This is a genomic window from Streptomyces sp. BL1 (assembly GCF_057628045.1).
Genome location: NZ_JBXYWZ010000002.1, coordinates 2,105,977 through 2,472,500, shown reverse-complemented (window position 1 = coordinate 2,472,500; position 366,524 = coordinate 2,105,977). Strand labels below are relative to the sequence as shown.

Genomic DNA, 366,524 nt, shown 5'->3' with positions numbered 1-366,524 from the left:
GTAGAGCACTGGATAGGCGATGGGCCCTACCGGGTTACTGACCTTAGCCAAACTCCGAATGCCGGTAAGTGAGAGCGCGGCAGTGAGACTGTGGGGGATAAGCTCCATGGTCGAGAGGGAAACAGCCCAGAGCATCGACTAAGGCCCCTAAGCGTGTGCTAAGTGGGAAAGGATGTGGAGTCGCAGAGACAACCAGGAGGTTGGCTTAGAAGCAGCCATCCTTGAAAGAGTGCGTAATAGCTCACTGGTCAAGTGATTCCGCGCCGATAATGTAGCGGGGCTCAAGTACACCGCCGAAGTCGTGTCATTCCAGCTGAGGCCTAACGGCTGCTGGGATGGGTAGGGGAGCGTCGTGTGCCGGGTGAAGCAGCCGCGGAAGCGAGTTGTGGACGGTATGCGAGTGAGAATGCAGGCATGAGTAGCGATACATACGTGAGAAACGTGTGCGCCGATAGACCAAGGGTTCCTGGGTCAAGCTGATCTGCCCAGGGTAAGTCGGGACCTAAGGCGAGGCCGACAGGCGTAGTCGATGGATAACCGGTTGATATTCCGGTACCCGCTGCACAGCGATCAACATCGAAACAGGCGATGCTAAGTCCGTGAAGTCCCCCTGGATCCTTCGGGTGAAGGGGTGTGGTGGAGCCGACGAACCAGACTTGTAGTAGGTGAGTGATGGGGTGACGCAGGAAGGTAGTCCAGCCCGGGCGGTGGTTGTCCCGGGGTAAGGGTGTAGGGCGTTCGGTAGGTAAATCCGCCGGACTTGTGCCTGAGACCTGATGCCGAGCCGATTGTGGTGAAGTGGATGATCCTATGCTGTCGAGAAAAGCCTCTAGCGAGGTGTGTGGCGGCCCGTACCCTAAACCGACTCAGGTGGTCTGGTAGAGAATACCGAGGCGTTCGGGTGAACTGTGGTTAAGGAACTCGGCAAAATGCCCCCGTAACTTCGGGAGAAGGGGGGCCACGGCTGGTGATGGGACGTGCTCCCTGAGCTGGTGGTGGCCGCAGAGACCAGCGAGAAGCGACTGTTTACTAAAAACACAGGTCCGTGCGAAGCCGTAAGGCGAGGTATACGGACTGACGCCTGCCCGGTGCTGGAACGTTAAGGGGACCGGTTAATCATCTTTCGGGGTGGTGAAGCTGAGAACTTAAGCGCCAGTAAACGGCGGTGGTAACTATAACCATCCTAAGGTAGCGAAATTCCTTGTCGGGTAAGTTCCGACCTGCACGAATGGCGTAACGACTTCTTGACTGTCTCAACCACAGGCCCGGTGAAATTGCACTACGAGTAAAGATGCTCGTTTCGCGCAGCAGGACGGAAAGACCCCGGGACCTTTACTATAGCTTGATATTGGTGTTCGGTTCGGCTTGTGTAGGATAGGTGGGAGACTGTGAACTCCAAGCGCCAGCTTGGGGGGAGTCATTGTTGAAATACCACTCTGGTCGTGCTGGATGTCTAACCCGGGTCCGTGATCCGGATCGGGGACAGTGTCTGGTGGGTAGTTTAACTGGGGCGGTTGCCTCCCAAAGAGTAACGGAGGCGCCCAAAGGTTCCCTCAGCCTGGTTGGTCATCAGGTGGTGAGTGTAAGTGCACAAGGGAGCTTGACTGTGAGACTGACGGGTCGAGCAGGGACGAAAGTCGGGACTAGTGATCCGGCGGTGGCTTGTGGAAGCGCCGTCGCTCAACGGATAAAAGGTACCCCGGGGATAACAGGCTGATCTTCCCCAAGAGTCCATATCGACGGGATGGTTTGGCACCTCGATGTCGGCTCGTCGCATCCTGGGGCTGGAGTCGGTCCCAAGGGTTGGGCTGTTCGCCCATTAAAGCGGTACGCGAGCTGGGTTTAGAACGTCGTGAGACAGTTCGGTCCCTATCCGCTGCGCGCGTAGGAGTCTTGAGAAGGGCTGTCCCTAGTACGAGAGGACCGGGACGGACGGACCTCTGGTGTGCCAGTTGTTCTGCCAAGGGCATGGCTGGTTGGCTACGTTCGGGAGGGATAACCGCTGAAAGCATCTAAGCGGGAAGCCTGCTTCGAGATGAGGACTCCCACCCCCTTTGAGGGGTTAAGGCTCCCGGGAGATTACCGGGTTGATAGGCCGGATCTGGAAGCCCAGTAATGGGTGGAGGTGACCGGTACTAATAGGCCGAGGGCTTGTCCATAGTTGCTTGCGTCCACTGTGTTAGTTCTGAGACAACAACCCCGGTGTTGTGTGTTTCATAGTGTTTCGGTGGTCATAGCGTGAGGGAAACGCCCGGTTACATTTCGAACCCGGAAGCTAAGCCTTTCAGCGCCGATGGTACTGCACACGGGAGTGTGTGGGAGAGTAGGACGCCGCCGAACTATATTTAGAGCCGTGGTCCCTGAACGTTGCGTTCAGGGACCACGGCTTTTTTGCGTTGCGTCACCGCGTGTTCATGTCGCGTGGACAGCATCCGCGGTATGGGAACGACACAGTTGAGTGCCGCAGGTGTGGGTGCCGGGGACGAGGTCGTGCTGCCCGCCTTCGGGGGTGGCGAGGCTGCGGAGGCCGTACGGCAGGCCGGCGCGCGGCCTGTGTTCGCGGACATCGATCCGCTGAGTTTCTGTCTCGACCCTCGGGCCGCCGAGGCCGCCGTCACGGAACGGACCGCGGCAGTCGCGCCGGTGCACCTCTTCGGGCACCCCGCGGACATGGTCGGGCTGTTGGAGCTGGGGCAGCGGCTGGAACTGCCCGTCGTCGAGTTCGGAGAAGCGGCGCCGCAGGTGACGGCTGTGGATGCCGTACGGCGCCGGCAGCACGCCGCATATCTCGACCGGCGACTGCGCGGTGTGGTGATACCGCCCGTGGTGCAAGGAGTCGAGCACAGCTACACCGACTACGTGGTGCGCGTGCCCGGGAACGGCCGGCCCGACCGGGACGCGTTCAAGCAGGCGCTGCGGGGCCGCGGCGTGGACTGCCACGTACCGGTGAAGACACCCGTGCACCGGCTGCCGGAGTTCCGGACCGACGTGTGGCTGCCCGAGACGGAGAAGGCTGTCGCGGAAACGCTGGCGCTGTCGCTGTGGGCCGGGATGACCAAGAGGGATCTGCACCGAGTGGTCTCCGGCTGCAACGCGTTGGGCGGTCTGCTGATGGAGCCCGCCTGACTCCCAGGCGGTCGAAAGCACCCGCCCGGGTCATGTAAGATCTATTCCGCTGCGAACGCGACAGCGAGGCAGCAGGCCCCAATAGCTCAGTCGGCAGAGCGTCTCCATGGTAAGGAGAAGGTCAGCGGTTCGATTCCGCTTTGGGGCTCTCCGCAAGGAAGTTGAGAAAGGCCCCCGCCACATGGCGGGGGCCTTTCTCGTTGTGTCCGGCGCGCGGACGCGCGGGATCAGCTGGGAACGCGCATCGCCAGGATGGCCATGTCGTCGGACGGGGCGTCACTCGCGAACCGTTCGACGGCGCGCATGATGCGGGCCGCCACAGCGCCGGCGTTGAGGCCCGTACACGTCGTGAGGACGTTGGCCAGGCCGTCGTCGCCGAGCATGCGGGTGCCCTCGCGGCGTTCGGTGACGCCGTCCGTGACGCACAGCAGTACGTCGCCCGGGTCGAGCGTGACGGTCTGCGCGTAGAGCTCCAGGTCGTCCATCACGCCCAGCAGCGGCTGCGGTTCGGCCGCCGGTTCGACGGTGCCGTCCGGCCGCAGACGCAGCGGCAGCGGGTGGCCGGCGCAGACGACCTTCAGTTCGGCGCTGCCGTCCTCCTGGGGCCGCATCTCGCCGTAAAGGAGCGTCAGGAAGCGGCTGCGGGCGCCTTCGTCGAGGATCGCCGCGTTGAGCCGCTCGAGGACGGCGGGGCCGCCCAGGCCCTCGCGGCCGAGCAGGCGCAGAGCGTGCCGGGCGAGGCCGGTGACGGCCGCCGCTTCGGGGCCCGTGCCGCAGACGTCGCCGATCGCGAACCCGTAGGTGCCGTCGCTGATTTCGAAGAGGTCGTAGAAGTCGCCGCCGACCTCGTTGCCCTCGCCGGCGGCCCGGTAGATGACCTCGACCTCGACGCCGCCGGAGACCTCGGGCAGTTCGGGCGGCAGCAGGCTGCGTTGGAGCGACTGGCTGATGGCCGTGCGCTCCGAGTACAGGCGCGCGTTGTCGAGGGCGAGTGCCGCTCTGCGCGACAAGTCCTCGGCCAGTTCCAGGATTTCCTGCCGGAAGCGTTCGTCAGTCGGTTTGCCCAGGGTGAGCATGCCGATGACGCGGTTGCGCGCGACCAGCGGCAGGACCACCGTCTCGCCGCCCACAGCGGCCGCTGTGGCGAGGGAGGAGCCCGGGGTGAGGTGCCGGTCCTCCTCGCCCATGACGACGCTGCGCAGAGACGTACGGAGAGCCGCGGAGTGCGCCGCGTCCGACGGCGCCGTCCACACGCGTGCGCCGGGTGTCGGTACCGGGTCCGGGGGTTCGACCTTGGCGAGCAGGGCTTTGAGATTGTCGATCCGGTCCTCGTCCTCGTGCAGCACGTACGAGAGCTTCGGGTCGGAGCCCTGGTCGGCGACCGTGTAGACCGCGCACCAGGTGGCGAGAGTGGGGACCGTCATCTGGGCCATGAGCGCCAGGGTCTGGTCCCGGTCGAGCGTGCCGGCCAGCAGGTCGGACGCCTCGACGAGGAAGGAGAGGGAGCCGCGGCGCAGCTTCTCCAGCTCCGTGAGACGGGCCCGTTCGACGGCGAGTGCGATCCGGTCGGCGGCGAACTGGAGGCGCAGTGCCTCCTCGTTGGTGTAGCGGCCCGGGGTCTCGGCGGCCACGCCGAGTGAACCGGTCAGCCTGCCCTCGACCTTGAGGGGAACGGTGACCACCGAGCGCATGCCGGTACCGGCCAGCAGGGGGACCGCGCCGGGGACGACGGTGAGGTCCTCGTGGACGGACGGCATGCGGGCCGATCCGTACCGGCCGCTGCCGGCTTCCACGGGGACGCGGGCGAAGCGCTGGCGTGCGGAGGGCAGGCCGGTGGAGGCGCGCACCTCCAACTCCGTCTCGTCGTCGGTCGCGAGGAGCAGATAGGCCGAGTCGCCGTCGAGCATGTCGCGGGCGCGCTCGACGGTGCGCTGCAGCAGTCCGTCCAGATCGTCGGGCGCGGGGGAGCCGATGAAGACCTCGAACGGGTCGGTGGCGCCCGACTGTTCACTGCGGTCCTGCTGCCGGCCCGACGTGTCGGACGCGGGCGTGCGCTGCGGCGACTGCAGAACGGCGCGCTCGTGATCGCGTACGAGGAGACAGACGGTGGACGGTTCGCCGTCGCTGTCGCGCACACGCAGATGGGAGGCGTAGACCGGAATCGTACGGCCGTCGGCTCCGCGCACGCCGTACGAGCCCTCCCATCGGGAGAGCTGCAGCGCGTCGGCGATGCCGGTGCCGGTGCCGGGTGTGTGCGGCCAGGCGGCCAGGTCGGTGAGCGGTTTTCCCAGCACCTGCTCCGCGGGGTAGCCGAACAGCTCCTGCGCGCCCTCGTTCCACGCGGAGATGGCGCCGCCGCGGTCGATCTGGATGACGGCGACGTGCACGCGTGTGTCCGCGACGGGAAGTGCCGCGTCCGGCAGGGCCGGTCCTGCGTGACGGGCTCCCACGACACGCTCGGGGAGGTCGAGGCGGAACCAGACGCGTTTGTCGGCCGCCGTGTAGTCGACGCCCCAGCGGGACGCGAGAGCGGCGCACAGCAGCAGACCCCGGCCACCCTCCCGGTCCGGGTTCGCGGCGATATTGCCCGGATCCTGCAAGGGGAGTTCGCGCTCGGGGTAACGGTCGACGACCTCCACGCGTACGCAGTCGTCCTCGCGCAGGCAGATCACTTCCGCCGCGGTCCCGGCGTGCACGACGGCGTTGGTGACCAGCTCACTGGTGAGGACGACGGCGTCGTCCACGATGTCGCCCAGTCCCCAGCCCTGCAGGGTGTCCCGTACGAAGGCCCGCGCCGTCGCGACGGAACGCCCGACCGGTTCGAAGGTGGCCGCGGCCCGTGCGGTGATCACTGGTCTCCCCATGGCTGTCTGGTCGTCGCCGGCGGTGCGTTCCGGCGTGCGCTGGGCGTGAACTGCCGGGGCTCTGTCATCGTTCCCGGCAGGCAGTTTCCCGCCGTCGGCGGGCGGACCCGCGCGCCTGGCGCCCTGCTCTTGCCTCACCGCAGCGCCCCTCCGTTGCCGTCGTGCTCACGCCGCTGACCATCCGCTCCCTGCTGCCCGGCGCACCGGGATCCGCCCAGCTGATCACTGGGGCGGATGGACAGCCGGATGCCAGGTTACTTACGTTCGCTGTATACGCGGGCGCCGGATGCCCGTGTTTTCCCCTCCGGACCGGGCAGGGAGCGGTGTGCCATGCTGCCGAACTGTTATCGCCTGGTTCGGGCAGGGTGAAACACTGGGAAGGCTCGAAGTAAAGGCCCGGGTACGACGGTCGACCCTGCGGGAGGGTAACGGTGGAGTCTGGCGCGGCAGCGCGTAGCACCAACACGCGCGCGAAGGGCGGACGCTCCCGGAAGAGCGGGACGATCGAGGTCGATGCGGCAGCCCTCAACAGGCTGCTGACGGCATTGGTGTCGATGCGCGACGGCAACTTCCGCAAGCGTCTCACCGTCACCGGTGACGGACCGATGGCGGAGATCTCGGCGGTCTTCAACGAGGTCGCCGATCAGAACCTGCATCTGACGGGTGAGCTGGCGCGTGTCCGCAGAGTCGTGGGCCGGGACGGCAAGCTGACGGAGCGGCTGGAGACCGGCACCTGTGAGGGTTCCTGGGCCTCCGCGATCGACAACGCGAACGCCCTGGTGGATGACCTGGTGCGTCCCGTCTCCGAGGTCGGCAGGGTGCTGTCCGCGGTCGCCGACGGCGACCTGGAGCAGCGCATGGACCTGCGCTCCCGGGGGTCGGACGGAGCGGGTCACCCGCTGCGCGGCGAGTTCCTGAAGGTCGGCCGTACGGTCAACGGACTCGTCGACCAGCTGTCCACCTTCACCGACGAGGTGACGCGGGTCGCCAGCGAGGTTGGTACGGAGGGGAAGCTGGGCGGACAGGCACGCGTGCGTGGAATGTCCGGTTCCTGGAAGGACCTCACGGATTCCGTCAATACGATGGCGTCCCGGCTGACAGCTCAAGTGCGAGATATCGCACTCGTGACGACCGCCGTCGCCAAGGGTGATCTGTCCCGCAAGGTCACCGTGCACGTGGCGGGCGAGATGCTCGAGCTGAAGAACACCGTGAACACGATGGTGGACCAGCTGTCCTCGTTCCAGTCCGAGGTGACCAGGGTCGCCCGTGAAGTGGGCACCGAGGGCGAACTGGGCGGCCAGGCCCGGGTGACCGGCGTCGCCGGCGTGTGGAAGGACCTCACGGACTCCGTCAACCTCATGGCGGGCAACCTCACTTCGCAGGTGCGGGAGATCGCACAGGTGACGACCGCGGTCGCGAACGGTGATCTGTCGCAGAAGGTCACTGTGAACGCACGCGGTGAGGTCGCGCAGCTCGCCGAGACCATCAACACGATGACGGAGACCCTGCGTACGTTCGCCGACGAGGTGACGCGTGCGGCCAGCGAGGTCGGCACGGAGGGCGTGCTGGGCGGCCAGGCGCAGGTGCCGGGTGCCGGCGGGATCTGGAAGGACCTCACCGACTCGGTGAACACCGCCTTCCGCAACCTGACCGGTCAGGTCCGGGACATCGCGCAGGTGACGACTGCGGTGGCGAATGGTGATCTGTCGCAGAAGGTCACCGTCGACGTGTCCGGCGAGATGCTGGAACTGAAGAACACCGTGAACACGATGGTGGACCAGTTGTCGTCGTTCGGCGACGAGGTCACGCGCGTGGCACGGGAGATCGGAGTCGAGGGTGAGCTGGGAGGTCAGGCGCAGGTGCCCGGCGTGGCCGGCACCTGGAAGGATCTGACGGACTCCGTCAACACAGCCTTCCGGAACCTCACGGGCCAGGTGCGGAACATCGCCCAGGTGACGACTGCGGTGGCCAACGGTGACCTGTCGCAGAAGGTCACCGTGGACGTCTCCGGCGAGATGCTCCAGATGAAGAACACCGTGAACACGATGGTGGACCAGCTGTCGTCCTTCGCCGAGCAGGTCACACGGATGGCCCGGGACGTGGGTACGGAGGGCCGGCTGGGCGGTCAGGCCCGGGTGGACGGCGTGTCCGGCACCTGGAAGGACCTCACGGACTCCGTCAACTTCATGGCGGGCAACCTGACTTCGCAGGTGCGGCAGATCGCGCAGGTCACCACGGCGGTGGCGCGGGGTGATCTGTCGCAGAAGATCGAGGTCGACGCCCGCGGCGAGATCCTCGAACTCAAGAACACCATCAACACGATGGTCGACCAGCTCTCCGCCTTCGCCGACCAGGTGACGCGGGTCGCCCGCGAGGTGGGTACGGAAGGACGGCTGGGCGGTCAGGCGCAGGTACCGGGTGTGGCCGGTGTGTGGCGTGACCTGACCGATTCCGTGAACTTCATGGCCGGGAACCTGACCGCTCAGGTCCGGAACATCTCTCAGGTCGCCACCGCGGTGGCGCGGGGTGATCTGTCGCAGAAGATCGAGGTCGACGCCCGCGGCGAGATCCTCGAACTCAAGACGACGATCAACACGATGGTCGACCAGCTGTCCTCGTTCGCCGAGCAGGTCACGCGAGTGGCCCGGGAAGTGGGCACCGAGGGCATCCTGGGCGGCCAGGCGGAGGTCAAGGGCGTCGCCGGCACCTGGAAGGACCTCACGCAGTCCGTCAACTTCATGGCGAACAACCTGACTTCCCAGGTGCGGAACATCGCCGAGGTCACGACGGCGGTGGCGCAGGGCGACCTGTCCAAGAAGATCACCGTGGACGCCAAGGGCGAGGTGCTCGCCCTGGTCACCACCGTGAACACCATGGTGGAGACCCTGTCGTCGTTCGCCGAGCAGGTGACCCGGGTGGCCCGCGAGGTGGGCACCGACGGTCAGTTGGGCGGCCAGGCCCGGGTGCGGAACGTGTCCGGCATCTGGAAGGACCTGACCGACAACGTCAACCTGATGGCCAACAACCTGACCAGTCAGGTGCGGCAGATCGCCCAGGTGACCACCGCGGTGGCCGGCGGCGACCTGACGAAGAAGGTCACCGTCGAGGCGTCCGGCGAGGTCGCACAGCTCGCCGACACCGTCAACACGATGGTGACGACCCTGAGTTCGTTCGCCGACCAGGTGACGCGGGTCGCCCGCGAGGTCGGTACGGACGGTGTGCTGGGCGGTCAGGCGCGCGTCGCCGGCGTCGCCGGCACGTGGAAGGACCTCACCGAATCGGTGAACTCCATGGCGCAGAACCTCACCGGTCAGGTCCGCAACATCGCCATGGTCACCACCGCCATCGCCAAGGGTGATCTGACCAAGAAGATCGACATCGAGGCGAACGGCGAGATCCTGGAGCTCAAGACCACCATCAACACGATGGTGGACCAGCTGAGTTCGTTCGCCGAGCAGGTGACCCGAGTGGCCCGCGAGGTGGGCACCGAGGGCGAATTGGGCGGCCAGGCACGCGTACAGGGAGTCGCCGGCGTCTGGAAGGACCTCACGGAGTCCGTGAACGAGATGGCGGGGAACCTCACCCGTCAGGTGCGGGCCATCGCCGAGGTGGCCACGGCCGTGACCCGCGGCGACCACAACGTGCGCATCGACGTACAGGCCGCCGGGGAGATCCTGCAGCTGCAGGGCTACCTCAACACGATGATCACCAACCTCCGCGAGACCACCCTGGCCAACCAGGAGCAGGACTGGCTGAAGGGCAACCTCGCGCGCATCTCCGGCCTGATGCAGGGCCGCCGTGACCTCGCCGACGTCGGCGGGCTGATCATGAGCGAGCTCACCCCGGTCGTCTCGGCGCAGCACGGCGGCTTCTTCCTCGCCGTACCGACCGGCGAGGACGGCGAGGACCGGGGCGTCGGCGCGGTGGAGAGCGAGGACGGCACGTACGAGCTGCGGATGCTCGGCAGCTACGGCTACTCGACCGGCTCCATGCCCACCAGCTTCGCGCCGGGCGAGTCGCTGGTCGGCACCGCGGCGCAGGAGAAGCGGACGATCCTGGTGGAGAACGCGCCGCCGGGATACCTGAAGATCACCTCGGGGCTCGGCGAGGCGCCGCCCGCGAACGTGATCGTGCTGCCTGTCGTCTTCGAGGGCACCGTGCTGGGCGTGATCGAGCTGGCCTCGTTCCAGCCCTTCACGCAGATCCAGAAGGACTTCCTCAGCCAGATCGCGGAGATGATCGCGACCAGCGTCAACACCATCAGCGTCAACACCAAGACCGAGGTGCTGCTCCGTCAGTCGCAGGAGCTGACCGAGCAGTTGAAGGAGCGCTCGGCGGAGCTCGAGAACCGGCAGAAGGCGCTGCAGGAGTCCAACGAGCAGCTCGAGGAGAAGGCCGAGCAGCTCGCGCAGACCAACAGCGACATCGAGATCAAGAACCGGGAGATCGAGGAGGCGCGTCAGGTCCTGGAGGAGCGCGCCGAACAGCTGTCGGTGTCGATGCGCTACAAGTCCGAGTTCCTGGCGAACATGTCGCACGAGCTGCGCACGCCGCTCAACTCGCTGCTCATCCTCGCCAAGCTGCTCGCGGACAACGCGGAGGGCAATCTCTCCCCGAAGCAGGTCGAGTTCGCCGAGACGATCCACGGCGCGGGCTCCGACCTGCTGCAGCTCATCAACGACATCCTCGACCTGTCGAAGGTCGAGGCGGGCAAGATGGACGTCAGTCCGACCCGGATCGCGCTCGTCCAGCTCGTCGACTACGTGGAGGCCACCTTCCGGCCGCTGACGGCCGAGAAGGGCCTCGACTTCTCCGTACGGGTCTCGCCCGAACTGCCGGCGACGCTGCACACGGACGAGCAGCGGCTGCTGCAGGTGCTGCGCAACCTCCTGTCGAACGCGGTGAAGTTCACCGACAGCGGTGCCGTCGAGCTGGTCATCCGCTCCGCGCGGGGCGATGTGCCGGACTCGATCCTGGAGCAGATGCTGGAGCACGGTTCGCTGCGCGACGCCGACGCCGATCTGATCGCCTTCTCGGTGACGGACACCGGTATCGGGATCGCGGCGAGCAAGATGCGCGTCATCTTCGAGGCGTTCAAGCAGGCCGACGGGACGACCAGCAGGAAGTACGGCGGTACGGGTCTCGGGCTGTCCATCAGCCGGGAGATCGCGCGGCTGCTCGGCGGTGAGATCTACGCCGCCAGTGAGGCGGGCCGCGGCTCGACCTTCACGCTCTACCTGCCGATGAACCCGACCGAACTGCCGCCCCAGGGCTACCCGCAGCTGGGCTCGGGCACCCTGGCCATCTCCGCTGCCGCGGCGTCGGGCGCCGCGGCTGCCGAGCCGGTCGACCAGCCGGAGCTGTCCGCGGGGACGAGCGGTGACGAGGGTACGTACGGTACGGACGGCGCGACGTCCGACGCGGCGTCAGACTCCCACGGCGCGGAGGGAGTCGGCGGTACCGGGGAGAGCGGCGGCACGTCCGGCACAGACGCGGCGGGGCGTGCGGAGGGTGGCTCCGCGCCCGCGGGTGCCGAAGCGCAGCCGGCGACGCCCGAGGATCCGGTGGAGGCCGCGGCGGCGGAGGCCGAACGGGCCGCCGCCTCGCTGACGCGACGGCGCCGGCAGCGGAGCGCGGAAGCACTCGAAGGAGTGGCGCTGCCGCCGGAGGCACAGCCGAGTCCGCACTCCTCGTACGGCAACGGCCAGCGGGACAACGGCGACGGTTCCGGGCAGGACGAGGCGTGGCTGCACAGCGGCCAGGACCTCGTGGACCCGGGCCCCGGCGGGGACTTCGCGGGCGACAAGGTGCTGATCGTCGATGACGACATCAGGAACGTGTTCGCGCTCACCAGCGTGCTGGAGCAGCACGGACTGCAGGTGCTGTACGCGGAGAACGGCCGTGAGGGCATCGAGGTGCTCGAACAGCACGACGATGTCGCCGTGGTACTGATGGACATCATGATGCCGGAGATGGACGGCTACGCGACGACGGCGGCGATCCGCAAGATGCCGCAGTTCGCCGGGCTGCCGATCATCGCGCTCACCGCGAAGGCGATGAAGGGCGACCGGGAGAAGAGCATCGAGTCCGGCGCGTCCGACTACGTCACCAAGCCGGTGGACACCGATCATCTGATGTCTGTCATGCGGCAGTGGATGCGTTCCCGGTAAGTGTGAAACGGTGCGGGGTAAGGGCCAGATGCTGACGGAGGGTGGTCAACGACGTGTGGAAACGCGGTAAACCGGGAACCTTCTGGTCTCCCGGGACGTTTCTGCTACGTGCACAGTGACATCACGGTGACAGGGTGTGGCGTACCGCATGGTGGGGCTACCATGACCGGCACAAGGACGGGCGGCGGCGTGAAGGAGTCGCTCCCAGGGGCGGCGTCCGAGGGGCTGCCGGGGCGAGGAGGACGGGCCATGGTGCAGAAGGCCAAGATCCTCCTGGTCGATGACCGGCCGGAGAATCTGCTGGCGCTGGAGGCCATTCTCTCCGCGCTCGATCAGACGCTGGTGCGGGCATCGTCAGGGGAGGAGGCGCTGAAGGCGCTGCTGACCGACGATTTCGCGGTCATTCTGCTGGATGTCCAGATGCCGGGCATGGACGGTTTCGAGACCGCCGCCCACATCAAACGGCGGGAGCGTACGCGGGACATCCCGATCATCTTCCTGACGGCCATCAACCACGGCCCGCATCACACCTTCCGGGGATATGCGGCGGGTGCGGTGGACTACATCTCCAAGCCGTTCGACCCCTGGGTGCTGCGTGCCAAGGTGTCGGTGTTCGTCGAGCTGTACATGAAGAATGTGCAGCTGCGGGAGCAGGCGGCGCTGCTGAGGCTGCAGCTGGAGGGCGGCAGCCAGCAGCCGGAGACGCCTCCGGAGGATGAGAGCGCAGAGCCGCTCGGCCTGCTGGCCGAACTCTCCGCGCGGCTCGCCGCCGTGGAGGAGCAGGCCGAGGCGCTGTCGAAGCAGCTGGGCGACGCGGCGGACTCCGCGACCGTCGCCACGGCCGCGCATCTGGAGCGCAAACTCACCGGGCTGCGCCGGGCACTTGACGCCCTGGAGCCCGGTACGCCCGAGAGTGGCGGCGGGAGCAGCGGAGGTGCCGCAGGCACCGCGGGCGGCGACTCGGCGCAGGTGCCCTCGCAGAACTGACCGCAGCGCGCGGAGCCGCCCGGCGGCTCTGCCGTACGGCCCCGTCGTGGACGCGTTCCGCGGCGGGACCGCCCGGTACCGTCCCCTCCGCCGGTGCCGCGGATGCCGCACCGGACCTGATGCGGGGTCACCAGAGGTGCGTTTCCGTCCTCTTCGTACTGTTGCGGTCCCGGGTGTCCGTGCCTCAGTCGTCCGCCGACGGTAACCTCGCCACCATGGCCTCACGTACGTCCGGAAGCGGGAAGGCAGCCAAGAAGGCGCCCGCGAAGAAGGCTGCCGCGAAGAAGGCACCGGCGAAGCAGGCCCCTGCGAAAAAGACCGCCGCGAAGAAGGCGCCCGCCAAGAAGGCGGCTCCGAAGGCGAAAGCCAAGCCCGCCCCCAAGCCGGCGCCGTCGCCCACCGGCGGCATCTACCGCATGGTGCGCGCCTGCTGGCTCGGTGCCGCGCACGGCGTCGGCGCGATGTTCCGCGGCATAGGCCGCAGCGGCAAGGGGCTGGACCCCGCGCACCGCAAGGACGGCCTCGCGCTGCTGCTGTTCGGTCTCGCTCTCGTCGTCGCCGCCGGCACCTGGTCCAACCTGCAGGGTCCGGTGGGCAGCCTCGTCGAGATGCTCATCACAGGTGCCTTCGGCCGGCTCGACCTTCTGGTGCCGCTGCTGCTGGGAGCGATCTCCGTACGGCTCATCCGGCATCCGGGCAGCCCGGACGCCAACGGCCGTATCGTCATCGGGCTTTCGGCGCTCGTCGTCGGCGTGCTGGGTCTCGTGCACCTCGGCTGCGGGGCGCCGGGCCGGGGCGAGGGCGACGAGGCGGTGCGCGACGCGGGCGGCCTCATCGGCTGGGCCGTGTCCCGGCCGCTGGTCTTCACCGTCGGCGAGGTGCTCGCCGTGCCGCTGCTGGTGCTGGTCACGGTGTTCGGTCTGCTCGTCGTCACCGCGACGCCCGTGAACGCCATTCCGCGCCGTCTGCGGGCGCTCGGCGTACGGCTCGGGGTGGTGGCCCCGCTGGAGCCCGCCGAGGACGCGTACGCGGACGACAGGGACGACGAGGACGCTGCCGCGCGGTCGCGCCGGCACAGCATGCGCAAGGACCACCTGGATCCGGCGCTCGCCGAGAAGGAGGCGCTCGACGCTCGCCGGACAGGCAAGGGCAAGCGCCGGGGGCGGGACGCGGACGAGCCCGCGGACGCCACGGGAACGCGGGCTGAGGAGCGCGACGAACGCTCGCTGGACGCCGTGGATGTGGCCGCGGCGGCCGCGGCGGCGCTGGACGGCGCCGTGCTGCACGGTGTGCAGCCGTCCCCGCTGGTGGCCGACTTGACCCAGGGCGTGTCCAAGGGGAGCCGAAAGGCCGCGCGTGGCAAGGGCGATGACGAGGAGTCCGCCTCCGTGCCCGGTGCCCGCGGCGAGGAAGCGGACTCCGGTTCCACGCCCGTGCCGGACCTGACGAAGGCGCCGGTGCCGCCGGACCCGGCCGAGCTGCCGCCGCGTGCCGAGCAGTTGCAGCTGTCCGGGGATGTCACCTACGCGCTGCCGTCGCTGGACCTGCTGGAGCGGGGCGGCCCGGGACGCACCCGCAGCGCCGCGAACGACGCGGTGGTGGAGTCGCTCACCACCGTCTTCACGGAGTTCAAGGTGAACGCCGGGGTCACCGGCTTCACCCGAGGCCCCACGGTGACCCGGTACGAGATCGAGCTCGGCCCCGGCGTGAAGGTCGAGAAGATCACGGCGCTGGCGAAGAACATCGCGTACGCGGTGGCCAGTCCCGACGTGCGGATCATCAACCCGATCCCGGGCAAGTCGGCCGTCGGCATCGAAATCCCCAACAGCGACCGGGAGATGGTCAACCTCGGTGACGTACTGCGCACCGCGGACGCGGCCGGCGAGGAGCACCCGCTGGTGGTCGGCCTCGGCAAGGACGTCGAGGGGGGTTACGTCTCGGCCAATCTCGCGAAGATGCCGCACATCCTGGTCGCCGGCGCCACCGGATCCGGCAAGTCCTCCTGCATCAACTGTCTGATCACCTCCGTCATGGCGCGCGCCACCCCGGAGGACGTGCGGATGGTGCTGGTCGACCCCAAGCGGGTCGAACTGAACGCGTACGAGGGCATTCCGCACCTCATCACGCCGATCATCACCAACCCCAAGAAGGCGGCGGAGGCCCTGCAGTGGGTCGTGCGCGAGATGGACCTGCGCTACGACGACCTGGCCGCCTTCGGCTTCCGGCACATCGACGACTTCAACGAGGCCGTCAGGAACGGGAAGATCAGCGCCCCCGAGGGCAGCGAGCGCCAACTGACCCCGTATCCGTATCTGCTGGTCATCGTCGATGAGCTGGCCGACCTGATGATGGTCGCGCCGCGCGACGTGGAGGACGCGATCGTCCGCATCACCCAGCTCGCCCGCGCCGCGGGCATACACCTGGTGCTGGCCACGCAGCGGCCGTCCGTCGACGTCGTCACCGGTCTGATCAAGGCGAACGTGCCGTCCCGGCTGGGCTTCTCCACGTCCTCGCTCGCCGACAGCCGCGTCATCCTCGACCAGGCCGGCGCGGAGAAGCTGATCGGCAAGGGAGACGGGCTCTTCCTGCCGATGGGCGCGGGCAAACCGACCCGTATGCAGGGCGCCTTCGTCACCGAGGACGAGGTGCGCGCGGTCGTCGAGCACTGCAAGGCGCAGATGGCGCCGGTCTTCCGGGAAGACGTGACGGTCGGTCAGGGACAGAAGAAGGAGATCGACGAGGAGATCGGCGACGACCTGGACCTGCTCTGCCAGGCTGCCGAGCTGGTGGTCTCCACCCAGTTCGGCTCGACGTCGATGCTGCAGCGGAAGCTGCGGGTGGGCTTCGCGAAGGCCGGGCGGCTGATGGACCTCATGGAGTCGCGCGGGGTCGTCGGGGCCAGTGAGGGATCCAAAGCACGGGACGTTCTCGTCAAACCAGATGAATTGGATGGCGTGCTCGCGGTGATCCGCGGGGAGACTCACTCATAAGAACCAGTGAGGCAACCGTTTCCTCCGGCGATACGTCAAGTTGAGGAAAGGGGCGGGAAGCTGTGTCAGCGTCAGCCGGCGTGGCACTCCTGATGGCGTACAAAGTCTGTCCGTCCGCTTGCCCCACCCTTTTGCACCGGCCCTAGACTGAACGCCCAGCAGGTGGCTACACGCTCGAAAGGCGACCCCGTGTCCCTCGGCAACTCCCCCGAAGAGGACCGGCCTTCGGTCGGTCGAGCCCTCCAGCAGGCCCGTATCGATGCGCGGCTGACCGTGGACGAAGTCAGTACGTCCACCCGAGTTCGTGTGCCCATCGTGCACGCGATCGAGCAGGACGACTTCTCCCGGTGCGGCGGCGATGTCTATGCGCGCGGCCACATCCGTACGCTCGCCCGCGCGGTCGGTCTCGACGCCGACGCGCTCGTGGCGCAGTTCAACGAGGAGCACACCGAGGAGGCGGGCCCGATGGCCGCCGCCACGCTCTTCGAGGCGGAACGGATCCGCCCCGAGCCGCGCCGTCCCAACTGGACCGCGGCCATGGTCGCGGCGATCGTCGCGGTCGTCGGCTTCGTCGGCTTCACCCTCGCCGGCGGCGACGGCGGCGACTCGGGCAAGCCCGTCGCCGGCGACGCCCCCAGCGAGAACACCAAGCCCTCCAACACCGCCGAACCGAAACCGACCAAGACGGCCGACCCCCGGCCGAGCGACAGCGCGATCGCCGCGGCGCCGGCCGACAAGGTCACCGTCCGGATGACGGCCGAGAAGGGTCACAGCTGGATCTCGGCCAAGGACCACAACGGCAAGCTGCTCGAAGAAGGCGTGCTGAAGAAGGGCCAGTCGAAGACTCTCACCGACGACAAGCGGCTCGACCTGGTGCTCGGCAATGCCGGCGGGGTCAAGCTGTACGTCAACGGCAAGGAGGTCAAGAACGTCGGCGAGGTCGGGCAGGTCGAACGTGTCAGCTACACGCGGGGCGATCCGGAAGCGGGCTGAGCCCCTGGCGGCGGGAGCGGCGGCGGTGACAAAGTAGGCTGAGGCCATGCCAGAACGCCGTACCGTCGCACTTGTCACCCTTGGCTGCGCCCGTAACGAGGTGGACTCGGAGGAGCTCGCAGGCCGCCTGGCGGCGGATGGCTGGGATCTCGTCGAGGAGGCCGGTGAAGCCGATGTCGCCGTGGTCAACACCTGCGGATTCGTCGAAGCCGCCAAGAAGGACTCCGTCGACGCCCTGCTCGAAGCCAACGATCTGAAGGCCAACGCCGCCGAGAGCGGCAGCCGTACGCAGGCGGTCGTCGCCGTCGGCTGCATGGCCGAGCGGTACGGGAAGGACCTGGCCGAGGCGCTGCCCGAGGCCGACGGCGTGCTCGGCTTCGACGATTACGCGGACATCTCCGACCGGTTGCAGACCATTCTCGGCGGCGGCGTGCACGCTCCGCACACCCCGCGCGACCGGCGCAAGCTGCTCCCGGTCAGCCCCGTCGAGCGGCAGAACTCCGGGGTGGCGCTGCCGGGGCACGCGCAGGAACCGGAAGAGGCCCCCGCCGACCTGCCGGACGGTGTGGCTCCGGCCTCCGGGCCGCGCGCCCCGCTGCGGCGCCGGCTCGGCAGCAGCCCGGTCGCCTCCGTGAAGCTCGCCTCCGGCTGCGACCGCCGGTGCTCCTTCTGCGCCATCCCCTCCTTCCGCGGCTCCTTCATCTCGCGGCGGCCCTCCGACGTCCTGGGCGAGACGCGCTGGCTGGCCGAGCAGGGCGTGAAGGAGGTCATGCTGGTCTCCGAGAACAACACCTCGTACGGCAAGGACCTCGGCGACATCCGGCTGCTGGAGACGCTGCTGCCCGAGCTGGCGGCGGTGGACGGCATCGAGCGGGTGCGGGTCAGCTATCTGCAGCCCGCCGAGATGCGGCCGGACCTGATCGGCGTGCTGGCCGGAACGGACAAGGTCGCGCCGTACTTCGACCTCTCCTTCCAGCACTCGGCGCCCGATGTGCTGCGCGCGATGCGGCGGTTCGGGGACACCGAACGCTTCCTGGGGCTGCTGGAGTCCATCCGGAACCAGACGCCCGAGGCCGGCATCCGGTCCAACTTCATCGTCGGCTTCCCCGGCGAGACCGAAGAGGACGTCGCCGAGCTGGAACGCTTCCTCAGTGCCGCGCGGCTCGACGCCATCGGTGTGTTCGGCTACTCCGACGAGGAGGGCACCGAGGCCGTCGGCTACGGCGAGAAGAACGCGCCCGAGGTGGTCGCGGCCCGGCTGGAGCGGGTCTCGCGGCTCGCCGAGGAGCTGACAGCGCAGCGTGCCGAGGAGCGCGTCGGCGAGACGGTGCGGGTTCTCGTCGAGTCCGTGGACGACGAGGACGGCGCCGTGGGCCGCGCGGCACACCAGGCGCCGGAGACCGACGGGCAGGTGCTGCTGGCCGGGACTGCCGACGGGCAGGGACAACCCCTGGTCGTCGGACGTATGGTCGAGGCAAAGGTGGTGGGGACGGAAGGCGTCGACCTGATCGCCGAGCCCCTCGGCGTCGTCGGCGGCCCTGTGGAGACCGGTGAGGAGGCGGGCGGATGACCGGGATGTCGGCCTCCGCCGCCAGTGGCGGTGCGATGGCCAAACCGAAAACCCCCGCGGCGGTGCGGAAAGTCAGCCTGTGGAACATCGCCAACATCCTGACGATGGTGCGGCTGCTGCTGGTGCCGGCCTTCGTCGTGCTGATGCTCTGGGAGGGCGGGCACGACCCGGCCTGGCGTTCCTTCGCCTGGGCGGCCTTCACCGTTGCGATGATCACCGACCTCTTCGACGGTGAACTGGCGCGCCGCTACGACCTGGTGACCGACTTCGGCAAGATCGCCGACCCGATCGCGGACAAAGCGATCATGGGTGCCGCGCTGATCTGTCTGTCGGCCCTGAGCGATCTGCCCTGGTGGGTCACCGGCGTGATCCTCTTCCGCGAACTGGGCATCACGCTGATGCGCTTCTGGGTGATCCGGCACGGCGTCATCCCGGCCAGCAGGGGCGGCAAGCTCAAGACCCTCATGCAGGGCGTGGCGGTCGGTATGTACGTCCTGGTGCTGACCGGACCCCTGGCCACCCTGCGGTGGTGGGTGATGGCCGCCGCGGTGGTGCTCACCGTGGCGACGGGCCTGGACTACGTACGCCAGGCTGTCGTGCTCCGCCGGGCCGGAATGGCCCGGGTGCGGGCAGCCGCCGAGGCGGCGGCGGAGCAGCCCGAGAGCGAGCGCATCGACCCGTCGGAGGCGCGGCCGCGGCCGGAACCCGAGCGGGTGGAGGGAACAGCCGGACCGACGGCCGGAGCCGAGAAGTCGTGAAGAGCGTGAACGGGGACGGCAGCGGCGGTCCGGGAGACGGCGAGACCAACGAGACAGTGCAGGCCGACGGTGAACTCGCCGCGCGGATCGTGGAACTTCTGGTGGGCCGCGGCGAGACCCTGGCGGTCGCCGAGTCGCTGACCGGCGGGCTCACCGCCGCTGAACTCACCGCCGCGCCCGGCGCCTCACGCGCGTTTCTGGGGTCCGTCACGGCGTACGCGACACCTCTCAAGAGCCGGATCCTCGGTGTCGACCCGGCACTGCTCGACCAGCGCGGGGCGGTGGACGCCGAGGTCGCGCGGCAGATGGCGCGCGGTGTACGGGAGACGCTCGGCGCCGACTGGGGCGTCGCCACCACGGGAGTGGCCGGCCCCGAGCCGCAGGACGGACAACCCGTCGGCACGGTCTTCGTCGCCGTCGCGGGGCCCGACGGCGGGGTGCTCGCGGAGCGGCTGTGGCCCCACGGGGACCGGATGGCGATCCGCGCGGCGAGCGTCCGCGGAGCACTCGGATTGCTCTGCAATGAATTGTCCGAGACAGGGCGGGCAAAGGATAGGGAACAACCAGGGGGGAATGGATGTTTGCAGCCCTGAGTGAACACGACATCGCTCCCCGCACGGGCACAGCCCGAGGCGGTACGGTGGAGCCTGAAGGTTCCGGGCCCAACACGCCGGTCGGGAACAGGCTGTGGAAGACGCCGCGCGTTGAGAGGGAGGAGCACCGATGATTCTGCTCCGTCGCCTGCTGGGTGACGTGCTGCGTCGGCAGCGCCAGCGCCAGGGCAGGACCCTGCGCGAAGTCTCTTCGTCCGCCCGTGTCTCGCTCGGCTATCTCTCCGAGGTCGAGCGTGGTCAGAAGGAAGCTTCCTCGGAACTCCTCTCGTCGATCTGCGAAGCGCTCGACGTACGGATGTCCGAACTCATGCGGGAAGTCAGCGACGAACTGGCGCTCGCGGAGCTGGCCGAGTCCGCTGCGAGCGACTCGGTGCCCGCGCCGATGCGGCCGGTGCTCAACCCCGTGTCGGTGACCTCCGTCACAGGGGTGCCGGAGGAGCGCGTCACGATCAAGGCACCGGCAGAGGCTGTGGACGTGGTCGCGGCCTGACGGTTCGCCGGCTGCCGCGGTACAGAGTGAGCTGCGGGAGAAGCCCCGCCGGGACCCGGGGAAAGGGTCGCGGCGGGGCTCGTTGTGTGCTGTACGCCGTCTCGGCGGCCATGCTGGCCGGCTGGCTCTACGCCGCGTGGCGGCTGATCGCGGGGGACGGCGGGCCGGTCGAGGTGACCGTCCTGGCCGGCGGGTGGGGGCTGAGCGTGCTGCCGGTGCACGTCACCACGGCATCGCCACGCCCCCGTTCGGACGGAGAATCTGCCCCGTCGTGAAGGCGGCTGCGTCCGAGGCGAGATGCAGCACCGCGTGGGCGACGTCCTGCGGATCGCCGACACGGGCCAGGGGAGACATGCGGGTCATCGCGGCCTCCGTCTGCTGCTGCGCCGCGGCGTCGTGCCGGTCGGTCATCGGCGTACGGACCCAGCCGGGCGCGACGGTGTTGACGCGGATGCCGTGCCGGCCGACCTCGGCGGCGAGGGTCTTGGTGAGCTGCACGACGGCGGCCTTGGCCGCGCCGTAGCAGAGCAGGCCCGGCGCTCCCGTGTCGACGGCGCCGGAGGTCATCGTGACGATGCTGCCGCGTGTACCGGTGGCGATCATGCTGCGTGCCGCGGCCTGGCAGGTGCGCAGTACGCCCTTGAAGTTGATGTCGAGCACTCGGTCCAGATCCGCCTCGTCGGTCTCCAGGACGGGGCTGCTGTGCATGATCCCGGCGATGGCGGCCGCGATGTCGAGGCGCCCGTGGAGGCGTGCCGCCGCTTCGACGGCCGCGTCCACGGCGGCGCGGTCGGCGACGTCGACCGTGTGGGCCTCGGCGGTGCCGCCGGCGGCGGTGATCCGCTCGGCGGTCTCGCGGGCTCCGGCGCCGTCGCGGTCCGCGCAGCGCACGACGGCCCCCGCTGCGGCCAGCAGTTCGGCTGTGGCGCGGCCGATGCCGCTGCCCGCGCCGGTGATCAGGGCGGTGCGGCCGGTGAGGTCGTACGCCGGGAGGGTCATGGGCAACGACGGTACGAACAGAACTGACGGCCCGTCAATTGTCGTGCGGCGGGCTTGTGCGCGGGGATGCGCGACCCGGGCCGCCGGACGTCTCCGGGACCGGGCCCGGCTGGCAGCGGGGGCAGTACCAGACGGTGCGGGGACGGTCCGGCGGGCCGTACGTACCGGTGCGCACCGCGGTGCCGCAGCGATGGCAGGGGCGGTGCGTGCGGCCGTACACCCACAGCGCGCGGTCGTTGTCGTACCGGGCGCTGCCCGGGCTGCGCAGGGCCGCCTTCGTGGTGCGCCGGTCGAAGGTGTCCTTGTTCGCCTCCAGCAGCTTCTTCGCCGCGGCCAGCAGCCGGGGGAGCAGTGTGCCCGGCAGATCACCGACGGGGGTCCAGGGAGAGGTGCCGGCGAGGAAGCACAGCTCGGCGGCGTACACATTGCCGATGCCGGCGAGGTTGCGCTGGTCGAGCAGGGCCTCGGCCAGGGGGCGGGCGGGGCTGTCGAGAAGCCGGCGTTCCGCCTCGTCCGCATCCCAGCCGGGGCCGAGCAGATCGGGGCCCAGATGGCCGGTGGCGGCCGACTCCTCGGAGGTGCGCAGCAGTTCGAGGAGGGGCAGGCGGAAGCCCGTCGCCATCCGGTCCTCCGTGGCCAGGACGGCGCGGATCTGATGTGCGGGACCGCCGCCCGGGGAGCGGGCCGGGGCACTGATCCGCCAGCGGCCGTCCATCCCCAGATGCGAGTGCAGCGTGAGGCCGCCCTCCACCCGGGTGAGCAGATGCTTGCCGTGCGGGACGGTCTCCAGGACGCGGCGCCCCGACAGATCGGCGGTCGCGAGGCGGGGAACGCGGAAGTCCGTACGCGTCAGGGTGCGGTCCGTGAGCGCTTCATGGAGCTGCCGCGCCGTGTGCCAGACGGTGTCTCCTTCGGGCATGGACTCATCCTTGCAGGCCGCTGCACGGGAACGGGCGCTTCAGCCCGCGCGCAGACGCAGCCCGCGGGGTGTGGCGTGGAAGCCCGCGGACTCCAGCAGGGTGCCGAGCGGGGACGTGAGCGCGGGCGAGCCGTTGACCCGTTCGACGGTGACCGTGCCCAGCGCGCCGTCCCGGGCGGCGCCGGCCAGGGCCTCGGCCGCCGCGCGCAGCCGCGGCGTGGCCTCCGCCGGCCGGCCCGCCGGGGCGCCGCCCTCCGGCGGGCCCTCGTCGGCGGCCTCCGCGTCCGAACCCGGCCAGGCGAGCAGGGTCTTGCCGCCGCGCTCCACGTAGAGCACCAGCTCGCCGTCGACCAGGACGACCACCGCACCCGCCTTGCGCCCGGGCTTGTGTGTGGCGCCCTCCAGCGCCTGGGGCCACGGCAGCGCCGCGCCGTACGCATTGGCCGGGTCGGCGGCGGCGAGCACCGCGGCACGCAGCGGGCGGTCCCGCTCCCGTGCCGTGCTGACCGCGCGCAGCCTGTCGACGGCGCCGTCCATCGCGAACTGGGCCGCGCCCAGGCCCTCCACGACATAGCCGCGGCGGGCCTGGCCGCTCTCCTCGAAGGCGGCCAGCACCCGGTACGCCGCGGAGAAGCCGCCCTCCACGCCCTCGGCGGCGACGGCACCGCGGGTGACGACGCCGTGCCGGTCCAGGAGGGTGCGGGCCAGGGCGTGCGCGCGGTGCGTCGGGTCGCTCTCGGGGGCGGGGAGCAGGGACCAGCGGCCCGCGACGGTGGGCGGGCCGTTGCGGGAGGCGGTGGGCCGTTGCGTACCGCTGCGGGCGGCGGCCGCGGTGAGGGAGCCGTAACGCCCGCGGGGGACGGCTCTCTTGGCGCGGTGCGCGGTGGCGCCCGCCGTACGGCCCGAGCCGAGGAGGGAACGCAGCGGCGAGAGCGTGTCGTTGGTGAGCCGCCCGGACCAGGCCAGGTCCCACAGGGCCTCGGCGAGCTGGGGGTCGGTGGCGTCCGGGTGGGCCGAGGCCCGCACCTGGTCGGCGATCTGACGGAAGAAGAGGCCGTACCCGGGAGCGAGCGCGTCGAGCACCGACTGGTGCAGCGGCGTGAGCTCCACGGGCAGCGGCTGCGGCAGCAACAGCGGTGCGGTGTCGGCCAGATGGAGCGAGACCCAGCCGTCCTTGCCGGGCAGTGCGCCCATGCCCGCCCACACGACCTCGCCGGAAGCGGTCAGCTCGTCCAGCAGCGCCGGTGTGTAGTCCGTGACGCGGCCGGGCAGCACCAGCTTCTCCAGCGCGGAGGCGGGGACCGGGGCGCCCTGCAACTGCTCGATGGTGCGCACCAGTCCGTCGATGCCGCGCAGACTGCGGGTGCCCAGATGCTGCCACTGGGGGAGGAACGCGGCGAGCGCCGCCGGAGGCACCGGCTCCAGCTCCTCGCGCAGCGCGGCCAGCGAGCGGCGGCGCAGCCGGCGCAGCACGTTCGGATCGCACCACTCCTGGCCGGCGCCGGCCGGATGGAACTCGCCCTGCACGAGGCGGCCGTTGGCGGCGAGCCGGTGCAGCGCTCCGTCCGCGACGGCGGTGCCCAGGCCGAAGCGGGCCGCCGCGTCGGCCGACGTGAACGGGCCGTGCGTGCGCGCGTAGCGTGACAGCAGATCGCCGAGCGGGTCGGCCACCGGCTCCGTGAACGCCTCCGGCACCCCCACGGGAAGCGCCACCCCGAGCGCGTCACGCAGCCGCCCCGCGTCCTCGACCGCCGACCAGTGCTCCTCGCCGCCGATGCGGACCCGCAGGGCGCGGCGCGCGGACTCCAGCTCCCGGGCCCAGGCCGGGTCCGCGCCGCGCTCCGCCAACTCCGCGCCGGTGAGCGGGCCGAGGAGACGCAGCAGATCCGCGACGCCCTCGGCGTCCTTGACGCGGCGGTCCTCCGTACGCCACTGGAGCTCGCGCTCCAGCTCGTGCAGCACGTCCGCGTCGAGCAGCTCGCGAAGCTCCGCCTGCCCCAGCAGCTCCGCCAGCAGCCGGGAGTCGAGGGAGAGCGCGGCGGCACGGCGCTCGGCCAGCGGGGAGTCGCCCTCGTACAGATACTGCGCGACATAGCCGAAGAGAAGGGAGCGGGCGAAGGGCGACGGCTCGGGCGTCGTGACCTCCACCATCCGCACCCGGCGCGACTCGATGTCGCCCATCAGCTCCTTGAGGCCCGGCACGTCGAACACGTCCTGGAGGCACTCGCGGACCGCTTCCAGCACGATCGGGAACGAGCCGAACTCACTGGCCACCTGGAGCAGTTGCGACGCGCGCTGACGCTGCTGCCACAGCGGCGTGCGCTTGCCGGGATTGCGGCGGGGCAGCAGCAGCGCACGCGCCGCGCACTCGCGGAACCGGGCGGCGAACATGGCCGACCCGCCGACCTGGTCGGTGACGGTCTGCTCGACCTCGCCCTTGTCGAACAGGACGTCGGAGACGCCGACGGGAGCCTGCTCGGGGTCGTACGAGGAGTCGCCGCCGGGGGAGCCCTCGTCGAGCAGGTCCAGGCCGAGCAGGTCCGCGTCGGGCAGGCGCAGCACGATGCCGTCGTCGGCGTGCATCACCTGGGCGTCCATGCCGTACCGCTCGGTCAGCCGGGCGCCCAGCGCGAGCGCCCACGGGGCGTGCACCTGAGCGCCGAACGGCGAGTGCACGACGACGCGCCAGTCGCCCAGCTCGTCCCGGAAGCGCTCGACGACGATGGTGCGGTCGTCCGGAACGTGGCCCGCGGCCTCGCGCTGCTCCTGGAGATACGAGAGGAGGTTGCGGACAGCGAGCTCGTCCAGCCCGGCGGCCGTGAGCCGCTCGTGGGCCGCCTCCGGGGAAAGGGAGCCGGTCTCACGGAGGAACGCGCCCAGCGCACGGCCCAGTTCGAGCGGGCGGCCGAGCTGATCTCCCTTCCAGAACGGCAGCCGCCCCGGGACACCGGGCGCGGGGGAGACCAGCACGCGGTCCCGGGTGATGTCCTCGATCCGCCACGAGGTGGTGCCGAGGGTGAAGACGTCGCCCACCCGCGACTCGTACACCATCTCCTCGTCCAGCTCGCCGACCCGGCCGCCGCCCTTCTTCGGGTCCGCGCCGGCGAGGAACACGCCGAACAGGCCGCGGTCCGGAATGGTGCCGCCCGAGGTGACGGCGAGGCGCTGCGCGCCGGGGCGGCCGCTCACAGTGTTCGCGACCCGGTCCCACACCAGACGGGGCCGCAACTCCGCGAAGGCGTCGGACGGATAGCGCCCGGCGAGCATGTCCAGCACCGAGTGGTACGCCGACTCGGGCAGCGAGGCGAAGGGGGCGGCCCCGCGGACGACGGCGAGCAGCTCGTCGACGTCCCACGTGTCGACGGCCGTCATGGCGACCAACTGCTGGGCGAGCACGTCGAGCGGGTTGGCCGGGATGTGCAGCGCCTCGATGGCGCCCTCCCGCATCCGCTCCGTGACGACGGCCGACTGCACCAGATCGCCCCGGTACTTGGGGAAGACCACACCGGACGAGACCGCTCCCACCTGGTGTCCCGCACGGCCCACACGCTGCAGACCGGACGCCACCGACGGCGGGGACTCGACCTGGACGACCAGATCGACGGCTCCCATGTCGATGCCCAGCTCCAGGCTGGACGTGGCCACCACGGCGGGCAGCCGGCCGGACTTCAGATCCTCCTCCACCACCGCGCGCTGCTCCTTGGAGACCGAGCCGTGGTGGGCCTTGGCGATGAGCGCGGGGGCGCCCTTCGCGGAGCCCGCCTCGGCCATCAGCTCGGCGGGCGAATGGTGCTCGGGCAGGGGCTCACCGGTGGCCCGCTCGTACGCGATCTCGTTCAGCCTGTTGCACAGACGCTCGGCGAGGCGGCGGGAGTTGGCGAACACGATGGTCGAGCGGTGCTCCTGCACCAGGTCGACGATGCGCTCCTCCACGGACGGCCAGATGGACGGCTTCTCCCCGCCGCCCGGGCCCTCGCTGCCCGCCTCCTGCGCGGGGGAGGAACCCAGCTCGCCCATGTCCTCGACCGGCACGACGACCGACAGGTCGAACTCCTTGCCGGACGGCGGCTGGACGACCTCGGCGCTGCGGCGCGGCGAGAGGAAACGCGCGACCTCGTCCACCGGGCGGACGGTCGCCGACAGGCCGATGCGCCGCGCCGGCTTGTCGAGCTGCTGGTCCAACCGCTCCAGGGAGAGCGCCAGATGGGCGCCGCGCTTGGTGCCGGCGACCGCGTGCACCTCGTCCAGGATCACCGTCTCCACGCCGGAGAGCGCGTCCCTGCTCGCCGAGGTGAGCATCAGGAACAGCGACTCGGGAGTGGTGATCAGGATGTCGGGCGGACGGCGCGCGAGGGAGCGGCGCTCCGCCGCCGGGGTGTCGCCGGAGCGGATGCCCACGCGGATGTCCGGCTCGGGCAGCCCGAGCCGCGCCGACTCCTGACGGATGCCCGTCAGCGGACTGCGCAGATTGCGCTCCACATCGACGGCGAGGGCCTTCAGCGGCGATACGTACAGCACCCGGCAGCGCTTGACCGGGTCGGCGGGCGGCGGGACGGACGCGAGCCGGTCGAGGGAGGAGAGGAACGCGGCGAGGGTCTTGCCGGAGCCGGTGGGGGCGACGACGAGCGCGTCGGACTCCGCGGCCAGCGCATGCCACGCGCCCTCCTGCGCGGCGGTGGGGCCGCTGAAGGCCCCCGTGAACCAGGCCCTGGTCGCGGGGGAGAAACCGTCGAGTGCCGGAGTCCGAACCATGGGTCCCATCGTGCCTCGCGCCACTGACAATGCCGCTGAGCGGCGCAGAACAAGGGGCATGACGGGGCCGGGGAGCGGCGCGGCGGAGGGTCCGCGCGGCGAGTCGCACCGCGGGGAGGGTGGGGAGGGCGGGGAAGGCACACCCTCGCGGAGCACGGCCGGCGCTCCGCGCGGATCGGCTTCGCCGTCACCGGTGCCTGCATATATCTCCTGTGGAATCTCACCACGCTGATCGGCGCGCTGGGGCTCGGGCTGCTGCCCGTACTGCCGTCCGGTGTGCCGGGGCTCGCGGCGGCCGCTGTCGCGCTGCTGCTGCGAGCCCCCCCTTCCTCGTGGTGATCGGGGCCGCCGTGCTCGTCACTGCCGGGGTGCGGGCGGTCGGTGGCCGACAGCTGCGGCATCCGGCCCGGCGTCGTGGCCCGGCTCCCCGCTCTCCCCGCCGTCCGGCGCGCCGGGCCACGGGGCGACGCCCAGCCGGGCCGCGTCACGTTCGGGGCGCAGGAAGACCGTCACGACCAGACCGGCCGTTCCGACCAGTGCGGCCATCAGCACGTAGGCGTTCAGATAGCCGCCGGACACCGACCCCGCGGCGTCGACCACGTGCCCCATCACCAGGGGTGCCAGCACTCCGCTGAGTGCGAAGACGCCGGTGAGTGCCCCCAGTGCGACACCGCGCTGGGCGGCGGGCGTGATCCGGGAGACCGCCGTGGAGGCAACCGACAGGATGATGTCGGCCAGCGCCATCGGCCCCAGCAGCAGGGCGACTTTCAGCCACAGGGTGTCGGTCATCGCGAAGCCCAGGGTGGCCGCGGCCCCCGTCAGCATCAGCAGCCCGTTGTTGACCCCCGCGGGGAACGGAGAACGGCGCACAGGTCCGCCGCGTGCGGCCCGCCGTACCGAGCGCTGTACGACCAGACCGTGCGCCACCATCGCCAGCCCTTTGCTGAGCGCGCCGAGCATGATGAGCAGGCTGGCCTGGCTCAGGCTGAGCCCGAGGACCTCCTGGAAATAGTCGGCCGACCAGGTCAGGCCCGCCGAGATCGTCCAGTAGGCGGCGAACGCGCCACAGGCGGCCGCCAGCCACGTACCCGACAGCAGGATGCGCCGGTAGGGGACCAACAGGACGTCCCCGGCGCCCGGTTGGTTCTCCGCGTGACCGGTGTCCCCGTCCGCCCCCGTGTCCCGGACGGCCTGCGCACCTTTCGTGCGGCCGCCGACCGGAGGCGCGTACGGGCCCTCCTTGCCGTACCGCAGCCACAGTGCCGCCCACACCAGGCCGACCGCGCCGACGGCGCCGAAAGCGGCACGCCAGCCCCACTGGTCGATCACGAACCCCAGGGTCGGTGCCGCGACGGCGACGCCCGCCGAGGCACCGAACAGCAGGACGGACGTCGGCAGTTGACGCTCCTGCTGGCGGAACCAGCCGTACAGATGGTGCATCGCCACCGGGGTCGCCGGCCCCTCGGCGGCGCCCAGCACCACACGGGTGACCAGCAGCGTGCCGAAGCCCGCGGCCGCCAGCAGCATCGGCAGCTGCGCCGCCGACCACAGCAGTGCCATACCGAGCAGCAGTACGGGCGTGCGCACTCTGCGGGTGAGTGCCGATCCGCCGAGCGCCGCGAGGCTGAAGAGGGCGAAGAAGGCGGACGACGCCGTGCCGAACTGCTCCCGGGTGAGACCGAGATCCCGCATGACCGGCGTCGCCGCGAGACCGAGCACAGTCTTGTCGGCGAAGTTCACCAGCATGAAGGCAAGCAGCAGCCATGTGGTGCCCCACGGCGTCATCACCGCGCCGCTGCGGCCGCCGCCGGCTGTCCGGTCCGCCCGGAGCCGGGTCATGGCGTGCTCCCGCCCTGCTCCTCGTCGTCGCGGACCGTGCCGACGCTGATGGCCCCGGCCGCACGCCGGGCGCCGGCGGCGCTGCGGGTCAGTTCGGTGGCGGTGTCGGTCCCTTCGGCCACCGCAGCGGCCTCGGCCGCCGCCCAGTTGAAGACGCCGCGCGCCATCGTGGAGCTCTCCTCGGCGGCGCGGCGCGTGTAGACCTCGGACCGTACGCGGGCCACCTCGCGGTCCCCGGGAGCCGCCTGCCCCGCGAACTCGGCCAGATGGGCGGCCAGTCGCAGTTCGCCGCGGTCCAGCAGGGCGGAGGCGCGCGCCGCGAGCGCGTCCGCGCCGCCCGCCGCCGCGGCCAGCTCGGCGGCCAGCGCCGGTTCGGGGGCCGGCTTGAGATGGGCGGGGTTCTGGTCGTACCAGCCGCCCCACAGCCTCCACAGGTTGCGGATGACGAACTCGGGCTCGTCGTACGCGGGATGGAGGTACGGCTTGTCGAGGAGTTCCTGCGGCACCTTCACCGCGTGCACGACCTCGTCCAGACGCTTGCCCTCGTTCATCAGGGCGCGGGTCTGTTCGCACAGACTCTCCAGCAGTGCCGCACTGTCGCCGAGCGCCTGGTCGATACGCTCCGCCCCGATGATCGGCACCCCGTGACCGGGCAGCAGCACCTCGGCGCCGAGCTGCTGCATGGCGCGCAGGGCCTCCGCCCACTCCTCTGGATAGCGCTGCGCCTTCTGCGGGTTGCCGGCGTTGGGGGAGTTCCAGATGAACAGGTCGCCCGTGCACAGGATGCGCAGTTCCGGGATCCACACGTACGTGGCGTCGTCCGTTTCGCCGCGCGCGTGGATCAGCTCGAAGGTGAGCTCCCCGTGCCGCACTGTCATCCGGTCGCGGTAAGTGGTGTCGGGATAGCGGTAACTCGTCGGCCACTCCAGGGACGGCACGCCGAACTGCCGCCTGTTGATCCAGGAGTTGTAGCCGCAGGTGTGCACGTACCGGTCGAAGCGTTCCCCCACCAGCTCGTGCCCGACGACGTCAGGACGGGGCCGCTTCTCCGCGTCGGCCTCCTGGTCGAACGGTGCGACCCCGAAGACGTGGTCGACATGGCCGTGGGTGAAGACAACGCTGCGCACCGGATCGGTGGACCAGGAGCGCACCGCTTGGTGCAGCATGCGCGCCGTACGGACGTCCCCGCTGTCGACGAGCACGAGACCGTCACCCGTGTCGAAGACCGCCACGTTGGCGAACGCCGGGAAGAAGCCCGTGCGTTCGCCGAGCGGGACCAGCGCGGGGCCCGTGAACGCTCCCGACAGATGCGCGAGCAGGGTCTCCTCGCCCCGCCACACACGGTCCACGTAGGCGGTGTAGTCCGTCTGTCCGTCCTGCTTGTGCTCGGTCATACCGGGCGGCTCCTCACGCGTCGTCGCGGCTGTGCTGCCGTTTCCGCCGCCGTGGGTCCGGCGGCGCGCGGCAGCACCGAGTCTCGGCCGCACACCCGCGCACCGGACATCCCGTCTCGTCACACGCGCACGCCGTGCGTACTGTGACGGGTCACAACCGCCGTGGACGCCGGGAGGGGCCGTGCACCTGTCCGAAGCCGCCCGCGGGCTGGCGCTGCGCTGCGAGCCGCAGGTCAACGAACTGGCCCGGCGCATGGCCCGGGTGACGTTCGAGCGGATCCCCGGATACGCCGACATCCCCGGCGACATGAAGGACCTGGAGATCGCCGCGACGGCACGGCACGGCATGCGGCTGTTCCTGCACCGCGTCCGCGATCCGGGGACGCGGCACAAGGACGACGGACTGTTCCGCGAACGGGCCGCCCAGCGCGCCGAGGAGGGCGTACCGCTGCACCTGCTGCTGCGAACCCACTCGCTCGGCGTGTACGTGCTGTGGCAGGCCCTGCGCGAGGCGGCGGAGCCGGGCGAGGAGGGCGCGCTCACCGAGCTCACGGACGTCCTGATGCGCGCACACGAGAGCACTGTCGGGGCGGTCGCCGAGACCTATCTGGAAGAGCGCGCCGCGCTGGACGCCGAACGCCGGGAACACCGCCGTTCGTTGGTGCGTGCCCTGCTTGACGGCACGCTCGCCGGCGAGGGCACGGAGACGCAGCTGGCGGAGCTCGGCCTGCGGAGCGACCAACCCTGCCTGGTGCTCGCGCTCTCGGTGCCCGGCTCCGGCCGCGGCTCACCCGTGGCGGCGCGGCGCACACTGCGGCGCCTGCAGACCCTGCTCGACCACGCCTTCGGCACGGAAGTCGCCGCCCTGCTGGAGCGGGACGGGCAGGGCGGCGCGGGGAAGGCCGTGGTGCCCGGCGCCCAGGAGCCCCCGGCCGCCCTGCTGGAGCGGCTGCGCCGGGCGGGCGGCGACCGGGTACGGGTCGCCGCCGTACGCGCCGGCCGGCCCGACGAGGTGCCCGAGGCGGCACGGACGGCGGCCGGCATCCTGCGGGTGGCCCGCGCCGCCGGACTGCCGCCGGGGCTGCACAAGTTGGACGACGTGCTGCTGGAGTTCCACCTGTCGCGCCGCAACGCGAGCAGCGGTGCCATCGCCGCCCTGCTCGACCCTGTCGGCGACAGTCCCGAGCTCCTCCGGACGCTGCGCGTGCACCTGGAACAGCGGCAGCAGCGCCGCAGTACCGCCCGCCTGCTGGGCGTGCACCCCAACACCGTCGACAACAGGCTGGCCAGAATCTGCGAGTCGACAGGGCTCGACCTCACCTCGCCCCGTGACACCGCGCTGGCCATCGCCGCACTGCTGCTGCGCGAGACCGCGCACAGTACCGACGGCGACGGCTAGCCGCCGAGCGGGCGCCCGTACGCGCGCAGGGTCAGCAGGGCGTTCAGCGTCACCGTGGGACGTGCCTCGAGCTCCGTACCGGGCGCCCACAGACGCCAGTTGACCGGCCACCCGCCGTCCTCCCGCTGGCTTGCGGCGAGCCGGTCCAGACCGCGCTCCGTCTCCGCGTCCGTGAACCAGCGGCGGGCCAGCGAACCGGGCGCGGGGGCGAAGTCGGTCACGTAGTGGTACTCGCCCGGTCCGTAGCCCTCCGGGAGCGGGAAGTCAGCCTCTCGGTCCGGATCCGTCACCGCGAGCCGCTGCTCCCGCACGAGCCGCCCCAGCCGTTCGGCGGCCGCTTCCGCGCGCGGACGGTCGGGGGCGTTGTCCAGGAAGGTGACGGCGGCGTGCACTTCGTACGGATGGGTCTTCTCCAGCGACTCGACGGCCGCCCAGCAGAAGTCGGTCGCGCGGAACAGCCAGGCGTGCCAGATGTCGTTGCGGTGCAGCATGCCGACCACTTGGCCGGTGGTGAGCAGTTCGCTGGGCGGGTTGTCGACGAGCGGGATCCAGGGCGCCGCCGGATAGCCGCGCAGCGAGGGGTGCAGACCCGGCAGCGCGCCGTCGGGTGTGGAGACGTCGGTCAGATAGCGGCACACCTGCTCGATCTTCTGCCCCGTGCAGCGGCCGATGCCGTCCAGGATCCGCAGCGCCGTCGCCACGTGCAGCGGCTGGCTGACGGGACCGCGCAGATCGGGCTCCAGCGCGTACCCGTAGCCGCCGTCGGCAGTGCGGTACGACTCGAGGGCGGTCTCGACGGCGCCGGCGTCGCCGTCCAGGAAGTGATGGGCGAACCGGCGCTGGTCCAGAACGCGGGCGGTCAGCCAGACGAAGTGCTCCGCGCGGGCGAGAGGCGATGCTGTGGCAGCCATCTTCCGACCCTAGGGCTTCGGGACGGGGCGGTCACGGGAGGCGGGAAGGAGCCACCCCTGCGGGCGGGATACTGGTGGCATGCGGTTGACGGAATTCTGGCAGCGGATGGCGGACCACTTCGGCAGGGGCTACGCGGACTCCTTCGCACGTGACCATGTGATGGCCGAGCTCGGTGGACGGACTGTCCACGAGGCCCTGGACGCGGGCTGGTCGGCGAAGGACATCTGGCGCGCGGTGTGCGCCGCGGTGGAGGTTCCTCCGGACAAGAGATGACAAGAGGTGCGTCGGGTCCCACGGACAGCTCCCCGTGGGCGAGACTTCTCCCCGTGGGAGCACCAGATGACGACGCACATGCGAAGCGGGACGGCGGCACGGGGCCGCACCCGCCGCACGCGCAGGACGAGTTGAGGGAGCCGCACGCAGAACAGCAGGAGGGCGCGTCGCCGTGGCGCCCGTCCGGAAGGGAGCGGGGCGGGGAGCCACCGGGCGGCAGGCCGCGTGTCGTGGCCGGCGGCGACGACCGCGAGAGCCGCATGCCGCGCTGGCTGCCGCGGGCCTTCGTGCTCGCCCTCACGCTGCTCGGCTGCTTCCAGCTGGGCAGCTGGGCCTTCCACCAGGTGACCGGACTGCTGCTGAACGTCCTGATCGCCTTCTTCCTCGCGCTGGCCATAGAGCCGCCGGTCGACAAGCTGGCGTCGTACGGCATGCGCCGCGGGCTCGCCACGGCACTGGTCTTCCTGGTGCTGCTGGCGCTGACCGCGGGCTTCTTCGGGGCGCTCGGCTCGGTGTTCGCCGAGCAGATCACCCGTATCGTCAACGACCTGCCGTCCTATGTGCAGGACGTGGTCCTCTGGATCAACAAGACCTTCCACACCCGGCTGAGCGTCGACAAGCTGCAGGACAACGTGCTGCACTCCGACTGGCTGCGGAAGTACGTGCAGGACAACGCCGCGCACGTGTGGGGTCTGTCGGCCACCGTGTTCGGCACGCTCTTCCAGCTGCTGACCGTCAGCCTTTTCGCCTTCTACTTCGCGGCCGACGGGCCCCGGCTGCGGCGCGCGCTGTGCTCCGTACTGCCGCCGGCGCGGCAGGCCGAGGTGCTGCGCGCGTGGGAGATCGCGGTGGTGAAGACCGGCGGCTACATCTATTCGCGCGGTCTGATGGCGCTGGTCTCCGGGTTCGCTCACTACCTCTTCCTGCAGTTCCTCGGGGTGCCGTACGCGCCGGCGCTGGGCGTCTGGGTGGGCGTGGTCTCGCAGTTCATCCCGACGGTCGGCACGTATATGGCGGGGGCGCTGCCGATACTGCTCGCCTTCACCGTGGACCCGTGGTCGGCGGTGTGGGTGCTGATCTTCGTCGTGGTCTACCAGCAGTTCGAGAACTACCTGCTCCAGCCGCGGATCACCGCGAAGACGGTGGACATCCACCCGGCCGTGGCCTTCGGCTCGGTGATCGCGGGGACCGCGCTGATGGGGGTGGTGGGAGCGCTGATCGCGATCCCGGCGACGGCGACACTGCAGGGGTTCCTCGGGGCGTACGTGAAGCGGTACGACGTGGCCGACGAGAGCCTGCGCGAGGTCCAGCGCAAGCGTGTCCGGCTGTGGCGACGGCGCCGCCGGAGCGAGTGACGGAGCTCAACTACCAGGGCTGACCTGCCGTTTCAAGAGGCGTCCGGGGAATCGGCGGGTTCGCTTGACGCAAAAATCGAACATCGATTCTCATAGGTGTCTCAGACGGCTGGGAGCCGATTGTCAGTGGCAGCCGCTAGCGTCGTTGGACGTGAAGCGAACGACTCAAGCAAACCGGGTGGCACCGATGGCAGAGACCGACCGCGAGAAGGCGCTCGAAACCGCCCTCGCGCAGATTGAACGGCAGTTCGGCAAGGGCGCCGTGATGCGTATGGGGGAGCGGCCGAACGAGCCGATCGAGACCATCGCCACTGGCTCCACAGCACTCGATGTGGCTCTCGGCGTCGGCGGGATCCCCCGCGGCCGTGTGGTCGAGGTGTACGGCCCGGAGTCCTCCGGCAAGACGACCCTGACCCTGCACGCAGTGGCCAACGCCCAGAAGGCGGGCGGCACGGTGGCCTTCGTGGACGCCGAGCACGCGCTGGATCCGGAGTACGCGAAGAAGCTCGGCGTGGACACCGACGCGCTGATCCTGTCTCAGCCGGACAACGGCGAGCAGGCGCTGGAGATCACGGACATGCTGATCCGCTCCGGTGCGCTCGACCTGATCGTCATCGACTCCGTCGCGGCGCTCGTGCCGCGCGCGGAGATCGAGGGTGAGATGGGCGACTCGCACGTCGGTCTCCAGGCGCGGCTGATGAGCCAGGCGCTGCGGAAGATCACGGGTGCGCTCAGCCACTCCAAGACCACCGCGATCTTCATCAACCAGCTGCGCGAGAAGGTCGGTGTGATGTTCGGCTCGCCGGAGACCACCACCGGTGGCCGGGCGCTGAAGTTCTACGCCTCGGTGCGGCTCGACATCCGCCGTATCGAGACCCTCAAGGACGGCACCGATGCGGTCGGCAACCGCACCCGCGTCAAGGTCGTCAAGAACAAGGTCGCGCCGCCCTTCAAGCAGGCCGAGTTCGACATCCTGTACGGGCAGGGCATCAGCCGCGAGGGCGGGCTGATCGACATGGGCGTGGAGCACGGCTTCATCCGCAAGTCCGGCGCCTGGTACACGTACGAGGGCGATCAGCTGGGTCAGGGCAAGGAGAACTCCCGCAACTTCCTGCGGGACAACCCCGACCTGGCCAACGAGATCGAGAAGAAGATCAAGGAGAAGCTGGGCATCGGCATCGTCGTCCCCGAGGAGCCGGCGGCCGAGCCGGGCACGGATGCCGTGAGCGCGGGCGGCGAGGACACCGAAGCCGCGGCGGGAGCCGCTGCCAAGTCGGTGCCCGCACCGGCCTCGAAGGGCAAGTCGGCCAAGTCGGCCGCGTCCAAGAGCTGATCCATGACACGGCGCACTCACTGGCCGGATGACGAAGACAGCGGTGGTCCCGCCTCGTCGAGGGCCGAGGCGGGGCCACCGCGAAAGAAGCCGCGTGCGTCGTCGGCCTCGCCGCCGCGGGGGGACGGCGAGGCCGACGGCTCCGGCGACGGGGCTCCGGTGGACGAGCGGGATCCGGTCGAGCGGGCGCGGGCGATCTGCCTGCGGCTGCTCACCGGGACTCCCCGCACCCGGCAGCAGCTCGCGGAGGCCCTGCGCAAGCGGGAGATTCCCGAGGAGGCGGCCGAGGAGATCCTCGCCCGCCTCGAGGGCGTCGGCCTGATCGACGACGCGGCGTTCGCGGACGCCTGGGTGGAGTCGCGGCATCACAGCCGGGGCCTCGCCCGGCGTGCGCTCGCCCGTGAGCTGCGCACCAAGGGTGTGGACTCGCGGCTGATCGACGAGGCCGTCGGCCAGCTCGACGCCGAGCAGGAGGCGGAGACCGCCCGCGACCTGGTGGAGCGCAAGCTGCGCTCCACCAGGGGCCTGGACCGGGAGAAGCGGATACGCCGCCTCGCCGGAATGCTGGCCCGCAAGGGCTATCCGGAGGGGCTCGCCCTGCGGGTGGTCCGCCAGGCGCTGGAGGAGGAGGGCGAGGACCCTGAGGTCCTGGAGGCCCATCTCCCGGACGCCTGACCGGCGTTGACACGGTGGCCTGCCGGGCACCCCGCGGTTCGGGGATGCCCGGCTTGTGCCTCAGATGTGCTGTGTTCCGCGGCGGCTGGTCCTCATCCGAGGAGGCCGGCCCTCACGAGGCCGGGCAGAGCCGGTGGGCCTGCTGCACGTTGTGCAGCTTGGCGTCCACGCAGCCGCCCGGCAGCGAGCCGTACTTCTTCTTCCCGAAGTTGGCGGTGACGGTGAGCTTGCCGTCGCCGAAGACGGAACGCTGTACCTGGTTGTCCCCGGTGAGCCGCTCGAAGCCGGTCATCCTCTCCGTTCCGGCGGCCTTGTGCAGCGGCGCGAAGTAGCGCTGCAGCGCGGCCATTTCCTTGCCTGCCGACTTGAGGTTCGCGTCTCCGAGCACGAAGTTGAGCGGCGTGTTGTAGAGCATCGCCATCAGTGCCCGGTCGGTCTTCTGCTCGGGGAGCTTGTCGTACGGCATCTCCCACCGGTCGGTGTTGATGACGGAGCCGTGCAGGGCGGTCTCGTACAGCGGGATGCGGTAGCGCGGGTCGAACATCGCCTTTGCCAGCGGGGCCGGCAGGCGGGTGGGCTTGAAGAAGAAGTCCGGTGCCTTCTGCGGTGCGTAGCCGCCCCACTTGTTCTTGTCCTTCTGGAACGGCCACAGTCCGTCGGCGACCGGTGTCTGGGCGCCGTGGTTGAACGCCACTGCCGGGGCGGCCCAGGAGCCCGCGGACTCCGAGCCGAGGACCAGCTTGTCCTTGGAGGCGAGGGTCCGCATGCGCTCCAGCCGGTTGGCACGGTCCTGCTTCTTGTTCATGCGGTGGCCCGCGGTGGAGTCGGTGAAGAGCTCACCGGCCGCGTCCACGTCCAGGAAGTAGCTGTCGGCGCCGTTGGCGGTCATCTTCTTCGCGCGGTCGGCCAGATAGTGCTTGTCCGGCTCGGCCTTCTTGAAGGCCTCGGAGCTCAAGTAGCAGCCCCGGCCGTGGAATCCGCCCTTGATCTTTCCCTTCCAGTCGCGCACGCAGAAGTCCGGGTAGACGGTGCCGGGCCACTTGGAGGAGGGATTGTCGGCGCTGCCGGCGGGCTGCCCGTTGGCGTAGGAGTCGTACGGGCCGACGAGGTAGCCGTTCTTCTTCGCCGCGTCGACCGCCTGCTTGCTCATCGGGTGGCTGTCCGCGTCGTAGCCGAGCCACAGCCGGGAGACGCCCTGCTTGCGCAGTTCGTTCACGGCCTTCTCGCTGCGGGCGCCGCCCCACGCGTAGGCGTGCATGGCGCCCAGCAGCCGTTCGTTCGCGGGGTTTTCGGCGATCTTCTCCTTCAGGGTGCGGGTCCTGCCGTGTTCGTCGAGCCAGTTGCGGTAGTCGGTGGCGGCGGCCACGGGGGAGGAACCGGTGAGGGAGAAGTCGACGGTGTAGTCGCGGGTCTGCTCGCGCCGGGAGAACTCGTGCTGCGCCGTGGCGCTCAGCCGTCCGCCCTTCGAGGCGAAGCCGAGCGAGGTGCCGACTCCTTCGGGCACCAGATAGCTGACACCGTGCTTCCCCTGCGTATAGCCCCACAGCGGGAGCGTCAGGCCACCGGTGAGCTCGGCCTCGGAGCCCTTGAGGCCGGCGTCCTCGGAGTTCCAGAAGTGGTCCGTCACGGGGACGGACAGCCCCTCGCCTCGCGGGATCTGGAGCGCGCCGCCCGCACCGGACGCCGCCGCGGTTCCGGATCCGTTCCCGGCTGCCGCGGCTCCGGTGCTCGGCCAGGACAGGTTCTGATCGGCCGCCGAACGGACGGTCATCCGCAGTCTGCCCCGCTCGCTCGCCGCGCTCACGGTCAGATGTTTCTCCGGGTACGTCCAGCGCGCGGTGTTGCCGTCGACCGTCACCTTGCCGGGCTTGCCGAGGCTCTGCGCCGCGGCCCCCGAGACGGGGAGGACGGCGCCGCTGTCCGTACGGCCGGTGACACGGAGGGAACCGGTGTCCACACTCGCGCTGCCGCCGCGCACCGTGAAGTCGACGGTGCCGCCGTGTGCGCGGGGAGGGGCGACAGGACTGCCGTCGGTGCCCGGTTCGGCGGTGGCCAGATAGCCGGCGGAGGCCGTGGTCGCGGTCAGGATGACGGCTGCCGTGACCCCGTACGTACGGAGGCGGCGCCGGCGTTGCGCTCCTGCGGTGTCCCGGTGACTGTGCGGCCGAGGTTCCGGCTCGCCGGGAACGTGTTCGTGTCCGGGGGACCGGCTGCTGTTGCTCTTCGCGTGATTCACGCGGTCAGCATCCGGAGCGCGGATAAGAGCGTTCTAAGAAAGCGCGGACAAGAGGGTTCTAAGAGGACGACGTCCGCGCGGGAAGGGCGGCATCGGGCTTGCCCGACACCGCCTCCGCACATGCTCGCAGGTCCGCTGTGCGTATCCCGGGCAGGGCGGTCACCAGATGGCCGTCCGGGCGGATCACCAGCAGTGTGTGCGGAGCCGCCCCGGGATAGCACTCCGCGACGAGCAGTTCCGCGCGGAGCGGCAACGCGTCCACGGCGGCCGTCAGTTCGGGCATCATCCCGGCGGACAGCCAGTGCCTGCTGTCCCACACGGCGGTGCCCGGGGCGACGAGCAGCACCAGCAGTTCGCCCCCGACGCCGCCCAGCCGTTCGCGCAGCCGTCCGCGCCGGCCGTCGGCGCCGGTCACTTTGACGTCGCGGACAGGGGCGCCCGGCGCGGTGTCCACCGGTACGGGGCTCACCGTGCCCCGCACCGGTGCGGGCGGTGACGCGGTGTACGTGGCGGGCTCCCCGAGCTGCCCGCGGCCCAGGTGAGCATCCGTCAGCATGCCGAGCTGTGAACGGTTTCCGCCGGACGGCAGCAGGCCGCGCAGTCCGCCGCCCTCCCGCCGTACGACCGTCAGCGCGTGGTCGACGGCGCGCAGCCGTGCCCCGAGTGCGCCGCGCCGCTCCGTCTCGTAGCTGTCCAGCAGTGCGTCGGTGGCCTCCCGGTGTCCGCCTGTGCCCTGGCCGCCCGTACTGCCGTCGGGATGGTGCCAGGCGAGCGCCAGTTTCCACGCCAGGTTGGCCACGTCGCGCAGTCCTTCGTCCACCGACTGCACTCCGAGGGCTCCCACCAGATGGGCAGCGTCGCCCGCGAGGAAGGCGCGGCCCACCCGCCAGTGCCGGGCGAGGCGTTGGTGCGCGGTGTGGACGCCGGTGTCGACGAGTTCGTACGGTCCCGCGCCGCCGGCTCCGGGGTTCTCGCCCTCGTGCCAGAGGGCGAGTGTGGAGTGCACGCGTTCCAGCAGCTCGTCGGGGGTGACCAGTTCGCCGCGCGGCGGCAGCAGCCAGTCGAGCCGCCAGCCCTTGCCGGGCAGCGGGCGCGCGGTCACCTCGCCGGCAGTGCCGCCGGGATCGCGGTGCAGCAGCGCCTCGTCGGCCCAGGGGAGCCGGGCGCGGACCGCGGCCACCGCGTACCGTTCGACCGCCGTGCGGCCCGCGAAGCCCACCTTGAGGAGCTTCCGTACTGTCGACCGGGCACCGTCGCAGCCGACCAGATAGCTGCCGCGCCACCAGGTGCCGTCCGCGCCCCGGGTGTGCGCCGTCACGCCGTGCGCGTCCTGTTCGAGGGCGTCCACATGGCTGCCTGTGACGACGCGGGCGAGCTTCTCCCGTTCCAGCGCGGCCCGCAAGGCCCGTTCCAGCGCGTGCTGTTCGAGGTGTACGGGAGCGTCCGCCTCGTCCAGCGCGATCCGTTCCACGAGCTGGTCCTTGCGCTGCACGCGCCAGTGGGACCACCGCGTGCCGAAGAGCGGCGGCAGCAGCGCCGCGGTGTCGGGGCGCAGCACACAGCTCTGCGCGGCGCGGGTGGTGACCTCGCCGGTCCCCGAGTCCAGTACGACGGTGGGCACTTGGTGCCGGGCGAGTAGCAGTCCCAGGGCGAGACCGGCCGGCCCGGCGCCGACGACGATGACCTCGGAGTCGGTCACGCGCTCCGCTCCCCGGGGCCGCGCGCAGCGCCGGACCTACGAGGCGTACGGAGGGGAGGAGCCGTACAGGTGCGGTGAGTTGGAGCCAGCGGTGCCCGGTGCGCGATCACAGACCGTATGCAACCCAGTGGCTGGCCCACCGTCAAGCTGAGGGGCGGGGAACGGCCCTTCAGCCGTACCCCACCCCTCCGGCAGTCCGGCCGGCCTGTGGTCAGCCTGCCTTCGGCGCTCCGGGACCGGCCGTGGTGTCCGGGCCCTCCGGGGCCTCCGACATGTCGGTGTGTGCCACCTTGATGCCGGTCTTGGCCCGGCGTCCGCGCTTCTCCACCCAGGTGGCGAGGGCGGACAGGGCGAGGCACATGGCGATGTAGATGGCACCGAACACGATGACCACCTGGACGTACGGATTGACTCCGTCGACGAGGGTGTTGGACGCCAGCAGCTGTGCGGCCCGCAGCAGTTCCTCGTAGGTGACGACGAAGCCGAGCGACGTGTCCTTCAGTGTGACCACGAGCTGGCTGATGATCGTCGGCAGCATGGAGCGGACGGCCTGCGGGATGAGCACCGTGGTCATCACCTGGGTCTTGCTCAGACCCAGCGCGTACGCCGCCTCGCTCTGTCCTGTGGGCACGGAGTTGATGCCGGCGCGCAGCACCTCGGCCTGCACCGCGCCGTTGTAGAGCGTGAGGCCGAGGACGACGGCCCACATCGGGGAGTTGACGAAGAACGCCTGCCACAGCAGGTAGATGGTGATGAGCAGCGGTACGGCGCGGAACAGTTCGATGATGCCGGTGGCCAGCCAGCTGACCGGCTTGTGGTCGGACAGCCGCGCCACCGCCAGCACGACGGCCAGCGCGAGCGAGAACACCGCCGCCATGGCGAAGGCCTGGAGTGTCTTGATGATGCCGTTGAAGATGGACTCGCGCACGCCCGCGTAGTTGAAGATGTCCCAGAGTTCGGGCGCGAACTGCCCCTGGCTGTTCAGCCGGACGACGAGCCAGACGAGCAGCCCGATGATGGCCGCCGTGCCGACGACCGCGTAACCGATGTTGCGTGCGCGGGCCTTGGGGCCCGGAGTGTCGAACAGTACGGAGCTCATCGGGCGACCCCCAGCTGTCGCTCCAGCAGCCTGAACAGACCGCTGATCAGGAAGACGAGGACGAGGTAGGCGAGGGCCACCCAGAGGAAGATGACCATGACGTTGAAGCCCTTGTCGCTCAGCACCTTCTGCACGCTGAAGAGTTCGGGGTTGTCGAAGGCTCCGGCGATCGCGGAGTTCTTGGTCAGGGCGATGAAGATGCTGCTGAGCGGCGGAAGCACCGTACGCGTCGCCTGGGGCAGCACGATCAGCCGGAGGGTCTGGGAGAACGTCATCCCGATGCTGCGCGCGGCCTCCGCCTGGCCCAGGGCCACGGTGTTGATGCCGGAGCGCACGGCTTCGCACACGAACGCCGAGGTGTAGCAGCCCAGCGCCAGCACTGCCAGCAGGTAGGAGCTGGTGCCCTTGAAGAGGACCTCCGGCAGCACGAAGAACATCATCATGAACAGCAGCGTCAGCGGGGTGTTGCGCAGCAGGGTCACCCAGGCGGTGCCGAAGGCGCGCAGCGGCGGTACGGGCGACACCCGGAAGCCGGCCATCACGACGCCCACGACCAGCGCGAACAGTGCGCTCGTCGCGGTCAGCGAGACCGTCGAGACAAACCCTTCGCGGAACAGGTCCAGGTGGTCGAGCAGAACATTCATAAGGTCTCCGCGAGGCGGTCAGGGACGACGCGTCCCGTACGCCCGCCCCGGGCGGGCGTACGGGACCGAAGGACGCAGGAGGGCGCGCGCACCGGCGCGCGCCGCTCGGTCAGGGGCGCTCGAGGGCCGGCGGCTCCACGAACTTGGAGCCGGACTTGCCCAGCGTCCCCTCGTAGGCCTTCTTGTAGCTGCCGTCCTTCTGGTGCTTCTCGACGGCGTCGGTGACGGCTTCCTGGAGCTTGGTGTCGCCCTTCTTGAGGCCGATGCCGTACGGCTCCTTGCTGAAGGTCTTGCCGACGACCTTGAGCTTCTCCGGGCGTTCGGCCGCGTAGCCCTTGAGGATCGCGTCGTCCGTCGTCATCGCGTCGACCTGGCCGTTCAGCACCTGCTTCACGCAGTCGCTGTACTTGGCGTACTCCTGGGTCTGCGCGCCGAACTTGGCCTTGTTGTCCTTGATGTTCTGCAGCGGCGTCGAGCCCTGGATCGAGCAGACCTTCTTGCCCTTGAGGGTGTCCGGGCCCTTGATGGACTTGTCGCCCTTCTTCACCAGCAGGTCCTGTCCGGCCATGTAGTACGGGCCGGCGAAGTTGACCTGCTTCTTGCGTTCGGCGTTCATCGTGTACGTGCCGACCATCAGGTCGATCTGGCCCTTGGAGATGGCCGTTTCGCGGATCGAGGAGTCGACGGTCTTGAACTTGACCTGCTTCTCGGGGTCGAAGCCCAGGTCGGCCGCGACCATCTTGGCGATCTCGACGTCGAAGCCGGAGTACTTCTTGGTGCCCTGGTCCTGGAAGCCGAGGTAGGGCTGGTCGGCCTTGGAGCCGATGATCAGCTGGCCGCGCTTCTTGGCCTTCTTCCACACCGGCGAGTCGACCTTGGCGTCCTTGGCCACCGAGTACTTCAGGTTCCCGGTGTCCGTGTCGCCGCCCGCCTTGTCACCGGCGGAGCCCTTCTTGCCGCCGCATCCCGTGGCGGCCAGGCTGACGGTCAGAACCACGGCCGCAGCGGCGGCGCTCTTGCGGAACTTCATGCTGAACATCCCTTGCTAGATGGTGGTCGGCGGCGTCAGTGGTGCAGGATCTTCGCGAGGAAGTCCTTCGCCCGGTCGCTGCGCGGGTTGTTGAAGAACTCCTCCGGAGTCGCCTCCTCGACGATCCGGCCCTCGGACATGAACACCACCCGGTTCGCCGCGGAACGGGCGAAGCCCATCTCGTGCGTGACCACGATCATGGTCATGCCATCCCGGGCCAGTTGTTTCATGACTTCCAGGACCTCGTTGATCATCTCCGGGTCCAGGGCCGACGTCGGCTCGTCGAAAAGCATCACCTTCGGGTCCATGGCCAGCGCGCGGGCGATCGCCACCCGCTGCTGCTGACCGCCGGACAGCTGCGCCGGGTACTTGTCGGCCTGGTTGCTCACGCCGACCCGGTCGAGCAGCTCCCGCGCCCGCTCCTCCGCCTTCGCCTTGGGAGTGCGCCGGACCTTGAGCTGGCCCAGCATCACGTTCTCCAGCACCGTCTTGTGCGCGAAGAGGTTGAACGACTGGAAGACCATGCCCACGTCCGAGCGCAGTCTCGCCAGTGCCTTGCCCTCGGCGGGCAGCGGCTTCCCGTCGATGGAGATACGGCCGGACTCAACGGTCTCCAGCCGGTTGATGGCGCGGCACAGCGTTGACTTCCCGGACCCCGAGGGACCGATGACGACGACGACTTCGCCGCGTGCGATGTTCAGGTCGATGTCCTGGAGCACGTGCAGCGCACCGAAGTGCTTGTTGACGTTGTCCAGTACGACCAGGTTCTCCGCCGTCGGAACGGCGTCCTTGGTCACCGGTACTTCGCTCATCGGCGTCCAGCTCCGTCCTCGTCGATTGCGAGGACCTTATTCAGCAGCTGCACGCAGCGTCATTACATCTGAGCGGAAATTGAGCATAACGATCCGGCCGCAGCCCGGCACACTGCGTGAAGGGGGCGTCGCATGTCGGGCAGGTGTCGTACCGGCTGCACAACGGAAACCTCCACGTGACCTCGATCCTCTTGACTCACATGCGCACATGGGCGTGGATGCACTGCGGGCAGCGTACGGAGGGGAGGATCTGCATGAGGCTGATGCTCGTCGAGGACGACGATCACGTCGCCGCGGCGCTCAGTGCCGTGCTCACCCGGCACGGATTCGACGTGCTGCACGTGCGCACCGGAGAGGACGCGCTGGACGCCCTGCTGCCCGACGACGGCGCCGAGCCGTTCGGTGTCGTGCTGCTGGACCTCGGACTCCCCGGCCAGGACGGGTTCGAAGTGTGCGGCAGGATCCGCAAGCTGACCGCCACCCCGGTCATCATGGTGACCGCCCGCGCGGACGTGCGATCCCGGATCCACGGACTGAACCTCGGGGCGGACGACTACGTCGTCAAGCCGTACGACACGGGCGAACTTCTCGCACGCATCCACGCGGTCAGCAGGCGCACCGTCCCCGACGGAGCCGCGGAAGGGCGGAACGGTGACACGCCGCCGCCGCGCGAGGACGTACTGCGGCTCGGCCCGGTCACCGTCGAACTCCCCACCCGCCGGGTGTCCGTGGGCGGCGACACCGTGGCCCTCACCCGCAAGGAGTTCGACCTTCTCGCGCTGCTCGCCCAGCGGCCCGGTGTCGTCTTCCGCAGGGAACAGATCATCAGCGAGGTGTGGCGCACCAGTTGGGAGGGGACGGGACGCACCCTCGAGGTGCACGTCGCCTCTCTCCGGTCCAAACTGCGGCTGCCCGCACTGATAGAGACCGTACGGGGCGTCGGGTACCGCCTCGTCGCCCCGGCCGCGTAGCGGCTACGGGGACACGACCGCTGTGCGCACGCGCCTCGTCACCCTGCTCACACTTCTGCTCGCCGGCGTGCTGCTCGCCCTCGGCTTCCCGCTGGCGATGAGCCAGGCGGCCGCCGAACAGCAGCGGGTGGTCGTCGACAGGATCGACGACACGGCGCGCTTCGCCGCCCTCGCGCAGTTCGTGACCGCGCCCAGCGAAGCAGGCGAGCGACGCGCGACACTGCGGGACGAACTGCGCCGCTATCACGCCCTGTACGGCATCCGCGCCGGCGTGTTCTACCGGGACGGGCACGCCATGGCGGTGGCGCCGGGCGGCTGGACGGTTCCGGAACGGGGCGAGGGCGCACGGGCGTTCGCCGAGGCGCTCGCCGGCCGGCGCAGCCACGACCCGCCACAGGTGTGGCCCTGGCGCCAGGACCGCATCTCCGTCGCCTCCCCGGTCGTACGGGACGGCGATGTGGTCGCCGTCGTCCTGACCGACTCACCCACAGGACAGCTGCGTTCCCGGATCCTGGCCGGATGGCTGCCGATCGCGGTGGGGGAGGCAGCGGCCATGCTGCTCGCCGCCGGTGCGGCGCTGCGGCTGACGGGATGGGTGCTGCGGCCCGTACGGACACTGGACAGGGCGGCTCATGAGATCGCCACGGGCAGGTTCGCCTTCCGGGTCGCCGCGGCGGGCGGCCCGCCGGAACTGCGGCTGCTGGCACGCTCCTTCAACGACATGGCGGATCACGTGGAGACCGCGCTGGAACAGCAGCGCGCCTTCGTCGCCGACGCCTCGCACCAGCTGCGCAACCCGCTCTCCGCACTGCTGCTCCGCATCGAGCTCCTCGGTCTCGAACTTCCCGAGGGCAACGAGGAGTTCCGTTCCGTGCAGGCGGAGGGAAAACGGCTCGCACGCGTACTGGACGACCTGCTGGACCTGGCGGTCGCGGAGCACGCACAGGCCGACGTACGGCTCACCGACGTGGCCGCGCTCGCGGCGGAACGCGTGGCGGCATGGCGGCCGGTCGCCGAACGGAAAGGCGTCACCCTGGAGACAGCGGGCAGCCCGGCGACGACAGGATGGGCGGACCCCGTGGCACTGTCCAGCGCGCTCGACGCGGTCGTCGACAACGCCGTGAAGTTCACGCCGGAGGGCGAGCGGGTGACGGTCTCCGTCGCGGCCCGCGGCGACACGGTGACCGTCGACGTGGCGGACGGCGGGCCGGGTGTGGGCGAGGACGAACTGGAGCGCATCGGCGACCGGTTCTGGCGCAGCAGCCGACACCAGAACATCTCCGGCTCCGGGCTCGGACTCTCCATCACGCGGGTCCTGCTGGCCGCGGGCGGAGCGCGGGTCTCCTACGCCCACAACGAGCCCCACGGGCTGCGGGTGACCGTCACCCTGCCCCGCACAGCGCCGCAGCACGGGACGGCGGATGCGGGGTGAGCCGCGTACGGGCCCACCCCGCGGACGTCACCGCCGGCTGAGCCGGAGCGTGCGCAGCTCGAAGGGGCGCAGAGTGACCTCGAACGAGCCGTCCGCGGACGGCTCGTAGACCGGCCCGTCGTGCGCCGGCCGCTCCAGCAGGTCCGTCGCCGTCACGGACGCGACGGGGAAGCCGGGGGACAGCACCGCACTGCCGCGCCCGCCGTGCGACTCGTACAGCCGCAGCACCACGTCTCCACTGCGGTCCTCCGCCAGTTTGACCGCCTCGACGACCAGTTGGCCGTTGTCCACGCTGACGAGGGGTGCGACAGGTTCGCCGCTGCCCGTGACGGTGCGTTCCGGGAGGTTGATCCGGTGCCCTTCGCGCACCGCGTCGCCGACAGTCGCACCGGGCGCCAGCGCGTACCGCAGCCGGTGGTCGCCCTGGTCGGTCTCCGGATCCGGGTACCGGGGAGCACGCAGGAGGGACAGCCGCACCGTGGTGGTCTGGCCGCCGTCCTGCCGGATGTCACGGGTGACGTCGTGTCCGTAGGTGGAGTCGTTGACGAGCGCGGTGCCCCAGCCGGGCTCCTCCACCTGCAGCCAGCGGTGGGCACAGATCTCGAACTTGGCGGCCTCCCACGAGGTGTTGGTGTGCGTCGGCCGGAAGACGTGGCCGAACTGTGTCTCGGCCGCCGACCGGTCGGCCTTCACATCCAGCGGGAAGGCCGCCTTGAGGAGCTTCTCGCTCTCCTGCCAGTCCACATGCGTGTCGATGTCCAGCACGGCGGAACCCGCGCGCAGGGTCAGCAGTTGCACGGCAGTGGAGGCATCCGACTCGCCGAAGGTGCGGACGACCCGCACGGTCGCACTGTCGTCGCCCGCCTCGCTGAGCGTCAATTCGTCGGTCTGCGTGAGGTCCGTGACCCGGTGCCGGTAGAAGGCGTCGATGTCCCAGGCGTCCCAGTGGTTGGGGAGATCAGGGTGCAGCTGGAGGAGGTTGGCCGCGCTCCCCGGGGCCACCGCCTCGCGCCGGGCGCGCAGATCGTACGCGGAGGTCACCAGGCCCCTGCCGTCCACCTCGACGCGCAGCAGCCCGTTCGCCAGCGTCCAGCCGCCGTCGGGCCGGCCCTCCACGGTGACGGGCCCCGCGGTGCGGTGCGCCAACTGGGCGTCCCGCGCGGACTGTGCGCCGCCGGCCGGCACACCCGCGCGCGCGTGCGGGGCGCCGTTGAACACGAGGGGGACCGCGCCGTCCCCGGCGAGCGCGGACTGCGCCCCGCCGATGATGCGCTCCAGCGCCTCGCGCACCCGCTCGTAGGTCTCCCGCGCCTCACGGTGCACCCACGCGATCGAGGAACCCGGGAGGATGTCGTGGAACTGGTGCAGCAGCACCGTCTTCCACAGCCCCTCCAGCTCCTCGTACGGATACGCGTACCCGGCGACCCTCACCGCCGCGGTGGCGGCCCACAGTTCGGCCTCGCGCAGCAGTGACTCGCTGCGCCGGTTGCCCTGTTTGGTCTTCGCCTGCGAGGTGTACGTGCCGCGGTGCAGCTCCAGATAGAGCTCACCGACCCACACGGGCGCACCGTCCGCGTACTCCTCGTGTGCCTTCTCGAAGAAGGCGGAGGGCTTCTCGACTGTGACCCGCGGCGCCCCCTCCAGGTCCCGCTGGCGTTCGGCCCGCGCCAGCATCTCCCGGGTCGGCCCACCGCCGCCGTCGCCCCAGCCGAACGGGGCCAGCGAGCGCGAAGCGGCGCCCTTCTCCCGGTAGTTGGACGCCGCGTGTCCCATCTCGCGGCCGCCCAGGTCGGAGTTGTACGTGTCCACGGGCGGGAAGTGCGTGAACACCCGCGTGCCGTCGATGCCCTCCCACCAGAACGTGTGATGGGGGAACTTGTTCGTCTGGCTCCACGAGATCTTCTGCGTCAGGAACCATTCCGCGCCCGCGTGCCGCACGATCTGCGGCATCGCGGCCGTGTAGCCGAACGTGTCCGGCAGCCACACCTCACGCGTGTCGATCCCGAACTCGTCCAGGAAGAACTTCTTGCCGTACAGGAACTGACGGGCCATCGCCTCCCCGCCGACCATGTTCGTGTCCGACTCGACCCACATGCCGCCCACGGGCACGAACTGCCCCTCGGCGACCTTCTTCTTGACCCTGGCGTAGACCTCCGGCCGGTGCTCCTTGATCCAGGCGAGCTGCTGCGCCTGCGACATGGCGAACACGAAATCCGGATGGTCGTCCATGAGCGCCACCACGTTGGAGGCGGTGCGCGCCACCTTCCGTACGGTCTCCCGCAGCGGCCACAGCCACGCCGAGTCGATGTGCGCGTGCCCGACCGCGCTGATCTGGTGCGCGGAAGCGCGGGCCGGCGCCGTGAGCACCCCGCGCAGCGCGGCACGCGCCTCCGGAGCCGTACCGGGCACGTCCGCCAGGTCCAGGGCGTCCAGGGCCTGTTCGAGGGCGCGCAGCAGCTCCCAGCGGCGCGCGTCGTCCAGGGGCAGCGCCTGCATCAGCGACTCGGCGACCTCCAGATCCTGCACCAGATCCCACACGCCGGGGTCGAAGACGGTGAGGTCCATCCGGTTCAGCCGGTACAGCGGGCGGTCGCTCGCGGTGAGCAGGTCGCCCTCGTACGTCGGCGTCTGCGGGGTGTTGACGATCGGGTTGGAAGCCGCCTCGACGTACAGCTCGACCTCTTCGCCGCCGCGCGCCGAATCGGCGATCCGCACCCAGTCGTTGCGCGGGTGCAGCCCCTTCACCGGTTCGCCGTCCGCCCCGTACACCAGCCCCTCGCACTGGAACCCCGGCATGTTCCGGTCGAACCCGAGGTCCAGGACCGCCTCCACCGTGTGTCCCGCCCACTCGCCGGGCAGCCGTCCGGTCACCCGGAACCAGGTCGTCCCCCAGGCGGGCCCCCATTCGTCCCCGGCGCGTGCGGGACTGTACGGAGCGGCCAGCCCTTCCGCGACGGGCACCGGTTCACCGGGCGCCTCCCACCGCGCGACCTCCAGCGGCAGGGCGGCGGGGCGTACGGCGGGAAGGATGCGCTCCCTGAGGACGCGGCGCAGACGGTCCTCGACGATGCTGCGGTCATCGTGCATACGGGCGGCTCCGAATCTCTGTGGACCTTGCCTCTGCGGTCGTTGTCCTCCACAGAGCTTCCCGTCCACGGCCGGTTCCAAGACCCTTCCGCCACGCTGCTGTTCAGGGTTTCACCGAACGGTAGTAGCGGCTCGCGCCCTCGTGCAGGGGGAGCGGATCGGTGTAGATGGCGGTGCGCAGGTCGACCTTCTGCGCCGCGTGCACCACACGGCCGATCTGGTCCCGGTTGTTGATGACGGCGCGCGTCATGCCCTCGCTCATCGACGCACTCGTACGCCTGTGGGTGACCAGCAGATTGGCCACCGCGAGCGTCTTGACCGACTGCCCCTTCTGCACGGACGGATACGCGTCGGGCGGCATGACGGCGGCCCGGTAGTAGCGCGTCTCCGGCTGCTGCCTGTGCAGCGCCGGGAGGAGATCGCCCAGCTGCACCAGCCGGATGCCGCTGCGCGAGGCGAGCCGCTGCACGGCGGTCGTCGGCAGCCCGCCCGACCAGAAGAACGCGTCCAGTTCGCCCTTCTCCAGCAGCCCCGGCATACGGTCGATCCCCGCCCGTACGGGAGTGACGTCCCGCTGTACGTCGAGCCCCGCGGCCCGCAGCAGCCGGCCCGCGATCAGGCTGACACCCGAACGACCCTGTCCCACACCGACCTTGAGGCCCTTCAGGTCCCGTGCGCTGCGCACCTTCGAGCCCGCGGGGACGACCAGCTGGATGTAGTCGTCGTACAGCCGCGCACACGCACGCAGAGCGCGGGAGTCCTTCCCGTGCTCCGCGCGGTACTGCGCCACCGCGTCGGCGGCGGCGACGGTGAAGTCCGCCTCACCGGACGCGACCCTCTCGATGTTCTGCACCGACCCCTCGCTGGACCGCAGCCGCAGCTTCACATCGGGCAGCTCCCGCGGCAGCCGCTCCTTCAGCAGGGTGCCGTAGCGCGCGTACACCCCGGTCGGTACTCCGGTGGCGAACGAGACAGTGCCGCGCGGCCCCGCGCTGCCGGACGGCACCAGCCACCACAGCAGCAGGCCCAGCACCACGACCGTCGCGCCCGCGGTCTGCAGCATGCGCCCGCGCGCGGGTGGTGACACTCGGGTTCCGGCCATGCGGGGATCCTGTCAGCAGCCGGCCGCGGACGGCAGGGGGCCCGGTGGCCGCCGGTGTCCGGAGCGCCGCCGGGAGCGCCGTCCCGGCGGTCCGGGTCCGGGGTCCGGGGAAACTCCGGGAACCGCCTACCCTGGTGGCATGACCGCGCAGGACGCCCTTGAGCGAAGTTACGAGATCCGCACGTTCGGCTGCCAGATGAACGTGCACGACAGCGAGCGGATGGCGGGTCTGCTGGAGGACGCGGGCTTCGTGCGCGCGCCCGAGGACGCCGACGGGGCGGACGTCGTCGTGTTCAACACCTGTGCGGTGCGGGAGAACGCGGACAACAGGCTGTACGGAAACCTCGGCCAGCTCGCCCCCAAGAAGGCCGCGCGCCCCGGCATGCAGATCGCCGTGGGCGGCTGCCTGGCGCAGAAGGACCGCGACACCATCGTCAAGAAGGCGCCCTGGGTCGATGTGGTCTTCGGCACGCACAACGTCGGCAAGCTGCCGGTTCTGCTGGAGCGCGCACGTGTCCAGGAGGAGGCGCAGGTCGAGATCGCCGAGTCGCTGGAGGCGTTCCCCTCGACCCTGCCGACCAAGCGCGACAGTGCGTACGCGGCCTGGGTGTCGATCTCTGTCGGCTGCAACAACACCTGCACTTTCTGCATCGTTCCGCAGCTGCGCGGCAAGGAGAAGGACCGGCGTCCCGGCGACATCCTCGCCGAGGTCGAGACGCTCGTCTCGGAGGGCGTCACCGAGATCACGCTGCTCGGCCAGAACGTCAACGCGTACGGCTCGGACATCGGCGACCGCGAGGCGTTCAGCAAACTGCTGCGCGCCTGCGGGAAGATCGAGGGACTGGAGCGCGTGCGCTTCACCTCCCCGCACCCGCGCGACTTCACCGACGACGTGATCGCCGCGATGGCCGAGACGCCGAACGTCATGCCGCAGCTGCACATGCCGCTGCAGTCCGGCTCGTCGCGCGTGCTGAAGTCGATGCGCCGCTCGTACCGGCAGGAGCGCTTCCTGAGCATCATCGAGAACGTGCGCGCCGCCATGCCGGACGCCGCCATCTCCACCGACATCATTGTGGGCTTCCCCGGCGAGACCGAGGAGGACTTCGAGGAGACGCTGCACGTGGTGCGCGAGGCCCGCTTCGCGCAGGCCTTCACCTTCCAGTACAGCAAGCGGCCCGGTACTCCGGCCGCCGAGATGGAGGGTCAGCTGCCGAAGGCCGTGGTGCAGGAGCGGTACGAGCGCCTCGTCGCCCTCCAGGAGGAGATCTCCTGGGAGGAGAACAAGAAGCAGGTCGGCCGCACGCTGGAGCTCATGGTCGCGGAAGGCGAGGGCCGCAAGGACGACGCCACCCGCCGGCTGTCCGGCCGCGCGCCCGACAACCGTCTCGTGCACTTCAGCCGGCCCGAACAGCCCGTCCGCCCCGGCGACATGGTGACCGTCGACATCACGTACGCCGCACCCCACCACCTCCTCGCGGAGGGTCCCGTCCGGTCCGTGCGCCGCACTCGTGCGGGTGACGCCTGGGAGCTGCGCAACGCGGCGCCGCAGGAGGACACACAGGCCGGCGTGATGCTGGGGCTCCCCACGGTCGGCGCCCCGGATCCGCTCCCGGAGGCCAACTCCGGCGGCTGCAGCGTCTGCTGAGACGACGGCGGCGTCCACAGGGACGCACACCGCGGTGAACACCGCCGGGAGAAACCGCGCCGTGCCCCTGCGGCGCGGCCGGGGCCGGAGGTTCTAAGCTGCCCGGCATGCTAGTCGCTGCTGCCGTATGTCCCTGCCCGCCGCTGCTCGTTCCTCAGGTCGCGGCGGGGGCCGCGCACGAGACGGAGGACGTGCGGGCCGCCTGCTATGACGCCCTCGCGGTGCTCGCCGCCGCCCGCCCCGACCGGCTGTACGTCACCGGCCCGGCCACCCAGCCGGGCCGGGGCACCCATCCGCAGGGAGCTCACGGCTCGTTCCGCGGGTACGGAGTCGACCTCGAGGTCACCCTCGGGAAGGGCGACCCGCCCCCGGACACCCGTGAACTGCCCGCGTCCCTCGCGGTGGCCGCCTGGCTGCTGAACCGTACGGACTGGACCGCGGCTCCCGTGGAGGGGCTCGGCCTCGGCGAACCGCTCGCCCGGGAGCGCTGTTCCGAGGCCGGCAGGGAGATGGCGGCGAGCGCCGACCGGGTCGCACTGCTGGCGATGGGCGACGGTTCCAACTGCCGCACCCTCAAGGCCCCCGGCTACTTCGACGAGCGCGCCGCCGCCTTCGACGCCGCGGCGGCGCGTGCGCTGGGCAGCGCCGACACCGAGGCACTGCTGGCACTGGACGAGGAACTCGCCTACGAGCTCCAGGCGTCGGGCCGCGCGGGCTGGCATCTGCTCGCGGGCGCGGCGGAGGGAGCGGGCCTCCAGGGACGGCTCCTGTACGACGACGCACCGTACGGCGTGGGCTACTTGGTGGCCGGCTGGTCGTAAGGGGGCCCGCGGGGCCGCCGTGCCGGCAGACGGCGGCCCCGGGAGCTCCCGGCAGTGCCAGGGCTTCCCGGGGCCGGGGCGCGGCCGCCGGACGACAAGCGGACCGCGCGTTCCGCCGACGGGGTCAGTGCTTGGCGGGACCCTGGCCGGCACCACCGCCGCTGCCGCCCTTGCCGTAACGGTCGGCGGCATCCTTCGCCTTCTGGGAGCCGGACCTGATCTGGCTGCTGTACTTGCCCTTGGTCTTCGAGTCGGCCACCTTCGCCGCCTTGTCGATGCCCTTGGTCACCTTGTCGCCGTGCTGACCGAGCATTCCCTTGACCTTGTCCATGAAGCCCATGAGGCCACCTTCCTCCAGTCAGTGAGAGCTGGGGACTTTACCTCTTCTTGGTGAACAACCTGTTCCGGTCGCCGTCCCCGGTCTCATTGTCCGCCGCTTCCGGGGACCGCAACAGGAAACGGGCCCCTGCCGGGCGGCCCGGCATCGCCCGTTCGAGGCCGTCGGCCGGGGTTTGCGAGACTTACGGGGTGAACGCCGCAGCTCAACCTCTCCGCACCGCCCCACCGGTCGTCGCCGTCGTCGGCCCCACCGCCGCGGGCAAGTCCGACCTGGGGGTGGCCATCGCCAGGCGGCTGGGCGGTGAGGTGATCAACGCGGACTCGATGCAGCTGTACCGCGGCATGGACATCGGCACCGCCAAGCTCACCCCGGAGGAGCGCCAGGGGGTGCCGCACCTGCTGCTGGACATCTGGGACGTCTCCGTCGCCGCCAGCGTCGCCGAGTACCAGCGGCTCGCCCGCGCCGAGATCGACCGGCTGCGCGCGGCAGGACGGGTGCCGGTGCTGGTGGGCGGCTCGGGTCTGTACGTGCGCGGGGCGATCGACGCCATGGAGTTCCCGGGCACCGATCCCGCCGTACGGGCCCGGCTGGAGGGCGAGTTGGCCGAGCAGGGGTCCGGCGAACTGCACCGGCGGCTGGCCGCCGAGGACCCGCAGGCCGCGCAGGCCATCCTGCCGGGCAACGGGCGGCGCATCGTGCGCGCCCTCGAGGTCATCGAGATCACCGGGCGCCCCTTCACCGCGAACCTGCCCGGCCACGAGGCCGTCTACGACACCGTCCAGATCGGCGTCGACGTGGCGCGTCCCGAACTGGACGCCCGTATCGCCGACCGGGTCGACCGCATGTGGGACGCGGGACTCGTCGACGAGGTGCGGCAGCTGGAGGCCGAAGGGCTGCGCGAGGGCCGCACGGCGTCCCGCGCGCTGGGCTACCAGCAGGTGCTGTCCGCGCTGGCCGGAGCGTGCACCGAGGAGGAGGCGCGCGCCGAGACGGTGCGCGCCACGAAGCGCTTCGCACGCCGTCAGGACTCGTGGTTCCGGCGGGATCCGAGGGTGCACTGGCTCAGCGGAGCGGCGGACGCGCGGGGGGAACTCCACGGCCGCGCCTTCGCGTTGCTGGAAGAAGCGGTCACAGCCTGATCACGTGATGGCATCGGGACGCGCCGGTGGTCATCCGCGGCTGCGGAAGCGTGCCATCATCAACCATCGTTCGGAGCCGTGAAGCCGGAGTCGGGAGGGCATGTGGCAATGGAGGCCGGCCCTCGTGACAACGACGAGACGACCGTCGACGACCTGGACGGTGTCGGCGGGACCGACGGTGCCGCGGCACCCGGGAGCAGCAGCGCTGCCCCCGGTGAGCCCGTACCGCCGGAGAACGGCGCGGACGCCCTGACCGGCCCCGCTCCCGTGGAGCCGCAGGAGCTGCGGCCGCAGCGCAAGCTGCGGGCCTGGCAGCTCGCCCCCGTCGTGGTGCTCGGTGCGCTGGGTTCGCTCATGTTCGCCTTCCCGCTGGCCTTCGAGCCGGGCGGCGGCACGGGCGCCGTGGTCGCCATGCTCGGCCTGCTGATCTGCGCGTGCGCCGCGGGCTGGGGCGTGATGGCCGCCCGCCGGGTGGGCCAGACCTGGCCCGGACTGCCCGCGCGAGGGTCCGGCAGACGGCCCGACTGGCGTGTGATCGTCCTGTACACCGTGATCGTCGGAACCCTTGTCGCCCTCGCCATCTGGCGTGTGGCGAGGCTCCGTTAACGCGCACGCCCCTGTCCCGGGCCGGGGCCGGAAAAACTCGCACGATGGAGTGATCCGGTTCACGGTCCGCGAGACCCTGTCAGCGGTACGTGATGGGGTCTGTAGCATCGCAGGCCCGGGCCTGTGGGGATGTGCCGAGATCGGGAGGTGCCCTTGAGTGCCGTACGTAATCTGCGCAGCCTGCGCATGCTCGGCCGCGCGGCCCTTCTCGGGAACGCGGCGCGGCGGGACGGCATGCCGGATGCGATGGAGCACGTCGCGAAGGTGCACCGCGCGCACCATCCCGGCGCCGATCTGAGGCCGCTGCACCGCGCCTATGTGCTCGCCGAGTCCTCGCACCGCGGACAGATGCGCAAGAGCGGCGAGCCGTACATCACGCATCCGCTCGCAGTGACGCTTCTGCTGGCTCAACTGGGTGCCGAGACCACCACGTTGACCGCCTCCCTGCTGCACGACACCGTCGAGGACACCGACGTCACTCTGCAGCAGGTGCGCACGGAGTTCGGCGCCGAAGTGAGCTATCTCGTGGACGGCGTGACCAAACTCGAGAAGGTCGACTACGGCGCGGCGGCCGAACCCGAGACGTTCCGCAAGATGCTGGTCGCGACCGGCAACGACGTGCGCGTGATGTCCATCAAACTGGCCGACCGGCTGCACAACATGCGCACCCTCGGCGTGATGCGCCGCGAGAAGCAGGAACGGATCGCCAAGATCACCCGGGATGTGCTGATCCCGCTGGCGGAGCGCCTCGGCGTGCAGGCGCTGAAGAGCGAGCTGGAGGATCTGGTCTTCGCGATCCTGCACCCCGAGGAGCACTCCCGCGCCAGGGAACTGATCGCCCGCAACACCGAACAGCCCGACCCGCTGACCGGCATCGCCACGGAGGTGCGCCGCGTACTGCGCGAGGCCGGCATCACCGCGCAGGTCCTCATCCGGCCCCGGCACACCGTCTCGGTGCACCGTCTGCACCTCAAACGGGGCGACCTCGGCCCGTGCGACTTCGGGCGGCTGCTGATCCTGGTCGAGGAGGACGCCGACTGCTACGCGGTCCTGGGCGAACTGCACACCTGCTTCAGCCCCGTCATCTCGGAGTTCAAGGACTTCATCGCCGTCCCGAAGTTCAACCTGTACCAGTCGCTGCACACCGCGTTCGCCGATCAGAGCGGCCGGGTGGCCGAAGTGCTCGTCCGCACACGGCGGATGCACCGCGTCGCGGAGGCAGGAGTGATCGCGCTCGGCAATCCGTACGCGGCGCTGCCCGGCGAGCCCGGCGGGGAAGAGAGCGCCTCCGCGCCCGGTGACCAGCCCGGCGAGCGCGCGGACCCCACCCGTCCCGGCTGGCTCTCCCGCCTGCTGGAGTGGCAGAGCCACGCCACGGACACCGAGACCTTCTGGGCCGAGCTCCGTGACGAGCTCGCGCAGGACCGCGAGATCACCGTCTACTGCGCGTCCCCCGGCACGGCATCGGTGGCCAGCGGGGGAGCGCTGCACATGCCGGCGGGCGCCAGCTGTGTGGACGCGGCCTACGCCCGGTACGGCGAAGAGGCACACCGGTGTATCGGCGCCCGGGTCAACGGCCGGCTGGCGGCGCTGACCACGGCGCTGCGGGACGGGGACGCGGTACAGCTCTTCCTGGAGCCCGCCGCCACCACGGGGCCGTCGTCCGGGCCCTCGCCCGCGTGGCTGGAGCACGCCAGGACGCCGGCGGCGCGGATCGCCATCAGGCAGTGGCTGAAGGAGCGGGAGGACCTGCCGGCCGACAGCGGGCGGGAGTTGGAGCCGGACGAGAACGGCGGCCACGGCGCGGAGCGCCCGGAGGCGGACATGCCGCAGCCGGCCGGCGCGGCGGACAGTACGGCACCGTCCGGCACTGCCACGGTGCGCGACAGCGAAGCCGTGCCCGGCAGTGCGCAGGCAGACGAGGACGAGGACGACAGGGCACCGCTGTCCGGCAGCGCCGTCCCGGCGGGCAGTGGCACCGCGGCGGACACGGTCGTCACCGGGCACCCCCACGCTGTCGTACGGCTGGCGCGCTGCTGTACGCCTGTGCCGCCCGACACTGTCACCGGTTTCGCGGTGCGCGGGGGAGCCGTCACCGTGCACCGGGACAGCTGTCATGCGGTGGCCCGTATGACAGCCGCCGGGCGGCGCGTGGTGGACGTCGAATGGGAGCACGGCGCCGAGGGGGCCGACCCCGCCGCCGGCTGCCGGGTCACGCTGCGGGCCGAGGCGTTCGGCCGTCCGCACCTGCTGGCCGATCTCACCGAGACCATCGCCTCCCAGGGGGCCGCGGTCGTCTCCGCGGACGTCGAGCCGCCCCGTGAGCAGCGCGTGCGGCACACGTACACGCTGCACCTTCCCGACGCCACGGGACTCCCGGCGCTGATGCGCGCCATGCGGCGCGTCCCCGGGGTGTACGACGTGACTCGCGCCGTCCGCCGCCTGCCCGCCGGCTGACACCCCGCCCGGAGCCGGGGCACAACGCACAAGCGGCCGCCGCTGGTTCGCCCGTCGCACACGGAGCCCTCCTTTCGGGTGTGCCGTCCGACGTGCCGCCCCTCCGGGGCCGCGGCTGCTGATAGCCGTGGTGCATGGTCACCTCTTCCGCCCGCGCGGTTCGCCGTGCCCGCACCGTTCCGCGGCGGGTCGCTTCCTGTGCCGCCGTCGCCGCCGCGGCCCTCGCAGTCGTCGCCGCCGATCTGCCCTCGCCCTCGCGTGCGCCCGAGCCGGCCCCCGCCGGCATCGGCGACCGGCTCTTCCCCCACCTGGGCAATCCGGGGTACGACGTGCAGGCGTACGACATCTCCTTCCGGTACGGCGGCGACAACGCCCGCCCGCTGCAGGCCCGTACGCGCATCGACGCGCGCGTCACCGAGGGTTCCCTGCCGCACTTCAACCTGGACTTCTCCGGGGGCTCGGTGCGTTCCGTGCGGGTCAACGGGCAGCCCGCGCAGCACAAGCGGGCCGGGGAGGACCTTGTCGTCACCCCCGGGCAGCCCCTGTACTTCGGGCAGCCGCTGCAGGTGGACGTCGAGCACACCAGCAACCCGAAGGGCGAGTCCGGCGGGTGGCTGCGCACCAAGGACGGTCTGGCGATGGCCAATCAGGCCGACGCCGCCCACCGTGTGTTCCCGTCGAACGACCATCCTTCCGACAAGGCGCAGTTCACCTTCCGGGTGACGGCGCCCTCGAAGGACACCGTCGTCGCGGGCGGGGAGCCCGTGGGACGCCAGCGGCACGGGGGGAACGTCACCTGGACGTACCGTCACGCGCACCCGATGGCAACGGAGTTGGCGCAGGTGTCCATCGGCCGCTCGGAGGTGCTGCAGAGGAAGGGCCCGCACGGACTGCCCGTGCGCGACGTCGTCCCGCGCGGCACACGCGCCGCCCTCGAACCGTGGCTGAAGCGCACCCCGTCCCAAATCGCCTGGATGGAACGGAAGGTGGGCCAGTACCCGTTCGAGAACTACGGGCTTCTGGTGGCCGACACCCCGACGGGATTCGAGCTGGAGACGCAGACTCTGTCGCTCTTCGAGAAGCGGCTGTTCACCGCGAAGGAACTCCCCGCCTGGTACAAGGACGCCATCATGATGCACGAGCTGTCACACCAGTGGTTCGGTGACAGTGTGACTCCGCAGAACTGGAGCGACCTGTGGCTGAATGAAGGGCACGCCACTTGGTACGAGTGGCTGTACGGGCAGCAGCGCGGCGGACCCGCCCTGAAGGAGAGGGCCCGCCAGGCGTACAAGCAGTCGGACAAATGGCGTGCCGATTACGGCCCGCCTGCCGCCCTGCGTGCGCGGAAGGGCGACAGCACGATGGACATCTTCCGGCCCGTCGTCTACGACGGCTCCGCGGTCGTACTGTTCGCGCTCCGGGAGAAGATCGGCCCCGAGGCGTTCGCGGATCTGGAGCGCGAATGGGTGGCGCAGCACCGCGACGGCAACGCCTCGACAGCCGATTTCGTCCGGCTGGCGAGCACGGTGTCCGGGCAGGACCTGACCGGGTTCCTCAAAAGCTGGCTGTACGGCAAGAAGACGCCGCCGATGCCGGGGCACCCGGACTGGCGCACTGTGTGAGCGCCGCACAGGGCGCCCGGAAACCGGTATGACTCCCGTATCCCGCCGTGCGACCATCTTCTGCGTCGCACGGCGAAGGGTGCCGTGCCCCGGCGGCGGGAATCAATCACGTCGCACGTGCGTTGTCACGACGCAGACCTTTCTCACCGACGTAAAGGATCCAATGACCTTCTCCTCTTCTCTTCCCCAGGAAGGCCAGCGTCTCGCGGAGTCGAATCGCCGGGCCGACGCCCTGATGGAAGAGGACGTCGCTTGGAGTCACGAGATCGACGGGGAGCGTGACGGCGAGCAGTTCGACCGTTCGGAACGGGCGGCGCTGCGGCGTGTGGCCGGGCTCTCCACCGAGCTGGAGGACGTCACAGAGGTCGAGTACCGGCAGCTGCGCCTGGAGCGTGTGGTGCTGGTCGGCGTCTGGACGTCCGGTACGGCGCAGGACGCCGACAACTCCCTCGCCGAGCTGGCCGCTCTCGCCGAGACGGCCGGTGCGTACGTGCTCGACGGGCTGGTGCAGCGCCGCGACAAGGCCGACCCGGCGACCTACATCGGTTCCGGCAAGGCCCAGGAGCTGCGCGACATCGTGCTGGAGACCGGCGCCGACACCGTCATCTGCGACGGTGAGCTCAGCCCCGGCCAGCTGATCCACCTCGAGGACGTCGTCAAGGTCAAGGTGGTGGACCGCACCGCGCTGATCCTCGACATCTTCGCGCAGCACGCCAAGTCCCGTGAGGGCAAGGCGCAGGTGGCGCTGGCGCAGATGCAGTACATGCTGCCGAGGCTGCGCGGCTGGGGTCAGTCGCTGTCCCGGCAGATGGGCGGTGGCGGCTCCGGCTCGGCCGGCGGCGGCATGGCCACCCGTGGTCCCGGTGAGACGAAGATCGAGACCGACCGGCGGCGGATCCGCGAGAAGATGGCGAAGATGCGCCGGGAGATCGCGGAGATGAAGACCGGCCGTGACGTGAAGCGGCAGGAGCGGCGGCGCAACAAGGTGCCCTCCGTCGCCATCGCGGGCTACACGAACGCCGGCAAGTCCTCGCTGCTGAACAGGCTCACGGGCGCGGGCGTCCTGGTGGAGAACTCCCTGTTCGCCACTCTGGACCCGACCGTCCGCAAGGCCGAGACCCCCAGCGGCAGGGCGTACACCCTGGCGGACACCGTCGGCTTCGTCCGGCACCTGCCGCACCACCTGGTCGAGGCGTTCCGCTCCACCATGGAGGAGGTCGGCGACTCCGATCTCGTCGTGCACGTGGTGGACGGCTCGCACCCGGCGCCCGAGGAGCAGCTGGCCTCGGTGCGCGAGGTGATCCGGGACGTGGGCGCCGCCGACGTCCCCGAGATCGTGGTGGTCAACAAGGCGGACGCCGCCGACCCGCTCGTCCTGCAGCGGCTGCTGCGCGCGGAGAAGCACGCGCTGCTGGTCTCGGCGCGGACGGGGCAGGGAGTCGAGGAGCTGAAGGCTCTGATCGACGACGAACTGCCGCGCCCCTCCGTCGAGCTGGAGGTGCTGCTGCCCTACACGCAGGGCAAGGTCGTCGCGCGGGTGCACCGTGAGGGCGAGGTGCTCTCCGAGACGCACACCGAGAAGGGCACCCTGCTCAAGGCCCGCGTGCACGAGGAATTCGCCGCGGAACTGCGGATGTTCGAGCCCGAGCCTGCCGCAGGCTGACCCGGACCCGCCCCGGACACGGGACAGACGAAGGGCCCGCCCCTCCTCGGGGCGGGCCCTTCGCCGTGTCAGGCGCGGGGCGCCGGGAACGGGCTCCCGGTCAGTGTCAGTTCCTGCCCGCGTACTTCTTGCTGACCGCGTTCAACACGTCCTCGGCCGTCGGGCCGAGCCGCGGACCGGCGAGCCAGGTGGCGGGCTGCGGGCCGATGGAGTTCACCGACACCAGCTCCGGACGGCCGTCCTGTCCCTTCACGAACCAGCCGCCTCCGGACGAACCGCCGGTCATCGTGCAGCCCACCCGGTACATCGCCGGCTGCGACGAGTCGATGGTCAGCTCGCCGGGCCTGCCGACACAGCTGTACATGCGCGCCCCGTCGAACGGGGGAGCGGCCGGATAGCCGTACGTGCTGACGCCCGAAAAACGGTCCGCACGCGGGGCGTTGAAATTGACCTTCACGGCGTTGCCGACGGTCTCCTCCAGGGACTTGCCGGCCTGCTGTTCCGGCTGCACCTGCAGTACGGCGAAGTCCTGCTGCGCACCGCCGCCGCCCGACTCGGAGCCCCGCTGGATCCAGTACTGCGACGTGGTCGCCCACTCGCCCCACCACTGTCCGTACGGCGCGACGTCCTGCGGCTGCGCACGCTGCACCTGCGCGGGCGAGAGGCCCTTGTTGTTGTACGCGGGCACGAACATGATGTTCCGCAGCCAGCCGCCCTTCTTGCCGGCGTGCACACAGTGCCCCGCGGTGGCCACCAGATTGGAACGGCCGGGATTGCGCGGGTCCTTGACCACGGTGCCGGAGCAGACCATCGGACCCTCCGGAGTGTCCATGAAGACCTTGCCCGCCGGGGCCGCGTTCCGCGTGTACGGGGTCGCGACGCCCCGCGCCTTCACCGCGCGCGGCTCCGGATCGGTGCCCGAGGGGCCGGACGCCGTGGCGACGTCGGCGGGGACCTTCTTCTCGTTGTCCTCCGCCGACTTCATCCGGTCCGGCTTCCAGTGGCCCTTGATGTACGGGTTGGCGAAGTCCTGCGCCTCACGGATCCACTGGTCCCGGTCCCAGTTCTTCCACTCGCCGCCGCGCCACTTCTCCAGATCCCGCAGCGACTTCGGCAGATCCTTCGGCAGCTTGTCGGGCAGCCCGAGCCCGTTCTTGCCCGCCTGGTCGGCGGACGTGTCCGCCGACGGCTTGGCCTGTGCGTCGGCCGGCCCGTCGGCGCCGGACTGACAGGACGTCAGGGTGACGGCCAGTGCCGCCGCGGCGGCAGCGGCGGCCAGCACCGGACGGCGACGTCCCGGTCTGCGTATCGATGACATGGAAAAGGGGTCCCTTTGCTGAACTGATGTGCTGTCGGACGAGGCTGTACGGCGCTCCGTGGGGGGGCGCGCCCGGCTCAGTTCTTCCGGCTCACGCCGTCGAACACGCCCTTCGCCTGGCTGCCCAGGCGCGGTCCGGACAGCCAGCCGCCGGTGACAGGACCGATGGAGGTGACGGAGAGCAGCTGCTTGCCGTTCGGGCTGAGCCATCCGCCGCCGGAGGAACCGCCGGTCATCGTGCAGCCGATGCGGTACATCGTGGGCTGCTGAGGGTCGATGGAGAGCCGGCCCGGCCTGTCCGTGCAGCTGTACATCTTCGCGCCGTCGAACGGCGGTGCGGCCGGGTAGCCGTTGGCGGACAGACTGCTGAGCGACTTCACACGCGGGGTGTCGAAGTCGACCTGCGCGGCCGCGCCCACGGTCTCCTCCAGGGACTTGCCGCTGGACTTCTCCTCCGGCTGCACCTTCATCACGGCGAAGTCCTGCGGCGCGCCGCCACCGCCCTTGGTGGAACCGTTGTTGATCCAGTGGTCCGTGGTCTGCGCGTACTTCGCCCACCAGACACCGTGCGGCGAGACGTCCTGTTGCGGGGCGTTCTCCAGCTGCGCGTTGGACAGGCCCTTGGTGTTGAAGTGCGGCACGAAGACGACGTTGCGGAACCAGCCGCCCTTCTTGCCGGCGTGCACACAGTGCCCGGCGGTGGCCACCATGTCGGACTTCCCGGGGTGCGCGGGGTCCTTGACCACGGTGCCGGAGCAGACCATCGGGCCCTCCGGGGTGTCCATGAAGACCTTGCCGACGGGCCCCGCGTTCTGCGTGTACGGGGCGCGTACGGGCTTCGCCGCGACTTTCGCGGGAGTCGGGTCGGTCACGCCCTCGTCCTCGCCGGTGCCGTTGTCCCCGCCGCTCTGACCGTCGTCGATGTCCGAGTCGTCGACCTTGCGGTCGTCCTTCTTGCCGTCGTTCTCGTCGGCGTCCTTCATCCGGTCCGGGTCCCACAGATCCTGGATGATCGGGTTGATGAAGTCCTCGGCCTCGCGGAGCCACTGCTCCCGGTTCCAGTTCTTCCACTCGCCGTTGCGCCACTTGTCGAGGTCGTCGAGCGAACTGGGCAGGTCCTCGGGCAGCTTGTCCGGCAGCCCCAGATCGTCCTTGCCCGGTGTCGCCGACGGGCTCGCGGAGCCGCCGCCGGCCTGGTCGCTCCCGGACCCCCCGTCCCCGCCGCAGGCGGTGGTGGTCACCGCCAGGGCGACGACGAGCGCCGCTGCGGCCAGCGCCGGGCGTTGGCGCCGGGAAGGCCTGGCTATGGGTGACATGTGTGAATTCCCCCTGAACTGAGTCCCGTTGCTGTGAACTTGTCATGCACCTCGCGGGCGAGGAGCGGCCCCCAACTATGCCGGGTGGGGGAGGGGACGGGGTCGGCAGGGTCCACGGTTCCGCCCGGTCCGTGCCAGAGATCTTCACGCGGGCCGTGATCCGCGCGCGTTCTCTTCGTTGGTACGTACGGGGGACAGCGGCCCGCTCAACAGCGCGCCGAGTCGACACCAGAGGAGACTTCTGTGAACGCGCGCTCCGGATCCGAGGGAACCCCGCGGGGCCCGGTCCGCAAACGACTCGCCCGCATGATGGACCCCGTCGTGCCGCGGCAGGGCTCCCGGCAGGACCAGCCGGAAGCGGACGCCGGAGCCGGCGAGGCGGGGAGCGCGCCGGCCCGACAGACGGCGCAGGCCGAGGAGTTCACGCCCTCCGGGGGATCCGATGCGCTGGAGGTCCTGCCGGAGGATCCGCTGGAGCACCCGCTGCCTGCCGTGGCGGCCGACGCCGCCGGCACGGAGAACCTGCTGCGCTGCTGGGTACGGGAGAGCGGTCTGCGGCGGCCCGAGGGAGGCGAGCTCCGGGTGCCCCTCGAAGCGGCGGGCACCGCACTGTCGGTGCCCGTGCTGCACTGGTCGGCCACCGGATGGCACCGTTTCGGGCACCCCCGGCTGGAGAGCGCACCGGCCGGGGCCGCCCCGGTGGACGCCGTCACCCTGGCGGCGCTCATCGCGCGCGAGGCCGACCACCAGGGGCGTGACGCCGCGGCACAGGCGGAAGAGCCCCCGGAGACGGCCGACTTGGTGGGCCGCGTCGCCGACTCCGTCCGGCACACCGCGGGGTTCCTCACCGAACGCCGCGCCGCCCCCGGAGCGCCCCCCGGGACCCCGCCCTTCCTGGACGCCGAACAGTCGCTCGTCCTGGGCCACCCGCTGCACCCCGCGCCCAAGAGCCGCGAGGGCCTCTCGGAGGCCGAAGCCCGGTCGTACGCACCGGAGTTGCGCGGCTCCTTCCCGCTGCACTGGATGGCCGTCGACCGTGCGGTGCTCGCCTGTGACTCCGGCTGGACGGAGAGCGGCCGCACGGTGACCGCCGAGCAACTGGCCCACAGGCTGGCCGGGCCCGGGGTGACCGCCCGGCTGCCCGAGGGCACGGTCCCGCTGCCGCTGCACCCGTGGCAGGCCCGCGAGGTGCGGTACCGCCCCGAGACCGCCGACTTCCTCGACCGCGGCCTCCTGCACGACCTGGGACCCGGCGGCGACGACTGGCACCCCAGTTCCTCCGTGCGCACTGTGCTGCGGCCCGGCAGCCAGGCGATGCTCAAACTGTCGCTCGCGCTGCGCATCACCAACTCCCGCAGGGAGAACCTCCGCAAGGAGGCCCTGCGCGGCCTGGAGGTCCACCGCCTGATGCGCGGCGGCCTGTTCGCCGAATGGCAGGCCGTCCACCCGCAGTTCGACATCGTCCGGGACGCCGCCTGGATCGGCGTCGACGGCCCCGACGGCACCCCGCTGCCCGGACTCGACACCGTCATCCGGCACAACCCGTTCGGGTCCGCACACGACGCCGTCTGCCTGGCCGGCCTCACCTCACCGCGGCCCTGGCCCCAGGCGAAGGAGACAGCGCTGCACAGCCGGCTCGCCGAGGTGATCCGCCGGCTCGCCGACCGTACGGACAGGCCGCAGAGCGCCGTGTCCGCCGAGTGGTTCCTGCGCTATCTGGAAGCCGTCGTCCGTCCTGTCCTGTGGCTGGACGCGCACGCGGGCATCGCGCTGGAGGCCCACCAGCAGAACACCGTCGTACTGCTCGACGCCGACGGCTGGCCGGCAGGCGGCCGTTACCGGGACAACCAGGGGTACTACTTCCGCACGTCACGGCGCGCCGAGCTGGAGCGCCGGCTGCCGGGGGCGGAACTCGGCGTCGCCAGCGACTCGTTCGTGGAGGACGCCGTCGTCGACGAGCGCTTCGCCTACTACCTCGGCATCAACAACGTCCTCGGACTGATCGGCGCGTTCGGTGCCGAAGGGCTCGCCGGTGAAGAGGTGCTGCTGGCCGCTCTCCGGGGCTTCCTGGAGAGCGCGGCGCGCAGCGAGGAGCCCGGCGCCCCCGTGTCCCCGCTGCCCGCGCTGCTGCTCGCGTCGAAGACGCTGCGCTGCAAGGCGAATCTGCTCACACGTCTGCACGGACTCGACGAACTCGTCGGCCCGGTCGACACCCAGTCCGTCTACGTGTCCGTGCCCAATCCGCTGGCCCACTAGCCGGCCGGCCGTTCCCCGAGAAGAGGCGTCGTCATGCAGTCCGACCCCGCGGCACAGTCCGAACCCGCCCCCGGCTCGGCCGTGTCCGGCAGCTCCAGTACGGACGACACACTCGACCTCTACCTCCCCTCCGAACTGCAGGCCCTGCTCGCCGAGCGCGACAGCGCAGCGGGCACTCCCGACGACGAACTGTCCGAAGGGCAGGGGCACGCAGGGCAACAGGCCGACGAGCTCACGCATCTGACGGAGCCCGATCTGCTCGACTCCGTCGGCAGCTGGCCGGAGGTGCCCACCCCCGCGGGCACACTGCGGCTTGTCCCCGTGCGGCTGTCCCGCGATCTCGACCTGGTCGCCGCGTGGATGAACGACCCCGCGGTCGCCGAATTCTGGGAGCTCGAAGGCCCCAAGGAGCGTACGCGCGCGCACGTGTGCGCCCAGATCGAGGGAGACGGCCGCAGCGTGCCCTGTCTCGGTGTGCTCGACGGCACCCCGGTCAGCTACTGGGAGATCTACCGCGCCGACCTCGACCCCATCGCCCGCTACTGCCGGGCCAGACCGCACGACACGGGGGTGCATCTGCTCGTCGGGGACATCGCCGACCGGGGCCGCGGAGTGGGCACCACCCTGCTGCGCGCCGTCGCCGACCTGGTCCTCGACCAGCGGCCCGCCTGCGGACGGGTGCTGGCGGAGCCCGATCTGCGCAACACGCCGTCCGTCGCCGCGTTCCTCAGCGCCGGTTTCCGCTTCAGTGCCGAAGTCGATCTGCCCGAGAAGCGCGCCGCGTTGATGGTGCGAGACCGCGAACTGCGGGCAGCTCTCTGAACAGTTCATCCGGAACGTTCATCTCCTGCCGAACCGCCGTCCCCCTCTCTCAGTCCCGCCCGAGGAGTCCCAGTGACCCGAACTCCCGCCTACCAGACGCACGATCCCCATGAACCCGCGCTCCTTCCGGAGCCCCCCGGCCTCAACCGTGAGAGCTGGGACCGGGCGGCCGGACGGATGCTCGTCAAGATGCTCACCGAGTTCGCCTACGAAGAGCTCATCGAACCCGAGCCGGACCCGGACCACGAGGCCGCACAGCACACCGCCGGCACCGGCCCGGCCGACGCGCCCCTCAGCCCGTACCGGCTGCGGGTCAGCGACGACTTGACCCTCCGCTTCCGGGCCCGCCGGACCGCCTACGGCCACTGGCACATCGACCCCGCCTCGCTCACGCCCGCCGGCACCGGCCCCTTCGACTTCCTCATGCGGGCACACGACGGCCTGCTGGGACTCAGCGGCGACACCACCGGACACCTCCTCCGCGAGCTGTCCGCCACCCTCACCGCCGACGTCCACCTCGCCGCGCGCGCCCTGCCCGCCGCGGAGCTCGCCGAGCTCGGATACGCCGAGCTGGAGGGCCACCAGACCGGGCACCCCTGGATCGTGGTCAACAAGGGACGGCTGGGCTTCTCCGGCGCCGACGCGGCACGTTGGGCCCCCGAGGCGCGCCGCGCGCAGCAGCTGCCGTGGATCGCCGTGCACCGCAGACTCGCCGACTACCGCGGTATTCCAGCGCTGGACGAACCGCAGCAGCTGTACGCGCGCGAGCTGGGCCCGGAGACCCTGCTCCGCTTCCAGCACCTGCTGCTTTCCCGCGGACTCGCCCCCGCCGACTATCTGTTCCTGCCGGTGCACCCCTGGCAGTGGGACGAGACCATCGTGCCGCTGTTCGCCGAGTCGCTCGCCGCGGGGGACATCGTCCCCCTGGAGCCCGACGCCGACCTGCGGCTGCCCCAGCAGTCCATCCGCACGTTCCTCAACATCTCGCGCCCCGAGTGCCATACGGTCAAACTGCCGCTCTCCATCCTCAACACGCTGGTGTGGCGGGGTCTGCCCACAGAGCGCACCACGGCCGCACCGGCCGTCACGCGCTGGATGCACGGTCTGCGGGACAGCGATCCGTATCTCTCCGACGAGTGCCGCGTCGTTCTCCTCGGCGAGGTCGCCTCGCTCACTGTTCCGCACCCCCAGTACGACACGCTGTCCCACGTTCCGTACCAGTACCGCGAGTTGCTCGGCTGCATCTGGCGCGAACCGCTGGCACCGCGCCTCGACCCGGGTGAACGGGCCCGTACGCTCGCCGCCCTGCTGCACACCGACGAGGCGGGGCGCGCGTTCACCGCCGAACTGGTCGAGCGGTCCGGGCTGGACGCGCACACCTGGCTGCGCCGGCTCTTCGCCGCCCTCCTGCCGCCCCTGCTGCACTTCCTCTACCGCTACGGCACGGTCTTCTCCCCGCACGGCGAGAACGCCATCATCGTGTTCGACGAGCAGGACGTGCCCGTACGGCTGGCGGTCAAGGACTTCGTGGACGACGTCAACGTGAGTGCCCGGCCGCTGCCGGAGCTGGAGTCCATGCCGGACGAGGTGCGCGAGGTGCTGCTCACCGAGGAACCCGGCTTCCTCACCCAGTTCATCCACTCCGGACTGTTCACCGGGGTCTTCCGCTATCTGGCACCCCTGTGCGAGGACCAACTCGGCGTTCCGGAAAGCGACTTCTGGGCGGGCGTACGGGCCGAGACCGAGCGCTACCACGCGCGCTTCCCGGAGCTGAAGGATCGTTTCGAGACCTTCGATCTCTTCACCCCGCGGATCGAACGGCTCTGCCTGAACCGCAACCGGCTGCATCTGGACGGTTACCGGGACCGCCCCGAGCGCCCGCACGCCGCCGTGCACGGCACCGTCCCCAATCCGCTGCACGGCCCGTGACCGGGCCCGTTGTCAGCGGCGGCGCGTAAAGTGTCGGACCTATGAGCAAGCCCGCCCTCTCCGAACTCCTGCACGCCGCCGTCACCGCCGTCGGCGGCACGGAGCGCCCCGGCCAGGTCGCCATGGCCGAGGCCGTCTCCCAGGCCGTCGAGGACGGCACGCACCTGCTCATCCAGGCGGGCACCGGCACCGGGAAGTCCCTCGGTTATCTGGTGCCCGCCCTGGCGCAGGGCGACCGGGTCGTGGTCGCCACGGCGACCCTGGCGCTGCAGCGCCAGCTGGTGGAGCGCGATCTGCCGCGTACGGTCGACGCGCTCCATCCGCTGCTGCGCCGCCGCCCCGAGTTCGCCATGCTCAAGGGCCGGTCGAACTACCTCTGTCTGCACCGGATGCACGAGGGCGTGCCGCAGGACGAGGAGGACGGCCTCTTCGACCCCTTCGAGTCCGCCACGCCCACCTCACGGCTGGGCAAGGACCTGCTGCGGCTGCGCGACTGGTCGGACGAGACGGAGACCGGCGACCGCGACGATCTCACCCCGGGCGTCTCCGACCGCGCCTGGTCGCAGGTGTCCGTCTCGGCCCGCGAGTGCCTGGGCGCGAGCAAGTGCGCGTACGGCGTCGAGTGCTTCGCCGAGGCGGCCCGCGAACGCGCCAAGCTCGCCGAGGTGATCGTCACCAACCATGCGCTGCTCGCCATCGACGCCATCGAGGGCGCCCCCGTGCTGCCCGGGCACGAGGTGCTGATCGTCGACGAGGCGCACGAACTGGTCTCGCGGGTCACGGGCGTCGCCACCGGCGAGCTCACCCCGGGCGGCGTCAACCGGGCGGTGCGCCGCGCCGCCAAGCTGATCGACGAGAAGGCGGCCGACCAGCTGCAGACCGCGGCCGAGACCTTCGAGCGGCTGATGGAGCTGGCCCTGCCGGGCCGCCTCCAGGAGATCCCGGCCGATCTGGACCACGCCCTCATGGCCCTGCGGGACGCGTCGCGCACCTGCGTCTCGGCGCTCGGCAACACCCGGGACCGTTCGGTGCAGGACGAGGACGCCGTGCGGAAGCAGGCGCTGGCCTCCATCGAGAACGTGCACGATGTCGCCGAACGGGTCCTGGAGGGCTCCGAGTTCGACGTGATCTGGTACGAGCGGCACGACCGGTACGGCGCGTCCCTGCGCGTCGCCCCCCTGTCGGTGTCAGGGCTGCTGCGGGAGAACCTCTTCGAGGACCGCTCCGTCGTCCTCACCTCGGCCACGCTCAAGCTCGGCGGGGACTTCCACGGCGTGGGCGCCTCCCTGGGGCTCCGGCCCGAGAACGTGTGCGAGCCCGGCACCGAGGAGGAGGGGCCGGCCCGGCAGGAGAGCGGTCAGGACGACGGACAGGACGCCGCCGCAGGGGAGTCGGAGGACCCGGTGGACGGCGGACCCCGCTGGCGGGGCATCGATGTCGGCTCGCCCTTCGACTACCGCAAGCAGGGCATCCTCTATGTCGCCAAGCATCTCGCGCAGCCGGGACGCGAAGGCTCCCGCACCGACATGCTGGACGAACTCGCCGATCTGGTGCAGGCGGCGGGTGGCCGCACGCTGGGGCTGTTCTCCTCCATGCGGGCGGCGCAGGCAGCCGCCGAGGAGCTGCGGGGCCGGCTGGACCAGCCGATCCTGCTGCAGGGCGAGGAGACGCTCGGCGAGCTGATCCGCCGCTTCGCGGACGACCCGGCGACGTGCCTGTTCGGCACGCTGTCGCTGTGGCAGGGCGTCGATGTGCCGGGCGACAGCTGCCAGTTGGTGGTGATGGACCGGATCCCGTTCCCCCGCCCCGACGATCCGCTGATGAGCGCCCGGCAGAAGTCCGTCGAGGAGGCCGGAGGCAATGGCTTCATGGCGGTTGCTGCCACCCATGCCGCGCTGTTGATGGCGCAGGGCTCGGGCCGGCTGGTGCGGGCCACGGGGGACCGCGGCGTGGTCGCGGTGCTCGACCCGCGGCTGGAGCGGGCCCGGTACGGCGGCTATCTCCGCGCCTCCATGCCGGACTTCTGGTACACGACGGACCGCAATCAGGTGCGCCGTTCCCTCGCCGCCATCGACGCGGCGGCCAAGAAGAGCTGAGCAGAGGGGCAGCGCAGCAGACCGCACCGGTGCCGGCCGGCGCTGACGGCAGGCGTGCGCAGACATGGCGGGGCCGCCGGTCCCGGCGCAGCTGGGAACCGGCGGCCCGTTCAGGGGCGGTGACGCGTGGGGCTCAGACCCTGCGCAGGACGGCGACGACCTTGCCGAGGATCGTCGCGTCATCACCGGGGATCGGCTGGTACGAGGCGTTGTGCGGCAGCAGCCACACATGGCCGTCCTCGCGCTTGAAGCGCTTCACGGTGGCCTCGCCCTCCAGCATGGCGGCCACGATGTCGCCGTTCTCCGCGACGGGCTGGCGCCGGACGGTCACCCAGTCGCCGTCGCAGATCGCGGCGTCGACCATCGAGTCACCGACGACCTTCAGCACGAACAGCTCGCCGTCGCCGACCAGTTGGCGCGGCAGCGGGAAGACGTCCTCGACGGATTCCTCCGCGAGGATCGGGCCGCCGGCAGCGATCCGGCCCACCAGCGGGACGTACGAGGCCGAGGGCTTCCCCGTCGTGTCCGCGGTGGCCTGGGTGCTGGGCGTGTCCGAGCCGCGCACCTCGTACGCACGGGGACGGTGCGGGTCGCGGCGCAGGAAGCCCTTGCGCTCCAGGGCCATCAGCTGGTGTGCGACGGAGGAGGTGCTGGAGAGGCCGACGGCCTGGCCGATCTCCCGCATGGACGGCGGGTATCCGCGGCGCTGCACGGAGTCGCGGATGACCTCGATGACGCGGCGTTGCCGGTCGGTGAGGCCGGAGCTGTCCGCCCTGATGCCCGGTGGCCTCCCGGGCAGTGAGCGCTTTGCTTGGGGACTCTCGTCGGAGTCCGGATTCGTGGCGTCGTTCATCTGCGGAATCTGGTCGAGCGCCGGGGTGGAGCGGTTCTGGGAGGTGATGGTGGCGCTGTCTGCGGTGGTGGTCACGTCGGCCCCTCTCGAGCGGTTCTCCCTAGTTGGACAACGCTAGTGGGTTTCGAAAGGTTGCGCCAAACACACGTTCGAGTGAAAATCCATGGTTTCCCTGATCTGACCTCGCCGCAGGGTGTATGCATCCCGCGGCCCCTGTGCGTGCAGGGGCGCCGCGCGGACGGGAGCAGTCTCGCAGCAGTGCCCCGCGGCGTCAGCACCAGGTCCGATTCGCGTAGGCTCGGGGCCGCCCCGGCGACACGACACGCGGCTCTGCGAAGTTGACGCCCCGCCACCAGATCTAGTGGTTTGATGGGCGCACGCCACCACAAGTTGTGGTCCCCGGTGCATCACGCCGGAGGCCGTCGCCTATGCTGGTGGCTGCTTCGGGGCCGGTCCGCCGGCTTGCCGAAGCCGTATCAGTCATGCGCGTCGCGGGCTCCGAGGGCTCGAGGAGGGTGGGAACCATGCACTGTCCCTTCTGCCGGCATCCCGACAGCCGCGTCGTCGACAGCCGTACGACCGACGACGGCTGCGCCATCAGGCGCCGCCGTCAGTGCCCCGACTGTTCGCGCCGGTTCACCACGGTGGAGAACGCCTCGCTGACGGTGATCAAGCGGAGCGGGGTCACCGAGCCCTTCAGCAGGGACAAGGTGATCGCCGGGGTGCGGAAGGCGTGCCAGGGGCGGCCCGTCACGGAGGACGCCCTCGCCCAGCTCGGCCAGCGGGTCGAGGAGGCGGTGCGCGGCACCGGGAGTGCGGAGCTGTCCACGCATGACGTGGGACTCGCCATACTCGGTCCGCTGCAGGACCTGGACCTTGTGGCATACCTGCGATTCGCGTCCGTGTACCGGGCGTTCGAGTCGCTGGAGGACTTCGAGGCCGCCATCGCCGAGCTGCGCGATGCCGGACCTCCGTCGGAGGAGAGCGGGGCCGGCGTCGCCGGCGGTCCCGTGCCCGCCGCCGTCGCCGACTGAGCGGCGGGGGCGCAAGCAGACAGCGAGACGCGACCGGAGTGCACACGGTGGGTGCTCCGGTCATCAAACAGGCACCGTGCCCTGGAACATATAGGGCACAAAAGGGCGTTATGCCCGTACAGGGAGGCGGAATGACTGAGACGGCGAGCGGCCCGGCACGCGGCGGTTCCCGGGCCAAGGGGAGCAGCAAGGCGAACAAGGGGCTGCGTATCGAGCGTGTGCACACCACCCCCGGTGTGCATCCGTATGACGAGGTGGTCTGGGAGCGCCGGGACGTCGTCATGACCAACTGGCGCGACGGCTCGGTCAACTTCGAGCAGCGCGGGGTGGAGTTCCCCGAGGCCTGGTCGGTCAACGCGGTCAACATCGTCACGAGCAAGTACTTCCGCGGGGCCGTCGGCACGCCCCAGCGGGAGAACAGCCTGAAGCAGCTGATCGACCGGGTCGTGAAGACCTACCGCTCCGCGGGTGAGGAGAACGGTTACTTCGCCTCCGAGGCGGACGCCGAGATCTTCGAGCACGAGCTGGCGTACGCCGTGCTGCACCAGATCTTCGCGTTCAACTCGCCGGTCTGGTTCAACGTCGGCACCCAGCAGCCGCAGCAGGTCAGCGCGTGTTTCATCCTCTCCGTCGACGACTCCATGGAGTCGATCCTCGACTGGTACAAGGAAGAGGGGATGATCTTCAAGGGCGGTTCGGGCGCCGGTCTGAACCTCTCCCGCATCCGTTCCTCGAAGGAACTGCTGTCCTCGGGCGGCAACGCCTCGGGTCCGGTCTCCTTCATGCGCGGCGCCGACGCCTCCGCCGGCACGATCAAGTCGGGCGGCGCCACCCGCCGTGCGGCGAAGATGGTCGTGCTCGACGTCGACCACCCCGACGTCGAGGCCTTCATCGACACCAAGGTGAAGGAGGAGGAGAAGATCCGCGCGCTGCGCGAGGCGGGCTTCGACGTGGACCTGGGCGGCGATGACATCACCTCCGTCCAGTACCAGAACGCCAACAACTCGGTGCGCGTGAACGACGAGTTCATGAAGGCCGTCGAGGCGGGCGAGAAGTTCGGCCTGCGCAGCCGGATGACCGGCGAGGTCCTCGAAGAGGTCGACGCCAAGCAGCTGTTCCGCAAGATGGCCGAGGCCGCGCACGTCTGCGCCGACCCCGGCATCCAGTACGACGACATCATCAACCGGTGGCACACCTCGCCGGAGACGGGCCGGATCACCGCGTCCAACCCGTGCAGCGAGTACATGCACCTGGACAACTCGTCCTGCAACCTCGCCTCGCTGAACCTCATGAAGTTCCTGCGGGACGACGACGAGGGCAACCAGGCCTTCGACTCCGAGCGCTTCGCCAAGGTCGTCGAGCTGGTCATCACGGCGATGGACATCTCCATCTGCTTCGCCGACTTCCCGACCCAGAAGATCGGCGACACCACCCGCGCCTTCCGTCAGCTGGGCATCGGTTACGCGAACCTCGGCGCCCTGCTGATGGCCACGGGCCACGCGTACGACTCGGACGGCGGCCGCGGGCTCGCCGGCGCCATCACCTCCCTGATGACCGGCACCTCGTACAAGCGCTCCGCCGAACTGGCCGGTGTCGTCGGCCCGTACGAGGGCTACGCCCGCAACGCCGACGCGCACAAGCGCGTCATGAAGCAGCACGCCGACGCGAACGACGCGGCCAAGCGCATGGACGACCTGGACACCCCGGTCTGGGCGGCGGCGACCGAGGCGTGGCAGGACGTGCAGCGCATCGGCAAGAAGAGCGGCTTCCGCAACGCGCAGGCCTCCGTGCTGGCCCCGACCGGCACCATCGGCCTGATGATGGACTGCGACACCACCGGCGTCGAACCGGACCTGGCCCTGGTCAAGTTCAAGAAGCTGGTCGGCGGCGGCTCCATGCAGATCGTGAACAACACGGTCCCGAAGGCGCTCAAGCGGATGGGCTACCAGCCGGAGCAGGTCGAGGCGATCGTCGAGCACATCGCCGAGCACGGCAACGTCGTCGACGCGCCGGGCCTGAAGCCGGAGCACTACGGGGTCTTCGACTGCGCGATGGGCGAGCGCTCCATCTCCCCGATGGGGCACGTGCGGATGATGGCGGCGGCCCAGCCGTTCATCTCCGGCGCCATCTCCAAGACGGTCAACATGCCGGCCTCCTCCACCGTCGAGGACGTCGAGGAGATCTACCTCGAGGGCTGGCGGCTCGGCACCAAGGCGCTCGCCGTCTACGTCGAGAACTCCAAGGTCGGCCAGCCGCTGTCGGCCAAGTCGAAGGACGAGAAGGAAGAGGAGGAGAAGGAGCCGGAGAAGGTCATCGAGTACCGTCCGGTCCGCCGTCGCCTCCCCAAGGGCCGTCCGGGCATCACCACCTCCTTCACGGTGGGCGGCGCCGAGGGCTACATGACGGCCAACTCCTACCCGGACGACGGTCTGGGCGAGGTCTTCCTGAAGATGTCCAAGCAGGGCTCGACCCTCGCGGGCATGATGGACGCCTTCTCGATCGCCGTGTCGGTCGGCCTGCAGTACGGCGTGCCGCTGGAGACCTACGTCTCGAAGTTCACCAACATGCGCTTCGAGCCGGCCGGCATGACGGACGACCCGGACGTGCGGATGGCGCAGTCGATCGTCGACTACATCTTCCGCCGCCTGGCGCTCGACTTCCTGCCCTTCGAGACGCGTTCGGCCCTCGGCATCCACTCGGCCGCCGAGCGTCAGCGTCACCTGGAGACCGGTTCGTACGAGGCGTCGGACGACGAGGTCGACGTCGAGGGCCTGTCGCAGTCGGCGCACAAGGCGAAGCCCGAGACGGTCGGCGAGGCGAAGGAGAAGGCCAAGGAGAAGGTGCAGGCCGAGGCCAACGCGCCCGACCCGCAGGCTCCGGCGCCGGTTCCGGCCGAGGCGCACAACTCCACCGAACTGATGGAGATGCAGCTCGGACTGAACGCCGACGCACCGCTCTGCTTCTCCTGCGGGACGAAGATGCGCCGCGCCGGCAGCTGCTACCTGTGCGAGGGCTGCGGCTCGACCAGCGGCTGCAGCTGAGCCGCCGCCGCGGGCCCGTCCACCGGGCCTGACGGTGTGATCTGAGGGCGGGGCGCCGGGAGACCACCTCCCGGCGCCCCGCCTTTCCGCATGCGCACGCGCGTCCTGCGCGTGAACACCGCGATGCACACGCCGGTGCCGCCGGAGCGCGTCAACTCCTGAGCTTCAGGGGCGGGTTGGACCTGAAGGTGTACGCGGTGCGTGTACAGCCTGTCACCGGAATGGCCGTACCATGGCGCGGTGCTGGTCAAGTGGATGCGCTGCACCGTCGTCGACCGACGCGGGTTCGAACGGGGACAGCGGAGATGGGCGGGGCTGCCCGGCGAACCCGGATTCCGGGGGCAGGGCGGCGGATGGAGCCGTGCGCGCACAGGCGTGGCGCACCTCTTCGCCTTCTGGGAGAGCCGCGCCTTCTACGACTCCTTCATGGCCCGCTCGCACGACCGGCTGCACGCGGCACAGGCCGGCAGCTACAAGGACATGCGGGTGCGCCTCTTCGAGTACCGCTTCGACGTGAAGACCGGCTTCCGGCCTGTCTTCACGGACGCGGATCTGCTGCGCGTCGCGCATTGCAGGGTCCGCAACGACCGGGTGGACCACTACACCCACATGCAGGAGAAGGTGTGGAACCCGGCGATGGCCGGATCGCCGGGCATGCTGCGCGGAGTCTTCGCACAGGCCGGCACGGACGACGAGTTCCTCGTGCTGTCCATGTGGGACTCGGGTGCCGAACACGGCAAGTACCGTACGGAACGCATCGAGCGGCTCGCCCTGCGCGCGCACACGGAGGCCGACGTGACCGCGATAGCCGGCGACGTGATCGACCTGGAGCCCTCCTGGACCGTGTGATCCGCGGGTGAATCTACAGTGGCCGCATGGCACGTCCCCGTCGCATCATCCTGGTCAGGCACGGAGAGTCGGAGGGCAACTACGACGACACCATCTACGAGCGGGTCCCCGACCACGCACTCGCTCTCACCCCGCGCGGTCTGCGGCAGGCCGAGGCCACGGGGGAGCGGCTGCGGAACGTGCTCGGCAAGGAGCGCGTGTCGGCGTACGTGTCCCCGTACCGGCGGACACACGAGACCCTCGCGGCCTTCGGCCTGGACCCCGTACTGATGCGCGTACGGGAGGAGCCCCGGCTGCGCGAGCAGGACTGGGGCAACTGGCAGGACCGGGACGACGTGAAGAAGCAGAAGGCCTACCGGGACGCGTACGGGCACTTCTTCTACCGTTTCGCACAGGGCGAGTCCGGTGCCGACGTGTACGACAGGGTGGGTGCGTTCCTGGAGAGCCTGTGGCGCAGTTTCGAGTCCCCGGACCATCCGCCCAATGTGCTGTTGGTGACACACGGTCTGACCATGCGTCTGTTCTGCATGCGGTGGCTGCACTGGACTGTTGCCGAGTTCGAGTCGCTCTCCAACCCGGGCAACGGGGAAACGCGCTTTCTCGAACTCGGTGAGGACGGCAGGTACCGGCTGGACCGTCCGTTCGAGCAATGGTGCACACCGCGCCCTTACGGGGTGTGCGGATAGAGTCGTCGCACCATGACCGCTGAACATCCCGGACGAGACCGGCGGACCGCCCGAGCCGTCGCCGCCCTGCGCGGGCTGGCAGTGGGCGACGCGCTCGGCTCGCAGTTCTTCCTGCCCGACAACTACGCACTGCTGAAGGCGCGCGGAGTGCCGCCCGGAACGTGGCAGTGGACGGACGACACCGAGATGGCCTGCTCGATCGTGGCCGTCCTGGACGCGAACGGCGAGATCCGCCAGGACGAACTGGCGGCCTCCTTCGCCGCCCACCACGACACCGCACGCGGATACGGGCGTGCGGTGAACTTCCTGCTGCGGCAGATCCGCCAGGCGGGAGCCGACTGGCGGGAGCTGTCCGCCGCACTGTTCGACGGGGCGGGATCGTGGGGCAACGGCGCCGCGATGCGCGTCGCCCCGCTCGGCGCCTGGTGCGCCGGCGACCCCGCACGCGCCGCGGAACAGGCCGAACTGTCGGCGTACGTCACCCACCAGCACCGTGAGGCCGTCGCCGGGGCACGCGCTGTGGCGGCAGCGGCCGCGGTCGTCGCCGGGCACGCCGGGCAGGAGCCCCTGGACGGCGCCGAGTTGCTCAAGCAGGTGCTCGACGCCGTACCGCGCAGCGCGGTCCAGGCCGGCGTGCGCAGAGCACGCGACATGCTCGACTACGCGGACGTCGGAACGGTGGCCGCCGTCCTGGGCTGCGGACGGCGCACGAGCGCGCACGACACCGTGCCGTTCGCCCTGTGGGCTGCGGCCCGGCACCCCGGTGACTTCGCCGCCGCGTTCTGGACGACCGCGCAGGCCGGCGGCGACATCGACACGACCTGCGCGATCGCCTGCGGCGTCGTCGCCTCCGGCGGAACCGACGGTGTGGCGCCGCCCGAGGAGTGGGAGCAGCACACCGAGGCGCTGCCGGACTGGCTGCCGGAGCCCGGCGCCGGATAGCCCGGCGCCGGAAACCGTCAGGCCGCCGCGCCGGGTGCCCCGCCGCCGGTGCCGGCCAGGGCCTCCAGGTCGCTCTTGCGCACCCGGATGACCACGACCGCGACGACGAGCGCCAGGACGACCAGGGCCGTCGCGGCCAGGAACGCCGTGGACATCCCTTCGGCCAGCACCGAGCCGCCCCAGTGGCCGGGCAGCTCGTGGGTCTTGGCGAACTCGGCCTTCTGCGCCGGCGAGGCCTGCGCCATGAAGTCGGGTATCTGCCGCTCGGCCTCGCCCCTGCTGGCGGTGCCGAAGACGGTCACCAGGATGGAGAGACCCAGCGAACCGCCCACCTGCTGTGTGGCGTTGAGCAGTCCCGTCGCCGCGCCGGCATCGTGCTGTTCCACGCCGGAGACGGCGGTCAGGGTGAGCGTCACGAAGTTGAGCCCCATGCCGAAGCCGAAGATCAGCATCGGTCCCAGAATGCTGCCCACGTAGCTGCTGTCCGGTTCGATGAGCGCCAGCCACCCCAGGCCCACCGCGGCCACGGCGGAACCCGTGACCACGAACGGCTTCGGGCCCAGCACCGGCAGGAAGCGCTGCGCCAGCCCGGCGCCCAGCGCGATCACCACGGAGACGGGCAGGAAGGCGAGGCCCGCCTGGATCGGCGTGTAGTGCAGCACGTTCTGCACGAAGAGCACGATGAAGAAGAACATCCCGAACATGGCCGCGGCGATGCTCAGCATGATTACGTACGTGGCGGACCGGTTCCGGTCGGAGAACATCTTCAGCGGGGTGATGGGCGAGGGGGCGCGCGTCTCGATCCACAGGAAGAGCAGGAGCAGCACCACGGCGGCTCCGAACGCTCCCAGCGTCAACGGATCGCGCCAGCCCTCAGAGGCGGCCCGGATGAAGCCGTAGACCAGGGAGATCATGCCTGCCGTCGACGTCAGTGCGCCGGGCAGGTCGAAGCGTCCCGGATGCCGGGCGGACTCGGAGATGAACAGCGGGGCCAGCAGGACGATCGCGATGCCGATCGGCACGTTGACGAAGAGGACCCAGCGCCAGTCGAGCCATTCGGTGAGCATCCCGCCGGCGAGCAGCCCGATGGCGGCCCCGCCGGCGGACACCGCGGCGAACACCCCGAACGCCCGGTTGCGTTCCGGTCCTTCGGGGAAGGTGGTCGCGATGAGTGCGAGAGCTGTCGGAGAGGCGATCGCGCCGCCGGCCCCCTGCAGGGCACGGGCGGAGAGCAACTGCCAGGGCTCCTGGGCGAATCCGCCCAGCAGCGACGCCAGGATGAACAGCAGGACACCGGCCATGAAGACCCGGCGGCGCCCCAGGATGTCCCCGGCGCGCCCGCCGAGCAGCAGGAGCCCGCCGAAGGTCAGTGTGTACGAAGTGACCACCCAGGAAAGGCCCGTGGTGGAGAAGTCGAGCGCCGACTGGATGTGCGGCAGCGCGATGTTCACGATGGTGGCGTCGAGCACCACCATCAGCTGACAGGCGGCGATCACGGCGAGGGCGATTCCCCGTCGTCCCGCGTGACGTGCCGTGCCCGGAACCTGCCCAGGCGGCTCCTGGGCTAAGGGAGAGGTGGCTGAACTGGTCACGGAGACCCCCCACTTGAGGCCCAGTGAACGGAGGCGTTCACTGGTCGGCGTCACTGTAGTGAGCCTCATCTAGTGAACGCAAGCGTTCACTAGAGCTATGGTGAAGCTTCCTCGTGGAGCACATTCACGTCCCCGCCCCCGAGGCACACGGAGATGAACATGGCACCTTCGAGTCCTCCCGCGTCCGGTGCGCAGCGGCCCCCCACCGCACGTCGCCGCGGCGCGGAGCTCAAGCACGCGATCCTCGACGCCGCTCTCGAACAGCTGGGCACCGTCGGATGGTCCGCCCTCACGATGGAGGGCGTCGCCGCTCGCGCCCGCACCGGCAAGGCGGCCGTCTACCGGAGGTGGCCGTCCAAGGCCGAACTCGTCGCCGACGCGCTGTACTCGGGCCTCCCCGATGTGTCGGTGCCGCCCGACCACGGAGACCTGCGGGACGACCTGATCGAGCTGTGCCGCCGGATGCTGGCGGCCATGTACTCGCCCTCCGGATGCGCGCTGCGCGCGATCCTCGACGAGTGCGACCGCCCCGACGCGGAACGCTTCCATGAGCTGATCATGGGCGGCGTGATCAAGCCGGGGAAGGAGCTGATGGCCGAGGTGGTGCGGCGCGGCATCGAGCGCGGCCAGGTCCGGCCCGACGCGACCGGCGAACTCGTGCCCGACGTACTGCCCGCGATGATGATGTACCGTCACAAAGTCAGTGGCGGCGGGCTCGCCGAGAACGACATCGCGCAGGTCGTGGACCAGGTCGTACTGCCGCTCCTGGAGTCGAGAAGCGAGTAGCGGCGGCCGCGCACGAGGGCCTCGCCGGGGTGGGAACCGCTCCGTCTCCGGCCCGGGAAGAGCCCCGTGTCCGTCCGCGCTCGCCACAGCGGCTACGCTTGCTGTCGCCATGCCGTACGAGCCCCCAACCCACCGCGTCGAGCGCTCGCTCCGTGCCACCACTGGAGCGAAGATCGTCGCGGGAGTCGACGAGGTCGGCCGCGGTGCGTGGGCCGGGCCCGTCACGGTGTGCGCGGCCGTCACAGGACTGCGCCGGGCCCCCGAAGGTCTCACGGACTCCAAGCTGCTCACCGCCGCACGGCGGACCGAGCTCGCGGACCAACTGACCGGCTGGGTCTCGGCATACGCCCTCGGACACACCTCCCCGGAAGAGATCGACGAACTGGGGATGACGGCCTCGCTGCGGAAGGCGGCGGTACGGGCCCTCGAAGCCCTGCCCGTGCGGCCCGACGCGGTGATCCTCGACGGCAAGCACGACTATCTCGGCGCGCCCTGGCGGGTGCGTACGGTCATCAAGGGGGACCAGTCCTGCGTGGCGGTGGCGGCCGCCTCGGTGCTCGCCAAGGTGCGCAGGGACGCGATGATGGCCGAACTCGCCCCCGAGTGCGAAGGGTTCGCCTTCGAGGACAACGCCGGGTATCCCTCTCCCGTTCACCGAGCGGCGCTGCAGGAGCGGGGGCCCACACCGCACCACCGGACCTCCTGGGCCTTCATGGACACGCTGCCGGAATGGCGGCACCTGAAGCGCAGCAGGACCGACCCGGCGGAGCAGATCGGCCTCTTCTGACCCCATTAGAGCTCGCGGGTGGGGCGGCCGGACCACGGGCCGAACCCGCCGACACGCCCCGCACCCGCGTTTGATAGACATCACTCCATGCCTCTCACCCCTGAGGAGCCACAGATTCACGAGAGTGTCCCGGGCCCCCGCAACTCCGCGGGAACCACCCGAACTCCGCAGGCCCCCCGCCCCGCAGCAGCCGTTCCCGGCCCCCGGCCCTCGCCCCGTCCCGCCCCGCGCGCGGACAGCAAGGGACCCGCTCCGGGCCGTCCCGGCACCGTCCGCAACGGCAGCACCCCGTCGGAACGGCGCACGCCGGCCGCCGCACCCACCGCGCAGATCCAGCTGGTCACCGCGACCGACGAGACTGCCGTGGAGTCGGCCGACGACGCCGTCGACAAGCTCCTCGACGAGGGCCGTGAGCCCGGTGAGGTGCTGGTGCTCACCACCGGCGAGGAGCACCCCTGGGCGCAGCACGAGCTCTCCTTCGGCGAGGACGCCTACTGGCGCCAACTCGCCGACGGCGAGGACGTCTTCTGCGCGCACGCGTCCGCCGTCGGCCGGGTCACCCGGCGCCCCGTCGTCGTGCTCGCCGTGAACGGCGGCACCGACGCCGAGGCGGCCCAGGCGCTGCCCGCGGCACTGGAGAAGGCGAGCGCACAGCTGATCGTCTGCGGCGACCCGCAGCGGCTGCGCGCTCTGCTCTGAAGCCGGCGCACACCGCTCCGCGGCCTGCGGCACCCCGAAGTGCCGTGTCGCGGAGCGGTACTTCAGGGTGCCGCGGCGGCGTGGGGCTGTGCCTCCGCCGTCTCGTCGCCCGCGGGTGACGGGGCGGGCACGGAGACGGGCTCCGTCCCGCGCGCGGCGCGGGGGTAGCGTCCTCCGCGCCCTTCGCCGATCACTTGCCAGCCGCTGCCGGTGAGCGCGATGTACGCACCGCAGCGCAGGCCGTGCAGGGTGCAGGCGTCCCGCAGCCCCCACATCCAGGCGCCGTCCACCTCCGTCCAGCGGGCCTCGCCGTCGCGGCAGTAGAGCAGCGCGGCAGTCCGTACGGGAGAGCGCCGGCGCAGATCGTGCGGCACGATCCGGCGCAGCCGCTCCAGCAGCGCGTTCCGGAACTCCCAGCCGTCCGGGCGGGTGCCGCGCTGGGCGAACGACGCGCTGGCGACGAGCCGTTCGTCCGGACCGAGCACCGCGACCACGGCCGTGGACCTGCGCGGCAGATGCCGCTCGCACAGGCCCGTCACGAGCTCCCGCGGGTCGCGCAGCAGCGGAATCCCCGCAGCCGACCATTCAGCGGTTGCGAGGGTGCGTCCCAGCCGGGCGGCCGAGTCGGTGGAGGGCGGAGCAAAGCCGAAGGTCACGTTCCTCCCCTCGTCCGTTGACCAGGCCTCATTCTCTCCGGCGCACTCCCGCTACGGCAATGCCGATTCGCTAGCCCTGTACGGCGAGAACCAGCGGCAACACCCCCGCGGCGCCCGCCTGTCGGAGCAGCCGGGCCGCCACCGCGAGGGTCCAGCCGGTCTCCGTGCTGTCGTCCACGAGCAGCACCGGGCCCCCGGCCTGCGCCAACGCCGAGGACAGCTGCGGGGGCACCGTCAGCGCACCGTGCAGTATGCGCAGCCGCTGGGCGCTGTTGCTGCGCGGCGGGCTCGTGGGAGGACCGTCCTCGCCGTACGCGACGGTGCCGAGCAGCGGCATGCGGCCGACCTCGGCGAGCCGTTCCCCGAGGGAGCGCACGAGCCGGGGGCGGCTCCGCGAATCGACCGTGACGACCCCCACCGGCCGCGCGGGCGCGTCCGGTGCGCCGGACGCCCAACCGCCGGGCCCCTTCGCCCAGTCGGCCAGCACCGTGACGGCGGCGTCGAGTACGTCGTCCGGCACCGGGCCGTCAGCTGTCTGCGGTGCGAGCAGCGGGCGCAGCCGGTTGCCCCAGCCGATGTCGGAGAGCCGGCCCAGCGCGCGTCCCGGCGCGGCCTGCTCACCTGCCGGTATACGGCCCTTGAGGTCCAGCCCGACGGAGGGCAGCCCCGTGGGCCACATCCGCCGCGGCTCCACCTCCACTCCGGGGCGTCCGAGCTCGCCGCGGGCGGCGTCCAGGGCCGGGCCGGAGACATCGGCGGAGAAACGTGCCCCCGCGCAGTTGTCACAGCGGCCGCAGGACTGGGCCTCCTCGTCGTCCAGTTGGCGGCGCAGGAACTCCATCCGGCAGTCGCCGCTGCCCACGTACTCCCGCATGGCCTGCTGCTCGGCCTCGCGCTGCCGGGCCACCCAGGCGTACCGCTCGGCGTCGTACGTCCACGGCCGGCCCGTCGCCGTCCAGCCGCCCTTCACGCGCCGCACGGCGCCGTCCACGTCGAGCACCTTGAGCATCATCTCCAGCCGGGAGCGGCGGAGTTCGACCAGGGGCTCCAGCGCGGGCAGCGACAGCGGGCGGTCCGATCCGGCCAGCACGTCGAGCGCCCGCCGCACCTGCTCCTCGCGCGGGAAGGCGAGCGACGCGAAGTACTCCCAGATCTTCTCGTCCTCCGGGCCCGGGAGCAGCAGCACCTCGGCGTGCTCCACACCGCGCCCCGCGCGGCCCACCTGTTGGTAGTACGCGATGGGGGAGGAGGGGGAGCCGAGGTGGACGACGAAGCCGAGATCCGGCTTGTCGAAGCCCATGCCCAGCGCCGAGGTGGCCACCAGGGCCTTCACGCGGTTGTCGAGCAGGGCCGTCTCTGCCGCCTCGCGGTCCGCGTTCTCCGTCCGCCCGGTGTAGGAGGCCACTTCGTGGCCCTGCCGGCGCAGAAAGGCCGTCACCTCCTCGGCGGCGGCGACCGTCAGGGTGTAGATGATCCCGGAACCCGGCAGCTTCTCCAGATGGTCGGCGAGCCACGCCATCCGGTGCGCCGCGTCGGGCAGCCGCAGCACGCCCAGACTGAGGCTCTCCCGGTCGAGGGGGCCGCGCAGCACGAGCGCCTCCCCGTCGCCGGACGGCTGCCCGTCCTCTCCCGTGGAGCCGGCGCCGGTGCCCAGCTGCTCCGCGACGTCGGCGGTCACCCGGGCGTTGGCCGTCGCCGTCGTGGCGAGCACGGGCACGCCGGGCGGCAGTTCGGCGAGCATGGTGCGCAGTCGCCGGTAGTCGGGGCGGAAGTCGTGGCCCCAGTCGGAGACACAGTGCGCCTCGTCGACGACGAGCAGGCCGGTGGTGGCGGCCAGCTTCGGCAGCACCTGGTCGCGGAAGTCCGGGTTGTTGAGCCGCTCCGGGCTGACCAGCAGTACGTCCACGTCCCCCGCGGCGACCTCCGCCTGGATGGTCTCCCACTCCTCGGCGTTCGCGGAGTTGATGGTGCGCGCGTGGATGCCGGCCCGGGCGGCGGCCTCCACCTGGTTGCGCATCAGGGCGAGCAGCGGCGAGATGATCACGGTGGGGCCGCTGCCGCGCTGCCGCAGCAGGGACGTCGCCACGAAATAGACGGCGGACTTTCCCCAGCCGGTGCGCTGCACGACCAGCGCCCGCCGGCGCTCCGCCACCAGGGCCTCGATGGCGCGCCACTGGTCGGTGCGCAGCCGGGCCGACCCGTCCGGGGCTCCGACGAGGCGGGAGAGGACGGCATCGGCGTCGCGGCGCAGCTCTGTCTCGGTCATGCCCCCATGCAACCGGACGCCGGGACGAACCGGCGAATCGCCCTGTGGAAAACCCCTTGTCGATCGGCTCATACGACTAATCGGTCGCCCTGTGGACAACTTTCGGCAGAGAACCCGGGACACCGGTCACCGTCAGGGCATGACACAGTCACCTCGCCGGCACGGCGATTCCCCCGCACCCCACAGCAGCTCCGCCGCAGGAGCCGACGGCACCTCCGAAGACGGCTCTCCGCGCATCACACTCCGCGGCCCGGCCGAGCTGGCCGACGCGCTGCCCTATCTGCTCGGCTTCCATCCCGACGACTCCATCGTGGTGGTGGCGCTGCACGGCGAGCGCGGCCGCTTCGGCGGCCGGATCAGGATCGGCATTCCCGCCCAGCCGGAGGAGTGGGAATCCGTCGCCGTCCAGGTCGCCTCGTGCCTGGAGGGCGGCGCGCGGGCCCGTGGCGAACAGCCGGACGGCGCGCTCGTCTTCCTCTGCCAGGACCCTGCCTCCGGCGGGAGCGGCACGGACGTGATGCGCCGTCTCCGCCCGCTGGCCCAGGCGCTGCGGCTCGCCTGCGGCCGGCGCGAGATGCCCGTCTTCGAGGCGCTCTGCCTCTCCGCCGGGAGGTATTGGTCGTACTGCTGCCCCGACGTGAGCTGCTGTCCGCCGGAGGGCCGGCTCCTCGCCGCCGAGGGCACCTCCGCGATGGCGGCTGCCGCCGCCTACGCCGGGATCCGCAAGCCCGGCACCCTGTACGACATGGAGGCCAGGCTCACGGCCTTCGGCCCTCCGAAGGCGCCGGCCCTGGAGAGGGCCCTCGACACGGCGGGCGCCGCCCTCGTGCCCCGGATGCTGGAGGAAGGCGGAGTGGCCGCGGTCCGTGAGGAGACTCTGAAGCTCGCCGGGCAGCTGCTGGAGAGGTTCCGCCGCACACCGTCCCGGTCCCCGATGTGGGCGGTCGCCGACGCCGAGGACGACCGGCTGCTCGGCAACTCCGAGGCGGCGACCGTGATCGTCGGCCTGCAGGACCGCCGGACCCGCGACCGGGCGGCGGAATGGATGGAGGGTCAGGACGTGGTCCCCGCCGGCCGGTTGTGGCGCGCGCTCGCCCGCCGCTGCGTCGGCCCCTACGCGGAACACGCCGCCGCCCCGCTCACCCTGGCCGGCTGGGTCGCGTGGTCCGGGGGTGACGGCCCCGCCGCGCGCGTCGCTCTCGGCCGCGCCCTGCGCACCGACCCGCGCTATGTCTTCGCCCAGCTCCTGCACCGCGCCTGCAACGAGGGCATGGACCCGGAGCCGCTGCGCCGCTGCATGCGGGAGGAGAGGGACGCCCGGACCACCGGACGGAAGGCCGCAGGCAACGGCGAGGTGCACCGGAACGCGCCGTGACCCTCACCCCCCACGGCCGTTCACATCCATGAAGGGCAGTGCCCCGCGCCGCCGGGCCCCGCCCGGTTCCGCTCCGCTCTGCCCAACATCTCTTCCCCGTACGGCACTTCAGTCCCGCACAGGAGGACCCCATGCCCCCCACCTCGCCATCGGCGGCACCCCGCCGGGAGCCGCCACCGTCCACGTCGGGCCCACCCCGGCGGCCACCTCACCGTCCGCCCTCCTCCCGTGGCACCGTCGAACCGCCGACGGCACACGCCGCCCTCATCGGTGTCGCCGCTCCCGCACTCGTCATCTCGCCCGAGCACGGCCAGCTCACCGGCGAGGGACTGGACGGGTTCTACTCGGCCGGCCGCCGGGTGGTCGCGCGCTGTCTGCTGCGCCTCGCGGGAAGGGAGCCGGTCCCCCTGCAAGGGCGCGTGGTGAACGCCGCCGAGGCACGGTTCACCGCGGCGGCCCGCACCGGAACGGACGCGGGACCCGACCCGGAGATCATCGTGGAGCGGCTGCGCTCGGCGACCGGCACCGAGCGCATCACCGTACTCAACGCCGGAGCCCAACAGGTGCGGGTCCCCGTCGAGATCGCCCTCGGCACGGACCTCGCCGAACTCGGCGCCGTCGCCGCCGGCGTGCAGTCCACCGCCCTTCCCGCCGCGGTGCACGGCGCGGGACTGAGCTGGACCGCCGGCTCCCTGCGGGCCACCGTCACCACGGACCCGGCCCCCGGGACGGCCTGGGCCTCCGCCGGACTGCTGCGCTGGGAATGGGAGTTGGAGCCGGGAGCCTCCCGCACCGTACGGCTCACCACCGCGTTCTCCGGCGCTCCGGACCGGGCCCGCCCGGAGACAGCCGAGGGCCCGCCCCGCGCCGCCGGCCCGGCGTACGGACCGAAGCCGCGCGCCGAGCGGCCGCCTCTGCCCTGGGGCACCCCCGCGGCCGAGGGAGACGACCCCCGCCTCGCCGGCCTCTTCCGCACCAGCGTCGACGATCTCGCCGGCCTGCTCCAGCGCGATGCCGCGCACCCCTCCGATCTGCACCTCGCGGCGGGCGCCCCCTGGCGCTGCGCCTTCGCCCCCGCCGAGTCGCTGCGCGCCGCGCGCGGCCTGCTCCCGCTCGGCACCAGACTGGCCGCCGGCACGCTGCGCACCCTGGCCCGCGGCCAGCTCACCGGGCCGGGCCCGGACGCAGGCCGGCTGCCCGGGCCGCTGCGGCACAACGGCCCGCACACCGGCCCCGGTTGCACCGGGACCGAGGCCACCCTGCTCTTCCCCGCGGTGCTCGCGGAAGCATGGCGGTGGGGCCTCTCCGACGACGAGACCGAACAGCTGCTGCCCACCGCCGCACGCTGTCTGCGCTGGCTCCTCCGCTCCGCGGACAGCGGCGGATATGTGCCCGACCCGGCCCCCGACGGGCCGTACCGCTGCGAGACACAGGCACACGCCCACCGGGCCGCGCTGCTCGGCGCCGGACTGCTCGACGAGCTCCAAGGAGGCGGCCCGGCAGACGAGTTGCGGGACTGGGCGGCCGCGCTGCGGAGCCGCTTCCGAACGGAGTTCTGGCACAGCGACCGCAGCGGCGGCAGACCCGCGGCGCTCCGCACCCGCGACGGCGGCACCGTCCCGTACCTGGGTGCCGCGGCCGCAGAGCTGCTCGACACCGGGCTGGCCGGCGGCGGACGCACCGCCGAAGGGCTGCTCGACGGGGCGCAGACCGACCAGCTCGCACGGCTCCTCGGCGGGCCGGCCCTCGACTCCGGCTGGGGCCTGCGCAGCCTCGGAGCCAAGGAGCCCCGGTACAACCCCTTCGGCCATCGCGGGGGAGCGGTGCACGTGCACGACACGGCAACGGCCGTGGCCGGCCTGGCCGCTGCCGGATACGAGAAGGAGGCCGGGTCACTGCTCGGCGGAGTCCTCGAAGCGGCCGGGACGTTCGGCGGGCGGCTGCCGGAGATGTACGCGGCCGAGCAGCGGACCGAGGGCAGCGCCCCGCTGCCCCATCCCGCGGCGTGCCGCCCGTCCGCCGTGGCGGCGGCCGGAGCGGTGCGGCTCCTCACGACCCTCGCCGGTGTCCATCCGGACGCCCCCGCAGGCACGGTGACGCTCCGTCCGATGGCGACGGCCCCGGTGGGGGCGGTCCGGATGACAGGGCTCAGCGTCGCCGGCGCCCCCTTCTCCGTACGGGTCAGCAGACTCGGCATGGCACTGGCGGAGGAGGCCGCCGACGGCCTGCAGCTCCTCGGCTGATCCGGCCGGGAACGTCCCGGCGTACGGACTGTTTATCGTCAAGGAGACGACTATGATCGCGCCATGCCCTACGATCCGTCGGCCTTCCCGCCCTTCGCCGTCACCGTCGACCTGGTCGTGCTCACCGTGCGCAGGCATGCGCTGTGCGCCCTCGCCGTGCGCCGGGGCGAGTCGCCCTTCCAGGGACGGTGGGCGCTGCCCGGCGGCTTCGTCCGGGCCGACGAGGACCTCACGACCGCCGCGGCGCGCGAGCTCTCCGAGGAGACCGGGCTGCGCACCGACGCACCGGCGGGCCGGAACCCCTGTGCCCATCTCGAACAACTCGCCACCTACGGCGATCCGCAGCGCGACCCGCGGATGCGGGTGGTCAGCGTGGCGCACCTCGCTCTGGCCCCGGGCCTGCCCGCGCCCACGGCCGGCGGTGACGCACACAGTGCGCGCTGGGCCCCCGTCGAGACGCTCCTCGGGAACGGCGACGGCGCGGCCCGCGAAGGTGAACTCGCCGCCCCGCTCGCCTTCGACCACGACCAGATCCTCGCCGACGGAGTGGAGCGCGCCAGATCGAAGATCGAGTATTCCTCGCTCGCCACGGCGTTCTGCCCGCCGGAGTTCACGGTCGGCGAGCTGCGCAGGGTCTACGAAGCGGTGTGGGGAGTCGCCCTCGATCCGCGGAACTTCCACCGGAAGGTCACCGGCACCCCCGGCTTCCTGGTGCCCACGGGAGGGACGACCACCCGTCAGGGAGGACGCCCCGCACAGCTGTTCAGTGCCGGAGGGGCCACCCTGCTGAACCCGCCGATGCTGCGCCCCGAGGTCTGACGGCCCCGACTCCCCTCCGTGGCCCGCGCCGTGGCCGGGGAATGGACCGCGCAGGTCAGCAGCGGAACAGCAACAGCCCGCGGGTGGCCGGAAGATGACACGCGGCGAACGGTTTCTTTCCGATAAGGCGTCAATCGCGCGGAAGCCAGTGATCACCCTTTCGTGTGCTTTTCACCAAAGCCCTCAAGGCCGCTCCGGGCCCCGCCGACAAAGGAGGGCGTGACTACCCTTGCGCACTCCATGATGACCACGGCTCGCTCGGCCGAAGCCGGCCTCCCCGGCCCGAGCGAGCTCGACCGCTACGCGTATGCCGAGTCCTCCGGCGCGGCACGCACGACCACCAACGCCCCCGCCTGGGAAGGCTCCGAGGCCGAAATGAACCGCGTGGGCCGGCGTGCAGCCGGCAGCCGCGGGCGCGGGCTGCACGGCCAACTGGTCCAGCAGCTCGGCCAGATGATCGTCTCCGGCGATCTGGGCGCCGACCGCCCGCTCGTCCCCGAGGAGATCGGACAGCGCTTCGAGGTCTCCCGCACCGTCGTCCGTGAGTCCCTCCGCGTCCTCGAGGCCAAGGGCCTGGTCAGCGCCCGCCCCAACGTGGGCACCAGGATCCGTCCGGTCAGCGACTGGAATCTGCTCGACCCCGACATCATCGAGTGGCGCGCCTTCGGCCCGCAGCGCGAGGACCAGCGCCGCGAACTGTGCGAACTGCGCAGTGCCATCGAGCCGCTGGCCGCCCGGCTGGCCGCCGAGCGCAGCCGTGACGAGGTGTCGCAGCGCCTCGGCGACATGGTGGAGATCATGACCCACTCGCTGTCCCAGGGCGACAGCCTCACGTTCTCCCGCGCGGACGCCGAATTCCACGGGCTGCTCCTGCAGGCCGCGGGCAACCGCATGCTGGAGCACCTGGCGGGAATCGTTTCCGCTGCGCTCCAGGTCTCCGGCGGCCCGGCCAGCGGATGCGAACGCCCCACCGATGTCTCGCTCGGCCACCACCGCCGGGTCGTCGAGGCGCTCTCCGCGGGTGAAGCCGTCGCCGCCGAGGCCGCCGTCCGGCAGCTGCTCGCGCCGCACACCGAGGAGGAGCGCCGGGAGCCCCGGGAGGCCCGGCCCGCGGGCACGGCCCCCGGCGGCGGGGAGCACGTGGTCCCGCCGCCCCGGGAGCACTGAGCCCGGGGACTCCGGTTCCCCGCGGCACCCACCGGTCAACTCCCGTGTCAGCGCCGTCGCCGACAGCGGATACGGCCGCACCGCCGACCCGGCGGCGCGGCCGTATCCGTTGCCCGTCCGACGCGTTGGACAGTGCCGCACCCCGGAAGTCCCGAAGCTCCGTACCCCTCAAGGGGATTCGTCCGGTTCTCGACGCATACACCCGGGTACACGGTGTGACTCGGACCACGCGGATGGGGCGTAACGCTTCCCGTCCCCGTGCGATGACTCAAGAGGTGACAGCCGAGGAGGGAATACGGAAGCCGCGCATGGCGCTCATGTAAGGCAGTCGTTTGTATCCCTCCAGTGCTCAGCCCGCGCCGCCGGTCATCCCCTCCGGCGGTCCATATCCATCGTTCCGAGAGGTTGTTCGTGTCGGCCAGCACATCCCGTACGCTCCCTGCCGAGATCGCCGAGTCCGAATCTGTGATGGCGCTCATTGAGCGGGGAAAGGCTGAGGGGCAGATTGCCGGCGACGATGTGCGTCGGGCCTTCGAGGCTGACCAGATTCCGCCAACCCAGTGGAAGAACGTTCTGCGCAGCCTCAACCAGATCCTCGACGAGGAGGGTGTGACGCTGATGGTGAGTGCCGCGGAGGCGCCCAAGCGCACCCGGAAGAGCGTCGCGGCGAAGACGCCGGCCAAGCGCACCGCCACCAAGACGGTCGCTGCCAAGAGCGCCACGGCGAAGAACCCCACTGCCACCAAGAGGACCGCCCCGGCGGGCGCCGCCGCGGCTGCCCCGCCCGAGACGCCCCCGATGGTGACCCCCGAGGCCGCAGACATGGACGAGTCCGACGAGTCGGCCGCCGAGAGCGCGGCGGCGAAGAACACCGCCGCCAAGAAGGCGCCGGCAAAGAAGGCAGCCGCGAAGAAGACCGCGGCCGCCGCACCCGCGAAGAAGACCGCGGCCAAGAAGTCGGTCGTCGAGGAGATCCTCGAAGAGGAAGAACTCATCGAGGAGATCCCGGCGAAGCCGGCCACCAACAAGCCGGGTGCCGAGGACGGCCCGACGGCCGAGGCCAAGGAAGAGGGCTTCGTCCTCTCCGACGACGACGAGGACGACGCGCCGGCCCAGCAGGTCGCCGCCGCGGGCGCCACCGCCGACCCGGTCAAGGACTACCTCAAGCAGATCGGCAAGGTCCCACTGCTCAACGCGGAACAGGAGGTCGAGCTCGCCAAGCGCATCGAGGCCGGCCTGTTCTCCGAGGACAAGCTGGCCACCGAGGAGAAGCTCGCACCGAAGCTGCAGCGCGAGCTGGAGATCATCGCCGAGGACGGCCGGCGCGCGAAGAACCACCTGCTGGAGGCCAACCTCCGTCTCGTGGTCTCGCTCGCCAAGCGCTACACCGGCCGCGGCATGCTCTTCCTGGACCTGATCCAGGAGGGCAACCTCGGTCTGATCCGCGCGGTCGAGAAGTTCGACTACACCAAGGGCTACAAGTTCTCGACGTACGCGACGTGGTGGATCCGTCAGGCCATCACCCGCGCGATGGCCGACCAGGCCCGCACCATCCGTATCCCGGTGCACATGGTCGAGGTCATCAACAAGCTCGCGCGTGTGCAGCGTCAGATGCTCCAGGACCTGGGCCGCGAGCCCACCCCGGAGGAGCTGGCCAAGGAGCTCGACATGACCCCGGAGAAGGTCGTCGAGGTCCAGAAGTACGGCCGCGAGCCCATCTCGCTGCACACCCCGCTCGGCGAGGACGGGGACAGCGAATTCGGTGACCTCATCGAGGACTCCGAGGCGGTCGTCCCGGCCGACGCGGTCAGCTTCACCCTGCTCCAGGAGCAGCTGCACTCCGTCCTCGACACGCTCAGCGAGCGTGAGGCGGGCGTGGTCTCGATGCGCTTCGGCCTCACCGACGGCCAGCCGAAGACCCTCGACGAGATCGGCAAGGTCTACGGCGTCACCCGTGAGCGGATCCGTCAGATCGAGTCCAAGACGATGTCGAAGCTGCGCCACCCGTCCCGTTCCCAGGTGCTGCGCGACTACCTCGACTGAGCAACAGCGCCGCACAGTACGGCAGTACGGCACAGAAGTACGCAGAGGCCGGCGTCCCCGCACGGGGGCGCCGGCCTCTGCGTGCGAGGCGCGTGCCGGCGGCGCCGTGAGCCGTGTGATCGACTGCGGATGCGGACACGCCGTACGGAGATGACGCTGGGTGTTCCCGAAGTCCCGTACGGTCAGGAGGCTGTATGCGTTCTCTTCGTGCTCTCCGCGTCCTTGTACCGCTGTTGCTCGGGGCGCTGCTGGCGGCGCTGCTCGCGCCGCAGGCAGGTGCCCGCGACAAGCGGATCGTGGGTGGTCACGCCGTATCGGCGGCGAGCCACCCCTGGGTTGTCGCGCTCTCGAGCCGGGACAGATTCGGCTCGGCGCGCTCCGGACAGTTCTGCGGAGGTGCGGTCGTCGGCACGCGTACGGTCGCCACCGCCGCGCACTGTCTGAGCAACGAGGTGCTGGGAGTCGACCACAAGAAGGTCAGCGATCTGCGGATCGTCACAGGCCGGGGCGACCTCGACGGACGCGCGGGCCGCGAGGTGGCGGTGACGAAGATGTGGGTCAACCCCAAGTACAACAGCCAGACGAACGAGGGGGATGTGGCCGTCCTCACGCTCGCGAAGAAGCTGCCCCGCCAGGCCGTTGTGGGCATGGCAGAGCGCGGTCACTCCGGATACCGGGCGGGTACGAAGGCGCGGGTGTTCGGCTGGGGAGACACGTCGGGCAACGGGAGTTACGCGTCCAGCCTGCGCGCGGCCACTGTGCGCATGCAGAAGGACGCGGAGTGTGAACGTGCCTATCCGGGCAACGCAGACGGGAAGTTCGCGCGCAGCACAATGGTGTGCGCGGGAGTGTCGGGCGGCGGCAAGGACGCCTGCCAGGGCGACAGCGGCGGTCCGTTGATCGCGCGCGGCCGTCTCGTGGGTCTCGTCTCGTGGGGTACCGGATGCGGCGAGGCCGGTCGTCCGGGGGTCTATACGCGCGTCTCCGCGGTTGCCGGACTGGTGCGCGCCCACAGCGCGGGCTGAACGGGCCGACCGCTGGGCACCGGCCCGCAAGGGCGAATTCAGGACGAGTGAGGGACGAGCGAAGGCGGCCATCCCGCAAGGGGATGGCCGCCTTTGGCCCGGCACCTGATGCCGGTCCGAGCTCGTCGGATCTCCGCACCGCTTCAGGTCAGCGGCTCACTGGCTCACTCAGCGTTCTTCCTCGGCTGCAGCCGGAGAGGCGGTCAGCTTCTCCGTCTCGTCCTGTATCTCCGCGGCGATCTTCTTGAGCTCCGGCTCGAACTTACGGCCGTGGTGGGCGCAGAACAGCAGCTCTCCGCCGCTGAGCAGAACGACGCGCAGGTACGCCTGGGCGTTGCAGCGGTCGCAGCGATCGGCGGCCGTCAGCGGGGTCGCGGGGGTCAGAACAGTAGTCACGTCGCCTCTTCTCTAGCTCGACGAGCTGTCGTACCAGGGTCAACATCCAACCAGGCCGAAAACGTTCCCGCTCTCGGCGTTTCCTCAGAAATTTTTCTGCGAGGCGGCCGGACGTTGCCGGGTGGCGGCGAATGAGCCGTATTACTTGGGTCGAGTGGTCTTCACGATGTCGGTGGCTGTTGTGCGGTTGTCCGTCTTCGGTTGTCTTTCACGTCTTCCGCTCTGTTGAGGAGGACGTGCCCGGAGCCTAAATGGTTCATGCCCGGATGTGAACGTGATGTACGCGTCACCCGGCCGTGTTATCGAACGCGCGAGCGAACTTGGGCTAGCATACCGCTCACGCTGGTGTCGCTGGGGTCACTTCCCGGGTGGCGCGACACGCGTTGTCCTGGGGCTCGGTACCCTCTGATCCGGCAACCCAGCCATCAGCAAGCCGAATTCAGCGAGGAGCGAACCCGCGTGACCGCCGAGACCTCCGTGCCGTCCACCGCAGTGCTGACCGGGGCCGACCGGGACGGCGGCTCCAACTACACGGCGCGGCACCTGCTTGTCCTGGAGGGCCTGGAGGCGGTGCGCAAGCGCCCGGGCATGTATATCGGGTCCACCGACAGCCGGGGACTGATGCACTGCCTGTGGGAGATCATCGACAACTCGGTCGACGAGGCGCTCGGCGGTCACTGCGACCGCATCGAGGTCACGCTGCACGAGGACGGCTCGGTGGAGGTCACCGACAACGGCCGTGGAATTCCTGTCGATGTGGAGCCCAAGACCGGCCTCTCCGGCATCGAGGTCGTGATGACGAAGCTGCACGCCGGCGGCAAGTTCGGCGGCGGTTCGTACGCGGCGTCGGGCGGTCTGCACGGTGTCGGCGCCTCCGTGGTGAACGCGCTGTCCGCGCGGCTCGACGTCGAGGTGGACCGCAACAGCCGTACGCACTCGATCAGTTTCCGCCGCGGCGTGCCCGGCATCTTCACGGAGTCCGGCCCCGACGCGCCGTTCGACCCGTCCACCGGAGTGCTCAAGGGCAAGAAGGTACCCAAGACCCGTACGGGCACGCGCGTTCGTTACTGGGCGGACCGTCAGATCTTCCTCAAGGACGCCCGGTTGTCGCTGGAGACGCTCCAGGCGCGCGCCCGGCAGACGGCCTTCCTGGTGCCGGGGCTGACCCTGGTCCTCCGGGACGAGCGCGGTCTCGACGGCGAGGGCCCGGTCGAGGAGGTCTTCCGCTACGACGGCGGCATCAGCGAGTTCTGCGAGTACCTCGCGCAGGACAAGCCGGTCAACGACGTGCTGCGGCTCCAGGGCAAGGGCAGCTTCAAGGAGACCGTGCCCGTCCTCGACGACCGCGGGCACATGATCCCCACCGAGGTCCAGCGCGAGCTGGGTGTCGACATCGCGCTGCGCTGGGGCACCGGTTACGACACCACGCTGAAGTCCTTCGTCAACATCATCGCCACCCCCAAGGGCGGCACCCACGTCTCCGGTTTCGAGCGGTCGGTAGCCAAGACCGTGAACGAGGCGCTGCGTTCGGCCAAGATGCTGCGCGTCGCCGAGGACGACATCGCGAAGGACGACGCGCTGGAGGGCATGACGGCGGTCGTGACCGTACGGCTGGCGGAGCCGCAGTTCGAGGGGCAGACCAAGGAGGTGCTGGGCACCTCGGCCGCGTCCCGGATCGTGGCGCAGGTGGTGGCGAAGGAGCTCAAGGCGTTCCTGACGTCGAACAAGCGGGACGCCAAGCAGCAGGCCAGGTCGGTGCTGGAGAAGGTCGTCGCGGCGGCCCGTACGCGCATCGCGGCGCGGCAGCACAAGGAGGCGCAGCGCCGCAAGACCGCGCTGGAGTCCTCGTCCCTGCCGGCCAAGCTCGCCGACTGCCGCAGCGACGACGTCGACCGCAGTGAACTCTTCATCGTGGAGGGCGACTCGGCGCTGGGTACGGCGAAGCTGGCGCGGAACTCGGAGTTCCAGGCGCTGCTGCCGATCCGCGGCAAGATCCTCAACGTCCAGAAGTCCTCCGTCTCGGACATGCTGAAGAACGCCGAGTGCGGCTCGATCATCCAGGTCATAGGAGCCGGTTCCGGGCGGACCTTCGACATCGACCAGGCGCGCTACGGCAAGGTCATCTTCCTCGCCGACGCGGATGTGGACGGCGCGCACATCCGCTGCCTGCTGCTCACCCTCTTCCAGCGCTACATGCGGCCGATGGTGGAGCAGGGGCGGGTCTTCTCCGCCGTGCCGCCGCTGCACCGGATCGAGCTGACCAGCCCCAAGAAGGGGCAGGACAAGTACATCTACACCTACTCCGACAACGAGCTGCGGCAGACCCTGCTGGAGCTGGAGCGCACCAAGACGCGCTACAAGGAGTCGATCCAGCGCTACAAGGGTCTGGGCGAGATGGACGCCGACCAGCTCGCGGAGACGACGATGGATCCGCGGCACCGCACGCTGCGCCGGATCAACATCGCCGATCTGGAGGCGGCGGAGAAGGCGTTCGCGCTGCTGATGGGCAGTGACGTCGCGCCGCGCCGGGAGTTCATCAGCTCCTCGGCGGCGACGCTCGACCGCTCGCGCATCGACATCTGAGGTCCGTTCCGGAGCGGTCCGGGAAGCCCTCGCCGTCACCCATCCGATGTGCGCAACGGGTCCTGTGCGCCCGTACGTTCGCCCCGTCGCGCGCGGGCGAACGTACGGGCGCGCGCGCCATCACCTGATGGGATGAAAGGCCCGGAATGCCCAGTCTGCGATCTTGTGTGTCTGTCCATCCTGGAGCATGCCCACCCATGACCCCTGGTACGACGCCCTTGCCTCAGGGCCCGTATCCGTACCGGCACAGCAGCCGCAGTGGCGCGAGCGGACGGTCTCCGCTCCCGACCCGCAGGCCGCCGTCTATCTGACCGTCCAGCGCAGCCCTGCCTTCCAGCAGGTGCGCAGCCGGTACCGCCGCTTCGTGCTGCCCGCCAGCGCCGCGTTTCTCGTCTGGTATCTCGCGTACGTCGTGACAGCCACCGCGGCCCCGGGGCTGATGGCCCGTCCGGTGGCCGGCGTTCTCAACGTCGCGATGGCGGCGGGGCTCGCCCAGTTCGCCACCACCTTCCTGCTCACCTGGGCCTACGCCCGGCACGCCCGGCTGCGGCGGGACCAGCTCGCGCTCGAACTGCGCTGGGAGACCCAGGACATGGCGCGTACGTCGGCGGCGCCCGCGGCGGACCCGCAGGCCGCGCCGTCGAAGGACGCCTCCCCGCAGCAGGCCTCCTCGCAGTCCGTGCCGTCGCAGCACGCGCCGGCTCAGGCCCCCTCCCAGCCCGCAGTGCGGCCCGTGCGGGAGGAGGCCCGGTGAGCGGGACCCACCAGACGCTGACGCTGCTGCTGTTCACGGCCTTCGTGGCCGTGTCGCTCGCCATCACCAGCTGGGCGGGCCGCAAACGGCACGGTTCGCCGGAGGAGTTCTACGCGGGAGGGCGGCTGTTCTCGCCCCTGGAGAACGGATTCGCCCTCGCGGGGGACTACATGTCCGCCGCCTCCTTCCTCGGCATCTCCGGGCTCATCGCCCTGTTCGGCTACGACGGCATGCTGTACTCCGTCGGCTTCCTCGTCGCCTGGCTGGTCGTCCTGCTGCTCGTCGCCGAACTGGTGCGGAACTGCGGCCGGTTCACCCTCGCCGACGTCGTCAGTGCCCGGATGCGCGAGCGGCCCGTACGGATCGCCATCGGTGTGTCCTCGGTGACCGTCTCGGTGCTCTATCTGGTCGCGCAGATGGTCGGCGCGGGCAGTCTGGTCGCCCTGCTGCTCGGCGGCGGTACGGGCAGTGTGGCCCGGTCCTGGACGGTGATCGGTGTCGGTGCGCTGATGGTCGTCTATGTGTCGTGCGGCGGCATGCGCGCCACCACATGGATCCAGATCGTCAAGGCGGTGCTGTTGATGGGCGGCGCCGTCACCCTGACCTGTCTGGTGCTCGTCCGGTTCAGCGGTGACCCCGGCGCCCTGCTGAGCAGCGCGGCCGAACGCAGCGGCCACGGAAGGGACTTCCTCGCCCCCGGGCTGCGGTACGGCGGCGAGTGGACGCACCGGCTCGACTTCGTCAGCCTCGGCCTGGCCCTCGTGCTCGGCACGGCCGGGCTGCCGCACATCCTGTCGCGCTTCTACACCGTGCCCACCGCGCGCGCCGCTCGCCGCTCGGTCGTCTGGGCCATCGGACTCATCGGCGCCTTCTACCTGATGACGATCGTGCTCGGCTTCGGCGCCGCCGCTCTCGTCGGCCCGGACGCGGTGCGCACCTCGGACGCCGCGGGCAACACCTCCGTACCGCTGCTGGCGATGGAGCTCGGCGGCGGTGCCGGATCGGCGGGCGGGGCGGTGCTGTTCGCCCTCGTCGGCGCTGTCGCCTTCGCGACGATCCTCGCGGTCGTCGCGGGCATCACGCTCGCCTCCTCCGCCTCCGTGGCGCACGACCTGTACGCGAGCTGGCGGCGCGGCAAGCCCGGCAGGGGCGCCGCGCACAGCGAGGTCGGTGTGGCCAGGGTGGCGGCTGTGGCCATCGGTGCCGCCGCGATCGGACTGGGCCTCCTCGCCCAGGAGTTGAACGTGGCGTTCCTGGTCGGGCTGGCCTTCGCCGTCGCGGCCTCGGCGAATCTGCCGGTGCTGCTGTACGCCATGTTCTGGCGCCGGTTCACCAAGCGGGGCGCCGTGTGGGCGGTGTACGGCGGCCTGGTGCCCGCCGTACTGCTCGTGGTGCTCTCGCCCGTGGTGTCCGGCGCGCCCACCGCGTTCTTCCCCGGTGTGGACTTCGCGCTGTTCCCGCTGGAGAACCCGGGGCTGCTGTCCATCCCCGCGGGCTTCCTCGCCGGCTGGGTGGGCACGGTCACCTCATCCGAGGGCGCGGACGAGGCACGCCACGCGGAGACGGAGGTCCGGTCCCTGACGGGCGCCGGCGCGGTGTGACGTGACGTGAGGTGACGTGACGGGGCCCGGTGGCGTACGGGGCCCGGTGTCGTACGGCGGGCGGTGTCCGCTGCTGAACTGCCCGCCCCGCCGGGCGGGTTCAGCGGCGCGGCAGTATCCGCCAGTGCGCCCTGCGGCCTGCCGCGCCGCTCCTGCCCAGCGCGCGCCCGCTGGCCCGGAACGGTTTGGAGGCCCAGCGCCCCAGCCGTCCCGGGGCCTTCCCCGCGGCTCGTGAGCCGAGCCCGACCGTGCGCCGCGCACCGCGTTCCGGATACCGCGACAGGCGCGGCAGCAGAAACGCGAGCACGGCCAGTACGGCACATGCGCCGACGATCATCACAACGATCACGGTGGCCTCCTGGCCGGTCTCCCGGCGTACGGCTGCGGTCATCAAGGCCCCGGCGGGTACCCCCGCCGCCGCAGATCACTCGGCGCGGCTCTCCACCCGCGCGGGCCGCAGCGCCTGCGGCAGCCGTACGGTGAACTCCGCGCCGCCGCCCGGCGCTTCGCCCACGTGCGCGCTGCCGCCGTGCCGCTCCGCCAGCCTCCGTACGAGCGCGAGGCCGAGTCCGCGCTGCCGGTGCGCTGCGGTGTCCTCGGTGGTCTTGGTGGACCAGCCGTCGGTGAACACCAGGCCACGGCGGTCCTCGGGGATCCCGGGGCCGCTGTCGCGGACCCGCAGGGTGACGCCGGTGCCGGCCGCTTCGGGCACGGTCAGCCCGGCCTCCACCCAGGCGCCCTCCGAACCGCTGGCCGCGTCCAGCGCGTTGTCGACGAGGTTGCCGACCACCGTGGCCAGTTCGCGCGGGTCGACGAGCCGGTCCGGCAGGGCGCTGCCGGGTGCGATCATCAGCGCCACCCCGCGCTCCGCCGCCACGGTCGCCTTGCCCACCAACAGGGCGGCGAGCAGCGGGTCCTGGACCCGTTCGGAGATCTGTTCGGCGGTCGCCCGGCGCACTCCGACGACCTCGCTGAGATAGTCGGCTGCCTCCTCGTACATCTCCAGCTCCAGCAGGCCCAGCAGGATGTGCATCCGGTTGGCGTGCTCGTGGTCCTGGGCGCGCAGGGCGTCGATCAGGCCGCGGGAGCCGTCGAGTTCGCGGCCGAGCAGCTCCAGCTCGGTGCGGTCGCGGAGGGTGGCGACGGCGCCGCCGTCGTCGGTCGGCATCCGGTTGGCGATCAGTACGCGTTCGCCGCTGACGGTCAGCAGATCGTCGCCGGTGACGCGGCCCGCCAGGACGTCGGTCGTACGGCCCGGGCCGAGCGCGTCCTCCAGCGCCCGCCCTGTGTCCTCGGGGCGCAGCTCCAGCAGCCGCTGCGCCTCGTCGTTGACGAGCCGGATCCGGCCCTTGCGGTCCAGCGCCAGCACACCTTCGCGGATGCCGTGCAGCATCGCCTCGCGTTCCGCGAGGAGCGCGGAGATATCGGAGAACGCCAGGTCGTGGGTGCGGCGTTGGAGCCTGCGGGACACCAGATAGGCGGCCAGCGCGCCGAAGGCGAGCGCGCCGCCCGCGTACGCCAGGAGCTCCGGCACCTCGCCCAGCAGCCGGTCGCGCACGTTGTCGTACGCGATGCCGACGGACACCGCGCCGACCGTCCGGCCGTGACTGTCGACCACCGGGGCCTTGCCGCGTGCGGAACGGCCGAGGGTGCCGTTGTCGATCTGCCGGACTTCGTGCCCGGCCAGGGCCCTGCTGGGGTCGGTGGAGACGTGCTCGCCGATCCGCGCCGGGGTCGCGTGGGACCAGCGGATGCCGCGGTGGTCCATCACCACGACGTACGCGGCACCGGTCGACTTCCGGATCCGCTCCGCCTCGTGCTGCACCGGACCGTCGGGGGAGGGCGCCCGGCCCGAGGCCAGCCGCGCGGGGAGGCCGGGCCGCACCGCGGTCGTCCGGGCGATCGCCAGTGCCCGGTCCATGGCCTGGTCGTCGAGCTCGGAGCTGAGCGGCGCGAGGAAGAGCCCGGTCGCCAGCGCCGTCACCCCCGTGGTGATCACCAGCTGGACGAGCAGGACCTGCGAGAACACCCGCCGCGGCCAGTGCGGGAGGCGCCTTCGGGAGCGGGGCCTCCGCCGGGGCCCGGCGGGCAGCGCTGCGTGCGCGGTCCGGTCGGCGGGCTGTGCGCTCATCGGGCGGTCCTCGCGGCGGGCGGAAAGGCGGGTCAGCAGGACCGTAACCGCTGACGGCCGGATGCGCTGTGACCTGTTCGCCGGCCGTCTCCGGGAGGGGTGTGATCCTCGCGGTCGGTTACGATCGGCAGCCGGTGACGGCGGTCGTCCCGCACGTGCGGATACCGTGTGTTCACTCACCGCAGTCACGCAGCACAGTCATGTTCCGCAGCAGGGGGCGCCACCTTGGGCACACGACGGATCCCGGTCATCGTTCTCGCGGGGTTCCTCGGTTCGGGCAAGACGACCCTGCTGAACCATCTGCTGCGGCGCGGCAGAGGCACCCGCATCGGCGCCGTCGTCAACGACTTCGGCAGCATCGAGATCGACGCGATGACCGTGGCGGGGCAGGTCGACTCCATGGTGTCGCTCGGTGACGGCTGTCTGTGCTGCGCCGTCGACACCAGCGACCTGGACGGCGTACTGGAACGGCTGGCGCAGCCCTCGGCGGGCATGGACGTCATCGTGGTGGAGGCGAGCGGACTCGCCGAGCCGGAGACGATGATCCGGATGATCCTGGCCAGCGGCAGTGAACACATCGTCTACGGCGGCCTGGTGGAGGTCGTCGACGCGGCGGAGTTCCACGCCGTACGGGAGCGGCACCCGGAGCTCGGCCGGCACGTACGGGCCGCCGACCTGGTCGTCCTCAACAAGGCCGACCGGGTGGGGGAGAGCGAACGGGACGCGCTGCACCGCGAGTTGACCGGGCTGAGCCCCGGTACGCCGGTCGTGCCCGCCTCGTACGGGCGGGTCGAGCCCGATCTGCTCTTCGACCCCGCGGTACGGGAGCGGCCCGCCGTGGAACAGCTGTCCTTCGACGCGCTGCTGTACGAGGACGAGGACGAGAACGGGAGCGGGGAGGTCTGCGGGGACGGCTGTGCGGACGGCTGCGGGCACGCGCCGCACCTGCACGCGGCGTACGAGAGCGTGGAGTTCACCGCGGACCGGCCGCTGAATCCGCGCCGGCTGCTGGAGTTCCTCGACAGCCGCCCGGACGGGCTCTACCGCATCAAGGGCTTCGTCGACTTCGGCGACGCCGACCCCGCGCAGAAGTACAGCGTGCACGCCGTGGGCGGTTTCCTGCGCTTCGCGCCGTCCGCGTGGGAGCGCGGCGAGGAGCGGTACAGCGCGCTCGTCCTGATCGGCTCGGGCATCGACGGGGCGGCCCTGCGCGCCGAGTTGGCCGCGTGCGTGGTCACCGACGCGGACGAGCCGGACCCGCACGCGATGTGGAGCGTCATGCGGTACGTGGACGGCCCGCGGGACGACGAGGACGCGCCGGAGGAGCCCGACGACGGGGCGGGCGAGGACGACGGGGACCCGGAGGACCCGGACGGCCTCGGCGGCAGCTACGCCCTGGCACCCGCTCCGTAACCCGGGGCTCCGTAACCCCGAGACTCCGTCACGGCCGCGCGGCCGGAGCGACAGCCGTGCGCCCGGAAGCGGCAGCCGCGCGGCCGGACGCCGCGACGGGGCGCGAACGCCCCGTCACAGCACGGCTGTTACGACGCTGCCGTCACACCGGTCCGGCGACCGCGGTGATCGGCTTGGTCAGGGGGACACCCGAGCCGTCGCGGCGGGGGTCCACCTCCGGGAGCTCCGCGGCCGCACCGGTCTTGGTGGCGGCCCGGACCGGGGTCGGGCCGGCCCACGCCAGGGTGAGGCAGTCCTCGCCCTTGAGGAACCGCTGACAGCGCACGCCGCCCGTGGCGCGCCCCTTGCGCGGATACTGGTCGAAGGGCGTCAGCTTGACCGACGCCTCCGCCATACCGGCCAGCGCGCCCCGCGAACCGGCCACGGTGAAGACCGCCGCGTCCACCGCGGGATCGACCGCCGTGAACGAGATGACCTTGGCGTCACCGGTGAGCTTGATGCCGGCGACACCGCCGGCGGCCCGGCCCTGCGGCCGCACCTGGCTCGCCTGGTAGCGCAGCAACTGCGCCTCGTCCGTGATGAAGACCAGGTCCTCCTCGCCCGTACGCAGCTCGACCGCGCCGGCGATGCGGTCGCCGTCCTTGAGCGAGATGACCTCCAACTCCTCCTTGTTGGCCGGGTAGTCGGGCACCACCCGCTTCACGACGCCCTGTTCGGTGCCGATGGCCAGCCCCGGCGAGGACTCGTCCAGCGTCATCAGGCAGATCAGCTCCTCGCCCTCCTCCAGCGGCAGGAACTCCGAGACCTGGCCGCCGCCGGACAGATTCGGCGAGGACGCCGACTCGGGCAGCTGCGGAAGGTCCACGACCTGGAGGCGCAGCAGCCGCCCGGTGGAGGTGACCGCGCCGACCTCGCCGCGCGTCGTGGCCGGCACCGCGGACACGATCACATCGTGCTTCGCGCGCTTCGCCGACTCGTCGAAGACGGTCCCGCCGTTCGCCGTACGCGCCAGCAGGCCCGTCGAGGAGAGCAGCACCCGGCACGGGTCGTCGGCGACCTCCAGCGGCACCGCCGCGACCGTCGTGCCCGCCGCCTCCAGCAGCTCGGTGCGGCGCGGCGTGCCGTACTTCTTGGCGATGGCGCCCAGTTCGGAGGAGACCAGCTTCCGCAGCTCCGCGTCGGAGTCCAGGATCCGGGTGAGCTCCTCGATGTCGGCGCGCAGCTTGTCCCGCTCGCTCTCCAGCTCCAGCCGGTCGAACTTGGTGAGCCGGCGCAGCGGCGTGTCGAGGATGTACTGGGTCTGGATGTCGCTGAGCCCGAAGCGCTCCATCAGCGAGGACTTGGCCTCGGCGGAGTTCTCGCTGGACCGGATGATCCGGATGACCTCGTCGATGTCGATCAGGGCCACCAGCAGCCCCTCGACCAGGTGCAGCCGGTCGCGCCGCTTGGTCCGCCGGAACTCGCTGCGCCGCCGCACCACCCGGAAGCGGTGGTCGACGTAGACCTCCAGCAGCTCCTTCAGGCCCAGCGTCAGCGGCTGACCGTCCACCAGGGCCACGTTGTTGATGCCGAAGGACTCCTCCATCGGCGTCAGCTTGTAGAGCTGCTCCAGCACCGCCTCGGGGTTGAAGCCGTTCTTCAGCTCGATCACGAGACGCAGTCCGTGCTCGCGGTCGGTGAGGTCCTTGACGTCCGCGATGCCCTGCAGCTTCTTGGAGTTGACCAGGTCCTTGATCTTCGAGATGACCTTCTCGGGGCCGACCGTGAACGGCAGTTGCGTCACGATGAGGCCCTTGCGCCGCGGCGTCACCTGCTCGACCGTCGCCGAGGCCCGCATCTTGAAGGTGCCGCGCCCGGTCGTGTACGCGTCCTGGATGCCCTCCAGGCCGACGATCTGACCGCCTGTGGGCAGGTCGGGGCCCGGCACGAAGCCCATCAGGGTCTCCAGGTCGGCGCCCGGATGCCTGATCAGATGCCGTGCGGCGGCGATGACTTCGCCCAGATTGTGCGGCGGCATGTTCGTCGCCATGCCGACGGCGATCCCGGAGGCGCCGTTCACCAGCAGGTTCGGATAGGCGGCCGGGAGGGTGGCCGGCTCCTCCTCGCTGCCGTCGTAGTTGGGCCCGAAGTCGACGGTGTCCTCGTCGATCGAGTCGACCATCAGACCGGCGGCGGGAGTGGAGCGGCACTCGGTGTACCGCATCGCGGCGGGCGGGTCGTCGTTGCCCAGGGAGCCGAAGTTGCCGTGCCCGTCGACCAGCGGGAGGCGCATCGAGAACGACTGCGCCATGCGCACCAGCGCGTCGTAGATGGCGCCGTCACCGTGCGGGTGGAGCTTACCCATCACCTCGCCCACCACGCGGGCGCACTTGACGTGCGAGCGCTCGGGCCGCAGGCCCATCTCGTGCATCTGGTACAGGATGCGCCGGTGCACGGGCTTCATTCCGTCGCGGGCGTCCGGCAGCGCGCGCGAGTAGATGACCGAGTAGGCGTACTCCAGGTAGGAGCTCTGCATCTCGTCGACGACGTCGATATCGAGGATGCGCTCCTCGAAGTCGTCCGGCGGCGGGGTCTTCGTACTGCGGGGGGCCATCGCGGCTGCGGCTCCTTCGGTGCGTACCTGCGGGGTGTGACCTGACGGGCGGAACGCGGACCATTGTGGACCGTGCCACCGACAACGAGCGCCCCGACCCGGCGGAGCGGCCGGGGGAGCCCGGATCAGAGAGGGTGCCGGGCGGCACCACCGCACAGACGGTACGGGAACTTCGCCCGTTGTCCGCGCGGTTGCATACAGTGACAGGATCGGCTGACGTTACCGGCCACCAACTCCCGCGAGCGAAGGGACTCCACGCCCATGGGTCACACGGCCACGCCCCCGCCTGCCACCGGCGGGCTGACAGCGACCGAACACCGGCTGTCCAACGGCCTGCGGGTGGTGCTCTCCGAGGACCACCTGACCCCGGTCGCCGCGGTCTGCCTCTGGTACGACGTCGGCTCCCGCCACGAGGTCGCGGGCCGCACCGGCCTGGCGCACCTCTTCGAGCACCTGATGTTCCAGGGGTCGGCCCAGGTGAAGGGCAACGGCCACTTCGAACTCGTGCAGGGCGCGGGCGGTTCGCTGAACGGCACCACCAGCTTCGAGCGGACCAACTACTTCGAGACCATGCCGGCCCACGAGCTGGAGCTCGCCCTGTGGCTCGAGGCCGACCGGATGGGCTCTCTGCTCACGGCACTTGACGACGAGTCCCTGGAGAACCAGCGCGACGTCGTGAAGAACGAGCGCCGCCAGCGCTACGACAACGTGCCGTACGGCACCGCGTTCGAGAAGCTCGCCGCGATGGTCTACCCCGAGGACCACCCGTACCACCACACGCCCATCGGCTCGATGGCCGACCTGGACGCCGCCTCGCTGGAGGACGCCCGGGCCTTCTTCCGTACGTACTACGCCCCCAACAACGCGGTGCTGTCCGTCGTCGGGGACATCGATCCCGAACGGACCCTCGCCTGGGTCGAGAAGTACTTCGGCTCCATCCCCGGCCACGGTGGCAAGCACCCGCCGCGGGACGGCGCGCTGCCCGAGGTGATGGGCGAGGAGAAGCGCGAACTCGTCGAGGAGGACGTGCCCGCGCGCGCCCTGATGTCCGGCTACCGGCTGCCGGAGGACGGCACTCGCGCGGGTGACGCCGCCGACTTGGCGTTGACGGTGCTCGGCGGCGGCGAGTCCTCCCGGCTGCACAACCGGCTGGTGCGCCGCGACCGGCTCGCCGTCGGCGCCGGGTTCGGCCTGCTGCGGCTGGCCGGCGCGCCCTCGCTCGGCTTCCTCGACGTGAAGGCGTCCGGCGGCGTGGAGGTGTCCGCGATCGAGGCGGCCGTCGACGACGAGCTGCGCCGGTTCGCCGAAGAGGGGCCCACGCCCGAGGAGATGGAGCGGGCGCAGGCGCAGTTGGAGCGCGAGTGGCTGGACCGGCTCGCGACGGTCGGCGGCCGCGCCGACGAACTCTGCCGGTACGCCGTGCTGTTCGGCGACCCGCAGCTGGCCCTGGGCGCGGTCGGCCGCGTCCTGGAGATCACCGCACAGGAGGTGCAGGCCGTCGCCGCGGCCCGGCTGCGCCCCGACAACCGCGCGTCGCTGGTGTACGAGCCGACCACCGAGCACGCCGACGCCGAAGCAGCCGCAGACGAGAACGAGGAGCCGGGCCAGTGAGCGACGCCGCCGCCCCCACCCCCGAGATGACCTTCCACCCGCAGCCGCACGGCGGGCAGCCGAAGCCCTGGGCCTTCCCGGCACCCGAGCGCGGCCGGCTGGCCAACGGGCTGACCGTGCTGCGCTGTCACCGCCCCGGCCAGCAGGTCGTCGCCGTCGAGATCAGCCTGCAGGCGCCGCTGGACGCGGAGCCGGAGGGCCTGGACGGCGTCGCCACGATCATGGCGCGGGCGCTGTCCGAGGGCACCGACAAGCACACGGCCGAGGAGTTCGCCGCCGAGCTGGAGCGCTGCGGCGCCACCCTCGACGCGTACGCCGACCACCCGGGCGTCCGGGTCTCGCTGGAGGTGCCGGTCTCCCGGCTGCCCAAGGCGATGGGCCTGCTCGCCGACGCGCTGCGCGCCCCCGCCTTCCCCGACGGCGAGATCGAGCGCCTCGTCGCCAACCGGCTGGACGAGATCCCGCACGAGCTGGCCAACCCGGCCCGCCGGGCCGCGAAGGAGCTCTCCAAGGAGCTGTTCCCCGCCGAGTCCCGGATGTCCCGGCCCCGGCAGGGCACCGAGGAGTCCGTGGCACGGATCGACGCCGCCGCCGTCCGCGCCTTCTACGAGGCGCACGTCCGTCCCGCCACCGCGACCGCCGTCGTCGTCGGCGACCTCGCGGGCACCGACGTGGACGCGGCGCTGGCCGACACCCTCGGCGCGTGGACCGGCTCCACCGCCGAGCCGCTCCCGGTGCCCCCGGTCACCGCCGACGACCGCGGCCGGGTCGTCATCGTGGACCGTCCCGGCGCGGTGCAGACCCAGCTGCGGATCGGCCGGATCGGTCCCGACCGGCACGACAGCGCCTGGCCGGCCCAGGTCCTCGGTACCTACTGCCTGGGCGGGACCCTGACGTCCCGTCTGGACCGGGTGCTGCGCGAGGAGAAGGGCTACACGTACGGCGTGCGCGCCTTCAGCCACGTGCTGCGCTCCACCCCGGACGGCGCGGGCGCCGCGCTGCTCTCCGTCTCCGGCTCCGTGGCGACCGACGTGACCGGGCCCGCCCTGGCCGACCTGTGGACGGTGCTCCGCACGCTCGCCGAGGGCGGGCTGACGGACGAGGAGCGCGACGTCGCCGTGCAGAACCTGGTCGGTGTCGCCCCGCTGAAGTACGAGACGGCGGCGGCCGTCGCGGACACGCTGGCCGATCAGGTCGAGCAGCACCTGCCGGACGACTTCCAGGCGCAGCTGTACGCGCGCCTCGCCGAGACCGGCACCGTCGAGGCCACGGCGGCGGCGGTCAGCGCCTTCCCCGCCGACCGGCTCGTCACCGTGCTCGTCGGTGACGCCTCGCAGATCGCCGAGCCGGTCAGGGAGCTGGGCATCGGAGAGGTCACGGTCGTCACCGGAGGCTGAGGACAGGCAGAACGCCGCGAAACCCACGAAGCCGGGCGGGACTTCCCGCCCGGCTTCGCCGTTGTCCGGAGCATGTTCGCCGTATGTCTGAATTGCCCATTGGTGCCCCGGTGTCGGGTGTGGCATGCCCAACAAACGGCCCGATCGGCTTGGTGGTTCATTGATGTCCCATTTAGCTTCGTTGCCGCTGTTCGTCAGAAGTGACCGCGCCCGCGGCCGACGCGCAGTGATCGCCGAGTCCCCGTACGGCGCGAGCCAGGGGAGCCGGGGACCCACACGTCCCTTGGGGTGAATCGGATGCCTCCGCACGGAGGTGTCCGTAGGAGACCTTCCTGCTCCGAACCCGTCAGCTAACCCGGTAGGCGAGACGGAAGGAAAGGAGTTGCGCCAGCTCATGGCGTTCACCCGTGCCACCGGTAAGCATCGTGCGCCCAGTCGGACCCGCCGTCGCGTGTCCGCGGGCGCCGCGGGCATAGCCGGCCTCGCCGCAGTCGGCGTCGTCGGTACCGTCGCCTCCCCGGCCTTCGCCGACGGCCCCTCCACCGCCCCCTCGGGCGACACCGGCCTCACCCAGGCCTTCGACGTGGACGGCCGCGTCGCCGACGCCGTCGCCCACCAGGCCGACGTACAGCAGACCGCCGCCGAGAAGGCGGAGGTCGAGGCCGCGGCCAAGAAGGCCGCCGCCGAGGCGAAGCAGCAGGCCAAGGAGGCCAAGCAGAAGGCCGACGAGGCGAAGCGCAAGGCCGCGGCCGAGAAGGCGAAGAAGGAGCGCGAGGCCAAGGAGAAGGCGGCCCGCGCCGCCGAGGCCAAGCGCGCCAAGCTCAACGGCTACGTGGCGCCCGTCGGGCACCCGCAGCTGTCCACCCCGTACTCGGCGTCCAGCGGTCTGTGGTCCTCCGGTTCGCACACCGGCGTCGACTTCCACGCCGGCATCGGCACCCAGGTGAAGTCCGTCGCGGCGGGCGAGGTCGTGGAGGCCGGCAACGGCGGCGCGTACGGCAACAACGTCGTCATCAAGCACAAGGACGGCCACTACAGCCAGTACGGCCACCTGTCGTCCATCGGCGTCTCCGTCGGCCAGTCGGTCACCGCCGGCCAGCAGATCGCGCTCTCCGGCAACACCGGCAACACCACTGGTCCGCACCTGCACTTCGAGATCCGCACGGGTCCGGACTACGGCTCGGACATCGACCCCGTGGCGTACCTGCGCTCGCAGGGCGTCACCCTCTGACGCTCCGTCGTCCAGCAGTACAACGCAGCACAGGAACCCCCGGCCGGAACAACGGCCGGGGGTTCTTTTCACGCCGTATTTACCTGAGCGGTACGCACTCCGTCGGAAATTCGACGCGGTTGCCATACAGTTCTGTGCATGGGAAATACCGGGTCTCCGAGTGTGCGTGAACGCGGACTCTGCACGGCAATCCGCGACGATATCGTCGGCGGAACATTCCCACCCGGTGCCCGGCTCACGGAGGAACTCCTCGCCCGGCGGTACGGCGTCTCCCGGGTCCCGGTCCGCGAGGCGCTGCGCACCCTGGAGTCCGAGGGCTTCGTTGCGACCCGCCGGCACGCGGGCGCGTGCGTCGCCGAGCCCACCGAGCGGGAGGCGGCCGACCTGCTCGACATCCGCGCGCTGCTGGAGCCGCTCGGCGCGGCCCGCGCCGCGCAGCGCCGTACGCAGGCCCATCTCAAGGTGCTGCGCGGCCTGGTGAGGCTGGGTCAGCAGCGGGTGGACTCCGGGCACCTCTCCGACCTGCGGGCCCTGGAGGACTGGTTCCACGAGACGCTGGCGCAGGCGTCCGGCAGTCCCGGGCTCACCGGGCTGCTCACGCAGGTCCGCCGCAAGATCGCCTGGATGTACGCGGTCGACCTGCCGCTGCGGGCCACCGCCGTCTGGCAGGAGTACGGGGCGATCACGGACGCGGTGGTGCGCGGCGACGCGGACCGCGCCAGGGTGCTGACGGCCCAGCACGTCGAACGTTCCGCTGTGCTGCACCGGTTGCGCAGGCCGCCGGGGAAAGCGGCGGTGAGCGGAACGAAACCTGGCGTCAATACGGCGCGCGACCGCATTTAACACTCCCCGTATACAAAGAACGGAGGGAATTCACGGGCTGCGCCTGCGTGAATTCCCTCCGCCTGTTGTGCACGGAACCGGAAGTCCGGTTGTCCGGAAGTGGTTTCCGGAATCAGACCGTTTCCGGGAGCTCCTCGAGGCCCTCGGCGACCAGCTTCGCCAGACGGTCGAGCGCGGCGTCCGCGTCATCCGCCTCGGAAGCCAGCACGATCTCGTCGCCGCCCTCCGCGCCGAGACCCAGGACGCCGAGCATGGAGGCGGCGTTCACGGCGTTGCCGTCGTCGCCCTTCTTCACGGTGACCGGGACGCCGGCGGCGGCAGCGGCGCGGCAGAAGATCGAGGCGGGGCGGGCGTGCAGGCCCTCGGCCCAGCCGACGGAGACGCGGCGCTCAACCATGGTGTAGCCCTTCGGGTTGTTGCTGTGGTGACGGTTGTCCAAACCAGTCTTGCACGGGCCGAGCAGAACGCCTGTGCCCACCTGGACCGGGCCTGTCCGCCCCGCTGTCACCTCGCTCATCAGGGCCTAACCTGACCCCATGCAGTCCCCGGCGGAACGCGCGTACCCCACGCACTGGGAGGCCGACGTCGTACTGCGCGACGGCGGAACGGCCCGGATCCGGCCCATCACGACGGCCGACGCACAGCGGCTCACCGACTTCTACGAGCGGGTCTCCGACGAGTCGAAGTACTACCGCTTCTTCGCTCCCTACCCGCGGCTGTCCGACCGCGACGTGCACCGCTTCACCCACCACGACTACGTCGACCGGGTGGGGCTGGCGGCCACCGTCGGCGGCGAGTTCATCGCCACCGTCCGCTACGACCGGATCGACTCCACGGGACGCTCGGCGACGTACCCCGCCGACGAGGCCGAGGTGGCCTTCCTCGTCCGCGACGACCAGCAGGGCCGCGGCGTCGCGTCCGCGCTCCTCGAACACATCGCCGCCGTCGCGCGGGAGCGCGGCATCCGCAGGTTCGGCGCCGAAGTGCTGCCGGCCAACAACAAGATGATCAAAGTCTTCACGGACGCCGGATACTCCCAGCGGCGCAGCTTCGAGGACGGCTCCGTCCATCTGACGCTGGATCTGGAGCCCACCGAGCGCTCCCTCGCCGTGATGCACGCCCGCGAACAGCGGGCCGAGGGGCACTCCGTCCAGCGGCTGCTCGCCCCCCGCTCGGTCGTCGTGATCGGCGCGAGCCGCAGCCCGGGCGGCACCGGCCGCGCCGTGCTGGAGAGCCTCCGTACGGCGGGCTTCACCGGGGACACGTACGCCGTCAACAGCCGCCTCCCCGAAGGCCGTACGGAGATCGACGGGGTGCTCGCGCACCGCTCCGTCGCCGAACTGCCGGAGCCCGTCGACCTCGCCGTGGTGGCCGTGCCGGCCGCGCAGGTCACCGGCGTGGTGCGGGAGTGCGGCGAGCACGGCGCGCAGGGTCTCGTCGTGCTGTCGGAGGGCTTCGGCCGCGACGAGCAGCGCGAACTGGTGCGTCTTGCCCGCTCGTACGGGATGCGGATCGTCGGGCCGAACGCCTTCGGGCTGATGAACACCTCCTCCGCGGTACGGCTCAACGCGACCCCCTCGCAGCAGGTGCCGGAGCCCGGCCGCACCGGGCTGTTCACCCAGTCCGGGGCCATCGGCATCGCCCTCCTGGACGGGCTGCACCGGCGCGGTACGGGCCTGTCCACCTTCGTCTCCGCGGGCAACCGCGCGGACCTCTCCGGCAACGACCTGCTGCAGTACTGGGACGACGACCCGGACACCGACGTCGCGCTGATGTACCTCGAATCCATCGGCAACCCGCGCAAGTTCACCCGGCTCGCGAAGCGGATCGCGGCACGCAAGCCCGTCGTCGTCGTGAAGGGCGCCCGGCACAGCGCGAGCGCGCCGCCGCCCGGCCACGCGGCACCGGTGTCCCACACTCCGGACGCGACCGTCTCGTCCCTGCTCCGCCAGGCCGGAGTGATCATGGTGGACACGGTCACCGAACTCATCGACGTGGGCGCCCTGCTGGACCGCCAGCCGCTCCCGGCCGGGCCGCGCGTCGCCGTCCTCGGCAACACCGAGTCCCTGTCCCTGCTCACGTACGACGCCTGCCTCGCGCTCGGCCTGCGCCCGGGACCGGTCACCGACCTCACCACCTCGGCCAGCCCCGACGACTTCCGCGCGGCGCTGCGCGCGGCCCAGGACGACCCCGGGACGGACGCCGTCGTCGTGACGGTGATCCCGTGGGTGGGCAGCACCCCGCTCGAAGAGCTCGCCGACGCGCTGCGCGAGGCCTCGGGGGAGAAGCCCGTCGCCGTCGTCCACCTCGCCATCCAGGGCCTCGACACGGCCCTCGCCCGGCGCGGCATCCCCTCCTACCCGGCGCCCGAACGCGCGGTGCGCGCCCTGTCGGAGGCCGTCGGCTACGCACGCTGGCGCCGGGACGCGGAACACCCGGGCCGCGTACCGGAGTTCGACGACATCGACGAGCAGGCCGCGTCGGAGCTCCTCGCCCGCGCCACCCGCGGGGACGCCGGAAACTCCGGGGACGACGGCGGCGACGAGAAGGCCGCCGGCGGGGAGACGTCCGCCGTACCGGCGGCGGGGCAGCGCGAGCACCGGCCCACCACCGTGTCCGCCACCACCGGGGAGCGCCGCCGCAGCCACCCCCTCACCCCCGACGACACCGCGGCGCTGCTGGGCCACTACGGCATCGCCGTGCAGCGCACCAGCCCCGCGCACACCCCCGACGAGGCCGCGGAGGCCGCGGCCCGGCTCGGCTATCCGGTCGCGCTGAAGACCACCGCGCCCCATCTGCGGCACCGCGCCGACCTCGGCGGGGTGCGGCTCGACATCGCGGGCGAGGACGAACTCCGGCGCGCCTGGGGCGAGCTGACCCGGACCCTGGGCACCCCCGAGGAGCTGCGGCCCGTCGTCCAGCCGATGGCCCCGCGCGGCGTCGACACCGTGATCCGCGCCGCCGTGGACCCCGCGATCGGCGCCGTACTGTCGTTCGGCCTCGCCGGGCCGCCGTCCGAACTGCTCGGCGACACCGCGCACCGCCTGGTCCCGGTCACCGACCGGGACGCGTCGAGCCTGGTGCGGACGATCCGGACCGCGCCGATCCTCTTCGGCTGGCGCGGCGCCCAGCCGGTCGACACGGCGGCGCTGGAGGAGCTGCTGCTGCGGGTCTCCCGGCTGCTCGACGAGCACCCGGAGATCGTCACCGTCGACCTGGAACCCGTGGTCGTCGCGCCGCGGGGGCTCACCGTGCTCGGTGCGACGGTCCGCGCCGCCGAGCCTCCGCCGCGCACCGACCTCGGCCCCCGGCGGCTGCCCGCCTACTGAACGGGGCTCCGCCGCGGGTGCAGCAGCGCACGAGCCCCGCCCCACGGCCCGTAGGATGGCACCCATGGCGAAGACCGGTACGACGACCCAGGGGCTGCGCTCCGCGATCGAACGCAGTGGCTACTACCCGGCTCTCGTGGCCGAGGCCGTCGAAGCGGCCGTGGGCGGCGAGGCCGTGGCCTCCTATCTCGTCCATCAGGAGACGACGTTCGACTCGAACGAAGTGCGCCGCCATGTGACGGTCCTGGTCCTCACCACCACCCGCTTCATCGTCAGCCACACCGACGAGCAGCCGGCCGACGGCACCTCCCCAACGCCGTACGCGACGACGTCCACCGAGTCCGTGAAGCTGGAGCGGATCTCCTCCGTGGTGCTGTCCCGCGTCGTCGCCAACCCGGAGTCGTACACCCCCGGCACGCTGCCGCGCGAGGTCGTGCTGACCATCGGCTGGGGCGCCGTCTCCCGTCTCGACATGGAGCCCGCCGCCTGCGGCGACCCCAACTGCGAGGCGGACCACGGCTATACGGGCTCGGCCACCGCCGACGATCTCTCGCTGCGCGTCAGCGAGGCCGCCGACGGGCCGGACACCGTGCGCCAGACCCTCGCCTTCGCCCAGTCCCTCTCGGAGGCCACGGCGGGCTCCCGCCCGGTCTCTCCCCGGTGAGACCAGGAGATCCGCCCACCGCCATGGCCCATCCCGCCACCACCCACTCCTCGCCCGGCGAGGAGCCCGCGCCGCTCGACCCGCGTACCGCACCCGTGCCGCGGTACGGCACGGCCTCCCTCGCCGACCTGCTGCCCGCGGTCACCGCGGGCCAGGGCGTTCCCGTTCCGGCCACCGGACTGGGTCTGGAGCCGGCCGACCGCGTCTGCGTGTTCCTCGTCGACGGCATGGGCTGGGAGATCCTGCGGGACCACCCCGACGAGGCACCTTTCCTCGCGTCGCTGCTGTCCACGTCGCTGAACGGCACGGGCCGGCCGCTCACGGCCGGCTTCCCGTCGACCACGGCGACGTCCCTCGCCTCGGTCGGCACGGGCCTGGTCCCCGGCGTGCACGGGCTGCCCGGCTACACCGCGCTGAACCCGGAGACCAACGAGCTGATGAACCAGCTCCGCTGGCAGCCGTGGACGGATCCGCACGCCTGGCAGCCGTACCCGACGGTCTTCCAACTGGCCGACGCCGCGGGCGTGGAGACCTGTCAGGTCTCGGCGCCGCACTTCGAGCACACGCCGCTGACCAAGGTGGCGCTGTCCGGCGGCACCTTCTACGGCAGGCTCGGCGGCGAGGACCGGATGGACCTCGCGGCCGACCGGCTCGGCGCCGCTGACCGCACCCTCGTCTACACCTACTACGCGGACCTGGACGGCAACGGCCACCGCTACGGCGTCGACTCCGACGCCTGGCGCGGCCAGCTGATGTACGTGGACCGGCTCGCCGAGCGGCTCGCGGGTCAACTGCCGCCGCGCTCCGCGCTGTACATCACCGCCGACCACGGCATGGTCGACGTCCCGGACACCCACGCCGCGCGGTTCGACGCCGACGAGGACTGGGAGCTGGGTGCCGGCATCGCCCGGCTCGGCGGCGAGGGCCGGATGCGGCACGTGTACGCGGTGCCCGGCGCGGCCGCCGACGTGCACACCGTCTGGCGCGAGGTACTCGCGGACCAGGCGTGGGTAGCCACCAGGGAAGAGGCCATCGAACTGGGCTGGTTCGGGCCGCGCGTGGACGACCGGGTGCGGGCCCGCATCGGCGACGTGGTCGCCGCCATGGACGGCGACGCGGCGGTCGTGGCGACCCGGCGGGAGCCCAAGGAGTCCGCGCTGGTCGGCATGCACGGCTCCGCGACGCCGGCCGAACAGCTCGTCCCGCTCCTCGAAGTCCGCACCTGACCGTCTCTCCCGGCCCCTCCCCGTACCGCCCCGAAAGGCCTCCTCACCCATGCCAGAGCTGGTGTTCTTCTCCGGAACGATGGACTGCGGAAAGAGCACTCTCGCCCTCCAGATCGAGCACAACCGCTCGGCCCGCGGCCTCCAGGGCATGATCTTCACGCGCAACGACCGCGCGGGCGAGGGCCGGCTGTCCTCCCGGCTCGGACTGATCACCGAGGCGGTGGAGGCCGGCGAGGGGCTCGACTTCCACCACCATCTGGTCCGGCACCTCACCTCCGGCGGCCGCACCGACTACGTCATCGTCGACGAGGCCCAGTTCCTCTCTCCCACGCAGGTCGACCAACTGGCCCGGATAGTCGACGATCTGGGCCTCGACGTCTTCGCCTTCGGCATCACGACCGACTTCCGCACAAGGCTGTTCCCCGGCTCGCAGCGGCTGATGGAGCTCGCCGACCGGATCGAGGTGCTCCAGGTCGAGGCGCTGTGCTGGTGCGGCGCACGCGCCACGCACAACGCGCGCACAGTCGGCGGCAGGATGGTCGTCGAGGGCGCCCAGGTCATGGTCGGCGACGTCGGCGAACCCAGGGGAGAGGTCGGCTACGAGGTGCTGTGCCGCCGCCACCACCGGCGCCGGCTCACCGCCGCCACGGCCGGCGCGGGAGCGCTCTCCCCGGACGTGCTCCCCATCGAGGCCCCCGCCACCCCGCAGGTCGACGACGTACAGGTGGCCACCGGATCGCACTGAGTGCGGCGCACACCGAGGACCGGCCGGGGTCCGCTCACACCGAGGGGCGGACCACGCTGAACTCCTCGCCCTCCGGCCCGGTCAGCGACGCACGCCGTCCGTACGGCGCGTCGTGCGGCTCCTCCAGCACGCCCCCGCCCAGCTCGACGGCCAGCCGTACGGTCGCCTCGGTGTCCTCGACGGCGAAGTACGTCTTCCAGTGCGGCCCCCGGTCGCGCGGCAGTTCGTCACCCAGCCCGTGCACTCCGGCGACGGGAACACCGTCCACCCGCAGTGTCACGAAGTCCCCTTCGTCCTCCTTCTCCTGCTCCGCCGCGTAGCCGAAGATCATCGGATAGAACGCCGCGGCCGCCGCGCTGTCCCGCACGAGCAGCTCGTACCAGGCAGGCGTGCCCGGCGCGCCCCGCTCGTGGTTCCCCAGCCCCCGGTGCGCCCCGGCCTGCCACACGCCGAACGGTGCACCCGTCGGGTCGGAGGCGATCGCCAGCCGCCCGGCCTCCTCCGCGTCCAGCGGCCCCACCGCGACCGTGCCGCCGCACTCCCGGATCAGGGAGGCCGTGCCGTCCGCGTCGGGGGTCGCCATGTACGGCAGCCAGGCCACGTGCAGCGGCCGGCCCGCCGGCACCTCACCGATGCCCGCGACCTCGCGGTCCGCCAGTGTGCCGCGTACGTACGGGCCGAGCTGCTGCGGACCGCTGCGGAACTCCCAGCCGAACAGCTGCCGGTAGAAGTCCTGGGCGGGGCCCAGTTCATGCACCATCAGGCTGGCCCAGCAGGGCGTGCCCAGAGGGTGTCCGTGGCCGGTGTGCCGAGTCTCTGCCTCGGTCATCTCTGCTCTCTCCTCAGACCATCATCGATGCGGTCGTGCCGTGGAGTCGCCGTCGACTTCCCTTGTGCGGTGCCCGTGCAGATGCTCGCACCACCCGGCGTGTGTTGCTCCCCGGCCGCGCCGGATTCTCCCCACCCCGGACGACCGGGACACCCGGACCGGCCCGTACGGGCGCGGAAACCGTCACGCACGCGTACGGAATGGCGAACGGGAGAACGGCGTCCCGCCCCGCTGAGCGAGGATGGGCCACATGACAGCCATCATCACCGCATCCGAACTCGAGAGCGAGCTGGCGTCCGGCCGGCCGCCCGTACTGCTCGACGTGCGCTGGGACCTGGGCGGGCCGCCCGGCCGGCCCGAGTACGAGAAGGGCCATCTGCCGGGCGCGGTCTACGTCGACCTGCCCACCGAACTCGCCGCGCCCGCAGGCGAGGGGACGGGCCGTCACCCGCTGCCCGACGCCGAGGTGTTCGCCGCCGCAATGCGCCGTGCCGGAGTCCGCGACGACAGTCCGGTCGTCGTGTACGACGCCGCCAAGGGCTGGGGAGCCGCGCGCGCCTGGTGGCTGCTGCGCTGGGCCGGCCACCGCGACGTCCGCGTACTGGACGGCGGACTCGCCGCCTGGAACGGCCCGTTGAGCACGGAGCTGCCCACCCCGGAGGCGGGAGACTTCACCGCGGCGCCCGGCGGCATGGCCGTCCTCGACGCGGACCGGGCAGCGGCCCTGGCACGCAGCGGCCTGCTGCTCGACGCGCGGGCGGGGGAGCGCTACCGCGGCGAGGTGGAGCCCATCGATCCGGTCGGGGGACACATCCCCGGCGCGGTCTCCGCGCCCACCACGGAGAACGTCACCGACAAGGGCACGCTCCGGCCCGCCGCCGAACTGCGCGAGCGGTTCGGCGCGCTGGGCGCCGCGCCCGGTACGGAGGTCGGCGTGTACTGCGGCTCCGGAGTGTCCGCAGCGCAGCAGGTGCTCGCCCTCGAGGAGGCGGGCATCGAGGCCGCGCTGTACCCCGGCTCGTGGAGCGAGTGGACCGCGGACGGCGGCCGTCCGGTGGCCACCGGAGCGCAGCCCGGCTGATCCGGAGCGGGGAGAGGGCGGGACGGCCGGCCCGTCAGGGCCGGCCGCTCACTCCTTCTTGCGGCGGGTACCGAAGACGATCTCGTCCCAACTCGGCACCGCGGCACGGCGACCGGGGCGTACCCCGTCCGCTTCGGCCTGCCGGTCGGTGTTGCCCTTCAGCCGGTCCCGGTGCGCCGCCACCGAACGGGGCATCAGCACATCCGCGTACGCCGACCCGGCGCCGGCCGCGGCAGGAGGCTCGACGGGCTCCTCCTCCTCGGCCTCCTCGGGCTCGCTGTCCGGACGCTCCGCCCGGTCGGGAACGACGGTCCGGTCGACGCGCGCCGCCGGCTGCTGGGGTTCCTCCTCCGGCACGGCGGGCGCGGCGGGCGGGGCGGTGGGCTCCTGCGCCGGCGCCTCCGGAACGACCATGTCGCCACGGAAGTTCGGCACCGCCTCCAGCAGGCTGGTCAGCGAGTCCGGCCCGTCGTCCGCTGCGGCCGCCGCCGCGGGCACGTGGTCGTCCTGCTCCGCCGCCGGCACCGCGGCGGGCTCCGGCCCGCCGAACTCGTCCGAGCCGCTCGCGCTCCGGTCCGTGTGCTCCCGCGGCAGCCGCGCGATGCGCGGAACGAAGGGGAAGCTCGGCTCGGGCGTGTCGTCGGTCTCGCCGATGAGCTCCCGCGCCTCGTCGTCCACGGCCTGCACGAGACGGCGCGGCGGGTCGTACGTCCAGGTCGCCGCGTGCGGGCGACCCGCGACGCGGTAGGCGAGCAGGACCTCCCACGTGCCGTCGTCCCGGCGCCACGAGTCCCAGTGCACGGAGTCCTTGTCCGCGCCGCGCACCAGCAGCCGTTCGGCCACCGCCTCGCCCAGCTGCGGTCCGGCGTTCTCCCCGGGGCGGCGCACCGGCGTCTTGCGCGCACGCTCCGCCATGAAGGCGCGCTCGGCCAGCACCGGACCCTCGAACCGGCGCACCCGGTCGACGGAGATGCCCGCGAGCTGCGCGACCTCCTCGGCGGAGGCACCTGCTCTTATACGGGCCTGGATGTCGCGCGGCCGGAGGTGGCTCTCCACCTCGATCTCGATCTGCCCCAGCCGTGCGCGGTCGTTGCGCACGGCGGCGCGCAGCCGCTCATCGATGGGAAGCGTGTATTCAGTGCTGTCGGCAGCCTTGAGCACCAGCCGTGTGCCGTCGTTGCTGACGGCCACGACACGCAGTTCGGGCATGGGGACCTCCCGGGTGGTGCCTGCCGACGTCACGTGCGTCGCTGCTCCCGCTAGACGAGTGTGGCCTGCCCGGGCGCAGGCTGCCACAACCTTGCCGACTTCCCCGGCTCACCGGGACGTTCCCGGATCGCCGTGTTGGCACGGTTACCACTACGCAACGCATAGTGACGGATGGAGTCACCTGTGCTGCCTGCGCCGGGCCAGAGCCGAGGCCAGGGCTCGCCACACTACTCCATTAGGGCCACCTGGGTGGACCGCCGCGCCACCGAAGTTGTTCCGGGTCAAGGGAGTTGGGCCTGCGACCCCGTATATCCCCAGTACACAGAGGGTGGGGATGCCCCGGGATGTCCGGAAACAGGAACCATTGCCTTCGTACAAAAGTTTGTAATCAGTGCACAGTGGATGAAGTGCACGAGCAAAGGTAGGTAATGGGTAAGCAGGACAAGGCGCCCCAAGACGAGGAACAGCGGGCAAAGCGGATCGACTTGAGCGTTGCCCAGGTGGCGGGGAGCGCGGTGGCGGCGGTGGTGGCCGCGGTGCTGGCGGGGCAACTGGGCGTCTACGGGACCTTTCTCGGCGCCGGTGTGGTGAGTGTGGTGGCCACCACAGGCGGTCCGCTCTTCCAGCACTTCTTCCGGCGCACCGGCGAAGAGATCAAGGTCAAGGCCGACCGGGCGCAGCCGCGCGTGCGGCACATCGCCGTACGCGACCGGCAGGGCGGCGGCTACCGGAACGTGACCGTGACCACGCTGGAGGAGCCGGACCCGCCGGGGGCTCCGTCCGCGCCGGAGGAGGGCGGGCGGGAACGGATATCCGGCGCCGGTCCCGAACCGGAGGGCGCCGGACCGGAAACGGTCCGCATGACGGAAGTGGAAGCGGTGATGGCAGCGGCAGCCGGGACGGAGCCGGAGGCCGGGTCCGGGCCGGAGGCGGAACCGGAGGAGCCCGGAGCCGGCCCGGAGGCGGACGGGGCCGGTGAGGAAGAGCCCGGCGCGACGCGGCAGTTGGGGCGGACTCCGGACCGTACCCAGCTGGTCAGCACCGACGAGCTGACCCGGATGCTGGGGCAGGCGGGCGCCACCCGGGCCGTTCCCGCGGCGCAGAAGGGCGCGGAGAGCGCCGGGAGCCCGGAGGGCGGCGAGTCCGACGGCGAGTCCGCGGAGGAGTCCTCCGACGTGTACTCGGAGCCCGTCACGCACGGGACACGCTGGAGGGGCTGGAAGCGGACGCTGCTTCCCGCCGCGCTGGTCTTCGTGATCGCGATCGGCGGCATCACGCTGTGGGAGGCGGTCTCGGGCGGCAGCGTGTCCGGCGGCAAGGGAACCTCCGTCGGACATGTCTTCGAGCGCGGCTCGTCCTCCGGCGGCAGCGACAGCCCGTCGGACGGAAGCACGCCCGCTCCGCAGCCCGGCGAGTCGACGGACCAGGACGGTACGGCCGGCGGCGACGGCGGCACCGGAAGCCAGAGCGCCGACCCCGGCACCGGTACCGGTACCGGCACGGGCGGCGACGAGAGCGGCGGCAGCACCGGCGGCTCCACCCCCGCCCCGGACCGTACGGGCTCCGGCGAGGCCGGCGGCAGCACCGGCGGGGACACGGGCGGCGACGCCGGGAGCACCGGCGGCGACACCGGCACCACGACGGGCGGCGACGCGGGCGGTGACACCGGCGGCGACTCCGGCGGCGGCAGCGACGGCGACGCGGGCAGCACGGGCGGCGACCAGAACACCCAGTCCGGAGCGCAGTCCGGCAGCGGCCAGACGGAGCCGCTCGACGGCCCGAGCTAGGGGCGCGGGGAACTGCGCGAACCCACAGCGCGGGCCGCAGCCGTCCGCCCCGGCTCAGGAGCACACGAGGGCTCTGGAGCACACGAGGCGGCACACGCGGCCGCTCGCGACGCTCAGTCGCCCAGCACCCGGCGCAGATACGCGTTGCCGAACAGCCGTTCCGGGTCGAGCCGGTCGCGGAGTTCCACGAACTCCCCGAAGCGGGGATACAGCTCCGCGAGCTGCTCCGCGTCCCGTGAGTGGAGCTTGCCCCAGTGCGGCCGGCCGCCGTGCTCCGTCATGATCCGCTCGGCGGCGGTGAAGTACGCCTCGTGCGGGGTGCCGCGGAACATGTGGACGGCTATGTACACGGTGTCCCGTCCGCTCGCCGTGGACAGCGGCAGGTCGTCGGCCGGCGCGGTCCGGACCTCGACGGGGAAGCTGACGCGGAAGTCCGAGCGCTCCAGCAGCGCCTTGAGCTCGCGCAGCGCGTCCATGGCGGCCTCGCGCGGCAGGGCGTACTCCATCTCCACGAAGCGCACCCGGCGCGGAGAGGTGAAGACCTTGTACGGAATGTCGGTGTACGTACGCGCCGACAGGGCCCGGCTGGAGACGCGGGCGACGGGCGGCACGGTGCCGGGCAGCGCGCGGCCCAGTGAACAGGCCGCGCCGAACACCCCGTTGGACAGCAGCTCGTCGTCGACCCAGCCGCGGGCCCGGGGCAGCGGGCGGGCCGGGCCGGAGCTGCGGTTGTTGCGCTTCGTGTTGCAGCTGTCGGTGTGCGGAAACCAGTAGAACTCGAAGTGCTCGTTCTCGGTCACCAGTTGATCGAAGTCGCTGGTGACCCGGTCGAACGGCATCGGCTCCTCGCGGGCCGACAGCAGGAAGAGGGGCTCGACGGCGAAGGTCAGTTCGCTGATCACACCCAGCGCGCCGAGGCTCAGCCGCGCCGCCGCGAACACCTCCGGGTGCTCCTTCGCCGAGCAGCGCAGCACCGAGCCGTCGGCGCGGACCAGCTCCAGCCCTCTGAGCTGCGCCGCGAGGGAGGCGGAGTCCCGGCCGGTGCCGTGCGTACCGGTGCTGACGGCGCCCGAGACGGTCTGCTCCATCACATCGCCCATGTTCGTGAGCGACAGCCCCTCGTCCGCCAGCACGCGGTTGAGGTCCTTGAGCGGGGTGCCCGCCGCGACGGTGACCGTGCCCGCCGCCCGGTCGACGGAGCGGATCCCGGTGAGCCGCTCGGGCCGGATCAGCACCCCGTCCGTGACGGCGGCGGTGGTGAAGGAGTGCCCGGTGCCCGCGGCCTTCACCCGGAGCCCGTCCTCCGCGGCCCGCCGTACGATCTCGGCCAGCGCCTCCGTGGTCGAGGGAGCGCTGGTCCTGGCCGGGCGGGAGACCACGTTTCCGGCCCAGTTCCGCCACGTACCGGTACGCGGTCCGCTCCTCACTGACAGTGCGCCCATGAACCCACGGCCCCCTCCGCTCAGTTGGTGGGGGATCATAAGCACGGGCCGCGCGCGAAGATCCATAGGTCTGCGGGCACGATTCGGACGACCGGCAGGAGGCGGCCCGCCGGTCCGGACGGACGGATGGCAGGATCGGAGACATGTCCGAAGCGCTCGACGCCGGTGGTCCCGTCGACCCCGGCTCCCCCCTCCCGTACGACGCCCTGCTGCTGCTCTCGTTCGGCGGCCCCGAAGGGCCCGAGGACGTCGTCCCGTTCCTGGAGAACGTGACCCGCGGCCGCGGGATCCCGCGCGAGCGCCTGGAGGAGGTCGGCCAGCACTACTTCCTGTTCGGCGGGGTGAGCCCCATCAACGCCCAGAACCGCGAGCTGCGGGAAGCGCTGCGCGAGGACTTCGCCGCGCACGGCCTGGACCTGCCGGTGTACTGGGGGAACCGGAACTGGGCGCCGTATCTCACGGACACCCTGCGGGAGATCACCAAGGCCGGCCACGAGCGCGTGCTCACGCTGGCCACGAGTGCGTACGCCTCCTACTCGGGCTGCCGGCAGTACCGCGAGAACCTCGCCGAGGCGCTGGAGGCGCTGGAGAGCGAGGGGCTGCGCCCGCCGCGCGTCGACAAGCTGCGGCACTACTACAACCACCCCGGCTTTCTGCAGCCCGTCATCGACGGCGTGATCACCGCGCTCGGTGAACTGCCCGAGGACGTCCGGGAGTCGGCGCACCTCGCCTTCACCACGCACTCCATCCCCACCGCCGCGGCCGACATGTCGGGCCCGCCGGCGGAGCACGGCGACGGCGGCGCGTACGTGGCGGAGCACCTGGACGCGGCCCGGGTGGTCGTCGACGCGGTGCGCGAGCGCACCGGCACCGACCGCCCCTGGGAGCTGGTCTACCAGTCGCGCAGCGGCCCGCCGCAGGTCCCGTGGCTGGAGCCGGACATCTGTGACCACCTCGAAGAGCTGCACGGCCAGGGAGCGCCGGCCGTGGTGATGATCCCCATCGGCTTCGTCTCCGACCACATGGAAGTCCTCTACGACCTCGACACGGAGGCCACGGACAAGGCCGCCGAACTCGGCCTGCCCGTGGCACGCTCGGCGACCGTCGGCGCGGACCCGCGCTTCGCCGCCGCCGTGCGCGACCTGGTGCTGGAGCGGGCCGCCGCGGAGCGGGGCGCCCGGCCCGAACGGTGTGCGCTGGGCGCCCTCGGCGCCGGCCACGACCTGTGCCCCGTCGGCTGCTGCCCCTCCCGGAATCCGAAGCCGGCGGCGGCGGGCGCGGACAGCCCGTACTGAACTGCAAGGAGAAACGTGAGTGACCAGCTCGACCAGCTGAAGGCCGAACTCCTCGAACTCGCCCTCGAAGCGGCCCGCAGGGCGGGCGCCCTGCTCCGCGACGGGCGCCCCGACGACCTGGGCGTCGCCGCCACCAAGAGCAGCGCCGTCGACGTCGTCACGGAGATGGACCTCGCCTCCGAGAAGCTGATCACCGGCTATCTCGCGGACCACCGCCCGGACGACGGCTTCCTCGGCGAGGAGGGCTCCTCCTCGGAGGGCACCAGCGGCGTCCGGTGGGTCATCGACCCGCTCGACGGCACCGTCAACTACCTGTACGGGCTGCCCGGCTGGGCGGTGTCCATCGCCGCCGAGTACGAGGGGGAGACCGTCGTCGGCGTCGTCGAGTCGCCGCCGCGCGGCGAGACCTGCCGAGCCGCGCTCGGCCATGGCGCGTTCCGCAACGCGCAGCCCCTCCAGTGCCGTCCGGCACCCCCGCTGGACCAGGCACTGATCGGCACCGGCTTCAACTACGTGACGGAGCGCCGGGCCGCGCAGGCGGAGCTGGCGCGGGAACTGATCCCGCGGGTACGGGACATCCGCCGGTCCGGCTCCGCCGCCATCGACCTGTGCGACGTCGGCGCCGGCCGCCTCGACGGCTTCTACGAGCGCGGGCTGCACCCCTGGGACCTGGCCGCCGGCGCGCTGGTGGCCCGCGAGGCGGGCGCCCTCACCGGCGGCCGGCCGGGCGAGCCCGCGGGGGAGGAGCTGACCGTGGCCGGCTCTCCCGGGGTGTTCGCCGAACTCCAGCCGCTGCTGGACCGGCTGGGCGCCTGGCACGACTGAACACCCGGCACGACCGTGCGGCGGGAGGCCGCCGCACGGGACGGGCCCGGGAAGCGGTGCTTCCCGGGCCCGTCGTGCTGTCTCGGCTCGTGCTGTCCCGGCCGGCTGCTCGCGCCCCGGTCAGGTGGGGGAGGGCGAGCAGGCACCGACCTGGACGCCGTGCTCGGCGGCCAGCCGGTGCAGGTCCTCGAGCTCCGCCTGCTCGACCTCCACGAGGAAGTCGTCGCCTTCCAGGCGGGCGTCCTGCAGGTCGGACTCGGTGGTCTTTATGCGTTGCAGAAGGCCTGCGGTGAACGCGTCCATGGTGCGCCCCCTCGTCGTGGGTCGGTGGCACGGGGGTGTGCCAGGTACGGGACGGGCTGATCACGGGGTGGTCCCTGAAGCCGGAAGGCGGTGCCTGCGGCTCCCGTGGCGTGCCGCCTACAGGGCGTGATCGCGGGTGTGCAGTCGTCCTCCCCACGCCGCACTCGCCGGAAACCTCAACACCCCTGGATTTTCCGGGAATCCGTTCCGGGGGCCCGGCCCTTACAGCCGATTTATCGAAGTTCGGGGCAGGATGGAGCCCGACCCCCCACCTCGTCCCCCTCGGGGACCGGCTTCGCAGGAAGGACAGTTCCGTGCGCGTACTCGTCGTGGAGGACGAGCAGCTGCTCGCCGATGCCGTGGCCACCGGCCTCCGCCGGGAGGCCATGGCCGTCGACGTGGTCTACGACGGCGCGGCGGCCGAGGACCGCATCGATCTCAACGACTACGACGTGGTGGTGCTCGACCGCGACCTGCCGGTGGTGCACGGCGACGACGTCTGCCGGAAGATCGTCGAACTCGGCCTGCCCACCCGGGTGCTGATGCTCACCGCCTCCGGCGACGTCAGCGACCGGGTCGAGGGACTGGAGATCGGCGCCGACGACTATCTGCCGAAGCCCTTCGCCTTCTCCGAGCTGATCGCCCGGGTGCGCGCGCTGGGCCGGCGGACGACGTCGGCGCTGCCGCCGGTGCTGGAGCGCTCCGGGCTGAAGCTCGACCCGAACCGCCGCGAGGTCTTCCGGGACGGCGAGGAGATCCAGCTGGCGCCGAAGGAGTTCGCCGTGCTGGAGGTGCTGATGCGCGCCGAGGGCACCGTCGTCTCCGCCGAGCAGCTGCTGGAGAAGGCCTGGGACGAGAACACCGACCCGTTCACCAACGTCGTCCGGGTCACCGTGATGACGCTGCGCCGCAAGCTCGGCGAACCCGCGGTGATCGTCACAGTGCCCGGCGCGGGATACCGGATCTGAGCGCGATGCCGTCCTCCACCTCTCCGCCCGGGGCCGCGGAAGGCCAGCAGCCCTCCGCGCCGCCCAAGCCGACCTGGGACCCGCGCGAGCCGTCCCGCCAGTACCCGTGGCTGCGGCCCACCATCCGGATACGGCTCACCCTGCTGTACGGCGGGATGTTCCTGATCGCCGGCATGGTGCTGCTGACGATCATCTATCTGCTGTCGGCCGAGGCCCTGCACCAGAGCAGTCAGCTGCCCTTCCGCATCCTGAACGCCAACGCGCAGCTCACCTCCGACTCCTGTCCGGGGCTGACGGGCACGCTGCCCAGCCAGGAGTTCATGCAGCGGCTCTCCGACTGCACGGACGCACAGCGCGCCGTCGCCCTCGACCAGCTGCTGCGGCGTTCCCTGCTGGCCCTGCTGGGCCTCGCGGTGGCCGCCTTCGCCTTCGGGTACGTGATGGCCGGCCGGGTGCTCTCGCCGCTCGGCCGGATCACCCGCACGGCACGCCAGGTGGCCGGTTCCGATCTGCACAAGCGGATCGAACTGGAGGGCCCCGACGACGAGTTGAAGGAGCTCGCGGACACCTTCGACGAGATGCTGGACCGGCTCGACCGGGCCTTCACCGCGCAGCAGCGGTTCGTCGCCAACGCCTCGCACGAGCTGCGCACTCCGCTGGCGATCAACCGCACCCTGCTGGAGGTCCAGCTCTCCGACCCGGAGGCGTCCCCGGAGCTCCAGCAGCTCGGCAAGACACTGCTGGCCACCAACGAGCGCAGCGAGCAGCTCGTGGAGGGTCTGCTGCTGCTCGCCCGGAGCGAGAACGAACTGGTCGACCGCAAGCCCGTGGACCTCGCCGAGGTGGCCGGACAGGCGGTCGAGCAGATCCGCGCCGAGGCGCAGACCAAGGGCATCGAACTGCGCGGCGTCCGGCAGCCCGCCTATCTCCAGGGGAACGGGGTACTGCTGGAACGGGTCGCACTGAACCTGGCGCAGAATGCCGTCCGCTACAACCTGCGGGAGAACGGATGGGTCTCGGTCCGTACGGAAGCCCAGCCGGGACAGGCAGTCCTCGTGGTGGAGAACACCGGGTCAGCCGTGCCGGCCTACGAGATCGACAACCTTTTCGAGCCTTTCCGGCGGCTGCGCAGCGACCGCACGGGGAGCGACAAGGGCGTCGGTCTCGGCCTGTCCATCGTGCGCTCGGTGGCACGGGCGCACGGCGGCACCGTCACGGCGGAGCCGCGCGAGGACGGCGGACTGGTTGTCCGGGTCGCGCTGCCCGTCTGAGATCATCCGGGCTTGTGACGGGCTCCCGGCGTTCGCTCTGTGCGTAATTGGTACGATTCGGGTGCTTCCGGCGCCCCCTGTGATCGATCGCACAGACGTTTTTTCGGCCATCTACACAGGGTGACGGTACCCAGGGAAGAAATCCGGGAAAGTCCAGGTTTCCGCAGCTGGAGATCGTGGGCAATACCCGTCATGGCGTGCGCGGAGCGCGATCGGCGGGGTTTATAGTCCTCCTCGGCACCGGCCGTGATCACCTCTTCAGGGGCGCGGTTGGGTGTCGATTGAGTAACAGACCTTGATGTGAGGCAAAATCTCCGCCTCAGGTCGGGCACAAGTCCGGCCTCTCACGCGTTACGTGCGCTGAGACACCGATGACACCCAGAGGGGGAGAGCGAAATGGCAACGGATTACGACACCCCACGCAAGACCGATGAAGATGCCAACGAAGACAGCATCGAAGAGCTGAAGGCCCGGCGGAACGACAAGTCCGCTTCCAATGTCGACGTGGACGAGTTCGAGCAGGCCGAAGGTCTCGAACTGCCGGGTGCGGACCTCTCCAACGAGGAGCTGTCCGTCCGGGTGCTGCCGCGTCAGCAGGACGAGTTCACCTGCATGAGCTGCTTCCTGGTGCACCACCGCTCGCAGCTCGCCGACGAGAAGAACGGTCAGCCGATCTGCCGCGACTGCGCGGCCTGATCAGGGACCGGCTGTGGCAGCCGAGGACGCACGTGACGCGGAGCGGGGCGAGCACGACCGGCCTGCCCCGCTCGCTCCGGCTCCCGCCGCGGATGCGGCGCGCGGTCGCGGCTTGTCGCGACTGCGCGGGCGCCGCGGCGGCAGAGCCGGCACCGCGCCGGACTCCGGTCCGGAGGGCGCTCCGGAGCGCGCCTCGGGGGAGGACGACAGCGGCCACAGGAGCGGCAGAGTCCGCGCCTTCGCCGGCGCTGTCGCGGACCGCGTCATGGACACCGCGCCCCGGCTCCCGGTGCGGGACCTGGAGACGCTGCGCCGCCAGTTCCCCGGGCTGGGGCCCGAGGAGATCGCCGACAAGCTGATCGCCGGTGCTTCGCACGGCTCGGCGACCGTCGGCGCCGGCATCGGCGCCGCCGCGATGATGCCCGTGCCGCCGGCGCTGCCCGCCGAACTGGCCACGGAGATCATCGGCGTCGCCCTGGTCGAGGTGAAGCTGATCGCCGAGCTGCACGAGGTGTACGGGCGCAGGCCGGACGGAAACGTCCAGCAGCGCGCGACGGCCTATCTCTCGTCCTGGACCTCGGAACGGGACATCGACCTGGCCAGACCGATGACGCTGAACGCGGCGCTCGGCGGCCAGATGAAGCGCGAACTGCGCCAGCAGATCATGAAGCGGATGTTCCGCACCCTGCCGAACCTCACGCCGTTCATGGTGGGCGCGGCCGTGGGCGCCGTGATGAACCGGCGCGAGACGAAGAAGGTCGCGGACCACGTCCGCAGAGGGCTGCGCGACCGTGCGGTGCCGTGGGAGGCGCTGCCGCCGGGCCCCGGAGCGGCCGGCCCCGGCGCGGCTTCCTGACCGCCCGCGCCGATTACTCGCGCGCCGCGTCCAGTGCGGCGATCAGCCGCTCGGGATCACGGGTGGAGACGTAGACGTACGGAGTCGGGTCCGAGGGGTCGCTGATCTCGACGCGGACGGCCGTCGGCACGTACGCGCGCAGCACCATGTGCGCCCGCGGGTCCGCCTTGAACGAGCGCCAGGCGCGCGCCTCTTCGGCGTCCAGCGCGTGTGCCTCGCCCAGCGCCCGTACGGGGATCCGCGCGTCGCCCGCGACGAGCGAACCGGCCACGACCCGCACCCGCAGCGCCCCGTACGTGCTCACCAGGACGGCCGCCAGCGCCGCGCCGCCGACCAGCCCGGCCAGCGCGGGCAGCGGGCCCAGCGGCAGCAGCATGAGCGCGCCCGCGACCCCCACCAGGGCCGAGATGAGCCACCAGGAACGGGGGGCGGTGAGGCGTTCGTCGTACGGACGGACCGGAGGAACCATGCGTCCAAGCTTGGCACGCCGCACTCGCGTGCCGCGCACGGCGGTAGGGTCTGCACACGTGAGTGCTGCCGAACCAACCAAGACCCCCCTGGCGCCGCCCGAGGACGCCGTCGCGCCGGTGCGGCACCCCGACGCGCCCGCTCCCGGAGAGCTGCTCGGCGCGCATTACGAGCAGTGTTTCGGCTGCGGCGGCGGACAGCCGCACGGGCTGCACCTGCAGGCGCGCGCGGGCGAAGGCGTGGACGTCACAGCCGAGTTCACCGTGCAGCCCGAGCACCAGGGCGCACCGGGCCTCGCACACGGCGGGGTGCTGGCCACCGCGCTCGACGAGACGCTCGGCTCGCTGGGCTGGCTGATGCAGGTGATCGCGGTGACGGGCCGGCTGGAGACCGACTTCGTACGGCCGGTGCCCGTCGGCACGGTGCTGCATCTCGACGCGGCCGTGACCGGTGTGCGCGGGCGGAAGATCTTCTGCTCCGCGACCGGCCGGACCGGCGGCCCCGACGGGCCCGTCGCGGTCCGCGCGGACGCCGTGTTCATCGAGGTCAAGGTCGAACACTTCATCAACAACGGACGCGGCGAGGAGATCCAGGCCGCCATGGACGACCCGGACCAGGTGCGCCGGGCCCGTGCCTTCGAGGTGAACCCGTGAGCGTGCAGCCCCTCGACGTCCAGTTGGTCCGCCTCGACCCCGAGGTGCCGGTCCCGGCGTACGCGCGCCCCGGCGACGCCGGCTGCGATCTCGTCACGACGGAGGCGGCCGAACTCGCCCCCGGGGAACGGACCGTGCTCCCCACCGGGATCTCGGTCGCGCTGCCGGACGGGTACGCGGCATTCGTACACCCGCGCTCCGGGCTGGCCGCCCGCTGTGGCGTCGCTCTGCCGAATGCCCCCGGGACGGTCGATGCCGGGTACCGTGGGGAAATCAAGGTGATCGTGGCCAATCTGGACCCGCGTGAGTCCGTGCGGTTCGAGCGGTTCGACCGCATCGCCCAGCTCGTCGTCCAGCGAGTGGAGCAGGTGCGCTTCCACGAGGTGGCACAGCTGCCCGACTCCGTGCGGGCCGCGGGGGGATTCGGGTCCACGGGCGGCCACGCCGGGGCCGCCGCACCGCACGCACAGCAGAATCATTACGTTCCGGTCGGAGCCGACGACCGGCATGCCGACCCGAGAGGACAGTGACGTGTTCGGACGTCGTCGCAAGAAGAGCGAAGAGCCTGAGACGGGCGCCTCGGACGAGTTCGAGACGGAACAGGCCGCAGCCGAGGGCGAGCCCGCAGGCGCGACCGAGGCCGAGGCGGCGCGAGTGAAGCTGCCGCCGGCGCCCCGCCCCGACGGCCCCTGGGACGTCACCGAGGTGTCCGACCCGAGCGAGGGCCGCGTCAACCTCGGCGGGATGTACGTCCCCGGAGTCGAGGGCATGGAGCTGCGGGTCGAGGTCGCGGGCGACGCGATCGTCGCGGCCACGATCGTGCTCCAGGACAGTGCCGTACAGCTGCAGGCGTTCGCCGCGCCGCGGCGCGAGGGCATCTGGGACGAGGTGCGCGAGGAGATCGCCTCCGGCATCACCCAGCAGGGCGGCGTGATCGACGAGACCGAGGGCCCCTTCGGCTGGGAGCTGCGGGCGCAGGTGCCCGTGCAGCTGCCGGACGGGACCAATGGCGTACAGGTCGTGCGCTTCATCGGCATCGACGGTCCGCGCTGGTTCCTGCGCGGTGTCATCTCCGGCCAGGGCGCCGTCGAGCCGGAGAAGGCAGGGCTGCTGGAGCAGATCTTCCTGGACACCGTCGTGGTGCGCGGGGACTCGCCGATGGCGCCGCGCGACCCGATCGTCCTGAAGCTGCCGGACGACGCGCAGATGGTGCCCGACGGTGTCCAGCAGGAGACCGTCGAGGAGGGCTCCCGCTTTGCGGGCGGCCTGGACAAGCTGCAGCGCGGCCCGGAGATCACCGAGGTGCGCTGACGCTGCGCTGAGCCCACCGCTTGAAGGAGCGGCCGTGCCGGAGGAAACCCTCCGGCACGGCCGCTCTTCTGTGTGCGGGGCAGGCCGTGTGTGCGGGGCGGGCACTGCGGGTGGCTGCGCGCCCCGCACCCGTATGAGCTGCGTCAAGGGCGGCGGGGGCGACGTATGGAGGGCGTCAACGGCGGTCGCGTGCGCCGGGAACAGAGGTTCGCTGGTCCGGTCAGAGATTCCGGACGACACCTCTAGGAGCAGTTGATGGCCGATCTGGCCTTCGTCGTCGTCACGTTCGCGGTCTTCGCGTGCGTGGCGCTCGTCGCCAAGGGAGTGGACAGGCTGTGAGCGCCGAGAACATCGTCGGCCTCGTGGTGGCCTTCCTGCTGCTGGGCTATCTCGCCCTCGCCCTGATCTTCCCGGAGAGGTTCTGAGCGCCCGCCATGAGTTCCGTCACCGCTGATGTGCTCCAGGTGTCCGCGCTCATCGCGGTACTCGTCCTGGTGCACCGCCCGTTCGGCGACTACATGGCCGCCGTCTACAGCTCCCGCCGGCACCTGCGTGCCGAACGGTGGATCTACCGCTGCGTCGGCGTCGACCCGGACGCCGAGATGCGCTGGACCGCCTATCTGCGCGGCGTGCTGGCCTTCTCCGCGGCCGGCGTGCTGTTCCTCTACGCGCTGCAGCGGCTGCAGGACAAGCTGCCGCTGTCGCTCGGCTTCCGGGCCATCTCGCCGGACCAGGCGTTCAACACGGCCGCCTCGTTCGTCTCCAACACCAACTGGCAGTCGTACGCGGGCGAATCGGCCATGGGCCACCTCGTCCAGACCGGCGGGCTCGCCGTCCAGAACTTCGTGTCGGCCGCCGTCGGCATGGCTGTCGCCATCGCCCTCGTACGGGGCTTCGCCCGCTCCCGCACTCCCGGACTGGGCAATTTCTGGGCGGACTTGGTGCGCGGCACTGTCCGCATCCTGATCCCGGTCGCCGTCGTCGCGGCGGTCGTCCTGGTGGCCACCGGCGCCATCCAGAACTTCGCCGCGCCGCACGAGGTGCACACCCTCTCCGGGGGCACCCAGCACCTCTCCGGCGGGGCCGCCGCGTCCCAGGAGGCCATCAAGGACCTGGGCACCAACGGCGGCGGCTTCTTCAACGCCAACTCCGCGCACCCGTACTCGAATCCGAACGGGATCTCCAACATCCTGGAGATCCTGCTGATCCTGGTGATCCCGTTCTCCCTGCCGCGTACGTTCGGCAAGCTCGTCGGCAGCGTGAAGCAGGGCTACGCGATCGTCGCGGCCATGGGCCTGATCTGGCTCGCGGGTGTCGTCGCCGTCACCGTCTCGGAGTACGCCCACCCGGGCACCGCCGCGCAGTTGGCCGGCGGGGCGATGGAGGGCAAGGAACAGCGCTTCGGCGAGGGCGGTTCCTCGCTGTTCGCGGTCTCCACGACCATGACGTCGACCGGCGCGGTCAACTCCTTCCACGACTCGTTCACCGCCTTCGGCGGCGGGGTGACGCTGCTCGGCATGATGCTGGGCGAGATCGCGCCCGGCGGGGTCGGCTCCGGGCTGTACGGGATGCTGATCATGGCGGTGATCGCGGTCTTCATCGCGGGCCTGATGGTCGGCAGGACACCCGAATACCTGGGCAAGAAGATAGGCACCCGCGAGATCAAGTTCGCGGCCTGCTATCTCCTCGTGACGCCCGCGCTCGCGCTCGGCGGCACCGCGCTGGCCATGGCCCTGCCGGACGGCAAGGAAGCCATGACCAACATCGGGGCGCACGGCTTCAGCGAGGTGCTCTACGCGTACACCTCGGGCTCCAACAACAACGGCAGCGCCTTCGCCGGCTTCGGCGCGGACACGCCCTTCTTCAACACCACCATCGGGCTGTGCATGCTGCTGGGCCGCTTCCTGCCGATGGTGTTCGTGCTCGCGCTGGCCGGCTCGCTGGCCCGGCAGGCGCCCGTACCCGTCACCGCGGGCACGCTGCGCACCGAAAAGCCCCTGTTCACCGGGTTGTTGGTCGGCGCCGTGCTGATCATCACCGGTCTCACCTTCTTCCCGGCCCTCGCGCTCGGGCCGCTCGCGGAAGGACTCTCCTGATGAGCACCACCACCCCCGTACGGCCCGCCGAGGAGGCCGGGCCGCCCGCGCGCGGCGCGGGGCACACGCCCGGAACCCCCGTCGGCGGCGGGCTGTTCGACCCGCGGCAGCTGTGGGCCTCGCTGCCCGGCGCGTTCCGGAAGCTCGACCCGCGGACCATGGTGAAGTCCCCGGTCATGTTCGTGGTCGAGGTCGGTTCGGTGGGCACCACCGTGCTGGCGGTCTCCGACCCGGGTGACTGGTTCGGCTGGGTCATCACGGTCTGGCTGTGGCTGACCGTACTGTTCGCCAACCTCGCCGAGGCGGTGGCCGAGGGCCGCGGCAAGGCGCAGGCCGACACCCTCCGCAGGGCGAAGACGGACGCCGTGGCACGGCGTCTGTCGCACGGCGCCGAACAGGCGGTGCCCGGCACCGAGTTGCGGCCCGGCGACCTCGTGGTGTGCGAGGCGGGCGACGTCATCCCCGGGGACGGCGACGTCGTCGAGGGCGTCGCGTCCGTCGATGAGTCCGCGATCACCGGTGAATCAGCGCCCGTCATCCGGGAGTCGGGCGGCGACCGTTCCGCGGTGACCGGCGGCACGAAGGTGCTGTCGGACCGGATAGTCGTCCGTATCACCACCGAGCCGGGGGAGACCTTCATCGACCGCATGATCGGTCTGGTGGAGGGCGCCGCGCGGCAGAAGACGCCGAACGAGATCGCGCTGAACATCCTGCTGGCCTCGCTGACCGTCATCTTCCTGCTGGCCGTCGTGACCCTCCAGCCGTTCGCCGTCTACGCGGGCGCCGAACAGTCGTTGACCGTGCTGTGCGCGCTGCTCGTCTGCCTCATCCCGACGACGATCGGCGCACTGCTCTCGGCCATCGGCATAGCCGGAATGGACCGGCTCGTCCAGCGCAATGTGCTGGCCACCTCGGGGCGCGCCGTCGAGGCCGCCGGCGACGTGTCCACGCTGCTGCTCGACAAGACCGGCACCATCACGCTCGGCAACCGGCAGGCCGCCGAGTTCGTCCCCGTACGGGGCACCACCGCGGCCGAGGTCGCGGACGCGGCGCAGCTGTCGTCGCTGGCGGACGAGACTCCGGAGGGCCGCTCCGTCGTCGTCCTGGCGAAGGAGGAGTACGGGCTGCGGGAGCGGCACCGGGGAGAGCTCGATCACGCGGAGTGGGTGCCGTTCACGGCGCAGACCCGGATGTCCGGGGTGGACGCGGACGGGGTCAAGGTCCGCAAGGGCGCGGCGGGTTCGGTGACCGCCTGGGTACGGGAGCGGGGCGGCAGCGTGGCCGAGGACGCCGGTCAGCTGGCCGGCGAGATCTCCGAAGCCGGCGGTACACCGCTGCTCGTGGCCACGGAGGACGGCGCGGGCGCCAGGGTGCTCGGCGTGGTCCACCTCAAGGACGTGGTCAAGGACGGCATGCGGGAACGCTTCGCCGAACTCCGCCGCATGGGCATCAGGACCATCATGATCACGGGCGACAACCCGCTGACGGCGAAGGCCATCGCGGACGAGGCCGGCGTCGACGACTTCCTCGCCGAGGCCACACCCGAGGACAAGATGGCACTCATCCGGCGCGAGCAGTCCGGCGGCCGGCTGGTGGCGATGACCGGCGACGGTACGAACGACGCCCCGGCGCTGGCCCAGGCGGACGTGGGCGTGGCCATGAACACCGGCACCTCGGCCGCCAAGGAGGCCGGGAACATGGTGGACCTGGACTCCGACCCGACCAAGCTGATCGAGATCGTCGGGATCGGCAAGCAACTGCTCATCACCCGCGGCGCGTTGACGACCTTCTCGATCGCCAACGACGTGGCCAAGTACTTCGCCGTCATCCCCGCGATGTTCGCGGTCGCCTATCCCGGCCTGGACAAGCTGAACATCATGCAGCTCGCGTCCCCGGAGTCGGCGATCCTGTCCGCCGTCATCTTCAACGCGCTGATCATCGTGGCGCTCGTGCCGCTCTCCCTGAAGGGCGTGCGCTACCGCGCCGAGAGCGCGGACCGGCTGCTGCGGCGCAACCTCACCCGGTACGGACTGGGCGGCCTCGTCGCCCCGTTCCTCGGCATCAAACTCATCGACCTGCTCATCACTCTGATCCCCGGGGTGGGCTGAATAGTGAACACCTCCGTACGCAGCACGGCACGGCTCGGCTGGGCGGCGCTCCGCGCCCTGCTGGTGCTGACCCTCGTCACCGGCGTGCTCTACCCGCTCGCCGTGACCGGCATCGCGCAGGCCGCCTTCCACGACAAGGCCAACGGCTCGGTCGTACGGGCCGGCGGCAAGGACGTCGGCTCCACCCTGATCGGCCAGTCCTGGAACAAGGGCGGCAAGGACGGGAAGCCCGACCCGAAGTGGTTCCAGGGCCGCCCCTCGAACAGCGGCTACGACCCGCGGGCCACCGGTTCCGGCCAGCTGGGCGCGAGCGATCCGACGCTTGTCAAGACGGTCCGCGCCGCGAAGAAACAGGTCGCCCGCTTCAACGGGGTACCGGAGTCCGAGGTGCCCAAGGACGCGGTCACCGGCAGCAGTTCGGCGATCGACCCGCACATCTCCCCGGCGTACGCGCAGCTCCAGGCCGGCCGTGTGGCCCGCGCCAACGGGCTCTCCGCGGCGGCCGTCCACCGGCTCGTGGACCGGCACACCGAGGGCCGCACCGCCGGCTTCCTCGGCGAGCCGCACGTCAACGTGCTGGAGCTGAACCTCGCGGTACGGGGCCTCGCCGGCAAGTGAGACCGCACAGCCGGCGCGGTGCCCCGTACGGGCTGCCCGCAGGGGTACCGCGCCGGAGTCCATACGCAACCCTGACGCCCGGATGCCCCCTCGGCGGCGGAACGGCCGATTCCAGCGGTGAGAATGAAGGCATGGCGTCAGCACGGCACACGCGGCGGGGCACGCTGCGGATCTATCTGGGGGCCGCCCCCGGCGTGGGCAAGACCTACGCGATGCTCTCCGAGGCGCACCGGCGCCTCGAGCGCGGCACGGACGTCGTGGTCGGCTTCGTCGAGCACCACGACAGGCCGCGCACCGAGGTGCTGCTGCACGGCCTGGAGCAGCTGCCCCGGTGTACGTACGAGCACCGTGGCGCGGCCTTCACGGAGCTGGACACCGGGGCCGTCCTGGAGCGCCGTCCCGCCGTCGCCGTCATCGACGAGATGGCGCACACCAACGCGCCGGGCGCCCGGAACGAGAAGCGCTGGCAGGACATCGAGGAGCTGCTCGCCGCCGGCATCGACGTGGTGACGACGGTCAACATCCAGCACCTGGAGTCGCTGGGCGACGTCGTCGAGTCCATCACCGGCGTACGGCAGCGCGAGACCGTCCCCGACGAGGTGGTGCGCCGCGCGAGCCAGCTCGAACTCGTCGACATGGCGCCCGAGGCGCTGCGCCGCCGCATGGCACACGGCAACATCTACGCGCCCGACAAGATCGACGCCGCGCTGTCCAACTACTTCCGCCCCGGCAACCTCACCGCGCTCCGCGAACTCGCCCTGCTGTGGACGGCAGACCGGGTCGACGAATACCTCCAGCAGTACCGCTCGGAACACCGGATACGCAGCACCTGGCAGGCCAGGGAGCGCATCGTCGTCGGCCTCACCGGCGGCCCCGAGGGGCGCACCCTCATACGCCGGGCCGCGCGGATGGCGGCGAAGGGCTCCGGCAGCGAGATCCTCGCCGTCCACATCGCCCGCTCCGACGGCCTCACCCCCGCCTCCCCGAAGGAACTCGCCGTCCAGCGCAGCCTGGTGGAGGACCTGGGCGGCACGTACCACCACGTCATCGGCGACGACGCTCCCGACTCGCTGCTGGACTTCGCCCGCGGCGTCAACGCCACACAGATCGTGCTCGGTTCGTCCCGGCGCCGGGCCTGGCAGTACATCTTCGGCCCCGGCGTCGGCGCCTCCGTCGCCCGCGACTCCGGACCCGACCTGGACGTGCACATCGTCACGCACGACGAGGTCGCCAAGGGCCGCGGGCTGCCCGTGGCGCGCGGCGCCCGGCTCGGCAGGGCCCGGCTCGCCGGCGGCTGGCTCACCGCGCTGGGCGCGCCCCTGCTGCTGACGCTGCTGATGGCCGAGTTCGACCCGCACATCGGCTTCGCCAACGAAGTGCTGCTCTTCCTCGTGCTCACCGTCGCCGCCGGCATGGCGGGCGGCCTGCTGCCCGCGCTGGCCTCGGCAGCGCTCTGCTCGGGGCTGCTGAACTACTTCTTCACCCCGCCCACCCACACCTGGACGATCAGCGACGCGCGGAACATCGTCTCGCTCGCCGTCTTCTTCGGCGTCGCGTTCGCCGTCGCCTCCGTCGTCGACCTCGCGGCCCGCCGCACCCACCAGGCCGCCAGACTGCGCGCCGAGTCGGAGATCCTCTCCGTACTGGCGGGCAGCGTGCTGCGCGGCGAGGACTCCCTCGACGCGCTGCTGGAGCGGGTACGGGAGACCTTCGCGATGGACAGCGTCGCGCTGCTGGAGCGGGAGGACGAACACGGCGACTGGATCTGCGTCGGCAAGGTCGGCGAGCTCGCCGGCCGCACCCCCAGCCCCGACGACGGGGACGTCGACATGCCGGTCGGCCAGAACATGAACCTCGTGCTGTACGGGCGGGCACTGCCCGCCGAGGACCGCAGGGTGCTCGCCGCGTTCGCCGCGCAGGCCGCCGGCGTGCTCGACCGGCAGCGGCTGGAGGGCGAGGCCGAACAGGCCCGCGAACTCGCCGAGGGCAACCGCATCCGTACGGCGCTGCTGGCCGCCGTCTCGCACGACCTGCGCACCCCGCTCGCCGCCATCAAGGCCTCGGTCACCTCGCTCCGCTCCGACGACGTCTCCTGGACCCCGGAGGACGAGGCCGGCCTGCTGGAGGCCATCGAGGAGGGCGCCGACCGGCTCGACAACCTGGTGGGCAATCTGCTCGACATGTCCCGGCTGCAGACCGGCACCCTGGAGCCGCTGTTCCGCGAGGTCAGCCTGGAGGAAGTCGTGCCCAAGGCGCTGCGCGGCGTCCCCGCGGGCACCGTCCGGCTGGCGCTCGCCGAGGAGCTGCCGCTGGTCGCCGTGGACCCGGGCCTGCTGGAGCGTACGGTCGCCAACATCGTGGAGAACGCGGTCAAGTACAGCCCGCCCGACAAGAAGGTGCTGGTCCGGGCCAGCGCCCTCGCCGACCGTGTCGAACTGCGCGTCACCGACCGGGGCCCCGGCGTCCCCGACAGCAGCAAGGGCCGCATCTTCGAACCCTTCCAGCGCTACGGGGACGCTCCCGGCGGCTCCGGGGTGGGCCTCGGGCTCGCCGTGGCCCGCGGCTTCGCCGAGGCCATGGGCGGCGCGCTGGACGCCGAGGACACCCCCGGAGGCGGTATGACGATGGTGCTCACCCTGCGCGCCGCGCACGGCCGCGCCCCCGGCAGAAAGCACCGGGACGGAAAACAACCCGAGAGGACAGCCCATGCACCGGGTGCTCGTGGTCGATGACGAGCCACAGCTCGTACGGGCCCTTGTGATCAACCTGAAGGCGCGGAAGTACGAGGTGGACGCGGCCCCCGACGGCGCCACGGCGCTCCGCCTCGCCGCCGACCGGCACCCCGACGTCGTGATCCTCGACCTCGGGCTGCCCGACATGGACGGCGTCGACGTGATCCGCGGCATCCGCGGCTGGACCCGGATGCCCATCCTCGTCCTGTCCGCGCGGCAGACCTCCGACGAGAAGGTCGAGGCGCTGGACGCCGGTGCGGACGACTACGTCACCAAGCCCTTCGGCATGGACGAACTGCTCGCCCGGCTGCGCGCCGCCGTACGCCGCGCGGAGCCCGGCACCCCGCCCGCCGAGGACGCAGGAGTCGTCGAGACGGAGAGCTTCACCGTCGACCTCGCCGCCAAGAAAGTGCACCGCGAAGGCCGGGACATCCGGCTCACCCCCACCGAGTGGCACCTGCTGGAGGTGCTGGTCCGCAACCCCGGCCGGCTGGTCGGCCAGAAGCAGCTGCTGAAGGAGGTCTGGGGCCCGTCGTACGGCACCGAGACCAACTATCTGCGGGTCTACATGGCCCAGCTGCGCCGCAAACTGGAGACCGATCCCGCACACCCCCGGCACTTCGTCACCGAGCCCGGAATGGGGTACCGGTTCGAGCTGTAGACGGACGATCGCAGCGGCTGCGCACGGGTACGCTGGCGGTTATGACAGGTGCCATCCGAGCAGACACACAGACCTCCGGAGGGGGTCGCTTCCGGCGCTTCCTGGAGCGGCTGGGCTCCTCCGAGGAGGACCTGCGCTCCGAGGAACTGCGGCAGGACGCGGACAGTACGGGCTGTACCCGCATCTGTGACTGCAATGACCGGCAGATAGTCCGCGTCACCGGCACCCTGCGTACCGTCACCCTGCGGCCACGGGCCGGAGTGCCCACGCTGGAGGCCGAGTTGTTCGACGGCTCCGCCTCGCTGGACGTCGTCTGGCTGGGCCGCCGCGCCATCACGGGGATAGAACCGGGCAGGAAGCTGATCGCCTGGGGGCGGATCTCGACCAACCGCGGCCGCCCCGTCATGTTCAATCCGAAGTACGAGCTGCGACCCCTCGGACAGGAGTAGCGGGTGACCTCCCTCGACAAGCCCACCGCCGCCGCGCGCGAGGACCGTGCAGGCGACTCGAAGGACGTGACGGAGGCCGCCCTCTTCGACGCGTTCGGCGGCGTACGCGGCCTGGTGGAGACCACGGTTCCCGGCCTGGTCTTCATCACCATCTACACCGTCAACAAGGACATCAAGGCCGCCGCCATCACGGCGCTGGTGCTGGCCGCGCTGATGGGCGTGGCCCGCCTGGTGCGCCGGGACACCGTGAAGCACGCCTTCAGCGGCGTCTTCGGCGTCGCCTTCGGCGTGGTCTTCGCGATGATGACCGGCAACGCCAAGGACTTCTACCTCCCCGGCATGCTGTACACGCTGGGCCTCGCCCTGGCGTACGTCATCACCGCGGCGGCCGGAGTGCCGCTGCTCGGCCTGGTGCTGGGGCCGGTGTTCAAGGAGAACCTCTCCTGGCGCACCCGCAACCCGGGCCGCAAGAAGGCCTACACGAAGGCGAGTTACGCCTGGGGCGCGATCCTGCTGACCAAGTGCGCGATCCTCTTCCCGCTCTACTTCTGGGGCGACACCCAGCAGTTCGGCTGGGTCACGGTCGCCCTGAAGATCCCGCCGTTCCTGCTCGCGGTCTGGCTCACCTGGGTGTTCCTCGCGAAGGCCCCGGCGCCGATCAACGTCATCGCGGAGATGGAGGCGGAGGAGGAGCGCGAGAAGGCGGCCAAGGCCGCCGAGCAGACGCGCGACTGAGCCCTTACGGGCTCGGTTTCTTCTCCGCCGCAGCAGGGGGCACCTCCCGGCCGGAGGCTGGGGGAGGGCGACCACACGTCGAACGGGCCGGCGGTGACAACGCGGATTGCGCTGTCACCGCCGGCCCGTTTCGCTCAACTCACCCGCCGCTGCGGCGGAGTTGAGAGGGGCAAACCCCTCACGCGCGGCGGACTTGAAGGGGCGAGCGCCCCTTCACGCCCGTACCGACAGCAGCTCTTCGAGCTGCTCCTCGCGGGCCGGGGCCGCGACGAAGAGGAGCTCGTCGCCCGCCTCCAGCGCGTCGTCCGGGTCCGGCGTCAGGACCCGGTTGCCCCGGATGATGGTGACCAGCGTGGTGTCCTCCGGCCAGGTCACATCGCCGACCCGGGTGCCGGCCAGCGCCGACTCCGGGGGCAGCGTCAGCTCGACCAGGTTCGCGTCGCCCTGCGAGAAGCGCATCAGCCGGACCAGATCGCCGACGCTCACCGCCTCCTCGACCAGCGCCGACATCAGCCGCGGTGTCGACACGGCGACATCCACGCCCCAGGACTCGTTGAACAGCCATTCGTTCTTGGGGTTGTTGACCCGCGCGACCACACGCGGCACCCCGTACTCCGTCTTGCCGAGCAGCGAGACGACGAGGTTCACCTTGTCGTCGCCGGTCGCCGCGATCACGACGTTGCAGCGCTCCAGCGCCGCCTCGTCCAGCGAGGTGATCTCGCAGGCGTCGGCCAGCAGCCACTCCGCCTGCGGCACCCGTTCCACGGAGATCGCCGTCGGCGCCTTGTCGATCAGCAGGACCTCGTGCCCGTTCTCGAGCAGTTCGCCCGCGATCGAGCGGCCCACGGCGCCCGCACCCGCAATGGCAACCCTCATCGCTGCCGCTCCTCCTCGGGGCCCATGGCGAAGGCCGCCTCGACCTCACCGACCTGATCGCAGCGCATCATCACATGCACCAGGTCGTCCTCCTGCAGCACGGTCTGGGACGTCGGCAGCATCGCCTCACCGAGCCTGGTGAGAAACGCCACGCGCACCCCTGTCTCCTCCTGGAGCTTGCTGACGCGGTACCCCACCCAGGCGGGTGAGGCGTGCACCTCGGCCAGCTGCACTCCGCCGCTGGGGTCCCGCCACAGCGGCTCGGCGCCGGACGGCAGCAGCCGGCGCAGCATCTGATCGGCAGTCCAGCGCACCGTCGCCACCGTAGGAATGCCGAGACGCTGATAGACCTCGGCCCGGCGCGGGTCGTAGATACGTGCCGCCACGTGCTCGACACCGAACATCTCGCGGGCGACCCTGGCGGCAATGATGTTGGAATTGTCACCGCTGCTGACGGCAGCGAAGGCACCGGCATCCTCTATGCCGGCCTCCCTCAGGGTGTCCTGGTCGAAGCCGACGCCGGTGACCCGTCGTCCGCCGAAGGAAGAGCCCAACCGCCGGAACGCGGTGGGGTCCTGGTCGACTACAGCGACCGTATGGCCCTGTTGTTCCAGCGTTTGGGCGAGCTCGGCGCCGACCCGCCCGCAGCCCATGATCACAATGTGCACGCCCGTCCCTCTCGTCCCGTACAGCGGGCCGTCCAAGGATCGCACGACTGACCGCATACGATCCTCCTCGTGTCCAGGATGACCGACGTACCGAAACGACTCCTCCTCGGGAGGGCGCTCCGCAGCGACCGCCTGGGTGAGACCTTGCTGCCGAAGCGGGTTGCGCTGCCCGTGTTCGCCTCCGACCCGCTGTCGTCGGTGGCGTATGCCCCGGGCGAAGTGCTGCTCGTGCTGTCGGTCGCCGGGGTGTCGGCGTATCACTTCAGCCCGTGGATCGCCGTGGCGGTCGTGGTGCTGATGTTCACCGTCGTCGCCTCGTACCGGCAGAACGTGCGCGCCTATCCGTCCGGCGGCGGCGACTACGAGGTGGCCACCACCAACCTGGGCAGACGGTCCGGGCTGACCGTCGCCAGCGCGCTGCTCGTCGACTACGTGCTGACGGTGGCCGTGTCGGTCTCGTCCGGCGTGGAGAACCTGGGCTCGGCGGTCCCGTTCATCGTGGAGAACAAGACCGCCGTCGCGGTCGTCATGATCGTGCTGCTGACGCTGATGAACCTGCGCGGCGTCAAGGAGTCGGGGAAGCTCTTCGCCATCCCCACCTACTGTTTCGTCGTCGGCGTCGTCTGCCTCATCGCCTGGGGCGCCTTCCGCGGGCTCGTCCTCGGCGACGAGATGAAGGCGCCCACGGCGGACTTCCACATCGTCAGCGAGCACACGGGCGGACTGAGCGGGATCGCGCTCTGCTTCCTGCTGCTGCGCGCCTTCTCCTCCGGCTGTGCGGCGCTCACCGGTGTGGAGGCGATCAGCAACGGCGTACCGGCGTTCCGCAAGCCCAAGTCGAAGAACGCCGCGACCACGCTGGCCATGATGGGCATCATCGCCGTCACGATGTTCTGCGGCGTGATCGCGCTGGCGCTCAGCACCGGCGTGAAGATGGCCGAGCACCCGGCCAAGGACCTGATCGTCAACGGGCATCCGGTGGGCTCGGGTTACACCCAGAACCCGGTCATCTCCCAGGTCTCCGCAGCGGTGTTCGGTGACGGATCGTTCCCGTTCCTGTTCCTCGCCGCGGCGACCGCACTGGTGCTCTTCCTGGCCGCGAACACCGCGTACAACGGCTTCCCGCTGCTCGGTTCGATCCTCGCGCAGGACCGCTATCTGCCGCGGCAGCTGCACACCCGCGGCGACCGGCTCGCCTTCTCCAACGGCGTCGTGCTGCTGGCGGGGGCCGCCGCGATACTCGTGCTCGTCTACAACGCCGACTCGACCCGGCTGATCCAGCTGTACATCGTCGGCGTGTTCGTGTCCTTCACGATCAGCCAGACCGGCATGGTGCGGCACTGGAACCGGCATCTGGCCGGCGAGACCGACCCGGCCAGGCGCCGCCACATGATCCGCTCCCGCGCGATCAACACCTTCGGCGCCTTCTTCACCGGCCTGGTGCTCGTCGTCGTGCTGATCACCAAGTTCACGCACGGCGCGTGGGTTTCGCTCGTCGGCATGGCGCTGTTCTACGGCGTGATGACCGCGATCCGCCGGCACTACGACGGGGTGTCCGAGGAGCTCGCCTCCGAGGACCCGGACGAGAAGCACGTACGGCCCTCGCGGGTGCACTCCATCGTGCTCGTCTCCAAGATCCACAAGCCGACGCTGCGTGCCCTCGCGTACGCGCGGCTGATGCGCTCCGACAGCCTGGAGGCCGTCACCATCAGCGTGGACCCCGAGGAGACCGTGCAGCTGCGCAAGGAGTGGGACGAGCGGGGCATCGACGTACCGCTGAAGATCCTCGACTCGCCCTACCGGGAGATCACCCGGCCCGTCATCGACTACGTGAAGCGGCTCCGCAAGGAGAACCCGCGCGACGTCGTCAGCGTCTACATCCCGGAGTACGTCGTCGGCCGCTGGTACGAGCAGCTGCTGCACAACCAGAGCGCCCTGCGTCTCAAGGGCCGGCTGCTGTACACGCCCGGCGTCATGGTGACCTCCGTGCCCTGGCAGCTGGAGTCCTCCGAGGCCGCCAAGAAGCGGGCGCGGCGCGGCGCCGAATGGAGCCCGCCCGGCGCGGTCCGGCGCGGTCCCGCGGCCCGTCCCGGCGCCAAATCGGCCGCCGGACTGACGGCGGACAAGCACGAAGGCAACGGGCAGTAGCGCCGCGGCACTAGACTGGACGGCTGCGCCCCGGAACAGCCGCCCGTACCCGGCGGCCGCGTCCGCACCGCACGCCCCCCTACGTACTGGAGCCACCCCGCCATGCCCGACGTCACTGACGAATCCGCCGAATCCACCGCGCCCTCCCTCGTGGGGGAGGAGTACGAGGTGGAGATCGGCCCCGTCGCGCACGGCGGGCACTGCGTCGCCCGGACGGAAGGCGGCCGCGTGCTGTTCGTACGGCACACGCTGCCCGGCGAGCAGGCCGTCGTCCGGGTCACGGAGGGCCGGGAGGACTCCCGCTTCCTGCGTGCCGACGCCGTCGAGATCCTGCAGCCCGCGAAGGACCGGATCGAGGCGCCCTGCCCGTTCTCCGGACCCGGCAAGTGCGGCGGCTGCGACTGGCAGCACGTGAAGCCCGGCGGCCAGCGCCGCCTCAAGGCCGACGTGCTGACCGAACAGCTGGACCGGCTCGCGGGCCTCACCCCCGAGGACGTCGCCTGGGACGGCACGGTCGAGCCCGCGCCCGGCGACAAGCTGCCCGCCGGCGAGGTGCCCGCATGGCGCACCCGCGTGCAGTTCGCCGTCGACGCCGACGGGCGCGCCGGGCTGCGCAGGCACCGTTCGCACGAGATCGAGCCCGTCGACCACTGCCTCATCGCGGCGCCCGGCGTCGAGGAGCTCGGCATCGAGCAGCGCGAGTGGCCGCAGATCGAGTCGGTGGAGGCCACGGCCGCCACCGGTTCGCAGGACCGGCAGGTCGTGCTCACCCCCGCGCCGGGCGGACGGCTCCCCATCGTCGAACTGGACAAGCCCGTCTCGGTGCTCCGCATCGGCGAGCGCGACAAGGCCGTACACCGCGTGCACGGGCGGGACTTCGTCCGCGAGCGGGCCGACGGCCGCACCTGGCGGGTCGGCGCGGGCGGCTTCTGGCAGGTGCACCCGCAGGCCGCCGAGGTGCTCGTGGACGCCGTGATGCGCGGACTGACGCCCCGCAAGGGCGAGATGGCGCTCGACCTGTACTGCGGTGTCGGCCTGTTCGCCGGCGCGCTGGCCGACCGGATCGGTGACACGGGCGCCGTGCTCGGCATCGAGTCGTCCAAGCGAGCCGTCGAGGACGCCCGGCACAACCTCACCGACTTCGGCCGCGTCCGCATCGAGCAGGGCAAGGTCGAGACGGTGCTGCCGAAGACCGGCATCACCGAGGCCGACCTGGTCGTCCTGGACCCGCCCCGCGTCGGCGCCGGCAAGCGCACGGTCCGCCAGATCGCCGGCCTGGGCCCGCGCCGCGTGGCCTACGTGGCCTGCGACCCGGCAGCCCTCGCCCGCGACCTGAAGTACTTCCGCGAGGCCGGCTACAAGCCCCGTTTCCTCCGCGCCTTCGACCTCTTCCCCATGACCCACCACATGGAATGCGTGGCGATCCTGGAACCGGTGGCCAAGGGCGCCTGACCGGCGGATGGTGTTCGGGCGGCGCCCTCAGGCGCCGCTCTGCAACCGGGTAGAAGAATGCCATTTCAAATGCCAAAATTGGTCCATGGCTTCCATGGCTGATGACGCCGACTTCTTCCCGGGCGACGGCCCCAGTAGTGGCATCTCCGTCTCGCTGACCGCCGGAACGCTGCAGGCCATCCGCGAGCGGGTGGGCAAGCGCGGTGTCTCCGCATACCTGGAGCGGGCAGCGCAGCGCCAGATCGAGCGTGACAACCTGGACGAACTGATCACCGACTTCGATGACGTCCACGGTCCGGCCGATCCGGAGGCCGTGGCGGCCAAGCGAGCCAAGCTCACGGGGTCCCGGCCCGGCTCCGAGGCCGCCGCGTGAGCGGCGCCCTGATCCTGGACAGCGAAGGTTTGGCAAAGGCCGTTCAGCGGGACCGGGATGTCCACGAGTGGCTGACAGCCGCCCGCGAGGCGGACCTCCCCGTGACTACGTCGGCTGCGGTGCTGGTCGAGGTCATCCACCCGAGGATCAATGACGCCGCCCTGAAGTGGACCCTGTCCCGTCTGCGCGTGGAGCCAGTGACTCAGGCGATCGCCCAGTCTGCGGCAGTCCTACTCAGGGGAGCCGGTCTGCACGGCCACAAGTACGCCATCGACGCGATGCTGTGCGCGACGGCTTTGGCTCACCCGGGCCGGGTGACGATTCTGACCTCCGACGTGGAAGACATCGAGATGCTTGCTGCGGAGCATCCGCGAGTCGTGGCGGAGAAGGTCTGACGCGTCCGCCGGCCAGTGATTCTGCCGGGCTCCTTCGGTCGACGCCGCGTCAGAAGGGCGCAGCAGGACGCCAGCTGAAGGGAGCTTGAGGGCGGGCCGGTACAGCTCTCAGTACGCCAGGTACGCTCGGGCACATCGTCAACGCGGCCCGACGGGCTTCCGCTTCACTCCGGTGAAGTCTTGAAGGACATGCCCCCACCCGCACGAGTCATTTCGTGCTGTCTGGGGGAAGTCCTTGCTGTTCCGCGCGTCCGCGAAAACGGTCGCCGTCATGGCACTCGACGGATCGCTGTTCCTGCACCTCACCGACCAGTTCGTCCATATGCATGGCTACCGGCCCGGCGCCCCGGAGGCGCGTTCCTGGGAGCGCAGCATTCCCGTCCTGGCCGCTGTCCTCAACGACGCGGGTCTGGGCGACGTGGAGGTCATGCTGGAGTACGCGCTCCCGCTGAACAGCAAGCGTGCCGACGCTGTGCTCGCTGGAGTGCATCCGGTAACGGGGGAGCCGTCGTACGTCGTAGTGGAGCTGAAGCAGTGGAGCCAGGCCACTCCTGACGAGGACGATCCGGCCCTGTGTCGTGTCGACGCCTACGCACATCCTGTTCTCAACCCTGCGGAGCAGGTGCGCAGTTACTGCGAATACCTCGTCAACTTCAATGGCGCGGTGGCCGAGCACCCCGGCAGGGTCGGCGGGGTGGCTTTCCTCCACAACGCCACCGAGTTCGGAGTCGGTGGCCTGCGGGAGGCAGAGCTCGACGACCGTGGTCAGCTGTTCACGGGTGAGCGGCGCGGAGAGCTCGTCGATCACTTGCGGAGCAGGCTCAGCGACAAACATCCGGGCGCCCACGCCGCCGACGAACTCCAGGCGGGCAAAACCGCCCCGTCGAAGCAGTTGATGGCGGTTGCCGCCCAAGAAGTACGCGATCGCGAACAGTTCGTCCTCCTCGACGAACAACAGGTTGCGTACCGGCTGGTGCTGAACGCCGTGCGCAATGCACAGCGCTCGGACCACAAAGAGGTCCTGGTTGTCACCGGCGGACCCGGTACGGGTAAGAGCGTCATCGCGCTCTCCCTGCTCGGTGAGCTGTACCGGCAGGGCATTCCGGCCCTGCATGCCACGGGTTCCCAGTCGTTCACCACGACGATGCGGAAGGTCGCGGGGGCCCGTAAGCGAGAGGTACAGGGGCTGTTCAAGTACTTCAACAGCTTCATGACGACAGAGAAGAACAGCCTCGACGTACTGATCTGCGACGAAGCACACCGTGTCCGCGAGACCTCGGCCAACCGCTTCACGCCGGCAGCCCAGCGTAGCGGCAGGCGGCAGATGGACGAGCTCATCGACGTCGCCCGTGTCCCCGTCTTCCTCCTCGACGAGCACCAGGTGGTGCGCCCCGGCGAAATGGGCACTGTGGACGAAATCAAGGCGGTCGCGGCGGCCAGGGGCCTGAACTGCCGTGTCGTGCCGCTGGAGAGTCAGTTCCGGTGCGGCGGCAGCGACTCTTACCTTCGCTGGGTGGTCCGGTTGCTGGAGCTGGAGCCCGGCGGCCCGGTCGAGTGGGAGCCGGACGACCGCATGCGGCTGTTGGTCGCAGACAGTCCGCAGCAGATGGAAGCGTTTCTCGACGACCGTCGTGCCGAGAACTACAGCGCCCGCATGTCCGCCGGCTACTGCTGGCGTTGGTCTCCGGAGCCAAGGCCCGGCGATCCGCTCCCCGCCGACGTGGTCATCGGAGACTGGGCCCGTCCCTGGAACCTGCGAGGTGACCGCGCCGTGTCCGGTGCGCCCCCGTCCGCCCTCTGGGCCACCGACCCTGCGGGTTTCGGCCAGGTCGGCTGCGTCTATACCGCTCAGGGCTTCGAGTACGACTGGTCCGGCGTCATCATCGGACCCGATCTGGTCTGGCGCGGCGACCGTTGGGTTTCGGACCGTACGGCCTCGAAGGACCCGGTGTTCAAGAGATCCGCCCCGGACGCCGACGTGGACAGGCTCATCCGCAACACCTACAAGGTGCTGCTGACACGAGGCATGGTCGGTACGGTCGTGTATTCGACGGACATGGAAACACGGGAGAAGTTGCGGGAGTTGGTGGGCAACCGCGTGTCGGACGGGGCTGTTGGGCCGCCCAAGTCCGCGTCGCCCACGGCAGGATCCAGCCACGACACTTGATTCCGCAGACCACCGCAGTGCTGCCCTTTCACAGGTGGCAGCGGTGTCTTTAAGATCATCATCACCGGTTGCGGCCCGACGGGCTTCCCTGCGAGGACATGCCCCCACCCGCACGAGTCATTCGTGCCCAGGGGGAACCACTTCGTGTCCATGCTCCTGCTCAAGCTGGCAGCCCAGGACCTGCTCGACCTGAATGCGAGACGCCGGATGGTTCCGCATCTGGCAGCCAGGTGGCGGTACTTCCGGGGGAAGGACGCCTCACTGTCAGAACGTACGGCGTGGGCGGAAAGCCTCGTGAGCCTCGCCAACGATCTGGTAGCCGCCGGCCGCGGGAACGTGGAGATGATCGTCGAATGTGCTGCCACGCTCGACGAGAGCGAGCGGCCGGGGGAGCCCCGGCTCATCGATGTCGTCCTTGCAGGCTTGCATCCTGAGGACGGTCGACTGTCCGTTCAGCTCGTCGAGCTGAAGCGCTGGTCGATGGTGACCCGGGTGGAACGGGCTGCTGGTGATCTGGTGCACGTACCGGGGATGGGGGAGAAGAAGCACCCCGCCCTCCAACTGCGTGAATACTACGAAGCTTTCACCGGCAGCAGAGGTCCGCTGTACGGGGAATTCGAGTGTGGCGGGTTCGCCTACTTGCACAATGCGACAGAGGCATCCGTGCCTGCCCTGGTGGACATCGACGCACCCACGGGCGCGTACGCTCGCATGTATACGAACGATCGCCGCGAACAACTACTGGCGGACCTGCGGAAGAACTTCGCCGAAGAGGGCGCTGCATCCGCCGCCGAGACCCTGCTGCGGAACATGGGGCTGCGCAATACGCCTCTGCTCGATGCCATGATCAGGTCTCGCGGAGACGACACCGTCTTCACTCTGCGCGGGCGACAGAAAGTGGTCGCCGATCAGATTCTGGAGACTGCCGCAAAGATCCTCCCGGACTCCAGCCGGCCCGGTCTGTTCCCGGGCGGCGAGAAGCGCGTGATCTTCCTGGTCACCGGTGGCGCCGGCACCGGCAAGAGCGCCATCGGCCTCCAGGTCAAGGCAGAGCTGGAAGCTCAGAGCCGGACGGTCATGTACTCCAGCGGCAGCAGGGCGTTCAACGGCGCGCTTCAGAACCATGTCGGTTACGGGGACCGGGAGTTCAAGAAGAGCTTCACCTACTTCAGCAGCTTTGTGACGCCGCCGGACCCGCCGCTGGACGTACTGATCTGTGACGAGGCGCACCGTATCCGCGATCGTTCGACCAACCGATTCCTGGGGGCTGAAAAGCAAGGCACCCAGCCACAGGTGGACGAACTCCTGGACGCATCACGTCTGACGGTGTTCTTCCTGGACGAGGGCCAGACTGTGCGGCCCAACGAGGTCGGCACGGTCGGCCTGATCGAGGAGGCGGCCGAGCGACGCAACGCCCATGTCGTCCGGTTCGGCCTGCAAGAGCAGTTCCGGTGCGGTGGGAGCGATGCCTACATCCGCTGGGTACGTGCCGTCCTCGGGGTGACGGAAGAGGAACCGGAACCGTGGACACCGGACGGCCTGATGCACGTGGAGGTGGCCGACACCCCTGAGGAGCTCGAACACATCATCCGTACCGAGGCGTTGGCCGGCGCCACCGCGCGCATGGTGGCCGGCTACTGCTGGCCCTGGACGAAGCCTCTCGGAGAGGAGAAGCGACTGGAGGCCGACGTCCGCATCGGTGACTGGCACCGGAAGTGGAACGCGTACAGCGAAAGCTTCTGCGAGAACGACGAGGTGCCGCCGTCGAAGATCTGGTCCGTGCACGAGAACGGGCTCGGTCAGATCGGCTGTGTCTACACCGCTCAGGGCCTCGAATGGGACTGGTGCGGCGTGATCATGGGCGAGGACATGGTGCGTCGCGACGGCCAGTGGGTCTTCCGCCGGGGAAAGGCCAAGAACGACCCCGAGTCGGATATCAAGCGCGTCGACAAGCCTGGTTCGTTCGACCCGGTGGTGAAGGCCCGCAGCGTCGATGAGGGCGATTTCGAGCGGCTCATCCGGCACACGTACCACGTGCTGATGACGCGGGGCAGTCGTGCGACGGTGCTCTATTCCACGGACGAGGAGACGCGGGCCTACCTGAAGGAATGCGTCGGCGGGACACAGCTTCACGGCCTGCGGCCCACCTGGGAGAACCTGCCGCAAGAAGCACGCGTCCCGCACATGCCGCGACCCAAGAGGGGGACGAAAAGGACTCGCAGAAAGCGGGGCAAGTCCGAGGCGGAGGCGCCGGATCTGCGGCTGTTCTGACCGAGGGGGACCGGAGCGGAGAGGCGAGGTGGAGTGGCGGGCTCTCCGGGCCCGCCACTTGTCTGTCAGAAGAACAGACTTGCTGCCGCGGCCAGGGCCGTCACCACCAACTTGGCGGTGACGCCGACCGCGACGTCGACCAGGATCTGGCGGAGCCAGTCGCGACGTGCAGGCTTGTACTCGACGGGATTCATGTACCACCACTCCTCGGTGTGAACGGAAAGTGGCAGGGAGCGCCCTACCGGGCATCCGCACTCACACCGCGTGCAGCACGCGATGGAAACCACCTGCCGGTCACGGCCGAGGATCGGCACCGAACTCCGCCGACGTACCCTCCGGGAAGGTGCGCAGCGCGAACAACCCTAGTACAGGCATGCGTTGGGCGTGATCGTTTTCTGGCTCTCGGGCGTTCGGGGTTTCCCGCTCTCAGCGCTCCAGATGCAAGCGCGTCGGCTCTCGCAAGACGGTGTCGGCTGCGTCGAAGTCGGCCAGCCGCGCGGCTACCGTGGCGGCAGCGAGGCGCTGAGGCAATGCCGCGGAGAACTTGAGGCCGTTGACCGCCCTGGGATCGACATCCGGGAGGACCAAGGCAGGCAGACCGTCGGTGGTTTCGCGGCTCGCCCGCCACATGTCGGGCGTCAGGTCCTCCCTGAGCCGTACGTAGCAGTCCGTGGGCCGTTGCACGGGATCGGCGACCGCCGGCAAGGTCGCCGCGAGAGTCGCGTTGGCCCGGTAGCCGGCCCAGGTCCACCACCGCACATCAGGCCCGGCACGTGTCACCAGGGTCCTTTGGGGGTGGACTGTCCGGGGGGCCTCCTCCGAGCGCCATTCGGAGAGGCAGCTCTTCGCTCTGCGGGTCAGGGACACGGGCGGGTCCGTCCCGAGCAGCACATCACGCATCGCCCGTGTGAGTTGGAACGAGAGGCCGGTCACCGAGCCGTTCGTCCACTTGGCGATACCGCCGCTCTCGACCGGCTCGACGAACGCCCTCTTGCGCGCCCAGTCGATGAACGTCACCTGCCAGTTCCGCCCGCCGAGCAACAGGCGCCGGGGGCCGGGGCGGTCCTCGGTCAGGAGGGAGGGGTCCGTCTGGCCGATCTCGGTACGCCCCGAAAGTACGGTGAATTGCGGCGGGGTGGTGAACGATGCCGTCAGCTCGATGAAGTGGCGGCGCCCGAACCGTTTTTCGGCCTCAGGCCCGATGAAGAGGCGGCCGCCGTCCGATTCCAGGAACCCCTCATCGACCAGATGCTGGAGGACAGGCGCTGCAGAACGGTCGAACGGTGCCAGGCCGTTCCAGTGCTCGGCCCACAACTGGTCGCCCACCGTGTTTTCTTGCAGGGCGACGGCGAGGAGCTGCTGTGCCACCAGATGTCGTGGTTCGGGCGGTGCGATGACCGGCTCTACCCACCCCCGCCCCCAGAGCAGCAACAGGCCCGCGGCCTGGAGCAGGGCGTCCTTGTCCGTGGCCAGGAACAGACAGTTGCGCGTGGAACCGGGGCGCCGCCCCGTACGGCCGATGCGTTGGAGGAAGGAGGCGACGGTGTCCGGGGAGTCGATCTGGACGATGCGGTCCAGGTCCCCCACGTCGATGCCCAGTTCCAGAGTGGAGGTCGAGACGATGACGCAGTCGCGGGCCTCCGCGAAGGCCTGTTCCGACCTCGCGCGCTCAGCAGCCGACAGGGATGCGTGCGACAGGAAGACCGTCACCTCACGCTCCCGGAGGGCCGCCCCCAACTGCTCGACCTGGCGCCGAGAATCGCAGAAGACCAGGCGCTTCTCTCCCCTGTGCAGGGCCGCGATCAGTTTGGCGGCGTTGTCCAGGGAGCCGACGTAGTCCAGTTCCACCGCCCCGGGCGGAGGCGTCGCGGTCGGTGAAGACGTCGCGGCGGGGGCGGCGCCAGGGGAGACGATCCGGCCCGGACGCGCGTCGGCCCGCGCTCCCTGGAGCCAGGTGAGGAGTTGCTGCGGATTCCCCACGGTGGCCGAGAGGCCTATCCGTTGGATGGGGCGGCCCACCACCCGTTCGAGACGCTCCAGCACGGCCAGCAGGTGCCAGCCACGGTCGTCGCCCGCGAAGGCATGCACCTCGTCCACCACGACCGCCCGTACCCGCCCGAGCAGGTGAGCGTGGTCCGTCTTCACACCTATGAGCATCGCTTCCAGTGACTCGGGTGTGGTGAGCAGGATGTCCGGCGGGTCGGCCCGGATGCGTTGGCGTTGCGACTGCCGGGTGTCTCCGTGCCAGAGGGCTGCGCTGCGCCCGAGCCACTGGGCGTACGCGTCGATGCGCGTCACCAAGTTGTTGAGCAGGGCCTTGAGAGGACACAGGTAGAGCACTGAAGTGCCGGACCAGCGCTGCTCGGACATGGCCGACAGCATCGGTAAGCAAGCGGCTTCGGTCTTTCCGCCGGCGGTGGGAGCGAGCAGGACCGCGTCCTCGCCGTCCATCAGCGGATGGATCGCAGCGTGTTGCAGAGGTCGCAGATCAGGCCAGCCGAGGGTGTTCACCACGTGATGGAGGACCACGCGATCGAGCCGGTCGACCGGATCCTCCAGGGCTTCATGGACAGCGGGGCCGGGGCGCGTGGCACACGGTTCGTCGACTTCGCTCATTCGATGTCCAGCTCGATGTCCTCGGCGGAGGCGGCGGCTGCGTTGCGCTCGACATCGGTGAGTTCGCCGCTGGACACCGTGAGGCGGTAGTGCCGGCGCGGGGCGAAGTCCTCGAACTGATCGATCCGGTCGAGGACGTCTCCGATCAGCTTCTTCAGGAACAGCCGGGGTGCCACACCGACCTTTCCGCCCAGCGCGCCTCCCACCGCGCGGGCGAGGTCGGCGATGTACGCGTCGTCCGCGAGCGTCTTGATGCGGTCAGGTGCCCCGGCCCCCTCAGCGAAGACGTCACGGATGGTGATGCCGAGGTTCACCAGTGACTCCTGAGCGAAGCCGGGGAGACGCAGCTGCACGGCACGCGGATTGTCGAAGCGCGGGTCGGTGGTGAAGTCGGTGGCGAGGCGCTGCGCGAGGGGAGCGAGGCGCTGGACTCCCTGTGGGCCGTCGTAGAACGCGGGGGTTCCCGTGATCACCAGGTACAGGCCGGGGAAGCGGCCCGAATGCACCTCGTCGATGAGCTGGCGCAACGCGTTGAACGCCTTGTCGCGCGCGTCGGGCCGCACTCTCTGGAGCGTCTCCACCTCGTCCAGGACGACGAACAGGCCCCGGTGTCCGGAGTCGCGCAGCACGGTCAGCAGCCCCTGCAGGAAGCCCAGAGCGCCGAAGTGGTCGAGGTCGCCGCGCACGCCGGCCGACCGTCGTGCTGCCGCCGCCACGTGCGGTTGTCCGCCGAGCCAGGCCAGAACCGCGGCCGCAGTGGCTTCGTCTCCGTCGGCGAGCGCGGCACGGTACCCGCGGAGGGCTGTGGCGAAGGACGGGGCGTGCCGGGAGACTTCGGCGAGCCGTGCCGTCAGAAGACTCTCCACCGCCTCCGCCAAGTCCTCCTCGCTCGTCCCGTCCGCGAGGGCGTCTTCCTCGAGCGCGTAGAACCACGCGTCGACGACCGGCCGGAGCGCGCTCGGCGGGAAGCTGGTCGTGGTCAGCCGCTCGGTGAGGCGCCGGTACACGGTCTCCAGCTTGTGCAGCGGCGTCTCGGTCTCCGAGACCTGGATCTCGGCCACGGCGAAGCCCCGGCGTTTGGCCCGCTCGCCCAGCCACCGCGTGAAGAACGTCTTGCCCGACCCGTACTCACCTCGTACGGCTTTGAACACCGAGGCGCCGGAAGCGGCCGTCTGTAGCTCGTCGTCCAGGGCCGTAGCGAACCTGTCCAGGCCGGTGGCCAGGAGATCGAGCCCGCTGTCCGGCACGGCGCCACGCCGCAGCGCGTCGATCACTGTGCGCCGGCGGGCGGCGGACGCCTGGGAGGCGGCATGCGCTTTGGCTGAACTCACCATTTCAGTCTCTCAGTTGGCATGGCTGGAGGTCAGGCCTCTCCGAACTGCTCGCCCAACAGCCCTCGATGGAGGCGCAGCGTGCGCCCGTCCGGCAACGTCTCGAGGACCTGGACCCCGTCGTAGTTGAGGAGCTGCCGCAGCACCGCGGCGAAGCCGTCGGCTCGCCCGGCCGGGTAATCGGCGCGCTGCGCGACGGCGGTGACGGGAAGGGTGCCCCCGGCGTCGAGGAGGGCGAGGACCGCCCTCTCGACCTTGTCCATCGGCGGCTTGCGGGCCAGCAGGCCGACTTGGTTCTGGAAGATCTCCGAGGCGAGAAGCGCGGCGACTGCTTTTTCGGCGCCGGGGACACGCGCAGCCGTGCTGTCGGGAGCCGGCGTGGGATCGGGGGCGGACGGCAGAGGGGCGTCGAAAAGAGAATCGTGCGTTTCCGCCAGCTCGGCCTGTGCCTGTGTGGGCTTCTTGCGGGCCAGCTTATTGGCAGAGCCGATGGGGGCAGGGTGTGCCGGAGTGACGGACCGGAGCGTTCGGTTGTCCAGGAGCCACCAGTCCGGCTGTTGATCGCCGAGCTCCCGCCAGTCCTTCGGAGGCGTCGCGCCGAAGGGCAGGAACGCCAGGACCGGGACGGTGAACTCGGCCGGGGACGCGCCGCCGTGATAGCCGGCCTTGAGCGCGGTGTAGCGCGAGTCGGCGTCCCAGAGAGCAACGACCGACGCGTCGGGGGCGGGCCAGACCACGCGTGGCCCCGAGAGGGCGATCTCGGTGGCCCCGAGGGCTCCGCCGGGCGTGCGGTGGCGTGCGGATTCCGGCGCTTCGGCATCGACCCTGGCACCGTGCCGGTCCACCACGTGCCCGTGGTCACTGGTGATCAGCACGGCCATGCCCTGCGCGGCGGCGATCCGCAGCAGGTCGGTCAGCCCTGGAATGTCTTGGACCCGCCACGCCCCGTCGCCGAGTTTCTGTTCCTTGGCGAGCTTGTCGTCGATGGCGTTGAGTACGACGGCCACGTGGGTGCGCCCGTCCATGAGCGCCTCGCTGAGGTCGGTCCCGAAGGTCTCCCCGGCACTCACGGCACGCAGGTCGTCCTTGTGGAACACGGCGGCCGGCGCTCCGCCCCACAGCTTCTGAGCGGGGAAGAGTCGCTTCTCGTCCGTCTGAGTGCCGTTCGTCAGCCTGCCTGCGAAGAGCGAGGTGCGGGAGACGGCGGTGAGCGTCGGCAGCGCAGCTGCCATGGAGCGGCGGTGCGGCACGCCGTCCGGCAGAGGGTCGAACTCGGCCCAGGAGAAGCGCAGTTCTTCGGCCAGCTCGGCGCCGATGGCGGCGCTCATCCCGTCCAGGACGAGCAGCAGGACACGCCGGCCGTTGCCTCCGCTGCCGACCGGTTTCACGACCCGGTCGAGGAAGGACTCCACGGTCAGCATGGACCTCGGCTGCGCACCTGTCGTGGTCCAGGCCGCCAGCGTTTCCGCGAAGTGCCGGTCGATCTCGTGGCGCCGCTCCCGTACACGAGCGGCGAGCTTGTCGTACGCGGACTTGAGCACGGGATCGGGGTCCCCGCCGGCCTCGATGTACTCGAGGGCACGGTCCACCCAGCCCGTCTCGGCGACATGCCGTCCGATCCCGGCGGCCACGGTGCCGCACTGGACCTCTGGGTCGCCCGCGAGCCATTGCGCCAGACGCTGACCCATGCGGGCCCGCTCGACACGTGCCCGGGTCTCCGGGCCGTCCGCGCGCTTGTGGTCGCCTAGAGCGCGGACGGCTTCCGCGACAGGCGCCGGACGGCTGGCCTTCAGAGCGCTCCCCACGGCTGCGAAGCGCGCTTCCAGCCCCGCGTCCAGCAGAGGACTCTTCCGGGCGGCGGACTCAGCACCGAACTGGCGGACCAGTGAGGCGGCCCGGTCCAGCACGGTGTCACCGACCCGGCGCGCCTCCCGGGCTTCTTCCAGGTCCCCGCCCGTGCCGCGTACCGCCGCGGTGAGCAGCGCTTCGACGTACTCCTCGCAGGCGCGGCCGAACGCGGTTGCCAGCACGTCGAGTTGATCGCCCGTCGCCGGCGCCGGTTCACCGAACCAGCGCTCCGCCCGGCCTCGTGCACGGTACGTGTCGGTGTCGGACGGGGCGGCGTGCAGCCACAGAGCGCCGCAGACGAGGCCGAACGCGACCGCCTCCTCGCCGTGGTCGGCCTCCACCAGGGCGAGGAGAGCATGCCCTGCTGCACCGGCCTGCTCCTTCTCGCCGAGGAATTCCATCAGCCCCGACCGTTCGGGGCCCCGCAGCTTCAGCAGACGCTCGGGCCCGCCGGATTCCAGGGACCAGCGGAGCAGGGTATGGGCGTCCAGACTGTCGCTCGCCTGGACACCTTCCGCGCGGCCGGACTCCCCGTCGTACCTGCCCAGCCGCAGTCGTCGGAGTGCGAGAGCGGACAGTGCCGTACGCCGGGACAGGACGCCGCCGGCCAGCGGTGGCCAGCCACCCGGCGGTGTGGCGTCCAGGAGGGCCTCTGAGGCCCAGTTCACGTCCTTGAGGCGGCTGTCGACGCCCTCGGCGCCGAAGGCTTCACGCACCACGTCCCAGCCGTCGACGGTGTCGATGCGCTTCTTGTGGACGCGGGCCAGTATGGCCGGGTCGAGCTCACTCGGTTCGCGGTCGGTCAGCACGACGAGGACGGCGGAGCCGGCCGTCTCCTCAGGAAGCCCCGCAAGGTGATCGAGGACCAGTTCGTGAACGGCGAGCGGTGAGGGCGCCGTGGCGATCCGGGCCGTGTGCCCTTCTCCCCATGCCGTTTCGGCCGGGCCGTCCCATTGCGGTGCGGAACGGAGCAGGACGGCCCGCCGCTTGTCCCTGCCGGTGAGGGAAGCGGCGAGCGATGTCTGGGACGACAGGTACTGGGTGATGGTCGCGAGGTTCATGCGTGCCGCGACCGAGGTGGTCGTCGCACTCATCAGTCGATGACCTGCCAGGAGATTTCGACGGTGGCTCCAGGGCTGCGGTCCGCCAACTCCGCGAATTCCTCCTGCAGCTGCCGGGCTGCGTCGGCCGCCGTCGTACGTTCGCGGCCCGAACGGCGCGTCGCCCTCTTGGCGGGGTTGCCCGCTGTGCGCGTGTCCGTCGCCTTGTCCGTGTCGACGTGCGGATCCTTCGTCCCCGTGTCCAACGGCACGTCGTCCGGCTTCGGTGGGTGAACGACTTTCTTCTGGTCCGATTCCCGATTCCGCTTCATCAGAGCAAGCACCTCGCGCTGGGTCTTGGCCAGCGCCTCGTGCAAAGGACTGGTCCGCTGATCGCTGCGGGCCACGTTCCGCAGCGAGTCCAGCAGGGCCCGGCCCTCGAGGCCTTCGTTTGTGGCCAGGTCGAGGGTGGTCCAGGACGCCGCCTCCAGCGCTTGAGTGACTGCTCGTGCCTGCTTGACCGACGTACCGATGCGGTCGGCGCCGACCTGTCCGAACTCGTAGGAAGCTAGGGCTTCGACGGTCTTCTTCGCTCCGGCGACGCCCTGGCCTGCCGCCTGAGTGACGTCCTGGAGCAGCTCGGCTGACCGCCGTGCGAGTGCGAGACGGCCTGTCTCCTCGGCCTCGTCCAGCCCGAGGAACGTGGCGTGCTCCTCCAACTGCCGTACCAGCTCAGCCGCATGCTCCTGATGGGAGCGCGCCTCCTCGGCGATCTGCCGGGCGAACTGGTTGACCATACGACCCCGGCGCAGCGTAGGAGCGGGCTCCCCGAAGATCGCCGCGAACCGCTGCCGAGCCTCCTCCCAGTCCTCCTCGGAGGGGAGCGGCTGGTTGCGCAGCGCATCGTGGTCCTTGATCTGCGACAGCTCGGGCACGGGGTCGAGCGGCATGCCGTGGCGGACCCACACCCGGTCGTCGATCTCGGCGAACGAGGCGACGACCAGCTTGGCGAGGTGATCCGGGAGCCCGCGCGGCTCCGGCTTGTCGGTCCAGTCGGTGAGCGTGATCAGGCTGAGGTCACCGGTGCTGCCGCGCTCGCGCGCGAGCTGCCGGAAGTGGTCGGCCCAGAAAAGAGACAGCTCGAAGTACGCCTCCTTCTGCTGCCCGAGGCGCAGTGGACCGGTGATGCGCTGCACCAGCTTCCGGTCGGCGGCGGGCACTTCGGCCCGGTGGTCCCGGGCCTCAGCAGCGTTCCGGATGTGCGTGAAGACCTTCCGCGCATCGGCGGGCTTCACCGTCGTTCCGGTGTTCTCCGGGTCGAGATCGGGGTGGCCCGGGTACTGGCTCGCCAGCAGACGCCCCGCGATGTGCCGCAGCCCGTCGCGCAGGGATTGACCGAAAGACAGAGTGAGCCCGTCGACCTCCCGCAGGGACTGGAGATGGTCGCTGAAGCCCAGCTCCACGTCGGCGGCCTTCTTGTCGGCCAGCCCGTACGCCTGCTTGAAGGCGAGCTTCACGTTCTTGAGCAGCGATTCCCGCTGGGTCTCCAGGAGCCCCTTGGCACGCGCGCGGTTGTCGGCGTTGAGGTGGCCCGCGTACTGGCTGTCGAAGCGCTGTTCGTCGGCGAGTGCCTTGTCGATGACGACGAGGCGGCAGAAGTCCGAATAGCGCTGGGCGGAGAGGTGCGTGGGCAGCCAGGCAACGGTCCGCGACCGCTCACCCTGCTGCCTCTCCCGCAGCCGCTGCATGCGGTTCACGTCCTCGACGGGGCCCCATTCGCTCTCGTCGTAGGGCAGGTCGATGGCGATCCGCCACAGATCGTCTTCCTGCGGCATCAGATCGTGGTCCGGCAGCTCGTCCTCGTCGGCGACGTTCCCGAAGACGACTTCCGCGCTGCGGCTGGTGCCACGCCATACGAAGTCCACCCGGCTCGTTAACTGGCCCTGCTCGACACCGAGTTCCTCGGCCAGCAGTCGCTTGGCGAGCGCCTGGCGATTGCCGGGATTGTCGTTGACCTTGGCGTTGGCGATGACGGAGTCGACGTCGACGCCCGAGAGTTCGAGCCGAACGCCCGGGTTGGTGCTGGTGCCGGTCTCCTTGATTTCCGGGAAGCGGCCTGCCCATTCGGCGACCTTGTTCTTGAGGATGCCGTACTCGCGGCCCGGGATCGGGGCCACCACGGACCCGTAGTTGAGGGCAGAGAGCCGGCGGATCGTGAGGTCGGCGAGCGCGGGGACACTGGGGGCGAGTGCGGACAGGAGCAGGGTGCCGATGATTCGGTTGTCGCCGACGAACGTCTTGATCCTGCCCCGCAGTTCGGAGTCGGCGATGCTGTCCGGGCCCCGGTGCATGTACTGCTCGACCTCTTCCTCCGTCACGTTGTACGTGCCGAGGAGGTACGGGCGCAGCTTGGTGCGGTAGAGCTTGTCGGCCGCCTCGAAGACGACCTTCAGGCTGTCGGTGAACGGCTTGTCGCCGCCGGCGGTGATCAGCGGATACAGGTCGCCGACGGGTATGAGGTCGCCGAGCCGCAGCTCGTCGCGGTGCTCGGCGAGCAGCTGCCCCATCAGCTTCATGCCGGTCCGGTTGCGCTGGAGCGCCGAGGAGACGTGAACCAGGGTGTCCATGAAGGCGGGCGAGAAGGGGTACGTCAGCCGGAAGCTCTCCTCGTCGGCGCCCACGCCGTCCGGTCCGCGGTCGGACCCGAGCAGCGTGTCCCACACCTCTTGGCGGACCTTGCGGGTCTTCTCGAACTCGGCGTTGATCTGCGCTTCCGCCTCGGAGGACTTCGGCTGCAGCAGGCGGGCGTGCGCCACCTGCGGGAGGTTCCGGTTCTCCAGCGTGATCTTGTCGAAGCGCCCGGAGGCCAGGTTGAGGGTGTCCTGGATGGACGACTCGGCAGCCCCCGATACCTCCTCACCCACCAGCTCGCGCAGGTCGCGCTGACGGGCGATGAAGGACACGACGGGAATGGCGCGGCGTGCGTCGCCGCCCTCCACGAAGTTCGTGATCTTGCTGGCTTCGCGGGCCACGAACTTCTGGTCGTGGATGAGGGTGGCGAGCCACAGGATCAGCTCGTCCATGAAGAGGATCAGCCCGTCGTAGCCGAGCGACTTCGCGTGCTCGGCGATCACGGAGAGGCCGGCGTCCAGGGAGATGAATCCGTGCTCGTCCTCGGCGGCGCTCTTGGTGAAGCCGGGCAGCAGGTTCGTGCTCGCGTCCTGAACGAGACGGGCCCGCAGCTCGGCGGGTGTGGAAGGGCTGACGAGGTTGAGAGCCTGGCCGGACTCGTGAACTTCCTCGGCCGAGAGCGCCGTGTCGAGGAGGGCAGGCTCCCAGGTGAAGGACTCGCCCCATTCGTCGTCCTCATCGGCTCCGCCCGAAGCGTCAGCCGAGGCGAGGCTGTCGACGATGAACTGATCGCCGTGCCGTTCACGCAGGGCCCGGATGTCGTCGAAGAGGGCATCCGTCCGGTACACCTGCGGCGTCGGCGCCTCGGGGTGCAGCTTCCTGACGTGGCTGACGTAGCCGCCGAGGACTCGCTGCTCCAGAGCTTTGGCCCCGAGCATGTGGTACGGCACGAGCAGGAACTTCTTCCCGTCCGTGCCGAGCCAGTCGTGCTTGGTCAGGATCGGGTCCAAGTCACCGCGGCTCCGGGCCGCCGGACTTCCGCTGAGCAGCGCGTGCAGCACCGCCATGAAGTGCGACTTACCGGAACCGAACGACCCGTGCAGATACGTGGCCTTGGACGTATGACCGTCGAGCGCGGACTTGATGAGGCTCAGCGCCTCGTCGAAGTTCTCCAACAGCCGCTCCGTGACCACATAGTCCCGCAGGGCATGCTCGGCGCCCTCGGGCGAGGTCGCCTCTGATAACTGGAGGACGAAATCCGACGTGGATATCGACTCCCTGATGTCGATGACATCGCGGAGCAGAGGTGGCTGCTGAGCCTGAGCCATTGCGGGTCTCGCTCTCCGTATGACGGCCTGTGTACGAGGGGCTGACGCCGGTGTACGGCGGCGCGCCGTCGGGCCCACGGGTGTGCTGCGCCCGTGGCAGGTGCGTCAAGGTCCCCCTCGGCACATTCTCCGGCACGAAAGCGGTTTTACGGGAGGGGTGATGCCGAGTCGTGCTGCTCGAACAGCCGGAGGCCACGCAGCCGAAGGTGGCGCTGTCCAGCACGCCGATCCTGCCCTTCCGACGTCGCGGTCATGCCGGCCAGTTCCTCCCTCGCGGGATGAGTCGGAGGGGTATCGGCCCAGCCGGACCGATTGACGACATGCGGGGCTGCTTCTCCCGGCTCGACTGCCTACTTCTTCGGGGTACGGCGCCCTCGAGCTGCGGCGACAGGGCGCCAGGCCCGCAGGTCGCCATCAGTAAGGCCGTGTTCGCCCTGGACCATCTGACGGTCGCCCCGGAAGAACGCGGCCGGCGAGGCGCCGAAGGTGGAGTCGAACTCGTCGTGCCACTGGTCCAGCCACGGCTGGAGTTCCAGCAGCCCCGCGAGGAACGGAGTCACTTCCTCGGCCGTCAGCGTCTCGTGGTGGGCGATGTACGCATCGATGGCGTACGCCTGCTCCCGGTGATCCCACCCGGCCCAGCCGTACAGGTCGGGGGTCGCGACGTTGCTCTGCCCATACGAGATGAACCGCTCCTTGGGCACGTCGAGCTTGCCTCGCGCTCGCCAGTAGGAGGGGCGGAGGAAGTCGGCGGAGGCGTACTTGGGCGGGACGGGAATGGTGTCCCGGATCTTTTTCTTGGCGGGCTCATCCGGCGCGGCGTCCTCGTCCCGCTGAAGGTCCCAGACGTGCTCCCAGTCCTCACGCTTCTTGAGCCCTGTGGGCTTGTAGCGCAGGGCGGAGAGGAACGGCACGTGCTCGACAGTCATCAACTCGCTGACGACGGAGGCCAGTTCCTTCCGCGGCGCGTAGATCTTCGCAACGGATACGAAGTCTTCGTCGCGCGAGAGCGCGTCGGTCAGTCGGGAGAGGCTGACGATCGCGGGCATCCCGTGCTCGTCGAACCAGTGCTCCCGGTTCTCGATCCGGTCCAACAGCCAGGACCGGAGAGCCTTCTCTTGGAGTGAGTCCCACCCCTCGGTGGCCCACCGTCGCTTGTACTCGGGCCTCTCCACCATCCCGATGGCCCGACTTGACTCGATGGCGTCGATCCGCTTCTGCACGATTTCGCGGTAGGCGGCGGGCCAGTGGTCGGGTATCTCGGTTATGGGTGTCGACCCATGGCGCTTGAACCACTCATCACTGGCTTCGCCAGCTTCGACGCGCCGAGCGAGCACGATCTCGAAGGCCCGCTCCCCGAGGGCGAGTTCAGGAATGTCGGGGGAGTCGGGGTCGTCGGAGACCCGGAGATCTTCGGAGTGCAGGTTGTAGAGCGAGTACACCTGCCAGTCCAGCTCTTCCTGGAGAGCGATCATGCGGGCGCGGGTGGAGTGCCAGGTGGTGCGGGTGTTGCGGATAGTGGAAGTGGTGGGAGCGGCTTTCTCCGAAGAGATAGAACGGGTATTGTCGGCGCCTCGCTGAGACAGGGAGTCTAAGGCAACCGCTGTGTTTGTAGGAAAACTTATCGGTAGCGGGAGTCGTTCAACGTTTGAAGAATTGAAGGCGAACCGGTGCTCCCAGAGCTCGTCTGAAATGCCGCCACCGATTCCACCGTTCCCTTTATCGAAACACATTTGTTTCAGCCAGAAGCATGCGGTAGAGCTGTTTAGTAGTCCGAGTAGGCTAATGTGTTCCCCTTCTTCGGTCTCCTCGTGAAGCTTTATTACAGGCGCTGTCTGCTTGAATACTTTCCCGCCGCGATCTAGTGTAAAATGGTTGTGCGTCGCCACCTCAGCGAATGCGATTGACAGTTGAGTGTGGTATGCAGACCGAGTGAACTGCATGTAGTCCCACCAGCGAAGTCCTGCGTCTTCTATGCTCCCTTGGAAAGTGCGTCGCACTTCTAGGAGGCGACGAAATGGCCAGAGTTCCGTGTCCAACTGGTCTTGCTCGAATTCCTTCGCGTAGGGAAACCAAATTGCTTCGTCTGGTTCTGCGATCCAGTCACGGATAATTTCCCCGACCATGAGCGGCCGAAGTCCTTCGCGGCTCGCAGCCGTTCGGAGGTTTCCTCGTAGGGGGCGAATGTATGCTTCGTCTGCACCTGCGCGAATGCCGCGTCCCACCGGCGGCTCGATCGCCAGCCTCAGTGGCTGTTTACTGGCCCTGTGAATCTGTTCAACCATTTCTAGGCCCCCGTCGGCCAGTATCCATGGCTGCGCTCCGAAATAACGACTCCGTTCGAGATCGTCCACGGAAACCCACCGGCTGACTGAGCCCGGCGCATCGATCTGGTTTAGGATCGAGTTCCACACCAAGCCGTCTTTGCCATGCTCCGGTGCGGCGGGCTCACCTTGAATGCTCCGTACTGTGCGAATGGTCGCTGAACGCGTGCCTCCTCCGCGCCTTCGACCCATGAGTATGACTGTCGGTGTCCCATGGCCCGGAATGTGGGCCCCCGAGGTGTCGACCACCTCCAGTAGTTCCACCTCGTGTCCGAAGTAGGATTCAATCAGCTTTGCCCCAAACTCCCGCTTCATGAAAGAGTTCGAGGTTATCTGTCCAATTAGGCCGTATCCGTGTCCATTCTTTGGATCCCCTGTTTTGGCTAATTTAAAGAAGCTCTGTGCGTGCGGTACAGACAAGGCGTACGTTCCCGTGCAGGCGTCGTACAGGTTTCGGTATAGCTGATTGAGGTTTTTGTCCTTCACTGTGATGTAGGGAGGGTTCCCCACCACCACGTGGTACCGGCCCTCGCGCAGAATTTCCGGGTGCTCGTAGATGTCCTCCGTCTGGTAATTGAAGTCTGCAAGCTCGTACAGCCCTTCAAAGGCAGAGGACTCGTTGAAAAGGCTCACCTGGCGGTGCTTGATCAGGGAGTCGCCCACGGCCAAGTGCACCGGCCACTCGTACCGGCTCGCCTCAGCCAGCGTCCGCACACCACTCGCGGCCATCGCCGCAACCAGCAACCGGAACCGCGCAATAGCCACCGCGAACGGGTTGATGTCCACCCCGTGCACCGAATCCAACGCGGCGCGCACCCGCTCATGCACGTCGCCGCCCGGGTGTCCCTCGGCCCACAATCGCACCAGCCGCCGAAAAGCCCCCAAGGCAAAGTGCCCCGAACCACACGTCGGGTCGATCATCTTGAGGCCCTCGTACCCGAACTCCCGCACCGCCGGATTCATCGTCCGGTCGAGGATGAACTCCTCGACAAACTCCGGGGTTTGGAGAAGGGCGTACGTCTTACGCGCCTTCTCGCTCAGGTCCTGATACAGATCGCCCAGGAAGCGGGTGTCCCAACCCTTCGTGCCGTCGCCGTCCTCCTCCAGCGGGTCCGTGAAGTCGTGGACGAGGACGCCCTCCTCGTCCCGTTCCCGCCAGAACTCGATCAGGTCCCGCGCTCCGTCATGCGACAAGGGGACCTGATAGAGCGGGTTGTGGCGCGGGTCGAACAGCAGCCGGCCCGCCTGACCCGCGCCCAGCTCCGCGAAGGCCCGCTCCAGCCAGCCCCGGTACGTCGGGTCGTCCGCCGTCGCCACGTAATCCTCGTACCGCGCGAGGGCCAGCTCACGGCGGTCGTCCTCCGGGCCCGTCAAATACGGCTCGGGGATCAAGCGATTGTCCTCGCAGAAGCGGACGAAGACGGTGCCGAGTACCCACGCCGCTGCCACCTGCGTGACCCGCTCATCCAGCCACGCGTTCCACGTCGCCGCCGTGCGGCCCAGCTTGCGTGCCTGGTCGTACTCGGTACGCAGGCGCGTGCCCACCTCCGGCACGGCCTTCACCTGCTGAGCCAGATCTGTCTCGGCTGCCTTGACCTGCCGCTTCAGGTCATCTAACAGCGCTTTGCGGTCAATCACTTGAGGTCTCCCTCGCCTATTCGCCGTTCGTCACGGCTTGCCCAGCGCACCGGCCGCCGCCCGGTGCGCGTTCCGCACCCATGAGTCCGGAATCTCGATCCATTCGCCGAGCCCCGCCTGGTACGCCACCGCGACATGCCCCAGCTTCGGCTCCCGCGCCGGGTCCCCTTGTGGGACCAGCAGCCACAGACCGCGGCTCCCCTGCCGGGCCGCGTCCGCCAACCGGTCCAGCACACCCATCGCGTCGTAGCGCGCGAAGACGGAAGCGTCCGTCAGCAGCACCGGAGGCGAGCCCGTACGACCGCCCTCCAACCGCTCCCGAATGCGCGGCTCCACCGACCCCCACGCCGTCCGCGCGTACTCCGAGAACTTCAGCGCACCGCGCGACCCGGGCTCGGCCACGTCCGCCCTCAGCAGCGTTTCCCACGTCGGCTTCGTGCCCTCCGGAACCAGCGCGTGCAGGCAGTCGAGGAACAGCTCCGTCACCGACACCACATGCGCACCGATCCGACCGTCGGCCGCGCCCAACTCCCGTACGGCCGAGGGCGACTGGTCCTGGCGCACCGTCAGAACGCGGTACCCGTCGCGACGGGCCGAGGCAGTGAGCCGCTCCTCGGCGCGTACGGCTCCCGCCAGCGTCGGGTCGTCCGCATAGCGTGTCAGCGAGCCCGCGACCGTGGACTGACGCCCGGCGCCGGTCGTCAGATAGCTGGATGCGTGATCCATCCGCGTCGGCAGGTAACGGAGCGTCTTGCTCTCGGCGTGCGTCGAGAGCGCCAGGTCGAACCCCGCATCGCGCAGCGCCTTCGTGAGGCGCCCGGATGTCGGCAGGTCGTGGGTGGTGCCGCGCGGTCCGTTCGGTACGACCAGCTCCGGGAAGCGCGCGCGGACCCGTTCGTGCACGTCCGCGGCAGTCACGCCGGGCTGCCGCTCCTCCGGTACGCCGGGGATGAGGCGGACCAGGCCGGCCTGGGTGAGCCGGAGCGCTCGCACCAGATCCAGGTCCCGCGGATAGATCTCCAGCCGCGGCGTGGCCGCAGCATTCGCGGAGGCCGCAGCCGCCAGTTCGACCAGGCGCCGTTCGTCCCACTCCACGGCACCCGGCGGCGGGGTCAGCGCACCCAGCTCTCCGAGCACTGTCGTCGCCGTCGGCAGCGTCTCCAGCTTTGCCATCCGGTCTGCCGTGCGGCCCAGCCGCCACGCGTAGTCGAGCAAGCCGGGGGCGGTGGGGGTGTCCGGCGGATCGCCGTCCGTCCCCTTGGCCTCGTCGGCGTCCCGGACGTCCAGGGCGAGCAGCCCCGCGCCGAGTGCCTCTTCCGTTGCCTTGCGGTTCGGCTGATGCTGGAACTCCGCTTCTTCCGGCGCGAGTTGCTCCACCTCGACCACGGCCCGTACAGCGGCCAGGGCCAGCGCGCGTCGCTGATCCCGCCCGGGGAGCTGTGTCCCACGGCGCACGGCGAGCGCATCGGCGATCTCGGCGGCCGAGGCGACACGGCCCAGCCCGGCGAGCAGGGCGATGATCTCGTCACGCAGCGCCTGCACGGCCGGATGCTTCTTCCAGCGCTTGCGCTCCTCCTTCAGCATCTGCGGGATGCGGCCCGCGGAGAGGCCCAGCGCGTCGGCGACGTCCTTCTGCTTCGGCCACACGCCGATGTCCGGGAGCACCCCCTCCTCATTCGGAAGGCGCAGCAACAGCCGGACCATCTCGACCTTTTTGCGGTTGGAGCCGTTGTTGTTCAGTTCCGGCACCAGGATCGTGGCGAGTGTGTCGAGGCTGACCGAGCGGAGGGCCGACTCAGGAAGGCCGCCGGCCGTGCCGTTCGCGACGAGGCCGTTGGTCGCAGTCGACTCAGCGGCGTTGAGCTGCTCGAGTTCCTCCTTGGCCTCGGCCCGGCCGCGCGGCGTCAGTGGCGAGGCCGGGGCCTCGCGCAGCAGTTCGCCCCACTCACGCTGGCGGCGCTGGACTTCGCTGCGGGTCTTGGCGCCCAGGCCCGGCGCGTTGACGAGCTTGCGACGGCTGTAGTCGAGGAGGCCGCCGACCGTGGTGATGCCGAGGCCGTAGAGGAAGGACTCCGCTGCGGGCGTGAGGCCCGCGGCCGACAGGTGCGTTTCCCGGGAGACGTCCTTCGCCAGGCGGTCGCGCTGCTGCTCCGCGGTGAGCGGCTCGGCGTCCGCGATGGCGGCCCCGCCGGGCGCCCCGGGATCCGAGTCCACGCCAGGGTGCCGGGAGCGGTTGCTGGACGGCACGGCCTGCGAGGCGTCGAGGAAGATCTTCTTCCAGGCGTCCCGCATCGGTTTCAGCTCGGGGTAACGCTTGGCGACGTCCCGGTGCAGGGCCTTGTGGAAGAAGTCGACGAGGCTGTCCCGTACGGCGGGTTCGAAGGCATCGGCCGCGATGGTCGGGTAGGGGAACTCCTTTGGGTCTGTCTGCCGGGGAACGACCGAGCCGTCTCCCCATTTCGGGAGCTCGCCTGAAGCCATTTGGTGCAGGGTGGCCGCTACCGCGTACCGCTCGGCATGCCAGTCGTATGCGGTGCGGGTCAGCGTGCCGATGAACGGATCGAGGTAGCCCTCCGTACCGGCTTCGTATTCCTTGGCCGGATAGCCCGCCAACGAGAAGTCGATCAGCACTAGTTCGCGGGTGCGGTTCGGGCGGACGCGGATCGCGATGTTGTCCGGCTTGATATCGCGGTGCCAGACGCTCTCTCCCTCCAGGAAGTCCAGCGCGCCGAACAAGTAGTCGCCATACGCCTCCAGTTGGTCGATGGGGAGGCGGCCTCGCTCGCGCAGTTGCCGGGCGACGGTCTCCTCGCGGTGGCGGGTACGCGAGCTGCCGGTGTCGGACTCCTCGCCTGTTTCCTCGCGTTCGTCACCCACGTACTCCATGGCCAGGAGCGTGCGGCCGGCGATATGCAACGGCTGCGGTTCGACGAGGCGGATCACGCGGGAGTCGGGGCGCAGTTGCCGCATCGCCTCCGCTTCCCGGACGAGTACCTCGCTGCGGCTGTCGGACAGCGCCACCTTGAGCACGGCCAAGGGGCGCGTCTTGCGCGCTTCGGCTTCCAGGTCGCGTACGAGGAAGGCGCGACTGGTCGAGCCCGTTCCGAGGCGGCGACGGACTTCCCAACGGCCGCCCAGCACGTCTCCGGCGACGGCTTCGAGAGGGTCTTCCTCAGGGGCCTCAGGAGTTTCGGCGGGCTCTGGCGGGCTCGCCGGAGTGGTGAGCGTGTCCTCGACCAACTCCAGCATTTCCATGAACTCGTCGACCGAGGAGAGGCGTCGCTCGGGGCGATAGGCGGTGGCGGCCTGAACCAGCTCGTCGATGTCCTCCGACAGTCCGTCCACCAGGGAGCTGGGCCGAAGCCCCTCACCGGCTTCCAGGCGGGCGAGCAGCTCGGCCTGGCTGGCGGCCGGCGCCTTGCCCGTGACCAGCAGATAGGTGAGGACACCGAGGCCGTACACATCGAGGTAGACCGGATCGGCGTTGTGCGCCGTGAGTTCGGGCGCGAGGTACGGGTCGGAGCGGTCCGACAGGTGTCGTGAGGTCAGCGAGGTAGGCGCCAAGCGCGGCGAATCCGGTGCGGATCCCGCAGAACCGCTGCGTTGTGTGGCTATCTGCCAGTCGGAGATCTGCAAGTGCGGGGACAGCCAAGCTGACTCTTCGCCCACGGCCTGTCCCCGCCTGCCGCGGTCACGGGGTATGACGTGCACGGAGCGGGCGGCCAGCGCCCGGTGGTAGACGCGGCTGGAGTGGGCGGAACGCATCGTCTCGGCCAGCTGCCGGACGAGGGCCATACGGCCGAGGATGTCGAGCTTCGGCCCGTGCTGGAGTAAGTACTCGTCCAGACGCAGGGTTTGGGGGTTGTAGTCGAAGACCAGGGCGGGGCCCGCGGAGTGTCCCGACGGGTGGTACTGCTTGTACTGAACGGCTCCCGGGTGCCGGAACCGCTGCAGTACCGCTGCCTCGCGTCGGGCAGCCTTTTCCATCGACTCGCGAATACTGGCATCCGAGCCGCGTTCGCGCAGGTAGATGCGTACGCGAGCAGGTTCGGGAAGCTCGCTGTGCTGGGCCAGGTAATCGACCCACGTCGGTCCCGAGTCGAAGGCCTTGCGCTCGAGTTGGTACGGGCCGACCTTGAACTCGGCGTCGCTTCGGCGGATGCCCACCCGCCCGAGGGCCTTTGTGATCTCTCGGGAGTCGGTCGCGGTGATGCGATGACGCTCATCCCGGGGCGGCTGCTTCAGCATCTTGATCAATTCGGCGACCGTGTAGACGCCGTTCTGATCGTGTGCCGGAAGCCGGATGCGCAGGGAGTTCTCGGTGAAGCACACAGCCTCGCCGACCCATACGCGCTTGCCGTTCTTCCCGAGCAGTCCGGCCAGTTCCTTCGCCTTCTTGTTGACGAGGTGCAGCGGATTGGCGTTCGGGCGGCGACGGCCGTTGGGCGCGGTCTGAATCCAGGTGCCGTTCTCGCTGGTGAGCGAGCCGTGCCAGTTCTTGAGCTCGATCATGCAAACGCCGCCGGGGGCGACGACGAGGAGGTCGACCTCGCGGACGTGCCCGGTGTTCGCGGTGAAGGTGAAGTTCGACCAGGCGCGCCACGGATCGGCGTCCGGTAACTGTTCCCTGATGGACTCCAGACCCCGGCGTTCATGATCGAATTCGGACTCGGTGACCGTAGTCCACCGGCCTTCCCGCATCTACTGCCCCCTTGTGCGACGTGTCCTGCGCGCCCACCCGCTCGACCGTCATCCGACTCGGAAGCCGGGTATGACCTTATGAAAGTAGTAACGCCAGGCCGCGTAAAGGATCTGCTCGTCACGAAGTGGACACGCGGCGGTGCTCCAGGGGGCTTGGGCTTCGAGTGCACCGGCGCTCGTGCTTCCCGTCGTGCGCCCGGTGCGCCGGGGTGTGCCGCGGGTCCATCCGTTCGGGCGGACGGGGCGGGGGCGGAACGGTTCGGCGGGGTGGGGGGCTTCTACGGTCTGGCTCATGAACGAGCCTGGTGCGGCGAAGGCGGCCGTGGTGACCGAACTGCGGCTCTCCGCCTACCGGTCGCTGCGTGGCCGTACCGTCCCGCTCGGCCCCGTCACGCTGCTCACGGGGCCGAGCGGGAGCGGCAAGTCCACGGTGCTGGAGGCCTACGCGGCGCTCGCCCGGCTCGCGGGCGGGGCGGGCGTGCGGGAGGTCTTCGGCGGCGGTGCCGACGGACCCTCCGCGTACGTGCCGCAGGACGCGCGACGGGACCCGCAGGGGAGACGCGGGTTCCGGCTCGGCTGCACGGTGGACGGTCCGGCGGGGCCCGTCCGGTGCGACCTCGCCGTCCAGGCCGAGCCCGAACTGCGGGTGGCCGGTGAGCGGTTGACGGCGCCGGACGGCAGGACGCTCCTGTCGACAGCGCTGCGCGACCCGGGGCGGCGCACCGTGGCGGCCGAATGGCACAGCGCGGGCGTGAGCCGGGTGGTGCGCGCCCCGCTGCCGGACGACCGGATGGGCACCGCGATGCTGCCGCTGCGGGTGGCGGGCACGACGGCGGGCCAGCGGTACGTACTGGACGCGGCGGAACAGGTCGTCGTCGCCCTGCGGTCCGTGTTCGCGTGCGACCCGCGGCCGTCCGGCATGCGCGAACCCGTCGGCACGGCGGACGGCCGGCTGTGGGCGGGCTGCGGCAATGTGGCGGCCGTGCTGCACCGTACGAGGACGGAGTGCACCATCCGGCACGGGCTGCTGGTGGAAGCCGTACGGGCCGGCTGCGGCGGGCCCGTCGAGGATCTGGACACCGAGTTCGCCGGTACGCGGCAGGGGCGCCGATGGGTGCGGGCCGTGCTGCGGCGCGGGGAGGGGCGCGGCAGCACCCCTCTGGAGTGGCTGGGCGAGGGGGAGTTGCGCTACACGGCGCTCGCGCTGGTGCTGCTGACGGGGCCCGGCGTGCTGTCCATGGACCCGGCGGAGGAAGTGCTGCCGGCGCGGCAGGCGCTGACCGTCCTGGCGGACGGAGCCGACCGCAGTCTGGACGCGCGGCAGCGGGCCGAACTGCTGGGCCTGGCCGCCCGGATGGCCGACAGGGGACACGTACGGATGGTGGCCTCCGTGAGCGGCGCGCACGCCGAAGGGTGGGGGGAGGGCACAGTGGCCGGGGCCTCCCTGGTAGACCTTGGGGCGTGAGCGATTCTCCGGAAGCACCTTCCCCCTCCCACGGGCCGGCCCCCGCGAACGGCCGGGGCGACGCGTACGGCGGTGCGCCGACCGTACGGGAACTGCAGCGCAGGCTCGCCGAGTTCGCCGCCGCGCGGGACTGGGGGCAGTACCACACGCCCAAGAACCTGGCTGCCGCGCTGAGCGTAGAGGCGGGTGAACTGGTGGAGATCTTCCAGTGGCTGACGCCGGAGCAGTCGTCCCGTGTGATGGCCGATCCGGACGCGTCGGCGCGGGTCGAGGACGAGGTCGCCGACGTCCTTGCCTATCTGCTGCAGTTCTGCGAGGTGTTGGGCGTCGACCCTCTCACCGCGCTGAGCGCGAAGATCGAGAGGAACGAGAAGCGTTTCCCGGCGACCCGTACCGGTCACTCTATGGAGTGAACATGGTCTCCACACGGAGCCAATTATCCACAGATTTCCCAAACTCCCTGGCGGTAGAGCCCGTTGACGGTCACGCTGGGTAGCGACCAGTGGAGGGGGACGGTAGATGGACGCGGTTTGTCTCATCGAGGCCACCCGGCACGCTCTGGCCAAGAGCAGCACGGCATCGGAGATCGTCACGGAGGCCTGGCAGGCGCAGGCACTCGCCGGGGCGGTCGGCGGGCATCTCGCGCTGAGCGGCCCGCCGTTGGTGCGGCACGAGGCGCTCGGCCTGAGCGAGGCGGGCGGCCGGGCCAGCTGTGCCCTGCCCCGCTGCGATCACCCCGGGCTGCGCGACGAGTGCTGCATACGCGCGGCGTGGCTCTCCCCGGTCGAGGAGCCCCGGGACGTCCTGCTCGAACTGGGCGCGCTGCTGGGGGAGACGGGGTCGGCGCTGTTCGGGGCGGTCATCGAGGCGGAGGAGGAAGGGGTGTACTGGCAGTGCGTCGAGGCGATCGACGCGGCGGACGAGTCCGGTGACCGGGTGGCCGCCATCCTGCGCAGACTCGCTCTGCTGGACCGCGGGGGCCTGGAGCGGGGAGGCGCGGCGTAAGGGGCGCGGCTCAGCGTGTGCGGCTGTCCGGCGTCCCGTCCGACGCCGCGTCAGGGGTCCCGGTATCAGGCGTCCCGGCAGGGTCGCCTCCGGAGAGGTCCGCCTCCTCGCGGGGAGCGGGCGGGCCGACGGTGGACTGGAGGTCGGCGTCGAGCCGGGTGAGATCGGCGTTGAGCGCGGCCATCAGTTCGTCCATCTGCTCCAGCAGGCCCTTGGGCGGGCCGTCGCCCTCCGGCTCGGGCGCCGCCGCGCGTGAACTGCCGTCCTCCGGTGGGACGTCGGGCTCCGGTGAAGGGTCCTGTGGCATCGCTGCCTCCTGCGTACGGGTACGGAACGGGTGCTGACGGGTCAGGTTCGACCTCGCCAACGATCACGGCCAGCGGCAGGTCACGGGGGCGCACGGTGCAAGATGGACGGCATGGATCTGCGTATCTTCACCGAACCGCAGCAGGGCGCGAGCTACGACACCCTGCTCTCCGTCGCCAAGGCCACCGAGGACCTCGGGTTTGACGCCTTCTACCGCTCCGACCACTACCTCGTGATGGGCGACTCCGACGGGCTGCCGGGGCCGACGGACGCCTGGATCACGCTTGCGGGTCTCGCCCGTGAGACCAGCCGGATCCGGCTCGGCACGCTCATGACGGCCGGCACCTTCCGGCTGCCCGGGCCGCTCGCTATCCAGGTCGCCCAGGTCGACGCCATGTCGGGCGGCCGCGTGGAGTTCGGCCTCGGCTCCGGCTGGTACGAGGAGGAGCACACGGCGTACGGAATCCCCTTCCCCAAGGAGAAGTTCGGGCGCCTGGAGGAGCAGCTGGAGATCATCACCGGGCTGTGGGGCACCCCGGTGGGCTCCACGTACGACTTCGACGGCACGTACTACCAGCTGAAGGACTCGCCGGCGCTGCCCAAGCCGGCCCAGCCGCGGATCCCGGTGCTGATCGGCGGGCACGGAAAGGCCCGTACGCCGAGGCTGGCCGCCCGCTACGCCGACGAGTTCAACATGCCGTTCGCCTCGCTGGAGGACACCCGGGCGCAGTTCGGCCGGGTGCGCGCCGCGGCGGAGGCGCAGGGGCGCGCGGCGGATGAACTCACGTACTCCAACGCGCTGATCGCCTGCGTCGGCAAGGACGACGCCGAGGTGGCGCGCCGGGCCCGTGCCATCGGCCGCGAGGTGGACGAGCTCAAGGAGAACGGTCTGACCGGTTCGCCCGGCGAGGTCGTCGAGAAGATCGGCCGGTACGCCGAGGCCGGCGCCTCCCGGATCTACCTCCAGATCATGGACCTGAGCGACCTCGACCACCTGGAGCTGATCTCCAGCCAGGTCCAGTCGCAGCTGGCGTGATGCGGCGATGACCACTCCCGCGCTCCCGCTCGCCGACGCCCTCGCCCGCGGCCCCGTCGTCCTCGACGGCGGCCTCTCCAACCAACTGGAGGACCAGGGCTGCGACTTGTCCGACGAACTGTGGTCGGCCCGGCTGCTCGCCGACGACCCGGGCAGTCTCGAAAAGGCGCACGCCGCGTATGTCCGGGCGGGCGCGCGGGTGCTGATCACCAGCAGCTATCAGGCTTCCTTCCAGGGGTTCGCCCGCCGGGGCGCCGACCGCGACGAGGCGCGCGGGCTGTTCCGGCGCAGCGTGGAGGTGGCGCGCGCGGCCGCGGGGGACACCGAGGTATGGGTGGCGGGGTCCGTCGGCCCGTACGGTGCCGTGCTCGCCGACGGCAGCGAGTACCGCGGCCGGTACGGGCTGAGCGTGCGCGAGCTGACGGAGTTTCACCGGCCGCGCGTGGCGGCCCTGATGGAGGCCGCGCCCGATGTGCTCGCGCTGGAGACGGTGCCGGACGCGCTGGAGGCGGAGGCGCTGCTGCGGGCCGTCGAGGGCTGCGGCGTACCGGTGTGGCTCAGCTACACCGTGGACGGCGACCGTACGCGTGCGGGGCAGCGGCTGCGGGACGCGTTCGCCGTGGCGGCCGGCAACGACCAGGTGCTCGCCGTCGGGGTGAACTGCTGCGCCGCGCAGGACGTGGAGCCGGCCCTCCGGGTGGCGGCCGAGACCACGGGGAAGCCCGGTGTCGCCTACCCGAACAGCGGCGAACTGTGGGACGCGGAGGCGCGGGCCTGGGCGGGCAGCGGCAGTTTCGACGCCGGGTGGACCGATGCGTGGGCCGCGGCCGGCGCCCGGCTGATCGGCGGCTGCTGCCGCGTCGGGCCCCGCGAGATCGCGGAGCTGGCGGCGCGCTGACGGAGACCGCGGGGAGCGCCCGGGCCCCGTGAGGCCCGGGCGCTCCAAGGCCCGGGCCGTGGCTCGGAGCCCGTGGCTCGGAGGCCGTGGCTCGGAGGCCGGAATGGCCGCGCACTGCCCACCGGGCGCCGAGCCGGGACAGTATGGGGCCATGGGTTTCCATGTGGACTCCGAGGCCGGGCAGCTGCGGCGGGTCATCCTGCACCGGCCGGACCTGGAGCTGAAGCGGCTCACGCCCACCAACAAGGACGAGTTGCTCTTCGACGACGTGCTGTGGGTGCGCCGGGCCCGGCAGGAACACGACGCGCTCGCCGACGCGCTGCGCGACCGGGGCGTCGCGGTGCACCTCTTCGACGAGCTGCTCGCCGAGTCCCTCGCGGTGCCCGCGGCGCGCGGGATGGTGCTGGACCGGGTCTTCGACGAGAAGGAGTACGGCCCGCTCGCGACGGACCATCTGCGGGCGGCGTTCGACGGGATGCCGTCGGGGGAGCTGACGGAGGCGCTCGTCGGCGGCATGACGAAGCGCGAGTTCCTGGAGCGGCACCCGGAGCCGGTCTCGGTCCGCTTCCACGTCATGGATCTGGACGACTTCCTCCTCGCGCCGCTGCCCAACCACTTGTTCACCCGCGACACCTCCGCCTGGGTCTACGACGGCGTCTCCATCAACGCGATGCGCTGGCCCGCGCGGCAGCGCGAGACCGTGCACTTCGAGGCGATCTACCGGCACCATCCGCTCTTCACCGGCGCCGCGGCGGGCGACTTCCACGTCTGGTCGGAGGGGCAGGCGGCGTACCCGTCGACCATCGAGGGCGGGGACGTGCTCGTCATCGGCAACGGCGCGGTGCTCATCGGGATGAGCGAGCGCACCACGCCGCAGGCCGTGGAGATGCTGGCGCGCGGCCTGTTCGCCGCCGGCTCCGCACGCAGCATCGTCGCGCTCGACATGCCGAAGCGCCGCGCCTTCATGCACCTCGACACCGTGATGACCATGATCGACGGCGATACGTTCACCCAGTACGAGGGGCTCGGCATGCTCCGCTCGTACACCATCGAACCGGGCGCCGGGGACCAGGAGTTGAAGGTCACCGACCATCCGCCCGAGCACATGCACCGGGCCGTCGCCGCGGCGCTCGGGCTGCAGGGGATCCGGGTCCTGACGCCGTCCCAGGACGTGCACTCGGCGGAGCGCGAGCAGTGGGACGACGGCTGCAACGTCCTCGCGGTGGAGCCCGGCGTGGTCCTCGCGTACGAGCGGAACGTCACGACCAACACCCATCTGCGCAAGCAGGGCATCGAGGTGCTGGAGATCCCGGGCAGCGAACTGGGCCGCGGCAGGGGCGGACCGCGCTGCATGAGCTGCCCGGTCGAGCGGGGCCCGGTCGAGGGCTGAGCCGGGAGCCTGCTGCATCCGGGGCTTGTATACAGATACGATGGATCGTATAGACTTCCGGACTTCCGTCCACCGTACGCAGCGAGCAAGGAGCCCCACATGGCGACGGACCTCACGGGTCGGCACTTCCTCAAGGAACTCGACTTCTCGCCCGAGGAGTTCCGTGCCCTGGTCGATCTGGCCGCCGAGCTGAAGGCCGCCAGGAAGGCGGGCACCGAACGGCAGCTGCTGCGCGGCCGGAACATCGCGCTGATCTTCGAGAAGACCTCGACCCGTACGCGCTGCGCCTTCGAGGTGGCCGCCGCCGACCAGGGCGCGCACACCACGTACCTGGACCCGTCCGGTTCGCAGATCGGCCACAAGGAGTCCGTGAAGGACACCGCGCGCGTGCTCGGCCGGATGTACGACGGCATCGAGTACCGGGGCAGCGGCCAGGACGTCGTGGAGGAGCTGGCCGCGCACGCCGGCGTGCCCGTCTTCAACGGCCTCACCGACGAGTGGCACCCGACCCAGATGCTCGCCGACGTCCTCACCATGACCGAGCACTGCGCGAAACCCCTGGCGGAGACCGCGTACGCCTACCTCGGCGACGCCCGCAACAACATGGGCAACTCGTACCTGATCACCGGCGCGCTGCTGGGGATGGACGTGCGGATCGCCGCGCCCCGCGCGCTGTGGCCCGAGGAGTCCGTGGTGGCGCGGGCCCGTGAGCTCGCCGCCGGCACCGGGGCGCGGATCACGCTCACCGAGGAGGTCGGGGAGGGCGTGCGCGGCGCGGACTTCGTCGCCACCGACGTGTGGGTCTCCATGGGCGAGCCCAAGGAGGTCTGGGACGAGCGCATCGCGCTGCTGCGGCCGTACGCGGTGACCATGGACGTGCTGCGCGCCACCGGCAACGAGAACGTCAAGTTCCTGCACTGCCTGCCCGCCTTCCACGACCTGGGTACGGGTCTGGGCCGGGAGATCCACGAGCGGCACGGGCTGGACTCGCTGGAGGTCACTGACGAGGTCTTCGAGTCGCCCGCGCATTCTGTCGTCTTCGACGAGGCGGAGAACCGGATGCACACCATCAAGGCCGTGCTGGTCGCCACGCTCGCGGGGGACGCGGCATAGCTCCCGCGCACGGGCCGGTGGTCGCATAGTGTGCGCATAGTCATACATGGATATGCGGAAGCATGCATTCCACACGGTTACGATGGATGTGCTCAGAAGCTGAGGGGGTCCGGGCCGCACAGGCCCGGACCCTTCTTCTGTGCCACCCCTCCCCGCACTCCCGAAAGACCCCTGCCATGTCCAGCAGACTGCGCATCAAGCCCCCCGAGCAGCTCGTCGCCGAGTCCGGCGCCGACCTCGAAGGGCATGGGCTGCAGCGCACCATCGGCCCGTTCCAGCTCGTCTGCTTCGGCATCGGCGCGATCGTCGGCACCGGCATCTTCGTCGGCCTGTCCGACACGGTCGCCGAGGCGGGGCCCGCCGTGATCGTCTCGTTCATTCTGGCGGCGGTGACCTGCATCTTCACCGCCTTCTCGTTCGCCGAGCTGGGCGGCGCCATGCCGGTCTCCGGCAGCTCGTACTCCTATACCTATGCCGCGCTCGGCGAGCGCGCCGCGTTCCTGGTCGGCTGGTGCCTGCTGCTGGAGTACGGGGTGTCCGTCTCGGCCGTGGCGATCGGCTGGGGCCAGTACCTCAACGAGCTGCTGCACAACACCGTCGGCTGGCAGATACCGGCGGCGCTCGCCGACGCCCCCGGACACGGCGGCGTCGTCAACGTGCCCGCCGTCATCGTGATGCTGCTCGCCGCGCTGCTGCTGGTGCGCGGCGTCCGGGAGAGCGCGCGGGCGACGGCCGCGATGGCCATCATCAAGATCTTCATCCTGCTGCTGTTCTGCGCCATCGCCTTCACCGCCTACGAGGCGGGCAACCTCAGCCCCTTCGCGCCCGAGGGCATCGCGGGCATCGGGGCCGGCGCCTCGGTCGCGTTCTTCTCGTTCATCGGCTTCGACGCGATCTCCACGGCCGGCGAGGAGGTCAAGAACCCGCGGAAGAACATCCCCCTCGCGGTGCTCGTGACCATCGGCGTCGTCACGCTGCTGTACTGCCTCGTCTCCGTCGCGGCGCTCGGCGCGATGCCGTGGCAGGAGGTCGGCGGCAAGCCCGCCGCACTGTCGCTCATCGTCAACCACGCGACGGGGTCCACCTTCGGCAGCAGCGTGATCGCGGTCGGCGCGGTCGTCGCCATCGCGTCCGTGGTGCTCGCCGTGATGTACGGACAGACCCGCATCCTGATGTCCATGTCCCGCGACGGACTGATGCCGAAGGTCTTCGAGCGGGTCTCGCCGAAGACGGCGACACCGGTCGCCAACACCTGGATCGTGGGCGTCGTCTTCGCCGTCCCGGCGGCCGTCGTACCGCTCGACGTGGTGCTCGACCTGACGGTGATGGGCACGCTCGCCGCGATCGCGGTGGTCAACGTGTGCGTGATCGCGCTGCGCAGGAGCCGGCCCGGACTGCAGCGCAGGTTCCGCGTGCCGTTCTACCCGGTGGCCCCCGTGCTCGGCGTCCTCTTCAGCCTCTACCTGATGTACGGGCTGCCGGCGGCGACATGGGTGCAGTTCGCGGTGTTCCTGGCGGTCGGCGCGCTGGTCTACCAGTTCTACGGCCGGCGCAGGTCACGCCTGGCGGCGGGCACCCCGCAGGACGATCAGCCGGCACCCGCGGGGGTGTAGCGGCGGCTCGGCTCCAGGGCTGGTGGACCGTTCCGGCGTCCACACTGTGTATCGCGCACTCGTGACGGTGGTCACAACTCGGTGATACGTTCGTAAGGTTGGCGGCGCGCCACGGAACGGTCAAGGAGGACCGCCCATGAGCCCGTTCACCGGATCCGCTCCCCGTACGGAGGAGTGGCGGCACATCGATGTGGTCCGCGGGGACGACGGGCTGGTCACCGTCACCTTCGCGCGGCCCGACAAGCTCAACGCACTCACCTTCGGCGCGTACGCCGATCTGCGGGACCTGCTGGGGGAGTTGGCCCGCGAGGGGACCACCCGGGCCCTGCTGCTGGCGGGGGAGGGGCGCGGCTTCTGCTCCGGCGGGGACGTCGACGAGATCATCGGCGCCACGCTCGGCATGGACACCGGGCAGCTGCTGGACTTCAACAGGATGACCGGGCAGGTCGTCCGCGCACTGCGGGAGGCCCCGTTCCCCGTCGTCGCCGCCGTGCAGGGGGTGGCCGCGGGGGCGGGCGCGGTGCTCGCGCTCGCCGCGGACTTCCGGGTGGCCGACCCGACCGCCCGGTTCGCCTTCCTGTTCACCAGGGTCGGACTGTCCGGCGGTGACATGGGCGCGGCCTATCTGCTGCCGCGCGTCGTGGGGCTCGGGCACGCCACGCGCCTGCTGATGCTCGGCGAGCCGGTGCGCGCCCCGGAGGCCGAACGCATCGGACTGATCAGCCAGTTGGCGGAGGAGGGCGAGACGCAGGAGACGGCCCGGGCACTGGCCGAACGGCTGGCGGCAGGCCCCGCGCTCGCCTACGCGCAGACCAAGGCGCTGCTGACCGCCGAGCTCGATCTGCCGCTGTCGGCGGCCGTCGAGATGGACGCGGCGACGCAGGCCCTCCTGATGCACAGCGACGACTACGCCGAATTCCACGCGGCCTTCACGGAGAAGCGGTCCCCGAAGTGGCGGGGAGCGTGACGGTGGGGAGCGCCGGCGCGGCGGCCCGGACCCCTTTGCGCACGGTGGCCGTCGTCGGGGGCGGCCCCGGCGGACTGTACGCCGCCGTACTCCTCAAACGCCTCGACCCGGACCGTACGGTCACCGTGTACGAACGGAACGCCCCCGACGAGACGTTCGGCTTCGGGGTCGTCCTGTCCGACGAGACGCTCGGCGGCATCGAGCACGCCGACCCGGACGTCTACGCCGCGCTGCAGGACGAGTTCGTACGGTGGGACGCGATCGACATCACCCACCGGGGGCACACCCTGCGCTCCGGCGGGCACGGCTTCGCCGCGCTCAGCAGGCGGCGCCTGCTGGCCGTCCTGCACGAGCGGTGCCGGCAGCTGGGCGTGCGGCTGTGCTTCCGCACGGAGGCGCCGCCCGCTGCCGAACTCGCCCGCGAACACGACCTGGTGGTGGCCGCCGACGGCGTGCACAGCGTCACCCGCGGCGCGCACGCGGACGTCTTCCGGCCGCACATCGAGGAGCACCGCTGCCGGTACATCTGGCTGGCCGCCGACTTCGCCCTGGACGCCTTCCGCTTCGAGATCGCCGAGACGGACCACGGCGTCGCACAGCTGCACGCCTACCCCTTCTCGGACGACGCGTCCACCGTCATCGTCGAGATGCGCGAAGAGGTGTGGCGTGCCGCCGGGTTCGACAGGATGGACGAGCGGGCCTCGGCACAGCAGTGCGCCAAACTGTTCCCCGAAACGCTCGGCGGCCGTCCGCTGCGGGGCAACAACTCCCAGTGGACCGTGTTCCGTACGGTCGTCAACGAGCGCTGGTCGCACGGCAATACGGTGCTCATCGGCGACGCCGCGCACACGGCGCACTTCTCCATCGGCTCCGGCACCAAACTGGCGGTCGAGGACGCCCTCGCACTGGCCGCCTGCGTGGAGGAACAGCCCGGCCTGGAAGCGGCACTGACGGCGTACGAGGCGGAACGGCGCCCCGTCGTGCTGTCCACGCAGCGTGCGGCCCGTGCCAGTCTCGAATGGTTCGAGGATCTGGCCGCCTACACGGACCAGCCGCCGCGCCGGTTCGCCTTCAACCTGCTGACCCGCAGCCGCCGTGTCACGCACGACAACCTGCGGCTGCGCGACCCGCAGTTCGTCGCGTCCGTGGAGCATGAGGCCGGCGTGCCGGAGGGGACACCGCCGATGTTCACGCCGTTCCGGCTGCGCGAACTCGCCCTGCGCAACAGGGTCGTGGTGTCCGCGATGGACATGTACTCCGGCGAGGACGGACTGCCCGGCGACTTCCACCTGGTGCATCTGGGCGCGCGGGCGCTGGGCGGCGCGGCGCTCGTGATGACGGAAATGGTGTGCGTGTCGTCGGAAGGGCGCATCACCCCGGGCTGTACGGGGCTCTGGTCGGACGGACAGGAGGCCGGCTGGCGGCGCGTGGCGGACTTCGTCCACGGCCGGCAACCGGGCACCGCGCTGGGCGTCCAGCTGGGGCACGCGGGCCGCAAGGGCTCCACCCGGCTGATGTGGGAGGGCATCGACCAGCCGCTGCCGGACGGCAACTGGCCCGTGGTCGGCCCGTCGCCGCTGCCGTACCGGGAGGGCGTCAACCAGGTGCCGCGTGAGCTCACCCGCGACGATCTCACGCAGATCCGCCGGGACTTCACCGCCGCGGCGCGACGCGCGGCCCGTGCGGACTTCGACCTGCTCGAACTGCACTGCGCGCACGGCTATCTGCTGTCCAGCTTCCTGTCGCCGCTCACCAACCGGCGCACCGACGCGTACGGCGGCAGCCTCGCCGCACGCATGCGGTATCCGCTCGAAGTGTTCGACGCGGTGCGCGAAGTGTGGCCCGCGGAGCGGCCCATGACCGTCCGCATCTCCGCGACGGACTGGGCCGAGGGCGGCATGACGGGCGACGACGCCCTCGCGCTCGCCGCCGCGTTCGCGGAGCGCGGCGCGGACGCGCTGGACGTCTCCACGGGACAGGTCGTCCCCGAGGAGCGGCCCGACTTCGGCCGCTCGTACCAGACGCCGTACGCCGACCGGATCCGCAACACCGTCGGTGTGCCCGTCATCGCGGTGGGCGCCATCTCCTCGTGGGACGACGTCAATTCACTGATCCTCGCCGGGCGCGCCGACCTGTGCGCGCTGGCCCGGCCGCACCTGTACGACCCGCACTGGACGCTGCACGCGGCGGCCGAACAGGACTACACGGGACCGGGCGCGCCCTGGCCCGTGCAGTACGGCGCGGGGTCCCGCCGTCCTCCGACGGGCAGAACGGACGCCCCGAAGCCCCGCCTCAGCCTGTAGCCCTGGCGGGCGGTCCGCCGCGTGTGTCCCGCGCGGTGAGCCTGCGGCGTTGCACGCCCGGCGTGTGGGGGAGCTGCGCTCAGACCGCCGGCCGGACCCGGCGGGGGGATCGCCGCTGCGGCGGAAAAGTATGTGGCAGCGGCTTCCGGGCCGTTGAGTGGACGGCTGCGCGCCGTCCCGCCACGGGTCAGCTGCCGGGGCGGTTGCGGTCGCCGTCCGGGTCGCTGTCGTTGCCGTTCTCGTCCCACCAGTGGTCGTCGGGTTCGCGTTTGTTGCCGACGATCGCCGCGGCCGGCGGGATCACCATCGCCACGACGCACATGCCGACCGCCACCGGCACGGACCACAGTCTGACGAACGCCCAGGCGCTGATGAACAGCACCAGGCAGACCGCCATCAGTGCGAAATACCGTCGTCGCCTGCGTGCGTACATGTGTCCACCGTAGGACGGAGTCGCTCGACGTACTCCTGGGCCGCGTCGCGCAGCGCTTCGTGCAGGGCGAAGAAGACGCCGGCCGAGCGCTCGCCCGGCCAGTCGGAAGGCAGCAGGGAGGCGGGCAGGCCCGGGTCCGCGTACGGGAGGCGGCGCCAGTCGTCGAGGGCGAGCAGATAGTCCCGGTAGGCCGCTTCGGGGTCGACCGTGCCGTTCGCCGTGCCGTTCTGCCGCAGGGCCGTCAGCGCCGGCTCGTGCGCGGCGAGGAACGCGCGGTGCAGCTCCGCGACGGCGTCCAGGTCCCACCAGCCGGCGACGGCCTCGGCGGTCGGCGCGAAGCCGGTGTGCGTGCCGCGGAACAGCTCGACGTACGGGGTGAGTTCGAGCCGGGCCAGGGTGTGCCGGGCCTCGTCCTCCAGGTGGGTGGGGGCGATCCAGACGCCCGGCGCCGCGTTGCCGAAGCCGAGCCGGGACAGCCGCGAGCGCAGCACATGCCGGCGCTGCCGTTCGCTCTCCGGCACGGAGAAGACGGCCAGCAGCCACTCCTCGCCCCCGTCGCCGGCCCGCGGGCGGGCGTAGATCCGCCGGTCACCGTCGTCGAGCAGCTGCCGGGCCGCCTCCGACGGCGCGTAGCCCGCGGCCCTGCTGCCCGACCTGACGGCGGTCAGCAGGCCGCGGCGCTTCAGCCGGGAGACCGCCGACCGTACGGACGGCGCGTCCACTCCCACGGCGGCCATGGCCCGGATCAGCACGGCGACGGGCACGGCCCCGTCGCCGGGGAATCCGCGCCCGTACGCGCCGTAGAAGGTGAGTATCAGCGAGCCGGGGGAGGGACGTTCGGTCACGCGATCACCCTAGTGCGGCGGTTCACCGGGGAACGGGCCCGGTCACCGGTGTGCGGGTCCGTCCCATTCGGGGCGCGACGAGCCGCGGGGCACCAGCACGGTCCGGTAGCGGCCGGGCGTTGCCGACATGGACACCTGGTCGGTGACGCCCTGGTAGCGGCCGAGCGGGGTGTCGGCGGTGAAGGTCTCGGGGTCGAGGTAGCGGTGCTCCTCCGTGCTGCCGGCCGCCTCCTGCGCGTACTGCTTGTCGAAGACGCCCATGCCGAGGATCCACAGCGCGGCCCGGGTGAGCGACACGTGGACGCGCCAGCTGCCGCCCTCGGTCGCCCTGCGGGCCAGTGCCTCGGTGACGCCGGCCGCCATCAGCCAGGACACCACGTAGTCGTTGACGACCAGGATGGGCGGCAGTCCGGGCCGTTCCCCGTCGCCCTCCAGCTGCATCATGCCGACGAGACTGCCGGCCGTCTGGTCGAAGCCGACCCGGTCGGCCCAGGGGCCGCTCTCGCCGTTGAGCGAGGCGGTGGCGTGCACGATGCCGGGCCGCACCTGAGCCGCCTCCTCGGCCGTCAGCCCGATGGACGCCAGATAGCCGGGCCGCCGGTTCGCGTAGAACACGTCGGCGCCGGCCAGCAAGTCCCGCACCACACCGGCGCCTTCGGCCCCGTACGGGTCGACGGTCGCCGAACGCGTGCCGACGTTGGCGGTGATGTACGTGGTGTCGTGCTCGTGCTCGCCGGGGCGCCACAGGTTGAGCACGTCCGCGCCGTGCAGAGCGAGCGACCGTCCGACACCGGCGCCCGCGATCACGTGGCCCATGCCGAGCGCCCGTACGCCGTCCAGCGGTTGCTCCACACCGCCGGGCAGCGGCTCGGGGGCGCTCTCGCCGATCTTCGTGATCTCGACGAGGGGCAGCCCGGACAGCACCTCGCGGTACTGCCGTTCGGCCATCAGCTCGTGTGTCGTGCGCAGTACGGGCAGCACGACGCCGGCTTCGTACGCCGCCTGTTCCAGGTCGGCCGACTGCCATGTGCCGATCGCCTTCGCGACGGCGTCCACGTCGTCCGGGGTGCCGAGCAGCCGCTGCGCCGCTGCCTTGATCTTCGGGTACGGGTTGAGGGGCATCACCCACCGGTCGTCGGCCGTCCTGTGGAACATGAAGCCCAGCGCGTTGCTGACGTTGGACGACGAGGCGGCAGGATAGCCGTTCAGCAGCTCCCACTTGCGGTCGTAGAACGGGCACAGCCGGTGCGGTGCCGAGCGCAGGTCGACCGAGATGTCCTGTCCCTCGCCGCCGCGCTGCCGCCACAGTTTGGCCAGCGCGGCGGACTTGGCGGCCAGGGCGATACCGGCGGCGCCGCCGAGCCGCAGGGTGCTCGGTACGACGGGGTCGGCGCCCCGGAAGGTGACCAGACCGCCGGTGTCGGACGGTGTCATGCCGATGCCGTCGAGTACGTCGGTGAGTTCGGCGTGCGGGTCGAAGGCGTCGTCGGTGGCCGGGGCGGCGACTGCCGCCTCCAGCCGTTCGGTGAGCGGCATCAGTGCGGCTCCTCCTCGTGGTGCGTGGCGTGTTCGTTCAGGAGGGCTTCGGGGACGAGGACGTGCTTGGCCCGCAGATACTCGCCGACTGCTTTGCCGATCGGATCGGCGCGCAGGTTCGACGAGCCGCCGTTGCCGAGCAGCCCGCGCAGGACGAAGTGGACGGCGCGCAGCTGCGGGAACTCGTGCCGTACGACGTCGAGTTCCTTCGCCTCGGGCATCAGCCGGCGCAGTTCGGACGTGCTCAGCGCTTCGCGCAGCCAGGGCCACACACGCGGGTCGGGCGTCCAGATGCCCACGTTGCTGTTGCCGCCCTTGTCGCCGCTGCGCGCGTACGCGACGGTCCCGAGCGGCACCCGGCACAGCCGCCCGGAGGCGCTCATGCCGACCGGGCCCTGCGACTGCTGTCCGTCCGGTTCGGGGTGCACCGGCTGGCCTTCCGGAGGCGTGGTGCCGGCGGGTGCCGCGATGGCGACCGTACGGCCGTCGTCCAGCACCGCTGTGTGCGGCACTTCGGACAGCGGGAGCAGTGCGGGCCAGTAGTCGATGCGGGGCCGCGGCTGGGTGGCGGGCGGTGCGGCTCCGTCCAGGAAGTAGCCGGGGACGGACTGCAGATACAGTCCGCCCAGCCGCCGGGGGAGGCCGAACTCCTGCAGCGTGTCGGCCGATTCGGCGGTCGCCATCACCCGTACGGGGACGGTCGCCTGCCACTGTGTGGCCGGGTCCTCGGCCGCGCTGCCGAGTGCGGTGACGTCCAGACTGTCGATGCCGGCGGGCAGGTCCCTGCCGATCTGCGCGCGCAGCAGCCGGACCTTCTCCTCGGTCTCCAGGCCGGTGACGTACACGGTGCCGACGACCTCGTGGCCCATCGGCGCGAACAGCGCGACCTTGGTGGTGGACGGCGGCGGGCTGCCCGTCGCGCCGGACAGCCGTACCCGGTCGGGGCTCTCCTGCTCCAGGGCGACGCCGTCCAGGTGCACGGTCACGTCGGGGTTGAGGTAGCGGGGGCCCTGGATCTCGTACACCAGCTGCGCGGTGACGGTGTCCACGGTGACGGCTCCGCCGTCGCGGGTGTGCTTGGTGATGACGCTCGTGCCGTCGGAGGCGATCTCCGCGACGGGGAAGCCGGGCGTCAGCATCTCCGGGATCTGGCTGAAGCCGGAGAAGTTGCCGCCGACGGCCTGCGGGCCGCACTCGATGATGTGTCCCGCGGTGACGGCGCCGGCCAGCTCGCCGTAGTCCGTACGGGACCAGCCGTGCCACCAGGCGGCCGGTCCGGCCGCCAGGGAGGCGTCGGTGACGCGTCCGCACACGACGATGTCGGCGCCCTCACCGAGGGCCGCGGCGATGCCCCAGCCGCCCAGATAGGCGTTGGCGGCCAGCGGCGTGCGGCCCCAGGAGTCCAGGGCCTCGCCGGTGTCGAGATGCTCCAGGCGGTGCCCGGCGGCGGCCAGTTCGTCCAGCCGGGGCAGCACGTCGTCGCCCTCGACGTGGGCCACGCGCAGGGACACGTCCTGTGCCGCCAGCTCCTCGCGCAGGACGGCCGCGAGTGCGGCGGGGCTGAAGCCGCCGGCGTTGGTGACGACCTTGATGCCGCGTGCGGCGAGCGCCGGCAGATGGGGGCGGAGCTGCCGGACGAAGTACTCGACGTAGCCGCGGCCGGAGTCCCGGCGGGAGGAGAGGGCGGCAAGCGTGATCTCGGCCAGATAGTCACCGGTCAGCACATCGACCGGGTCACCGGCCAGCGCTTCGTCGACGGCGGTCCAGCGGTCGCCGAGATACCCGGAGAAGTTGGCTATACGGATGGGGCGTGCGGGCATGTGCAACACCTCCTTGTAATATACAACTATTCTGGCACAGGTGATCCGGGCGCCGGAAGCCCCCGCGCCCGGCCCCCGTGCGTCAGCCCTCCGTGTCGGGCTCCGGATCCTCCGTGCCGCCCGCTGTGTCCCCGTCCGTGCCGCCCTCCCGCAGGCGGAAGCGCTGCAGTTTGCCCGTCGGGGTGCGCGGCAGGGAGTCCGCGAAGACGACCGTGCGCGGGCACTTGTACGGCGTGAGTTCCGCCGCGGTGAACTTCCGCAGCGCCTCCGCCGTTTCGCCGCTGCGCGCCGCGCCCTCCCGCAGGACGACGTGCGCGACCACCGTCTGGCCGCGCCGCTCGTCCGGCCGTCCCACCACGGCCGCCTCCAGGACGTCGGGATGGCGCAGCAGCGCCTCCTCCACCTCCGGCCCGGCGATGTTGTAGCCCGCGGAGATGATCATGTCGTCGGCGCGTGCCACGTAGCGGAACCAGCCGTCCGGCTCCCGCACATAGGTGTCGCCGGTGATGTTCCAGCCGTCCCGTACGTACTGCCGCTGCCGTTCGTCGGCCAGGTAGCGGCAGCCGACAGGGCCGCGCACGGCGAGCAGGCCCGGGTCGCCGTCCGGCACGGCGGTCACCCGGTCCGTGCCATCGCCGTCCTGTGTCACGCGCACCACGCGTGCCTCGAACCCGGGCACCGGCAGTCCTGTGGTGCCCGGCCGGATGTCGTCGTCGGCCGCCGCGATGAAGATGTGCAGCATCTCGGTGGCCCCGATGCCGTTGATCAGACGTAGCCCCGTCCGCTCGTACCAGCCCTGCCATGTGGCGGCCGGCAGGTTCTCGCCGGCGGACACGCAGCGGCGCAGCGACGACAGGTCGTACGGGGTGCCGCGCTCCTCGGCGGCCGCCAGCTCGCCCAGCATGCCCCGGTACGCGGTGGGGGCCGTGAACAGGACGGACACCCGGTGTTCCCGGATCGCTTCGAGCATCTGGCCCGTGCCGCTCCACTGTTCCAGCACCGCAGAGGCGCCCGCGCGCAGCGGGAAGACCACCAGACCGCCGAGGCCGAAGGTGAAGCCCAGTGGCGGGCTGCCGGCGAACACGTCGTCCGGCTCGGGCTGCAGTACGTGCGCGGAGAACGTGTCCGCGATGGCCAGGACGTCCCGGTGGAAGTGCACGCAGCCCTTCGGCCTGCCGGTGGTGCCCGAGGTGAAGGCGATCAGCGCCACGTCGTCGGCGGCGGTGGGGACCGGCTCGAACGGCTCGTGCGGGCTCCCGGCGGCGGGCAGCAGTCCCTCGCGCCCCTCGCCGCCGAACGCCGTGACGCGCAGGTCCGGCACCTCCGCGCGGTACAGGCCCTCCAGCGAGCGGGCGTCGCACAGCGCGTGGCGCACCTCGGCGATGTCGCAGATGGTGCGCAGTTCGTGCGGGCTCTGCGCGGCGAGCACGGTGACCGCCACGGCGCCCGCCTTCATGACGGCCAGCCAGCAGGCCGCCAGCTGCGGGGTGTTGGGGCCGCGCAGCAGTACGCGGCTGCCGGGTACGACGCCCAGGTCGCCGGTGAGCACGTGGGCGATGTGGTCGACGCGGGCCTGCAACTCGCCGTAGGACCAGACCTCCCCGTCGCTTCCGCCCGTACGGAACGCGGGTCTGCCGGGGCCGAAACGCTCGACTGTGCGGTCCAGCAGTTCGGCGCCGCAGTTGAGCCGCTCGGGGTAGCGCAGTCCGAGGCCGGGGCCCGGGCGCGGCCACTGTGCGGCCGGGGGCAGATGGTCGCGGGCGAACGTGTCGACGTGCGCCGACGGGCTGAGGTCCGGCGGGGTGAGGTCCGACGAGCTGAGGTCCGGGGTGAGGTCCATGGCGGGTGCGCCCCCTCGCGTGCACTCCTGTGCGTCCTGTGCGCCTGAGCGTAACGTGGTTGTGACGACAGTCAACGCTCCGCGATACGGGAGGAGTCGCCGATGCCGGCGTTCGCTCTGGACCCAGAGCAGCAGGAGTGGTGCCGCGAGCTGCGTGCGCTCGCGGACGAGCGGCTCGCGCCCCTCGCGCGTGCCGGTGAACCGGGCCGCATCAACCGCAAAATGGTCGCCGCTCTCGGCGAACTCGGCCTGCTGGAGAGTCTGTTCCCGCCGCGGGGCAGCGCACTGGAGCTGTGCCTGTTGCGGGAGTCCCTCGCATACGCCTGTACGGAGGCCGAGACGGCGCTGGCCCTGCAGGGGCTGGGCGCAGGGCCGCTGGCGCAGGACGGCACCGACGCACAACGCGCGCGCTGGCTCGGGGAGGTGACGGCCGGACGGGCCGTCGCGGGCTTCGCGCTGAGCGAGCCCGGCGCGGGCAGCGACGCGGCGGCGCTGGAGCTGCGGGCCGAGCCGTCCGAGGACGGCTGGACACTGACCGGCACCAAGACGTGGATCTCCAACGCGCCCTCCGCCGACGTGTACACGGTGTTCGCCCGGACGACACAGGGCGCGGGCGCGCGGGGTGTGACGGCCTTCCTGGTGCCCGGGGACAGGCCGGGGCTGACCGGCGAACCGCTCGACATGCTGTCCCCGCACCCCATCGGCACGCTGCACTTCGACGGCGTGCCCGTCACCCGCGACGACCTGCTCGGCGAGACCGACCGCGGGTTCACCGTCGCCATGCGGACCCTCAATCTGTTCCGGCCCAGCGTGGGCGCCTTCGCCATCGGCATGGCGCAGGCCGCACTCGACGCGGCGCTCGAACACGCGGACACGCGGCCCGCGTTCGGCGGCGTCCTGCGCGACCTGCAGACCGTCGCGCACCAGCTGGCGGAGACGGCGACCCGCGTGGAAGCGGCACGGCTGCTCGTGTACGCCGCGGCAGCCGCGTACGACAGGGGGCCCGCCGAGGGGGAACACAGCGTCGCGAAGCACGCGGCCATGGCCAAACTGCTCGCCACGGAGACGGCACAACAGGCCGTCGACACGGCCGTCCAGATCCACGGCGCCGCGGCACTGCAGCGCGGGCACCTCCTCGAGCATCTCTACCGGGAGGTCCGCGCCCCGCGCATCTACGAGGGAGCCAGCGAAGTGCAGCGAACCGTCATCGCGAAGGAGCTGTTCCGGTGAGCCTGGAGCGCGTCAACCCGCCCGGACTGTCCCCGCCCACAGGGTTCTCCCACGCCGTCACCGCGACGGGCTCCCGCCTCGTCCTGCTCGCGGGCCAGACGGCGCTGGACGGGGACGGCAAGGTCACGGGTGGCACGCTGCCCGCCCAGTTCGAGCGCGCCCTGTCCAACCTGCTGACCGCTCTGCACGCCGCGGGCGGCACTCCCGCGGATCTCGCCCGCGTCACCGTCTACACGACGGACGTCGACGCCTACCGCACGCACGCGGCCGAACTGGGCCGCATCTGGCGCGCGTCGGCCGGCCGGGACTATCCGGCGATGGCGGTCATCGGAGCGGTCCGCCTGTGGGACGAGGAGGCCCTGGTCGAACTGGACGGCCTCGCGGTCCTGGAGTGACGCCCCGGAAAGGCCGGTGACGGGGCGTCAGGCGCCGGGCAGCAGGCGTTCCGTGCGGTGCAGGGTCTCGCGCAGGTTGAGCTCCGCGGTGGCCGCGCGCGCTTCCCCGGGGGACAGCCACCGTACGGGCGCCGACGGGTTCTCGGCGCGTGCCGCTTCCGGGGTGCCGGTGGCGAGGACGAAGCGCAGGTCGACGTGTTCGTGGGCCGGTTCACGGTCCGAGGCCGGCACGGGGACGACGGCGACGTGCACGAGGGAGGCGTCCGGCCAGGGCACCAGGTCGTCGAGCCCCGTCTCCTCCCGCCCTTCGCGCAGGGCGACCTCCAGCGGGTCCTTCTCCCCGGGGTCGGCGTGTCCGCCCACGTGCAGCCAGGTGCCCTGGCGTGCGTGGTGCCGCAGCAGGACGCGCCGCGAGGACGGGTGCACGATGACCGCGGACGCCGTGAAGTGCAGAGGAGTGGAGCGGTCCCACACGTCCTGCGGGGCGTGGCTGTCCAGCAGCGCACCCGCGCGCGCGAAGTCGGCGGATTCCGTGCCGTCCTGCGGCCGGTAGCCGCCGAGCACGTGTGCCAGAGGGTTCGCTGTCACGGAGGTGTCCTTCCGCTTCGCCGTCGGACTGTCGCGGGGACGATAGCCGGGCGGGGAGGCGCACCGCCGGGAATTTCACCCTGTGTGCCCCGCGAGGCCCTGCACCTGCCTGTAGCCGGGCACTCCGTACGCCGGTGTTCCGCAGGACGCGCGCTCCGGGTCCGCGACGGACAGCGCGGTGTCCACCGCGTACCCGAGCGCCGCACGGAACAGCAGCGAACCGAGCGACACACGGGCCACGCCGAGCTCGGCCAGCCGCGCGTACGTGTGACTGCCGGGCGTGAACAGGACGTTGAGCGGTACGGGACTCTCGCCGGCCAGCGCCGTGATGTCCGCCTCCGCTGCCAGCCCCGGCACGAACACGCCGTCCGCGCCCGCCGCCGCGTACGCCTGTGTACGGCGCACTGCCGCGCTCACCGTCGGCTCGGCCTGCCACCAGTGCGTGTCCGTCCGGGCGTTGACGAACAGCCGTGGCGCGGCCTGCTTCACCGCGCTGATCTTCGCGGCGTGCCGGGCCTCTTCGGTCAGCGTGCCGTCGGGCAGACCGTCCTCCAGATTGACGCCGGCGACGCCCGCCGCGGACAGTTCGGCCGCCAGCCCGGCGACGTCCTCGGGGTCCTCGCTGAAGCCGCCCTCGATGTCGACGGTGACCGGCACCGGCAGCTTCGCCAGCCCCCGCCCCAGCGCGAGGGTCTGGGCGCGCGCCGCGCCCGTACCGTCCGGCAGTCCCGCGGCGGCGGCCACGCCGAGACTCGTCGTCCCGACGGCGGCGAACCCCTCCTCGCACAGCGCGGCGGCCGAGGCGTGGTCCCAGGCGTTGGGCAGCAGCAGGGGGCGCGCACCGTGGTGCAGTTCGCGCAGGGTCTCGTACATGCTCATCCGCCGGCCTCCATGCCGATGTCCCGCACGTCGATGTCCAACAGCTCCCGCAGCGCTTCCCTGCCGTCGGGGGTGACCCGCAACGCCCGCGCGCTGCCGATGCGTTCGCACCATCCGGCCTTCAGTGCGTGCGTGCACAGTTCGGCACCGGCGAGCCCGGCCAGATGGGGGCGGCGTTCCGTCCAGTCGACACAGGAACGCGCCACAGGACGGCGGCTGCGCGGCCGGCGGTCTGTCAGATGGATGTCCAGTTCCCGGAACCACGCCAGCCCCTCGTCGGTCACCGAGAACCCCGTCGTCCCCTGCAGCAGTCCGCGCCGCAGGAGTCCGTCGGTGACCGCGACGCCCAGCCGTCCGGCGAGATGGTCGTAGCAGGTGCGGGCCCGCGCCATGGCCGCACTGGCCGACGAGGCGCGCAGCGTGCGCGGCGGGGGAGGGGGTTCGGCGTGCGCCAGCATGTCCTCGATCAGCTGGGCGAGTTGCGGGTCCGGCAGCCGTACGTACCGGTGCCGTCCCACCCGCTGTTCGTCGAGCAGCCCGCCCTCCACCAGCTTGTCCAGATGGCTGCTCGCGGTGGCGGCCGACACCCCCGCGCCGCGCGCCAGTTCACCCGCGGTCCAGGCCCGCCCGTCCAGCAGCGCCAGCACGAAGCGCGCTCGCGTCTCGTCCGCGAGCAGTCCGGCCAGCCGTGCGAGCTGCGGCCCTGTGTGCTCGGGGCGTCCGGCGCGGGCCCGTGTACGTCTCTCCATGCACACAGCATGCGCCCCGGACACTTCGCCGCCCGTCGAAGTGTCCGGGGCGGTACGTGGCCGTTCCCGGCGGCGGGCCGACTCCGGGTTGCGTACTGGCCCCCGGGGCCCCGTCCCCGTGCCCTTTACGCAGGTGACCGGAACGTCAACTTCCGTTGGTCGGCGGGGAGTTGACCGGAAGGAGGCAAGCGTTAACGGGAGCGTCACGCGAGCGAGGGAGCAGCTTCACAGCGCGCACCGAGGCTGAGGTGCAGCCCGGGGCCACAGTGACGTCGTCCCGCCGTGCACCGCACGACAGCAGGTCCTCCCCACAGATCCCTGACCAGGATGGGACCCACATGCGAATACAGGTGCGCACCTCGCACCCCTCGGCCGCCCCGCCCACGACCGCCCCCGGCACTCCGGCCTCGCCGGGGACCGCCGGGACATCCCGTACCCCCGGACACGTCCTCGCCGTCGGCACCCCGGGGTCCCGGCGGGAACGGCTGGTCCGGAACCTCGTCGCGGGCGGGCACGACGTCAGCCACGCGAACCCCGGCGAACTGGCCGAACGCCTCCGCCAGGCACCGCCCGACGCCATCGTCGCCCTCCACGAACCGGAACGACCGGAACAACCGCACCCAGCCCCGCCCCGCCCCGAGGACACCGCCCGAACCGAGGACACGGCCCTCTCCCGCGTCGTCGACGAGATCCGCGCCGAACCCGCGGGCAGCGCGCTGCCGTTGCTCATGGTCACCTCGGGACCGGCGGGTCCCGCCGAGGTGGCGGGGCTGCTGCGGCAGGGCGCCGACGACTGCGTACCCGAGGAGTCGCACCCGGAGGATCTGTCCGCGCGCATCGAGGCCAAGCTGCTCCGCGTGCCCGTACCGGTGGAGAACCTGCTCCGCGATCCCCTCACCGGCCTCTACTCCGGACGGCACTTCCACGACGAGCTCGACCGCGAGCTGGGCCGCCCCGGCACCGGACGGCGGCAGGGCGCGCGCCAGGGCGTCATGGCCGTGGTCGCCGTCGCGGAGACCGCGGCGCTGGAGAAGCGGCTCGGGCCCCGCGTACGGCGCGAGATCGCGGAGCGTCTCGCCGGTGTCGCGGAGCGCGTCGCCGGCGCCAGCGACCGGCTCGGCTGGGACGACGACGGGCACCTGCTCGTCCTCATGCCCGCCGTCGACGAGGAGAGGGCGCGCCGCGCCCTCCAGGAGTTCGCGCACGCGGTGGCCGGCGCGCGCTTCGTCGTCGTCGACGAGAACGTGCGGCTCACCCCGGCCGTCGGCTGGGCCCCGCTCGCCGAGTGCGCCGACGGCACGCACGCCGTCGCGCAGGCACGGGACGCCGTCGAAGAGGCCCTGCGCCACGGTGACCTGAGACCCGTGCGGTACGCGCCGTGGATGCGCGCCACGGCGCGCGGCCGGCACGGAGGAATCCGTCCCGGCGCGCTGCTGCGCACCCTGCTCTCCGCGTTCTCGCCGCTGCTCACCCTCGTCCTCGGCATCGGTGTGCCGTTCGCGCTCTACCAGCAACTCGCCGCACTGGGCTGGGACATCACCTCCGGCGTGTACTGGGTGGTGGTGTGCGGGCTGCTGCTGTCGGCGGGACTGATCGTCGTGGAGTGCCTGTTCTCGCTGGACGCGGCCACGCGTCCGGCGGAGCCCGCGCAGCCGTTCCCGCCGGCGAGCGCGGTGATCGCGGCGTACCTGCCGAACGAGGCGGCCACCGTCGTCGAGACCGTCGAGTCCTTCCTCCGCCTCGACTACCCGGGCGAGCTGGAGGTCGTGCTCGCCTACAACACGCCGCACCCCCTCCCCGTCGAGGACACCCTGCGCGACATCGCCCGCGGCGACCCGCGGCTCGTGCTGCTGCCCGTGCGCGGCAGCACGTCCAAGGCGCAGAACATCAACGCCGCGGTGACGCGCGTACGCGGCGAGTTCGTCGGCATCTTCGACGCGGACCACCACCCGGAGCCGGACTCCTTCCGGCACGCCTGGCACTGGCTCTCGCACGGCTACGACGTCGTGCAGGGGCACTGCCTGATCCGGAACGGCGACAGCTCGTGGGTGGCCCGGCTGGTCGCGGTGGAGTTCGAGACGATCTACGCGGTCAGCCATCCGGGCCGTACGCGGCTGTACGGCTTCGGCGTGTTCGGCGGCTCCAACGGCTTCTGGCGCACCGATCTGCTGGCCCGTACGCGCATGCACGGCTCGATGCTCACCGAGGACATCGACTCCACGCTGCGGGCGCTCCACGAGGGCGCGCGCTTCGCCGTCGACCGCACGCTCATCTCCCGCGAACTCGCGCCCACGATGCTCAGGCCGCTGTGGAACCAGCGGGCGCGGTGGGCGCAGGGGTGGCTCCAGGTGTCCCTCAAGTACCTGTGGGGCGGCCTGCGTTCACCCGTCTTCACCCTCCGCCAGAAGACCGGCCTGTTGGTCCTGCTCGGCTGGCGCGAGATACAGCCCTGGCTGACGCTCCAGATCATCCCCGTCCTGCTGCACTCCGTGCTGCGCGAGGGCGGGCCCGGACGGCTCGACTGGGCGGTGCCGGTCTGCCTGCTGGCGACGCTGCTCACGCTGTCGGCGGGGCTGGTGCAGACGGGGCTCGCCCGGCGGCTCGCCGCGCCCGAACTGCGGCGCCGGCGCGGCTGGTTCCTCAGCTATCTGTTCGTCTCCTCGTTCTTCTACACCCACTTCAAGAATCTGGTCGCCCGCCAGGCCCACCTCAAGGAGGCCCTCGGCGACCGCCAGTGGCGGGTCACCCCGCGCGCGGCGGACCGCGACCGCGATCCCGAACTGCCGGGCCCCGACCCGCGGAACCCGGCCGGGACGCAGAGCCCCGCCGGGGCGGAGGCGGTGGCCCGCGGATGAGCACGTGGACGCAGAACGGCAAGCCGCCGGACGGTACGCCGCGGCGGGAGCCGGGCACGGAGGCCCGGGACCGCCCGGATCCGGAGACGGCGCGCGGCCCGGTGCGGAACACCCCGCGGGCCGGGACCGGTCCGGGCTCCCCGCCCGAGGGGGCGCCCGCCCGCAGCCGGGCCCGCGAGATCGAGGGCTACCGCGGCATCGCCGCGCTCAGCACCGTCGTCTTCCACGTGTGGCAGCAGTACATGCGCTACGACGCGAACGGGCCCCGGCCACCCGTCGACAACCCCGTCCTGCGCGCTGTGCTCTCGCTGGAGGTCATCGACCTCTTCTTCCTGCTCTCCGCCTACCTGCTCACCCTGTCCTACGCCCGCGCCGCCATCGACGGAGGCCCGGTCCGCCCCGCCCGCGCCTTCCTCTTCCGGAGGGCGATCCGCATCGTCCCGCTCTACTTCCTCGCGGTGCTCGTCGTCTGGGCCGCCCGCAACCCCGAACTCCCCGGCGACTGGCTCGACCTGGCGGAGCACCTGACGTTCACCCACGTCCTCGACCGGGAGCGGATCTTCTACACCCTCGGCCCCTCCTGGTCGCTCTCCCTGGAGATCCTCTTCTACCTCTTCATCGCCGTCCTCGGCCCGCTCGCGGTCCGCGCCTGCCGCCGCCTGGACCGGCGCCGTACGCGGGCGGCCGTCTGCGCCGGCGGCTGCGCGGCCCTGTTCGCGCTGCCGGTGCTGTGGCTCGCCGTCGCGCACTACGTGCTGCGGATCCCGGAGGTCAACTGGCCCGTGTACTTCGGCCCGCAGGCCCGCTTCGGCGGCTTCGCCGCGGGGATGGGGCTCGCCGTACTGGTCACGGCGCTCGGCGGGCGCGGGCGTCCCGGACCCGCCGCGGCGACCCCGCTCGCGGCGCTCGCCGTGGCCGGGCTGCTGACGTTGTCGGGGCTCTCCGCGGACCACGGCAGCGCGGCCGCGGTCTTCTACCACCCGCTCGCCGCGCTGCTCTGGCTGCTGCTCGTGTACGTCACCGTGCACGTGGCCCAACGGGCCCGCTGGCACAGGATGTTGACGGCCCGCGCGCTGACGGGGGTGGGCCTGGTGAGCTACAGCCTCTTCATCTGGCACGAGCCGGTGATGCTGCTCCTGTACGACGGCGGGGTGCTGCCGTCCTCCCAGGCGGGGTTCCCCCTGGCCCTGGTGTTGGTCCTGGCGGCCGCGCTCCCCGTGGCATGGCTCAGCTACTGGGCGCTGGAGCATCCCGTCAGCATGCTGGGGCGCCTGCGTGACGGGGCGGGGCGCCCCCGCGATTTCTACCCACGCGGATAGGAGCGCGTTCCTCCTTTCCGCCGCGGCGGAAAGGAGGAACGCGCTCCGGGCGGGGTTCCTAGATGTCGCGGAACGTCTCGATCTGCGCGCCGACCTCGTTGAGTCGCTCGGCGAGGTCCTCGTAGCCGCGGTTGATGACGTACACGTTGCGCAGCACCGAGGTGCCCTCGGCGGCCAGCATGGCGAGCAGGACGACCACGGCGGGGCGGAGCGCCGGCGGGCACATCATCTCCGCGGCCCGCCAGCGGGTCGGGCCCTCGACGAGGACGCGGTGCGGGTCGAGCAACTGGAGCCTGCCGCCGAGCCTGTTGAGGTCCGTGAGATAGATGGCGCGGTTGTCGTAGACCCAGTCGTGGATGAGGGTCTTGCCCTGGGCCACGGCCGCGATGGCCGCGAAGAACGGGACGTTGTCGATGTTCAGGCCGGGGAACGGCATCGGGTGGATCTTGTCGATGGGCGCCTCCAGCTTGGAGGGGTGCACCGTCAGATCGATCAGCCGGGTACGGCCGTTGTCCGCCGGGTACTCCTCGCCGCGGTCCACGACGAGGCCCATCTCCTCCAGCACGGCCAGCTCGATCTCCAGGAACTCCGCCGGTACGCGGCGCACCGTCAGCTCCGACTCGGTGACAACTGCCGCCGCCAGCAGGCTCATCGCCTCGACCGGGTCCTCGGAGGGGGAGTAGTCGACGTCGACGTCGATCTCCGGGATGCCGTGCACGGTCAGCGTGGTGGTGCCCACGCCCTCCACCCGCACGCCCAGCTCCTCCAGGAAGAAGCAGAGGTCCTGGACCATGTAGTTGGACGAGGCGTTGCGGATGACGGTGACGCCGTCGTGCCGTGCGGCGGCCATCAGAGCGTTCTCCGTGACGGTGTCCCCGCGCTCGGTCAGCACGATGGGGCGCTGCGGTCCGGTGCCGCGGCTGACCTCCGCGTGGTACAGGCCCTCGGTGGCGGTGACGTCGAGGCCGAAGGGGCGCAGCGCGGTCATGTGCGGCTGCACGGTGCGGGTGCCCAGATCGCAGCCGCCGGCGTAGGGGATGCGGAAGTTGTCGATCCGGTGCAGCAGCGGGCCGAGGAACATGATGATGCTCCGGGTGCGGCGCGCCGCCTCCTCGTCGATGGCGTCCAGGTCGAGCTCGGCCGGCGGCACGATCTCCAGGTCGGCGCCGTCGTTGATCCAGCGGGCCCGGACGCCGACGGAGGAGAGCACCTCCAGGATCCGGAAGACCTCCTCGATACGGGCGACCCGGCGCAGCACCGTACGGCCGGAGTTGAGGAGCGAGGCGCAGAGCAGGGCGACGCAGGCGTTCTTGCTCGTCTTGACGTCGATGCTGCCGGACAGCCGCCGGCCGCCGACGACTCGCAGGTGCATGGGTCCCGAGTAGCCGAGCGAGACGATTTCACTGTCGAGCGCCTCGGAAATCCGGGCGATCATCTCAAGGCTGATGTTCTGGTTGCCGCGCTCGATGCGGTTCACCGCACTCTGGCTGGTGGCCAGTGCCTCCGCGAGTTGCGCCTGGGTCCACCCGCGGTGCTGGCGGGCGTCGCGGATGAGGTGGCCGATGCGTGCGAGGTAGTCGTCGCTCATGGACATCACGATATCTCAGATGTGAGATAGAGCTGTCCCCGGGGTCCCGTATACGGGGGGTGGGGGCGAGGAGAGAGGGACCCAGCCGCCGTGCGCGAACCCGTCGGATTACGTACGGGATGCGCACGGCGGACCGGAACCGGCAGCGGTACGGCGGGGCAGGGCATGACCTTCCCGCGGCGGTGTACTAGGGTTATCTCGACATCGAGATAACTGGCCCGAGACTGACCCAGGGGCACACGACCGCTGCAAGTAAGGCTTACCTAACTAAGCCTTGCCCACCATAGCGGATCGGCTATTCATGCACTGAAGGAGACTGTCGTGTCGGCGAACAGCTTCGACGCCCGCAGCACGCTGCAGGTGGGCGACGAGTCGTACGAGATCTTCAAACTGGACAAGGTGGAGGGCTCCGCCCGCCTCCCGTACAGCCTGAAGGTCCTGCTGGAGAACCTGCTCCGCACGGAGGACGGCGCGAACATCACCGCCGATCACATCCGTGCGCTCGGCGGCTGGGATCCCAGCGCGCAGCCCAGTGAGGAAATCCAGTTCACGCCGGCTCGCGTGATCATGCAGGACTTCACGGGTGTGCCGTGTGTCGTCGACCTCGCCACCATGCGCGAGGCCGTCAAGGAACTGGGCGGCGACCCGGCGAAGATCAACCCGCTCGCCCCCGCCGAGCTGGTCATCGACCACTCCGTGGTGGCCGACAAGTTCGGTACCGCGAACGCCTTCGCGCAGAACGTGGAGCTGGAGTACGGCCGCAACCGCGAGCGGTACCAGTTCCTGCGCTGGGGCCAGACCGCGTTCGACGAGTTCAAGGTCGTCCCGCCCGGCACCGGCATCGTCCACCAGGTGAACATCGAGCACCTGGCCCGCACCGTCATGGTCCGCAACGGCCAGGCGTACCCCGACACCCTCGTCGGCACCGACTCGCACACCACCATGGTCAACGGCCTCGGTGTGCTGGGCTGGGGCGTCGGCGGCATCGAGGCCGAGGCCGCGATGCTGGGCCAGCCGGTCTCGATGCTCATCCCGCGCGTCGTCGGCTTCAAGCTGACCGGCCAGCTGCCCACCGGCACCACCGCCACCGACCTGGTGCTGACCATCACCGAGATGCTGCGCAAGCACGGTGTGGTCGGCAAGTTCGTGGAGTTCTACGGTGACGGCGTCGGTGCCGTGCCGCTGGCGAACCGCGCCACGATCGGCAACATGTCGCCGGAGTTCGGCTCCACCGCGGCGATCTTCCCGATCGACGAGGAGACCATCAACTACCTGAAGCTCACCGGCCGCGACGAGCAGCAGCTCGCCCTGGTCGAGGCGTACGCCAAGGAGCAGGGTCTCTGGCACGACGCCGCGCACGAGCCGGAGTACAGCGAGTACCTGGAGCTGGACCTCTCCACCGTCGTGCCGTCGATCGCCGGCCCGAAGCGCCCGCAGGACCGGATCGCGCTGGCCGACTCCAAGCAGCAGTTCGGCCAGGACGTGAAGAACTACGTCTCCGAGGAGACCGACCTGGACGAGGCGGGCAAGGAGTCCTTCCCGGCCTCCGACGCGCCGGCCGTCTCCAACGGCGTGCCCAGCAAGCCCACCCAGGTGACGGGCCCCGACGGCAAGACGTACGAGATCGACCACGGTGCGGTGGCCGTCGCGGCCATCACCTCCTGCACCAACACCTCGAACCCGTACGTCATGGTCGGCGCCGCGCTGGTCGCCAAGAAGGCCGTGGAGAAGGGCCTGACCCGCAAGCCGTGGGTCAAGACCACCCTGGCCCCGGGCTCCCAGGTCGTCATGGACTACTACGACCGCGCGGGCCTCACGCCGTACCTGGACAAGCTGGGCTTCAACCTCGTCGGCTACGGCTGCACCACCTGCATCGGCAACTCCGGCCCGCTGCCGGAGGAGATCTCCGAGGCCGTCAACGAGGCCGACCTGGCCGTCGCCGCGGTGCTCTCCGGCAACCGCAACTTCGAGGGCCGGATCAACCCCGACGTCAAGATGAACTACCTGGCGTCCCCGCCGCTGGTCGTCGCCTACGCGATCGCCGGTTCCATGAAGGTGGACATCACCACCGAGGCGCTCGGCACCGACCAGGACGGCAACCCGGTCTACCTGGAGGACATCTGGCCCTCCGAGCGCGAGGTCGAAGAGGTCGTCGCGAGCGCCATCGGCCAGGAGATGTTCAGCAAGTCCTACGCGGACGTCTTCGCCGGCGACGCCCAGTGGCAGGCGCTTCCGGTGCCGACCGGCAACACCTTCGAGTGGGACAACGAGTCCACGTACGTGCGCAAGCCCCCGTACTTCGAGGGCATGGGCATGGAGCCGGCCCCGGTCGAGGACATCTCCGGCGCCCGCGTGCTGGCCAAGCTGGGCGACTCGGTCACCACCGACCACATCTCCCCGGCCGGTGCGATCAAGGCCGACACCCCGGCGGGCAAGTACCTCACGGAACACGGCATCGAGCGCCGCGACTTCAACAGCTACGGCTCGCGCCGCGGCAACCACGAGGTCATGATCCGCGGTACGTTCGCCAACATCCGCCTGCGCAACCAGATCGCGCCGGGCACCGAGGGCGGCTTCACGCGTGACTTCACGCAGGAGGGCGGCCCGGTCTCCTTCATCTACGACGCGTCGCAGAACTACCAGGCGCAGGGCACCCCGCTGGTCATCCTCGCGGGCAAGGAGTACGGCTCCGGCTCGTCCCGCGACTGGGCGGCCAAGGGCACCGCGCTGCTGGGCGTCAAGGCCGTCGTCGCCGAGTCGTACGAGCGCATCCACCGCTCGAACCTCATCGGCATGGGCGTCCTCCCGCTCCAGTTCCCGGAGGGCGCCACCGCCGAGTCGCTGGGCTTCAGCGGCGAGGAGACCTTCTCGGTCAGCGGCATCGCCGCCATCAACGACGGCGGTATCCCGGAGACCGTGAAGGTGACCACGGACAGCGGCGTCGAGTTCGACGCCAAGGTCCGCATCGACACCCCCGGCGAGGCGGACTACTACCGCAACGGCGGCATCCTGCAGTACGTGCTGCGGTCGCTCATCTCCGAGTGAGCGAGGGCCCCTTGTGAGGGGCCGGGCAGCCGAGGGCCGCATCCCGTGAGCGATTCACGGGATGCGGCCCTTCCGCGTACGCGGAGCGTGCCCCCGCCCCGCCCCTTCCCGAAACCGGGGACACCCCGGACCCCGGTCCCTTCCCGCGCTCCCCTCCCGCCGCAGCGGAAAGCCGCCCGGTGGCAGCCACCGGCGGTGTGAGCGCAGGCCGCGCTCACACCGCCGGCACGTCACGCTCGACTCCCCTGCCGCCGCGGCGGAAAGGGTTGCAGGTACCCCTGCAAGAAACGGGAAGGGGCGGGTCAGGGGCGAGACTCCCGGGCCGGGGCCGTACGGCCCAGGAGTTCGACCTCGGAGAGCGTGCTCTCACCCCGGGGAACCAGGCGGTACGCCGCATACGTGGCCGACTGCCGCAGCGCGAAGACCCGCGTCTGCTTGTCCCAGCGGAACGTCTCGCCCGCGCGCCGGTCCACCGCGTGCCACCGCTTCCCGTCGGCGGAGCCCTCCAGCGTCCAGCCCTCCGGGGCCTGTTGGCGCTGCGCCGAGGTGAGGGTGTACGACGTGACGCGGGCGCCCTCGCGGACCTTCACGGGTGCGTCGGACACCGGGCCCGCCGTCTCGGACGTGTCGTCCAGGAGCGGCTGTTCCCCCTCGGGTGCCGTCACATCGCCGTCGGGAGAGGGCACCTTGCCGTCCCGGGTGAGGGAGGAGGGGGCGTCCTCCGCCGCCGAGCCCCACTTCGAGGGCTCCGGCCCCATGGTGAACTCCAGCGTGCCGCCGCGGGCCAGCAGCTTGTGGGGGAGCGCCGTGGAGGACCAGGGTTTGCCGTTGACCTTCAGGCCCCGCACGTACACGTTCTTCGCGCTGTTCCGCGGGGCCTTGATCACCAGCTCGCGGCCGTTCTCCAGACGGACCGTCGCCTTCGTGAACAGCGGGGAGCCGACGGCGTATTCGGGCGAGCCCATCACCAGCGGGTAGAAGCCGAGGGCGCTGAAGACGTACCAGGCGGACATCTCGCCGTTGTCCTCGTCGCCCGCGTAGCCCTGCCCGATGTCGCTGCCCAGGTAGAGCCGGTCGAGCGCCTCGCGGACCTTCTCCTGTGTCTTCCAGGGCTGTCCCGCCGCGTCGTAGGTGTACGCGATGTGGTGCGCCGGCTGGTTGCTGTGCCCGTACATGCCCATCCGTACGTCGCGGGCCTCCGTCATCTCGTGGATGACGTTCCCGTACGACCCGGCGTACTTCTTCTCACCGGTCTCCGGGGTGGCGAAGTAGCTGTCCAGCTTCTTGGCGAGCCCGGCCCGGCCGCCGTACAGATTCGCCAGCCCGCGGGTGTCCTGCGGGGCCGTGAAGGCGAAGTTCCAGCCGTTCGTCTCCGTGTAGTCGTGGCCCCACACGCGCGGGTCGTAAGTGGCCGGGGTGAGGCGCCAGTTGCCGTCCGCGTCCTTGCCCTGGAAGAAGCCGACGCCCTTGTCGAACAGCTTCACGTAGTTGAGGGCGCGGTTGCGGAAGTACGCCGACTCCTCCTTGTAGCGCGGCTTCTTCGTCTTCGCGTACAGCATGCTGCCCATCCGCGCGATGCCGGAGTCGTTCAGATAGCCCTCCAGCGCCCAGGACATGCCCTCCTTCGTCGCGGTGCTGGTGTAGCCCAGGAACGGCGAGGTGGTCATGCCCTTGCGGCCGACGCCGGGGTCGGGCGGGGCGACCGTGGCGTTCTTGACGGCCGCGTCGTAGGCGGAGGTGGCGTCGAAACGGACGCCCTTGGCGTACGCGTCGGCGAAGGCCACATCCGAACTGGTGCCGGTCATCAGGTCCGCGTAGCCGGGCGAGGACCAGCGGGAGACCCAGCCGCCGTCCTTGTACTGCTGGACGAACCCGTCGGCCATCCGTCCCGCGCGGCCGGGCGTCAGCAGGGAGTACGCCGGCCAGGTGGTCCGGTAGGTGTCCCAGAAGCCGTTGTTGACGTACACATCACCGTCGACGATCTTCGACCCGGTCTCCGTGGGGGTGTCGGGCTTCTCGGCGGGCGAGAACGGGCTGGCGTACTTCCTGCGTGAACCCACCTGCTCCGAGCCGGAGTTGGGGTAGAGGTACAGCCGGTAGAGGTTGGAGTACAGCGTGGTCAGCTGGTCCTGGCTCGCGCCCTCGACCTCGATCCGCCGCATGATGCCGTCCCACTGGGCTTGCGCCTTCTCCCGTACGCCGTCGAAGGAGGCCGCGGCGGGCAGTTCCCGCCGCAGATTGTCCTTGGCCTGGTCCGTGCTGATGAGCGAGGTCGCGAGGCGCATGGTGACCGTACGGTCCGCGCCCGGCTCGAAGCCCAGATAGCCGGTGACGTCCTCGCCGCCACCGCCGTCCAGCTTGCCGCCGCCCGTGGTGGGGGTGTCGAAGACGCCGTACACGAACATCCGGGTGGCGCCCGTGGACGAGCCGCTCTTCACGTCGGAGAAGCCGGTGACGACGCCCCGTTCGGTGTCCAGGGACAGCCCGCCCTTGTTGTTGACGTTGTCGAAGATCAGGTTCGTGCCGCCGGACGACCCCTTCGGGAAGGTGAAGCGCATCATCGCCGCGTGGTCGGTCGGCGTGATCTCGGTCTTGAGGCCGTTCTCGAACGTGACGCCGTAATAGTGCGGCCTGGCCGTCTCGTTGGAGTGCCGGAAGGGCAGCGCGCGCCCCGTACGGGAGGCGTCCGGGGTGCCGTCGTCCGTCGACGGCATCACCTGGAACGTCTGCCGGTCGCCCATCCAGGGGCTCGGCTCGTGGCTGGCGCCGAATGCCTGGAGTTCCGGCAGATTGTCGGCGTTGTTCTTCCGCGCGTACTCGTACAGCCAGTCCGTGGAGCCCGCGTTGGTCACCGGGGTCCAGAAGTTGAAGCCGTTGGGCACGGCGGTGGCGGGGAAGTTGTTGCCGCGGGAGAAGTCACCGCTGGAGTTGGTGCCGCGGGTCGTCACCGCGTAGTCGGACAGCTGCGTCTTCGGCCTGTCCGCCGCCTTCGGCGCGACGGAGACGTCGTCCACCCAGCCGCTGAACTTCCCGGGACCGGACGGCGCGTCGTACGAGACGAGGACGCGGTCCACCGTCCTGCCCGCGGCGACCTTCCCGATCCGCGCCTCCTTGTGATTCCACTGGTTGACGTAGCTCTTCTTCGAACTCCCCTGGCCGCGCGCGGTCATGGGCGCGCCGTTCCGGTCCGCCGGGTACAGGTCGCTCAGATACGTTCCGTCGGTGAAGACGAGGTCGACCGCCGCGTACGTGGCGGAGTAGGAGCGGTCGCCGTCCGGCATCTCGGGGAAGATCCGGTAGGAGAGGACGGAGTCCGCCGTCACCGGCGTGTCGACGTCGAACACCTTGTTGTCCGCGTACCCCCGCCCGGCGGCCTCGTGCCGGCCGGCGTAGTGCAGCGCGTGCCGGCCGGTATAGCCTGCGTTCTTCTTCGCGGTGGGGGATTCCGCGGGCCCGTCACCCGGCGCCGTCGTCATGCCGTCCGCGAGGCCCCCCGTACGGGCCTTCCCGTCCGGGCCCTGCTCCACCGTGTCCCGCCAGTCGGGGACCGGCTGGCCCGGCTCGAAGGAAGAGGCGAACTCGGGGGAGGGCGTGGGGGGTTGGGGCGCCGCGACCGCCACCCCCTGTGCCGTCGCCACGAGCAGCGCGGCCAGCACCAGGGCGACCGGCCGTCCGGGGAGATGTCTGTGCCGCACGCGAGCCTCTCAGGGGCCGACAACGTTGTCCACGCGAAGTGCAGGGACAAGTAATGTGCGTGGGGCCATTGTTGTCAAGGGTGTCGTGGAAACGCCTGCGGAAACTGAGTCCGCAAAACGGAGAGTCGCGTACCGGATGTCGGGCAGGTCTCAACTCGGGAAAGACTGATGGCCGACCGTGTATTCGATCTTGCCCCGTTGACGGCAAGTGGACTATACCTATCGGCACCTCGAACGGCCCGCCCCATCCGCGCCGTTGGCGGCAGTTCCACCTGCACGACCCAGCTTCAACTGACCCGCGGTGTCGGGCCCTTCGCAAGTGGAGACCGGTACACCGCCTGAGTCCTGGAGAAGGCGAGGACTTGAGCATGGAATCCACCAACGTCAACCGCCGTGATCTCATCAAGCGTTCCGCGGCGGTAGGACTGATCACCGTGCCCGGCATCGGGATGCTCAGCTCCTGCGCGAGCGGTGATTCGAGCGACGACAAGAAGGTCGACAAGGGGAAGAAGAGCGGGAAGAACCCGCTCGGGGTCAACGACAGCGCGCCGCTGCAGGTCTACATCTTCGACGGCGGATTCGGCATCAAGTACGCGCAGGACGCCCAGAAGGTCTACGAGAAGAACTTCCCGAAGGCCAAGGTCGACCTCAAGTCGACGCAGAAGATCCAGTCCGTGCTGCAGCCCCGGTTCAACGGCGGCACCCCGCCGGACCTCATCGACAACTCCGGTGCCGAACAGATGGACATGGGAACCCTGGTCGGCAAGGACCAGCTCGCCGACTTCACGCCGCTGCTCGACGCGCCCTCGTACGACGACCCGAAGAAGAAGGTGCGCGACACCCTGCGCCCCGGCGTCGTGGAAATGGGCCAGTTCGACGGCAAGCCGGTGTGGGTCATGTACTACGCCTACACGGTCTACGGCGTGTGGTATTCGCAGACGGCGCTGGACAAGCTCGAGGTCGAATATCCCAAGACCTGGGACGAGATGATGAAGGTCTGCGCCGCCGCGAAGAAGAAGGGCGTCGCCGGCTGGACCTATCCCGGCAAGTTCCCCTACTACTGGCCCTTCAGCCTGTACCCCTTCATCGCCAAGATCGGCGGCAAGGAAGTCCTCGACTCCATCGACAACCTGGAGCCGAACGCCTGGAAGCACCCCGCCGTGAAGTCGGCGTTCGAGGCGTACTACGAGCTGGTGAGGAAGGACTACATCCTCAAGGGCAGCCCGGGCCTCACCCACATCGAGGCGCAGACCGCCTGGAACCAGGGCAAGGCGCTGTTCATACCGAACGGCTCCTGGGTGGAGAACGAGGCGAAGAAGACCACCCCGAAGGACTTCGAGATGCGGGTCGGCGCGCCGTCCGGTCTGGACAGCTCCGACAAGATGCCGTTCGGCACCCTGTGGGCCTCCGGCGGCGAGCCGTTCATCGTGCCGAAGCAGGCGAAGAACCCCGACGGCGGCATGGAGCAGATGCGCATCATGCTCGGCGAGGCGTCCTCGAAGAACTTCACGAAGTCGGTCTCGTCGCTCACCTCCTACAACGGCGGCACCGACGGTCTCGCTCTGCCCCCGGGCCTCAAGTCGGCCGTGGGCGCGCTGGAGAAGGCCGGCAGCAACATCGTCAACCCCCGCCTGCAGGACTGGTACGTGGCCCTGCAGAAGGAGAAGATCGGCGTCAGCGGCCTCGGCGAGATGATGGCGGGCCGGGCGACCCCGGCGGAGACCATCAAGAAGATCCAGAAGTTCGCGGACGACACCGCCAAGGACGACTCCGTGAAGCACTACAAGCACCAGTGATCACGTCGGGGGGCCCGGGATATCCGGTGCCCCCCATCGGGATTCCGTACGAGTGGCGGAAGTTGCGGGAAGATCGGGGTCAGCCGTAATGCAGCACGGCAAGTACCGTTTCATCGCGGGGTTCCTGGCCGTACCAATGGGCATCTATCTGCTCTTTGTCGTATGGCCCTTCATCCAGTCGATCTACTATTCGTTCACCGACTGGACCGGTCTGAGTCCCGAGTTCGCGATGGTGGGATTCGACAACTACACGAAGATGCTCGAGGACGACACCTTCTGGAAGGCGATGCAGCACAGCCTGACCTTCATGCTGCTGCTGCCGGTCATCACCCTCGGCATCGCCCTGTTCCTCGCCTACATGATCAACGTGGGCGGGCGGAAGCGGAAGAACTCGGCGATCGGCGGTGTGCGGGGCGCGGGGCTCTACAAGATCCTCTACTTCTTCCCGCAGGTGCTGTCCATCGCCATCGTCGCGCTGCTCTTCCAGTTCGCGTACAACCCGCGGAGCGGCGCGCTCAGTTCGGGGCTGGAGGCACTCGGTCTCGACTCGCTGAAGCGGAACTGGCTCGGCGATCCCGAGACCGCGCTGTGGTGCGTGATGGCCGTGCTGGTGTGGAGCACCGTCGGCTTCTTCGTGGTGCTCTTCTCGGCCGGCATGACGTCCATTCCCAAGGACTTCTACGAGGCGGCCGTGCTCGACGGCGCGAGCCGTGTGACCACGTTCTTCCGGATCACGCTGCCGCTGCTGTGGGACACCGTGCAGTCCGGCTGGATCTACATGGGCGTGATGGTGCTGGGCGCGGAGGGATTCGCCATCGTGCAGATCATGACGGTGGGGCCCGGCGGGCCCGACGAGTCCACGACGGTCCTGCCGTTGTACGTGTACCAGAAGGCGTTCCGGGACGGTCAGGCCGCTTACGCGACCACCGTGGGCGTCGCCCTTCTCCTTGTCACTCTGGCCTTCGCGGCCATCGTACTGAGGCTCGGACGCCGCGAGCGGCTGGAGTACTGATGAAGACCACCGACACCCCGCCCGCGGGAGACACCCCCGAAGACACGGGACTTGCCGCGCTGAAGAAGCCGCCGACGGAGAAGGACGACCTGCGCAGGAGCGAGGGCCGGACCCTCAATGTGTTCTCGCAGGGCATGCTGGTCCTGTGGGCGCTGATGGTGACCCTGCCGCTGCTGTGGGCGGTGATGACGTCCTTCAAGGACGACGAGTCCATCTTCACCTCGCCCTGGTCCCTGCCGGACACCCTGCACTTCGAGAACTGGTCGCGGGCCTGGTCCGACGCGCACATGAGCGAGTACTTCCTCAACACCGTTCTGGTGGTGGGCTGTTCGCTCTTCGGCACGCTCGTGCTCGGCTCGATGGTCGCCTACGTGCTGGCGCGCTTCGAGTTCCCCGGGAACCGGTTCATCTACTTCCTGTTCATCGGGGGGATGAGCTTTCCGGTCATGCTGGCACTGGTGCCGCTGTTCTACGTCCTCAACAACATGGGGATGCTCAACACCTTCCACGGCCTGGTGCTCGTCTATATCGCGTACTCGCTCCCCTTCACCGTCTTCTTCCTGACCGCCTTCTTCCGTACGCTGCCCAGTTCGGTGGCGGAGGCGGCGTTCATCGACGGGGCCTCGCACACCCGGACGTTCTTCCAGGTGATGCTGCCGATGGCGAAGCCGGGACTGATCAGCGTCGGCATCTTCAACTTCCTCGGCCAGTGGAACCAGTACATGCTGCCGACGGTGCTCAACACCGAGAGCAACAACAAGGTGCTGGCCCAGGGCCTCGTCGAACTCGCCGTCAGCCAGGGCTACAAGGGGGACTGGTCCGGGCTGTTCGCGGGACTGGTGATGGCCATGCTTCCGGTGCTGGCCGCGTACATCATCTTCCAGCGTCAGGTGGTGGCCGGCCTCACCGCGGGCGCGGTGAAGTAGCGCGGACGGCACCGGTGCCCGTACGGAACGCGCCGGAGTCCGTACGGAACGCGCCGCGCACACGGCGGCCCCCGCAGAGCGGGGGCCGCCCCGCGGTGTGCCCGCTCACCCTCCGTAGAATGCGTCACATCTGAGCGCCACCCCGCCCGTCCTTGCTCAAGGACTTGACGGGGGAGAACCGCTCGGGCTCTGCTTGGAGTTCATATGTTGGAAACGGGTCGTTCCGCGACGGTGCGGGACGACCGGCGTGCCGGTGGTCGTACCGGCCGTCGAGGCGGGAGTGGATCAGTGGTGGAGACTCCGGGCTCGCAGTCCTCGCTGCACCGGGCGAATCTCGAGCGGGTCGTGCGCGCGGTGCGGATGGCCGGTTCCCTCACCCAGGCGGAGATCGCCCGGAGCACGGGACTGTCGGCCGCGACCGTCTCCAACATCGTGCGGGAGTTGAAGGACGGCGGGACTGTCCAGGTCACCCCCACCTCGTCCGGCGGGCGCCGGGCGCGTGCCGTCTCGCTCAGCGGTGACGCCGGCGCCGTCGTGGGCGTCGACTTCGGGCACTCCCATCTGCGGGTCGCCGTCGGCAACCTGGCGCACCAGGTGCTCGCCGAAGAGGCCGAACCCATCGACGTGGACGCCTCGGCCGCCGAGGGCTTCGACCGGGCCGAACAGCTCGTGCAGCGGCTCATCTCCGCCACCGGGATCCGGCCGGAGAAGCTGATCGGCGTCGGCCTCGGCGTGCCGGGCCCGATCGACGTGGCCACGGGCGCGCTGGGCTCCACGGCCATCCTGCCGGGCTGGGCCGGCATCAACCCCCGCGAGGAGCTCGCCTCCCGGCTCGGCGTACCGGTGTACGTCGACAACGACGCCAACCTCGGCGCCCTCGGCGAGCAGGTGTGGGGCGCCGGGCACGGAGCGGCGGACCTCGCGTACATCAAGGTCGCCAGCGGTGTCGGCGCCGGTCTGGTGATGGACGGTCAGATCTACCGCGGCCCCGGCGGCACGGCCGGCGAGATCGGCCACATCACGCTGGACGAGTCCGGGCCGGTCTGCCGCTGCGGCAACCGCGGCTGCCTGGAGACCTTCACCGCGGCGCGCTACGTGCTGCCGCTGCTGCACTCCAGCCACGGGACGGACCTGACCATGGCGCGCGTGGTGCAGCTGGCCCGGGAGGGCGACCCGGGGTGCCGGCGCGTGGTGGCCGACATCGGCCGGCACATCGGCAGCGGAGTCGCCAACCTCTGCAATCTGCTCAACCCTTCGCGGGTCGTCCTCGGCGGGGACCTCGCGGAGGCCGGGGACCTGGTGCTCGACCCGGTACGGGACTCCGTCGCGCGGTACGCGATCCCCAGCGCAGCACGGCAGTTGACCGTGCTGCCGGGCACGCTCGGCGGACGCGCCGAGGTGCTGGGCGCGCTGGCGCTGGTGCTCAGTGAGATGGGCGACGCCTCGCTGCTGGACGCGGTGGCGTCGGCGGGCGAGGCCGGTCCGGCGCGGGGGGACGCACCGGACGACGAGCCGATGGCGGCCGCCTCGGTCTGAGACTCCCGCGGGTCTGAGACTCCCGCGGGTCTGGGGCCCGTGGGGCGGACGGTGCGCCGCGTGACAGTGCGTCATGTTGCCCTGCGTTCACGGTCATTACGCATGGCATCGTTGCCGTCTCGTTAAGGGTTTACTTCTTGACCCTTGCGTAGCCTGGGAGTTGACTCGGCCCACCTCGGCCGCAACGACGCGGCCCTCAATGGAGGTGGGGAATCCCATGAACGCAAACGTGCGTCGCGTCGTCATTTCAGCGGCTGCCGTGTCGATGGCTTTTTCGCTCGCGGCCTGTGGCAAGGCCGGCGGCGGGGATGACGGAGGGGACAACAAGACCATCGGTCTGCTGCTCCCGGAGAACAAGACCACGCGCTACGAGACGTTCGACCGTCCGTACATGGAGAAGAAGATCAAGTCTCTGTGCTCGGACTGCGAGGTCAAGTACAACAACGCGACCCAGGACACCGAGACCCAGAAGAAGCAGTTCGACGCGCTGATCACGCAGGGCGTCAAGGTGATCATCCTGGACGCGGTGGACGCGCAGGCCACGAAGTCATGGGTGGACAGGGCGTCGAAGAAGGGCGTGAAGGTCGTCGCCTACGACCGTCTCGCTGAGGGTGATATATCGGCGTATGTCTCCTACGACAACGAGAAGATCGGCCAGTTGCAGGGCAAGGGCCTGGTCGAGGCGCTCGGCAGCAAGGCCAAGGACAGCAATGTCGTGATGATCAACGGCTCGCCGACCGACCCGAACGCGCCGCTGTTCAAGAAGGGCGCGCACAGCGTGCTCGACAAGAAGGTCAAGAAGATCGTCTACGAGCAGGACATCCCGGACTGGTCGCCCGACGAGGCCAACAAGAAGATGGGCGCGGCCATCACGAAGCTCGGCAAGGACGGCTTCCAGGGCGTCTACTCCGCCAACGACGGCATGGCGGGCGGCGTGTCCACGGCCATGAAGAAGGGCGGCGTCAAGGACGTGCCGCTCGGCGGCCAGGACGCCGAACTGGCCGGCCTCCAGCGGCTGGTGAGCGGGGATCAGAGCTTCACCATCTACAAGGCGATCAAGCCGGAGGCGGAGACCACCGCGGAGATCGCGGTGAACCTGCTGCAGGGCAAGAAGACCGACTCGCTCACGCCGAAGACGGTCGACAGCAAGAGCAAGAAGGACGTCCCGGCGCAGCTCTACAGCGCGAAGATCGTGACCAAGGACAACATCAAGGACACGATCGTCAAGGACAAGGTCTACAAGACGAGTCAGATCTGCACGGCGGACTTTGCGAAGGCGTGCGCCTCAGCGGGTCTGCGCTAGCCGCGCAGGGCCCCACGGTGGGGCGGGCGGTCCGGGGCGCGGCCCCGGGTTCCCGCGCTCCGCGCGGCCGCCCGGGTTCCCGCGCCGCGCGCGGTGGGGTGCGAGGGGCGGAGCCCGGGGCCCCGCGCTGTGGGGCGCGAGTGGGGCTGAGCCCTCGATCTTCGCGCGCAGCGCGCGGGGTGCAGGGGCGCAGCCCCGCCGGGGTCCGGGGCAGAGCCCCGGGTCTCTCCCCCCCACCCCCAGGTGGGGGGCCGTGCCCGGGTCTCTCCCCTCCACCTTCCGGTGGGGTCCGGGGTGGTGCCCCGGGTCTCTCCCCCCCACCCCCAGGTGGGGGGCCGTGCCCGGGTCTCTCCCCTCCACCTTCCGGTGGGGTCCGGGGTGGTGCCCCGGGTCTCTCGCCCTTCACCTTCCGGTGGGTCCGGGGCCGGGCCCCGGTTCTCTCTCCCCCGCCTTCCGGTGGGGTCCGGGGCGGCAGCCCCGGGAGAAACGGGTAGGGGCGGGGCCGGGGCTCAACCCCTCATCGGGGCGCGGGCGTTGGGTGCGTGGGGACAGACCTCGCGGGTGCGGTCCGTGTGCCCACCCGTTCCGCCCCTTGGGCGGACCAGCTGCCCACACCTCGCGCGGACCGCGTGCCCACACCTCGGTGCGACCAGGTATCACTCTGAAACAGATCGGAGCAGGTCTAGTGCCAAACGAACCCGTGCTGGCGCTGCGCGGAATATCGAAGCGGTTCGGCGCCGTGCAGGCGCTGACCGACGTGGACCTCGAGGTGCGCGCCGGAGAGGTCGTCGCTCTCGTGGGCGACAACGGCGCGGGCAAGTCGACGCTCGTGAAGACCGTCGCGGGCGTTCATCCCATCGACGGCGGGACCGTCGAGTGGGAGGGCGGTCCCGTGACCATCCACCGGCCGCACGACGCCCAGGACTTGGGGATCGCCACCGTCTACCAGGACCTGGCGCTCTGCGACAACCTGGACGTCGTCGCCAACCTCTTCCTCGGCAGCGAAGTGCGCGGCAAGGGCGTGATCCTCGACGAGATCGCCATGGAGAAGCGGGCCAAGGAGCTGCTGGACACCCTGTCCATCCGGATCCCCAGCGTCCGTATCCCCGTCGCCGCGCTGTCCGGCGGGCAGCGGCAGGTCGTCGCCATCGCCCGCGCACTGATCGGCGACCCGAAGGTCGTCATCCTCGACGAGCCGACCGCGGCGCTCGGTGTCGAGCAGACCGCGCAGGTCCTCGACCTCGTCGAACGGCTCCGCGAACGCGGCCTCGCGGTGCTGCTGATCAGCCACAACATGGCCGACGTACAGGCGGTCGCGGACCGGGTCGCCGTACTGCGGCTGGGCCGGAACAACGGGATCTTCCCGGTGGCCGAGACCTCGCACGAGACGATCGTCGCCGCGATCACCGGTGCCTCGGACAACGCGGTGACCCGCCGCCGGGCCCGTACGACTGAGGGAGCCACGGAAGGGTGGTCGAAGTGAGCGGCACCGTCGGCAAGGCCGGTGAGACGGCGAACCCGTCGAACAGCAGCGGGGGCACCAACGGGAACGGGAACGGGAACGGCGCCGCCGCCGTCGACCCGCGGCTGCTGGTCAGGGAACAGGGATTCGCAGGCTACATGCGGGACTTCGGGCGCCGGGTGCGCGGCGGCGAGCTCGGTTCGCTGCCGGTCGTCCTCGGCCTGATCGTCATCGCGGTCGTCTTCCAGTCGATGAACTCCAGCTTCCTGTCCGCGGGAAGCCTCAGTGACATCGGCGTCTACATCGCCGGTACGGGCATCATGGCGACCGGCATCGTGTTCGTCCTGCTGCTCGGCGAGATCGACCTGTCCGTCGGGTCCGTGGCCGGCGTGGGCGCCGCCGTCTGGGCGGTGCTCAGCGTCACGCACGGCCTCAACGACCTGCTGTCGGTCATCCTCGCCGTCCTGTCCGGACTCGCCATCGGCGCACTGCAGGGCTTCTTCTTCGCCAAGGTCGGGGTGCCCGCCTTCGTGGTGACGCTGGCCGGCTTCCTCGGCTGGAGCGGTCTGCAGATCTGGCTGATGGGCGACGAGGGCAGCATCAACACCCCCGGCGGCAGCCTCGTCGAGAACCTGACCGGCTACTACTTCGAGGACGTCGCCGCCGCGTACGGACTGGCCGTCGTCGCCGTCCTCGCCTACGGCGGCGCGCTGCTCCTGGACGCCCGGCGGCGCGCCGCGGCACAGCTGCCGTCCCGCCCCATGGGCGAGATCCTGCTGCGCACCGGCGTCGTCGCGGTGATCGCCGTGGTGGTCGCCGTGGTGCTGAACCAGTACCGCGGACTGCCGCTGGCCCTGGTGCTGTTCCTGGCGGTGCTGGTCATCGCGGACTACGTGGTGCGCCGCACCACGTACGGCCGGCGGATCTTCGCCGTCGGCGGCAACGCGGAGGCCGCACGGCGGGCCGGCATCAACGTGGAGCGGATACGCATCTCGGTGTTCGCCATCGCGGGCATGCTGGCGGCGTTCGGCGGGCTGTTCATCGCCAGCCTCTCCGGCGGCGCGACCAAGAGCCTCGGCGCGGGCAACACGCTGATGAACGTGATCGCCGCCGCGGTGATCGGCGGCACCAGCCTGTTCGGCGGCCGCGGCAAGATCTGGTCGGCGCTGCTGGGCATCCTCGTGATCCAGTCCATCCAGCAGGGCCTGAACCTGCTCGGCATGGCGAGCGAGATCCAGTACATGATCACCGGTGCCGTCCTGCTGGCCGCCGTCGTGATCGACTCGGTGTCCCGCAGGACGCAGAAGACGGCGGGCCGTACGTAACGGTTCCGGTACGGGATGCGGTGCCGTACCCCTGCGGGATCCGGTCATCGGAGCCCGTACGGGGGAGAGGGCGTCCGGCGCGTGCCGGGCGCCCCATCGCGTTCCGGGGCCCTGAGGGACCGTCGGGAACGCGGATCCGGGCGTGACTCAGATCGCACTGCCGGATCACCGGTCGCGTGTGGGGAACATTAGACTCGTCGGAATCGGCACTGCCCGAACAGCACAGCTCGACAGCAAGGAGGCACCTGTGCAGAAGGGGCCGCGCGCAGCGCGTCCGTCCGGGGATGCGGAGCGGGGGAAGCAGCAGCTGCTCAGCCGCATCACGGGGCCGCGCGATCTCGACCGGCTGAGCCCGGAGGAGCTGGAGCAGCTGGCGGGAGAGATCCGGACCTTCCTCGTCGACTCGGTCTCCAAGACCGGCGGGCACCTGGGCCCCAATCTGGGCGTGGTCGAACTGACCCTCGCCCTGCACCGGGTCTTCCACTCCCCGCAGGACAAGGTGCTCTTCGACACCGGCCACCAGAGTTACGTGCACAAGCTGCTCACGGGGCGTCAGGACTTCTCCGGCCTCCGCGCGAGGGGCGGCCTCTCGGGCTACCCGTCGCGGGCCGAGTCCGAGCACGACGTGATCGAGAACAGCCACGCCTCCACCGTCCTCGGCTGGGCGGACGGCCTCGCCAAGGCCAACGAGGTGCGGAAGAAGGACGATCACGTGGTCGCCGTCATCGGCGACGGCGCGCTCACCGGCGGCATGGCCTGGGAGGCGCTGAACAACATCGCCGCCGCCAAGGACCGTCCGCTGGTCATCGTCGTCAACGACAACGAGCGTTCGTACTCCCCGACCATCGGCGGACTCGCGGACCATCTCGCCACCCTGCGCACCACCAACGGCTACGAGCGGTTCCTCGCCCGCGGCAAGGACGTGCTCAACCGCACGCCCGTGGTGGGCAGGCCGCTGTACGACACGCTGCACGGCGCCAAGAAGGGCCTGAAGGACTTCATCTCCCCGCAGGGGATGTTCGAGGACCTCGGCCTGAAGTACGTCGGCCCCATCGACGGCCACGACCTGACCGCCGTCGAGTCGGCGCTCGCGCGTGCCAAGCGGTTCGGCGGTCCCGTACTGGTGCACTGCCTGACCGAGAAGGGCCGCGGCTACCAGCCGGCCCGCCAGGACGAGGCCGACCAGATGCACGCCGTCGGCGTCATCCACCCGGACACCGGTCTGCCGGTGAAGTCCTCGGGCGCCGACTGGACCTCCGTGTTCGGCGAGGAGATGGTCAAGCTCGGCCGGGAGCGCGAGGACATCGTCGCCATCACGGCCGCGATGATGCGCCCCGTCGGACTGCACGCCTTCGCCAAGGAGTTCCCGCACCGGGTGTACGACGTGGGCATCGCCGAACAGCACGGCGCGGTCTCCGCCGCCGGGCTGGCCACCGGCGGAGTGCACCCCGTCTTCGCGGTGTACGCGACGTTCCTGAACCGCGCGTTCGACCAGCTGCTGATGGACGTCGCGCTGCACAAGTGCGGTGTCACCTTCGTACTGGACCGCGCGGGCGTCACCGGCTCCGACGGCGCGTCGCACAACGGCATGTGGGACATGTCCGTGCTGCAGTGCGTGCCCGGGCTGCGGCTCGCGGCGCCGCGCGACGCGGACCAGGTGCGGGCCCAGCTGCGCGAGGCCGTCGAGGTGGACGACGCGCCGACCGTGGTGCGCTACTCCAAGGGCGCCGTCGGCCCCGCCGTCCCCGCCGTGGGACGCGTCGGCGGCATGGACGTGCTGCGCAGCGGCGGCACGACGGATCCGGACGTGCTGCTGGTGTCCGTCGGCGCGCTGGCGCCGATGTGCCTGGAGATCGCCGATCTGCTCGACAAGCAGGGCATCTCGACGACGGTCGTCGACCCGCGCTGGGTCAAACCCGTCGACGAGGCGCTGGCGCCGCTGGCGGACCAGCACCGCGTCGTCGTGACCGTCGAGGACAACAGCCGCTCGGGCGGCGTCGGTTCGGCCGTCGCGCAGGCGCTGCGCGACGCGGGCGTCGACGTCCCGCTGCGCGACTTCGGCATCCCGGAGCGCTTCCTGGACCACGGTTCGCGCGCCGAGGTGATGGCCGAGATCGGTCTTACGGCGCCGGACATCGCGCGTCAGGTGACCGGTCTGGTCTCCAGGATCGACGGGCGGTACGACGAGGCCGCGCCGGAGGCGGCCCGCGACTGACGGTCCGTCCGGCCGTCCGCCGTACGGCTGTGTGCCGCGCTTCTGACGGTCCGTCCGGGCGTTACTGAGGGTCCCCTAACACAGCCCTTCGCCGGCCCGAGCACCCACCTGGTGCTCGGGCCGGCGGCGTTGTGTGCCACCGTTCTCGGTCGCGTCGCGTGAGTCGGGCCCCCCGCCGTGGGGTAGCCTCCGGGACGCCTACGGATCAATTCCGGCCAGTGGACGAACGGTGCACGGAGGACAACCCATGAGCAGCACGGGGAACGGAGCAGCCCGGAGAGGGGGCTTCTTCGCGACCAAGTCGATCGAGCAGTCGATCCGTGACACGGACGAGCCCGAGCACCGCCTCAAGAAATCGCTCAGCGCGGCGGACCTGATCGTCTACGGCGTCGGCATCGTCATCGGCACCGGCATCTTCGTCGTCACGGGCACCGTCGCCAAGGAGTACGCGGGACCCGCCGTCGCGATCTCGTTCGTGGTCGCGGCCGTCGTCTGCGGCCTGGCGGCCATGTGCTACGCGGAGTTCGCCTCCACGGTCCCCGTCGCCGGCTCTGCGTACACCTTCTCGTACGCGTCACTGGGCGAGCTGCCCGCCTGGATCATCGGGTGGGACCTGGTGCTGGAAATGGCCCTGGGCGCCTCGACGGTGGCCGGCGGCTGGTCGCAGTACATCCTCCAACTCCTCGACAGCGTCGGCATCCACGTGCCCGCCGCGCTCACCCACGAGGGCAACGGCTTCGGCTTCGACGTGTTCGCCGCGCTGCTCGTGCTGGTGATCACCGGTGTGCTGCTGGCCGGCATGAAGCTGTCGGCGCGGGTCACCTCGGCCGTCGTCGCCGTCAAGGTGACGGTGGTGCTGGTGGTCATCATCGCCGGCGCGTTCTACATCGTCGGCGACAACTACACGCCCTTCATCCCGCCGTCGCAGGGTGTCGAAGAGGGCACCTCGGGGCTGCTGACGCCGCTCTCGCAGGAGCTGTTCGGCTTCGCCCCCTCGCAGTTCGGCATCATGGGCATCTTCTCCGCCGCGGCCGTCGTGTTCTTCGCCTTCATCGGCTTCGACATCGTCGCCACCGCCGCGGAGGAGACCAAGAAGCCGCAGCGCGACATGCCGCGCGGCATCTTCGGCTCGCTCATCGTGTGCACCGCGCTGTACGTCGGTGTGTCGCTGGTCGTCACCGGCATGCAGAAGTATTCCGAACTGGACGACGCGGCACCGCTCGCCGCGGCCTTCAAGGCGCTCGACCTGAACTTCTTCTCCGGTCTGATCTCCTTCGGCGCGGCCGTCGGCCTCACCTCCGTGGTCATGCTGCTGCTGCTCGGCCAGACCCGGGTGTTCTTCGCGATGAGCCGCGACGGGCTGCTGCCCCGCGCCTTCTCCAAGGTGCACCCCAAGTTCGGCACCCCGTACCGCACGACCATCCTGCTCGGCGTCGTCGTCGCCCTGATCGCGGGCTTCTTCTCGGTCACCGAGCTGACCGAGATGGTGAACATCGGCACGCTGTTCGCGTTCGTGCTGGTGTCCGTCGGCGTCATCGTGCTGCGCCGCACCCGGCCCGACCTGCCGCGCTCCTTCCGCGCCCCGTGGGTGCCGGTGCTGCCGGCCGTGTCGGCGCTGGCCTGCCTGTGGCTGATGCTCAACCTGAGCATCGAGACCTGGCTGCGGTTCGCGGTGTGGATGGCGCTCGGTATCGTCGTGTACTTCCTCTACGGTCGGCGTCACAGCCGGCTGCAGAACGGCACGCAGGCGGAGGCGCCCAGCCTGCCGCAGGACTGACCGGCGAGCGGCTGAGCACCCCTCCGGCTTCCGGAGGCGGCTAAGTTGGGCGGTATGCCGCCCTCCTCCGCACGGTCGCCGTCACGCGCGCACGACACAGCGGCGCGGTTGCCCGGACAACGGGGCGGCCGCGCCGCCGCCGTGTCCGGACGGCAGTACCGGGTACGGCTGCTGTGCCTGCTCGCCGTGCTCACCCTGCTGACCCGGCTGCCCTCCGTCGCGCGCCCCCTGTGGAACCCGGACGAGGGCTTCCTGGCCACCCAGGCGCGCATGCTGGCCGACGGCGGCACGCTGTACGGCACGGTCGTCGACCGCAAGCCACCGCTCGTCCCGTGGCTGTACCAGGGGGCGTTCGCGCTGTTCGGCGACGAGTCGCTGTGGCCGCTGCGCGCCGCCGCCGCGCTCGCCGTGTTCGCGGGTGCGGCGCTCGTCGCCTCGCTCGCCCGCCGCCGCTGGGGCGAGCGGGCCGGTTGGACCGCCGGGATCCTGTACGTCTGCGCCTCCGTGGGCCTCAACCCGGAGGACACCCAGGCGGCGACGTTCGAGGTGTTCATGCTGCCGTGCACCGTCGCCGCCATGTGGTGCGCGGACCGCGGCCGTTGGGCGTGCGCGGGGCTCGCCGTCGCGGCGGCCGTGCTGTGCAAGCAGACGGGCGGCGCCGTCCTGCTGCCCGTGCTGTTCCTGCTGGCCGGAGCGTTCCGTACGGGGGGCACGCGGGCCGGATGGCGGCCCCTGTTCTCCGGCGGGGCGCGGCTCCTCGCCGGCGCCGCGCTGCCCGTGGCGGCGGCCGCGTTCGCCTTCGGCCCCGGCCGGTTCGCGTTCTGGCTGGCCACCGGGTCCGGCACGTACACGTCGGTCGAGGGCGCGGGACTCCGCGCGCTGGGACGGGCGCTGGGCAGTACGGGCATCCTGCTGCTCGCCTGCGCGCCGTGTGTCCTCGCGCTGCTGTACGTGCTGCTGTCGCGCCGGCACGCCCTCCCGTCCCGTACGGGCGACCTGTGGATGTGGCTCGGCGCCTCGGCCGCCGCCGTGGTCGTCGGCTTCCAGTTCTACGGCCACTACTTCCTCCAACTGGTACCGCCGCTCGCCCTGTTGGGTGCCGCCGTGCTGGGCGCGCTGTCACGCCGTACGGCCGTCGCGGCCCTCGCCGCCACCGCCGTGCTGTGCGCGGGGTACACCGGGTGGGGCTGCACGGCGTCCCGTACGGAACTGGAGCACGCACAGCGTGTGGCCGCCGCGGTGCGGGCGCACACGGGGGAGGGGGACCGGGTCCTGCTGTGGGGGATGCACCCGGAGGGCTACTGGCTCGCGGGGCGGGCGCCGGCCTCGCGCTATCTGACCGCCGGATTCCTCACCAACTTCAGCGGCGGACGGGGCGGCGTGCGCGTCGGCGAGCAGTACGCGATGGACGGGGCGTGGACGTACTTCCGGGGCGAACTGCGGCGTACGCCCCCCGCGTTGATCGTCGACGACGCGCGCGGTGCGGCGTACGGGATCGGCCGCATGCCGACCCTGCGCGCGTACGTGGACCGGCACTACGAGCGGGCCGGCACGGTGGACGGCGCCGTGCTCTACCGCCCGCGCCCCTCGGCGTCCTCCGGCCCGGCGGGCTCTTCCGCCCCCGGGGGCTCACCGTCCCGGGTGCCGGTCACGGGCGGGGCCGGCTGACCCGTCCCGGCCTCGGGGCGCACCGTGCGGGGTCCCGTCACCTCGGCGCCCAGCGCCCGTACGCGCTCCCGCAGTCCGCGGTCCGCGGTCACCACCAGGCAGGGGCGCTCCTCCTCGGCGGAGACCAGCTGCACGATCCGGTTGTCCCCGCTGCCGGGCGCGGCCTCCACGCGGATGCCGGGCACCGGCTCCAGCGCGCGGGCCGCGCCCTCCACCACGAGCACGACGTCCAGCGCCGGGCGGCCGGGCAGGCCCTCCCGCGCGTACGGGACGAGGCTGTCCCGCAGCCGTTCCGCGGCGGCCAGCCGGTTCCGCCACCAGCCGTCCGGCACCGAACCGATGACATTCGCCGCGTCGACCACCAGCAGGGTCCTCATGTGTCCAGCGTGTCACGTGGGAGCGGAGCCCGGCAGCCCGTCGGACCGGCGCGTTCGGCCTGTCCCGGCGGCCGGAGGGCCCCGAACGGGCCGCCGGGAACGGGAAGTTTCCGTTCTAGAGGTCTAGACAACGCTCCCGGGGGCCCGTTCTACTGATCCGCATCGCTCGCCGGTCCGCTGCTGTGCAGCCGCTGAGGAGGAGGTGTCAGGGGGTGCCCCCTGCTCTGAACCGCCGCGGATTCTTCGCCGCCGCTACCGCCGCCGGATCCGTGCTCAGCGCCCCGGCGCTCACCGGATGCGCGTCCCTCACCGGCAGCGAGGTGCCCGAAGGGCTCGTCGTCCACTCGCAGTTGGGCGGCAACGCGCCGGGCGCGGCGGCCTGGGCACGCGCCTCCGCCACGTTCCGCCGCGACAACCCCCGCATCCCGCTGAAGGTCCTCACCAACGCCGACGACCTCCAGCAGGTGTACGAGACCTCCAAGCTGGCCGGCAAGGAAGCCGACATCGTCCTGGTCAACCTGTGGGACAAGGCGCTCGCCTGGACAGAGGTCGGCGCGACCGTACCCGTCGGCAAGTACCTCGACGCGTGGGGACTGCGCGACCGGGTGCTGGAGGCGCCGCTGAAGGAGTGGACCGACAAGCACGGCCGGCTCCAGGGCTTCCCCTTTCTGCGCACCAACTGGCCCGTCGTCTTCAACGAGACCCTCCTGCGCCGCGCCGGGGCCGACGGTGTGCCCCGTACCCACGACGAGCTGCTGACCGCCGCCAAGAAGCTGCGCGGCAAGGGGATTTCACCCGTCGCCATCGGCGGCAACGACTGGAGCGGCCAGAAGCTGCTGCTCCAGATCATGCAGGCGTACGTGCCCGCCGAGGAGGCCAAGGCGGTCATGGCCGACGGGGACTTCAGCGGCTCCCCGGGCGCCCGGCGTGGCATCGAGCTGTTCGTCGAACTGCGCGACGCCGGCGTGTTCGCCGACAACGCGCAGGGCGTCACCTCCGACCTGATGACCACCCAGATCGGCACCCAGAAGGCGGCCATCGCCTCCCTGATGTCCTCCGCCATGGCGGAGCTCCCCGCCGGCGCGGCGAAGCACCTCACCGTCGGCGGCTTCCCCGTACCGCACGACGCCGTATACCCGAAGCCGACCATCATGCGGGCCAACGCGTCGCAGGGCATCTGGGTCAGCCCCAACGGGGAGCGGAAGCTGGACCGTGTCGAGAAGTTCGTGCGCTACATGTACAGCCCGCCGACCATCGGCACGTTCGTCGCCGGCGGCCGCGACGTCGCCCTGCGCACCGGGGCGCGCAGCACCCGGTACCCCCTCGTCGCCCAGGGGCAGGACCTCGGCGAGGGCGCGGACAGCCCCGTCAGCGAAGTGGTCTGCCCCGACATCCACATCCCCGCCGCCGTGACCCAGCCGCTCATCCAGGCCACCGGCACCGCGTTCAGCCCCGGCACGGGCGCCCGGCAGGTGCGGACCGCCATGGAGAAGGCGTACCGCAGCACGGACGCCTGACCCGTACGCCCCCGCACCAACGCCCAAGTCCCGTTCCGCACAGCCCTGATGGAGGATCCATGCCGACGGCGTCCGCGCCCGCCCTCTACCAGGACGTGGAGAGGGCGGGAGAGCCCGGCACCCCGCGGCCCGTGCCGCCGTCCGCCGGCCGGATCCGGCAGGGCGGCACCTGGCTCGCCGTACCGGCCCTCGTCTGGTACCTCGTCTTCATGGTCGGCCCGGTGGCCGCGATCTTCGTGATCGCGTCGCTGCACTGGCCCGGCATGCTCCAGCCGCGCAGCTTCGCCGCACTGGAGAACTACCGCACGGTGCTGGCCGATCCGGTGTTCTGGCAGGCCGTGGAGAACACCGCGGTGCAGCTCGCCGTCGCGCTGCCCGTGATGATCCTGTGCGCCTACATGCTGGCGTACTACCTCGTACAACAGCCGCCGGGACACCGGCTGCTGCGCTATCTGCTGTTCGTCCCCGGACTGATCTCGACGCCCGCGAAGGCCATGTTCTTCTATGGCGCACTGTCACCCGACGGACTGGTCAACGGAGTTCTGCGAAGCCTCGGTCTCGGGTCGCTGGCGCACGTGTGGCTCGCCGACCCGGACACCGCGCTGTACGGCATCGTCGCGCTGGACATCTGGGCGGGTATCGGCTTCACCGCCGTACTGATCGCCGCCCGTCTCGGCAGCGTCCCCGACGAAACCGGCGAGGCCGCGCAGCTCGACGGCGCGGGCCACTGGCGCGCCATGTGGCGCATCCATTTCCCCATCGTGCGCGACTACATCGGCGTGGTCACCATGCTGCAGTTCCTCTGGACGCTGTTCGGCTCCGCACAGCACGTCCTGCTGCTCACCAAGGGCGGCCCCGGCAACTCCTCCACCACGCTGGCCTATCTCGTCTACCAGAAGGCCTTCCTGCAGGCCGACTTGGGCTACAGCCAGGCAGTCGGCGTTCTTCTCTTCGCCGTGGGACTCGTCGGCATGCTGCTCATCCGCCGGCTGCTCCGGCCGTCCCACTGACCCGCCGACCGACCCTCCGACACCAGGGGAGCTGACCGTACGTGAGGAAGACCCTGCGCCTGTCCTGGATACCGGCGCACCTGCTCGTCTGGGCCTACACCGCGCTGCTGGCCGTGCCGCTGTACTACTTCCTCGTCTCCGCCTTCAAGGACAACGGCGCCATCTTCGGCAGCCCCCTGGGCCTGCCCGGCTCGCTGTCGCCCGGCAACTTCACCCGGGCCTTCGAGCTCGCCGGTCTCGGCGGGGCCATCGCCAACTCGGCGCTGGTGACGGTCGGCGGACTGGCCGTCACCCTGGCGTTCGCCGTCCCCGCCTCGTTCGCCCTCGCCCGCAGCCGCGGCCGGGCCGGCCGGGTGCTGGAGCGGATCTTCTCGCTGGGCTTCCTGGTGCCCACGTTCGCCGCGCTGTTCCCCACGTTCCTGCTGGCCGCCGCGACGGGCCTGTTCCACACCCGCACGTTCATGGTCCTGCTGCTGCCCGCCACGGCGATGCCGCTGTCGGTGGTGCTGCTCACCCAGTTCATGCGGGCCGTCCCGGCGGAACTGGAGGAAGCCGCCCGCATGGACGGCGCGAGCACGTTCGCCGTACTGCGGCACGTCTACATGCCGGTCTGTCTGCCGGGCATCGCCGCCGTGGTGCTGCTGAACTTCCTCAACTTCTGGAACGAGTACCTCTATTCGCTGATCATCATCGGTCCCGACCCCGGACTGCGCACCATCCAGGTCGCCCTGCCCACCCTCGTGTCCACGGCCGGCACGCACTACGGACTCCTGGCCGCCGGCACCGTCATCACCCTGCTGCCGGTGTTCGCCGTGTACTCCGTGCTGCAGAAGCGGATGCAGGCCGCGCTGCTCAGCGGCGCCGTCAAAATGTAGGAACTCTCCGAGGAGCCCCCCCATGAAGCGCTTCAGCGCACAGCTGTCCCACGACCCCGGCGTGCTTCCCTGGCTCGGCGCCAACTTCTGGTCCCGTACGGGCGGTCCGCTCATGTGGCGCTCGTACGACCCGCGGGTCATCCGTGAGGAACTGTCCGTGCTGCGCGAGCACGGCCTGAACACCACCCGGTCGTTCTTCTACTGGCCGGACTTCATGCCCACCCCGTACACCGTCGACGAGGCGCTCTGCGTGCACTTCGCCGACTTCCTGGACGCGCACACCGAGTGCGGCATGAAGACCATTCCGACGTACCTGGTCGGCCACATGTCCGGGGAGAACTGGGACCCGTCCTGGCGGGGCGGCCGCGATCTGTACGGGGACGTGTGGATGGTGGCCCGGCAGGCGTGGTTCGCGAAGGAGATGACACGCCGCTTCCACCGCCATCCGGCCGTCACCGCCTGGCTGGTGAGCAACGAGATGCCCATCTACGGACGGGTGCCGGGACAGGAACCGGCACCCCGTGAGCACGTCACCTCATGGGCCGAGACCATCGTCAACGCGGTGCGTGCCACCGGGGCAGCGCAGCCCGTCTCGCTGGGCGACGGGGCGTGGGGCATGGAGGTCATGGGCAGGGAGAACGGCTTCTCGCTGCGCGACACCGCGGAGCTCGTCGACTTCGCCGGGCCGCACGTGTACCGCATGGAGACCGACCGGATCCGGCAGCACCACCGTGCCGCGTTCGAGTGCGAACTGGCCGCCGTCGCCGGGAAGCCGGTCGTCCTGGAGGAGTTCGGACTGTCGACGGATTTCGTGTCCGACGAGAACGCCGCCACGTACTACCGGCAGACCCTGCACAACTCGCTTCTCGCCGGCAGCACCGGCTGGATCGCCTGGAACAACACCGACTACGACGCGCTGCTGGAGCAGCCGCCGTACGACCATCACGGCTTCGAGATGCACTTCGGCATCACGGACAGCGAGGGACGGCCGAAGGCGCCGCTGCGCGAACTGGCCGCGTTCGCACGGGTGCTGGAGCAGGTCGACTTCCCGCACTGCCGGCGCGCCGACACGGACGCCGCGCTCGTCGTGCCGGCCTTCCTGGAGCGCGGCTTCCCCGTGGGTTACGCGGCCGACCGGCCCGTCGTCTTCGAGTCCCTGCGGCAGAGCCACACGGCGGCACGCGAGGCGGACCTGCCGCTCGCCTTCGCCCGGGAACAGGACGGGCTCCCCGAGGACGGCCGGCTCTATCTGCTGCCGTCCACACGGCAGTTGCTCGCCCCCACCCGTCGGCACCTGGAGCAGCTGGCCCGCGGCGGGGCGACCGTGTACCTGTCGTACTGCTCGGGCGAGAAGGGCACCACCCGCGGGCCCTGGTTCCAGGGCCTCGACGAACTGTTCGGCGTGCGGCTCCAGTTGTCGTACGGGCTGGCCGAGCCGATCGAGGACGACACGGTCGAGTTCACCTTCCACGAGGACTTCGGGTTCCTCGGGAAGGGCGCGGTACTGCGGTTCGACGTGGCGGCGTACCGGGGGAGCGACGACAGCAAGGCGTACCTGCCCGTCGTCCCCGACGGCGCGACAGTCGTCGCCACCGACGGCCGCGGCCGCCCCGCGCTCCTGCGGTACGCGGTGGGCGATGGCCAAACAGTGCTGTGCACCTACCCGTTGGAGTACCTGGCGGCCGGCACCGCACGGGTGAACCCGGAGGACACGCACCGGCTGTACGCGGCGCTGGCCGAGACCGCCGGGGCGGCGCGCCCGGTGACGACCGGTACGCCGCTGGTGGGCGCCGACACGCTGGTGCACGAGGACGGCCGCCGGTTCGTGTGGCTGGTCTCCCAGAGCGGCGAACCGGTGACAGTACGGCCCTCCGCGGACGGCACGCTGCACGACCTGGAAACCGGCAAACAGGCCGACGAGACCGTGCTGGAACCGTACGGAGTGCGGGTGCTGGAACTGCGCTGAACCGGCCGGCAGCGCCGGAGCCGTGGCCCCTGGCGGAAGCCGGGGCTCCGGGCGATCATTCCCGTATGCAGAGTGACCTTTTCAAGGACGAATATCTGGCCACGGCCCCCGCCGCGGCCGGCATGACGCTCCAGAACGGCAAGTCCATCAAGTACGCGGTGAACGGCGAGTGTTACGCCCGCCAGGGCGCGATGGTCGCCTACCGCGGCAATCTCCAGTTCGAGCGGCAGGGACAGGGGGTCGGCGGCTACCTCAAGCGGAAGGTCACCGGCGAGGGTCTGCCGCTGATGGCCGTGCGCGGCCAGGGCGAGGCGTGGTTCGCGCACGAGGCGGCGAGCTGCTTCATTGTCGACATCGCGCCCGGGGACGCACTGAGCCTCAACGGCCGTCATGTGCTGTGCTTCGACGCGACGCTGTCCTACGACGTCAAGATGGTCAAGGGCGCGGGCATGACCGGCGGCGGCCTGTTCAACAGCGTCTTCACCGGGCAGGGCAGACTCGGGCTGACCTGCGAGGGCGAACCCATCGTCATCCCCGTCGGCCCGCAGGCCCCGGTATATGTCGACACCGACGCCGTGGTCGGCTGGAGTGCCCAGCTCAACGCGTCGCTGCACCGTTCCCAGAGCGTCGGCTCCATGCTGCGCGGCGGCTCCGGCGAGGCCGTCCAACTCGCCCTGGAAGGAGAGGGGTTCGTGATCGTACGGCCCAGCGAGCTGCAGCCGCAGGCCACCAGCTCCACGTAAGCGCGCGGTGCGGCACACGCGAACGGCGCCCACCCCCAGGGAGGTCGGGGCGGGCGCCGTCGCGGTTCACCGGATTCAGGCGGGGACGCTCGCCACGCCCGGCTCCAGGAAGCGCTTGCCGGAGACACGCTCGCTGACGCCCTCACGGTCCAGGTACGGGGTGAGCCCGCCCAGGTGGAAGGGCCAGCCCGCGCCGGTGATCAGGCACAGGTCGATGTCCTGCGCCTCGGCGACCACGCCCTCGTCGAGCATGATCCGCACCTCCTGCGCGATGGCGTCCAGCGCCCGGTCGCGGACCTGCTCCTCCGTCAGCACCGTGGTGCCGACCTGGAAGAGCGAGGCGACCTCCGGGTCGAGCTCCTGCGTGCCCGGCACGTACAGGTTGCGCTTGCCCGCCTCGACCACGCGGCCGAGGTTCTCGGAGACGGCGAACCGCTCCGGGAACGCCTCGTGCAGGGTGCCCGCCACGTGGTGCGCGACGGCCGGGCCGACGAGCTCCAGCAGCACGATGGGCGACATCGGCAGGCCGAGCGGCGCCAGCGCGCGGTCCGCGACCTCGACCGGGGTGCCCTCGTCGATGGAGCGCAGCACCTCGCCGAGGAACCGGGTCAGCACACGGTTCACGACGAACGCCGGGGCGTCCTTGACCAGCACGGCCGTCTTCTTCAGCGACTTGGCGACCGAGAAGGCGGTGGCCAGCGACGCGTCGTCGGTCTGCTCGCCGCGCACGATCTCCAGCAGCGGCAGGATCGCGACCGGGTTGAAGAAGTGGAAGCCGACGACCCGCTCGGGGTGCTTCAGCTGCGACGCCATCTCGCTGATGGACAGCGAGGAGGTGTTGGTGGCGAGGATGGCGTGCGCCGGCACGACCGCCTCGACCTCGGCGAACACCTTCTGCTTGACGCCCATCTCCTCGAACACGGCCTCGATGACGAAGTCCGCGTCCGCGAAGGCGGAGGCCTTGTCGAGCGAACCGGTCACCAGGGCCTTCAGGCGGTTCGCCTTGTCCTGGTTGACGCGGCCCTTCAGCAGCAGCTTGTCGATCTCCTCGTGGCAGTACGCCACGCCCTTGTCGACCCGCTCCTGGTCGATGTCGGTCAGCACGACCGGCACCTCCAGGCGGCGCGCGAACAGCAGCGCCAGCTGCGAGGCCATCAGGCCCGCGCCGACCACGCCGACCTTGGTGACCGGGCGCGCGAGCGACTTGTCGGGGGCGCCGGCGGGACGCTTGGCGCGCTTCTGCACGAGGTTGAACGCGTAGATGCCGCTGCGCAGTTCACCGCCCATGATGAGGTCGGCGAGCGCCTTGTCCTCGGCGTCGAAGGCGGCCCGCAGGTCGCCGTTCTTGGCCTGCGCGATGATGTCCAGCGCGCGGTACGCGGCCGGGGCCGCGCCGTGCACCTTGCTGTCGGCGATCTCCTTGCCACGCTCCACGGCCTGGTCCCAGGCCTCGTCGCGGTCGACCTCGGCCCGTACGACCTCGATCTCGCCGTTCAGCACGGACGCGGTCCAGCGCAGCGACTCCTCCAGGAAGTCCGCGCCCTCGAAGATCGCGTCGGCGATCCCGAGTTCGTAGACCTGCTTGCCCTTCAGCTGCTTGTTCTGGTTCAGCGAGTTCTCGATGACGACCGAGACCGCGCGGTCCGCGCCGATCAGATTCGGCAGCAGCGCGCAGCCGCCCCAGCCCGGCACCAGACCGAGGAAGACCTCGGGCAGCGAGAAGGCCGGCAGGGCCTTGGAGACGGTGCGGTAGGTGCAGTGCAGACCGACCTCGACACCGCCGCCCATGGCGGCGCCGTTGTAGAAGCCGAAGGTCGGCACGGCCAGGTCCGCGAGCCGCTTGAAGACGGCGTGCCCGCCGCGGCCGATGGCCAGCGCGTCCTCGTGCTTCGTCAGCATCTCGACGCCCTTGAGGTCGGCGCCGACGGCGAAGATGAACGGCTTGCCGGTGATGCCGACGCCGACGATCCCGCCCTCGCGGGCCTCCTTCTCCACCTGGTCGATCGCGGCGTCCAGCTTCGCGAGGGACTGCGGTCCGAAGGTGGTCGGCTTGGTGTGGTCCAGGCCGTTGTCCAGCGTGATGAGGGCGAACCGGCCCGCACCGGCCGGCAGGTCGAGGTGGCGTACGTGCGCCTCCGTCACGACCTCGTCCGGGAAGACCTCTGCCGCGCCCTTGAGCGCTTCTGCGATGTTGCTGCTCACTTGTTGCCCTCCCAGTGGGGGTTCTCCCAGATGACGGTCCCGCCCATGCCGAAGCCGACGCACATGGTGGTCAGGCCGTAGCGGACGTGCGGCTGCTCCTCGAACTGGCGGGCCAGCTGCGTCATGAGACGCACACCGGAGGAGGCCAGCGGGTGCCCGAAGGCGATGGCGCCCCCGTACTGGTTGACGCGCGGGTCGTCGTCGGCGATGCCGTAGTGGTCGAGCAGCGCCAGGACCTGGACGGCGAACGCCTCGTTGACCTCGAAGAGGCCGATGTCGTCGATGCTCAGCCCCGCCTGCGCGAGCGCCTTCTCGGTGGCCGGCACCGGACCGACGCCCATCACCTCGGGCTCGACGCCCGCGAAGGAGTACGCGACCAGCCGCATCTTCACCGGGAGGCCCAGCTCCTGGGCGACGTCCTCGGCGGCCAGCAGGGAGGCGGTGGCACCGTCGTTGAGGCCCGCCGCGTTGCCCGGCGTGACCCGCCCGTGCGCGCGGAACGGCGTCTTCAGACCGGCCAGCATCTCCAGCGTGGTGCCGGGGCGCATCGGCTCGTCCTGGGTCGCCAGGCCCCAACCGGTCTCGCCCGCCTCCTCGTTGGTGCGCCGCACCGAGACCGGCACCAGGTCCGACTGGATCTTGCCGTCGGCGTACGCCTTGGCGGCCTTCTCCTGGCTGCCCACCGCGAACTCGTCGGCGCGCTGCTTGGACAGGTGCGGGAAGCGGTCGTGGAGGTTCTCCGCCGTCATGCCCATGAACATGGCCGACTGGTCGACGAGCTTCTCCGACACGAAGCGCGGGTTCGGGTCGACGCCCTCACCCATGGGGTGCCGCCCCATGTGCTCGACACCGCCGGCGACGACGAGGTCGTACGCACCGAAGGAGATGGACCCGGCGGTCGTCGTCACGGCGGTCATCGCACCGGCGCACATACGGTCGATGGAGTAGCCGGGCACGCTCTGCGGCAGCCCCGCGAGGATGCCGGCGGTGCGGCCGAGGGTCAGACCCTGGTCGCCGATCTGCGTGGTCGCGGCGAGGGCGACCTCGTCGATGCGCTCAGGGGGCAGGTCCGGATTCCGCCGCAGCAGCTCACGGATGCACTTGACGACCAGGTCGTCCGCGCGGGTCTCGTGATAGATGCCCTTGGGGCCCGCCTTGCCGAACGGGGTACGGACGCCGTCGACGAAGACGACATCCCTAGCGGTACGAGGCACGTTGGCTCTCCTCCAGGTGCGGTGCGTGTACGCCGGGCGGCGCGCTTCCCGCGGCCCATGCTACTTGCCGGTAACCAGCAGGCAAGGGGGGCCCGTGCTTCATGAGAGCGGCACTCGTCACACCTGCTTCCGCCGCCCGTTCCCGTACGTCGTACGAACGCGCCGTGCCCGCCGCCGCGCCGCGGGGGCGCAGGGGCGGGCACGGGGGAGCGGGTGCGTCAGGAAAGGGCGCGGGTGGTGAGGGACTGCGCGAGAAGGGGAGCGGTCTGGGCGATCTGCCACTCCCGGGCACCCAGCCCGCGCAGCGCGTCCTCCACCGCGGACTCGGACGCCGCCGGAGGCTGCCAGCACAGGCGCCGGACGGTGTCCGGCGTCAGCAGGTTCTCCTGCGGGAGGTTCAGCTCCTCGGCGCGCGCCACCACCGCGGCCTTCGCCGCGGTGAGCCGTGCCGCCGCGTCCGGGTCCTTGTCGGCCCAGGAACGCGGCGGGGGCGGCCCGTTGAGCGGCTGGCCCTGCGCGGGCAGCTGCTCCTCGGGCAGCGCCCGCGCCCTGTCGACCGCCGCCTGCCACTGCTCCAGCTGCTTGCGGCCCATGCGGTGCCCGAAGCCGGACAGCGCGGAGAGCGCCTGCGTGTCCGCAGGGGAGGACAGCGCGGCCTCCACGATCGCCGCGTCGGAGAGCACCTTGCCCGGTGACACGTCACGCCGCTGCGCGATCCGGTCGCGGGCGTTCCACAGCTCCCGTACGACGGCCATCTGACGGCGCCTGCGCACCTTGTGCATCCCGGACGTACGGCGCCAGGGGTCCTTCCGCGGCGGGGGCGGCGGCGCCGACGCGATGGCCGCGAACTCCTCGTGCGCCCAGTCCAGTTTGCCCTGCCGCTCCAGCTCCTCCTCCAGTGCGTCGCGCAGGTCGATCAGCAGCTCCACGTCGAGCGCCGCGTACCGCAGCCACGGCTCGGGCAGCGGGCGTGTCGACCAGTCGACGGCGGAGTGCCCCTTCTCCAGTGCGTAGCCGAGGACGTTCTCCACCATCGCGCCGAGGCCGACGCGGGCGAACCCGGCGAGCCGCCCCGCGAGTTCGGTGTCGAACAGCTCCTTGGGAAGCATGCCTATTTCGCGCAGGCAGGGCAGGTCCTGCGTCGCGGCGTGCAGCACCCACTCGGTGTCGCCCAGCGCGGCGCCGAGCTCGGAGAGGTCGGGGCAGCCGACGGGGTCGATGAGCGCGCTGCCCGCGCCCTCCCGGCGCAGCTGGATCAGATAGGCGCGCTGGCCGTAGCGGTATCCGGAGGCGCGCTCCGCGTCGACGGCGACCGGACCCGTCCCGGAGGCGAGCGCGTCGGTCAGCGCGGCCAGCCCGGCCGCGTCCGCCGTGACGGGAGGAATGCCCTCACGAGGGGCGAGCAAAGGGACCGGCGCCGGACCCGAGTCCTGGCGAGTGCCGTCGGAAGAGCCCGGGGACGGGGTCTGAGCTGCGGATGCTGATGCGGTCTCTTGGGCGTCGGTCACCAGTCAAGAGTAGCTGTGTGCCGTCGCAGCGGAACGCCCGCCGACGGAACGTTCCGTCGGCGGGCGCGGGGATACCGCTCCGGTTCCTGGCGGGGCGTCAGTGAATGATGCCGGTGCGGAGCGCCACGGCGACCATGCCGGCCCGGTCGCCCGTGCCGAGCTTGCGGGCGATGCGCGCCAGGTGGCTCTTGACCGTCAGGGCCGAGAGGCCCATCGACACGCCGATCGCCTTGTTCGACTGGCCCTCGGCGACGAGCCGCAGGACCTCGACCTCGCGCCCTGACAGCTCGCGCAGGCCGCCGGGGTGCCCCGGACCGCCGGGCCCGCCGCCGGGCCGGCGGTGCAGCCTGTTGGCGGCGGCACCGATGGGCGCGGCGCCGTGCCGGGTGGGCAGCGCACCGCCCAGGTTGTTGCGGGTGCCGGTGACGACGTAACCCTTGACGCCGCCGGCGAGGGCGTTGCGCACCGCTCCGATGTCGTCGGCAGCCGACAGCGCGAGACCGTTCGGCCAGCCCGCCGCCCGGGTCTCGGACAGCAGGCTCAGTCCTGACCCGTCGGGGAGGTGGACGTCGGCCACGCAGATGTCGCGTGGATTGCCGACTCGTGGACGCGCCTCCGCGATCGACGACGCCTCGATGACGTCCCGTACGCCGAGAGCCCAGAGATGCCGGGTGACGGTGGAACGCACGCGGGGGTCGGCCACGACGACCATGGCCGTCGGCTTGTTCGGGCGGTAGGCGACCAGGCTTGTGGGGTGCTCGAGGAGAACAGACACCGGGCCTCCTGGGGAGTGGGACGGAACCGACTCGACGACCGGGCGAAAAGATTGGGACGAGTCGGGGTGTTCCGGGGTGGAAGGGTCACTGACTCCTTCGGCAGCTCTCGGGCCCGCCTTTAGAGAAAGATCACGAATCGGTGAGAGCGTTTTCCGTTAATCGGAAGCCCGCTCGACCTCTCACTCTCCCGTGAAATCCCGGTGAGTGCCCGTCAGGCCGCTCGCCGGCCCGCCCGTCGGAACGGGCAACGGCGCCGGCGGACCCGGGGTCCGCCGGCGCCGCGCCGTCCAGGGGTGCCGGGCCGTCAGCCCGGGCGCGGGCCGCGCCGCTGCGGGAGCGGCACGACCGGCGCGCCCTCGCCGCCCTCCGGCGGCAGCCCCGCGCACTGGCAGAGCAGCTCGCACCACGCCGTCAGATGCGCCGCCAACTCCGGGGGAGAGGACGGCGGTCCGGAACCGACCGGAGTCCAGCTCGCCCGCAGCTCCAGCTCGCTCTCCTGCGGCCGGTCGGACAGCCGGCCGAAGAAGTGCGAACCGACCCGGGTCACCGTCCCGCTGGGTTCCGTGTACGCGGCGGAGCGCGCCTCCAGCGCGCCGGTCAGCCAGGTCCAGGTCACTTCGGGCAGCAGGGGGTCCGCGGCCATCTCCGGCTCCAGGTCGGCCCGGGCGAGGGTGACGACGCGGAAGGTGCTCTGCCACGCCTCCTGCCCGTCCGGGTCGTAGAGCAGCACGAATCTGCCGTCCGCGAGCTCCTTCGCCTCCTCGTCGCCGTTGCCCGGCGGAGCCATGACGGTCGCCTCCAGCGCGTAGCTGTACGGCGCGAGCCGTTTGGGCGCGGGGAGTTCGGAGATGCGTACCTCCTGCCGCGGCCGGGTGCCGATCAGGGCGCCGACGGCGTGCCGGAAGGGCGGAGGAGTGCTCTCCCCGCCCTGTCCGTCCGCGCCGCCGGATCCCTCCGTCATCTGTGGTCGAGCCGCTGCCATGGGCGGAAGGGTAGGCGTGATCGGCGGCCCGTTCCGGGAGGGACACTCGCGGGCGTGCGAGACTTCTCGGCGTGAGTGCCATTGACCGCCCCACGGGCCAGCCGCAGACCAGCAGGGACACCGAGGAGCCGGAGGGTGTGAAGGCGCCGCGGCAGACGGAGGATTCGGTCTTCCTGAAGGCCTGCCGGCGCGAGCCCGTACCGCACACGCCGGTGTGGTTCATGCGGCAGGCGGGGCGCTCGCTGCCCGAGTACCGGAAGCTGCGCGAGGGCACCGCGATGCTGGACTCCTGCATGCGGCCCGACATGGTCACCGAGATCACTCTGCAGCCGGTGCGGCGTCACAACGTGGACGCCGCCATCTACTTCAGCGACATCGTCGTCCCGCTCAAGGCCATCGGGATCGACCTCGACATCAAGCCGGGTGTCGGCCCGGTCGTCGAGCGGCCGATCCGCAGCCGCGCCGACCTGGAGCGGCTGCGGCCGCTGGAGCCCGGCGACGTCTCGTACGTCACCGAAGCGGTGCGCATGCTCACCCGCGAACTGGGCGGCACCCCGCTCATCGGCTTCGCGGGCGCGCCGTTCACGCTCGCGAGCTACCTCGTCGAGGGCGGCCCCTCGCGCAACCACGAGCACACCAAGGCCCTCATGTACGGCGACCCGGAGCTGTGGGCCGACCTGCTGGACCGGCTCGCGGACATCACCGCCGCCTTCCTGAAGGTGCAGATCGAGGCGGGCGCCTCGGCGGTGCAGCTGTTCGACTCGTGGGTCGGCGCGCTCACCCCCGAGGACTACCGGCGCTCCGTCCAGCCGGCCTCCGCGAAGGTCTTCGACGCCGTCGCGCAGTACGGCGTGCCGCGCATCCACTTCGGCGTCGGCACCGGCGAACTCCTCGGCGACATGGGCGCCGCGGGCGCGGACGTCGTCGGCGCGGACTGGCGGGTGCCCGTGGACGAGGCCGCACGGCGCGTCGGCCCCGGCAAGGCCATCCAGGGAAACCTGGACCCCGCCGTGCTGTTCGCGCCGCGCGAGGCGGTCGAGGAACAGGCCGAGCGGGTGCTGCGGTCGGCACGCGGTCTCGAAGGGCACATCTTCAACCTGGGCCACGGGGTGCTCCCGCAAACCGATCCCGAGGCACTGACCCGTCTCGTCTCCTACGTGCACGAGCGCACCGCCCGCTAACCCCGCTCCTGGACGGCCCGGACCGCCTTCCGGGCCGCCACCTGGACCGGGTCCCAGACGGGGGAGAACGGCGGCGCGTACCCCAGGTCCAGCGCCGTCATCTGCTCCACCGTCATCCCCGCGGTCAGCGCGACCGCCGCGATGTCGACCCGCTTGCCGGCGCCCTCACGGCCGACGATCTGGGTGCCGAGCAGCCGCCCCGTGCGGCGCTCGGCGAGGATCTTCACGCGCATGCCGCGCGCCCCCGGGTAGTAGCCCGCGCGGCTCGTGGCGTCCGCGGTCACCGTGACGAACTGCAGCCCGGCGTCCGTCGCCTGACGCTCCAGCAGGCCCGTCCGCGCGATCTCCAGATCGCACACCTTGCTGACGGCCGTGCCGACGACGCCGGGGAACGTCGCGTACCCGCCGCCGATGCCGGAGCCGATGACCTGGCCGTGCTTGTTGGCGTGCGTCCCGAGCGCGATGTGCCGGGTGCGGCCCGACACCAGGTCCAGCACCTCCACGCAGTCGCCGCCCGCGTAGATGTCCGGATGCCCCCGCACGCGCATGGCACGGTCCGTCAGCAGCCCGCCGGACTCGCCCACGGGGAGGCCCGCCTCGCGGGCGAGCGTCGTCTCCGGGGTGACGCCGAGGCCCAGCACCACGATGTCCGCGGGGTGTTCGGCGTCCTCCGTGACGACGGCGCGGGCGCGGCCCTGCCCGTCGGTACGGATCTCCGTGACGGCCGAGCCCGTCAGCGTCTCGATGCCCATCCCGTCCATGGCCTCGTGCACCAGCGCGCCCATGTCCGGGTCGAGCGTCGTCATGGGCTGCTCGGCCTGGTCCAGCACCGTCACCTCGTAGCCGCGGCGGACCAGCGCCTCGGCCATCTCGACGCCGATGTAGCCGGCGCCGACGACGACCGCGCGGCGCGCGCCGTCCCGCGTCTCCTTCTCGGCCCGCGCCAGATCGTCCAGCAGGGCCTCGCCGTCCTCCAGGGTCTGCACGCCGTGCACGCCCTCCGCGTCGATGCCGGGCAGCGGCGGGCGCAGCGGCCTGGCGCCGGTGGCGAGGACGAGGGTGTCGTAGTCCAGCCATGTGCCGTCCCCCTCTCCGCCGGCGTCGGCGGGGTGGAGGCGGACGCGCCGGTGCTCCGGGTCGAGGCGCGTCACCTCGGTGCCGGTCCGCAGGTCGATGCCGCGGGCTCGGTGCTCCTCCGGGGAGCGGGCGATGAGATCGTCGCGGTCCTCGACGTCGCCGGCGATCCAGTACGGAATGCCGCACGCCGAGTACGACGTGAACTGCCCGCGCTCCAGGGCGACGATCTCCAGTTCCGCGGGGTCGGTGAGCCGGCGCGCCTGCGAGGCGGCGCTCATGCCGGTCGCGTCCCCTCCGACGACGACCATGCGGCGTGCTGCCATGGAACGTGCTCCCTTGAACGGCCGGATACGGATGGCTTTCCGAGATGTGGCGGGCTCACTGAGATGTCGACGACTCCCAGCCGAGTATGCCGCGCCCCTCTGACAGCCCGCTGCGTGACTAGGGGTCCGTCAGTGCGGTGTCCGTACCGACATGCGGTCGGCATGGGCACCGTGGGTGAGCGCTTAGCGTGGAGGTATGCGCGTAATCGTGGTCGGTGGCGGAATCGCCGGACTCGCCGCGGCGGAGCGGCTCGTGCGGGCCGGTGCCGGAGTGACGCTCCTGGAGGCCTCGCCGCGGCTGGGCGGCAAGCTCGCGACCGGCGAGGTGGCCGGAGCCACCGTCGATCTCGGCGCGGAGGCGATGCTCGCCCGCCGTACGGAAGCCGTCGAACTCGCGCGCGCTGTCGGCCTGTCCGACGCGCTGCGGCCCCCCGCGCCCGCCGGAGGCGCGGCCGTCTGGTCCCGCGGTGAGCTGTGCCCGATGCCCAAGGGACACGTGATGGGCGTACCCGGCGACCCGGAAGCGCTCCGGGGGCTGATCTCCTCCGAGGGCCTGCGCCGCATCGGCGAGGACGCGGACCTGCCGCGCACGCCCGTCGGCGAGGACGTGGCCATCGGCGCGTACGTCGCGCAGCGGCTCGGCCGCGAGGTCGTCGACCGGCTGGTGGAGCCGCTGCTGGGCGGCGTGTACGCGGGCGACGCGTACCGCATCTCGATGCGTGCCGCCGTGCCGCAGCTGTACGAGGCGGCCCGCGCGGAGACCTCGCTGCTGGCCGGCGTGCGCGCGGTCCAGCAGCGCACCGCGGAGCAACAGCCGCCCGGCGGGCCCGTGTTCATGGGCATCGACGGCGGCATCGGACGGCTGCCCCGCGCCGTCGGGGACCATCTGCGCGCGGCCGGCGCCGAGATCCGCACGGACACACCCGTGCGCGAACTCCGCCGTACGGCGACGGGCTGGACCGTCGCCGCGGCAGACGGGGTGCGCACGGCCGACGCGGTCGTCGTCGCCGCGCCGGCGCCCGCGGCGGCCCGGCTGCTCTCCTCCGAGGCACCCGCCGCCGCACACGAACTGTCCGGCGTGGACTACGCCTCCATGGCCCTGGTGACCATGGCCTTCCGGCGGCGCGACCTCGGCCGCGTGCCGCAGGGCAGCGGTTTTCTCGTGCCGCCGGTCGACGGGCGGACCATCAAGGCGGCCACCTTCTCCGCGAACAAGTGGGACTGGACGGCGGCGCAGGACCCGGAGCTGTTCGTGCTCCGGACGTCGGTCGGACGGTTCGAGGAGGAGGAGATCCTCAAGCGGGACGACGCCGAGCTGACCGAACTCGCCCTCCAGGACCTGGAGTCGGCCACAGGACTGACGTCCGGCAGGACTGTCGCACCCGTCGACAGTCTCGTCACCCGCTGGGACGGCGGGCTTCCCCAGTACCCCGTCGGACATCTGGAGCGCGTGTCCCGCATCCGCGGACACGCCGCCGCGGTGCCCGGCCTCGAACTGTGCGGCGCCGCGTACGGCGGGGTGGGCATCCCCGCGTGTGTGGCCGACGGCCGGCGGGCCGCAGAGGCGACCCTCGGACAGGCGGAACAGAAGAGCGAGCGAGAATAGGGACCATGACTGCTGCACCGGAGACGCCGAACACCCCGTCCGCGCCGGAGAAGGCCCCCCACGCGGGCAAGAAGGCCAAGGACCTCAACGAGGTCATCCGCTACACCCTCTGGTCGGTGTTCCGGCTGCGCGACGTCCTGCCGGAGGACCGCGCCGGGTACGCGGAAGAGGTCGAGGAACTCTTCGAACAGCTCGCCGCGAAGGACGTCGTGGTGCGCGGCACGTACGACGTGTCCGGTCTGCGGGCCGACGCGGACGTGATGATCTGGTGGCACGCGGAGACCTCGGACGCGCTGCAGGACGCCTACAACCGCTTCCGCCGCACGCGGCTCGGCCGCACGCTGGAGCCGGTCTGGTCGAACATGGCGCTGCACCGTCCCGCCGAGTTCAACAAGTCGCACATTCCGGCGTTCCTGGCCGACGAGGAGCCGCGCGCCTACGTGAGCGTGTACCCCTTCGTCCGCTCCTACGAGTGGTACCTGCTGCCCGACGACGAGCGCCGCAAGATGCTCGCCGACCACGGCAAGATGGCGCGCGGTTTCCCCGACGTACGGGCCAACACGGTGCCCGCCTTCTCGCTGGGCGACTACGAGTGGATGCTCGCCTTCGAGGCCGACGACCTGTACCGCATCGTCGACCTGATGCGTCATCTGCGCGGCTCCGAGGCGCGGCGGCACGTGCGGGAAGAGGTGCCGTTCTACACCGGGCGGCGCAAGCCCGTCGCGGAGCTGGTGTCCGGGCTGGCCTGAGCCCCGCGCCGTACGGTGCGCGGGCCCGCCGGCTCACCGCCGCGCGGACCCGCCCCGACGGTCCGTCAGGTGCCGTTCCTGCCGGTCTTCTCGGCCTTCGGCGCCGGACGGGCCTTGCAGGTCGCGCTGTCGCCCGGCGTCTTGCCGTCCAGCAGATAGCGCTCCAGATGACGGTCGGCGCAGTCGTTGCCCCCGGCGACGCCGTGGGTGCCGGAGCCCTTCTCGGTGACGAGCGAGGAGCCGGGCAGCCGCCGCTGCATCTCCAGCGCGCCGTCGTACGGGGTGGCCGCGTCGCGGGTCGCGGCGAGCAGCAGCACGGGCGGCAGCATGCCGTACGGGACGCCCACTTCGACCGGCTGTGACTGCTTGCCCTTCCAGTACGCGCAGGGCAGGTTCATCCGCACGTTCTCCCACGTGTTGAACGGGGCGACGCGGGCGGACCGTTCGTTGTCGCGGTTCCAGCGTGCCCAGTCGCGCGGCCAGGGCGCGTCGGAGCACTGCACGGCGTTGTACATGGCGTTGCTGTTCTCGTCCTCCTTGGCCGCCTTCATGTCCGGCGCCGCGAGCTGGGTGAGTGCCTCCCTGTCGCCCTTGCGGAAGCCGGACAGCGCCGCCGCGTACTCGGCCCACATGCCGTCGTCGTAGCCGACGTTCACGAAGGCGAGCATCAGCTCGCGGGAGCCGACCGTCCCGCCGGCCGCCTTCCGGTCGACCTGTGAGCGGACCGCGTCGAAGGAGCGCTGCACCTGTGCGGCGGTGCCGCCCAGCCGGTAGGTGCCGTCGTGCTGTGCGACCCAGCGCTTCCAGTCGGTCCAGCGGCGCTCGAAGGCGGGATTCTGGTCCAGGTTGGACTGGTACCAGATCTTGTCGCGCTGCGGGTTGACCACACTGTCCAGCACGAACCGTCCCACGTGCCGGGGGAAGAGCGTGGCGTACACGGAGCCGAGATAGGTGCCGTACGAGGCGCCCACGAAATCGAGCTCGCGCTGCCCGAGCGCGGCACGCAGTACGTCGAGATCGCGCGCGTTGTCGGCCGTCGTGTAGTGGTCCAGCCTGTCGCCCTGCGCGGCGTGGCAGCCGCGGGCGTACGCGGCGGCGTCCTCGCGCATCGCGCGCTTGTCCGCGGCGGAGGGGTTGCGGGGCGCACGGTTGGGGCCCTTCGCGAACTTCTCCGGGTCCTGGCAGGAGAGCGGCGCCGAACGCCCCACGCCGCGCGGCGCGTACCCCACGAAGTCGTAGCTCTTGTTGAGCTTCTCCCACACGCCGCCCAGGGCCTTGCCGAACATGGGGAACGGCATGCCGCTGCCGCCGGGGCCGCCCGGGTTGTAGAGCAGCGGGCCCTTGCGTTCCCTGTCGGAGCCGGTGGCGCGGGCCCGGCTGAGGGTCAGCCGCAGCTTCTCGCCGTCCGGCTTCGCGTAGTCCACGGGCACGCTCACCGTGCCGCACTCGACGGACTTCGGCAGCGCTTCCACCTTGGGGCACTTCTTCCAGTCGACGCCGGCCGCCGCGGCGTGCCGCGCGGCGGTCCCGGTGCCGAGGGCCTCGGCCCGGGCGCCCGGCGCGTACTGGGCGCCGGCGATCCCGGCGACGTCGGGCGCGGGGCCGGGAGCCGGGCCCGGCGACGGCACGGGGGCGCCCCCGGCCGGTGCGGAGCCGGCCGCGGCCAGCATCAGGGCTCCGAGCGTGCCGGAGATCGCAGCTGCGCGCACTGGCTGTCCTCGTTCCGTCCGGGGGAGGGGAAAAGGCCAGCACAATGGGGCAGTTGGGACATGTAAAGCACCGTGGGGCGGTGTCGGCGGCAATCCCCCCGAAGTGACGATCCGCCTGTCGGCGGGGTGGCCGCGTTGCGGGGCGGTTTGCGTGTGGGGGCGCGTTACGTGTGCCGGGTGCGGTTCGTGTGGGGTGTGCGCAGTTCGCCGTGTCTCTGTTTGCGCGGTTCGCCGCGCCCCTGATCGCGCGGTTCCCCGTGTCGCCTGTGCGTCAGGTTCAGTGCGCGGCGACGCCCGTGAACCGGCGCAGGGCGCCCCGGATCCGGAGGCGGGCCGGCGGCCGGGAGGCCGCGCGTTCGCGGTGCCACCGGCGCAGCCGCCGGCGCGCGCGGTGTGCCGCCGGGGCCTCCCGCGCGAGGAGCCACGCGGCGAAGTCCAGCGCGTCCTGACGGAATCCGCCGGTCATGGGGCGGCCCTCCGCGTACGAGGAGAACGCGGCGCGGTACTCGTCCCCGCCCAGGATGTCCGGCAGTTCGGGTGCCACCTTGGCCACGACGTCCGCCCTTTTGGCAGTCAGCGCCCTGCGCTGCACGTCGAGCCGCGCACTGTCGAAGCCCTCCGGATCGGGCGCCCCGGCGACCAGAGCGGACAGCAGGCCGGACTGTGCGCGGGCCAGACGGTCGCGTGCGGCGTCCAGACTGTCGGCGTCAGAACTGTCGGCGTCAGACATGTGCCGCTCCGGTGCCGGGGGCGCCGGCGTCCCCGGTGCTCGTGCGCCCGCTGCTGCCGTTCGCGAGGACCTGGCGGATCGTGTCCAGTTCGCCCGCGAGTTCGGCCACGGGCGGGAAGTCCTCGTCGCGCTCCAGCAGCACTCCGGGCGGCGCCGTACGGGCGCACAGTTCGGCCAGTACGTCCAGGACGGGCTGCGTCACCGGGTGCGCGTGGCTGTCGTGCCACACGCCGTCCCGCTGCACACCGCCGGCGACATGCACGTACGCCAGCGCCTCCAGCGGCAGTTCGTCCAGTGCCGCCGCCGGGTCCTCGCCCCGGTTGACGTGGTTGGTGTGCAGATTGGCCACGTCGATGAGCAGCCGTACGCCGGTGCGCTCGACCAGTTCCGCGAGGAACTGTCCCTCTGTGAGCTCCTCATCGGGCCAGTTGACCAGCGCTGCGATGTTCTCCACGGCGAGCGGCACCGGCAGTGCGTCCTGCGCGATGCGCACGTTGGCGCACAGGACGTCCAGCGCGTCGCGCGTACGGGGCACCGGCAGCAGATGGCCCGCCTCCATGCCGCCCGCGCGCACGAAGGCGATGTGCTCGGTCACCAGCGGCGCGTCCAGCTCCTCGGCGCGCTCGGCGAGCGCCGCCAGCCGCTGTGCGTCGGGGCGTTCGGCGCCGCCCAGCCCGAGCGACACCCCGTGCGGCACCACCGTCGTACCGCGTTCCCGCAGCCGTCGCAGCGGTTCCGGCAGCCGGCCGGGGCAGATGTTCTCGGCCACCACCTCGACCCAGTCGATGCCCGGCAGCGCGTCGATCCCCTCGGCGATCTCCGGCCGCCAGCCGATGCCCGTGCCCAACGGTGTGCGCTCCACGCGCCCTCCTCTCCGTACTCCGCTCAGCGCCGCAGCACTCCGTTCAGTGCCGCAGCGCGGGATGGTCCGCCACGACCGTGCACGAGCCGGGGGCGATCTCCGTGAAGCCCGCGTCGCGCACGACGGGCAGCCCGCTCGCAGTGAGCTCCGCCCAGTGCGCGGCGTCCGGCGCCGTACGCACGGACAGCGGGAACCCGGCGTCGCGCCAGTCCGCGCGCGCCTGCGTGGCCAGCTCCCACCAGGCGAGCTGCGCCCCGTGAGCGGCCTGCGCCATCGCCTTGCCCGCCGACATGTCCAGGCCGGGGCTCAGCCACAGCACCGGCCGGCCGGCGGGCGGCTCCGGCGGAGTCTCCGGATCGTCCAGATCGGTGCCCGACACCTGGAGCCGCGCCAGATCCTTCGGCCAGCCGTCCAGCGGCACCGGCGGAAAGACCCGCACCTGTGCGCTGCCGCCGCTGACGGTGAGTCCGGGCAGCGCCTCCGCGCGCCGCCACTCCGCGCCGCGGGCCCTGCGCACCACCTTGCGGATGCCGCGCTCCTCCCACAGGCGCACCAGCTTGGCCCACTCCCCGTCGTCCGCGACGGTCCGCTCGTCGGCCAGCAGCGTCAGCACCGCGCGCGCCGCGGTCTCCAACGCGTCCGTACGGGCGGGCGGTTCGGTCCGCTCGATCCGTACGACGAGGGGCAGGACGTACCGCGACGCGGCGTCGTCGGCCGCGTCCTGGGGCGTGTACGCAGGGGTGGAGGAACTGGGCTCGGTCACCCGTCCAGTCTGCCACCGTGGCCTGCGCGCCCTTCGGCTACCGTCGGGCGGCATGAGACTGCACGGAGTCGGCCGCCGCTACGGGGCGGCGGGACGGTGGGTGCTGCGCGGCGTCGACCTCGATCTGCCCGAGCGCGCTCTGCTGCGGTTCGAGGGGGCCAACGGCAGCGGCAAATCGACCCTGTTGCGGCTGCTCGCCGGGATCGACAGCCCGAGTGCCGGACGGATCAGCGGACGGCCGCGCAGCGCGTACGTACCCGAACGTTTCCCGGCAGGGCTGCCGCTGACCGCGCACCGTTACCTGACCCACATGGGCCGTGTGCACGGTCTGCGCCGTGCCGCGGCGGCGCGCGCCGCACACGAGTGGCTCGACCGCTTCGGCGCCGGACAGTACGCCCGTACGCCGATGGCCGAACTGTCCAAGGGCAGCAGCCAGAAGGTCGCCGTGGCCCAGGCGTTGCTGGCCCGGCCCGGGCTGCTCGTCCTCGACGAGGCGTGGACCGGGCTCGACCCGTCCGCGCGCGACGTGCTGGACGGTGCGGTGGCCGAACGGGTCGCCGAGGGCGGCACCGTCGTGTTCGTCGACCACGATCCGCGCCGGCTCGCAGGACTGCCGGACGCCGCGTACCGGGTGGCGGACGGCACACTGACGCCCGCCGGCGTGGCACCGTACGCCGTCGCGGCCGGACCACAGGTGTGCGTCGAGGCCGAGGGCCCGCCCGCCGCCGTACTGCCTCCGCACCTTCCGGGCCACCCGGTGACCGCCCGCCGTCCGGACGGCACGGTGTCGCTCACCGCGCCGGCCGCCGCCTCCGACGCCCTGTTGCACGCCCTGCTGACGGCCCGCCCGCCCTGGCACATCCGCGCCGTGCACCCGGGACACGCCGTGCACCCGGAGCACGGAGAAGCCGCTGGCGAGGAGGGTGGTGCCGCGTGAACTCCGTCCTCGCACTGCTGCGTTACCAGAGCGCGCTGCTGTGGCGTTCACAGCGCTGGCTGCCGCCCCTCCTGCTGTACGCCGCGCTGCTGGCCGTCGGCGTACAGAGCGGTCAGCCGCTCCTGGACTCCCTCGGCGTCGCGGCCGCCGTACTGCTGCCGGTCGCCGCCTGGCTCGTACGGATCTGCGTCACAGCCGAACCGGACGCCGCCCGCCACTGTGCCGCCGCCGCGGCCGGCCCCTGGAGGGCGCACCTGTCCTCCGTACTGGCCGCACTGTCGGCCGCCGCCGTACTCGCTGTCGCCGGTACGGCCGCCGTCGTCGCGCTGAGCGACGCGCACAGCAACGACCGCCGCGTGGCAGTCGACGTACCGGAAGCGGCAGTCGCGGGACTGCTGGCGGCGTTCACCTGCGCACTGTTCGGCACGGCCGTCGGCGCACTGTGCAACCGGCCGCTGCTGCGCAGTACGGGCAGGGCGGTGCCGGCCATGCTGCTCGCCGTACTGCTGGCGCTCGTTGTGGGCGGTTCACCCGCCAACGCGGCGGTCAGCAGCCTGGTTTCGGGCTCCCGCAGCGGTACGGCCGCCGTGCCCTGGCTGCCGCTCGGCGCCGGACTGTCCGCCGCCGCGGCGGCCACCGCGGTGGCGTGCGCCCTCGCGAGCAGACGCACGCCGTAGCAGCGGAGCTCCACAATCCGGCGGGCGGCGTACCCCACGGCACACCGCCCGCCGGACCTCACACGTCAGTGCTGCCAGGGCCCTGTGACGGCGAACGTCGTACCGGGCTTGTAGCAGTTGACGAACATCGTCCGGCCGTCCGGCGAGAAGGTGACACCCGCGAACTCGCCCCACTCGGGCTTCTCAGGAGTGCCGATGTTCTGCCGTCCGCGCGCCATCGGGTAGACCTTCCCGTTGCGGGTCAGTCCGTAGACGTGCTGCGCGCCCTCGCCGTCCTCGCACACCATCAGGCCGCCGCTGGGTGCCAGACAGATGTTGTCCGGCTCCTCGCCCGGCAGTTGCAGGTCTGTGTCCGGGCCGAACACGATGACGAGGGTGAGCAGGTTGCGCCGCGGGTCGTACTTCCAGATCTGCCCGTAGTGGTCGGCCTTCGAGCCGTCCGCGCTCTTGGCGAAGCTGGAGACGAAGTACACGCAGGAGCCGCCCCAGTAGCAGCCCTCCAGCTTCTGCGCGTGCGTGATCCCGCCCTTGCCGAAGTCCTGGAAACGGATGGGGGTTTCCTTGGCCAGCGGGTCGGGGACGGTCACCCACTCGATGCCCTTGAAGCTCTTGCCCGGCTCCTGGACGACCGACAGGTCGGGCACCCCGGGCACCCGCATGGCCTGGAGCCTGCCGCCCGCGTGCAGCGAACCGTAGCCGCCCTTCGGCTTCTTGGGCAGGAAGCGGTAGAACAGACCGAAGGGCTTCTCGAACGCGTCCTCCGTCTCGTACACGGCGCCGGTGCGCGAGTCGAAGGCGATGGCCTCGTGCTGGAAGCGGCCCATCTCCTTCAGCGGTTCCACGGAGGTGGGGTGCCGCCGGGAGAAGCCGACCTCGAAGATGAAGCCGTGGTCCTTGGTGTGACCCTGCTCGCCGGCCTTGAACTCCGTCTCCTCGCAGGTCAGCCAGGTGTCCCAAGGGCTGGGCCCGCCCGCGCAGTTGGTGGAGGTGCCCGCGATGGCGACCTGTTCGTGCAGCACTTCGCCGCGGTGGTTCACCTCCAGCGCGGTACAGCCGCCCTTGGCCGCGGGGTCGTACGTGAGGCCCCGCACCGTCGGAACGGGGACTTTGCCGTCCATCCGGTTCTCGTGGTTGCGCACGAGCCACACCGAACCGTTGTCTCTGGAGCCGGCGAAGGCGTGCATGCCGTCCGCGTTGCTGGGCACCTTGCCCTCTCCGGACCGGAGCGGATCACCCTCGCGGGAGAGGATCCGGTAGCGGAACCCCTTCGGGAGGTCGAGCACACCTTTCGGGTCGGGCACCAGGGGACCGTAACCGGCCGCCCCGCCCGTGCCCTGTGCGGCAGCGGTCCCCGTGAACAGCTCGGAGATCGTGCCGGCGAACGTGATGCCTGCTGCCGCGGCACCCGAACGTGCCAATACCTGACGTCGCGTCGTGGACATACCCAGCTCCCTGGAATTCCCTGTTGGCGGACAGGTGACGAGCTGTGTGTACCACGGGGACGAAGCGTGCGGACAGCATGCGGACGTGCCGAACTCTACGCGCGTCTCCAGGAGTTGAAGGCGTTCGGGACGCCCGGGGAAGCGGGGTCAGAGCTCCTTGGCGTCCCGGGCCAGCGCGGTCAGCCGGGAGATCGCGCGGAAGTACTTCTTCCGGTAACCGCCCTTCAGCATCTCCTCGCTGAACAGCTGGTCGAAGGGGACACCGGAGGCGAGCACCGGCACCTCCCTGTCGTACAGCCGGTCGGCGAGCACGACGAGCCGCAGCGCCGTCGACTGGTCCGGCACCGGTTCGACGCCCGTGAGGCAGACCGCCGTCACGCCGTCGGTGAGCGCCCCGTACCGGCTCGGGTGCACCTGTGACAGGTGCTCCAGCACGGACGGGAAGTCGTCCAGCGAGGCGCCGGCCGTACGGTAGGCGGTCCTGGTGACGTCGTCGTCCGTGCGGGGCTTCGGCGCTTCGGGCAGCCCGCGGTGCCGGTAGTCCTCGCCGTCGATCCGCAGCGGTCGGAAGTGCGCGGACAGGCCCTGTATCTCCCGCAGGAAGTCGGCGGCGGCGAACCGCCCCTCGCCGAGCTTGCCCGGCAGCGTGTTGGACGTCGCCGCGAGTGCCACACCGTGCTCGACCAGCCGCGCGAGGAGGGACGACACGAGCACCGTGTCACCGGGGTCGTCCAGCTCGAACTCGTCGATGCACAGCAGCCGGTGGCCCGAGAGCGTCTTCACGGTCTGCTGGAAACCGAGCGCGCCGACCAGGTTGGTCAGCTCCACGAACGTGCCGAAGGCCTTCAGCTCGGCCGGCGCCGGTGTGGCATGCCAGAGAGAGGCCAGCAGGTGGGTCTTGCCGACGCCGTAGCCGCCGTCCAGATAGACGCCGCGCGGCCCCGCCGGCTCCGCCGCCCTCGGTTCGCGCCGCAGCAGCCGCGCCAGCCCGGACCTGCCCTTGCCGCCGGCCGCCGACGCCCCGCCGAGTCCGCCCGCGAAGTCGCTCAGCACACGCACGGCCTCGGCCTGGCTGGGCTGCTGCGGGTCCGGTATGTACGTATCGAAGCGGGCCCCCTGGAAGCGCGGCGGCGGCACCATCTCGGCCACGAGCTGCTCGGCCGGCACGTGGGGTTCGCGGGCGCACAGGGAGAGCGGAACGGTCTCGGCGGAATCGGATATCGCGGCAGGGGAGGTCGACACGCCTCTCATGGTAGATGCCCGCTGTCCTGCACCGGTCGGACCGTGCTCCGTGCCACACTGCGCTGCATGCAACGTCTGTTCCCATCCAGCGCATCCCAGGCATCTCGCACAAACACCACTTCGAACACTTCCGGCCCATCTGACTCCCCGGTCACGGAGTCCGGAACCGGTCACTCCGGACAGTGGAGCATCGACGAGCTGGCCGACGTCTACGCCTATCCGCGTACGGGCCGTACCGAAGCGGGCGGGTCCTGGCTGCGCGCGAACATGGTCTCCTCGCTCGACGGTGCCGCCCACCACGACGGGCGTTCGCAGCCGCTGTCCTCGGAGGCGGACATGCGGATCTTCGGCGTACTGCGCGGTCTTGCGGACGCGGTCGTGGTCGGCGCGCAGACCGTGCGCCAGGAGGGATACCGCCCCGCACGCGCCCGCGACGCCTTCGCGGAGCGGCGCGCCGCGGCAGGTCAGGGGCCCGCGCCGGCCATCGCCGTGGTGAGCGCGAGTCTCGATCTCGACTTCACGCTCCCGCTGTTCACCGCTCCGCTCGTGCCGACGCTGGTGGTCACCGGGGCCGCGGCACCCGCGGACAGGGTGGCTGCCGCCCAGCAGTCCGGCGCCGAGGTGGTGTTCGCCGGATCGGGCGCCGTGGTCGATCCGGCGCGGGTGCCTGGCGCCCTCGCGGAGCGCGGTCTGCGGCGGCTGCTGACGGAGGGCGGACCCCGGCTGCTCGGACAGTTCGTCACCGCCGGTGCGCTGGACGAACTGTGTATGACCCTTGCCCCGCGCCTGACTTCGGGTGACGCTGCGCGCATTGTGAACGGGACGGGCGTCGAAGTGCCGGTGACCATGCGACTTGAAGGGGTACTGGAGGAGGCCGGTTTTCTCTTCACCCGATACCGTCGGAGCTGACAATGATCGGAATGAGACGTTCCGCTTAACCTCTGTTGGGCAGACTGACAGGCGCAGGCCCCGTGCGTACCCGGGGCAGGATGGTTTCTGTCGGGGCTCCGGCCCCGCATGGAAGAAGGGCACCCGTCGTGTTCACGACCGTGTTGATGATCGAGAAGCCGCTGGTGTCCGCCGACGTGGAGCTCGTCACCACCCTGCACGGTGACGAACATGTCTCCTTTGTCGTGCTGATGCAGCCTCGCGGCGACCAGGACCGGCTGCTGCGCGCCCTCGACGACGTGGCGCTCGGCGAGTTGGAGAGCGCCGTCGAGGAGGCGGACGAACCCGAGGGCGGCGAGGCGATGAAGCCCGCCGAGAAGGCGCTGGAGCACTCGCTCAAGGTGCTCCGCGAAACCGGCGCCGAAGCGGTGGGCCAGGTGATCTCCGAGCACCCGCTCGACCTGCTCAAGTCCGTCGTCGAGGAGTCGGCAGCGGACGAGGTCATCGTGCTGACCGCGCCGCACCTGGTGGAGGAGTTCTTCCACCGCGACTGGGCCTCGCGCGCCCGGCACAAGGTCGGCGTTCCGGTTCTCAAGCTGTTCGCGCACACCGACTGACCGCTCCCCGGCCTCCGCTCCCCGCGGGTGCCGGGTGTTCCGCGTCGCGTGCCTCCGGGCGCGGGCGGGCGGCCGCGGTCCGTCGCGCGGCCGGGTTCGCGCGGTTCCCCGCGCCCCTGCCGGTGCGGGCCCCGGGGCCCGCTGTCCGTCCCACCGCATAAGGTTGGGGCGGCGCATTCGTACGTGAAGAGTCCTGGAGTCACCGCATGGCAGCAGCCCCGTCCGACCCCTCCGCCCGGTCCCGTGGCAGCGTCCCGCCCGCGCTGGAGCGGCCGCACTTCATCGGCATCGGCGGTGCGGGCATGTCGGGCATCGCCAAGATCCTCGCGCAGCGCGGGGCGCACGTGGCGGGCAGCGACGCGCGCGAGTCGACGACAGTGACGGCACTGCGCGGCCTGGGCGTGACCGTGCACATCGGGCACGAGGCCGGGCACCTCGCGCAGGACGCCACCTCCGTCGTCGTGTCCAGCGCCATCCGCGACGACAACCCCGAGCTGGCCGAGGCCACTTCGCGCGGGCTGCCCGTCGTGCACCGCTCCGACGCGCTGGCCGCGCTGATGGACGGCCTGCGGCCGCTGGCCGTCGCCGGCACACACGGCAAGACGACCACCACCTCGATGCTCGCCGTCAGCCTCGCTGCGCTCGGCCTCGACCCCTCGTACGCGATCGGCGGCGACCTCGACGAGCCCGGGTCGAACGCGCACCACGGCATCGGCGAGATCTTCGTCGCGGAGGCGGACGAGAGCGACCGCAGCTTCCACAAGTACGCGCCCGAGGTGGCGATCGTGCTCAACGTGGAGCTGGACCACCACGCCAACTACGCCTCGATGGACGAGATCTACGAGTCCTTCGAGATCTTCGCCGGGCGGATCCGCGAGGGCGGCACCCTCGTGATCTCCGCCGACCACGCGGGCGCCCGCGAGCTGACCGGCAGGCTCCGCGAGCGCGGCGGCCCGCGCGTCCTCACCTACGGAGCGGCCGAGGACGCCGACGTCCGCGTGCTCAAGGTCGTGCCGCAGGGCCTCGCCAGCGAGGTGACGGTCCGTCTGGCGGACGGCAACGAGCTCACGTTCGGCGTCTCCGTGCCCGGCAGCCACTACGCGCACAACGCCGTCGCCGCTCTCACCGCAGGCGCCGCCATGGACGTGCCCGCCGGTGAACTGGCCACCGCGCTCGGCACGTACACCGGTGTGCGGCGCCGCCTCCAGCTCAAGGGCGAGGAGCGGGGCGTCCAGGTCATCGACTCGTACGCGCACCACCCGACCGAGATGACCGCCGACCTGGAGGCCATCCGCGGCGGCGCGGGCGAGGGGCGGATCCTGGTGCTGTTCCAGCCGCACCTCTTCAGCCGCACCCAGGAACTGGGCACGGAGATGGGCGAGGCCCTGGCGCTGGCCGACGCCTCCGCCGTGCTCGGCATCTACCCGGCCCGCGAGGACCCGGTCCCCGGTGTGACCAGCGATCTCATCGTCGACGCGGCGCGCGCGGCGGGTGCCGACGTGCGGCACGCCACGTCCCGGGAGAGCGCCCCGGAGCTGGTGGCCGGAATGGCGCGGCCCGGTGATTTCGTTCTCACCATGGGCGCGGGAGATGTCACCGACCTGGGGCCGGACATCCTCGCCCGCCTGTCGGAAGACAAGTAGCAGAAGGGCAAGGCGGACGCATGGCGTACGAGAAGGACAAGCCGGAAGAGCAGTGGCGCGCGGAGCTGAGCCCGGAGGAGTACCACGTCCTGCGTGAGGCGGGCACGGAACGCCCCTTCACCGGCGAGTACACCGACACGGTGACCACCGGCGTCTACAACTGCCGGGCCTGCGGTGTGGAACTCTTCCGTTCCACCACGAAGTTCGAGTCGCACTGCGGCTGGCCCAGCTTCTACGACCCGTCGGACTCCGACGCGGTCGAGCTGATCCAGGACACCTCCATGGGCATGGTCCGCACCGAGGTGCGCTGCGCCTCCTGCGGCTCCCACCTGGGCCACGTCTTCGAGGGCGAGGGCTACCAGACCCCCACGGACCAGCGCTACTGCATCAACTCCCTCTCCCTGCGCCTGGAACCGCAGGAGGGCTGACGCCTTCGGGCCTTACGGGAGACGGGTCCGCCGCTGTGGAGCGGCGGGCCCGTCTCCCGTCTGTCAGGCGGCGGCGTGGTTCCGGCCGGTGAGGCGGCAGGCGAGGGTGAAGGCGTTCTGGAGGGAGCCTGTGGTGGCCTTCTGTTTGCCGACCAGGTCGAAGGCCGTGCCGTGTGCCGGGGTGCAGATGGGGACGGGGAGGCCGCCGGCGATGGTGACGCCGCCGTCGAAGCCCATCAGTTTCATCGCGATCTGACCCTGGTCGTGGTACATCGTCAGCACGCCGTCGAACTCGCCCGCCCGGGCGCGCAGGAAGATGGTGTCGGACGGGAACGGGCCCTGCGCGTCGAGTCCTTGGGCGATCATGCCGTCGACCGCGGGCGCGATGATGTCGATCTCGTGCCGGCCGAAGCGGCCGTTCTCCCCGGCGTGCGGATTCAGCGCGCAGACACCGATACGAGGCCGGTCGATTCCCGCGTCCCGCAGGACGGTGTGCAGGAGGCGGCCCGCTTCGGTGACCCGCTCGCGGGTGATGCCCGCGTCTACCTCGGCGATCGACACATGTGAGGTGACGCGGGCCGTCCAGAGGCGGCCCGGCAGGACGTTGAGCTCCGAGGTGAGGGACTCGACGCCCAATTCGACCTCGAACCAGCGCAGTTCGTCGTTCTCGGCGAGGCCCGCGAGGTGCAGCGACGACTTGTTGAGCGGGGCGAAGAGGATCGCGTCCACCTCGCCCGCCTTGGCCAGGTCGAGGGCGGTCTTGAGGCGGTCGAGGGCCCAGCGGCCGCCGGCCTCGGTGGCCGCGCGCCGCTCGAAGGGCGCGGCCGGCCGGCGTACCCCGGTGTCGTGCAGCAGGGGCAGGTGCCGGGCGCGGGCCTCCTCCGGGTCGGTGGTGTGCGGGATCTCCGTACCGGCGTCCTGTGCGGCGCCGGCCAGTTCCTGCGCGTCGGAGATGAGGAGGATGTCGGCCGCCGCGGTGTTCTCCGGGTCGGAGAGCAGCCGCGCGACGAGCTCGGGGCCGATGCCGGCGGGGTCGCCGAGGGTGACGGCGACGCGGGGGAGGGGAGCCGAAGTGGTCATGAGGGCCTCTCGGTCGAGGAGGAGGACGAGGAGGTCGAGGACGAGGTCGGTGAGGGGGAGCCGGCGGAGGGGTCTTGATCCGCTTCCGCTTCCGCGTCCGAGGGGGCGGGGTGCCCGGACGTACGGGCTTCGCCGTCCTGATCGGGGTGCGGGCCCTGTGCCGGGACGGGTGCGCCGGCCTGCGGCGGCCGGGGCGTACGGCCGCGGCGCAGCAGCCGCGTGAGGGGCGGGCCCGCCACCAGCGCGACGGCCAGCGCGAGGATGACCACGGCGGAGGGGCTGCGCAGCAGCGTGAGGCCCATCCCGTCGTCCCCGGCGAGGGCCGAGGTCTGGACGAGCGACTTCTCGAAGAGCGGGCCGATGACCAGGCCCAGCACCAGCGGCGCGACGGGGAAGTTGAGCCGCTTCATGGCGTAGCCGACGAGGCCGAAGAACAGCACGATCCAGATGCTGAACATGCTGTTCTTGACCGAGTAGGCCCCGAGCAGGCTGGTCACGATGATGAGCGGGTACAGGAACGCGTACCGCAGGCGCAGGAGTTGGGCGAAGACCGGGGCCATCGGCAGGTTGAGGATCAGCAGGATCACATTGCCGATGAAGAACGACACCAGCAGGCCCCACACGAGGTCGGGCTGGTTCTCGAAGAGCAGCGGGCCCGGCTGGATGCCGTAGATGAGGAACGCGCCGAGCAGGACCGCCGTCGTCGCGCCGCCGGGGACGCCGAGCACGAGGGTGGGCACGAAGTTGGCGTTGGAGGCGGAGTTGGTGGCCGCGTCCGGCGCGACGACGCCCTCGATGGCGCCGCTGCCGAGCTTCTCGCGGTTCTTGGAGAAGCGCTTCTCCGCGCCGTACGCCATGAAGGACGCGAGCGTCGTCCCGGCGCCCGGCAGACAGCCGAGCAGGAAACCGACGACAGTGCCGCGCGCGGTCGGTGCCACGGAGCGCTTCAAGTCCTCCTTGGTGAGCAGGAGATCGCGGAAGCGGGCGCGGATGGGCTCGGCCATGCCGACGTGCAGCTGGTTCAGCAGCTCGCCGATGGCGAAGAGCCCGATCATCACCTCGACGAACGGCACGCCGCCGAACAGGTCGATCTGGCCGAACGTGTAGCGCGGGGTGCCGGAGCCGACGTCGACGCCGATACAGGCGATGAGGACACCGAGCAGCCCCAGGGAGAGCCCGAGCAGCAGATTGCGGCCGGAGAACACCACGATGGTGCACAGGCCGAGGATCATCACGGCGAGCATCTCGGGCGGCCCGAAGTCCAGGGCGAGCTTCGCGAAGAACGGCGCCACGGCGACGAGGACGAGCAGCGAGGCCATCGCGGAGACGAACGCGCCGAGCGCGGAGATCGCCAGCGCGGGACCCGCTCTGCCCTGCCGCGCCATGCGGTAGCCGTCCAGGGTGGAGACCACCGAGGACGCCTCGCCGGGGGTGGCGATGAGGATCGCGGTGATGGTCGCCCCGAACTGCGCCCCGTGATAGATCCCGGCGAGCATGATGAGCGCCGTGAGCGGGCTGAAGGTGAGGGTGACCGGGATGAGGATGGCGACGCCGGTGGCCGAACCGAGGCCCGGCAGAATGCCGATGACGGTGCCGAGCAGCACGCCGACGAAGCACCAGAGCAGGTTCTGCGCGCTGAGCGCGGCGTCGAAGCCGGTGACGATGTTGTCGATCACAGTGCGCTCCAGACCGTCGGGTCGAAGAGTCCGAACGGCAGCGGGACCCGCAGCAGGACGATGAACAGCAGATAGGCGACGGCGAACGTCAGGACGGTCACCAGCAGCGAGCGGCCGAGCGGCTGCCGCTCGACGTACGTGCACAGGAACAGCGTCATCAGCGTGAGCGCGGGCAGCAGCCCCAGGAACGGGATGAGCAGCGCGGTGACGACCATCGTGCCGACGACCACGAGCAGTTTGACGCGGATGGCGCGCGTCTCCTCGGCGGTGTGCTCCGCCTCCTCGGTGACGTAGCCGTCGCCCTCCAACGCGGTGCCGGTGCGCAGCTCCTGACGGACCAGCAGCAGTCCGAGGACGAGCAGCGCGAGGCCGGCGACGCGGGGCAGCACGCTGGGGCCCACCGTGCCGTCCTCGGGGTTGGACCAGGGGTAGAAGAAGGAACCGGCGAAGAACACCGCGCCGGTGGCGGCGAGTACGCCGTAGGCGAGGACGACGGGGCGGCGGACCTGTGTGCCGGTGCGGGTCGTTCGGGCGGTGCGTTCCGTTCGGGCGGTGCGTTCCGTTCGGGCAGTGCGGCTCACTTGAAGATCCCCCGCATCTGCGCGTCGTATCGGTCGAGATAGCGGGCGAAGTCCTGGCCGCTGACGTCGGCCGGGATGAGCATGTCCGACTTCAGATAGTCGCGGTACGCCTTCGATTTCATCGCCCGGTGCAGGTCCTTGATCCAGTACTTGCGCTGCGCCGGATCGATGTCCGCAGGCGCGAACACGCCGCGCCACACGGTGACTTGCGCGTCCATGCCCTGCTCGCGCGCGGTGGGCACCTTCCGCAGCGACGGGTCCGTATAGCGCTTCGCGGAGAGGGTGCAGAGCGCCTTCATGTCGCCGCTGTCCAGATACGGCTTGGCGGCGGACGCGCTGGAGGGCGCGATGTCGATCTGTTTGCCCAGCAGTCCGGTGAGCACCTCGCCGGAGGACTCGTACGGAACGGTGCGGAACGTGCCGCCCTCCTGCCGGAGTTCGGCGGCGACCAGCGCGTCGGCGCCGGTCTTGCCGCTGGACCCGGTGACGACACGGTCCTTCTTGCCGGCTTCGACGACGTCCGTGCAGGAGTTGTACGGAGAGTCCTTGCGGGCCACCACGACCCGCGAGTCCTTGGCGAACATGACCAGCGGGGTGAACGACTTGTACGTGAACGGCACGTCGTAGACGAGCGGCAGGGTGTTCAGCGCGGTCTCGGCGACGAGCAGGGCGTTGCCGTTGCCCTTCTCCGACAGGAAGGTGGACCAGCCGACGGCGCCCGAACCGCCCTCCTTGTTCTCGACGTTGACGTTGTAGCCGGCGTCGAGCCCGTTCAGGCCCTGGGCCATCACCCGGGCCGAGGTGTCGCTGCCGCCGCCGGGCGCGAACGCGACCATCGCGGACACCGAGCCGCGGGGCGTCCAGTCGGCGGGGACCTTCTTCGCGTTCATCAGCGCGCCGGGCGCGCAGCCGGCGGTGAGGACGAGGGCTGCCGCGCCGGTGAGCGCGAGCAGCGGTGGCGTGCGCATCGGTGACGTCATCGTCGACCTTCTCACGGCATCGTGGATCCTATGGGATATCGGGAACGTAGAGCGCGCCCGCCGATGTGGCAAGAGGCCGGTACGGAAAGGGGGGTTGGGGCAGGGGTCCCCGTAAGGGGAGCGGGTCTGAAAAAGGGGCGCGGGGAACTGCGCAGAACCGGCCATACGCGGGCCGGCGGCCGCGCAACCCGCTCAGGTGGCACCCGAGCAGGCGCACCCGGCTTCCCCGCGGGGGCGCTTACGCGTCCTCGACGGAGCGCTGGGCCACCCCGGTGAGGTGGGCGCGCATGGCGCGGGCGGGCGCCGCCGGGTCGCCGGACTCGAACGCGGCCAGCACCGCGGCGTGTTCGGCGACGGCCTGGTCGATGTCGAAGGTGCCGTGGTCCACGGTCTGCCGCATGCGGTGCACATGGGCGCTGAGGGTCTCGGCCATCTGCACCAGGAAGTGGTTCTCCGCGGCGCGGATGATCGTGAGGTGGAACTCCCAGTCGGCCTGGAAGTATTCGCGCAGGTCCGAGTGGTCGGTCGGGGGGCCTTCGCCGCCCCGCAGCTTGCGTACGCGATGGGCGGCCAGGACGTGCTGCGCGTGGGCGGCGCGCAGTTCGGGCAGCAGCTCGTCGGTGTGGGGCACGGCCCGCTCGATGGCCGTGGCCTCCAGCATGCTGCGCGCGTCGTGCAGTTCGGCCAGCTGGCGCGAGGACAGCGGGGGCGCCACCCGGTACCCCTTCAGCGCGACCCGGCTGACCAGCCCTGTGTGCTCCATCTGCACGAGGGCCTCGCGCACCGGCGTCTGGGAGACGCCCAGTTCGCGGGAGAGCGAGTCGATGCCGAGTGCCGCGCCGGGCGGCATGGAACCGTCCAGCAGCTTCTCCAGGAGCGCTTCGTACACACCGTCGCGAAGTGCCTGGCGGGGCACCACGGACGTCTTCTTCCGCGTGGTCATAGCTGTCCAGATTAGCTCAGGGGCCGTGCGTGCAGGCCCTGTTGCCGATGGGATAGATCCTATACGATCCACGATGCCGAGCCCAGTACGGCAGCTCGGCTGCCAGTCCTGCGCAATGGACCAGACATACGTAACGGAGACGACGATGTCCCACACCGCGATGTCCCACCCCGTGATGTCCCCGCCGCCCGGCGCGCGCGACTGGCCCATCGGCGCCGCCCTGCTGCAGTTCCCCGGGAGCACACCGGACGGCACGGCTGTCAACGAAGCGCCCTCCGCCCACTGGGCGGGAGTGTTCCGCGAGGTCGCCGACGCCGGTTTCGACCATGTGGACCTGACCGACAGCTGGCTGCGCCCCGGCGACCTGCCGGCCGAGCGGCTGGCCGAACTGGGCCGCACGCTCAAGGAGTCCGGGCTCGGCGTGACGGCGGTCTCCGCGGTCCGGCGCAGCGTCATCGACCCCGACCCGGACGCCGCGCGGGAGCACCTCGGCTATCTGCTGCGCACCGTCGACGCCGCCGCCGCGCTCGGCATCCCCGTGGTGTCCGTCGGGCTGCACCGCGCGCTGACCCCGGCGCAGCGGGCGGCCCTGTGGTTCTGGACGGAGCCCGGCGCCACCGACCCCGCAGGGGACTCCCGTACGTGGGGGCTGGCCGTCGAACGGCTGCGGACGCTCGGCGTGCGCGCGGCGGACCAGGGCATCGCCCTGTCCCTGGAGATGTACGAGGACACCTACCTGGGCACCGGCGAGAGCGCCGTCCGGCTGGTGGAGGACATCGGCATGCCGGACACCGTCGGCCTCAACCCGGACATCGGCAACCTCGTCCGGCTGCACCGGCCCGTGGAGGACTGGGAGGAGCTGATGCGCGCCACCCTCCCGCACGCCAACTACTGGCACATCAAGAACTACCACCGCGACTTCGACCCGCACACCGGCGCCTACTTCGCCGTGCCCGCGCCCTGCGAGTCCGGTTTCATCAACTACCGCCGCGCCATGGAGATCGCGCTGGAGTCGGGCTTCACCGGACCGCTGTGCGTCGAGCACTACGGCGGCGACGGACTGAGCGTCTCCGCGTCCAACCGCGACTATCTGCGCCGCATCCTGGCCGCCAAACTCGCGGCGCGGCAGGACGGCGAGCTCGCCGCACGGCAGGAGAGTGCGTGATGGGCCCGCTGCACAACGACCCGCAGAAGTTCGCGGACGAGGCCGTCGCCGGATTCGCCGCGGCACACGCCGGCCAGGTGACCGCCGTGCACGGCGGTGTCGTACGGGCCACCGTCAGCCCTCCGGGACAGCCGGCCCTCGTCATCGGCGGCGGCAGCGGCCACTATCCGGCCTTCGCCGGATGGGTGGGCCCCGGCCTGGCGCACGGCGCTGCCTGCGGCAACATCTTCGCCTCCCCGTCCGCCTCGCAGATCTGCTCGGTGGCGCGCGCCGCCGACACGGGCGGCGGCGTGCTCTTCGCCTTCGGCAACTACGCGGGCGACGTACTGCACTTCGGTCAGGCGGCGGAACAGCTGCGCGCCGAAGGGACTGACGTGCGCGTGCTGCCCGTCACCGACGACATCGCGTCCGCCCGCGAGTTGGAGGAGCGCCGCGGTATCGCGGGCGATCTGCCCGTCATCAAGGTGATGGGCGCCGTGGCGGAGGGCGGCGGGGATCTGGACGCGGTGGAGGCGGCCGGACGGCGGGCCAACGCCGCGACCCGTTCGCTCGGTGTCGCCTTCGGCGGCTGCACCCTGCCCGGCGCCGCCAAGCCGCTGTTCACCGTGGCGGACGGCAGGATGGCGCTCGGTCTCGGCATCCACGGCGAACCGGGCATCTCCGAACGGGAGACGGCCGACGCCGACACGGTGGCCGATCTGCTCGTGGACGGACTGCTCGCCGACCGTCCCGCGGACCCCGGCGACGACAGGGTGGCCGTTCTGCTGAACGGCCTGGGCGCCACCAAGTACGAGGAGCTGTACGTCGTGTACGGCCGCGTCGCCGCCAGACTGCGCGCCGCCGGTCTCGAACCCTTCCACCCTGTCGTCGGCGAACAGGTCACCAGCCTCGACATGGCGGGCCTCTCGCTCACGCTGACCTTCCTCGACGACGAACTCGCCGCGCACTGGGCGGCACCCGCCCTCAGCCCGGCCTTCCAGCGCGGCGCCGTACGGCTGCCCGCACAGCGCACCGACGACCTGACGGCCCCGCGCAGTACGGCAGTCGAGCCCGGCAGCCCCGCATCGCGGGAGGCCGCCCGGCAGCTCGCGCGCGGACTGCGCGCCGTCGCGGTGACGGTCGCCGAGCACGAACAGCGGCTGGGCGACATCGACGCGGTGGCCGGCGACGGCGACCACGGGATCGGCATGCGGCGCGGTGCGGCGGCCGCGGCCGAGGCGGCGGAGTCGGCACTGAACGCCGGAGCCGGCGCCAAGTCCCTGCTGGTACGGGCCGGTGAGGCATGGTCCGAGCGGGCCGGCGGCACCTCGGGAGCCCTGTGGGGCGCGGCCCTCACGGCGGCCGGAAGGGTGCTCGGCGACGAGGAACCCGTGGGCGCGGACGAGTCGGTGCGCGCCGTACGGGCGGGAGTTGAGGCCGTACTGCGGCTGGGCGGGGCACGGCCGGGCGACAAGACGGTCGTCGACGCGGCCGTGCCCTTCGTCGAGCACCTGGAAGCGGGACTCGCCGCCGCACGGGGCGACGGACGAAACGGCGGGCGTACGGACGGGCCGGCCGGCGGGCGTACGGACTGGGCGGGCGCGGCCGAAGTGGCCTCCCGCGCGGCGGAGGACACGGCGCGGCTCACCGCGCGCCTCGGCCGGGCCCGCACCCACGGGGAGCGCAGCGTCGGCACCCCGGACGCCGGCGCCGTCTCCTTCGCCCTGATCGCCTCGGCGCTCACCGCACGGCAGCACGGAGAGGAGGCGCCCGTATGACGCCGCGTACGGCCGCGCTGCGCCTCGTCGTCGGCAGCGACAGCGCCGGATACGACTACAAGGAAGCGCTCAAGCAGGACCTGATGAACAGCGAACTGGTCGCGGACGTACGGGACATGGGAGTGACCTCGGAAGAGGACACCGCCTATCCGCACGTGGCCGTCGCCGCCGCGCGGCAGATCGCCGACGGCAGCGCCGACCGCGCCCTGCTCGTGTGCGGCACCGGTCTGGGGGTCGCCATCTCCGCCAACAAGGTGCCGGGTGTCCGGGCCGTCACCGCGCACGACTCGTTCTCCGTGGAGCGGGCCGTCCTGTCGAACGACGCGCAGGTGCTGTGCCTCGGTCAGCGTGTCATCGGCCTGGAGCTGGCACGCAGGCTGGCCCGCGAGTGGCTGACGTACAGCTTCGACCCGCGGTCCTCCTCGGCCCCCAAGGTGGACGCGATCCGCGCGTACGACGGCGCTGTCCGCGTGTACGACGGCACCGGGTCACAGGGCGGCGCGGGCAGTGCGGCGGGCGGGTGCTGATGCGCTGGATCGGCACCAGCTTCAAGATGACCAAGACCCGCGCCGAGGCCGTCGCGTACGCCACCGTCCTGCGCGAGGCCCTCGCGACGGACCCGCCGTCCGGCGCGCGCCCGTTCGTCGTCCCGCCGGCCACCTCCCTGAGTGCCGTCGTGGCCGCGCTGGGCGACGACAGCCCCGTCCTCGTCGGCGCGCAGAACGCGCACTGGGAGGACGCCGGGGCGTGGACCGGTGAGATATCCGTTCCCCAAGTGGCCGACGCGGGCGCCGGTCTGGTGGAGATCGGGCACTCGGAGCGGCGCGCCCACTTCGGGGACACCGACGCCACCGTCCGGCTGAAGGTCGCGGCGACCCTGCGGCACGGACTGCGGCCCCTGCTGTGCGTGGGGGAGAGCGACGACATACGGACGGCGGGCCGCTCCGTCGCGTACGTACGGGCGCAGACCGAGGCGGCCCTGGACGGACTGCCGGACGACGCGTTGCAGCATGTGCTCATCGCCTACGAACCGGTGTGGGCGATCGGCGAGGGCGGCAGGGAACCGCGCCCGGAGGACATCGCGCCGGTCTTCGCCGGCCTGCGCGCACGCTGGGGCGACGAGGGCCCTGCGCTCCTGTACGGCGGGTCGGTGCACCGGGGGAACGCCGCCGGACTGCTCGAAGTCCCGCACGTGAACGGGCTGTTCGTGGGCCGCGGCGCGTGGCAGGCGGAGGACTTCCTGCGGCTCATCGCGCTGACCTGCGGAGCCGGTCGGAGCGTGCGGGCGCCGGGGTGAGAGCCCCGGTGAACGTTCGGTGACGGGCGGGGCCGGCGGGAATACCCGGGAGCGTGCGGCAGGTTCGTTTGTACGCTGCATCCATCAGTTCCCGACCGTTCCTGCCCCCGGAGGCCCCGCGCATGCCCGAGGCGAACACCGCCGCCCCGACCGCCACGCCGACATCCCCCGCCCGCCCGTCAGCGCAGGCCACCGCCGGAGCGCCGGGCAGGGGCGGCACCGCCGGCGACTACGGCGCGGACGGAACGGCCGCCGCGGAGACCGGTGCGCCCGGGCCGCGGGCCGGCCGCGCAGTCGTCCCCGTCCTCGCCTTCGGCGGCATCTCCGTCGCCGTCATGCAGACGCTGCTGGTGCCGGTCGTCGCCAAACTGCCCCAACTGCTGTCCACGCCGACGTCCAACGCCGCCTGGGTCATCACCGCCACCCTGCTGTCCGGCGCCGTCGCCACCCCCATCATGGGGCGGCTGGGCGACCTGTTCGGCAAACGGCGCTTCATCCTCGTCAGCCTCGGCATGATGGTGCTCGGCTCACTCGTGTGCGGCTTCACGTCGTCGCTGATACCGATGGTCGCCGGGCGCGCCCTGCAGGGCTTCGCCATGGGCGCCATCCCGCTCGGCATCGGCATCATGCGGGACGAACTGCCGCCCGAACGGCTCGGCTCCGCCATGGCGTTCATGAGCTCCTCGCTCGGCGTGGGCGGCGCGCTCGGCATGCCGCTCGCCGCCTACGTGGCGCAGTCCACCGACTGGCACGCGCTGTTCTTCGGCGCGGCGGGGCTCGGCGCGGTCGCCATGCTGCTGGTGCGGTTCCTCGTACCGGAGTCCCGGTTCCGTACGAAGGGACGCTTCGACGTCCTGGGCGCCATCGGCCTGTCCGCCGGTCTGGTCGCCCTGCTGCTGCCCGTCTCCAAGGGCGGCGACTGGGGCTGGGGCAGCGGCAAGACGCTGGGCCTGCTGGGCGCCGCCGTCGTCATCTTCCTGCTGTGGGGCGTCTTCGAACTGCGCACCAGGGACCCGCTGGTCGACCTGCGCACCACCGCACGCCGCCAGGTGCTGCTGACCAACCTCGCCTCCATCGCCGTCGGGCTGGCCTTCTACGCGCTCACCCTCGTGCTGCCGCAGCTGCTGCAGCTGCCCACGGCGACCGGGTACGGGCTCGGCCAGTCGATGGTCGTGGCCGGCCTGTGCGTCGCGCCCATGGGCGTCGCCATGATGGCCGTGTCCTCCCTGTCGGCGAAACTGTCCGCGGCGCGCGGCCCCAAGACGTCGCTGATGACGGGACTCGTGCTGCTCGCCGTCGCGTACCTGCTCGGCATGCTGCTGATGGACACCGTGTGGCAGGTCGTCATCACCGCCGTGCTGGTCGGCATCGGCATCGGCATCGCGTACTCCTCCATGCCCGCGCTGATCATCGGCGCTGTCGACCCGTCCGAGTCCGGCGCCGCCAACGGGCTGAACACGCTGATGCGTTCCATCGGCACCTCCACCTCCAGCGCGGTCATCGGCGTGGTGCTGGCCAACATGACCACGCCGCTCGGCGGCCGGCAGGTGCCGAACCTGGACGGCTTCCGCACCGCCTTCCTGATCGCGGCCGGCGCCGCGCTGGTCGGACTGCTCATCGCCTTCTTCCTGCCCGGGCGGACACAGCGGCCCGCGGCCGGCCGCGACGCGGAACGTACCGGGGCACCATCGAACGAGCAGGACATTCAGGGCAGTCCGGGCGCCCGCGGGGAGACCCGCCGCACGACCACGGCGTCCGGCGCGGCGGCGGCACTCGCGGCGACGATGATGCCCACGGAGGACGACGGGACGCTGCTGCGCGGATACGTGCTCGGCGCGGACGGGGAACCGCAGCCCGGCGCCACCGTGACACTCGTCGACCACGGCGGACGCCAACTGGGCCGCGCGCAGGCCGGGCAGGACGGCGCGTACGCGGTACGGCTGCCCGCGGACGACCAGACCACGGCCGGATACGTCCTCGTCGGCTCGGCGCCGGGCCACCACCCCAAGGCCGTCCCCTTCGCCGCCCCCGCCCCGCGCCCCGCGGGCCCGCGCGCGAGTGCCTCGGGGGCGCGGGCGGCCGGACGGTACGACGTCGTACTGCGTCCCTCGGGAGCGGTCCGCGGCGCCGTACGGGCGCGCGGCGGGCGGCCGTTGGCCGACGCCCGGGTCTCCCTGATCGACGCCGGGGGCAACGTGGTGGCGACCCGCATCACCGGCGAGGACGGCAGCTACGCGTTCACGGGTGTCGAGGAGGGCGACTACACCCTCGTCGCCGGCGGCTACGGACCCGCGTCCGCCCCGCTCGCCGTACGCGGCGCGGACGGGGTGGGCCCCGAGCTCCATCTGACACACGAGCAGCAAGGAAGCTGACGCCCGGGCCCGGGTTCCGCGCCCGGGCCCGGTTTCCCGCGCGCGGGAAACCCGTTGGCGTCCGGTGAGCCGGGTCGCCCAGGATGACGGCATGCTCGGAACACTGCTGCCCTTCCTGGGCGCCTGCCTGCTCATCGCCCTGTCCCCGGGGCCCAGCACGATGCTGATCGTCCGTCAGTCCCTGGAGAGCCGCCGCTCCGGCATGCTGACGGTGCTCGGCAACGAGACCGGCGTCTTCCTGTGGGGCGTCATCGCCGCGCTCGGGCTGACCGCACTGCTCGCGGCCTCCGAGGTCGCGTACGACGTGATGCGGTACGTGGGTGCCGCGGTGCTGGTCGTGTTCGGCGTGCAGGCGATCCGGTCCGCGCGGCGCGGGGCCGGCACCGTGGCCGTCGCCGGCGAGGAACCGGCCGCACGGGGGCGGAGCGGCACCGGACTGCGGGCCTACTGGGCCGGACTGCTGATGAACATGGCGAACCCCAAGGCGGCCGTGTTCGCCATGTCGTTCCTCCCGCAGTTCGTGCCGGAGGGCGCGCCGCAGCTGCCGGTGATGCTCGGACTGGCCGCCCTGTGGGCGGTGTTCGAGACGTGCTACTACGCCACGTACGTGTGGGGTGTGGCCCGGCTGCGGGGCATCCTCTCCCGCGCGGGCGTACGACGGCGGCTCGAACAGGTCTCGGGCGGCGTGCTGTTGATCCTCGGAGTACGGCTCGCGCTGGAGGGCTGACGCCGCCAGGACGCACCGCGCACTGGTTCACCGCAGAACGGCCGCCGAGGCGGGCGGGAGCCGCAGCAGGCCTTCCGTACAGTGCGTGTTCTCCGCGTCCCACGCGGCCAGCACCTCCGGCTCACCTGCGGGCAGGGGAATCGACGCACCGTCCGGCCCCAGGCTGACGGCCACGTACAGCGGCCCGTTGCGCAGCAGCAGCCATCCGGCCCCCGCGTCGTACCGGACATCCGCGTCGCCCAGTGGCGTGTGCGCCAGTACGGGGTGCCCGTGCCGCAGGGCGATCAGATCGCGGTGCCAGGCCAGCAGGCGTGCGTGCGGTGCGCGGGACGGTTCGGCCCAGTCGAGACAGGAGCGGTCCCGGGTGGCCGGGTCCTGCGGATCGGGCACGTCGTCCTCCGCCCAGCCGTGCGCCGCGAACTCCCGCCGTCTGCCCTGCCGTACGGCCTGTGCGAGGTCCGGGTCCGTGTGGTCCGTGAAGAACTGCCAGGGGGTGCCCGCGCCCCACTCCTCACCCATGAACAGCATGGGCGTCCCCGGCGCGAGCAGCACGAGCGCCGCCGCGCAGGCCGCGAGGCCGGGCGGCAGCAGCGAGCACAGCCGGTCGCCCTGTGCGCGGTTTCCGATCTGGTCGTGGGTCTGCGCGTACGCCAGGAAGCGGTGGGCCGGAACGGCCGCGACCGCCGTGCCGACGGGCCGCCCGTGGCCGCGGCCGCGGAACGACGAGTATGTGCCGTCGTGGAAGAACGCGCCGGTCAGCGTCTTGCGCAGCGCGTACAGGGGGTCCTGCGCGAAGTCCGCGTAGTAGCCCTGCGCTTCACCGGTCAGCGCGGTGTGCAACGCGTGGTGGAAGTCGTCGTTCCACTGCGCGTGCAGGCCGTGCCCGTGCACGGCGCGCGGGGCCGTGGTCCGGGGGTCGTTCAGATCGGACTCGGCGATGAGGAAGAGGGGGCGCCCCGTGTGCGCCGCCATGGTGTCCACCTCGCGGGAGAGTTCGGCGAGGAAGTGGTCGGCGCGGGTGTCGGCCAGCGCGTGCACGGCGTCCAGCCGCAGCCCGTCCAGCTGATAGTCGTGCAGAAAGGCGAGCGCGCTGCCGATGAAATGCGCGCGCACGTCGTCGGAGCCCGGGCCGTCCAGATTGACGGCGGCACCCCACGGCGTGTGGTGCCGGTCCGTGAAGTACGGGCCGAACGCGGGCAGATGGTTGCCGGACGGGCCCAGGTGGTTGTGCACCACGTCCAGGACGACGCCCAGCCCGTGACCGTGTGCCGCGTCCACGAACCGCCGCAGCCCGTCCGGACCGCCGTACGGTTCGTGCACCGCCCACAGGGCGACACCTTCGTACCCCCAGCCGTGCCGGCCGGGGAACGGGCACACCGGCATCAGTTCGACATGTGTCACACCCAGCCCGGCCACATGCCCGAGCCGTTCGGCCGCGGCGTCGAAAGTGCCCTCACGGGTGAACGTGCCGACGTGCAGCTCGTACAGCACCGCACCGGGCAGCGCCCGCCCGCGCCACGCGTGCCGCCAGCCGTACGCCGCCGGTCCCGTGACCGCGCTCTCGCCGTCCGGCCCGTCGGGCTGCCGCCGCGACCGGGGATCGGGCAGCACGGGCCCGCCGTCGAGCGAGAAGCCGTACCGGTCGCCCGGCGCGGCCTCCGCCGAAGCCACCCACCAGCCCTGCCGTTCCGGGCCGGGCTCCATCGGGACGTCCTCGCCGCGCAACCGCAGCACGACCTGTCCCGCCCCGGGAGCCCACACCTCGAACAGCATGCCCCCATGCTGCGTCCGAACAGCACCCCACCGCTACGCCGCGCGCCGTCGAAGCCCCAGGTCGGCGGGCACCGTCGATGTCATCATTCGGCTACTGACCTCTGACCTGCCTGGACACGGGATCGTGGGCTGCGGAGAATCGGGGGTATGACGTCACTCGAGTTCAGCGGGTATCCGCCGCGGCTGTCGGACGCGGACCGGGACCGCGCGCTCGAGGTGCTGCGTGAAGGGGCCGCGCAGGGGCGGCTGTCGCAGGACACGTTCATGCGGCGGATGGATGTCGTGCTGCACGCGCAGTGGCAGGGTGAGCTGCAAGCGGTGCTGTACGACCTGCCGTTGAGGAAGCCGGCCGCCGGGTGGTTCACCCAGGCGATCGGCAAGGTGTCGGCGTTCTCCGGGTCGCTGCGCAGGGCGTGGCAGGCCGAGCGGCTGCCCGAACTGCTGCTGCCGCGGCCCGGCCCGTACCCGTTCACCATCGGGCGCGCGCCCGGATCCATGCTGCGGCTCAGCCACTTCACCGTCTCCCGTGTGCACGCGCAGCTGAGCAGTACGCGTACGGGGTGGTCGCTGCGGGACCTGGGGTCCAGCAACGGCACATGGGTGAACGGCAGCAGGGTGACGGGTTCGGTCGCCGTGCGGCCGGGCGACCAAGTGCGGTTCGGACAGGTGGGGTTCAGGCTGGCCGTGCCGCCGGTGCCTCAGGCGCCGCCCCCTCCGTCCGTCCCTCCGGCGTCCACGTCCTGACGGTGTCGCCTACGTCCTGACGAGCAGCGCCACCGGCCGGTCCGCGAAGAGGCCGGCCACCGGACAGCGCTGCTCGACGGCGCGTCCCGACAGCAGGTCGCGCCAGTCGCCCGCGGGGAGCGGCAGTTCCGTGTCGCGCCAGCCGCCCGACGCGTGCAGCCGCAGACCGAGCCGGGTCACCGCGGTGATGACGCGGCCCGACCGGGCGAAGGCCAGACAGTGCCCGGCCGCCCCGCCCCTCGCCTCCAGCGGTTCGTACGCGGCGGCGCCGAGGAACCACTCCGGGTGCGCGCGGCGGAGCCGCAGCACGGTCGACGTCAACGCCTGCTTTTCGTCCGACAGTTCTGCCTGCCGCGCGGGCGCGGCCGCCTCCTCCGCCGCGCCGGGGAAGCGCACAGGACGGCGGTTGTCCGGGTCGGTCAGTGTGCGTGAAAGGTACTCGGTGCCCTGATAGAGGTCGGGGACGCCCGGCACGGTGAGGTGCAGGAGTGCCGTGCCGAGCACGTTGGCGCGTACGTACGGGGCGAGGGAGGCCAGCAGTTCGTCCAGTGCCGCCTGTACGGGGCCTGTCGTGCCGGTGTGTGCGAACTGCTCGACCGCTTCCTCGTACTCCCTGTTCTGCTCGGTCCACGTGGTGCGAAGTGCCGCCTCCCGTACGGACTTCAGCAGCCATCCGGCCAGCCGGCTGCGGGTGGGGGGTCCGTCCGTTTCGCCGTCGACGCCTCCCAGTCCGACTGCCGTCTGCCACGCCGTCCAGGCGGTGTGCCGGTCCGGGGCCCGCTCGCCGGCCTCACGGACCTGCGGGTCGGCGAGGAACGCCGCCCAGCGGCCGGGGCATTCGGTGAGCAGGGCGATGGCGGCGCGCACGTCCGCACTGCGTTTCGTGTCGTGCGTGGTGAGCGCGGTCGCCGCCGTCGGCCAGTCCCGCTGCTGCCGCGCGCAGTACGCGTGGAAGCCGGCGGGCGGTACGGCGGGCGCGCCGGGGGAGCCGCCGACCTCGCAGGCGGACAGCAGCGGCGTGTACCGGTAGAACGCCGTGTCCTCCAGCGACTTGGCCCGCAGCGCGGAGGCCACCTGTGCGAACCGGGCCGCGAACCCCTCCTCGTCCGGACCCGCCCCGCGGACGCCCAGCGCCAGGTCCCGGACGAGTCCCACGGCACGCGACTCGTCGGGGCCCGCGCACGCCTGCCGCGCACCTTCCGCCGCGGCGTCCAGCAGTGCGCGGTCCGTCTCCCGCGGTGCGGTGCCCGCGGTCGCGTACGGACGGTAGACGGGCAGCCGCACCAGAACCTCGTGCAGCGCGGTGCGCAGTGCGGCGGCGGAGTGGTCGGACAGTTCGCCGGGCGCCGCCTCGCAGACGCGCACGGCAGTACGGACGAGCCGTTCGGTCTCGGAGACGAGCTCCCGCCGTACGAAGCGGTGTGCGGCGGCGTGTGCCGTGGGCTCCCACGCACCGCCGCGTTCCGGGGGCGCGCCGGTGAAGTCCCGGTACACGTCGGCCAGTTCGGCGAGCCCCTGCGGGTCGGTGAACAGGCCGTCGATGTGGTGCAGCGTGTCGTAGCCCGTGGTGCCGGCGACGGGCCAGTCGGCCGGCAGGTTCTCACCGCGGGCGAGGATCTTCTCGACGACTGTCCAGCGCCCCTCCGTCCCCGCGCTCAACTGCCGCAGATAGGCGCCCGGCTGGGCCAGTCCGTCGGGATGGTCCACCCGCAGTCCGTCCGCGACGCCCTCGCGCAGCAGCCGCAGCACTGTCGCATGGGTGGCGGCGAAGACCTCCGGGCCCTCGACCCGTACGCCGATCAGCTCGGAAATGGTGAAGAACCGCCGGTAGTTGAGGTCCGTACGGGCCAGCCGCCACCAGGCGAGCCGGTAGTGCTGTGCGGCGAGCAGTGCGGGCAGCGGGAGCCTCTCCGTGCCCTCCCGCAGAGGCAGCACACGTGTGCCGTAGTGCAGGGAGCCCTCCCGGACGGTCAGCCGGTGCAGTTCGTCGCCCAGGGGCCCGCCCAGGAAGGGCAGCAGCACCCGCCCCTCCTGTGCCCCGCCCGGGGCGTGCCGTGCGCCGTCCGGGGAGGAGGCCCCGCCGGCGTCCCAGTCGATGTCGAACCAGCGGGCGTACGGCGAGTCCCGCCCCTCCCGCAGCACGTGCCAGAGGGGGGCGTTGAGCCGGGTGTCCTCGGGTACGGCCATGTGGTTCGGCACCACGTCGAGGATCAGCCCGAGCCCATGCTCACGGGCGGTCCGCGACAGGGAGCGCAGGCCGGGCTCGCCGCCCAGCTCCTCCCGTACGGACGTGTGGTCGGTGACGTCGTACCCGTGCGCCGAGCCGGGCACGGACGTCAGCACGGGGGACAGATGCAGATGGGAGACGCCGAGCCGGGCGAGGTACGGCACGGCGCGTTCGGCGGCCCCGAAGGGGAACTCCGGCTGGAGCTGGAGTCGGTACGTCGCGGTCGGCACGTGCGGCGTCATAGGAAACCACGTACCGTTCCATTGCCGGTCGGCCGGACTCGGTCAACTCGGGCATTCCGTGCAGCGGGTTGCTGGCCTGGAGTGCTGGGCCCCCGAACGGTGTTGGGGCCTGGGGGCGGGTGCTTTCCGGGCCGGGCGACCGCCGTCTGACACGCCACCGCACCGGTCGGCGTGATGGCGCTGCGAGGGGTCCCGGCCGGAGCTGCCTGCTCCTTGCGGGGCCTGGATCGGTGGCTCGGCGGTCCGGGGACGGTTGGCCCGGCACGATCCTCCGGTCGTGCGGCCCCCACCCGCCGTGCACGTGGTGTCGCACGACCGGTGGGGGTTTGGCGGGCTCCGTTGCTCCTGCGCCGGGCCGGGAATCCCAGGCCCCGTCTGCCGACCACCACGGCGGCGGCATGATGCCCCGTCACCGCGGTTGAGCCGGAAGTCTGCTTGGTGTCTTTCAGGGGCTTCAGCCAGTGCTGCGCGCCCCAGCGACTCGTGTACGCCGGGTCGACGGCGATGACGGACAGGCCGGCGTGGTGGGCCATGCTGGCCAAGCGGTCGCGGAACCGCATCGTGGGAATACCGGCGACCGTGCGCCTGAAGGACTTGCCGCGCTTCCCACGCCCGAGCTTCTCCCGTCCGGTGGCGCGAGCGTCGGCGAAGTTGAGGTTCTCGATCACGATTCCCGCGCACCCGTGTCCGCGGGCGAGGTCGATCAGATGCGTGACGGCCTCACGGATGCGGGCATCGCGGGTGGTGGCAGGCAGCCCGTACAGGTCCAGGGAGAGGGCGCGCGGTGTGCCGACGGGGTTGCCGTGCACATCGAGCAGCCAGGCGGCGAGATGGTCGGCATTCACGTCCACCGCGATAACGGGGTGCTGCCGAAGGACCTCCACGGTCGGGGCCGGGGTCTTCTGCCCCTTCTTCGCTGTGGACCAGGACGCGTCCAGATACCAGCGGCTCCGCTCGCAGTTGTAGGTGATGTCGTAGCGCACTGCACCACCCGCCACGATGCGGTCTGCCCACTCCTGACACCGATGCGTGAACACCGCCCTGGCATCCAGGACGTAGCGCCCGCGCGGGGCGTTGGCGAACTGCGCGCGGAGCGGTTCGGGCAAGACCAAGGCGATGCTGCCGTCGGCGGGGTCGATACTGAGCGTGTAATTCCCGAACGGTGCTCCGCCCTCACCGTCGGCGGTCAGGAACATCCGCCGCGCCACCCATTCCTGACGCCAGGCGCCTAGTTCGGCCAGCCATGCCTCTTCGCTCAGCGGCCTGGGGCCGCTGGCTTGGCCGTAGAGGTGGTGGCGGGTATGGAGCAGGCGGCGCCCGCCCTGGGTGATGCGCAACTGCCCGGACTTCCGCTCCCGCAGGGCGTTGCGCAGACGGGCTTGGAGGGTCTGCAGGCGCTGTTGCTTGGCCCGCCGCTCCGCCCGGTCCGCATACCCGCGTACCACTCGCTGCCCCTGACTCACCGTGTCTCCTGCCGGGGCGGCCAGGCGGGCCTCGATGGCCTTGGTCGCGCGGCGCAGCGAGCCGATCAGATCGTTCAGAGCCCTCCGGGCCAGCTGATACTGATCCTCCGAGGTGCGGGTGATGCTCCCGGCCCAGCGGGAGGAAGAGTGGGCGGTCAGGGCCTTCTTCCGCTCCGCTCTCCGGCTCTGCGCGGCCGGGACATCCCCCATCCGTACCCTTGCTGCCAGGTCGGCCCTGGCCAGCGCCCCCAGATGCTCACCGACCGCCCGCAATACCGTCTCGTCGGTCTCGGAGAGGCGCAGCCGGGTGCGGATCCGGCACCCGGCAGGCGGTGCGACCACGAACGGCGCCGCCAACTCCCGAAGAGGGCGTGCCCGACGCCCCTTCCCGCCCCGCGTCGCTCCGGCCACAACCCGTCACCCCCCCCCAACGGCGTTTCATCTCTCGATTACACCAACGAACAACCCCAGTCGACGTCACGCTCGGAAGCCGAAGAGATTTGCGAACCCCTGCGCCGTGCCAGGGCACTCCGCTATGGCCCACCGTGGCAACGAATCCAGGAACTGCTGCCCATGCGTTAGCGTGTTTTCGTGCGTCCTGTCCTTCTGTCGGGGAAACGCAGAGGTCGGCGTCGGCTGGCGGTCAGCCCGGGCGGCGGAGGACGACCAGGCTGCGGTCCGTCAGGGTGATCCGGTCGCCTGCCTGCACCTTCTGGCTGCTGTCGCCCGGCAGTTCGTCCTCGGCGGTGTCCACGACGAGCTGCCACTGCGGCCCGTGGTCGACCGGCACCACGAAGTCCAGCTGTTCGAAGTGCGGGTTGAACAGCAGCAGGAACGAGTCGTCGGTGATCCGTTCGCCGCGTGTCCCCGGCTCGGAGATGGCGCTGCCGTTGAGGAAGACGGTGAGCGCCTTGGCGTGGGCCGCCTGCCAGTCCCGCTGGGTCATCTCGTCGCCCTCGGGCGTGAACCACGAGATGTCGGACAGTTCGTCGTGGGTGCCCTCCACAGGGCGGCCGTGGAAGAACCGCCGCCGCCGGAAGACCGGATGGTCGCGCCGCAGCCACACCATGGCCCGTACGAACGCGCACAGCTGTTCCGCCTCAGGTGAACCGTCGGAGGCGCTGCTGTCCGGCCAGTGCACCCAGGACAGTTCGCCGTCCTGGCAGTAGGCGTTGTTGTTGCCGTGCTGCGTACGGCCGAACTCGTCGCCGTGGCTGAGCATCGGCACACCCTGCGACAGCATCAGCGTGGCGAGGAAGTTGCGCGTCTGCCGGCGGCGCAGCCGCAGGACGTCCCGGTCGTCGGTCTCGCCCTCCGCGCCGCAGTTCCACGACCGGTTGTGGCTCTCGCCGTCCCGGTTGCCCTCGCCGTTGGCCTCGTTGTGCTTGTCGTTGTACGACACGAGGTCCCGCAGGGTGAAGCCGTCGTGGCAGGTGACGAAGTTGACGGAGGCGAGGGGGCGGCGGCCGTCGTCCTGGTAGAGGTCGGAGGAGCCCGTCAGCCGGGACCCGAACTCGGCCAGGGTGCGCGGCTCGCCGCGCCACAGGTCCCGCACGGTGTCCCGGTAGCGCCCGTTCCACTCGGCCCACAGCGGCGGGAAGTTGCCCACCTGATAGCCGCCCTCGCCGACGTCCCACGGTTCGGCGATCAGTTTCACCTGGCTGACCACCGGATCCTGCTGCACCAGGTCGAAGAACGACGACAGCCTGTCCACTTCGTGGAACTGACGTGCCAGAGTGGCGGCCAGATCGAACCGGAAACCGTCCACGTGCATCTCGGTCACCCAGTAGCGCAGCGAGTCCATGATGAGCTGCAGGACGTGAGGGGACCGCATGAGCAGTGAATTACCGGTGCCCGTCGTGTCCGTGTAGTAGCGCGGATCGTCGGCCAGCCGGTAGTACGAGGCATTGTCGAGGCCGCGGAAGGAGAGCGTGGGACCGAGGTGATTGCCTTCCGCCGTGTGGTTGTAGACGACGTCGAGGATGACTTCGATGCCGGCCTCGTGCAGTGCGCGCACGGCCTGTTTGAACTCCAGCACCTGCTGCCCGCGGTCGCCCCACGACGCGTACGCGTTGTGCGGGGCGAAGAAGCCGATGGTGTTGTAACCCCAGTAGTTGGTCATCCCGGCGTCGGCCAGCCTGTGGTCCGTGACGAACTGGTGAACCGGCATCAGTTCGAGCGCGGTGACGCCCAGTTCGGTCAGATGGCCGATGACCGCCGGGTGCGCCAGCGCCGCGTACGTGCCGCGCAGTTCGTCGGGCAGTTCGGGGTGCAGCATCGTGAGGCCCTTGACGTGCGCCTCGTAGATGACGGTGTGGTGATAGTCGGTGCGCGGCGGGCGGTCGTCCCCCCAGTCGAAGTACGGGTTGACCACGACCGACGTCATGGTGTGCGGCGCGGAGTCCAGATCGTTGCGCTGGTCGGGCGCGCCGAAGTGGTAGCCGTAGACGGCCTCGTGCCAGGCGACGCTCCCGCTGACCGCGCGCGCGTACGGATCGAGGAGCAGTTTCGCGCTGTTGCACCGGTGCCCGCTGCCGGGCTCGTAGGGGCCGTGCACCCGGAATCCGTACCGCTGGCCGGGCATCACGCCCGGCAGATACGCGTGCCGCACGAAGGCGTCCGACTCGCGCAGCGCGACGGCGGTCTCGGAGCCGTCGTCGTGCAGCAGACAGAGCTCCACCCGGTCGGCCGCCTCGGAGTACACCGCGAAGTTGGTGCCCGCGCCGTCATAAGTGGCTCCGAGCGGATAAGCCTGTCCCGGCCAGACCTGCATGCGGTCGTCCCGTCCTGTCGAGGGCATGGGGCAGCCTGCCGGCCGTGGCGTCGGTCAGCTGCACCGGAGCATCCTTGCGCAGCCGGGGCCGCACAGACGAACGCTTCCGACATCTTCCCCCGGAAGGGGGCCACCCGGCACCTGTGCCGCGCCGCGCCGGGTGCCCCGTGGTCGTCTTCCTTACCCGCAGGGGGAGTTGAGCGGGGTTCCGGGTGCGGCGCCGGACCCGGATCGGTAGGCTTCCTTGATCGAACAGCAGGGTCCGGAAGGCGGTGCACAGGTGGGCTCGGGAGGCCTTGAGCTCCCCCCAGGTGACGGCGGTGACGGCGAGACCACCGAAGTGCCTGCCGGGGCGGTGTCCTTGGCACGCCCCATGGAGATCGGTGCGGACCTCGGCTGGGGCGCCGACGCGTGGGCGGAGGTGCGGACCCGGGCGCAGCGTGCGGGACGGGCCTACATCTGGCTGAATCTGGTCGAACAGCGGATGCGTGCCGTGGTGGCCGCCGTCCTGCGTCCGATATATGAGCCGGTGCACGGTGACGAATGGGTCATCGCTGCCGCCGGGCCCGCGGGGCAGGAGTGGGTGCGCAGGGCGGTCGCCGTGCGCGAGGTCAGCCGGCGCAAGGGCTATCTGCTGGATCCGGCCGACGACACCATCCTGTCGTTTCTGACGCTGCCTCAGCTGCGGGAGCTGATGGTGCAGCACTGGCCGTGCTTCGAGCCGTACTTCGCCGACCGCCGCGAGGTCGAACTGGCGCTGGACGAGCTGGAGGTGGCCCGCAGCGCCGTCGCGCGGAACCGGGCACTGTCCGAGACGGTGCTGGCGCAGGCCGAGCGGATGTGCGCGCGGCTGCTGGAGCTGCTCGGCGCGCCGGGCGACAGCACGCCGGCCGGGCAGCGGCTGCCCGTCGACGCCGTGGAGAACCTGGTGGGGGACAGGTTCGCGGACGTGGTCGGGGTGTACTCGGACCGGGTGCGGCTGCAGCGCACCCTGCCGGCGGAGGATCTGTTCGCCGGCGCGCGCCGGCTGGACGCGATCGGCATCGGGCTGAATCTGCTCGTGCAGAACTACTCGGGCAAGCGGCTGCTGCGGCTCGCCGAGTCGGGCTGCCGCATCCGGCTGCTGTTCCTCAACCCCGCGAGCAGTGCGGTCCGCAGGCGCGAGCGCGAACTGGGCCTGAAGAAGGGCGAGCTGAGCCGCTCCGTCGAGATGAACATCCTGCACATGCGGCGGGTGCGGGCCCGGCTGCGGGACACCGCCGCGTTCGAGATCCACGTCTTCGACGAGACCCCGCGGTTCACGGCGTACCTCGTCGACGGTGACAGTGCGGACGGGCTCGGTGTCGTGCAGTCCTATCTGCGCCGGGTACGGGGTATGGAGGCGCCGGTGTTCGTGCTGCGCGGGGGCGGGCGCGAGCTGGTGCAGCAGGGCGAGGGCCGGGGCTCCGGCGCGGACCGGGACGGGGCGGACTCCGCGCTGTTCGGCGTGTACCGCGAGGAGTTCGAGGCCGCCTGGACGGATTCCCGGCCGGTGTCCTGAGGCCCGTTCCCGTTCCGTGAGACCGGCGCCGGGCCGCGGTCACGGGCGCCGCCACAGCAGGGGTGCCGTATTCGCATTGCACGAGACGGCGCGTCTCGTCTAATGTCCCGTGCATGCCCGCCGAAACCACACGCAGCACGCATATCGCCATGTTCAGCATCGCCGCACACGGCCATGTCCACCCGAACATCGAGATCATCCGCGAGCTCGTCGCACGCGGGCACCGGGTCACGTACGCCATCCCGCCGCAGCTCGCCGACGTCGTCGCGGCCACCGGCGCGGAGCCCCGGATCTACCGCTCCATCCTGCCCGCGCCCGACGCCGACCCGGCGGACTGGGGCATCGAACTGCTCGACCAGGTCGAACCGTTCCTCGACGACGCCGTCCAGTCGCTGCCGCAGCTGGCGGAACTGTACGAGGGTGACGCGCCCGGTCTCGTACTCGCCGACACCACGTCGTACGCCTCCCGCGTCCTCGCCCACCGCTGGGGCGTACCGCACCTCCAGCTGACCCCGCACATGGTCGCGTGGAAGGGGTACGAGGAGGAGGTCGGCGGGCCCATGTCCGCCGGGATCAAGCAGTCCGAACGGGGCAGGGCCTACTACGCGCGCTTCCGCGAGTGGCTCGCCGGGGAGGGCATCACCATGGACCCCGACGACTTCATGGGGCACCCCCGCCGCGCCCTCGTGCTCGTCCCCAGAGCACTGCAGCCGCACGGCGACCGGGTCGACGAGAGCGTCTACACGTTCGTCGGCCCCTGCCAGGCGGAGCCGGAGGAACAGGGCACGTGGCAGCGTCCGGCCGGCGCGGAACGGGTGCTGCTCGTCTCGCTCGGCTCGGCGTTCACCAAGGAGCCCGGTTTCTACCGCGAGTGCGTCAAGGCGTTCGGCGACCTGCCCGGCTGGCATGTCGTCCTGCAGATCGGCCGCCATGTGCAGCCGTCCGAACTGGGCCCCGTACCGGACAACATCGAGGTGCACTCCTGGGTGCCGCAGCAGGCGATCCTGCGCGAGGCCGACGCGTTCGTCACCCACGCCGGCGCGGGCGGCAGCAAGGAGGGGCTGGCCACGGCGACCCCGATGATCGCCGTCCCGCAGGCCGCGGACCAGTTCGGCAACGCGGCGATGCTCGCGGAGCGGGGTGTCGCGCGGCATCTGCCCAAGGAGGAGGCGACGGCGGACGCGTTGCGGGAGGCGCTGTTCGCGCTGGTGGACGATCCGGGGGTGGCCGAGCGGTGTCGCGCTCTGCGCGACGAGATTGCGGGGGAGGGGGGTACGGGGCGGGCCGCGGACCTCATCGAGGCGGAGGTCCGCGGGGCGGGCTGAGCGGGAGGCTGCGGTTCCGTTGTGGCGTGCGCAGTTCCCCGCGCCCCTATCTCGCGCCGTTCCCCGCGCCCCTGTTCGGCGGCTGCGGTTCGCGTGTGGTTTGCGCAGTTCCCCGCGCCCCTATCTCGCGCCGTTCCCCGCGCCCCTGTTTCGCGCCGTTCCCCGCGTCCCCTGTCGGGGGCGTTACGCTCCATCGCATGACGGGCGGTCAGGAGACGACGTACATCGCGCTGTTGTGCGGGATCAACGTGGGCGGGCACAAGAAGGTGCCCATGGCCGGGCTGCGGCAGGTGATGACCGGGCTGGGCTGGGCCGGGGTGCGGACCCATCTGCAGAGCGGCAACGCGGTGTTCAGCACGGCCGACGCCGGCCCCGGGGCGCGCCTGGAGGAGGCGCTCGCGGAGCACTTCGGCTTCGAGGTGCGCTGCGTGCTGCGTACGGCGGACGAGCTGCGCGCCGAGGCCGCGGCCTGCCCCTACCCCGCGGACGAACTCGACCCGGCGAAACTGCTGGTGCTCTTCTGCGACGAGACGCCGGACCCCGGACACTTCGACTCCGTCGACCCCGAGCGGTACGCGCCGGACACCTTCCGGCACATCGGCCGCGCGGTGTACTGCCATTTCCCCGACGGCATGGGCCGCAGCAAGCTCCCCGCAGCGCTGAACGCCGTACGCCCCAAGCTGACCGTCACCGGGCGGAACTGGCGCACGGTCCAGAAGCTTCTCGAACTGACCGCCTCGAACTGACCGTCACCGGCTGAACACGCAATTCGCGTGGACTGCATCACACTTGTCCGGATCCCTTGAGACGCGCGTCCGTGTCCGAGAGGGTTTCGAGCCGTCCGGCCGCCGCGCCTCACCCCCACGGGGCGCGGCGGGCGGCCCCGCGCGGCCCGGAATGGGTCACTGTTCAACAACCGACCTGCCCGTCATCCGGGCCGTTGCCAACGGGCTGTTCACCATCCGAGAATTGCAACGAACGCATTGACGCCGCACGGCAATTGCTGGCATGCTCCTTCATGTGAATCAGTCTGCGAATCTTGTAGCGCGTCTGCACGTCGATCTGCGACGTCACGCCAGTGCCATTTGTGCCACTGGCGCCTGAAGCACGCTCAGCCGACTGACCCTGCTCACTCCCGCTTCCGTTCTCCGTTGAAGCCGGACTGAGCCTCCGCGATTCCCCGTACGGGCTCTGCCGTCCGCAATTCACGCCGCCGTGAACACGCCGTTCGGCCGTTCCCGGGAATTCGCCTGCCCGCTCTCTGAAATTCACGCCCTGATTTCGCGTCCCCGATTTTCCTCCGTTCGGGCCGATGCGCGAATTCGCCTGCCCGCACCGGCAGTTACGGCAATGCGACTCCCCGGAGATCATCCGTGCTCAGCACACGAAGTTCCCCCTCCCGCGGCAGCCTCTCCCGCAGGAATGTCCTCGCGCTGTTCGGCGCCGCCACGGCGGGCGCCGCGACCGCAGGCTGCGGAAGCGCGCTCGGCGGCGGCCCCAAGCGCACCCACACCGTCCGCTACCAGGGCTGGGCCGGCCAGGTCACGCCGCCCGAACTCGCCGAGGACCTCGGCTATCTGGACGGCGTCAAACTGCAGTGGATCGGCAACACCACCAGCGGGCCGCAGGACATCCAGTCCGCCGCGACCGGTGAGGTCGACTTCGGCGGCGCGTTCAACGGCGCGGTCGTCAAGATGGCCGCCGCCAAGGCCCCGGTCAAGGCGGTGATCAGCTACTACGGGGTCGACAAGTACGCGTACGACGGCTTCTACGTGCTGAAGGACAGCCCCGTCCGCACGGCACGCGACCTCATCGGCAAGAAGGCCGCCTTCAACACCCTCGGCGGTCACGACGAGGCGATGCTGGACACCTACCTCCGGCAGGCCGGACTGAGCCGCGCCGAGGCCGACAGGGTGGAGCGCGTCGCTCTGCCGCCGGTCAACACCGAACAGGCGCTGCGCAAGGGCCAGATCGAGATGGCCGCGCTCGGCGACCTCCTCCGCGACAAGGCCCTCGAACACGGCGGCATCCGCTCCCTGTTCAGCGACTACCGGCTGTACGGCCGGTTCAGCGCCGGCACGTACGTGATGGCCGACCGGTTCCTGGAGACGAACCCGGACACCGCGCGGGCCTTCGTGACCGGGACGGCCCGGGCGATCGAGTGGTCCAAGAGGACGCCGCGGGACGAGGTCGTCGACCGGATGGTCCGGATCGTGAAGCGCCGCGGCCGCAACGAGGACCTGGAGCCGCTGCGCTACTGGCAGTCGTACGGGGTCGAGGGCTTCGGCGGCCGGATCGCGCCCAAGGAGCTGAGCATGTGGTCCGAATGGCTGGAGGAGCGCGGCGACCTCCCGGGAGGCCACGTCGACGTCGAGGACATCTACACCAACGCATACAACCGCCACCGCACTGGGAGCACCGCCCGATGAGCAGCAGCCGGCAGGAAGGCACGCCGAAGCTCCGCCTGGAGCAGGTCGGCAAGACGTTCGAGGTCCGCGGCAAACGCCGCGCACCGGCACGTACCGTCACAGCCCTGGAGAACATCGAACTCGACATCGCACCGGGGGAGTTCACCGTCCTCGTCGGCCCCAGCGGGTGCGGCAAGTCCACCCTCCTCGACCTGCTGGGCGGCCTGGACCGGCCCACCAGCGGACGCATCCTCCTCGACGGCGCACCCGTCGAGGGCCCGGGTCTGGACCGCGGCATCGTCTTCCAGCAGTACGCGCTGCTGCCGTGGCGCACCGCGCAGGGCAACGTCGAGTTCGGTCTGGAGGCGAACGGGGTGCCGCGCCGCGAACGGGCGGAGCGTGCCCGTGAGGTGCTCGACCTCGTCGGCCTCGACGGGTTCCAGGACCGGCATCCGCACGAATTGTCCGGCGGCATGCGGCAGCGGGTCGCCATCGCCCGCAGTCTTGCGTACGACCCCGATGTGCTGCTCATGGACGAGCCGTTCGGCGCGCTCGACGCGCAGACCCGCGAGTTGCTGCAGGACGAACTGCTGCGTATCTGGGAACGCACCGGCAAGACCGTCGTGTTCATCACCCACGGCATCGACGAGGCCGTCCATCTGGGGCAGCGCGTCGCCGTGCTCACCTCGCGCCCCGGCCGCATCAAGGAAGTCGTGCCGGTCGAGCTCGCGGGCCGTACGGAGACCGAGGATCTGCGCTCCAGCCCGGAGTTCGCCGAGTACCGGCACCGGATCTGGGAGCTGCTGCACGACGAGATCACCCTCGCGCAGCGTCAGGAGAGCGGCAGGGAGAAGGAGCTGGTCGCCGTATGAGCACCACTGTGACGACACCGCGGCAGACCGGCCGGGACGACGGGACCCCTCGTACGCCCGCACCGCAGACCGGCCCGCCCGGCGACGGCGCACGAGGCGGTGCACAGGGCGGCCTGCTGGCCGCGGCCGGTGCCGTGCTGCTGCGGGTGCTCACCCGCAGCGCCGCCGTCCTGGCGCTGCTCGCCGTGTGGGAGGCCGCGCCGCGGCTGAACCTCACCGACCGCACGTTCCTGCCGCCGTTCTCCGAAGTGGCCGTCGCCTGGTGGGAGTTGCTGACCGAGGGCGGGCTGCTGGCGGACGTGCAGGCGAGCCTCGGCCGCTCCCTGGCCGGATTCGCGCTGGCGGTGGTGATCGCCGTACCGCTGGGGCTGCTCATCGGCTGGTACAAGCCGCTCGCCGACTTCCTCAGCCCGCTCCTGGAGGTGTTCCGCAACACCGCGGCACTGGCGCTGCTGCCGGTGTTCGTGCTGCTGCTGGGCATCGGCGAGACGTCCAAAGTGTCGATCGTGCTGTACGCGTGCACCTGGCCCGTACTGCTGAACACCATCAGTGCCGTCCGCACCGTCGACCCGACCCTGCTGCGGCTCGCCGCGTCCCTGGACCTGTCACCGCTGCGGCTGTTCCAGAAGGTGATCCTGCCGGCGTCCGTACCGGTCGTCTTCACCGGCATCCGGCTGGCGGGCGGTACGGCCATCCTCGTCCTCATCGCGGCCGAGATGGTCGGCGCCAAGGCGGGGCTCGGCTTCCTCGTCAACAACTCGCAGTTCAACTTCGCCATCCCGCAGATGTACGCGGGGATCATCACGATCTCCGCCGTCGGCGTGGGCTTCAACCAGCTCCTGGTCTGGCTCGAACGCCGTGTCTCCCGCCGGCGCGCGACGTGACCCCGACGGCCCCGAGCGGCACCGCGCCGGGAAGCACGCCGCAGCCCCGCAACCCGCACACAGAGAGGCAGAGTTCATGACCGACAACCCCACCAGCTTCGACATCCGCCGCATCGGCGGCCGGATCGGCGCCGAGGTCCTGGGCGTCGACCTGTCAGCCGAACCCGAACCGTCCCTCGTGCGGCACCTCAACGGCGCGCTGCTCGAACACAAGGCACTGCTCTTCCGCGACCAGCACCTGGACGACGCGGCGCAGATCCGCTTCGCCTCACTGTTCGGCGAGCTCACCAAGGCCCATCCGACGGTGCCCTCGGTGGAGGGGCAGCCCAACATCCTCCCCGTGGACGGCGATTCCGGCGTACGGGCGAACCACTGGCACACGGACGTCACGTTCGTCCGCACCCCGCCCAAGGCGAGCACGCTGCGCAGCATCGTCGTCCCGCCGTACGGGGGCAACACGCTCATCGCCAACTCCGCAGCCGCCTACAACGACCTGCCCGAGCCGCTGCGGGAGCTCGCCGACCGGCTGTGGGCCGTGCACACCAACGACTACGACTACGCCGCACCCAAGAACGAGAAGGCCGCCGAACACCGCAAGGTGTTCACCTCCACGAAGTGGAAGACCGCGCACCCGGTGGTCCGCGTGCACCCGGAGAGCGGTGAACGCGGCCTGTTCATCGGCGGGTTCGCCCAGAGCATCGTGGGCCTCGGCCCGTCCGACTCGCGCGATCTGCTGCGCATCCTCCAGGCGTACGTGACCCGTCCGGAGAACCTCGTCCGGATCTCCTGGGCGCCGGGCGACCTGGTCCTGTTCGACAACCGCATCACCCAGCACTACGCACCCGACGACTACGGCACGCTGCCGCGCAAGCTGCACCGCGTCACGGTCGCCGGGGACGTGCCCGCGGGCATCGACGGTTCGCAGAGCTACTCCGTCGAGGGCGACCACGCGGAGCACTACACGCCGGCCGTCCAGACGGCCGCGGCCTGAGACGCCCAGTTCCCCGCGCCCCTCCGACTGTTCAGGAGACCCCCACCATGTCCTCCACCGCCCTCGCGCCCGAACCCCCGCTCGTGGGCTACCTGGTGCTCGTACCCGAGGGCACCGACCCCGCGGACTTCCTGGCCCCCACCGGGGCCATGGCAGAGGTCCGCCCGGTGCCCACGGCCCACGCCCCGCACACTCCGCCGCCCCCGCCCGATCCGCCGTCCGGCAGCCCGTCGCCCGACGCCCGCACCGCGGCACCGCCGGGCGCCGGCCCGGCTACTGGCACCGGTGTGCACATCGACACCGAACGCCATGTCGCCGAGGTCGACGGACGCCAGCTCGACCTGACCTACCTGGAGTTCGAACTGCTGGCCCACTTCGTCGCCCACCCGCAGCGGGTGCACTCGCGCGACCACCTCGTCGCCACCCTGTGGGGCTACAGCCACATCGGCGACGGGCGCACCGTCGACGTGCACATCGCCCGGCTGCGCCGGAAGCTCGGCCCGGCCTACCGCAAGCGCATCGTCACCGTCCGCCGCGTCGGCTACAAGTACGTGCCGAACGCGGCAGCATGACGACAGGACCGGCGTGAACAGCGCACCGTGAACACCGGCCCGCTGTGAACACACGAGCGCGGCCCGGGGACGGAATCCGTCCCCGGGCCGCGCTCGTGTGTCCGGTGTGCGGTTCAGGCCGCGCTGAGGGCCAACGACGGTGCGGCGGCGGCCTCTTCGTACCGCAGCACCAGCAGCCGGGCCAGCCCGCCCGCGGCGCCCAGCACCGGCGCCAGCACGTCGGCCTCCGCCTCCCGGGCGCCCGCCCCGATCCGGTCGGGGAGGAAGCCGGGGGCTATCACGTAGGGGGCGACCGCGACCCGTTCGACGCCGTCCGCGCGCAGGGCGCGGACGGCATCGGCCGTGCGGGGCAGGGATGCGGAGGCGAACGCAGGCCGCACGGCACACCATCCGCTGGTGTGCCGCCACTCCCGCGCGATTTCTGCGATCACTGCGATCGCCTCCGGGTCGGAGGAGCCCGCCGAGGCCAGCACGACCCCGGTGGACGGTTTGTCCGCCGCCCGTATCCCGGCCTCGCTCAGCCGCTCGTCCAGCACGGACGTCAGCAGCGGGTGCGGGCCGAGGACGGGCGCACGGCGCACGGTCATTCCCGGCAGCCGGGACGTGACCTCGCGCAGCACGGACGGGATGTCGGACTTCGCGTGGAACGCGCGCGTCAGCAGCAGCGGGAGCGCGACCACGTCGCGTACGCCCTCCGCGTGCAGCCGCTCCAGGAGCCGCGGCACGCTCGGCGCGTTGAAGTCCAGATAGCCGGCTTCGACCCGCAGCCCGGGCCGCAGCGCGCGCACGCGCGCGCAGAGCGCGGCGACGGTGCCGGCGTGCCGCGGGTCGCGGCTGCCGTGCGCGATGACCACGAGGACGGGGCCGGCCGGGGCGACAGTCATGGGAAGGGTTCCGTTTCTCCTACGTACGCTCAGCGGGCCGCTGCCAGCAGGCCGCGGTTGCGCAGCACCCGGCGCTCGACCGGGGCGAAGAGCAGCAGGTCGATGCCGATGCCGACGAGCAGGATCAGCAGGATCGAGCCCAGCACCAGCGGCATGTCCTGGGCCGCCCGGCCGGTCTCCAGCAACTGGCCGAGTCCGGCGCCCAGTTCGGGTGACGTGGCGATCAGCTCGGCCGCCATCAGGGAGCGCCAGGAGAACGCCCAGCCCTGCTTGAGTCCGGCGATGTAGCCCGGCAGCGCCGCGGGCAGCAGCACGTGCCACACCCCGCGCAGGCCGGTCGCGCCGATCACTTTCCCGGCCCGCAGGTGCAGCGGCTGGATCTGGTCGACGCCCGCGACAAGGCCGTTGGCGATGGACGGCACGGCGCCGAGCAGCACCACCGCGTAGATGGTGGCGTCGGTGAGCCCGAACCAGATGATGGAGGCCGGTACCCAGGCGACGGACGGCAGCGACTGGAGGCCGGACAGGATCGGCCCGATCGCGGCCCGTACCGGCCGTACCCGGGCCACCAGCAGGCCGAGCGGCGTGCCGATGGCGAGCGCCACCAGGAAGCCCAGCGCACCGCGCGACAGGGACTGCCAGACGATGCCGAGGATCGTGCCCTTGTACCACTCCTCGGCCAGCGCGTTCCACACCATCAGGGGGCTGGGCAGCTGGTACGACGGCTTGAGCTGCAGTGCGAACGCGCCCTGCCAGACGGCGAGTACGAGCACCACGGCCACCACGGGCGGCAGCACCTTCTTGCGCAGGATGTGCCCGAGCGGGGGCCGCACCGTGGTGCGGGTGTCGAGTGCGTCCAGACCCGCCTCCAGGCCGGCGAGGTCCGAGGACGCGGCCTTGTCCCGCTCCGTGGCCCCGGCCTCCACGGTCTCGGTCCCGGCCTTGGTCTCAGTGCTGGCCATGGCGGCGGATCTCCCCTCGGAGCTGTTCGGTGATCTCCACGGACAGGTTGGCGACGTCCGCGTCCTCGATGCGGCGCGGGTGCGGGATGTCCACGTCCCACTCCCGCGCGATGCGTCCGGGGCGGGAGGAGAGCAGCACCACGCGCTCGGCCAGCCGCACGGCCTCCCGCACGTTGTGCGTGACGAACAGGACGGAAACGTTCGTCTCCGACCAGATGCGGGTCAGCTCATCGTGCAGCACGTCCCGGGTGATGGCGTCCAGCGCCGCGAACGGCTCGTCCATCAGCAGCAGTTGGCTGTCCTGGGCCAGCGCGCGGGCCAGCGCCACCCGCTGCCGCATACCGCCGGACAGCTCGTGCACGCGCTTGCCGTGCGCGCCCTTCAGCCGGACGAGCTCCAGCAGCCGCTCGGCCTCGCCGCGCCGCTCCTGCTTGGGCAGGCCGCGCATCTTGAGGGCCAGTTCGATGTTCTTGCCCGCGGTCAGCCACGGGAACAGCGCGTGCTCCTGGAACATCAGCGCCGGGCGCCCGCCGGGCACCTGAATGGTGCCGGAGTCGGGGGTGTCCAGATTCGCGACCAGGTTCAGCAGGGTGGACTTGCCGCAGCCCGACGCGCCGAGCAGGGTCACGAACTCGCCGGGCGCCACGTCCAGGCTGATGTCGTCGAGTACGTGCTGCCGGGCGCCCTGCGGGCCGAAGGACTTGGACACATTGCCGAGCCGGGCCGCGTAGCCGGCGTCCTGCGGGGCCAGCCGGTCCGCCGCAGAGGCGTCGTTCGGCTTGGTCAGTGTGGTGGGCATCGCTGTCACCTCCGGAAGAGGGGTGCGGACGGAAAGGGACTTGGGTGTGCGGGGGCGGGAGGGCCGGGCCCGTCGGGCCCGGCCCCGTGACGGTGCGCTCAGTCGCCCTTGACTCCGAGACCGGCGTCGTCGAGCGCGGGCTTCCCCTCGCTCTTCAGCACCTTGTCGAGGATGGTGAGGTCGTAGATCCCCTTCAGGTCCGCCGTCTTGAGGAGGCCCGCCTTCACCGAGTGCTGCGCCTGCTTCTCCAGCGTGGACGCCAGCGGATCATCGGTGACCTCGATGTTGTCGAAGGCCGGGTCGAGGACGTCCTGCGGCAGCGGCTTGCCCGAGTCCGCGGCGATCTTCTTGTTGACCTGCTTCTTCGCCTCGTCCTTGTGGCCGTTGATCCAGGCGTTGGCCTTCACGGAGCCGCGGACCACGGCCTCCACGACCTTGGGGTGCTTCTTCAGGAAGTCCTGCCGCACCACCAGGTTGGTGGTGACGAACTTGCCGTCCTTCCACAGCTTCTTCTCGTCCAGCAGCGTCTTGCCGCCCTTGGCGGTGACGTTGGACGCGGTGGGCTCGGGCACCCAGGCGCCGTCGATGCCGCCCTGCTGGAAGGAGGTGGGGATCTCCTTGTTGTCCTGCCGCAGCACGTTGGTGTCGCCCTTGCCGGTCTGCGGATTGACCTTCAGGCCCTTCCCGGCGAGGTAGTTGAGCAGCGCCACGTCCTGGGTGTTGCCCAGCTGCGGGGTGGCGATCGTCTTGCCCTTGAGATCGTCCAGCGACTTGATCTTCTTCGGGTTGACGACCAGGGAGGCCCCGCCGGAGGTGGCGCCCGCGACGATGCGGAGGTTCTTGCCGCCGGACTTGGTGAAACCGTTGATGGCGGGGGAGGGGCCCACCCAGGTCATGTCCACGGCCTTGGCGTTCAGCGCCTCGATCGCGGCCGGGCCCGCGTTGAAGACCTGCGGCGAGACCTTCGTACCGCCGAGCTCCTTCGGAATCTCACCGCCGTCCCGCAGCCCGGCCAGCGGAGTGGCGTGGGTGACGTTGGCGAAGTAGCCGATCTTCACCTTGGAGAGGCCGTCGATCTTCTTGCCGCCGACGGCCTCGGGGCCGTCGTCCTTCTTCACGGCCTTGGAGCCGTAGCCGCAGCCCGCGGTCAGCAGCAGCGGGAGCACGGCTATGGCGGCGAGTGCGCGGTACGGGGCGCGTCGAGCGGTAGACACAGAGGGGTCCTCTCGGACTGGCAGGGGACGGGACGGGGGGAGAGCTGTTCGGTGGATGCCGCGCGCGTCAGCGGCGGCATCGGCCGACTCCTCCCTGGCCGCTGCCGCGGGCGCCGCTGCCGATGCGGCCGCCCGTCTGGTCGAAGGTGGAGAACACCTCTGTGTCGATGGACATCTCTCAGAAGTCCCAGCCGTCGTCGTCCTGTTGGGCAGCCTGCGGCAGGGCGTCCTGCGCGGCCTCGGCGAAGGCGCTGCCGGCCATGCCCGCGGTCAGCGTGGTGCCGTCGGACGGGTCGATGAGCAGGAAGGAACCGGTACGCCGGGAGTCCGCGTAGTCGTCGACGGGCAGCGGCTCCGAGGTGCGCAGCACCACCCGGCCGATGTCGTTGGCGACCAGCTCGCCCGGCTCCGGGTGCTGGGAGAGGTCGTCCAGGGTCAGCCGGGACGGGATCTCCTTGACGATCGCCTTGACCGTACGGGTGGTGTGCTTGAGCAGCACGCGCGCGCCGGGCTTCAGCGGGGAGTCGTCCAAGTGGCAGACGGTGGCGGTCAGATCCTGCGTCGGCTCCGCCTTCGCGTCCTCGGGGGCGATGATGTCGCCGCGCGAGATGTCCAGATCGTCCGCCAGCCGTACGGTCACCGACTGCGGCGCCCAGGCGACGTCCACGGACTCGCCCAGCGCGTCGATGCCCTCGATGGTGCTGGTACGGCCCGAGGGCAGCACCCGCACGCGCTGGCCGACGCGCAGCACACCGGAGGCGACCTGGCCCGCGTAGCCGCGGTAGTCGGGGTGTTCGGCGGTCTGCGGGCGGATGACGTACTGCACGGGGAAGCGGGCGACCTCGTCGGACACGTCGTGCGTGACCGCGACCGTCTCCAGGTGTTCGAGGACGGTCGGGCCGCCGTACCAGTCCATGTTCGGCGAGGCCGTCACGACGTTGTCGCCGACCAGCGCCGAGATCGGGATGGCGGTCACGTCGGGCACGCCCAGCGACGAGGCGTACTCGGTGAACTCCTGGGCGATCTGCGCGAAGACGGCCTCGTCGTAGTCCACGAGGTCCATCTTGTTGACCGCGAGGACGACGTGCGGGACGCGCAGCAGCGCGGCCACCGCGGCGTGCCGGCGGGTCTGTTCGACGACACCGTTGCGCGCGTCGACGAGGACGACGGCCAGTTCGGCGGTCGACGCGCCCGTCACCATGTTGCGGGTGTACTGCACATGGCCCGGGGTGTCGGCCAGGATGAACCGGCGGCGCGGCGTGGCGAAGTAGCGGTAGGCGACATCGATGGTGATGCCCTGCTCCCGCTCGGCCCGCAGGCCGTCCGTCAACAGGGCCAGATCGGGGGCCTCCTGGCCGCGCGCGGTCGAGGCGCGCTCGACGGCCTCCAGCTGGTCGGACAGCACCGACTTGGAGTCGTGCAGCAGCCGTCCGACGAGCGTGGACTTGCCGTCGTCGACACTGCCCGCCGTCGCGAAGCGCAGCAGTGCCGTGGCCGCCAGGGCGTCCTCGATGGCGGGGGTGGTCTCGGATGTGCTCATGGTTAGAAGTACCCCTCGCGCTTGCGGTCCTCCATGGCGGCCTCGGACAGTTTGTCGTCGGCCCGGGTCGCGCCGCGCTCGGTGAGACGCGAGGCGGCGATCTCCGTGATGACCTTCTCGATCGTGTCGGCGTCCGAATCGACGGCGCCCGTGCAGGACATGTCGCCGACGGTGCGGTAGCGCACCTGCCGGGTCTCGGTGTGCTCGCCGTCCTTGGCGCCGCCCCACTCGCCCGCCGAGAGCCACATGCCGTCGCGGGCGAACACCTCGCGCTCGTGCGCGTAGTAGATCGCCGGCAGTTCGATCTTCTCGCGGGCGATGTACTGCCACACGTCCAGCTCGGTCCAGTTGGACAGCGGGAAGACGCGCACGTGCTCACCGGGCGCGTGCTTGCCGTTGTACAGCTGCCACAGCTCCGGGCGCTGCCGGCGCGGGTCCCAGCCGCCGAACTCGTCGCGCAGCGAGAACACCCGCTCCTTGGCGCGCGCCTTCTCCTCGTCGCGGCGACCGCCGCCGAAGACCGCGTCGTAGCGGCCGGAGCTGATCGCGTGCAGCAGCGGCACGGTCTGCAGCGGGTTGCGGGTGCCGTCGGGGCGCTCCTTGAGCTCCCCGCGGTCGATGAAGTCCTGGACGGACGCCACGTGCAGCCGCAGTCCGTGCTGCTCCACCGTGCGGTCCCGGTACTCCAGCACCTCGGGGAAGTTGTGCCCGGTGTCCACGTGCAGCAGGGCGAACGGCACCGGCGCCGGATGGAAAGCCTTCAGCGCCAGGTGCAGCATGACGATGGAGTCCTTGCCGCCCGAGAAGAGGATGACGGGGCGCTCGAACTCCCCCGCCACCTCACGGAAGATGTGTACGGCCTCCGACTCCAGGGCGTCCAGATGGGACAGCGCGTACGGGCTGTCGTCCGGGCCCTCCCCGAGTCCGCCGGTCTGTTCGGTCGTCGCAGCGGTCGTCACGCCAGTCCCCTTTCGGCGAGCAGCGCGCGCAGCGCCGCAGCGGATTCCCCCACGTTCTGCCGGTGCGCCTCGATCACCAGATCGGGGTGTTCCGGTGCCTCGTAGGGGTCGTCGACCCCCGTCAGACCGGACAGCTCACCGGCTGCCTGCTTCGCGTACAGGCCCTTCACATCGCGCTCGGAGCACACCTCGACCGGAGTGGCCACGTGCACCTCCAAGTATCCGGTGCCTTCCGCCTGATGGCGCTTGCGGACGGCCTCCCGGCTGTCCGCGTACGGTGCGATCACCGGCACCAGGACCGTCACGCCGTGCGAGGCGAGCAGCTCCGCGACGAAGCCGATCCGGGTCACATTGGTGTGCCGGTCCTCCCGGGAGAACCCCAGTCCCGCGGAGAGGAAGGTGCGGATCTCGTCGCCGTCCAGCACCTCCACCCGGCGCCCGTCGCCGCGCAGCTCCTCGGCCAGCGCGTACGCGATCGTCGTCTTCCCGGCACTGGGCAGCCCGGTGAGCCACACCGTGGCGCCAAGCCGTCCCTCGGCGGCCGTGCCGCTCATCTCCCGATCCCTGCCTATTCGCATCGTCATCAGCTCGTCCGGCCTCAGTGGAGTCCGCACTCGGTCTTGCTCTGCCCGGACCAGCGGCCGGCGCGGGCGTCCTCGCCCTCCAGCACGCGGCGGGTGCAGGGCGCGCAGCCCACCGACGCGTAGCCGTCCTCCAGCAGCGGGTTGGTCAGCACGCCGTGTTCGGCCACGTAGGCCTCCACGTCCTGCTGGGTCCAGCGGGCGATGGGGGAGACCTTCACCTTGCGGCGCTTCTCGTCCCAGCCCACGACGGGGGTGTCCGCGCGGGTCGGCGACTCGTCGCGGCGCAGGCCCGTCGCCCACGCGTCGTACTCCCGCAGGCCCTCCTCCAGCGGCCGCACCTTGCGCAGCGCGCAGCACAGGTCGGGGTCGCGGTCGTGCAGCTTCGGCCCGTACTGGGCGTCCTGCTGCGCCACCGTCTGACGCGGCGTCAGGGTGACGACCTCGACGTCCAGTACGGCCTCCACGGCGTCCCGGGTGCCGATGGTCTCCGGGAAGTGGTAGCCGGTGTCGAGGAACACCACGCGCACGCCGGGGAAGACCTGCGAGGCGAGGTGCGCGACGACGGCGTCCTCCATGGAGGAGGTCACGCAGAAGCGGTGCCCGAAGGTCTCGGCGGCCCAGCGCAGGATGTCGGACGCGGACGCGTCCTCCAGGTCACGGCCGGCCTGTTCGGCGAGCCGCTGGAGTGCCGCCGGGTCAGCCGCCGGTTTCTCCTGTGCGGTGGTCATGAGGTGGTGCCCCCTTCACTGTTCTCCCCGCGGCGCAGCCCGGAGGCCAGCAGCCCGAGGAAGTTGAGGCGGAACGCGCGGTTGCAGGAGACGCACTCCCATGCGCCGGGACCCTCTTCGGAGGGGCGCAGGTCCTCGTCTCCGCAGTACGGGCAGTAGAACGGTGCGGCGCGCTCGCTCACTTGAGTGCTCCGTCCTCGGCGCGGGCCGCCCACTGGGCGAACCGCTCGCCGTCCTCGCGCTGTTCGGAGAAGTTGACCAGGACCCGCTCGATGTAGTCGGGCAGTTCGTCCGCGGTGACCTTCAGCCCGCGCACCTTGCGGCCGAAGCCGGGGTCCATGCCGAGGGAGCCGCCCAGGTGCACCTGGTAGCCCTCGACCTGCTCGCCGTCGGCGTTGGTGATCAGCTGGCCCTTGAGACCGATGTCCGCGGTCTGGATGCGGGCGCAGGAGTTGGGGCAGCCGTTCAGGTTGATGGTGACGGGCTCGTCGAAGTCGGGGAGCCTGCGCTCCAGTTCGTCCATCAGGGACGAGGCGCGGCCCTTGGTCTCGACGATCGCCAGCTTGCAGAACTCGATGCCGGTGCAGGCCATCGTGCCGCGCCGGAACACCGAGGGCTGCGAGGTGAGATCGAGCGCCGCCAGCCCGTCGCGGAGCGAGTCCAGCTGCTCCTCCTCGACATCGAGGACGATCATCTTCTGCTCCGCCGTGGTGCGGACGCGGCCCGAGCCGTGCGACTCGGCGAGGTCTGCGATCTTGCTGAGGGTGGCGCCGTCGACACGGCCGACGCGCGGCGCGAAGCCCACGTAGTAGCGGCCGTCCTTCTGCTTGTGCACGCCGACGTGGTCCCGCCACTTCTGCATCGGCTGCTCGGGGGCCGGGCCGTCGGTCAGCTTGCGCTGCAGGTACTCGTCCTCCAGCACCTGCCGGAACTTCTCGGGGCCCCAGTCGGCGAGCAGGAACTTCAGCCGGGCGCGGGTGCGCAGTCGCCGGTAGCCGTAGTCGCGGAAGATCGAGACGACGCCCTCGTGCACGTCCGCGACCTCGTCGACGGGGACCCAGGCGCCCAGCCGGACACCGATCTTCGGGTTGGTGGAGAGGCCGCCGCCGACCCAGACGTCGAACCCGGGCCCGTGGTCGGGGTGTTCGACGCCGACGAACGCCACGTCGTTGATCTCGTGCGCGACGTCGAGGAGCGGCGAGCCGGAGATGGCGGACTTGAACTTCCGCGGGAGGTTCGAGTACGCGGGGTTGCCGACGACGCGGCGCTGGATCTCCTCCATCGCCGGGGTGCCGTCGACGATCTCGTCCTCGGCGATGCCGGCGACGGGCGAGCCGAGGATGACGCGCGGGGTGTCGCCGCAGGCCTCGGTCGTGGACAGGCCCACGCCCTCCAGACGGCGCCAGATCTCCGGCATGTCCTCGACGCGGATCCAGTGGAACTGGACGTTCTGCCGGTCGGTGATGTCGGCGGTGCCGCGGGCGAACTCCTGCGAGATGTCGCCGATCACGCGCAGCTGCTCGGTCGTCAGCTGCCCGCCGTCGATCCGGACGCGGAGCATGAAGTACTCGTCGTCCAGCTCCTCCGGCTCCAGCACCGCGGTCTTGCCGCCGCTGATGCCGGGCCGGCGCTGGGTGTAGAGACCCCACCAGCGCATCCGGCCGCGCAGGTCGGCGCCGTCGATGGAGTCGAAGCCGCGCTGTGCGTAGATTGTCTCAATGCGTGTCCGCACATTGAGACCGTCGTCGTCCTTCTTGTTCTGCTCGTTGCCGTTCAGCGGGGTCATGTGTCCCGCGGCCCACTGGCCCTCGCCGCGGTGGCGTCCGGCCTTCCGGCGGGCGGGTGCGGAAGCGGGCTTCGGAGTGTCGGCCATGGGTGGTTCCTTCGGGCAGACGCGGGTGGACGTCGGTCGGCGGGAGTCGGCAGCGCAGGGCAACGGAGCTCTGCCGTGCACGCGGCTCTGCGGCTCATGAGTTCATGCAGAAACGCGCGCACCGCGACAGGGCACACAAGGGGGTACGGCTGGGGGAGCGCTCGCCCGCTGCGTCGGGGGCGGCCTGCTCAGGGGAACGGCGGTGCTGTGACTGTCAGCCCGCCGGACAGATGGCGCTGGACATGCGGCCGAGGTCGACGTGACGTCGACTCACCAAGGCGATTCCAGCTCGAGACATGACGGAAGCGTTGCACGCGCGTGAGACGGCAGTCCACTGCTTTCCGCGATACGGACAGATCTGTCCCGCATGCCGAGACAATGTGCTGTCGGTCACACGCCTCCGGGGTTTGCGCGGGCGACGTGCGGCCGGCGCACTCAGCGGCGTGCGCCCGGCCAGGGCCCGGGAGCCGGCGTGTACCGCTCCTCCTCGGACCGGGTGTCGTACAGCCGGAAGCCGCGCTTCCGGTAGTTGTCCAGCGCGTGCGCCCCGTCGTCGCTGCAGGTGTGCACCCACACCCGTCGCGTCCCGGGGTGTCCCGGCCACCGCTCCGCCAGGTCCCAGGCCCGCGCGGTGCCGTATGACAGCAGGTGCCCGCCGAGCCCGCGGCCGCGGAACGCGGGGAGCAGCCCGAAGTAGCTGATCTCCACGGCGCCTTCGGTGCCTCCGTCGGTGCCCGGCTCCCGCGGTGTCCCGTTCAGCTCGATGAAACCGGCGGGCGTGCCGCGGTCGTACGCCACCCATGTCTCCACGCCGGGCCGCTCCAGGAAGGCCCGCCACTGCTCGTACGTCCACGGCAGCCGGTCGGTCCAGGTGACGTCGCCGCCCGCCGCCGTATACAGGAAGCGGCTGAACTCGGGGCTGGGCACCGCGGCGCGTTCGATCCGTATTGCGGACGATGAGTCCGGAATGCGGGAGGGAGAGAGGTCCCCGGGCGCGGTCTGCTCCAGGTACCAGACGGTCACCGTACGGGTCGCGGGCGTCCCGGACGGCCCGGCGGCGGTCGAGGTCTCGGGGCTCATGGGCCCCTACTCAACCACCCGCCGCCGCCCGCGCGCACGCCCCCGTGCGCGCGCCCCGCCCGAGTGCGCCCGTCAGTCCCGCAGCCCTCAGTCCCGCAGCCCGTCAGTCCCGCAGCATCCGCAGGCCGCGCAGCCGGTTCAGCGCGGCGGCCGTCTCGAAGCGGCGCGGCACCGCGAAGTCCTCGTCCCGTACGGACAGCAGCGCGCCGACGCCGCCGTCCTCCGCCTTGTCCAGCACCTCGCTGTCGAGCAGGTCCAGCGCCTCGGCCAGCGTGCGGGCGCCGTCCGCGTAGCCGCGCCGCACCAGCAGCTCCAGCGCGTGCCCGATACCGGTCACCTGCCGCGGGTCCGCGATCTGCTCGACCGCGCGCAGATCCACCTCGTGGTCGCCGAAGGTCAGCCCGTCCTCGCCGCGCGCCTTCAGCCGCGTCCGGCCGCGGGCCGTGGAGTCCAGCGACTCCGGGTCGGGGCGGCGGTGCACCACCGCGGGGAACGACTCCGCCTCCTTGTGCCGGCCCGTCGGCACCGACGCCACCTCGCGCGCCCGTTCCGTCACGTCGGAGGGCTCGTACGCGTCCATCATCAGCACCCGGTCGGCGACCTCCAGATAGTCGCCGGAGCCGCCCATCACCAGCACCGTGGACACCCCGTGATCGCGGTGCAGCGACCGTACGGAGTCCACGAGCGGCGTCAGCGGCTCGCGGTCCTTGGCCACCAGCTCCTGCATCCGCGCGTCCCGGATCATCAGGTTCGTCGCCGCTGTGTCCTCGTCGATGAGCAGCACCCGCGCGCCCGCCTCGACGGCCTCGCACAGCGAGGCGGCCTGCGACGTGGACCCGGAGGCGTTGTCCGTGGAGAAGTCGGAGGTGTCCGAACCCGTCGGCAGATGGTCGACGAACGCGTGCACGTCGACCCGCTCCACCCGGCGCCCGTCCTCCGCGCGCAGCTTCACCGTGTCGGCGCGGGACACGGTCAACTCCCGCCCGTCGCCCGGCACATGATCCCAGATGCCGGTCTCCAGGGCCCGCAGCAGCGTCGACTTGCCGTGGAACCCGCCGCCGACGACGAGGCTCACGCCCTCGGGGACGCCCATGCCGGTCACGGCGCCCGCGTGCGGCAGCTCCACCGTCACCCGCAGCTCCTCCGGCGACGTGAACCGGACCACTCCGTCGCCGGCCGCCGGACGGTCGTCGACACCGCTGCGGCGCGGCAGCACCGCGCCGTCGGCGACGAACGCGACCAGACCGCGCGGCGCCAGCGCGGCGCGCAGCATGTCCGAGTCCTCCACCGTCTCGACGAACGTCCGCACGTCGTCCGGGTCCAGCGCCTCGTACCGCAGGGCGCGTTCCACCACGCGCGGCAGCAGCTCGCACAGCAGCCGCCGCGCGGCGCCCCCGTCGATCCGCCGCCCGTTGCCGGGCAGCGCCGCGCCCAGCCGCAGCGTGACCGAGCCGTCCTCCGCCGAGACCTGGCACGAACTGCGGTCCAGCACCTCCTGACGGCCCGCGTCCAGCTGTACGGCGCGCTCGCCCCGTACGACGGCCGCCGCGGCCCGCGCGATACGGCTCGCCAGGGCCCGCCGGCGTACCGGGGTCGCCCACAACTCGCGGGGGAAGCCCGCCAGTTCACCGGGCACGTGCAGGGCGACGCGGGCCGGCGGCGCGTACGGGTCGGACTGCCCGCGCACCAGCTCCAGCGTCCACGGCCCCGGATCCGGCATCCGCCACTCGCCGACCAGACCCTTGTACCGGCCGTACGGGCCGCCGTCGAGCTGCCGCAGCTCCGCGTCGAGACCCTGCCGCGGACCGCGCGCGGTACGCGGCGCGTGCTCGGCGGACGGCTCGCGGTGCTCCCTGCGGGGGCCCCGCGCCCCGCCGTCCCTGCGCGGCCCGCCGCCGCGGTATCCGCGGTCCCCGCCGCGCCGGTTCTGCCCGCTGTGGCCCTCATGGCCGCCGTGGCCCCCGTGCCCGGCTCCGGAACGTCGCACTGCCTGAGTTCCTCTTCTGTCGGTGGCGATGACCGGCGCGCGGCGAGCCCTCGCCGCGCGCCAGTCGTCTCATCCTCGCCGCGCGCCGCACACACGGGCAAACGGACGGCGCGGCGCGGGGCGGGGCGGAGCCCCGCGTTCTTTCCGCGCGCAGCGCGGCTGGAGGCCGGGGTGGACCCCCGGTTCCCCCTCTTCCCTGCCCGCAGGGCAGGGCTGGGGTCTGGGGCGGGAGCCCCGGAAGAAACGGGTAGGGGCGGGGCCGGGGCCAAGCCCTCACCGCGGCGCGGGCGTTGGGTGCGGGGTGCGTTTCCTGCGCGGGTGCGGTCCGGTGTGCCCACCCGTTCCGCCCCTTGGCGGACCAGCTGCCCACACCTCGGTGGCGGTGTGCCTGACCCGCGCGGCGGAGCCGGACGTGAGCGCAGCCACACCGGGGCGGGCGGTCACTCCGCTTCGGGTGTCAGGGCGTGCTCCGTGAAGTGGCCGAGGGTGCTGAAGCCCAGCGCGCGGTAGACCGGTTCGCCGTCCGCGGAGGCCTGTAGGACTGCCGCCTCGTAGCCGCGGTCGCGGGCCGTACGGAGGGCCGCGCGGGTCAGCGCCGTTCCGTAGCCGAGGCGGCGGAAGCGGGCGAGGGTGCAGATGTTGTAGAGCCCGGCGACGCCCGCCGCCGTGAACACCTCGGCCGTGGCGACGGGCCGCCCGTCGAGGTAGCCGACGAGATAGGTGGCGCGGCAGTCGTCGGCGAGCGCGGCGGGCGCGGTCTCGGCGGCGAAGCGGAGGACCGTTTCGGCAGGCGGGTTCCAGTTCGCGGCGAGCACCGTGGCGTAGTCCGCCAACCGCTCGACCGTGGTGACCGGTTGGATGCTGAGCCCCTCCGGGGGTTCCGCGTCCAGGTCCGGTACGTCCTCCAGCGGAGCGGCCATCGCGGCCTCCGGTTCGGCGGCGGTCAGACCCGCCTTCACGAGCCGGTCGTGCAGATCGTCCGGCGCGGAGGCGGGACCCGCCCACCAGGAGAAGGTCCGCTCCGTCGCGGCGAGTTCCCGTACGGTCTCCGCGATCCGCTCGTCGGCGGAGTCCGCCGTGAAGCGGGCGCGCGCCACGATGTTGAACGTGTCGTCGTCCAGCCCGCTGTCGGCGATCAGAAGATCGTCTTTCTCCGTCACGGTCATCCCCGGTGTGCGACGGTGCAGATGACACGCGTGTTCCGCGAGGTTCCGCTCCATCGTTTCCGCGGTGCTGCCGCCCGCCGTCTGCTCAGCGCTGTTCGCTGCCGTGTTCGTCGCCATCGCGCACAAGTCCACCATGCCCCGCCCCGATCACGCCGACCACCCGCCCCGTCGGCCCGGCGGACACCCCCTCCTCCGCCGCCGCGGAGGAGGGGGTGTCCGGCCAACTGGCCGACGCCCGGCGCGAGAAGCGCTCGGACCGCCGACCGGCGCCGCCGAAGGGCGTTTCGCCGCGGCGGGAAGGGGGTGCCTGTTCCGCCTCCGCCGCAGCGGCGACCGCCTCCCCGTCAACTGGCTGGCGGCAGGCGCGAGAAGCGCCCCTCTCACTGAGGAGCAGCGTCGGCGCCCGACGCGCGAGAAGCGCGCCTCCCGCCGAGAAGCCGCGTCCGCCGGCCGGCGCGCGAGAGTCGCTCACTCGCCGGCGACAGCCGGCGTCGCGCGGCGGACGATGGACTTGAGGTCGAGTGCCTGCGGGAGCGTGCCGAACGCCGAGCCCCAGTCGCCGCCCAGCCGCGAGGCGCAGAACGCGTCGGCCACCTCCGGCGGCGCGAACCGCACCAGCAGCGACCCCTGCAGCACCAGCGCGAGCCGTTCCACCAGACGCCGGGCCCGCGCCTCGATGCCCTCCAGGTCGGCGAGTTCGGCCAGTACGTCCTTGACCGCGCCGTCCAGCCGGTGGTCCGCGCCCCGGGCCTGGCCGATCTCGACGAGGAACGCGTTGAGCGCCTCCGGCGAACGCTGCAGGGCCCGCAGCACGTCCAGCGTCTGGACGTTGCCCGAGCCCTCCCAGATGGAGTTCAGCGGTGACTCGCGCAGCAGCCGCGGCATGCCGGACTCCTCCACGTAGCCGTTGCCGCCGAGGCACTCCAGCGCTTCGCCCGCCAGCGGCGTGCACCGCTTCGTCACCCAGTACTTGGCGGCCGGCACCGCCAGCCGCAGCAACTGCCGGTCGTGCTCCGCCTGTCGGCCGCTGCCCGCCGCGCTGTCGTACGCCGCCGCCAGCCGCAGCGCGAGCACCGTCGCGGCCTCCGACTCCAGCGCCATGTCGGCCAGCACGTTCCGCATGAGCGGCTTGCCGGCGAGCTCGCCGCCGAACGCGCTGCGGTGTGCCGCGTGATGGGTGGCCTGCGCGACGGCCTGCCGCATCAGCGCGGCCGAACCCGTCACACAGTCCAGCCTCGTGGCCGCGACCATCTCGATGATGGTGGCCACTCCGCGGCCCTCCTCGCCGACCCGCCGCGCCCACGTCTGGCCGTCGAACTCCACCTCGCCCGACGCGTTGGACCGGTTGCCGAGCTTGTCCTTCAGCCGCTGCACACGGAACGTGTTCCGTGTGCCGTCCGGCAGCACCCGCGGCAGCAGGAAGCACGTCAGCCCGCCCGGCGCCTGCGCCAGCACCAGGAAGACGTCCGACATCGGCGCGGAACAGAACCACTTGTGGCCCGTCAGCGCGTACTCGCCGTCGGCCGCCAGCGGTACGGCGACCGTCGTGTTCGCCCGGACGTCGCTGCCGCCCTGCTTCTCCGTCATGCCCATCCCGGCGATCGCCCCCGCCTTCGCGGAGGCGGGCCGGTCCAGCCCGTAGTCGTACGTGTGCGACGCCAGCAGCGGCTCCCATTCGGCCGCCACGGCCGGCTCCTTGCGCAGCGCCGGCACCGCCGCGTGCGTCATCGACACCGGGCAGCCGTGCCCGGCCTCCGCCTGCGTCCACACGAAGAAGCCCGCGGTGCGCCGCAGCTGACCGTCCGGACGCGACCACGCGTCCGTGAGTCCCGCACCGACGGCGCGCTCCATCAGCCGGTGCCACGCGGGATGGAAGTCCACTTCGTCGATGCGGTTGCCGTACCGGTCGTGCGTCTTCAGCACCGGGGGCACCTCGTTCGCCCGGGCGCCCCACTCCTGCACTTCGGCCGACCCGGCGGCGTGCCCCAGCCGGCTCAGCTCGTCCCGCGCGTCCTCGGCGCGCTCCGGCGCGACATGCCGCGCCACGCCTTCGGCCAGGACGTGATCCGCGGCGAAGACGTCGTAGTCGGCCAGGGGCGGGGCCTGGTTGGTCACGGTGTGTGTGGAGGCAGGCATGCCAGATACGTTAAGGAGGTGCAGCAGGCAGATGAAACCCCGGAGCGCCCCGAAGGCGTACTGCGCAAAGCGCGCGTGCTCTATCAGAACGTCCGTAAGCGCAAGATGGCGTGGCTGCTGCTGAAGGACACCGTCAACTCCTGTATCGAATACCGGGTGCTGGGCCTCGCCGCCGAGGCGGCGTTCTTCACCCTCATCTCCATTCCGCCGCTGCTGCTCGGCCTGATCGGACTGCTCGGCTATCTCGACGCGTGGATCGGCACCGACACCATCGACCAGATCCGCGCCAACTTCCTCGACGCCTCCGCGGCGGTGCTCTCCGACCGGGGGGTCGACCAGCTCGCCCGGCCGCTCATCGACGACGTCATCGAGGGCGGCAGGCCGGACGTCATCTCCATCGGTTTCGCGCTGGCCCTGTGGTCGGGGTCGCGTGCCGTGAACGTCTTCATCGACACCATCACCGTGATGTACGGACTCGACGGCCAGCGCGGCATCGTCACGACCCGCCTGCTGTCCTTCCTGCTGTACATCGTGGCGCTCGTCATCGGCGCGGTGGCACTGCCGCTGATGGTCGCGGGCCCCGACACGGTCGTACGGATCGTGCCGCAGGGCGCGTGGCTGGTGAACGTCTTCTACTGGCCGACCGTCCTGCTGCTGTCCGTCATCTTCCTCACGACGCTCTACCACGTGTCCGTGCCCGTACGGTCGCCGTGGCGGGAGGACATCCCCGGCGCGCTGGTGGCCCTCGTCATGTGGGTGCTGGGCAGCGCCCTGCTGCGGCTCTACATCACGAACACCGTCGAAGGCCCCACCATCTACGGCTCCTTGGCGGCCCCCGTCGCCGTGCTCCTGTGGATCGGCGTGTCCGCGTTCGCCGTTCTGGTGGGCGCCGCCGTCAACGCCGCCATCGACCACGTGTGGCCGTCCGTCGCCACGGCCGCCGCGCGCCGCGTCAACGAGCGCGCCCGCGAAGAGGCCGCCGCCGAGGTCGTCGCCGCCGCGGCGGCACGCCGTGCGATGCGCGAGGCGGAGAGCGGCGGCGGCGAGGACGCCGCGAACCCGCCGGCCGAATTCCCCGAACGGTGGACGAAGTTCCTCCCGCACGGCGACGTACGCAGCAGGCTGCGCCCCCGCAACAAGCGCTGAACGGGCCCCGGCCCGGGCGTTCCCCGGGCCGGGAGAAAAGCGTTGGCGCGGCCCTCGTACGGCTGCCTACTGTGACTCTGCACGGCGCCGCCGCGCCGCACGACGAGTGGCCCCGCAGGGCCCCGACGACGGGAGGTGAGGACCGATGACTGTCCAGGCATTGAGCGCTGCCCGCGCTCGGACGACCGTCTCGCCCACCCCCGTGGCCACCGGCTGACACACCCGCTTCCCGGGCGGCGCCGGAGCCACCCGCATGAAGGGTCACTGTTGTGGATTCCCGTTCTGCCGACGCGTTTTCCGCCGCCCCGCACCCCCTCGCCCGCTACGGCTGGGACACCGCCGTCGCCGACGCCTTCGCCCCGTACGCGGAGGACGGCCTGCTGCCCGCCCGCGTCGTACGGGTGGACCGCGGACAGTGCGACACCGTCACCGCGGACGGTCCGGTACGCGCCGGCACCGCCGCCGTCGCCACCGACGACCCCACCCGCGCCGTCTGCACCGGAGACTGGGTCGCCCTCCATCCGCACGGACCCGGCGGACTGCCCGAGGTACGGGCCCTGCTGGCACGCCGTACGGCCTTCGTACGGTCGGCCTCCTCCCAGCGGTCCGAGGGACAGGTGCTCGCCGCCAACGTCGACCACGCCGTCATCGCCGTGTCTCTCGCCGCCGGCCTCGAACTGGGGCGTGTGGAACGGTTCGTGTCCCTGGCGTGGACGAGCGGCGCGCAGCCGCTCGTCGCGCTCACCAAGACCGACCTGGTGCCCGACCCGGCGACCGTCGACCAACTGGCCGGCGACGTCGAGAGCGCAGCGCCCGGCGTCCCGGTGTTCCCCGTCAGCGCCGCGACCGGCGAGGGACTCGACATCCTGGCGGCCGTCCTCGCCGGCGGCACCTCCGTGCTGCTCGGACAGTCCGGCGCGGGCAAGTCCACCCTCGCCAACGCCCTGCTGGGCGAGGAGATCCAGGACGTACGGGCCACCCGGGACAGCGACGGCAAGGGACGGCACACCACGACCACCCGCGATCTGCTGCCGCTGCCCGAGGAGAACGGGGGAGGGGTGCTCATCGACACCCCCGGCCTGCGCGGCGTCGGACTGTGGGACGCGGCCGACGGGGTCGGCCAGACCTTCGCCGACATCGAGGAACTCGCCGCCCGGTGCCGCTTCCACGACTGCGCGCACGAGGCCGAACCCGGCTGCGCCGTGCTCGCCGCGGCCGCCGACGGCACCCTGCCGCACCGCCGTCTGGAGAGCTACCGCAAGCTGCTGCGGGAGAACGCCCGCCTCGCGGCCCGTACGGACGCCCGGCTGCGCGCCGAACAGAAGCAGCTGTTCAAGCAGCGGCAGGCGCTCGGCCGGCACATGGCGGAGCGCAAACGCGGCCCGCGGCAGAAGCCGTAGCCGCCCGGAAAGGGCTCGGCGACGGCCCAACTGAAGTGTGACGCGGGTCACATGAGGGAGTGTCATACGGGAGCGTGCCCCCGTGCGTGTGCCGGGTGTCGATGGCCACGACGAAGCACAACATCACTCGACACCAGACGAAGTAACGCCACGAAGGGGGAAATTCCATGACCTCGCTCCGTACCCGCCTCGCCGCGGGAACCGCAGGGACCGTCATGCTGCTCGGCGGTGCCATCGCCGCCGCGGCACCCGCGAGCGCCGCACAGGCGCAGCCCGTCAAGGCCGCCAACGTGCTCAACTGCACGACCAGCACGGGCGCCGACGGGCACAACGCCACCGCGGACTGCACGAACAACACCAACCAGACGGTGGCGTTCCGCGTGACCGCGGTCTGCGGCTGGGCCCCCGACACGGCGGGCCCGTGGGTCACCCTCAACCCGGGCGCCCGCAACACGTCCACCGCCCAGTGCGGCGGCACCGGCGTCGGCAGCGCCTCCTGGGAAGAGGGCTGACCGCGCTGACCTCCCGGTGACCCCCGGCGTCCCCGGATGACTCGGGGGAATCCGGGAACCCTCCGCCGCGGAGCGGGCCGAGCGCCCGCTCCGCGGCACGCACATACGCGGGGCGTACGCGCCGGCCCGGCGTCCGTCGTGCGGCACATACTGTGGTGCGGTGAGCACCTTCGGACCGCGCGAGTTCCAGCTCGTCCTGCTGCGGCGGATGAACGACTTCCAGCCCGGCCTCGTGGAGGACGCGCTGCGCGAACTGGACGCGGGGCGCGCCGAGATGCGCGAGGCCAACCGGCGCTGGCAGGCCATCATCCGCTCCCCGCGCGGCCGCGGCACCGTGTCCCGCTACCGCTCCTTCCTCGGCCCGCCCGAGGACCGCTTCCGGCGCCGCATCGGCGACCTGGAGTGCGAGGCGCTCGTCTGGCCCGTACCCCTGTGGCCGACCCTGCGCTTCGAAGTGGTGACGGCCCCCGGCGGACCCGCCTGGAACGAGTGGCTGATCCGCGCCCCCGGTACGGCTGGACCCGCCCTGCGTACCGTCGAGGACCTCACGCCGTGGTCGTGCACCGTCGACGAGGCGGCCCGCGCCTTCCCTCCGGCCCGGCCCATGGAGGGCTCGGCGCCCACCCGTTGGCGGCTCGCGTTCACCGCGCCGGACAGGGCGGGCCAACAGCACAATGTGGTCGCGGAGTTCACGTGGGGGCTGCTCCAGAGGCTCCCCGAAGGGCCGGACGCGCCGTAGACTGCCGCGCATGAACCGACGACATTGATTCTCCACCGCACCCGCGCCGGCGGCGTTCCGCGCCGCGTCGGCCGTGCTGCGCCGGCGCGCCCGCCGGCCCGGGGCACGGCTCGTCCGCACGTACTACACGTGCGCCTTTCTCGAGGACTTCATCCTCCTCTACCCGGTGTACGCCCTGTTGTTCGCCGACACCGGTCTCTCGCCGGCCGCCATCTCCTCCCTGTTCGTCCTGTGGTCGGTCGCGTCCTTCACCCTCGAAGTGCCGTCCGGACTGTGGGCCGACCTCTTCTCCCGCCGCCGCCTCCTCGTCCTCGCACCCCTGCTGACCGGCGCGGGCTACGCCCTGTGGACCCTCTTCCCGTCCTACCCGGCCTTCGCCGCCGGCTTCCTGCTGTGGGGCGCGGGCGGCGCACTGCGCTCCGGTACGGAACAGGCCCTCGTGTACGAGGAGTTGGCACGTACCGGCTCGGCGTCCGCGTACGCCCGCGTCATCGGCCGCGCCGAAGCGCTCCGCACGACAGCCATCCTCGCCGCGACGGCGCTCGCCGGGCCTGCGCTCCGGATGGGCGGCTACACGGCGACGGGTCTCGCCAGCGTGGCGGTCTGCGCACTGGGCGCGCTGGCGGCGTGCGCCTATCCGGAGTCGCGAGGGGGTCGGCCCGGCGCCGGCGAACAGGACACACTGTCCGCCCTCTTGGACGTGTTCCGTGCAGGACTGTGCGAAGTCCGCGGCTCCCGGGCGGTCCGCAACGCGGTGCTGCTCGTCGCCGTGGTGAGCGGTGTGCTCGCCATGGACGAGTATCTCCCGCTGCTGCTCCGCACGTTCACCGCGGACGACACGGCGGTACCGCTGATGCTGCTGGCCGTCTCCGCGGGTGTCGCGGCCGGCGGCTGGTGCGCGGGGCACGGCGAACGGTGGCTCGGGCCGGCCCTCCTGGCCGCCGCGGTGCTGCTGGCCGCAGGGGCGGTGGCCGGCGGTACGGTCGCCGGACCGCTGCTGCTCGCGGGCGCGTTCGGCCTCTTCCAGTGGTCCATGACCACGTCCGAGGCCCGCCTCCAGCACCGCCTCACGGACACGGCCCGCGCCACGGTCACCTCCTTCGCCGGCTTCACCTCCGAAGTGATCGCCGTCCTCCTCTTCACGGCCTACGCCACGACAGCCGCCTGGGGCGCGACGCCCGCCACGTTCTTCGCGGCGACCGCCCCCCTCTACGCGGCCACGGGCGCGCTCCTCGTGCGCGGGGCGACCCGATGACGGGGCCGGGGTTGCGCTCCGGTCGCGCTTCCCACCCCTGGGCCGGGGTTCCACCCCGCCACCCGGCCCGTCCGCGCGGGGCGCAGGGGCGGAGCCCCGCCGGGGCCCGGGGCGGAGCCCCGAAGCCGCGCGCAGCGCGTGGGGTCCGGGGCGGCTGCCCCGGAAGAAACGGGTAGGGGCGGGTCTGGGGCCAAGCCCTCACCGCGGCGCGGGCGTTGCGTGCGGGCGGGACAGACCTCGCGGGTGCGGTCCGGTGTGCCCACCCGTTCCGCCCCTCTGGGCGGACCGCCTGCCCACACCTCTGCGGGGCGTCGGCCCACACCGGGCGCGGGGCGCGCCCGGCGACGCCCACGTCCGAAATCCGCCAGCGGCGGCCAGCCGCGCCCCGCACACTGGAGGGCGTGATGACAGATGACAGCAGGTATGAGGCGGTTCGCAGCCGGGATGCGCGGTTCGACGGGGTGTTCTTCCTCGGCGTCCGCACCACCGGCATCTACTGCCGCCCGAGCTGCCCCGCGGTCACGCCGAAGCGGGAGAACGTCCGCTTCTATCCGTCCGCGGCCGGCGCCCAGGGCGCCGGGTTCCGCGCGTGCCGGCGGTGCCGCCCCGACGCGGTGCCCGGCTCCGCCGAGTGGGACGTGCGCGCCGACCTCGTGGGCCGCGCCATGCGGATGATCGCGGACGGTGTCGTGGACCGTGAGGGCGTCGCCGGGCTCGCCGTCCGGCTGGGCTACAGCGCCCGGCAGGTGCAGCGGCAGCTGACGGCCGAACTGGGCGCGGGCCCCGTGGCACTCGCGCGCGCCCAGCGCGCGCACACCGCGCGCGTACTGCTGCAGACGACAGGGATGCCCGTCACGGAGATCGCCTTCGCGTCGGGCTTCGCCAGCGTGCGGCAGTTCAACGACACGCTGCGGGAGATCTACGCCCGCACCCCCAGCGCCCTGCGCGACGCCGCGGCCCGCGGCGGCCACGGCCCACAGCATGGCCACCGCGGAGGCGCCCGCGTCCCCGCGACGGGCAGCGCCGGCGCCGGCGTGCAGCTGCGCCTCGCGTACCGCGGCCCGTACGACGCACGGCAGGTCTTCGACTTCCTCCAGCGCCGCCTCCTCACCGGCATCGAGGAGGTGCTGGGCGACCCCGGCACCCGTACGTACCGGCGCACGCTGTCCCTGCCGTACGGCAGCGGTGTCGTCGAGGTGCGGGAATGCGCGGAGCAGGACCGCGGCTGGCTCGACTGCCGCCTGCACCTGGCCGACCCGCGCGACATGACGACGGCCGTGCAGCGCGTACGGCGGCTGTTCGACATGGACGCCGACCCGTACGCGGTCGCCGAGCGGCTCGGCGGCGATCCCGCGCTGGGCCCGCTCATCTCCGCGCGCCCCGGCCTGCGTTCGCCGGGCGCGGCCGACCCGTACGAGCTCGGCGTGCGCGCCGTACTCGGCCAGCAGGTGACCGTCGAAGCGGCGCGCGGCCTCGGCGGGACGCTCGTCGCCGCGTACGGGAAGCCGCTGCCCGCACAGGACGGCGGGCTCACGCACCTCTTCCCCGACTCCGGCACCCTCGCGAGCGCGCCGTTGAACGAGCTCGGCATGCCCGAGGCGCGCCGCGCCGCCCTCCGTACGCTCAGCGCGGCCGTCGCCGACGGCACCGTCACCCTCGATCCGGGCGCCGACCGGGACGAGGCCGAGCGGGCGCTCCTCGCCCTGTCGGGCATCGGTCCCTGGACGGCCGGCTATATGCGCATGCGCGCGCTGGACGACCCCGACGTCTTTCTCCCGGGCGACGCGGGCGTACGGCACGGCCTCGCGCTCACCGGCGCCGACGCAGGGCAGGCCGAACAGTGGCGGCCCTGGCGTTCGTACGCCCTGCACCACCTGTGGAACGCCACAGCCCCCACCCCCGACGTCACACCGGCCACCACCGCGGGTGACACTTCGGGCACCACCCCGGGCGACAGTCCGGACACCCTTTCGGAGCGCACACGATGACCGTCACCTTCTGGACCACGTACGACAGCCCGCTGGGCAGCCTGCTGCTCACCGGCGACGGGGACGGCGCGCTCACCTCGCTCACCGTCTCCGGCCAGTCGGGCGCGCCCGTACCGGGACCCGACGCCACGCGGGACGACGCACCCTTCGACCAGGCCCGCGAACAGTTGGACGCCTATTTCGCGGGCGAACTGAAGGAGTTCCGGCTCGACTTCACGGCGGCGGGGACGGACTTCCGGCGGCGCGTGTGGGACGCGCTGGACACGATCCCGTACGGCGCCACCACCACGTACGGCGAACTGGCCGCGCGGATCGGTGCGTCCCGCGCCGCCGTGCGCGCGGTCGGCGGCGCGATCGGTGCGAACCCGCTGCTCATCGTGCGCCCCTGCCACCGTGTCATCGGCGCCGACGGCACACTGACCGGTTACGCGGGCGGCCTCGACCGCAAACGACAACTGCTCGCCCTCGAAGGCGCGCTCTGAACCTGCCGGTTCACGTGTCACCGGCCGACCCGGTGACGGTCAGCCTGTCAGCGGTCCGCCTGCCCACCGGCCAACCTGTCACCGGCCATCCCCCGGACGGCGTGCTCACGTCCACAGGACGGTGACCAGCCACGCGCCCGCCACGAGCAGGCAGGCGCCCAGCTCTATGAGGGTCTTCCAGCCGAACGTCCGCATGGCCGTACGGGTGGAGGCCGCCGCCGCGGTGTGGCTGCCCAGCCGGGCGCGCTCCCACCCGTACATGCCGGCCAGGAAGCCCGGCACCGCGCCGAGCACCGGCACCACGAAGAAGCCCACGATGCCCGCGCCGCCCGCGAACAGCAGTGCGCGGCGCGACAGTTCCCGCTGGCGGCGCACCCGCAGCGGCAGCATGAGCTGCACCGCCATATTGACCAGCAGGAGCGCTGTTCCGCCGACCAGCAGCCACCACGCGGAAGCGGTCTGTACGGCCATCGCCCACCAGAAGACCGCCGCCCAGACGACGAGAGGCCCCGGAACACCCGGAAGCACGGCGCCCAGCAGACCGAGCAGCAGCACCAGCCCGACCAGCAGCGCCTGCCACGCGCCCATCGTCCCCGTCGTCCCCATGGCCCAAGCGTGCACGAACCCCACCCCGCTCGCCCGCCGCGTTCCTCACGCTGAGTGAGGCCGAGCGGGTCGGGCGTGAAGGAAGGAACCGGTCCGATCTTCTCGAACGGGCTTCCCCGGAACGTCGCACTGTGGACAATATGGGCATGAGCCAGCAGGGCGAACAGGACGACTGGTGGAGCGAGTTGTACGACCCGGAGGCACCGGACACGGGGCGTACCCGGGCGAGTGACACGCTCGACGACCGCTTCGCCTCGGTCACGCACACCGTGGGGCCCGACACGGCCCCCGTCCTCCCCTCCCCACGCACCCCCGAGCCGTCCGACGAGCCGGCCCCCGACGCGGGCCCCGACGCGGGGGGCGACCCGGAGCCGACGATGCGACTCGGCGCGCTCCCCGACGACGCGGCGGCCTCGCGGCCGGCCGGCCCCGGAGACGACGCAGGGCGCCCGCCCGTGCCGCCCGAAGAGCCGGCGCCGGACGCCGAGCCCCCTCCCGCCGGCCCGGCCCCCGAACCGGCTTCGCCGGAAGGCGCGGGGGCAACGCCCGAATCCGTTCCCGAGGTGCCGTACGCCTCGGAGCCGGCCCCGCTGCCCGGTTCCGGCCAGGAGGGCGAGCGGCTTCCCGGCGTGCCTGCCGGTTCCGGCGGCGAGGGCGGGGGGCGCCCGCCCGAGGAGCCGGTGACGGACACCGAGTTCTGGGCCCGGCCCGCGCCGGAGCCGGAGTTCGAGGCGGAGCCCGCGGCGACGATGCGGTTCGGCACGTTGCCGGAGGACGGCTCTGTCCCGGAGCCCGAGCCCGAGGCTCCGCCCGCCTCGATGACCGGTTCCGGTCAGGAGGGCGAAGGGTGGCCGTCCGGGGAGCCGGCGGCGGACGCCGAGTTCTGGGCCCGGCCCGCGCAGGAGCCGGGCTTCGGTCCCGCCCCCGAGTCGGCCGGCAACATGTCGCCAGGCGCCGAATCCCGGGACGAGCCCGCTCCCACCGGACCGGAACCGGCCGAGGCGCCCTCACCGGAAAGCGCCGGGCCGACGCCCGAGCCCGCGCCGGAGCGGGATTTCGAGGCGGAGCCCGCGTCGACGATGCGGTTCGGGACGTTGCCGGAGGGCGGCTCCGTGCCCGGGCAGGCGGCGCCCGCAGCGGGCGGTCCCCACGACCCCGCCCCCGAGCCCGACGTGCCGTCCACCACGGAGCCCGCCGCTGAGCTCTCCCCGCCGTCCGGCCCGGCCTCCGAGGTGCCTGCTTCCCGGCCGGGCGAGTCCGCCCCCGAGGCGCCGTACGCCGCGGAGCCCGCACCGGATCCGGAGCCCGCGGCGACGATGCGGATCGGCACATTGCCGGAGGAGGGCTCCGAGTCCGGGGCTCGTGAGCCCGTCGGGGACGTGGCGCATGTGGGGGGCGTGCCGCCCTCGTACGATCCGGAGCCCGCCGCTTTGCCGCTGGCCGATCCCGCCGCGCTCGGGGAGCTCGTGCCGGACACCGTGCTGGACGGGGCGCAGTACGGGACGCTCACGCTGCGCGCCGCCTCGCTGCGCGGGGACGCGGCCCGGCACCGGGCGGCGCTCCGCCAGGAGACGCTGCTGACCGCGCGGTTCGGGGAGGGCGACGAGGCGCTGCTGCTCGTGGCCGTGGCGACCGGCCCCCGCGGCACCGCGGAGTCGCACCGCGCCGCACGGGAGATCTGCCAGACGATCGGCGGGGCCGTCGGCCGCAGTCACGCCCGGCTCGCCGAGGACATCCGCGACGGCCGCAGGGGCGCGCTCAAGTCCGGCCTCAACCGCCTCACCGACCGCGCCTACGGCAAGCTCCGCGCACAGGCCGCCGCGCTCGGCCTGGGGCCCGACGAGTTCACGGCGGATCTGCGCTGTCTGCTGCTGCCCGCCGACCCGCACTGCGCGACGCGCGTGTATTTCGGCGTCGGCCCGGGCGGACTGTTCCGGCTGCGTGAGGGGGAGTGGCAGGACATCGAGCCGGCAGTGCCCGACGCGCAGCCCGCCGGCGGGCCCGTGCTGAGTTACGGCGCCGAGCCGCTGACCGCCGGTACGGAGCCGGGCGGCGGCGGAACCGTCACGGACCTCGCCGCCGACTCCGGCACGGACCCCGGCGCCGAGTCCCACGGCGACGACGCCGGCGGACCCCCGCCCGACCCGCGTGCCACGATGCAGCTCGGCCCGTCCGTTCCCGAGGAGCCCCTGCCGCCCGGCTTCGCGCCCGCGGGACCGGGGCCCCGGCCGTTCCGGTTCCGGGCGAGCGTCGCGCAGAAGGGCGACACGCTGCTGCTGTGCAGTACGGGTCTGGCCGAACCGCTGCGCGGCGGGAGCGGGTTGGCGGACGAGCTGGCCGCGCGCTGGGCCGGCCGGTCCGGGCCGCCAGGGCTCGCCGCCTTCCTCAGCGACGTACAGCTCCGCGTCCGCGGGTACGCCGACGACCGCACCGCCGTCGCCGTCTGGGAGAGCTGACAGAAATCACCGGCTGACGGAAATCACCGACTGGCAGGCAGAGTTCAACCACCGACGGACAGCCGGCATCCGCAACGAGCAGGCCCCCGCAGGGCTCCCGCTCACACCGCGGAGGCGTGCTCCCGCATGAGGCGTTCCGCCGCGGCCAGGTCGCGGGAGGCCAACGCGTCGAGCAGCGCCACGTGTTCGGACGCCTCGCCGAGCAGCGCGGCGGCCGCCCGCGTACCGGGCACCGGCGCGGGGCGGCGCTGCGTACGGCACTGGATGTGGTCGACGATCTCGACGAGCCGCCGGTTGCCCGTCACTTCCAGCACTCCGCGGTGGAAGGCGCGGTCCGCTGCCGCGTAGGCCGCGCGGTCGCCGCCGGTCGCGGCGGTCAGCGTCTCCTCGGCGAGCGGCCGCAGCGCCTCCCAGCGTTCGGGCGGCGCGGTACGGGCGGCAGCCAGCACCGACGGCACCTCCAACAGGGCGCGGACCTCGGCGAGTTCGGCGAGCTCGCGCGCCCCGCACTCGGCGACGCGGAAGCCGCGGTTGGGCACCGTCTCGACCGCGCCCTCGCTCGCCAGCTGCTGCATGGCCTCCCGTACGGGCGTCGGCGACACGCCGAACCGTTCGGCCAGCGCGGGTGCGGAGTGCACCTCGCCGGGGGCGAGCTCGCCGCTGAGCAGCGCGTCGCGGAGGGCGGCGAGGATCTGCCCCCGTACGGAGTGCCGGCGCGGCAGTTTCGGCCCGGCGGCCGGGCCCGTTCCCCCGGCCGGAGCAGGGGCCGGCGCCGGAACGGGTGATATGCCGGGCCCCGCGGGCTCGGGCGGTACGACGGGGGCCGGCGGCGCCGCGGGCTCGCTGTGCACGTGCTCGCCCCGTGCCGCACCGTCGTCGCCGCCCCGTGCCGCCGGGCGGGTCTGGGTGGGGACGCGGGGCCGGAGCGCTGCTTGATCCGCCCGTATGGGGGTCTCCGCTCGGGTCTGTTCCATCTGTCCCCTCCACGTGTCGAATGAGAACGTTGAGAACCATAGGCGGGCGTGGCTCGAGTTCAAACCTCGATCTTTTCAGGTAAGGTAAGCCTTACCTGTTGACGATCGTCGAATCGGTGGTCCTGCCATGGCCGTGCCAGCCCTTGCCGTACCTCACGGCACCGCTTCCGTGCCCGGTTCCGCTTCGCCGCTCACTGCCGCCTACGACCGTCTCACCGAGGTCTTTCCGACGCTTCAGGTGGTCGAGAACACAGCGCCGCAGACCGGTGAGGGCTGGGTGACGGCCGCGCAGCTCGCGGCCGGCGGCCCGGAGGCCGAGGACTTCGTCGCCTGGGACGAGGCGCAGATCCGCCGCGACTACGGGCAGCAGGGCCGCCCCGACGTCGTCGCCAGTTTCGCGCTCCACCGGTACGCGTTTCCGCTGTGCCTGCTGGTGACCGTTCCCTGGTTCCTGCACCGGCGCGTGCCCCGCATTCCCGTGGACGCCGTCTCGTACCACCGGGACCTCGGCAGGCTGTCCGTACGGATCGACGAGTTCGCCTGTCTGCCCGGCGACCCGGCGGAACACAGTGCGGGCGCCCGCGTCGTACCCGACGAGGAGGCGCTGCGCGCACGCGTGCGCGAATCCGTCGCGGAGCATCTGGCGCCCGTGCTGGAGGGTTTCCGTCCTCGTGTGCGGCGCGGCACGCGCGCCCTGTGGGGTATGGCGTCGGACGAGATCACCGAGGGCGTCTGGTACGTCGGCCGGCTGCTCGGCGAGGAACAGCGTGCCAGGCGGGAGGCCGCCGCACTGCTGCCGGGCGGCACGGCGCCCTACGCGCGCGGTGCCGGCTTCCGCGAACTGGCGGGCGCCCAGGGCGAGGTGCTGCAGACCCGCGACCGGGCCAGCTGCTGCATGTACTACACGCTCCGGCCCGAGGACACGTGCGTGACGTGCCCTCGAACATGTGACGCGGAACGGGTCGAGCGCATGGCCACGGCCCGCTAGTCCGTTCGACCCGGAAACCACCTGTCCGTGGGCACTGCCGCCCTTTGGCGTTCTCTTGTGCCGAAACTCCCTGACGCGTCCTGCCGCTGGGCCAAGATGCTCGGCGACAGACAGCAACGCCGACGCGAGCAGGGGCAAGCCCGATGAGACTGACGGACATATCGCTGAACTGGGTGGTGGCGAGCGCCGTGTTGCTCGTCGGTGCCCTGACGGCCGTCGCGGTGATGGCGCATGCGCGCAAGAAGCCGGACGACGGCGGCGCGACGGCGGATTCCTGGGAACGGCTGGAGGAACGGCGCCGCCGCAAGGAGACGTTGTACGCCACGGCGGCCTATCTGCTGCTGTTCTGCTGTGCGGCTGTCGCGGCCGCGCTCTCGTTCCACGGACTGGTCGGCTTCGGCCGGCAGAACCTGCGGCTCTCCGGCGGCTGGGAGTACCTCGTGCCGTTCGGGCTCGACGGGGCCGCGATGTTCTCCGCCGTGATCGCCGTACGGGAGGCCAGCCACGGTGACGCCTCGCTCGGGTCGCGGCTGCTGGTGTGGACGTTCGCGGGAGCCGCGGCGTGGTTCAACTGGGTGCACGCGCCGCGGGGCATCGACCACGCGGGCGCGCCGCAGTTCTTCGCCGGCATGTCGCTCTCCGCGGCGATCCTCTTCGACCGGGCGCTGAAGCAGACCCGCCGTGCGGCGCTGCGCGAACAGGGCCTGGTGCCGCGGCCGTTGCCGCAGATCCGGGTCGTGCGCTGGGTGCGGGCACCGCGGGAGACCTTCCGCGCGTGGTCGCTGATGCTGCTGGAAGGTGTGCGGACGCTGGACCAGGCGGTCGACGAGGTGCGCGACGAACGGAGGCAGCAGGAGCAGGATCGTATCCGCAGGAAGGAGCAGGAAAAGCTGGACCGCGCCCGTGTGAAGGCGCTCAACCGGCAGCACAGGCTGTGGGGCAGAGGGCGGGGAGGCGCGGACATCGCGGCCGAACTGCCGCCCCCCGCGGCCGCCTCCGGGACGGCCGCCGGAGCCGCCCCGGCGGGCACGGTGCCCGCGCCGGCGGGTGAAGCGGGCGGCGGTACCGAGCAGTTGCCGCTGCGGTCCCGTCCCGCGCTGCAGGCCGTCGTCGACGAGGGCGGTACGGGGCGCACCACGGCGGACAGGCAGCAGTCCGGTGCCGACTCCGACGGGGCCTCCCCGGCGCGCGGTGCGCGGGGGAAGGACGCCGATGGCGAGGACGAGTCCGGGGCGAACGCGGCCAGCCCCCGGCTGGACTCCCTGGAGGAGAAACTCGCCGAGATCGAGCGGCAGTTCGGCTGACCGCCGGTGGGTCCGTGGGGTGCCCGGCGCCCCACGGACCGGCCCGTACGCCCGGCCGGCGTTCCACGGAGGGGTACGGAGGGGTCCGTCTCGTCCGGCGCCTCACCGAACCGCCCGCCTCGCCCGCGCGGCCCGTACTGCCGCTCCGTTCCGGTCCGTTACGCCGGATCTGCCGGTGGTCCGCCCTGGGCCGGCAGCAGTTGCTCCGCCAGCCAGGTCGGGATGCCGCCGAGCAGCCGGAACAGCCGGCCCGCCTCGGCGCGCAGCCGCGATGCCTCGGGCTCGGGCTGTACGCCCGCGAGCGCGGCCAGCGCGGGTGCCATGCCCACCAGGAAGCCCAGCTCCTCCCGGAGCCGCAGTGATTCCGTGAACCCGTGCCGGGCTTCGGCCAGTTCACCGTCGCGCAGGGCGAGACCGGCCAGGTGCCGCCAGGTGAACGAGCACAGCAGGGTGTCGCCGTGTGCCGTGGCGCCCGCGTGGGCGCGGCGGTAGGCGGCCCGGGCCGCCTGCGGGGTGTCGCTCAGCCGCTCGGCGAGCAGCCCGCGCCGGAAGTCCAGCAGGGCGCGTCCGCTCGCCGCGGGCGCCAGCAGTGCCGCCGCGCGCCCCAGTGCCGCGCGGGCCTCGTCGGCGCGGTCGCGTACGCCCAGAACGGTGGCGGTGTACGCGAGTTGGCCGCGTTCACAGGCTGCCGCGCCGCGTTCGTCGTCGTTGTGGGTGACGGCTTCCGCGGCCCGCAGCGCGTCCTCGGCCGCCGGCCAGCCGTCCGCGGTGAACATGCACCGTTCCACCAGGAGTGCCGCGCGCCGCAGTGCGGTGGGCGGGTCGCCCTTGGCGTGGGGCTCCAGCAGTGCGGCGGCGTCGTCCCAGCAGCCGCGGGAACGGAGCCGCCACACTGCGCGGTCCAGTGGCGAGGAGTCGGGATGATCCAGCCGTACCGAACGTGACATGGCGGTTTCCGCCACAGTTCCTCCCCAAGCGCGCCGTCGAGCTTTGAGCCGGATGTGTGCGCATCTCAGCACGTTCGGGCAGGCACGGCCAAGGGGCTGGTGTGAATCAGTTCACAAACTTTGAGTTCGGGGCTGTTTCTGTCAACGTCCTTCGTCCCATGCGCCGTTGCGCAGCAGCCGCAGCCCGTTGAGCCCCACCAGAATCGTCGACCCCTCGTGCCCCGCGACGCCCAGCGGAAGGGGCAGGGTGCCGATCAGGTCCCAGGCGACGAGGACCGCGATGGCGGTGGCGGCGATGACCAGGTTCTGCACGACGAGCCGGCGGGCGCGGCGGGACAGGGCCACGACCGCGGGGACGGCGCCGAGTTCGTCGCGGACGAGGACGGCGTCGGCGCTCTCCAGCGCGAGGTCGGAGCCGGTGCGCCCCATGGCGAGGCCGGTGTGCGCGGAGGCCAGCGCCGGGGCGTCGTTGACGCCGTCGCCGACGAGCAGCAGACGGGCGCCGTCCGCCTCGGCCTCCCGTACGGCCTCGACCTTGTCCTCCGGCAGCAGTCCCGCGCGCACCTCGCCGACGCCGGTCTGGTCGGCCAGACGCTGCGCCGCGTGCCGGTGGTCGCCGGTGAGCAAGAGGGGTGCGCTGCCCGTGAGTTCGCGCAGCCGGGCGACGGCTCCGCGAGCGTGCGGGCGCGGCCGGTCGGCGAAGCCGAGGATGCCGACGGGTGCGCCGTCGGCGAGGACGACGGCGGTCGTCAGACCGGCCTCTTCGGTACGGGCGAGGAGTGCGGCGAGCGCGTCCGTCCTGCCGTCGCTGTCCGGTGCGGCACCGGCGGAGATGAGCGCCGGCATCCGCGCGGGGGCGCCCACTTCGATGTGTACGCCGTCGACGTATGCGCTCACGCCCCGGCCGGGGCGGGCCTCGAAGTCCCGTACGGGCAGGGCCGGGAGGTCCTGTGCGGCCGCGACGACGGCACGGCCGAGGGGGTGTTCGCTGCCGCGTTCGGCGGCGGCGGCGAGGGCGAGCAGCCGGTCGGCATCGGGCGCGCCCTCGCCGGGCAGCGGATGCGTCTCGGCGAGCAGGGGCGCCCCTTCGGTGAGGGTGCCGGTCTTGTCGAAGGCGACGCGGGTGACGGTGCCCAGGCGTTCCATCACGGCGGCCGACTTGACGAGGACGCCGTGCCGTCCGGCGTTGGCGATGGCGGCGAGCAGCGGCGGCATGGTGGCGAGGACGACCGCGCACGGAGAGGCGACGATCATGAAGGTCATGGCGCGCAGCAGCGCCGCGTCCAGCGGGTCGCCGAGGGCGAGCGGGACGAGGAAGACGGCGAGGGTGGCGGCCACCATGCCGAGCGCGTACCGCTGTTCGATCTTCTCGATGAACAGTTGTGCGGGCGCCTTGGTGCGGCTGGCCTCCTCGACCATGGTGACGATCCGCGCGATGACGGACTCGCCGGCGGCGCGCTCCACGCGGACGTACAGCGCGCCGTTGCCGTTGAGGGTGCCGGCGAACACCTCGTCGCCCGCGGTACGGGGAGCGGGCAGCGGTTCGCCGGTGATGCTCGCCTGGTCGACGTCGCTGGACCCTTCGGTCACCGTGCCGTCGGCGCCGACCCGTTCGCCGGGCCGCACGAGCACACGGTCGCCGGGACGCAGGTCCGCCGTGTCGACGGTCTCCTCGGCGCCGTCCGGCGTGATGCGGGTGGCGCGCTGCGGTGCGAGGTCGAGCAGGCCGCGGACGGAGTCGGCGGTGCGCTGGGTGGCGAAGGCCTCCAGGGCGCCCGAGGTCGCGAAGATGACGATGAGCAGGGCGCCTTCGAGGGGCTGGCCGATGGCGGCGGCGCCGAGCGCGGCGACGACCATCAGCAGGTCGACGTCGAGGGTCTTCTCGCGGAGTGCGGACAGTCCCTCGCGGGCCGGCTCCCAGCCGCCGGCGGCGTAGCACACGGCGTAGGCGCACCAGGAGGTCCAGTCGGGCGCTCCGGACAGGGCGAGCGCCAGGCCGAGCAGAAAGGCCGCGGTGGCGAGCGCGGCCCAACGGGCTTCGGGGAGTTGACGGATCCGGGTCACGTGCATGGGAGGGACACCTCGGACGGCGGGGCAGGGCGCGGCGGGCCGCACGGCGGCGGCCGGTCGACATGAACGAATGAACAGGTTTTCATGTATCGCCGGGACCGTACCATGCCTGTCATGGGACACGGAGTCGAACGTCAGGGCGCCCCGGCGGCCAAGCTGGACGCGGAGGGCGCCGCGTCGGTGGCGGCCACGCTGCAGGCGCTGGGCACGCCGTCGCGCCTGCTGATACTGGCGCGGCTGCGTGAGGGGCCGCTGCCGGTCACCGAGCTCGCCGAGGCCGTCGGCATGGAGCAGTCGGCCGTCTCCCACCAGCTGCGGCTGCTGCGGGCGCTGAGCCTGGTCGGCAGTGAGCGCCAGGGGCGCAGGATCGTCTACAGCCTGCACGACAACCACGTCGCACAGTTGCTGGACGAGGCCGTGTATCACATCGAGCATCTTCAGCTCGGCGTGACGGACAGCGTCCCGCGGGACGCGCCGGCCTGACGCGTACCGCGGGCCACCTCGCCGGGTTACTTCAGTACCGGGCCGGGTTGCTTCAGTCCCGGCAGACCCGGTCCCGCGCACCGTACGTCGTGCCGCGGCATGCGCCCGTCGACCAGATAGGCGGCCACCGCGCCGTCCACGCAGGAGTCGCCGCGGCTGGCGAACACCCCGTGGGAATAGTCGTTTTCGAGGGTGACCAGGCGTGAGCCCGGCAGTCCGCGCCGCAGTGCGCGCGCTCCCGCCGCCGGGGTGACCGGATCGTGCTCCGAGGAGACCATCAGCGCAGGAGCGGCCTCCGGGCCGCCGAGACGGGTGCGCTCCTGCGGCCGGTGCGCCCAGAACGGGCAGGCCGCCGCCTCCAGTCCCGTCAGCACCGGGGACGGGTCGAGGTGCCGCAGCCCGCGGATGTCCCGCAGAACGCGCCCCGCGCCGGGTGCCGGCCCGTCGGCGCACTTCACGGCGCGGTTCGCCGCCTCGAAGTTCCTCGACTCCGCACTGTCGAAGGGTTCTTCGGGCCGCAGTCCTGCCACCGAGCCGGAGGCCAGATAGGCGCGCATGCCCTCGCCCAGCGGCTGCCAGCGCTCGGTGCGGCCCAGCGCGTCGTACACGGTGCGGTCGAACTCGGCCGCGCCGAAGCCGTCCACGGGGTGCCGCTTCAGATGTGCGCGCACCTCGTCGTACGAGGCGCGTACCTGTCGTGCCGTTCCGCCGAGGCCGAAGTGCCGTTCGTGGCCCGCCAGCCAGCCGTACAGCACCTGGCGCTGCCGCAGCAGTGAGCGGGCCTGCCGCACGTCGAAGTCGTGCCAGTCCCACGGGCCGACCACGCTGTCGAGCACCATCCGGCCGGTGTGCCGCGGGAAGGCCGCCGCGTAGGCGGCGCCCAGGTAGCTGCCGTAACTCACGCCCAGGAAGCCGATTCTGCGCTCCCCGAGTGCCGCGCGGACCGCGTCCATGTCGTGCGCGGTCTCGGTGGTCGACAGGTGCGGCAGTGCGGCGCCGATGCCGTGCGCGCAGTCGTCGGCGAGGCCGTGCTGTGCGCGCAGGAAGGACTGTTCGGCGGCCCGGCCGCGCGGCACCGGGTCGGCGCCCGGGGTGTCGAAGTGTCCGCCCATGTGCCCGCAGTCGGCGGGTGCGCTGTGTCCCGTGCCGCGCGGGTCGAAGCCGACGACGTCGTACGAACGCCGCACCCGCTCCGGCAGTTTGGCGCGCTTGGTCACCGCGTAGTCCAGCCCCGTGCCGCCCGGGCCGCCGGGGTTGACCAGCAGGACGCCGCGCCGCTCCTCCGGGGTGCCGGAGGCCCGGATGCGGGAGACGGCGACGGATATGTGCTGTCCGCCGGGCCGCGAACGGTCCAGCGGTACGCGCACCGTTCCGCACTCGACGCGCTCGCCCTCGGGCGCGGCCGGCACGGAGCGCGGGCAGCCGCCGAAGTCGATCCGGGCCCCCTCACCGGGGCGGGGAGCGGGCCCGGAAGCGGGGCTCGCGGGGGACGGCGCGGCGGTGCCGGCGGTGGCCGTGGCCGCAAGCAGCAGGCACAGCAAGGGGGTTCGCCCGCGGGCGCGGAGATGTGACACGGGTCTCGCAATCGGGGAAGAGTGCCGACGGAAATGACAAATGAAAATCATTGTCGATAGTGTGTGCCGGGTCAACACGCGAGGGCTATGGCGAGGGAGCACCGTGGGGCATCTGCTGATGGTCGAGAGCTGGGTCGGGGCGATGAGCAGGCTGCTGCCACGCGCCATCGGGGACGGGGGACACGAGTTCACGTTCCTCACCCGGGACGTGCAGCACTATCTGCGGGACGCGCCGGAGGGCGCCGCGCACCCGCTGCTCGGCGCGCGCAACATCCTCACCGCGGACACGAACGACGCCGACACGCTGCTTCCGTATGTGGAGCGGCTGCACCGTGTGCTCGGTTTCGACGGGGTGCTCACCTCATGTGACTACTACCTGCCCACAGTTGCGCGGATCGCCGGACACCTCGGACTGCCCGGTGCGTCCGCACAGTCCGTGGCCGCGGCCTGCCGCAAGGACGACACGCGGCGTCTGCTGGCCGAAGCCGGCGTGCCCGGGCCGCGGTTCGCCGTGTGCGAGGGACTGCCCGCGGCCACCGGGGCCGCGCGGGAGATCGGCTACCCGCTGGTGCTGAAGCCCGTCGACCTGTGCGCCGGAATGTACGTACGGAGGGTCGACGACGAGAAGGAACTCGCCGCCGCGTGCCGGGCCCTGGACGGTTTCCCCGTCAACGCGCGCGGGCAGCGACGTTCGCCCGCCGTCCTGCTGGAGGAACTGCTGGACGGTCCCGAAGTCAGCGTGGAGACCGTCTCGTCCGGCGGCGTGCACCATGTCGTCGGGATCACCGACAAGAGCGTCGGCGGGGCACCGGCGTTCATCGAGACCGGCCACATGTTCCCCGCGGCCCTCGCGGCGGGCGAGGAGGAAGCGGCGGCGTCCACGGCGGTCGCGGCCCTCGACGGGCTCGGCCTCGACCAGGTCGTCGCGCACACCGAGGTGAAGCTGACGGCCGACGGGCCGCGCGTCGTGGAGGTCAACCCGCGGCCCGCGGGCAACCGCATCACCGAACTCGTCCGGCACGTCACCGGAATCGACCTCGCGGCCGCCTGCGTGGACGTCACCCTCGGGCGCACACCCCGGCTGACCGCGCAGCACACCGGTACGGGCAGTGCGGCGGTCCGGTTCCTGGTGCCGGACACGGACGGGGTGCTGGAGGGCTTCGACGGGGCCGAAGGGCTCACCGGGCAATCCGGCGTGCTGGAGGCCCAGTTGTCCGCACCCGGCAAGCAGGTCAGCGCCGCCGCCAGCAACAACGGCTACCTGGGGCACGTCATGGCCGCCCACCCGGAGCCCGGCGCCGCACGGGACCGCGCCGAGTCGCTGCTCGCCGGCGTGTGTCCCCGGGTGGCCGCCCGATGAGCGGCGCGGCGCCCGCCGCGGCACACGCGGAAGCCTCGGCGCAGGCGCAGGCGCAGGCGCAGACGCAGACGCAGGCCCGGGCGTACGGCGCGCTCGTACAGGCCGTGCGGGACGGCGAGTTCGGGCCCGACCCCGCGGCGCTGCGCGTCAGCGTCGCGTTCGCCACCACCCAGGCCGTACGGCACTCCGGGCGGGGCACCGGATACCGCAACGAGGTGCTGAGCCTCCGCCTCGGTGCCGCCGTCGGCTCGTGCGCCGCCGAGCCGGGCGCGCTGCCCGGCGCGGCCATCGACGACTGTGTGGGCGCGCCCGTCGCCACCCTGCTCGACCACCCGCTGGCCGCCGTACGGGTCGCGGCTCTTGACGCCTATCTGATGCACGTGCTGCCGCACACACCCGAGAACGGCGCACACCCCTTCCCGTTGCCGTCGGGCGGTTCGCTGGACAAGTCACAGGCGCGCGCCCGCGCTGTCGTCGATCTGCTCGACGTGCCGCAGGGCAGCACCGTCCTCGTCGTCGGCGTCGTCAACTCGCTGCTGGAGGCGCTCCGTTCGCGCGGCCTGCGGTACGTGCCGTGCGATCTGAAGGGCGGCCGTACCGAATGGGGCGAGGACATCGTCACCGACGCGCTCGCCGCGGCCGGACAGTGCGACGCCGTGCTGGCGTCCGGCATGACGCTCGGCAACGGCAGCTTCGAACCGCTGCGCCGGTACGCGCTGCGCAGCGGCAACCCGCTGGTGATGTTCGCGCAGACCGGCAGCGCCGTACTGCCCCGGCTGCTGGGTGCCGGTGTGAGCGCGGTGTGCGCCGAGCCGTACCCGTTCTTCTGGCTGGACGGCGGCTCCGGCGTCATCCACCGCTACGGGGGCGCCCGATGACCTCCCCGGCCACCACACCGACCACGTCGTCCGACGCCGTACTGCCCGCCGCCAGGGCCGGCCGGCTGTCCTGCCGTACCGCGGGCAACCCCGATCTGCTCGACCTCGTCGGCCGTACGCCGCTGGCCCGCATCAGCGTCGACCTTCCGGACCCGCAGCCCGGCTTCTGGGCGAAGCTGGAGGGCCTCGGGGCGGGCGGCATGAAGGCGCGGGCCGCCGTGTCGATGCTGCTCGGCGCCCGTGAACGGGGCGAACTGCGGCCCGGAGCGCCGGTGGTGGAGTCCACCTCCGGCACCCTCGGCATCGGCCTGGCCTTCGCCGGACAGGCTCTCGGTCACCCCGTCGTCCTCGTCGGCGACACCGAACTCGAACCGTCCATGCGCCAGTTGCTGCGCGCACACGGCGCTCAGCTCGAACTCGTCGACCGGCCCGCGCGCACCGGCGGCTGGCAGGCCGCACGACTGCACAAGCTGCGCGCCCTGCTCGCGGGACTGCCGGACGCGTACTGGCCGGACCAGTACAACAACCCCGACAACACCGCCGGCTACCGCTCACTGGCCGACGAACTCACCGGCGAACTCGGCCATCTGGACGTCCTGGTGTGCAGCGTCGGCACCGGCGGACACAGCGCCGGCATCACCGGGCCGCTGCGCCGCCGCTGGCCCCGGCTGCGGCTCATCGGCGTGGACGCCACCGGGTCGACCATCTTCGGACAGCCGCAGCGGCCCCGGCTGATGCGCGGCCTGGGCAGCAGCATCCACCCGCGCAACGTCGCCTACGACGCGTTCGACGAAGTGCACTGGGTCGGCCCCGCCGAGGCCACCGGCGCCTGCCGGCGGCTCGCCCGCGGCAGCTTCGTCAGCGGCGGCTGGAGCACCGGAGCCGCGGCACTCGTCGCCGCCTGGGCGGCCGGCGCGCACCCGGGCGCCGTCGTCGCCACCGTCTTCCCCGACGGGCCGCACCGCTACCTCGGCACCGTCTACGACGACGACTTCACCACGACGCACGGCATCGACCCGCACAGCGCCGCCACCCGACCGCACGAGATCCCGCACCCGTGGGCCGCGGAGGCCACCGGCTGGACCCGCTGCACGACAGTGCTCGATCCGGCCGCACGGCAGGGGGAGGCCCCGTCATGAAGACCGTCATGCAGACACAACTGCGCACCGTACGGCTGCACCTCACCGAACCGCTGCGCATCTCGCGCTCCACGATGGCCGCCCGCGACGCCGTCTGGTTCACCCTCGCGCACGGCGGACTGCGCGGCCACGGCGAGGCCGTCAGCAGTACGTACTACGGGCTCGACGCGGCGGCACTGAACCGCATGCTGACCACCGCGGGCGACGCGCTGCGGCGCTTCCGCGACCCGGAGAGCGCCCTCGGGGCGCTGCGCGCACGAGAACTGACGGCCGTTCAGGGGCCCGACGTGCCGCCCGCCGTCACCGCGGCCGTCGAGTCCGCGCTGCTCGACCTGGCCGGCAAACGGGCGGGCGCTCCCGTGCACCAGCTGCTCGGCACCTTCGCGCCGCCCGTCGCCGACACGGCACGCACCATCGGCATCACCAGCACGGAGAACGCCGCCGTGCAGGCCCACTGTCTGGCCCGGGCCGGCTTCACCGTGCTCAAGGTCAAGGCGGGCGCGGCCGACCCGGAGGACGACCTGGCCCGGGCGCGCGCCGTACGCCAACAGGCGCCCCACGCCCGGCTGCTGCTCGACCCGAACGGAGCCTGGACCGCGGAACAGGCACGCGGCCTGCTGCCCCGGTTCGCCGCGCTCGGCGTGGAGGCCGTCGAGCAGCCCGTACCGCCGGGCGACCCCGAGGGGCTGGCCCAGCTGGCGGCCGAAGCGCCGCTGCCCGTCATCGCCGACGAGGACGCGGTGAGCTACGAGGACGTACAGCGGCTCGCCGGACGGGTGCACGGCGTCAACGTGAAGCTCGCCAAGTGCGGCGGTGTGCACGCCGCGCTGCGCATCGCCGAACTGACGGCCGGCACGGGCACCGCGCTGATGCTCGGCTGCCTCACCGCCAGCACCCTCGGCATCGCGCCCGCCGTGCACCTCGCCGACCGCGCCCGCTGGACCGATCTGGACGGGCACCTGCTGCTCGCCCGCGACCCGTGGGACGGCATCGGCGGGACGGACGGCGCAGTCCGCGTCAGCGACCGTGCGGGACTCGGCGTACGGCCCGCACCCGACAGCCCGGCGGACGACAGGACCGACAACAGGACGGACGCCGGGACCGGCAGGACTGACGACGCCGGGACCGGCAGGACTGCCGTCGGCGACAACCGAATAGATGAGGGGCCGGGCAATGCAGACGTGGCGTGAGATGCGCAGATTCCCTTTGGCGATACGCCTGTTGCTGATCAACCAGCTCGGCGTCAACACCGGCTTCTATCTGCTGATCCCCTACCTCGCCACCCACATGGGGCAGGACCTCGGGATGTCCGCGGCGGTCGTCGGGATCGTGCTGGGCGTACGGAACCTCAGCCAGCAGGGCCTGTTCCTGATCGGCGGTTCGGCCGCCGACCGGCTCGGAGCGCGCGGCGTCATCATCGCGGGATGCGCCCTGCGGACCGTCGGCTTCGCCCTGTTCGCGCTCGGCGACGGGCTGGCCGTCCTGCTGGCCGCCTCGGTCCTCAGCGGACTCGCCGGTGCCCTGTTCAACCCGGCCGTACGGGCCTACCTGTCGCAGGAGGCGGGCGACCGGAAGCCCGAAGCGTTCGCCCTGTTCAACGTGTTCGCGACGACGGGGGCACTCGTCGGCCCGCTGCTCGGCAGCGCCCTGCTGCTCGTCGACTTCCGTGCCTCGGCCCTCACAGCGGCCGGACTGTTCGCCGTGCTGACCGTCGCGCAGGCCGCGGTGCTGCCCGCGCGCGACGTACCGCCCGCACAGGGCGGCGTACTGTCCGACTGGCGCGAAGTCCTCGCCAACCGGCGCTTCCTGGCCTTCTCGCTCGCCATGGTCGGCATGTTCACCCTGCAGAACCAGCTGTACCTGCTGCTGCCCGACGGTGCGCGGAAGGCGACCGGCTGGGACGGCGCCACCGGGCTCGTCTTCCTCGTCGGCACGGTCGCCAATCTGACGCTGCAACTGCGGCTCACCCGCGGCCTCAAGGACCGCGGCAGCAGGCCCCGTTGGGTGGTCGCCGGGCTCGTACTGATGGGGCTCGGGTTCGTGCCGCCGCTCGCCGTCTCCGGCGCCGGCAGCCCGTCCGGCACCGCCGACGCCGTCCTCGCGCTGCTGCCCGTGCTCACCGGGGCGCTGCTGCTGTACGTGGGCGTCATGGTCGCCCAGCCGTTCCTGATGGAGATGATCCCCGACTTCGGCCGCGCCGAACTGACCGGCACCTACTTCGGGGTGTTCTACGTCGTGTCCGGCGTCGCCGCGGCAGGCGGCAACACCCTCGTCGGCTGGGCCATGGACGCCGGCGGCACACAGGGCGCGCCGTGGCTGCCCTGGGCGTGCTGCCTGGTCTTCGGCCTGCTCTCGGCCGCCGCGACCGGCTGGCTGCACCGGCTGCGCGCCCTGCCCGAAACGGCGGGCCCGGCAGCGGACTTGCCCCAGGACGCCCGGGACGCCGCGCCGGCGCCGGGGGCCTCGAAGACGACGACGGCGTAACGGAGAACGCACCGTGCAGCACACCACAGGAACCACAGGCGAAGCCCTGTCGCGGGGCAACCTGCTGACCGACAACCCCGAACTGTACGAGGCGCGCTTCCCCGACGCCGGACGCGTCGCCGCGCGCTGGGCAGAGGACTGTCTGCGCCGGCACGGCGCCGGCCCGCGTGTCCTCGATCTGGGCTGCGGCACCGGGCGGGACGCCGCCCATCTGCACGCGGCGGGACGCAGCGTGGTGGGTGCCGACGTGTCGGAGACGATGCTCGCGCACGCCCGCGAGCACCACCCCGGACCGGCCTACACGTACGCCGATCTGCGCCGGTTCGACCTCGGCGCACGGGCCTTCGACGCCGTCGTCTGCCTCGACAGCGCACTGCTCTACTGCCACACGAACGACGAACTGGACGGCCTGCTCGACTCCTGCCGGCGTGCCCTCGAACCGGGCGGACTGCTTGTCGCCGAGATGCGCAACGGTGCCTTCTTCCTGGGCCGCACCGAACTCCTCGACAAGCCCGTCACCCACTCGTTCGGCTGGCAGGGCGTCACCTACCGCTCCGTGACGACCCTGTGGACCGACCGGACGGCTCAACTGCTGCGCCGTACCCGCGTGTGGACCGCCGACGACGGGCTGCCGCCCCAGGAGCAGCACTCCGCGTGGCGGCTGCTGTTCCCGCAGGAGCTGCGCCGCTTCCTGGCCGCGCACGGCTTCACGGTGCTCGCCCTGCACGACGGTCCGGGACCGCGTACGGAGCCGCGCTGGCAGGAGGGCGACCCGTCCGGCAGCACGGCCGACGCCGACCGGCTGCATCTCGTGGCCCGACTGACCACCCCCGACTGACCGCCCCCGAGTGACCGCACACCGTCCGCCCCGGACGGCCCAGCTGTGAACAGCTTCCGACCACCGAGGAGTTCAGCCATGCGTGACGAACCGACCGCCGGATCCGGCGCTCCGACACCGGCCGGCGGCGCCGGAGCCGCCTATCCGGCCCTGCGCCGCCGCGGCTTCCTCGCGGCAGGCGCGGGCGCGGCGGCGGCCGGTGCCTTCGCCCTGTCCGGCTGCGGTCCCTCCGGCGGCGGCGCGGCCGGCGGCGGGCCCGGAAAGCCGCGGCGCGGCGGGCGGCTGCGCGCCGCCTTCGCCGGCGGCGGCACCAACGAGACCCTCGACCCGCACCTGGCCAACCTGTTCGCCGATGTCGCCCGCGCCAAGGCCGTGTTCGACAAACTGGCCGACTACCGCCCCGACTTGTCGGCCGCGCCCCGGCTGGCCTCGGGCTGGGAGCCCAACAAGGCGCTGGACCGCTGGCGGGTCACCCTGCGGGACGCCGTGTTTCACGACGGCAAGCCCGTCACCGCCGACGACGTGCTGTACAGCTTCCGGCGCATCACCGACCCGAAGAAGGCGTACAGGTCGAAGGCCGACCTCGAACCCGTCGACCTGAAGGAGAGTCGCGCCGACGGCAAACGTGCCGTCGAATTCCGGCTGAAGCGGCCCACCGCCGAATTCCCCAACGTGCTGGCCGCGTTCGGCGCGTACGTCGTGCCCGAGGGGGCCGACAGTTTCGACGCCGGGAAGGCATCCGCGACCATCGGGTCGGGGCCGTTCCGCATGGTGTCCTTCAGCCCCGGCAAGTCGGCCGTGCTGAAGCGGTTCGCCGACTACTGGGACGGCGCCCCCTACCTCGACGAGCTCGAATTCGTCGGCGTCACCGAGGAGTCGGCCCGTATCAACGCGCTGCTCGGCGGACAGGTGGACTACGCCCACGAACTGAACCCGACGACCGCGAAGGCCCACCAGGGCAAGGGACAGATCGAGGTCGTACGGCTGAAGAACAGCACCATGCAGGCGTTCGCCATGAAGACGGACCGGCCGCCGTTCGACGACAAGAAGGTGCGCGAGGCGTTCTTCCACATAGCCGGCCGGAAGGAACTCGTCGACGGTGCGCTGTCCGGCGCCGGCGAACCGGGCAACGACCTGTTCGGCAAGGGCTACGAGTACTACGCGGACGGGCTGCCGCAGCGCGAACAGGACCTCGACAGAGCGAAGAAGCTCCTGAAGGAGGCCGGCGCGGACAAGCTGAAGGTCACCCTCGACACGGCGGACGTCGCTCCCGGCTTCACCGAGGCGGCGGGCATCTTCCGCGACCAGGCCAAGAAGGCCGGCGTCACCGTCGAGGTCAAGTCCGGCTCCCCGGACAGCTACTGGACCGACATCCTCGACTCGGGCACCCTCTGCAGCTACCGATCGGGCGCCATGCCCATCGACACGCACATCTCCCAGCGGCTGCTCACCGACTCCAGCACCAACGCCACCAAGTGGGAGCACAAGGACTTCGACGAGCAGTACCGGCAGGCCCAGTCGACCGCCGACGAGAAGGACCGGGCGGCAGTCTTCGAGCGGATGCAGCGCCGCCTGTACGCGGAGGGCGGCTTCCTGGTGTGGGGCTTCGCCGACTGGATCGTCGGCACGACGAAGAAGGTCGGCGGAGTCGAACGGGACGCGCCCGCCAACACGCTGGACTGGGCCCGCTTCGACAAGGTGTGGCTGGCGTGACGGCAGGACTGCGCTCCTGGGCGGCGCGCAGACTGGCGCTCGGTCTCGTCCAGACGGCCGCCGTCGTGCTGCTGGTGTTCGCCCTCACCGAGGCGCTGCCCGGCGACGCCGCCGTGGCACTCGCCGGCGACCGGCCCGACCCGCAGCGCATCGCCGCCATCCGCGAGGCCATGCACCTCGACGAGCCCGCGCACATACGGCTGCTGGACTGGGCGGGCGGACTGCTCCACGGCGACCTGGGACAGTCCCTCGCCACAGGGCGGCCCGTCTCCTCGTACCTGTCCGGCGCCGTCGGACCCACCGCCACGCTGGCCGTGCTGACACTGCTGCTCCTCGTGCCCGTGTCCGTCGGCCTGGGAGTGCTGGCCGCACAGCGGGAGGGCGGACCGCTCGACCGGTTCATCAGCGGGGGGACGCTGGGGGTGTACGCCGTACCGGAGTTCGCGCTGGGTGTGCTGCTCGTCGTCGTGTTCGCGCTGCGCCTCGGCTGGCTGCCGCCCACCGCCGTCGGCGGCGACCCGTTGGCGCAGCCGGCGGTGCTCGTGCTGCCCGTGCTGGTGCTGCTCGCCCGCCCCGTGTGCTCGCTGAGCCGGCTGGTGCGCGCCGGCATGATCGACGCGCTGTCCTCCCCGTACGTCGCACAGGCGCGCCGCTGCGGCATCCCGCGCGCGCGTGTGCTGTACCTGCACGCGCTGCCCAACGCCGTGGCGCCCGCCACCCAGCAACTGGCCCGCACCGTCGACTGGTTGCTCGGCGGAGTCGTCGTCGTGGAGGCCCTGTTCGTGATCCCGGGCCTGGGAACCGTCCTCATGGACGCCGTGGCCGCGCGCGATGTCCCCGTCGTACAGGCGCTCGCCGTTCTCTTCGGGGTGGCCACCGTTCTGCTCAACCTGGGGGCCGACCTCGTGGTGCACCGGCTGTCCCCGCGCGCGGGGGTGGCGGCGTGAAGACCCTCCGTACAGTGCAGCCCCTTCGTACAGTGCGGACCCTTCGTACAGTGCGCCCCGGTCGCACCCTGCTCGGGCTGCTGATCGTGGCGGTGCCGCTCGTACTGGCCCTGGCCGGGCCCCTGTTGGCCGGCCCGCCGGGACCGCGTGCTGCCTCCTTCCTGCCCGGCGGCGGCCACGGACTCGGCACCGACTTCATGGGGCGGGACGTCTGGCGGCAGGTGCTGCTCGGCGGACAGTCCGTCGTGCTGACGGCCCTCGCGGCGACCCTCCTGGCGTACGTGTGCGCCCTGCCGCTCGGCTGCGCGGCGGCGCTCACCCGGCACGCGCGTGTCGAAGAGCTGCTGATGCGCCCGCTGGACGTACTGCTGGCCGTTCCGTCGCTGCTGATGGTGCTGCTGGTCGCCACCGTGTTCGCGCCCGGGCCCGTCGGACTGGCCGTCCTCGTCGCCCTGGTGAACGTGCCGGACACCGCGCGCATCGTACGGGCCGCTGCCGCCGAGGCGGCCGCCCGTCCCGCCGTGGAGGCCCTGCGCATGCAGGGCGAGAGCCGGACGCGCATCGCCCTGGGGTACGTGGGCCGTTCAGCACTGCGGACGCTCGTCGCGGACGCGGGCGTACGGATGACGGGCGCGCTCTATCTGGTCGCCACAGCGGCCTTCCTGGGTGTCGGTGTGGCACCGGACGCGGCCGACTGGGCCGTGATGGTCGACAGGAACCGCACCGGGCTGTTCCTGCAGCCATGGGCCGTCGTGGTGCCCGCGGCGCTCATCGTGGCGCTGTCCATGGGCACGAATCTGCTGTTCGACGCGGCACTCGCGCGCAAGCGCGGGGCGAGGGAGGTGAGCCCCGCGTGAGCGAGGGAGGAACGGGCGAGTACGCGATGGACGCGTACCCGGCGGACAGGACGGACACGGCGAACACGGCGGACCCGACGGGCGAGTACGCGGCGGAGATCGCCGGCCTGCGGATCGAGACCGGTACGGGGGAGGGCCGCCGGGCCCTCGTCGACGGGGTGTCACTGCGGCTGCGCGCGGGCGCCGTCACAGGGCTCGTCGGCGCGTCCGGCAGCGGCAAGACCACCACGGGGCTCGCCCTCCTCGGCGAACACCCGGCGGGCGCCCGGGTGGAGGGCGAGGTGCACGTACGCGGCGGCGGGCCGGTCGGCTACGTGCCGCAGCACCCGGCCGCGGCCCTGAACCCGGTGCGCAGGGTGGGGGCGCTGCTCGGCGACATCGCACGGCGGCAGGTGCGGTCCCTGCCGCGCCGGGAGCGCCGTGCGGCGGCGCACGCCCGTGTGCTGCGCGCGTTGGAGGCCGCCCAACTGCCGGACGGCGAGGAGCTGTTGCGCCGCCACCCGCATCAGCTGTCCGGCGGCCAGCAGCAGCGTGTCGTGCTCGCCCAGGCACTGCTGCTCGGCGCGCAGGTCGTCGTCGCCGACGAACCCACCACAGGACAGGACGCGCTCACCAAACGGCGCATCGTCGCCGAGCTCGCCGCCGTCGCCCGGCAGGGCATCGCCGTCCTGCTGCTCAGCCACGACCTCGACGTCGTCCGCGAACTGGCCGACGAGACGGTCGTGCTGCACGAGGGGCGCGTGGTCGAGTCCGGGCCCACACGGCAGCTCTTCGCCGCGCCCGCACAGGACCGTACGCGCGAACTCCTCGCGGCCGGGCCGGACATGGTGCCGGACGCACCCGCGCGCGGAGCCGCACCCCACGACGGTACGGGGGAGCTGTCCGTACGGATCGCGGCGGCCCGCTACCGGGACCGGAGCTCGCGTCCCTCCGCAGGGGGCTCCGCAGGGGGCACCGTCACCGCGCTGAACGACGTCACGCTGACCGCGGCGACAGGGGAGTGCCTCGCACTGGTGGGCCGCTCCGGCAGCGGCAAGACCACACTCGGCCGCTGTCTGGCCGGACTGCACCGCGACTGGGACGGCACCGTCTCGCTGGACGGTGAGCCGCTGCCGCACAGCCTGCGCAACCGGACGCCCGCCCAATTGGCCGCCGTGCAGTACGTGTTCCAGGACGCCCGCGCGTCCTTCGACGAACACAGGACTGTCCTCGCCCAGACGGCACGTACCGCCGTACGGCTGCGGGGCATCGGCGCCGACGAAGCCGAGGACGAGGCCCGTACGGTGCTCGCCCGGGTGGGCCTCGACGCGGCACTGTGCGCACGCCGGCCCGCGCTGCTGTCCGGCGGGGAGCTCCAACGGGCCGCACTGGCACGCGCGTTGCTGGCCCGACCCCGCGTACTGGTCTGCGACGAGATCACCTCCGGCCTGGACGCCGTCACCCGGCGCGCAGTCCTCACACTGCTGACGGACCTGCGTACCGAACGCGAGGAGACGTCCCTCGTTCTCATCACCCACGATCTCGACACGGCGGCCCTCGCGCACCGTGTCGCCGTGCTCGACGAGGGACACGTCGTCGAACAGGGCGCGGCGTCGCGCGTGTTGACGGACCCGGAGCACCCGTTCACCGCGTCCCTGGTGGCCGCGTCCCGCTGGGAGGCGCCCACGCGGACGTAAGGGTTCCGGGGCCTCCGCGTCCAGCGCGCAGGCCCGCGCACAGAAGAGCGCAGGGATGTGCGCCCGTCGCACACTCGCGGGGCAGAGGAAGAGTGCTCTGTACGAACTGTCGTCCGTATGGCCACGCTGTATGTGTGCCCACTGCAGCGAGGGAGGCGGAGACCGTGAACGACGAGCACGGCATACCAGGCGGACGGACGACCACACGCGGAACCACGGTGGCCATGGTGGTGCTGACCGTCCTCACCGTGCTGTTCGCGCTCATCGCGCTCTGGTCCCTGCTCGCCCCCAGCTGAAGCGGCATGCGCAACTGGAGCCCGCCGCGCACCGGTTGGCGTCGACTCGGGCCGTTGGCTGACCTAGGGTGAAGGCCGAGGCACCGACGGAATCTGACGCGGGGGCAGGGTGGATCCGGAAATCGCCGCACTGGCGGGTACGGCAGGGACGACGCTCGTCACATTGCTCACCACCGAGGCGTGGGAGAGCGCCCGGGACCGGTTCGTCGCCCTGTGGCGCCGGGCCCGCCCTGACCGGGCCGACAGCGTGGCCGCCGAAGTGGAGGCCACCCGCGGCGATCTGCTCGCGGCCCGGGACGCCGGGGACGAGGAGGCCGCCGTCGAGCTCGGCGCCGAATGGCAGGGCCGCGTACGGCGCCTGCTGGCCGCCCGGCCCGACGTCGCCGGTGAACTGCGCGACATCCTCGACGAGTTGACGCCGCCCGGGCAGCCGGGGCCGGCTGTGCACCAGCAGGCCAGCGCGTCCGGCTCGTCCCGCGTGTACCAGGCGGGGCGCGACATCCACCTCGGTCCGCGATGACCGGCGGACGCTACGACGGCCGCGCCGAAGGACAGGGCCGCGTCTACCAGACCGCCGGCGACCAGCACATCGTCGAACAGCACTACCACGGCGAAGGCCACGGCTGGTCCGGGACGGACTCCGTACGCCGTCCCGCCGTCGGCCGCGCCCCCGTGACGCTGCGGGACCGCCACGAACTGATGGACCGGCTGCGGGCTGTCGTCGCCGAGGCGTCCGGCGGACAGGTCTACGTGCTGCACGGGCTCGGCGGCTGCGGCAAGACAGCCGTCGCCTACACCCTCTTCGACTACGCGACGGGCGCGTGCGACAGGCTCGGCCTGTGGGTCAACGCCTCCGACCCCGCGTCGCTGCGCTCCGGCATGCTGGCCGTCGCGGCGGACCGCGGCGCCGGCGAGGGTGAACTGCAGGCGGCACGAAGCGGGTTGCGGGCCGCCGCCGATCTGGTGTGGGACTACCTCGACGCGTCCGACCGGCCGTGGTTCCTGGTCCTCGACAACGCCGACGAGCCGTCCGTGCTGCGCGACGGCGGCTGGCTGCGGACCAGTCCGCGCGGCACCGTCATGGTGACGAGCCGCCAGGCGGCCCGGCACTGGTGGCCCGGCGCGGAACTGCTGCACGTCGGTGTGCTCCCCCGGGACGAGGCCGCGCGCGTCCTGTGCGACCTGGCGCCGGACGCCGGTACGGAGGAGGAGGCGGCGGAAGTCGCCGACCGCCTGGGCCGGTTGCCGCTGGCCCTGACCCTGGCCGGCGGGTTCCTGTCCCACCAGGTGATCTCCCCGTGGACGATGGCCGAGTACGGCCGGAACCTGGAGGGCGGGGGCGGCTCCGGCGGCGACTCCATCGACCTGCTCGACCAGGGCGCGATCTCCGCCGCGTACGGGTCGGACTCCCGTCATCTGGTCAGCCGCACCTGGGAGCTGTCCCTCAACGCCCTCGTCGACCAGGGCCTCCCCGAGGCCGTCACCCTCCTCCGGCTCCTCTCCTGCTGGGCGGGCGACCCGCTGCCGCTGTCCCTCCTCGGCGGCGCCGACCTCGGGCCCCAACTCCCGCCGCACCGCGTGGAGACGGCGCTGCGGGGGCTCCTCGACCAGTCGCTGACCTCCGTGACCACCGGCACGCCCCGGTGTCTGCGTACGCACGGCGTCCTGCTCGACAGCGTCGCCCGCGGCACACCCGACGACCAGCGCGAACAGCTCGCCGCGACAGCCGCCCGCCTCCTCCTCGGCACGCTCCCCGAGGTCCCCCAACGCGGCCCGTACGACCCGTCCCTGGCGCTTCTCGTGCCACACGCGACGGCACTCCTGCGGCGGGCCGTACGGGGCACGGCCGTGAGCGGGGCGACGGTGGAGACGGCGGCGGAATGCGTGTGCAGGCTTGCCACGGCCCTGCACCGGACCGGCGACTACGCCGCCGCGCTCGGCCTGTTGGAGCAGGGGAGGGAGCTCGCACAGCAGCGGCTCGGCGTGGATCACCCCTGGGTGCTGCGGATGCGCCACCGCCAGGGCCGTGCCGTCTTCCGGCTCGGTCGCTTCCCCGTGGCCGAGGACATGTGCCGCCCGCTGCTGGCCGACTGCGAGCGGGTGTTCGGCGAGGACGGCGCCGAAACGGCCGACGTCCGCGCGCATCTGGCCCTTGTCCTGTGGCAGCTCGACCGCACGCCGGAAGCCGTGCCGCTGCTGCGGCGTGCCGAGTCCGTACGGGCCGCGGTGCTCGGCCCCGTCCACCCGCTGACGTTGAACGCCAGGGCGAACAAGCTCGAGGTGTTCACCGGCGCGGACCTGGAGGCGGAGGTGGCGGAGGGTCCCGGACTGCTCGAGGACTGCCACCGCGAACTGGGCCCGGACCACTCGATCACGCTGGCGAGCGAGCTGAACTACGCGAACGCGCTGTACCGGTGCGGGCGCCGTACGGAGGCCCTGCCGCGGGCGCGGAGCGCGTTCGAGGCGCACGGCTCCCGTTTCGGGGCGGACTTCCCCGTGACCCTCGCGGCCCGCTCGCTGCTGAGCATGGCGCTCTGGGAAACAGGCGAGCGTGAAGAGGCCCTCGGCCACGTGGAATCCGTACTCGAGGGCCGCACCCGGGTCCTCGGCCCGGACCACCCCTTCACACGCCTGGCCGCACAACAGCTGGCCACCTACCGGGAGTTCTGAGGCCCGCGCACCCGGCCACATGGCCGAGGCCGCCGAGGCCCGCGCGCGGGCGAGCGGCGGACGGCGGCCCGTGCGCCCCAACTCGCCCGCCCCGCGCGCCCTGCGGCGCCCCAACGCGCCCGGTCCCCCTCGCCGGCCGGCGGCATCACGCGTGCACATCCCGCATGCCTCGGCTCATTTGCGGCGCCCCGCGCGCCGCCCCGCGTCAGCTCATCCGCAGCGCCAGGAAGAAGTCCAGCTTGTCCTCCAGGCGGGACAGGTCGCGGCCCGTCAGTTGTTCGATGCGGCCCACGCGGTAGCGGAGCGTGTTGACGTGGAGGTGGAGTTTGCCGGCGCAGCGGGTCCAGGAGCCGTCGGAGGAGAGGAACGCCTCGAGGGTGGGGACGAGTTCGGCGCGGTGGCGGCGGTCGTAGTCGCGCAGCGGGTCCAGGAGGCGGGCGGTGAAGGCGCGGCGTACGTCGTCCGGGACGAAGGGGAGCAGCAGCACGTGGGACGCGAGCTCCTCGTGGCCCGCGGCGCACACGCTGCCGGAGCGGGCCGCGGCGACACGGCGGGCGTGCCGGGCCTCTTCCAGCGCGCCCCGCAGGCCCTCCGCGGAGTGCACGGCGGCGCTGACGCCGACCGTCAGCCGGCCGTCGTCGGCGAGGCCCCGCTCCAGCGGATCGCGGAGTGAGGCGAGCAGCGTGTCCGCCTCGAGGCCCTCCGAGCTGTCGTGCGGTGCGTCCTCCGAGGCGACGGCGGGGAGCGGGACGAGCGCGACGGCCTCGTCGCCGGTGTGCGCGACGGCGATGCGGTCGGAGGCGTCGCTGCCCGACGTACGGGGGTCGACGAGGGTCTCCTCCAGGAGCGACTGGGCGACGGGGCCGCCCTCGATGTCGCTGCCCTGCCATTCGACGCGGGCGACGACGACCTGCCAGTGGGGCGCCGTACCGAGGCCGGGCAGCAGCACGGGCGCCGCGACGCGCAGCCGGGCGGCGATCTCGGCGGGCGGGGCGCCGGACTGTACGAGTTCCAGCACTTCCTGGGCGAGCCGGCGCCGTACCGTGCGGGAGGCGTCCCTGCGGTCGCGTTCGACGGCGATCAGCTGGGTGACGCCGTGCAGCAGATCCATGCGTTCCGCGGGCCAGTCGCCCGCGTCGGCCTGCACGGCCAACAGCCAGTCGGACAGCACCGTTTCGCGGATGTCGCGCTGTTCGCCCTCCGGCGAGACGGTGCTGCGGATGGGGAACAGGGAGTACGTGGTGCCGTCGGCGGTCGTACGGTGCGGGCTGCGCCGGTCGGTGCGGACGGCCGCCAGGTGCTCGCCGGCGAGCCGGGACCGTACGTCAGCGGGCAGCTCTCCCGCGCCTGCCGCGCCCGCGACGGCGCGCCCCGTGGGGGAGAGCACCCACGCGGGCATGTCCAGGTCGGAGCCCAGCAGGTCGAGGACGACGTCCGGGCCGCCGCCCGTGGGGCCCGGGGACATCAGACGGCGGTGCCGGTCCACGACGGCGGCCAGATCGCCGGCCCGTTCCGTGGACACCTGCCGCACCACGTGCTCGGTGATCGTGGCGAAGGCGACGTCCTCGGTGACGGAGAACAGCGGCAGCCGGTGCCGGGCGCAGGCGAGCCGCAGATCGTCCGGTACGGGGCCCATCTCGGCCTCGCCGGCGGCCAGTCCGGCCACTCCGGCGGCGGCGAGGATCCGTACGAACGGTTCGGAGTCGTCGGGGGAGCGGCGCCAGGCGAGGCCGGTGAGGACCAGTTCGCCGCCGGACAGATAGCGGCTCGGGTCCCGCAGATCGGTGGTCATGACGCCCCGTACGGTGCGGTCGAGCTCGTCCTCGCCGCCCAGGAGCCGGAGGCCGAGTCCGTCGGTCTCCAGCAGTGCGCGCAGCCGCATCGTCGGTGCCCCGTTTCTTCTCGTGCCGCCGGCCGTGCCGGTCGGCTGTGCCGTCGTGCCTGTCGTACGTGCCTGTCGTACGTGTCTCTCGTACGTGCCTGTCGTACGTGTCCGTCGTGCGTGCGTGTCCGTCGTGCGTGTCCGTGTGCCGTCGTGCTTCCGTACGGGCCCGGCCCGCACCCACCGGTTACCGCGGCGGGGTATGCCGCCTGTTGCCGGTGGAATGCCGCGAGGTTTCTGTTCCCGCGCTTTCGTCTGAATCTACAAGACCCGCTCCCGGGCCAGCCAAACGCTTCATGGTTTCGGTGACTGCACCAGTCGGCGCACGGCTCGGTGTACTGAGGTCACATCGCGTGAACAGGACATGAAATCCCCCACGGACCCGAGCCCCGCAGCGAATCGAGAGACACCATGGAGTTCCTGCGCCCCGCCAGCTGGGAGGAGGCGCTCGCCGCGAAGGCCGAGCACCCCACAGCTGTACCCATCGCGGGTGGCACAGACGTCATGGTCGAGATCAACTTCGACCATCGCCGTCCGGACTACCTGCTGGACCTGAATCGTGTCGCCGAGCTGCACGACTGGGAGACGGACGCGGAGACGGTGCGGCTCGGAGCCTGCGTCCCGTACACGCGGATCATCGAGGACCTCCGCGCCGAGCTGCCGGGCCTGGCCCGCGCCGGGCACACCGTCGGTTCGCCGCAGATCCGCAACCGCGGCAGCGTCGGCGGCAACCTCGGCGCGGCCTCCCCGGCGGGCGACTCGCACCCGGCGCTGCTGTCCGCCGGCACCGAGGTCGAGGCGGTGTCCGTGCGCGGGGCGCGCCGCATCCCCATTGAGGACTTCTTCACCGGAGTGAAGCGCAACGCGCTCGCCGAGGACGAGCTGATCCGCACGGTGCACATCAAGAAGGCCGGCGGACCGCAGCAGTTCTCGAAGATCGGCACCCGGAACGCCATGGTCATCGCGGTCTGCGCGTTCGGCATCGCCCTGCACCCCGCGACCCGCACGGTGAAGGCCGGCGTCGGCTCCGCCGGGCCGACCCCCTTCCGCCCGAAGGCCGCCGAGGAGTTCCTGACCGGGGCCCTGGACGAGGGCGGGTTCTGGGACAGCGGCCGCGTCATCACACCGTCCGTCGCCAAGCAGTTCGCCGAGCTGTGCTCCGCCGCCTGCAACCCCATCGACGACGTGCGCGGCACCGCCAAGTACCGCCGGCACGCCGTCGGCGTGATGGCACGCCGCACGCTCGGCTGGGTCTGGGAGGACTACCGCGGTGGCGGGGGACGTATCAGCGAAGGGGGAGCACGATGCGCGTGACGTTCACCGTCAACGGGCGGCAGCACGAGGCCGACGACGTGTGGGAGGGCGAGTCCCTGCTGTACGTACTGCGCGAGCGGATGGGCCTGCCCGGCTCCAAGAACGCCTGTGAACAGGGCGAGTGCGGCTCCTGCACGGTCCGCCTCGACGGCGAGCCCGTGTGCGCCTGCCTGGTCGCCGCAGGGCAGGTGGAGGGCCGCGAGGTCGTCACCGTCGAGGGGCTCGCCGCGCACGCCCGGCAGCGTGCGGAAGGCGGCTGCGCCACCGGCGCCTGCGGTACGTCGGCCGCCGCCGAACAGCAGTGGGAGCCCAGGCCCCGGTCCGGGCCCCAGTCCACAACGGGCTCCAAGCCGACCGCGGACACGGACGCCGAACTGTCGCCCGTACAGCAGGCGTTCATCGACGCGGGCGCCGTCCAGTGCGGCTTCTGCACCCCCGGCCTGCTGGTCGCCGCCGACGAACTGATCGAGCGGAACGCGGAGCCGTCCGACGCCGACATCCGCGAGGCCCTGTCGGGCAATCTGTGCCGCTGCACGGGCTACGAGAAGATCCTGGACGCCGTACGGCTTGCCGCCGCGCGCGGCGACGGCCCCAGGCCGGAAGAGGTGGTCTGAGATGGCCGGAGCAACCCGTACGCCCACCGCCATCACCCAGGGCAGCCGCACCAGGGGCGGCATCGGCGAGTCCACGCTGCGCCCCGACGGCACCCTCAAGGTGACCGGCGAGTTCGCCTACTCGTCCGACCTGTGGCACGAGGACATGCTGTGGGGCTTCACGCTGCGCAGCCCGTACGCGCACGCCGAGATCCGCTCCGTCGACGTCGCCGAGGCGCTGAAGACCCCCGGCGTGTACTCGGTCATGACGTACGACGACCTCCCCGCGAAGACCCACTTCGGGCTGGAGATCCACGACCAGCCGGTGCTCGCAAAGGACCGGGTGCGCTACCACGGCGAGGCCGTGGCCATCGTCGCCGCCGACCACCCGGAGACCGCCCGCCGCGCAGCCATGAAGATCCGGGTGGACTACGCCGAACTGCCCGCCGTGCACGACGAGGAGACCGCGACCGGCGAGGGCGCCACCCTGCTGCACCCGGGCCGGGACGACCACCACGCGCCGCACGCCCCGCACCCGAACGTCGTCCACCGGCAGCCCGTGAAGCGCGGTGACGTCGCCGCGGCCCGGGAGCGCGCCGACGTCGTCGTCCGGCACGACTACGAAGTGGGCATGCAGGACCAGGCGTTCCTCGGCCCCGAGTCCGGCCTCGCCGTACCGGCCGAGGACGGCGGCATCGACCTCTACATCGCCACCCAGTGGCTGCACGTCGACCGCGACCAGCTCGCCCCTGTCCTCGGCCTCCCCGCCGACAAGGTGCGGCTGACCCTCTCGGGCGTCGGAGGCGCCTTCGGCGCCCGGGAGGATCTCTCCATGCAGGCACACGCGTGTCTGCTGGCGATGACCACCGGCAAGCCAGTGAAGATCGTCTACAACCGGTACGAGTCCTTCTTCGGCCACGTGCACCGGCACCCCGCCAAGCTCACCTACGAGCACGGCGCCACGAAGGACGGCCAACTCCTCTACATGACCTGCCGGATCGTGCTCGACGGCGGCGCCTACGCGTCCTCGTCCCCGGCGGTCGTCGGCAACGCGGCCTCGCTGGCGGTCGGTCCGTACGAGGTCGGGAACGTCGACATCGAGGCGCTCGCCCTCTACACCAACAACCCGCCCTGCGGCGCCATGCGCGGCTTCGGCGCCGTCCAGGCGTGCTTCGCCTACGAGTCGCAGATGGACAGGCTCGCCGAGGCCCTGGACATGGACCCGGTCGAACTGCGGCAGAAGAACGCCATGTCGCAGGGTTCGCTCATGCCGACGGGCCAGGAAGTCGACTCGCCCGCGCCCGTCGCGGAGATCCTGCGGCGCGTCAAGTCGATGCCGATGCCGCCCGAGAAGCAGTGGGAGACCAGCGAGGGCGACGGGACCGAGGCCGACGTACGGGCGCTGCCCGGCGGACTGTCCAACACCACACACGGCGAAGGTGTCGTACGCGGCGTCGGCTACGCCGTCGGCATCAAGAACGTCGGCTTCTCCGAGGGCTTCGACGACTATTCGACCGCCCGGGTGCGCCTGGAAGCCGTCAACGGCGAACCCGTGGCCCTCGTGCACACCGCCATGGCGGAGGTCGGCCAGGGCGGCGTCACCGTGCACGCGCAGATCGCCCGTACGGAACTCGGCGTCACCAACGTCACCATCCACCCCGCCGACACCCAGGTCGGCTCCGCGGGGTCCACCTCCGCCTCCCGGCAGACCTATATGACGGGCGGCGCCGTACGGCACACCTGCGAGGCCGTACGGGAGAAGGTCCTGGAGCTCGGCCGCGCCAGGTTCGGCTCGTACCACCCGGCGTGGGCGCGTGCCGAACTGCTGCTGGAGGGCGGCAAGGTCGTCACCGACGGCGGTGAGGTGCTGGCGTCGCTCGCCGACGTACTGGACGGCGAATCCGTCGACATCGAGAAGGAGTTCAGGCACCGGCCCACCGAGGCCTTCGACCTGGAGACCGGACAGGGCTTCGGGCACGTGCAGTACAGCTTCGCGGCGCACCGCGCCGTCGTCGAGGTCGACACCGAACTCGGCCTGGTCAAGGTCATCGAACTGGCCTGCGCCCAGGACGTCGGCAAGGCCCTCAACCCGCTGTCCGTCGTCGGCCAGATCCAGGGCGGCAGCACCCAGGGCCTCGGTCTCGCCGTCATGGAGGAGATCGTCGTCGACCCGTCGTCGATGGTGCGCAACCCGTCCTTCACCGACTATCTGATCCCCACCATCCTCGACACGCCCACCATCCCGGTGGACGTCCTCGAACTCGCCGACGAGCACGCCCCGTACGGGCTGCGCGGCGTCGGTGAGGCGCCGACCCTCTCGTCGACGCCGGCCGTCGTCTCGGCCATCCGCAACGCGACGGGCCTCGCGCTACGGCGCGTACCGGTCCGTCCGGAGCATCTGACCGGCATGTAGGACGCCGGTCCACGAACCCTCCGGGCGGGGCGTACCGGAACGTCACTCCTCGCCCCGCCCGGAGTTCATACCGCGCTGCCCTCTCCCACAGGCCGCGCAACAGCCGTTCGCCTCGGGCCGTCCCCCGGGTCGTGCATTCCCAAATCGCCGCCGTCCGGCGGAGTGCCCCTATGAACCTTGGGAGCCAGCACCATGACCCAGTCACAAGTGGAGCCGGAGACCTCGGCGGAGGACGCGGGCCCCGGCTCGCGCATCCCCGCCGGGCGATCCTGGCTCGACCGCTACTTCCACATCTCCGACAGAGGATCGACCGTCGGTCGTGAAGTACGCGGCGGCATCACCACGTTCATGGCGATGGCCTACATCGTCCTGCTCAACCCGGTCATCCTGTCCGTCCCCGACGTCTCCAAGGCGACCCTCGACGCCGGGCAGGTGACCACGGCGACCGCCTTCGCGGCGGCCGCCACCACCATCGTGATGGGCATCGTCGGCAACGTGCCGCTCGCTCTCGCCGCGGGGCTCAGCGTCTCCGCCGTCCTCGCCTTCCAGGTCGCACCGGAAATGACCTGGGGCAACGCGTTCGGCATGTGCGTCATCTACGGCGCCATCATCATCCTGCTCGTCGTCACCGGGCTGCGGCGCCTCATCATGGACGCCATCCCGCTGGCCATGAAGCACGCCATCACCATGGGCATCGGCCTGTTCGTGACCCTCATCGGCCTCGTCCAGGCCGGGTTCGTCACCAGCATGCCCGGGCCGGGCGGCGTCGCGGGCGAGAAGCCCATCCAGCTCGGCACCGCCGACATGCTGACCGGCTGGCCTGTCGCCTGTTTCGCGTTCACCGTGCTGCTCATCTTCATGCTGCAGGTACGCAAGGTGCCCGGCGCCATCCTCATCGGCATCATCGGCGGCACCGTCTTCGCCGCGCTGGTGCACCAGTTGGGCGGCCTCGACAAGAAGGACTGGGGCGGCCGCAACGCTCCCGAGATCACCGGCAGTGTCGTCAGCACCCCGGACTTCGGGCTGCTCGGCAAGGTGTCCTTCGGCGGCATCGCCGACGTCGGCGCCGTCACCGTCGGCGTCATCGTCTTCACCCTCGTCCTCGCTGGGTTCTTCGACGCCATCGGCACCATCATCGGCATCGGCCAGCAGGCGAATCTGGCCGACAAGGACGGCAAGATGCCGGGCCTCAACAAGGCCCTCGCCATCGACGGCGCCGGCGGCGTCGCCGGCGGGATCGCCGGCGCGTCGGGCCAGACCGTGTTCGTCGAGTCCACGGCCGGCGTCGGCGACGGGGCCCGTACCGGCTTCGCCAGCGTGATCACCGGACTGGGCTTCGCGCTCTGCCTGTTCTTCACACCGCTCGCGCAGGTCATCCCGACACAGGTCGCGGCCGCCGCGCTCGTCGTCATCGGCTCGATGATGATGACGAACGCACGGCACATCGACTGGAACGACCCGTCGGTCTCCATCCCGGTGTTCCTGACCACCGTGCTGATGCCGTTCACGTACTCCATCACCGCGGGCATCGCGGCGGGCTGCATCACCTACGTCCTGATCAAGGCCGTACAGGGCAAGTGGCGCGATCCGGGATGGCTGATGTGGGGACTGTCCGTGGTCTTCCTCATCTATTTCGCGCTCAGTCCGATCGAGGGCTGGCTCGGCGCGAAGTAGCCCCGGCGGGCTGCCGTGCGGTCCTGGGGTCCGGGCGGTCCCCGGGGGTGCCGGGAGGCCCTTCGGGTGCCGAATAGCACGGGGAGTGCCCGGGACCCCGGTTACGCTGCTGTTCACGGCTTAACCGTAAGGAGCATCCGATGCTGGACATCGCTGCCGAACTGCACCGTTGGTGCGAGGAGGGACGCGACTTCGCCGTGGCCACCGTGGTGGCCGTCGGCGGCAGCGCGCCCCGGCAGCCCGGTGCCGCCCTCGCCGTCGACGCGGACGGCGAGGCGGTCGGCAGCGTGTCCGGCGGATGTGTGGAGGGCGCGGTGTACGAACTGTGCCAGGAGGCGCTGTCCGCGGGCGCTCCGGTCACGGAGCGGTTCGGCTACAGCGACGAGGACGCCTTCGCCGTCGGACTGACCTGCGGCGGTGTCATAGACGTCCTCGTCGTACCCGTACGGGCCGACGCGCCCGTACGGGAGACCGTCGCCCGTGCGGTGGCCGCCGCCTCACAGGGGGAGACAGCGGCGCTCGTACGGGTCGCCGAAGGGCCGCAACACCTGCTCGGCGGCACCGTGTTGGTGCGCGACGACGGCTCGTGGGACGGCACCCTGGGCGGCCACCCCGTGCTGGACGGCACCGCGGCGGCGGAGGCGCGGGCCCTCCTCGACGCGGGCCGCACGGCCACGGTGACGGTCGGCGAGGAGGGCAGCCGCTGCGGCAGCCCCGTCACGCTGCTCGTCGAATCCCGGGTGCCGGCACCGCGGATGCTGGTGTTCGGCGCCATCGACTTCGCCGCCGCGCTGGTACGGGCAGGACGGTTCCTCGGCTACCGCGTCACCGTGTGCGACGCCCGCCCCGTGTTCGCGACGGCCGCGCGGTTCCCCGACGCCGACGAGGTCGTCGTCGAGTGGCCGCACCGCTATCTCGACGGCCGGCAGGACGCGTTGGACTCCCGTACGGCCGTGTGCGTGCTCACCCACGACACCAAATTCGACGTGCCGCTGCTGGAGCGGGCCCTGCGGATGCCCGTCGCCTACGTGGGCGCCATGGGCTCGCGCCGCACCCACGAGGACCGGCTGCGCCGGCTGCGGGACGCGGGCCTCACCGAACCCGAACTGGCCCGGCTGCACTCGCCGATCGGCCTCGACCTGGGCGCACGCACCCCGGAGGAGACGGCCCTGTCCATCGCCGCCGAGATCGTCGCCAGCCGGAACGGCGGCACGGGCGTCTCCCTGACAGGGGCGCACACCCCCATCCACCACGAGCACCGCACCCCCTCGGGGCACATCGGATCGGTGGCCTGACCCGGCTCGGTGGCCTGACCCCTCGCGCTGCCCGGTCATCCGCCCGCCCGGAGGGCCGGCACCCGTGGGCGGCCCTCGCCGTGCAGCAGGGCCAGGCCCACCGGAGTGAGCGCGTGGTGCACGGAGTTGTGCCGGCGCGTGCTGAAGATGAGCCCCGCGCCGCGCAGCACCGCCGCGTGCTCGCTGGCCGAGGAGAGCGACACCCCCGCGCGGCGGGCCAGTTCACTCGTGCTGCAGTCGCCGCCCAGCGACTGCAGCACGGCCGCCCTCGTGTGACCCAACAGGCGTGCGAGGTCCAGCGCCTGGTCCCCGGCCGGTTCCGGCGCCACGGACCGCGCCGGGTAGACGAGCGTCGGCGGCAGCGCCGGATCGGCCAGGGCGACCGGTGTACGCCGGCAGAAGTACGAGGGGATGAGCAGCAACCCCCGCCCCTCCAGCCGCAGTTCGGACTCCACCGGATAGTCCGCCTCCAGTACGGGCGGTCTCCAGCGGATACCGGGCCCGAAGGTACGGAGCATCGCCTCCGTACCGCCGCGCCACTGCGTCCGGGCCCGCAGGGCGCGGTCCCCCTCGGTACGGGCACGGACACACTGCCAGGACGGTGCGAGGGCGCCGCGCTGGTACAGGCGCAGCGCCTCCCCGAGCCGGCGCAGCGCCGCGGGCTCCCCCTCACCGAGGGAACGGAGCCACGGCGTCACCGGCCGACCCTCGGTCAACCGGCCGATCTGGGCGTGCAGTTCACCTTTTCGGGTGGACATCATGGCGTCCAGTCCGGTCTCGAATCCGGCCATCCCCTCGGGCGGGGTCAGAAAGTCCGGGAAGTAGCCCCGTACGGGCACCAGCGGCAGCAGCAGCCGCAGCGCCTCCGCACCCGTCCGCTCCACGTACCGGAGCCGGTCGCCCAGCGCCGGGTCGACGATCCCCTCCCGCAGCTGATGCAGGCTCAGAACGGTCTCCCAGAGCGGATCGGGACCGTCAGCGATCCGGGTGCGGGCCAGGTCGGCGGCCGAGAAGTACACACGCAGCATGAGTTCGCTTCCCCCGTCGTGCAGGTGGCCGGCGCAGGTGCCGGCCAGGCTCAACGACGGTGCTGTGCCGGGTTCGCGCGTGGCAAGAAGCGGGCGCCGGGATGGGACGGAGGGACGCCGGAACGCCCCCCGGCTGCTACTTTCTGCCCAGTGCGGGACGGATGGGACATGCGTCCCGCGCCGGGGGAGTCGGGGGAAGCAGGGGATGGGATGCCATGCCGTCGGGGATGCCTGAGCCGTCCGAACTGGCCGAGTTGCTGGAGGAACTGAAGGTACGCAGCGGCCGCAGCTATACGGCGCTCGCCCGCCGTACCGGCCTGAGCCGCTCCACGCTGCACCGCTACTGCCAGGGCTGCACGGTCCCCGGCAGCTTCGGCACGGTGGAACGGGTGGCCCGCGTCTGCGGGGCCGGCCCCGCGGAACTGGACCGCCTGTACCGGGCCTGGGCCCGGGAGACGGCGGGGGCCGCGGGAGAGCCGGGGCCTGCCGAACCGGGCGCGGAAACGGTCACCCGGCCGGAGCCGGGGGCCGGTGCGAGCCCTGGCGCGCATCCGCGGACAGACGCCAAGCCGGGCCCACACGCGGAACCGAACGCGCGGGCGGGGCACGGGAGTTCGCCGCCCGACGCAGCCCCTGTCGCCGACTCCGCGGCCCCCGACTCCGCGGTTCCCGAGCCCGCCACGCCCGTCCCGTGGTGGCTGCCGCGTGGCCGGGCCCGGCTGCGTACGGCAGTCCTGCTGCTGGTCGTCTCCGCGGTCGTCGTGGCCGCCGTCCTCACGGGCCGGGAGGGCCGGGGCGGCGCGGGCGGGGAGGCCGCGACGGGGGAGGGCGGTGTACGGGGCGGCACCGCGAGCTCCCGGCCCGGACAGGACGTACGGGGCCCGCAATGGGCCCTCGCACCCCGCACCGTCCCGGCCGCGTTCTTCGGCTTCACCATGAACACCGACACCGGCGCCATGCCGGGTTTCAGGGCCGGCTCCGTCCGGCTGTGGCACAGCAACACCGAATGGCCGGCCCTGGAGCCGAAGCGCGGACAGTACGACTGGACGGTCCTGGAACGGATGGTGCGCGGAGCCGAACGGGCCCACCTGCCCGTCCTGTTGACGCTCGGCGGCACACCCCGCTGGGCGGCACCGCACGGCCCCCGCTCCGTACACGACAGCTCCTCGTCCTCGCCGCCGGACGACCTCGACGACTGGGACCGGTACGTCGAGGCGACCGCGACGCGCTATCGCGGCCGCATCGAGGCGTACGAGCTGTGGGACTACCCCAACCACCGGATCATGTGGACGGGCAGCGTACGGACCCTCGCGGAGATGGTCCGGCGCGCCTCGAAGATCATCCGCCGTGCCGACCCCGCCGCGCAGGTCGTCTGTCCCTCCTTCGGCCAGCTGTGGGAGCGCAAGGGCCGGGAGCTGTACCGGGAGTTCGTACGGACGGGCGGGCTGGACAGCTGTGACGCCGCCGCGCTGAAGCTGCCGCCGCGCCGGGCCGAGGGGCGGCCCGAGGAGATCATCGAACTCGCCGTGAGCGTACGGCGTCTCCTCTACCAGGAGGGCCGGGCCGAGGTACCGCTGTGGAACACCGGCACCGACTGGAACGTCACCGTCGCCCCGCGGCTCGACGCCCGCCGCGCCCGCGACTACGGGGTGCGCTTCTATCTGGCGGGCCTCTACAGCAGGCACTTCTGGGTGCGGCGGATGTACTTCTACAGCTGGGGCAGCACCGACACCCCCGTGGTCGTGCAGCCGGCCGGCGGCGCGCCGACGGAGGCCGGACGCCGCATCGGACGGCTCCGGACGTGGCTCGACGGCGCCCGGATCACCTCCTGCGGCAACGGGGCCCAACTGGGCCTCCCGAACGGCGCGTACGTCTGCCGCTTCGAGCGGAAGGGCCACCGGCTGACCATCTGCTGGACCGCATCCGGGCAGGCCCGGATGCCCCTGGACGACGGCGCGTACCGGCTGCGCCGCATGGACGGCAGCTCAGCCCCCGTACGGGCCGGTGACCGCATCACGTTCGGCGAGGAGCCGCTGATGGTCGAACACCGCGCGGGATGAGGCGCGGCCGGTGACCGTTCTCCGTCCTCTGCGATGACGGTTTCCGTCCCGGTGGTGACGGTTTCGGTCCCGCCCGAAACACCTCTCTGCCTGCCCGGCCCCGCTGCCAACGTGAACGCGTCAACGGGGATGCGCCACCCCGACCACGTGGCGCAGAGCGGAGAGTTCAACCGTGATCGCAACGAAGCAGGCACTCGTCGGAGTGACCACCGCCGCACTGCTGACCACCGGCGGCGTCACCGCGTCAGCGGCCCAGCCAGCCGACGGTGCGTCACCGCGTGCCGCCGCCGGTACCGCGGCACAGGGCGGCCAGGCCGCGCTCGGCAAGACGGTCAAGGCGAAGGCGAACTCCAAGTACGCCTACGCGTCCGCCACGTTCAAGTTCAAGGGGCAGAACCGCACCAGCCGCGTCAAGCTCTATGTGGACGACAAGCTGTGCGACAGGTACGACGCCTTCTCCTTCGTCCAGTACAAGCTGAAGAGGGGCGACGACGTGTGGGTGCGCGACGGTGAGTCCCGCCTGTGGGACACCTCGTGCGACACCAAGGGGACCAAGAAGAAGACCGGGGCCATCAAGACCTCGTACCTCCTGCTGGGCGTTCGCGTGGTGGCCTGCAAGAACAACGTGACCGGCAGCGGGGACACCTGCAAGAAGGGCAAGTGGAAGAAGAACACCGAACTGCGGGGGACGGCTCCGGGGCGGTAAGCCGTCCCGGCGGATCCCGCCGGACAGGGCGCCTCTTCCGTGCGTACGCGGGAGGGGCGCCTCGCCGTGCCGGTGCCCGGCGGTTGTGCGTCAGATTTTGCGGCAGACGAACTCGCCGTGCGTGGGCCGCGGGAAGTCCCGCGACACGATCTCGAACCCGGCGCGGGTCAGCATGCCGGCCAGCACCCAGTCGTACGTGGAGAACTCCTCCCGTACGTGCGTCGCGAAGGTGCCCCGCGTGAACCCGGTCGTGCCGGCCGCGTCCAGCCACTCCTCGACGCGCGCGTCCGCCTCCTCCGGAGGGAACGTGAAGATGACATCCCACAGGTAGAACAGGCCGCCGGGGCGCAGCAGTTGAGCCGCGTTCAGCAGGGCCTGCTGCTTGAAGAAGTCCGGCAGCTGATGCAGCGCCGACTTGGTCGTGACGACGTCGGCGGTGCCGGCCGTGTGCTCGTAGTCCAGGAACCCGGCGTGATGCCAGTGCACCGTGACGCCCTGCCGCGCGGACGCGCGCTGCGCGTGCGCCAGCATCTCCTTCGACACGTCGACCCCGTGCACCTCGGCGCCGCGCAGCGCGGCCCGTACGGCGAACGCGCCCGTCCCGCAGGCGAGATCGACCACGCGCACGGGTTCCGGGGCGTCCGCCCGTACGCCGAGACGGTCCAGCAGACGGTCGTCGGCGCCGGGATCCGTCCCCTGGCTCCGGTCGTACGCCGCCACCGCGTCGGCCGTCCCCAACTCCACCCCCACGGGGCTGTACTCGGCGAACGACCAGTCGGGGCGGGGTGCGGCGCTCTCGGAGTACGGCATGCGGTTGTTGATACAGCGGGGGGTGGGGGTGCCGCAAGAGCGCGTTGGCGCTCGCGCTGTGCGGGGTGCTGTGGTGCGGGGCTGCTGTGGGGTGCGGGGCTCATGTGCGGGGGTGGGGCGGGGCGCTCCGGGTGACCCCGGGACGCATGATTTACGGGCCGCGCCCCCTGCCATGTTCGGGCTGGGCCCTCATTGGCTGTGCACGGCCCGAAAATCACGCTCTATTGTCCCGGGGCGCACCCTGCGCGCCCCACCCCACCCGCGGCCAAGAGCCGCGGGTGGGGTGGGGGTGGGGAAGGGCTGTGGGGTACCGGCACTCGCGCTCCTTGAGCGCCCGTCAGAAGAGGCGGACGTCCGCCAGCAGCGCCCGGTGGTCCGTGCCCGTGAAGTCGAGGAAGCGGGTCTCGACGGCTGTCAGCGGGTCGCTCAGGAGGACGTGATCGATCTGCGCGCCCAGCGTCGGCGCGGTGTCCGAGGGCCAGGACGGCGTACGGGACTGGCCCGTCAGCCGCGCCGCGTCGTGCATGCCGGTGTCCAGGATCGAGCGGAACGCGGCATGGTCCTGCGAGGAGTTGAAGTCGCCCGCCATGACGGTCGGCGTGTCACCGCGCCCCGCCGCGTACGTGCGGAGCTTGTCCAGTTCGGAGTGCCACACGCCCAGCGACTCCCGCGTCGGCGGCATCGGATGCACCACCTGGACGCGTACGGAGCGGCCCGCCACGTCGGCTACCGCCCCCGGCATCTCCATCTGGCCGCGCACCGTGCGCTCGCTGCGCAGCGGATACACGCTGAGCAGCGCCGAACCGGTCGCCGTGTGGGTCCGGTCCGCTCCGGCGATGATCCGGTACGGGTAGGCCTCGCGCAGCGGCCCGCTCCGCAGTGCCTCCGCGCAGCGCGTGTCGCACTCCTGCACCGCGACCAGCTGCGGACGTTCCCGCTGTACGGCCTTCACCAGCGCGTCCGTCGCCCCGCCGAACTGCACGTTCGACGTGAGGATCCGGAACCGCGCGGCGGAGGGCCGCTCCTCGGCGCCGGGCGGCGCGTCGGACCCGTACGGGCGGAGGAACCACCCCGTCGCCGCCAGCGCCCCCACCGCGCACACCACGAGCAGCCACCGCCGGCCCAGCGCCCCGATCAGCAGCGCCAGCCATCCGGGGACGAGGAACCACGGGAGGAACGCGAGGAGTTGCGGTACGGGCGTCGGCCCGTCCGCGTCGGCCGCGCGGACGGACAGCGGGACCGCGAGCCCGGCCACCATCAGCCACGCGCACCAGGAGAGCAGCCGCGGCCGGCGCGCGGGACGCGCCCCGCGGTCCGCCGCGCGGTCCGCCGCGCGTTTGCCGCCGGTCGGCGGCCGCAGTCCGTGGTGGCTCTCTTCCCCCGTCAGCACACACCCGATGGTGCCTCATTCGTCCCGCGCGCCGGATGAACGACCCACCCTGGAAGCCCATTTGACCCCCAACACCCCCATTCCGGCCACGGAATGTCCGGTACCGGGCGCCTGCGCCTGCGGCGCCTGCGTCACCGACCGCGCCCCCACCCAGCTCGGGCACACCTCGCGCTCGGCGGTCATATGGTGACCGCATGACGCGGAGTCTCACAGTGCGGGAGTTGAGCCGGGCGACTCTGGAGCGGCAGCTTCTGTCGCGGCGGGCGCCGATGGGGGCCGCGGAAGCGGTCAAGCATCTGGTGGGGCTGCAGACTCAGGTGCCGGGGAACCATTTCACCGCTCTGTGGTCCCGGCTGGAGGACTTCGGTGCCGAGGACTTCTCGCGGCGGTTCGCTGAGCGGGAGTTCGTACGGCTGTCGCTGCTGCGCTGCACCCTGCACACCGTCACGGCGCGGGACTGTCTGACCCTGCGGCCCCTGCTGGAGCCCCCGCACCGGCGGCTGGCGAAGACCTTCGCGAACAAGCTGCCCGGTGTCGGCATGGACGCCGCCGCGCGGCGCGCACGGGAGCTGGTGGAGGAAGAGCCGCGCACCTTCCAGGAGTTGGGGAAGGCGCTGGCGCAGCAGTGGCCGGACGCCGACCCGCAGACCCTCGCGCTGGCCGTACGGCAGCTGCTGCCGCTCGTGCAGGTGCCGCCCCGCGGACTGTGGCGGGAGAGCTCGGCGGCCCGGCACACCACCGCCGAACTGTGGCTCGGCGCGCCCCTGGACACCGGCGGCACCGTGGACCGGCTGGTGCTGCGCTATCTGGCCGCGTTCGGGCCCGCGAGCGTGCAGGCAGCGTACGGAGGCGACCCTCACGCTCCGGGCGTTCGCGCCGCTGCCCCGCGCCCGCCGTACGGAGCTGGAGGAGGAGGGCGCCGCGCTGCTCGCCTTCCACGCGCCGGGCGCCCGGCACGACGTGCGGTGGGGCCCGGCCGAGGAGTGAAGACGGGCAACCGCGCCCTCAACGCCCCACGGACGGCGGGCTGTCGGGCGCGGGCGCGGCCGGGGAGCCGGTCGTCATGCCGCAGAACCCGGACGCCACCCGCTCCGCCGTGGCGGTCGCCCGCCGCCCCGTGGTCAGCACCCCGAGCAGCAGCACCGCGGCCCCGCACCCCGTGATGATCCACCAGCCCGCCGCGTCGGACCCCGAGGAGATCGCCGCGCCGATGACGGCGACGCCCAGCGCGGAGCCGACCTGACGGCTCGTGGAGGCGATGCCCGCCGCGACGCCTGCCTGCGAGCGGGGCATGCCGGACACGGCGGAGTTGGTGATCGGCGCGTTGACCAGCCCGAAGCCGATGCCGAACAGCACGTACGAGGTGAACAGCACGGGGTCGGAGCCCTCCGCGTCGAACGCGGCGAACAGCACGCCGCTCGCCGTCATCGTCGCGCCCGCCAGGATCAGCGGCAGCCGCGGCCCGCGGGTGCCGACAAGGTGTCCCGAGAGGGGTGCGCAGAGGCCCGTCATCGCGGCCATCGGCAGCAGGTGGAGGCCCGCTTCGAAGGCGGACAGGCCGCGGGTGTTCTGCAGATAGAGGGTGTTGAGGAACAGGAAGCCGGCCAGCGCCCCGAACGAGGTGACCGCGGTGAGCGTCGCCCCGCTGAACGGGATGCTGCGGAAGAAGTGCGGGTCGATGAGGGGTTCGGCGCGGCGGCGTTCGTACGGGACGAGGACGGCCAGCGCGCACACGCTGACGGCGAAGCAGGTGAGGATCAGCGGCGACGTCCAGCCGCCGTGCGTGGTTCCGCCGCCCTCGATGATGCCGAAGGTGAGGGAGCCCAGGACGAGGATGACCAGCACCTGTCCGACGGGGTCGAGCTTGCGGGCCTTCGGCGCGCGGGACTCGGGGACGAACAGCGCGGTGAGGACGAGCGCGGCGATGCCGATGGGCAGGTTGAGCCAGAAGATGGCCCGCCAGCCGACGGTGGTGACCAGCCCGCCGCCGAGGATCGGGCCGAGCGCCATGGAGAGCCCGACGACGGCGCCCCAGACGCCGATGGCGCGGGCGCGTTCCTTCGGCTCCGTGAAGGTGTTGGTGATGATCGACATGGCGACGGGGTTGAGCATCGAGCCGCCGACGGCCTGGACGGCCCGGAATCCGATGAGCCAGTCCAGGCCGGGTGCCAGCGCGCACAGCAGCGAGCCGAGGGTGAACAGCACGAGGCCGGTCTGGAAGATCCGCCGCCGGCCGAGCCGGTCGGCCGTCGAACCGGACAGCATCAGGAACGACGCGAGGACGAGGGTGTAGGCGTCGATGACCCACTGAAGGCCCGAGACGGAGGCGTGCAGTTCGTGCTGGAGCACGGGCAGCGCCACGTTCAGCGCGGTGTTGTCCAGGGACACGATCAGCAGGCTCATACAGCAGATCCCGAGGACGAGCAGCCGCCGCCGGTGGGTCATTCCGCCCCCGTCGCTGTCGGAGAGGGGGCCGGGGGAGGAGCGGGGTATGTCTGCCGTCATGCCGTACAGGATCCCGCGCGGGGCCGCGCGGCCGCACACCGGCAGCCGCCCGGCCCCGTTTCCCTGCGTACGGGCCCCGGTTCAGACGCCGGGCGGCGTCTCGTCCGGGAAGATCTTCGTGACGAGCTTGCCGTCCTCCGTGAGGTAGCCGTGCAGCATCCCCTGGCTGCTGTGCGGCGCGTCGAAGTCGCCCTGCGGGCCGAGCGCGATGACGCCGCCGTCGCCGCCGAGCTTCGGCAGCCGCTTGATCAGCACCTCGTACGAGGCGGAGGCGACGTCCTTGCCGCCGAACTCGACCAGGTGGGAGATGGTGGAGGTCGCGGCGCCGCGCAGGAAGACCTCGCCGGCGCCGGTCGCGCTGGCGGCGACGGTCTTGTTGTCCGCGTACGTGCCGGCGCCGATGACGGGGGAGTCGCCGACGCGCCCCGCCATCTTGTTCGTCAGACCGCCGGTGGAGGTGGCCGCCGCCAGGTCCTTCTTCCCGTCGATCGCGACGGCGCCGACCGTGCCCTTGGTGGAGTTCCCGTCGCCGTCCTTCGCCGACTTGCCCTTGGCGGCCATCAGTTCGTCCCAGCGCTTCTGCGTCCAGTAGTAGTCCTGGGTGACGGTCGGCAGGCCCTCGCGTGCGGCGAAGCGGTCGGCGCCCTCGCCCTGCAGCATCACGTGCTTCGTGTCGTCCATGACCTTGCGGGCTGCCGAGACGGGGTTCTTGACGCTGCGGACGCCCGTGACGGCGCCGGCCTTCAGATCGGAGCCGCGCATGACGGACGCGTCCAGTTCGTGCCCGGCGTCCTCGGTGAACACCGCGCCCTTCCCGGCGTTGAACAGCGGGTTGTCCTCCAGCCTGTTGACGGCGGCCTCGGTCGCGTCGGTGCTGCTGCCGCCCCCCTTCAGCACTTTCTGCCCCGCGCGCAGCGCCTCGGTCAGCCCGTCGCGGTAGGCCTTCTCCTGTGCGGGCGTCGTCTTGTCCCGGTCCAGCGCGGTGCCCGCGCCGCCGTGTACGGCGAGCACCACGCCGTGCGCGTCCGGTTTGCCCTTGCCGGGGTGCGCGGCGGTCCTGTCGCCGGCCGCGGCGGCGCCGTCGCCGTCCGGCAGCACGGCGAACGTGGCGACGGCGAGGGTGGCGGCGGCCGCCATGACGGGGATCAGCCGGCGTCTCGTACGTATGCGCATGAGTCCTCCTGAAACCGGAAGCGTGACCCGCGGCAGACTAGACCTGTTGATCAGTACGCGACAGATCGCCAAGGGGTGTGCCGGACGTGCCGGCGGAAGTCCTGCCGTACGGGGGGACGTTCCCGGGATGTGGTGTCACGATGTGCCGGAGCGCCCAGGTCACTGAGGTCGCGAGGTCACCGAGGAGGACGAGGACAGATGACGGCCACCGAAGCCTTCCGGGCCGCCCGGGACACCCTGCTGCGGCACCGCACCGACTACGACGCGGCACGCGCCGCGTTCAGCTGGCCGCGGCCGGAGCACTTCAACTGGGCGCTGGACTGGTTCGACCACATCGCCAAGGGCAACGACCGTACGGCTCTGCACATCGTCGAGGAGGACGGCACCGAGATCCGCATCAGCTTCGACCAGATGCGGCGCCGTTCCGCGCAGGTCGCCAACTGGCTGCGGGCGCAGGGCGTCCAGGCCGGCGACCATCTGATGCTGATGCTCGGCAACCAGGCCGAGCTGTGGGAGACGCTGCTCGCCGCGATGAAGCTGCGCGCCGTCGTGATCCCGGCGACGCCGCTGCTGGGCGCCGCCGATCTGCGCGACAGGGTGGAGCGCGGCACCGTGCGGCACGTGGTCGTACGGCGGGCCGACACCGGCAAGTTCGAGGACGTGCCGGGCAGTTACACGCGCATCGCCGTCGGCGGCGACGAGGTGCCGGGCTGGCAGGCGTACGAGGACGCGTACGGGCAGGAGTCCGGCTTCGAGCCGGACGGGCCGACGCGGGCCGCCGACCCGATGCTGCTGTACTTCACCTCGGGGACGACGGCGCAGCCCAAGCTCGTGGAGCACACGCACAGTTCGTACCCGGTGGGCCATCTGGCGACGATGTACTGGATCGGGCTGCGGCCCGGCGATGTGCATCTGAACATCTCCTCGCCGGGCTGGGCGAAGCACGCCTGGTCGAACTTCTTCGCCCCGTGGAACGCGGAGGCGACCATCTTCATCCACAACTACGCGCGCTTCGACGCGTCGCGACTGCTGTCCGAGATGGACCGGGTCGGCGTCACCAGCTTCTGCGCGCCGCCGACGGTGTGGCGGATGCTCATCCAGGCCGACCTGACGGCGCTGCGCACGGTGCCGCGCGAGGTGGTCGCCGCGGGGGAGCCGCTGAACCCGGAGGTCATCGAGCGGGTGCGGCGCGACTGGGGCGTCACCATCCGGGACGGCTTCGGGCAGACGGAGACGGCCGTGCAGGTCGCCAACTGCCCCGGCCAGGAAGTGCGTCCGGGGTCCATGGGCCGTCCCACCCCCGGCTTCGACGTGACGCTGCTCGACCCGGTGACGGGCGCGCCGGACGCCGAGGAGGGCGAGATCAGCGTGGTGCTGGCGGGGAAGCCCGCCGGGGTGATGACGGGCTACCGGGGCGACGAGGAGCGTACGGACGCCGTGATGCACGGCGGTTACTACCGGACGGGCGACATCGGGGCGCGGGACGCGGACGGGTACATCACGTACGTCGGCCGGTCCGACGATGTCTTCAAGGCCTCCGACTACAAGATCTCTCCGTTCGAGCTGGAGAGCGCGCTGCTGGAGCACGAGGCGGTGGCGGAGGCCGCGGTGGTGCCCTCACCGGACTCCGTACGGCTGGCGGTGCCGAAGGCGTACGTGGTGCTCAGCTCCGGCTGGGAGCCGGGCGAGGACACCGCGAAGGCGATCTTCGCGCACTCGCGGGCGGTGCTGTCCCCGTACAAGCGGGTGCGGGTGCTGGAGTTCGCCGAGCTGCCGAAGACCGTCTCCGGGAAGATCCGCCGCGTCGAGCTGCGCGCCCACGCGGCGGACACCCCGGGCGAGGAGTACCGCGAGGGCTGAACGACCCCCGGACGCCACGGACTTACGTGCGCAGGAGTTCGTCCGCGGGGTCGTTGACGGGCTGGGGCGTTCCCGTGAGGTCGAGGACGAAGAGCGGGACGCCCAGCTCGTCGGCGCGGTTGCGGGCCTCTCGGGCGTAGCCGGCGAGGGAGAAACACACGGCGACGGCGCCCTCGTTGAGCCCGTTCAGCCACAGCGTCTCGATGTCGCGCAGCGGGGTCGGGCTGGTCGTCGGGTCGACGTGGCCGACGATGCCCGGGCCCCGCACGTCGACGCCGGACGCGGGGCGCTTGTCCGTCATGCGCACCTCGGGGAAGCCGAGCCAGCGCAGGTACTGCGCGGCGGCCGTCCTGGCGTCCTGTGCCGTACGGATGGTGACGGGCCGGAACGCGGGCCGCGGCTTCGGCGGCAGCAGGGGACGCACGGCGGCGGGCTGCTCCGGTACGGGGGCCGTGGTCTGGCCTTCGGGGACGGTGAACCGGGCCTGGTCGACGGGCAGTTGGAGCGTCACGCCGCAGCCGCAGCCCAGCTCGGGGCGCGGCCACTGTTCCTCGTCGCCGCAGGCCGCGCACTGCACGGTCACCCAGGAGCCGGCCCATGTGCGGTGCTCCACGGGTACGGGGGCGCCGTCGCGGCGCAGGGGCAGGGTGACGGGGGCGCCGCAGGCGCAGGGGTAGGAGGGCGGGGTGTAGGTGTGCTCGCGGCGGCATACGGGGCAGCGCAAGGGCACGCTCTCTGCCATCGCTTCGGCTCCAGGGGCTTGACGAGATGTCGGACCGGTCCGCTCATATCGTCCCTGACGGGCGCGGATTGCAGAAGCGGAACCCGGCGACAACCCGGCCGGAATCGCCCTCGGCGGACACGACTGTGTCCCCGCACCGGCGACCACCCCTCATCATTCGGGCCGCCGGTACGGGGACGCGCGATGGGCCGACCTCCCAATCGGGCCCGCCGCGCCGTCTGTTGGGCCGCCGTGTCGCGGCCGGTGCGGCCCTACGCGTCGCGGAGCTCGCGCACGGCCTTCTCGACACGCTTGCCGTAGTCCTGGTCGGCGGCGTGGAAGTGGGCGAGGTTCTTCTCGACCACGTCGTCGCGGCTGACCTGCGAGAGGCCGCCCGCGATATTGGCCACCAGGCGCTTCTTCTCCTCCTCGGACATCAGCCGGAACAGCTCACCGGCCTGGAAGAAGTCGTCGTCCTTGGTGTGCTGCGGCGCCTCGTGCGTGCCGGTGTGACCGTTGACGGGCCGCGGTGCGGAGAGCGCCGCACTCGTTTCGGCGGGGCCGTCGTACGAGTTGGGCTCGTAGTTCTTGGCATACCGGTCGTAGGAGTTGGACGCCATCAGACCGTCGCGGCCGTAGTTGCGCGCGGTCGTCGCCTTCGGCGCGTTGACGGCCAGCTGGGTGTGGTTGACGCCCAGCCGGTAGCGGTGCGCGTCCGCGTAGGCGAACAGCCGGCCCTGGAGCATCTTGTCCGGCGAGGGACCGATGCCGGGCACGAAGTTGTTCGGTGAGAAGGCGGACTGCTCGACCTCGGCGAACACGTTGTCCGGGTTGCGGTCCAGCACGAGACGGCCGACGCGCTGCAGCGGGTAGTCCTTGTGCGGCCACACCTTGGTGAGGTCGAAGGGGTTGAAGCGGTAGTCCTCCGCCTCGGCCGCGGGCATGACCTGCACGTACAGCGTCCAGGACGGGTACACGCCGCGCTCGATGGACTGGAGCAGGTCCGTCTGGTGGCTGTTGGGGTCCTCGCCGGCCGTCTTGGCGCCCTGTTCGGCGTCGAGGCAGCGGATGCCCTGGTTGGTCTTGAAGTGGTACTTGACGAAGAAGGCCTCGCCCTCGGCGTTCGTCCACTGGTAGGTGTGCGAGCCGTAGCCGTTCATGTGCCGGTAGGACGCGGGGATGCCGCGGTCACCCATCAGCCAGGTCACCTGGTGGGTGGCCTCCGGCGCGTGCGCCCAGAAGTCCCAGACGTTGTCCGGCTCCTGCTTGCCCGTGAACGGGTCGCGCTTCTGCGAGTGGATGAAGTCCGGGAACTTCAGCGGGTCCTTGATGAAGAACACCGGGGTGTTGTTGCCGACGAGGTCGTAATTGCCCTCCTCGGTGTAGAACTTCAGCGCGAACCCGCGGGGGTCGCGGGCGGCGTCGGGGCCGCCGAGGTTGTCCGCCACGGTGGAGAAGCGGATGAACGTCTCGGTGCGGCGGCCGACTTCGCCGAGGAAGTGGGCCTGGGTGTAGTCGGTGACGTCGTCGGTCACCTCGAAGTAGCCGTAGGCGCCCGAGCCGCGGGCGTGCACCACTCGCTCCGGGATGCGCTCGCGGTTGAAGCGCGCGAGCTTCTCCAGCAGGTGCTGGTCCTGGAGGAGCAGGGGACCGCCGGCGCCGGCGGACTGGGAGTTCTGGTTGTCGGCGACCGGGGCGCCCGACTCGGTGGTCAGCGTGGGCTTCGACATGGTGACCTGGGTGACCTTTCGTGCGAGCCATACGGAAGGCAGTTTCCGCATGTTGGAGCCTAGGGACGCCCACATGGGGCGTCAACACTTTGTTGAAAGTGGGTTCCGGGCAGCGGGACGCCTGGGCGCGACAGGACAGGTGTCAGCGCCCCGCCGCCCGGAAGTCTGCGGGCCCGCGGGTGAGAGCCGGAGAGGAGCGTGCGGTCAGTCGGCCTCGACGCCCGAGAGCCGGCGCACCGAGCGCACCAGCGCGGAGTGGTCCAGGCCGCCGTCGCCCTGCTGACGCAGCGCGCTGACGAGCTGGGCGACGAGCGCGCCGGCCGGTACGGCGGCGCCCACGTTGCGGGCGGCGTCGGTGACGATGCCCATGTCCTTGTGGTGCAGGTCGATCTTGAAGCCGGGCTGGAAGTTGCCCGCGAGGATGTTGTCCTTCTTGCGGGCCAGCACGGTCGAGCCGGCCAGGCCGCCGCCGAGCACCTCCAGCGCCGCGGGCAGGTCGGCGCCGGACTTCTCCAGGAAGACCACGGCCTCCGCGAGGGCCTCGATGTGCACCGCCACCATCAGCTGGTTGGCTGCCTTCACCGTCTGGCCCGCGCCGTGCGGACCGCACAGCACGATGGTCTTGCCGAGCGCCTCCAGGACGGGCTTCGCCTCGTCGAAGACCTCCTGCTCACCGCCGACCATGATGGACAGCACGCCCTCCACGGCACCGGCCTCGCCGCCGGAGACCGGGGCGTCCAGGACCTTCACGCCCTTCTTCCGGGCGGCCTCGGCCACGTCCACGGAGGTCTGCGGGGTGATGGAGGACATGTCGATGATCAGGCCGCCGGGCCGGATGTGGTCGAGCACGCCGTCCGCGCCGAGCACGACCTCCTCCACCTGCGGGGAGGCGGGGACCATGGTGATCACGACATCGGCGTCCTTGACGGCCTCCGTGATCGAACCGGCGCCCTTGCCGCCGTCCTTGGCGAAGGCCTCGGCCTTCGACTGGTCGCGGTTGAAGGCGGTCACGTCATAGCCGGCCTTGAGGAGGTTGCGGGCCATGGGGGCGCCCATGATGCCGAGGCCGATGAAGGCGACCTTGGCGCTGTCCGGGGTGTAGCTCATGGTTGCGTTGCCTTTCGGTTCCGAAGTCCGCCCCGTCCGGGTCCTGTTGGGCGCTTTCCACGCCCTGACGGACGGGCTGGGGAGAGGGGACAGGGCTCAGGCCTTGCGCAGCGGCTGGGGCAGCCAGCCGAAGCTGCCGGCGCTCGGCGCGTCGCCGGGCTTGTACTCCAGGCCGATCCATCCCCCGTAACCGGCCTTCTTCAGCCGGCCCAGCAGGTCTGTGAAGTTCAGTTCGCCGGTGCCGGGGGCGCCGCGCCCCGGGTTGTCGGCGATCTGCACGTGTGCGGTCTTGTCCGCGTACGCGTCGATGACCTGGTGCAGATCCTCGCCGTTCATCGACAGGTGGTAAAGATCCATCAGGAACTTGGCGTTGCCCAGCCCGGTGGCCGCGTTCACCCTGTCCACGATCTCGACGGCCTTCGGCGCGCTGACGATCGGGCAGTGGGGGGACTCGGGTGCGTTCAGGGCCTCGATGAGCAGGACGGCGCCGATGCGGTCGGCCGCGCGGGCCGCCAGGACGAGGTTCTCCAGGGCGAGTTCGTCCTGCTCCTCGGGGGTGGCACCGTCGACCCGGTTGCCGTACAGCGCGTTGAGCGCCGTGCAGCCGAGGGACCGGGCGAAGTCCGCGCACACGTCGATGTTCCGGCGGAACTTCTCGGACTCCTCGCCCGGAACGGACAGGGCGCCGCGGTCGGGGCCGGGGAGCCGGCCCGCGTAGAAGTTCAGGCCGGTCAGCTGTACGCCGGCGTCCTTGATCGCGTCGCGCAGCGCGTCGAGTTCGGACTGCTCGGGTACGGGTGCGTCGATCCAGGGCCACCACAGCTCGATCGCGGAGAATCCGGCCGCCGCCGCGGCGGCGGGGCGCTCCAGGAGCGGCAGTTCGGTGAAGAGGATCGAGCAGTTGACGGTGAACCGGTGGTCAGTGCTGCCGATTTCGGCGAGGGGGGCCACGAGATCGCGCTCCCTTCCGTATAGCGGAAGTAAGTTTCTACGTGATGGAAGAGTGCTACCGCTCCACGGGGGCTGTCAAGGTCTGCCGAGCGGTTTTCCGCAGATGCCCCGGTTCCGCCCGCCGCGAAGGCATGGGTGCGGCGCCGGCACACCGAGTACGTTGGCCGCGTGAGATTGCGAGTTGAGTTCACGACAGAACCTTTCGACCTCGATGAACCCCCGGAGCATGCCCTGGTCGCCCGGCAGGTCGTCCAGGGGGCCGGGCTGGACGACGTCGATGTCGGTCCGTTCGGCAACACGGCGGAGGGCGTGGCCGACGACGTACTCACGGCGGTGGACAGCCTGTTGCGAAAATCCCTGGCGGCCGGGGCGACCCGGGTCTCGTTGCAGATCAACGTCACCGGGGAGGACGACCGCGAATGACTGACACCACCGATCACCCCTTCGTCGCCGCCGTGAAGCCGCTCGTGGACGCCATGGGCGGCGAGATGGTCGCGCCGCGCGAGGCGCAGGGCGACGACGTGGTCCTCGCCTGGGAGGGCGAGGACGTGGTGGCCGTACGGCTGCCGCACCTGTCCGACTCGCTCGATCACATCCTGGCCGAACTCCAGCGGCGGCACGGCATGCCACTGTCCGAGCTCGACCGCAGGACGAAGCAGTCCGTCGTCCGGATCCTGGAGACGCGCGGCGCGTTCTCCGTGCGGCACGGCGTGGAGACGGTGGCCGCGGCGCTCGGCGTCTCCCGCTTTACCGTTTACAACTATCTGAACCGCGAAAACGCGAAGGGCGGCTAGCCGCCTGCTGCGCAGTTCCCCGCGCCCCTGAGGGGCAAAAAGGGCGCCCTGGCCTGAAGGCCAGGGCGCCCTTTTTGCGTGCCCGGCTCTTGACGCCCCTGCGGGGCGCCCTTATGTTGCATTCCATATCGCAGAACATGACTTTCACATCGTGGAAAACACAGAGACGCCCGCAGGGACAGGAGTACGCGATGCCTCGAATGACAGCCGCCCGCGCGGCCGTTGAGATCCTCAAGCGCGAAGGCGTGACCGAAGCGTTCGGCGTGCCGGGTGCGGCGATCAACCCGTTCTACGCGGCGCTGAAGGCCGCCGGGGGGATCGGCCACACCCTCGCCCGGCACGTGGAGGGCGCCTCCCACATGGCCGAGGGCTACACCCGCGCCAAGCCGGGCAACATCGGTGTGTGCGTGGGCACTTCGGGTCCCGCGGGTACCGACATGATCACCGGGCTGTACTCCGCGATCGGTGACTCCATCCCGATCCTGTGCATCACGGGGCAGGCGCCCGTCGCGGTGATCGAGAAGGAGGACTTCCAGGCGGTGGACATCACCGCCATCGCCTCGCCGGTCACCAAGAAGGCCACCACCGTCAAGGAGGCGGCGCAGGTCCCCGGCGTCCTCCAGGAGGCCTTCCACCTGATGCGTTCGGGCCGTCCGGGCCCCGTCCTGGTCGACCTGCCGATCGATGTGCAGCTCACCGAGATCGACTTCGACCCCGAGCTGTACGAGCCGCTGCCCGTGCACCGCTCCCTCGCCACCCGCCGGCAGGTGGAGCGCGCGGTCGAGATGCTGAACGCGTCCGAGCGCCCGGTCATCGTCGCCGGCGGCGGCATCATCAACGCCGACGCCTCCGACCTGCTGGTCGAGTTCGCCGAGCTGACCGGTACGCCGGTCGTCCCGACCCTGATGGGCTGGGGCACGCTGCCCGACGACCACGAGCTGAACGCCGGCATGGTCGGTCTGCAGACCTCGCACCGCTACGGCAACGAGAACTTCCTCGCCTCGGACTTCGTCCTCGGCATCGGCAACCGCTGGGCCAACCGGCACACCGGCAAGCTGGACAAGTACACCGAGGGCCGGACCTTCGTCCACGTGGACATCGAGCCCACCCAGCTCGGCAAGATCTTCGCGCCGGATCTGGGCATCGCCTCGGACGCGAAGGCCGCGCTGGAGCTGTTCGTCGAGGTCGCGCGGGAGCTGAAGGTCGCGGGTGAACTCCCGGACCGCGGCGAGTGGGTGGCCTCCACGCACGAGCGCCGGGCCACGCTGCAGCGCCGTACGCACTTCGACAATGTGCCGATCAAGCCGCAGCGCGTGTACGAGGAGATGAACCGCACCTTCGGCCGGGACGCCGTGTACGTGACGACGATCGGCCTCTCGCAGATCGCCGGCGCCCAGATGCTGCACGTCTACAAGCCGCGGCACTGGATCAACTGCGGTCAGGCCGGCCCGCTGGGCTGGACTGTCCCCGCCGCGCTGGGAGTCGCGACCGCCGACCCGGAGGCCGAGGTCGTGGCGCTGTCCGGCGACTACGACTTCCAGTTCATGATCGAGGAGCTGGCCGTCGGGGCCCAGCACAACATCCCGTACGTGCACGTGCTGGTGAACAACTCGTACCTGGGCCTGATCCGTCAGGCGCAGCGCAACCTCGACATCGACTTCCAGGTGAACCTGGAGTTCGAGAACATCAACTCGCCCGAGCTGGGCGTCTACGGCGTCGACCACGTCAAGGTCGTCGAGGGCCTGGGCTGCAAGGCGATCCGGGTCACCGACCCCGGCAAGCTGGGCGAGGCCTTCGAGGAGGCCAGGAAGCTGGCGGCGGAGCACCGGGTGCCGGTGGTCGTCGAGGCGATCCTGGAGCGCATCACCAACATCTCGATGAGCGGCAGCGACATCGCCTCCGTCAACGAGTTCGAGGAGATCGCCACCGAGCCCGGACACGCCCCCACGGCCATCCGTCCGCTGTCTGTCTGACCCTCCGCGGAGCCCCGTCGAGGGGCTCCTCTCCCGGGTGCGACACCCGGTGCCACACCCGGTGTGACACCCGTCGGCGTGCCCCGTCCCGGCCGGTCCGCGTGCCGTCCGGGACGGTGGCGCGCCCGCGTGTTACCACCGGGTTATTTCCGTTAATGGACCTTCAACAAACTGTTGACTCAGGGTTCTTCGGGGGCTTAGCTATTCCCAGCCCGAACAGCACCACGGCCACGGAGGTCCTCGTGACTTCGCCCAACGCATCAGGTCTGACCTGGTTCAACTCAGCCGGGGAGAGCGACGCTCGCACGGCGCTCACCGAGGTCTGCGCCTCACGGACGTGGGGGAGCAAGCTGCTCGCACAGCGTCCGTACGCCACCGCGGAGGACCTGTACGCGGCGAGCGACGCGGCCATGGCCGAGCTCACCGCGGAGGACCTGGACGAGGCCATGGCGGGACACCCGCCGATCGGCCGGCCGAAGCCCGGGGACCCCACCTCCTCCCGCGAACAGCGGGGGATGGGGGACGCCTCCGAGGAGCTCAAGGAGGAGATGCTCGAACTGAACCTGGCCTACCAGGAGAAGTTCGGACACGTCTTCCTGATCTGCGCCACGGGCCTGAGCGGGGAACAGATGCGGGACGCGGTACGCACCCGCATCGCCAACTCCCCCGAGCGGGAACGGGAGAACGTCCGCAGTGAGCTCGTGAAGATCAACCGCATCCGCCTGAACCGCCTCGCGGAAGAAGGAGCACGTACAGCATGAGCACCGAACACGCCGGCAAGACCTCGGTGTCCACGCACATCCTGGACACCAGCATCGGCCGCCCCGCGGCAGGCGTCGCCGTGCAGCTGTCCGTGCGTGCGGCCGGCGGTGCCGACTGGGCCGCGCACGGCGCGTCGAAGACCGACGACGACGGGCGCTGCAAGGACCTTCCGGTCCTGCCGGAAGGAACGACGCACGTACGGCTCCGCTTCGAGACGGAACCGTACTTCTTGAGCGAACACAGCCTGAGCAACGACAGCCAAGCCGAGGAACAGCAGGACGCCCCCCGCGCAAGGGACAGCGGTGTCTTCTTCCCCGAGGTGACTCTCACGTTCGCGGTCACTCCGGGTGAGCACTACCACGTACCGCTGCTGCTCAACCCGTACGGCTACTCCGTGTACCGAGGGAGCTGACACCCACATGCCCACGATTCTCGGCCAGAACCAGTACGGCAAGGCGGAAAACCGCGTCGTCAAGATCGAGCGGGACGGCGACACCCACCACATCAAGGACCTCAACGTCTCGGTCTCCCTCCAGGGCGACCTCGACGAGGTGCACTACTCCGGGTCGAACGCCAACGTCCTGCCGACTGACACCACGAAGAACACCGTGTTCGCCTTCGCCAAGGAACACGGCATCCAGTCCGCCGAGCAGTTCGGCATCCTGCTGGCCCGGCACTTCGTCGAGAGCTGCGAGCCCATCAAGACGGCCCGCATCCGCGTCGAGGAGTACGGCTGGGAGCGCATCGGCACCTCCGAGGCCAACTCGAAGTTCATCGGGGCCGACGACGTCCAGCACTCCTTCGTCCGCACGGGCCAGGAGACACGCACCGCCCAGATCACCTACGACGGCGAGAACTTCGAGGTCCTCAGCGGCCTCAAGGGCCTCACCGTCATGAACTCCACCAACTCGGAGTTCTGGGGCTACATCAAGGACAAGTACACGACCCTGCGCGAGGACTACGACCGCATCCTGGCCACCGAAGTGACCTCCGTGTGGCGGCACAACTGGGACTGCGACGAGAAGCGGCAGCCCAACTGGGAGAAGTCGTACGAGCAGACGAAGAAGCACATGCTGCACGCCTTCGCCGAGACCTACTCGCTCTCCCTCCAGCAGACGCTGTACCAAATGGGCTCGCGCATCATCAACTCGCGCGCCGAGGTGGACGAGATCCGCTTCTCGATGCCGAACAAGCACCACTTCAAGGTCGACTTGGAGCCCTTCGGCATGAAGAACGAGGCAGCCGACGGCGCCGTCTACTACGCGGCCGACCGCCCGTACGGCCTCATCGAGGCCACAGTTCTGCGGGACGGCGTCCAGGCGCGGATACCGGTTGACATGACCAACCTCTGATCGCGGGATCGTCACGTCCCCGGGGAGCCCGAGAACCCTGAGAAAGCCGGGCACCCCGGGGACGTGGCATACCGGAGGGATCGACGATGGCAAAGCCTGCAACGACGGAGGCCGACGGCCAAGGCCCTGAGGACTCCAGCACCGCACCTCGCACGTCCCCGTCCGACGGGACAGTCGAAGACTGTCACCCCGTGGACGAGAAGCTCCCCCTCAAACAGCTCGTCCCCGCCGCGCTCCAGCACATCGCCGCGATGTACGCCGGAGTCGTCGCCCCGCCGCTGATCATCGGCCCGGCCTGCGGCCTCAGCATGGCGGGACAGACCGCACTCATCGCCGCCAGCCTGCTGATCGCCGGCTGCGCGACGCTGCTCCAGACGCTCGGCATCGGCAAGTGGGTCGGAAACCGGCTCCCGTTCGTCAATGCCGCCTCCTCCGCGGGCATCGGACCGATGCTCGCCATCGCCGAGGGCGCACACCCCGACCACAAGATCGAGACCGTGCTCGGCGCGGTCATGGTCGCCGGTGTGTTCTGCCTCGCCGTCGGTCCCTTCTTCGGCAAACTCATGCGGTTCTTCCCGCACTTGGTGACCGGCGTCGTCATCACCCTGATCGGCGTCACGCTGATGTCGGTGCCCGTCGAATGGGCCCGCGGCGGCGACGTCAAGGCACCCGACTTCGGTGCGCCCTCCAACCTCGCGCTGGCCGCCTTCACCCTCGTCGTCATCGTCACCATGCAGCGGCTGTTCACCGGCTTCCTCAAGCAGGTGGCCCTGCTCGCCGGCATGCTCCTCGGCACGCTCGCGGCGCTGCCGTTCGGCATGCTCGACGCCACCCGCTTCGAGACGGCGCCCGCCTTCTCGCTGCCCACGCCCTTCCAGTTCGGCGTGCCCGAGTTCCAGCCCGCCGCCATCGTCTCGATGATCATCGTGATGCTGGTGCTGATGACCGAGAGCTCGGCCGGCATGCTCGCCATCGGCGAGATCTGCGACCGGCCGGCCGACGGCTCCACTATCAACCGCGGTCTGCGCACCGACGGCATCGCCACTCTCTTCGGCTCGATGTTCGGCTCCTGCGCCACCAGCGCCTTCGCCCAGAACGTCGGCGTCGTCTCACTCACCAAGGTGCGCAGCCGGTACGTGGTCGCCGCCGCCGGCGGAGTCCTGGTCGTCCTCGGCCTGTTCCCCGTACTCGGCGCGGTCGTCTCCCTCGTGCCCTTCCCGGTGCTCGGCGGCGCCGGCATCGCACTCTTCGGCACCATCTCCGTGAGCGGCATCCGTACGCTCGCGAAGGTCGACCTCGGCGAGGGCTCCAACATCGTCATCGTCGCGGTCTCCCTCGGCATGGGCCTCATACCCGTCGTGGCCAAGGACTTCTACGCCGAATTCCCCTCCTGGGTACAGACCATCCTGGGGACCGGCGTCAGCGCGGGCGCGTTGACCGCCGTCGTGCTCAACATCTGCTTCCATCATCTCGGCACCCGGAGCACCAAGAACGGCGGAGCGGTCCTGTCAGCCGCCCCGGCCGGCTCCGGCACTCAAATCTCCCAGGGCCATGCCGTGCCCACCCCCGAGTGAGTAACGAGGAAAACCCATGACAGACGCAGCAGTTCGCACCGAGCGCACAGTCATCGAGAACTGTGCCGTGGCCACCGTGGACGCACAGGACACGGAGTACACAGGCGGGCACATCGTGGTGGCCGGGAACCGCATCGAATCCCTCGGTGCGGGCCCCGCGCCCGCCGGGCTCGACAACGTCGTGCGGCGCGTCGACGGCACAGGGCACCTGGCCACACCCGGCCTGGTCAACACGCATCACCACTTCTACCAGTGGCTGACGCGCGGACTCGCCCAGGACTCCAACCTGTTCGACTGGCTGGTGGCGCTCTACCCCGTGTGGGCGCGCATCGACGAGGATATGGTGTACGCGGCGGCCCGCGGCTCCCTCGGCATGATGGTCCGCGGCGGTGTCACCACCGCCATGGACCACCACTACGTCTTCCCGCGCGGCACGGGAGACCTGCTGGGCGCCGAGATCAGGGCGGCGCGCGAACTCGGCGTACGGTTCAGCCCCACCCGCGGCTCCATGGACCGCGGCACCTCGGACGGCGGGCTGCCGCCGGACTTCGCCGTCGAGACCACCGAGGACGCGCTCACCGCGACCGAGGAGGCCATCGACACGTACCACGACGCGTCGTACGGCTCGATGCTGCGGATCGGCGTCGCGCCCTGCTCGCCGTTCTCCGTCAGCACCGAACTCCTCAAGCAGGCCGCCGAGTTGGCGCGCCGCAAGGGCGTACGGCTGCACACCCACGGCTCGGAGACCGTCGAGGAGGAGGCCTTCTGCAAGGAACTCTTCGGCATGGGCCCCACGGACTACTTGGAGTCCACGGGCTGGCTCGGCGACGACGTGTGGATGGCGCACTGCGTCCACATGAACGACTCCGACATCGCCGCCTTCGCCCGCACCGGCACCGGCGTCGCCCACTGCCCCTCCTCCAACGCCCGCCTGGGCGCCGGGATCGCACGCGTTCCCGACATGCTCGCGGCCGGCGTACCGGTCGGCCTCGGCGTGGACGGCACGGCGTCCAACGAGTCCGGCGAGCTGCACACCGAACTGCGCAACTCGCTGCTCGTGAACCGGCTCGGCCCGCACCGGGAGAAGGCGCTCACGGCACGGCAGGCACTGCGCCTCGGCACCCACGGAGGCGCACAGGTCCTGGGCCGCGGGCAGGAGACGGGCTCGCTGGAGGCGGGGAAGCTCGCCGACGTCGTGCTGTGGAAGCTCGACGGCATCGGCCACTCCTCCATCACCGACCCGGTCGCCGCCCTCGTGCTCGGCGCGGCGGCGCCCGTCGCCCTGTCGCTCGTCAACGGCCGCCCCGTGGTCGAGGACGGGCACCTCACGACCGCCGACGAGGACGGCATCGCGCGCGGCGCGCGCGATCAGGCACAGCGGCTCGCCCGCATCGCCGCCGACAGCTGACGCCCCTCGGGCCGCCGCCCCGCCACGGGGCGCCGGACGGCCGAACGGGCTGAGGCGACGCGGCAGTTCACAGACTCCGGCCGGGAGGGACGGCTCCCGGCCGGGGCCCCAGCAGCCGAGCGGGATGCTGGGGCGCCGCTCCCGGGGGCACGGCCCATGCCGCACCCCCGGGAGCGGTCCCGCGCAGATCCGGCGCACGGCTCCGTACCCGGTACGGCTGCTCTTCCGCACCCCCCCCCCCACGCACCACCTCCCTGAAGCGCGTGCCAACGACGGCACTGGAAAACGACAGGAGGAACCGCTGTGGCCTCAAAGCCCAGGTTCGTCTCGCAAGGAGAACCACCGGACGACGGCAGCAACCCCGACACCCCGGACACCGGGGAAGGGGCCGACGGCGCCACGCAGGACGGCGTCCGTACGGAGAAGCACCCCGTCGACCAGTCACTGCCGGCGGGGAAGCTCGCCACCACCGGACTTCAGCACGTCGCCGCCATGTACGCGGGAGTCGTCGCACCGCCGCTGGTGATCGGCGCGGCAGTCGGACTGTCCGTCAAGGAACTCACGTTCCTCACGGGCGCCTCGCTGTTCATGGCCGGCATCGCGACGCTGCTGCAGACCCTCGGCGTGTGGAGGATCGGCGCACGGCTGCCGTTCGTCAACGGCGTCACCTTCGCCTCCGTGGCGCCCATGCTCGCCATCAACAAGTCGGAGGGGCCCGAGGACGCGCTCCCCGTCATCTTCGGCGCGACCATCATCGCCGCCGCGCTCGGCTTCCTCGTCGCGCCGGTGTTCAGCAAACTGGTGCGGTTCTTCCCGCCGGTCGTCACCGGTACGGTCATCACCCTCATCGGCATCTCCCTGATGCCCGTCGCCTTCAACTGGGCGCAGGGCGGCGACGCGAAGGCACCCGACTTCGGCGCCGGCAAGAACATCGCGATGGCGGCCGTCACCCTCGTCATCGTGCTGATACTGCGCCGCTTCACGACCGGCTTCATGAAGCAGATCGCGGTCCTGCTGGGTCTGGTCATCGGCACGCTCATCGCGATACCCGTCGGCATCACGGACTTCTCCGCGCTGCGGCAGGCCGACGTCGTCGGCTTCCCCGAGCCGTTCCACTTCGGGGCGCCGCAGTTCGCGCTGCCCGCGATCATCTCCATGTGCATCGTGATGCTCGTGTCGATGACCGAGTCGACAGCCGACATGCTGGCGCTCGGCGAGATCGTCGAGAAGCCGTCGGGGGAGAAGACCATCGCGGCGGGCCTGCGCGCCGACACGCTCGGCTCGTTCGTCAGCCCGTTCTTCAACGGCTTCATGTGCAGCGCCTTCGCGCAGAACATCGGGCTGGTCGCGATGACCAGGATCCGCAGCCGGTTCGTGGTCGCGGCGGGCGGCGGCATCCTCATCCTGATGGGCCTCTGCCCCGTCGCCGCCGCACTGATCGCCACCGTGCCGCAGCCCGTACTGGGCGGCGCGGGCATCGTCCTGTTCGGCTCCGTCGCCGCGAGCGGCATCCAGACGCTGGTGAAGTCCGGCATCGACCGCGACAACAACGTGCTCATCATCGCTGTGTCGCTCGCCGTCGGCATCATCCCGATCACCGCGCCGGAGTTCTACCACGCCTTCCCGGACAGCGCGAAGATCATCCTGGACTCGGGGATCTCCACGGGCTGTGTGACGGCGATCGTGCTGAACCTGCTCTTCAATCACATCGGCAAGTCGCATCGCGAGGACGACGAGGTCACGTCGCCCATGGAACCGGGAGGTGAAATCCCGCACCAGCGCGATGAGTCGAGCCCCGCGATCGGCACCCACTGATTTACGCCCAGGGTGGTGCGTCGTGACGTTCGTTCAACGAACGTCACGACGCACCACACCCTTTGATTAAGCGGGACCGGACGCGTAGAACGGCTTACAGGCCCCGTCCACGGTGTCCGTAGCCACCTCCAGCACGCTCTTCCCGTCCTTGCCGGGCAGCAGCGCGCTGCTGTAGTTGGCGCAGGAGTCCTCCTTGCCGGAGTTCACCCGCACCGGCGCGCGCTTCGGCTGCCACGCGCCCTCTCCGCCCTTGCTGTTGGTCCAGAACGTGCGCTCGCCGCCCGGGTTCGGCTTGCCGTTCCGGTCGCGCGTCACCTGCCCGATGAGCATCAGCTTGCCCTGCGGGTTGCCGGCCTCGGGGGCCCACGCCAGCGTCGGCGCGTGGGCGAAGTAGTGGCCGTCGGCGGTCTCCGGACGGGTCCCCAGGTCCGACGGCTTGCCCCAGTTCCAGCCGTCGCGGGACGTACGGGTGTGCACGACGCAGGCGTACTTCCCGCCGGGCGTGCAGATCTCGTACACCATCACGTACTTGCCGTCGGGCAGCTTCCGCACCACGGGCATCCCCGGCCGGTCCGGCTCCTGGGTGCTCTCGACGGTGGCGTGCCGCCCGTTCCAGCTCTTGCCGTCCGAGGTGCGTACGGCCATCAGCTTCTGGCTGTGCTTCGGGTCGGTCTCGTCCGAGTAGTGGCACACGAGGTTGCCCTGCGCGTCGACCGAGAACTCCGGCTCCCACAGGCCCTCTTCGCTCCCCGCGGTCGCGGCGGTCGACAGATAGGACCAGTTGCGCCCGTGGTCGGTGCTCTTGAAGACGCGGATCGACATCTTGCGGGGCTTCTCGGTCTGGCCCGGCGAGTCCGCCCACAGCAGCGTGCCCGCGGGCATGTCACCGATCTGCTTCGGCAGTTCGTACAGCGTGGTGCAGCACTGGCCCTTGCCGCCGGCGCCCTTGGGGTCGGCGACGTTCCCGATCTCCTTGAACGTCTTCCCGTTGTCGGTGCTCTCGTGGATGACGCCGACGCCGTCCTTCCCCCGGAAGGTGACGTTCGAGGCCAGGATGCGGCCGTTGGCGTCGCCGCTGTGCTGCAGCCGGACGGCCCGCGGGTAGAGCCCTGATTCCTTCTGCAACGGCTTGCGTGCCGGCGCGGCCGCCGCCTTGCCCTCCAGGCCCTTCAGCGGTTCGGCGGCGGTGGACACGGAGCCTCCGTTCCCCTGTCCGCCGTCCTTGCCGTCCCCGCCGACGACAGTCTGTGTGACCACCACCGCCAGCAGGACACACAGGAGGGACGAGCCGAGTATCACCAGCAGTCTGCGCCGGCCCAAAGGCGCGCGTACGAAGGGCATGAACTCCCCCAGCGGTCGAAGATCGTTGTTCACGCCACGCTGTCACAAGGCACTGTGCAGCAGCGAAGTGCGGGGGCGACGGTGACAGGACCGGCA

275 protein-coding genes, 1 tRNA gene, 2 rRNA genes, 5 pseudogenes and 1 riboswitch (1 of these 284 running past the window's edge) are annotated in these 366,524 nt (G+C 71.3%); of the genes and pseudogenes, 179 read left to right on the top strand and 104 right to left on the bottom strand.

All coding sequences use genetic code 11. From position 1 onward, the window contains the following. The 4 genes from AC3AGO_RS10855 to AC3AGO_RS10840 all read left to right on the top strand — a co-directional run. Positions 1 to 2,159: ribosomal RNA gene (locus AC3AGO_RS10855) — 23S ribosomal RNA — on the top strand; it begins 963 nt to the left of the window's first position. A gap of 64 nt (positions 2,160 to 2,223) precedes the next feature. After that, a 5S ribosomal RNA gene (gene rrf / locus AC3AGO_RS10850) occupies positions 2,224 to 2,340 on the top strand. 99 nt (positions 2,341 to 2,439) lie between these two features. After that, on the top strand, positions 2,440 to 3,126 hold the full coding sequence (locus AC3AGO_RS10845; protein WP_487819947.1) for a DegT/DnrJ/EryC1/StrS family aminotransferase: 687 nt from the start codon (positions 2,440 to 2,442) through the stop codon (positions 3,124 to 3,126). Between the two features lie 75 nt (positions 3,127 to 3,201). Next, positions 3,202 to 3,274: transfer RNA gene (locus AC3AGO_RS10840), tRNA-Thr, on the top strand. A 79-nt stretch (positions 3,275 to 3,353) separates the two neighbouring features. Here the strand turns inward: AC3AGO_RS10840 and AC3AGO_RS10835 are convergent. After that, on the bottom strand, positions 3,354 to 5,990 hold the full coding sequence (locus tag AC3AGO_RS10835) for a SpoIIE family protein phosphatase (RefSeq protein ID WP_487819946.1): 2,637 nt from the start codon (positions 5,988 to 5,990) through the stop codon (positions 3,354 to 3,356). 431 nt (positions 5,991 to 6,421) lie between these two features. Between AC3AGO_RS10835 and AC3AGO_RS10830 the strand changes: the two genes are divergently transcribed. The 8 genes from AC3AGO_RS10830 (at position 6,422) to AC3AGO_RS10795 (ending at position 20,562) form a co-directional block, all read left to right on the top strand. Further along, positions 6,422 to 12,160, top strand: coding sequence for a HAMP domain-containing protein (locus AC3AGO_RS10830; protein WP_487819945.1), 5,739 nt, complete (start codon positions 6,422 to 6,424; stop codon positions 12,158 to 12,160). A 249-nt stretch (positions 12,161 to 12,409) separates the two neighbouring features. Next, on the top strand, positions 12,410 to 13,147 hold the full coding sequence (locus AC3AGO_RS10825; protein ID WP_487819944.1) for a response regulator: 738 nt from the start codon (positions 12,410 to 12,412) through the stop codon (positions 13,145 to 13,147). 215 nt (positions 13,148 to 13,362) lie between these two features. Beyond that, entirely contained in the window at positions 13,363 to 16,137 is a 2,775-nt protein-coding gene (locus AC3AGO_RS10820) for a DNA translocase FtsK (RefSeq protein ID WP_487819943.1), read from the top strand. A 189-nt stretch (positions 16,138 to 16,326) separates the two neighbouring features. Further along, positions 16,327 to 17,130: a helix-turn-helix domain-containing protein gene (locus tag AC3AGO_RS10815; protein ID WP_487824612.1), complete on the top strand. Its 804-nt coding sequence runs from the start codon at positions 16,327 to 16,329 to the stop codon at positions 17,128 to 17,130. Between the two features lie 46 nt (positions 17,131 to 17,176). Next, entirely contained in the window at positions 17,177 to 18,700 is a 1,524-nt protein-coding gene (gene rimO, locus AC3AGO_RS10810; RefSeq protein WP_487819942.1) for a 30S ribosomal protein S12 methylthiotransferase RimO, read from the top strand. Beyond that, positions 18,697 to 19,458 carry a CDP-diacylglycerol--glycerol-3-phosphate 3-phosphatidyltransferase gene (pgsA, locus tag AC3AGO_RS10805; RefSeq protein WP_487819941.1) on the top strand — a complete coding sequence of 254 codons (762 nt, stop codon included), beginning with the start codon at positions 18,697 to 18,699 and terminating at the stop codon, positions 19,456 to 19,458. The genes rimO and pgsA overlap by 4 nt, the downstream gene beginning before the upstream one ends. A 56-nt stretch (positions 19,459 to 19,514) precedes the next feature. Next, the gene (locus tag AC3AGO_RS10800; RefSeq protein ID WP_487824611.1) at positions 19,515 to 20,051 is read left to right on the top strand and encodes a CinA family protein; all 537 of its coding nucleotides are present in this window, start codon (positions 19,515 to 19,517) and stop codon (positions 20,049 to 20,051) included. Positions 20,052 to 20,181: 130 nt separating this feature from the next. Next, positions 20,182 to 20,562 (top strand): helix-turn-helix domain-containing protein, encoded by a 381-nt coding sequence (locus AC3AGO_RS10795; protein WP_487819940.1) that lies wholly within the window; start codon positions 20,182 to 20,184, stop codon positions 20,560 to 20,562. Between the two features lie 222 nt (positions 20,563 to 20,784). On the opposite strand, the gene AC3AGO_RS10790 is transcribed toward AC3AGO_RS10795, so the two are convergent. Genes AC3AGO_RS10790 through AC3AGO_RS10780 form a run of 3 tightly spaced genes read right to left on the bottom strand, consistent with a single transcriptional unit; the run spans position 20,785 to position 27,232 of the window. After that, entirely contained in the window at positions 20,785 to 21,561 is a 777-nt protein-coding gene (locus AC3AGO_RS10790; RefSeq protein WP_487819939.1) for an SDR family NAD(P)-dependent oxidoreductase, read from the bottom strand. Positions 21,562 to 21,595: 34 nt separating this feature from the next. Then, the gene (locus tag AC3AGO_RS10785; protein ID WP_487819938.1) at positions 21,596 to 22,480 is read right to left on the bottom strand and encodes an Fpg/Nei family DNA glycosylase; all 885 of its coding nucleotides are present in this window, start codon (positions 22,478 to 22,480) and stop codon (positions 21,596 to 21,598) included. Positions 22,481 to 22,519: 39 nt separating this feature from the next. Beyond that, positions 22,520 to 27,232, bottom strand: coding sequence for an ATP-dependent helicase (locus AC3AGO_RS10780; RefSeq protein ID WP_487819937.1), 4,713 nt, complete (start codon positions 27,230 to 27,232; stop codon positions 22,520 to 22,522). Between the two features lie 141 nt (positions 27,233 to 27,373). Between AC3AGO_RS10780 and AC3AGO_RS10775 the strand changes: the two are divergent. Then, positions 27,374 to 27,571 (top strand): annotated as a pseudogene (locus AC3AGO_RS10775) (AzlC family ABC transporter permease); the annotation flags it as partial. Positions 27,572 to 27,589: 18 nt separating this feature from the next. Here AC3AGO_RS10775 and AC3AGO_RS10770 read toward each other — a convergent pair. Continuing rightward, positions 27,590 to 29,071, bottom strand: coding sequence for an MFS transporter (locus AC3AGO_RS10770; RefSeq protein WP_487819936.1), 1,482 nt, complete (start codon positions 29,069 to 29,071; stop codon positions 27,590 to 27,592). Further along, positions 29,068 to 30,465, bottom strand: a complete 1,398-nt coding sequence (locus AC3AGO_RS10765; protein ID WP_487819935.1) for an alkyl sulfatase dimerization domain-containing protein — start codon at positions 30,463 to 30,465, stop codon at positions 29,068 to 29,070. The genes AC3AGO_RS10770 and AC3AGO_RS10765 overlap by 4 nt, the downstream gene beginning before the upstream one ends. 181 nt (positions 30,466 to 30,646) lie before the next feature. On the opposite strand from AC3AGO_RS10765, the gene AC3AGO_RS10760 reads away from it, so the two are divergent. Next, on the top strand, positions 30,647 to 31,864 hold the full coding sequence (locus AC3AGO_RS10760; protein ID WP_487819934.1) for a PucR family transcriptional regulator: 1,218 nt from the start codon (positions 30,647 to 30,649) through the stop codon (positions 31,862 to 31,864). Here AC3AGO_RS10760 and AC3AGO_RS10755 read toward each other — a convergent pair. Next, positions 31,861 to 32,775: a hypothetical protein gene (locus AC3AGO_RS10755; protein ID WP_487819933.1), complete on the bottom strand. Its 915-nt coding sequence runs from the start codon at positions 32,773 to 32,775 to the stop codon at positions 31,861 to 31,863. The two genes, AC3AGO_RS10760 and AC3AGO_RS10755, sit on opposite strands and share 4 nt — an antisense overlap. A gap of 79 nt (positions 32,776 to 32,854) precedes the next feature. On the opposite strand from AC3AGO_RS10755, the gene AC3AGO_RS10750 reads away from it, so the two are divergent. From AC3AGO_RS10750 to recX, 4 genes are all read left to right on the top strand, one after another. Next, positions 32,855 to 33,049, top strand: coding sequence for a DUF3046 domain-containing protein (locus AC3AGO_RS10750; RefSeq protein WP_487819932.1), 195 nt, complete (start codon positions 32,855 to 32,857; stop codon positions 33,047 to 33,049). Positions 33,050 to 33,309: 260 nt separating this feature from the next. Beyond that, the gene (locus AC3AGO_RS10745; protein WP_487824610.1) at positions 33,310 to 34,404 is read left to right on the top strand and encodes an AI-2E family transporter; all 1,095 of its coding nucleotides are present in this window, start codon (positions 33,310 to 33,312) and stop codon (positions 34,402 to 34,404) included. A gap of 187 nt (positions 34,405 to 34,591) precedes the next feature. Continuing rightward, a complete protein-coding gene (gene recA, locus AC3AGO_RS10740) occupies positions 34,592 to 35,737 on the top strand; it encodes a recombinase RecA (protein ID WP_487819931.1) in 1,146 nt (381 codons plus the stop codon). Positions 35,738 to 35,740: 3 nt separating this feature from the next. Beyond that, positions 35,741 to 36,412, top strand: a complete 672-nt coding sequence (gene recX / locus AC3AGO_RS10735; protein ID WP_487819930.1) for a recombination regulator RecX — start codon at positions 35,741 to 35,743, stop codon at positions 36,410 to 36,412. A 112-nt stretch (positions 36,413 to 36,524) separates the two neighbouring features. Here the strand turns inward: recX and AC3AGO_RS10730 are convergent, their stop codons facing one another. The 6 genes from AC3AGO_RS10730 to AC3AGO_RS10705 form a co-directional block, all read right to left on the bottom strand. Next, positions 36,525 to 38,648, bottom strand: a complete 2,124-nt coding sequence (locus AC3AGO_RS10730) for a glycoside hydrolase (protein WP_487819929.1) — start codon at positions 38,646 to 38,648, stop codon at positions 36,525 to 36,527. A 58-nt stretch (positions 38,649 to 38,706) separates the two neighbouring features. Further along, entirely contained in the window at positions 38,707 to 40,347 is a 1,641-nt protein-coding gene (locus tag AC3AGO_RS10725) for an FAD-dependent monooxygenase (protein ID WP_487819928.1), read from the bottom strand. Between the two features lie 211 nt (positions 40,348 to 40,558). After that, the gene (locus AC3AGO_RS10720) at positions 40,559 to 41,446 is read right to left on the bottom strand and encodes an amino acid ABC transporter permease (RefSeq protein ID WP_487819927.1); all 888 of its coding nucleotides are present in this window, start codon (positions 41,444 to 41,446) and stop codon (positions 40,559 to 40,561) included. Further along, a complete protein-coding gene (locus tag AC3AGO_RS10715; RefSeq protein WP_487819926.1) occupies positions 41,443 to 42,090 on the bottom strand; it encodes an amino acid ABC transporter permease in 648 nt (215 codons plus the stop codon). Before AC3AGO_RS10715 ends, AC3AGO_RS10720 begins: the two co-directional genes overlap by 4 nt. Before the next feature lie 109 nt (positions 42,091 to 42,199). Then, positions 42,200 to 43,120 carry a glutamate ABC transporter substrate-binding protein gene (locus AC3AGO_RS10710; protein WP_487819925.1) on the bottom strand — a complete coding sequence of 307 codons (921 nt, stop codon included), beginning with the start codon at positions 43,118 to 43,120 and terminating at the stop codon, positions 42,200 to 42,202. Positions 43,121 to 43,155: 35 nt separating this feature from the next. After that, a complete protein-coding gene (locus tag AC3AGO_RS10705; protein WP_487819924.1) occupies positions 43,156 to 43,932 on the bottom strand; it encodes an amino acid ABC transporter ATP-binding protein in 777 nt (258 codons plus the stop codon). Between the two features lie 254 nt (positions 43,933 to 44,186). On the opposite strand from AC3AGO_RS10705, the gene AC3AGO_RS10700 reads away from it, so the two are divergent. Both AC3AGO_RS10700 and AC3AGO_RS10695 read left to right on the top strand, forming a co-directional pair. After that, entirely contained in the window at positions 44,187 to 44,903 is a 717-nt protein-coding gene (locus tag AC3AGO_RS10700) for a response regulator transcription factor (RefSeq protein WP_487819923.1), read from the top strand. Between the two features lie 22 nt (positions 44,904 to 44,925). After that, entirely contained in the window at positions 44,926 to 46,335 is a 1,410-nt protein-coding gene (locus tag AC3AGO_RS10695) for a sensor histidine kinase (protein ID WP_487819922.1), read from the top strand. A 27-nt stretch (positions 46,336 to 46,362) separates the two neighbouring features. Here AC3AGO_RS10695 and AC3AGO_RS10690 read toward each other — a convergent pair whose 3' ends face one another. Beyond that, complete coding sequence (locus tag AC3AGO_RS10690) at positions 46,363 to 49,422, bottom strand: alpha-mannosidase (RefSeq protein WP_487819921.1); 3,060 nt, start codon at positions 49,420 to 49,422, stop codon at positions 46,363 to 46,365. A 103-nt stretch (positions 49,423 to 49,525) separates the two neighbouring features. Further along, positions 49,526 to 50,524 (bottom strand): TAXI family TRAP transporter solute-binding subunit, encoded by a 999-nt coding sequence (locus AC3AGO_RS10685; protein ID WP_487819920.1) that lies wholly within the window; start codon positions 50,522 to 50,524, stop codon positions 49,526 to 49,528. A gap of 139 nt (positions 50,525 to 50,663) precedes the next feature. On the opposite strand from AC3AGO_RS10685, the gene miaB reads away from it, so the two are divergent. Further along, a complete protein-coding gene (gene miaB, locus AC3AGO_RS10680; protein ID WP_487819919.1) occupies positions 50,664 to 52,169 on the top strand; it encodes a tRNA (N6-isopentenyl adenosine(37)-C2)-methylthiotransferase MiaB in 1,506 nt (501 codons plus the stop codon). A 107-nt stretch (positions 52,170 to 52,276) separates the two neighbouring features. Beyond that, positions 52,277 to 52,990, top strand: a complete 714-nt coding sequence (locus AC3AGO_RS10675; RefSeq protein WP_487819918.1) for a class III extradiol dioxygenase subunit B-like domain-containing protein — start codon at positions 52,277 to 52,279, stop codon at positions 52,988 to 52,990. A gap of 124 nt (positions 52,991 to 53,114) precedes the next feature. On the opposite strand, the gene AC3AGO_RS10670 is transcribed toward AC3AGO_RS10675, so the two are convergent. Further along, the gene (locus AC3AGO_RS10670) at positions 53,115 to 53,330 is read right to left on the bottom strand and encodes an antitoxin (protein ID WP_487819917.1); all 216 of its coding nucleotides are present in this window, start codon (positions 53,328 to 53,330) and stop codon (positions 53,115 to 53,117) included. Positions 53,331 to 53,518: 188 nt separating this feature from the next. Between AC3AGO_RS10670 and miaA the strand changes: the two genes are divergently transcribed. The 5 genes from miaA to hflX all read left to right on the top strand — a co-directional run bounded on the left by miaA (position 53,519) and on the right by hflX (position 60,817). Beyond that, positions 53,519 to 54,469, top strand: coding sequence for a tRNA (adenosine(37)-N6)-dimethylallyltransferase MiaA (gene miaA, locus AC3AGO_RS10665; protein ID WP_487819916.1), 951 nt, complete (start codon positions 53,519 to 53,521; stop codon positions 54,467 to 54,469). A gap of 108 nt (positions 54,470 to 54,577) precedes the next feature. Next, complete coding sequence (locus tag AC3AGO_RS10660) at positions 54,578 to 55,075, top strand: hypothetical protein (RefSeq protein ID WP_487819915.1); 498 nt, start codon at positions 54,578 to 54,580, stop codon at positions 55,073 to 55,075. Between the two features lie 129 nt (positions 55,076 to 55,204). Then, positions 55,205 to 57,532, top strand: a complete 2,328-nt coding sequence (locus tag AC3AGO_RS10655) for a RelA/SpoT family protein (RefSeq protein ID WP_487819914.1) — start codon at positions 55,205 to 55,207, stop codon at positions 57,530 to 57,532. A gap of 134 nt (positions 57,533 to 57,666) precedes the next feature. Continuing rightward, entirely contained in the window at positions 57,667 to 59,154 is a 1,488-nt protein-coding gene (locus tag AC3AGO_RS10650) for a M1 family metallopeptidase (protein ID WP_487819913.1), read from the top strand. A 163-nt stretch (positions 59,155 to 59,317) separates the two neighbouring features. Further along, the gene (hflX, locus tag AC3AGO_RS10645) at positions 59,318 to 60,817 is read left to right on the top strand and encodes a GTPase HflX (protein WP_487819912.1); all 1,500 of its coding nucleotides are present in this window, start codon (positions 59,318 to 59,320) and stop codon (positions 60,815 to 60,817) included. 106 nt (positions 60,818 to 60,923) lie between these two features. Here hflX and AC3AGO_RS10640 read toward each other — a convergent pair whose 3' ends face one another. Next, positions 60,924 to 62,135, bottom strand: a complete 1,212-nt coding sequence (locus AC3AGO_RS10640; protein WP_487819911.1) for a trypsin-like serine peptidase — start codon at positions 62,133 to 62,135, stop codon at positions 60,924 to 60,926. A 77-nt stretch (positions 62,136 to 62,212) separates the two neighbouring features. Further along, complete coding sequence (locus AC3AGO_RS10635) at positions 62,213 to 63,451, bottom strand: trypsin-like serine peptidase (RefSeq protein WP_487819910.1); 1,239 nt, start codon at positions 63,449 to 63,451, stop codon at positions 62,213 to 62,215. A gap of 243 nt (positions 63,452 to 63,694) precedes the next feature. On the opposite strand from AC3AGO_RS10635, the gene AC3AGO_RS10630 reads away from it, so the two are divergent. The 4 genes from AC3AGO_RS10630 to AC3AGO_RS10615 all read left to right on the top strand — a co-directional run bounded on the left by AC3AGO_RS10630 (position 63,695) and on the right by AC3AGO_RS10615 (position 70,554). Then, complete coding sequence (locus AC3AGO_RS10630; RefSeq protein WP_487819909.1) at positions 63,695 to 65,707, top strand: IucA/IucC family protein; 2,013 nt, start codon at positions 63,695 to 63,697, stop codon at positions 65,705 to 65,707. A gap of 33 nt (positions 65,708 to 65,740) precedes the next feature. After that, positions 65,741 to 66,529 carry a GNAT family N-acetyltransferase gene (locus tag AC3AGO_RS10625; protein ID WP_487819908.1) on the top strand — a complete coding sequence of 263 codons (789 nt, stop codon included), beginning with the start codon at positions 65,741 to 65,743 and terminating at the stop codon, positions 66,527 to 66,529. 177 nt (positions 66,530 to 66,706) lie between these two features. Continuing rightward, positions 66,707 to 68,458, top strand: a complete 1,752-nt coding sequence (locus tag AC3AGO_RS10620; RefSeq protein ID WP_487824609.1) for an IucA/IucC family protein — start codon at positions 66,707 to 66,709, stop codon at positions 68,456 to 68,458. A 41-nt stretch (positions 68,459 to 68,499) separates the two neighbouring features. Next, positions 68,500 to 70,554: an ATP-dependent DNA helicase gene (locus tag AC3AGO_RS10615; RefSeq protein ID WP_487819907.1), complete on the top strand. Its 2,055-nt coding sequence runs from the start codon at positions 68,500 to 68,502 to the stop codon at positions 70,552 to 70,554. Positions 70,555 to 70,687: 133 nt separating this feature from the next. Here AC3AGO_RS10615 and lexA read toward each other — a convergent pair whose 3' ends face one another. Continuing rightward, positions 70,688 to 71,482, bottom strand: a complete 795-nt coding sequence (gene lexA / locus AC3AGO_RS10610) for a transcriptional repressor LexA (protein ID WP_487819906.1) — start codon at positions 71,480 to 71,482, stop codon at positions 70,688 to 70,690. Between the two features lie 449 nt (positions 71,483 to 71,931). Here lexA and nrdR point away from each other — a divergent pair, with 449 nt between their 5' ends. The 5 genes from nrdR to AC3AGO_RS10585 all read left to right on the top strand — a co-directional run bounded on the left by nrdR (position 71,932) and on the right by AC3AGO_RS10585 (position 77,959). Continuing rightward, on the top strand, positions 71,932 to 72,441 hold the full coding sequence (nrdR, locus tag AC3AGO_RS10605) for a transcriptional regulator NrdR (RefSeq protein WP_487819905.1): 510 nt from the start codon (positions 71,932 to 71,934) through the stop codon (positions 72,439 to 72,441). A 131-nt stretch (positions 72,442 to 72,572) separates the two neighbouring features. Further along, complete coding sequence (locus AC3AGO_RS10600) at positions 72,573 to 75,482, top strand: vitamin B12-dependent ribonucleotide reductase (protein ID WP_487819904.1); 2,910 nt, start codon at positions 72,573 to 72,575, stop codon at positions 75,480 to 75,482. Positions 75,483 to 75,722: 240 nt separating this feature from the next. Continuing rightward, positions 75,723 to 76,331: a YdbC family protein gene (locus AC3AGO_RS10595; protein ID WP_487819903.1), complete on the top strand. Its 609-nt coding sequence runs from the start codon at positions 75,723 to 75,725 to the stop codon at positions 76,329 to 76,331. Positions 76,332 to 76,357: 26 nt separating this feature from the next. After that, positions 76,358 to 77,017, top strand: a complete 660-nt coding sequence (locus AC3AGO_RS10590) for a histidine phosphatase family protein (protein ID WP_487819902.1) — start codon at positions 76,358 to 76,360, stop codon at positions 77,015 to 77,017. Positions 77,018 to 77,029: 12 nt separating this feature from the next. After that, on the top strand, positions 77,030 to 77,959 hold the full coding sequence (locus tag AC3AGO_RS10585; RefSeq protein WP_487819901.1) for an ADP-ribosylglycohydrolase family protein: 930 nt from the start codon (positions 77,030 to 77,032) through the stop codon (positions 77,957 to 77,959). A 17-nt stretch (positions 77,960 to 77,976) separates the two neighbouring features. Here the strand turns inward: AC3AGO_RS10585 and AC3AGO_RS10580 are convergent, their stop codons facing one another. Then, the gene (locus tag AC3AGO_RS10580) at positions 77,977 to 79,551 is read right to left on the bottom strand and encodes an MFS transporter (RefSeq protein ID WP_487819900.1); all 1,575 of its coding nucleotides are present in this window, start codon (positions 79,549 to 79,551) and stop codon (positions 77,977 to 77,979) included. 159 nt (positions 79,552 to 79,710) lie between these two features. On the opposite strand from AC3AGO_RS10580, the gene AC3AGO_RS10575 reads away from it, so the two are divergent. From AC3AGO_RS10575 to AC3AGO_RS10565, 3 genes are all read left to right on the top strand, one after another. Continuing rightward, positions 79,711 to 80,337, top strand: a complete 627-nt coding sequence (locus AC3AGO_RS10575) for a TetR/AcrR family transcriptional regulator (protein WP_487819899.1) — start codon at positions 79,711 to 79,713, stop codon at positions 80,335 to 80,337. 109 nt (positions 80,338 to 80,446) lie between these two features. Further along, entirely contained in the window at positions 80,447 to 81,124 is a 678-nt protein-coding gene (rnhB, locus tag AC3AGO_RS10570; protein ID WP_487819898.1) for a ribonuclease HII, read from the top strand. Positions 81,125 to 81,211: 87 nt separating this feature from the next. After that, complete coding sequence (locus AC3AGO_RS10565) at positions 81,212 to 81,823, top strand: hypothetical protein (RefSeq protein WP_487819897.1); 612 nt, start codon at positions 81,212 to 81,214, stop codon at positions 81,821 to 81,823. Positions 81,824 to 81,885: 62 nt separating this feature from the next. Here AC3AGO_RS10565 and AC3AGO_RS10560 read toward each other — a convergent pair whose 3' ends face one another. After that, entirely contained in the window at positions 81,886 to 82,479 is a 594-nt protein-coding gene (locus AC3AGO_RS10560) for a hypothetical protein (RefSeq protein ID WP_487819896.1), read from the bottom strand. Between the two features lie 70 nt (positions 82,480 to 82,549). Next, positions 82,550 to 84,745, bottom strand: a complete 2,196-nt coding sequence (locus tag AC3AGO_RS10555) for a RecQ family ATP-dependent DNA helicase (RefSeq protein ID WP_487819895.1) — start codon at positions 84,743 to 84,745, stop codon at positions 82,550 to 82,552. Positions 84,746 to 84,884: 139 nt separating this feature from the next. On the opposite strand from AC3AGO_RS10555, the gene AC3AGO_RS10550 reads away from it, so the two are divergent. From AC3AGO_RS10550 to AC3AGO_RS10525, 6 genes are all read left to right on the top strand, one after another. Beyond that, a complete protein-coding gene (locus tag AC3AGO_RS10550; protein ID WP_487819894.1) occupies positions 84,885 to 86,120 on the top strand; it encodes a DUF4192 domain-containing protein in 1,236 nt (411 codons plus the stop codon). 131 nt (positions 86,121 to 86,251) lie between these two features. Beyond that, positions 86,252 to 88,363, top strand: a complete 2,112-nt coding sequence (locus AC3AGO_RS10545) for a glycogen debranching N-terminal domain-containing protein (protein ID WP_487819893.1) — start codon at positions 86,252 to 86,254, stop codon at positions 88,361 to 88,363. A gap of 63 nt (positions 88,364 to 88,426) precedes the next feature. Further along, positions 88,427 to 89,182, top strand: coding sequence for an NUDIX hydrolase (locus AC3AGO_RS10540; protein ID WP_487819892.1), 756 nt, complete (start codon positions 88,427 to 88,429; stop codon positions 89,180 to 89,182). A gap of 243 nt (positions 89,183 to 89,425) precedes the next feature. Next, positions 89,426 to 90,349, top strand: a complete 924-nt coding sequence (locus tag AC3AGO_RS10535; RefSeq protein ID WP_487824608.1) for a FadR/GntR family transcriptional regulator — start codon at positions 89,426 to 89,428, stop codon at positions 90,347 to 90,349. Positions 90,350 to 90,754: 405 nt separating this feature from the next. Next, positions 90,755 to 92,392: an RNA polymerase sigma factor gene (locus AC3AGO_RS10530; protein WP_487819891.1), complete on the top strand. Its 1,638-nt coding sequence runs from the start codon at positions 90,755 to 90,757 to the stop codon at positions 92,390 to 92,392. Positions 92,393 to 92,586: 194 nt separating this feature from the next. Continuing rightward, positions 92,587 to 93,417, top strand: a complete 831-nt coding sequence (locus AC3AGO_RS10525; protein WP_487819890.1) for a S1 family serine peptidase — start codon at positions 92,587 to 92,589, stop codon at positions 93,415 to 93,417. Between the two features lie 168 nt (positions 93,418 to 93,585). Here AC3AGO_RS10525 and AC3AGO_RS10520 read toward each other — a convergent pair whose 3' ends face one another. Further along, positions 93,586 to 93,813: a DUF7455 domain-containing protein gene (locus tag AC3AGO_RS10520; RefSeq protein WP_487819889.1), complete on the bottom strand. Its 228-nt coding sequence runs from the start codon at positions 93,811 to 93,813 to the stop codon at positions 93,586 to 93,588. A gap of 459 nt (positions 93,814 to 94,272) precedes the next feature. Here AC3AGO_RS10520 and AC3AGO_RS10515 point away from each other — a divergent pair, with 459 nt between their 5' ends. The 3 genes and pseudogenes from AC3AGO_RS10515 (at position 94,273) to AC3AGO_RS10505 (ending at position 98,751) form a co-directional block, all read left to right on the top strand. Further along, positions 94,273 to 96,396, top strand: a complete 2,124-nt coding sequence (locus AC3AGO_RS10515) for a DNA gyrase/topoisomerase IV subunit B (RefSeq protein ID WP_487819888.1) — start codon at positions 94,273 to 94,275, stop codon at positions 96,394 to 96,396. Positions 96,397 to 96,583: 187 nt separating this feature from the next. Continuing rightward, positions 96,584 to 96,997 (top strand): annotated as a pseudogene (locus tag AC3AGO_RS10510) (DUF485 domain-containing protein); the annotation flags it as partial. A gap of 149 nt (positions 96,998 to 97,146) precedes the next feature. Beyond that, positions 97,147 to 98,751, top strand: a complete 1,605-nt coding sequence (locus tag AC3AGO_RS10505; protein WP_487819887.1) for a solute symporter family protein — start codon at positions 97,147 to 97,149, stop codon at positions 98,749 to 98,751. A gap of 100 nt (positions 98,752 to 98,851) precedes the next feature. On the opposite strand, the gene AC3AGO_RS10500 is transcribed toward AC3AGO_RS10505, so the two are convergent. Further along, positions 98,852 to 99,100, bottom strand: coding sequence for a DUF6411 family protein (locus AC3AGO_RS10500; RefSeq protein ID WP_487824607.1), 249 nt, complete (start codon positions 99,098 to 99,100; stop codon positions 98,852 to 98,854). 75 nt (positions 99,101 to 99,175) lie between these two features. Further along, positions 99,176 to 100,882, bottom strand: a complete 1,707-nt coding sequence (locus AC3AGO_RS10495) for an ATP-binding protein (RefSeq protein WP_487819886.1) — start codon at positions 100,880 to 100,882, stop codon at positions 99,176 to 99,178. Between the two features lie 225 nt (positions 100,883 to 101,107). Here AC3AGO_RS10495 and AC3AGO_RS10490 point away from each other — a divergent pair, with 225 nt between their 5' ends. Further along, positions 101,108 to 102,295, top strand: coding sequence for a CobW family GTP-binding protein (locus AC3AGO_RS10490; RefSeq protein WP_487819885.1), 1,188 nt, complete (start codon positions 101,108 to 101,110; stop codon positions 102,293 to 102,295). Between the two features lie 142 nt (positions 102,296 to 102,437). On the opposite strand, the gene AC3AGO_RS10485 is transcribed toward AC3AGO_RS10490, so the two are convergent. Then, positions 102,438 to 104,888 (bottom strand): DNA gyrase/topoisomerase IV subunit A, encoded by a 2,451-nt coding sequence (locus tag AC3AGO_RS10485; protein ID WP_487819884.1) that lies wholly within the window; start codon positions 104,886 to 104,888, stop codon positions 102,438 to 102,440. Between the two features lie 261 nt (positions 104,889 to 105,149). On the opposite strand from AC3AGO_RS10485, the gene AC3AGO_RS10480 reads away from it, so the two are divergent. The 4 genes from AC3AGO_RS10480 to AC3AGO_RS10465 all read left to right on the top strand — a co-directional run bounded on the left by AC3AGO_RS10480 (position 105,150) and on the right by AC3AGO_RS10465 (position 109,970). Further along, positions 105,150 to 106,499 (top strand): M16 family metallopeptidase, encoded by a 1,350-nt coding sequence (locus tag AC3AGO_RS10480; protein WP_487819883.1) that lies wholly within the window; start codon positions 105,150 to 105,152, stop codon positions 106,497 to 106,499. A 26-nt stretch (positions 106,500 to 106,525) separates the two neighbouring features. Then, entirely contained in the window at positions 106,526 to 107,896 is a 1,371-nt protein-coding gene (locus tag AC3AGO_RS10475; protein ID WP_487824606.1) for a M16 family metallopeptidase, read from the top strand. A gap of 221 nt (positions 107,897 to 108,117) precedes the next feature. Next, positions 108,118 to 108,276: riboswitch (cyclic di-AMP (ydaO/yuaA leader) on the top strand. Between the two features lie 14 nt (positions 108,277 to 108,290). Beyond that, positions 108,291 to 109,127 carry a M23 family metallopeptidase gene (locus AC3AGO_RS10470; RefSeq protein WP_487819882.1) on the top strand — a complete coding sequence of 279 codons (837 nt, stop codon included), beginning with the start codon at positions 108,291 to 108,293 and terminating at the stop codon, positions 109,125 to 109,127. A 138-nt stretch (positions 109,128 to 109,265) separates the two neighbouring features. Next, positions 109,266 to 109,970, top strand: coding sequence for a GntR family transcriptional regulator (locus AC3AGO_RS10465; protein ID WP_487819881.1), 705 nt, complete (start codon positions 109,266 to 109,268; stop codon positions 109,968 to 109,970). Between the two features lie 112 nt (positions 109,971 to 110,082). On the opposite strand, the gene AC3AGO_RS10460 is transcribed toward AC3AGO_RS10465, so the two are convergent. Continuing rightward, on the bottom strand, positions 110,083 to 110,367 hold the full coding sequence (locus AC3AGO_RS10460; protein WP_487824605.1) for an HPr family phosphocarrier protein: 285 nt from the start codon (positions 110,365 to 110,367) through the stop codon (positions 110,083 to 110,085). Positions 110,368 to 110,506: 139 nt separating this feature from the next. On the opposite strand from AC3AGO_RS10460, the gene AC3AGO_RS10455 reads away from it, so the two are divergent. The 4 genes from AC3AGO_RS10455 to AC3AGO_RS10440 all read left to right on the top strand — a co-directional run bounded on the left by AC3AGO_RS10455 (position 110,507) and on the right by AC3AGO_RS10440 (position 115,934). Further along, a complete protein-coding gene (locus AC3AGO_RS10455; RefSeq protein ID WP_487819880.1) occupies positions 110,507 to 113,299 on the top strand; it encodes a bifunctional acetate--CoA ligase family protein/GNAT family N-acetyltransferase in 2,793 nt (930 codons plus the stop codon). A gap of 64 nt (positions 113,300 to 113,363) precedes the next feature. Continuing rightward, positions 113,364 to 113,963 carry a DUF5998 family protein gene (locus AC3AGO_RS10450; RefSeq protein WP_487819879.1) on the top strand — a complete coding sequence of 200 codons (600 nt, stop codon included), beginning with the start codon at positions 113,364 to 113,366 and terminating at the stop codon, positions 113,961 to 113,963. Between the two features lie 23 nt (positions 113,964 to 113,986). After that, positions 113,987 to 115,189: an alkaline phosphatase family protein gene (locus AC3AGO_RS10445; RefSeq protein WP_487819878.1), complete on the top strand. Its 1,203-nt coding sequence runs from the start codon at positions 113,987 to 113,989 to the stop codon at positions 115,187 to 115,189. A gap of 49 nt (positions 115,190 to 115,238) precedes the next feature. Next, positions 115,239 to 115,934, top strand: coding sequence for a thymidine kinase (locus tag AC3AGO_RS10440; protein WP_487819877.1), 696 nt, complete (start codon positions 115,239 to 115,241; stop codon positions 115,932 to 115,934). A gap of 34 nt (positions 115,935 to 115,968) precedes the next feature. On the opposite strand, the gene AC3AGO_RS10435 is transcribed toward AC3AGO_RS10440, so the two are convergent. Beyond that, positions 115,969 to 116,763, bottom strand: coding sequence for a VOC family protein (locus tag AC3AGO_RS10435; protein WP_487819876.1), 795 nt, complete (start codon positions 116,761 to 116,763; stop codon positions 115,969 to 115,971). A 250-nt stretch (positions 116,764 to 117,013) separates the two neighbouring features. Between AC3AGO_RS10435 and AC3AGO_RS10430 the strand changes: the two genes are divergently transcribed. Continuing rightward, entirely contained in the window at positions 117,014 to 117,844 is an 831-nt protein-coding gene (locus tag AC3AGO_RS10430; RefSeq protein WP_487819875.1) for a sulfurtransferase, read from the top strand. Positions 117,845 to 117,892: 48 nt separating this feature from the next. Here AC3AGO_RS10430 and sepH read toward each other — a convergent pair whose 3' ends face one another. Continuing rightward, entirely contained in the window at positions 117,893 to 119,053 is a 1,161-nt protein-coding gene (gene sepH, locus AC3AGO_RS10425; protein ID WP_487819874.1) for a septation protein SepH, read from the bottom strand. A gap of 428 nt (positions 119,054 to 119,481) precedes the next feature. Between sepH and AC3AGO_RS10420 the strand changes: the two genes are divergently transcribed. Then, on the top strand, positions 119,482 to 120,840 hold the full coding sequence (locus tag AC3AGO_RS10420) for a hypothetical protein (protein WP_487819873.1): 1,359 nt from the start codon (positions 119,482 to 119,484) through the stop codon (positions 120,838 to 120,840). A gap of 113 nt (positions 120,841 to 120,953) precedes the next feature. Here AC3AGO_RS10420 and AC3AGO_RS10415 read toward each other — a convergent pair whose 3' ends face one another. Next, entirely contained in the window at positions 120,954 to 122,282 is a 1,329-nt protein-coding gene (locus AC3AGO_RS10415; protein ID WP_487819872.1) for a D-arabinono-1,4-lactone oxidase, read from the bottom strand. A 143-nt stretch (positions 122,283 to 122,425) separates the two neighbouring features. On the opposite strand from AC3AGO_RS10415, the gene AC3AGO_RS10410 reads away from it, so the two are divergent. Continuing rightward, complete coding sequence (locus tag AC3AGO_RS10410; protein WP_487819871.1) at positions 122,426 to 123,577, top strand: ferrochelatase; 1,152 nt, start codon at positions 122,426 to 122,428, stop codon at positions 123,575 to 123,577. A gap of 15 nt (positions 123,578 to 123,592) precedes the next feature. Continuing rightward, positions 123,593 to 124,402, top strand: coding sequence for an inositol monophosphatase family protein (locus AC3AGO_RS10405; RefSeq protein WP_487819870.1), 810 nt, complete (start codon positions 123,593 to 123,595; stop codon positions 124,400 to 124,402). Between the two features lie 120 nt (positions 124,403 to 124,522). On the opposite strand, the gene AC3AGO_RS10400 is transcribed toward AC3AGO_RS10405, so the two are convergent. Further along, positions 124,523 to 124,705 carry a hypothetical protein gene (locus AC3AGO_RS10400; protein WP_487819869.1) on the bottom strand — a complete coding sequence of 61 codons (183 nt, stop codon included), beginning with the start codon at positions 124,703 to 124,705 and terminating at the stop codon, positions 124,523 to 124,525. Positions 124,706 to 125,019: 314 nt separating this feature from the next. Between AC3AGO_RS10400 and AC3AGO_RS10395 the strand changes: the two genes are divergently transcribed. The 4 genes from AC3AGO_RS10395 (at position 125,020) to AC3AGO_RS10380 (ending at position 128,496) form a co-directional block, all read left to right on the top strand. Continuing rightward, entirely contained in the window at positions 125,020 to 125,673 is a 654-nt protein-coding gene (locus AC3AGO_RS10395) for a response regulator transcription factor (RefSeq protein WP_487819868.1), read from the top strand. 5 nt (positions 125,674 to 125,678) lie between these two features. Then, positions 125,679 to 126,944: a sensor histidine kinase gene (locus tag AC3AGO_RS10390; RefSeq protein ID WP_487819867.1), complete on the top strand. Its 1,266-nt coding sequence runs from the start codon at positions 125,679 to 125,681 to the stop codon at positions 126,942 to 126,944. A gap of 396 nt (positions 126,945 to 127,340) precedes the next feature. Beyond that, positions 127,341 to 127,640: a DUF4193 domain-containing protein gene (locus AC3AGO_RS10385; RefSeq protein ID WP_487819866.1), complete on the top strand. Its 300-nt coding sequence runs from the start codon at positions 127,341 to 127,343 to the stop codon at positions 127,638 to 127,640. Between the two features lie 13 nt (positions 127,641 to 127,653). Beyond that, positions 127,654 to 128,496: a hypothetical protein gene (locus AC3AGO_RS10380; RefSeq protein WP_487819865.1), complete on the top strand. Its 843-nt coding sequence runs from the start codon at positions 127,654 to 127,656 to the stop codon at positions 128,494 to 128,496. Between the two features lie 13 nt (positions 128,497 to 128,509). Here the strand turns inward: AC3AGO_RS10380 and AC3AGO_RS10375 are convergent, their stop codons facing one another. Then, positions 128,510 to 128,965 carry a DUF3093 domain-containing protein gene (locus AC3AGO_RS10375; protein ID WP_487819864.1) on the bottom strand — a complete coding sequence of 152 codons (456 nt, stop codon included), beginning with the start codon at positions 128,963 to 128,965 and terminating at the stop codon, positions 128,510 to 128,512. 58 nt (positions 128,966 to 129,023) lie between these two features. Between AC3AGO_RS10375 and AC3AGO_RS10370 the strand changes: the two genes are divergently transcribed. The 11 genes from AC3AGO_RS10370 (at position 129,024) to AC3AGO_RS10320 (ending at position 140,327) form a co-directional block, all read left to right on the top strand. Then, a complete protein-coding gene (locus AC3AGO_RS10370) occupies positions 129,024 to 129,617 on the top strand; it encodes a PaaI family thioesterase (protein ID WP_487819863.1) in 594 nt (197 codons plus the stop codon). Beyond that, positions 129,614 to 130,147, top strand: a complete 534-nt coding sequence (gene dut / locus AC3AGO_RS10365) for a dUTP diphosphatase (protein ID WP_487819862.1) — start codon at positions 129,614 to 129,616, stop codon at positions 130,145 to 130,147. The genes AC3AGO_RS10370 and dut overlap by 4 nt, the downstream gene beginning before the upstream one ends. A 1-nt stretch (position 130,148) precedes the next feature. After that, a complete protein-coding gene (locus AC3AGO_RS10360; protein ID WP_487819861.1) occupies positions 130,149 to 130,928 on the top strand; it encodes a DUF3710 domain-containing protein in 780 nt (259 codons plus the stop codon). Positions 130,929 to 131,263: 335 nt separating this feature from the next. After that, the gene (gene kdpF, locus AC3AGO_RS10355; protein ID WP_487819860.1) at positions 131,264 to 131,353 is read left to right on the top strand and encodes a K(+)-transporting ATPase subunit F; all 90 of its coding nucleotides are present in this window, start codon (positions 131,264 to 131,266) and stop codon (positions 131,351 to 131,353) included. A 9-nt stretch (positions 131,354 to 131,362) separates the two neighbouring features. Then, entirely contained in the window at positions 131,363 to 133,024 is a 1,662-nt protein-coding gene (gene kdpA, locus AC3AGO_RS10350) for a potassium-transporting ATPase subunit KdpA (protein ID WP_487819859.1), read from the top strand. After that, positions 133,024 to 135,132, top strand: a complete 2,109-nt coding sequence (gene kdpB / locus AC3AGO_RS10345; RefSeq protein WP_487819858.1) for a potassium-transporting ATPase subunit KdpB — start codon at positions 133,024 to 133,026, stop codon at positions 135,130 to 135,132. Before kdpA ends, kdpB begins: the two co-directional genes overlap by 1 nt. Before the next feature lie 3 nt (positions 135,133 to 135,135). Further along, positions 135,136 to 135,750: a potassium-transporting ATPase subunit KdpC gene (kdpC, locus tag AC3AGO_RS10340; protein ID WP_487819857.1), complete on the top strand. Its 615-nt coding sequence runs from the start codon at positions 135,136 to 135,138 to the stop codon at positions 135,748 to 135,750. Between the two features lie 131 nt (positions 135,751 to 135,881). Then, a complete protein-coding gene (locus AC3AGO_RS10335; protein WP_487819856.1) occupies positions 135,882 to 138,482 on the top strand; it encodes a DUF4118 domain-containing protein in 2,601 nt (866 codons plus the stop codon). Then, complete coding sequence (locus tag AC3AGO_RS10330; protein WP_487819855.1) at positions 138,457 to 139,143, top strand: response regulator; 687 nt, start codon at positions 138,457 to 138,459, stop codon at positions 139,141 to 139,143. The genes AC3AGO_RS10335 and AC3AGO_RS10330 overlap by 26 nt, the downstream gene beginning before the upstream one ends. Positions 139,144 to 139,184: 41 nt before the next feature. Then, positions 139,185 to 139,592 carry an OB-fold nucleic acid binding domain-containing protein gene (locus AC3AGO_RS10325; RefSeq protein WP_487819854.1) on the top strand — a complete coding sequence of 136 codons (408 nt, stop codon included), beginning with the start codon at positions 139,185 to 139,187 and terminating at the stop codon, positions 139,590 to 139,592. Positions 139,593 to 139,595: 3 nt separating this feature from the next. Further along, positions 139,596 to 140,327: a DUF3159 domain-containing protein gene (locus AC3AGO_RS10320; RefSeq protein WP_487819853.1), complete on the top strand. Its 732-nt coding sequence runs from the start codon at positions 139,596 to 139,598 to the stop codon at positions 140,325 to 140,327. Between the two features lie 213 nt (positions 140,328 to 140,540). On the opposite strand, the gene AC3AGO_RS10315 is transcribed toward AC3AGO_RS10320, so the two are convergent. After that, complete coding sequence (locus AC3AGO_RS10315; RefSeq protein ID WP_345746079.1) at positions 140,541 to 141,203, bottom strand: potassium channel family protein; 663 nt, start codon at positions 141,201 to 141,203, stop codon at positions 140,541 to 140,543. Continuing rightward, the gene (locus AC3AGO_RS10310; protein WP_487819852.1) at positions 141,200 to 141,871 is read right to left on the bottom strand and encodes a potassium channel family protein; all 672 of its coding nucleotides are present in this window, start codon (positions 141,869 to 141,871) and stop codon (positions 141,200 to 141,202) included. Before AC3AGO_RS10310 ends, AC3AGO_RS10315 begins: the two co-directional genes overlap by 4 nt. Positions 141,872 to 141,940: 69 nt before the next feature. Between AC3AGO_RS10310 and AC3AGO_RS10305 the strand changes: the two genes are divergently transcribed. From AC3AGO_RS10305 to AC3AGO_RS10280, 6 genes are all read left to right on the top strand, one after another. Further along, positions 141,941 to 144,019 (top strand): APC family permease, encoded by a 2,079-nt coding sequence (locus AC3AGO_RS10305; RefSeq protein WP_487819851.1) that lies wholly within the window; start codon positions 141,941 to 141,943, stop codon positions 144,017 to 144,019. 102 nt (positions 144,020 to 144,121) lie between these two features. Beyond that, positions 144,122 to 145,471 carry a class I SAM-dependent RNA methyltransferase gene (locus AC3AGO_RS10300; RefSeq protein WP_487819850.1) on the top strand — a complete coding sequence of 450 codons (1,350 nt, stop codon included), beginning with the start codon at positions 144,122 to 144,124 and terminating at the stop codon, positions 145,469 to 145,471. A 94-nt stretch (positions 145,472 to 145,565) separates the two neighbouring features. Then, positions 145,566 to 145,844 carry a hypothetical protein gene (locus tag AC3AGO_RS10295; protein WP_487824604.1) on the top strand — a complete coding sequence of 93 codons (279 nt, stop codon included), beginning with the start codon at positions 145,566 to 145,568 and terminating at the stop codon, positions 145,842 to 145,844. After that, positions 145,841 to 146,239: a PIN domain-containing protein gene (locus tag AC3AGO_RS10290; protein ID WP_487819849.1), complete on the top strand. Its 399-nt coding sequence runs from the start codon at positions 145,841 to 145,843 to the stop codon at positions 146,237 to 146,239. Before AC3AGO_RS10295 ends, AC3AGO_RS10290 begins: the two co-directional genes overlap by 4 nt. Positions 146,240 to 146,474: 235 nt before the next feature. After that, positions 146,475 to 148,406 carry a DNA/RNA helicase domain-containing protein gene (locus tag AC3AGO_RS10285; RefSeq protein ID WP_487819848.1) on the top strand — a complete coding sequence of 644 codons (1,932 nt, stop codon included), beginning with the start codon at positions 146,475 to 146,477 and terminating at the stop codon, positions 148,404 to 148,406. A gap of 150 nt (positions 148,407 to 148,556) precedes the next feature. After that, a complete protein-coding gene (locus tag AC3AGO_RS10280) occupies positions 148,557 to 150,677 on the top strand; it encodes a DUF2075 domain-containing protein (RefSeq protein ID WP_487824603.1) in 2,121 nt (706 codons plus the stop codon). A gap of 65 nt (positions 150,678 to 150,742) precedes the next feature. On the opposite strand, the gene AC3AGO_RS10275 is transcribed toward AC3AGO_RS10280, so the two are convergent. The 7 genes from AC3AGO_RS10275 to pglW all read right to left on the bottom strand — a co-directional run bounded on the left by AC3AGO_RS10275 (position 150,743) and on the right by pglW (position 170,134). Then, positions 150,743 to 150,871 (bottom strand): DUF6408 family protein, encoded by a 129-nt coding sequence (locus AC3AGO_RS10275; RefSeq protein WP_487819847.1) that lies wholly within the window; start codon positions 150,869 to 150,871, stop codon positions 150,743 to 150,745. Positions 150,872 to 151,103: 232 nt separating this feature from the next. Beyond that, positions 151,104 to 153,293 (bottom strand): DEAD/DEAH box helicase, encoded by a 2,190-nt coding sequence (locus AC3AGO_RS10270; RefSeq protein WP_487819846.1) that lies wholly within the window; start codon positions 153,291 to 153,293, stop codon positions 151,104 to 151,106. Continuing rightward, positions 153,290 to 154,624 carry a BREX system ATP-binding protein BrxD gene (gene brxD / locus AC3AGO_RS10265; protein ID WP_487819845.1) on the bottom strand — a complete coding sequence of 445 codons (1,335 nt, stop codon included), beginning with the start codon at positions 154,622 to 154,624 and terminating at the stop codon, positions 153,290 to 153,292. The genes AC3AGO_RS10270 and brxD overlap by 4 nt, the downstream gene beginning before the upstream one ends. Before the next feature lie 32 nt (positions 154,625 to 154,656). Next, complete coding sequence (pglZ, locus tag AC3AGO_RS10260) at positions 154,657 to 157,566, bottom strand: BREX-2 system phosphatase PglZ (protein ID WP_487819844.1); 2,910 nt, start codon at positions 157,564 to 157,566, stop codon at positions 154,657 to 154,659. Further along, positions 157,566 to 161,471 (bottom strand): BREX-2 system ATPase PglY, encoded by a 3,906-nt coding sequence (gene pglY / locus AC3AGO_RS10255; RefSeq protein WP_487819843.1) that lies wholly within the window; start codon positions 161,469 to 161,471, stop codon positions 157,566 to 157,568. The genes pglZ and pglY overlap by 1 nt, the downstream gene beginning before the upstream one ends. A gap of 350 nt (positions 161,472 to 161,821) precedes the next feature. After that, a complete protein-coding gene (pglX, locus tag AC3AGO_RS10250) occupies positions 161,822 to 165,433 on the bottom strand; it encodes a BREX-2 system adenine-specific DNA-methyltransferase PglX (protein ID WP_487819842.1) in 3,612 nt (1,203 codons plus the stop codon). 30 nt (positions 165,434 to 165,463) lie between these two features. Then, complete coding sequence (gene pglW, locus AC3AGO_RS10245; protein WP_487819841.1) at positions 165,464 to 170,134, bottom strand: BREX system serine/threonine kinase PglW; 4,671 nt, start codon at positions 170,132 to 170,134, stop codon at positions 165,464 to 165,466. A 292-nt stretch (positions 170,135 to 170,426) separates the two neighbouring features. Between pglW and AC3AGO_RS10240 the strand changes: the two genes are divergently transcribed. From AC3AGO_RS10240 to AC3AGO_RS10230, 3 genes are all read left to right on the top strand, one after another. Continuing rightward, the gene (locus tag AC3AGO_RS10240; RefSeq protein ID WP_487819840.1) at positions 170,427 to 171,599 is read left to right on the top strand and encodes an ATP-binding protein; all 1,173 of its coding nucleotides are present in this window, start codon (positions 170,427 to 170,429) and stop codon (positions 171,597 to 171,599) included. Between the two features lie 92 nt (positions 171,600 to 171,691). Next, entirely contained in the window at positions 171,692 to 172,012 is a 321-nt protein-coding gene (locus AC3AGO_RS10235) for a nucleotide pyrophosphohydrolase (protein ID WP_487824602.1), read from the top strand. A 106-nt stretch (positions 172,013 to 172,118) separates the two neighbouring features. Then, complete coding sequence (locus tag AC3AGO_RS10230; protein WP_487819839.1) at positions 172,119 to 172,604, top strand: DUF6099 family protein; 486 nt, start codon at positions 172,119 to 172,121, stop codon at positions 172,602 to 172,604. A gap of 10 nt (positions 172,605 to 172,614) precedes the next feature. Here the strand turns inward: AC3AGO_RS10230 and AC3AGO_RS10225 are convergent, their stop codons facing one another. Then, positions 172,615 to 172,911 (bottom strand): hypothetical protein, encoded by a 297-nt coding sequence (locus tag AC3AGO_RS10225; RefSeq protein WP_487819838.1) that lies wholly within the window; start codon positions 172,909 to 172,911, stop codon positions 172,615 to 172,617. A gap of 111 nt (positions 172,912 to 173,022) precedes the next feature. Between AC3AGO_RS10225 and AC3AGO_RS10220 the strand changes: the two genes are divergently transcribed. The 7 genes from AC3AGO_RS10220 (at position 173,023) to AC3AGO_RS10190 (ending at position 182,230) form a co-directional block, all read left to right on the top strand. Further along, positions 173,023 to 173,946, top strand: a complete 924-nt coding sequence (locus AC3AGO_RS10220) for an LLM class F420-dependent oxidoreductase (protein WP_487819837.1) — start codon at positions 173,023 to 173,025, stop codon at positions 173,944 to 173,946. A 7-nt stretch (positions 173,947 to 173,953) separates the two neighbouring features. Next, entirely contained in the window at positions 173,954 to 174,844 is an 891-nt protein-coding gene (gene mmuM / locus AC3AGO_RS10215) for a homocysteine S-methyltransferase (protein ID WP_487819836.1), read from the top strand. Between the two features lie 151 nt (positions 174,845 to 174,995). Further along, the gene (locus tag AC3AGO_RS10210; RefSeq protein WP_487819835.1) at positions 174,996 to 176,234 is read left to right on the top strand and encodes an arginine deiminase; all 1,239 of its coding nucleotides are present in this window, start codon (positions 174,996 to 174,998) and stop codon (positions 176,232 to 176,234) included. Between the two features lie 99 nt (positions 176,235 to 176,333). Further along, positions 176,334 to 177,347: an ornithine carbamoyltransferase gene (argF, locus tag AC3AGO_RS10205; RefSeq protein ID WP_487819834.1), complete on the top strand. Its 1,014-nt coding sequence runs from the start codon at positions 176,334 to 176,336 to the stop codon at positions 177,345 to 177,347. A gap of 176 nt (positions 177,348 to 177,523) precedes the next feature. Next, a complete protein-coding gene (locus tag AC3AGO_RS10200; protein WP_487819833.1) occupies positions 177,524 to 178,960 on the top strand; it encodes an amino acid permease in 1,437 nt (478 codons plus the stop codon). A gap of 136 nt (positions 178,961 to 179,096) precedes the next feature. Continuing rightward, entirely contained in the window at positions 179,097 to 179,927 is an 831-nt protein-coding gene (locus AC3AGO_RS10195) for an enoyl-CoA hydratase family protein (protein WP_487819832.1), read from the top strand. A 2-nt stretch (positions 179,928 to 179,929) separates the two neighbouring features. Continuing rightward, positions 179,930 to 182,230: a bifunctional salicylyl-CoA 5-hydroxylase/oxidoreductase gene (locus AC3AGO_RS10190; protein ID WP_487819831.1), complete on the top strand. Its 2,301-nt coding sequence runs from the start codon at positions 179,930 to 179,932 to the stop codon at positions 182,228 to 182,230. 187 nt (positions 182,231 to 182,417) lie between these two features. Here AC3AGO_RS10190 and AC3AGO_RS10185 read toward each other — a convergent pair whose 3' ends face one another. From AC3AGO_RS10185 to AC3AGO_RS10165, 5 genes are all read right to left on the bottom strand, one after another. Then, positions 182,418 to 182,663, bottom strand: a complete 246-nt coding sequence (locus AC3AGO_RS10185; RefSeq protein WP_487819830.1) for a DUF3099 domain-containing protein — start codon at positions 182,661 to 182,663, stop codon at positions 182,418 to 182,420. After that, on the bottom strand, positions 182,627 to 183,508 hold the full coding sequence (locus tag AC3AGO_RS10180; RefSeq protein ID WP_487819829.1) for a PaaX family transcriptional regulator: 882 nt from the start codon (positions 183,506 to 183,508) through the stop codon (positions 182,627 to 182,629). Before AC3AGO_RS10180 ends, AC3AGO_RS10185 begins: the two co-directional genes overlap by 37 nt. Positions 183,509 to 183,550: 42 nt before the next feature. Further along, a complete protein-coding gene (locus AC3AGO_RS10175; protein ID WP_487819828.1) occupies positions 183,551 to 185,044 on the bottom strand; it encodes a CoA transferase in 1,494 nt (497 codons plus the stop codon). Then, the gene (locus tag AC3AGO_RS10170) at positions 185,044 to 186,864 is read right to left on the bottom strand and encodes an acyclic terpene utilization AtuA family protein (protein WP_487819827.1); all 1,821 of its coding nucleotides are present in this window, start codon (positions 186,862 to 186,864) and stop codon (positions 185,044 to 185,046) included. The genes AC3AGO_RS10175 and AC3AGO_RS10170 overlap by 1 nt, the downstream gene beginning before the upstream one ends. Positions 186,865 to 186,946: 82 nt before the next feature. After that, positions 186,947 to 188,704, bottom strand: a complete 1,758-nt coding sequence (locus AC3AGO_RS10165; RefSeq protein WP_487819826.1) for an AMP-binding protein — start codon at positions 188,702 to 188,704, stop codon at positions 186,947 to 186,949. A 102-nt stretch (positions 188,705 to 188,806) separates the two neighbouring features. Here AC3AGO_RS10165 and AC3AGO_RS10160 point away from each other — a divergent pair, with 102 nt between their 5' ends. Continuing rightward, positions 188,807 to 189,934, top strand: coding sequence for an acyl-CoA dehydrogenase family protein (locus AC3AGO_RS10160; RefSeq protein WP_487819825.1), 1,128 nt, complete (start codon positions 188,807 to 188,809; stop codon positions 189,932 to 189,934). Next, a complete protein-coding gene (locus AC3AGO_RS10155) occupies positions 189,931 to 190,329 on the top strand; it encodes a RidA family protein (RefSeq protein WP_487819824.1) in 399 nt (132 codons plus the stop codon). The genes AC3AGO_RS10160 and AC3AGO_RS10155 overlap by 4 nt, the downstream gene beginning before the upstream one ends. A gap of 27 nt (positions 190,330 to 190,356) precedes the next feature. On the opposite strand, the gene AC3AGO_RS10150 is transcribed toward AC3AGO_RS10155, so the two are convergent. The 3 genes from AC3AGO_RS10150 to AC3AGO_RS10140 form a co-directional block, all read right to left on the bottom strand. Next, positions 190,357 to 190,917 carry an NUDIX hydrolase gene (locus tag AC3AGO_RS10150; protein ID WP_487819823.1) on the bottom strand — a complete coding sequence of 187 codons (561 nt, stop codon included), beginning with the start codon at positions 190,915 to 190,917 and terminating at the stop codon, positions 190,357 to 190,359. A gap of 75 nt (positions 190,918 to 190,992) precedes the next feature. Beyond that, positions 190,993 to 191,796: an isocitrate lyase/PEP mutase family protein gene (locus AC3AGO_RS10145; protein WP_487819822.1), complete on the bottom strand. Its 804-nt coding sequence runs from the start codon at positions 191,794 to 191,796 to the stop codon at positions 190,993 to 190,995. Continuing rightward, complete coding sequence (locus tag AC3AGO_RS10140) at positions 191,793 to 192,545, bottom strand: ArsR/SmtB family transcription factor (RefSeq protein WP_487819821.1); 753 nt, start codon at positions 192,543 to 192,545, stop codon at positions 191,793 to 191,795. Before AC3AGO_RS10140 ends, AC3AGO_RS10145 begins: the two co-directional genes overlap by 4 nt. Before the next feature lie 338 nt (positions 192,546 to 192,883). On the opposite strand from AC3AGO_RS10140, the gene AC3AGO_RS10135 reads away from it, so the two are divergent. Further along, the gene (locus AC3AGO_RS10135; protein WP_487819820.1) at positions 192,884 to 195,400 is read left to right on the top strand and encodes a glycosyltransferase; all 2,517 of its coding nucleotides are present in this window, start codon (positions 192,884 to 192,886) and stop codon (positions 195,398 to 195,400) included. Continuing rightward, positions 195,397 to 196,719, top strand: a complete 1,323-nt coding sequence (locus AC3AGO_RS10130; protein WP_487819819.1) for an acyltransferase family protein — start codon at positions 195,397 to 195,399, stop codon at positions 196,717 to 196,719. Before AC3AGO_RS10135 ends, AC3AGO_RS10130 begins: the two co-directional genes overlap by 4 nt. Before the next feature lie 58 nt (positions 196,720 to 196,777). Here AC3AGO_RS10130 and AC3AGO_RS10125 read toward each other — a convergent pair whose 3' ends face one another. Beyond that, positions 196,778 to 198,307: a helix-turn-helix domain-containing protein gene (locus AC3AGO_RS10125; RefSeq protein ID WP_487819818.1), complete on the bottom strand. Its 1,530-nt coding sequence runs from the start codon at positions 198,305 to 198,307 to the stop codon at positions 196,778 to 196,780. 321 nt (positions 198,308 to 198,628) lie between these two features. On the opposite strand from AC3AGO_RS10125, the gene acnA reads away from it, so the two are divergent. Then, positions 198,629 to 201,352 (top strand): aconitate hydratase AcnA, encoded by a 2,724-nt coding sequence (gene acnA, locus AC3AGO_RS10120; RefSeq protein WP_487819817.1) that lies wholly within the window; start codon positions 198,629 to 198,631, stop codon positions 201,350 to 201,352. A 302-nt stretch (positions 201,353 to 201,654) separates the two neighbouring features. Here the strand turns inward: acnA and AC3AGO_RS10115 are convergent, their stop codons facing one another. Then, entirely contained in the window at positions 201,655 to 205,047 is a 3,393-nt protein-coding gene (locus tag AC3AGO_RS10115) for a GH92 family glycosyl hydrolase (protein WP_487819816.1), read from the bottom strand. A gap of 368 nt (positions 205,048 to 205,415) precedes the next feature. Between AC3AGO_RS10115 and ngcE the strand changes: the two genes are divergently transcribed. The 10 genes from ngcE to AC3AGO_RS10065 all read left to right on the top strand — a co-directional run bounded on the left by ngcE (position 205,416) and on the right by AC3AGO_RS10065 (position 220,067). Then, positions 205,416 to 206,843 carry an N-acetylglucosamine/diacetylchitobiose ABC transporter substrate-binding protein gene (ngcE, locus tag AC3AGO_RS10110; protein WP_487819815.1) on the top strand — a complete coding sequence of 476 codons (1,428 nt, stop codon included), beginning with the start codon at positions 205,416 to 205,418 and terminating at the stop codon, positions 206,841 to 206,843. 88 nt (positions 206,844 to 206,931) lie between these two features. Next, entirely contained in the window at positions 206,932 to 207,855 is a 924-nt protein-coding gene (locus AC3AGO_RS10105; RefSeq protein ID WP_487819814.1) for a carbohydrate ABC transporter permease, read from the top strand. After that, positions 207,855 to 208,781 (top strand): carbohydrate ABC transporter permease, encoded by a 927-nt coding sequence (locus AC3AGO_RS10100; RefSeq protein ID WP_487819813.1) that lies wholly within the window; start codon positions 207,855 to 207,857, stop codon positions 208,779 to 208,781. The genes AC3AGO_RS10105 and AC3AGO_RS10100 overlap by 1 nt, the downstream gene beginning before the upstream one ends. Positions 208,782 to 209,072: 291 nt before the next feature. After that, positions 209,073 to 210,317 (top strand): ROK family transcriptional regulator, encoded by a 1,245-nt coding sequence (locus tag AC3AGO_RS10095; protein ID WP_487824601.1) that lies wholly within the window; start codon positions 209,073 to 209,075, stop codon positions 210,315 to 210,317. Positions 210,318 to 210,534: 217 nt separating this feature from the next. Continuing rightward, a complete protein-coding gene (locus tag AC3AGO_RS10090) occupies positions 210,535 to 211,620 on the top strand; it encodes a substrate-binding domain-containing protein (RefSeq protein WP_487819812.1) in 1,086 nt (361 codons plus the stop codon). Positions 211,621 to 212,305: 685 nt separating this feature from the next. Beyond that, positions 212,306 to 213,103: an ATP-binding cassette domain-containing protein gene (locus AC3AGO_RS10085; RefSeq protein WP_487819811.1), complete on the top strand. Its 798-nt coding sequence runs from the start codon at positions 212,306 to 212,308 to the stop codon at positions 213,101 to 213,103. A 137-nt stretch (positions 213,104 to 213,240) separates the two neighbouring features. Continuing rightward, positions 213,241 to 214,407, top strand: a complete 1,167-nt coding sequence (locus AC3AGO_RS10080; RefSeq protein ID WP_487824600.1) for a sugar ABC transporter permease — start codon at positions 213,241 to 213,243, stop codon at positions 214,405 to 214,407. 307 nt (positions 214,408 to 214,714) lie between these two features. Next, positions 214,715 to 216,622: a 1-deoxy-D-xylulose-5-phosphate synthase gene (gene dxs / locus AC3AGO_RS10075; RefSeq protein ID WP_487824599.1), complete on the top strand. Its 1,908-nt coding sequence runs from the start codon at positions 214,715 to 214,717 to the stop codon at positions 216,620 to 216,622. A 247-nt stretch (positions 216,623 to 216,869) separates the two neighbouring features. Beyond that, entirely contained in the window at positions 216,870 to 218,399 is a 1,530-nt protein-coding gene (locus AC3AGO_RS10070) for an amino acid permease (protein WP_487819810.1), read from the top strand. Between the two features lie 54 nt (positions 218,400 to 218,453). Next, the gene (locus AC3AGO_RS10065) at positions 218,454 to 220,067 is read left to right on the top strand and encodes a glycosyltransferase family 39 protein (RefSeq protein ID WP_487819809.1); all 1,614 of its coding nucleotides are present in this window, start codon (positions 218,454 to 218,456) and stop codon (positions 220,065 to 220,067) included. Between the two features lie 8 nt (positions 220,068 to 220,075). On the opposite strand, the pseudogene AC3AGO_RS10060 reads toward AC3AGO_RS10065, so the two are convergent. Beyond that, a pseudogene (locus tag AC3AGO_RS10060) lies at positions 220,076 to 220,444 on the bottom strand (PIN domain-containing protein); the annotation flags it as partial. 212 nt (positions 220,445 to 220,656) lie between these two features. Here AC3AGO_RS10060 and AC3AGO_RS10055 point away from each other — a divergent pair. The 5 genes from AC3AGO_RS10055 to AC3AGO_RS10035 all read left to right on the top strand — a co-directional run bounded on the left by AC3AGO_RS10055 (position 220,657) and on the right by AC3AGO_RS10035 (position 226,555). After that, positions 220,657 to 221,961 carry an ABC transporter substrate-binding protein gene (locus AC3AGO_RS10055; RefSeq protein ID WP_487819808.1) on the top strand — a complete coding sequence of 435 codons (1,305 nt, stop codon included), beginning with the start codon at positions 220,657 to 220,659 and terminating at the stop codon, positions 221,959 to 221,961. 59 nt (positions 221,962 to 222,020) lie between these two features. Next, a complete protein-coding gene (locus AC3AGO_RS10050; protein WP_487819807.1) occupies positions 222,021 to 222,971 on the top strand; it encodes a carbohydrate ABC transporter permease in 951 nt (316 codons plus the stop codon). Between the two features lie 41 nt (positions 222,972 to 223,012). After that, entirely contained in the window at positions 223,013 to 223,846 is an 834-nt protein-coding gene (locus tag AC3AGO_RS10045; RefSeq protein ID WP_487819806.1) for a carbohydrate ABC transporter permease, read from the top strand. Positions 223,847 to 223,868: 22 nt separating this feature from the next. Further along, positions 223,869 to 225,812, top strand: a complete 1,944-nt coding sequence (locus AC3AGO_RS10040) for a cellulase family glycosylhydrolase (protein ID WP_487819805.1) — start codon at positions 223,869 to 223,871, stop codon at positions 225,810 to 225,812. A gap of 65 nt (positions 225,813 to 225,877) precedes the next feature. Further along, positions 225,878 to 226,555, top strand: coding sequence for an AIM24 family protein (locus AC3AGO_RS10035; protein ID WP_487819804.1), 678 nt, complete (start codon positions 225,878 to 225,880; stop codon positions 226,553 to 226,555). A gap of 75 nt (positions 226,556 to 226,630) precedes the next feature. Here AC3AGO_RS10035 and AC3AGO_RS10030 read toward each other — a convergent pair whose 3' ends face one another. From AC3AGO_RS10030 to AC3AGO_RS10010, 5 genes are all read right to left on the bottom strand, one after another. Continuing rightward, positions 226,631 to 228,757 carry a 3-hydroxyacyl-CoA dehydrogenase NAD-binding domain-containing protein gene (locus tag AC3AGO_RS10030; protein WP_487819803.1) on the bottom strand — a complete coding sequence of 709 codons (2,127 nt, stop codon included), beginning with the start codon at positions 228,755 to 228,757 and terminating at the stop codon, positions 226,631 to 226,633. Then, the gene (locus AC3AGO_RS10025) at positions 228,754 to 229,971 is read right to left on the bottom strand and encodes a thiolase family protein (protein ID WP_487819802.1); all 1,218 of its coding nucleotides are present in this window, start codon (positions 229,969 to 229,971) and stop codon (positions 228,754 to 228,756) included. Before AC3AGO_RS10025 ends, AC3AGO_RS10030 begins: the two co-directional genes overlap by 4 nt. Positions 229,972 to 230,189: 218 nt before the next feature. After that, positions 230,190 to 231,479, bottom strand: coding sequence for an HRDC domain-containing protein (locus AC3AGO_RS10020; protein WP_487819801.1), 1,290 nt, complete (start codon positions 231,477 to 231,479; stop codon positions 230,190 to 230,192). Between the two features lie 97 nt (positions 231,480 to 231,576). Further along, on the bottom strand, positions 231,577 to 232,254 hold the full coding sequence (locus tag AC3AGO_RS10015) for a LuxR C-terminal-related transcriptional regulator (protein WP_487819800.1): 678 nt from the start codon (positions 232,252 to 232,254) through the stop codon (positions 231,577 to 231,579). Between the two features lie 305 nt (positions 232,255 to 232,559). Beyond that, positions 232,560 to 233,237, bottom strand: coding sequence for a DUF3000 domain-containing protein (locus AC3AGO_RS10010; RefSeq protein ID WP_487819799.1), 678 nt, complete (start codon positions 233,235 to 233,237; stop codon positions 232,560 to 232,562). A gap of 71 nt (positions 233,238 to 233,308) precedes the next feature. On the opposite strand from AC3AGO_RS10010, the gene hemE reads away from it, so the two are divergent. Next, a complete protein-coding gene (hemE, locus tag AC3AGO_RS10005) occupies positions 233,309 to 234,418 on the top strand; it encodes a uroporphyrinogen decarboxylase (protein ID WP_487819798.1) in 1,110 nt (369 codons plus the stop codon). Here hemE and AC3AGO_RS10000 read toward each other — a convergent pair. Further along, positions 234,415 to 235,818, bottom strand: coding sequence for an FAD-dependent oxidoreductase (locus tag AC3AGO_RS10000; RefSeq protein ID WP_487819797.1), 1,404 nt, complete (start codon positions 235,816 to 235,818; stop codon positions 234,415 to 234,417). The genes hemE and AC3AGO_RS10000 overlap by 4 nt on opposite strands. Before the next feature lie 196 nt (positions 235,819 to 236,014). On the opposite strand from AC3AGO_RS10000, the gene hemG reads away from it, so the two are divergent. Further along, positions 236,015 to 237,424 carry a protoporphyrinogen oxidase gene (gene hemG / locus AC3AGO_RS09995; RefSeq protein ID WP_487819796.1) on the top strand — a complete coding sequence of 470 codons (1,410 nt, stop codon included), beginning with the start codon at positions 236,015 to 236,017 and terminating at the stop codon, positions 237,422 to 237,424. A 5-nt stretch (positions 237,425 to 237,429) separates the two neighbouring features. Further along, a complete protein-coding gene (hemQ, locus tag AC3AGO_RS09990) occupies positions 237,430 to 238,173 on the top strand; it encodes a hydrogen peroxide-dependent heme synthase (protein WP_487819795.1) in 744 nt (247 codons plus the stop codon). A 65-nt stretch (positions 238,174 to 238,238) separates the two neighbouring features. On the opposite strand, the gene AC3AGO_RS09985 is transcribed toward hemQ, so the two are convergent. The 3 genes and pseudogenes from AC3AGO_RS09985 to AC3AGO_RS09975 form a co-directional block, all read right to left on the bottom strand. Beyond that, positions 238,239 to 239,882, bottom strand: a complete 1,644-nt coding sequence (locus AC3AGO_RS09985; RefSeq protein ID WP_487819794.1) for an alpha/beta hydrolase — start codon at positions 239,880 to 239,882, stop codon at positions 238,239 to 238,241. 277 nt (positions 239,883 to 240,159) lie between these two features. Further along, a pseudogene (locus AC3AGO_RS09980) lies at positions 240,160 to 241,474 on the bottom strand (MbnB/TglH/ChrH family RiPP precursor modification enzyme). 43 nt (positions 241,475 to 241,517) lie between these two features. Next, positions 241,518 to 242,237, bottom strand: coding sequence for an aminoacyl-tRNA hydrolase (locus AC3AGO_RS09975; RefSeq protein WP_487819793.1), 720 nt, complete (start codon positions 242,235 to 242,237; stop codon positions 241,518 to 241,520). A 52-nt stretch (positions 242,238 to 242,289) separates the two neighbouring features. Here AC3AGO_RS09975 and AC3AGO_RS09970 point away from each other — a divergent pair, with 52 nt between their 5' ends. Both AC3AGO_RS09970 and AC3AGO_RS09965 read left to right on the top strand, forming a co-directional pair. Beyond that, complete coding sequence (locus AC3AGO_RS09970; protein WP_487819792.1) at positions 242,290 to 243,174, top strand: ATP-binding cassette domain-containing protein; 885 nt, start codon at positions 242,290 to 242,292, stop codon at positions 243,172 to 243,174. Further along, positions 243,171 to 243,851: an ABC transporter gene (locus tag AC3AGO_RS09965; protein ID WP_487819791.1), complete on the top strand. Its 681-nt coding sequence runs from the start codon at positions 243,171 to 243,173 to the stop codon at positions 243,849 to 243,851. The genes AC3AGO_RS09970 and AC3AGO_RS09965 overlap by 4 nt, the downstream gene beginning before the upstream one ends. Before the next feature lie 65 nt (positions 243,852 to 243,916). On the opposite strand, the gene AC3AGO_RS09960 is transcribed toward AC3AGO_RS09965, so the two are convergent. Beyond that, positions 243,917 to 245,293: an alkaline phosphatase PhoX gene (locus AC3AGO_RS09960; RefSeq protein ID WP_487819790.1), complete on the bottom strand. Its 1,377-nt coding sequence runs from the start codon at positions 245,291 to 245,293 to the stop codon at positions 243,917 to 243,919. A 147-nt stretch (positions 245,294 to 245,440) separates the two neighbouring features. Beyond that, a complete protein-coding gene (zapE, locus tag AC3AGO_RS09955) occupies positions 245,441 to 246,544 on the bottom strand; it encodes a cell division protein ZapE (protein WP_487819789.1) in 1,104 nt (367 codons plus the stop codon). A gap of 57 nt (positions 246,545 to 246,601) precedes the next feature. Between zapE and AC3AGO_RS09950 the strand changes: the two genes are divergently transcribed. From AC3AGO_RS09950 to msrB, 4 genes are all read left to right on the top strand, one after another. Further along, positions 246,602 to 247,444: a pyrimidine reductase family protein gene (locus tag AC3AGO_RS09950; RefSeq protein ID WP_487819788.1), complete on the top strand. Its 843-nt coding sequence runs from the start codon at positions 246,602 to 246,604 to the stop codon at positions 247,442 to 247,444. A 128-nt stretch (positions 247,445 to 247,572) separates the two neighbouring features. Next, positions 247,573 to 248,040: an indole-3-glycerol phosphate synthase gene (locus tag AC3AGO_RS09945; protein ID WP_487819787.1), complete on the top strand. Its 468-nt coding sequence runs from the start codon at positions 247,573 to 247,575 to the stop codon at positions 248,038 to 248,040. 206 nt (positions 248,041 to 248,246) lie between these two features. Further along, complete coding sequence (murC, locus tag AC3AGO_RS09940) at positions 248,247 to 249,683, top strand: UDP-N-acetylmuramate--L-alanine ligase (protein ID WP_487819786.1); 1,437 nt, start codon at positions 248,247 to 248,249, stop codon at positions 249,681 to 249,683. Between the two features lie 20 nt (positions 249,684 to 249,703). Further along, on the top strand, positions 249,704 to 250,111 hold the full coding sequence (gene msrB, locus AC3AGO_RS09935; protein WP_487819785.1) for a peptide-methionine (R)-S-oxide reductase MsrB: 408 nt from the start codon (positions 249,704 to 249,706) through the stop codon (positions 250,109 to 250,111). 63 nt (positions 250,112 to 250,174) lie between these two features. On the opposite strand, the gene AC3AGO_RS09930 is transcribed toward msrB, so the two are convergent. The 5 genes from AC3AGO_RS09930 to AC3AGO_RS09910 form a co-directional block, all read right to left on the bottom strand. Continuing rightward, on the bottom strand, positions 250,175 to 251,191 hold the full coding sequence (locus tag AC3AGO_RS09930) for a 4-hydroxythreonine-4-phosphate dehydrogenase PdxA (protein ID WP_487819784.1): 1,017 nt from the start codon (positions 251,189 to 251,191) through the stop codon (positions 250,175 to 250,177). Continuing rightward, positions 251,188 to 252,867 (bottom strand): tripartite tricarboxylate transporter permease, encoded by a 1,680-nt coding sequence (locus tag AC3AGO_RS09925; protein ID WP_487819783.1) that lies wholly within the window; start codon positions 252,865 to 252,867, stop codon positions 251,188 to 251,190. The genes AC3AGO_RS09930 and AC3AGO_RS09925 overlap by 4 nt, the downstream gene beginning before the upstream one ends. After that, positions 252,864 to 253,448: a tripartite tricarboxylate transporter TctB family protein gene (locus tag AC3AGO_RS09920; protein ID WP_487819782.1), complete on the bottom strand. Its 585-nt coding sequence runs from the start codon at positions 253,446 to 253,448 to the stop codon at positions 252,864 to 252,866. The genes AC3AGO_RS09925 and AC3AGO_RS09920 overlap by 4 nt, the downstream gene beginning before the upstream one ends. After that, on the bottom strand, positions 253,445 to 254,428 hold the full coding sequence (locus AC3AGO_RS09915) for a tripartite tricarboxylate transporter substrate binding protein (RefSeq protein ID WP_487819781.1): 984 nt from the start codon (positions 254,426 to 254,428) through the stop codon (positions 253,445 to 253,447). The genes AC3AGO_RS09920 and AC3AGO_RS09915 overlap by 4 nt, the downstream gene beginning before the upstream one ends. Before the next feature lie 238 nt (positions 254,429 to 254,666). After that, positions 254,667 to 255,371, bottom strand: coding sequence for a GntR family transcriptional regulator (locus AC3AGO_RS09910; protein ID WP_487819780.1), 705 nt, complete (start codon positions 255,369 to 255,371; stop codon positions 254,667 to 254,669). 145 nt (positions 255,372 to 255,516) lie between these two features. On the opposite strand from AC3AGO_RS09910, the gene AC3AGO_RS09905 reads away from it, so the two are divergent. The 6 genes from AC3AGO_RS09905 to AC3AGO_RS09880 all read left to right on the top strand — a co-directional run bounded on the left by AC3AGO_RS09905 (position 255,517) and on the right by AC3AGO_RS09880 (position 262,689). Next, positions 255,517 to 256,536: a sugar phosphate isomerase/epimerase family protein gene (locus AC3AGO_RS09905; RefSeq protein WP_487819779.1), complete on the top strand. Its 1,020-nt coding sequence runs from the start codon at positions 255,517 to 255,519 to the stop codon at positions 256,534 to 256,536. Beyond that, positions 256,536 to 258,293: a dihydroxyacetone kinase family protein gene (locus AC3AGO_RS09900; protein WP_487819778.1), complete on the top strand. Its 1,758-nt coding sequence runs from the start codon at positions 256,536 to 256,538 to the stop codon at positions 258,291 to 258,293. Before AC3AGO_RS09905 ends, AC3AGO_RS09900 begins: the two co-directional genes overlap by 1 nt. Next, entirely contained in the window at positions 258,290 to 258,820 is a 531-nt protein-coding gene (locus AC3AGO_RS09895) for a ribose-5-phosphate isomerase (RefSeq protein WP_487819777.1), read from the top strand. The genes AC3AGO_RS09900 and AC3AGO_RS09895 overlap by 4 nt, the downstream gene beginning before the upstream one ends. Further along, the gene (locus AC3AGO_RS09890) at positions 258,820 to 259,590 is read left to right on the top strand and encodes a triose-phosphate isomerase (protein WP_487819776.1); all 771 of its coding nucleotides are present in this window, start codon (positions 258,820 to 258,822) and stop codon (positions 259,588 to 259,590) included. The genes AC3AGO_RS09895 and AC3AGO_RS09890 overlap by 1 nt, the downstream gene beginning before the upstream one ends. 122 nt (positions 259,591 to 259,712) lie before the next feature. Further along, entirely contained in the window at positions 259,713 to 261,962 is a 2,250-nt protein-coding gene (locus AC3AGO_RS09885; RefSeq protein ID WP_487819775.1) for an MFS transporter, read from the top strand. A gap of 91 nt (positions 261,963 to 262,053) precedes the next feature. Beyond that, on the top strand, positions 262,054 to 262,689 hold the full coding sequence (locus AC3AGO_RS09880; RefSeq protein WP_487819774.1) for a LysE family translocator: 636 nt from the start codon (positions 262,054 to 262,056) through the stop codon (positions 262,687 to 262,689). A 27-nt stretch (positions 262,690 to 262,716) separates the two neighbouring features. On the opposite strand, the gene treZ is transcribed toward AC3AGO_RS09880, so the two are convergent. Beyond that, positions 262,717 to 264,462: a malto-oligosyltrehalose trehalohydrolase gene (treZ, locus tag AC3AGO_RS09875; RefSeq protein WP_487819773.1), complete on the bottom strand. Its 1,746-nt coding sequence runs from the start codon at positions 264,460 to 264,462 to the stop codon at positions 262,717 to 262,719. Between the two features lie 147 nt (positions 264,463 to 264,609). Between treZ and AC3AGO_RS09870 the strand changes: the two genes are divergently transcribed. Further along, positions 264,610 to 265,206: an FHA domain-containing protein gene (locus tag AC3AGO_RS09870; protein WP_487819772.1), complete on the top strand. Its 597-nt coding sequence runs from the start codon at positions 264,610 to 264,612 to the stop codon at positions 265,204 to 265,206. Positions 265,207 to 265,215: 9 nt separating this feature from the next. Here the strand turns inward: AC3AGO_RS09870 and treY are convergent, their stop codons facing one another. The 3 genes from treY to glgX form a co-directional block, all read right to left on the bottom strand. Beyond that, positions 265,216 to 267,675, bottom strand: a complete 2,460-nt coding sequence (gene treY, locus AC3AGO_RS09865) for a malto-oligosyltrehalose synthase (RefSeq protein WP_487819771.1) — start codon at positions 267,673 to 267,675, stop codon at positions 265,216 to 265,218. Further along, positions 267,672 to 269,495: a nuclease/transposase family protein gene (locus AC3AGO_RS09860; protein WP_487819770.1), complete on the bottom strand. Its 1,824-nt coding sequence runs from the start codon at positions 269,493 to 269,495 to the stop codon at positions 267,672 to 267,674. Before AC3AGO_RS09860 ends, treY begins: the two co-directional genes overlap by 4 nt. A 286-nt stretch (positions 269,496 to 269,781) precedes the next feature. Further along, positions 269,782 to 271,911: a glycogen debranching protein GlgX gene (gene glgX, locus AC3AGO_RS09855; RefSeq protein ID WP_487824598.1), complete on the bottom strand. Its 2,130-nt coding sequence runs from the start codon at positions 271,909 to 271,911 to the stop codon at positions 269,782 to 269,784. A 280-nt stretch (positions 271,912 to 272,191) separates the two neighbouring features. On the opposite strand from glgX, the gene AC3AGO_RS09850 reads away from it, so the two are divergent. The 3 genes from AC3AGO_RS09850 (at position 272,192) to AC3AGO_RS09840 (ending at position 275,522) form a co-directional block, all read left to right on the top strand. Further along, a complete protein-coding gene (locus AC3AGO_RS09850; RefSeq protein WP_487819769.1) occupies positions 272,192 to 273,451 on the top strand; it encodes a DUF5919 domain-containing protein in 1,260 nt (419 codons plus the stop codon). Between the two features lie 113 nt (positions 273,452 to 273,564). After that, positions 273,565 to 274,776, top strand: coding sequence for a macrolide family glycosyltransferase (locus AC3AGO_RS09845; RefSeq protein ID WP_487819768.1), 1,212 nt, complete (start codon positions 273,565 to 273,567; stop codon positions 274,774 to 274,776). 197 nt (positions 274,777 to 274,973) lie between these two features. Then, on the top strand, positions 274,974 to 275,522 hold the full coding sequence (locus AC3AGO_RS09840) for a DUF1697 domain-containing protein (protein WP_487819767.1): 549 nt from the start codon (positions 274,974 to 274,976) through the stop codon (positions 275,520 to 275,522). A gap of 163 nt (positions 275,523 to 275,685) precedes the next feature. Here AC3AGO_RS09840 and AC3AGO_RS09835 read toward each other — a convergent pair whose 3' ends face one another. Next, the gene (locus tag AC3AGO_RS09835; RefSeq protein ID WP_487824925.1) at positions 275,686 to 275,850 is read right to left on the bottom strand and encodes a hypothetical protein; all 165 of its coding nucleotides are present in this window, start codon (positions 275,848 to 275,850) and stop codon (positions 275,686 to 275,688) included. Between AC3AGO_RS09835 and AC3AGO_RS09830 the strand changes: the two genes are divergently transcribed. From AC3AGO_RS09830 to AC3AGO_RS09805, 6 genes are all read left to right on the top strand, one after another. Then, the gene (locus AC3AGO_RS09830; protein ID WP_487824597.1) at positions 275,827 to 275,880 is read left to right on the top strand and encodes a hypothetical protein; all 54 of its coding nucleotides are present in this window, start codon (positions 275,827 to 275,829) and stop codon (positions 275,878 to 275,880) included. The genes AC3AGO_RS09835 and AC3AGO_RS09830 overlap by 24 nt on opposite strands. Positions 275,881 to 276,149: 269 nt before the next feature. Beyond that, on the top strand, positions 276,150 to 277,205 hold the full coding sequence (locus tag AC3AGO_RS09825) for an ABC transporter substrate-binding protein (protein ID WP_487819766.1): 1,056 nt from the start codon (positions 276,150 to 276,152) through the stop codon (positions 277,203 to 277,205). Continuing rightward, entirely contained in the window at positions 277,202 to 278,056 is an 855-nt protein-coding gene (locus tag AC3AGO_RS09820) for an ABC transporter ATP-binding protein (protein WP_487819765.1), read from the top strand. Before AC3AGO_RS09825 ends, AC3AGO_RS09820 begins: the two co-directional genes overlap by 4 nt. Next, positions 278,053 to 278,940: an ABC transporter permease gene (locus AC3AGO_RS09815; protein ID WP_487819764.1), complete on the top strand. Its 888-nt coding sequence runs from the start codon at positions 278,053 to 278,055 to the stop codon at positions 278,938 to 278,940. Before AC3AGO_RS09820 ends, AC3AGO_RS09815 begins: the two co-directional genes overlap by 4 nt. Before the next feature lie 76 nt (positions 278,941 to 279,016). Beyond that, entirely contained in the window at positions 279,017 to 279,931 is a 915-nt protein-coding gene (locus AC3AGO_RS09810) for a TauD/TfdA dioxygenase family protein (RefSeq protein WP_487819763.1), read from the top strand. A gap of 47 nt (positions 279,932 to 279,978) precedes the next feature. Then, complete coding sequence (locus tag AC3AGO_RS09805; RefSeq protein WP_487819762.1) at positions 279,979 to 280,503, top strand: winged helix-turn-helix domain-containing protein; 525 nt, start codon at positions 279,979 to 279,981, stop codon at positions 280,501 to 280,503. Positions 280,504 to 280,616: 113 nt separating this feature from the next. On the opposite strand, the gene AC3AGO_RS09800 is transcribed toward AC3AGO_RS09805, so the two are convergent. From AC3AGO_RS09800 to AC3AGO_RS09735, 14 genes are all read right to left on the bottom strand, one after another. Further along, complete coding sequence (locus AC3AGO_RS09800) at positions 280,617 to 281,387, bottom strand: sirohydrochlorin chelatase (RefSeq protein ID WP_487819761.1); 771 nt, start codon at positions 281,385 to 281,387, stop codon at positions 280,617 to 280,619. 29 nt (positions 281,388 to 281,416) lie between these two features. Continuing rightward, positions 281,417 to 282,349 carry an ABC transporter permease gene (locus AC3AGO_RS09795; RefSeq protein ID WP_487819760.1) on the bottom strand — a complete coding sequence of 311 codons (933 nt, stop codon included), beginning with the start codon at positions 282,347 to 282,349 and terminating at the stop codon, positions 281,417 to 281,419. Continuing rightward, a complete protein-coding gene (locus AC3AGO_RS09790) occupies positions 282,336 to 283,148 on the bottom strand; it encodes an ABC transporter ATP-binding protein (RefSeq protein ID WP_487819759.1) in 813 nt (270 codons plus the stop codon). Before AC3AGO_RS09790 ends, AC3AGO_RS09795 begins: the two co-directional genes overlap by 14 nt. Before the next feature lie 98 nt (positions 283,149 to 283,246). Further along, on the bottom strand, positions 283,247 to 284,362 hold the full coding sequence (locus AC3AGO_RS09785) for an ABC transporter substrate-binding protein (protein ID WP_487819758.1): 1,116 nt from the start codon (positions 284,360 to 284,362) through the stop codon (positions 283,247 to 283,249). A gap of 178 nt (positions 284,363 to 284,540) precedes the next feature. After that, positions 284,541 to 285,902: a sulfate adenylyltransferase subunit 1 gene (locus AC3AGO_RS09780; protein ID WP_487819757.1), complete on the bottom strand. Its 1,362-nt coding sequence runs from the start codon at positions 285,900 to 285,902 to the stop codon at positions 284,541 to 284,543. Positions 285,903 to 285,904: 2 nt separating this feature from the next. Continuing rightward, positions 285,905 to 286,861, bottom strand: coding sequence for a sulfate adenylyltransferase subunit CysD (gene cysD / locus AC3AGO_RS09775; protein ID WP_487819756.1), 957 nt, complete (start codon positions 286,859 to 286,861; stop codon positions 285,905 to 285,907). After that, a complete protein-coding gene (gene cysC / locus AC3AGO_RS09770; protein WP_487819755.1) occupies positions 286,858 to 287,415 on the bottom strand; it encodes an adenylyl-sulfate kinase in 558 nt (185 codons plus the stop codon). The genes cysD and cysC overlap by 4 nt, the downstream gene beginning before the upstream one ends. Positions 287,416 to 287,459: 44 nt before the next feature. Next, positions 287,460 to 288,173, bottom strand: coding sequence for a phosphoadenylyl-sulfate reductase (locus AC3AGO_RS09765; RefSeq protein WP_487819754.1), 714 nt, complete (start codon positions 288,171 to 288,173; stop codon positions 287,460 to 287,462). Beyond that, on the bottom strand, positions 288,170 to 288,355 hold the full coding sequence (locus tag AC3AGO_RS09760) for a hypothetical protein (protein ID WP_487819753.1): 186 nt from the start codon (positions 288,353 to 288,355) through the stop codon (positions 288,170 to 288,172). Before AC3AGO_RS09760 ends, AC3AGO_RS09765 begins: the two co-directional genes overlap by 4 nt. Then, positions 288,352 to 290,046 (bottom strand): nitrite/sulfite reductase, encoded by a 1,695-nt coding sequence (locus tag AC3AGO_RS09755; protein ID WP_487819752.1) that lies wholly within the window; start codon positions 290,044 to 290,046, stop codon positions 288,352 to 288,354. Before AC3AGO_RS09755 ends, AC3AGO_RS09760 begins: the two co-directional genes overlap by 4 nt. Before the next feature lie 435 nt (positions 290,047 to 290,481). After that, positions 290,482 to 291,126 carry a GNAT family N-acetyltransferase gene (locus AC3AGO_RS09750; RefSeq protein ID WP_487819751.1) on the bottom strand — a complete coding sequence of 215 codons (645 nt, stop codon included), beginning with the start codon at positions 291,124 to 291,126 and terminating at the stop codon, positions 290,482 to 290,484. A gap of 103 nt (positions 291,127 to 291,229) precedes the next feature. Beyond that, positions 291,230 to 293,113, bottom strand: coding sequence for a P-loop domain-containing protein (locus AC3AGO_RS09745; RefSeq protein ID WP_487819750.1), 1,884 nt, complete (start codon positions 293,111 to 293,113; stop codon positions 291,230 to 291,232). A gap of 440 nt (positions 293,114 to 293,553) precedes the next feature. Next, positions 293,554 to 294,333 carry a GNAT family N-acetyltransferase gene (locus tag AC3AGO_RS09740; protein WP_487824596.1) on the bottom strand — a complete coding sequence of 260 codons (780 nt, stop codon included), beginning with the start codon at positions 294,331 to 294,333 and terminating at the stop codon, positions 293,554 to 293,556. Positions 294,334 to 294,747: 414 nt separating this feature from the next. Then, a complete protein-coding gene (locus AC3AGO_RS09735) occupies positions 294,748 to 296,415 on the bottom strand; it encodes an acyl-CoA dehydrogenase family protein (RefSeq protein ID WP_487819749.1) in 1,668 nt (555 codons plus the stop codon). 18 nt (positions 296,416 to 296,433) lie between these two features. Here AC3AGO_RS09735 and AC3AGO_RS09730 point away from each other — a divergent pair, with 18 nt between their 5' ends. From AC3AGO_RS09730 to AC3AGO_RS09700, 7 genes are all read left to right on the top strand, one after another. Next, a complete protein-coding gene (locus AC3AGO_RS09730) occupies positions 296,434 to 297,561 on the top strand; it encodes a YihY/virulence factor BrkB family protein (protein WP_487819748.1) in 1,128 nt (375 codons plus the stop codon). A 269-nt stretch (positions 297,562 to 297,830) separates the two neighbouring features. Continuing rightward, the gene (rsgA, locus tag AC3AGO_RS09725) at positions 297,831 to 298,961 is read left to right on the top strand and encodes a ribosome small subunit-dependent GTPase A (protein WP_487819747.1); all 1,131 of its coding nucleotides are present in this window, start codon (positions 297,831 to 297,833) and stop codon (positions 298,959 to 298,961) included. Positions 298,962 to 299,128: 167 nt separating this feature from the next. Further along, positions 299,129 to 299,473 carry a hypothetical protein gene (locus AC3AGO_RS09720; protein ID WP_487819746.1) on the top strand — a complete coding sequence of 115 codons (345 nt, stop codon included), beginning with the start codon at positions 299,129 to 299,131 and terminating at the stop codon, positions 299,471 to 299,473. 208 nt (positions 299,474 to 299,681) lie between these two features. Then, positions 299,682 to 300,212, top strand: a complete 531-nt coding sequence (locus tag AC3AGO_RS09715) for a hypothetical protein (protein ID WP_487824595.1) — start codon at positions 299,682 to 299,684, stop codon at positions 300,210 to 300,212. Between the two features lie 73 nt (positions 300,213 to 300,285). Next, positions 300,286 to 301,467 carry an MFS transporter gene (locus tag AC3AGO_RS09710; protein WP_487819745.1) on the top strand — a complete coding sequence of 394 codons (1,182 nt, stop codon included), beginning with the start codon at positions 300,286 to 300,288 and terminating at the stop codon, positions 301,465 to 301,467. Between the two features lie 404 nt (positions 301,468 to 301,871). Further along, entirely contained in the window at positions 301,872 to 303,455 is a 1,584-nt protein-coding gene (locus AC3AGO_RS09705) for an AlkA N-terminal domain-containing protein (RefSeq protein ID WP_487824594.1), read from the top strand. Then, positions 303,452 to 303,937 carry a methylated-DNA--[protein]-cysteine S-methyltransferase gene (locus AC3AGO_RS09700; RefSeq protein ID WP_487819744.1) on the top strand — a complete coding sequence of 162 codons (486 nt, stop codon included), beginning with the start codon at positions 303,452 to 303,454 and terminating at the stop codon, positions 303,935 to 303,937. Before AC3AGO_RS09705 ends, AC3AGO_RS09700 begins: the two co-directional genes overlap by 4 nt. A gap of 105 nt (positions 303,938 to 304,042) precedes the next feature. Here the strand turns inward: AC3AGO_RS09700 and AC3AGO_RS09695 are convergent, their stop codons facing one another. Beyond that, positions 304,043 to 304,543 carry a DUF456 domain-containing protein gene (locus AC3AGO_RS09695; RefSeq protein ID WP_487819743.1) on the bottom strand — a complete coding sequence of 167 codons (501 nt, stop codon included), beginning with the start codon at positions 304,541 to 304,543 and terminating at the stop codon, positions 304,043 to 304,045. Positions 304,544 to 304,689: 146 nt separating this feature from the next. On the opposite strand from AC3AGO_RS09695, the gene AC3AGO_RS09690 reads away from it, so the two are divergent. Continuing rightward, positions 304,690 to 306,999 carry a protein phosphatase 2C domain-containing protein gene (locus AC3AGO_RS09690; RefSeq protein WP_487819742.1) on the top strand — a complete coding sequence of 770 codons (2,310 nt, stop codon included), beginning with the start codon at positions 304,690 to 304,692 and terminating at the stop codon, positions 306,997 to 306,999. Positions 307,000 to 307,100: 101 nt separating this feature from the next. On the opposite strand, the gene AC3AGO_RS09685 is transcribed toward AC3AGO_RS09690, so the two are convergent. Next, positions 307,101 to 307,973, bottom strand: a complete 873-nt coding sequence (locus tag AC3AGO_RS09685) for a GntR family transcriptional regulator (RefSeq protein WP_487819741.1) — start codon at positions 307,971 to 307,973, stop codon at positions 307,101 to 307,103. Positions 307,974 to 308,100: 127 nt separating this feature from the next. Here AC3AGO_RS09685 and AC3AGO_RS09680 point away from each other — a divergent pair, with 127 nt between their 5' ends. Then, the gene (locus AC3AGO_RS09680; RefSeq protein ID WP_487819740.1) at positions 308,101 to 308,961 is read left to right on the top strand and encodes a (2Fe-2S)-binding protein; all 861 of its coding nucleotides are present in this window, start codon (positions 308,101 to 308,103) and stop codon (positions 308,959 to 308,961) included. 143 nt (positions 308,962 to 309,104) lie between these two features. After that, entirely contained in the window at positions 309,105 to 310,265 is a 1,161-nt protein-coding gene (locus AC3AGO_RS09675) for a DUF2637 domain-containing protein (RefSeq protein WP_487819739.1), read from the top strand. A gap of 158 nt (positions 310,266 to 310,423) precedes the next feature. On the opposite strand, the gene AC3AGO_RS09670 is transcribed toward AC3AGO_RS09675, so the two are convergent. Together AC3AGO_RS09670 and AC3AGO_RS09665 are read right to left on the bottom strand one after the other, a co-directional pair. Further along, entirely contained in the window at positions 310,424 to 311,212 is a 789-nt protein-coding gene (locus AC3AGO_RS09670; RefSeq protein ID WP_487819738.1) for a hypothetical protein, read from the bottom strand. A 141-nt stretch (positions 311,213 to 311,353) separates the two neighbouring features. Then, entirely contained in the window at positions 311,354 to 313,282 is a 1,929-nt protein-coding gene (locus AC3AGO_RS09665; RefSeq protein ID WP_487819737.1) for a heavy metal translocating P-type ATPase, read from the bottom strand. 114 nt (positions 313,283 to 313,396) lie between these two features. Here AC3AGO_RS09665 and AC3AGO_RS09660 point away from each other — a divergent pair, with 114 nt between their 5' ends. Next, positions 313,397 to 313,765 (top strand): ArsR/SmtB family transcription factor, encoded by a 369-nt coding sequence (locus AC3AGO_RS09660; protein ID WP_487819736.1) that lies wholly within the window; start codon positions 313,397 to 313,399, stop codon positions 313,763 to 313,765. A gap of 26 nt (positions 313,766 to 313,791) precedes the next feature. On the opposite strand, the gene AC3AGO_RS09655 is transcribed toward AC3AGO_RS09660, so the two are convergent. Beyond that, the gene (locus tag AC3AGO_RS09655) at positions 313,792 to 315,339 is read right to left on the bottom strand and encodes an alpha/beta hydrolase (protein WP_487819735.1); all 1,548 of its coding nucleotides are present in this window, start codon (positions 315,337 to 315,339) and stop codon (positions 313,792 to 313,794) included. Positions 315,340 to 315,442: 103 nt separating this feature from the next. Between AC3AGO_RS09655 and AC3AGO_RS09650 the strand changes: the two genes are divergently transcribed. The 13 genes from AC3AGO_RS09650 to AC3AGO_RS09590 all read left to right on the top strand — a co-directional run bounded on the left by AC3AGO_RS09650 (position 315,443) and on the right by AC3AGO_RS09590 (position 330,197). Further along, positions 315,443 to 316,699, top strand: coding sequence for an ATP-grasp domain-containing protein (locus AC3AGO_RS09650; protein ID WP_487819734.1), 1,257 nt, complete (start codon positions 315,443 to 315,445; stop codon positions 316,697 to 316,699). Continuing rightward, positions 316,696 to 317,577 (top strand): Rossmann-like domain-containing protein, encoded by an 882-nt coding sequence (locus tag AC3AGO_RS09645; RefSeq protein WP_487819733.1) that lies wholly within the window; start codon positions 316,696 to 316,698, stop codon positions 317,575 to 317,577. Before AC3AGO_RS09650 ends, AC3AGO_RS09645 begins: the two co-directional genes overlap by 4 nt. Continuing rightward, entirely contained in the window at positions 317,574 to 318,716 is a 1,143-nt protein-coding gene (locus AC3AGO_RS09640) for a PLP-dependent cysteine synthase family protein (RefSeq protein ID WP_487819732.1), read from the top strand. The genes AC3AGO_RS09645 and AC3AGO_RS09640 overlap by 4 nt, the downstream gene beginning before the upstream one ends. A gap of 8 nt (positions 318,717 to 318,724) precedes the next feature. Next, positions 318,725 to 319,906: a dipeptide epimerase gene (locus AC3AGO_RS09635; protein ID WP_487824593.1), complete on the top strand. Its 1,182-nt coding sequence runs from the start codon at positions 318,725 to 318,727 to the stop codon at positions 319,904 to 319,906. Further along, on the top strand, positions 319,890 to 321,200 hold the full coding sequence (locus AC3AGO_RS09630; protein ID WP_487819731.1) for an MFS transporter: 1,311 nt from the start codon (positions 319,890 to 319,892) through the stop codon (positions 321,198 to 321,200). Before AC3AGO_RS09635 ends, AC3AGO_RS09630 begins: the two co-directional genes overlap by 17 nt. A 46-nt stretch (positions 321,201 to 321,246) precedes the next feature. Beyond that, positions 321,247 to 322,038: a class I SAM-dependent DNA methyltransferase gene (locus tag AC3AGO_RS09625; RefSeq protein WP_487824592.1), complete on the top strand. Its 792-nt coding sequence runs from the start codon at positions 321,247 to 321,249 to the stop codon at positions 322,036 to 322,038. A gap of 78 nt (positions 322,039 to 322,116) precedes the next feature. Then, entirely contained in the window at positions 322,117 to 323,751 is a 1,635-nt protein-coding gene (locus AC3AGO_RS09620) for an ABC transporter substrate-binding protein (protein WP_487819730.1), read from the top strand. Further along, the gene (locus tag AC3AGO_RS09615) at positions 323,748 to 324,698 is read left to right on the top strand and encodes an ABC transporter permease (RefSeq protein ID WP_487819729.1); all 951 of its coding nucleotides are present in this window, start codon (positions 323,748 to 323,750) and stop codon (positions 324,696 to 324,698) included. The genes AC3AGO_RS09620 and AC3AGO_RS09615 overlap by 4 nt, the downstream gene beginning before the upstream one ends. Positions 324,699 to 324,748: 50 nt before the next feature. Beyond that, positions 324,749 to 325,555 carry an ABC transporter permease gene (locus AC3AGO_RS09610; protein WP_487819728.1) on the top strand — a complete coding sequence of 269 codons (807 nt, stop codon included), beginning with the start codon at positions 324,749 to 324,751 and terminating at the stop codon, positions 325,553 to 325,555. 26 nt (positions 325,556 to 325,581) lie between these two features. Continuing rightward, positions 325,582 to 327,231 (top strand): ABC transporter ATP-binding protein, encoded by a 1,650-nt coding sequence (locus AC3AGO_RS09605; RefSeq protein ID WP_487824591.1) that lies wholly within the window; start codon positions 325,582 to 325,584, stop codon positions 327,229 to 327,231. Between the two features lie 134 nt (positions 327,232 to 327,365). After that, complete coding sequence (locus tag AC3AGO_RS09600) at positions 327,366 to 327,527, top strand: hypothetical protein (RefSeq protein ID WP_487819727.1); 162 nt, start codon at positions 327,366 to 327,368, stop codon at positions 327,525 to 327,527. A gap of 109 nt (positions 327,528 to 327,636) precedes the next feature. Then, positions 327,637 to 328,047 carry a hypothetical protein gene (locus AC3AGO_RS09595; RefSeq protein WP_487819726.1) on the top strand — a complete coding sequence of 137 codons (411 nt, stop codon included), beginning with the start codon at positions 327,637 to 327,639 and terminating at the stop codon, positions 328,045 to 328,047. After that, on the top strand, positions 328,044 to 330,197 hold the full coding sequence (locus tag AC3AGO_RS09590) for a tetratricopeptide repeat protein (RefSeq protein WP_487819725.1): 2,154 nt from the start codon (positions 328,044 to 328,046) through the stop codon (positions 330,195 to 330,197). Before AC3AGO_RS09595 ends, AC3AGO_RS09590 begins: the two co-directional genes overlap by 4 nt. A gap of 205 nt (positions 330,198 to 330,402) precedes the next feature. On the opposite strand, the gene AC3AGO_RS09585 is transcribed toward AC3AGO_RS09590, so the two are convergent. Next, complete coding sequence (locus AC3AGO_RS09585; RefSeq protein ID WP_487819724.1) at positions 330,403 to 332,079, bottom strand: PucR family transcriptional regulator; 1,677 nt, start codon at positions 332,077 to 332,079, stop codon at positions 330,403 to 330,405. Positions 332,080 to 332,490: 411 nt separating this feature from the next. Between AC3AGO_RS09585 and AC3AGO_RS09580 the strand changes: the two genes are divergently transcribed. From AC3AGO_RS09580 to AC3AGO_RS09560, 5 genes are all read left to right on the top strand, one after another. Then, the gene (locus AC3AGO_RS09580; protein ID WP_487819723.1) at positions 332,491 to 333,393 is read left to right on the top strand and encodes an FAD binding domain-containing protein; all 903 of its coding nucleotides are present in this window, start codon (positions 332,491 to 332,493) and stop codon (positions 333,391 to 333,393) included. After that, positions 333,384 to 334,007, top strand: a complete 624-nt coding sequence (locus AC3AGO_RS09575; RefSeq protein ID WP_487819722.1) for a (2Fe-2S)-binding protein — start codon at positions 333,384 to 333,386, stop codon at positions 334,005 to 334,007. The genes AC3AGO_RS09580 and AC3AGO_RS09575 overlap by 10 nt, the downstream gene beginning before the upstream one ends. A gap of 1 nt (position 334,008) precedes the next feature. Continuing rightward, entirely contained in the window at positions 334,009 to 336,399 is a 2,391-nt protein-coding gene (pucD, locus tag AC3AGO_RS09570; protein ID WP_487819721.1) for a xanthine dehydrogenase subunit D, read from the top strand. Positions 336,400 to 336,591: 192 nt separating this feature from the next. Then, on the top strand, positions 336,592 to 338,073 hold the full coding sequence (locus AC3AGO_RS09565; RefSeq protein ID WP_487819720.1) for an NCS2 family permease: 1,482 nt from the start codon (positions 336,592 to 336,594) through the stop codon (positions 338,071 to 338,073). Positions 338,074 to 338,213: 140 nt separating this feature from the next. Beyond that, positions 338,214 to 339,368 (top strand): XdhC family protein, encoded by a 1,155-nt coding sequence (locus AC3AGO_RS09560; protein WP_487819719.1) that lies wholly within the window; start codon positions 338,214 to 338,216, stop codon positions 339,366 to 339,368. A gap of 35 nt (positions 339,369 to 339,403) precedes the next feature. On the opposite strand, the gene AC3AGO_RS09555 is transcribed toward AC3AGO_RS09560, so the two are convergent. Further along, entirely contained in the window at positions 339,404 to 340,396 is a 993-nt protein-coding gene (locus AC3AGO_RS09555) for an ArsR/SmtB family transcription factor (protein ID WP_487819718.1), read from the bottom strand. 227 nt (positions 340,397 to 340,623) lie between these two features. Between AC3AGO_RS09555 and AC3AGO_RS09550 the strand changes: the two genes are divergently transcribed. Both AC3AGO_RS09550 and AC3AGO_RS09545 read left to right on the top strand, forming a co-directional pair. Beyond that, positions 340,624 to 342,456, top strand: a complete 1,833-nt coding sequence (locus AC3AGO_RS09550; protein ID WP_487819717.1) for a helix-turn-helix domain-containing protein — start codon at positions 340,624 to 340,626, stop codon at positions 342,454 to 342,456. Positions 342,457 to 342,628: 172 nt separating this feature from the next. After that, on the top strand, positions 342,629 to 343,162 hold the full coding sequence (locus tag AC3AGO_RS09545) for a hypothetical protein (protein WP_487819716.1): 534 nt from the start codon (positions 342,629 to 342,631) through the stop codon (positions 343,160 to 343,162). A 90-nt stretch (positions 343,163 to 343,252) separates the two neighbouring features. Here the strand turns inward: AC3AGO_RS09545 and AC3AGO_RS09540 are convergent, their stop codons facing one another. Both AC3AGO_RS09540 and AC3AGO_RS09535 read right to left on the bottom strand, forming a co-directional pair. Next, on the bottom strand, positions 343,253 to 343,972 hold the full coding sequence (locus AC3AGO_RS09540) for a class I SAM-dependent methyltransferase (RefSeq protein WP_487819715.1): 720 nt from the start codon (positions 343,970 to 343,972) through the stop codon (positions 343,253 to 343,255). Between the two features lie 337 nt (positions 343,973 to 344,309). Next, on the bottom strand, positions 344,310 to 345,362 hold the full coding sequence (locus AC3AGO_RS09535; protein WP_487819714.1) for an endonuclease/exonuclease/phosphatase family protein: 1,053 nt from the start codon (positions 345,360 to 345,362) through the stop codon (positions 344,310 to 344,312). 194 nt (positions 345,363 to 345,556) lie between these two features. Here AC3AGO_RS09535 and AC3AGO_RS09530 point away from each other — a divergent pair. Next, a pseudogene (locus AC3AGO_RS09530) lies at positions 345,557 to 346,189 on the top strand (DNA glycosylase AlkZ-like family protein); the annotation flags it as partial. Positions 346,190 to 346,367: 178 nt separating this feature from the next. On the opposite strand, the gene AC3AGO_RS09525 reads toward AC3AGO_RS09530, so the two are convergent. Then, positions 346,368 to 347,867, bottom strand: a complete 1,500-nt coding sequence (locus tag AC3AGO_RS09525) for an MFS transporter (RefSeq protein WP_487819713.1) — start codon at positions 347,865 to 347,867, stop codon at positions 346,368 to 346,370. Between the two features lie 81 nt (positions 347,868 to 347,948). After that, a complete protein-coding gene (locus AC3AGO_RS09520; RefSeq protein WP_487819712.1) occupies positions 347,949 to 349,040 on the bottom strand; it encodes an isoaspartyl peptidase/L-asparaginase family protein in 1,092 nt (363 codons plus the stop codon). Between the two features lie 198 nt (positions 349,041 to 349,238). On the opposite strand from AC3AGO_RS09520, the gene AC3AGO_RS09515 reads away from it, so the two are divergent. Further along, complete coding sequence (locus AC3AGO_RS09515; protein WP_487819711.1) at positions 349,239 to 350,900, top strand: AMP-binding protein; 1,662 nt, start codon at positions 349,239 to 349,241, stop codon at positions 350,898 to 350,900. A 22-nt stretch (positions 350,901 to 350,922) separates the two neighbouring features. On the opposite strand, the gene AC3AGO_RS09510 is transcribed toward AC3AGO_RS09515, so the two are convergent. The 4 genes from AC3AGO_RS09510 to AC3AGO_RS09495 form a co-directional block, all read right to left on the bottom strand. Next, positions 350,923 to 351,642, bottom strand: a complete 720-nt coding sequence (locus AC3AGO_RS09510; protein ID WP_487819710.1) for a hypothetical protein — start codon at positions 351,640 to 351,642, stop codon at positions 350,923 to 350,925. Positions 351,643 to 351,893: 251 nt separating this feature from the next. Next, positions 351,894 to 353,351 (bottom strand): catalase, encoded by a 1,458-nt coding sequence (locus tag AC3AGO_RS09505; RefSeq protein ID WP_487824590.1) that lies wholly within the window; start codon positions 353,349 to 353,351, stop codon positions 351,894 to 351,896. A 204-nt stretch (positions 353,352 to 353,555) separates the two neighbouring features. Then, the gene (locus AC3AGO_RS09500) at positions 353,556 to 354,551 is read right to left on the bottom strand and encodes a 2-hydroxy-3-oxopropionate reductase (RefSeq protein ID WP_487824589.1); all 996 of its coding nucleotides are present in this window, start codon (positions 354,549 to 354,551) and stop codon (positions 353,556 to 353,558) included. Between the two features lie 3 nt (positions 354,552 to 354,554). Further along, positions 354,555 to 355,391 (bottom strand): TIM barrel protein, encoded by an 837-nt coding sequence (locus tag AC3AGO_RS09495; RefSeq protein ID WP_487824588.1) that lies wholly within the window; start codon positions 355,389 to 355,391, stop codon positions 354,555 to 354,557. A 186-nt stretch (positions 355,392 to 355,577) separates the two neighbouring features. Here AC3AGO_RS09495 and AC3AGO_RS09490 point away from each other — a divergent pair, with 186 nt between their 5' ends. The 9 genes from AC3AGO_RS09490 (at position 355,578) to AC3AGO_RS09450 (ending at position 365,087) form a co-directional block, all read left to right on the top strand. Then, on the top strand, positions 355,578 to 355,832 hold the full coding sequence (locus AC3AGO_RS09490; RefSeq protein WP_487819709.1) for a YkoF family thiamine-binding protein: 255 nt from the start codon (positions 355,578 to 355,580) through the stop codon (positions 355,830 to 355,832). Beyond that, positions 355,829 to 356,203, top strand: a complete 375-nt coding sequence (locus tag AC3AGO_RS09485; RefSeq protein ID WP_487819708.1) for a helix-turn-helix domain-containing protein — start codon at positions 355,829 to 355,831, stop codon at positions 356,201 to 356,203. The genes AC3AGO_RS09490 and AC3AGO_RS09485 overlap by 4 nt, the downstream gene beginning before the upstream one ends. 191 nt (positions 356,204 to 356,394) lie before the next feature. Next, the gene (gcl, locus tag AC3AGO_RS09480; protein WP_487819707.1) at positions 356,395 to 358,176 is read left to right on the top strand and encodes a glyoxylate carboligase; all 1,782 of its coding nucleotides are present in this window, start codon (positions 356,395 to 356,397) and stop codon (positions 358,174 to 358,176) included. Positions 358,177 to 358,418: 242 nt separating this feature from the next. Then, positions 358,419 to 358,937, top strand: a complete 519-nt coding sequence (gene uraD / locus AC3AGO_RS09475) for a 2-oxo-4-hydroxy-4-carboxy-5-ureidoimidazoline decarboxylase (protein ID WP_487819706.1) — start codon at positions 358,419 to 358,421, stop codon at positions 358,935 to 358,937. Continuing rightward, positions 358,934 to 359,350, top strand: a complete 417-nt coding sequence (gene uraH, locus AC3AGO_RS09470) for a hydroxyisourate hydrolase (protein WP_487819705.1) — start codon at positions 358,934 to 358,936, stop codon at positions 359,348 to 359,350. Before uraD ends, uraH begins: the two co-directional genes overlap by 4 nt. Positions 359,351 to 359,357: 7 nt before the next feature. Next, the gene (gene pucL / locus AC3AGO_RS09465; RefSeq protein WP_487819704.1) at positions 359,358 to 360,290 is read left to right on the top strand and encodes a factor-independent urate hydroxylase; all 933 of its coding nucleotides are present in this window, start codon (positions 359,358 to 359,360) and stop codon (positions 360,288 to 360,290) included. An 86-nt stretch (positions 360,291 to 360,376) separates the two neighbouring features. Then, positions 360,377 to 361,864, top strand: coding sequence for a nucleobase:cation symporter-2 family protein (locus AC3AGO_RS09460; RefSeq protein ID WP_487819703.1), 1,488 nt, complete (start codon positions 360,377 to 360,379; stop codon positions 361,862 to 361,864). A gap of 16 nt (positions 361,865 to 361,880) precedes the next feature. Then, a complete protein-coding gene (locus AC3AGO_RS09455) occupies positions 361,881 to 363,272 on the top strand; it encodes an 8-oxoguanine deaminase (protein WP_487819702.1) in 1,392 nt (463 codons plus the stop codon). A gap of 303 nt (positions 363,273 to 363,575) precedes the next feature. Next, positions 363,576 to 365,087, top strand: coding sequence for a nucleobase:cation symporter-2 family protein (locus tag AC3AGO_RS09450; RefSeq protein WP_487819701.1), 1,512 nt, complete (start codon positions 363,576 to 363,578; stop codon positions 365,085 to 365,087). Between the two features lie 66 nt (positions 365,088 to 365,153). Here the strand turns inward: AC3AGO_RS09450 and AC3AGO_RS09445 are convergent, their stop codons facing one another. Next, a complete protein-coding gene (locus tag AC3AGO_RS09445; protein WP_487819700.1) occupies positions 365,154 to 366,428 on the bottom strand; it encodes an exo-alpha-sialidase in 1,275 nt (424 codons plus the stop codon). Positions 366,429 to 366,524 lie beyond the last annotated feature (96 nt).

Coding starts and splice junctions, on each gene's coding strand:
- AC3AGO_RS10280 (WP_487824603.1), top strand. CDS start 148,557: ATGCTCCTGCTCAAGCTGGCAGCCCAGGACCTGCTCGACCTGAATGCG.
- AC3AGO_RS09880 (WP_487819774.1), top strand. CDS start 262,054: ATGCTCGGAACACTGCTGCCCTTCCTGGGCGCCTGCCTGCTCATCGCC.
- kdpA (WP_487819859.1), top strand. CDS start 131,363: ATGAGTTCCGTCACCGCTGATGTGCTCCAGGTGTCCGCGCTCATCGCG.
- AC3AGO_RS10440 (WP_487819877.1), top strand. CDS start 115,239: ATGCCAGAGCTGGTGTTCTTCTCCGGAACGATGGACTGCGGAAAGAGC.
- AC3AGO_RS10600 (WP_487819904.1), top strand. CDS start 72,573: ATGACTGAGACGGCGAGCGGCCCGGCACGCGGCGGTTCCCGGGCCAAG.
- AC3AGO_RS09575 (WP_487819722.1), top strand. CDS start 333,384: ATGCGCGTGACGTTCACCGTCAACGGGCGGCAGCACGAGGCCGACGAC.
- AC3AGO_RS10210 (WP_487819835.1), top strand. CDS start 174,996: ATGGGTTTCCATGTGGACTCCGAGGCCGGGCAGCTGCGGCGGGTCATC.
- AC3AGO_RS10565 (WP_487819897.1), top strand. CDS start 81,212: ATGCCTCTCACCCCTGAGGAGCCACAGATTCACGAGAGTGTCCCGGGC.
- AC3AGO_RS10780 (WP_487819937.1), bottom strand. CDS start 27,232: ATGGTTCGGACTCCGGCACTCGACGGTTTCTCCCCCGCGACCAGGGCC.
- AC3AGO_RS09510 (WP_487819710.1), bottom strand. CDS start 351,642: ATGGCAGAGAGCGTGCCCTTGCGCTGCCCCGTATGCCGCCGCGAGCAC.
- AC3AGO_RS10825 (WP_487819944.1), top strand. CDS start 12,410: ATGGTGCAGAAGGCCAAGATCCTCCTGGTCGATGACCGGCCGGAGAAT.
- AC3AGO_RS10450 (WP_487819879.1), top strand. CDS start 113,364: ATGGCGAAGACCGGTACGACGACCCAGGGGCTGCGCTCCGCGATCGAA.
- AC3AGO_RS09905 (WP_487819779.1), top strand. CDS start 255,517: ATGTCCCACACCGCGATGTCCCACCCCGTGATGTCCCCGCCGCCCGGC.
- AC3AGO_RS10170 (WP_487819827.1), bottom strand. CDS start 186,864: ATGCCCGCACGCCCCATCCGTATAGCCAACTTCTCCGGGTATCTCGGC.
- AC3AGO_RS09765 (WP_487819754.1), bottom strand. CDS start 288,173: ATGACCACCGCACAGGAGAAACCGGCGGCTGACCCGGCGGCACTCCAG.
- AC3AGO_RS09890 (WP_487819776.1), top strand. CDS start 258,820: ATGCGCTGGATCGGCACCAGCTTCAAGATGACCAAGACCCGCGCCGAG.
- AC3AGO_RS10000 (WP_487819797.1), bottom strand. CDS start 235,818: ATGGCAGCACGCCGCATGGTCGTCGTCGGAGGGGACGCGACCGGCATG.
- AC3AGO_RS09715 (WP_487824595.1), top strand. CDS start 299,682: ATGAACGACTTCCAGCCCGGCCTCGTGGAGGACGCGCTGCGCGAACTG.
- AC3AGO_RS10620 (WP_487824609.1), top strand. CDS start 66,707: ATGCTCGTCAAGATGCTCACCGAGTTCGCCTACGAAGAGCTCATCGAA.
- AC3AGO_RS09780 (WP_487819757.1), bottom strand. CDS start 285,902: ATGAGCACATCCGAGACCACCCCCGCCATCGAGGACGCCCTGGCGGCC.
- AC3AGO_RS09505 (WP_487824590.1), bottom strand. CDS start 353,351: ATGTCGAAGCCCACGCTGACCACCGAGTCGGGCGCCCCGGTCGCCGAC.
- AC3AGO_RS10640 (WP_487819911.1), bottom strand. CDS start 62,135: ATGTCATCGATACGCAGACCGGGACGTCGCCGTCCGGTGCTGGCCGCC.
- pglW (WP_487819841.1), bottom strand. CDS start 170,134: ATGCGGGAAGGCCGGTGGACTACGGTCACCGAGTCCGAATTCGATCAT.
- AC3AGO_RS09950 (WP_487819788.1), top strand. CDS start 246,602: ATGCAACGTCTGTTCCCATCCAGCGCATCCCAGGCATCTCGCACAAAC.
- AC3AGO_RS10410 (WP_487819871.1), top strand. CDS start 122,426: ATGTCCGAAGCGCTCGACGCCGGTGGTCCCGTCGACCCCGGCTCCCCC.
- AC3AGO_RS09630 (WP_487819731.1), top strand. CDS start 319,890: ATGCAGACGTGGCGTGAGATGCGCAGATTCCCTTTGGCGATACGCCTG.
- AC3AGO_RS09900 (WP_487819778.1), top strand. CDS start 256,536: ATGGGCCCGCTGCACAACGACCCGCAGAAGTTCGCGGACGAGGCCGTC.
- AC3AGO_RS09645 (WP_487819733.1), top strand. CDS start 316,696: ATGAGCGGCGCGGCGCCCGCCGCGGCACACGCGGAAGCCTCGGCGCAG.
- AC3AGO_RS10240 (WP_487819840.1), top strand. CDS start 170,427: ATGAACGAGCCTGGTGCGGCGAAGGCGGCCGTGGTGACCGAACTGCGG.
- AC3AGO_RS09800 (WP_487819761.1), bottom strand. CDS start 281,387: ATGACTGTCGCCCCGGCCGGCCCCGTCCTCGTGGTCATCGCGCACGGC.
- murC (WP_487819786.1), top strand. CDS start 248,247: ATGGCAGCAGCCCCGTCCGACCCCTCCGCCCGGTCCCGTGGCAGCGTC.
- AC3AGO_RS10635 (WP_487819910.1), bottom strand. CDS start 63,451: ATGTCACCCATAGCCAGGCCTTCCCGGCGCCAACGCCCGGCGCTGGCC.
- AC3AGO_RS09585 (WP_487819724.1), bottom strand. CDS start 332,079: ATGCGGCTGCGCGCACTGCTGGAGACCGACGGACTCGGCCTCCGGCTC.
- AC3AGO_RS10480 (WP_487819883.1), top strand. CDS start 105,150: ATGGGTCACACGGCCACGCCCCCGCCTGCCACCGGCGGGCTGACAGCG.
- AC3AGO_RS09840 (WP_487819767.1), top strand. CDS start 274,974: ATGACGGGCGGTCAGGAGACGACGTACATCGCGCTGTTGTGCGGGATC.
- AC3AGO_RS09805 (WP_487819762.1), top strand. CDS start 279,979: ATGTCCTCCACCGCCCTCGCGCCCGAACCCCCGCTCGTGGGCTACCTG.
- AC3AGO_RS10795 (WP_487819940.1), top strand. CDS start 20,182: ATGATTCTGCTCCGTCGCCTGCTGGGTGACGTGCTGCGTCGGCAGCGC.
- ngcE (WP_487819815.1), top strand. CDS start 205,416: ATGGAATCCACCAACGTCAACCGCCGTGATCTCATCAAGCGTTCCGCG.
- AC3AGO_RS09640 (WP_487819732.1), top strand. CDS start 317,574: ATGACCTCCCCGGCCACCACACCGACCACGTCGTCCGACGCCGTACTG.
- AC3AGO_RS10475 (WP_487824606.1), top strand. CDS start 106,526: ATGACCTTCCACCCGCAGCCGCACGGCGGGCAGCCGAAGCCCTGGGCC.
- AC3AGO_RS10660 (WP_487819915.1), top strand. CDS start 54,578: ATGGAGGCCGGCCCTCGTGACAACGACGAGACGACCGTCGACGACCTG.
- AC3AGO_RS10325 (WP_487819854.1), top strand. CDS start 139,185: ATGACAGGTGCCATCCGAGCAGACACACAGACCTCCGGAGGGGGTCGC.
- AC3AGO_RS10125 (WP_487819818.1), bottom strand. CDS start 198,307: ATGAGCGACGACTACCTCGCACGCATCGGCCACCTCATCCGCGACGCC.
- AC3AGO_RS10650 (WP_487819913.1), top strand. CDS start 57,667: ATGGTCACCTCTTCCGCCCGCGCGGTTCGCCGTGCCCGCACCGTTCCG.
- treY (WP_487819771.1), bottom strand. CDS start 267,675: ATGACGCCGCACGTGCCGACCGCGACGTACCGACTCCAGCTCCAGCCG.
- AC3AGO_RS09870 (WP_487819772.1), top strand. CDS start 264,610: ATGACGTCACTCGAGTTCAGCGGGTATCCGCCGCGGCTGTCGGACGCG.
- AC3AGO_RS09815 (WP_487819764.1), top strand. CDS start 278,053: ATGAGCACCACTGTGACGACACCGCGGCAGACCGGCCGGGACGACGGG.
- AC3AGO_RS10430 (WP_487819875.1), top strand. CDS start 117,014: ATGACAGCCATCATCACCGCATCCGAACTCGAGAGCGAGCTGGCGTCC.
- AC3AGO_RS10195 (WP_487819832.1), top strand. CDS start 179,097: ATGAGCCCGTTCACCGGATCCGCTCCCCGTACGGAGGAGTGGCGGCAC.
- AC3AGO_RS10655 (WP_487819914.1), top strand. CDS start 55,205: ATGTGCCGAGATCGGGAGGTGCCCTTGAGTGCCGTACGTAATCTGCGC.
- rnhB (WP_487819898.1), top strand. CDS start 80,447: ATGCCGTACGAGCCCCCAACCCACCGCGTCGAGCGCTCGCTCCGTGCC.
- AC3AGO_RS09705 (WP_487824594.1), top strand. CDS start 301,872: ATGACAGATGACAGCAGGTATGAGGCGGTTCGCAGCCGGGATGCGCGG.
- AC3AGO_RS09790 (WP_487819759.1), bottom strand. CDS start 283,148: ATGCCCACCACACTGACCAAGCCGAACGACGCCTCTGCGGCGGACCGG.
- AC3AGO_RS10555 (WP_487819895.1), bottom strand. CDS start 84,745: ATGACCGAGACAGAGCTGCGCCGCGACGCCGATGCCGTCCTCTCCCGC.
- AC3AGO_RS10845 (WP_487819947.1), top strand. CDS start 2,440: ATGGGAACGACACAGTTGAGTGCCGCAGGTGTGGGTGCCGGGGACGAG.
- AC3AGO_RS09740 (WP_487824596.1), bottom strand. CDS start 294,333: ATGGAGCGGAACCTCGCGGAACACGCGTGTCATCTGCACCGTCGCACA.
- AC3AGO_RS10200 (WP_487819833.1), top strand. CDS start 177,524: ATGTCCAGCAGACTGCGCATCAAGCCCCCCGAGCAGCTCGTCGCCGAG.
- AC3AGO_RS10165 (WP_487819826.1), bottom strand. CDS start 188,704: ATGGACCTCACCCCGGACCTCAGCTCGTCGGACCTCACCCCGCCGGAC.
- AC3AGO_RS10160 (WP_487819825.1), top strand. CDS start 188,807: ATGCCGGCGTTCGCTCTGGACCCAGAGCAGCAGGAGTGGTGCCGCGAG.
- AC3AGO_RS09460 (WP_487819703.1), top strand. CDS start 360,377: ATGGCAAAGCCTGCAACGACGGAGGCCGACGGCCAAGGCCCTGAGGAC.
- AC3AGO_RS10090 (WP_487819812.1), top strand. CDS start 210,535: ATGAACGCAAACGTGCGTCGCGTCGTCATTTCAGCGGCTGCCGTGTCG.
- AC3AGO_RS10720 (WP_487819927.1), bottom strand. CDS start 41,446: ATGAGCTCCGTACTGTTCGACACTCCGGGCCCCAAGGCCCGCGCACGC.
- AC3AGO_RS10295 (WP_487824604.1), top strand. CDS start 145,566: ATGGCTGATGACGCCGACTTCTTCCCGGGCGACGGCCCCAGTAGTGGC.
- AC3AGO_RS10550 (WP_487819894.1), top strand. CDS start 84,885: ATGACACAGTCACCTCGCCGGCACGGCGATTCCCCCGCACCCCACAGC.
- recA (WP_487819931.1), top strand. CDS start 34,592: ATGGCAGAGACCGACCGCGAGAAGGCGCTCGAAACCGCCCTCGCGCAG.
- AC3AGO_RS10470 (WP_487819882.1), top strand. CDS start 108,291: ATGGCGTTCACCCGTGCCACCGGTAAGCATCGTGCGCCCAGTCGGACC.
- AC3AGO_RS09750 (WP_487819751.1), bottom strand. CDS start 291,126: ATGAGCCCCGAGACCTCGACCGCCGCCGGGCCGTCCGGGACGCCCGCG.
- AC3AGO_RS10675 (WP_487819918.1), top strand. CDS start 52,277: ATGCTAGTCGCTGCTGCCGTATGTCCCTGCCCGCCGCTGCTCGTTCCT.
- AC3AGO_RS10545 (WP_487819893.1), top strand. CDS start 86,252: ATGCCCCCCACCTCGCCATCGGCGGCACCCCGCCGGGAGCCGCCACCG.
- AC3AGO_RS09565 (WP_487819720.1), top strand. CDS start 336,592: ATGACCCAGTCACAAGTGGAGCCGGAGACCTCGGCGGAGGACGCGGGC.
- AC3AGO_RS09720 (WP_487819746.1), top strand. CDS start 299,129: ATGACCTCGCTCCGTACCCGCCTCGCCGCGGGAACCGCAGGGACCGTC.
- AC3AGO_RS09700 (WP_487819744.1), top strand. CDS start 303,452: ATGACCGTCACCTTCTGGACCACGTACGACAGCCCGCTGGGCAGCCTG.
- AC3AGO_RS10575 (WP_487819899.1), top strand. CDS start 79,711: ATGGCACCTTCGAGTCCTCCCGCGTCCGGTGCGCAGCGGCCCCCCACC.
- msrB (WP_487819785.1), top strand. CDS start 249,704: ATGGCGTACGAGAAGGACAAGCCGGAAGAGCAGTGGCGCGCGGAGCTG.
- hflX (WP_487819912.1), top strand. CDS start 59,318: ATGACCTTCTCCTCTTCTCTTCCCCAGGAAGGCCAGCGTCTCGCGGAG.
- AC3AGO_RS10175 (WP_487819828.1), bottom strand. CDS start 185,044: ATGCCGCTCACCGAACGGCTGGAGGCGGCAGTCGCCGCCCCGGCCACC.
- AC3AGO_RS09735 (WP_487819749.1), bottom strand. CDS start 296,415: ATGCCTGCCTCCACACACACCGTGACCAACCAGGCCCCGCCCCTGGCC.
- AC3AGO_RS10820 (WP_487819943.1), top strand. CDS start 13,363: ATGGCCTCACGTACGTCCGGAAGCGGGAAGGCAGCCAAGAAGGCGCCC.
- AC3AGO_RS09910 (WP_487819780.1), bottom strand. CDS start 255,371: ATGACCACGCGGAAGAAGACGTCCGTGGTGCCCCGCCAGGCACTTCGC.
- AC3AGO_RS09555 (WP_487819718.1), bottom strand. CDS start 340,396: ATGCTGCGTGTGTACTTCTCGGCCGCCGACCTGGCCCGCACCCGGATC.
- AC3AGO_RS10230 (WP_487819839.1), top strand. CDS start 172,119: ATGGACGCGGTTTGTCTCATCGAGGCCACCCGGCACGCTCTGGCCAAG.
- AC3AGO_RS10275 (WP_487819847.1), bottom strand. CDS start 150,871: ATGAATCCCGTCGAGTACAAGCCTGCACGTCGCGACTGGCTCCGCCAG.
- AC3AGO_RS10670 (WP_487819917.1), bottom strand. CDS start 53,330: ATGGGCTTCATGGACAAGGTCAAGGGAATGCTCGGTCAGCACGGCGAC.
- AC3AGO_RS10105 (WP_487819814.1), top strand. CDS start 206,932: ATGCAGCACGGCAAGTACCGTTTCATCGCGGGGTTCCTGGCCGTACCA.
- AC3AGO_RS10495 (WP_487819886.1), bottom strand. CDS start 100,882: ATGAGCGCACAGCCCGCCGACCGGACCGCGCACGCAGCGCTGCCCGCC.
- AC3AGO_RS10445 (WP_487819878.1), top strand. CDS start 113,987: ATGGCCCATCCCGCCACCACCCACTCCTCGCCCGGCGAGGAGCCCGCG.
- AC3AGO_RS10420 (WP_487819873.1), top strand. CDS start 119,482: ATGGGTAAGCAGGACAAGGCGCCCCAAGACGAGGAACAGCGGGCAAAG.
- AC3AGO_RS10010 (WP_487819799.1), bottom strand. CDS start 233,237: ATGGCAGCGGCTCGACCACAGATGACGGAGGGATCCGGCGGCGCGGAC.
- AC3AGO_RS10145 (WP_487819822.1), bottom strand. CDS start 191,796: ATGAGCATGTACGAGACCCTGCGCGAACTGCACCACGGTGCGCGCCCC.
- AC3AGO_RS09755 (WP_487819752.1), bottom strand. CDS start 290,046: ATGGCCGACACTCCGAAGCCCGCTTCCGCACCCGCCCGCCGGAAGGCC.
- AC3AGO_RS09685 (WP_487819741.1), bottom strand. CDS start 307,973: ATGGAACAGACCCGAGCGGAGACCCCCATACGGGCGGATCAAGCAGCG.
- pucD (WP_487819721.1), top strand. CDS start 334,009: ATGGCCGGAGCAACCCGTACGCCCACCGCCATCACCCAGGGCAGCCGC.
- AC3AGO_RS10225 (WP_487819838.1), bottom strand. CDS start 172,911: ATGCCACAGGACCCTTCACCGGAGCCCGACGTCCCACCGGAGGACGGC.
- AC3AGO_RS09895 (WP_487819777.1), top strand. CDS start 258,290: ATGACGCCGCGTACGGCCGCGCTGCGCCTCGTCGTCGGCAGCGACAGC.
- argF (WP_487819834.1), top strand. CDS start 176,334: ATGGCGACGGACCTCACGGGTCGGCACTTCCTCAAGGAACTCGACTTC.
- AC3AGO_RS10315 (WP_345746079.1), bottom strand. CDS start 141,203: ATGAGGGTTGCCATTGCGGGTGCGGGCGCCGTGGGCCGCTCGATCGCG.
- AC3AGO_RS09560 (WP_487819719.1), top strand. CDS start 338,214: ATGCTGGACATCGCTGCCGAACTGCACCGTTGGTGCGAGGAGGGACGC.
- pucL (WP_487819704.1), top strand. CDS start 359,358: ATGCCCACGATTCTCGGCCAGAACCAGTACGGCAAGGCGGAAAACCGC.
- AC3AGO_RS10485 (WP_487819884.1), bottom strand. CDS start 104,888: ATGGCCCCCCGCAGTACGAAGACCCCGCCGCCGGACGACTTCGAGGAG.
- AC3AGO_RS10390 (WP_487819867.1), top strand. CDS start 125,679: ATGCCGTCCTCCACCTCTCCGCCCGGGGCCGCGGAAGGCCAGCAGCCC.
- AC3AGO_RS09795 (WP_487819760.1), bottom strand. CDS start 282,349: ATGGCCAGCACTGAGACCAAGGCCGGGACCGAGACCGTGGAGGCCGGG.
- gcl (WP_487819707.1), top strand. CDS start 356,395: ATGCCTCGAATGACAGCCGCCCGCGCGGCCGTTGAGATCCTCAAGCGC.
- AC3AGO_RS10100 (WP_487819813.1), top strand. CDS start 207,855: ATGAAGACCACCGACACCCCGCCCGCGGGAGACACCCCCGAAGACACG.
- uraH (WP_487819705.1), top strand. CDS start 358,934: ATGAGCACCGAACACGCCGGCAAGACCTCGGTGTCCACGCACATCCTG.
- AC3AGO_RS10790 (WP_487819939.1), bottom strand. CDS start 21,561: ATGACCCTCCCGGCGTACGACCTCACCGGCCGCACCGCCCTGATCACC.
- AC3AGO_RS09515 (WP_487819711.1), top strand. CDS start 349,239: ATGACGGCCACCGAAGCCTTCCGGGCCGCCCGGGACACCCTGCTGCGG.
- AC3AGO_RS10765 (WP_487819935.1), bottom strand. CDS start 30,465: ATGACCGAGCACAAGCAGGACGGACAGACGGACTACACCGCCTACGTG.
- AC3AGO_RS09690 (WP_487819742.1), top strand. CDS start 304,690: ATGAGCCAGCAGGGCGAACAGGACGACTGGTGGAGCGAGTTGTACGAC.
- AC3AGO_RS10585 (WP_487819901.1), top strand. CDS start 77,030: ATGACCGCTGAACATCCCGGACGAGACCGGCGGACCGCCCGAGCCGTC.
- nrdR (WP_487819905.1), top strand. CDS start 71,932: ATGCACTGTCCCTTCTGCCGGCATCCCGACAGCCGCGTCGTCGACAGC.
- AC3AGO_RS10220 (WP_487819837.1), top strand. CDS start 173,023: ATGGATCTGCGTATCTTCACCGAACCGCAGCAGGGCGCGAGCTACGAC.
- AC3AGO_RS10385 (WP_487819866.1), top strand. CDS start 127,341: ATGGCAACGGATTACGACACCCCACGCAAGACCGATGAAGATGCCAAC.
- AC3AGO_RS09455 (WP_487819702.1), top strand. CDS start 361,881: ATGACAGACGCAGCAGTTCGCACCGAGCGCACAGTCATCGAGAACTGT.
- AC3AGO_RS10070 (WP_487819810.1), top strand. CDS start 216,870: ATGAGCAGCACGGGGAACGGAGCAGCCCGGAGAGGGGGCTTCTTCGCG.
- AC3AGO_RS09525 (WP_487819713.1), bottom strand. CDS start 347,867: ATGACGGCAGACATACCCCGCTCCTCCCCCGGCCCCCTCTCCGACAGC.
- AC3AGO_RS10590 (WP_487819902.1), top strand. CDS start 76,358: ATGGCACGTCCCCGTCGCATCATCCTGGTCAGGCACGGAGAGTCGGAG.
- AC3AGO_RS10690 (WP_487819921.1), bottom strand. CDS start 49,422: ATGCACGATGACCGCAGCATCGTCGAGGACCGTCTGCGCCGCGTCCTC.
- AC3AGO_RS09670 (WP_487819738.1), bottom strand. CDS start 311,212: ATGTCACGTTCGGTACGGCTGGATCATCCCGACTCCTCGCCACTGGAC.
- miaB (WP_487819919.1), top strand. CDS start 50,664: ATGACCGCGCAGGACGCCCTTGAGCGAAGTTACGAGATCCGCACGTTC.
- AC3AGO_RS10685 (WP_487819920.1), bottom strand. CDS start 50,524: ATGGCCGGAACCCGAGTGTCACCACCCGCGCGCGGGCGCATGCTGCAG.
- AC3AGO_RS10050 (WP_487819807.1), top strand. CDS start 222,021: ATGCCGACGGCGTCCGCGCCCGCCCTCTACCAGGACGTGGAGAGGGCG.
- AC3AGO_RS10705 (WP_487819924.1), bottom strand. CDS start 43,932: ATGAGCGAAGTACCGGTGACCAAGGACGCCGTTCCGACGGCGGAGAAC.
- AC3AGO_RS10745 (WP_487824610.1), top strand. CDS start 33,310: ATGCCGCGCTGGCTGCCGCGGGCCTTCGTGCTCGCCCTCACGCTGCTC.
- AC3AGO_RS10615 (WP_487819907.1), top strand. CDS start 68,500: ATGAGCAAGCCCGCCCTCTCCGAACTCCTGCACGCCGCCGTCACCGCC.
- rimO (WP_487819942.1), top strand. CDS start 17,177: ATGCCAGAACGCCGTACCGTCGCACTTGTCACCCTTGGCTGCGCCCGT.
- AC3AGO_RS09695 (WP_487819743.1), bottom strand. CDS start 304,543: ATGGGGACGACGGGGACGATGGGCGCGTGGCAGGCGCTGCTGGTCGGG.
- AC3AGO_RS10035 (WP_487819804.1), top strand. CDS start 225,878: ATGCAGAGTGACCTTTTCAAGGACGAATATCTGGCCACGGCCCCCGCC.
- glgX (WP_487824598.1), bottom strand. CDS start 271,911: ATGCAGGTCTGGCCGGGACAGGCTTATCCGCTCGGAGCCACTTATGAC.
- pgsA (WP_487819941.1), top strand. CDS start 18,697: ATGACCGGGATGTCGGCCTCCGCCGCCAGTGGCGGTGCGATGGCCAAA.
- AC3AGO_RS09580 (WP_487819723.1), top strand. CDS start 332,491: ATGGAGTTCCTGCGCCCCGCCAGCTGGGAGGAGGCGCTCGCCGCGAAG.
- mmuM (WP_487819836.1), top strand. CDS start 173,954: ATGACCACTCCCGCGCTCCCGCTCGCCGACGCCCTCGCCCGCGGCCCC.
- AC3AGO_RS10130 (WP_487819819.1), top strand. CDS start 195,397: ATGAGCACGTGGACGCAGAACGGCAAGCCGCCGGACGGTACGCCGCGG.
- pglY (WP_487819843.1), bottom strand. CDS start 161,471: ATGGCTCAGGCTCAGCAGCCACCTCTGCTCCGCGATGTCATCGACATC.
- AC3AGO_RS10525 (WP_487819890.1), top strand. CDS start 92,587: ATGCGTTCTCTTCGTGCTCTCCGCGTCCTTGTACCGCTGTTGCTCGGG.
- pglZ (WP_487819844.1), bottom strand. CDS start 157,566: ATGAGTGCGACGACCACCTCGGTCGCGGCACGCATGAACCTCGCGACC.
- AC3AGO_RS09605 (WP_487824591.1), top strand. CDS start 325,582: ATGGACGCGTACCCGGCGGACAGGACGGACACGGCGAACACGGCGGAC.
- sepH (WP_487819874.1), bottom strand. CDS start 119,053: ATGCCCGAACTGCGTGTCGTGGCCGTCAGCAACGACGGCACACGGCTG.
- AC3AGO_RS09665 (WP_487819737.1), bottom strand. CDS start 313,282: ATGCACGTGACCCGGATCCGTCAACTCCCCGAAGCCCGTTGGGCCGCG.
- AC3AGO_RS10375 (WP_487819864.1), bottom strand. CDS start 128,965: ATGGTTCCTCCGGTCCGTCCGTACGACGAACGCCTCACCGCCCCCCGT.
- AC3AGO_RS10710 (WP_487819925.1), bottom strand. CDS start 43,120: ATGAAGTTCCGCAAGAGCGCCGCCGCTGCGGCCGTGGTTCTGACCGTC.
- AC3AGO_RS10770 (WP_487819936.1), bottom strand. CDS start 29,071: ATGACCCGGCTCCGGGCGGACCGGACAGCCGGCGGCGGCCGCAGCGGC.
- AC3AGO_RS09885 (WP_487819775.1), top strand. CDS start 259,713: ATGCCCGAGGCGAACACCGCCGCCCCGACCGCCACGCCGACATCCCCC.
- hemG (WP_487819796.1), top strand. CDS start 236,015: ATGCGCGTAATCGTGGTCGGTGGCGGAATCGCCGGACTCGCCGCGGCG.
- AC3AGO_RS10065 (WP_487819809.1), top strand. CDS start 218,454: ATGCCGCCCTCCTCCGCACGGTCGCCGTCACGCGCGCACGACACAGCG.
- AC3AGO_RS10435 (WP_487819876.1), bottom strand. CDS start 116,763: ATGACCGAGGCAGAGACTCGGCACACCGGCCACGGACACCCTCTGGGC.
- AC3AGO_RS10330 (WP_487819855.1), top strand. CDS start 138,457: ATGCACCGGGTGCTCGTGGTCGATGACGAGCCACAGCTCGTACGGGCC.
- AC3AGO_RS10335 (WP_487819856.1), top strand. CDS start 135,882: ATGGCGTCAGCACGGCACACGCGGCGGGGCACGCTGCGGATCTATCTG.
- AC3AGO_RS09520 (WP_487819712.1), bottom strand. CDS start 349,040: ATGCGCATACGTACGAGACGCCGGCTGATCCCCGTCATGGCGGCCGCC.
- hemQ (WP_487819795.1), top strand. CDS start 237,430: ATGACTGCTGCACCGGAGACGCCGAACACCCCGTCCGCGCCGGAGAAG.
- AC3AGO_RS10080 (WP_487824600.1), top strand. CDS start 213,241: ATGCGGGACTTCGGGCGCCGGGTGCGCGGCGGCGAGCTCGGTTCGCTG.
- AC3AGO_RS10185 (WP_487819830.1), bottom strand. CDS start 182,663: ATGTACGCACGCAGGCGACGACGGTATTTCGCACTGATGGCGGTCTGC.
- AC3AGO_RS09970 (WP_487819792.1), top strand. CDS start 242,290: ATGAGACTGCACGGAGTCGGCCGCCGCTACGGGGCGGCGGGACGGTGG.
- AC3AGO_RS09445 (WP_487819700.1), bottom strand. CDS start 366,428: ATGCCCTTCGTACGCGCGCCTTTGGGCCGGCGCAGACTGCTGGTGATA.
- AC3AGO_RS10400 (WP_487819869.1), bottom strand. CDS start 124,705: ATGGACGCGTTCACCGCAGGCCTTCTGCAACGCATAAAGACCACCGAG.
- AC3AGO_RS10460 (WP_487824605.1), bottom strand. CDS start 110,367: ATGGTTGAGCGCCGCGTCTCCGTCGGCTGGGCCGAGGGCCTGCACGCC.
- cysC (WP_487819755.1), bottom strand. CDS start 287,415: ATGAGCGGCACGGCCGCCGAGGGACGGCTTGGCGCCACGGTGTGGCTC.
- AC3AGO_RS09845 (WP_487819768.1), top strand. CDS start 273,565: ATGCCCGCCGAAACCACACGCAGCACGCATATCGCCATGTTCAGCATC.
- AC3AGO_RS09590 (WP_487819725.1), top strand. CDS start 328,044: ATGACCGGCGGACGCTACGACGGCCGCGCCGAAGGACAGGGCCGCGTC.
- AC3AGO_RS09960 (WP_487819790.1), bottom strand. CDS start 245,293: ATGTCCACGACGCGACGTCAGGTATTGGCACGTTCGGGTGCCGCGGCA.
- AC3AGO_RS09675 (WP_487819739.1), top strand. CDS start 309,105: ATGAGACTGACGGACATATCGCTGAACTGGGTGGTGGCGAGCGCCGTG.
- AC3AGO_RS09635 (WP_487824593.1), top strand. CDS start 318,725: ATGCAGACACAACTGCGCACCGTACGGCTGCACCTCACCGAACCGCTG.
- AC3AGO_RS10300 (WP_487819850.1), top strand. CDS start 144,122: ATGCCCGACGTCACTGACGAATCCGCCGAATCCACCGCGCCCTCCCTC.
- AC3AGO_RS10455 (WP_487819880.1), top strand. CDS start 110,507: ATGCAGTCCCCGGCGGAACGCGCGTACCCCACGCACTGGGAGGCCGAC.
- AC3AGO_RS10465 (WP_487819881.1), top strand. CDS start 109,266: ATGGGAAATACCGGGTCTCCGAGTGTGCGTGAACGCGGACTCTGCACG.
- AC3AGO_RS10270 (WP_487819846.1), bottom strand. CDS start 153,293: ATGAGCGAAGTCGACGAACCGTGTGCCACGCGCCCCGGCCCCGCTGTC.
- AC3AGO_RS09550 (WP_487819717.1), top strand. CDS start 340,624: ATGCCTGAGCCGTCCGAACTGGCCGAGTTGCTGGAGGAACTGAAGGTA.
- AC3AGO_RS09660 (WP_487819736.1), top strand. CDS start 313,397: ATGGGACACGGAGTCGAACGTCAGGGCGCCCCGGCGGCCAAGCTGGAC.
- AC3AGO_RS10415 (WP_487819872.1), bottom strand. CDS start 122,282: ATGGGCGCACTGTCAGTGAGGAGCGGACCGCGTACCGGTACGTGGCGG.
- AC3AGO_RS10535 (WP_487824608.1), top strand. CDS start 89,426: ATGACCACGGCTCGCTCGGCCGAAGCCGGCCTCCCCGGCCCGAGCGAG.
- AC3AGO_RS10040 (WP_487819805.1), top strand. CDS start 223,869: ATGAAGCGCTTCAGCGCACAGCTGTCCCACGACCCCGGCGTGCTTCCC.
- recX (WP_487819930.1), top strand. CDS start 35,741: ATGACACGGCGCACTCACTGGCCGGATGACGAAGACAGCGGTGGTCCC.
- AC3AGO_RS09540 (WP_487819715.1), bottom strand. CDS start 343,972: ATGCCGTACTCCGAGAGCGCCGCACCCCGCCCCGACTGGTCGTTCGCC.
- AC3AGO_RS10135 (WP_487819820.1), top strand. CDS start 192,884: ATGCGAATACAGGTGCGCACCTCGCACCCCTCGGCCGCCCCGCCCACG.
- AC3AGO_RS10715 (WP_487819926.1), bottom strand. CDS start 42,090: ATGAATGTTCTGCTCGACCACCTGGACCTGTTCCGCGAAGGGTTTGTC.
- AC3AGO_RS09930 (WP_487819784.1), bottom strand. CDS start 251,191: ATGACCACTTCGGCTCCCCTCCCCCGCGTCGCCGTCACCCTCGGCGAC.
- AC3AGO_RS09680 (WP_487819740.1), top strand. CDS start 308,101: ATGGCCGTGCCAGCCCTTGCCGTACCTCACGGCACCGCTTCCGTGCCC.
- AC3AGO_RS09820 (WP_487819765.1), top strand. CDS start 277,202: ATGAGCAGCAGCCGGCAGGAAGGCACGCCGAAGCTCCGCCTGGAGCAG.
- kdpB (WP_487819858.1), top strand. CDS start 133,024: ATGAGCACCACCACCCCCGTACGGCCCGCCGAGGAGGCCGGGCCGCCC.
- AC3AGO_RS10835 (WP_487819946.1), bottom strand. CDS start 5,990: ATGGGGAGACCAGTGATCACCGCACGGGCCGCGGCCACCTTCGAACCG.
- AC3AGO_RS09915 (WP_487819781.1), bottom strand. CDS start 254,428: ATGACGTCACCGATGCGCACGCCACCGCTGCTCGCGCTCACCGGCGCG.
- zapE (WP_487819789.1), bottom strand. CDS start 246,544: ATGAGAGGCGTGTCGACCTCCCCTGCCGCGATATCCGATTCCGCCGAG.
- AC3AGO_RS09620 (WP_487819730.1), top strand. CDS start 322,117: ATGCGTGACGAACCGACCGCCGGATCCGGCGCTCCGACACCGGCCGGC.
- AC3AGO_RS09485 (WP_487819708.1), top strand. CDS start 355,829: ATGACTGACACCACCGATCACCCCTTCGTCGCCGCCGTGAAGCCGCTC.
- AC3AGO_RS10700 (WP_487819923.1), top strand. CDS start 44,187: ATGAGGCTGATGCTCGTCGAGGACGACGATCACGTCGCCGCGGCGCTC.
- treZ (WP_487819773.1), bottom strand. CDS start 264,462: ATGCTGTTCGAGGTGTGGGCTCCCGGGGCGGGACAGGTCGTGCTGCGG.
- AC3AGO_RS10625 (WP_487819908.1), top strand. CDS start 65,741: ATGCAGTCCGACCCCGCGGCACAGTCCGAACCCGCCCCCGGCTCGGCC.
- AC3AGO_RS10140 (WP_487819821.1), bottom strand. CDS start 192,545: ATGGAGAGACGTACACGGGCCCGCGCCGGACGCCCCGAGCACACAGGG.
- AC3AGO_RS10750 (WP_487819932.1), top strand. CDS start 32,855: ATGCGGTTGACGGAATTCTGGCAGCGGATGGCGGACCACTTCGGCAGG.
- AC3AGO_RS10785 (WP_487819938.1), bottom strand. CDS start 22,480: ATGCCCGAAGGAGACACCGTCTGGCACACGGCGCGGCAGCTCCATGAA.
- AC3AGO_RS10755 (WP_487819933.1), bottom strand. CDS start 32,775: ATGGCTGCCACAGCATCGCCTCTCGCCCGCGCGGAGCACTTCGTCTGG.
- AC3AGO_RS10540 (WP_487819892.1), top strand. CDS start 88,427: ATGCCCTACGATCCGTCGGCCTTCCCGCCCTTCGCCGTCACCGTCGAC.
- AC3AGO_RS09810 (WP_487819763.1), top strand. CDS start 279,017: ATGACCGACAACCCCACCAGCTTCGACATCCGCCGCATCGGCGGCCGG.